This window comes from Peribacillus sp. NPDC058075, from assembly GCF_042885195.1.
In the GTDB taxonomy this organism is placed as follows: domain Bacteria; phylum Bacillota; class Bacilli; order Bacillales; family DSM-1321; genus Peribacillus.
Window position 1 is genome coordinate 1376764 of sequence record NZ_JBHVSL010000001.1, and the last position, 461373, is coordinate 1838136.

405 protein-coding genes, 1 other RNA gene, 23 pseudogenes and 5 riboswitches (2 of these 434 cut by a window edge) are annotated in these 461373 nt (G+C 38.7%); of the genes and pseudogenes, 333 read left to right on the forward strand and 96 right to left on the reverse strand.

All coding sequences use genetic code 11. The annotated features are described in order from the left end of the window. Positions 1–475, reverse strand: partial view of a carbon-nitrogen family hydrolase gene (locus tag ACFVS1_RS06970; protein WP_387545924.1) — the 5' portion only. It extends 308 nt beyond the left edge of the window; only the first 475 of its 783 coding nucleotides appear in the window; the start codon lies at positions 473–475; its stop codon lies off the left edge, out of view. Positions 476–575: 100 nt separating this feature from the next. On the opposite strand from ACFVS1_RS06970, the gene ACFVS1_RS06975 reads away from it, so the two are divergent. From ACFVS1_RS06975 to ACFVS1_RS07005, 7 genes and pseudogenes are all read left to right on the forward strand, one after another. After that, positions 576–1748, forward strand: a complete 1173-nt coding sequence (locus tag ACFVS1_RS06975; RefSeq protein ID WP_387545926.1) for a pyridoxal phosphate-dependent aminotransferase — start codon at positions 576–578, stop codon at positions 1746–1748. 131 nt (positions 1749–1879) lie between these two features. Next, positions 1880–2033: riboswitch (SAM riboswitch) on the forward strand. A 105-nt stretch (positions 2034–2138) separates the two neighbouring features. Further along, a complete protein-coding gene (gene mtnW / locus ACFVS1_RS06980; RefSeq protein WP_352920747.1) occupies positions 2139–3371 on the forward strand; it encodes a 2,3-diketo-5-methylthiopentyl-1-phosphate enolase in 1233 nt (410 codons plus the stop codon). Between the two features lie 6 nt (positions 3372–3377). Next, the gene (locus ACFVS1_RS06985; protein ID WP_352920749.1) at positions 3378–4037 is read left to right on the forward strand and encodes a 2-hydroxy-3-keto-5-methylthiopentenyl-1-phosphate phosphatase; all 660 of its coding nucleotides are present in this window, start codon (positions 3378–3380) and stop codon (positions 4035–4037) included. Next, positions 4034–4663 (forward strand): methylthioribulose 1-phosphate dehydratase, encoded by a 630-nt coding sequence (locus ACFVS1_RS06990; protein ID WP_387545931.1) that lies wholly within the window; start codon positions 4034–4036, stop codon positions 4661–4663. Before ACFVS1_RS06985 ends, ACFVS1_RS06990 begins: the two co-directional genes overlap by 4 nt. 24 nt (positions 4664–4687) lie before the next feature. Then, entirely contained in the window at positions 4688–5221 is a 534-nt protein-coding gene (locus tag ACFVS1_RS06995; RefSeq protein ID WP_352920753.1) for a cupin domain-containing protein, read from the forward strand. Positions 5222–5650: 429 nt separating this feature from the next. Next, positions 5651–6577, forward strand: coding sequence for a CobW family GTP-binding protein (locus ACFVS1_RS07000; protein WP_352920754.1), 927 nt, complete (start codon positions 5651–5653; stop codon positions 6575–6577). A 65-nt stretch (positions 6578–6642) separates the two neighbouring features. Beyond that, positions 6643–6789, forward strand: a pseudogene (locus ACFVS1_RS07005) (DUF2188 domain-containing protein); the annotation flags it as partial. Between the two features lie 57 nt (positions 6790–6846). Here the strand turns inward: ACFVS1_RS07005 and ACFVS1_RS07010 are convergent. Further along, a complete protein-coding gene (locus ACFVS1_RS07010) occupies positions 6847–7089 on the reverse strand; it encodes a DNA alkylation repair protein (RefSeq protein WP_352920756.1) in 243 nt (80 codons plus the stop codon). A 109-nt stretch (positions 7090–7198) separates the two neighbouring features. Between ACFVS1_RS07010 and ACFVS1_RS07015 the strand changes: the two genes are divergently transcribed. The 6 genes from ACFVS1_RS07015 (at position 7199) to ACFVS1_RS07040 (ending at position 12289) form a co-directional block, all read left to right on the forward strand. Further along, the gene (locus tag ACFVS1_RS07015; RefSeq protein ID WP_352920758.1) at positions 7199–7465 is read left to right on the forward strand and encodes a hypothetical protein; all 267 of its coding nucleotides are present in this window, start codon (positions 7199–7201) and stop codon (positions 7463–7465) included. Positions 7466–7570: 105 nt separating this feature from the next. Further along, positions 7571–8533: a YncE family protein gene (locus tag ACFVS1_RS07020; RefSeq protein WP_352920760.1), complete on the forward strand. Its 963-nt coding sequence runs from the start codon at positions 7571–7573 to the stop codon at positions 8531–8533. 5 nt (positions 8534–8538) lie between these two features. Then, entirely contained in the window at positions 8539–9225 is a 687-nt protein-coding gene (locus tag ACFVS1_RS07025; protein WP_352920762.1) for a response regulator transcription factor, read from the forward strand. After that, complete coding sequence (locus ACFVS1_RS07030) at positions 9222–10637, forward strand: sensor histidine kinase (RefSeq protein ID WP_387545935.1); 1416 nt, start codon at positions 9222–9224, stop codon at positions 10635–10637. Before ACFVS1_RS07025 ends, ACFVS1_RS07030 begins: the two co-directional genes overlap by 4 nt. 19 nt (positions 10638–10656) lie before the next feature. Beyond that, positions 10657–11097, forward strand: coding sequence for a FixH family protein (locus ACFVS1_RS07035; RefSeq protein WP_387545937.1), 441 nt, complete (start codon positions 10657–10659; stop codon positions 11095–11097). Between the two features lie 457 nt (positions 11098–11554). Next, positions 11555–12289 carry a CAP domain-containing protein gene (locus ACFVS1_RS07040; protein ID WP_352920768.1) on the forward strand — a complete coding sequence of 245 codons (735 nt, stop codon included), beginning with the start codon at positions 11555–11557 and terminating at the stop codon, positions 12287–12289. A gap of 157 nt (positions 12290–12446) precedes the next feature. On the opposite strand, the gene ACFVS1_RS07045 is transcribed toward ACFVS1_RS07040, so the two are convergent. Further along, positions 12447–12857, reverse strand: a complete 411-nt coding sequence (locus ACFVS1_RS07045) for an Hsp20/alpha crystallin family protein (RefSeq protein ID WP_352920770.1) — start codon at positions 12855–12857, stop codon at positions 12447–12449. A 215-nt stretch (positions 12858–13072) separates the two neighbouring features. Between ACFVS1_RS07045 and ACFVS1_RS07050 the strand changes: the two genes are divergently transcribed. Then, positions 13073–13846 carry an SDR family oxidoreductase gene (locus ACFVS1_RS07050; protein ID WP_387545939.1) on the forward strand — a complete coding sequence of 258 codons (774 nt, stop codon included), beginning with the start codon at positions 13073–13075 and terminating at the stop codon, positions 13844–13846. A gap of 47 nt (positions 13847–13893) precedes the next feature. On the opposite strand, the gene ACFVS1_RS07055 is transcribed toward ACFVS1_RS07050, so the two are convergent. Then, positions 13894–15249: an MATE family efflux transporter gene (locus tag ACFVS1_RS07055; RefSeq protein WP_387545942.1), complete on the reverse strand. Its 1356-nt coding sequence runs from the start codon at positions 15247–15249 to the stop codon at positions 13894–13896. 355 nt (positions 15250–15604) lie between these two features. After that, the gene (locus ACFVS1_RS07060; RefSeq protein WP_387545944.1) at positions 15605–16717 is read right to left on the reverse strand and encodes a mechanosensitive ion channel family protein; all 1113 of its coding nucleotides are present in this window, start codon (positions 16715–16717) and stop codon (positions 15605–15607) included. A 193-nt stretch (positions 16718–16910) separates the two neighbouring features. Here ACFVS1_RS07060 and ACFVS1_RS07065 point away from each other — a divergent pair, with 193 nt between their 5' ends. Together ACFVS1_RS07065 and ACFVS1_RS07070 are read left to right on the forward strand one after the other, a co-directional pair. After that, a complete protein-coding gene (locus ACFVS1_RS07065) occupies positions 16911–17999 on the forward strand; it encodes an undecaprenyldiphospho-muramoylpentapeptide beta-N-acetylglucosaminyltransferase (RefSeq protein WP_352920778.1) in 1089 nt (362 codons plus the stop codon). Between the two features lie 52 nt (positions 18000–18051). Further along, complete coding sequence (locus tag ACFVS1_RS07070; RefSeq protein ID WP_101225224.1) at positions 18052–18195, forward strand: DUF2639 domain-containing protein; 144 nt, start codon at positions 18052–18054, stop codon at positions 18193–18195. 48 nt (positions 18196–18243) lie between these two features. Here ACFVS1_RS07070 and ACFVS1_RS07075 read toward each other — a convergent pair whose 3' ends face one another. From ACFVS1_RS07075 to ACFVS1_RS07090, 4 genes are all read right to left on the reverse strand, one after another. Further along, positions 18244–18927, reverse strand: coding sequence for an LrgB family protein (locus tag ACFVS1_RS07075; RefSeq protein WP_387545947.1), 684 nt, complete (start codon positions 18925–18927; stop codon positions 18244–18246). Then, complete coding sequence (locus tag ACFVS1_RS07080) at positions 18902–19294, reverse strand: CidA/LrgA family protein (RefSeq protein WP_241593721.1); 393 nt, start codon at positions 19292–19294, stop codon at positions 18902–18904. The genes ACFVS1_RS07075 and ACFVS1_RS07080 overlap by 26 nt, the downstream gene beginning before the upstream one ends. Positions 19295–19494: 200 nt before the next feature. Further along, the gene (locus ACFVS1_RS07085) at positions 19495–20049 is read right to left on the reverse strand and encodes a GNAT family N-acetyltransferase (RefSeq protein WP_034307447.1); all 555 of its coding nucleotides are present in this window, start codon (positions 20047–20049) and stop codon (positions 19495–19497) included. A gap of 333 nt (positions 20050–20382) precedes the next feature. Further along, a complete protein-coding gene (locus ACFVS1_RS07090) occupies positions 20383–21162 on the reverse strand; it encodes an undecaprenyl-diphosphate phosphatase (protein WP_352920876.1) in 780 nt (259 codons plus the stop codon). 208 nt (positions 21163–21370) lie between these two features. On the opposite strand from ACFVS1_RS07090, the gene ACFVS1_RS07095 reads away from it, so the two are divergent. The 5 genes from ACFVS1_RS07095 to dapF all read left to right on the forward strand — a co-directional run bounded on the left by ACFVS1_RS07095 (position 21371) and on the right by dapF (position 26489). Continuing rightward, a complete protein-coding gene (locus ACFVS1_RS07095; RefSeq protein ID WP_034311189.1) occupies positions 21371–21691 on the forward strand; it encodes a DUF4870 domain-containing protein in 321 nt (106 codons plus the stop codon). A gap of 712 nt (positions 21692–22403) precedes the next feature. Further along, complete coding sequence (locus tag ACFVS1_RS07100) at positions 22404–23198, forward strand: hypothetical protein (RefSeq protein ID WP_387545950.1); 795 nt, start codon at positions 22404–22406, stop codon at positions 23196–23198. Between the two features lie 91 nt (positions 23199–23289). Further along, positions 23290–23862: a beta-class carbonic anhydrase gene (locus ACFVS1_RS07105; RefSeq protein WP_241593718.1), complete on the forward strand. Its 573-nt coding sequence runs from the start codon at positions 23290–23292 to the stop codon at positions 23860–23862. 156 nt (positions 23863–24018) lie between these two features. Further along, positions 24019–25320, forward strand: coding sequence for an NCS2 family permease (locus ACFVS1_RS07110; RefSeq protein ID WP_387545953.1), 1302 nt, complete (start codon positions 24019–24021; stop codon positions 25318–25320). Positions 25321–25502: 182 nt separating this feature from the next. Next, positions 25503–26489: a diaminopimelate epimerase gene (gene dapF, locus ACFVS1_RS07115; protein ID WP_387545955.1), complete on the forward strand. Its 987-nt coding sequence runs from the start codon at positions 25503–25505 to the stop codon at positions 26487–26489. A gap of 503 nt (positions 26490–26992) precedes the next feature. On the opposite strand, the gene ligD is transcribed toward dapF, so the two are convergent. Further along, a complete protein-coding gene (gene ligD, locus ACFVS1_RS07120) occupies positions 26993–28840 on the reverse strand; it encodes a DNA ligase D (RefSeq protein WP_387545957.1) in 1848 nt (615 codons plus the stop codon). 150 nt (positions 28841–28990) lie between these two features. Here ligD and ku point away from each other — a divergent pair, with 150 nt between their 5' ends. From ku to ACFVS1_RS07195, 15 genes are all read left to right on the forward strand, one after another. After that, the gene (gene ku / locus ACFVS1_RS07125; protein ID WP_387545959.1) at positions 28991–29833 is read left to right on the forward strand and encodes a non-homologous end joining protein Ku; all 843 of its coding nucleotides are present in this window, start codon (positions 28991–28993) and stop codon (positions 29831–29833) included. A gap of 502 nt (positions 29834–30335) precedes the next feature. After that, on the forward strand, positions 30336–30986 hold the full coding sequence (locus ACFVS1_RS07130; protein WP_387545961.1) for an MOSC domain-containing protein: 651 nt from the start codon (positions 30336–30338) through the stop codon (positions 30984–30986). Positions 30987–31097: 111 nt separating this feature from the next. Next, positions 31098–31196, forward strand: a riboswitch (SAM riboswitch). 104 nt (positions 31197–31300) lie between these two features. Further along, positions 31301–33148: a bifunctional homocysteine S-methyltransferase/methylenetetrahydrofolate reductase gene (locus ACFVS1_RS07135; RefSeq protein WP_387549225.1), complete on the forward strand. Its 1848-nt coding sequence runs from the start codon at positions 31301–31303 to the stop codon at positions 33146–33148. Further along, positions 33141–36590 carry a methionine synthase gene (metH, locus tag ACFVS1_RS07140; RefSeq protein WP_387545963.1) on the forward strand — a complete coding sequence of 1150 codons (3450 nt, stop codon included), beginning with the start codon at positions 33141–33143 and terminating at the stop codon, positions 36588–36590. The genes ACFVS1_RS07135 and metH overlap by 8 nt, the downstream gene beginning before the upstream one ends. Positions 36591–36692: 102 nt before the next feature. Then, positions 36693–37460: a polysaccharide deacetylase family protein gene (locus ACFVS1_RS07145; protein WP_387545965.1), complete on the forward strand. Its 768-nt coding sequence runs from the start codon at positions 36693–36695 to the stop codon at positions 37458–37460. 75 nt (positions 37461–37535) lie between these two features. Then, positions 37536–38306 (forward strand): dioxygenase family protein, encoded by a 771-nt coding sequence (locus tag ACFVS1_RS07150; protein WP_352920796.1) that lies wholly within the window; start codon positions 37536–37538, stop codon positions 38304–38306. 376 nt (positions 38307–38682) lie between these two features. Beyond that, on the forward strand, positions 38683–41535 hold the full coding sequence (locus tag ACFVS1_RS07155) for a 2-oxoglutarate dehydrogenase E1 component (RefSeq protein WP_352920798.1): 2853 nt from the start codon (positions 38683–38685) through the stop codon (positions 41533–41535). 1 nt (position 41536) lies between these two features. Beyond that, positions 41537–42805 (forward strand): 2-oxoglutarate dehydrogenase complex dihydrolipoyllysine-residue succinyltransferase, encoded by a 1269-nt coding sequence (gene odhB, locus ACFVS1_RS07160; RefSeq protein WP_352920800.1) that lies wholly within the window; start codon positions 41537–41539, stop codon positions 42803–42805. A 233-nt stretch (positions 42806–43038) separates the two neighbouring features. Further along, the gene (locus ACFVS1_RS07165) at positions 43039–43791 is read left to right on the forward strand and encodes a DeoR/GlpR family DNA-binding transcription regulator (RefSeq protein WP_352920802.1); all 753 of its coding nucleotides are present in this window, start codon (positions 43039–43041) and stop codon (positions 43789–43791) included. Continuing rightward, entirely contained in the window at positions 43791–44711 is a 921-nt protein-coding gene (pfkB, locus tag ACFVS1_RS07170; protein ID WP_387545969.1) for a 1-phosphofructokinase, read from the forward strand. Before ACFVS1_RS07165 ends, pfkB begins: the two co-directional genes overlap by 1 nt. Before the next feature lie 4 nt (positions 44712–44715). Next, positions 44716–46599: a PTS fructose transporter subunit IIABC gene (locus ACFVS1_RS07175; protein ID WP_387545971.1), complete on the forward strand. Its 1884-nt coding sequence runs from the start codon at positions 44716–44718 to the stop codon at positions 46597–46599. A 766-nt stretch (positions 46600–47365) separates the two neighbouring features. After that, positions 47366–47602, forward strand: a complete 237-nt coding sequence (locus ACFVS1_RS07180; protein WP_387545973.1) for a hypothetical protein — start codon at positions 47366–47368, stop codon at positions 47600–47602. Between the two features lie 636 nt (positions 47603–48238). After that, the gene (locus tag ACFVS1_RS07185) at positions 48239–48643 is read left to right on the forward strand and encodes a secondary thiamine-phosphate synthase enzyme YjbQ (protein ID WP_352920809.1); all 405 of its coding nucleotides are present in this window, start codon (positions 48239–48241) and stop codon (positions 48641–48643) included. Positions 48644–48682: 39 nt separating this feature from the next. Next, complete coding sequence (locus ACFVS1_RS07190) at positions 48683–49258, forward strand: GNAT family N-acetyltransferase (RefSeq protein ID WP_387545977.1); 576 nt, start codon at positions 48683–48685, stop codon at positions 49256–49258. A gap of 105 nt (positions 49259–49363) precedes the next feature. Beyond that, complete coding sequence (locus ACFVS1_RS07195; protein WP_352920813.1) at positions 49364–49963, forward strand: cell wall hydrolase; 600 nt, start codon at positions 49364–49366, stop codon at positions 49961–49963. Positions 49964–50024: 61 nt separating this feature from the next. Here ACFVS1_RS07195 and ACFVS1_RS07200 read toward each other — a convergent pair whose 3' ends face one another. Next, complete coding sequence (locus ACFVS1_RS07200; protein ID WP_387545979.1) at positions 50025–50612, reverse strand: DUF2087 domain-containing protein; 588 nt, start codon at positions 50610–50612, stop codon at positions 50025–50027. Positions 50613–50772: 160 nt separating this feature from the next. Here ACFVS1_RS07200 and trhA point away from each other — a divergent pair, with 160 nt between their 5' ends. Next, positions 50773–51429 carry a PAQR family membrane homeostasis protein TrhA gene (gene trhA, locus ACFVS1_RS07205; protein ID WP_352920816.1) on the forward strand — a complete coding sequence of 219 codons (657 nt, stop codon included), beginning with the start codon at positions 50773–50775 and terminating at the stop codon, positions 51427–51429. A 129-nt stretch (positions 51430–51558) separates the two neighbouring features. Next, positions 51559–52002, forward strand: a pseudogene (locus ACFVS1_RS07210) (YusW family protein). Positions 52003–52288: 286 nt separating this feature from the next. Here the strand turns inward: ACFVS1_RS07210 and ACFVS1_RS07215 are convergent. Beyond that, the gene (locus ACFVS1_RS07215; protein ID WP_352920820.1) at positions 52289–52861 is read right to left on the reverse strand and encodes a biotin transporter BioY; all 573 of its coding nucleotides are present in this window, start codon (positions 52859–52861) and stop codon (positions 52289–52291) included. A 315-nt stretch (positions 52862–53176) separates the two neighbouring features. On the opposite strand from ACFVS1_RS07215, the gene ACFVS1_RS07220 reads away from it, so the two are divergent. Both ACFVS1_RS07220 and ACFVS1_RS07225 read left to right on the forward strand, forming a co-directional pair. Then, the gene (locus ACFVS1_RS07220) at positions 53177–53695 is read left to right on the forward strand and encodes an NfeD family protein (RefSeq protein ID WP_387545982.1); all 519 of its coding nucleotides are present in this window, start codon (positions 53177–53179) and stop codon (positions 53693–53695) included. 19 nt (positions 53696–53714) lie between these two features. Then, the gene (locus tag ACFVS1_RS07225) at positions 53715–55247 is read left to right on the forward strand and encodes a flotillin lipid rafts scaffold protein FloT (RefSeq protein WP_387545984.1); all 1533 of its coding nucleotides are present in this window, start codon (positions 53715–53717) and stop codon (positions 55245–55247) included. Between the two features lie 916 nt (positions 55248–56163). On the opposite strand, the gene ACFVS1_RS07230 is transcribed toward ACFVS1_RS07225, so the two are convergent. Beyond that, the gene (locus ACFVS1_RS07230; protein ID WP_387545986.1) at positions 56164–57588 is read right to left on the reverse strand and encodes a YfcC family protein; all 1425 of its coding nucleotides are present in this window, start codon (positions 57586–57588) and stop codon (positions 56164–56166) included. Between the two features lie 332 nt (positions 57589–57920). Here ACFVS1_RS07230 and ACFVS1_RS07235 point away from each other — a divergent pair, with 332 nt between their 5' ends. Further along, positions 57921–59075: a M20 metallopeptidase family protein gene (locus ACFVS1_RS07235; protein WP_387545989.1), complete on the forward strand. Its 1155-nt coding sequence runs from the start codon at positions 57921–57923 to the stop codon at positions 59073–59075. Positions 59076–59222: 147 nt separating this feature from the next. Here the strand turns inward: ACFVS1_RS07235 and ACFVS1_RS07240 are convergent, their stop codons facing one another. Further along, on the reverse strand, positions 59223–60176 hold the full coding sequence (locus ACFVS1_RS07240; RefSeq protein WP_387545992.1) for a LysR family transcriptional regulator: 954 nt from the start codon (positions 60174–60176) through the stop codon (positions 59223–59225). 622 nt (positions 60177–60798) lie between these two features. Here ACFVS1_RS07240 and ACFVS1_RS07245 point away from each other — a divergent pair. The 7 genes and pseudogenes from ACFVS1_RS07245 to ACFVS1_RS07275 all read left to right on the forward strand — a co-directional run bounded on the left by ACFVS1_RS07245 (position 60799) and on the right by ACFVS1_RS07275 (position 69438). Continuing rightward, complete coding sequence (locus tag ACFVS1_RS07245; RefSeq protein ID WP_387545993.1) at positions 60799–61854, forward strand: ornithine cyclodeaminase family protein; 1056 nt, start codon at positions 60799–60801, stop codon at positions 61852–61854. A gap of 25 nt (positions 61855–61879) precedes the next feature. Next, positions 61880–63004 carry an aminotransferase gene (locus ACFVS1_RS07250; protein WP_387545995.1) on the forward strand — a complete coding sequence of 375 codons (1125 nt, stop codon included), beginning with the start codon at positions 61880–61882 and terminating at the stop codon, positions 63002–63004. Between the two features lie 490 nt (positions 63005–63494). After that, on the forward strand, positions 63495–63938 hold the full coding sequence (locus tag ACFVS1_RS07255; RefSeq protein ID WP_387545997.1) for a MarR family winged helix-turn-helix transcriptional regulator: 444 nt from the start codon (positions 63495–63497) through the stop codon (positions 63936–63938). Continuing rightward, a pseudogene (locus ACFVS1_RS07260) lies at positions 63931–64044 on the forward strand (IS6 family transposase); the annotation flags it as partial. The gene ACFVS1_RS07255 and the pseudogene ACFVS1_RS07260, both read left to right, overlap by 8 nt. 712 nt (positions 64045–64756) lie before the next feature. Beyond that, on the forward strand, positions 64757–66202 hold the full coding sequence (gene pdxR / locus ACFVS1_RS07265) for a MocR-like pyridoxine biosynthesis transcription factor PdxR (protein ID WP_387546000.1): 1446 nt from the start codon (positions 64757–64759) through the stop codon (positions 66200–66202). 841 nt (positions 66203–67043) lie between these two features. After that, the gene (locus ACFVS1_RS07270; protein WP_387546003.1) at positions 67044–67202 is read left to right on the forward strand and encodes an aspartyl-phosphate phosphatase Spo0E family protein; all 159 of its coding nucleotides are present in this window, start codon (positions 67044–67046) and stop codon (positions 67200–67202) included. 1123 nt (positions 67203–68325) lie between these two features. After that, positions 68326–69438 carry an aminotransferase class I/II-fold pyridoxal phosphate-dependent enzyme gene (locus ACFVS1_RS07275; RefSeq protein WP_387546006.1) on the forward strand — a complete coding sequence of 371 codons (1113 nt, stop codon included), beginning with the start codon at positions 68326–68328 and terminating at the stop codon, positions 69436–69438. A gap of 102 nt (positions 69439–69540) precedes the next feature. Here the strand turns inward: ACFVS1_RS07275 and ACFVS1_RS07280 are convergent. Beyond that, positions 69541–69830, reverse strand: a pseudogene (locus tag ACFVS1_RS07280) (EamA family transporter); the annotation flags it as partial. Positions 69831–70323: 493 nt separating this feature from the next. Then, the gene (locus ACFVS1_RS07285) at positions 70324–70638 is read right to left on the reverse strand and encodes a hypothetical protein (RefSeq protein WP_352922740.1); all 315 of its coding nucleotides are present in this window, start codon (positions 70636–70638) and stop codon (positions 70324–70326) included. 407 nt (positions 70639–71045) lie between these two features. Between ACFVS1_RS07285 and ACFVS1_RS07290 the strand changes: the two genes are divergently transcribed. The 7 genes and pseudogenes from ACFVS1_RS07290 (at position 71046) to ACFVS1_RS07320 (ending at position 77704) form a co-directional block, all read left to right on the forward strand. Further along, on the forward strand, positions 71046–71684 hold the full coding sequence (locus ACFVS1_RS07290) for a hypothetical protein (RefSeq protein WP_387546010.1): 639 nt from the start codon (positions 71046–71048) through the stop codon (positions 71682–71684). A gap of 347 nt (positions 71685–72031) precedes the next feature. Continuing rightward, positions 72032–72466: a hypothetical protein gene (locus ACFVS1_RS07295; protein ID WP_387546012.1), complete on the forward strand. Its 435-nt coding sequence runs from the start codon at positions 72032–72034 to the stop codon at positions 72464–72466. 287 nt (positions 72467–72753) lie between these two features. Continuing rightward, on the forward strand, positions 72754–74031 hold the full coding sequence (locus ACFVS1_RS07300) for a glycosyltransferase family 2 protein (protein WP_387546015.1): 1278 nt from the start codon (positions 72754–72756) through the stop codon (positions 74029–74031). A gap of 14 nt (positions 74032–74045) precedes the next feature. After that, on the forward strand, positions 74046–74975 hold the full coding sequence (locus tag ACFVS1_RS07305) for a glycosyltransferase family 2 protein (protein WP_387546018.1): 930 nt from the start codon (positions 74046–74048) through the stop codon (positions 74973–74975). Between the two features lie 924 nt (positions 74976–75899). After that, positions 75900–76505, forward strand: a pseudogene (locus ACFVS1_RS07310) (recombinase family protein). A 274-nt stretch (positions 76506–76779) separates the two neighbouring features. Then, complete coding sequence (locus ACFVS1_RS07315; RefSeq protein ID WP_387546021.1) at positions 76780–77217, forward strand: bleomycin resistance protein; 438 nt, start codon at positions 76780–76782, stop codon at positions 77215–77217. Between the two features lie 31 nt (positions 77218–77248). Continuing rightward, positions 77249–77704 carry a DUF6843 domain-containing protein gene (locus ACFVS1_RS07320; RefSeq protein WP_387546023.1) on the forward strand — a complete coding sequence of 152 codons (456 nt, stop codon included), beginning with the start codon at positions 77249–77251 and terminating at the stop codon, positions 77702–77704. 718 nt (positions 77705–78422) lie between these two features. On the opposite strand, the gene ACFVS1_RS07325 is transcribed toward ACFVS1_RS07320, so the two are convergent. Next, positions 78423–79280 carry a COG4705 family protein gene (locus ACFVS1_RS07325; RefSeq protein WP_387546025.1) on the reverse strand — a complete coding sequence of 286 codons (858 nt, stop codon included), beginning with the start codon at positions 79278–79280 and terminating at the stop codon, positions 78423–78425. A 331-nt stretch (positions 79281–79611) separates the two neighbouring features. Between ACFVS1_RS07325 and ACFVS1_RS07330 the strand changes: the two genes are divergently transcribed. Beyond that, positions 79612–79800: a helix-turn-helix domain-containing protein gene (locus tag ACFVS1_RS07330; protein WP_387546027.1), complete on the forward strand. Its 189-nt coding sequence runs from the start codon at positions 79612–79614 to the stop codon at positions 79798–79800. Between the two features lie 601 nt (positions 79801–80401). Here ACFVS1_RS07330 and ACFVS1_RS07335 read toward each other — a convergent pair. Then, positions 80402–80884: pseudogene (locus tag ACFVS1_RS07335) on the reverse strand (transposase); the annotation flags it as partial. A 278-nt stretch (positions 80885–81162) separates the two neighbouring features. On the opposite strand from ACFVS1_RS07335, the pseudogene ACFVS1_RS07340 reads away from it, so the two are divergent. The 10 genes and pseudogenes from ACFVS1_RS07340 to ACFVS1_RS07385 all read left to right on the forward strand — a co-directional run bounded on the left by ACFVS1_RS07340 (position 81163) and on the right by ACFVS1_RS07385 (position 90641). Continuing rightward, a pseudogene (locus ACFVS1_RS07340) lies at positions 81163–81964 on the forward strand (COG4705 family protein). A gap of 318 nt (positions 81965–82282) precedes the next feature. After that, positions 82283–82933, forward strand: a complete 651-nt coding sequence (locus tag ACFVS1_RS07345) for a PepSY domain-containing protein (RefSeq protein ID WP_387546030.1) — start codon at positions 82283–82285, stop codon at positions 82931–82933. 127 nt (positions 82934–83060) lie between these two features. Further along, positions 83061–83735, forward strand: coding sequence for a response regulator transcription factor (locus tag ACFVS1_RS07350; protein WP_387546033.1), 675 nt, complete (start codon positions 83061–83063; stop codon positions 83733–83735). Between the two features lie 15 nt (positions 83736–83750). Continuing rightward, entirely contained in the window at positions 83751–85130 is a 1380-nt protein-coding gene (locus tag ACFVS1_RS07355; RefSeq protein ID WP_387546035.1) for a HAMP domain-containing sensor histidine kinase, read from the forward strand. Between the two features lie 105 nt (positions 85131–85235). Further along, complete coding sequence (locus tag ACFVS1_RS07360; protein ID WP_387549227.1) at positions 85236–85856, forward strand: ABC transporter ATP-binding protein; 621 nt, start codon at positions 85236–85238, stop codon at positions 85854–85856. A 978-nt stretch (positions 85857–86834) separates the two neighbouring features. Beyond that, positions 86835–87233, forward strand: coding sequence for a hypothetical protein (locus ACFVS1_RS07365; RefSeq protein ID WP_387546037.1), 399 nt, complete (start codon positions 86835–86837; stop codon positions 87231–87233). Positions 87234–87287: 54 nt separating this feature from the next. Continuing rightward, a complete protein-coding gene (locus ACFVS1_RS07370) occupies positions 87288–87947 on the forward strand; it encodes a phosphatase PAP2 family protein (protein WP_387546039.1) in 660 nt (219 codons plus the stop codon). 12 nt (positions 87948–87959) lie between these two features. Further along, complete coding sequence (locus tag ACFVS1_RS07375; protein WP_387546041.1) at positions 87960–88577, forward strand: DedA family protein; 618 nt, start codon at positions 87960–87962, stop codon at positions 88575–88577. Positions 88578–88878: 301 nt separating this feature from the next. Further along, positions 88879–89436, forward strand: a complete 558-nt coding sequence (locus ACFVS1_RS07380; RefSeq protein WP_387546044.1) for a hypothetical protein — start codon at positions 88879–88881, stop codon at positions 89434–89436. 533 nt (positions 89437–89969) lie between these two features. After that, positions 89970–90641 (forward strand): hypothetical protein, encoded by a 672-nt coding sequence (locus tag ACFVS1_RS07385; protein ID WP_387546046.1) that lies wholly within the window; start codon positions 89970–89972, stop codon positions 90639–90641. A gap of 428 nt (positions 90642–91069) precedes the next feature. Here ACFVS1_RS07385 and ACFVS1_RS07390 read toward each other — a convergent pair whose 3' ends face one another. Further along, on the reverse strand, positions 91070–91294 hold the full coding sequence (locus ACFVS1_RS07390; RefSeq protein WP_387546048.1) for a hypothetical protein: 225 nt from the start codon (positions 91292–91294) through the stop codon (positions 91070–91072). A gap of 748 nt (positions 91295–92042) precedes the next feature. On the opposite strand from ACFVS1_RS07390, the gene ACFVS1_RS07395 reads away from it, so the two are divergent. Further along, complete coding sequence (locus ACFVS1_RS07395) at positions 92043–92225, forward strand: YolD-like family protein (RefSeq protein ID WP_034307388.1); 183 nt, start codon at positions 92043–92045, stop codon at positions 92223–92225. 505 nt (positions 92226–92730) lie between these two features. Here the strand turns inward: ACFVS1_RS07395 and ACFVS1_RS07400 are convergent. Further along, positions 92731–92856: a helix-turn-helix domain-containing protein gene (locus ACFVS1_RS07400; protein ID WP_387546051.1), complete on the reverse strand. Its 126-nt coding sequence runs from the start codon at positions 92854–92856 to the stop codon at positions 92731–92733. A gap of 417 nt (positions 92857–93273) precedes the next feature. Here ACFVS1_RS07400 and ACFVS1_RS07405 point away from each other — a divergent pair, with 417 nt between their 5' ends. Continuing rightward, positions 93274–93885 carry an FMN-binding negative transcriptional regulator gene (locus tag ACFVS1_RS07405; protein WP_387546053.1) on the forward strand — a complete coding sequence of 204 codons (612 nt, stop codon included), beginning with the start codon at positions 93274–93276 and terminating at the stop codon, positions 93883–93885. A 125-nt stretch (positions 93886–94010) separates the two neighbouring features. Here ACFVS1_RS07405 and ACFVS1_RS07410 read toward each other — a convergent pair. Both ACFVS1_RS07410 and pdxR (ACFVS1_RS07415) read right to left on the reverse strand, forming a co-directional pair. Then, a pseudogene (locus ACFVS1_RS07410) lies at positions 94011–94162 on the reverse strand (SMR family transporter); the annotation flags it as partial. Beyond that, positions 94147–95532, reverse strand: coding sequence for a MocR-like pyridoxine biosynthesis transcription factor PdxR (pdxR, locus tag ACFVS1_RS07415; RefSeq protein ID WP_387546056.1), 1386 nt, complete (start codon positions 95530–95532; stop codon positions 94147–94149). The pseudogene ACFVS1_RS07410 and the gene pdxR (ACFVS1_RS07415), both read right to left, overlap by 16 nt. Positions 95533–95707: 175 nt before the next feature. Here pdxR (ACFVS1_RS07415) and ACFVS1_RS07420 point away from each other — a divergent pair. After that, positions 95708–96279: pseudogene (locus tag ACFVS1_RS07420) on the forward strand (FMN-binding negative transcriptional regulator). A gap of 710 nt (positions 96280–96989) precedes the next feature. Here ACFVS1_RS07420 and ACFVS1_RS07425 read toward each other — a convergent pair. After that, positions 96990–97816: pseudogene (locus ACFVS1_RS07425) on the reverse strand (substrate-binding domain-containing protein); the annotation flags it as partial. Between ACFVS1_RS07425 and ACFVS1_RS07430 the strand changes: the two are divergent. From ACFVS1_RS07430 to ACFVS1_RS07445, 4 genes are all read left to right on the forward strand, one after another. Then, a complete protein-coding gene (locus tag ACFVS1_RS07430; protein ID WP_387546058.1) occupies positions 97806–97988 on the forward strand; it encodes a hypothetical protein in 183 nt (60 codons plus the stop codon). The pseudogene ACFVS1_RS07425 and the gene ACFVS1_RS07430 overlap by 11 nt on opposite strands. An 862-nt stretch (positions 97989–98850) precedes the next feature. Next, positions 98851–99534 (forward strand): C40 family peptidase, encoded by a 684-nt coding sequence (locus tag ACFVS1_RS07435; protein ID WP_352923704.1) that lies wholly within the window; start codon positions 98851–98853, stop codon positions 99532–99534. Between the two features lie 670 nt (positions 99535–100204). Beyond that, positions 100205–101041 carry an alpha/beta fold hydrolase gene (locus tag ACFVS1_RS07440; RefSeq protein WP_387546062.1) on the forward strand — a complete coding sequence of 279 codons (837 nt, stop codon included), beginning with the start codon at positions 100205–100207 and terminating at the stop codon, positions 101039–101041. A gap of 456 nt (positions 101042–101497) precedes the next feature. Next, positions 101498–101599, forward strand: coding sequence for a DNA methyltransferase (locus ACFVS1_RS07445; RefSeq protein ID WP_387549229.1), 102 nt, complete (start codon positions 101498–101500; stop codon positions 101597–101599). Positions 101600–101696: 97 nt separating this feature from the next. On the opposite strand, the gene ACFVS1_RS07450 is transcribed toward ACFVS1_RS07445, so the two are convergent. Beyond that, on the reverse strand, positions 101697–101846 hold the full coding sequence (locus tag ACFVS1_RS07450; protein ID WP_387549424.1) for a hypothetical protein: 150 nt from the start codon (positions 101844–101846) through the stop codon (positions 101697–101699). Between ACFVS1_RS07450 and ACFVS1_RS07455 the strand changes: the two are divergent. The 7 genes and pseudogenes from ACFVS1_RS07455 to ACFVS1_RS07485 all read left to right on the forward strand — a co-directional run. Further along, positions 101782–102072: pseudogene (locus ACFVS1_RS07455) on the forward strand (iron chelate uptake ABC transporter family permease subunit); the annotation flags it as partial. The gene ACFVS1_RS07450 and the pseudogene ACFVS1_RS07455 sit on opposite strands and share 65 nt — an antisense overlap. Before the next feature lie 257 nt (positions 102073–102329). After that, positions 102330–104132, forward strand: a complete 1803-nt coding sequence (locus ACFVS1_RS07460) for a sensor histidine kinase (RefSeq protein WP_387546065.1) — start codon at positions 102330–102332, stop codon at positions 104130–104132. Positions 104133–104137: 5 nt separating this feature from the next. Then, complete coding sequence (locus ACFVS1_RS07465) at positions 104138–105304, forward strand: response regulator transcription factor (protein WP_387546067.1); 1167 nt, start codon at positions 104138–104140, stop codon at positions 105302–105304. Further along, entirely contained in the window at positions 105304–106578 is a 1275-nt protein-coding gene (locus ACFVS1_RS07470) for an ABC transporter substrate-binding protein (RefSeq protein ID WP_387546069.1), read from the forward strand. The genes ACFVS1_RS07465 and ACFVS1_RS07470 overlap by 1 nt, the downstream gene beginning before the upstream one ends. 145 nt (positions 106579–106723) lie before the next feature. Continuing rightward, entirely contained in the window at positions 106724–108187 is a 1464-nt protein-coding gene (locus tag ACFVS1_RS07475; protein ID WP_387546071.1) for a glycoside hydrolase family 68 protein, read from the forward strand. Between the two features lie 102 nt (positions 108188–108289). Beyond that, positions 108290–109831: a glycoside hydrolase family 32 protein gene (locus ACFVS1_RS07480; RefSeq protein ID WP_387549231.1), complete on the forward strand. Its 1542-nt coding sequence runs from the start codon at positions 108290–108292 to the stop codon at positions 109829–109831. Between the two features lie 240 nt (positions 109832–110071). After that, a pseudogene (locus ACFVS1_RS07485) lies at positions 110072–110287 on the forward strand (flotillin family protein); the annotation flags it as partial. A 687-nt stretch (positions 110288–110974) separates the two neighbouring features. Here ACFVS1_RS07485 and ACFVS1_RS07490 read toward each other — a convergent pair. Then, positions 110975–112594, reverse strand: a complete 1620-nt coding sequence (locus ACFVS1_RS07490; protein ID WP_241591034.1) for an ABC-F family ATP-binding cassette domain-containing protein — start codon at positions 112592–112594, stop codon at positions 110975–110977. A 342-nt stretch (positions 112595–112936) separates the two neighbouring features. On the opposite strand from ACFVS1_RS07490, the gene ACFVS1_RS07495 reads away from it, so the two are divergent. Beyond that, entirely contained in the window at positions 112937–113338 is a 402-nt protein-coding gene (locus ACFVS1_RS07495; RefSeq protein ID WP_352922787.1) for an RDD family protein, read from the forward strand. Between the two features lie 181 nt (positions 113339–113519). On the opposite strand, the gene ACFVS1_RS07500 is transcribed toward ACFVS1_RS07495, so the two are convergent. Further along, positions 113520–113759 carry a hypothetical protein gene (locus ACFVS1_RS07500; RefSeq protein WP_352922789.1) on the reverse strand — a complete coding sequence of 80 codons (240 nt, stop codon included), beginning with the start codon at positions 113757–113759 and terminating at the stop codon, positions 113520–113522. Between the two features lie 321 nt (positions 113760–114080). On the opposite strand from ACFVS1_RS07500, the gene ACFVS1_RS07505 reads away from it, so the two are divergent. Beyond that, on the forward strand, positions 114081–116339 hold the full coding sequence (locus ACFVS1_RS07505; protein WP_387546075.1) for a HelD family protein: 2259 nt from the start codon (positions 114081–114083) through the stop codon (positions 116337–116339). Between the two features lie 39 nt (positions 116340–116378). On the opposite strand, the gene ACFVS1_RS07510 is transcribed toward ACFVS1_RS07505, so the two are convergent. Continuing rightward, the gene (locus ACFVS1_RS07510) at positions 116379–116900 is read right to left on the reverse strand and encodes a GNAT family N-acetyltransferase (RefSeq protein ID WP_387546077.1); all 522 of its coding nucleotides are present in this window, start codon (positions 116898–116900) and stop codon (positions 116379–116381) included. A gap of 141 nt (positions 116901–117041) precedes the next feature. Here ACFVS1_RS07510 and ACFVS1_RS07515 point away from each other — a divergent pair, with 141 nt between their 5' ends. Together ACFVS1_RS07515 and ACFVS1_RS07520 are read left to right on the forward strand one after the other, a co-directional pair. Continuing rightward, the gene (locus ACFVS1_RS07515; protein ID WP_034307314.1) at positions 117042–117233 is read left to right on the forward strand and encodes a hypothetical protein; all 192 of its coding nucleotides are present in this window, start codon (positions 117042–117044) and stop codon (positions 117231–117233) included. 77 nt (positions 117234–117310) lie between these two features. Then, a complete protein-coding gene (locus tag ACFVS1_RS07520; protein ID WP_352922796.1) occupies positions 117311–117727 on the forward strand; it encodes a hypothetical protein in 417 nt (138 codons plus the stop codon). Between the two features lie 92 nt (positions 117728–117819). Here ACFVS1_RS07520 and ACFVS1_RS07525 read toward each other — a convergent pair whose 3' ends face one another. After that, positions 117820–119010 (reverse strand): alanyl-tRNA editing protein, encoded by a 1191-nt coding sequence (locus ACFVS1_RS07525; RefSeq protein WP_387546080.1) that lies wholly within the window; start codon positions 119008–119010, stop codon positions 117820–117822. A 312-nt stretch (positions 119011–119322) separates the two neighbouring features. Between ACFVS1_RS07525 and ACFVS1_RS07530 the strand changes: the two genes are divergently transcribed. The 4 genes from ACFVS1_RS07530 (at position 119323) to ACFVS1_RS07545 (ending at position 125298) form a co-directional block, all read left to right on the forward strand. Further along, entirely contained in the window at positions 119323–120945 is a 1623-nt protein-coding gene (locus ACFVS1_RS07530; protein WP_387546082.1) for a GGDEF domain-containing response regulator, read from the forward strand. A gap of 112 nt (positions 120946–121057) precedes the next feature. Beyond that, positions 121058–121441: a response regulator transcription factor gene (locus ACFVS1_RS07535; protein ID WP_387546084.1), complete on the forward strand. Its 384-nt coding sequence runs from the start codon at positions 121058–121060 to the stop codon at positions 121439–121441. Beyond that, positions 121416–124304: an ATP-binding protein gene (locus ACFVS1_RS07540; RefSeq protein WP_352922802.1), complete on the forward strand. Its 2889-nt coding sequence runs from the start codon at positions 121416–121418 to the stop codon at positions 124302–124304. The genes ACFVS1_RS07535 and ACFVS1_RS07540 overlap by 26 nt, the downstream gene beginning before the upstream one ends. A 121-nt stretch (positions 124305–124425) precedes the next feature. After that, positions 124426–125298: a CvfB family protein gene (locus ACFVS1_RS07545; protein WP_387546087.1), complete on the forward strand. Its 873-nt coding sequence runs from the start codon at positions 124426–124428 to the stop codon at positions 125296–125298. 47 nt (positions 125299–125345) lie between these two features. Here ACFVS1_RS07545 and cotJC read toward each other — a convergent pair whose 3' ends face one another. From cotJC to ACFVS1_RS07560, 3 genes are read right to left on the reverse strand one after another with little or no spacing between them, the layout of a single operon-like run. Further along, positions 125346–125915, reverse strand: coding sequence for a spore coat protein CotJC (gene cotJC / locus ACFVS1_RS07550; protein ID WP_352922807.1), 570 nt, complete (start codon positions 125913–125915; stop codon positions 125346–125348). A 12-nt stretch (positions 125916–125927) separates the two neighbouring features. Further along, entirely contained in the window at positions 125928–126194 is a 267-nt protein-coding gene (locus ACFVS1_RS07555) for a spore coat protein CotJB (protein WP_063234474.1), read from the reverse strand. Beyond that, complete coding sequence (locus ACFVS1_RS07560; RefSeq protein ID WP_352922811.1) at positions 126195–126428, reverse strand: spore coat associated protein CotJA; 234 nt, start codon at positions 126426–126428, stop codon at positions 126195–126197. 257 nt (positions 126429–126685) lie between these two features. Between ACFVS1_RS07560 and ACFVS1_RS07565 the strand changes: the two genes are divergently transcribed. The 4 genes from ACFVS1_RS07565 (at position 126686) to ACFVS1_RS07580 (ending at position 131156) form a co-directional block, all read left to right on the forward strand. Further along, positions 126686–127501, forward strand: a complete 816-nt coding sequence (locus ACFVS1_RS07565; protein ID WP_387546090.1) for a LysM peptidoglycan-binding and 3D domain-containing protein — start codon at positions 126686–126688, stop codon at positions 127499–127501. A gap of 152 nt (positions 127502–127653) precedes the next feature. After that, positions 127654–129780, forward strand: a complete 2127-nt coding sequence (recQ, locus tag ACFVS1_RS07570) for a DNA helicase RecQ (RefSeq protein WP_387546092.1) — start codon at positions 127654–127656, stop codon at positions 129778–129780. A gap of 130 nt (positions 129781–129910) precedes the next feature. Next, complete coding sequence (locus ACFVS1_RS07575; RefSeq protein WP_061463486.1) at positions 129911–130117, forward strand: cold-inducible protein YdjO-related protein; 207 nt, start codon at positions 129911–129913, stop codon at positions 130115–130117. Positions 130118–130961: 844 nt separating this feature from the next. Next, positions 130962–131156: a cold-shock protein gene (locus ACFVS1_RS07580; RefSeq protein ID WP_034307294.1), complete on the forward strand. Its 195-nt coding sequence runs from the start codon at positions 130962–130964 to the stop codon at positions 131154–131156. Positions 131157–131239: 83 nt separating this feature from the next. Here ACFVS1_RS07580 and ACFVS1_RS07585 read toward each other — a convergent pair whose 3' ends face one another. Further along, complete coding sequence (locus ACFVS1_RS07585; RefSeq protein WP_241591009.1) at positions 131240–132154, reverse strand: YitT family protein; 915 nt, start codon at positions 132152–132154, stop codon at positions 131240–131242. A 374-nt stretch (positions 132155–132528) separates the two neighbouring features. Between ACFVS1_RS07585 and ACFVS1_RS07590 the strand changes: the two genes are divergently transcribed. From ACFVS1_RS07590 to ACFVS1_RS07620, 7 genes are all read left to right on the forward strand, one after another. Then, positions 132529–134661 (forward strand): PAS domain S-box protein, encoded by a 2133-nt coding sequence (locus tag ACFVS1_RS07590; RefSeq protein WP_352922820.1) that lies wholly within the window; start codon positions 132529–132531, stop codon positions 134659–134661. Positions 134662–134726: 65 nt separating this feature from the next. Continuing rightward, positions 134727–135923: an MFS transporter gene (locus ACFVS1_RS07595; protein ID WP_387546098.1), complete on the forward strand. Its 1197-nt coding sequence runs from the start codon at positions 134727–134729 to the stop codon at positions 135921–135923. A gap of 361 nt (positions 135924–136284) precedes the next feature. Continuing rightward, positions 136285–137076: an SGNH/GDSL hydrolase family protein gene (locus ACFVS1_RS07600; RefSeq protein WP_387546100.1), complete on the forward strand. Its 792-nt coding sequence runs from the start codon at positions 136285–136287 to the stop codon at positions 137074–137076. Further along, on the forward strand, positions 137073–137987 hold the full coding sequence (locus ACFVS1_RS07605) for an ABC transporter ATP-binding protein (RefSeq protein ID WP_387546102.1): 915 nt from the start codon (positions 137073–137075) through the stop codon (positions 137985–137987). Before ACFVS1_RS07600 ends, ACFVS1_RS07605 begins: the two co-directional genes overlap by 4 nt. After that, entirely contained in the window at positions 137980–138960 is a 981-nt protein-coding gene (locus ACFVS1_RS07610) for an ABC transporter permease (protein WP_387546105.1), read from the forward strand. Before ACFVS1_RS07605 ends, ACFVS1_RS07610 begins: the two co-directional genes overlap by 8 nt. A 999-nt stretch (positions 138961–139959) precedes the next feature. Further along, positions 139960–140793, forward strand: a complete 834-nt coding sequence (locus ACFVS1_RS07615; protein ID WP_387546107.1) for an MBL fold metallo-hydrolase — start codon at positions 139960–139962, stop codon at positions 140791–140793. Between the two features lie 80 nt (positions 140794–140873). Then, entirely contained in the window at positions 140874–141305 is a 432-nt protein-coding gene (locus ACFVS1_RS07620; RefSeq protein WP_387546110.1) for a CBS domain-containing protein, read from the forward strand. A 42-nt stretch (positions 141306–141347) separates the two neighbouring features. Here ACFVS1_RS07620 and ACFVS1_RS07625 read toward each other — a convergent pair whose 3' ends face one another. Continuing rightward, positions 141348–143321, reverse strand: coding sequence for a S9 family peptidase (locus ACFVS1_RS07625; RefSeq protein ID WP_387546112.1), 1974 nt, complete (start codon positions 143319–143321; stop codon positions 141348–141350). Positions 143322–143490: 169 nt separating this feature from the next. Next, positions 143491–143811 (reverse strand): YckD family protein, encoded by a 321-nt coding sequence (locus tag ACFVS1_RS07630; protein ID WP_387546114.1) that lies wholly within the window; start codon positions 143809–143811, stop codon positions 143491–143493. A 252-nt stretch (positions 143812–144063) separates the two neighbouring features. Between ACFVS1_RS07630 and ACFVS1_RS07635 the strand changes: the two genes are divergently transcribed. After that, positions 144064–144210 (forward strand): lmo0937 family membrane protein, encoded by a 147-nt coding sequence (locus tag ACFVS1_RS07635; protein WP_352922841.1) that lies wholly within the window; start codon positions 144064–144066, stop codon positions 144208–144210. 305 nt (positions 144211–144515) lie between these two features. Here the strand turns inward: ACFVS1_RS07635 and ACFVS1_RS07640 are convergent, their stop codons facing one another. Then, on the reverse strand, positions 144516–145433 hold the full coding sequence (locus tag ACFVS1_RS07640; RefSeq protein ID WP_387546117.1) for an NAD(P)/FAD-dependent oxidoreductase: 918 nt from the start codon (positions 145431–145433) through the stop codon (positions 144516–144518). Positions 145434–145573: 140 nt separating this feature from the next. After that, positions 145574–145897 carry a catDE operon transcriptional regulator CatR gene (gene catR, locus ACFVS1_RS07645; RefSeq protein ID WP_101225109.1) on the reverse strand — a complete coding sequence of 108 codons (324 nt, stop codon included), beginning with the start codon at positions 145895–145897 and terminating at the stop codon, positions 145574–145576. A gap of 264 nt (positions 145898–146161) precedes the next feature. On the opposite strand from catR, the gene ACFVS1_RS07650 reads away from it, so the two are divergent. The 3 genes from ACFVS1_RS07650 (at position 146162) to ACFVS1_RS07660 (ending at position 148833) form a co-directional block, all read left to right on the forward strand. Beyond that, on the forward strand, positions 146162–147241 hold the full coding sequence (locus ACFVS1_RS07650; RefSeq protein WP_387549233.1) for a nitric oxide synthase oxygenase: 1080 nt from the start codon (positions 146162–146164) through the stop codon (positions 147239–147241). A 61-nt stretch (positions 147242–147302) separates the two neighbouring features. After that, positions 147303–147575 carry a hypothetical protein gene (locus ACFVS1_RS07655; protein WP_387546119.1) on the forward strand — a complete coding sequence of 91 codons (273 nt, stop codon included), beginning with the start codon at positions 147303–147305 and terminating at the stop codon, positions 147573–147575. A gap of 319 nt (positions 147576–147894) precedes the next feature. Then, a complete protein-coding gene (locus ACFVS1_RS07660; protein WP_387546122.1) occupies positions 147895–148833 on the forward strand; it encodes a magnesium transporter CorA family protein in 939 nt (312 codons plus the stop codon). A gap of 351 nt (positions 148834–149184) precedes the next feature. On the opposite strand, the gene ACFVS1_RS07665 is transcribed toward ACFVS1_RS07660, so the two are convergent. Beyond that, on the reverse strand, positions 149185–149376 hold the full coding sequence (locus ACFVS1_RS07665; RefSeq protein WP_352922853.1) for a hypothetical protein: 192 nt from the start codon (positions 149374–149376) through the stop codon (positions 149185–149187). Positions 149377–149473: 97 nt separating this feature from the next. Here ACFVS1_RS07665 and ACFVS1_RS07670 point away from each other — a divergent pair, with 97 nt between their 5' ends. Then, positions 149474–149635 (forward strand): hypothetical protein, encoded by a 162-nt coding sequence (locus ACFVS1_RS07670; protein WP_387546124.1) that lies wholly within the window; start codon positions 149474–149476, stop codon positions 149633–149635. 126 nt (positions 149636–149761) lie between these two features. Here the strand turns inward: ACFVS1_RS07670 and ACFVS1_RS07675 are convergent, their stop codons facing one another. Then, positions 149762–149896 carry a YuzL family protein gene (locus tag ACFVS1_RS07675; protein WP_101225105.1) on the reverse strand — a complete coding sequence of 45 codons (135 nt, stop codon included), beginning with the start codon at positions 149894–149896 and terminating at the stop codon, positions 149762–149764. A gap of 98 nt (positions 149897–149994) precedes the next feature. Between ACFVS1_RS07675 and ACFVS1_RS07680 the strand changes: the two genes are divergently transcribed. Then, positions 149995–150246, forward strand: a complete 252-nt coding sequence (locus tag ACFVS1_RS07680; protein ID WP_241590977.1) for a YkuS family protein — start codon at positions 149995–149997, stop codon at positions 150244–150246. A gap of 51 nt (positions 150247–150297) precedes the next feature. On the opposite strand, the gene ACFVS1_RS07685 is transcribed toward ACFVS1_RS07680, so the two are convergent. Continuing rightward, complete coding sequence (locus ACFVS1_RS07685; protein ID WP_387546128.1) at positions 150298–150747, reverse strand: OsmC family protein; 450 nt, start codon at positions 150745–150747, stop codon at positions 150298–150300. 312 nt (positions 150748–151059) lie between these two features. Between ACFVS1_RS07685 and ACFVS1_RS07690 the strand changes: the two genes are divergently transcribed. The 3 genes from ACFVS1_RS07690 to ACFVS1_RS07700 are packed head-to-tail and all read left to right on the forward strand — an operon-like array spanning position 151060 to position 153397. Continuing rightward, a complete protein-coding gene (locus tag ACFVS1_RS07690) occupies positions 151060–151821 on the forward strand; it encodes an SDR family oxidoreductase (protein ID WP_387549235.1) in 762 nt (253 codons plus the stop codon). A 27-nt stretch (positions 151822–151848) separates the two neighbouring features. Then, on the forward strand, positions 151849–152352 hold the full coding sequence (locus tag ACFVS1_RS07695; RefSeq protein ID WP_387546131.1) for a hypothetical protein: 504 nt from the start codon (positions 151849–151851) through the stop codon (positions 152350–152352). After that, positions 152345–153397 (forward strand): alpha/beta fold hydrolase, encoded by a 1053-nt coding sequence (locus ACFVS1_RS07700; RefSeq protein WP_387546133.1) that lies wholly within the window; start codon positions 152345–152347, stop codon positions 153395–153397. The genes ACFVS1_RS07695 and ACFVS1_RS07700 overlap by 8 nt, the downstream gene beginning before the upstream one ends. A 182-nt stretch (positions 153398–153579) precedes the next feature. Here the strand turns inward: ACFVS1_RS07700 and ACFVS1_RS07705 are convergent, their stop codons facing one another. Next, entirely contained in the window at positions 153580–154179 is a 600-nt protein-coding gene (locus tag ACFVS1_RS07705) for a nitroreductase family protein (protein WP_387546136.1), read from the reverse strand. 245 nt (positions 154180–154424) lie between these two features. Here ACFVS1_RS07705 and ACFVS1_RS07710 point away from each other — a divergent pair, with 245 nt between their 5' ends. The 7 genes from ACFVS1_RS07710 to ACFVS1_RS07740 all read left to right on the forward strand — a co-directional run bounded on the left by ACFVS1_RS07710 (position 154425) and on the right by ACFVS1_RS07740 (position 160773). Beyond that, positions 154425–155402 (forward strand): ring-cleaving dioxygenase, encoded by a 978-nt coding sequence (locus ACFVS1_RS07710; RefSeq protein WP_387546139.1) that lies wholly within the window; start codon positions 154425–154427, stop codon positions 155400–155402. A gap of 24 nt (positions 155403–155426) precedes the next feature. Continuing rightward, positions 155427–156374, forward strand: coding sequence for a ring-cleaving dioxygenase (locus ACFVS1_RS07715; protein ID WP_387546141.1), 948 nt, complete (start codon positions 155427–155429; stop codon positions 156372–156374). Then, positions 156374–156982, forward strand: coding sequence for an alpha/beta hydrolase (locus ACFVS1_RS07720; protein ID WP_352922874.1), 609 nt, complete (start codon positions 156374–156376; stop codon positions 156980–156982). The genes ACFVS1_RS07715 and ACFVS1_RS07720 overlap by 1 nt, the downstream gene beginning before the upstream one ends. Before the next feature lie 17 nt (positions 156983–156999). After that, positions 157000–157608, forward strand: a complete 609-nt coding sequence (locus ACFVS1_RS07725; protein ID WP_352922876.1) for a flavin reductase family protein — start codon at positions 157000–157002, stop codon at positions 157606–157608. Between the two features lie 215 nt (positions 157609–157823). Then, a riboswitch (SAM riboswitch) is annotated at positions 157824–157926 on the forward strand. Positions 157927–158009: 83 nt separating this feature from the next. Then, entirely contained in the window at positions 158010–159404 is a 1395-nt protein-coding gene (gene mmuP / locus ACFVS1_RS07730; protein WP_387546145.1) for an S-methylmethionine permease, read from the forward strand. Then, positions 159394–160356, forward strand: coding sequence for a homocysteine S-methyltransferase (gene mmuM, locus ACFVS1_RS07735; protein WP_387546148.1), 963 nt, complete (start codon positions 159394–159396; stop codon positions 160354–160356). The genes mmuP and mmuM overlap by 11 nt, the downstream gene beginning before the upstream one ends. Before the next feature lie 249 nt (positions 160357–160605). Further along, positions 160606–160773, forward strand: a complete 168-nt coding sequence (locus ACFVS1_RS07740; RefSeq protein ID WP_162878727.1) for a hypothetical protein — start codon at positions 160606–160608, stop codon at positions 160771–160773. Positions 160774–161201: 428 nt separating this feature from the next. Here the strand turns inward: ACFVS1_RS07740 and ACFVS1_RS07745 are convergent, their stop codons facing one another. Then, complete coding sequence (locus ACFVS1_RS07745; RefSeq protein WP_387549237.1) at positions 161202–161576, reverse strand: helix-turn-helix domain-containing protein; 375 nt, start codon at positions 161574–161576, stop codon at positions 161202–161204. 232 nt (positions 161577–161808) lie between these two features. On the opposite strand from ACFVS1_RS07745, the gene ACFVS1_RS07750 reads away from it, so the two are divergent. The 8 genes from ACFVS1_RS07750 to ACFVS1_RS07785 all read left to right on the forward strand — a co-directional run bounded on the left by ACFVS1_RS07750 (position 161809) and on the right by ACFVS1_RS07785 (position 171626). After that, positions 161809–162798, forward strand: a complete 990-nt coding sequence (locus ACFVS1_RS07750; protein ID WP_352923714.1) for an asparaginase — start codon at positions 161809–161811, stop codon at positions 162796–162798. A 23-nt stretch (positions 162799–162821) separates the two neighbouring features. Continuing rightward, positions 162822–164252, forward strand: coding sequence for an aspartate ammonia-lyase (gene aspA, locus ACFVS1_RS07755; protein WP_387546151.1), 1431 nt, complete (start codon positions 162822–162824; stop codon positions 164250–164252). A gap of 610 nt (positions 164253–164862) precedes the next feature. Beyond that, on the forward strand, positions 164863–165234 hold the full coding sequence (locus ACFVS1_RS07760) for a DUF4309 domain-containing protein (RefSeq protein WP_387549240.1): 372 nt from the start codon (positions 164863–164865) through the stop codon (positions 165232–165234). A 151-nt stretch (positions 165235–165385) separates the two neighbouring features. Then, on the forward strand, positions 165386–165829 hold the full coding sequence (locus ACFVS1_RS07765; protein ID WP_387546154.1) for an SRPBCC family protein: 444 nt from the start codon (positions 165386–165388) through the stop codon (positions 165827–165829). 171 nt (positions 165830–166000) lie between these two features. Then, positions 166001–166264 carry a metal-sensitive transcriptional regulator gene (locus ACFVS1_RS07770; protein ID WP_054395644.1) on the forward strand — a complete coding sequence of 88 codons (264 nt, stop codon included), beginning with the start codon at positions 166001–166003 and terminating at the stop codon, positions 166262–166264. A 226-nt stretch (positions 166265–166490) separates the two neighbouring features. Continuing rightward, positions 166491–167948, forward strand: a complete 1458-nt coding sequence (cls, locus tag ACFVS1_RS07775; protein ID WP_352922889.1) for a cardiolipin synthase — start codon at positions 166491–166493, stop codon at positions 167946–167948. A 1489-nt stretch (positions 167949–169437) separates the two neighbouring features. After that, positions 169438–170187, forward strand: a complete 750-nt coding sequence (locus ACFVS1_RS07780; protein ID WP_387546158.1) for a (S)-benzoin forming benzil reductase — start codon at positions 169438–169440, stop codon at positions 170185–170187. Positions 170188–170363: 176 nt separating this feature from the next. After that, positions 170364–171626: a LysM peptidoglycan-binding domain-containing protein gene (locus tag ACFVS1_RS07785; protein WP_387546160.1), complete on the forward strand. Its 1263-nt coding sequence runs from the start codon at positions 170364–170366 to the stop codon at positions 171624–171626. Positions 171627–171816: 190 nt separating this feature from the next. Here ACFVS1_RS07785 and ACFVS1_RS07790 read toward each other — a convergent pair whose 3' ends face one another. Beyond that, on the reverse strand, positions 171817–173058 hold the full coding sequence (locus ACFVS1_RS07790; protein ID WP_387546163.1) for an MFS transporter: 1242 nt from the start codon (positions 173056–173058) through the stop codon (positions 171817–171819). A 221-nt stretch (positions 173059–173279) separates the two neighbouring features. Here ACFVS1_RS07790 and ACFVS1_RS07795 point away from each other — a divergent pair, with 221 nt between their 5' ends. From ACFVS1_RS07795 to ACFVS1_RS07810, 4 genes are all read left to right on the forward strand, one after another. After that, positions 173280–174995: an ABC transporter ATP-binding protein gene (locus ACFVS1_RS07795; RefSeq protein WP_387546166.1), complete on the forward strand. Its 1716-nt coding sequence runs from the start codon at positions 173280–173282 to the stop codon at positions 174993–174995. Between the two features lie 385 nt (positions 174996–175380). Then, positions 175381–176472, forward strand: coding sequence for a non-hydrolyzing UDP-N-acetylglucosamine 2-epimerase (wecB, locus tag ACFVS1_RS07800; RefSeq protein ID WP_387546169.1), 1092 nt, complete (start codon positions 175381–175383; stop codon positions 176470–176472). Then, a complete protein-coding gene (locus ACFVS1_RS07805) occupies positions 176465–177451 on the forward strand; it encodes a polysaccharide biosynthesis protein (RefSeq protein ID WP_352922903.1) in 987 nt (328 codons plus the stop codon). Before wecB ends, ACFVS1_RS07805 begins: the two co-directional genes overlap by 8 nt. 1 nt (position 177452) lies before the next feature. Further along, entirely contained in the window at positions 177453–178301 is an 849-nt protein-coding gene (locus tag ACFVS1_RS07810) for a dTDP-4-dehydrorhamnose reductase family protein (RefSeq protein ID WP_387546172.1), read from the forward strand. 498 nt (positions 178302–178799) lie between these two features. Here the strand turns inward: ACFVS1_RS07810 and ACFVS1_RS07815 are convergent, their stop codons facing one another. The 3 genes from ACFVS1_RS07815 to ACFVS1_RS07825 form a co-directional block, all read right to left on the reverse strand. Continuing rightward, complete coding sequence (locus ACFVS1_RS07815; RefSeq protein ID WP_352922908.1) at positions 178800–179714, reverse strand: NAD-dependent epimerase/dehydratase family protein; 915 nt, start codon at positions 179712–179714, stop codon at positions 178800–178802. Positions 179715–179865: 151 nt separating this feature from the next. Continuing rightward, positions 179866–181086, reverse strand: a complete 1221-nt coding sequence (locus tag ACFVS1_RS07820) for a glycosyltransferase family 4 protein (protein WP_387546175.1) — start codon at positions 181084–181086, stop codon at positions 179866–179868. A 238-nt stretch (positions 181087–181324) separates the two neighbouring features. After that, positions 181325–181765, reverse strand: coding sequence for a hypothetical protein (locus tag ACFVS1_RS07825; RefSeq protein ID WP_387546178.1), 441 nt, complete (start codon positions 181763–181765; stop codon positions 181325–181327). A 526-nt stretch (positions 181766–182291) separates the two neighbouring features. Here ACFVS1_RS07825 and ACFVS1_RS07830 point away from each other — a divergent pair. From ACFVS1_RS07830 to ACFVS1_RS07840, 3 genes are read left to right on the forward strand one after another with little or no spacing between them, the layout of a single operon-like run. Continuing rightward, positions 182292–183197 carry an NAD-dependent epimerase/dehydratase family protein gene (locus ACFVS1_RS07830; protein ID WP_387546181.1) on the forward strand — a complete coding sequence of 302 codons (906 nt, stop codon included), beginning with the start codon at positions 182292–182294 and terminating at the stop codon, positions 183195–183197. Between the two features lie 57 nt (positions 183198–183254). Further along, positions 183255–183968, forward strand: coding sequence for a glycosyltransferase family 2 protein (locus ACFVS1_RS07835; protein ID WP_387546183.1), 714 nt, complete (start codon positions 183255–183257; stop codon positions 183966–183968). 37 nt (positions 183969–184005) lie between these two features. After that, the gene (locus ACFVS1_RS07840) at positions 184006–184731 is read left to right on the forward strand and encodes a sulfotransferase family 2 domain-containing protein (RefSeq protein WP_387546186.1); all 726 of its coding nucleotides are present in this window, start codon (positions 184006–184008) and stop codon (positions 184729–184731) included. Between the two features lie 65 nt (positions 184732–184796). Here ACFVS1_RS07840 and ACFVS1_RS07845 read toward each other — a convergent pair whose 3' ends face one another. After that, complete coding sequence (locus ACFVS1_RS07845) at positions 184797–185876, reverse strand: glycosyltransferase family 4 protein (protein WP_387546189.1); 1080 nt, start codon at positions 185874–185876, stop codon at positions 184797–184799. A gap of 288 nt (positions 185877–186164) precedes the next feature. On the opposite strand from ACFVS1_RS07845, the gene ACFVS1_RS07850 reads away from it, so the two are divergent. The 4 genes from ACFVS1_RS07850 to sat (ACFVS1_RS07865) all read left to right on the forward strand — a co-directional run bounded on the left by ACFVS1_RS07850 (position 186165) and on the right by sat (ACFVS1_RS07865) (position 189939). Continuing rightward, complete coding sequence (locus ACFVS1_RS07850) at positions 186165–186884, forward strand: glycosyltransferase family 2 protein (RefSeq protein WP_352922924.1); 720 nt, start codon at positions 186165–186167, stop codon at positions 186882–186884. Positions 186885–187210: 326 nt separating this feature from the next. Next, on the forward strand, positions 187211–188083 hold the full coding sequence (locus tag ACFVS1_RS07855; RefSeq protein ID WP_387546191.1) for a sulfite exporter TauE/SafE family protein: 873 nt from the start codon (positions 187211–187213) through the stop codon (positions 188081–188083). A 12-nt stretch (positions 188084–188095) separates the two neighbouring features. Beyond that, a complete protein-coding gene (gene cysC / locus ACFVS1_RS07860; protein WP_387546193.1) occupies positions 188096–188692 on the forward strand; it encodes an adenylyl-sulfate kinase in 597 nt (198 codons plus the stop codon). A gap of 68 nt (positions 188693–188760) precedes the next feature. Further along, positions 188761–189939, forward strand: a complete 1179-nt coding sequence (gene sat, locus ACFVS1_RS07865; protein ID WP_387546196.1) for a sulfate adenylyltransferase — start codon at positions 188761–188763, stop codon at positions 189937–189939. Between the two features lie 292 nt (positions 189940–190231). Here the strand turns inward: sat (ACFVS1_RS07865) and ACFVS1_RS07870 are convergent, their stop codons facing one another. After that, positions 190232–191146, reverse strand: a complete 915-nt coding sequence (locus ACFVS1_RS07870) for a DMT family transporter (protein WP_387546198.1) — start codon at positions 191144–191146, stop codon at positions 190232–190234. A gap of 254 nt (positions 191147–191400) precedes the next feature. On the opposite strand from ACFVS1_RS07870, the gene ACFVS1_RS07875 reads away from it, so the two are divergent. Beyond that, entirely contained in the window at positions 191401–191871 is a 471-nt protein-coding gene (locus ACFVS1_RS07875; protein WP_387546201.1) for an Lrp/AsnC family transcriptional regulator, read from the forward strand. 606 nt (positions 191872–192477) lie between these two features. Here ACFVS1_RS07875 and dapA read toward each other — a convergent pair. Further along, positions 192478–193374 carry a 4-hydroxy-tetrahydrodipicolinate synthase gene (gene dapA, locus ACFVS1_RS07880; RefSeq protein ID WP_387546204.1) on the reverse strand — a complete coding sequence of 299 codons (897 nt, stop codon included), beginning with the start codon at positions 193372–193374 and terminating at the stop codon, positions 192478–192480. A 137-nt stretch (positions 193375–193511) separates the two neighbouring features. Beyond that, positions 193512–193690, reverse strand: a riboswitch (Lysine riboswitch). A gap of 488 nt (positions 193691–194178) precedes the next feature. Continuing rightward, positions 194179–194655: a DUF2690 domain-containing protein gene (locus ACFVS1_RS07885; RefSeq protein WP_387549242.1), complete on the reverse strand. Its 477-nt coding sequence runs from the start codon at positions 194653–194655 to the stop codon at positions 194179–194181. Between the two features lie 174 nt (positions 194656–194829). Between ACFVS1_RS07885 and ACFVS1_RS07890 the strand changes: the two genes are divergently transcribed. From ACFVS1_RS07890 to ACFVS1_RS07905, 4 genes are all read left to right on the forward strand, one after another. Then, complete coding sequence (locus tag ACFVS1_RS07890) at positions 194830–196278, forward strand: sensor histidine kinase (protein WP_387546206.1); 1449 nt, start codon at positions 194830–194832, stop codon at positions 196276–196278. Further along, positions 196275–196961: a response regulator transcription factor gene (locus ACFVS1_RS07895; protein ID WP_352922941.1), complete on the forward strand. Its 687-nt coding sequence runs from the start codon at positions 196275–196277 to the stop codon at positions 196959–196961. Before ACFVS1_RS07890 ends, ACFVS1_RS07895 begins: the two co-directional genes overlap by 4 nt. Before the next feature lie 272 nt (positions 196962–197233). Then, the gene (locus tag ACFVS1_RS07900; RefSeq protein WP_387546208.1) at positions 197234–197935 is read left to right on the forward strand and encodes an ankyrin repeat domain-containing protein; all 702 of its coding nucleotides are present in this window, start codon (positions 197234–197236) and stop codon (positions 197933–197935) included. A 76-nt stretch (positions 197936–198011) separates the two neighbouring features. Beyond that, entirely contained in the window at positions 198012–198971 is a 960-nt protein-coding gene (locus ACFVS1_RS07905) for a DUF4822 domain-containing protein (protein WP_387546210.1), read from the forward strand. A 71-nt stretch (positions 198972–199042) separates the two neighbouring features. On the opposite strand, the gene ACFVS1_RS07910 is transcribed toward ACFVS1_RS07905, so the two are convergent. Then, positions 199043–200779 (reverse strand): methyl-accepting chemotaxis protein, encoded by a 1737-nt coding sequence (locus tag ACFVS1_RS07910; RefSeq protein ID WP_387546212.1) that lies wholly within the window; start codon positions 200777–200779, stop codon positions 199043–199045. Positions 200780–201557: 778 nt separating this feature from the next. On the opposite strand from ACFVS1_RS07910, the gene ACFVS1_RS07915 reads away from it, so the two are divergent. The 23 genes from ACFVS1_RS07915 (at position 201558) to ACFVS1_RS08025 (ending at position 224187) form a co-directional block, all read left to right on the forward strand. Then, the gene (locus ACFVS1_RS07915) at positions 201558–202586 is read left to right on the forward strand and encodes a TRAP transporter substrate-binding protein (RefSeq protein ID WP_387546214.1); all 1029 of its coding nucleotides are present in this window, start codon (positions 201558–201560) and stop codon (positions 202584–202586) included. A 36-nt stretch (positions 202587–202622) separates the two neighbouring features. Then, positions 202623–203195, forward strand: coding sequence for a TRAP transporter small permease (locus ACFVS1_RS07920; RefSeq protein WP_387546217.1), 573 nt, complete (start codon positions 202623–202625; stop codon positions 203193–203195). Continuing rightward, positions 203192–204469 carry a TRAP transporter large permease gene (locus ACFVS1_RS07925; protein WP_352922955.1) on the forward strand — a complete coding sequence of 426 codons (1278 nt, stop codon included), beginning with the start codon at positions 203192–203194 and terminating at the stop codon, positions 204467–204469. The genes ACFVS1_RS07920 and ACFVS1_RS07925 overlap by 4 nt, the downstream gene beginning before the upstream one ends. 65 nt (positions 204470–204534) lie before the next feature. Further along, positions 204535–205581, forward strand: a complete 1047-nt coding sequence (locus ACFVS1_RS07930) for a TRAP transporter substrate-binding protein (protein ID WP_352922957.1) — start codon at positions 204535–204537, stop codon at positions 205579–205581. Positions 205582–205605: 24 nt separating this feature from the next. Continuing rightward, on the forward strand, positions 205606–206856 hold the full coding sequence (locus tag ACFVS1_RS07935; protein ID WP_387546220.1) for a nickel pincer cofactor-dependent isomerase, group 22: 1251 nt from the start codon (positions 205606–205608) through the stop codon (positions 206854–206856). A 64-nt stretch (positions 206857–206920) separates the two neighbouring features. After that, a complete protein-coding gene (locus tag ACFVS1_RS07940) occupies positions 206921–209125 on the forward strand; it encodes a dihydroxy-acid dehydratase domain-containing protein (RefSeq protein ID WP_387546223.1) in 2205 nt (734 codons plus the stop codon). 63 nt (positions 209126–209188) lie between these two features. Beyond that, positions 209189–209956 (forward strand): IclR family transcriptional regulator, encoded by a 768-nt coding sequence (locus ACFVS1_RS07945; RefSeq protein ID WP_352922965.1) that lies wholly within the window; start codon positions 209189–209191, stop codon positions 209954–209956. A 31-nt stretch (positions 209957–209987) separates the two neighbouring features. Beyond that, entirely contained in the window at positions 209988–210875 is an 888-nt protein-coding gene (locus tag ACFVS1_RS07950) for a fumarylacetoacetate hydrolase family protein (protein WP_387546227.1), read from the forward strand. Positions 210876–210886: 11 nt separating this feature from the next. Further along, the gene (locus tag ACFVS1_RS07955; RefSeq protein WP_352922971.1) at positions 210887–211186 is read left to right on the forward strand and encodes a UxaA family hydrolase; all 300 of its coding nucleotides are present in this window, start codon (positions 210887–210889) and stop codon (positions 211184–211186) included. A gap of 4 nt (positions 211187–211190) precedes the next feature. Next, positions 211191–212348 carry a UxaA family hydrolase gene (locus ACFVS1_RS07960; RefSeq protein WP_387549244.1) on the forward strand — a complete coding sequence of 386 codons (1158 nt, stop codon included), beginning with the start codon at positions 211191–211193 and terminating at the stop codon, positions 212346–212348. A 22-nt stretch (positions 212349–212370) separates the two neighbouring features. Further along, positions 212371–213840 carry an alpha-ketoglutaric semialdehyde dehydrogenase GucD gene (gucD, locus tag ACFVS1_RS07965; protein WP_387546231.1) on the forward strand — a complete coding sequence of 490 codons (1470 nt, stop codon included), beginning with the start codon at positions 212371–212373 and terminating at the stop codon, positions 213838–213840. Positions 213841–213908: 68 nt separating this feature from the next. Beyond that, positions 213909–215057, forward strand: a complete 1149-nt coding sequence (dgoD, locus tag ACFVS1_RS07970) for a galactonate dehydratase (RefSeq protein WP_352922976.1) — start codon at positions 213909–213911, stop codon at positions 215055–215057. Between the two features lie 17 nt (positions 215058–215074). Then, positions 215075–215986, forward strand: coding sequence for a dihydrodipicolinate synthase family protein (locus tag ACFVS1_RS07975; RefSeq protein ID WP_387546234.1), 912 nt, complete (start codon positions 215075–215077; stop codon positions 215984–215986). Next, positions 215983–216930, forward strand: coding sequence for a U32 family peptidase (locus ACFVS1_RS07980; RefSeq protein ID WP_387546236.1), 948 nt, complete (start codon positions 215983–215985; stop codon positions 216928–216930). The genes ACFVS1_RS07975 and ACFVS1_RS07980 overlap by 4 nt, the downstream gene beginning before the upstream one ends. A 66-nt stretch (positions 216931–216996) precedes the next feature. Then, a complete protein-coding gene (locus ACFVS1_RS07985; protein WP_387546238.1) occupies positions 216997–217956 on the forward strand; it encodes a C-terminal binding protein in 960 nt (319 codons plus the stop codon). 14 nt (positions 217957–217970) lie between these two features. After that, positions 217971–218834: a fumarylacetoacetate hydrolase family protein gene (locus tag ACFVS1_RS07990; RefSeq protein WP_352922986.1), complete on the forward strand. Its 864-nt coding sequence runs from the start codon at positions 217971–217973 to the stop codon at positions 218832–218834. Between the two features lie 26 nt (positions 218835–218860). Continuing rightward, complete coding sequence (locus ACFVS1_RS07995; RefSeq protein WP_352922988.1) at positions 218861–219817, forward strand: sugar kinase; 957 nt, start codon at positions 218861–218863, stop codon at positions 219815–219817. A 13-nt stretch (positions 219818–219830) separates the two neighbouring features. Then, positions 219831–220463: a bifunctional 4-hydroxy-2-oxoglutarate aldolase/2-dehydro-3-deoxy-phosphogluconate aldolase gene (locus ACFVS1_RS08000; RefSeq protein ID WP_352923721.1), complete on the forward strand. Its 633-nt coding sequence runs from the start codon at positions 219831–219833 to the stop codon at positions 220461–220463. Positions 220464–220637: 174 nt separating this feature from the next. After that, on the forward strand, positions 220638–221453 hold the full coding sequence (gene larE / locus ACFVS1_RS08005; protein WP_387546242.1) for an ATP-dependent sacrificial sulfur transferase LarE: 816 nt from the start codon (positions 220638–220640) through the stop codon (positions 221451–221453). Further along, positions 221450–222220 (forward strand): nickel pincer cofactor biosynthesis protein LarB, encoded by a 771-nt coding sequence (larB, locus tag ACFVS1_RS08010; RefSeq protein WP_352922993.1) that lies wholly within the window; start codon positions 221450–221452, stop codon positions 222218–222220. Before larE ends, larB begins: the two co-directional genes overlap by 4 nt. After that, positions 222201–223079, forward strand: a complete 879-nt coding sequence (gene larC, locus ACFVS1_RS08015) for a nickel pincer cofactor biosynthesis protein LarC (RefSeq protein ID WP_387546246.1) — start codon at positions 222201–222203, stop codon at positions 223077–223079. Before larB ends, larC begins: the two co-directional genes overlap by 20 nt. Then, positions 223076–223552 (forward strand): nickel pincer cofactor biosynthesis protein LarC2, encoded by a 477-nt coding sequence (gene larC2, locus ACFVS1_RS08020; protein WP_352922998.1) that lies wholly within the window; start codon positions 223076–223078, stop codon positions 223550–223552. The genes larC and larC2 overlap by 4 nt, the downstream gene beginning before the upstream one ends. After that, positions 223549–224187 carry an urease accessory protein UreH gene (locus ACFVS1_RS08025; RefSeq protein ID WP_352923001.1) on the forward strand — a complete coding sequence of 213 codons (639 nt, stop codon included), beginning with the start codon at positions 223549–223551 and terminating at the stop codon, positions 224185–224187. The genes larC2 and ACFVS1_RS08025 overlap by 4 nt, the downstream gene beginning before the upstream one ends. A 380-nt stretch (positions 224188–224567) precedes the next feature. Here the strand turns inward: ACFVS1_RS08025 and ACFVS1_RS08030 are convergent, their stop codons facing one another. Beyond that, complete coding sequence (locus ACFVS1_RS08030) at positions 224568–225485, reverse strand: DMT family transporter (protein ID WP_387546249.1); 918 nt, start codon at positions 225483–225485, stop codon at positions 224568–224570. Positions 225486–225865: 380 nt separating this feature from the next. On the opposite strand from ACFVS1_RS08030, the gene ACFVS1_RS08035 reads away from it, so the two are divergent. The 8 genes from ACFVS1_RS08035 (at position 225866) to ACFVS1_RS08070 (ending at position 234032) form a co-directional block, all read left to right on the forward strand. Then, positions 225866–226822: a sugar kinase gene (locus ACFVS1_RS08035; RefSeq protein ID WP_387546252.1), complete on the forward strand. Its 957-nt coding sequence runs from the start codon at positions 225866–225868 to the stop codon at positions 226820–226822. A 22-nt stretch (positions 226823–226844) separates the two neighbouring features. Further along, positions 226845–227855, forward strand: coding sequence for an ureidoglycolate dehydrogenase (gene allD, locus ACFVS1_RS08040; protein WP_387546255.1), 1011 nt, complete (start codon positions 226845–226847; stop codon positions 227853–227855). An 8-nt stretch (positions 227856–227863) separates the two neighbouring features. Further along, complete coding sequence (locus ACFVS1_RS08045) at positions 227864–228883, forward strand: zinc-binding alcohol dehydrogenase family protein (RefSeq protein WP_387546257.1); 1020 nt, start codon at positions 227864–227866, stop codon at positions 228881–228883. Between the two features lie 13 nt (positions 228884–228896). Beyond that, positions 228897–229517 carry a bifunctional 2-keto-4-hydroxyglutarate aldolase/2-keto-3-deoxy-6-phosphogluconate aldolase gene (locus ACFVS1_RS08050; RefSeq protein ID WP_387546260.1) on the forward strand — a complete coding sequence of 207 codons (621 nt, stop codon included), beginning with the start codon at positions 228897–228899 and terminating at the stop codon, positions 229515–229517. A 12-nt stretch (positions 229518–229529) separates the two neighbouring features. Next, positions 229530–230606: a mannonate dehydratase gene (uxuA, locus tag ACFVS1_RS08055; RefSeq protein ID WP_387546262.1), complete on the forward strand. Its 1077-nt coding sequence runs from the start codon at positions 229530–229532 to the stop codon at positions 230604–230606. Beyond that, complete coding sequence (locus ACFVS1_RS08060) at positions 230603–231439, forward strand: SDR family oxidoreductase (protein ID WP_352923018.1); 837 nt, start codon at positions 230603–230605, stop codon at positions 231437–231439. The genes uxuA and ACFVS1_RS08060 overlap by 4 nt, the downstream gene beginning before the upstream one ends. Before the next feature lie 191 nt (positions 231440–231630). Next, entirely contained in the window at positions 231631–232632 is a 1002-nt protein-coding gene (locus tag ACFVS1_RS08065; RefSeq protein ID WP_352923020.1) for a LacI family DNA-binding transcriptional regulator, read from the forward strand. A 158-nt stretch (positions 232633–232790) separates the two neighbouring features. After that, positions 232791–234032 carry an MFS transporter gene (locus ACFVS1_RS08070; protein WP_387546265.1) on the forward strand — a complete coding sequence of 414 codons (1242 nt, stop codon included), beginning with the start codon at positions 232791–232793 and terminating at the stop codon, positions 234030–234032. Between the two features lie 68 nt (positions 234033–234100). Here the strand turns inward: ACFVS1_RS08070 and ACFVS1_RS08075 are convergent, their stop codons facing one another. Beyond that, positions 234101–234970 carry a helix-turn-helix domain-containing protein gene (locus ACFVS1_RS08075; RefSeq protein ID WP_352923025.1) on the reverse strand — a complete coding sequence of 290 codons (870 nt, stop codon included), beginning with the start codon at positions 234968–234970 and terminating at the stop codon, positions 234101–234103. Between the two features lie 197 nt (positions 234971–235167). Between ACFVS1_RS08075 and ACFVS1_RS08080 the strand changes: the two genes are divergently transcribed. The 4 genes from ACFVS1_RS08080 to ACFVS1_RS08095 all read left to right on the forward strand — a co-directional run bounded on the left by ACFVS1_RS08080 (position 235168) and on the right by ACFVS1_RS08095 (position 240327). Further along, a complete protein-coding gene (locus ACFVS1_RS08080; protein WP_352923027.1) occupies positions 235168–236673 on the forward strand; it encodes a UxaA family hydrolase in 1506 nt (501 codons plus the stop codon). A gap of 44 nt (positions 236674–236717) precedes the next feature. Next, positions 236718–237731 carry a zinc-binding alcohol dehydrogenase family protein gene (locus tag ACFVS1_RS08085; protein ID WP_387546267.1) on the forward strand — a complete coding sequence of 338 codons (1014 nt, stop codon included), beginning with the start codon at positions 236718–236720 and terminating at the stop codon, positions 237729–237731. 81 nt (positions 237732–237812) lie between these two features. Then, positions 237813–239300: a tagaturonate reductase gene (locus ACFVS1_RS08090; RefSeq protein ID WP_387546269.1), complete on the forward strand. Its 1488-nt coding sequence runs from the start codon at positions 237813–237815 to the stop codon at positions 239298–239300. A gap of 322 nt (positions 239301–239622) precedes the next feature. Next, a complete protein-coding gene (locus tag ACFVS1_RS08095) occupies positions 239623–240327 on the forward strand; it encodes a TerC family protein (RefSeq protein WP_352923035.1) in 705 nt (234 codons plus the stop codon). A 188-nt stretch (positions 240328–240515) separates the two neighbouring features. On the opposite strand, the gene ACFVS1_RS08100 is transcribed toward ACFVS1_RS08095, so the two are convergent. Further along, entirely contained in the window at positions 240516–241997 is a 1482-nt protein-coding gene (locus ACFVS1_RS08100) for an aldehyde dehydrogenase family protein (RefSeq protein WP_241590872.1), read from the reverse strand. Positions 241998–242508: 511 nt separating this feature from the next. Here ACFVS1_RS08100 and ACFVS1_RS08105 point away from each other — a divergent pair. From ACFVS1_RS08105 to ACFVS1_RS08140, 8 genes are all read left to right on the forward strand, one after another. Further along, complete coding sequence (locus ACFVS1_RS08105) at positions 242509–244341, forward strand: sigma-54-dependent Fis family transcriptional regulator (RefSeq protein ID WP_387546273.1); 1833 nt, start codon at positions 242509–242511, stop codon at positions 244339–244341. A 228-nt stretch (positions 244342–244569) separates the two neighbouring features. After that, positions 244570–245700, forward strand: coding sequence for a histidine kinase N-terminal domain-containing protein (locus tag ACFVS1_RS08110; protein ID WP_387546276.1), 1131 nt, complete (start codon positions 244570–244572; stop codon positions 245698–245700). Between the two features lie 816 nt (positions 245701–246516). Continuing rightward, positions 246517–247938, forward strand: coding sequence for an amino acid permease (locus ACFVS1_RS08115; protein ID WP_387546278.1), 1422 nt, complete (start codon positions 246517–246519; stop codon positions 247936–247938). Positions 247939–248171: 233 nt separating this feature from the next. Further along, the gene (locus tag ACFVS1_RS08120) at positions 248172–248924 is read left to right on the forward strand and encodes a hypothetical protein (protein ID WP_387546281.1); all 753 of its coding nucleotides are present in this window, start codon (positions 248172–248174) and stop codon (positions 248922–248924) included. Positions 248925–249208: 284 nt separating this feature from the next. Beyond that, a complete protein-coding gene (locus ACFVS1_RS08125) occupies positions 249209–250204 on the forward strand; it encodes a cation diffusion facilitator family transporter (RefSeq protein WP_387546284.1) in 996 nt (331 codons plus the stop codon). 158 nt (positions 250205–250362) lie between these two features. Further along, positions 250363–251115, forward strand: coding sequence for a Cof-type HAD-IIB family hydrolase (locus ACFVS1_RS08130; RefSeq protein ID WP_387546286.1), 753 nt, complete (start codon positions 250363–250365; stop codon positions 251113–251115). Between the two features lie 172 nt (positions 251116–251287). Next, positions 251288–252286 carry an NAD(P)H-dependent flavin oxidoreductase gene (locus ACFVS1_RS08135; RefSeq protein ID WP_387546288.1) on the forward strand — a complete coding sequence of 333 codons (999 nt, stop codon included), beginning with the start codon at positions 251288–251290 and terminating at the stop codon, positions 252284–252286. A 407-nt stretch (positions 252287–252693) separates the two neighbouring features. After that, a complete protein-coding gene (locus ACFVS1_RS08140; RefSeq protein WP_387546290.1) occupies positions 252694–255090 on the forward strand; it encodes a YhgE/Pip family protein in 2397 nt (798 codons plus the stop codon). A gap of 543 nt (positions 255091–255633) precedes the next feature. Here ACFVS1_RS08140 and ACFVS1_RS08145 read toward each other — a convergent pair. From ACFVS1_RS08145 to ACFVS1_RS08155, 3 genes are all read right to left on the reverse strand, one after another. Beyond that, positions 255634–256233: an exonuclease domain-containing protein gene (locus ACFVS1_RS08145; RefSeq protein WP_387546293.1), complete on the reverse strand. Its 600-nt coding sequence runs from the start codon at positions 256231–256233 to the stop codon at positions 255634–255636. A gap of 173 nt (positions 256234–256406) precedes the next feature. Next, a complete protein-coding gene (locus ACFVS1_RS08150; protein WP_387546295.1) occupies positions 256407–257288 on the reverse strand; it encodes a helix-turn-helix domain-containing protein in 882 nt (293 codons plus the stop codon). 288 nt (positions 257289–257576) lie between these two features. Beyond that, complete coding sequence (locus tag ACFVS1_RS08155; RefSeq protein ID WP_387546298.1) at positions 257577–258203, reverse strand: CAP domain-containing protein; 627 nt, start codon at positions 258201–258203, stop codon at positions 257577–257579. Between the two features lie 337 nt (positions 258204–258540). Here ACFVS1_RS08155 and ACFVS1_RS08160 point away from each other — a divergent pair, with 337 nt between their 5' ends. From ACFVS1_RS08160 to ACFVS1_RS08200, 9 genes are all read left to right on the forward strand, one after another. After that, positions 258541–259773, forward strand: a complete 1233-nt coding sequence (locus ACFVS1_RS08160) for an NAD(P)/FAD-dependent oxidoreductase (protein WP_387546300.1) — start codon at positions 258541–258543, stop codon at positions 259771–259773. Positions 259774–259837: 64 nt separating this feature from the next. After that, a complete protein-coding gene (locus ACFVS1_RS08165) occupies positions 259838–260416 on the forward strand; it encodes a GNAT family N-acetyltransferase (RefSeq protein ID WP_352923061.1) in 579 nt (192 codons plus the stop codon). A gap of 154 nt (positions 260417–260570) precedes the next feature. Beyond that, positions 260571–261005 (forward strand): DMT family transporter, encoded by a 435-nt coding sequence (locus ACFVS1_RS08170; protein WP_352923064.1) that lies wholly within the window; start codon positions 260571–260573, stop codon positions 261003–261005. Positions 261006–261710: 705 nt separating this feature from the next. Beyond that, on the forward strand, positions 261711–263345 hold the full coding sequence (locus tag ACFVS1_RS08175) for a peptide ABC transporter substrate-binding protein (RefSeq protein WP_352923066.1): 1635 nt from the start codon (positions 261711–261713) through the stop codon (positions 263343–263345). Positions 263346–263478: 133 nt separating this feature from the next. After that, positions 263479–264408 carry an ABC transporter permease gene (locus ACFVS1_RS08180; protein WP_352923068.1) on the forward strand — a complete coding sequence of 310 codons (930 nt, stop codon included), beginning with the start codon at positions 263479–263481 and terminating at the stop codon, positions 264406–264408. Then, positions 264408–265337 (forward strand): ABC transporter permease, encoded by a 930-nt coding sequence (locus ACFVS1_RS08185; protein ID WP_053535169.1) that lies wholly within the window; start codon positions 264408–264410, stop codon positions 265335–265337. Before ACFVS1_RS08180 ends, ACFVS1_RS08185 begins: the two co-directional genes overlap by 1 nt. Before the next feature lie 49 nt (positions 265338–265386). Further along, complete coding sequence (locus ACFVS1_RS08190; protein ID WP_387546305.1) at positions 265387–266403, forward strand: ABC transporter ATP-binding protein; 1017 nt, start codon at positions 265387–265389, stop codon at positions 266401–266403. A 13-nt stretch (positions 266404–266416) separates the two neighbouring features. Next, positions 266417–267409 (forward strand): ABC transporter ATP-binding protein, encoded by a 993-nt coding sequence (locus tag ACFVS1_RS08195; RefSeq protein ID WP_352923073.1) that lies wholly within the window; start codon positions 266417–266419, stop codon positions 267407–267409. Positions 267410–267628: 219 nt separating this feature from the next. Next, positions 267629–268483, forward strand: coding sequence for a crotonase/enoyl-CoA hydratase family protein (locus ACFVS1_RS08200; protein WP_352923075.1), 855 nt, complete (start codon positions 267629–267631; stop codon positions 268481–268483). 219 nt (positions 268484–268702) lie between these two features. On the opposite strand, the gene ACFVS1_RS08205 is transcribed toward ACFVS1_RS08200, so the two are convergent. Together ACFVS1_RS08205 and ACFVS1_RS08210 are read right to left on the reverse strand one after the other, a co-directional pair. Continuing rightward, positions 268703–268903, reverse strand: coding sequence for a cold-shock protein (locus tag ACFVS1_RS08205; protein ID WP_029714163.1), 201 nt, complete (start codon positions 268901–268903; stop codon positions 268703–268705). A 184-nt stretch (positions 268904–269087) separates the two neighbouring features. Beyond that, a complete protein-coding gene (locus ACFVS1_RS08210; protein WP_387546308.1) occupies positions 269088–270044 on the reverse strand; it encodes a D-2-hydroxyacid dehydrogenase in 957 nt (318 codons plus the stop codon). A 121-nt stretch (positions 270045–270165) separates the two neighbouring features. Here ACFVS1_RS08210 and ACFVS1_RS08215 point away from each other — a divergent pair, with 121 nt between their 5' ends. From ACFVS1_RS08215 to ACFVS1_RS08235, 5 genes are all read left to right on the forward strand, one after another. Continuing rightward, on the forward strand, positions 270166–270714 hold the full coding sequence (locus ACFVS1_RS08215; RefSeq protein WP_352923080.1) for a GNAT family N-acetyltransferase: 549 nt from the start codon (positions 270166–270168) through the stop codon (positions 270712–270714). A gap of 218 nt (positions 270715–270932) precedes the next feature. Next, positions 270933–272390: a CoA-acylating methylmalonate-semialdehyde dehydrogenase gene (locus ACFVS1_RS08220; RefSeq protein ID WP_387546311.1), complete on the forward strand. Its 1458-nt coding sequence runs from the start codon at positions 270933–270935 to the stop codon at positions 272388–272390. Positions 272391–272461: 71 nt separating this feature from the next. Beyond that, positions 272462–273802 carry an aspartate aminotransferase family protein gene (locus tag ACFVS1_RS08225; protein WP_387546313.1) on the forward strand — a complete coding sequence of 447 codons (1341 nt, stop codon included), beginning with the start codon at positions 272462–272464 and terminating at the stop codon, positions 273800–273802. A 285-nt stretch (positions 273803–274087) separates the two neighbouring features. Next, positions 274088–274702, forward strand: a complete 615-nt coding sequence (locus ACFVS1_RS08230; RefSeq protein WP_352923087.1) for an NUDIX hydrolase — start codon at positions 274088–274090, stop codon at positions 274700–274702. 94 nt (positions 274703–274796) lie between these two features. Further along, positions 274797–275594, forward strand: coding sequence for an endonuclease I family protein (locus ACFVS1_RS08235; RefSeq protein WP_387546315.1), 798 nt, complete (start codon positions 274797–274799; stop codon positions 275592–275594). A 58-nt stretch (positions 275595–275652) separates the two neighbouring features. Here the strand turns inward: ACFVS1_RS08235 and ACFVS1_RS08240 are convergent, their stop codons facing one another. The 3 genes from ACFVS1_RS08240 to ACFVS1_RS08250 form a co-directional block, all read right to left on the reverse strand. Then, positions 275653–276711: a lactonase family protein gene (locus ACFVS1_RS08240; RefSeq protein WP_352923091.1), complete on the reverse strand. Its 1059-nt coding sequence runs from the start codon at positions 276709–276711 to the stop codon at positions 275653–275655. Between the two features lie 150 nt (positions 276712–276861). Next, on the reverse strand, positions 276862–278613 hold the full coding sequence (gene ade, locus ACFVS1_RS08245; RefSeq protein WP_387546317.1) for an adenine deaminase: 1752 nt from the start codon (positions 278611–278613) through the stop codon (positions 276862–276864). A gap of 31 nt (positions 278614–278644) precedes the next feature. Further along, entirely contained in the window at positions 278645–279097 is a 453-nt protein-coding gene (locus tag ACFVS1_RS08250) for a nucleoside deaminase (RefSeq protein WP_352923727.1), read from the reverse strand. Between the two features lie 256 nt (positions 279098–279353). Between ACFVS1_RS08250 and ACFVS1_RS08255 the strand changes: the two genes are divergently transcribed. From ACFVS1_RS08255 to ACFVS1_RS08300, 10 genes are all read left to right on the forward strand, one after another. After that, a complete protein-coding gene (locus tag ACFVS1_RS08255; protein WP_387546319.1) occupies positions 279354–280256 on the forward strand; it encodes an AEC family transporter in 903 nt (300 codons plus the stop codon). A gap of 218 nt (positions 280257–280474) precedes the next feature. Continuing rightward, a complete protein-coding gene (locus ACFVS1_RS08260; RefSeq protein ID WP_387546321.1) occupies positions 280475–280885 on the forward strand; it encodes a hypothetical protein in 411 nt (136 codons plus the stop codon). Positions 280886–281297: 412 nt separating this feature from the next. Then, entirely contained in the window at positions 281298–282026 is a 729-nt protein-coding gene (locus ACFVS1_RS08265) for an amino acid ABC transporter ATP-binding protein (RefSeq protein ID WP_352923138.1), read from the forward strand. A gap of 19 nt (positions 282027–282045) precedes the next feature. After that, complete coding sequence (locus tag ACFVS1_RS08270; RefSeq protein WP_352923140.1) at positions 282046–282873, forward strand: transporter substrate-binding domain-containing protein; 828 nt, start codon at positions 282046–282048, stop codon at positions 282871–282873. 106 nt (positions 282874–282979) lie between these two features. Next, complete coding sequence (locus tag ACFVS1_RS08275) at positions 282980–283618, forward strand: amino acid ABC transporter permease (protein WP_352923141.1); 639 nt, start codon at positions 282980–282982, stop codon at positions 283616–283618. Between the two features lie 14 nt (positions 283619–283632). Then, a complete protein-coding gene (locus ACFVS1_RS08280; RefSeq protein ID WP_034307000.1) occupies positions 283633–284283 on the forward strand; it encodes an amino acid ABC transporter permease in 651 nt (216 codons plus the stop codon). A 331-nt stretch (positions 284284–284614) separates the two neighbouring features. After that, on the forward strand, positions 284615–284896 hold the full coding sequence (locus tag ACFVS1_RS08285; RefSeq protein ID WP_387546324.1) for a DUF4190 domain-containing protein: 282 nt from the start codon (positions 284615–284617) through the stop codon (positions 284894–284896). 110 nt (positions 284897–285006) lie between these two features. Continuing rightward, positions 285007–285327 (forward strand): hypothetical protein, encoded by a 321-nt coding sequence (locus tag ACFVS1_RS08290; RefSeq protein ID WP_387546326.1) that lies wholly within the window; start codon positions 285007–285009, stop codon positions 285325–285327. A 625-nt stretch (positions 285328–285952) separates the two neighbouring features. Continuing rightward, positions 285953–286375, forward strand: coding sequence for a nucleoside 2-deoxyribosyltransferase (locus ACFVS1_RS08295; RefSeq protein WP_387546328.1), 423 nt, complete (start codon positions 285953–285955; stop codon positions 286373–286375). 111 nt (positions 286376–286486) lie between these two features. Then, positions 286487–286609: a hypothetical protein gene (locus ACFVS1_RS08300; protein WP_272492815.1), complete on the forward strand. Its 123-nt coding sequence runs from the start codon at positions 286487–286489 to the stop codon at positions 286607–286609. Between the two features lie 400 nt (positions 286610–287009). Here ACFVS1_RS08300 and ACFVS1_RS08305 read toward each other — a convergent pair whose 3' ends face one another. Then, on the reverse strand, positions 287010–287753 hold the full coding sequence (locus ACFVS1_RS08305; RefSeq protein WP_352923153.1) for a L,D-transpeptidase family protein: 744 nt from the start codon (positions 287751–287753) through the stop codon (positions 287010–287012). A 187-nt stretch (positions 287754–287940) separates the two neighbouring features. Here ACFVS1_RS08305 and ACFVS1_RS08310 point away from each other — a divergent pair, with 187 nt between their 5' ends. Next, entirely contained in the window at positions 287941–288393 is a 453-nt protein-coding gene (locus tag ACFVS1_RS08310) for a YueI family protein (protein ID WP_352923156.1), read from the forward strand. A gap of 301 nt (positions 288394–288694) precedes the next feature. Here ACFVS1_RS08310 and ACFVS1_RS08315 read toward each other — a convergent pair whose 3' ends face one another. Both ACFVS1_RS08315 and ACFVS1_RS08320 read right to left on the reverse strand, forming a co-directional pair. Next, entirely contained in the window at positions 288695–289762 is a 1068-nt protein-coding gene (locus ACFVS1_RS08315) for an AI-2E family transporter (RefSeq protein ID WP_387546333.1), read from the reverse strand. A 510-nt stretch (positions 289763–290272) separates the two neighbouring features. Further along, the gene (locus ACFVS1_RS08320; protein WP_352923162.1) at positions 290273–291541 is read right to left on the reverse strand and encodes an L-lactate MFS transporter; all 1269 of its coding nucleotides are present in this window, start codon (positions 291539–291541) and stop codon (positions 290273–290275) included. A gap of 650 nt (positions 291542–292191) precedes the next feature. On the opposite strand from ACFVS1_RS08320, the gene ACFVS1_RS08325 reads away from it, so the two are divergent. After that, a complete protein-coding gene (locus tag ACFVS1_RS08325; RefSeq protein WP_352923165.1) occupies positions 292192–293280 on the forward strand; it encodes a branched-chain amino acid aminotransferase in 1089 nt (362 codons plus the stop codon). A 287-nt stretch (positions 293281–293567) separates the two neighbouring features. Here the strand turns inward: ACFVS1_RS08325 and ACFVS1_RS08330 are convergent, their stop codons facing one another. The 3 genes and pseudogenes from ACFVS1_RS08330 to ACFVS1_RS08340 form a co-directional block, all read right to left on the reverse strand. Beyond that, a complete protein-coding gene (locus ACFVS1_RS08330; RefSeq protein WP_387546335.1) occupies positions 293568–294035 on the reverse strand; it encodes an NUDIX hydrolase in 468 nt (155 codons plus the stop codon). A 37-nt stretch (positions 294036–294072) separates the two neighbouring features. Beyond that, a pseudogene (locus ACFVS1_RS08335) lies at positions 294073–294265 on the reverse strand (hypothetical protein); the annotation flags it as partial. A 100-nt stretch (positions 294266–294365) separates the two neighbouring features. Continuing rightward, positions 294366–295052 (reverse strand): response regulator transcription factor, encoded by a 687-nt coding sequence (locus tag ACFVS1_RS08340; RefSeq protein WP_352923171.1) that lies wholly within the window; start codon positions 295050–295052, stop codon positions 294366–294368. Positions 295053–295182: 130 nt separating this feature from the next. Between ACFVS1_RS08340 and ACFVS1_RS08345 the strand changes: the two genes are divergently transcribed. Both ACFVS1_RS08345 and ACFVS1_RS08350 read left to right on the forward strand, forming a co-directional pair. Beyond that, positions 295183–296070 (forward strand): R2-like ligand-binding oxidase, encoded by an 888-nt coding sequence (locus tag ACFVS1_RS08345; RefSeq protein ID WP_387546337.1) that lies wholly within the window; start codon positions 295183–295185, stop codon positions 296068–296070. A gap of 122 nt (positions 296071–296192) precedes the next feature. Further along, entirely contained in the window at positions 296193–297401 is a 1209-nt protein-coding gene (locus ACFVS1_RS08350) for an iron-containing alcohol dehydrogenase (RefSeq protein ID WP_387546339.1), read from the forward strand. Between the two features lie 143 nt (positions 297402–297544). Here ACFVS1_RS08350 and ACFVS1_RS08355 read toward each other — a convergent pair whose 3' ends face one another. Further along, the gene (locus ACFVS1_RS08355; RefSeq protein WP_352923180.1) at positions 297545–297799 is read right to left on the reverse strand and encodes an alpha/beta-type small acid-soluble spore protein; all 255 of its coding nucleotides are present in this window, start codon (positions 297797–297799) and stop codon (positions 297545–297547) included. Between the two features lie 230 nt (positions 297800–298029). Here ACFVS1_RS08355 and ACFVS1_RS08360 point away from each other — a divergent pair, with 230 nt between their 5' ends. The 8 genes from ACFVS1_RS08360 to ACFVS1_RS08395 all read left to right on the forward strand — a co-directional run bounded on the left by ACFVS1_RS08360 (position 298030) and on the right by ACFVS1_RS08395 (position 309684). Continuing rightward, entirely contained in the window at positions 298030–298764 is a 735-nt protein-coding gene (locus ACFVS1_RS08360; protein WP_387546342.1) for a YqcI/YcgG family protein, read from the forward strand. A 180-nt stretch (positions 298765–298944) separates the two neighbouring features. After that, positions 298945–299619 carry an FMN-dependent NADH-azoreductase gene (locus tag ACFVS1_RS08365; protein WP_387546344.1) on the forward strand — a complete coding sequence of 225 codons (675 nt, stop codon included), beginning with the start codon at positions 298945–298947 and terminating at the stop codon, positions 299617–299619. Between the two features lie 115 nt (positions 299620–299734). Continuing rightward, on the forward strand, positions 299735–301531 hold the full coding sequence (gene pepF / locus ACFVS1_RS08370; RefSeq protein WP_387546346.1) for an oligoendopeptidase F: 1797 nt from the start codon (positions 299735–299737) through the stop codon (positions 301529–301531). A gap of 232 nt (positions 301532–301763) precedes the next feature. Next, positions 301764–304010 (forward strand): AAA domain-containing protein, encoded by a 2247-nt coding sequence (locus ACFVS1_RS08375; protein WP_387546347.1) that lies wholly within the window; start codon positions 301764–301766, stop codon positions 304008–304010. Positions 304011–304296: 286 nt separating this feature from the next. Continuing rightward, positions 304297–305295, forward strand: coding sequence for an LLM class flavin-dependent oxidoreductase (locus tag ACFVS1_RS08380; protein ID WP_387546349.1), 999 nt, complete (start codon positions 304297–304299; stop codon positions 305293–305295). A 93-nt stretch (positions 305296–305388) separates the two neighbouring features. Further along, positions 305389–306411, forward strand: coding sequence for an LLM class flavin-dependent oxidoreductase (locus tag ACFVS1_RS08385; RefSeq protein WP_352923195.1), 1023 nt, complete (start codon positions 305389–305391; stop codon positions 306409–306411). Between the two features lie 92 nt (positions 306412–306503). Beyond that, a complete protein-coding gene (gene pabB / locus ACFVS1_RS08390; protein WP_387546351.1) occupies positions 306504–308252 on the forward strand; it encodes an aminodeoxychorismate synthase component I in 1749 nt (582 codons plus the stop codon). 100 nt (positions 308253–308352) lie between these two features. Further along, complete coding sequence (locus ACFVS1_RS08395; protein WP_387549247.1) at positions 308353–309684, forward strand: D-serine ammonia-lyase; 1332 nt, start codon at positions 308353–308355, stop codon at positions 309682–309684. 372 nt (positions 309685–310056) lie between these two features. Here ACFVS1_RS08395 and pdxR (ACFVS1_RS08400) read toward each other — a convergent pair whose 3' ends face one another. Further along, positions 310057–311451 carry a MocR-like pyridoxine biosynthesis transcription factor PdxR gene (pdxR, locus tag ACFVS1_RS08400; RefSeq protein WP_387546354.1) on the reverse strand — a complete coding sequence of 465 codons (1395 nt, stop codon included), beginning with the start codon at positions 311449–311451 and terminating at the stop codon, positions 310057–310059. Between the two features lie 136 nt (positions 311452–311587). On the opposite strand from pdxR (ACFVS1_RS08400), the gene pdxS reads away from it, so the two are divergent. The 15 genes and pseudogenes from pdxS to ACFVS1_RS08475 all read left to right on the forward strand — a co-directional run bounded on the left by pdxS (position 311588) and on the right by ACFVS1_RS08475 (position 323990). Then, positions 311588–312475: a pyridoxal 5'-phosphate synthase lyase subunit PdxS gene (gene pdxS / locus ACFVS1_RS08405; RefSeq protein ID WP_076369529.1), complete on the forward strand. Its 888-nt coding sequence runs from the start codon at positions 311588–311590 to the stop codon at positions 312473–312475. Position 312476: 1 nt separating this feature from the next. Further along, the gene (gene pdxT, locus ACFVS1_RS08410) at positions 312477–313076 is read left to right on the forward strand and encodes a pyridoxal 5'-phosphate synthase glutaminase subunit PdxT (RefSeq protein ID WP_352923205.1); all 600 of its coding nucleotides are present in this window, start codon (positions 312477–312479) and stop codon (positions 313074–313076) included. Positions 313077–313229: 153 nt separating this feature from the next. Then, positions 313230–313974 (forward strand): annotated as a pseudogene (locus ACFVS1_RS08415) (SDR family NAD(P)-dependent oxidoreductase). Positions 313975–314146: 172 nt separating this feature from the next. Then, a complete protein-coding gene (locus tag ACFVS1_RS08420; protein ID WP_352923208.1) occupies positions 314147–314734 on the forward strand; it encodes a TetR/AcrR family transcriptional regulator in 588 nt (195 codons plus the stop codon). 202 nt (positions 314735–314936) lie between these two features. Next, the gene (gene ssuE / locus ACFVS1_RS08425) at positions 314937–315470 is read left to right on the forward strand and encodes an NADPH-dependent FMN reductase (RefSeq protein ID WP_352923210.1); all 534 of its coding nucleotides are present in this window, start codon (positions 314937–314939) and stop codon (positions 315468–315470) included. A gap of 274 nt (positions 315471–315744) precedes the next feature. Further along, positions 315745–315853: riboswitch (SAM riboswitch) on the forward strand. A gap of 171 nt (positions 315854–316024) precedes the next feature. Beyond that, positions 316025–316168: a YezD family protein gene (locus ACFVS1_RS08430; protein WP_352923212.1), complete on the forward strand. Its 144-nt coding sequence runs from the start codon at positions 316025–316027 to the stop codon at positions 316166–316168. A 182-nt stretch (positions 316169–316350) separates the two neighbouring features. Next, positions 316351–317055: a phosphoadenylyl-sulfate reductase gene (locus ACFVS1_RS08435; protein WP_387549249.1), complete on the forward strand. Its 705-nt coding sequence runs from the start codon at positions 316351–316353 to the stop codon at positions 317053–317055. A gap of 52 nt (positions 317056–317107) precedes the next feature. Further along, positions 317108–318256, forward strand: coding sequence for a sulfate adenylyltransferase (gene sat, locus ACFVS1_RS08440; protein ID WP_387546359.1), 1149 nt, complete (start codon positions 317108–317110; stop codon positions 318254–318256). Positions 318257–318298: 42 nt separating this feature from the next. Beyond that, on the forward strand, positions 318299–318898 hold the full coding sequence (gene cysC / locus ACFVS1_RS08445) for an adenylyl-sulfate kinase (RefSeq protein ID WP_352923217.1): 600 nt from the start codon (positions 318299–318301) through the stop codon (positions 318896–318898). A gap of 16 nt (positions 318899–318914) precedes the next feature. Beyond that, complete coding sequence (locus ACFVS1_RS08450) at positions 318915–320540, forward strand: nitrite/sulfite reductase (RefSeq protein ID WP_387546363.1); 1626 nt, start codon at positions 318915–318917, stop codon at positions 320538–320540. 20 nt (positions 320541–320560) lie between these two features. Continuing rightward, entirely contained in the window at positions 320561–320776 is a 216-nt protein-coding gene (locus ACFVS1_RS08455; protein ID WP_352923223.1) for a DUF3906 family protein, read from the forward strand. A 19-nt stretch (positions 320777–320795) separates the two neighbouring features. After that, positions 320796–321572, forward strand: a complete 777-nt coding sequence (gene cobA / locus ACFVS1_RS08460) for a uroporphyrinogen-III C-methyltransferase (RefSeq protein ID WP_352923225.1) — start codon at positions 320796–320798, stop codon at positions 321570–321572. Next, positions 321572–322333, forward strand: coding sequence for a sirohydrochlorin chelatase (locus tag ACFVS1_RS08465; RefSeq protein ID WP_387546367.1), 762 nt, complete (start codon positions 321572–321574; stop codon positions 322331–322333). Before cobA ends, ACFVS1_RS08465 begins: the two co-directional genes overlap by 1 nt. Further along, on the forward strand, positions 322314–322928 hold the full coding sequence (locus ACFVS1_RS08470) for an NAD(P)-binding protein (protein ID WP_241590770.1): 615 nt from the start codon (positions 322314–322316) through the stop codon (positions 322926–322928). Before ACFVS1_RS08465 ends, ACFVS1_RS08470 begins: the two co-directional genes overlap by 20 nt. Before the next feature lie 162 nt (positions 322929–323090). Further along, on the forward strand, positions 323091–323990 hold the full coding sequence (locus ACFVS1_RS08475) for a sulfite exporter TauE/SafE family protein (RefSeq protein ID WP_241590768.1): 900 nt from the start codon (positions 323091–323093) through the stop codon (positions 323988–323990). Between the two features lie 303 nt (positions 323991–324293). Here the strand turns inward: ACFVS1_RS08475 and ACFVS1_RS08480 are convergent, their stop codons facing one another. Both ACFVS1_RS08480 and ACFVS1_RS08485 read right to left on the reverse strand, forming a co-directional pair. Beyond that, entirely contained in the window at positions 324294–325439 is a 1146-nt protein-coding gene (locus ACFVS1_RS08480; RefSeq protein WP_352923231.1) for a glycosyltransferase, read from the reverse strand. After that, a complete protein-coding gene (locus ACFVS1_RS08485) occupies positions 325436–325702 on the reverse strand; it encodes a hypothetical protein (protein WP_387546369.1) in 267 nt (88 codons plus the stop codon). Before ACFVS1_RS08485 ends, ACFVS1_RS08480 begins: the two co-directional genes overlap by 4 nt. 449 nt (positions 325703–326151) lie before the next feature. Between ACFVS1_RS08485 and ACFVS1_RS08490 the strand changes: the two genes are divergently transcribed. The 12 genes from ACFVS1_RS08490 to ACFVS1_RS08545 all read left to right on the forward strand — a co-directional run bounded on the left by ACFVS1_RS08490 (position 326152) and on the right by ACFVS1_RS08545 (position 338938). Further along, positions 326152–326484 (forward strand): hypothetical protein, encoded by a 333-nt coding sequence (locus ACFVS1_RS08490; protein WP_387546371.1) that lies wholly within the window; start codon positions 326152–326154, stop codon positions 326482–326484. A 13-nt stretch (positions 326485–326497) separates the two neighbouring features. After that, positions 326498–326713, forward strand: coding sequence for a hypothetical protein (locus tag ACFVS1_RS08495; RefSeq protein ID WP_352923236.1), 216 nt, complete (start codon positions 326498–326500; stop codon positions 326711–326713). Positions 326714–327098: 385 nt separating this feature from the next. After that, entirely contained in the window at positions 327099–327614 is a 516-nt protein-coding gene (locus tag ACFVS1_RS08500; RefSeq protein ID WP_352923238.1) for a mismatch-specific DNA-glycosylase, read from the forward strand. 1160 nt (positions 327615–328774) lie between these two features. After that, positions 328775–329788, forward strand: a complete 1014-nt coding sequence (locus tag ACFVS1_RS08505; RefSeq protein ID WP_241590756.1) for a glycoside hydrolase family 15 protein — start codon at positions 328775–328777, stop codon at positions 329786–329788. A 258-nt stretch (positions 329789–330046) separates the two neighbouring features. After that, positions 330047–331975 (forward strand): 1,4-alpha-glucan branching protein GlgB, encoded by a 1929-nt coding sequence (gene glgB, locus ACFVS1_RS08510; protein ID WP_387549252.1) that lies wholly within the window; start codon positions 330047–330049, stop codon positions 331973–331975. Beyond that, a complete protein-coding gene (locus tag ACFVS1_RS08515) occupies positions 331975–333141 on the forward strand; it encodes a glucose-1-phosphate adenylyltransferase (RefSeq protein WP_387546375.1) in 1167 nt (388 codons plus the stop codon). Before glgB ends, ACFVS1_RS08515 begins: the two co-directional genes overlap by 1 nt. 17 nt (positions 333142–333158) lie before the next feature. Then, the gene (gene glgD, locus ACFVS1_RS08520) at positions 333159–334265 is read left to right on the forward strand and encodes a glucose-1-phosphate adenylyltransferase subunit GlgD (protein ID WP_387546377.1); all 1107 of its coding nucleotides are present in this window, start codon (positions 333159–333161) and stop codon (positions 334263–334265) included. Positions 334266–334281: 16 nt separating this feature from the next. Next, positions 334282–335718, forward strand: coding sequence for a glycogen synthase GlgA (glgA, locus tag ACFVS1_RS08525; RefSeq protein WP_352923245.1), 1437 nt, complete (start codon positions 334282–334284; stop codon positions 335716–335718). Between the two features lie 127 nt (positions 335719–335845). Continuing rightward, a complete protein-coding gene (gene cls, locus ACFVS1_RS08530; RefSeq protein WP_352923247.1) occupies positions 335846–337351 on the forward strand; it encodes a cardiolipin synthase in 1506 nt (501 codons plus the stop codon). Between the two features lie 75 nt (positions 337352–337426). Next, the gene (locus ACFVS1_RS08535; protein ID WP_352923248.1) at positions 337427–338182 is read left to right on the forward strand and encodes an exodeoxyribonuclease III; all 756 of its coding nucleotides are present in this window, start codon (positions 337427–337429) and stop codon (positions 338180–338182) included. A 63-nt stretch (positions 338183–338245) separates the two neighbouring features. Beyond that, on the forward strand, positions 338246–338644 hold the full coding sequence (locus tag ACFVS1_RS08540; RefSeq protein ID WP_352923251.1) for a cytosolic protein: 399 nt from the start codon (positions 338246–338248) through the stop codon (positions 338642–338644). Between the two features lie 15 nt (positions 338645–338659). After that, positions 338660–338938, forward strand: a complete 279-nt coding sequence (locus ACFVS1_RS08545) for an HNH endonuclease (protein WP_352923254.1) — start codon at positions 338660–338662, stop codon at positions 338936–338938. Between the two features lie 41 nt (positions 338939–338979). On the opposite strand, the gene ACFVS1_RS08550 is transcribed toward ACFVS1_RS08545, so the two are convergent. Then, on the reverse strand, positions 338980–339501 hold the full coding sequence (locus ACFVS1_RS08550) for a DUF2179 domain-containing protein (RefSeq protein WP_063233682.1): 522 nt from the start codon (positions 339499–339501) through the stop codon (positions 338980–338982). Between the two features lie 241 nt (positions 339502–339742). Between ACFVS1_RS08550 and ACFVS1_RS08555 the strand changes: the two genes are divergently transcribed. The 8 genes from ACFVS1_RS08555 (at position 339743) to ACFVS1_RS08590 (ending at position 345804) form a co-directional block, all read left to right on the forward strand. Continuing rightward, positions 339743–340090 (forward strand): avidin-fold protein, encoded by a 348-nt coding sequence (locus tag ACFVS1_RS08555; RefSeq protein WP_387546382.1) that lies wholly within the window; start codon positions 339743–339745, stop codon positions 340088–340090. Between the two features lie 27 nt (positions 340091–340117). Beyond that, a complete protein-coding gene (locus ACFVS1_RS08560) occupies positions 340118–340690 on the forward strand; it encodes a histidine phosphatase family protein (RefSeq protein WP_387549254.1) in 573 nt (190 codons plus the stop codon). Between the two features lie 42 nt (positions 340691–340732). Then, complete coding sequence (locus ACFVS1_RS08565; RefSeq protein ID WP_352923261.1) at positions 340733–341410, forward strand: NAD(P)H-binding protein; 678 nt, start codon at positions 340733–340735, stop codon at positions 341408–341410. Positions 341411–341543: 133 nt separating this feature from the next. Next, entirely contained in the window at positions 341544–341960 is a 417-nt protein-coding gene (locus tag ACFVS1_RS08570) for a BlaI/MecI/CopY family transcriptional regulator (protein ID WP_352923264.1), read from the forward strand. Between the two features lie 23 nt (positions 341961–341983). After that, on the forward strand, positions 341984–342811 hold the full coding sequence (locus ACFVS1_RS08575) for a M56 family metallopeptidase (protein ID WP_387546385.1): 828 nt from the start codon (positions 341984–341986) through the stop codon (positions 342809–342811). Between the two features lie 72 nt (positions 342812–342883). Further along, entirely contained in the window at positions 342884–343312 is a 429-nt protein-coding gene (locus tag ACFVS1_RS08580; RefSeq protein ID WP_387546388.1) for a DoxX family protein, read from the forward strand. A 413-nt stretch (positions 343313–343725) separates the two neighbouring features. Continuing rightward, positions 343726–344334, forward strand: coding sequence for a ClpP family protease (locus ACFVS1_RS08585; protein ID WP_352923273.1), 609 nt, complete (start codon positions 343726–343728; stop codon positions 344332–344334). Positions 344335–345378: 1044 nt separating this feature from the next. After that, complete coding sequence (locus ACFVS1_RS08590) at positions 345379–345804, forward strand: VOC family protein (RefSeq protein ID WP_352923276.1); 426 nt, start codon at positions 345379–345381, stop codon at positions 345802–345804. 198 nt (positions 345805–346002) lie between these two features. On the opposite strand, the gene ACFVS1_RS08595 is transcribed toward ACFVS1_RS08590, so the two are convergent. Then, positions 346003–346128 (reverse strand): hypothetical protein, encoded by a 126-nt coding sequence (locus ACFVS1_RS08595; RefSeq protein ID WP_352923278.1) that lies wholly within the window; start codon positions 346126–346128, stop codon positions 346003–346005. 223 nt (positions 346129–346351) lie between these two features. Between ACFVS1_RS08595 and ACFVS1_RS08600 the strand changes: the two genes are divergently transcribed. Continuing rightward, positions 346352–347131: a hypothetical protein gene (locus tag ACFVS1_RS08600; protein WP_352923281.1), complete on the forward strand. Its 780-nt coding sequence runs from the start codon at positions 346352–346354 to the stop codon at positions 347129–347131. Between the two features lie 249 nt (positions 347132–347380). Here the strand turns inward: ACFVS1_RS08600 and ACFVS1_RS08605 are convergent, their stop codons facing one another. After that, the gene (locus tag ACFVS1_RS08605) at positions 347381–348013 is read right to left on the reverse strand and encodes a 2OG-Fe(II) oxygenase (RefSeq protein WP_387546393.1); all 633 of its coding nucleotides are present in this window, start codon (positions 348011–348013) and stop codon (positions 347381–347383) included. 475 nt (positions 348014–348488) lie between these two features. Here ACFVS1_RS08605 and ACFVS1_RS08610 point away from each other — a divergent pair, with 475 nt between their 5' ends. The 6 genes from ACFVS1_RS08610 to speD all read left to right on the forward strand — a co-directional run bounded on the left by ACFVS1_RS08610 (position 348489) and on the right by speD (position 354293). Further along, positions 348489–349664 carry an acyl-CoA dehydrogenase family protein gene (locus ACFVS1_RS08610; protein ID WP_387546395.1) on the forward strand — a complete coding sequence of 392 codons (1176 nt, stop codon included), beginning with the start codon at positions 348489–348491 and terminating at the stop codon, positions 349662–349664. Between the two features lie 209 nt (positions 349665–349873). Then, on the forward strand, positions 349874–351028 hold the full coding sequence (locus ACFVS1_RS08615; protein WP_387546397.1) for a betaine/proline/choline family ABC transporter ATP-binding protein: 1155 nt from the start codon (positions 349874–349876) through the stop codon (positions 351026–351028). Positions 351029–351040: 12 nt separating this feature from the next. After that, positions 351041–351694: an ABC transporter permease gene (locus tag ACFVS1_RS08620; protein ID WP_387546399.1), complete on the forward strand. Its 654-nt coding sequence runs from the start codon at positions 351041–351043 to the stop codon at positions 351692–351694. 11 nt (positions 351695–351705) lie between these two features. Next, entirely contained in the window at positions 351706–352623 is a 918-nt protein-coding gene (locus tag ACFVS1_RS08625; protein WP_387546401.1) for an osmoprotectant ABC transporter substrate-binding protein, read from the forward strand. Between the two features lie 17 nt (positions 352624–352640). Next, the gene (locus ACFVS1_RS08630; RefSeq protein ID WP_352923298.1) at positions 352641–353303 is read left to right on the forward strand and encodes an ABC transporter permease; all 663 of its coding nucleotides are present in this window, start codon (positions 352641–352643) and stop codon (positions 353301–353303) included. Between the two features lie 153 nt (positions 353304–353456). Then, a complete protein-coding gene (speD, locus tag ACFVS1_RS08635; protein WP_352923301.1) occupies positions 353457–354293 on the forward strand; it encodes an adenosylmethionine decarboxylase in 837 nt (278 codons plus the stop codon). Between the two features lie 24 nt (positions 354294–354317). Here the strand turns inward: speD and ACFVS1_RS08640 are convergent, their stop codons facing one another. After that, entirely contained in the window at positions 354318–355343 is a 1026-nt protein-coding gene (locus ACFVS1_RS08640) for a YeiH family protein (RefSeq protein ID WP_387549256.1), read from the reverse strand. Between the two features lie 133 nt (positions 355344–355476). Between ACFVS1_RS08640 and ACFVS1_RS08645 the strand changes: the two genes are divergently transcribed. From ACFVS1_RS08645 to ACFVS1_RS08710, 14 genes and pseudogenes are all read left to right on the forward strand, one after another. Then, entirely contained in the window at positions 355477–356370 is an 894-nt protein-coding gene (locus ACFVS1_RS08645) for a selenium metabolism-associated LysR family transcriptional regulator (protein ID WP_387546405.1), read from the forward strand. A gap of 238 nt (positions 356371–356608) precedes the next feature. Beyond that, a complete protein-coding gene (locus ACFVS1_RS08650) occupies positions 356609–357514 on the forward strand; it encodes a hypothetical protein (RefSeq protein ID WP_352923307.1) in 906 nt (301 codons plus the stop codon). A 499-nt stretch (positions 357515–358013) separates the two neighbouring features. Continuing rightward, positions 358014–358640, forward strand: a complete 627-nt coding sequence (locus ACFVS1_RS08655; RefSeq protein ID WP_352923310.1) for a metal-dependent hydrolase — start codon at positions 358014–358016, stop codon at positions 358638–358640. Positions 358641–359049: 409 nt separating this feature from the next. Beyond that, positions 359050–359493 carry a C40 family peptidase gene (locus ACFVS1_RS08660; protein WP_352923316.1) on the forward strand — a complete coding sequence of 148 codons (444 nt, stop codon included), beginning with the start codon at positions 359050–359052 and terminating at the stop codon, positions 359491–359493. A 449-nt stretch (positions 359494–359942) separates the two neighbouring features. After that, positions 359943–360440 carry a hypothetical protein gene (locus tag ACFVS1_RS08665; protein ID WP_387546408.1) on the forward strand — a complete coding sequence of 166 codons (498 nt, stop codon included), beginning with the start codon at positions 359943–359945 and terminating at the stop codon, positions 360438–360440. Between the two features lie 221 nt (positions 360441–360661). Further along, entirely contained in the window at positions 360662–361405 is a 744-nt protein-coding gene (locus ACFVS1_RS08670) for an amidohydrolase family protein (protein ID WP_387546411.1), read from the forward strand. 187 nt (positions 361406–361592) lie between these two features. After that, complete coding sequence (locus tag ACFVS1_RS08675; RefSeq protein ID WP_387546414.1) at positions 361593–362033, forward strand: hypothetical protein; 441 nt, start codon at positions 361593–361595, stop codon at positions 362031–362033. Between the two features lie 1172 nt (positions 362034–363205). Next, complete coding sequence (locus ACFVS1_RS08680; protein WP_387546417.1) at positions 363206–365335, forward strand: ATP-dependent Clp protease ATP-binding subunit; 2130 nt, start codon at positions 363206–363208, stop codon at positions 365333–365335. 378 nt (positions 365336–365713) lie between these two features. Continuing rightward, a pseudogene (gene pulA, locus ACFVS1_RS08685) lies at positions 365714–367600 on the forward strand (type I pullulanase); the annotation flags it as partial. 181 nt (positions 367601–367781) lie between these two features. Beyond that, a complete protein-coding gene (fdhF, locus tag ACFVS1_RS08690) occupies positions 367782–370745 on the forward strand; it encodes a formate dehydrogenase subunit alpha (protein ID WP_387546420.1) in 2964 nt (987 codons plus the stop codon). Beyond that, positions 370738–371259 (forward strand): annotated as a pseudogene (locus ACFVS1_RS08695) (helical membrane plugin domain-containing protein); the annotation flags it as partial. The gene fdhF and the pseudogene ACFVS1_RS08695, both read left to right, overlap by 8 nt. A 620-nt stretch (positions 371260–371879) precedes the next feature. Further along, positions 371880–372383 (forward strand): PCYCGC motif-containing (lipo)protein, encoded by a 504-nt coding sequence (locus tag ACFVS1_RS08700; protein WP_387546423.1) that lies wholly within the window; start codon positions 371880–371882, stop codon positions 372381–372383. A 184-nt stretch (positions 372384–372567) separates the two neighbouring features. Then, entirely contained in the window at positions 372568–373539 is a 972-nt protein-coding gene (gene uvsE, locus ACFVS1_RS08705; RefSeq protein ID WP_387546426.1) for a UV DNA damage repair endonuclease UvsE, read from the forward strand. 507 nt (positions 373540–374046) lie between these two features. Then, the gene (locus ACFVS1_RS08710; protein WP_286198103.1) at positions 374047–374619 is read left to right on the forward strand and encodes a site-specific integrase; all 573 of its coding nucleotides are present in this window, start codon (positions 374047–374049) and stop codon (positions 374617–374619) included. A gap of 590 nt (positions 374620–375209) precedes the next feature. Here ACFVS1_RS08710 and ACFVS1_RS08715 read toward each other — a convergent pair. Both ACFVS1_RS08715 and ACFVS1_RS08720 read right to left on the reverse strand, forming a co-directional pair. Then, positions 375210–375920, reverse strand: coding sequence for a Dph6-related ATP pyrophosphatase (locus tag ACFVS1_RS08715; RefSeq protein WP_387546430.1), 711 nt, complete (start codon positions 375918–375920; stop codon positions 375210–375212). A 392-nt stretch (positions 375921–376312) separates the two neighbouring features. Next, complete coding sequence (locus ACFVS1_RS08720; protein WP_387546433.1) at positions 376313–376609, reverse strand: effector binding domain-containing protein; 297 nt, start codon at positions 376607–376609, stop codon at positions 376313–376315. A 269-nt stretch (positions 376610–376878) separates the two neighbouring features. On the opposite strand from ACFVS1_RS08720, the gene ACFVS1_RS08725 reads away from it, so the two are divergent. The 5 genes from ACFVS1_RS08725 (at position 376879) to ACFVS1_RS08745 (ending at position 381538) form a co-directional block, all read left to right on the forward strand. Continuing rightward, positions 376879–377553, forward strand: a complete 675-nt coding sequence (locus ACFVS1_RS08725) for a GntR family transcriptional regulator (protein WP_352923342.1) — start codon at positions 376879–376881, stop codon at positions 377551–377553. A 14-nt stretch (positions 377554–377567) separates the two neighbouring features. Further along, entirely contained in the window at positions 377568–378785 is a 1218-nt protein-coding gene (gene lhgO, locus ACFVS1_RS08730; RefSeq protein WP_387546437.1) for an L-2-hydroxyglutarate oxidase, read from the forward strand. Positions 378786–378812: 27 nt separating this feature from the next. Next, positions 378813–379154 carry a DUF3870 domain-containing protein gene (locus ACFVS1_RS08735; RefSeq protein WP_352923347.1) on the forward strand — a complete coding sequence of 114 codons (342 nt, stop codon included), beginning with the start codon at positions 378813–378815 and terminating at the stop codon, positions 379152–379154. 329 nt (positions 379155–379483) lie between these two features. Further along, on the forward strand, positions 379484–380422 hold the full coding sequence (gene glaH / locus ACFVS1_RS08740) for a glutarate dioxygenase GlaH (RefSeq protein ID WP_387546441.1): 939 nt from the start codon (positions 379484–379486) through the stop codon (positions 380420–380422). A gap of 354 nt (positions 380423–380776) precedes the next feature. Beyond that, the gene (locus ACFVS1_RS08745; RefSeq protein WP_387546444.1) at positions 380777–381538 is read left to right on the forward strand and encodes a uracil-DNA glycosylase family protein; all 762 of its coding nucleotides are present in this window, start codon (positions 380777–380779) and stop codon (positions 381536–381538) included. A 616-nt stretch (positions 381539–382154) separates the two neighbouring features. On the opposite strand, the gene ACFVS1_RS08750 is transcribed toward ACFVS1_RS08745, so the two are convergent. Further along, positions 382155–383273: an NAD(P)/FAD-dependent oxidoreductase gene (locus ACFVS1_RS08750; protein ID WP_387546446.1), complete on the reverse strand. Its 1119-nt coding sequence runs from the start codon at positions 383271–383273 to the stop codon at positions 382155–382157. Between the two features lie 173 nt (positions 383274–383446). On the opposite strand from ACFVS1_RS08750, the gene ACFVS1_RS08755 reads away from it, so the two are divergent. Together ACFVS1_RS08755 and ACFVS1_RS08760 are read left to right on the forward strand one after the other, a co-directional pair. Continuing rightward, a complete protein-coding gene (locus ACFVS1_RS08755) occupies positions 383447–384040 on the forward strand; it encodes a branched-chain amino acid aminotransferase (protein WP_387546449.1) in 594 nt (197 codons plus the stop codon). Positions 384041–384274: 234 nt separating this feature from the next. Continuing rightward, positions 384275–385213, forward strand: coding sequence for an MBL fold metallo-hydrolase (locus ACFVS1_RS08760; RefSeq protein ID WP_387546452.1), 939 nt, complete (start codon positions 384275–384277; stop codon positions 385211–385213). A gap of 187 nt (positions 385214–385400) precedes the next feature. On the opposite strand, the gene ACFVS1_RS08765 is transcribed toward ACFVS1_RS08760, so the two are convergent. After that, a complete protein-coding gene (locus tag ACFVS1_RS08765; RefSeq protein WP_387546455.1) occupies positions 385401–387008 on the reverse strand; it encodes an FMN-binding glutamate synthase family protein in 1608 nt (535 codons plus the stop codon). A 146-nt stretch (positions 387009–387154) separates the two neighbouring features. Further along, the gene (locus ACFVS1_RS08770; protein WP_387546458.1) at positions 387155–388249 is read right to left on the reverse strand and encodes a CdaR family transcriptional regulator; all 1095 of its coding nucleotides are present in this window, start codon (positions 388247–388249) and stop codon (positions 387155–387157) included. A gap of 300 nt (positions 388250–388549) precedes the next feature. Here ACFVS1_RS08770 and ACFVS1_RS08775 point away from each other — a divergent pair, with 300 nt between their 5' ends. The 4 genes and pseudogenes from ACFVS1_RS08775 to ACFVS1_RS08790 all read left to right on the forward strand — a co-directional run bounded on the left by ACFVS1_RS08775 (position 388550) and on the right by ACFVS1_RS08790 (position 392501). Continuing rightward, positions 388550–389695 (forward strand): glycerate kinase, encoded by a 1146-nt coding sequence (locus ACFVS1_RS08775; protein WP_387546461.1) that lies wholly within the window; start codon positions 388550–388552, stop codon positions 389693–389695. 4 nt (positions 389696–389699) lie between these two features. Next, positions 389700–391017: pseudogene (locus ACFVS1_RS08780) on the forward strand (GntP family permease). A gap of 160 nt (positions 391018–391177) precedes the next feature. Further along, on the forward strand, positions 391178–391525 hold the full coding sequence (locus tag ACFVS1_RS08785) for a PadR family transcriptional regulator (RefSeq protein ID WP_061463248.1): 348 nt from the start codon (positions 391178–391180) through the stop codon (positions 391523–391525). Then, positions 391512–392501 carry an HAAS signaling domain-containing protein gene (locus tag ACFVS1_RS08790; protein WP_387546465.1) on the forward strand — a complete coding sequence of 330 codons (990 nt, stop codon included), beginning with the start codon at positions 391512–391514 and terminating at the stop codon, positions 392499–392501. The genes ACFVS1_RS08785 and ACFVS1_RS08790 overlap by 14 nt, the downstream gene beginning before the upstream one ends. 154 nt (positions 392502–392655) lie before the next feature. Here ACFVS1_RS08790 and ACFVS1_RS08795 read toward each other — a convergent pair whose 3' ends face one another. Next, positions 392656–393186 (reverse strand): IseA DL-endopeptidase inhibitor family protein, encoded by a 531-nt coding sequence (locus ACFVS1_RS08795; protein WP_387546468.1) that lies wholly within the window; start codon positions 393184–393186, stop codon positions 392656–392658. A gap of 656 nt (positions 393187–393842) precedes the next feature. Between ACFVS1_RS08795 and ACFVS1_RS08800 the strand changes: the two genes are divergently transcribed. The 5 genes from ACFVS1_RS08800 (at position 393843) to ssrS (ending at position 398986) form a co-directional block, all read left to right on the forward strand. Next, a complete protein-coding gene (locus ACFVS1_RS08800) occupies positions 393843–394235 on the forward strand; it encodes a sporulation protein (protein WP_241591609.1) in 393 nt (130 codons plus the stop codon). 22 nt (positions 394236–394257) lie between these two features. Continuing rightward, a complete protein-coding gene (locus ACFVS1_RS08805; RefSeq protein WP_387546472.1) occupies positions 394258–395139 on the forward strand; it encodes a mechanosensitive ion channel family protein in 882 nt (293 codons plus the stop codon). A 618-nt stretch (positions 395140–395757) separates the two neighbouring features. After that, positions 395758–397011, forward strand: a complete 1254-nt coding sequence (locus ACFVS1_RS08810; RefSeq protein ID WP_352923384.1) for an MFS transporter — start codon at positions 395758–395760, stop codon at positions 397009–397011. 186 nt (positions 397012–397197) lie between these two features. After that, a complete protein-coding gene (locus ACFVS1_RS08815) occupies positions 397198–398730 on the forward strand; it encodes a UDP-N-acetylmuramoyl-L-alanyl-D-glutamate--2,6-diaminopimelate ligase (RefSeq protein ID WP_387546476.1) in 1533 nt (510 codons plus the stop codon). A 69-nt stretch (positions 398731–398799) separates the two neighbouring features. Then, positions 398800–398986, forward strand: a non-coding RNA gene (gene ssrS, locus ACFVS1_RS08820) — 6S RNA. 155 nt (positions 398987–399141) lie between these two features. On the opposite strand, the gene ACFVS1_RS08825 is transcribed toward ssrS, so the two are convergent. Then, positions 399142–399684, reverse strand: coding sequence for a ribonuclease H-like YkuK family protein (locus ACFVS1_RS08825; protein ID WP_230175939.1), 543 nt, complete (start codon positions 399682–399684; stop codon positions 399142–399144). Positions 399685–400338: 654 nt separating this feature from the next. Here ACFVS1_RS08825 and ACFVS1_RS08830 point away from each other — a divergent pair. The 4 genes and pseudogenes from ACFVS1_RS08830 (at position 400339) to ACFVS1_RS08845 (ending at position 406881) form a co-directional block, all read left to right on the forward strand. Next, a complete protein-coding gene (locus tag ACFVS1_RS08830; protein WP_352923396.1) occupies positions 400339–401544 on the forward strand; it encodes a nitrate/nitrite transporter in 1206 nt (401 codons plus the stop codon). A gap of 54 nt (positions 401545–401598) precedes the next feature. Further along, on the forward strand, positions 401599–403920 hold the full coding sequence (gene nirB / locus ACFVS1_RS08835) for a nitrite reductase large subunit NirB (RefSeq protein WP_387546481.1): 2322 nt from the start codon (positions 401599–401601) through the stop codon (positions 403918–403920). Between the two features lie 86 nt (positions 403921–404006). Continuing rightward, the gene (gene nasC, locus ACFVS1_RS08840) at positions 404007–406157 is read left to right on the forward strand and encodes an assimilatory nitrate reductase catalytic subunit NasC (protein WP_387546484.1); all 2151 of its coding nucleotides are present in this window, start codon (positions 404007–404009) and stop codon (positions 406155–406157) included. Between the two features lie 109 nt (positions 406158–406266). Next, positions 406267–406881, forward strand: a pseudogene (locus ACFVS1_RS08845) (uroporphyrinogen-III C-methyltransferase). A 192-nt stretch (positions 406882–407073) separates the two neighbouring features. Here the strand turns inward: ACFVS1_RS08845 and ACFVS1_RS08850 are convergent. Next, a complete protein-coding gene (locus tag ACFVS1_RS08850; protein WP_387549258.1) occupies positions 407074–407406 on the reverse strand; it encodes a MerR family transcriptional regulator in 333 nt (110 codons plus the stop codon). 198 nt (positions 407407–407604) lie between these two features. Here ACFVS1_RS08850 and nirB (ACFVS1_RS08855) point away from each other — a divergent pair, with 198 nt between their 5' ends. The 9 genes and pseudogenes from nirB (ACFVS1_RS08855) (at position 407605) to ACFVS1_RS08895 (ending at position 416992) form a co-directional block, all read left to right on the forward strand. Next, positions 407605–410019 (forward strand): nitrite reductase large subunit NirB, encoded by a 2415-nt coding sequence (nirB, locus tag ACFVS1_RS08855; RefSeq protein ID WP_387546487.1) that lies wholly within the window; start codon positions 407605–407607, stop codon positions 410017–410019. Between the two features lie 17 nt (positions 410020–410036). After that, the gene (gene nirD, locus ACFVS1_RS08860; RefSeq protein WP_352923411.1) at positions 410037–410354 is read left to right on the forward strand and encodes a nitrite reductase small subunit NirD; all 318 of its coding nucleotides are present in this window, start codon (positions 410037–410039) and stop codon (positions 410352–410354) included. A gap of 198 nt (positions 410355–410552) precedes the next feature. After that, positions 410553–412169, forward strand: a complete 1617-nt coding sequence (locus tag ACFVS1_RS08865; RefSeq protein WP_387546491.1) for a family 14 glycosylhydrolase — start codon at positions 410553–410555, stop codon at positions 412167–412169. Positions 412170–412823: 654 nt separating this feature from the next. Continuing rightward, positions 412824–413249, forward strand: a complete 426-nt coding sequence (locus ACFVS1_RS08870; protein WP_352923419.1) for an OsmC family protein — start codon at positions 412824–412826, stop codon at positions 413247–413249. Between the two features lie 357 nt (positions 413250–413606). After that, a complete protein-coding gene (locus tag ACFVS1_RS08875) occupies positions 413607–413927 on the forward strand; it encodes a hypothetical protein (protein WP_352923421.1) in 321 nt (106 codons plus the stop codon). Positions 413928–414228: 301 nt separating this feature from the next. After that, positions 414229–414690, forward strand: coding sequence for a hypothetical protein (locus tag ACFVS1_RS08880; RefSeq protein WP_387546495.1), 462 nt, complete (start codon positions 414229–414231; stop codon positions 414688–414690). Positions 414691–415592: 902 nt separating this feature from the next. After that, positions 415593–415832: pseudogene (locus ACFVS1_RS08885) on the forward strand (ArsR/SmtB family transcription factor); the annotation flags it as partial. 93 nt (positions 415833–415925) lie between these two features. Continuing rightward, positions 415926–416318 (forward strand): SRPBCC family protein, encoded by a 393-nt coding sequence (locus ACFVS1_RS08890; RefSeq protein WP_352923742.1) that lies wholly within the window; start codon positions 415926–415928, stop codon positions 416316–416318. Between the two features lie 83 nt (positions 416319–416401). Next, the gene (locus tag ACFVS1_RS08895; RefSeq protein WP_387546497.1) at positions 416402–416992 is read left to right on the forward strand and encodes a YdeI/OmpD-associated family protein; all 591 of its coding nucleotides are present in this window, start codon (positions 416402–416404) and stop codon (positions 416990–416992) included. 177 nt (positions 416993–417169) lie between these two features. Here the strand turns inward: ACFVS1_RS08895 and ACFVS1_RS26880 are convergent. Further along, a pseudogene (locus ACFVS1_RS26880) lies at positions 417170–417514 on the reverse strand (transposase); the annotation flags it as partial. Between the two features lie 305 nt (positions 417515–417819). Here ACFVS1_RS26880 and ACFVS1_RS08900 point away from each other — a divergent pair. From ACFVS1_RS08900 to ACFVS1_RS08930, 7 genes are all read left to right on the forward strand, one after another. Next, on the forward strand, positions 417820–419919 hold the full coding sequence (locus ACFVS1_RS08900; RefSeq protein ID WP_387546500.1) for a transporter substrate-binding domain-containing protein: 2100 nt from the start codon (positions 417820–417822) through the stop codon (positions 419917–419919). 24 nt (positions 419920–419943) lie between these two features. Continuing rightward, a complete protein-coding gene (locus ACFVS1_RS08905; RefSeq protein WP_387546503.1) occupies positions 419944–421320 on the forward strand; it encodes a sigma-54-dependent transcriptional regulator in 1377 nt (458 codons plus the stop codon). A 162-nt stretch (positions 421321–421482) separates the two neighbouring features. After that, complete coding sequence (locus ACFVS1_RS08910; RefSeq protein ID WP_352923433.1) at positions 421483–422490, forward strand: TAXI family TRAP transporter solute-binding subunit; 1008 nt, start codon at positions 421483–421485, stop codon at positions 422488–422490. Positions 422491–422509: 19 nt separating this feature from the next. Further along, positions 422510–423610, forward strand: a complete 1101-nt coding sequence (locus ACFVS1_RS08915; protein ID WP_352923436.1) for an ABC transporter substrate-binding protein — start codon at positions 422510–422512, stop codon at positions 423608–423610. Positions 423611–423655: 45 nt separating this feature from the next. Next, positions 423656–424789 (forward strand): ABC transporter ATP-binding protein, encoded by a 1134-nt coding sequence (locus ACFVS1_RS08920; protein WP_387549260.1) that lies wholly within the window; start codon positions 423656–423658, stop codon positions 424787–424789. Further along, positions 424753–425697 (forward strand): ABC transporter permease, encoded by a 945-nt coding sequence (locus ACFVS1_RS08925; protein WP_352923438.1) that lies wholly within the window; start codon positions 424753–424755, stop codon positions 425695–425697. Before ACFVS1_RS08920 ends, ACFVS1_RS08925 begins: the two co-directional genes overlap by 37 nt. Further along, on the forward strand, positions 425697–426503 hold the full coding sequence (locus ACFVS1_RS08930; protein ID WP_094246734.1) for an ABC transporter permease: 807 nt from the start codon (positions 425697–425699) through the stop codon (positions 426501–426503). Before ACFVS1_RS08925 ends, ACFVS1_RS08930 begins: the two co-directional genes overlap by 1 nt. A gap of 62 nt (positions 426504–426565) precedes the next feature. Here ACFVS1_RS08930 and ACFVS1_RS08935 read toward each other — a convergent pair whose 3' ends face one another. Further along, positions 426566–427207 (reverse strand): hypothetical protein, encoded by a 642-nt coding sequence (locus ACFVS1_RS08935; RefSeq protein ID WP_387546508.1) that lies wholly within the window; start codon positions 427205–427207, stop codon positions 426566–426568. Positions 427208–427320: 113 nt separating this feature from the next. Here ACFVS1_RS08935 and ACFVS1_RS08940 point away from each other — a divergent pair, with 113 nt between their 5' ends. Both ACFVS1_RS08940 and ACFVS1_RS08945 read left to right on the forward strand, forming a co-directional pair. After that, the gene (locus ACFVS1_RS08940; RefSeq protein ID WP_352923444.1) at positions 427321–428727 is read left to right on the forward strand and encodes an FAD-binding oxidoreductase; all 1407 of its coding nucleotides are present in this window, start codon (positions 427321–427323) and stop codon (positions 428725–428727) included. Then, positions 428724–430055: a (Fe-S)-binding protein gene (locus ACFVS1_RS08945; RefSeq protein ID WP_387546512.1), complete on the forward strand. Its 1332-nt coding sequence runs from the start codon at positions 428724–428726 to the stop codon at positions 430053–430055. The genes ACFVS1_RS08940 and ACFVS1_RS08945 overlap by 4 nt, the downstream gene beginning before the upstream one ends. 298 nt (positions 430056–430353) lie before the next feature. On the opposite strand, the gene ACFVS1_RS08950 is transcribed toward ACFVS1_RS08945, so the two are convergent. Beyond that, entirely contained in the window at positions 430354–430983 is a 630-nt protein-coding gene (locus ACFVS1_RS08950; protein ID WP_387546514.1) for a homoserine/threonine efflux transporter, read from the reverse strand. A 140-nt stretch (positions 430984–431123) separates the two neighbouring features. On the opposite strand from ACFVS1_RS08950, the gene ACFVS1_RS08955 reads away from it, so the two are divergent. From ACFVS1_RS08955 to ACFVS1_RS09005, 11 genes are all read left to right on the forward strand, one after another. Continuing rightward, positions 431124–431951, forward strand: coding sequence for a TrmB family transcriptional regulator (locus tag ACFVS1_RS08955; protein ID WP_387546517.1), 828 nt, complete (start codon positions 431124–431126; stop codon positions 431949–431951). A gap of 292 nt (positions 431952–432243) precedes the next feature. Further along, a complete protein-coding gene (locus tag ACFVS1_RS08960) occupies positions 432244–432699 on the forward strand; it encodes a HEAT repeat domain-containing protein (protein ID WP_352923455.1) in 456 nt (151 codons plus the stop codon). A 316-nt stretch (positions 432700–433015) separates the two neighbouring features. Further along, a complete protein-coding gene (locus ACFVS1_RS08965; RefSeq protein ID WP_387549263.1) occupies positions 433016–433957 on the forward strand; it encodes an XdhC family protein in 942 nt (313 codons plus the stop codon). Beyond that, on the forward strand, positions 433954–434556 hold the full coding sequence (locus tag ACFVS1_RS08970; RefSeq protein ID WP_387546520.1) for a nucleotidyltransferase family protein: 603 nt from the start codon (positions 433954–433956) through the stop codon (positions 434554–434556). Before ACFVS1_RS08965 ends, ACFVS1_RS08970 begins: the two co-directional genes overlap by 4 nt. A 31-nt stretch (positions 434557–434587) precedes the next feature. Beyond that, entirely contained in the window at positions 434588–436909 is a 2322-nt protein-coding gene (locus ACFVS1_RS08975; protein WP_387546523.1) for a xanthine dehydrogenase family protein molybdopterin-binding subunit, read from the forward strand. Beyond that, positions 436909–437751 carry an FAD binding domain-containing protein gene (locus ACFVS1_RS08980; RefSeq protein WP_387546526.1) on the forward strand — a complete coding sequence of 281 codons (843 nt, stop codon included), beginning with the start codon at positions 436909–436911 and terminating at the stop codon, positions 437749–437751. The genes ACFVS1_RS08975 and ACFVS1_RS08980 overlap by 1 nt, the downstream gene beginning before the upstream one ends. Beyond that, entirely contained in the window at positions 437744–438238 is a 495-nt protein-coding gene (locus ACFVS1_RS08985; protein WP_387546528.1) for a (2Fe-2S)-binding protein, read from the forward strand. Before ACFVS1_RS08980 ends, ACFVS1_RS08985 begins: the two co-directional genes overlap by 8 nt. A 42-nt stretch (positions 438239–438280) precedes the next feature. Continuing rightward, positions 438281–438736 (forward strand): hypothetical protein, encoded by a 456-nt coding sequence (locus ACFVS1_RS08990; protein ID WP_342615749.1) that lies wholly within the window; start codon positions 438281–438283, stop codon positions 438734–438736. Between the two features lie 629 nt (positions 438737–439365). Continuing rightward, positions 439366–440187: an alpha/beta fold hydrolase gene (locus ACFVS1_RS08995; protein ID WP_387546531.1), complete on the forward strand. Its 822-nt coding sequence runs from the start codon at positions 439366–439368 to the stop codon at positions 440185–440187. Between the two features lie 341 nt (positions 440188–440528). Then, entirely contained in the window at positions 440529–440840 is a 312-nt protein-coding gene (locus tag ACFVS1_RS09000; RefSeq protein ID WP_387546534.1) for a hypothetical protein, read from the forward strand. 33 nt (positions 440841–440873) lie between these two features. Beyond that, the gene (locus ACFVS1_RS09005; protein ID WP_387546537.1) at positions 440874–441359 is read left to right on the forward strand and encodes a hypothetical protein; all 486 of its coding nucleotides are present in this window, start codon (positions 440874–440876) and stop codon (positions 441357–441359) included. A gap of 649 nt (positions 441360–442008) precedes the next feature. Here the strand turns inward: ACFVS1_RS09005 and ACFVS1_RS09010 are convergent. Beyond that, positions 442009–442390: pseudogene (locus ACFVS1_RS09010) on the reverse strand (hypothetical protein). Positions 442391–442745: 355 nt separating this feature from the next. Here ACFVS1_RS09010 and ACFVS1_RS09015 point away from each other — a divergent pair. The 3 genes and pseudogenes from ACFVS1_RS09015 to ACFVS1_RS09025 form a co-directional block, all read left to right on the forward strand. Further along, positions 442746–443441 (forward strand): GntR family transcriptional regulator, encoded by a 696-nt coding sequence (locus ACFVS1_RS09015; protein WP_387546540.1) that lies wholly within the window; start codon positions 442746–442748, stop codon positions 443439–443441. Then, positions 443434–444351, forward strand: coding sequence for a DMT family transporter (locus tag ACFVS1_RS09020; RefSeq protein WP_387546543.1), 918 nt, complete (start codon positions 443434–443436; stop codon positions 444349–444351). The genes ACFVS1_RS09015 and ACFVS1_RS09020 overlap by 8 nt, the downstream gene beginning before the upstream one ends. Before the next feature lie 70 nt (positions 444352–444421). After that, positions 444422–444867: pseudogene (locus tag ACFVS1_RS09025) on the forward strand (family 4 glycosyl hydrolase); the annotation flags it as partial. Positions 444868–445218: 351 nt separating this feature from the next. On the opposite strand, the gene ACFVS1_RS09030 reads toward ACFVS1_RS09025, so the two are convergent. Continuing rightward, positions 445219–445590: a cyclic-phosphate processing receiver domain-containing protein gene (locus tag ACFVS1_RS09030; RefSeq protein WP_387546546.1), complete on the reverse strand. Its 372-nt coding sequence runs from the start codon at positions 445588–445590 to the stop codon at positions 445219–445221. Positions 445591–445970: 380 nt separating this feature from the next. Here ACFVS1_RS09030 and ACFVS1_RS09035 point away from each other — a divergent pair, with 380 nt between their 5' ends. Further along, on the forward strand, positions 445971–446150 hold the full coding sequence (locus ACFVS1_RS09035) for a hypothetical protein (RefSeq protein WP_387546549.1): 180 nt from the start codon (positions 445971–445973) through the stop codon (positions 446148–446150). Positions 446151–446308: 158 nt separating this feature from the next. Here the strand turns inward: ACFVS1_RS09035 and ACFVS1_RS09040 are convergent, their stop codons facing one another. The 3 genes and pseudogenes from ACFVS1_RS09040 to ACFVS1_RS09050 all read right to left on the reverse strand — a co-directional run bounded on the left by ACFVS1_RS09040 (position 446309) and on the right by ACFVS1_RS09050 (position 447906). Continuing rightward, a complete protein-coding gene (locus ACFVS1_RS09040; RefSeq protein WP_387546552.1) occupies positions 446309–446572 on the reverse strand; it encodes an FCD domain-containing protein in 264 nt (87 codons plus the stop codon). Positions 446573–446679: 107 nt separating this feature from the next. Next, a pseudogene (locus ACFVS1_RS09045) lies at positions 446680–446802 on the reverse strand (FadR/GntR family transcriptional regulator); the annotation flags it as partial. Between the two features lie 72 nt (positions 446803–446874). Continuing rightward, entirely contained in the window at positions 446875–447906 is a 1032-nt protein-coding gene (locus ACFVS1_RS09050) for an acyltransferase family protein (RefSeq protein WP_387546555.1), read from the reverse strand. Positions 447907–449065: 1159 nt separating this feature from the next. Here ACFVS1_RS09050 and ACFVS1_RS09055 point away from each other — a divergent pair. Beyond that, positions 449066–449362, forward strand: a complete 297-nt coding sequence (locus ACFVS1_RS09055) for a hypothetical protein (protein WP_387546558.1) — start codon at positions 449066–449068, stop codon at positions 449360–449362. A 273-nt stretch (positions 449363–449635) separates the two neighbouring features. On the opposite strand, the gene ACFVS1_RS09060 is transcribed toward ACFVS1_RS09055, so the two are convergent. Then, a complete protein-coding gene (locus ACFVS1_RS09060; RefSeq protein WP_387546561.1) occupies positions 449636–452761 on the reverse strand; it encodes an efflux RND transporter permease subunit in 3126 nt (1041 codons plus the stop codon). 342 nt (positions 452762–453103) lie between these two features. Here ACFVS1_RS09060 and pssA point away from each other — a divergent pair, with 342 nt between their 5' ends. The 5 genes from pssA (at position 453104) to ACFVS1_RS09085 (ending at position 457527) form a co-directional block, all read left to right on the forward strand. Then, positions 453104–453595, forward strand: a complete 492-nt coding sequence (gene pssA / locus ACFVS1_RS09065) for a CDP-diacylglycerol--serine O-phosphatidyltransferase (RefSeq protein WP_387546563.1) — start codon at positions 453104–453106, stop codon at positions 453593–453595. A 190-nt stretch (positions 453596–453785) separates the two neighbouring features. After that, positions 453786–455063 carry a VTT domain-containing protein gene (locus ACFVS1_RS09070; RefSeq protein ID WP_387546566.1) on the forward strand — a complete coding sequence of 426 codons (1278 nt, stop codon included), beginning with the start codon at positions 453786–453788 and terminating at the stop codon, positions 455061–455063. 46 nt (positions 455064–455109) lie between these two features. Next, positions 455110–455832: a response regulator transcription factor gene (locus ACFVS1_RS09075; RefSeq protein ID WP_387546569.1), complete on the forward strand. Its 723-nt coding sequence runs from the start codon at positions 455110–455112 to the stop codon at positions 455830–455832. Continuing rightward, positions 455810–457228, forward strand: coding sequence for a sensor histidine kinase (locus ACFVS1_RS09080; protein WP_387546572.1), 1419 nt, complete (start codon positions 455810–455812; stop codon positions 457226–457228). Before ACFVS1_RS09075 ends, ACFVS1_RS09080 begins: the two co-directional genes overlap by 23 nt. Further along, positions 457225–457527, forward strand: coding sequence for a DUF4209 domain-containing protein (locus tag ACFVS1_RS09085; protein ID WP_387546575.1), 303 nt, complete (start codon positions 457225–457227; stop codon positions 457525–457527). Before ACFVS1_RS09080 ends, ACFVS1_RS09085 begins: the two co-directional genes overlap by 4 nt. Positions 457528–457617: 90 nt before the next feature. Here ACFVS1_RS09085 and ACFVS1_RS09090 read toward each other — a convergent pair whose 3' ends face one another. The 4 genes from ACFVS1_RS09090 to ACFVS1_RS09105 form a co-directional block, all read right to left on the reverse strand. Continuing rightward, entirely contained in the window at positions 457618–457995 is a 378-nt protein-coding gene (locus ACFVS1_RS09090) for a tyrosine-type recombinase/integrase (protein ID WP_387549265.1), read from the reverse strand. A 27-nt stretch (positions 457996–458022) separates the two neighbouring features. Next, positions 458023–458223, reverse strand: a complete 201-nt coding sequence (locus ACFVS1_RS09095; protein WP_387546577.1) for a hypothetical protein — start codon at positions 458221–458223, stop codon at positions 458023–458025. Positions 458224–458305: 82 nt separating this feature from the next. After that, complete coding sequence (locus ACFVS1_RS09100; RefSeq protein WP_387546580.1) at positions 458306–458503, reverse strand: site-specific integrase; 198 nt, start codon at positions 458501–458503, stop codon at positions 458306–458308. A gap of 1904 nt (positions 458504–460407) precedes the next feature. After that, positions 460408–461373: the 3' portion of an NAD(P)H-dependent flavin oxidoreductase gene (locus ACFVS1_RS09105; RefSeq protein WP_387546582.1), read on the reverse strand. It continues 12 nt past the right edge of the window; the window shows 966 of its 978 coding nt (coding positions 13–978); its start codon lies beyond the right edge, outside the window; the stop codon is at positions 460408–460410.

Consider the following 461373-nt stretch of genomic DNA (forward strand, 5'->3'; position numbering starts at 1 on the left):
TATGGGCTCGCTGCCATTCAGGGAAACGGATGTCATAACAAATGAAACCAGCACATATTTTTTCATCAAGAGTAAATAAACCATCTTTTTCTCCTGGCTTCAGGAAATGATGTTCATCCATTAATTGAAATAAGTGAAGCTTATCATATTCTTTTATGAGATTTCCCTGTTTATCGATGATTATCATGGTGTTATAGATTCCCTTGCTCGTTTTTTTCGCAATGGAACCGCCTACGATATGAATCTCGTGTTTCCTTGCCTGTGTTTTAAGAAATTCAATCGTTTTTTCCGCCTCTTGATCAGCAATCTCATTTAACCTGCTTAAGTCGTATCCGGTTGTCCAAAGCTCTGGTAAAATGATGATATCAGGTTCTGACCGTGCTGCTTTTTCCAACCATTGTTCCGCAACCTGAAAATTGATATCAGGTTGCCCGAATGCTATATCCATTTGTATACAAGCTATTTTCCAATTCATCGTTTAAAACCCCCACATGGTAAAAAATACTTTACAAGACTATGATAAACATATATCATTTGTGACTAGAATTTCAAGAAATTTCAGAGAAGGTGTATAAATGGTGCAATTCGAAAAATCCGGACAGCTTCAGGACCTGCCCAAGCAGTTTTTTGCCTCACTTGTCGCAAAAGTCAATGCCATCACGGAGCAAGGACATGATGTCATTAATTTAGGCCAGGGAAACCCTGATCAGCCGACACCGGACCATATCGTGAAAAGTTTGCAGTCTGCGGCCGAAAAAACAATTAATCATAAATATTCGCCATTCCGGGGGCATCAATATTTAAAAGACGCTGCTGCCGTCTTTTATGAACGTGAATACGGTGTCAAGCTGGATCCGAAAAGTGAAGTGGCGATTCTCTTCGGGGGAAAGGCAGGTCTTGTCGAACTGCCGCAGTGTTTATTGAATCCGGGTGATACGATCCTTGTTCCGGATCCCGGCTATCCGGATTATCTTTCCGGTGTTGTTTTAGCCCAGGCAAAGACCGAATTCATGCCCTTGACAGAAGAAAATGATTTTCTTCCAAAATACAGTGACATACATAAAGAAGTGCTTGATAAAGCCAAAATGATGTTCTTGAACTATCCGAACAATCCCACAGGTGCTTCTGCAACTGAAAGTTTCTTTGATGAGACCGTCTCTTTTGCAAAAGAGCATTCAATTTGTGTGGTCCACGACTTCGCGTATGGGGCGATAGGATTCGACGGAAAAAAACCAATAAGCTTTCTCCAGTCAGAGGGAGCGAAGGAAATAGGAATAGAAATATACACACTATCGAAAACATACAATATGGCAGGGTGGAGAGTCGGATTCGCAGTGGGGAATAAGAGTGTCATAGAAGCTCTTGAACTATTACAAGACCATCTTTATGTGAGTCTCTTCCCGGCGATACAAGAAGCTGCGGCAAGCGCTTTGCTTGACTCGCAAACCTGTGTAGAGCAGTTAGTGCAGATGTACGAAGGGCGAAGGAATGTTTTCATAGAGGGATTGAGGGCAATCGGCTGGGATGTCAAAGCTCCTGCGGCATCATTTTTTGCCTGGCTCAAGGTACCTAAAGGTTTTACGTCCGAGACTTTTGCAGACTATTTATTAACGCGTGCACATGTTGCTGTTGCTGCAGGGAATGGATTTGGTGAATTTGGCGAAGGATACGTCAGGGTAGGGCTGCTGACTTCGGAAGAACGGCTGAAAGAGGCTGTAGAACGGATAAGTAGATTAAATATATTTTAACCACAATGATAAATCCGATTAATTCACCCTAAAATAGTTAAAACTTATTGACAAAGTAGGAATTACCTGTCAGAATACAAAATAAATTCTTAATCTTTCGATACTTGGATGCAAATATATATATCAGCGTTTTCTTATTTTGAGCAGGTGGAGGGACTAGCCCTATGAAGCCCAGCAACCGACCGTAATTCCATTGTAAAATGGGGCGGAATTCTTCGCCGGATTTTTCTTGAAATCCACAAGGCACGGTGCTAATTCTTGCAGCCAATGGCTGGGAGATAAGAAGATGGCTTTTTAAAGCCTCTTCTTTATGAAGGGGCTTTTGCCATTTTGAGACCATTTCAGGTTAATGACATCGAGAGTTTACTAACGTGATATAGGAGTGATCAAATGAGCGAGATAGTCGCTACTTATTTAATTCATGATTCTAAGGGAAATCATGAGAAAAAAGCAGAGAGCATTGCCTTAGGATTGACTGTCGGGACATGGACGGACCTGCCCCATTTGGTCCAGAAACAACTGGAAAAACATAAGGGACGCGTCGTATCGGTGACACCGCTTTCTGAAGAAGAGAGGGCAAACAGCTACTTTAATCGTAAAATATACCGGTCGCTTATTAAAATTGCCTATCCGGCAAGGAATTTCTCCAATGATTTACCTGCAATCCTCACGACGGTCTTCGGCAAACTTTCATTGGACGGAGAAATAAAACTTATCGACTTGGATTTTGTCGGCGATATTCAAAAAGCCTTTCCCGGGCCGCAATTTGGCATTGAAGGCATTAGGAAAAAGGTTGGCGTATTTAACCGGCCTCTGGTGATGAGTATCTTTAAAGGTGTATTAGGAAGAGACCTGACATTCCATAATGAGCAATTGAGGCAACAAGCATTAGGAGGTGTCGACCTAGTTAAAGATGATGAGATCCTCTTCGACCAGGAACTGACTCCATTTTTCGATAGAATAAGAACGGGAAAAAGAATATTGAATGATGTCTATGAAACCACTGGCCACCGTACTTTATATGCTGTCAATCTATCAGGGAAAACATTCGAATTATTGGATAAGGCAGAGCAAGCGGCTGATGCAGGGGCAGATGCCTTGTTGTTCAACGTTCATACATATGGTTTGGATGTATTGCAGGCCTTGAGTGAACATGATCGTATCAAGCTGCCGATCATGGCGCACCCTGCATATAGCGGGGCATTGGCAGCCTCATCATTTTATGGGGTCGGCTATCCATTATTGCTTGGTAAATTAGTAAGGTTATCAGGTGCGGATTTATCCTTGTTCCCGTCCCCTTATGGAAATGTCGCACTTGAAAAAAAGGAGACCTTGGCGATTGCTGAAGCTCTGACAAAAGATGAACTTTCATGGAAAAAAGCCTTCCCTGTTCCTTCTGCTGGCATTCATCCGGGCATGGTTCCGGACCTAATCAAGGACTTTGGAATCGATAGTGTGATTAATGCCGGAGGTGGAATTCACGGGCATCCTGATGGAGCAGAGGGCGGAGCAAAGGCTTTCCGTTCTGCTGTGGAAACCGTACTGGCAGGAAAGGACCTATCTGAAGCGGCTGCTGAGGATGAAACACTAAAAAAAGCTCTTGTGTTATGGGGAGGCCTATAAGAAATAATGAAACCGATCATCTTTTGTGATTTTGACGGAACGATCACCAACACGGATAATATCATTTCCATCATGAAGAAATTTGCGCCTCCGGAATGGGAAGCGTTGAAAGACGGTGTCCTTCAGCAAAAAATCAGTATATCTTCAGGAGTAGGGGATATGTTTTCCCTGCTTGATAGCGGCTTGAAGGATGACATCATCCAATATGTAAGAAAGACGGCTGGCATTCGTCCAGGGTTTAATGAATTCGTTGAGTATACGAAACAAGTTAACATCCCTTTATATATTGTAAGCGGAGGCATGGATTTTTTCATTGCACCGCTTTTAAATGATATCTTGCCAACAGAGTCCGTTTATTGCAACCATGCATTTTTTGATAAGGAAAAGATTTATATTGAGTGGCCACATGCTTGTGATGATCAATGTAATAATGATTGCGGTTGCTGCAAGCCATCCATTATGAGGGAAATAGCGGGTGCAGAAGATTTTACATTCGTAATTGGAGATTCAGTAACGGATTTTGAAGCTGCCAAACAGGCCGATTTTGTCATAGCCCGTGACATACTGCTTGAAAAATGCGATAGGGAAGGGATTCCACATCAAGGATTTGAAACGTTTTTTGATGTCATTGATATTTTAAAGCAGCAGGAGGCGGTTAAAGCATGAACATTCATTCTAAGGAATGGCAGGAGCTGGCAGATATTAAAGTTGAACTGGCCGAAAGGGATTGGTTTATGGGAACTAGCGGGAATTTGTCCATTCGGGAGCCCAAAAGCCCTTTCTTTTATATTACGGCAAGCGGTAAGGATAAAAGGAAACAATCGGATTCGGACTTTTTACTGGTGGATTTAAAAGGAAAGCCAGTTGAAGAAACGAACCTAAGACCATCGGCCGAAACTTTACTTCATACAGTCATTTACCGGAAAACGAATGCGAACTGTGTACTCCATGTCCATACAGTTGAAAATAATGTGATATCCGAATTGTACGGAGATGAAGGCCAAGTTTCTTTTCGTAATCATGAAATCATTAAAGCGACCGGTCGGTGGGATGAGGATTCGGAACTTCGGATCCCTATCATATATAATCATGCTGACATTCCGCTGTTATCCGATAAGTTCGAGTCACATGTCGAAGAAGACTCTGGCGCCGTGCTGATCCGCAATCATGGTATTACGGTTTGGGGTAAAAGCGGACTCGAAGCAAAGAGAATACTTGAAGCTTGCGAATTTTTATTTCAATATCAAATGTTGCTTAATCAACAAAAGGCGTTTGCAGGTTCTTTAAGATAAACACTCATAGAGGAGGAATGAATGATGGCGACAATCAGATTCCATGAAACAAACGAGGTTATTGAAAACGGTGAACAGGTAAAAGAATTTTTAGAAACACAAGGGGTTATTTATGAGCAATGGGACATTTCTAAATTACCGGCCCATCTCGTGGAAAAATACGATTTAACAGATGCTGACAAGGAGGAAATCCTTGTAGCATTCCAATCAGAGATAACGGAAATCTCGGAAAGAAGAGGTTATAAAGCGCATGATATCATCACATTATCCGATGCGAATCCGAACTTGGATCAAATGCTTGAAAACTTTAAGCAGGAACATCACCATGAAGATGATGAAGTGCGTTTCATAGCGGGCGGAACGAGTATCTTTGCCATTGAAGGCAAAGATAACCAGTGGTTTGATGTACGCCTTAATCCAGGAGATCTTATTAGCGTTCCAGAATCAACAAGACATTATTTCACGCTTGCAGAGGATAGGAAAACTGTTGCTGTCCGCATTTTCGTTACAGCGGCAGGATGGGTGCCGATTTACGAAAAAGACGAAGTCCAAGCATGAATCAATGTTAAAAAACCAGCTTAAGAGCTGGGTTCAATTTGTCGAGAAAAGGAAAACGGAATGGTATCGTCCTGAAACTATGATTTTTTAAAACAAGACCAGATTCCCTAATGTTTTTTTACTGTATTCCTTATTGAATTGAAGAAATTTGCGACACTCCTGCCGAATAACTGGCTAGCCTAGACCCCACAGACGCTTGCGTCGAGGAGGCTTGGCAGACAGTCGGCGGAAAGAGAGCGAATTTCTCAAATCGACTGTAACGATTCTAAATAAAAACTTGCAGTCGAACTCGGTTTTCTTCAAATTTGTCTATGTCTGAAACCAGCTTAAGGGCTGGTTTTTTTATTTGGATCGGCAAGTGCGTTAGTATGATAAGTATGATAAAATTTAACCGAATCGAATTTAACCGGATTATAGGAGCAGATAAGAATGAATACAACCGAAGTATACATATTGGGCGGCTTTCTCGGCAGCGGGAAAACGACGCTTCTTCGAAATATATTAAAGCAGGAAAGTGACGCGGGCAGAAAAGTGGCCGTGCTTTTAAATGAGCTCGGCAGTGTATCGGTTGACAGCGGACTCATTGGTGATGAAGTGCCTCTGAAGGAGTTGTTTGACGGGTGCATCTGCTGCACAATTCAAGATAAATTGGAGGTTCAGCTTCATGAATTGCTAACCGAAAATGACCTGGATGCGGTTTATATTGAAACGACGGGTGCTGCCCATCCAGTTGAAGTATTGGATGGCATCATGTCGCCGATTTTCGCCAAAAGGCTGGAGTATAAAGGGATTATCACGGTAGTCGATTTATTAAGGTGGCGCGATCGCGAGGAACTGTCTCCGCAGCTTCGACAGCTGCTTGCCGAGCAAATTCACCATGCCGATTTCATTTTAATGAATAAAGCGGATTTAGTAAGTGAGATGGAGGCCGCACAGCTGATATATACGATACAGGCACTGAATACGGATGCTGTATGTTTATTGACGGAGTATGCAGACGTTTCCTTAAAATCATTGCAAGGGATGCAAAGAAATCGGCAAAATGGTCATCAAAAGCTTAATGTACATGACCATTTGCATTTAACTGCAGTCGTTCATACCTTTGAAGGTGCCGTGGCACAAACCGACTTTGAAGAGTGGCTTAGGTCCCTGCCTGAAACGGTATATAGAATGAAAGGATACATCTCCTTTACACATTCACAATACCCCCATTTATTTCAATACTCCTACGGAATGCCGATGTATATGAATGAAATGATGAAAATGCCATTGAATATCGTCATGATCGGGGAAAAGTTGGATGAAGAAATGTTGATCGGTCAATTGAAAGCTTTGGAAGCGAGAGCGGCCCTATAAACGTTTACCGTCCATATAAGAAGGGAATCATATAAGGAGACTTTCTTATCAAGGAGGCGGTATTAATGCCATGGAATAAGAACGATTACCCAAATTCGATGAAGAATCTAGATAAAGATGTCAGGGAAAAGGCTATAGAAATCGCGAATGCATTATTGGATGAAGGATATGAGGATGGAAAAGCCATTCCAATTGCCATAGACCGGGCTAAGATGTCGGTGGGAAAAGATTGAAAAAATGGTCAGACCCATTTCTGGGTCTGACCATTTTTATTCTTGCATTCCAAAGGCGGCAAATGTCTTTTCGTCTTCGATTAATCCGCACGCAGCACATTGCACCCGAACTTCAGGACCATTATAGGCTAGATGGAACGGCTGAAGGGAATCGTTCGAATATTGTTCAACAATCTCACCGGATTGCGGATCCTTTTTAACGGGGGTTGCTACTTGCTGAATGAGATTGAAGCGAGATTTATTTGTCCGGCAATTCGGACAACGGTATACTTGAGTCATTGTACTCACTCCTTTTTTGAATTTTAAAAAGCATGATCGTATTATTAAGATAGTATTTACGAACTTAATCAATAATATGTATAAATTAGTAATGGATGGAAGGGATACTATGAAAGAAAATATCAGGCAAGAAGAATTACTGGTGGCTTATTTAAGCATATGGAACAATCGTAAGATGACCGATGGAGGTGGTAGGGAAGTGTTGTCGGAACTCATCCGCCGTGAGCTTTTGGATGAAAATGCCCATCCCCGTGCCCGAAAACCAGTATTGGAGAAATTTTACCTCTGCATTAAACGTGTGATGGAATCTTCGCTTTCGGAAGAAATGAAAAATGCGATCGCCACGCTTTATATCACTGAATTGGAAAGATTATGATACGGATGCTTGTTGGCAAATATTCTTTTCCGCTTCATACTTTTTTCACAAATCATTGTTAAAATTTTTAAAAAATAGATATTTAATGAATAAGGAGCTTAAAATATGAAGTGGGGCATCGGGCTTTTTCTTGCCATCGTACTGCTTACTGGGTGTAATAGCGGTCATGCATTTACTAAAATCAATAAAAGTGAATCTTTCCTGGCGACGGTCAATATCAAGGATACTTCTTTGACTTTTATAGATGAAAATTATCATCCATTTGCAAAATGGGATATTTCAGAACCATTTACCGGAGCCCTGCTACTGGCAGACAAAGATACTATCCTGCTTTATGGAAAAGAGATGAAAAAAGTCCAAGTTTACTCATTATCGGCAGGAAAACTGATAAACAGTTGGGAAATTGGGAAAGGAATCGTCAATATGCAGTTGTTACGTGATGGAAAAAGCATCGTGGCGGTCAATCAAGCGAATCATTCCATTTATTTTTTAAATGCGGATGGGGAGGAACAGGATATTGTCAAGGTAGGTAAAAGCCCCTTGACCGTTCTTCAAGGAGAGCAAGCGAATCGTTTGTATGTGATTAATTTTGGTGATACCAAATGTTCAGTAATTAATCTTGAAACGAGAAAGGTCGATTTCGAATTTCCCGTACATAGTTCCAGCACTGGCACATTATTAAGGGAAGAAAAGGATGAAATATGGATCGGAGGACACGGTGATGGGGACCAAGTGGAAGAAGATCTATATATTTATTCGGCAAAAACAGGAGAGTTGAAGAAGAAGCTGAAGGCCCCCACCATGCCGATAAAGTTCCTTGAGAATGCTGAAGGCATATTTGTCCTTAGTCATGGTACAAGCTCCTTATATAAATTGAATGATCAATATGAGGAAGTGAAAAGCAAAGTGGTCGGCGTCAACCCCTTTGAAATGGCGAACTTCAATGAAGATGTGGTCGTGGCGGGATATGATAGTGATGAAGTGTATGTAATGGATGCTGAAACAGTCGATGTTAAAAAAACAATAAAAGTCGGCGAAGGTCCGTTCCAATTGATGTTGAGGGAGTAGATGACATGCATGCTTACACCATTTTAGTCGTGGATGATGAAGAAGATATGCGAAATCTAGTTGAAATGTATTTGCTGAACTCAGGTTATCGATGCCTTCAAGCTGCGAATGGAAAAGAAGCCATAAGGATGGTTGAAACAGAGGAAGTGGATTTAATCCTATTGGATATCATGATGCCAGGTATGGACGGTTTCTCCGTTTGTGAAGAAATTCGTGAAAATTGGGAGATCCCTGTGATATTTGTCAGTGCGAAAGGTGAAGAATGGGATAAGGTGAAAGGGCTGAAGCTTGGCGGCGACGATTATATCGTCAAGCCGTTCAATCCAGGAGAATTGGTCGCAAGGGTCGAAGCTGTATTGCGAAGGACAGGGAAATTATCATTGAATGAAGAGAATCAATACCATGTCCGATTTGGTAAAATTAGCTTGAACTTACAATCCAGAACGGTTTTGGTTGAAGGGAAGGCAATCAATTTAACCTTGAAAGAATTCGAATTGCTTTTATTCCTCATGCGTCATAAAAGCCAGGCACTCAGTCGTGAACAACTGCTTGAAAATGTATGGAGCGGGGAATATGGAGGATCTTTACGTACCGTGGATACCCATATCAAAACGTTACGAATGAAATTAAGAGCGGCCGATTACATTCAAACAGTCTGGGGAATCGGTTATAAGATAGAGGAAAAGAAATGATCAATAAATGGCAAACCCTCTCATTTAAATTATGGCTCACCATCATCACCGCCATCATCCTTTCTGTGCTGTTCGCTTACTCACTTTCTCAATATTATTATAAAAATCTATATGTGGAGAAGCTTAAAACGGATTTAGTCAATGAAGCGTCATTGCTGGGGGCGGATTATACCGGCGGTGAAATCAGTGATGACTTCAAGGGAAAAGTTGAATGGTTTAACAGCAAGAATGACAGCGAGGTCTTTGTCGTCAACAATCCCAGGGAACTGAGTGCCTGTCTGCCTTTTGAAATCAATTATGATACCCTTATTTCTGAAGAAGAACGGCAAATGCTTTTAGATGGGAAAGCCGTTGAAAAAGAGGGATATGAGAAAAGATTTGAAAAGAACATTGTAGCTGCTATCATTCCCCTTATTGACGAAGATCGCCTCGAAGGTATCATCTATACATATATTCCAGTAGATTCCATTACGGTCTTACTGAAGGAATTTGCTGCAAAATGGTTGGCAGCGGTCCTATTATTCTTAATTGTCGCGATATTTTTTACTACAAAATGGTTGAAAAGGCTAATCAGTCCGATTAAGGAAATCGAGACTGCAGCCCATCGTGTTTCAGAGGGGAATTATGACATACAGGTCCATGTAAGGAGCCATGATGAAATAGGTAAACTGGCAATAGCCTTTAATGATATGGCCAATTCCATCCATATGGAAGAAGAGAGAAAAAAAGAATTTCTAGAAAATGTAGCACACGAGCTCAGAACCCCGCTTAGTTACGTAAAGGGATACACGCAGGCCATATTGGATGGTGTCGTAAAAAATGATGAAGAAAAACGGAAATACCTTCATCTCATTTCAAGGGAGGCCCTTAGGCTGCAGCGGCTTGTGGGAGATCTGATGGACTTAACAAAAATGGATAATGATCCATTCTTGTTAAATAATATCCCGATTGCCTATGCCCAATTCATTGAAGACGTCCTTGTGAAATATGAACCGATAATAAAAGAAAAGCAATTGGACTTGCAGTTGAATCTGGATCCAGACCCGATTATTTTTGGGGATGAAGGAAGGATGGAACAGGTCCTACATAACATTTTTGATAATGCCATTCAGTACACCGATCCTGGAGGGTCGATCCATATTACTCTAATTCAGCATAAAGATGATTGTGAACTGCTGATTACTGACACGGGTAACGGGATCCCGGAAGCGGACCTGCCACATATCATGAATCGTTTTTACCGAGTGAACAAAGCACGCAGCCGTTTTGATGGCGGTTCAGGGCTTGGACTGTCCATTGTCAAAAAACTGGTGGAATTACAAAATGGTAAAATCGAAATAGAAAGCAAGGAAAAAAGGGGAACAAAAGTCAGGGTCATCCTACCGGTTATAAATGAAGAATGGAATTCATAAAAAGGGGATACGTTCAAAAATGAAAAAAATCGTATTATTTTGCATGACGTTAATTTTTTTGGCCGGATGCGGCAAGGAAGAGGAAATTCCGAAAATGTTAAATGTCGATTTATCTGTCAATCCAATTCAAGGTAAAGTGAATGAGCCTGTGAAATTTGAGGCAAAAGTGACTTATGGGGACGAAGCCGTGACAGATGCGGATGATGTCAGTTTTGAAATTTGGCTTGCGAATAGCGATGACCATGACAAAATTGCAGTAAAACATAAAAGAAACGGCATATATGAATTGGAAAAGGCTTTCGATGAAGAAGGAACCTATTATGTATATGCCCATGTAACAGCAAGGGATATGCACAACATGCCAAAGAAAGAATTCGTCATAGGGAAACCAAGCACTCCTGAACAAAATGGGGGGAAAAAGGAAATGGACGAAATGGATGATGATGAAGAAATGAAATGATGAACGACTATCAAAATCAAAACAATTCGGGAGTGAATCCGGATTGTTTTTTTATTTGAAAAATGGCCAAGGCATTAAGGTCGAAAGAATCAGGACAAAGACGGCGTGTCGAAGTTAAATCGAAAAATTTGTAACATAAAAGTAAAGAAAGTCATATTAAGTTGGTTAAATACGATATGTCAACAAAAAGTTATTAGTATTCAATGGAAATGGTTCTATGTAACTACCATTGACAAGTAATGGCTGGAAAAATATGAGTATATATACCACTGAAAGAAACATAGATAGGTAAAGCATTCATGCAAGTTTTCTCTGAAACTAGGATCATAATATTTTCTCTTTCGTATCCTGTTAAATTCGATGGAAATTGATGGTGCATTTATTACAAAAAGTGCATGTTATGATAATTCCAGAAGCAAAGCACCACACAAAACGAACATCACAGGAGGAAATACGAATGAAAAAGAAAATGTTTATGTCAGCAGCAGCGGCTGCAGCTATTATATTCACAGGAGTAGGAGCTAACCAAGCTGAAGCAGCCAACTGTGATACTGTTAAACAAGTAACTTATAAATCTATGAATCAAGAGGATATGCAAAAAGTCCTTAACCAATACCTAGCTAAATACAATATCACTTTACCTGCAGCGCAAGCACAACAAAAACCGGTTCAAAAACCAGTTCAAACGCCAGTTCAAACGCAAGGTCAAGATGCTGGGACAGTGAACCAAGCAAAACCTGAAGCAAAACCTGAAGCAAAACCTGAAGTGACACCTGAAAAATCAACTGATGAAAAACAAGAGACAAGCTCTGAATTAAGTGCTTTTGAACAAGAAGTTGTTAAATTAACTAATGCAGAACGTGAAAAACAAGGTTTGGCAGCTCTTAAAATCGACACTGAGTTGAGCAAAGTTGCACGTATCAAGTCTCAAGACATGAAAGATAAAAACTACTTTGATCACAATAGCCCAACTTACGGCTCACCATTCGATATGATGAAACAATTCGGAATCAGCTATAAAACAGCTGGCGAAAACATCGCACAAGGTCAACAAACACCTGAAGAAGTGGTACAAGCTTGGATGAATAGCCAAGGACACCGTGAAAACATCATGAACTCAAGCTTTACTCATATCGGAGTAGGTTACGTAGAATCTGGTAACTACTGGACTCAACAATTCATCGGAAAATAATAGATTAGTAAAAAAGCGCATCCCATTATATGGGGTGCGCTTTTTTTATGAGAAGGGATCATGCCATTCCAGAAATGAAGTCTAGCGGAATCTAAAAGGATTTCCAAGAACTAACAGGAACCGCACCTTATCATCAGTGAGGTCCATGTAAATCAACTTAAATCTCGGATACATCGATTTCTGAATACTGTGTGTTGAAACTTTTCTGAAGACGTATTTCCAATGTTGATTCTTTATATTGGGCTGAAGCCCCTTTTTTCTTAACAAGTGCGGGGAGTGTTATGACATGTCGATCCGATTCTTCAGGAATCCCCTCGATGATGGATTGGTTAGAAGTATGGTAAAGCTTCATTTTCTTCAGCCAAGATTCATTTTCTATGGGTATTCTTACAAAGACATATAAGTGAGTTTCAAATACTTCGGCATGTAAAGGATGTTCAGATCTGGCATTTTCTTTTTGTGGGCGGCCATCATTTTGGTTCATCATACCTTGCATATTGTCAGGGATGACTTGTGAAAATACTTTTTCAATAAATGATTGTACATCACTTTGCTGCATATTTTTCATAAAGTCCTTTTGGTTTGGGTTATTCTTAAAAGAAAAAAGTGAATTCCAGGGAAACATATTGAATTCCTCTCTCCTGCTTATGGTCTGACAGGTTTATTTGTTATATTTTATGCAGCTAAAGCCCATAGGTTCTTTTCTATAATTACTAAATTATAGAAAATGGAATAAACTTATGTATAATGAAGTAAAATCCATTTGATAAAGAGGGTAGGCCTGTGGATGAAAAAGTAGCTTTTATTACTGGTGGAGCAACGGGAATCGGCAAAAGGATGGCATTTTCACTCGCGGATAATGGAATGTCCATTATCATTACTTATCGAAAAAGTAAAAAGGCAGCTTTAGCGTTAGTGGATGAATTACAGGAAAAATACCATGTTAAGGCACTTGCGATTAAAGGTGACTCGTCAAGTGAAGAAGATTGCCGCAATATTTTGCAAAAGATTTTGGAGGCCTTTGGCCATGTTGATATCTTCATTCATAACGCAGGGCCATATATGCATGAGCGTAAACACATGACTGAATATGGCAGTGATGAATGGAAGTACATCATGGATGGAAATTTAAATGGTTTTTTCTATTTTGCGAAGGAACTTATTCCGCAAATGAGAAGTAGAAACTGGGGCAGAGTCATTACATTAGGGTTTGAACGGTGTGAAACTGCACCAGGCTGGATTTATCGTTCTGCTTTTGCCGCGGCAAAGAGCGGCTTGACCTCCTTGACAAGAACTTTAGCTGCCGAAGAAGCTACACATGGCATCACCGTGAATATGGTTTGTCCTGGTGATATCGTAGGTGATTGGAAAGAGGGGGAAATCAGGGGCGCGAGGGCAGAAAAGGATGATACGGTTCCAGTCGGCAGACCGGGTACGGGGGAAGATATAGCGAGGGTCATCGCGTTCCTTTGTGATGAAGAGTCAGATTTCATTACCGGCAGCATCATACCGGTAACAGGCGGTAAGGATGTTCTTGGGAAAATATATAAAGCCTAGCGTGAGAATGAAAAGGGTGAGGCCGGTAATCCAGCCCCACTCTTTTTTTACGCCATTTTTTTATATTTCACTTGCTGTATGAATCGTAAGCGAGCCGCCAAGCCTATAGCTCCGAGAGCCAAGCCGGTAATTAAGCCGATCCAATACCCAAAAGCTCCCATATCGGTATAATTTGCAAAAAAATAACCAATGGGAAGCCCGAGAATCCAGTAGGAGACCAGTGACATCGCAAATGTGACATTAACATCTTTATAACCACGCAAAATACCCTGAATGGGTGCCTGGAGGGCATCCGATATCTGAAAGAAGATGGCATATATTAAAAAATGTGAAGTCAGCATCATAACCTCATGATCTTTAGTGTATAAAGAAGCCACAGGTTCACGGAAGAGGAATAGGATGGTCGACAAAACGAACGACATCGTCAAGGCCATCGATATGCCAATCCAGCTATACACCTTTGCATCTTTATAACGAGTTGCCCCAATTTCATATCCAATGACGATCGTCAAAGCCATGGATATACTTAGCGGTATCATATAAAGCAGGGACGCAAAATTCATGGCAATCTGATGCGAGGCAATTGTCACGGTATCATACTTACTCATCAAAAGGGTGACGGCCGAGAAAATGCTTGTTTCAAAAAAGATAGCCAGCCCGATGGGTACCCCAATCAATAATAAAGCCCGCCATTCTTTCCAGGAAACCCGGAAAAATTCATTGAAAACCTTATATGTCGAAAACGGGTTGATTTTTATTACAACAAGGATGGCCACCAGGGCAATTAACCAATAAGTAATGGCAGTGGCGTACCCGGAACCGACACCGCCAAGTTCGGGGAACCCAAACTTCCCGTAGATTAACAGGTAATTAAAAAGGACGTTTACCGGAAGTGCACATAAGGTGATGATCATGGAAATCCTGGTCTGCCCCAGAGCATCAATGAAGGCCCTTAACGCATTATAAACGAATAAAGGAATGATTCCGAGTGAAAGTGCGATCAAATAATCATGAGCAACCATGTGGACACTATCTTCAAGATCCATGGCATTCAATACGGGGTTCAAAGAAAACGCCCCAATGATTAATATGAACAATGCTAAAGCGACAGCTAAATAAATGGCCTGCATCACGGAATAGGAAACGGATTTAGACTGCCTGGAACCGATCAGCTGTGAAACCACCGGCGTTAAGGCAATCAATATCCCGCTCAGCCCCGTGTATACGGGTGTCCATAGCGAACTGCCGATGGAGACGCCAGCAACGTCCTGAGTGCTGTATTGTCCCGACATCATCACATCAAAAAAGGTCATGGCATACATGCTGATTTGGGTGATCAGGATAGGTATCAATATATAAAATAACAGGCGGATCTTTTGTGATTTAGTATAAGTCTGATTCATCAAAGTACCTCAATATCAATATTTGGAATTTTCAACACAATGAAAGAATTATATCACATAAGCATGTGATGTTTTAAGAGTTTTTATTTGAAGCTAAAAAAGACTTGCCGTTTAGGGCAAGTCTCAGACTATAGACAAACTCGATATTTAATGAAGATTGCCTACTTTTTTTTAGGCAGAGTAATATATGAACGTTGATTTCCACTACAGGCACTCGCTTTCCGTGGGCGGTCCGGGAGCCTCCTCGGCGCTTTTGCCGCCTGTGGGGTCTCCCTTGGACGCGCTCTTCCCGCAGGAGTCTCGTACCTTCCGTTACAATCAACTTTGTTTAAAAATTCTTATGGAACCCCTTTTGTCAGTCGCGCATGGATTCAAAATCATTCATGGCTTCCATATTTGAGTCTTTTTGAAGAATGAAGGCTTGGGACGGAATGGCAATTTGTACATCTTCCTGTTCCAATATCTCCATTATTTTAAAGTTCACATCTTCTTTGATTGATAAATATCCTCCAAAGTCCGTCGCTTTCGTGAAGAAATAAAGGTAAAGATTGAAACCGGAATGACTGAACTCATCAAATTTAACCAAAATCGTTTCCGGATGGACTTCAGGATGATCAATCAGCATTCGTTCTATGCCTTTAATGACATTTTCCAATTTTTCTTTTGGTGTCGTGACATTCACACCTAAATGGAAGGCAATCTGTCTTTTTCCCATCTTGGACCAGTTGATGATCGGTTCATTCGAAAGGGTCGCATTTGGGACTGTAACTAGAGCTTGGGCAAAAGTCCGAACTTTGGTGCTTCGGAATGTGATGTCTTCAATGGTTCCCTCCACACTTGGAGTTTTGACCCAATCTCCTATGGTAAAAGGTTTTTCGGTAACGATGACGATCCCCCCGAAGAAATTGCTGACTGTATCTTTAGCGGCAAGAGCGAAAGCCAATCCACCCAATCCAAGCCCTGCAACGAATCCATCGACATTAAATCCCCATTCTTCCGCAATGATGGAGGCAGCAAAAGCAATGATGATTAATTTTATGATTTTCGTAAAGAACGGCATGACGATTTGATCGACTTCAAGCCCGAATTTACCTACTAATTTCGGAAATAAAATGGTTAAGATCGAACTGAGATTGAAAATCGTCCAAAAGAATAAGAAGACAAAAAACGTTCTGTATATTTTCGATCTTAATTCAAGCGAAGGTGTGTCGATCGGAAAATATTGCAGTGATATAATAACACCAATTAAAACGATAAGCGATCTTACGGGCTGTTCAATAGCGAGCATTAAGTTGGCGGCAAATTCTACTTTACGTTTTTCTGCAATTCGTAGAAAGAACTTGAATATATATGTAGTAAATACTTTCCGAAGTAAAAGGAAGATTAGGAAAATGCCGATTGAAATTCCTAATTTGGTCCAGGCTTCGATTCCATCAAATTGATCGAGTGATTCAGAAACTTCTTGCAATGTATTACTCCTCCAATGTATCTTGTAGTATTGTAGAATACTAAGATTATAATATATTCATGCTGAAAAAGGAAAAATAATCGATGATTACATTCCTGACGGGGATTTTGCGGTTCACTGAATACTTTTTCAAGTTATTAATGGCAAGGATATATGGTAATATGGATGCAAAGTGATTTTTTAAGTTTGGAAGGTGGAAATATTGACTAAGAAAATAGTATTTACCGGAGGCGGTTCTGCCGGTCATGTATCTGTTAATGCAGCAATCATCCCGGAATTTTTAAAGCATGATTGGGATGTTACTTATATTGGTTCAAAAAAAGGCATTGAAAAAAATATCATTGAAACGGAATTTCCCGAGGTCCGTTATGAAACGATTTCCGTTGGTAAATTCCGACGTTATCTATCTGTTGAAAATATGAAAGACCCTTTCCGGGTCATAAAAGGGATTTTTGATGCACGAAAAATATTAAAAAAAACCAAGCCGGATTTCATTTTTTCTAAAGGTGGATTCGTTTCGGTTCCAGTCGTTTTGGCAGGCAGGATGCTGAGAATACCGATTGCGATACATGAATCGGATTATACTCCTGGTCTGGCTAATAAGATAGCCATGCCCCTTGCATCGAAAATTTTCACCACTTTTCAGGAAACGGAAAAAGACCTTCCGAAAGAAAAGGCCATGTATCTAGGCGCTGTATTACGCGATGGGATTTTTAAGGGAAGCGCTTCTGCTGGTAAGTCATTCTGTGGATTCACCAATAACAAACCGGTGTTACTCGTTATGGGCGGGAGCCTTGGAGCCGTAAAAATCAATAATGTGATTACAGATAACCTAGATGCCTTATTAAAGGATTACCAGATTATACACATTTGCGGGAAGGGAAATGTGAAAGCGGAATTGAAACAAAGGGGATATGCTCCTTTTGAATTCGTACATGAAGAATTATTCGATCTTTTGGCGGCTGCTGATGTCGTTGTGTCAAGGGCAGGTTCAAATTCAATCTTTGAATTCCTTGGTTTGCAAAAGCCGATGCTGCTTATCCCTCTAAGTGCCAATGCATCCCGCGGAGATCAAATCCTGAATGCGTCAAGCTTTGAGAAACAGGGGTTTTGTAAAGTCATTCAAGAAGAAGAGTTAAATGACCGGATTTTTAATGCTACATTAGCAGATTTATTGGAACAATCGAATGAATATCAAGAAAAAATGCGTCAAAAACGTCCATTCAAAACGGCAGCTGAAATGTATGAATTATTACTTCAAGTAATGGCTGCAAAAAAATAAGTATCAATCCCCTCTATGCCGCATATCTTTTTCGAACAGAGGAGGGGGCAGAATGGCTTATGAATATTCAAAAGGATGGTTCATTCAGCAGCTAAAAGCTGCAGGGATAAGCTATCATCCAATTGAGAAAAAAAAGCTGGAGCTGTATAAAACCTATATTCTTAGGCGTTTATACGACGATCTCCAAAAAAGATAAATCATAAAAAAGAACCGCAACGTCATTGACGTTGCGGTTCTTTTTATTTTATAGAAAATTACTTATAATAGGAAAAAAACAGGAAATGAGGATACCTGCGATAGCCATTGCCGCACCTGCGACAGCCCCGGTGAACTCACTTTCCTGGGCAGCTTGAGCAGTACCAAGGCCATGGGCGATCGTACCATAAGCGATACCACGAGCGAAGGGCATCGTGATGTTTAGTTTATCCATCATTTTTGGAGCGACCATCGTACCCAGCACCCCAGTCAAAATGACGAAGGCTGCTGATACATTGGAATTTCCGCCATAAAGTTCCGTGATTTCAACAGCGATGGGCACTGTAATGGATTTAACCGCCAATCCTTGAAGTATGAATTGCGGAAGTGAAAATGCTTTAGCGATGGCGAAGGCAATGATCAATGTGACCATAAGACCAAATATCATACCGCTAATTGCCGGCATTGCATATTTAACGATTATCTTTCTATTTTTAAATAGTGGTACTGCCAAGGCAACGGTAGCCGGTCCCAGGAAATAGGTGATGATGTCTTTTCCCGGTGAATAATCTTTGAAGTCCAAACCGCTGATCAGCAGTATGAGAATTATTGTAACCGTACTGAAAAATACAGGCGTCGTAAAAGGTGATGGATGTTTAGCATATATTTTCCTTCCAATGAAATAAGCAAGGATGGTTATCAAGATGCTATATGTTGTGATGAGCGCTGTCATGCTGCTTAACCTCCCCTCTATGGGATAGTTTCTGAACAGTCCAAGCTGAAACGATGAATCCAAATATCAGGCTGACTCCCAATGTAAGTGCCAATGGCAAACCGAATTTAATGAAAAGCCATCCCATGGTCATTAAACTGATTGAAATCGGGATGAAGAAAAAGGCTAGGTGCTTGACCAAAAATCCTGAAGTAAGTTCAATCCATTCGACTTTTATAATCTTCGTCTGTAATAAACTGAATAACAGAATCATGCCGATGACGTTGCCTGGTATGGGTAAATGAAGTAAATTGGCTAAAAAATAGCCGAGCTTGCAAATGATGAGCAGGAAGATTAGCTGCACGATAAAAGCAAATGTTTTTTTCATGATTAAGTCCTTTCGATGATGCTTTGAATATATTGATGAATTGGTCAATTGTATTCATTATAAAAAACTATCCCTAAAAAGAATAGGGATTTGCAGCAATCTATCTTAAACTTCCTATGTAAATGCAAAAAAGAGCTTTCCAGGTTTGGAAGCTCCGGCCATTATATGAAAAGATAAACAAAGCCATGTTGAAAAGCGCTTTATGCTTCAAGTAACTGCTGCTCATCATCATCATGCTGTCTAAGGATATGAAAGGTGTATAAATCTTTAGGGATTTCATACAAATCGTAGATATCTCCTTCATGATTGATCTGATCATAAAGGGATTTTCTTGTTTCGTTGGCATTGACGGCATAAGGAAGCTTCTCTGCAGCTTTTATAGAGCGGATATTCTTTTTGCGAATACGCATGAAGACCGTTTCCAAACCGAGCTCGAAAAAAAGCTCTTTGAAGAAAGCGTCTTTTGCAATGGCATTATACCCTTTTCCATGATATGGTTTGCCAAGCCATGTGCCTAAGAAACCTGCACCATTTTCAATATCGTATAAAGAAATACAACCGATGGGATTTTCCCATTCATCCAAGATTGTTCGTGAAATGAGTTGCCCAGCATCTTCGGCTTCGATCGTTTGCTTAGTGATGAAAACATATTCTTCATATGAATCTACCTTATGGCGCACGAAAGGGAAGACATCTGGATGCGTCATTTGTTCATAAAGAGAAAAACAATCTGTGAAATCTCTCTTTTTTAACATTTCCGTCCCTCCGTTTGAGGGCAGTTCTTATGCGTAGTCGCTGCCCACCCTCGAAATTTTTTAAGTCGTTCATCAAAAAATTTCGGGGTGGGAATCGAACCCACTAGAACCGGAAACCGGTGGCGCACCATTTGCCTTCCCTATTTTTATTGTCAGAAAATATGCAAATCTAAAGAACCTTACGAAGGTATAATACTAAAAAAAAAACGGTTTGGGAATAGGTTTTTTGCCTTTTTTTTTCGTCAAATTTCAACTTTTTCTCGAAGGGTGAAATCGTAAGGCAAACGCCTGCATTTTTCCTTGAAAAACTGGTTTTTTCGCCCGCTTTTTTCTTTAAAATTTACCTGTGAATTGCATGAATAAAATGATTGCGCCGAGGGCCCACACATAAATGGAGAATATTTTCAGTGAACGCTTTTTTAAGAAATCGATCATCCATACTACGGCTATATAACCAAAGATTGCTGCGGCCAGGGTTCCGACGAAAAGCGCAGTGAGTGGAAGCCGTTCAACATCTCCAGTGAAAATCGGTTTCATCTGAAAAACGATGCCCCCCGTAATGGCAGGAATTGAAAGCAAAAAGGAAAAATAGGCTGCAGTGGCCCTATCTAATCTGCAGAAGAGGCCGGCGGCAATCGTTAGTCCGGAGCGCGAAAGAGCAGGCATGATGGCAGCAGCTTGGAAGGTACCGATAATCAGCGCATCTTTAATGGAAATTTCATTAAGAGATTTGGCTCCTTTTTTCACTCCGTCCGCTACCCATAAAATCAGTCCGGTCGCTAAAAATTCCCAGCCTATGGTGACACCTGTTTTTGAAAGGCCATCAAACCAATCCCCGAGTAAAATGCCGGCAATCACTGCAGGAATCGTCCCGGCAATGAGAAGCAGAGTCATTTTGGAAAACGGATTTTTCAAAATGGCAATTATGTCATTCTTATAGACGACCAATAACGCCAGCAATGTACCGATGTGGAGCATGGTATCCAGAAAAATGCCTGCCTCGTCAAGATGGAAAATATGCCGTCCTAAATATAAATGTCCAGTACTTGAAATAGGTAAAAACTCAGTCAAGCCTTGAATAATCCCAAGGATGAAGGCTTGAAATTCATTCAGCAAAAAAACATCACTCCATTCTAGATGGTATAGGACAATCCATTATTTAAACTGTATGCACAAGAATGATGAACATGTCCGGATTTTAGTGGCATTATCAAGAAAAAGCAGTCCAATTTTACCTTTTTTCGAATAAAATGAAAGGAAAAATGAAACTATTTTTCATTTGATTCGTAATTATTCATATGAGAAAGGAGGAGAAGACACTATGCCTACTAAAGATGAAAGAGTGTTTGCTGCCCTTATTTATGTGATCAGCTTTTTTACAGCCTTTATCGGTCCTTTGGTGATTTGGTTATTAAAGAAGGACTCGTCACAATTTGTGGATTATCACGGAAGGGAATACTTGAATTTCTTTATTTCCTACACCGTATATTCAATAGTCGCAGGGATACTCACTATAGTATTGGTTGGATTCTTGTTATTGCCGGTTATCGGGATAGCTTTAGTCGTATTCACCATCATTGCTGCTGTTAGGGCTTATGAAGGAACGGATTACAGGTTCCCGTTGATTTTCAGGATATTATAGAGTGATGTAAAAGGAGGTTTCCGTTCAATTCGGAATTCTTTGGAGACTGTAGACAAACTCGAAGAAAAGCGAGTTTGACTGCAGTTTTTTTATTTTGCTCTTTTCGTAAAGATTGTTGTTTTTAAAACGAAACGATTTAAGGTTGATTGGAGCGGAAGTGCGAGACTCCTGCGGGTGCAGCGGGACAGGTGAGACCCCGCAGGCGTTCACGCCGAGGAGGCTTACCGCCCGCCCCGCGGAAAGCGAGCATTGGAGGGGAAATCAACCACACCGCATTACTTGGTGAATAGCAACAAAGTATGCGAAAACAGCCTTTTATTTAGACCACGTTCCAGTGGATTTCAGAAATCAGCTCACTTTCCGCGACTGCCTGGCAAGCCAGTAATTCGGCAGGAGTGTCGCAAATTTCTTTAATCCAATAAGGAATACAGTAAAAAACATTAAGTATAAACTAGTCTTGTTTCAAAATTAAGCAGAACCCCATTTTGTCTACAATAGGATTCCGATCAATTCGGAGTCATTTTTTATGAACCGTGTTGGGAGTTACCTTTCATTAAAAGGGAATAGATCACATTAAATCGAATAAAGTATTATGATAACGGCTTTCATGCACTTTTAGGAAGCGGGTGCAGGGCGGATTGTGGTACTGCTAATCAATGGCCGTCCTTGAGGCGGCAATCTTTCTTGTAAGGAGTGAGGAGCAGAGCGGGATATGAATATACGGGAATATTATCAAAAAACGAGCAATTCAAATTTTCATGCATCTTGGATATCACTCCTTTTGGCCATTGTATTTTTCATTTTCCATATTTTTAAAATGATACCGGGCAATATATTATTGATCACGTCTCCTTTTATTTTCTTTAGCATTGCCCAATTTGTCAGTCATCGTATATATGAAAATAGAATGAAGGAATTGCCGGATGAACTAGTCGGAACGAATACCGGGTTATTAAAAAATGAACATGTTTTATTGACTTTTATGCCAGCACCAACATTGCGCCTGCTGCTCTTTGCGCCGGATGGGTCACTAATGGGCGAGATACGGGATTTGAATATGAAGTGGTTCATGTGGATGATTCCCAATTTCTTGTCGATGCTCCTGGCCAAGCGATATGAACTGGTGGACCATGAGGGGCGTTTGCTGGCTATGTACCAAATCAAAAGGGGACTATTCAATAAAATGACGATCATGGATGATCAGGGCGGCATTATTGGATCATATCAAGAAAATCGGTCATTCGTGAAAATCAATGGGATGATCTATAAGGAAGACGGTACGGAATGGATGCCCATTGAAACGCCGGGAAACATGAATTCTTTCGAGATTGTCACAAAAGACGGGGAAAAAATCGTTTCATACCAAGAAGGCTGGATGCCTTTGGAGTGGGGGAAACGATTCAAGACAAATACACCCATACTTTCTTTTTCATCAAATGTTGCTGAAATTCCTAAAATCATCGTTTTTGGTTTCTGTGCAGCCACTCTGAATCATCGTTCAAATTGACAATGGTTACCCTTTAGCAAATCTTTTAAAAATTTGATATAATACTAGAGAGATTCATAGATTAATAATACATATTGAAAAGGTGGTAATTATGAGTTTACTAAATGAGATTCTTGATTATAATGAACAGTTTGTAGAAAAAGGTGAATATGTCAAGTATAGAACGGATAAGTTTCCTGAGAAACGTATGGTCATCATAAGCTGTATGGACACTCGGCTCGTTGAACTCTTGCCAAAATCATTGAATGTCAAAAATGGCGATGTCAAAATCCTGAAGACTGCCGGTGCGATCGTCTCCCACCCATTCGGAAGTGTTATGCGGAGTATCCTTGTTGCTATTTACGAGCTAAAGGCGGATGAAGTATTGGTCATACCTCACCATGACTGCGGGATGGCATCAGTCGATGCGGATTCTGTAATGGACAAGATGATAGAACGTGATATACCAAAGAGCACCATCGATACACTGGGAGCTGCAGGAATCGATATCCGCAGTTGGCTTCGCGGATTTGATGATGTTTATGAAAGTTGTAAGAACAGCGTGGAAGTGATTAAAGGACATCCTTTGATCCCTAAAAATATTCCTGTACATGGTCTAATCATTTCCCCTGATACAGGTAAGCTGGAATTGGTAGTCGATGGGTATTCGGAAGAACAAAAATAATATATTCATCGAGGCTGTCGGGATCATTTCCGGCAGTTTTTTTCAAATTTTTATCATTACTATTTATTTTTATCCTTTTTTTTGTTAAAATCGCCAAGTGTAGTTTGTCACTAATACAAACGGGTGGGCGAGGGATAAATTTAATAAGGATACAACATGAAGAAATTAAACTTGGAAACGTTTTTTCATTTTTCCGACTATGGAACGAATGGTAAACGTGAAATCCTTGCTGGAGTGGTCGGCTATTTTACGATAGTCTATATTCTCATCGTTAATTCCCTGATTTTATCGGAAGCGGGCATACCGATTAATGGTGCAGTGATTGCCACGATTCTTTTATCTGCTTTAAGCTGTGTCATGATAGGGCTTTGGGCGAATGTCCCAATCCTTCTCGTTCCAGGAATGGGCGTTAATGCCCTATTTGCTTATACCATGGTTCAAGGAATGGGGCTATCTTGGCAATCGGCTCTTGGTGCTGTGTTTATCTCAGGGGTAATTTTTGTAATCATCGCTTTTACAAAATACTCTAAGTTAATCAGTGATTCGATTCCAAGTTCGATAAAAGAAGCCATATCTGTCGGACTTGGCTTATTCTTGATGTTAATCGGTCTTGAAAAGGGCGGGATAATCACAGGAGGTTCATCATCAATCGTCGCACTCGGAGATTTAAGCGATCCAGCGGTGTGTGCAACGGTGTTGACCTTTTTACTGGCAATCACGCTGTTCATCAAGAATGTCCCCGGTAATTTCATGATTACCATCCTGGCAGGCAGTCTCATTGCCTTTTGGTTCGGGACGGTTCAACTATCGGAAATCCATTTTTCAGGCATAGACACAGCTTCCTACAGCAATCTTTTCTTTTCATTATCGTTCCTGGAAGCAAACCGGATAGAATTCTGGATAAGTGTATTTGCGATGACGATGGTTCTTGTTTTTGAAAATATTGGTCTTGTACACGGGCATGTAGACAGTATCAACCGCCAGGATGCCTATAAAAAGTCGCTGCAGGCGACAAGTGTGTCCGTTCTATTATCAGGCTTATTCGGTTCGAGTCCTACCGTTGCAACAGTAGAAACGGCAGCTGGAATCGCATCAGGAGGCAGGACTGGTTTTACTTCAGTGGTGACGGGCGTGCTATTCATTCTATCACTGTTATTTATACCGGTGATTAAAGTAATCCCTGATAGCGCCATTGCCCCCATCTTGATTATCATTGGCATTTTGATGCTCGGAAACATAAAAAAGCTGAATTTCAGTGATTTAACCGAGAGCATACCTGCAATCATGATCATCACGATCATTCCTTTCACATACAGTATTGCCGATGGAATGGCATTCGGTTTCATCCTGTACCCGTTCTTGAAGCTTGTAACTGGAAAAGCAAGAGAAGTGTCAGCCCCGATGTATGTGAGTGCCGGAATGTTTATCATCTATTTCATCATTGGTATGATCGATTAATATTTCAATAGAGCGGTTGGGATGAGTTCATTCTTATTCCAACCGCTCTTCTTATTGGTCTTTTCGTCGCAAAAAATGGATTTAATGTGATTTACGCGATGACACATCCATCTTGAAAATGCTATGATATAGAATATTAAAAAATGATAAATGAAAAGCAGCATATTAGAGGATGTGACAGGATGATTATTGAAGGTTTAAAAAGCCATGGTTCAGGAAATGATTTTTTAATCATTGATGAATTGACTACAACCCTGACGTTTACTGAAGAAGAGCGGAAAAATTTCGCGAAGGCCCTATGCAATAGGGAGAAGCTTGGAGCGGATGGAATTTTATTCGTAATGAAAAGTGAACATGCCGATTGCCGGATGCGTGTCTTTAATGCGGATGGATCGGAAGCCTCGATGTGCGGCAACGGACTTCGCTGTGTTGCACGTTACGCGAACGACGTTCTAGGGCTAGATAAAATGATCGTGGAAACCATGAAGGCGAATCTACTCGTGGAAAAAACGGAAGATATTTATGAGGGCATTCCGACTTTCAAGGTGGAAATTTCACCAGTAAGTTTTAATGTGAAGGATTTACCTCTTGTATTGGCTAAAGAACAGCTGCAAAACGAACCAATGCCGGAACTTCATGATACCCTGTTATTTTCGGCATTGGCGGTTCCTAATCCACATTTGATCACACTCGTCGATAGTGATGTTTTACAAAGTGATTTGCAGGAAGAACTTTCAACAAAGGTCAATCAACCGAATGAACTTTTCCCTGATGGTGTCAATGTCAGCTTTGTGAAAGAGCTGGAGCCAGGGAGCATCTATGTGCGGACATTCGAACGGGGAGTAGGCTTCACGAATGCATGTGGAACGGCGATGTCGGCTTCAAGCCTTGTAACATGCTCTGTTGGTTTAAACGCATTGGAAAGTGAAATTTCTGTCTACAATAACGGCGGAAAAGTTAAATGTGTCGTTCATCATGATGAAGAAAGTCAAAAGTATTCAATAGATTTGATCGGGAACGCGACCTATGAATTCAAGGCATCGATTGAAATAGACTTAGATCAGCCTGAAAAATTCGAACTGCTTGAAAAAGAGGATTTTGAATTGGAAACAAGCTTATATGCCAAGCTTCAGGATGAAGTGCAAGGTTATTTGAAAGCAAAATTATAAAGAAATCTTCAGACTGCAGGCAAACTCGAAGAAAAGCGAGTTTGCCTGCAGTTTTCTTATTAAAAAGTTAGGGACACTTTTTCGTACTTTGCCCTACATTAACATTATCCAGAGCTTATTCTTGACCGTCCGTAATTATATTCGACCTACAAGGAACTTTATTCGACCTTCACTGCATTTAATTCGACCGTTCGTGTTTTTATTCAACCTTCAAGGAACTTTATTCGATCGTTTCACGACTTTTTTCGGTTTTCACATCATTACTCGGACTCCGGAGCTTTTTTATTAAAAGGAGCAGATATTAATTCCGCTCCCTTTCCGCCGATTGTCTGCCAAGCTGCATCAAAGAACGCGGCTGCGGGGTCTCGGCTAGCCAGTTATTCACCAGGAGTGTCGCAAATTCCTTCAATCCAATGAGTTTTCATAAAACAATATATAACCATAAAGATTAACCTAGTCTTAATCGTGGTTCGGAATGAGACCATTGCGAACCCCAAGTCCAACTAGTTGTTGGTCTTTTTTTGTTTTAGGAACGACAAAACCTCCAAAAAGGCTGGTCCATTATCGACAAGTCTGTAATCCATAAAAGCACAACCATCCCTTTTTATTCTGTTCGGGATGGTTTCAATCGTATAGCTCTTTAACTGGAGATTTTCGTCCACTTCCTCCCAAAACAAAGGTGTAGCCACACCCGCGAAAGAATTTCCCCGTGGGGAATAAGGTTGGATGATGGTTTTTCCTTCACTATGCTGCACAAAGTCCAAGTAAAGTCGATTGTGCCGATTTATTTTCATTCTCTCCGTTGTAAAATCGTTTGGGTTGGAACTTGTTAAGTAGTCACCGAGAAAGTCGGTGAATATGCGTGTCTCCTGATAAGTAAATCTGTCTTCAGGCAGTGGGATGTGAATTTGCAGTCCTTTGTTACCTGAAGTTTTCACAAAAGCCTTAATCCTTAATGATTCCATCACTTTTTTAATTTCCTGTGCGGCCTTTATTGCTAAGGAGAAAAATTCGATGGAAGGAGGATCCAAGTCCAGTACGATTTCGTCGGGTCTTGTTTTACCCGCTTTCTGAAAGGGGGCATGGAATTCCAATGCAAGCTGATTGCCAAACCAAAGAAGCGTTTCAATATCGTTACACAGCATGTATTCGATATCTTCATCCATGAATGATTTAATAAAGGCCGGCGCATAATCAGGTTTGTTTTTCTGGAAAAATCTTTCTTTATCCAAAGTGCCATGAGGATAGCGGATCGTCGTAAGCAGTTTATCCTTCAAGAAGGGTAAGAAGAAAGCTGAAACCTCCCTTAAATAATGAAGGTATTCAACTTTTACGACCTGTTTACCTTCTGTTATCCAAAGCGGTTTATCCTTGGAAGTTATTTGTACCGTATCTGGAAATGTGTATTGGCCTAGTACAAATTTCTCCCAGGTACATTCATCGGGAGTCGTTTGTAAAAGCCATTGCGAAAACTGAGGTTCACGCAATTCATTTTCCTCATATACGTGTAAGAATTGAACTTCTATGCAAATGGATGGATGGATATAAAAAAATTGTGTATCTTCGTCAGATGCATTTTGCTTGATCAGCTGATGCAATATACTTTTATCTTGAGAACTCAGTCCATTTTTAACACTTCCGATTTTCGTTACGGCACCATCTTTGAAAACTGCGAGGGAAACGTAACCATTTTCTTTGTGCAATGCTGTAATGAAACAAGAAACGGTCTTCCAGTTTTTCACCTTAATCCATGATGTAGTACGTTTACCTTCTTGCCAAGTACCTCGAATTTCCTTGGCGACAACCCCTTCGCCATCTAATAGGGTGACCTTATTCAAGGCATTATCCAAAATGTCAAAACTTTCTATTAATTGTATCAAAGCCTTATCGTTGGGATTAGGCGGAATAGGAAAGCCGAGTTTTGCCCCCATATTCAACATCAATTCCCTACGTTCTTCCATAGGTTTAGCTGCTAAGTCTTTTCCGTTGATGCGAAGCAGGTCAAACGCTATAAACCGGCATGGGGAAAAGCGGGCTTTTTCAGATATTAAGGATTGTTTTCCAAGGCGCCCTCGCCACTGTATTTGAAAAAAGTCCGCTTTCGCTTCATTGGTAAGCCAGACCAATTCTCCATCTAACTGAAGCGGGAGATATTCTTCCAGGTCCATTTCTTTGATGTAAGCAATGATTTCTGGGAATTGTGGTGATAATTCCTTCTCGTTCCGACTCGAAATGCTTATGGTATCGGAATCAATCGTTAAAATGGCCCTAAAACCGTCATATTTGACTTCATAACGCCAATCCTTGGAGCTGGGGGCTTCGGGGTAATAGGTTGGCAGCATCGGTTTCATTTTTGTATCACCTCCGCAAATAATTGGTTAACATTATTTTGCCAAAAAAACGAAGTGTTAGAGTTGGCAATTGTTTTTTCGGATTTTTTTGGACAAAGGGGAATAATAAAATTGTTCTTCTCTTTAAAAATAAGTTATGAGGTGACGAATATGCATACGATGTGGAAGGGAAGCATATCATTCGGTTTGGTGAACATTCCGATCAAACTTCATGCTGCAACGGAGGATAAGGATATTTCTTTAAGGACGTTGCATAAGGAATGTCATTCACCGATTAAATACGAAAAAGTTTGTCCGGTATGCGAGAAAGAAGTGGGTAAGGATGATATTGTCCGGGCTTTTGAGTATACAAAGGGAAAATTTGTTGTATTGGAAGACAATGAACTGGAGCAACTGAAAAAACAAAACGAAGAAAAAGCCGTGGAAATCGTGGATTTCGTTAAAATTGAAGAAATAGATCCCATTTATTTCAATCGGAGTTACTACATGTCCCCTAATGACGGAGGGATAAAAGCTTATTCCCTTTTGAGGCAGGCCCTCAAGGAATCGAATAAGGTAGGATTAGCGAAAATCATCATTCGCTCTAAAGAACAAATGGCGGTAATCCGAGTCGTTGATAATACCTTGGTGATGGAAACGATTCATTATCCGGATGAAGTCCGTTCCACAGCGGATGTTCCGAATATCCCAGCTAATGATACCATTGTAAAAAAAGAAATCGATACTGCCGTATTATTGATAGATCAATTAACGACTACTTTCGATCCGACAAAATACACGGATGACTATCGAACCGCGTTGCTAGAATTGATTGAATCAAAGAAAACGGGACAGACGACGATTACATCCAAAACAAAAGAACCAGTTTCCAACAATGTAACCGATTTAATGGAGGCATTACAGGCATCCATTGACCGTACGAAACATGATGAACCGGAAAAGAAAAAGACGACCCGAAAGAAAGCGGCGCCGAAAAAAAAGAAACAAGCTTAAACAGGAAGCTGAGCGGAAGACATATGGTGTCGCTCGGCTTTCTGCTTGTTTTAGAAAGGAATCAGGAATTTTATAAGGGAGTGAAAGTGACTTTACATGGAAGGATTTGTATAGAAAGGAAAGTGCAAATAGGTAAGCGAATCACGATTTAAGGGTATGGATGGAATAAAAGAAAATAAATGGATGGAAATGGAGGCAAAAAAATTCGCTCCCTAAAGAGCGACAATGAGGAATTCAATCGTGAAAATCAACATATAGGCGAACGGTTGTAGTTTTCGACTATATATTGTGTTCATATTCTACCATATTTAATTCTGAAATAGCAACTAAATTACTGAAACTAACCTATGAATTTTTCTGGAAATCAATGATATTTTGTCCATTTAACGGATTATGTGGCTTTTTCACTTCAAATACTTTTAAAAAGCTACAGAATAAATGGATTTTTAGTATAATTTATACATATAGGATGATATAAATTAAATAGGAATGGAAGATGCAAATGGAAAATGGAAAAATCAAATCACTTCATGCCGGAAAGCCGAAACAGGAAATTTTTTCGAATGTCGATATCTTTTCAGCCATGGATAAACAAGTACATGATCATGTGACAGTGACTAAATCAGGCATAAATGGTGATGGGATAGGTAATGTAGAGTTCCATGGAGGTCCTGATCGGGCTTTGTGCTTTTACCCCTTTGAGCATTATTCATTATGGAATGAAAAATTCTCTAAAAAGCTTGATATCCCAGCATTCGGTGAAAATTTAACCGTAGAGGGGATGAGGGAAGAAGACACGTATATCGGCGATATATATCAAATAGGCGAAGTGATTGTGCAAATTAACCAGGGGAGGATACCTTGTTCGACCATTTCCCACTTTAATCAAGAACCTAAGTTTTTGGAACTTGTGCTGAAAACGAGTTTCACTGGTTATTTTGCAAGAGTACTTCAAGAAGGAACGATAAATAAGCAAAACGAAATCGTGCTAATAGATCGTTTGCAAGAAAAAATTTCAGTTCATTATGCAACAGAGGTAATCCTACATAAACGAGATGACCTGGAAGGCGCTAAGGCTTTACTTACTCTAGACTCGTTAGCGGAAGACTGGAAACAAAGAATCTTGAAGAGGGTTAAACCCGCAAAAGATTGAATCATTTTTGCAAAAGTGAAAAAAATGTCGATCAGGTATTGAAATTGACAGATTATTAATGTAAATTAAATATAATCTAATTTTGAAATCTTGTGAAAATTATATAAATGGATCTTATCGAGAGAGGTGGAGGGACTGGCCCGAAGAAACCTCAGCAACCAGCTTAGGCAAAGGTGCTAAATCCAGCAAGCAGAGCTTGATAGATGAGGAGAATGTTTCAAAAAACCTTCTTCTTTGAGAAGGTTTTTTTTTCTTTTCTCTCATACTCATAAAATACGACAAAAACAGGACTGTTTTTGAGAGAGGGTGTAATGATGAATTTTCGTAAAGAAGTGAAAGAAAGAATGTTGGTTGGGGAAGGGGCAATGGGGACCTTATTGTACTCAAATGGCATCGATCAATGTTATGAGGAATTAAACTGCACGAATCCAAATCAAATAGAGTCCATCCACCGTGCCTATCTGGAAGCTGGTGCAGATATCCTTCAATCAAATACATACGGAGCTAATTTCAACAAATTGAAACGGTATGGTCTTGAAGATGAAGTTAACAGAATCAACCGCCAGGGAGTCATTCTAGCTAAAAAAGCGGCAAAAGGAAAGGCGTATGTCTTCGGTACCATAGGGGCACAGCGGAGTATCAGGAAATCGGATTTAAGCATGGAAGAGATTAAACGGGGTTTTCGTGAACAGCTATACAGTCTGTTGATGGAAAACCCGGATGGAATTCTCTTGGAAACCTTTTATGACCTGGAAGAGCTGGAAACCGTCCTGCAAATCGTGAAAAATGAAACTGGACTGCCGATCATCGCAAATGTTTCGATGCATGAACTGGGTAATCTTCAAAATGGAATCCATTTAAATGAAGCCTTTCAAAAACTCGAGCAACTGGGTGCCGATGTTGTTGGGGTGAATTGCCGTCTTGGTCCACATCATATGATCCGTGCCTTGGAAGAAGTGAGTTTGCCGAAGGAAGCATCGATTGCCATATACCCTAATGCCAGCCTTCCTGATTATGTGGATGGAAGGCTCGTCTATAAAGCCGTGCCGGAATACTTTGGGTCAAGTGCCTTGGAACTTCGTGAGCAAGGTGCTTCTATCATAGGCGGGTGCTGTGGAACGACTCCACTGCATATCCAAGCTGTAAAGAATGCGATCGGAAGTTTTGCTCCTGTAAAAGAGAAAGTTACGAAATCCCGCGAAATAGAAATAATTGAAGTGAACGATAGAGAATTGGAGCTTCCACTGTACGAAAAGGCTAAAACGGAAAGGACGATCCTAGTTGAACTTGATCCACCGAAAAAACTGGGAATAGAGAGTTTCATGACCGGTGCTGAGGTTTTGAAAAAAGCAGGGGTCGATTCCATTACATTGGCGGATAATTCACTTGCCTCACCAAGGATATCGAATGATGCATTGGCTAACTTACTTAAGAACCAATTGAATATTAATCCGATGGTGCATATAACATGCCGGGATCGAAATTTGATTGGCCTCCAGTCACATTTAATGGGTCTGCAGACGGTAGGGCTGAATGAATTATTGATCATCACCGGAGATCCTTCAAAAATAGGGGACTTTCCGGGTGCCACCTCGGTTTATGATTTATCTTCCTTTGACCTTATAAGCATGGTCAAACAATTTAATGAAGGTCTTTCCTATTCCGGACAAAGTTTGGGTCAACGGGCAAATTTTAAAATTGCGGCAGCGTTTAATCCTAATGTGAAATATCTGGATAAAGCCGTACTGAGAATGGAAAAGAAGATTTCCTGCGGTGCTCAATCATTTTTGACACAGCCAATTTATTCAGTGGAGCAAATCGAAGAAGTACATGAAGCTACAAAACATTTAGAAACTCCGATTTTCATCGGTATCATGCCTTTGACAAGCACCCGGAACGCAGAATTCATCCATAATGAGATCCCTGGCATTAAATTGCCTGATAACGTAAGAAGGGCCATGGCTTTAGCGGGGGATGACCCTGTAAAGTCAAGGATTGAAGGGGTCAATATCGCGCGGGAACTGGTGGACGCGGCAAGGGAAAAATTCAAGGGCATATATTTAATCACTCCGTTCCTTCGCTATGAAATGACGGCGGAACTTACGAAATATATTAGAAAAGTCGATAGTAAACAGACATCAGAGGTGGCAGTACATGAATAAAAAAGCGATTCAAGATCAGTTAAATTCTAAGATTCTCCTGCTTGATGGGGCGATGGGAACCATGCTTCAGGCGGAGAATTTGACAGCAGACGATTTTGGCGGTGAACAATTCGAGGGCTGCAATGAATATTTATCACTGACGCAACCGGAAATCATCCAATCCATTCATGAAAAATATTTAGCGGCGGGCGCAGATATCATTGAAACCAATACCTTTGGAGCGACCAGCATCGTTCTTGATGAATACCAAATAAGCACGATTGCCTACAAGCTAAATAAAATTTCAGCTGAGCTTGCCGTTAAAGCTTGTGAAAAGTATTCCAATGAGGAATGGCCAAGGTATGTAGCCGGATCGATGGGCCCCACTACAAAAACGCTTTCCGTAACGGGCGGAACGACTTTTGATATTTTAACCGATTCTTATGAAGAACAGGCACTGGGTCTCTTGGATGGCGGTGTAGACTTGCTGTTGGTGGAAACCTGTCAGGATATGCTTAATGTCAAGGCTGCCTTTTCTGGAATCAAAGCAGCATTTGCAAAAACAGGAAAAGATGTGCCTGTCATCATATCAGGAACAATAGAACCGATGGGCACGACACTTGCTGGCCAGTCCATAGAAGCTTTTTATTTATCGGTTGAACATATGAAGCCTGTTGCTGTCGGCCTTAATTGTGCAACAGGGCCGGAATTCATGATAGACCATATCAGGACACTTGCAGATATATCGAATAGCGCCATCAGTTGTTATCCGAATGCCGGGCTCCCTGATGAAGAAGGACACTATCATGAGTCACCAACTTCCCTGGCAGAGAAAATGAAGCAATTTGCCGATAAGGGATGGATCAATATCATTGGCGGATGTTGTGGTACGACGCCAGAGCATATTAAAGAACTTTCCAGGGTTCTCGAAGGCATGAAGCCCCGTACAATTACGGAAACTGCCCATGGTCATGCCGTATCAGGCATAGAACCGCTCATTTACGATGATTCAATGCGTCCTTTATTCGTAGGTGAAAGGACGAATGTTATCGGTTCCCGAAAATTCAAGGAGCTGATACGCGGCAAGCATTATGAGCCAGCAGCAGAAATTGCACGTTCCCAGGTGAAAAAAGGCGCCCATGTCATTGATATCTGTCTTGCTGACCCTGATGGGGATGAGCTTGGCGATATGAAGGAATTCGTGCAAGAGGTCGTCAAAAAAGTGAAGGTCCCATTGGTCATCGATACTACGGATGAAGCCGTACTTGAACAAGCATTAAAACATTCACAAGGAAAATCGATCATTAATTCCATAAACCTTGAAGATGGTGAAGAGCGCTTTGAAAAAATAGTACCCTTAGTCCATCAATATGGTGCTGCCGTTGTCGTAGGAACCATTGATGAAATTGGGATGGCCGTCGATGCTGAACGGAAATTGGAAGTGGCAACACGGTCAGTGGATCTGCTCGTCAATAAGTACGGTCTAAACAAAAGTGACATCATCTTTGATCCGCTTGTATTTCCTGTAGGAACAGGAGATGAACAATATATCGGATCTGCTTTAGAGACGGTGAATGGAATAAAGGCGATTAAAGAAAAGTTTCCAGAATGCCTAACGATACTTGGCATTTCTAACGTTTCTTTCGGTCTGCCAGCGAGGGGAAGGGAAATATTAAATGCAGTTTTCCTTTACCATTGTACAAAAGCGGGACTCGATTATGCCATCGTCAATACAGAAAAACTTGAGCGTTTCGCTCTGATACCGGAAGAGGAAGTGAAATTGGCTGAGGCACTCCTGTTTGAGACTTCAACTGAAACTTTAGCGATTTTTACCGAATTTTATCGTGGAAAAAAAGCGGAGAAGAAAGATAATGGTGTGGTCCTGCCTTTGGACGAACGTCTAGGTAACTATATTATCGAAGGAACGAAAGAAGGATTGGTTGATGATTTAAATAAAGCGATTGAGCGCGGTGACACCCCATTGGAAATCATCAATGGACCATTGATGGATGGCATGAGTGAGGTGGGTCGGTTGTTTAATGACAACCAACTTATTGTCGCAGAGGTTCTTCAGAGTGCTGAAGCGATGAAGGCGGCTGTATCTCACCTGGAACCACTTATGGAAAACTCTGAAGATAGTGCTAAGAAAGGGAAAATCCTTTTGGCGACTGTCAAGGGAGATGTGCATGATATCGGAAAAAACCTAGTGGATATCATCCTATCCAATAATGGCTATGAAGTCATTGATTTGGGGATCAAGGTCGCACCGCAACAAATCATTGAAGAGGTTCGTAAACATGAGCCAACCATCATTGGCCTATCTGGGTTACTTGTCAAATCTGCACAGCAAATGGTTTTAACCGCTCAGGATTTAAGGCAAGCGGGAATCGATACCCCGATTTTAGTGGGAGGGGCAGCATTATCACGTAAATTCACCGATTTTAAAATATCACCTGAATATGAAGGACCGGTTTTATATTCCAAAGATGCGATGGATGGTTTGGCTGTAACGAATATTTTACATGACTCCAACAAAAAAGTGGTGTACTTGGAAGAGTTAGTCGAGAAACGAGAAAGGTCGAAAGCGAATGCGGCCATTGCCGCCACGCTGGAAAAACCTGTCCGTAAGCAGTCCACAGCTGCCCCTTTAAGCGATGCTCCTGTTCAAATACCGCGTGACATCAAGCGTCACGTCTTAAAAAACTACCCGTTGGATGTCATCCAGCCATATATTAATAGGCAAATGCTGATTGGTCATCATTTGGGGTTAAAAGGTAAAGTTTCCGAACTGCTTAAGCAAGGGAATGAGAAAGCGGTGCAGCTCAATGATCTCGTTGATGAATTAATTGAATTCCTTAAGACTGAACCTGATTATGGCTTGCATGCAGTTTATCAATTTTTCCCTGCTCAAAGCGAAGGAGATAAGCTATTGGTATACAACCCGGACAAGCATCATGAGGTTTTGGAAACTTTCGACTTCCCAAGACAAGATTCGAATCCGCATCTTTGTTTAGCGGACTTCGCGAAACCGGTCTCCTCCGGGCAAATGGATTACGTTGGTTTCTTCCTGGTCACTGCTGGAAAAGGAATCAGAAAATGGGCAGAAAAACTTAAGCTTGAAGGTGATTTCTTGAAAAATCATGCCCTTCAATCACTTGCTCTCGAAACTGCTGAAGGGTTCGCAGAAAGAATTCATCAATTAATGAGGGATGATTTAGGCATTAGCGATCCGATTGAAATGTCCATGAAAGAGCGATTTGCCGCTAAGTACACAGGACAAAGGTTTTCTTTTGGTTACCCTGCCTGTCCTAATTTGGAAGACCAGGAGAAGCTATTCCGCCTGTTACAACCTCAAGATATTGGCGTGGAATTGACTGAAGGATGCATGATGGAACCAGAGGCTTCCGTTTCCGCCATTGTTTTTGCACATCCTGAAGCCCGTTACTTTAATGTCGATCGATAATTCATACTATAAGGCAGCGGTATTTTTTACCGTTGCCTTATTTTGCATGAAACCCCTTTATTGGTACATCTTAATGGTCAAAAGGAAGGGGATGTAACATCTATGAAGAATAAGCATAAATTATTTCTTTCCATGGCGGGTTGTTTCATTATTATTTTGTTTCTTGTGGCTGTGCAAAACATTCAAGTACATGCAATGGTACCTGAAGAGATAACACCGCTCCTAAAAAGTAAGGAAAAACAGAAAATCGCCTATTTAACATTTGATGACGGACCATCTTTGAATACCATGGATATATTGGATATTTTGGACCGCTATCATGTTAAGGCCACATTTTTCGTTAAAGGGAATGAAGAACCATACGCAAAGGAAAGTTATCAGGAAATGGTTTCCCGCGGTCATGCGATTGCCCTTCATTCTTATACACATGATTATTCCATCGTTTATCGATCGACTGAGAGTTTCTTTCAAGATTTGAATAGGCTTGAAACCATGCTGCAAAAAGAGTATGGAATAAAAAGCCGTATTGTGCGACTTCCTGGCGGCTCAAATAATCGTTTGAGGCATCAGGCAGCAACGAAACCCATCATCAATGGAATCCTTCAGCAACTAACGGAAAAAGGGTATATTTACTTTGATTGGTCCATTGACTCGACAGATGGCTTCAGTCCGTCAATAAGTGAACAACAAATCATTACTGCTGTACAAAAAGGGACGAAAAATCAAAAGCATGTTAATATCTTATTGCATGATATCAATAGTATGAAGAATACAGTGAAAGCATTGCCTGATATCATTGAATTCCTTAAAAAAGAAGGATATACCTTTGATACTATTGATGAGACAACCCCGAAATTGCAATTTAATTGATGAACACAATGTTTATCTATAGTAAATTAAGGTATAGGGTATTGAGATTACAATGCGAAAGGATTTATCGTTTCTATGATGCCATCATTGTTTTTATCACATGGAACACCGCTATTAGCTTTGGAAAAGAATAGCTACACTTCTTTTTTGAAGGAATATATGCAAACTATGAAGAAACCTGCTGCCATCGTTATTTTGTCAGCACATTGGGAAAATGAAGATCAAATGATTTCTGCAGTAGGGAAGCATGAGGTCATTTATGATTTTGCAGGATATCCTGAAGAAATATTTCAGATAACTTATCCTGCCAGGGGATGCCTTGAGCTGTCGGATCGAATTTTAACCTTATTGTCCAGGATAGGTGTATTGGGGGAACTTGATGAAAGGCGCCCCCTGGATCATGGAGCATGGGGGCTTTTGCATATCATGTATCCCGAAGCTGACATCCCGACCGTATCCATGTCCATCAGTCCTGTGCTGCCCTTGTATAAGCAGTATGAAATTGGGAAGGCATTGAGGGAATTAAAGGAAAGTAATGTCCTGATCATAGGAAGCGGTGGAATTGTCCATAATTTCACCCAAATTCAGAGAGATATGCATGTTGCAGAAGGATGGGCAATCGAGTTTGAGAACTGGGTCGAAGAGAAAATCATGAAATGGGATTTGCAATCTTTGTTCAATTATAAAAAAATCGCCCCTTACAGTACAGAAGCTGTGCCTTCCAAAGGACATTTCATTCCATTGGTCATCGCAATGGGGTCAGGGGATGACCATAAAAAAGCGGATCTCCTGCACAGAAGCTTTCAATATGGCAATCTGAGTTTAACAGCTTGGAAGTTTGATTGAGCTGAAAGGGTTTTCAAACTAGTTAAATTTACCTGAAAAATAATCATTATACAAAAATACAAAAATCTTTTTTTAGCGAAAAAAAGACTTAAATGAGCAAAAAAGACAACTAAAAGCGATTTTTGACGAATTAAGCAGAAGTATAGTTTAAAAAAGGTTGCATAAAGTGGTTTAACCTTTGGATATTTCGACAAAAACATGTTAATATAACATCTGAAAACGTTTTATCCTTTAAAATTTTATTATTCAATAACCTAAGTTATTTATTATATATCTTATATATATCATATATTTGGGGAAAATTTAGAAGAAAGAAATTTGGGGATGGATAAAACGAAATGAAAAAAATTATGAGAAAAATTTGGGGGTTTACAAAATGACCATCAATGATTCTAAGGTATACGACCAATGGAAAACTTTTTCAGGTCCAAACCTTGGGTATGTCATGGAGCAATACGATTTATTTCTAGCCAACCCGGAAGAAGTGGATCCGGAACTGAAAAACTTCTTTGAAGTATCTGGTCCTCCTTCATTCGATGTATCGGCAGAAACAACAACTGGAACTACACCAACTGTACAAACTGGAGAAGTTCTTCCAATGAAGAAAATTATGTCTGCAGTTAAGTTAGCTGAAAATATCCGTGCATACGGACATCTTGCTGCAAATATTTATCCTTTAAAAGAAGAAGCTCTGGACACTGAACAAATTCACTTTGAAAAATATGGCTTGACTGCAGATGATTTAAGGAAAATACCGGCTGACTTTATTTGTCCGGAATCACCTGAAGACATTAAAGACGGATACGAAGCCGTACAATACCTAAAACAACTCTATACAAAAACGATAGCCTTTGAATTTCATCATGTTAATGACTTGGATGAAAAGCAATGGCTTACTGATATGGTCGAATCCGGAAACATGTTCCCGGAAGTAGGAAAAGAAAAAAGAGAACTATTACTTAAACGATTGAATGAAGTAGAAGGCTTCGAGAAATTCCTTCACCGCACATATGTAGGGCAAAAACGTTTCTCTATTGAAGGACTGGATGCTTTGGTTCCGATTTTAGATGAAATGATTTCACAAACCGTTCAAAACGGAACGGGGAATGTGAATATTGCCATGGCTCACCGCGGACGTTTGAATGTGCTTGCACATGTATTAGGAAAGCCATATGAGGTCATTTTCTCTGAATTCCAACATTCACCTAATAAAGATTTGGTTCCTTCCGAAGGTTCAACAGGCATTAACAATGGATGGACCGGTGATGTTAAATACCATTTAGGTCTGGATAAACAGATTACTAAAGCTAATATACAAAAAGCAAGGATTACACTTGCCAATAACCCAAGTCACCTGGAAGTAGTTGGTCCAATCGTGGAAGGGTATTCTCGTGCGGCTCAAGAAGACCGTTCAGAAAAAGGATTCCCAGTTCAGGACATTTCCAAATCACTTGCAATCCTGATTCATGGTGATGCAGCATTCCCAGGTGAAGGAATTGTACCTGAAACGTTTAACTTAAGCCGTTTACGCGGTTACCAAGTTGGCGGCGCTATCCATATCATCGCCAATAACATGATCGGTTTTACAACGGAAAGTGAAGATTCACGTTCAACTTTATATGCTAGTGATTTGGCAAAAGGCTTTGAAGTGCCGATCGTGCATGTGAATGCAGATGATCCAGAAGCTTGTATGGCTGCCGTGAACCTTGCTAACCTATATCGTGAAAAATACAATAAGGATTTCTTGATCGACCTGATCGGTTACAGACGTTTCGGCCATAACGAAATGGATGAGCCATTGGTGACTCAACCTGAAATGTATGCATTAATTCATAAGCACCCAACCGTTAAAGAGCTTTATGGGAAAAAACTTATTGAAACTGGCGAGTTCACTGAAGCGGAAGTTAAAGCGATTGCTGAGCAAGTGGATACGAGACTTGCAGATGCATATGCGAAAATTTCCGGAAATAAACCGGAAGCTTCTAAAGAGTGTAATCCTCCTGGGATTATTGAAAAAGGACTTCCAGCCATTGAAACGGCAGTTCCGAAACAAGAACTTGTTACAATTAACGAAGAACTTGTTAAGTGGCCGGAAGGATTCACTCCTAATAAAAAATTAGGAAAGATTTTATCACGTCGCTTGGATTCCTTTGGCGCTGACGGAAAAATTGATTGGGCCCATGCCGAGACATTGGCATTTGCATCCATATTAAGTGACGGCACACCAATCCGTTTGACAGGACAAGATTCAGAGCGTGGAACATTTGCACAACGTAATATCATGTTACATGATAGTGTTACTGGCAAAACATATTCACCACTTCACACACTTGAAACAGCTAAAGCATCATTCGCCGTTCATAACAGCCCGCTTACTGAAACGGCAGTTCTTGCTTATGAATATGGTTATAATGTATTTGCACCTGAGACACTTGTATTATGGGAAGGCCAATTCGGTGACTTCGCTAATACAGCACAAGTGATCTTTGACCAATTCATCGCGGCAGGCCGTGCAAAATGGGGTCAAAAATCAGGTCTTGTCATGCTGCTTCCACACGGTTATGAAGGACAAGGACCAGAGCACTCAAGTGCACGACTGGAACGCTTCCTTCAATTGGCCGCTGAAAACAACTGGACAGTTGCCAACTTAAGCTCGGCTGCTCAATACTTCCATATCCTTAGAAGACAAGCTAAGATTTTGGATAAAGAGCAAGTACGTCCGCTAGTCATCATGACTCCGAAGAGTATGCTTCGTAATCAAGTGATGGCTTCTACAGCAGAAGAATTCAGTGAAGGCGCTTTTGAATCATTCGTAGAAACCAAAGCTTTGGGCAAAAAACCTAAATCGGTTGAACGCATTGTTTTTGCATCAGGTAAATTGGCGGTTGAACTTCGTGAAAAAGCGGCAACTGAAAAAAATACGGATTGGTTGCAAATCATCAGTATCGAAGAAATTTATCCATTCCCATTCACTGGAGTTCAAGAAGCCCTGAAAAAATATACAAACCTTAAAGAAATCTTCTGGGCTCAAGAAGAACCTAAAAACATGGGTGCTTGGACATTTGTTGAACCTCGCCTAAATGCAGCGGCTCCTGGCAATCTTTCAGTAACATATATAGGAAGGAAGCGCAGATCAAGCCCGGCTGAGGGAGATCCACTTGTCCATAAAAATGAACAACAACGGATTATGACTCAAGCAATTACACGCAATAATGAGGGGGAGAAATAAAATGGCTGAAGTAAAAGTACCTGAATTAGCAGAATCAATTTCTGAAGGATCTATTGCGCAATGGTTAAAACAACCCGGTGATCACGTTGAAAAAGGAGAATATGTCCTTGAACTTGAAACGGATAAAGTGAACGTGGAAATCATTTCAGATTATACTGGTACACTTTCGGAACATTTAGCAGAAGAAGGCGATACTGTCCAAGTTGGACAGGCTATCGCCATCGTTGATGAAAATGGATCAGCTGCAGCAGCTCCAAAAGCGGAAGCTCCTAAGGTTGAAGAAGCTAAAGCAGAACCAGCTAAGGCTGAACAAGCGGCTCCTGCTAAAGAGGCTCCTAAAGCAGAAGCGAAAGAAGCATCATCCACTCAACAAGTTATTGCTTCACCAGCTGCAAGGAAATTGGCTCGTGAAAAAGGAATTGACTTGACTCAAGTGCCTGTAGCCGACCCACTAGGTCGTGTACGTGTACAAGACGTAGAAGCAGCAAGCAATGCTCCTGCAGCACCTGCGGCAGCTCCAAAACAAGCTCCTGCAGCTAAACAAGCAGCCGCTCCTGTTGAAGTGAATGATGACCGCATTGAAGTGGTTAAGATGACACGCCGTCGTCAAACCATTGCCAAACGTCTAGTTCAAGTACAATCCGAAGCAGCCATGCTTACTACTTTTAACGAAGTCGATCTTTCTGCAGTCATGGAATTGCGTAACCGCCATAAGGATTCTTTCGTGAAAACAAATGACGTTAAACTTGGTTTCATGTCATTCTTCACGAAAGCGGTCATTGGCGCTTTGAAAAAATATCCGTTATTGAATGCTGAAATCCAAGGCGACCATATCCTGAAAAAGAACTTTTATGATATCGGTGTAGCTGTATCCACTGATGAAGGTCTTGTTGTTCCCGTAGTAAGGGATGCTGACCGCAAAAGCTTTGCTGAAATCGAGAAGAACATTTCGGATTTAGCTGTTAAAGCGCGTAACAACAAACTTGGACTTTCAGATTTATCAGGTGGTACTTTTACCATCACTAATGGAGGGACTTTCGGTTCCCTATTATCAACACCAATCTTGAATGCCCCTCAAGTTGGAATCTTGGGCATGCATACAATCAAGACTCGTCCAATCGCTGTTGGAGATCAAATCGAAAACAGACCAATGATGTATCTTGCATTATCTTATGATCACCGTATCGTAGACGGAAAAGAAGCTGTTGGTTTCTTAGTGGCTATCAAAGATATGCTGGAAGATCCAGAACAACTTTTACTTCAAGGCTAATAAAATAATCAGAACCCCCCCTTGTCATCATGACATGGGGGTTTTTTTTTGTGGGAAGAACTGAAAGGATATGTTCATAGAAAAAGAGATAATACAATTCAAGAAAGGTTATTTCAATCGGAATTGAACGTTTTTGAAGGTATTTTGAATGGATTTGAGTATTTTTAAACGTTTGTGATTGATTATTCCTTCGTTTTCATATATGATGATGATATTAAAGTGAGGTGGGCGAATTGTTGACAACTGAAAGGCACCAGTTCATCTTATCGATCCTTAAAGAACAAGGAACGGTGAAGCTGCAGGAGCTTGTAGATCAGCTACAAGCCTCGGAGTCGACCATTCGGAGAGATTTAGTGCAACTCGAAGAAATGAAGCTCTTGAAACGCGTGCATGGCGGGGCCTCTTTACTTCAAAGAAAAGGCCTTGAACCAACAACTATGGAAAAGCAAAACAAAGCAAAAGCTGAAAAACAACTTATAGCAAAGCTGGCGGCTTCATTCATAGAGAAAAATGATTGTATATATCTTGATGCAGGCACGACGACTGCGGAAATGATTCCTTATTTAAAGGATAAAAATATAACGGTGCTGACAAATGGTCTGATGCATATTCCAAAACTCATCGAATTGGAAATCAAAACCGTGTTAGTTGGCGGAACGATTAAATTTTCGACAAATGCGGTTATAGGGAGTAATGCTGTACAGTTTTTGAATGAATACCGTTTTGATAAATGTTTCTTGGGAATGAACGGCATCCATCCAGATCTGGGTTTCACAACACCCGACCCGGAAGAAGCTCTACTGAAGAAGATGGCATTACGCCTCTCTAATGAAACTTATGTGCTTGCGGACAGTTCAAAACTGAATGAAGCTACTTTCGCTAAGGTGGCAGATGTAAGCGATGCCATAATCCTTACTGACAGCAATGATGAAGAGGCTGTTGCTCAACTCGATAAAAATCCAAAGGTAAAGGTCGTGACCATTTAATGATTTATACAGTGACACTCAACCCATCCATCGATTATCTTGTTGAGGTGGAAAGTTTTCAAATGGGCAAGGTGAATCGAACCAGTTATGATGCAAAATTCCCTGGAGGGAAAGGGATTAATGTTTCCCGAGTGCTTAAAAGGCTGGGAAATAGTACGACAGCGTTAGGATTCATCGGTGGACAAACAGGTGAATATGTAAAAATGTTTTTAAGACAGGAAGAGATTTTCACGGACTTTACAGAGATAGCTGGAGATACAAGAATAAACATCAAATTGAAGACAGGGCTGGAGACCGAAATTAATAGCCAAGGGCCGGTCATTTCAAAAGGGAATTATCAACAATTATTCAGTCAGATTGAACAGTTGAATAATAATGATATCCTCATTTTGTCAGGAAGCATCCCACCCAGCGTTCCATCGGATGTATACGAAGCCATGGCAAGGGCATGTTCCGATAACGGCATTAAAGTGGTGGTGGATACGAGTGGCAAGGGATTACTGAATGTCCTTCCACACCGGCCATTTTTAATAAAGCCCAATCACCATGAACTGGGTGAGCTTTTTTCCACCGAAATAAGAACGGTTGATGACGCTAGAGAATATGGCACTAAATTGGTAGAAGCAGGAGCACAAAATGTTATTGTTTCCATGGCGGGACAGGGGGCCGTGCTTTGCACCGGTGGAGAGTCATATTCCGCAAATGTTCCAAAAGGGAACGTCATCAACTCAGTGGGTGCAGGTGATTCCATGGTCGCAGGTTTCATCGGGACATATGAAAGGACAGGGGATATTTTATCCGCTTTCCGCTTCAGTCTTGCCGCAGGAAGTGCTACAGCCTTTTCATCCGATCTCGGTACACTGGATAAAATTGAAGGGTTATTACCGCAAATTGCCATCAAACAACTAACAGGAGGCTGACTCTATGAAAATTACAGACTTGTTAAAATTGGACACAATCATAATAGATTTGCAAAGTGTTACAAAGCAAGCAGTCATTGATGAACTATCAGGAAAGTTGGCCGAGGCAGGCAGGCTAAACGATGTGGAGGGTTTCAAAGCTGCCATCTTAAAACGTGAAGACCAAAGCACAACAGGGATTGGTGAAGGGATAGCAATACCGCACGCAAAAACAAATGCTGTAAGGATACCAGCCATCTGTTTCGGCAAATCGGTCAGTGGTGTGGATTATGAATCGCTTGATGGGCAGCCAGCTCATTTGTTCTTTATGATTGCAGCAAGTGAAGGAGCGAATGCAGATCACTTGGAAACCCTCTCCCGGCTTTCTTCGTTACTGATGGATGATAAATTCAGAGCCCGCTTGATTTCTGCTTCTTCTGGTGAGGAAGTATTGGAGATAATCAATCAAAAAGAAATGGAAGCTTCTGAAGAAGAAAGTGAAGAGGAGCAATCAAGTAATGGTGCCATTGGTAACAATAAAGGAGGTAAAATCCTTGCCGTTACAGCTTGTCCAACAGGAATTGCCCATACTTATATGGCTGCAGATGCGTTAAAGGCCAAAGCGAAGGAAATGGGAATCGATTTCAAAGTGGAAACAAATGGTTCCACAGGAATCAAAAATGGTTTAACAGCCGCAGAGATTGATGAAGCGGATGCAATTATCGTCGCAGCGGATAAGCAGGTGGAAATGGATCGTTTTAACGGAAAACATGTCATTATTGTCCCTGTTGCCCATGGAATCCGGAAGACCGAGGAGCTGTTAACCAGAGCCGTGAATCAGGATGCACCTGTTTACAAAGGAACTGGAAATGATAAAAGTGATTCAGCTAAAGGAGGATTGGGGATTTACAAGCACTTAATGAATGGCGTAAGTAACATGCTTCCATTTGTCGTCGGGGGCGGAATCCTGATTGCGCTTTCTTTCTTTTTCGGGATCGAGGCAGCCGATCCGGCAAATCCGGAGTATAATCCCATTGCCAAAGCTTTAAGTGATATTGGCGGGGGAAATGGTGCCTTCTTCTTACTTATCCCTGTCCTGGCTGGATTCATTGCTTCAAGTATTGCCGACCGTCCAGGTTTTGCTCCTGGTATGGTAGGGGGATTATTGGCAGCACAGGCTAATGCTGGTTTTCTTGGCGGACTGATCGCCGGTTTCCTTGCAGGTTATGTCGTCTTACTTTTAAGAAAATTGCTTTCCAAGTTACCGCAAACACTTGATGGCATTAAACCGGTTTTACTCTATCCTGTATTCGGGATGTTAATTACAGGGTTTATCATGATATTTCTTATAAATGAACCAGTAACAGCCATTAACACGGGCTTGACCAATTGGCTGCAGGGCTTATCCGGAACGAACGCAATATTCCTAGGCTTGATTCTTGGGGGTATGATGGCTGTGGATATGGGCGGACCTTTAAATAAAGCAGCATTCACCTTTGGGATTGCAGCCATTGAGGCATCAAGTTTCGGACCGCATGCTGCAGTAATGGCTGGTGGAATGGTTCCTCCTTTAGGAATCGCATTTGCCACTACATTCTTTAAAAGCAAATTCACTGAAATGGAAAGGAAGTCCGGTTTCACTAATTACTTCATGGGCGCTTCATTCATCACAGAGGGTGCCATTCCTTTTGCGGCGGCGGATCCATTGCGCGTTATCGTCAGCAGTGTTGTTGGGGCAGCGACGGCAGGAGCCCTGTCAATGGCTTTTAGTGTAACTTTGCCAGCGCCACATGGGGGAATATTTGTCATCCCCCTAGTCAACCATCCTTTTCGCTATTTGCTGGCGATTTTAATAGGATCCCTCATTACCGCTTTAATATTGGGATTCTGGAAAAAGAAACGGATATAAAAAAAACAGAAAGAAAGCGGGTCCAAGTACATTGGATCCGCATTCAGTTTGTAGACAAAGAGGTTTCGGAATGGCATCATTCCGGAACCTTTTTGAATGTTATTGGATGGAATCAGTTATAAACAGAGGATCTAAGATGACTAACATTGCGTATTTTTTGCTGCCGCATGAAACGAAGAGGCGAACTGTTTTGTTTTCTTGCACATAATAGCAACTCTCAGGATCAGTTGAACTTTCTTTAATCTCCTTGTTTTCTTTCTTGATAAACTTATCTGCTGGAAATGGCTTCCTTACTTCCACTCTTGATTTATTTCTTGTTGAATATGTCCTTGATGGTACGTGTTTCCTTAGATATCTAAAAATTAAAACCAACTCTAATAAATATATATGTTTTTTGTTGCTACACCATTGAATCATTGCACCCAGCATTTTAGAAGGGAGGGTGATAATTATTCACAATCTGGAAGTGGTGGAGTCAAGAGTCCTTTAACACGTTAAGTACCATCTGATTTAAAGCGACAAGGATCGAACCCTTTGCTTTTACATACGAAGAAAAAGCCATACAAGCATCTTTGCAGTGCGTATTATCAGATATCAATCAGTGCCGATCGAACTTTGGCTAATTGGGGTTTCACCATTATGAAGTGATAATGTAACTATAAGAAAAATGATTAAAGATAGCTGTTTATTACCGATTAACGAAACTTTTCAGTCATTAAGAACGTACAATTAATAATGGTGACCTAAAAACTGGGAGGAAGTAAGTATGGACTTGACCCCAAAACAACGAAGCTTGTTGCTATCTTTAACCACTGATTGGCAGACACCGATTCAAATTGCTGGCCGTCTTCCGAAAGAATGGGGAAATCTATCCTGTGTAAATCAGACTCTTAAAGAGTTAGTGCGTGAAGGGGTGGTGCAAGCTAATCCAGTAATGTTCGGTCTATTCCGATTGACCACGGATGGCATGACCATAAAGGAGTTAGAATTAGGTTTGAACTAATGATTTCGGCAACTTACACAAGAGGATAAAATTCAATTTATTCGATTAGCTGTTATTACAATCGTTAATTAACATAGCCTAAAACAAAAAAACTGAAGACAAACTCAATTTTCATCGAGTTTGTCTTCAGTCTGAAAAGGGCATCCAATTAAAGCGGGTCCGCTTTTCTTATATCCAATCTAAAGCTTCAACCGGTTGCTGAAAGGGTGATACAAAAATGCGGTTCGCTTTCCGGAAACCTTGCGTCACTTTAAATGATATATGATTAATTATTAAATGTGGCTAGAAGCCTATAGCTTATCTGGTTTTCAATGACAAGAGCTGGATGGATTTTTTCGGGCAGTCCTCCATTGATCGCCAGATTAAAACCAATCCCCCCTTGGCATTTTAAATCTGCAGGTTTCTCTTTTATATAGAACTTCCGTGAAATACTTCCTCAATCGATCCACTTTATATGCTGGAGTGGCTAATTGGATATGTTGGCTTAAAAACACCCCTCATCCCTTATTGATTCAATATTAAAACAAAATAATGATAATAAGGTTTGCTAATCTTAATATCGATTGGTTTATTAAAGCATGAATGTAAGGTTTATGGGTAAAGAAGTATTAAAATGACAAAAGGGAGTGAACGTACATGCTGAAGAAAAACACCTTAAAAACGACGAAAAGGGATGATATGATTGATGTTACGACAGAAGTACAGGCCTTCATTAATGAAAATGGGATTCAAGAGGGGATAGCACTTATATATTGTCCACATACGACAGCAGGAATCACGATTAATGAAAATGCTGATCCCGATGTCAAAAAGGATATCCTCAGAAGACTGGATGAGCAATATCCATGGAACCATACATTGGATTTACATATGGAAGGAAACACGGCTGCCCATTTGAAATCAAGTACGGTTGGTTCTTCACAGCAGGTGATCATCCATAAAGGGAGCTTAATCCTTGGTACATGGCAGGGTGTATATTTTTGTGAATTCGATGGTCCAAGAGAAAGGCAATATTTTATTAAATTATGTGTCGACCAGTAAAATGGAAGGTACAGCAAGGTTGAAGTGGGAGGAAACAAATTGGACGATGTTTGGATTGAAGGAAGCAAAGTAATATTGAGGAATGTTAAACAAGCCGATTTAAAACGTTTATGGAGCCTGAAATATGGAGAAGCCGATCCAGAATGGAAAAAGTGGGATGCACCTTATTATCCTCTAGAACTTATTGATTTCCATACGTATATCGATAAAGAACTGAAGCATCAAACCTATGATGAGAAAATGGGGGCTTACTCCGAGTTATTAATGGAAAAAAACGATCAAATAATAGGTTCTGTTGTATATTACTGGGAACATGAACCTTCACGCTGGCTTGAAATCGGAATTACGATTTTTGAGCCCAAGTATTGGAACGGCGGTTACGGAACAGAAGCATTAATGTTATTCATAGGCTATTTATTCGAAAAAATGGAGATTGAGCGGGTTGGTCTGACGACGTGGTCAGGTAATGAACGTATGATCGCAGTTGGAGAAAAGGTAGGCATGCAAGTAGAGGGAAGGATGAGAAAATGCCGTTATCATGAAGGTTATTATTACGATTCAATCAAAATGGGAATGCTACGGGAAGAATGGGAATCATTAAAATTTCGAAGTTAATCGACCTGTGAAAATTTTTCCTTCATTTCCTTGGAAAAAATTTAGCACTGTTTTCTCCCATATGGTCTGTTATCCTTGGAAGATGCTTAACGAGGAGGTTACAAGATGAAATTATCAGTATTAATAACCGTGATAATGACTCTAAGTGTCATCGTACTTGGGATAGCTTTCCCTAAGGGAACGACCAGTAAAGCTTCTGATGGAGCAACCAAACATGTCATTAAACAAGGTGAATCGATTTGGGATATTGCGAAGCAGTACGGTGTTCCAATCGGAAAGTTGAAAGAAGTCAATAATAATGTAAACAATGTTGCCGAGCCTGGTAAAACATTGATTATTCCACATGCAATGAATGAAAAAGATAAAGAATTGTTAGCAAGGCTTGTACATGCAGAAGCTAAAGGGGAGCCATACAGAGGTAAGGTCGAGGTGGCAGGAGTTGTTTTGAATCGCCTTGATAGCGATGAATTTCCTGATACGGTACGGGAAGTGATTTATCAAAAAAACCAATTCTCACCTGTTGGTGATGGCAGTATAAATAAACCAGCAGGAGATGATGCCAAGAAAGCTGTCAATGAAGCATTGGCGATTCATGGCTACACAAATGATGCATTGTATTTTTGGAATCCTAGCATTTCGGACAGCGAATGGATGAAACAATTAGATGTAATCAAAATCATCGGCGGTCACCATTTTGCCATTTAAACTGCATCTCAAGAACCGGCTTTCCAAATGGGAGGCCGGTTTTTATTTTAGAATCCTTCCGTTAAACGATGTCAGCCCACATCTCGCGGGGATTCAGTTCATAAATGCTGTTTTCACGGTACATGATGCTTCCGATAGTGAGTTCACGCCTTATCGTTGCATAATCATCATGGAATGACTGGATGAATTCATTCAGTTCTTTTTCTGGATATTTACGTCCCTTTTCCAGAAGGCTGCCAATATGATGAAGGATGATCAGTTTCTTTTTCCTTTGTGCGGGTATGGTTTTTAGTCGGCCATCTGGCGTATAGAAGTTTTCAAGGATCTTTTTGTGTTCTAAATTAAGCTTTTGATTATCCATTTTATTAGAGTCCCCCTTAGTTGAAACCATTTTAGGTAATGCTGACGAATAATGCTTCAGTACATCTTCATTCAAAAAATAATAGACCGTATTTTTTTCCCTGCGATCCTTCACTAAATTAATGTCCTTCAATTTCGTTAAATGGTGTGAAATGGTCGGGGCCGTCAATTTTAATATTCCCGCAAGTGCCTGTCCGTGTTTTGGGCCATTTGCAAGGATGGAGATAATCCTAATCCTGGTTACATCACCAATCGTTTTGTGGAAAGTGACCAATTTTTCTACTTGCACTTTTATCCCCCTTTTCTAATTAGATTATCATCTAATTAGATGATAATCTAATTAATGGGTATTAATCAAGTTAATATTCACTTTTCTATATTGCTTGGAAGAACTGGTGTATACTTTAGGTGAATACAAAAAAATTAAGCCGGAATTAAGGAGCTGTAACATGGCTAATACACATGTTTATACAAAAAAAGAAGAAGTGGTCAATGCGATAACCCACGGTATCGGCGTTTTGTTAAGTATTGCCGCACTTGTGTTTTTAATCATATTCTCAGCCCAAACAGGATCGCCTTGGCATGTAGTCATTTCAGTCATTTATGGTGTCTCCATGCTTCTTTTATATGTTTCTTCCACTTTAGTGCATAGTTTTCCAGAGGGTAAAGCGAAGGATATTTTTGAAATCTTTGATCATTCAGCCATATATATATTCATTGCTGGGACATACACGCCCATCATGCTTCTTGTGATCAAAGGGTCACTCGGCTGGACACTGCTAGGTATAATTTGGGGAGTTGCCATCATTGGCGTCGTCTTCAAAGCCTTCTATGTGAAAAGATTCCTCTTCCTTTCGACGATTCTCTATATTGCAATGGGGTGGATGATCGTTATCGTTTGGGGACCACTTACAGCAACGATGCCTTCAGCTGGTATCCAGTTATTGATTGCAGGAGGATTGCTATATACGTTTGGTGCCATCTTTTATGTTTGGCGAGGCTTTCCGTTTCATCACGCGGTTTGGCATGTATTCGTGCTTGGGGGATCTGTCACACACTTTTTTGCGGTATTGTTTTATATCCTTCCACTAGGATCACTTCGTTGATTTGATATATCTGAGAGATTTCTTGAGGTTTTAAAGGCCCCCTATCAGGAAATAAATCACATATACAAACTAAAGGTGGAAAAACTAATGAGAAGTTCAATTAAAATATTATCGGTCCCGTTTGCGGCTATGCTTGTTTTGGCTGGATGCGGCGACGAAAACGATGAAGTGAAAAACCCGCCGGTTCAGGAAAATGAAAATCAAGCAGAAAATAATCCTGAAACAGGAACGGATAATAATGAAAAACTGCCTTTCACTTATAAGGATTTTCAATTAGAAGTGGATTATACAGGCAATGATAACGAATACGAAGCTGAATATGATACTATGGGAGCTCAAACAGAAGCCTCGATCGAGGACAAACGTAACAAACATGAAGTTCACGGTGATTAAGCAATGAAAGAATTGACCCCGATTTTAGAAAAATTGACATTCACTAAAGATTCATCAGATGAGGAAGTCATTCAAGAAGTGACAAAAGCTTTTAATTTGAAAGATGACTATCAAGAATTCAATTTAGAGGTCGTTTTCGATGATGGGACGAAAAAAGAATATCAAGTGAATAATAAGTAACCAAATCCGTTTCTATATTCTTCTTTGTGTAATAAACTGGTAGCATGTTCATTGTGTCCTCAATAGTTGTCAAATTACTGTTACTATAGTAAAATGATTACGGTTAGCAAAGGGGATCATATACATTTGCTATTCATATTCGGACTTATGGGGATAGGACCGCAATAAATACTTGTAAAAAAGGATTCTTTTTAAGAGTCTTTTTTTTATGCAGTGTTCCGGAATTTGAATATAGATGAAAGAGAGGGTACCACAAGCGGTACCCTCTCTTTCATTTATTTACCCATCATTGGGAAACTGGTGCATTTTTTTTTGGCAGCATATTAGCCGACGCTAACCTTGAACGGATTGTAATGCCAAGCCAAGATGCAAGAAATGCCTTTAAAACGCCTACAATTATAAATGGGGCAAAACCGCTGGCAAATGCCACTGGCCAAGATAATGAACTCATATATTTTAACCAAACCGTACCGATGACCAAAGTAATTATCATCCCGATTGTATTGGCAAGGAAAGCCATTGCAACTGAGAAACGTGTTTTTTCCAATATCAGCCCCGTTATATATGCTGTCGGGATATAGGATAATAAATAACCGCCTGTCGGACCGAATATCTTAGCTAATCCTCCAGACATTTCAGCGAATACCGGCACTCCGGCTGCCCCTATGAACAAGTATAATAAAACGGAAGAGGTTCCATAACGTGAACCGAGTATCGTTGCTGCCAGTCCGACTGCAAGAGTCTGTCCTGTAATCGGTACTAAGGGCAGTGGAATTGTAATTTGGGCAAGTATTCCTATAAGTGCTGCAAATAAAGCTGTAACCATCATCATTCTTAACTTCTCATGACGTTCCTTCATCGTGCTTCCCCCTAATGTAAACCTAGTTATGTAATGAGTTAACATATAAAGAATTTTAATATGTTAAGTACACACTGTCAATGATATTATGAATTTTTTTCAATAATGGTCTTTTAGAAGGCAGGATTTTTACAAGTGAAAAATTCAAAACTTGGAAAATAAATGAAACTTTTTAAATGCGTCATTCGTATGAATGGTAAGCAAAGTAAAAGGAGGGGATTATAACAATAGATTATCAATGTTGGTAAAACGCTTATCCCAGGTCCTTATAATAGTATGCGGCTTGGAAAAAAACGAATTTAAAGGATGAAAGAGATGGAGTTATTTGGGGTTCCATTAGAAACAGTCTATTTATATGGATTAATTATATTTGGGGGGCTAACATTCTTATTTATCTTGTTTAATGATATATTTTCTGGCCTTGAATTACCGGATATATTTAATCCTACACTCATTTTTAGCTTTTTGACCGTGTTTTTTGCGAGTGGGTTTTTACTTGAATCGCTATCAGGCCTTCATGCTGGAATGAGTGCCGGCATTTCCCTGATCATTTCATTTATTATCGTCACTTTACTGAATGTATTTGTTTTGATTCCCATCTCATCAGCGGAAGAAAGTTTGACATTTCATGACCATGATCTGAGAGGGAGGGTCGGCAGGGTTCTAACATCAATTCCGGTTGACGGGTTTGGGGAAGTCCTGATTGAAAGCATCAGTGGAAGCATCGCGAAAACGGCGGCCAGTTATAAGAATGAAGGAATTGTTTCGGATTCAAAGGTCTTGATCATCGAAGTTAAAAACGGGGTTGTCTATGTTATGCCCCACCAGGATTAAAAAAGGTAGGAGGTAGTTTATGTTTAATTTGATTTGGATTGTCGTCGCCATTGTTGCATTTTTACTTATCGCACTTATTGCTGTCTTTATTACGAAATACCGGACGGCTGGTCCTGATGAGGCATTAATCGTGACTGGAAGCTACTTAGGGAGCAAAAATGTTCACATTGACGAATCAGGAAATAAAATTAAAATCGTCCGCGGAGGTGGCGCTTTCGTTCTCCCGGTGTTCCAGCAAGCTGAACCACTAAGCTTATTGTCAAGTAAACTTGAGGTCTCAACTCCTGAAGTATATACCGAACAGGGAGTACCAGTCATGGCTGATGGTGTATCGATAATCAAGATTGGCGGTTCAATCACCGATATTGCCACAGCAGCTGAGCAATTCCTTGGAAAATCCAAGGATGACCGTGAACAGGAAGCGCGGGAAGTCTTGGAGGGACATCTTCGTTCCATCCTTGGTTCGATGACAGTCGAGGAAATATATAAAAACCGTGAAAAGTTTTCCCAGGAAGTACAGAGGGTAGCCTCGCAGGATCTAGCTAAAATGGGACTCATCATCGTATCGTTCACGATTAAAGATGTGCGGGATAAAAATGGATATCTTGAATCGCTCGGAAAGCCAAGGATTGCCCAGGTGAAGAGGGATGCCGATATAGCTACCGCCGAGGCAGAGAAAGAAACGCGAATCAAGCGTGCCGAAGCTTCGAAGGAAGCCCAGCGTGCCGAACTTGAAAGGGCAACCGAAATAGCCGAAGCCGAAAAAATCAACAAGCTAAAGGTTGCGGAATTCCGACGTGAGCAGGATATTGCCAAAGCACGGGCTGACCAAGCTTACGATCTTGAAACGGCCAGATCCAAACAGGATGTAACAGAACAGGAAATGCAAATCAGGATCATTGAACGTCAGAAGCAAATTGAGCTGGAGGAAAAAGAAATCCTTCGCCGTGAAAAGCAATATGATTCTGAAGTGAAGAAAAAGGCAGATGCCGACCGTTATGCGGTAGAACAGGCAGCCTCCGCCAACAAAATGAAACAGATTACAGAAGCGGATGCAGATAAGTATAAAATTGAAGCCATGGCGAAAGCGGAAGCGGAACGCGTTCGTATGGACGGTCTTGCTAAAGCGGACGCACAAAGGGCACAAGGTACGACAGAAGCGGAAATCATCCGGTTAAAAGGGGTAGCAGAGGCAGAAGCCAAGCAGAAGATTGCTGAAGCCTTTGAACAGTTCGGTCAGGCAGCCGTCATGGATATGATCTTGAAAATGCTGCCGGAATATGCCAAACAAGTGGCAAGCCCGCTTAGTAATATCGACAAAATCACGGTAGTGGATACAGGTGGAGGCGGTGCGAATGGCGGGGCAAATAAAGTGACTGGGTATGCAACGGATTTAATGGCATCCTTGCAGGAGTCATTAAAGGCTTCTTCGGGAATTGATGTCAAAGACTTGCTTGAGAATTTCTCAGGAAAGCGCAATTTACCATTTACCACCATCAGCCAGGAGAATGTCGAAGCGAGCATGAATATGGCAGCAGGCAAGGAAGAGTAACGGTGAAGAATAAAAAAAGAAAGGTAAGGGCACAAATATGCTCTTACCTTTTTTTAATAGTTTGCACTTATAAAAGGCATGATCAGTTTATCTGGCCTTTTATGCTTTATTTTTTAGGCTCTTTTCGTAAAGATTGTTGTTTTTAAAACAAAACGATTTAAGGTTGATTGGAGCGGAAGTGCGAGACTCCTGCGGGAGCAGCGGGACAGGTGAGACCCCACAGGCGTTTACGCCGAGGAGGCTCACCGCCCGCCCCGCGGAAAGGGAGCATCTGGAGGGGAAATCAACCACACCGCACTACTTGGTAAATAGCAGTAAATAGCAACAAATTATGCAAAAACAGCCATTTTTTAAAATAAGTGATATATCAAATCAGATAAGCTGAAGTTGAAACAACAAAGAATAGGAAATTGGGAAAAAACGAATCTGGTCCCCATTCATGTGAAAGTAATTTATTTGTCAAACTCAAGAGAATATTTTATTTCCTATACTAAAGGGACAAAAAGAACGTTTTATTCTCAATTATGATAGGGCTTCTTATGAAGCACCTATAGTTAGTGGATGATAATGTTCAAATTACAAAAAAATAAAAAATATAGGAATATAGTAAGCCTAAAACTGCATGTTAACAGGAATGTGGTTTATCTGGTCCTTTTTATAAAATAAATAATAAAAAGATAACTATCTTTATTTGAACCTTACTGAAATACAAAACTAGTAAATGTTAGTGTGAGGAAATGGAACATGTTAGTTGATTAAGGATCACAAAAAAATGATCATTTTTATATAACAGAATAATCCAATTAAATAAATAAAAGGGCATGTTTGATTTAACTTTTTTCAAAACATGCCCTTTTGTTTATCCGTTTATCAAGGTTTCTTACATTAATTTGATCAAACTTTGGACTTAGGTGTGTTAAAAAGGTCCGTACTTAATCAAATGAGCTATAATTACAGCTATAATTCCTATTCCGTATTGTATTAGAATCAATGGCCAGACCCATTTTGCCCAACGTATCCAAGGAATTCCTGCAAGAGTTATAGCCGCCATGAAATACCCTGATGTTGGAAAAATAATATTCCCAATTCCATCTGCTATGGAAAATGAAAGTACAGTTGTCTGTCTAGTAACCCCAATTAAATCTGCCAAAGGTCCCATAATTGGCATAGTTAAAGCAGCTTGTCCACTTCCAGATGGAACTACAAAGTGTATAAGAGCTTGGAGTATAAACATTCCTCCGGCACTAAACACAGAAGGAACAAGTTGAAGGACAGAGGAAGTGTGATGTAAAATCGTATCGATGATATGTCCTTGTTCAAGAACGATTAATATTGCCCTAGATACTCCAATGACAAGGGCTCCTGTAATTAATCCCGCTGAACCTTTCATAAAAGAATGAACGATTTGATCTGCTGAAAGTCTGCCGACCAGACCTATGAGAATTGCTAGTATAATAAAGAGAGCTGCAATTTCTGTAATATACCAATGAAATTTGATTACACCAAATGCTAAAAAGATGAAATTAAGTAAAAAACAAAAGAGAACCCATTTATGTCTTCTTTCAAAAATAACAGGCGAGTTCAGTATTTGCTCTAAGTTTATATCCTGATAACCGCCAAAATACCCAATAGAACGGTCTTTTTTGACTTTCATGGCATGTCTGTAAACAAATCCAACCCCTACTATATACATAACAATAAATAATAAAATCCGATATGTGATTCCAGAGAAAAGTGGAAGGCCAGCGATTCCTTGGGCAATGCCAACGGTAAAAGGGTTCATGACTGCAGTTGTAAAGCCAATTGAAGCTCCTATTAATACGATGGCTGTTCCAGTAAATACATCAAATCCTAGAGCGATGGCAAGAGGAATAAGAATTGGAATATAGGCTAGGGTTTCTTCAGCCATTCCCATAAGCGATCCTCCCAATGCAAAGAATAACATCATAACGGGAATTAACCATTTCTCCTTGTTAGCGAACTTTCTTGACATAACTACCATTAAAGTCTCGATTGTACCGGTAGCTGTAAGGACTCCGAATGTCCCTCCAATAATAAAAACAAAAAAGATGATATCGGCTGCTTCCACCATTCCGGTGTGTATGGCTTTGAAATAACTAAAGAATTGAACGGGTGATTGATTTATTCTGGTAAAGGATCCTGCATCTACTATTTCACGTCCGTTTTGTTCAACTCTTTCATACTCTCCTGCCGGAATAATGTGGGTTAGTATAGTGGCAACCAATAGTACGAATAGCAGCAAAACAAATACATTGATTGTTTTGCTGCTATTTGTTTTTTCACTCTTCACCTCTTCTATTTTCTGTTGTAATTGAACCAAGTTATTTCCTCCCTCTTTTTAAATTCATCACATTACTTTTGTTTCATCTGTTATTAAAATATTAGAATTATTCTGTTTATTTAACAAATTGAAAAATCCTATAGTTACAATTTGATAAATTAATAGTATTTTTTTTATCGTTTTATAAATGAAACAGTAAATTTATTAATTTTCCATAATAATGAAAGATGTTTACTACTATAAGAAACTTCAATTACAACCATAAAACCTTTTAATTAGTTGTATTACAACGATTTATATACAATTTAACAATAACGAGTATTCTATTTTAGGCGAATCGGAATTTAAATCAGTTACTAGGGGGAATAATAATGGACACAGCTGAATTGAATAATTTAACAAAATGGGCAATTGAACATAGGAGATATTTTCATCAGTATCCCGAATTATCTGGCGAAGAATTTGAAACACGTAAATATATTAAACAGCATTTGGACAAGTTGAATATCGAAATATTAAATTATGAACCTCCGAGCATTGTAGGATATCTTAAAGGTACAGAGGGTAGCACAACTATAGCCCTTAGAGCCGACATGGATGCACTCCCTGTTGAAGAAGAGGGTGAAAAAAGTTATATTTCACAAAAACCTGGAGTTTCTCACGTTTGTGGACATGATGGACATATGGCTGTGTTATTGGCGGTAGCCAAGTGGTTGTCCGAACATAGAAGGGAAGTAAAACCAAATATCGTTTTTATTTTTCAATCCTCAGAAGAAATGTCTCCTAGTGGTGCTGAATCCTTAATACGACAAGGGGTATTAAATAAGGTCGATATGATTTTTGGGATTCACTTGTGGCAACCCCTTCAGAAGGGAAAGATTGGAATACGCTCTGGTGCGATGATGGCGTCAGTAGATGATTTCCGTATAACGATCGAAGGAATGGGAGGACATGGTGCTTCACCTCATGAAACAGTAGATTCTGTTTATATATCAAGTCATATTATAGGAGCCCTTCAATCCATTATAAGTAGAAGAATTGATCCATTGAATCCAGCTGTTATTTCTGTTGGGAAAATGGAAGCAGGAACTTCTTACAATATCATTCCTACAAAGGTATCCATGTATGGGGCAATACGAACTTTATCAAATGATACAAGACATTATATTTGTAGTGAAATGAAGAAAGTAATTGAAGGAATTTGTAATAGTTTTGGAGCGAATGGAAGTTTAGAATTGTTCGGGGGATTATCACCCGTGATGAATGATAAAGAAATGAGCCATTTTGTGGGAAAGACAGTCAAAACAGTGTTTGGGACAGAAGTTTTAGTTCACGTAGATCCTACCATGGCATCGGAGGACTTTTCTTGTTATTTAGAAATAAGAAAAGGAGCTTTTATTTTTGTAGGAACCGGAGGGAAAAAGAGCGCTTATCCACATCATCACCCCAAATTTGACATAGATGAGGACGTTCTAGAGACTGCAATAAACTTATTCATAGGACTTGTACTAAATTATGAAGAATAGTCCGATTTGAAACATTAGTTGAAAAGATAGTATTTACTAAAGAATATTCAACAGTAGCAAACAAAACAAAAAGTCCTGAATAACATCAAATGATATTATTCAAGGACTTTTTGTTTACTATGGTTAGAAAGCAAAGGACATTCTTTACTATGTTGTAGCTACCCAAGCATCTTTTAATAGGTCACTAAAGGAATTAATAGTAGCTCCTTCTGTTCGCGTTTTTAAATAAATTAAAGATGTTTCGATCATTTGAGTACAATAATGTAAAGGAACGAGTAGTCCGTTGGCAAGTTCTTCTTTAATGACATTTTCCCCGAGTAAAGCAATCCCTGTTTGATTGAGTACAGCACGTCTAATGGTTTCATCACTTCCACCGAATTCAATGATAGATGCCGGTCTATAATTCATCTCGGAAAAGCATTGTTTAATTAGTGTATCAAAGCTGCAGTTTCCGTGAAATGCTAGAAAAGGATATTTTTCTAATGTTTTTTCTTTAGTATTATCTTTTAAAATTTCTGCAGCAACTACTAGTACTGCCCTTTCTTCACCAAGAACATGCCTTTCAATATCTTTATGGTTACATTCACATGCAATAATTCCTATATCTGCTTCATTACTAAGGATTTTTTCAATAACGTCCAGACTATTGGAAGGTATAAGTTTTAATTTAACTTGTGGATGAAGGTTTATATAGGCATTTACCAAAGTTGATAGGTAGTGACTACAATAATATTCAGATGCAGCAATAGAGAGTCTTCCAGATGGACCATTCAATTCCTCCAGGTCTCTTTCTAATTCCTCCACAACATTAAATAACTTATCTGTATGATTTTGTAACTTTTTACCTGCGGGAGTTAAAAAAGTATTTTTTCCAATGCGAGTAAAAAGTGAATGACCAAGTTCTCTTTCTAATACTTGAATTTGTAACGTAATAGTTGGTTGTGTGTATCCTAAAATTTTAGCTGCTTTTGTCATATTCAGGTGTTGGGCAACAACCTGGAAAGTTTTCAAGTTTCTAAGCTCCATACTTTTTCCTTTCATACCTGAAAAAATAGATATAATTTTGCATTTAACAGTATTAAGTTTTTCTATGGTTACCATTAAATTAATTCATTTTATCTCTATTTTAGCCTGTGATAAATTTATTGCGGGCACAATTTAGATGATATTCATACTATCAGAAGATGAATAAGAAGGCAAAAACGTTAGGATTAACATTGAAAATTAAAAGATAAAATTTAAATTAGATTTTAGTTAAAAATCAAACTCAATTATTGAAAGGGGGAATAAGATAATTGCAACTATTAATATCAATTTAGGGAGTTGGCTTGTTTCTTGATCATATATTAGCTAACTATACGTTTATAGGTCCCTGATTACTGAATTATGATAATTTAGAATCTCTTGCAATCTTTTTGTTGTGGGAAATCTCATACTTTTACAGGCTACATTAATGCATTTCAATCAAAAATAAAAGGTTGAATAAAAACTAAAAATACCAATTAGGGAAAAGAGGCTTATGCATATTTAATAAGAATATGTGCTGGGCCTCTTTTTATGAAATTTTATACTTTATTTATAGGGAGATGCTAAATCACTAAGTTTATTTAATAGATACTATTAAATTAATTAATTTTTCCGTTTGTTTATGCTGTGTTAGATTTAATTGGAACTTAGTTGTGGCAACTACTTTGAAGATGAAAAAATTAAAGGAGGAATAATTTTGTTCCCATTTAGAGTTTTAAATCAAGAAAATATTAAAGAGTTATTAGACATGAGAACTGTAATAGAGTTGGTCGAAAGAGCCTATACGTTGAAGGAGAAAGACGAGGCTTCTTTATTTCCGATGGTATTTCATGAGTTTGAACCTGGTAAAGCAGATATGGATATTAAGTCAGGAGAATTAGTAGGTGCAAATATCTTTGGCTTAAAATTAGTTTCATGGTTTGGGGACAATCCTTCTAAAAACCTTCCGGCCGTTGTAGGGACAGTTCTAGTGCTGGATAGTCGTACAGGAGCCCCTCTAGGCATCATGAGTGGTGAGTTTATTACTATGATGCGCACTGGAGCTGCTGGAGGTATAGGAGCCAAATATTTGGCAAGAAAAGATTCAGAGCATCTCGTTTTGGTTGGTTCAGGGCATTTAGGACCTTACCAAATTATAGCTACCTTGATGAGTATGGAAAATATCAAAAAGGTAACTGTTTACAACGCTAATTCTTTTGAACATGCTAATGATTTTTGTAAATCAATTAAGGATAAATTATTGGAACTTCTTGCTCCTTATAAAGATATAGATCAAGAATTTTATAATCAAATGCTTCAGCGAATCAACATTTCATTTGAAGCAACACAAGATATTCAACAAGCAACAGAACAAGCTGATATCATCATTACTGCAACTCCAGCCCGTAAACCTATTATTAAAAAAGAATGGGTGAAACCAGGAACGCATATATCTTGTATAGGTGCAGATATGGAAGGGAAGCAAGAAATAGATGAAAACCTTTTTGTTAACTCAAGAGTGTTTGTAGACGATGTAGGTCAAGCCATTAGTGTCGGTGAGACTGAAATTCCGTATAAAAAAGGACTTATTGGAACCAATCAAATTGAGGAAGAAATAGGAAGTGTGATTTTAGGTAAAGTTGCCGGTCGTGTTTCTAATGAAGTTATTACGATTTTTGATAGTACGGGAATATCATTACAAGATTTATTAACAGCTAACTATCTTTTAGAACAAGCAACTGAAAAGAAACTTGGTCTTATTACAACACTTTAATAAATATATATAAAGGAGATTTATCATGAATATTAAAACATTTGCCGTAGAACATTGGATGAATTTATACGAAATGGAAGCTGTGTACAATATTGCAGAGACTTGTGTAGAGTCGCTAACAGTAAACGAATTAATCTCTATAGATGGAACAGATCCAGAAAAATTTCTCGTTGATTTGGGAAAGAACAAATTAACGTATGGGCATATTGAGGGCTCTCCAGACTTTAGAAGATTAGTAGCAAATCAGTATCACTCTCTTGATGCTGATAATGTACTAGTAACAAATGGTGCAATTGGTGCAAACTTTTTATTACTTTATTCTCTTATTCAACCAGGTGATCATGTGGTTGCTGTCCATCCGACATATCAACAATTATATGATGTCCCTGCATCATTTGGCGCAACTGTAGACTTATTACCTTTACGAGAAGAAAATAATTATTTACCGGATTTAAATGAGTTGAAATCTTTAGTGAATGAAAAAACAAAAATGATTATTATTAATAATCCAAACAATCCTTCCGGCGCTATTATCGAAAAAGAAATGCTTGAAGAGATTGTAGAGATTGCTCGTTCTTATGATGCTTATATCCTTTGTGATGAAGTATATCGTAAATTACTACAAGAAGACGATTTAGTAGTTCCATCTATTGTAGATTTATACGAAAAAGGTATTAGTACATCTAGTATGTCAAAAGTGCTCTCATTAGCTGGTTTACGTCTTGGGTGGATAGCCGGACCAAAAGAAGTAATTACCGAGTGTTTTAGACATCGTGATTATACAACAATCAGTTGTGGTATGTTAGATGATATTTTGGCGGTACATGCTTTGAAGAATTATGACAAAATTTTAGATCGAAACCGTAAAATAATTAAAGGAAATTTAACTATTTTAAACGCATGGGTAGAACAAGAACCTTTAATTTCTTATGTTAAACCACGTGCTGGTACAACTGCTATGCTTAAATATGATCTCCCCGTTTCATCAGAAGATTTTTGTATTGGTCTCTTCAAAGCAAACGGTGCATTTCTCACGCCTGGTTCTTGTTTTGATATTGAAAGTCATGTTCGAATCGGTTACGCCTGCAAAACAGAAGTATTAGAACAGGGGCTTCAAAAAGTATCAGAATACCTTCGAACATTTAAGTAATTGATATTTGAAATTATTATAAAGAAATTTGATAAATATTAGTTTAATTTGTGCAATGGCCAAAATCATTAGATTTGTCAAATGCATTAGCAACTCTTGAGATAAAACAAGGAAGAGAATTTATTTGGTATTAGAAAAGCCTAAAGTATAAAAAATCATAGAGTTAATAGGCGTATTCCTGGGTTAGGATTAATGATCAAAATTGTAATTATTAATCCTAACCCAGGTTATTCAAAGGTTCCTCTGTTAACAGTTACCAAAGAACAAATCGATAAAGTATAAGCTTGATATAGGATTAGCAAAATAGCAAAGTATGAAGAGACATTAAAGCTAAAAACTTGTTAAAAGGAACTTCAGAATTAAAAAATCTCAAGTTTCATATACATTTAGCATTAAAAACGTCTTATTAGATACTTATTTTGAATAAAGAGAGAAGCAATTCTAGTTGACGCTCCTCAACCTATTTTGAAAAAATAAGTGGGGAAGAATTATGGATAGAATTATTGAGGAGATTAAAGTAATTGCAAGATGCCTAGATACACTCAGCAATATAGCATATAAAGATTTTCAACTTTCTAGGGGACAGTACTTGTATCTTATTCAAATCTGTGAACACCCTGGAATGATTCAAGAAAAGATAGCTGAAGTGATTAAAGTAGACAGAACTACAGCAGCTCGCGCTATTAAAAAGTTAGAAATAAATGAATTTATAAAAAAAGTAGGTGATAAGGAGAACCGAAAAATAAAAAAACTATTCCCTACAGAAAAAGGTAAAGAATTATATAAACTGATAGAAAAAAAAGAGAAACACTTTAATGCATCAGCTATACAGAGTATTAATATAGAAGAACAGCAATTAGTTTTAAATCTTATTCAAAGAATAAGAGGAAATATCGAAATTGATTGGCGGCATATAAAAAAGGGTTCTGACTGACATAATTTTGTTAACAGAGAGATGGTATCTGCGGTACTACTTTAGCTTTCGTATATTAGTGGTGATGATGGAAGAACGTGGCTTATCGATGGCTCACAAAACATTATGCGCGGGTTCATCCGGAATTCAATCGAATTAGGAACCAATAAAGAGGTTCTATAAAATCAAGAATTAAAATAGAAAGAATGAAAAAATAAGGGTCTATTGCAAAAACTGATTTGATGGATGGAACCTAGATGAAATTCCAAATACTTCATGTGTAAATTCGACTTTATACTGGACAATTACACCTGAGTTGGTGCAATTGTCCTTTTTTTATATGCCTAGCTTCAATTTCCAGAAGTGGATGTTTCATACTGCTTTATTCCCAACAAAGAACGTGCCACGTTTTGGGGTAAAAACGATGATTTATTCAGCTGAATTGTTAAGGTGCAGTATTCGATTGATTTTAACGCCGTTAGGCATTACCCCTTTCACTTTTAATTGTTCAATGTCTAAAAATTCGTTAGTTGTTTTATCAAAATCTAACGCCATGTAGATATTTGAAAAATGGTTTCATCGTCTTCTTTTGTTTGCTTGAGATGACACAGTAGTCTTTTATCTATATAGTCTCATGTCAATGAAACCAATCCACAATAAGTTCTTGGAGTCATGGATAAGCCTGTACAAATCTCGCGTTAACAATATAATGTTAGGTAGTTATGCTTCTAAAAAGCAGGGAATAGCGATAGAAATATTCACTTAACTATGATAATAAACCTCTATTAGAAACTATTTCTTTGAAGGAAATTAAAACTGGAAGATTGAGGTGTTATTATATGGATCTTACACCATTAATAAATATAGTCGATACTCGAAATAATCCTATTTATGTGCAAATCTATAGTTACTTGCGACTTGAAATTGAAGAAAATAGATTAGAAAAAGGAACTAAATTGCCTTCCATTCGTAAGTTAGCTCAACGTTTAACAATCAATAAAAATACTGTAGAGAACGCTTATAGACAATTACAAGCTGAAGGCTATATTACTAGTCGCGAAAAAAGTGGATGGTATGTTTGTGATTTAGAACCGGAATTAATTAAGCAAGTCAAAAATACTATAGACCTCTCGAAGCCACAAAAATTTCCTGAATGTAAATATAGTAGTACCATGCCAGAGGTGGATATAATTTATGATTTTCGCTATGGAAAGATCGACGCACAACATTTTCCAGGCCCATTTTGGCGTAGAGCATTAACTAAATCACTAAGCATGGGTACGACAAATTCGCAATATTACGGTGATCCTCAAGGAGAACTTCTGTTACGTGAAGAATTGGTTCGTTTTTTATATCAATCCCGAGGTGTACGTTGCAATGCTGATCAGGTTGTGATTGGTTCAGGCACTCAAAATATATTATCTATGTTAACATTACTTCTTAATCAACATGGGCAGAAGATTGCATTTGAAGATCCTGGCTATGATGCTGCCCGAATTGTATTTCAAAATGCAGGGTATGAAATAATACCGATTCCTTTAGATGAAGATGGGATAGAAGTAAATAAAATACATGAAAGTGATGCCCGGTGTGTATTCATTACACCTTCACATCAATTTCCGTTTGGAATGACCCTACCAATCAAAAAAAGACTACAGCTTTTAAAGTGGGCTAATGAGATTGATGGTTTTATAATAGAGGATGACTATGATGGGGAGTTCCGCTTTCACGGGCACCCTATTCCTTCCCTACAAGGATTAGATACGAATGACAGGGTAATATATTTGGGAACATTTTCGAAGTCCTTAGCACCTTCATTTTGTATGGCTTATATGGTATTACCAAATCGTTTGCTTAATATATGGAAGGAAACATTTTCATTATATAATTCAAATGTTTCGCTAATACAACAGGAAGCATTAATTATATTTATGAAAGATGGTCATTGGGCAAGACATCTAAAAAAAATGCGTAAACTTTATGCGAGTAAACAGGAAAAACTACTACACGCGTTGCATAAGTACTTATCAAACCGAATAGTTGTTAAAGGTGCAGGGGCGGGGTTACATGTTGTTATAGAAGTTCCTAACTTAAATGTACATGCATCAAGCATTATAGAAAAGGCTAATCAACTTGGAATAGGTTTATATTCAACAGCAAGTTATTGGATAAACCCTATTGGAAGAGAACGCCCTGATTTTTTAATAGGTTTTGGTGGGATCAATGAAGAAGACATCGAAGAGGGTGTTCATTTAATAGCTTCAATTATTAATGAAAATCTATAATTTAATTATACGCATATATCATAAAACTTCTAATGAAATAACCTGATATTCAAAGAAGCTGACTTTACAGTAATTTAAGATGAAATTCTTTGAGATAGGGAAAGAACTTTATATAAAATCTCGAGTCTCCATAGTTAACTATGGAGACTCGAAAATTAGGATTCAAAAATCTATTTTTTTAGATCTTCAATGGTTTTAATTATACTTTCTTCCGCCATTTAGTTGCTCTACCGTGGCCAATTATACCAATTTCTAAAGTGCCTATCACTCATTTCAAACGATCTGCCTGCACCAACCAAAGTTCCATACTTAACATATAAAACCTTATAGAACTCGTTTGTATCAATATTTATATCTAATTTTATTCCTGGAAAAAATCTCTCCTCCTTTAGGTTCAACCCATTCACAAAGCTGATGGGTTACAAGGAATTAGAATGGGTTGGCTTGCTACACAAGATAAAAAACAAAATGAGGACTTTTTGAAAACTAAAGAGCAGATATTCATATGTAATTCTGTATTTAATAAGGTAGTTACTTATCTTTTTTGAATAGAGATAAATTCTTAGAGAGTAAAAGATCAGTTTTTTATAATTCAACGCAGATAGCTTTGTAACTAAGCGATGCAGCAGTTGGCAATTTCTCTTGTTACTTCCAACAAAGAAATAAAGCATTCTTTTTGTTGGAATGGGAGGGGGGGAATCTTTTATTCCCATTAACATCCAAATTTTAATATTGATGAGGATGCTATCCCAATTGATAGATTTATTTATACTGCGTGTATTTGGATTTGAAAAGCTGCTTTTAAAAGAATAATTCCAACTTCAGAGAGGTATGAGCAGCGATGTCTTCTAACATTAAATTACTTAAGGAAATTGAAGCTTGCCGGTTACTAATGTTTAATTTAGCTAGTCGAAATTCCTTGTCTTCACCAAAAGTTGTTGAAGTTAGTCAAAAATTAGATCTTTTATTAAATAAATTCAGTAAAGATTTTAAACAATAGGGTTATCAACCTCATTTTAGATGTTATTTTGCACCTGTTTTAGTCGCTTTTTTGCATTAAAAATAATAAAAAAAGCTATCAAATCAAAATGATAGCTTTTTTATATTTACTTGATTCCAATAACTAAACTATTGTGCAGCTTCAACTCTAATTTTTGATTCTAACTGAAAAGATATGACTTAAAACCAAAGACTTGTTTATGTTGCTTGCACTAGAGCCATAACTAATCTAATTTGTGTCAAACTTATTTCTAAAGATGAAAAAATAGAAAAAAAAAGGATCCAATAAATGTAGAAATAGAAAGATTAATGAAAATCCCAGTAAATTAATCAGAAAGTACAACTTTAGGAATTTTATACTTCGATTATGCACTAATATATCGCTAATAAAAACTTGGGCAGTGTAATCCTGATATTTGTTTACTACCTTTTTTATTACTAAATAGTAAATTTGTTTAGTTGGGGACAGTTAAATTAGTTTATATAATACTGATTATTGATTCAAAAAAAGCCCTTTATTCGTTAATTTTTGAATGAAATTCTAGTTTTTTTATGAGTACAGTCCATCTTGAATTTTGATTTTTATGTTTATGGTTATTAAAATCAGCTTCTTTTAATCTTCTTTCTACTTAAATTGCATTACTTTTTTCAACCCATTTTAACTTTTCATTTATCTGTTTTGCCACTAATATTGCGGGAGAAAAAATATACCTGGTTCAGTTAACTTGTTGTTGTAATTCTTTTTATGATTGGCAATTATTTTGTTCATGTCAAGTAGTTCTGATATTATTGCTGAACTGTTGAAATTGAATTAATGGAAATTATTAATGACCTTATTTAAAATATAACAAATTCCTTTTAATTAGTTATTTTAAAAGGATTATTATGAGTAGGATTTAATAGAATATATATTTATTTTAATAAAGAAATGGATATAATAGATTCATTTGAATATCATTCTGTCCTATTTCAACTAACCCAAACTGTATCTTTTCATTAGTACAATATGTGTTTAAATATAAATTGTAAGCATCAAGATTTAAAAAGCATTACTTCACTTTATCTATGATATCTACCTAGGTAGAGTGGAAATTCAGATTATTTAATTTAAGGGAGAGATTACTATGTGGTTTAAAAGAATGACTATTGAAAAAGAATCACCTGAAGAACTTGGATACGAAAACATCAAGTATAATTTGTCGGAGAGTTCAATTGCCGATCTTCGCTATGAAGATTTAAATTTTACGTTTGATAATCTCACTATATTTTATGGTGATCACAGTGGAAAAAAAGAATTAAGAGAAATAATTGCAAAAGAACACTACAATATGGATGCAAATCAGGTGTTAATTACTAATGGAGCTTGTGCAGCATTATTTATTATTCATTCTACACTTCTTATGCCGGGAGACCACATATTGGTAGTAAAGCCGAATTACGCTACCAACATAGAGGTTCCAAGGTCTTTAGGAATCACTACTAATTTACTAAATCTTACATTTGAAAATAATTTTGATGTGGATATAAATGAGCTAAGGAGCCGAATTACACCGGAAACAAAGCTAATAAGTATTACATATCCACATAACCCAACAGGAGTAATGATTTCTGAAGATAAGCTAAATAAAATTATTGAAATTGCCGAAGAGCATAATTGCTATTTAGTAGTTGATGAAACATACAGAGATTTAACATTAGGAGAAAAATTGCCAACTGCTGCATCCCTTAGCTCAAAAGTAATTAGCGTTGAATCGTTATCAAAAGCTTATGGTTTACCAGGAATCAGAATGGGATGGCTTGCCACTCAAGACAGTAATTTAAAAGAAGCATTCTTGGCAACTAAAGAGCAAATATCTATATGTAATTCTGTTTTTGATGAAGAAATTGCTTATCATGTTTTTAAAAACAGAGAAAAGTTCTTAGAAAGTACTAGAGAAGATAATTTATTAAAATTTAATATCGTCAAAGAATGGATGGAAGAACAAAAATATCTTGAATGGGTTGAACCAAAAGGCGGGGTAATCTGTTTTCCGAGAATAAAATTAGATATTGATATTGATACAAACCAATTCTATAAGGTTCTTTTTGAAAAATATGGAACTTTAGTGGGTGCAGGTAGATGGTTTGAAATGAGTGATAGACATTTTAGAATTGGATACGCTTGGCCTACTGTAGAGCAATTAAAAGGTGGATTAGATAGTATTATCAATACTATCGAAGAATTAAAGAAAAACTAAAAAATATTATCTAAAATAACTCCCGAATTTTAACTTTTATAGATTCTTCTTTGTTTAAGAATATATAAAAGTTTTACAAAATTGGAGAAAGGGTGGGAACGTTTGTGCTGTAGATAGCATAGTACCAGTTCCCTGAGCAACAATTGAAATGGCATTATCCATAATTCCTATGGTTATGATTATTAAGACATAACGTTTTTCAATTCGCCAGTTTTGTCTTGTAATAAAGCCTATTACGAGAAGTGCGGCAATCGCCACTAAATAACGCATCCACACAAGTTCCAGTGGAGGTATGACCGATACTACACTACAACTTTAACAACAACGTACATGCCGCCCCAAATACTTGAAGCTAAAATTAAATATAAAGAACCCAATAAGGTGTTTTTCATTTTTTTGTACCCTCCGTATTTCGTTTAGGTCGAGAATGCCCCTAACGGAGAGATGTAGTCACCTTCACGCCATTAAGAGCAGAAGAGTGCTACTGGTGGTACATCATTTTCAAATAATGGAGTCCAAAACATTTTGATTCACCTCAGTCCTACCACAATTATCTGTGTTTAATTTTAGCAAAGAATATTAGGCATGTGTTTATTAAACTTCTTAGAGTAGATTGTGAAATAGTGTACTTAAAGTAAAGGGTGCTTTAATTCAAGAAGTTTTTAGGCCGATTCCCAAACTGGAAATCGGCTTTTTTTGATTTCATTAAATAAACAGTGTCATAACTCAGAAGAATTGACACCATTCACCATGTCCTATATCACCAAGGTGCGGAAGAGTGTTATAACTTAGTGTCATAAATAAGGCACCAAAGTGGTGGACTACCCATAAGAAAAGAGGTGGGTACCTTTAAGATTCTCCACCTCTTTTCTTATCATAATGTTTTCACTTCCTGTATAGGATTATAATTTTACTTACCATGGTAATGGCAGCTTGCAAGGCCTTTTGTTTGGATGAATATGTTCCTGCAAACTCATGACAATCAACACTTATCTTTTCACAAAGATCTCGATCATTATTAGTGCCAAAACGAAATTCTTCAGGAACTAGATTGTCATTAATGCTAAATTGGAATACATAAGATTCATCATCCAAGAAATACATTAATTCTATGTCAGCTTTTGCAACTCCTTGATAACGAAATTTATAATTTTCAACTTGATATAAAATATCCCCTTGGTGTTCGTAAGAATACTTCATATAAACACTCCTTCTTAAAATTTATTGAAATCTCACAGTTATATACTAATCTTAGTATGTGTTAATAAATTTACCATTTTTTTAAAATTTTGTAATATTTTAAAAAATGTTGGTAATAGTAAAATGTGGAAGTTATTGTTTTTACTAGTCTCATAGAAGCTAGGGCTATTGTTTCTATTACAAAACACGTTAACGAAAAAGAGAAAGATCGAACTATATGGTACGACCATTCAGTGATCTACCCACCGTACATATATAAAAATGAGCAGGGATGTCATGCCGTCATGGCGAAGTATTTTAGGAGTTATTGGAGTCCTATAATGAGGGATAAATAAACGCATAGCACTTGTGATTTAACATAATAGAATTATATAAAAAGGTGAAGGAAAAAATAAGGAGGTTTATTAATGGGATTGTTTGATTTCTTTAAAAGAAAGACTCAAGATGTCGCAGCTACAGTTGAATCAAAAGCAATTATTAATGTTGAGGAAGTACTACAAGAAGAGGAAGTACTACAGGAAGAACAACCGAAAAAAGAAGAGCCAATTAAACGATTAAATTTTTTTATAAAAGGAACGTTCGTAGAACAGCACCAAAAGGCAATTAAAAGGTTAGTTAAAGAATTGAAACAAGCTGAGTATTTTTACTTTGAACCATATGATGGTCTTAAAAACAAAGAAATAAAAGAGGATTATTTTGAAGAAAGAGTATATGAATACGGAGGTCAGCCTTTACCTAAAGGATATTTGGAAAGTGAAGATTCTAATGAATATGATAAAAATGCTATAAAAGTTTTACTTACTAATTTGGATGGAGAAAAGATACATATTGGATATGTTCCGAAGGAATTATGTTTAGAAATTAGAAGTTTAAAAGAAAAATATGTAACTTATGCAGCACCAACTTTAGAAAAGGGTAAATATAAAATGGCTCTTTATGATGAATTCGGAGAAGAAAAGGTAAAAACATACACAGATGAATATGAAATAAAAATATCTTTAAGTTTTTGGGAAACACTTCCGGAATCCTTGAAGAATATTATCTAATTGTTGCTGATTACGAATCGGCTGAGATCTTTTGGTTGTGCCATCTTTCATCGACCTTACTTCTTTCATTCAAAATCAGTGTCTTTTTAACGGTAATGGAAATCATGTTTGAAGAACAAACCCACAAAAAGTACCCTTCATGGGTCTTTTTTGATGCAAAATTGTTTATAGAGCATCCATTTTAGAGTTAGTCCTTAATGAACTAACGGGTGCTTAGCTGAAGATCGGAGCTGTCTTTAAGGCAGCTTTTCTTTATGCAACTATCGGGGCAGGCAGGTTAGTGGGAGAAGGAAATTTCGGTAAGATAGCGAATTATGCAATAATTATGAAACTAAAGGTGATTAACTATGACCACAAGTAAGGTGCAATATCTACGCTCAGGATTAAGAGTCAGGTGTGAAAAGGATGTAAATCCATCAGTAAGACGAACTTGTTTAAGCTTTGCGGTTTGGTTACGTACATATATGGAATTTCCTATAAGGGTTGTTGTATATCTAAAAACGGATTATCAACTTAAAACCAGAGATACAAGAGAACGGGCAAGTGCTACATTTTTTGCACCTTATGATAAAACTGTTGAACCTTACATAAGAATTGCAACAGGAGATTATGAAGAATTAGTTTCAGAAAGAGGAAAAAATGATGCTTTATGGGCAATTTTACGCAGCATGGCTCATGAGATAATCCATTATCAACAATGGCTAGAAGATAGGGAAATGGATGAGAAAGAAGCAGAAAACGGAAGCGAAGAATTATTAGATAGTTACTATGAATTTTTGTAATTTGCTATTCTTGTTGAACAAACAGGTGCGTTAGTTGAGATCCAGAGCAGCCATGTGGTAGCTTTTTTGCTTAATGAACTATAGGGCCAGGATAGTTGAACAACAAAATAAAAAATACCTACTCCAAGCCTTTAATCCCCTGAATAATTTGCATACCTTCAAAATCTTGTGGATGGAGTTTACGCCCCGTTGTATGTAGAGTAGCGATTACTCAAAAATATGCGGTTTATATAGACACTAGCTTATACAACAAGTTAAAAGCATGAGTATAGTGTAGGTATAAAGTGGTGGAGAATTCTAAAAAGAAAAAAGGTGTGTTAAGATTGGTCATTAATAAAACGATAGGAAAAAGTGAGACAAACCCCGAAAAGCCAAAAAATCATATTGAAGTGAGTATCATCATTCCTTCATATAATAAATATCCTCTCAATCAATTGACTCTATATGCTTTGGAAAAACAAACGTTTGACCCGGATAAAATGGAAGTGATTTTTATCAATGATGCCTCTACTGATGAAACGAGAAAGCAACTCAAAAGCTACAATCCTCCATATAATTTCAAATTGATTCATTTTGAACAAAACCAAGGGAGAGCGAAAATAAGAAACGTCGGAATACAAGCAGCAAAAGGAGACATTCTCATTTTTTTGGATGCAGAAATGCTTACTAAGCCCGATTTTGTCGAAAACCACTTTAATTACCACAAATCACAAAAAAACCTGATTGTATCAGGCGCCATGTTTTGTAAGTCTGTTTACACCTGCATTTACCCAAACTTTAAGCAAGAGCAACTAAAAGAAATAGAGAATATTACTAAATCAAATTCTACACTTCACACGCGATATAAGAATTATGTCAGAACAAACCCCAGCCCTTATCCACTGATAGGAAAAAATGAAATTAGCAACCAGGTTTATAAAAATCTTATTAATAGAGTAACATGGTTCAGCACGATTATTAAAGAATACGGAGAGAACTTGTCTGGTTTTCAATTTCCTTGGATGGCATTTTTGACTGGAAATGTATCTATCCGTAAAGAGTTATTGATGCAGACAGGCGGGTTTGATGAAGACTTTGTCGGTTATGGATATGAAGATTGGGAATTAGGATATCGTTTATATAAAGTGGGAGCTAAGTATTTAGTCAAAAAAAATGTAATATCGTACCATCAAGAGCACCCGATTGGCGAAAATAATTGGAAACAAGCCATGAAGAACTACAATGTATTCATCAGGAAGCATCCAGATATAGATATATTGTTTTTATCATTAGAGATTGCACGTTTTACCGATGTTTCCACGATGAATAAAATGCTGTCAGAGTATAAATTATTTATTAGCCGTCACCCAAATGAGTTTCAAGCTTTTCATAATAACTTAAGGGAAATTTTGAAAACGAGTGCATTGTTGCTTCAGATTGATATCCGCCATTTCAATGTTCTTGGAGCAGCCGGATTTGATTCAAATAAAAAGGAACAGCTTCTCAAAGATATAAATACAATAAAAAAATTAAAAAAGTATCCACATTTGACGCATATTATTGAAAAAGTTATTAAATCTAAATGAGGAGTTGAAGAATCATGTTTTCGATTATTACGTGTACAATGAGGGAAGATTTTATCCAAAATGTATTTAATAACTACAATCAGCAAACTTGGAAGGATAAAGAATTAATCATTGTTTTAAATAGTGATACGATGGATTTTGATAAGTGGAAAGAAAAATCGCTGCAATATGATCATGTGCAGGTATACCAATTATCTGAAAAAGCAACGTTGGGAGATTGTTTGAATTTTGGAGTACTTAAATCTAAATATGAATATATTGCAAAGTTTGATGATGATGATTACTACGGTCCCCTATATCTTACTAGTGCGAGTGAAGAGCTAAAGAAAGGAGATATTCATGTATTAGGTAAAAACTCGTATTATATTTTTTTAAAAAAGAAAGAATCGTTAATTTTAGTCTCAGGCGTTGAGAATGATGAGTCAGATACGGTTGCAGGTGCGACGCTAATTATTAAGAAAGAGTTGTTTGAAAAAATTCAATTTGAAAAGATGAATCGAGCAGAGGACTATTTTTTTATCATGGAATGTAAAAAACAGGGATATAAGATATTTTCTTCTAATAAGCATCATTTTGCTGTTATCAGACATGAAGCGGAAAATCATACTTGGAAGGTTGCAGATGATGATTTGATTCAATGGGCTGACTTGGTCGAATACTCTGATGATTATAGATCGATTGTGAACAATGGACAAGGAGGAAAAAGTAAAATGACTATATTACAAAGGGAAAAGGAAAAAACAATTAAACCAAGCATAAAACGAAATAAATTGGAAAAGAACTCACAGAGAGTTGAAAGGTTGAGCAATCCATCAAAAAATCAACAAGATGTAACCGACAAGAATCATTCTAACAAGAAAAGGAATCAAACAAGGTTGAAAAAGGTACTGGAATTACTTCAAAACCAGTTGTACAAATCGGTTCAAAAAAGTGAATTGAAATAGAATCCCGGTTTACTGCCGAGACTCTAGATTTGTTACTCAAGTTTTGCACCCTGAAAATTGACCTCTACAGAGATCATCCAAAGCATAGCTTAAACATATGATTATATTAAACTTATTAAATAAGATTTATTAGGTCTTGTTTATCTTTCTGATTTATAGAAAAAGAGAGGATATTCGCTAATATATTGAACGAACTATCCTCACTTTATGATAGTCTAATTAACATAAGTTATCCGCGTTTTGACGGCAGGCCCTTTTACTATAAACAAATCTAGGCTGTATTTGAAAAAACATAAAAAAAGAGCTACTTTTATTAGTAGCCCTGCTTTCTTGGTAATCACTAATATGTTTCGCAATACTTTCTTCATCACTATTGTCAAAGGTATATTGGATACAAAAATTAATAAGATCACTTTTAGAGATAGAACGGTGATTTTCTGAAATTTTGTCATCTAATTCCTTTTTGTATAAAAACCAACCTTTTTTTTCTTTAACTATCCTTTTCTTAGCACCAACTACTTTTCCAGGTGTACCATCTGAAATATATAAACTTGTGTTGAAAATAAAAACCCGTCTGGATACCTAATCTTTTCTATATATCTTTTATTACGGTAATAATTTCTTTCTACTATTACTTGATCTTTATCATTTTTAAGAATTCCTTTTTTTTCATCCATCATCATAATGTTCTGTTACTTCTATTTGAAGCTCTAGAAAATTAGGTTTATATTCTTTTTTAAACAATTCTGTTGGCCGTTCGTAAAAGTACACTTTTGCGAACGGGGTATTTTTGCTTTATATGGGCTGTTTAATACGTCCGCAAAACTTCTAAAAAATTTTACGAACGTTCGCTTGTGTTCATATACTTTTACGAACGTTTTTATTTGAATAATAGAAAAAGGAATGAAAATGAGGTAGGTACAGATGGATGGTCGAAAGTTTGGATACATCAGAGTTAGCAGCAAGGATCAAAATGAGGGACGGCAACTCGAAGCTATGAAAGAAAAGGGGATAGGCGAACGAGATATTTTTATGGACAAACAAAGTGGCAAGGATTTCAATCGAACCCAATATCAGTTGCTTAAACGAATGTTGAGAAAAGGAGATGTACTATACATCCATTCCTTAGATCGTTTTGGCCGGAACAAAGAAGAGATTCTTCAGGAGTGGAATGATATCACAAAAAATATTCAGGCGGATATCGTGGTCATGGATATGCCGTTGTTGGATACTACTCAGTATAAAGATAGTCTAGGTACATTCATTGCAGATTTAGTACTGCAAATTCTTTCCTGGATGGCGGAGGAAGAACGGGACCGCATCCGGAAACGTCAACGTGAAGGAAATGATATGGCATTGAAAAACGGTGTGCCCTTCGGCCGACCGAAAGCTCAAATAACGGAAGAATTTAAAGAAGTCTAGGAGTTTTGGAAAGCAGCAGAGATAACAGCCGTTAAAGCCATGACGAAATTGGGCGTTAAAAAGACAACTTTTTATAAGCTGGTAAAGGAATATGAAAAAGACTTTTAAAATTTCACTATATAGATAGAAGAAACTCGTCAAATAAGTAGCTTTTTCCACGGGAGAAAGGAAAGGGCAGATTTTAATGAACCAGAAGTGGCTCGGCTGTACTACACATATTCATACAGTCATATTGTGAAAGCAAACGTCATTAACTGTGCGTTAAAGATGTACAGTGAGTGACGTTTGCTTTTACTTGAACTATCGGGGCAGGATTGTTGAACAAGGAATGATAGAATAAGGGGTACATTTATTAACAAAATTGGATATGGAGATATATATGATGTTTAGACTAAATACATTAGTACCAGAGTTATCAGTTTCAGATATAAATAAAAGTCTTAATTTTTATTTAAACATTCTCTCGTTTAAGTTAGAGTATCAACGCCCAGAAGATAAATTCGCTATGCTATCATTAAATGACTGTCAAATTATGATTGAAGAGATAAATGGTTATTGGCAGACAGGGGAGTTATCATATCCTTTTGGGAGGGGAATTAACTTTCAAATAACGGTAAGTGATATTAACGAATTATATAAGAGTCTTAGAAAGCATCAGTACCCGATTAAGATGGAAATTCAGGAGAATTGGTATAGAGCAGATACTAAATTAAGAGGACAAAAGGAATTTTTAATCATGGACCCAGACGGATATTTATTAAGATTCGTCCAAAGCTTGGGGGAAAGAGAAAATGAAGGAGTTCCAGTTGTTGGTGATTAACTTGTTTTCATGGAAAACTGCATGTAATTAATTGTATCTCGTTAATGAACTAACGGGTGCGTTAGCTGAAGATCGGAGCTGTATATTTTTTTTCATTATTGGGGGGTGTTCATTTAAAGAAGAGAAATCAAACGAACTATACATTATTCCTAAAGACTTCGAGGGCTCTGTTTTGGTTATATTTGGTATCCCAAATGAACCTGTGTTAAAAAAAGAAGGAAAATATACGACCATACCAATAGAACTTAAGAATTTGACTGCATTTGAAGGCACAGAAATACAACATTATGGTGTTTACCTTACCTCTACTCTATATAAGGATGTGGATAAAACGGTAACCAACAAATACTATTATGTAGATGAAAATGAACATCGATCAGCAATTAATGAGCAATGTGTCCACTTATCGAGAAGTGGAAGTTTTACGGGAGAAAACCGGAAGGAAATTCCTTTTCTAAGCTATACACATAAAGCAATTAATTCTTGAGCTTGATATTTACTTGTACGTAGAACAAAACCAACTTCTTTAGCTAATTGTTGTAGAGAAGATGGAGATAAGTAGTTTTGTTCGTCTGAAACAGAAAAACTCATAGAAAACGCCATCCTTCCTGTATATATCTACAAAAAGAATAGCGTTTTTATGATGATACAAATTCACCTTAGCTGATGGCGATATGGCGATGGGGTCCTACCAGTAAAACGAGGAAAACATACGCTAAGGAAAATATTGTAGAAAAAAATGGTTATTGTCTGTTAATTTATACCAATAACGGTTATTAAACTGCTATTTTGGTTATTTGTTTTTGGTTTTTCTTTTGGTTATAGAAAACCTTCAAGAAAGCCACGCTACGAACTGCATCTTAAAAATTCACCAAAAACGAGGGTTTATGGTGAAAAATATCCTTAGCGTATAAAAAGCCTGCTTTTTAATTCCAAAAAATGTCTTACCGTATGTTTTCAGCGAAATGTTGGCGGGACATATAGAAATACTCCTGCTTCATTTTGAGTGACCACCGAAAGCTCTAACCGTAAGTCAGCGTTATTCATAAATGTTCACCTCGTTATTACGTTAAATTCTAGAAGATAACGCTGTTTTTCTACAAGGAAAACAGTAAAACCATATGGTGCATTTTATTCCTGTATCCCGGGGGCATGGAGGGACTTATGAAGGTAATGTATATCCACGCACTTATTTTAAGAACTTATTAGATAGCCTCTTTGTTTGTCTTATTAGATTCATCTATTTTCGATTTACTTCTTGTGAACTCAATAATCATGCAGATTACAAGAATAGCCAATAAAATGGCGGAAGCGATTTGTGTACCATTTTCTAATCCTAGTCCGCCTTTTTCTTGAGGTTTAATCAAGTAATCTCCGAAAGTAGCTCCGAAAGGACGAGTCAACACGAATCCTACCCAGAATAAAAACACTCTATTCATATTCGTAAACCAATAAGCTAAAATAACTAATAATATTAACCCGCCTGTGACCATTGCGCCTTGAGCAATCGTTAGTCCTAATCCTTGTTCCATATAACTACCTCCACCGGCTAACTTTCCGACTCCTTCAGCCTTGTGCGATAAAAAATCTCCTGCCGCTGTTCCTAATGTATTAGAAACTAGAATGGCCATCCAATATAAAACTTCAACTCGTTTTGTTGCAATACTTTTAACGTTTAATGTTGGCTCAGTGAAATACCAAAATAAAAAAATAATAACCAGCAAACTAATTAATATAAGAGAACCTTTCATATATCCTATACCTAATGAACGGTCCATATAGTCAGAAAATGCTGTTCCCGCAAGACTTGTTGATAGAATAACAGTCCAATAGACAGGAGGTATATATTTCTTAACAAACAATTGAATGGTTAAAAAGACAGCAAAAACACCTACGAAAAACAGAAATGGAATTAAATAATTATCTTCTGTTCCAGGAACAGTAACCAAATCGCTACCTGTTTCTCCCAACGTTGTCGCAGCGATCTTCATAATCCAAAATAGGAGTGCCAATTGAGGAATCTTGTTAATCGACGAATTTACGATTTTTTTTGCAGTTGACATTTAAATTTCATTCCCTTCCCTTTTATTTTTAATTTAAATTACAATTTATAATCTCATATAATGATGAAAGGAAGATGAAAAGAAGATGAAAAGAAGATGAAAGGAAGATGAAAATAAGATAAAAATAAGATGGAATTAGGTAAGCATTTGATGTGTTTTTTCTAGGAATTCTCATTCTCTCCTTGGAATATGATTACTGAAATATCATGATCATTTTTGTCGTTTTGGTATTCTTCTGCTTATAAGATTTGAATCGTCTACACTTATCTGGACAGAAGTTTTAAGGGCAGCTACACTTAACTCACTACAGATAAGGGAGCACTCACCCAAAATGACCAAGCGAGAACGCCGTACGTTTACTTCCGAATTTAAACAAAAGATCATTCAACTCTACCAAAATGGGAAAAACGGAAAGGCTCTTATTGAAGAATATGAACTTACTCCTTCTTCTTTAGACCGGTGGATACAACAGAGTGAAAACACAGGTTCTTTTAAAGAAAAGGCTATGTTAAATAGCTAGATGAGGGGATTCACGATAATCAATAATTATCCTCTGTCTTCGAAATACTGAACAATTGGTGTAATGTCCAGTGGATTCCAATACAATGGGAGGACGTCCCCCTGATACATCTTCTACTTCTCTAATAAAATCTAGAAGATTAGCTAACCCTTCAAGCGTATGTGCTACTTTAAAACTCTTTTTATATGGTTTCTTTTTATCCAAGAATGCTGAACCTGACTTTCACTTTAGCCACATCCAGACCAATGACCGGATTCATACATTACCCCTCATAAAATAAAATCACCGGTACCCCCTAATTCCTTCTTGTAGTGTCATAGCTTCACTTGTTATACGAGATCATAGTCCCAACCAGCCTCGAGCATGTTTCTACAAGTAGGGGGAACTGTTTAGTTGACCGGGTCAAATCCCCACGGGTGCTTACGTTCACCCCGGCTACCGGAAGAATATATCGATATAAAAAAAGGTCAGCCAGAAATAACTGGCTGACCTCAGTTTGTCGACAAAAGGGGTTCGGAATGTTTTAATTCCGAACCCCTTTTGATATTTTCTTGGAATTTTGCTCAAGATTAAGAGTATAGGTCTCTACGAGCACACCATGTTAGGCCATTTTTGTACCTCGCCATGTCCAATTGGCCATTTTCATTAAATTCATGGCAGCGAAAGTAAGCATCGCCTGCATCGACAATTTTTTAAGTCCCCTTAAAGTAGTCCAACGAATACCATGCTTTTCTTTTGCATCTACGAATACACGCTCAATTGTTTCTTTACGTTTCGAATAGATCGATTTTACATCTTGATGAGGACGCAGGTGATCTGCTTCTTCCATATTTTCTTGCCAGAGATGGGGCGTCACCACTTTTTGATGGTCTTTGCTTTCTGTACATTGTGATAAAAATGAACATGTCTTACAAATGTGTTTGGGAGAGTTATACTCGCGATATCCCTCTTTATTTGTTGTTGAGTACTTTAAAACCTCGCCCGAAGGGCAAAGGTAACAATCAAAATGTTCATCGTAAACATACTCATGTTTGCGGAAGAATCCTTCTTTTGTCCGTGTTCGTGTATAGGGTAAAGCCGGTATGGGAGAGCTGAAGGGGCATGATTTTAATAAAGTACTGCTGTAGTTGTATCACTTTTGTGTGGGGATAAAGAGGATTTAGAGAAATAATATATTAAGAATAAAAGAGCTTGATGAGTAGATAATAATAGAGAAAATCTCTATGAACAATCCACATATTGTAAAGTTTTTTGACATTTAGAGTGGTTTTTTTGAATATTTTAAATCGTAATTTTTGGATTGAAATCAATACAAAATTCAGTAAAAAAATGGAGATGAGTTCATTGTGTAAAAATCCATCTATGTCTGATAAAAGCGCATCTGCCCCATCACTGGGCCCATCATATTTTGAATAAGGTTCCAGAAGTCACGATCTACTTCTGGATCATCAAGATCTTGGCAACCACGGTGGGTGAGACGGCCGCAGACTTCCTAATTTTTAACCTGCACTGGGGCATGACCAACACGACCTTAGTCATGACACTTTCATCTTTCTCATCACGCTATTCTTCCAGTTTAGGGCTAGGAAGTACGTACCAGGAATCTACTGGCTCGCTGTCGTTCTGATTAGCATTGTCGGCACGCTGAACACCGACAACCTCGTGGACAACTACGGTGTCGCTTTAGGAACGACGACCATACTCTTCACCCTAGCGCTGATTGTGACCTTCGTGGTTTGGTACGCGAATGAGAGGACTCTGTCCATTCACTCCATCTACACGCCGAGGAGGGAAGCGTTTTACTGGTTAGCCATCCTATTTACCTTCGCTTTGGGTATTGCCCGCCGGTGACCTCATAGCAGAGGGTATCAACATGGGTTATTGGAAGTCAGCGCTTATGTTCGCCGCACTGATCGCGGTGGTGACCATCGCCTACTACTTCTTTAAAATAAATGCAGTGCTGGCATTTTGGATTGCCTACATCCTGACCCGTCCTCTGGGCGCCTCTCTTGGCGACTTCCTGTCACAGCCGCACAAAGAGGGTGGTCTTGGTTTGAGTACAGTGGGAACAAGCATAATTTTTCTAGTAACCATCTTAAGCTTGGTCATCTATCTAACCAAGACAAGGAAGGACGAGAGTTCACAACCGCGCTCAGAAGACTAAAACGAGCTATATTTGAAACAAGGAATGGTTTCTATTTGGAATAAAAATAGAGTTGCTCATATGAGTAATAATACAAGAAAGGCTTTAAAAGGCTGCCGAGGCAGTCTTTTTTTCAATTAGAAAGGGGAGGACCAACTTTTTAAACGAGGGATCACGATAGAATGCTGAGTGAAGCAATAACTTGATTATTTTTTTTGATTGAAAGATTAGAAGATTTTAATGAAACTCTAATCAAAGTCTTATGCCTTCTTCATTCAGTCTTTATTTCTGTAGGGTAAGATATTAACTGTAGTAAATAATATATTTGGAGGGTTTTTAATGAATAAGAAAATTAAAAAGTATGTCATTCCTGCGATTGCCGCCACAATTATTGGTGGTGGGGCAACGAGTTCAGCGTTTGTATTTGCCTCAACAAAGGACAAGCCCGTGGAGCAGCAAGAGATGAGTGATAAACAAGAAAGTGCAGCTTTAGCGAAAAAGGCGAAATTGACCGAAGCGGAAAGTAAAAAAATTGCGCTAGAGAAAGTGCCGGGTACCGTTAAGGATGTTGAGTTGGAAGATGAAGACGGAACGGTTGTATATGGAGTAGAGGTGCAAGCGAAAGACGGAAGTAAACAAGATGTCAAAATTGACGCACAGACAGGTAAAATCGTAAAAGTTGAATCTGATGACGAAGAAGAGAATGGCAATGAAGAGAATGACGGAGAAGAGAATGATAAGCAGGAACAAGCCGCTTTAGCGAAAAAAGCAAAATTGACCGAAGCGGAAAGTAAAAAAATTGCGCTAGAGAAAGTGCCGGGTACCGTTAAGGATGTTGAGTTGGAAGATGAAGACGGAACGGTTGTATATGGAGTAGAGGTGCAAGCGAAAGACGGAAGTAAACAAGATGTTAAAATTGACGCACAGACAGGTAAAATCGTAAAAGTTGAATCTGATGATGAAGATAAAAATGAAAATGATAAAGAATAAGTGAATGGTGTTTAAAAAGTAGTACAATAATAATGATACACATTTGAACATGATGAAAATAGTGAAGGGTGTCCATCAAATTTCATGGCACCCTTTTTGTTTAAATAAAATAAATCAGGGGCCTTGTATGAAAAAAATATTGATTATAGAAGATGAAGAAAACTTATCACAATTTATTCGTTTAGAGTTGGAGTATGAAGGCTATGAAGTGGTTACTGCTTTTAATGGTAGAGAGGGTTTGACCAAAGCCTTAAATGAGAATGTTGACCTTATTTTATTAGATTTAATGCTACCTGGTCTAAATGGGATTGAAGTATGCAGAAGAATTCGTTCCAGTATGGATGATACTCCGATTATCATGATCACGGCTAGAGACAGCGTATTAGATAAAATTTCTGGCTTGGATAGTGGGGCGGATGATTATATTTCAAAACCGTTCCAAATTGAGGAACTGTTAGCAAGAATGAGGGCGATTTTCAGAAGAACTGAAATTCCTTTAATTAACAAAAAATTAAGCTACAAAGATTTGGACTTGGATTTGGAATCCAGAATCGTAAAACGAGGAAATGAAATTATAGAACTTACAAAGAAAGAATTCGATTTACTGTTTTTGTTAATGAAAAACGTGAATAGAGTGTTGACAAGAGAATTCATATTAGAAGAAATATGGGGATATGACACTATCATTGAGACGAATATTGTAGATGTATATATAAGCTATCTAAGATCAAAAGCGGATGGAAAGGAAAAGGAATCTTATATTCAAACCGTTAGAGGTACAGGATACGTATTAAGAGATTAAAGGTGGATGAACAACATGTTGAATAGGGTGTCTATTAAATGGAAAATGACCATTTTTTCTGCCATATTAATATTTTTAATTTTTATTTTCTGTAACCTTATTCAACTCATTCTTATTCAGACATTTACTTCTAAACAAGAAGAACACCAATTATATAAACGTTCGGAGGAAATCCGTACGATTATCATGGAGCAATCCAAGCACGTTAGCGGGAAAGACTTGTTAGTTTCGGAAGACCTCTTTGAAAAAATTGTTGAAAGAAATGAAATGATAAGAGTTCTGGATAAGGATGGAAATGAATTATATAACATTTCTAATGACTTTCCGGATCAGGATAGGGTATTGAAAAATGGTTTTTACCGTATGAAAGAGGATGGAGAAGATTTACTTCTAATAAAAGAGCCATTAAGAGTGGATTCCTTTAACGGTACACTGGAAATTGGAAAGAATATTGAAACCTTCGATACGTTTATGGAAAAAGTAATCTGGGTCTTGGTGTTGGGGACATTTTTGTCATTAGCACTAAGTCTTGTAAGTGGTTGGTTTTTGGTAAGGAAACTGTTATCTCCACTTACTCTAATGACGAATACGATGAGAAAAATTGAAGACAATCAATTCCAGGAACGAGTGCCTGTCATGGAATCAAAAGATGAATTCTCGCAGCTTAGTATAATTTTTAATTCCATGATGGATAGGATTGAGGCCTCAATCGCACAACAAAAAAGATTTGTTGAAGATGCATCACATGAACTTCGAACTCCATTAGCCATTATTCATGGACATCTTTCTCTATTACAAAGATGGGGAAAAAATAAACAAGACGTATTAGAAAGCTCGCTGCACACAAGCATTAAGGAAACAGACAGAATGATTGAGTTAACCAATGAGTTATTATTACTTACTCGAATGGATAAGCAGAAAGAAGTGCAAGGTTCTTTCATTCCTTGTAATGGTTTAGAGACAATAAATGAGGTACTTAACGATTACCAGCTGATTCATGAATCATTAAAAATAAACAGAGAGGAAATGGTCCATGGTGAGACCTTGCTTGCAATTCCTGAGGAGCAGTTGAAGCGACTTCTCATCATTATCCTTGATAACGCAATAAAGTACAGTGGTGAAAATAAAGAGGTAATCATAAAAACCAGTAGTGAGAAAGATAAATATAAAATTGAGATCCATGATAATGGATATGGCATCAGTCAAGAGGACATGCCATATATTTTCGATCGTTTCTATAGAGTGGATAAGGCACGTAGCAGGGGTAAGGGAGGAAACGGTCTTGGTCTGTCCATCGCTAAAGATATCACGGAGGAATATAAAGGTGACATTTTAGCTGAGAGTACGATCGGTAAAGGTACAGCAATCATTCTTCTAATACCTTATTCATGGTGAATGATTGTTGTAAGCTAGGTGCAAAGCTGAATAAATATAAGAATATTGATAGGAGATAAAAATGATGATTGAGACAAATAGCCTAACGAAAAAGTATGATAATGGATTCGTTCTGTTAATGATTTAAACATTTCTGTTTACAATGGTGATATTTATGGATATTTAGGACCGAATGGAGCAGGGAAAACTACGACAATCAGAATGTTGAATGGATTAATTCAGCCAACTAATGGGGAAATATTAATAGAGAAACAAAAAACAAATCATAACATTTCGGAAATCAGGAAAATGATAGGTGTTCTTCCAGAATCACATGGCTATTATAATTGGATGTCCGGATGCGAATATTTAACTTTTTTTGCAAAATTATATGAATATCCTAGATTGAAGTTAAAAAGCAGAATCGAAGAGGTATTGGAATGGGTGGGAATGGCAGAGAAAGCTCATGTGAGAATCGGACAATATTCTAGGGGGATGAAACAAAGAATTGGACTTGCCAAATCTATTATCCATGAGCCGTCTCTTATTTTTTTATATGAGCCAACTCTTGGGCTGGATCCTCAAGGCCAGAAGGATATTCAGGCCAATATTCAAAGATTAAATAAAGAGAATGGAGTTACCGTTTTCATAACATCTCAATTATTAAAAGAAATATCGAAATATGCAATCGAGTGGCCATTGTTTCAAAAGGTAATCTTATTGAAGAAAATAGCATTCAAAACTTAATGGGTAAATATCAGAACCTATCAGAGAACGGGACAGTCACCTTAGAAGATATATTCTTTTATTTAACAAAATCTGAGGAGAATGTAGGATGATGAGAGTTTTGTTTTATAAGGAAATAAAATAGCATGTCATATCCATCAAAGGTTTATGAATTTATTTTGCACTATCGGTTTTATTTAGTTTACTAGTCTTTTCATTCGTTACGTTTAAAGAGTTAAGTTTTCTAGCTCAGGTGGAGTGAATATCACATTTTTGAAGGTTCTTTTAGGCATTGGGATTCTATTTTCATTAATAATTGGTTCAACTATGATTTCGAATGAAAAAGAACGAGGTACATTAGAAAGCTTAAAGTTGACCCCGTTATCCAACCTGAAATTAATATTTGTGAAGGCAGCTGTCATTTGTGTCTTTTGGTTGGGTATTCTAGTAATTAGTTCACCGTACTTCTATGCATTAACTTATGGAACTCAACTATTACCAAGTCTCTTCTTCTTCTTATTGTTTGTAATTGGGACTTTTCTTGTGCTGGGTTTCTCACTTTTATTTTGGCGTTTTCAGCATGGCTATCTTCAACAAAAAATGCAACGCTACTCTCCATCGTCGTTTTTTTAATAGCGATGCTACCCATGTTTTTATCAACTTAGATAAAAAAGGCTGGTTTTGCATACGTTATTGATCGATCTAGTCCTGTGTCGTCAACGTTATTAGCTGCTAAGGATTTAATGATCAATAAGTTCGGCATCTCCATCATTGCGTTAGATATTTTACCAGTTTTTCTTTTTTTCATTGTGTCGATTTTGGCACTTTTGTTAGCAGGTCGAAATATTAAATTGTTGGAGGGAGAATAATATGAGAAAGATATTTTTCCTTAAGACCATACTTATTTACACAACATAGTTTTCTCAAAGCGCTACACAGCCGAATATTTCAGTAAATGTCATGTCACCAGAAAGTATTAAGGAGTATCCTGGTTTCGAAATGAGGATAAAGGCACAAGTAATTAATAATACGAATCAGTCGATTTCTGATGTTATGGCTTACATTACGATGGCTAATACGATTAAGCATTGGACGGTAAATTTGGAAGATTATAGCGCAGACGAACCCATATACATTGGAACGTTAAAGCCAAATGAAATAAAAACAGTCCAATTACCAATCCGATTTGTCTATACAGATCAGTATAAATTATATGTAACGGCTAGCAGTGACCGGGAAAAAGAAGTATACTCCAGCTCTTCAATCCCTGTGGATATTCTGGGAAACACAAAAATCAATCCACTAATAGTCGAAGTGGTAGCCATAGCCATTCCTTCAATATTATTAATATGGCTGCTGACATTATCCTATAGAATGAGAAAAAATAGAAATATCTAAGTTGAGGTTTTAATAAACCATCAACTCTGGTTTTTAAAATAAAAGGATGATTTTATGAATTTAAAGTTTAAATTGTCTATTGCCTTTGTATTAAGTGTATTTTCTTTAATTGGATTCAGTTTGATGGCATTCACAATAAGTGCACATGAATTCTTGAATTTTGATGGAATCGTGATTTCCTTCATACAAGGCTGGGAGTCACCGATTTTAACAACCCTCATGAAATTCTTCACGTTCATAGGCTCGGCTAGTTCTGTGATAATACTTTCTATATTTGTTTTGCTTTTCCTATATAGGGTATTGAAACATCGCTTGGAACTGGTCTTGTTTAGTGCTGTCATAATAGGCTCACCCCTTCTCAATTTGATATTGAAACTTTTCTTTCACCGCACCCGTCCTGATTTACATCGGCTCATAGAAATAGGGGGATACAGTTTTCCAAGTGGACATGCGATGAATGCGTTCACCTTGTACGGTATCCTCACATTTCTACTATGGCGGCATATTCGGACTAAATGGGGGAGAATTCTGTTGATTTTGTTGAGCACCATGATGATCCTTTCGATTGGAATAAGTCGAATCTACTTGGGGGTCCATTATCCAAGTGATATCATAGGTGGATACTTAGCGAGTGGTTGTTGGCTTGCTATTTCTATATGGTTTTTCCAAAGGCATCAGGAACGGAAGAATAATAAAAACACTGTCAAACAGTAAGGAGCGTTTAAAATGGAAAATTGGATTACGGAATTTATGAATAGTTTTGGGTATATTGGGATTTTTCTATTGATAGCATTGGAAAATATTTTTCCACCGATTCCTTCGGAGGTCATTTTAACCTTTGGAGGTTTTATGACAACTACATCAAATTTGACTATAGTCGGAGTTGTTCTTACTTCGACTCTGGGGTCAGTGGCAGGAGCTGTGGTTCTTTACGGGATTGGTTTACTACTTGACGTAAAAAGAATAGAAAAGTTTGTGGATAAATGGGGGCATATTTTTCGACTAACCATATCTGACGTCCATAAGGCGAATAGATGGTTTGACAAATATGGGGCATGGACGGTCTTTTTCTGTAGACTCGTTCCGTTGATTAGAAGCTTAATCTCCATTCCTGCAGGCATGTCGCATATGAACTTTTGGCTATTTTTATTATTTACAACAGCAGGTACATTGATATGGAATGTCATCCTTGTAAATATCGGGGCTGCAGTGGGGTCTTCATGGGGAAATATCGTAGGGTATATGGACATTTATTCAAACGTAGTTTATGCGATTTTCATATTGCTGTTTATTCTTTTCATTGTTTTTCTTTTTAAAAGAAAACGTCAAGAAAATGTAAAGTAATTTAGTCCAATCCATAATTTTTCTTGATGAGTAAATTAATAAATAATTTAAGCGTACGTTAAAAATTTATAAAAATGGTGGGGGATAATAGGATTAGATCCCTTCGTTCGGTGAATCTCTTGTTTGTGTTCGTATTGTCACTTACATTATACAGTAGGGGAAGTACTTCTTTTTTTTCATGCCTCAGAATATATGGGAGTCAAAGGATTGGAATTGTAAGATTCATTCAATTAATGACTTAAAATCTTACCAAATTTACCGATTATTATTTGTAGGGGTAATAATTTGGGAGGAATTCAACATGAAAAAGTACTTTTTAACAATAGCTGCTTTGTTTCTAACCTTTTTAACTGGTTGTGGTGGTGTTGAAGTAGCACCTAAATATGGTTTGGTAGCTAACAAGGGTTCGGCTAATATTGAAGGTGATGATGTGTATTTTGAATACAATGGTAAATACCATGTTGCTAAGGGTCAGCGTAAGAACTATGAAGCCAATCAAGGGGAATCTATGATTGTGATTCAAATGTCTGATGGCTCCTATATTATTCAAAAAGAAGATAAGAATGTGGCTTATCAAAATGGTTATGATCCAGTAGCTAACAAACAGAATGTTGATGCGGAAAAACAAAAACGAGAACAAGCTAGACAAGCAAAACTTGATAGACAACAACAGCTAGAAGATGAGCGAATTGCATATTTGAGAAGTAAAGAGCTAAAAAAACAAGAGTTAGATCAGCAAAAGCAGGACTTAAAAGCGGAAGCGCAAACAACTCGACTCCAAAATGCGACAAATTATCTACAAACTCAAATTGGGAAAATACAAGCAGAAACACAAAAAATTAAAGATCAACTTAAATAAATAGATGCTTAAGTTGAATATGGACTGCATCTAGCGGGAAGACGGATCACTTCATAGCCATTTTCTTCGAAAGAGCGGTTATCAATATGTCCCAGTATAAAGATTTGTGATTATCCTGAAGCACTAGAACATATTACTTCAAATGAAGCATGATCATCCAATCTTTTGCTATTTCTGAGATTAAAACTATCTGTTCATGCATTGTTAATAGGTGTTTTATTAACTTTAGTTAGTTTAATTGTTAGTGATGTTATTTCAATTGTTGTTCATAAAAGAATTACATTGAATTTATTTTATATTACTTTAATTATGGTTTTTTGGGTTTTGTGGGCAATGCAAAATACAAAATATCAAAAATAATGAACTTGAGTTTAGTTAAAAAAGTGTTTTCTATAGAACTAACGGGTGCGTTAGCTGAAGGCCGGAGCTGTCATTAAGGCAGCTCTTTTATTATGGAACTAAAGGGGCAGTTTAGTTTAATAAGTTCTAATGATAAGATAAAAGAAATGATGGCGAATATAGGGGAGATTCATATGGATAACTGGAGAAATAATACGATTTGGTTTGAACAAATACCAGATAACCTTCAGTCTAATTTAAACTTAAAAGAAGATAAGTTTAATGAGATGGAGCTGGAAAACATTGAGTATTTAACTCTTTGGCATCAAAAAAAGAATAAGCTGGGCAACTTTGTTGGTATTCCTGAAAATCTCCTCTATCTAGAATTAAACTGGTCCAATATACAAGATTTACTTGGGATAGAAAAAATGAATAAATTAAAGCGTTTAGAATTACATTATTGTACTAAATTACAAAATGATTTTGGTTTTTCTGGATTAGCCAATTCGCTAGAACATTTACATATTAATCAATCTAAGAAATTTGTATCAAATGAAGAGTTATTCTCTCTGAAAAATCTTCGGGTCCTTTGCCTTAATTCTTGCGGTAATCTTGAGAATTTGAATTTTTTAAATCAATTTCCCAACCTAATTGACTTTAGATTTGTTGATACTAATGTGTTAGATGGTGACTTATCACCAATTTTAGACCATCCAACAATCCGAAGTGTAGGCTTTCTGAATAAGAGACATTACAATATTAAAAATGATAAGATGGATGCTTTGTTAAAGGATAAAAATGGTGGAGAAGAATTTAAAACTGTTATCAAGTATGGAAAATATGAGACTTTTAGATATATTTATTAACTTAATCCTTAATGAACTAACGGGTGCGTTAGCTGAAGACGGAGCTATCTTTAAGGCAGCTTTTCCTTATGGAACTTTCCATAAGGAGTGCTATTATAAGACCTATTGTAAAATGCCAAAAACGATGTGCATTGGTGGTCGGAATTATATCCTCTGACGTATTTATATTACCTCTTACTAAAATGCCTTACAGAGCCATTTAAGTAGTAAATTATTTCCACTTTTTAGTTTTTTCTTTCCAGAAATAATGCTATTATTTGTAAAATACATATAATAAGGCGGGATCTTATGGATAAAAAAACTCAACTAGCTTTGATTTTTCTCTTAGGTAGGCTAACAAGGAACCAGCAATTCTCCTATCGGTAGCATGGTTGATTCCTTGTTTTGTTTAAAAATTAGCAAAATTCTAGTAAGAATGAAGCTCGTTCCTAAGTGGTCATAAGGGTCCGTTTTTCTTTGCATTCTATATAGTTATCAAACTGATATATTTTCTCTACATAAATTTGATGCCAAATCATGAATGTGAAGATGGACCACAGCTTTCGACTGTTATCTCTCTTTTCCATAACATGATCAGCAAGTAATGTAAGGACTTTTTCCTTGTTAAATAGGTGGTCTGTTTGGCTAAAAGCATCTTCGGGAATTGATCTCAAAGATTGCCTGAGAATTTCTCAGGGAAACGCAATATACCATTAGTCAAACAAGAAAATGCTGAAGTGAGCATGAATAAGGCAGCAAGCAAGGAAGAGTAACAGAGAAGAATAATAAAAGGTAAATCATCTGTTCTTCAAATGAAATTTAAGCTGATGCATTAGAATAAGAAGTATTGCAGAAAACAAAAAGAATTTAACTAACAAAAAATATTGAAGAATTAACCATTATTAGCAATAGGGCCAAATCATACAAGAAGAAGCAACAGATATACAATCTGTTGCTTCTTCTTGTTGAAGTGCTTTGACATTTATTTTGTTAATTCTATGGAATTTTCATATCGAAGGTTACCAAGTTTAACAGTAACCTTTTCAGTTTTAGGTTAGCTGTTTTACTTGAAAATCTATGAACGATCTTGGAATGAATTCGGATAAATCAATTGAGAAATCTCCCCGTATTGTTGATAAGGGAGTCCGCCGACAAAACGGGATATTATCCGTTAAGTAATTTTCAGTCTAAAAGTCAATTCACTTCATATTCATTTTTTATTATTGATTATACCATTTCCTAGGCTATCTGTTTTTCCAAAAATATTCTAATGTTCAAACTTTCACAAATTGTTCACAACAACAATGAAAACGCTTACCGTTTTCATTGTATAATATACATATCCTAATTGATTTCATAGTATTGCACCAATGAACATACAATTTTAATAAATAATTGAATAGACAGAAAGGAGATAATCAGATGATCTTGAAATCGTTGAAAAAAAAGGGCATAACAACCATCATTTATTATAAAGAAGGAGTATTAAAAACATGTAAGGGTCAATTGCATAAACTTAACCTTAATGAACAAACCCTTTCATTAAAGGATGAAAATCAAAAGATTTTCTCTATTCGTTTATCTCGTATTATGGAAATATATTAACTTGATTACTTTCATTAAAGCATAATTAAAATACAATATATTTATTAATCCCGAATCTTTAGTGTATTACTAAAGGTTCTTTTTTTCATATATGGAAATCTGGTCAGTTTAGCATTCCTGTATTAGTAATTTTTCGGTTTGAAAAATGGGGCTCCTCATCTCCGGATTTATAAATATTGTTTTTATACTTTTTGGATGGTAGTATCCTTTTCGTAAGAAAGTCTAGGCGCGATTAACTATAAAATGTATGGAGCGATCACATAAAAAATGAATAGTTATAAGAGATAATTTTAGGTATTGTTTCTCCAGGAAATAATCGTCATTGAATTTAATGCACAAAGTGGATACCAAATCAGTTATTTCTCCTGGTAAAACAGCGATTTTCAATTCCCCAATTTCTACTTTTGTAAGTGCTCTAATTTGAGAAGATATACTTTGTAAGGAATTTTGAATATTCAAGGCTTCTTGTTGAACGATTTCTCCCACCTTAGTAAGTTCAATCTTCTTACCAATACAGTAAAAGTGCATAGCCTACATCTTGTTCAAGCAATTTTATTTGATGGCTTAAAGTTGGTTGCGAAATTCCTAATTTTTCAACTGCTTTTGTAAAATGTAGTTCTTTACTGACCATTAAAAAATATACTAAATGTCTTATTTCGATATTATTTCAATCCTTTCTTATGAAAATAATTATTGGCAATCAATACGCTAGAAAATAATCTAGTTATCAAGTTACTTTATTCGAAGGGATTATTCCATAATTTGGCCTGATTGCTGGATAAAGTGAAAAAACACCATTAGCTATCTGTTATTTTGGTTCATTAATAACTCACTATGATGTTAGATGACCTGTAGGGCCCGGCTGTATCCGCGGAGAATTTTTAAAATAAACTATTAAAATTCTTTATCACCATTGACATGTACAATTATTAATAATTGTACCTTTTTAGATGTCAGTTTACATAATAAAATATCTCATATAATACTTGGTATTTAAGAATTTGAGATAGTCGAAAATTAAAAAGACTTTATCAAGGAGGAGCGAATCATGTATATACCTAAACATTTTCAACTCAAGGATGAAGAAATAATTTATGATTTTATCGAAAAGTATAGCTTTGCCACTTTATTTTCACAACACAATGGAGAACCATACGCTACCCATCTTCCACTCACATTAAATAAAAGTGAAAGTGCTTTATATGGTCATTTTGCCCGCCCAAACGAGCAATGGAAGGATATAGAATACCAACAAGTTCTTGCGGTTTTCCAAGGTCCTCACTGTTATATATCTCCATCATGGTATGAAACAACGATGGCAGTTCCTACTTGGAATTATTTATCTATCCATTTATATGGAAAGATGGAGATAGTGGAAGATCAAAAAGTCATATTCGATTCTCTAAATGATATGGTAAAAAAATATGAAAGTCCAGATAGCCCATACAATTTAAACGATGTAGATTCCAGATATATCGAAGGAATGAGTAAAGGGATTGTAGCATTTAAAATAAAAATCACAAAAATGGAAGCGAAAGCTAAATTAAGCCAAAATCACCCTGTGGAACGTCAAGAATTAATTATTAAGCATCTAGAAAACACTTCTCAACAAGATAATATACAAGTAGCCTGTCTGATGAAGAAAAATCTACAAAAATAGAAGTTATTCGACTTTGTCTTGTTTAACTAACAGGGTAGATTTGTTAAATAATTAAGCCTAATTTCAGATGGAAATTAGGCTTAAAATGATCCTTCAATATATTTCTTAAAAAACAAATTTTAGTTTCCCGTCCATATTCCATAAGTGACCCCATAGGAAGTGTTTCCATTGCATAAAATAACCATGTGAAGCTTGCTCCAAATCCAATAACTAGTAAGGCTAGAACGAGACATTCAAATAAACAGTTTAATAATTGTTGAGTTATTCTTTGAACCATGCCTTCTTTAAGAGCTTCACACCCAAATCAATTTCATTGGAAGTAAGATTACTGAAACCTAGTTTAACCAATGGTACGTCGGAGTTATTTTTAATGAAGTAGGGGGACGTAGAATATACAGTAACTCCATGTAAGGAGGCTTGTTGAATTAACCATTCTTCTGAATGCTTCAGATGTACTTTGACTAATACGTACAAACCAGATTGTTCACCAATAATGGATATATTTTGAGTAAATTGCTCTTTTAAAGCGGATACTAAGTGCTGCATTTTTCTTTTATAAACAAGGCGCATGCGTTTAATATGTCTACTCCATTCTCCCTCTTCCATAAATTTAGCCATTGTAAGTTGGCTAAGCAGGGAGGTAGTAGCTTCAAAATGAAGAAACTGATTTTTAAAACGATTTAAAAGTGGCTGAGGCAAGACCATATAACTTAAACGAATCCCTGGAAGAAAGGACTTCGAGAAATTCCCTAAATAAATGACCCTTGCTGAATCAATGGAGGCAAGAGCAGGAAATGGTTTTTGAGTATAGCGAAATTCACTATCATAATCGTCTTCGATAATATATCCACGCATCTTGTTAACCCAATGAATAAGCATTTGCCGTTGTTGGATGGACATGCTTACTCCAATTGGACTTTGATGGGAAGGGGTTACATAGATTAAGCGTGATTTCATTTGTTCTAATTGTGAAAGTTCAGCACCTGTTTCATAAACCGGCAAAGTTTCTAACATAAAACGATGGAATTGAAAAGCTTCCCTAGCACCGTCGTAACCAGGGTCTTCAACTATAATACTCTCGAATTCATCCTTCAGTAAATGTCCCAGGTATACTAGCATTTGTTGGGTACTGCTTCCGATAATAATGGCATTTGCATTTGTTTTCACTCCGCGAGATTGGAATAAATATGGGGAGATTTGTTCGCGCAGGCATTCTTCCCCAAATGGTTCCCCGTATCGAAAGCTATCCTGTAATGTTAATACTTGATTTGCCATTCTCCTCCAAATTTTCAGTGGAAAATGTGTTTGATCAACGGCATCTGCCCTGAAATCAACTACTGGCGGATTCTTGGACTCAGTCTGCTTTTTATTAGAAGAGATTAATGGTTCCTGAAATATGAGGGGTTCTAACTTATTTGCAAAATAACCTTTTCTGCCCTCTCCACGAATATACCCTTCAGATACAAGTTGTTCATATGCCAGTAAAGTTGTATTACGGCTTACATGTAAGGAATCCGCAAGCTGACGAATGGAGGGTAATTGCTCATTGGCCAAAATGTCTCCTTGTTCAATATATGATTTAAATTTCTCATAGATTTGTTTGTATTTTGGAGAGTTATCATTAAAAGTAAAAATGGTATTATTCATTTGCATTCCCTCTGACATGTATATTTATTAATTATTGTACCTTTTTCCATGTCAATTTGTGTAATATTATTTTTTTATCGGATATTTATTCAAGAACTCAAATACAAGTTGAAAGGATTTTATTATGTACATTCCTAAGCAATATCGCATGAAAAATGAAGAGGCAGTTCAAATTATGAAGTCTAACCCGTTTGCCTTATTGATTACTGTTGATGAACATCGTCCCATGGCACGCATATTCCTTTGGAAATTCGGGAAGATGAAGGGAAAATCTATGCGACTGGGCACATTGCATACGGAAACATGCAGAAAAAAACTTTAGACAATAATAGTGATGTGTTACTAATTTTTCAAGGTCAGCACGCATACATTTCATCAAGTTGGTATCAATGTGAAGAGGTTCCTACATGGGACTATTTAGCTGTACATGCCTATGGATCAGCACGTGTAATCACTGAAGACGAGCTGAAATCCTCCTTGGATACTATGCTTAATCATTATGAGTCTCACCGAGAAAATGGTCGGACCTGGGCAACGTTTAATCCAGAGTTGCTTAAGAGTGAAATGAAAGGAATAGTTGGCTTTGAAATTGAAATCACATCTATTCAAGCTGCAGCCAAAATGAGTCAAAATCGTAATGACACCGATTACAAAGCAATTATTACAGAGCTTGAAAAATCAAATGAACAAGGGGAAATTCAGGTTGCTCAATGGATGCGTGAGCAACGGAAAGGGTTAATTAAATGATTTTTGGGCGGCACCCCTAAAAGCAAAAATGGTGTTTATCACTTTTTAAGGGAAAGCAAAGTTAAGTCAAAACCATTCCTTATACAGACAAGAGCTCATTATAAAACAGTTGGAACTTTTCCAAATGAGCAATAAATCGCCTCCTTGATGAAAGCGAACCTTAAAAAAAGTGTAACCTTGATTTCACCATTCAAGGAGGTGCCCAATCAAATTATGTGCAAAAATATGGAGTTTTCAAATATTTGGCTATTTGTAATCACTGCTGTTACATGGTTCATAATACCAGGACCAGTTGTTTATAGATCAAGGGAAGAAAGCGGGCATAGTATCAAGTTCTTGGTGTATCTCTTGGTGGTTCTGTTCACTACGCAGTGGAAAAACTTCACCATATGAAGGAGAGATAGTTTATAAAGATGATGACGGAGCAATATGCATTCCTCTGTATTGAATTAATAGATGAAACATGAAGTGATGAGTTTCATGTAAAAGATCCGATTTTTCCATTCAGTAAAGGAACAAAAGGAAGCAAAGCTTAATTGACTAGTAATTTATTGATATATGAAATTCGTAACCATATTATCGAGAATCAACTGTGCTGAAGATGGGTTTCATCAATTGACTACCTCCACATAGTTATGATTGGTTACCTATAAGAATTAGATAAACATATCCAAAAAACCCTTTATATAGTGTGATTGATTACATTAGGATTATTGTATTTCTAACTCTTTGACAGTTTCGCCTTCAATTAACACTGGTTGATAATAGTTTTCGTTTGGTAAATCCTTCTTTCCTTGTGATTTCTTGATGACCCAATCAGCTGCATCATGTTCCATTTGTTCTTGTGGGTGTGTCAATGTCGATAGTTGGATATTAGCATTTTTCGCAATATAAAAATTGTCCTGACCAATAATTGATAATTGTTCGGTAATAGAAATATCAAGTTGTCTGCATACATTCGCTACTTCCAACCCTACCTCGTCGTTATAGCAAACAAAGGCAGTCAACACGTCTCTATTTTCATTTAGAAACCCTTTCAAGTTCGTGTAAAGGTCTAGCTTCGTTTCTGTAGTATACGAAAGCAATTGCTCTGGTTGAAAGCGTAATTTGGACTCTCCAAGTGCTTTTATATATCCCTTCATTCGATACTTTCCTTGTAAATCATCCATTTTCGAAATGAGACCAATTTGGGAGTGTCCTTTCGAAATCAATTCTTTTGTTGCGAGGTAGCTTGACTGCACATCATCTAGGCAAAAGAAAGGAACCTCTAATTCTTCATAATAAGCGTTAATCATGGTGAATGGAACCTCTTGTTCCTTAAATAATAGGTAGTAAGCGATGTTGGGATTGTATAGATTGCTTTTTGTAGGTTCAATAATCAAGCCATCCACGCCAAATGACAACATCATTTCCAAGGCTTTTTTTCTTGTTCGACATCATTATTTGTACTGGCTAATAGTAACGAATAATTATCTTCATTTAATATTCTTTCAATTCCGCGGATAATAGAAGGGAAAATGTAATCAGTGGAAGATGTGCCACTTATGCACGGAGAAAAATTAATTCAACACGGCGGAATCACGTTTGAAACCCAAGCTGCTCCAGGAGCGATTGAGTTTGAAGATTTTGGAGATATTCTTCTTTTAGCAGGTGAAAATTATACTTCGCAAACAAAATACAAAATTGAGGTCAGGAGCCCACTCAGCTGAAGTTTCCAGTTAGTGTGTTAAAGTGTTGAATAGGTGGATTTGGTTTCGATAATTTCACATCGATTCGGCTGTTAGTTAGAATCAGCATCCGGTGCCTGTCAGAGCGATCGAGTTTTGGCCGTTACATTATCAAGTGGGATTCCCGCCGAATAAGAGTTAGCCACTTACTCGAACAGATTTTTGGGGGATAGAGGATAACTTATACTTTTAAGCGTAAACAGTTAGAGAGTGGTTCGTACACTACGGTTAAAGGTAAGCCCCCATTTAATCAGCGAATATCAAATACGTAGCATCTCCTGGTACGATACTTGTATCAATCAAAGGAGGTGCTTTTCCTATGCTGCAACAAAAATTAACGATCCTTTATATTCATTCACTCAATCGTTTTGGGCGAAACAAGGAAGAAATTCTATAAGAATGGAATGACGTCACGAAAAATATTTAGGAAGATAAAGTTGTAAGGGAAATGGCTTTGTGAAAAGTCACCCAATTTAAGGATATGAAGATCTCTATTTACTTAATTGGAAAAACCCAAATTAAGGTCAGAACTTTGATTAAATATACTAATCTCAATGTGTTTTAGCTAGTGAAAACAAAATAGTATAAAGAGTGGAGAATATATCACAATACTATAATGGGAAATGTAGGCTAGACTGTTAAAAAAACGGAGGGTCACTACTACAAAAAGCGAAGAATTTACTCTTAAGTACTACCTTCCGGGAATGGTAGGGATATTTTAGTTATTTTGTATTTTATGCACACTTTATGGATTAATTTGTAATGATAATGTAAAATTAGGTAAATATGTGTGTCACTTAAAGATGATAAAATGATAAAAAAAGAGATTTTATCGGGGGAGAAAATGAAAAAAATCATAGCATCTTTTGTTGTTTCTGGATTGTTACTATCAAATCCGTTGGTTAGTAATGCTGCATTGGGCGATCGTACATTAAAAAGTGGAATGACTCATACAGAAGTAAAACAATTACAAGAGGTTCTAAAGAAAAAAGAATATTTTAAGAGTAAGAATACAACTACATATTTTGGGACGGTCACTAAAAGTGCAGTTGTAAAGTTCCAAAAAAACAAAGGCTTAAAAGCTGATGGTATTGTCGGTCCGAATACATATAAGGCTTTGGGAGTAAAAAAGAAAACCTCCAACGTAGCTAATGTGAATAAAGCAAGCAATAAATCTTCTGCGATCGTGAAAGAAGCAAAAAAACATTTGAATGTACGGTATGTATGGGGGGGAACTACGCCAAAAGGTTTTGATTGCAGCGGATTCCTAAAGTACACTTTTGATAAAGGTGCAGATGTCACTTTACCAAGAACAGTATCGGAAATTTATAAAAAGGGGACTAAGGTATCCAAGCCACAAGCTGGAGATTTGGTCTTTTATGAAACCTATAAACCTGGTGCCTCACATGCTGGTATTTATATAGGTGGTAATCAATTCATACACAGCTCCTCATCAAATGGTGTAAGCATTTCTTCTATGGATAATAGTTATTGGAAGAAAAGATATTTAGGAGCAAAAAGAATGTAGTAGAGAAAGTGGCCAGCTCTTTTTTAAGAGACTGGCTTTTATAGTTCTGCCAATAGGTTAATGGATACTCCATATATAAATTCTTTAATTTCTCCCGTAATATAACCCTGTTACAAGGAGGGGCATCTACGTTCCGTCCTTGGGCCGATGACAGTCGAGGAAATTAGTTTTCCCGGACAGGGGGTAGCCTCGCAGGACTTAGCTAAAGTGGGACTCATTATCATAGCGTTCAAGCTGTGGCTCACTGTTATCGTAGGGTCTTTTAAACTTTGGAAAAACAAATTATTTTTTTTTGGAAATAACTTAAAATTTGCAGAGTGAAATCGATAAATAAGCCTTGATATTTTAGGGAGGGCTATGATTTTGAATTCTAACTTAATTGGAGGTACCCCAATTGGAGTTGCTTAAAAATCTCTAATTCGATTTTTCAGTTTAAGTTCTTCAAAATTATCAATAATTTACACACTTAGATTAAACAAATATATTGTAATCTAATAATATTAATTGATTTGATATTTTTTGAATAATTTTACAATTTCGATAGTCGGGAATATAATAATCCTATAAACATTTTGCAAAAAATAGTTTACATGTTTTGGAGTAAAGAGTTTTTTGTTTAGAGAAGCAAGAATATAGGTTTAATAATGAATATTCATGGGAGGAAATTTATATGGCAAAATTTACTGTAGGTAATGAAAATCATGCTCCAATTGAACTTTATTATGAGGACCATGGCTCAGGGAAACCCGTTGTCTTAATACATGGTTGGCCTTTAAGTGGACGCTCTTGGGAATATCAGGTGCCAGCTCTTATTGAAGCAGGTTACAGAGTCATAACATATGATCGTCGAGGATTCGGAAAATCATCCCAGCCATGGGAAGGATATGAATATGAGACATTTGCTTCCGATTTACATAAACTGTTAGAACATTTAGATCTTCAAAATGTTACACTTGTTGGTTTTTCTATGGGTGGAGGTGAAGTAGCTCGATACATTAGTACGTATGGAACAGATCGTATTGAAAAGGCTGTTTTTGCTGGATCAGTTCCTCCTTATTTATTCAAATCAGAGGATAATCCTGAAGGAGCATTAGATGATGCAACAATTGAAGAGTTCAAAAGTGGCGTGATAAATGACCGCCTTGCATTTCTTGACAAATTTACGAAGGGGTTTTTCGCGGCGGGTAATCAAACAGATTTAGTTAGTGAGCCATTCCGTTTATATAATCGGGATATTGCAGCTAGTGCCTCACCTAAGGGAACGCTCGATTGTATAACGGCATTTAGTAAGACAGATTTTAGAAAGGACTTGGAAAAGTTCAATATACCTACTCTTATTATTCACGGTGACTCTGATGCAACTGTACCTTTTGAGTTAAGTGGAAAACGTACATATGATTCCATTCCTGGTAGTATCCTCGCTCTAATAAAGGGTGGTCCGCATGGATTAAACGCAACTCATCCAAAAGAATTTAATGAAGCGTTACTAACATTTTTAAAAGATTAATAAAGTAATGACGATCCTATTTCAAATGAGAAGGAGGAGGCAGTCTTTCTTTTTATAAGGTTGAGGAAAACCCTTAATATGAGGCAGAAGTAGAGTGTTTGCTAGAAGACACTTTTCGTATAAATGAATCGTAGCAATTATTATTACATTGATATCAGGGATTGATTGGATAATTCTGCACTTTTCATTACCCTTTATGTAAACTGGAATTGCATTTTAGGGGTTCTGCTAATAAATAAGTTAGCTGTGTTCTTTACAGTTTTAGAGTTTTAGCAGAATCTAGGGCATCCCGAGATATACTTGATCTTATAAATGTATTTCTAAAGAAAAAAGGCAGTCTAATACCTTCCTAGTTACAATAGAAGAAACTCTTCCAAAAATAAGCCTTTGTCCAACGTGACAAAGGCTTATTTGCCTTAATATAGTTACTGAGTTAATTAATTTATTCTCGTAACTATAACCAATGAAGGTAAAACATTATTGGATTGTTTTATGGGTTCAGGAGGAACAGGGCAGGCTACTATAAATCTAAATCGGAACATTATTGGTTTCGAATAAGACAATGATTACTTTAACGAAGTTTCGAATGCTTTACATAAAGATACGACAAATTAAATGATGTTGTTGCTGTTTGAAACCTTCTGAAGCCATCGAATTACCATCCCCTGTGACAATTTCGAAGACGGACTGCAGGAATGCAGCCAGTCAAATCTGTGCAAACAGGGTTGGGCGTATAGGGTGAAAAAGAAAGGGCAATCCTGCTGCTGACAGCGGTTGCGCTTGCAGTAGCAGCTGTCTCAGTCACAGAGGCATCGCCTTCGTCGGGCTCAGGGCTCCGCACTTTGCAAGAGCTCTGGTCGGAGCTCGAAATCAGCTCATACTGCCGGCAGTGATTCTGATCCGCGCCTGGCTGCTGCTTCTGGCAAGATACCATCGGAAGAAACATACTTGAACTCAAAGGCAAACCTGCGGGGATTATGATCGCTTTAATAGGGGCTCCTTATTTTATGTATTTTTTGATGAATAAGTAGGAGAAAAAGCACAATTTTTATAAAAGCTGAAGATGTCTTCAGCTTTTTTGTTTGCCTTATCATCTTCAAATCTCTGGCGCAGCGCAGATTGGAACATAATATAAGCCCGAACTGCGAAATATAACGATACATGCACTTACACGAATCCTACTTAAGGATGATTGACTTGGTTTTTTGATTTGATATAGTTTTAGGATGCTAAAGTGAGAAGAGAAGATCTGACAAAAAAGAGCCTTCTGCGAAAGGGGGTGCCTCCTGTGAAAAGCATACAAAGCCGTTTATTGATCATGCTGCTGATTTTCATCGTTCTGCCCTATTTCCTGTCCGTTTTTTTCATCTACACTTACACAAAAAACAGTGTGGAGCAGTATGAACTTGAAAACAGCCGGGAGCAACTTCAGAAGAATGCGGATGAACTGGAGCAGTATTTTGAAGATATGATTGATTTTCCATATATTCTGTACCGCAACCCTGATCTGTTTCGGATTTTTAATAACGGCTTCGAAGACTCCATTTATTTCAATCCTATGACCAGGGAAAAGAGTCTCGAAACCTTTTATCTAATGAGAAACGAATTTCGGCAAATCCGTTTCTATATTGCTAAAAACAATGAGTCATTTACTGTATATAATGCAATGATCAGCACACACAGGTATCAGCCGGATTTTCTGAACCAGGACCCGATCAAACAGCTGTATACATCTGACTCACAATATTTGATTGAGCCGCCCCACCCTCTTGAGAATTACAATAATGCAGCCATTGTTCCAAAATCGGACAAAACGATGGTGTTGACTTTTCACCACAAAATTATAGACGTTCTGTCTAAAAAGTTTCTTGGGATGATTACAATCGACATTGACTTGGGCGAGTATGCCCGCATTTGCAATAACCTTGTCCAGGGAGGCGCATCTTCTGTTTTGCTTATTGATTCAAAAGATCGCGTCATTTATGCAAATGATCGTGCACTGATTGGAAAACCTCTTCCTGTCGATGAAAAGCAGCGTCTTAACGGGAATAGGAGGCAGCATGATGACGATATTCTCTTATCAAAGGAATTATCAGGGTCACTGAAAGGCTGGAAATTGATTAAGATCATGTCGAGTCAGGCTTTATATGAAGATGTCAGGAAAACAGCCTATACCAATATCCTTGTCGGCATCGGAGTAGGAATACTGGGTTTGCTGATGATAGGCATTATCTCAAATAGGATTACCCGTCCCATTACTAGGCTGAGCAGCAAAGTCCGCTCCATTGAAGGCGGAAATATGAATGTCCCTTTTGATGATACCAAAAGCGATGAAATTGGCCATTTGGAGTCACACATGAAGGACATGATGAACCGGATCAATTCCCACATTGACCGTGAATATAAGCTTGAAATTGAAAACAGGAAGAACCAGTTCAGGGCGTTAAAATCACAGGTTAATCCTCATTTTTTGTTTAACGCTTTACAATCCATCGGCGCTGTCGCCCTCAGGTCGAATGCACCAAAGGTCTATCAATTGCTGACTTCGCTGTCCAAAATGATGCGCTACTCAATGCAGGCAGATCAATGGGTACGGGTTCGGGATGAAGCTGAATATACAAAAGCGTACCTCTCCCTTCAAACAGAGCGGTTTGGTGAATATGTAAGTTACTCGGTCAATATCGATGAGTCCATTTTGGACATGACTATTCCAAGTATGATTCTGCAGCCCCTAGCAGAGAATTTCTTTAAACACACGTATGAGGAAGGTTACAACAACGCTCATTTGTCCATTTACGGGGAAAAACAAGGAAACGATCTGTGCTTTACTGTAGAGAATGATGGTCCGGGTCTGACGGAAGAAGAGCTTCAGACTCTGCGGGAACATATCTATACACCCCCTTACGAAGGGTCTTATTCGCATGAACATATAGGCCTGAAGAATATTCGTGACAGGCTGCTTCTAGGGTATGGATCAAGTGCAGAAATGAAAGTAGATTCGAATGACGGACAGGGGTTTTCCGTCAGCATGAGGATCCCGATAAAGACCGTCCTTGGGGATGATAAAGACTTACTTCAGGAAAGGAGATGAACACGGTGAAAGCACTGATAGTCGATGATGAATTCAATGTGCGGGACGTCATACGCCATTTAGGCCAGTGGGAAACATACGGCATCATCAAGCTATTGGAAGCCAAAAATGGCCATGAGGCAAAATCACTGATTGAGAAAGAACGCCCGGAGATTATCTTTACAGACGTAAAAATGCCCGGTATGGGCGGAATCGAACTGATTGAGTGGCTGGATTCCATTTCCTATCCGGGGAAAGTTATTTTCATTACTGGATATAACGATTATTCCTATATGCGGAAAGCCATTCAGCACAGCAGCTTTGATTACCTGCTGAAGCCGATTGAGTATGAAGCGTTCAATCATACACTGGAAAAATCGGTACAAGCCTGGAAGGATGACTTTGAACATGCTGAAGTGCTGGAAGATGTGAAAAAACTGAGGAGAAACCAGTTAGCCACTGCGATATGTCTGGGGGACCGTTCAGACGCAATCAGCCTTGCCGAGTTTCTTCCTGAATCGGAGGGCTACCAACTGACACTGCTCTCCTTTTACCAGATGCACAATCCGGATCTCTATATCCAAAAGCTTTCAGATGAGCTTACGGAGCGCAAATTAGGAAATGCGTTTTCCCTTCAGACGGATCTTAACCTCTGCCTTGTTATCACCATTCGCAATCAATGGCTCTCCGTTGAGGAATGGATCAGCAAGGAGTTCGATATCCCTGTAAGGCTTGTAACTGAAGAGCAGGTCGAAACTTTATCGGATATCAGGACCTCGTTTCAGGCTCTGCAGAAAAAGCTCGAGAAACAAAACTTCCGAACCATCCACCGTCTGGATGAAATAGATGCCGCCCGCCGCATGGAAGACATGATTTCCTATGTTGACATGTATTATATGGAGGATTTGAGTCTGGAAAAGCTGTCGAATGTCTTCTTTTTAAGCCGCGAGCATATCTCAAGAAAGTATAAGCAAGAAACAGGGATGACCCTGTCCAAATACATCACGGAGCTTAGAATCAGCCAGGCAAAATCGTGGCTGAAGGAAACAGACAAAAGCATTTACTCCATCTCGACCATGCTTGGCTATCAAGATGAAATTTACTTTTCAAAGCTATTTAAAAAGGTCGTCGGCATGACGCCTTTTGAGTTCAGGAACAAGAACGATCAACATGAATCCAGAGGGAGGACATGATGAAAAACAGGTTTTTATCCCTTATGTTAATCGGAGCCGTCAGCCTGCTTCTTTCTGCATGTCAGGACGAAGCCCCACCAGAAAAAACGGAAAAGACAGAGCGGAAAATCACACTGGATTTAAGGAATCCGAAAGTGGAAATCTCCACTCAATTTGAAGAAATGACGCGTGCTTATGAACGGGAAAATCCTCAAGTCAATATCAGGGTACATACTGTTGGAGGCGCAATGGATGACCTCGCCGACCTAAAAGCCGAAATGGCGACCGGCACTGGTCCGGATATCTTTACAAACAGCGGCTATGAAAATGCCAAGCTGTGGTGGAACTATCTGGAGGATCTCTCAGGGGAGCCCTGGATTAATCAAGCATACAAAGAAGCCCTGACGCCGGTCACATTGGACGGGAAAATTTACGGAATGCCGGTTAATCTTGAAGGGTATGGCTTTATCTATAATAAGGATCTATTTAAACAAGCCGGCATTACTGAACAGCCCGCCACACTTTCTGAACTGACAGCAGCTGCCGAAAAGCTGCAAAATGCAGGCATTACTCCCTTTGCAACTGGCTACTATGAAGACTGGAAATTGGGCGACCATCTAATGAATGTTGCTTTTGCCCAGCAAAAGGATACTGATGCTTTTATAAGAAATTTAAATAACGGAACGGAAAAAATCAGTACCAATCAAACATTTAAGGATCTCCTTGCCCTGCTGGATCTCACCATAAAGTACGGAAACGATAATCCACTGTCAACCGACTATTCAATGGAAGTGAATCTGTTTACCTCCGAAAAAGCAGCCATCATTCAGCAAGGCAACTGGATTCAGCCGATGATCGATCAAGCTTCGCCTGACATGAATATCGGTTTTATGCCGATTCCGATTAATGACCGACCTTTAAAGGAAGCCCTTGTCGTCAGCGTTCCAAATTATTGGGCCGTAAATAAACAGTCCACTCCTGAAAAGAAAAAAGAAGCCAAGAAATTTTTAAATTGGATGGTGTTTTCAGAACAAGGAAAACGGTTCATGACGGAAGAATTCAAATTTATTCCTGCGTTTAAGAACATTAAAACGGATGATGTAGGGCCGCTCGCAGAAGAAACTCTTCGAAGTTACAAAGAAGGGAACACCGTCCCCTCTAACTGGTTTCACTTCCCTGTTGAAATTAGAGAAGAATTCGGAGCGGCGACTCAGCTCTATGTCGGAAAACAGCTTAACCGCAAACAGCTGCTCAATGAATATCAGAAGTCCTGGGAGAGGTTTTCGAAGGAATAGCCTCTTGCCGGGGCTTTTTTTGCCTTCTACTATTGCGATATCAATATACGACTAAATTCCAATCAATATGTGGCATACCTCTCTTTTCAGGAATCGCCTATAATTCTATTGTATTAGCAAACACATAAAACGAGGAGGAAGACTTATGAACTTTAGCAGGCTTGCCAAACAGGCAACAGCAGGAATACTCAGTACTGGCATTCTATTAAGCGGTACTGTTACCCAATCATTTGCAGCTCAAAAGGATCCGGCAGATTACAAAGAAACGTACGATACTTCACAAATCACTCGATCAGCTATGAAAGATATGATTAATCAGCACGGTGATACTAGATATGCCGTTCCTAAGTTTGACGAATCCACAATTAAAAACATCCCTTCTGCCAAAAAAGTAACGGAATCAGGCGAAACCATTGCTTTAGATGTGTGGGATACATGGCCATTGCAAAACGCTGATGGAACTGTTGCAGAGTACAAAGGATATCATATCGTTTTTGGATTGGCAGGCGATCCTAAAAACGCGAGTGATACGTTCATCTACATATTCTACAAAAAAGTGGGCGACAACTCCCTTGATGCTTGGAAGAATGCTGGAAGAGTATTTGATGACAATGATAAAAACGTTCCAGATGATCCTTACCTAAAAGAGCAAGCCGAAGAGTGGTCAGGTTCTGCGACCTTCACTGAGGATGGGGAAGTTCGCTTATTCTATACAAACCGTGAACCGTATATACCTGAGTCAGGAAATTATGGGAAACAAACCTTGACAACCGCTCAAGTAAACCTTTCAGAGCCAGATTCTGAAACATTAAAAGTGGATGGTGTTGAGGATTACAAGTCCATCTATGAAGGCAAAGACAGCAAGTACTATCAAACTGTAGATAAGTTTGTAGAGGACGGATATTCCGCTGATAATCATACCTTCAGAGACCCTCACTATGTAGAAGACAACGGCCGCAAATACCTTGTATTTGAAGCAAATACGGGTACAGAATATGGATACCAAGGCGAAGAATCGCTATACAATAAAGCTTATTATGGCAACAGCAATAAATTCTTCCAGGGTGAGAAAAACAAACTTATGCAAAGCCCTAAAAAAGAGTTAGCTGAACTTGCAAACGGTGCAATTGGAATTATTGAAGTAAACGACGATTATACATTGAAAAAAGAAATGAAGCCATTGATTGTTTCAAATACGGTCACAGATGAAATCGAACGTCCAAACATCTTTAAAAAGGACGGCAAGTGGTATTTATTCACAAGTTCAAGAGGAACAAAAATGACCATTGATGGAATCGATAATCAAGATATTTACATGTTGGGCTACACGTCAAATTCCTTAACTGGCCCATATAAACCATTAAATAAAACGGGCATCGTCCTGCATCAGGATCTAGATCCATATGACATCACTTGGAACTATGCACACTATGCGATCCCGCAGGCTGGCAGTGATAATGTTGTAGTGACTAGCTACATGACAAACAGAGGTTATTTTGAAGACAATAAATCTACCTTTGCCCCAAGCTTCCAGCTTAACATTAAAGGGAAAAAAACATCGGTAGTAAAAGACAGTATTCTTGAACAAGGTCAGATTACGGTTAAGTAGTTAACAGAGAAAAGAAAAAGAAAATGTCAGGAAAACTTGGCATTTTCTTTTTTCTATTTTAAAAGAGAAAAGTGGTGAGTTTAAGTGAACAAAAAGAAATATATGATGGTTGGATTATTCGTTCTTGGATTATGGATGATTATTAGCACAGGAATTTTGATTCATTCATTTTATAAAACAAAAGAAGCTAATCCGCCAGATAAGGTAGAAAAGCACAAATATCGGGCTGCCTATCATTTTACTTCTCCTGATCATTGGAAAAACGATCCACAGAAGCCAGTTTACTATGAAGGAAATTATCATTATTTTTACCTATATAATGGAGATTACCCGGATGGCAACGGCACAGAATGGCGACATGCCACCTCTAAAGATTTGGTTCACTGGAAGGATGAAGGAATTGCCATTCCAAAATATACGAATCCAAATGGGGATCCATGGACAGGGTCAGTGGTTGTAGATAAGGAAAATACAGCTGGGTTTGGGAAAGACGCTTTTGTGGCGATCGCAACACAACCCTCTAAGGATGGCCAGAAACAAGAACAATTTCTTTGGTACAGTACGGACAAAGGAAATACGTTTACCTCTTACAGTGACGAGCCTATTATGAAAAATCCAGGAACGAAGGATTTTAGAGATCCAAAAATCATTTGGGATAACACGAACCAAAAATGGATCATGACCATGGCCGAAGGATCGAAAATAGGTTTTTATCAGTCTTATAACCTAAAACATTGGCGCTATACGAGCAGCTTTTCCACTGAGAACATTGGAGTTCTAGAGTGCCCTGACCTTTACCAGATCCGCGCTGATGACGGGACAGTAAAGTGGGTGCTGGGCGTCAGTGCAAACGGAAAAGCAGCAGGGAAACCAAACACCTATGCATACTGGACAGGAACGTTTAATGGAACAGAATTTCTTCCAGATAACAATGAACCGCAATGGCTAGACTACGGTTTCGATTGGTATGGCGGAGTAACGTTTGATGATGGCAAGGCAAGTGACAAATTAGACAAACGCTATGCTCTCGCTTGGATGAATAACTGGGCCTATGCCGACAATACGCCGACATTAAAAGAAGGGTTTAACGGAATGGATTCGATCGTCCGTCAAATTGAACTAAAGCATGAAGGGGAGAACAAGTATTATCTTTCATCACAGCCTTCAGAAGCATTAAAAGAATGGACAAGCTCAACGAATTCTTTTGATAAAATCGAAGTGGATGGATCGGAAACACTTGATGTTAAAGGAGATGCCTATCAAATAGAGGCAGATCTCTCATGGTCGGATTTTAAGAATGCAGGATTCAGGCTCAGGGAGTCAGATGATCAAAAACGCCACGTTGACGTAGGCATTTCTGCAGTAGGAAATTATTCTTATGTCAATCGGGCATTCACAGATCAACCTGACGAAACGAAACAGTTCGTTGAAAGTACTGCACCATTTGATGTCAGTAAAAAGAAGGTTCATATAAAGATTCTCGTCGATAAAACGAGTATTGAAGTTTTTGTGGATGATGGAAAGATTGCTTATTCAAACTTAATATTCCCTCATGCTGAAGATAAAGGAATTACTCTCTTCTCCGAGGGCGGCAAAGTGATTTTTCAGAATATGAAGGTTACACATTTTGTTCCGATTAATTGAACCTCATCTTGGCAGATACCTATCATATGAGTACACATACATTCCTTTATAAGAACTGACTCTTCAAATATGGACATTTACTAAAAGGGGTACCACCAACATTTCGCCCAAAACAAACGTTAGCAAAATTTCGACATAGAAAAAGCTCGATTTCTATAGTCTAAGACTTCTTATATGTACTGAAACTTATCTTTGTCATATTAACTGAACATAGATAAATGTATGAGTCATTGAAAATCAACAGTTGAGGAAGTTTATAAAAACCGTGAAATGTCTCCCTAGAAGGTACAGGGGGTAGCCTCGCAGGATTTAGCTAAAATGGGACTAATTATCGTATCGCTCAACATTAAAGATGTTCGGGACAAAAAATGGATATCTTGAGTGGCTCGGAAAGCTAAGGATTGCGCAAGTGAAGAGGGATGCCGAATAGCTAGCGCCGATGCAGAGAATGAAACGTGAATCAAGTGCAAAGCATCAAAGACTTGCTGGAAAATTTCTTGGAAAAACGAAATTCATCATTTACCACCATCATCCAGGATCGAAGCGAACATGGCAGCAGGCAAAGAAGAGTAAAATAAAATGAAGAAAGGTGAGAGCACTAATATGCTCTTACCTTTTTTTTGAATAATTTTCGCTAATTAAAGGCAGGATCAGTTTATCTGGTCTTTATCCTTAACAAATATGTTCGTCATACTCGGTTTTCAAGTAATTCATCATCCTTTGTTTTTGGTGGGAATAATGAAAGCAATTAAAGTAAAAGGAAAAGTCGTCAAAAAAGAGATGGTTTTTATCATCGAAGCTAAAAGAATTTAAAAAATCCGAGATTACTTTTTCTTGTTCCACTACATCGAACAATCCGGATATATAAAAATGATAACTGAATTTATCATATAAAAAAAGGTTCCCTGTATCATCAAAAATATTTTTCACAGTATGACTATCCAATTCTAACTCACTCCTTCCTTACCAATATACCTTTTTATCGAAGAAATTATTCAGTGCTCATCTTTCAGGGAATATTATTATATTTATTGCAGCGTGTTTTTTATACCTTCCATGCATTATAGGTATGAAATAAATGGAGGCAACAAGAATCGGGAACGAAGAAAGCACATCCAATAAGGATGTGCTTTCATAAAAGTATTATTTGTACATTTCAGCCACTTGTTTTTGCAATTCGCCATTTTCAAGGTACTCATCATAACTCATTTGCTTATCGACTGTACCTTTTGGAGTAAGTTCAATGATTCGGTTCGCTATAGTTTGGATGAACTGATGATCATGTGAAGAGAAGATCATAGATCCTTTAAAGCTGATCAAGCCGTTGTTTAATGCCGTAATGGACTCTAAATCAAGATGGTTAGTAGGTTCATCAAGCATCAGGACGTTCGAACCGCTTAACATCATTTTGGAAAGCATACAGCGGACTTTTTCGCCCCCTGAAAGTACACTTGCCTTTTTCGTGACTTCATCGCCAGAGAATAACATTCTGCCCAAGAAACCGCGCAGGAAGCTTTCGCTCTGGTCATTTGGTGAGTATTGACGAAGCCAATCGACAAGATTTAAATCGACACCTTCAAAGAATTCAGCATTATCCTTAGGGAAGTATGCCTGGGAGGTCGTAACTCCCCATTTGAATGAGCCGCTATCAGGTTCAATTTCGCCTGCCAAGATTTTGAACATGGTTGTTTTAGCAATTTCATCTTTACCGACAAATGCAATTTTGTCGCCTTTATTCATCGTGAAGCTGACGTTATCCAATATTTTTACGCCATCAATCGTTTTCGAGATTCCATCTACACGAAGCAGGTCGTTCCCGATTTCACGTTCAGGAGTAAAGCCGACATATGGATAGCGGCGTGAAGAAGGCTCGATGTCATCCAAGCTGATTTTGTCCAATAATTTCTTACGGGATGTCGCCTGGCTCGATTTGGATGCATTGGCACTGAAACGCGCGATGAAATTTTGAAGCTCTTTGATTTTTTCTTCTTTTTTCTTATTGGCATCTTGAGTCAGTTTAAGGGCAAGCTGGCTTGATTCATACCAGAAGTCATAGTTACCGATATAAACTTTGATTTTACCGAAATCAAGATCCGCGATATGTGTACAAACTTTGTTAAGGAAGTAACGGTCATGGGAAACTACGATAACAGTGTTTTCAAAGTTGATTAGGAATTCTTCCAGCCATTTGATCGCTTTTAAGTCCAAGTGGTTGGTAGGCTCATCCAGTAAAAGAACATCCGGTTTACCGAATAATGCCTGGGCAAGCAATACTTTAACTTTGTCGCCACCGTTCAATTCAGCCATTTTCTTTGTATGCAGGTCTTCCGCGATGCCAAGGCCTTTTAAGAGGATTGAAGCTTCAGGTTCAGCTTCCCATCCGTTTAATTCGGCAAATTCCCCTTCAAGTTCGGCCGCTTTCATTCCGTCTTCGTCGGTGAAGTTTTCCTTCATATAGATGGCATCTTTTTCTTGCATGACTTCATATAATCTTTCATGTCCCATAATGACAACTTTAAGGACTTCTTCCTCTTCATAAGCGAAGTGATCTTGCTTTAGAACGGCAAGGCGTTCGCCAGGACCCATATGGACATCACCGGATTGCGCTTCAATTTCACCAGAAAGGATTTTTAAGAAAGTGGATTTACCTGCACCATTCGCACCAATCAGGCCATAGCAGTTACCAGGAGTGAATTTTATATTAACATCTTCAAACAGTTTACGGTCGCCATAACGTAAACCAACATTATTTACTGTAATCATTTATTTACATTCCTCCAAAATACTTTTGTTTCAACGTGTCCAACACTTTGTTTCATTAGTTTTACGCTGATTCATACAAACAGCAGTTTACGATCTTGTATGTTTTAAACTGTGCATCATTTAAATTGTATCTTATTTCTTATGAAAATTAAAGGCAGATTAGCAAAAACACACATTTATAAGCAAAAATTACACAGAGTTTAGATTTTGCATATATATTGTCACCAATTATGTAGGTTGTATTTTTTTGTTAAAGACTACTATGGGTATAAAGGCTCATTACGCATCAACCTTCTTATTGGTAATATAGGTAACTGTAACTAACACAACAGGAGGATATATATGAGCGATTCAGTAGGTTTTTGGAAACGGCTTTTTGCAGGATTTTTGGATGGCATAATAGTGTCTTTTCCATTAGCGATAATTTTCGGGTTGATTACCGGTGATTGGGAAAATGAAAGCTTTTCAACGTTTTTCAACTTTCTTTACATGCTGATTGTCCCGATATTATGGTATGGCTATACAGTGGGTAAAAGGATTATGGGAATACGCATAGTACGGGTGGACGGAAAGAAATTAGGCATAGGCACAATGCTATTGAGGTATTTAGTTGCTGCTTTGGTTTATGCCATTACATTTGGAATAGGATTTATTGTCAGTGCGTTCATGGTTGGCATTAGAAAAGATCATAGAGCGATACATGATTTCATAGCAGGTACGTACGTGACATCCAATAAGCCATGATTAGTGGATAAGCAGTTTAATAGCTGCTTTTTTTTATGCAAATCATCATTTCGAATCCGATTCGATTTTTTGGTTTGGAAATACTTTTTTTGGTATAAATATTACATTGGAAACCACGTTAGAATATCTATTTCATTAAAACAGTGGCAGTTAGGAACCAAAAAGCACTTAACCTTTATGGTCAAGTGCTTTTGTTATTGAGAACCTCTTTATTTTGATTAATGATGATTTTATTTCTTAAAATCATTTCCTTATTATTAAGTCCAACATTGAGTTCTTTCGTATTATTCACTTTTTCCAGCAGTGATGCTACAGATATTTCCAATAATTCAGAAACAGGCATATTTGCTTTGGATGATAAAATTTCAAGTTCATGGATTAATTTAGGGGATAGCATTGGTTGACTTTCATTTATTTCCATGACAGGACCCACTTTCTTAAAAATTATGTAATTGTAATTAAAGTATATAATGTGAGTTTCCAATAAAACATTAAAATAGCGTAATTTATGTTAAGAATTGATGACAATAGCAGTTCGTAAGTCAACATATTATATCTGAATCCAATCCGGAATATATCGTGTATTCTTCGAATCATATAAAATATAAGGGAGGGTAAATTTCAACTATATAATTCTATGTCTCCAGATTTGTCAACCATTGGCTTTTCTGATAGTATAAATGTCCATTTCGTATTAGCATCGGCGTATTGATAAGTTTGATAAATACACAAGGAAGGGGAAGTGATTTTATTGGGTAATCACCCTGATTTTGAACAGGAACGACAGCGGCTGGATTTTACGAAGCGTTATATCGATGTAGTCATCAAAACATCAGAAACAAGCAAAGATCAATTTCAAAGGAATATGCAGGAAGCTTTTGGCGATGCCGATTGGTCTGAATCAGCCTTATATTCACAGCTGCTGACGACGGCGAACTTTTTTGAGATGTCCAAAACCGAACTTGAAAGTTTACGCAAGGCAAGTAAAAAACCCTACTTTGCAAGAGTGGATTTTGAAAGGAATGACGGTGATAGTGGCGAAGTCCTTTATTTCGGAAAAACATCGCTTTATCAGAGGGAAAGCCAGGAACAGATTATCGTCGATTGGCGTTCACCGATTGCAAACCTGTATTATGAGGGACGGATTGGTGAAATAGAATATGAAGCGGAAGGGGAGACATTCAGCGGGAACATCACTTTAAAAAGACAGCTAATGATAGAAGAAGGTGTTTTGGATGAGATAAGGGACATTGATTTGACAACAACAGATGAATTGTTGCAGGAATCCCTTTCCAAAAGTTCCAGCAATCGATTGACGGATATCATTACCACGATCCAGGAAGAACAAAATAAAATCATTCGGGCAGATTTGAATAAACCTATCATTGTCCAGGGCGCAGCGGGCAGTGGTAAAACGACAATTGCTTTACATAGGATCTCTTATTTCATTTATCACTATAAAGACTTGTTCGATCCGCGTCAATTAATGATTCTTGCCCCGAGCCGGGTTTTCATTGATTACATATCTGAAGCTTTACCTGAATTGGGTGTCGAAAAGGTAAAGCAATTCACATTTTCGGAATATGTTCAGGCAGCGATAGGAAAGCAAGTGAAGCTTATCGCGGATGATAAATTAACTCGATTGCTGGAAAAGGATGATGAAGAAATTAATTCAGCTGTATGGATATCAGGTCTGAAGGGTTCCCCTGCCTTTAAATATATATTGGACGAATATGTAAAGGATATTTTCAGGGGTTTTCATCCAGATGCTGATTTTTATTGTGATAAATATCGCCTCTATTCCGCTAAGAAGTTCATTAGATTATTGGAAGAGGATTATTGGTATTTACCATTATACAGCAGGCTGGACAAACTGAAGGCCATACTACAAAATGAAGTGAAACTGAAAAAGAAAACAATGCTTGAACGTGTTGTTGATTTTTATGATGCCAAAATTGAGAAAGCTCTTTATAAGAATATCGATCCAGTCATTCGCAAGGACTTTGTTACAAAATGCCTCGATAAGAAAGAGGAAAGGATAGTGCAGGTCCAAAAGGCGATCCGTACTTCGGTTAAAGGGTATTTTAAGCAATTCAAAAGTAAAGATCTCCTGGATTACTATCAGGAATTATTCCAAGATCCGGGGCGTCTCGCCTCGTACAGCAACGGTAAGCTTACTTTTGAAGAGGCCAGTGTTTTATGTGAGTATAATCATAAATTATTCTCTGCTAAAAGTTATGAGATGGAGGACTTGGGAGCATTATTATATCTTCATGAGCGGCTTTTTGGTGTCGATAAAGAAAACAAAGCAAAAAATGTCGTCATTGATGAGGCACAGGATTATAGCTTCATGCAGTTACAGGCACTAAAGACGGCAGTGGATACCGATATGTTCACACTTGTAGGCGATCTTGCACAAGGCATCCATTCTTATCGCGGACTTCAAACGTGGGAAGAGGTTCACAGTCGTATTTTCCCTCGGGCGACTTATACTGAATTACAAAAAAGCTACAGAACAACTGTTGAAATAATGAAAAGAGCAAATGAAATACTTCAGTTGTTAACATACGATTTCCCGGAAGTTGAACCTGTAGTTCGCCATGGCAAGGATCCAGAATTCATTTCCATTGAAAAGGAAGGCTGGGAAGAAGAGTTGGTCGATCTTATCGAAAGCCTTAAAGGAGAAGGTTTTAAAACGTTTGCCGTTATTGCCAAAACGATGAAAGATTGCAAACTGGCAAACGAGAAACTAAGTGGATTCCAACAAGGCTTTCATTTAATAGATGAAGCGGGAAACATCCCAAAAGATAAAACGTTGATTGTTCCATCCTATCAAGCCAAAGGTCTCGAATTCGATGTCGTATTTGCATTATCCCTTGAAGAAACGTATTGTCATGGAAATGAACTTGATATCAAATTGCTGTACGTAACAATGACAAGGCCATTGCACCGGCTTTACTTTTTAGGTAATGATAAAAAGGCCTTCCTCATCGAGGCTTGAGAGGGGAGGGTGGAGAGTAACCACCCTCCTAGGGAACGCTTACACATGCAAAAGGATATCATGGATGTCTTCCCACCCGAAACCGACTTCGATAAGCTCGATGCCTGCCATTTTAACGGTTTTTTCAGCTATCACTTGACCGCCAATTGCTCTGTAAAAACCGCATGAAGGATTATCCTTCAATGCCCAAATTATTAAGTTCTGATGTTCCATTTTCATAAGCTCATGTATGACCTCTTTTATCATTTTTCGGCCGAGTCCCTGTCGTTGATATTCTTGTAAAAAATAAATGGCATATACTTCACCTTGAATATGCGGATCATTCGTTTGTTCAGGTCCGCCTGCAGCGAAACCGATGATTTCCCCACTTGCGTTTTCCGCAACAAAGGTGGCATTATGCAGCATCTTTAAATTTCTTAGGCAGTTTTTCTTTTTGGCTTCCAGATTCATGGAAGACAAATATTGATCCGGGAGGATTCCTTTATAAGTCGTTTTCCAGCTGTTTATATGTACATTTGCAATTCCACTTACATCTTGTTCCATGGCTTTTCTTATCTTCATAAAAACACCTTCTGATTTTCGTATTTCCCACTAGAATATCATGGAAAAAGCGAATAAGCATTTTATTTATGTTTATAACTGCATGAGAAAGGATATGAAATAAAAGAGTGATTCAACCAGACGAAGGGAAGGATGAGAAAGATGAAATTGAAAGTTGGTTTTTATTTTCCAGGCGGGAAAGAACTAGAGCATGAGGTAGAAGGCGATGATTCAACTCAAATGATTTCAAACATTCAAAAGCACCGTTATTATAATTTAGTTAAAGGCGATTGCCATTATGTAGTTGATACGGAAAAAGCAGCTTATTTTTCTGTAACGGAAATATTGGATTGAGATAAACCGCATTGGACTTTTGCTCCATTGCGGTTTATTCTTTTTGTTGTAAGGAAACCGGAAAAGGAGTATCGACAATGAAAATCAATTTTACCAAGAAACAGTATGAAACATTATTCAAAATGGTTCAGTACGGATATTGGGTTGCTTCCGATAATGAAAATAATAAAGAAGAATTTAGTGAGATGGAACAGTATATTAATTCCTTTGCCAAAGATTTCGGCATGGAAGGAGTACAGTTTGTGAAGGAATATGAAATTTATGATTTGAGTCGGGAATTGGAGGATCAACTTCAAACAGTCATAAATGTATATGAAGAAGGAGTGTTCAGGGATAAGCTTGCCTATCATCTGGCTAGAAAAGAGTTTGCCGAGGAGTCGGAAAACCACGAATATAATCAAGAGGAAGCGTTTATCCGTATCATGGAACTCGAGGAAAAATATCATCTACATATTGAAGAACAAGGGTTAGGGAAATTGAAAATAGAAGAATAAAAAGAGGGAGGACAAAAATTTGTCCTCTCTTTTCTCATTCCGAGAAGTCATTATTTCCATGTTCATCAGTATGCCATCATTACGCATCGGTTTTATTCACCAGGATTATGGCCTAATTTTTCAACTGTGTATTGGTAGAAGGCGATTAAGTCATTTTGTGACTTAAAACCTGCTTGTGCAGTCTGTTCGTTCCCTCCGCCTTTTCCGTTATACGAGCCCAGTTCCGCTTTAAAATATTGTCCGCAATGAAAGGGTGTATCCCCGCTGTGTGAAAGGATGACCTTTTGCTCCTTGCGAGATGCTAATAATACGGTAACCTTTTCCTTTTTTACAATCGTCCCTGCAAGGTAAAGCAGTTCTTTCATTGAGCTATCTTCGAAAACACGAGAGATGAATCCCTCTCCATTTTCAGCAAGCAGGGAGTCGGCAAGAAAATTTGCATTTTCAAGTTTTAAGTTATCGTTTGCCGATAGCAGCTGCTTATAGTCATTTTCCAGTTTCTCCACCCTATTCAGAATCTCAGTACGCCCGGTATTGAATTTATTCGATAATGCTAAAAGAATTCCCAGACTTTCGGAATAATCGTTCAATGCCCTGAAACCGCACTTAAAGTATAGACGGGTATGTTCTTTCTGCTTCTCCGTTTTGAAAATTTTTATTAAGCCAATCTCACCTGTACGCCCTACATGGGTTCCACCGCAAGGGTTATATTCAATCCCTTCTATCTCAACAATACGGATATCCTCTGAAACTTTAGGCATTTTGACGACAGGAAGCGTCTGTAATTGCTCGTTCGTCACGTAATAGATAAGTATTTCGCGATTCTCGATAATATATTGATTAACTAGCTTTTCAGCAGCAGCTGTATGTACTTCAGTCCATTGAAATCCTGTCATTATATCGATCGTTAAATATTCCTTCCCAAGGTGAAAGCTGACCGTATTAGAGTCGAACAGTTCCCTGCAGACAGCAGAGAGTAAATGCTGGCCGCTATGCTGTTGCATATGATCTAAGCGGCGGGACCAATCAAGTTCACAGTGAACGATCTCTAAATCTGGCCGGCTCTCCATCTTGTGGATAATATTTCCGTTGTTGTCTTTTATAACGTCAAGAACGGTGATTCCTTCTATTTTACCAGTATCTGCAGGCTGTCCGCCCCCTTCGGGATAAAAGGCGGTTTCTTCAAGTGTAATATAGTAAAAGCCGTTTTCTTCAATGGTCTCCCGAATTTTAGTATCCCATTGGGATGTCTTGGTGGATGTGTAATACAATTTTTTTGTCATGAATGATTACTTTTTCCTTTCAGTTGATCATTAAATTATATCACCGACAAACCAGAGTTTGAAATCGCGGGTTTAGAAGATTAGTCAGGTAAATAAGTAAACTTTATGACAAATCCTAAATAAATTGTGCAAGATGGCAATAATCTATTTATAGACTACCCCTTATGATGTAAAATATTTCTGAAAGTATATACTTTAGACCTAAGTAAAAACTAATTAAATAGATTTAAATAGTTAAAAGGTCATTGTCGAGATTGTTAGGAATAGGATGACCATGGGATCATTTGAGTGGGAAGGGTTAAGTGATATGAAGTGAATCTGCTAAATATGGAAAAATACAAAAATAGCTTATTTGGGAATATAAAAAACAAACTTTCTGATTGGCTGGAGCTGGATGTAGGGCAAACCATTCCGGCTAAGGAGATATTCCGTTTTCTGCATTCAGTCAAAGGGACGGCTGGAACGCTGCAATTATGTGGACTTATGGCCATCACCGAACAGTTATTGGCTGGAATTGATGAAGACAGTGAGCGGGTCTGGAATCGGACGGAACTTAGGAATTTCCTTTTTGAGCTCATTGAACATACATATGAATATGAGCATTTCGATGAAGTTGAAATAAAAGCTAAGCCTGTCCGCGATTCACAAGCCCCGCTCATACAGATCATTGATGATGATATCTCCATGTTGATTTTATTGAAAGATCTATTGGAGGATAAGGGGTGGATGGTCATAACGAATGCCGACCCCGTCAAAGCGACAAATCAATATTTTGAAATGCAGCCGGATTGTCTGATTCTTGATATTCAGTTACCTGCAAAGGATGGTTTTCAAATCCTTCAAGAGATTCATCTGCATAACGAAAAATATTTCATACCGAAGATCATGATCAGCATTCACAACGAAAAACATACCCGGATAAAAGCATTCAAGATGGGTGCTGATGATTTTATTAGTAAGCCGATTGATATCGATGAGTTTATTGTAAAGATGGAAAGGCATATACAGCGGAAGAAAATCTTTGATCAATCGGTCCTAATCGATGAGTTGACACAGGTATATAATAGAAGATTCCTTGAAGATACACTGCCAAGATATTTTAATGATTATAAGCGGTCAGGGCGTCATTTTACGATAAGCATCATTGATCTAGATCACTTTAAAAGGGTGAATGATCAATACGGACACTCGGTGGGTGACCTTGTACTCGTTGAGTTTGCACAATTCATTAAAAGCAATATCAGGAGTTCAGACCTAATCTGCCGGTATGGAGGGGAAGAATTCGTCATTATTTTCCCTGATACTTCGAATGATGAAGCTAAACACAAGTTAACGGAATTAATCAAGGAGTTTTCTGCAAAGAAATTCATCCAGAATGGTTACACATTTTCGGTTACATTTTCTGCGGGGGTTTTTACGGTTGAACATGAAAATGTTACGCCAAAGAAGGCTTTGGAGGAAGCTGACACTTCTTTATATGAAGCGAAACGCTCAGGCCGTGGAAGAGTTGAAAGCATGCAAAAAGTTGGAAATAATAAGAAATCGCTCAATGTGTCCGTTATTGATGATGATATCATTATCCGCACCATCTTAACTAAAGCCTTGCATTCGCTTCAAATTCCTCATTTTGATTTGAATATCGCTGTGTATGAAGATGGTCCATCTTTTTTGAAATCCAATCGAGCCAAAGAAGATGTAGAGCATTTTTTGATCCTGGATGGAGTGATGCCTATCATGGATGGAATTGAAGTGCTTCAAAAAGTGAAACAAAGCAGTAATGCGGAGTTTTTCACCGTTTTAATGCTAACTGGAAGAAAAAGTACGGATGATATTGCAAATGCATTGAAACTTGGTGCGGATGATTATGTAACGAAACCATTTAGCATTAGGGAACTCGAGGCTAGAATAGAGCGTCTATTGACGAAGTTAATTTAAAGGGCAAACGGATTTTCAGTTATGCATTGATGGAATTCTATTTGTAAAATGGCGTCTAAATACTTCAGGATTTAAGGTGCCTTTCGATTGAAGGTTATTAGGAGGATGAATGATGAAGCGTATTTTATTAGCGGAGGATGAGGAAGTGTTACGAATGCTCGTGGTTGACACTTTAGAGGATGAAGATTATAAGGTTGACGAAGCAGCGGATGGCATGGAGGCCGTACAGCTTCTCGAAAGCAATACGTATGATCTTATAATTCTTGATTATATGATGCCTGGATATACGGGATTGGAAATCATTGAAAAAATCCAGTCGTCTGATATTAAAAACCAAGGGAAAATCTTGATGTTATCTGCAAAAAGCCAACAATTTGAACAAGAAAGGATATTGGAAGCTGGTGCGGATTATTTCATGGCCAAACCATTTAGTCCGTTAAAATTAATAGAAAAAATAGAGGTCATTTTGCATGAAACTGAATCCTTACTTTACTAAAAGCCTATCTAGGCAAGTTGTCTCTTTAATGACGGGTTGCATCATTTTATTTATTGTCGTAACAGGGATTTTATTTTATTTTTTGCAGTCTTTGAATGCTGAATATATCCAACAGAGGCAAATTATTGTGGATAAACAATTGTTGATGGATGAAATATTCGATCAATATAATACGGTCTTTTTAGATATTAGGGGATATATAGCATTCGGTAATGATGCATTGAAGGATAAGGCATTAAATGAGGAAACCTCAATTTCCGAAAATATTGAAGCGTTTAAGGAGATTGCTAATACAAAGGATGATAAGAATATATCCAAACAGCTTGAGACATTTACTGAATATTATTTTAGTGGAGTTCTGCCCTCCTTCTTTGATTCCGAAAAAGGGGGGGAGGTAGAGGTTGAAAAAATGGAAAGTACTGAAATTACAGCACAAATTACGAAACTTCGCAGTACTATTAAATCTTACTCTGGCACTTTAACGGAAAGGCTCGATAAAAATGTGAGTGATCTCACGAAAGAGCATTCCATTATTCAAGGAGCCTTTGTCGGATTCGTTCTTATTTTTTTATTCATCTTCTTATTCATCGTCAGATCGATCATCAGGAACATAGGAAGACCTCTTTCGGATTTTTCAATAGCGGCGAATGAAATTGCAGCCGGACGGGAGGCTGTCATTTCCGTCAAGGAAAACCGTAAGGATGAGCTTGGGGTTTTGTCCATTGCATTCAAAAAAATGTTTACTAGCGTTCAGGAAAAAGAGCAGGAACTGATGGCGCATAATGAAGAACTCCTTGCACAGCAGGATGAACTTCAAGCCCAGCAAAATGAACTTCAGGCAACACTTGGAATCATCACTGAAAATGAGCACAAGCTCACGAGGAGAAATGAACTGATCAATGGTATATCATCGACCTTAGATAAAAAGGAAGTGTTAAAAAGCATTGTCCTTAATATGAGCAGATTGATTTTTGCCGATCAGGGAATGATTGCTTTAGTTCATGAAGATGCTTTCTCGTCATTCGGAATTTCTGAAAATGGCGTACGGCAATTCCGGAATAATATCCACAGCGGTTTGAATCATCGTCTTCTTGAAGAGAAGAAACCCTTCACAATAAAGAGAGAACAAGATGTGGCTGAGAAAGGGTATCATGAAAATAAGAATTATAGTTATGATTTATATCTTCCCGTTTTATCCACGTTTAAAGAAGTGGATGCCATCATGGTTTTCAGCAGGTATGGGACCCCGTTTACCGATCAGGAAGTCGAAGAATGCGAAACGTTGGCTAAACAAATTTCAACGTCTCTTGACAAGATCAAGCTCTACGAACAGACGGAAGAGAATAGGAGGCTGAATCAGGACATCCTGAACACGATTCAGGAAGGCATCCAGTTGATTGATCAGGAAAGAAAGGTCATTCAGGTCAATCAGCCATTTTGCGATATTTTTAAAACAGGTTCTTTTCCTGAGCAAATAATAGATTTGCCGTGGGAATCGTGGAGTGCTGAAATGGCTGGTCAAATGGAGGGGGAGAGGTTTTTACAAGCAATGGATGAAGCGATTGATAATCTGGAGGGAGTAAATTATGAAGAACGAAGCTTTACATTCAAAAAGAAAGAGAGTAATCAGGTAATAAAAGTATATCTTGAGACACTACATTATCGCGAAGAAGGTCATGGTACAATTTTGGTTTATCGTGATATTACAAAAGAATATGAAGTGGATCAAATGAAGTCCGAATTTGTCAGTACAGTTAGTCATGAATTAAGGACACCGCTTGCAAGCGTACTTGGTTTTACCGAATTGATGCTGAACAAAACATTGAAACCTGAAAGGCAGACAAAATATTTACAAACAATCTATAATGAAGCAAAAAGGCTAACCGCACTTATCAATGATTTCTTGGATGTTCAAAAAATGGAGTCCGGTAAACAGATATATGAAAAAAAATATGTGGAAATCATTCCATTAATTCAAAAGGTGATTGAACATCTAGAAATTAATACAGCACAGCATGATATTCAGCTCAATATCGAAACCAAGGATTTAATGATTCTAGGAGATCGCTTGAAAATTGAACAAGCTTTTTCCAATCTGCTAAGCAATGCAATCAAATATTCTCCGGATGGGGGAAGGATCTCTGTCCTTGTATATAGCAGGAACGATATGCTTTCCATCGATATCCAGGATGAGGGATTAGGCATCCCAAAAGAATCACTGCCGCATTTATTCCAGAAATTTTATAGGGTCGATAATTCAGATCGCAGGCGGATTGGAGGAACCGGACTTGGATTAGCCATTGTTGATGAAATCATAAAGTCACACGGCGGAAATGTTACGGTGGTTTCCGATTATGGACATGGAAGTACATTCACCATATCCTTACCCAGAGTAACTCTGAAAGAAGTTGGACTGAACAATGATGGCCAGTCAAGAAAACTGAGCCATGAAATTATGGTCATTGAAGATGATATTAACTTAGCGGAACTGTTAAAATATGAATTGATGGACAGTGGCTTCCACGTCAGCTATTTCAAAAGTGGTAGAAAGGCATTTCAAAAGCTAAAAAGCTCACCTCCTGATGCCATTGTACTGGATATCCTTCTTGAAGAGGGAGAGATGGACGGCTGGACGATCTTGAGGGAATTAAAAGGTTCAGCTGACTTGAATGAGATTCCCGTTTTTGTATCGACCGCACTTGACGAAAGGGAGAAGGGAATTTCCTTGGGAGCAAAGGACTATTTAGTTAAACCGTATAAACCGAGCCAATTATCCAAAGTGATCATGCATACTTTATTAAGTAACGGTAAACAAGGGCATATTCTGGTTCCGCAGGCATTCCATGAAGAAAACAAGGGTTAAAAAATAAAAAACCTTAATAGGTATACAGAACAACAAAAAAATGATAAATTCAAATATGTTGGAAAAATAAATAATTGGGTACAATTGTAGGTAAAGGTAAGTTACAGGAGGATTTTTATACATGCAAAAAATTCAGGCCGGCATGGCTGTAGAGTTAGAAGTGGAACGTAAGGCTGATTTCGGATGGTTTTTAACAGATGGTTCAGAAGATGTCTTACTTCATCATAATGAAATGAATGAAGAAACGGAACTTGAGATTGGCGATGAAGTAACTGTGTTCATCTACCATGACAAACAAGCAAGGCTAACAGCGACAATGAAGATACCCGAAATCCAGATTGATCAGTATGGCTGGGCGGAAGTTGTCAATGTGAAAAGGAAACTGGGTGTTTTTGTTGACATCGGTCTTTCCAAAGATATTCTTGTATCACTGGACGACCTTCCGAATATAGATCGATTATGGCCCGAGGTTGGTGATCGTTTATATGTATCCCTGAAGACAGATCGTCATGATCGCCTGTTTGGTAAACTTGCAACGGAAGATGTAATTCAGGAGATTGCAGTAAAAGCCCCTTTAAAAGGAGTCCGTAACACCAGTATTAAGGGAAATGTCTATCGTTTGCTTATGGTTGGATCTTTCTTTATTTCACAAGAAGGGTACCGCTGTTTCATTCACGAAAGTGAACGCAATGAAGAGCCCCGCCTTGGTGAATTAGTTGAAGGGCGCGTCATTGATAGTAAAGAAGATGGAACGCTTAACGTTTCTTTAATCCCCTTTAAACAAGATTTAATGGGGGAAGATGCCGATGTCATTTTCAAATATTTAATGAATCGCGGCGGTGCAATGCCTTATGGTGACAAAACGCCACCTGATGATATCAAGTTTCACTTCGGTTTGAGCAAGGGAGCGTTCAAGCGTGCGATCGGCAAACTAATGAAAGAAGAAAAGATTTATCAGGAAGATGGTTGGACATATTCGTCAGACCGTAAATGAAAAAAGGCAGCGGATTATCTCCGCTGCCTTTTTTCTTGTGAATTTCATCAAAAGAACTTCTTTTTACCTTTTTCTTCTTTTAAAATCTCCACAGCTTCCCTGAATCTCATCGAATGGACAATTTCCCTCTCACGCAAAAATCTGAGGGAATCATTGATATCAGGATCATCCGAGATGTCAATCAACCATTGGTAGGTTGCTCTGGCCTTCTCCTCGGCGGCGATATCTTCATATAAATCCGCAATGGGATCTCCTTTGGCTTGGATATAAGTGGCGGTCCATGGATTCCCCGCAGCATCATGATAATAAAGGGCACTATCATGATTAACATAATGATCCCCTAGCCCGGCGGCAGCCATCTGCTGAGGTGTGGCATCTTTTGTAAGCTTATAAATCATCGTAGCGATCATTTCCAGATGGGCAAATTCTTCCGTTCCGATATCCGTAAGCAAGCCAATCACTTTATCAGGAATTGTATATCGTTGATTTAAGTAACGGAGTGCTGCAGCCAACTCACCATCAGCACCTCCGTATTGTTCTATTAAGTACCTTGCCAATCTAGGATTACAGTCTCTTACTTTAACAGGATATTGCAGTTTCTTTTCATAAACCCACATAGATATCTCTCCTTATACCTGCCATGGCCAAGGGCCTTGGCCCCATTCCCATTTATTTTCACCGCCTGGACTGTTTCCAAAACCCAATAATGGACCATATTTAGGCTCAAAAACCGATTTCAATTGTTTGGAGTATTCATGAAATTGATTGAATTGCTGTAATGCTTGCTGATCGTTAGGATGTGTATCCAAATAAAGAGTCAACTCGACAAGTACGAAGTCCGCAGCCTGTATTTGTTCAAGTAACTGATAATATTCATCATCCAGTTTCTTATTCATTTATGTCTCCCTTTCCCGGTATGGATTATCATAAAAGTCATAAAAGAATTTCCAAAGTGTACCGTATTTCAAGGCTTCCTCCGGTGTGAACTGCTCCAAATTCGGCGGTTGAAAATGAATATACAAATTAGGAGGTGTCCTGTAGTATTTTCTCCCAATAGGCGGGCAAGGATCGAATTTACTATGGAAAGGTTTATATGACTTAACTAAAGTAAAAGTCTTTTCACGAGTCAAAAAAAATACCTCCTTTGTAAAAATATAGCCTTTAATTCTTATGCCTGGGTAATGAATAATATGACTCCCTTGGTCTGGGAAGGTAATTATCTGGAAAATAATGTTTTTTCAGAATATTATAAATTATTGTTATAGTCCCGTTATCTTACTGTGATGTTTGTCATCTATTCTTTATCTGTTTGTTCTTTGTATAGAAAAAAACTATGTTAAGATTTAACTTGTAGCTTATAAAGCAGCTCACAAGGAGGTAACAACATATGAAAAAATCAATCTTATCGTTAGCGGCAGCGGCTGCTATATCCGGTGCATTCACAATTCCGGTACAAGCAGAAGATGTCAAAGTGAAAGATGGAGACACATTATGGGGGATATCTCAAACACATAAAGTATCAGTAGAAGATATTAAGTCTTGGAACGATTTGTCTTCAGACGCGATTTATGCCGGAGAAACCATACATATTTCTCAAGAAGAGCATTATAAAGTAACGTCAGGGGACACATTATCGGAAATTGCACACAAATATGATGTAGCGGTAAATGATATTAAATCTTGGAACGGTTTAAATTCAGATACGATCCATCCTGGTCAAGAACTGGTCATTAAACCGGCAGCTAACAAAGTCGAAGCCGCTAGTGTAGAGCCTGCACAGAAATCAGAGCAAGCTGCACCAGCGGAGCAATCCAAACCAGCAGAGCAATCTAAGCCAGCAGAACAAACAAAGCCGGTTGAACAATCGGAACCAGCAGACACAAACAATGAATCCAAAGATCAAGCAGAATCTGGAAAAGAGATTACTGTTAGTGCAACCGCCTATACGGCTGATTGTCAAGGCTGCAGCGGAACAACAGCCACAGGAGTGGATTTGAAAGCTAATCCAGATGCAAAGGTGATTGCTGTTGATCCTTCAGTCATTCCGCTAGGATCAAAGGTTTTTGTTGAAGGTTATGGCTACGCAACGGCAGCCGATACAGGCAGTGCCATCAAAGGGAATAGAGTGGACATTTTTGTTCCAAACGAACAGGATGCCGTGAATTGGGGCGTTAAAAACGTTAAAGTGCAAATCCTGAATTAATTTAACCATGCAAACATGTTTATATATTGAAAAAGCAGACACAGACATAGTGTGTCTGCTTTTTTTGTCCTTTAGGTTGTCGGGAAAAGCAGGTACAATGGAAGAAATAGATCCTGATAAATCCTTAGAAGGTAAATAGGAGGAATAGTGAATTGATTGAAAAAGCGCGTGAATATTTACAAGAATACTTTGGTTATGAGTCATTCCGAAAAGGTCAGGAACAGATTATCGAACAGGTATTGGGAGGAATAAACACGGCGGGAATCATGCCTACCGGCGGAGGTAAATCAATATGTTACCAAATTCCAGCCCTTCTGTTACCAGGTGTAACACTCGTTATATCCCCACTAATTTCCTTGATGAAGGACCAGGTAGATGCCCTCGAACAAACTGGGATTGATGCCACGTTTCTTAATAGCTCCATTTCTGGGTTGGAATCATCCAATAGAATGAACGATATTAAACACGGAAGATATAAGTTGGTTTATTTGGCGCCGGAACGATTGGAAAATCCTGCGTTTCAACAGGATCTATTTAATGTGGATATTTCATTGGTAGCCATCGATGAGGCACACTGTATATCACAATGGGGTCATGACTTCAGACCAAGCTATTTAAAAATCAAAACCCTATTGAAAAACATGCCATCAGCTCCGACAGTACTGGCATTAACGGCAACAGCCACACCGCAAGTTACCGACGATATATGTCAGACGCTCGGAATATCAGAGCAGCATACAATATCAACAGGATTTTCCAGAGGCAACCTGTTCTTTTCCGTAGTTAAAGAAGAAAATCGCGGCCGGTTTTTAATGCGCTATATAGAGAAAAACAAAAATGAATCGGGTATCATCTATGCAGCCACTAGGAAAGAAGTCGATTCCTTGTATGCGAAGCTTATTAAAGCGGGATTCAAAACAGGTCGATACCATGCTGGCATGAATGAACATGACCGTTCGGAACAGCAAGAGCAATTCATTCGTGATGACATACCCTTGATGGTAGCGACATCTGCCTTTGGTATGGGGATCGATAAATCGAATGTTAGATACGTCATCCATTACCAAACTCCAAAGAACATGGAGAGTTATTACCAGGAAGCGGGCCGTGCAGGAAGGGATGGTTTGGATAGTGAATGTATCCTTTTATATTCCCCTCAGGATATGCAGATACAGCGTTTCTTGATTGATCAATCAAATCCCTCGCTGGAGTGGCAATCCCAGGAATTGAAGAAATTGAACAGAATGAAGGATTATTGTTTTACCGAAGGGTGCTTGCAAGCCTTCATCCTTCAATACTTTGGAGAAGAAAACCCTGAGGATTGCGGTCATTGCGAAAATTGTACAGATAAACGTGACTCTGTAGAAGTAACTACACAGGCACAGATGGTCCTTTCATGCATGTTGAGAATGGGTGAGCGATTCGGTAAAACGATGATTTCCCAAGTGCTTACGGGATCACGCAATAAGAAAATTGAAGAGTTCGGATTCCAGAAGCTCTCAACCTATGGAATCATCAATGATCAATCAGCGAAGGATGTAGGTGATTTCATTGATTTCCTGACAGCAAAACAGTATATCGAAATGACGGGCGGCCAGTTTCCGGTACTTAAAGTTACCAATGCTGGCAGGGAAGTGCTATTGGGACAGAAAAAAGTACTGCGAAAGGAAATAAAAAATGTAAGCAGCATCAGTGCGGATCATGGGTTGTTTGAAGAGTTGAGACAGTTAAGAAAAGAATTGGCTGTTAAGGAAAATGTACCTCCATTCATTATTTTTTCTGATGCATCCTTGAAAGATATGGCCGTCAAACTGCCGAGAACGGAAGAGGAATTCCTGGAAGTTAAGGGGGTTGGGATGCAGAAATTCGAACGCTTCGGAGCATTGTTTTTACAAGGGATTTCCCAGTATGTACAGGCACATCCTGAATTAGAAACGAATACTATGGTTACAAAGGAAACGGTAAAGCGAGCTACTAAACCATCTCACTTAGAAAGCTATCGCTTATATCAGGAAGGCAAATCAATCAAGGAAATAGGAACATTGAGGGGACTGTCTGCCATTTCAATTGAAAATCATTTATTAAAGTGTGCAGAAGAACACTTGGATATCAAATGGGATGAGATTTTCTTGAAGAAAGAATTTGATCTTGTTTTGGAAACTGCAAAACAATTGGATTCTGAAAAATTGAAACCACTAAAAGAAGCCCTTCCTGAGAATATTTCCTACTTTATGATTAAAGCGATCTTGGTTAAAGCAGGACTGGAAAACGAAAGGTGATAAGGTTTTTTGGATAATTTTTTTCATTGAATAAATAAGAATATGGTTTAATGCGTATACTAGGAATGATAAAAAGGTGAAATTTCGCGCCTTTAATCAGAGTCTTTATATAAAAAAGAGGAGGTTGCTCATGTATTTTGGTAAAAAGAATTCAGAGGAACCAGAAATCGTTATGGAAGATACGATAGTATATGCGTGCGGATCAGCAGACTGTAATGGTTGGATGAGAAAAGATTTTGCCTCGGAAAACTATGATTGCCCAATGTGTGGAAGTCAATTAGTTGAGGAAGTCAGGGAACTACCTAAAATTGAAAATGAGTATAATGCGTTTAAATAAAAGAGGTGAATCTTAGCCTCTTTATTTTTTTATTTTAAAATGACGTAGAGCGGAGTGGTTTTATTCTGGGTTAATGCTTTACATATAAAAATATGTGTGGTATCATTGAATTTCAGTGTTATGAAAAGAAAGCACTGGAGGGTAATTTAAAGTAACATTTTTATTAATAAAATAATTTTTCATCGTTTTCATGATGAAGTAGAATCAAGTTAAACATATTTAGAAAAAAGAAATACATGTAATCACCAAGTATTTTCCTCGATCCATTTCTGTTCTTCATTAACTTACTTCTATGTACCATTTGTCTTTTGGAAATTAATCTACCCAATTGGAATTACGGACGGTTTTAATTAATAAACATGTACTTACAAGCTTTTATCTGATTCTCGCAGGCACGGTCTAGGAACCGTATGGATGGGAGAGAGGCAGGGCTTTCATTGTTTTAGGTTTTGGCATTAAAAATTACTCTCAGGCTCGATGTTCCATCGAACGAGCAGGAAGAACCATATGGAATGGATTCTTAAACAGCGCAGTCTCGATTATCTTGAAGGGTAAGTCAGGGACTGTGTTTCATTTTGAGGAGTACTTTCTTTTTTAGAATCTTTCCTCAAATATATAAAGCATATATATGATATAATGGTTACTAAGATATGAAAAATTCATGTCGTAATCTCAAGTTCTTACCATTCAAAAAGTTTGGTTGAAAGAACAATGATCATACTTAGATTTGCGAATGGGTATTTACTCACAATTTAGATTAAACGCCATCTATTCTTCTTTTATCTTTATGGCTTGTGATCTGTTATGCAGGACGGAGTCAATTCAATTCTAAGGAGTGAGATATATGTATAGAAGAAATAATACGGAAGAAATCATTCCTGAAGAAACAAAGGTGTGGGAATGTACATCAGAAGATTGCAAAGGTTGGATTCGTGATAACTTTACAAGTAATGATGAACACGTTTGTCCGTTATGTAGCAGCGAGATGAAACCCGGCACCAGAATGCTTCAAGCAATCAACAATCCAAGAAACTATTAAGGTCATAAAAAAAGCTGAAGGGGATTCTCCCTTCAGCTTTTTTTATCTTTTTGCCAATTGCATCAAGCAAAAAGCAGGAATGATTAGTGGATATCTTTTTTCTTGAATCGACCGCCTCGAACTTCCGCGATATCCCCAACGGCAAGAAATGCAGATGGATCGAAACTTTTGACTATCTCTTTAAGTTTAGCTTCCTCAAGCCTGTTTATTACACAAAAGATGACTTTTTTATCATCACCAGAATAAGCACCTTCACCAGCTAAAAAGGTTACGCCCCGTCCAAGGCGATTCATGATGGCATCACCGATATCATTAAATTCATCGCTGATAATCCAAACAAATTTGGATTCGTCCAAACCTGCGATGACGATATCCATCGTTTTGTATGCCACGAAGTAAGCTATAATCGAATACATGGCACGATCCCACGAGAATACGAAGCCCGCACTGCCAAGGATGAATAAATTAAAAAACATGACGATCTCCCCAACGGAAAAAGGGAGCTTCTTGCTAGCGAGTATGGCAAGTATTTCTGTACCGTCCAATGAGCCGCCATATCGAATGACCATTCCAACACCAATGCCAAGAATCATTCCGCCGAAAGCGGACGCTAGGAGGATATCTTGAGTGAAAGCTGGTACATGATGAAGCAATGTAGTGGTAATGGAAAGGACTAAAATTCCATAAAGGGTAGATAATGCGAAGGTTTTACCGATTTGTTTATAACCGATAAAAAAGAAAGGAAGATTCAAAATGAATAGAAAGATTCCGAGCTTCCATCCAGTAATATAAGATAACATAATCGATATACCCGTTATGCCGCCGTCGATTACGTTATTCGGCACTAAAAAAATCTCGAGGCCGACAGCCATCATAACCGCACCGATTGTAATTAGTAGACCTCTCTGTAAAATTTGTCTGAGTGTTAATTTTTTATGCTGGGTCTTCTTTTGCATAATTTCTGTTGTACTTGCACCTGCCAGGTCTGACATAATCATGCCCCCCACTCCTTCTCTCTATATAGGTTCTATTTAATTATAAACCTATAGGTATAATTAAATAAAGAAATTAACATTCTTGATTATTATATTTCCTAATAATTAATTTTGTTATTGATAAAGTCCTGCAATGCTGAATCAGGGTTGAAAATGCTTGTCAATACCATGTATTCCTATTCTACTCCATACAAAACAATAGTATTTCTAATTTTTATGATTTTATGATGGAATCCAGCATTTTCTTGAAATATAAGGTGGACAGAAATAATCAGTGTGTAAATATATAGGAGTAAGGAAATAAAAAACCTTTGAGCTACTATGGATTTCCATTACAATATAGGAGAATAGAACGTTTGAGGTGGTCAAGTAAAAAAATGGAACAATCAATTGTGGCATCAAATCCTGTCCTCTTTATGATTGCAGTACTTTTGATAATAATGGCGTGTTATACGGCGTTGGATTTACTGACAACATTACTGACGATAGAGAAATATAAACGCCTGGTGTATATTGGGAGCAGCTGCTCTATGGGAGTGGCTATTTGGACGCTTAATTTTGTGGTCATATTCACCCTTGATAATTCAGGAATGGCAGCATACAGCATGGCTACAATAATTTTTTCGTTAGCATTGGCGATAGCTCTCGCAGGAGTTGGGTTATTGGCCATATCGTATAAAACACAAGTGTTGCAAATCGTTTTTTGCGGCTTCATGTTTACGTTGGCCATTTTATCCAATTATATAATGGGAACATCTTCTTTAAATCACTCTTTGCACTTTAGTCCATTTTCGGTCTTCATTACGCTTTTCAGTATCTTTAGTTTATTTGTAGCGGCACTTGCCATACTATTTTATTTTAATAAATTAAGTCAATCCTCGCTAAAGCCAATCAGTACTCTCTTGATGAGCGGGGCAATCATTGAAGGCTATTATCTTTTTTTAAGAGTGTTACCGATGAACGCGAAAAATGAAACGGGTGTATTTGTTCCACTCACTCCATTTATGCTTTATCTTACATGCTTCGTTTCATTATTCATCCTTGCCAGCTTGATCGCTTCAAGTACGATCGTAGGCAGGCGGTTGGCAAAAAGCGACAATACTGTGAGCGATATCCGTTATGCTCTAGATCAATCGGCGATCGTCGCCATCACCGATGCAAAAGGAATCATTACATATGTTAACGAAAAATTCCTGGAAATATCACAATATGAAAAATATGAACTAATAGGGAAAAATCATTCCATCATCAATTCTGGTTATCATTCAAAAGAATTTTTCGCAGACCTATGGCTTACGATCAGCCAAGGGAAGACATGGCATGGTGAAATATGCAACCGGGCTAAAGATGGTTCTGTTTATTGGGTGGATACAACTATCGTTCCTTTTATGAAAAAAGGTAAGCCATATCAATATATTTCCATCCGTTCAGATATTTCTAGTCGTAAAAAAGCAGAAAATGCACTAAAGGGGTCAATCAAGGAACTGGAGGATATGCAATATGCAATCAACCAATCCTTGATAGTGGCCATTACCGATGATAAAGGCGTCATTATCGAAGTGAATGAAAAGTTCTCCGAGATTTCCGGTTATGGGAGAAGTGAATTGGTAGGCCATACACATAAGATGGTTAATTCTGGATACCACTCAAAGGAATTTTTTGAACATATGTGGAAGACCGTCCATGAACGGAAAGTTTGGAAGGGTGAAATTAGAAACAAGGCGAAAGACGGCAGTTTTTATTGGGTCGATACAACTATTGTTCCATTTTTCAGCGAAGAAGGAAAGCCATTTCAGTTTCTGGCACTTAGATATGATATAACTGAGCGTAAACAATCGGAAGAGATGCTCCATCGACAGGATAAATTAGCCGCTGTCGGTCAGCTTGCTGCTGGAGTGGCACATGAAATACGGAATCCGCTGACCTCCATGAAAGGGTATACGGAATTTTTGCAATTAGATGAAACGGACGAAAATAAACAAGAATATCTGGAAATAATCATGGACGAAATCAATCGTGTGAATGAGATAGTTGAAGAGTTCTTGCAATTGGCCAAACCACAGGCCTTGATATTGGAATCGAAGAATCTTGTGCCGATCATTCAAAATGTCGTATCTTTGACGGATTTTGAAGCCAGGAAGAGGAACATCACGCTGATTTCGGATTTAAATGAAGAAGAAATCCTCGTTCGTTGTGATGAGAATCGATTAAAACAAGTCCTATTGAACTTCATTAAAAATGGTATCGAAGCTATGCCTGACGGTGGGTTCATAAAAGTCATGACTGAACTTAAAGAGGATAAAGTGCATATATCAATTACCGACACAGGAATTGGGATGCCGCCAGAGCAGCTTAAGAGACTTGGAGAACCATTTTTTACAACGAAAAAAACTGGTAATGGGTTGGGTCTCATGATCAGCTTTAAAATCATAGAAAGCCATTTGGGAAATGTCTTTGTCGAGAGCGAGGTCAATAAAGGTACAGTCTTTAATATCGTGCTCCCTATTTAATATCCATAATAGGAAGCAATGAATTAAAATACTTTATAGAAGCTGTCTGCGTGGGGGAACTGGATTTGGATAAACAAAAGCATGTCAATATTATTAGCTTGAAGGTATTTTACCTATTTTCTTTTTTTGCAGTAGGAAGTTTAACACCGCTATTAAGCGTTTATTTGGCCAATGAGGCTGGTTTGTCCGGTATTGAAATAGGTACGATCATGTCTGTTGGACCGATAGTGATGATCGTTTTTCAACCTTTTTGGGGAATTATCTGTGATTGGAGCGGCAGACCGGCAAAAATACTGGCAGTGACATCGTTGCTTGCTGGTGTATTCGGTTTAGGCTACTTACTGTTCGAGCACTATTTACTTATAGTATCCGTCGCAATCGCTTTGGCTATCTTTCAAAGTGCGATAATACCGGTTTCAGATAGCATCACCCTCCAATATACAACAAAAATCAAATCGAATTATGGGAAAATCCGCTTATTCGGATCACTTGGTTACGGTGTCGCCGTTTTTGTAATGGGAAGGTTATCTGAATCCGTCATGGGTCCTTCAGTGATATTTTATGCCTTTTTCTTCGGGCTTTTGATTGCGGCAAGTCTTGCTCTTCGTTTGCCTGAAGAGCCACCTGGGGGAAAGGTGAAGCTTTTCGGTGGAATGAAAGAATTGATCACCATGAAACGATTTCTTATCTTTCTTGCCATAACATTCCTGCTATTTGGTCCTAATCTTGCAAATAATGTATACTATGGTTTGTTTGTAGAGGCAAGGGGAGGGACATATACAGGAATTGGCATTGCGTTCCTTTTAGCTGTATTATCGGAAATCCCCTTTATGAGAATCGCAGGTACCTGGATTCATAAAATAGGCCTGCTGCCAATTACTTTATTGGCTGGAACGGCCTCATTGGTCCGCTGGGTTTTGTACTTCACCGAACCAAGTTTGGCTACTGTATATGTGACTTCGATCATTCAAGGGTTTTCACTTGGCTTATTCATTCCTGCAGCTTTACAATATATCAGGGAAGTAGTCCCTGCCCGAATAACAGTAACAGCAATAACGCTTTATTCCGCCATTGGCAATGGATTGGGTAACTGGTTCAGTACCTTCAGCGGCGGGATAATCTTGGAGAAATCAGGAATATATACTGTCTATTTATTTTATGGTTTACTCACGCTGATCGGGATGCTGCTTACAATATGGCTCATGAGGATAAATATAAAATTTAAAGTATTGGAAAAACCCATAGGTACAATAGAAAAATGATGGGAAATATTGCGAGAGACCTCTTTACCTTTCATGGTGAAGAGGTCTTTTTTACTTGTCTCTCTACAAGTTTGAGAGAAGGCCTGCTAAATGATCAAGCAGAAAAGCCGAATGAAATTCATTTAACCCATCAGACTGTAGACAAACTCGATTAAAAGCTTTTTAAGGGTTTGTACAGTTTAAACGTTGATTAATCAACTTTGTTATAAAATTTAGATAGAACTCCTTTTGTAATCCTTTTCCGCTTTTTTTATTGGTAACTTTATAATAATTGTAATTTTTATCCAGAACAATCAGTTTTTTGTTTTTGGAAATAATATGATTTAATGGAAGGTAGAGAATGAATGGAAGGGTGAGTGTTTTGAGCAAACCAAAAGTGTTGGCTGCTACCATCGTATCAGCTCTTATCGGCCTGTTTTTTTTATTTTGCCTTGGATGGGCGATTACTGACCATTACGGAAAAAGAACTACCGATAGAGAAGTAATTGAAGAAACCCCCATTAAAAATGATCTTCCTGATGATTTTTCGGTAGTGGCGTTAGGCGATTCATTGACACGTGGAACAGGTGACGAAACAGGGAAAGGCTACGTTGGACTTGTTGTTGAAGATTTGAAAAGTGAGTACAAGAAAAAACCAATCATTCATAACCTAGGAATTAATGGACAAGTGTCTAAAGAATTAGTACAGCAAGTGAAACAACCGGAAGTGAAGCGCCAAATCCAGGCAGCTGATGTTATTTTAGTTACAATCGGGGGTAACGATTTATTTCAAAAAGGCCAGACCCTGCTTGAATATGATCGTGAAGCTATATCTGTATCACAAAAGAATTTCTTGGGAAATTTACATGAAATTTTTAAAGATATCAATAAAGTCAATGATACAGCTACCATTTTATTGCTTGGGCTGTATAATCCGTTTATAGATCTGGATGAAGACTTCGATACGAACCGCATTGTTCGTGACTGGAATAATGAAACGGCAGAAGTTGTGGCTCTTTTTCCAAATGCTATTTTCGTTCCAACATTTGATTTATTTCAATTGTCGGTAAATGAGTATTTGTATTCGGATAAATTTCACCCTAATAAGAAGGGGTACCGTTTAATTGCTGATAGAGTTGCTCCTTTAATAAAATGGGAGGATGTGGAACGATGAAACAGGTGACATTGTCTGTCAGGGACTTGAGAAAAAGGATTGGCAAAAGGGAAATCATTAAAGGAATAGATTTTGAGCTGAATGAAGGGGAAGTTTTCGGCTTTTTAGGACCGAATGGAGCAGGCAAGACGACGACGATCCGCATGTTGGTAGGTTTGATTAAGCCATCCTCAGGTTCCATCCATATATGCGGGTATGATGTCCGTCAGGAATTTACGAAGGCAATGAAGCAAATGGGCTGCATCGTTGAAAATCCAGAGTTGTATCCTTTTTTGAGCGGATGGGATAATTTGCTCCACTTTGCAAGAATGTTACCTGAAGTTGATGAAACAAGAATGATCGAGGTTGTTGAACTCGTAGGTCTGCAAGCGAGAATTCACGATAAAGTGAAGACTTATTCGTTAGGTATGAGGCAGCGCTTAGGAATCGCGCAGGCCATGCTAAACAGACCTAAGCTGTTGATTTTGGATGAACCGACCAACGGACTAGATCCTGCCGGAATCCGTGAAATGCGGCAATTCATAAGAAAGTTGGCTGAAGAAGAAGGTATGAGCGTTCTGGTTTCTTCACACTTATTAGGTGAAATACAGCAACTTTGTGACCGGGTCGCAATTATTAAAGGGGGGGAAATTATCAAAACGGATACGGTGGAAAGCTTATTATCCACGCAGGAGCGGATATTTTGGCGGGTGGAACCTATACAAAAGGGAGCGGAAATTCTTAGCGGCTTTACCGAAATTAACATAGATCAAAAATATATCATTACTGCCTACGATGAACTCAAAACACCCGAATGGAATGCTGCACTTAACCAAGCAGGGGTGAGGGTGCATGAAATGAATCGAAAGCTCCCGGGATTGGAAGAATTGTTTTTGCAAGTGACCGGTGTCGGAGGTGCAGGCATTGAATAACTTGATTCAAAATGAAATGATGAAGCTGTTGGCAAAGAAACGTTTAATCATAATCGGTATCATCGTGGGAATTTTAGTGCTGATGTTTACATATGCCCAATACAAACAAGTAGAACAGCAGCGGGAGAAGTTGGGAACTGATGATTGGCGTTCAGCTCTTCAGCAGCAAATCATAGATACTCAAAATCGATTGGGCTCGAATAGGATGCTCGATGAGTGGCGTGAACAGCTGCAAGTAAGTCTGAAGCAGCAGCAATATTATCTAGATCATGATATCAATCCCTCAGAACCAGGCGCAGCCACCTTTACACGCATGTTTTTGGAAAATGCAATCGATTTGTTCATACCGCTGTTGATCATGATTGTGGCTAGTGATATGGTTTCTTCCGAAAGTAGTCAAGGGACGATCAAGCTTTTGTTGACCCGGCCAGTGGAGCGATGGAAAATCTTATTGAGCAAATATGTAACATTATTATTATCGGTTTCGATTATCGTGGCGATGACAGCCTTATTATCTTACCTTTTATCCGGTATCGTTTTCGGATATCAAGGATGGGGGGCCCCTGTAATAACCGGATTCGAATTGAATGGGGCTGACGTGGATGTCAGTCAAGTTAGGTTAGTGGAACAATGGAAATTCCTATTGATGGATTTGGGACTTGTCTGGCTGGTGGCGGTTGTTGTAGGAACCCTTTCTTTCATGCTTTCGGTTTTAGTGAGAAGCACCCCTGCAGGCATGGGCATCATGCTGGCTGCATTAATTTCCGGGGCTATATTGAACAATATGGTTTCATCATGGGAATCAGCGAAATATTTCTTTATGGTGAATTTGAAATTGACCGCTTACATTAGCGGGACGGCTCCACCGATTGAAGGGATGACTTTATTATCCTCCGTCATTACTCTGCTCGTTTGGTGGGCGCTTGCTTTAATTGTATCTTATACAGTATTTACCCGGCGGGATGTATACTGAGAAACTGCCTAACAAATAATAGGTTGTTTCAGTTTGTTGACATAGATGGTTACGGAGTTTCGCACCCTGAACATGATTATAAAAGATGCCTCAGTTCGGCGACACAAAATGGGGTTCGGGTCCGAATATTGAGGCGAAGGCCGAAAAAATTCGTGGAAGGTCGAATAAGGTGCAGGGAAGGTCGAATAAAGTGCAGGGAAGGTCGAATAACTTGCGTGGACGGTCGAATAAAGTGCAGGGAAGGTCGAATAACTTGCGTGGACGGTCGAATAAGGTGCAGGGAAGGTCGAATAACTTGCGTGGACGGTCGAATAAAGTGCAGTGAAGGCCGAAAAACGGCATGATCGGCCGAAAAACGGTGCCGTGACTGTCGAAAAAAGTCCGGCTGGAATCAACTGCAACTTTTTTAAAATAAAAAAACTGTAGACAAACTTGCTCTTATTCGAGTTTGTCCACCTAATGGTGTTCGGAATGGTCTCATTTCGAATCCTTTCACGGCTTAATCAAGGAAAGAATACCATGAATTTAAAACAAAGACCTGGTTATCCTCATGAATTTTTACTGTTTATATGAACTGAAAACTCATTGGATTGAAGAAATTTGCGATACTCCTGACGAATAACTGACTAGCCGAGACCCGCTAGATGCTTCCGGAGAGGAGGTTTGGAAGACAGTCGGCGGAAAGGATAGCTAAGTTGATTGGAACGGAAGGTACGAGACTCCTGCGGGAAAAGCGTGTCCAAGGGAGACCCCACAGGCGCAAAGACGCCGAGGAGGCTTCCGGACCGCCCGCGGAAAGGAAATCAACGCCTACAAAAGGTGGGGCGGAAAGGGAGCGGATTTGAAATCATCTGCAACTTTTTTAAAGAACTGTAGACAAACTCGCCTTCGAATCTTTCTTATTGTCTGAAACAGCCTATATAAATTATAGGTTGTTTTTTATTTTCTCGTACAGGGTATCCTTTATAAAACAATATGTTCAAATTAGGAGGATTATAAATGGATGATAATCATTTGAATAAAAAATTCATGCCAATGACTTCAGTTTCCAGTGGAGATGTACAGAATATAAATGAGGATATATATTGTCTGTCCGTCCAAATCGTTAATGTCATTTTTATAGGGTCAAAAGATGATAAATGGGTATTGGTAGATGCAGGGATGCCGCGTTCAGCAGAGGTAATAAAGAAAACGGCTGAAGAAATATACGGACCGCAAAATCCACCTGCCGCGATTATTTTGACACATGGACATTTCGATCATGTTGGTGCACTGATTGAGTTAATGGAGTATTGGAATGCTCCTGTCTATGCCCACATTAAAGAAATGCCTTATTTAACGGGACAGGAAAATTATCCAGAACCTGATCCTACTGTTGAAGGGGGAATGGTCGCTAAAATTTCATGGGTATTTCCGAATGAGGGAATCAACCTTGATGAAAAAGTTCAGCCATTGCCTGATGATCATAGTGTACCCGGGCTTCACGATTGGAAATGGGTTCACACCCCTGGCCATTCGAAAGGACATATATCACTTTTCCGTGAAAGTGACCGAAGTTTGATTGCTGGTGATGCTTTTGTGAATGTCAGGCAAGATTCCCTATACAAGGTTATCACTCAGGAGAAAGAAATAGCAGGCCCGCCGCGGTATTTGACTACCGATTGGGAGGCTGCCAAAGAATCGGTAAGGTTATTGGAAAGTCTGATGCCGACTGTTGCCATAACGGGACATGGTTATCCTGTTGAAGGGAAAGAACTGGAAATGGGTTTAGCGAAGCTTGCAAAGGAATTCGATTCATTAGCTAAACCGGATCACGGGAAATATGTGGAATGAAGCGTGAACAAGTTTCTTGAATAATTTCTCTTCAGAAGTCAAAAATAAATAAGCAACTTATGAAAAATGGAGGGATTTCCGTGACTGAATTAAGAGATATCATGACAACAGACGTGGACTGTTGCACTGCGGAAGATAATATATATGAAGCAGCAGTCAAAATGAAGAATGAAGATGTTGGTGTCATTCCTGTATTAGAAAATAACGATTTAATTGGTGTTATTACAGACAGGGATATCGTCATTCGCTGTGTTGCCGAGAAAAAGCCGAATTCAACTAGAATTACCGATGTCATTTCCACCAATCTTGTAACAGGCTCGCCTGATATGTCAGTGGAGGAAGCTGAGGAGTTAATGGCTACCGAACAAATCAGAAGGCTCCCTATCATTGAGAATGACAAGCTGGTCGGAGTCGTGGCATTAGGAGATCTTGCTATACACCAACAGACAAATTCAATGGCAGGAAATGCTTTAAGTTCAATTTCCGAAGACAGAGACCAAATTCAACACTAAAAACAAAAGCTCTGTTAGCTTTTGCTAACAGAGCTTTTATTTTTAAAGATATTTATTGAACCACCCTTTGATTTCCTCAATATGCTGCAAGCGCATTTTCGGAGATCCGCTTCGGGATACTTCATGAGTTTCATCTGGGAAGGAAACAAGTACCGCTTCCTTATTTTGACGTTTTAAGGCAACGAAAAATTGCTCACTCTGTTCAATGGGACAGCGGAAGTCCTTATCACCGTGAAGTAAAAGTAAAGGGGTATCCACATCGGAAACATATTTTAATGGAGAGTGCTGCCATAATTTTTCAGCAGAGTTAACGATATCGCCGCCAACTTCCCACTCTGTAAAATAATAGCCGATGTCACTGACCCCATAAAAACTTAGCCAGTTACTAATGCAACGCTGAGTAACAGCGGCCTTGAAGCGGTTGGTATGTCCGATGATCCAATTTGTCATGAACCCTCCATAACTTCCTCCGGATACCCCTAAATCTTCTTGATCAATGAAATCAAACGTAGCTAAAACGTGATCAACTCCAGCCATTAAGTCTTTATAATCCATGCCTCCATAATCGCCCCGGCAGGCATTTACGAAGTCTTGGCCATATCCTACACTCCCGCGCGGGTTAGTGAACAATACAGTATACCCTTCATTAGCCAAGGTCTGGAATTCATGTACATATGTATTGGCATACATCATATGCGGACCGCCATGGATTTCTAAAATGAGCGGATATTTTTGATTACCATCAAAATCGGTCGGTCTCATGATCCAGCCGTGGATGGTAAGTCCATCAACGGATTGAAATGTAATGGGTTCAGCCGTGGACAAATGTTTATCCTTCAAAAAACTCTCATTAACAAAACTGATTTGTTCCTTATCGCCATTGGTAAGGTTATAAGCAAAGAGATCGCCGGGATGAACAGGTGTACTGATGGCCACGACAGCACGGTGGCTTTCGGGATCTATAGTCAGGCCGTATATATGCTGCGGGTCAAGGATTGATGGATACATGGCTCCTTCAATCGAACCATAATATACCCCAGTATTTCCGTAATCACTTATTAAGAAGTAAAAACCTTGGCTATCGTTTGTCCACAAAATACCTGGGTCGACGGCTCCGATCTGGAAATCCCCAATTGCGGAATCGCCTATTTGGACGTCCCACCCATCGGTCAAACACTGAGTCGTTTGATCGAAAATGGAGTATAACCAGATATTTGAAAAGGTGGCACCGGCAAATTCTTTATTATGGCCAATGAAAGATAGATATTCGCCATTTGGAGACCATTTCGGATCTCTAAAGAAACCTGTACTATCCGTTATCTTCTCTAAAGATTTCGTTTCAATGTCCATGATGAAAATATCGGAAAAAAGTTCATCATCACTTCTTTCTGCATCCCCGCTTACGAAGGCAATATGCTGTCCGTCTGGGGACCATGCATTCGGTTGATGATCCACATTGTTTTCCGTTAGCAATGTGGATGCTCCATTAAAAATGTCCACTATAACCAGCTGTTGATATAACTGATCAAAATAGCCTCTTCCATCCCATTTATACTTAATCCGGTCATACCTATTAACTTCTTTGGTCAAATCATTTTCTTTAACCGTATTAAGGTTTTCGTCTTCCTTTAACCCGGTAGAAAGCAGCAGCTTGGTGGAACAAGGAGACCAAATAGGTTTTGATGCGCCGTTAACAAAATGGGTCAACTGGCGAGCTTCCCCGCCAATGCTCCCAATAATGTGAACTTGTTTTTTTCCTGATCTGTCTGATATAAAGGCGATATGCTTGCCGTCAGGGGACCAGGCTGGTGATGTATCACGATTATCCCCAAATGTCCATTGCTTTGTTTCATTCGTAATTAGGCTGAACATAAACAGATTGGAAATATATTTTTCCGTTTTTTCATCGATTCTGGTTTGGACATAAACCGCCATACTGCCATCCGGTGATAGCTTTGGATCGGTCACTGATTTCAAGTGAAATAAGTCTCTTGCTGTTATACCTATTTTGTTCATCCTTTTCACCCTTTCATTTCTCATAGTTATCTATTTCGCTAAAGAGAAATATAATTCCTTTAGTAAATGGTAAACGCGTAAGGTTTATTTATCAAGGACGAAAGAAATGAAAAAATCCGGCCTTTTCGACAGGTCGGATTATCAGGATATATAGGCAAAAAACATACAATTACTTATGCATGTGTCGTGTATGTGGGCGGTGCGGAGGTATTTGGAAATTATGTTCTTCCATCATTTTATAATGTTTTTCAAAGTGTGAAACCATTTTATCAGCTTCTTCTTTTGAAAGCGCGCCATACTCGACATATTTTTGGATCAATGTCTTTTTGTCAGCGAGTATTTGCTTTTGGATCTTGGCGATTACAGATTTTTGAGCATCAGTGAATTGTACACGTTCGGTTTCTGCTTTATTTTCCTCTGCAGCTGGGTGATTCACGTTGACTAAGAATAGGGAACAGGCTGTTAAACAGATGACTAAAAACTTTTTCATGAATGAACGACTCCTTCTTTTATTTTTTTGCCTTATGAAGAATTGTAGAACAGTTAAAACCTGAAAGTCTCTTCCTTGTAAATGTTTTTCCTTATGGAAGAATCCTTATTTCTTTATTATCATTTACAGCATTTACAGTTTTATGTAAAAAATAGGTAGGGGTTTGTTAAAGGTAGATATGGGTAATTTAAATGTAAGCAATAATTTGATGTAACTTCTTATTAAAAAAACCTTAAAGAATGGGGGAGTATCATGATTTGGACAATTATTGGTGTAATAATATTATTATGGGTTCTTGGTTTAGTCTTTAAAGTGGCTGCAGGCTTTATACATATCTTGCTTATCATCGCGGTCATTCTCATTTTGGTTAAATTTTTTAAGGGGAGGAATCGAATGTAGATGTGAATCGAATGTCGGGCGTGGAAAAGCTTATAAATACCAATGTTAAAGGCGGCCTGGTGAACAGGCCGCCTTTAACTGTAGACAATTTGATCTCCACTCCAGGCACTCGCTTTCCGCGGGCGGTCCGGTAGCCTCCTCGGCGCCCTTGCGCCTGCGGGGTCTCCCTTGGACGCGCTTTTCCCGCAGGAGTCTCTTACCTTCCGTTCCAATCAACTTTGTTTTAAAATTCAGAAAGAACCCCTTTTGTCTACAAATTGAGGCGGCCTGGTGAGTAGGTCGCCTTTTAAATTTCCATCAAGTTGTCAATCGTAAGGAAGTGGCTGGCCTAACAGTCTCTTATGGATCCATATCGCTGCTTGGGTGCCATCCCCCATTGAAATGGTGACTTGTTCTGAATGGGCAACGAGGTCACCGCCTGCCCAGACTCCTTTAATATTCGTTTCTTTAGTCCGGGGATGAATCACGACATGATTGTTGTCATTGACTTGCACTCCTAATTGTAGGGCTAGGTCATTATTAAGTTTGTTCCCTTTAAACGCCGTGAATGCTTTTTCAGCCTCGACTATTTTACCGGAGACTAATTGTATGCCCGTTAGCTGCTGTTTGTCGTCGACATGAACCTCACAAACTTCTTCTTCGATTACGGGAATCTGATTTTCCTTTAATTTTTCCCTATAATCATCATCAATTACTGTTTTCAAATGATTTACGTAAACGATATCCTTTGACCAATATAAAAGTGTAAGAGCCATGCCCGCACCCGTATTTCCGCCTCCAAGAACAACGGTTCGCTTATCCATGATCTCATACCCATCACAGTCAGGGCATATATATGTGGATGTCCCAAGAGTTGGATAGATGTTTTTGATTGGTGGAATGTTATCGGTGATGCCGGTACCGAGAAAGATCATTTTTGCTTGATATTCCCTGTCATTCTTTGTTCGGATAAAAAACTTGTCCTGTTTTTTTTCAAGAGATGTCACTGTATCATCCAAGAATTCGACGCCAAATTTTTCAGCGTGCTGTTTGCCAAGCGTCCTTAATTGTTTACCGCTTACCCCATCCGGCCATCCGAGAATGTTATGGTAAGCCTTGGCAATGGATGAGCGGCCTTGAGCAGAATCAATGACGATAATATTATGTTTATATCTTCCAAGCTGTATAGCTGCCTGAATACCGGCTATACCTCCACCAATAATAATGCAATCTGCTTGTTTCATGAATTCACCGCCCATAAATTTGGAATAAACCTAGTGTTATTCTATCTGTAAAAAATATACCACTAGTCGCTGGCGCTTAAACAAAAAAGGAGGAAGTCCGCCAGATGGCGGACTTCCTCCTTTTTCAGTTAATGCTTGTATCATTGTTCCTGTATTGGTTCGAGCCATTCTTGTGCCCAATTTTGAATTTCGTTCATTACCGGTGCCAGAGCCTTGCCTTTTTCAGTTAAAGAATATTCAATCCTGACCGGTGTCTCTGGATATACGTCCCTTTTAACAATGCCTTCAATTTCCAAGTCCTTTAAACGTTCGGAAAGAATCCTGCCGCTTATCGGGAATGCAGATTCAATATTACAAAACCGTTGAGGGCCATTAAGTAATTGATTGACAATCAATCCAGTCCAGCGTTTACTCAAGATTTGCATTCCTTTTTCAAATCGTGGACAAAGTGTCGTATTATTCATCTTATCACCTCATTATTAATATATTATAATGCATTTACCTCATATGTAACAACTTTACCGATAATTATTTAGTTACTAGAGATGTTAAAGTATAAGAAATTTATGAGCTTACTTTAAGTATCCTGAAAAGAAATTCGCCTCGGAATTGCCACATTTTTTAAAGAAATGCGTTTTTAAAAAATGTGTTCTTTAGGGTTACCGTGAAAAATATGTTATTTTAATATTGAAGTCAAAGTTTTACAAATGGAAGGGTTCGTGGGAAAGATGAGTGATTTACTGCAAGAGGCCGTATCCTTTATCAGGACAAGTTATCCGGAATTATCGAAAACGGAAGAGGAAATGGATGGCAGGATTGAAAAAATCAAAAAGGAAATAGATGAAACAGGTAGATATGAACATACATATGAAGAATTGGTTTATGGTGCTAAATTAGCTTGGCGAAATAGCAATCGTTGCATAGGGCGCTTTTTTTGGGAGTCGCTGAGGGTGATTGACAAAAGGATGATTCAAAGCGAAGAAGAAATTGTATCGGCTCTCTTCGAGCATATCGAATATGCAACGAATAATGGGAGCATCAGACCTGTGATTACAATTTTCAAACAAAAAGATCATGATCGAAAAGTGGATATATGGAATCATCAGCTTATTCGATATGCAGGGTATGAGACGGAACATGGCGTAATCGGCGATCCAAGTTCAATAGCATTCACCAAGCAATGTATGGAATTGGGATGGGAAGGGAAATTCGGACGTTTCGATATTTTACCCCTTGTTGTCCAATTGGACGGAAAAACCCCTAGTTTACATGATATACCTGAAAGTCTCATAAAAGAAGTTCAAATCACTCACCCTGAACTGACATGGTTCAAAGATCTTCAAATCAAATGGTATGCAGTTCCAATTATATCTGGCATGAGGCTGGAAATTGGCGGTATTACGTATTCAGCTGCACCATTTAATGGGTGGTACATGGGAACGGAAATCGGTGCCAGGAACCTTGCTGATGAAGAACGCTACAATATGCTGCCGGCAATCGGGGAGAGGATGGGCTTGAATATTAAACGTGATTCAAGTTTATGGAAAGATCGAGCCCTTATCGAACTCAATGAAGCAGTCCTTCATTCGTTTAAAAAACACGGAGTCAGCATTGTTGATCACCATACAGCAGCTAAACAATTCAAGAAATTCGAAGAAAAAGAAACCACTTGTAACCGGAAAGTTACTGGGGACTGGACTTGGTTAATTCCGCCTGTTTCTCCAGCCACGACCCATGTTTTTCATCAGCCATATAATAATGAAATAGTGAAACCTAATTTCTTTTATCAAATTCCTCCATATAAATAAAGGTTTACATTAATTGGCGTTGGGTATATATATAGCAAGCCAATAAATAAGGGGGAAGGTAATGATGGCATTAGGAAGAAATATGGTATTACTAGGAGTCGGAGTTGCCGGAGTCTCATTTTTATCGAATAAAACGAACAGAGGAAAAGTGAAGGATATATGGGCAAATGCAAAAGCAAAAACAGTAGGACTTTGGGATAGGAAGGCTTCAGATTTGGATCCTATAATTGAAAAGGCAGGTCACCCTGATCCATATGATCATGACGACAATAAAATGGTAGATGAAGGCGCCATGTATGGTGTTCACTATTATAATAATGCTAAGCATGGATAAATTTATCAGACGCTTGGGGAAACCCAAGCGTTTTTTTTGTGGTAGTTTTTATTATATTTATTAAGCGTTAAAAACTGATAATTGCGAATTCAAAACAGGGAACCAGGGTATTAAATTCGTTATTGTGCTTTAAAAGAATAAGGATTAAGATTAAAGAATCGAAAGGAAGTGGATACGAGTGAGCGGCAGTTCTTATGATCCTGAACCCAGAAAGCAAGAGGAAGCCAATATGATGCTAGAAGTCGAGACTGTTATTCTCCCTGAGTATCTGCTCGAAGAAGGTAAATAAGGCTTTCTCTATAGAAGAGGAGGTCAAGAAATGATGGAAATCTACAAGACGGATGAAAACCGGCACCTAAACAAGATCGAGGAAATGACAAAAGGTTCCTGGGTGAACATTGTCGCGCCCACAGAAGCTGAAATAGATTATATATGCACGACTTTAAAGTTACCAATCAATTTCATGAAAGATCCCTTGGATGATGAGGAAAGGCCTCGAATCGAAAAAGAGGATGATAATGTTTTAATTATTATCGACTTTCCATACTTGACCAGGGACGAGGCGGGCTTACCGATTTTTGAAACAATACCTATAGGGATGATTTTTACCAAAGACTGTTTCATTACGGTATCTTTGAAAGAAACACCGATATTGGCGAATTTCAAAAACAATAAGATAAAAGGATTTTTCACCAATAAGAAAACAAGATTTGCCTTACAATTACTATTTGAGATTTCATCCTATTATTTACGTTACCTGAAACAGATCAACAAGATGACTAATGAAGCGGAACGTGAATTGCATCAGTCCATGAAAAATAAAGAATTATACACTTTCCTGGCTTTGGAAAAAAGCTTGGTTTATTTTACGACATCATTAAAATCCAATCGAGTAGTACTTGATAAGATCCTCCGTTTTAATTATTTGAAAATGTATGAAGAAGATAAAGAATTGCTTGAGGATGTAATCATCGAAAATGCTCAGGCAATTGAAATGGCAGAAGTGTATCTATCCATTCTTAGCGGTATGATGGATGCATTCGCTTCGATCATTTCCAATAATGTCAATAATGCCATGAAGTTTCTAACCTCCGTGACCATTATTTTGACGCTGCCGACGATGGTGGCAAGCTTCTACGGAATGAATGTGGAACTGCCATTTGAACATAATCGGTTTGCTTTCATTTTTACATTATTAATAGCCATCACATTGGCGGGGACGACGGCATTCATTTTTTGGAAGAAAAAATATTTTTAAAATTAACCGGCTTATTAAGCCGGTTTTAGACTGTAGACAAACTCGTTGTAAATCGAGTTTGTCTACAGTTTTTATTAGGTTTTGTGCAATTTGAACATTGATTTCCACTCCAGGCACTCGCTTTTCCCGAAGGGGTCTCGCACCTTACGTTCCAATCAACGTAGTTTTACCTTTTAGATTGAACCCTTACGCCTAAAGTCTTTATTGTTTTAAAATAGAATTAATAAAACTTGAGGTGAGGATGATGCTTTATAAACTTGATTCTATTCAGCGTGTTCAACTTGAACTGATTATTATAGATCAACTGATGCTTACCGAACCATTTTTTTGAGGATGCCAAGCCGGTTCTGTTTATTCCTCAAAAAAATCAGCAAATCCTTCACTGTTAATCCGATCGGTATAAGGGTTCTCATCTTTTACATTCTTTGCATCCAAATTTGTTTTAATCACTAAACGGGGACTCTGTGATGCTTCTCTGATGATACGGTCGTTCAACTCTTTAAAATCCGGTACATTCCTATTGCCGGGTCTGTTTGGTTCCAATTAAACCACCTCCATTAGTATCTTGGCAATAAAGGATGGGGTGTATTCATGAATATTATTATGATTGGGAAGGATAAGGACGGAGGAGGAGATCAAGATGACCAAATGGAACGAGCAAGCAGCTCGCAATAATAATGTAAGGGCAAGTGATTTAAACCCGGCTGGAGCCGATAAAGCAAAACTGGATCCAAAAACAATTGATGGGGATCGATTGAATGATTTAAAGATCCAAAGGGAAATCAGAAAGCAAAATATATAAGGGAAGTCCTGATCGTTGAACTAAAGCAACACAAGGTCATGCAGAGGAAAACGCTTGGCGGATAAACCAAGCGTTTTTTTTGCGTATCATGAAGACGGAATTCCATGGGTTGATTTAGGATTCTTATCAAGAACGCTTTTGCTTTTTAAGTGAAGAGGGTTGAGTGAAGGATCCGGTTTCTTTCGTAGTGGTACCTTGCCCCTCTACCTGAGAAGACCCTAAACGGGTTTGTGAAGCATCTTTCTTGTTTTTTCCATTCATGTTTATCACCTCGATATTACTTTCCCTATTTCCTTTGCATCCTATACATATATTGAAGGTGATAAGGACAGGTTAGAAGGTAGAGGAGGTGTGTGTTGATGTCAAAAATCGGTGTTGAAGAATCATTAACGAATATTCAGGAAGCACTTCGTGAAAAAGGTTTTGATGTTGTGGAGATTAAACAAGAAGCTGACGCCAAAAACGTGGATTGTTGTGTGGTAACAGGTTTGGAAAGTAATGTAATGGGTATAAGCGATACTTCATTACAAGCGTCTATCATTGAGGCAAATGGTTTAACGGCTGATGAAGTGTGCCGCGAGGTTGAAAATAAAATGAACGCCATTCAATAGTTCAAAAAGTGCCTAAACCGATATAGGGTTAGGCACTTTTTTTGTTCAAGGTCACTGTGCTATGGAAATTTCCGCATTCAATTCCACCGCTACATTCCCTTTGATCGCCCTGGAAATCATACATGAAGCTTCAGCTTTTTCAGCAAGTTTCCTCGCTTTTTCAACCACTTTTTCTGAAGTCCCCGGTACTAAAATAAGTTCAGGGCGATGAATGATTTTCTTGTAGGTGAATACACCATTCGTAACATCCACTAACGCTTCAGATTGCATGGTCAAGCTTACCGTTTCTATATGGGCTCGCTCTAACATGGCAGCAAAGGTAATGATATAGCAGGTCGATGCCGCCCCAAGCAGCATTTCATCGGGATTAGTGCCGATCCCTGGTCCCTCCATTTCAGTTGGAATACTTATTTGTGTTAGAAGATTCCCTGAATGAATTGTGCCGATATCATTTCTGCCGCCTGGCCACTCTGCGGTTAAATGAAAGTGATGTATCGTCATTTTATTACCTCCTTACCATGTCTATAGTGTAAACGATTAAACAGGCTAAGTATTCGATTTTGCTCACTCGGCGAGTAATCATACAGCAGTGGGCCGAATTAAGTTTTCGGTATGCCCATTCAGCAAGCCGCCCGTAGCGGTCTAACGGATAGTCATTATTGATATAAAGGATATTGTTGATGAAACAAAAGGCAGAGGCATCAGGCTATTTTAAGCACAATATTGGATAGGCTTTTCTATAATGATATAGACGGTTTTATATAAATAATACTTCATTAAGGAAGGGCTGAAAAGTTGACTACATTGAGTAATATGTTCGATTTGACTAATAAAACGGCTATCATTACCGGCGGCGGCAGAGGATTGGGCAAACAGATCGCCATGGCGTTGGGGGAGGCTGGTGCAAATATCGTCATTGCTTCACGAAATCTTCCTGTATGTAAGGAGGTATGTGATGATTTGCAACTGATGGGTGTTAATGCCGTTGCCTTTGAATGTGATATCACGGACGAGAGTGCCATCGACCATGTCGTCCAGGAAACGGTTGCCCAATTTGGCGCGATTGATATTCTTGTCAATAATAGCGGTACGTCCTGGTCAGGTCCTCTTTTGGATCTTCCTAAGGATAAGTGGGAAAAAGTATTGAATGTCAATGTTACAGGTACATTCCTGTTTTCACAGGCTGTTGCGAAGGTCATGAAGCAGCAAAATTCCGGAAAAATCATAAATATTGCATCTGTGACGGGTCTTGGCGGGACGTTTCCCGAGTTATTGGATACGATAGCTTATAACACCAGTAAGGGTGCCATCATTACAATGACGAAGGATTTAGGAGTTAAACTTGCTAGATACGGCATCCAAGTAAATGCAATTGCACCTGGATTTTTCCCGACTAAAATCACAAAGGAAATTCTAGAAAAATCCAACTATGACATATTGGGTAAAACTCCGGCTTGCAGGTTTGGCGATGAAAATGATTTAAAGGGCGCTGCCGTATTTTTAGCCTCACAGGCTTCTGACTATATGGTTGGACATGTTTTGATTATTGACGGTGGAATATCTGCATTAGTGTAAACGCAGGAGAAAGGAAGGAAGAAATATATGGCGGAAAAACCAAATTTTTATAAAGGGCTTAAATTACTAGGCGCACAAAAAGAACAACAGCTTAATGAGAAAATTCAGGATTTACTAAATAATCGTGAGTTAATAGAAGCAGTAAGCGACAATGCCCAAATGCAGATTCCAAGAATAAATAGAATGCAGGAAGCCTCAGAAAGAATGTCCATCATCATGAATTACCCAACAAAAAAAGATGTGGCGGGAATCGCGAAATTAGTGATCCAGCTCGAAGATAAAATTGATAGGTTAGAAGATTTGCTCTCCACACTTGTTGAGGATAGGGGCGGGAACGTTAGAGGTAATTCTTCAGGTCGCAATAAACGCAATGCTTTTTCATCCCGAAGTAAGAAACAGAAGTCAAGTTGGGATTCCATTGAAATGGAAGAGAGTAAAAAAAGGATAGCGAATTTCTTAAATGATTCCTTATTGATAAGTGCACAGTTGCCTGAGTTTGATTCTTTTAGACAGGGGAATTCAAATGTCTAAACGGAAAGTGCCGAAAAATCAATCCAAATCCATACCCAAGTGGAAACATTTTTTGGATATTCCCAATCAGCCGATGCCTCAAATGGGACTGACGCCTAAAATATCAGTGTGGAAAAAAAACAAATCATCGCTTTGGTATTATCCGTCGGCACAAAAAAAATATGATGTGCCGGTTTTTCTTATATATTCACTAATCAATACACCTTTGATTCTTGATCTGTCCCCAGGGAATAGTTTAATAGAAGCTTTTGTAAATGAAGGTTTTGATGTATATTTGCTTGATTTTGGAAGTCCCGGTTTTGAAGATGGCGAAATATCGATCGAAGATTATATCGCCGATTATATTCAAAAAGGAGTGCAGCGTGCATTACGCCACTCTGGCGCATCAGAAATTACAGTAATGGGATTTTGCCTCGGCGGTACAATAACGGCAATATATGCTGCCATTGCAGACGAGCCAATCAAGAATTTGATTCTCTCCGTTACACCGATAGATTTCAGTGCCTCAGAATTTTTTGATCAGTGGCAGGAAGCATTAAAAGAAGGTACCGTGAATTTCGACGAGACGATTGATATTTATCAAACGATTCCAGCCAGTGCTGTTAAATATGGAATCCGTTTAATTACATCTCCTATCTATATCTCACCGTATTTATCATTATTGAATCAAGCGGATGATGAAGAATACGTTAAGAATTGGCGCCGCTTCAATGCGTGGGCCAATGGGCATGTGCCGTTATCCGGTGCAGCTGCCAAACAAATAACCAAAGACCTCTTGATAAAAAATCGCTTGGTTAATGGGGGGTTTAAAGTAAGGGGGAAAAAAGCGAAGCTATCGAAAATCGATGCTAGTGTTTTGGTCATTGCAAGTAAGTATGATCGATTGGTCCCACAGGAAATGATTTATCCGGTTATGGAGCATTTAACATGTAAGGATAAAACATATCGCCTGCTGAAAAGTGGACATGCTGCTAAACAATATTCCGAAGGACTCCCTTATTATTTGAAGGAATGGCTACCAGAGCGGTCTTCACCAATTCAATAGGTTACTGGGGGGAAGTGAAATGTACGTGTTTAACGCCAGTGAGGAAATCAAAATCATGCCGATTGTAGAATATATAGGCTTTGCGGCATTGATATTTTCAAGATATTTTGCAACATTTCCCGATTACTAAAGTAAAATTTGTGAAAGGGCTGGCTCTGTATGTAGGGCCAGCCCCTATTGTCTCATTGAAAATATTTCACTCGTTCTTCAAGTGGTGAGAAGTCTTTATCGCCAGGCTCTGCAGTGGGTTTTCCAAAAGGCATCTGAGCGATGAGTTTCCAATCGCGTGATATATCCCATGTCTTTCTCACTTCGTCATCGATTAAAGGATTATAATGCTGAAGGCTTGCACCAAACCCTTCAATTTCCAAGGAAGTCCATACGACAAATTGTAAAATGGCAGACGATTGGTTCGACCAAATCGGAAAGTTTTCGGCATACGTTTTGAATTGTTCCTGAAGCCTTGTTATAGTAGCCTGGTCTTCAAAGAATAAAACCGTACCATAACCATTTATAAAAGACTTCATTTTTTCTTCCGTTTTTTCAAAATCTTTGTCACCGACAGCTTTTCTTAATGTGTTTTTCGTGATATCCCATAATTGGTCGTGGCTTTGACCAGTCAAAACAATCACTCTTGCACTTTGGGAATTGAAAGCGGAAGGGGAATATTGAACGGCATGATTGATAACTTCTTTAATCCTTTTATTAGGGACAACACGTTCCTTGCTAAGGGAATAATAAGAGCGTCTATCTTCAATTGCGCTAAAAAAATCTTTAGCCATATATCATACCTCCATTCATTATACCGACTTATTTTGACCTGATTTTATTATTTTATGAAAAGTGAATACGGGTGAAATTAGTTGAATGAAAATGGTTGACAAATTTATCGCTATCATTTATCTTTAAATCAAGATATTTGCATTAAAAGTATTATATATTAGGTTAAATACCTCGAATTCGAGATATTATTTGCGAATTAATTCATCTCCGTAAGGGGAGATTTATAAAGATAGGAGTGGTAAGGATGGAATTAAAAGGATTACATCATGTTTCGGCGATTACAGCTAAAGCGGGAAATAACTTTGATTTCTACACAAAAGTCTTAGGGATGCGATTAATCAAAAAAACGGTGAATCAAGATGATGTTCGTGTGTATCACTTATTTTATGGAGATCAAATTGGTACTCCGGGTACGGAATTGACGTTTTTTGAAATTCCCAATGCTGCCCGCACTCATGAGGGAAACAATAGCATTTCAGAAATTTCTTTAAGGGTGAGAGATGATGAAGCTCTAGGATATTGGAAAAAACGGTTTGTGGAATTCAATGTTGAGCATGATGAAATATCGAGCATTTTTGAAAGGAAGGTGCTTTCTTTTAAAGATCCTGAAGGGCAGAGGCTACTTCTGGTTTCAGATCAGGATAATAACGGCGTTCAAGGAGGATCACCATGGGATGGAAGCCCGGTACCGAAAGAGTATTTCATCCTTGGATTAGGACCGGTAAAACTTACTGTACCTAATATTGAACAAACAGAAAGAGTTCTTTCCGAGGTATTGGGGTTCAGGAAATCAGGAACATATCCTTCTTCAATCAGGGGGCAAAATCCAATTGTCGTTTTTGAGACAGGTGAGGGGGGAACCGGAGCGGAACTTCATATTGAAGAAAGGAATGACATTCCTCGGGAAAGGTTGGGGAGGGGTGGAGTACACCATGTTGCCTTTCGGGTGGATAATGAAGAAGAACTGAGAAAATGGGTAGAAAAAATTAGTGAATCAAAATTCGTTAACTCTGGATATGTGGACCGCTTTTATTTTCGTTCACTTTATTTTAGGGAGCCGAATGGGATATTATTTGAACTAGCTACTGATGGACCTGGTTTTGCAGTCGATGAAGCAGAGCAGCACCTAGGTGAGAACCTTGCCCTGCCGCCATTTTTAGAATCAAAAAGAAAAGATATTGAATCGAATTTAAAACCACTGAATACAAAATCAACAAATTAATCAACGGGGAAGGAAGTAATGGGCATGCAAAAGCAAAATGCAGGGATACATCATATAACCGCCATTGTAGGCAATCCTCAAGAGAATGTGGATTTTTATGCTGGAGTGTTGGGGATGCGTATGGTAAAGAAAACCGTTAATTTTGATGATCCAGGCACCTATCATTTATACTTCGGAGATGAATCAGGTTCACCGGGCACTATCATCACTTTCTTTCCTTGGCCTGGGGCATACCGAGGGACAATTGGCTCCGGACAAGTGGGGATTACAACATATGCCGTTCCGGAAGGATCATTGGGCTTCTGGGAAACGCGCCTAGGTAAATTTAACATAGACTTTGAAAAGATTTCCCGTTTTGGCGAGGATTATCTAGGCTTTCAGGACCCACATGGATTGCAACTTGAACTGGTTGAGCGTAAAGAGGGTAAAAATAGCGAGTGGTCATTCGGCGGTGTACCAGCTGACAAGGCGGTCAAGGGATTCGGCGGTGCTGTATTATTGACGTCGAAACCGATCAAAACGATGGAACTATTAGAGGAAGTGCTGGGTTTGCAAAAGATGGGGGAAGAGGGCGATTTCATCCGCTTCAAATCCACATCGGGCATCGGAAATTTGATAGATGTTAAAAAAACGGTTTTGCCTAATGGGAAAATCGGAGTGGGAACTGTCCATCATCTTGCATGGCGTGCAAGCGACAATGAAGATCATGAAGAATGGAGGGGGCATATCGCAAAGCATGGCTATGCCGTGACACCCTTTAAAGACCGCCAATACTTTGATGCCATTTATTTCAGGGAAGATGGAGGCATACTCTTTGAAGTTGCCACAGATCCACCTGGATTTGCTCATGATGAAACGAAGGAAACGATGGGAAGTAAATTAATGCTGCCGCCATGGCTGGAAGAAAAAAGGGAGATCATGGAGAAAACGTTACTGCCGGCAGTGCCGAGGGTACTAGAGGAGGATAAATGATGAAGCATATTTTTCAAAAAGGAACTAATCCGGAGGCACCGTTGCTTTTACTTTTACATGGCACTGGCGGAACGGAAACAGATCTCTTGCCGTTAGCGGAAATGGTTTCACCGGGTTCATCCGTATTGAGCGTACGGGGAAATGTACTTGAAAACGGAATGCCTCGATATTTCCGCCGGCTGGCTGAAGGAGTTTTTGATGAAGAAGATTTGATTTTCCGTACGAAGGAGCTTTATGACTTCTTGGAATCAGCGTCCGGACAATATGACTTCGATCGTGACAGAGTGGTGGCATTAGGTTATTCTAATGGTGCAAACATAGCAGCAAGTTTGATGTTCCATTTCGAAGGGGCATTACAAGGAGCGATTCTTCATCATCCTATGGTGCCTAGACGCGGCATTGCTTTGCCGTCCCTTTCGGATATACCTGTATTCATCGCTGCAGGTAAAAACGATCCGATTTGCCCGGCAGAAGAAACGGAAGAACTTAATCAACTATTACTGCAAGCTGGTGCTGCGGTGGATGTTCACTGGGAACATTACGGTCATCAGTTAACACGTTCAGAGGTTGATGCAGCAGGTTCATGGTTTCAAAAGAACTTTTTATAAGAATGAGAGGGATGAAGATGATTTCAGTTAATCCTGAAAGCCTTACTGAACGGGAAAATTATAAGTTTTTGACTGGAAGCATCATACCGAGACCAATAGCCCTGGTTACGACACAGTCCGAAACCGGTACAATCAATATAGCTCCGTTCAGTTTTTTTAACATAGTCAGTTCCAATCCTCCGATGATTTCCATTTCAGTTCAACGGAAAGAAGGAATTTCGAAGGACACGGCCCGAAATGCAATTCAAACAGGTGAATTCGTTGTTCATATCACTGATGAAGATAATGTTGCTGATGCAAATCGAACGGCCAAGGAACTCCCGTCTGACGAAAGTGAATTGGGTCTTACCAATTTCACACAGGCTGTTAGTGATAAGGTGTCGGTACCAGGATTGCAAGAAGCGAAGGTACGCTTTGAATGCACATTGGAGCATGCGATACCATTGGCAGGTTCCAAGAATAAACCTGGTTGTGATTTATTGATAGGGAAAATAGTCTGCTATCATATAGAGCAGGAGATTTACCATAAAGGCCGAATTGACCAGAATGGGCTAAAACCTGTAGCAAGATTAGCGGGTCATACTTATACAAAACTAGGGGAATTATTTGACATAGAACGACCTTAAGGAATATGAAAGAAAAATGGCGTCATCTTTTAAGGTGTCGTCATTTTTTTCGTTAGCATTATCTGCAATTCTAATACTTTAAGCGACTGTTCCAAAAACAAGTTCATATCTATGCCAAAGGTGCGATGTTCGTTTGGACTTTAAAGGAATTCTTTACAAATCGAAACAAAACTTGACAATTTTTTCATAGATTGATAAAGTTATAAAAAAATAATTTCTTATCCAGAGAGGTGGAGGGACTGGCCCTATGAAACCTCAGCAACAGGTCTGCAATGACACTGTGCTAATTCCCGGGGGTGAAACCTTGATAGATAAGACCGTACGTGTTTATTTGTCAGTAACGCACTCTTTTTTAGAGTGCGTTTTCGTTTTTTCTGGATGCAGGATAAAGGAGAGTAAGAATGGAGAACAAAAGGAAGCATGAATTTCAAAGGGAAATGCAGGCACGGCATATAATAATGCTATCGCTTGGCGGGGTGATTGGAACAGGTTTATTCTTAAGTTCGGGTTATACGATTCAACAGGCTGGCCCATTCGGCACCATCCTCTCGTATCTGATTGGGGCATTAGTGGTTTATCTAGTCATGCTATGTCTAGGTGAACTGGCAGTACATATGCCCGAGACAGGTGCGTTTCATAGCTACTCAGCTAAATACATAGGTCCTGGGACAGGGTATACAGTAGCCTGGTTGTATTGGCTAACGTGGACTGTTGCACTAGGTTCGGAATTCACGGCTGCAGGATTGTTGATGCAGAGATGGTTTCCATCAATCAATGTCTGGATATGGAGTGCACTATTTGCCATTTTGGTCTTGGCATTAAATGCGTGGACCGTTAAATTTTTCGCTGAATCCGAATTCTGGTTTGCGTCTATAAAGGTATTTGCCATTGTGATTTTTATTATTTTGGGAGCAGCGGCAATGCTGGGTTTTATTCCAATCATTCATTCACAATCCGCTCCGTTATTCTCCAATTTTACAAGTGAAGGTTTATTTCCGAATGGTGCTTTTGCCATTCTAATGACGATGCTTGCGGTGAATTTCGCATTCTCTGGAACTGAATTAATCGGAATTGCAGCTGGAGAAACTGTGAATCCTGAAAAAACGATACCAAAGGCAATCCGTATGACTTTATGGAGATTGATTATCTTTTTTGTAGGAACCATCGTTGTCTTATCCGCATTATTGCCTATTTCGGATGCAAGCGTATTAGAAAGCCCCTTTGTGGCAGTTCTTGAACGAATTGGTGTGCCGTATGCAGCGGATATTATGAACTTTGTCATATTAACTGCCATTTTGTCTGCTGCAAACTCGGGACTGTATGCATCATCCAGAATGCTTTGGTCACTTGCAGATAAGGAAACTATATCACCAATATTTGCAAAATTGACAAAACGGGGAGTTCCGATACATGCAGTCCTTTTCAGTATGTTGGGCGGCAGCTTAGCCCTGTTCTCGAGTATTATTGCACCGGATACTGTTTACATAGTGCTTGTATCCATTTCTGGACTTGCCGTGGTGGTAGTTTGGATGAGTATTAGCGTGTCACAGTTTCTATTTCGCAGACGATATATAAACGAAGGAAATTCAGTAAATGACTTGGCTTATCGAACGCCATTTTATCCACTCGTGCCAATCGTTTCTTTTATCCTATGCCTGGCTTCTTGCATAGGAATTGCATTTGATCCTACACAACGAATTGCACTATATTGTGGCATTCCATTTATTTTGTTGTGCTATGGAAGTTATTATGTGACAAAAACCATAAAGAAAAGAGGAGTAGATCATGAACAATAAAACTAACCCAATTGACGCTATTTTACGAGATCATTCTGTCATGATTTTGGACGGAGCTTTAGCTACAGAGCTAGAGAGGCATGGATGTGATTTGGACGACCCGCTCTGGTCTGCACGTGTATTACTGGAAAATCCAGATGTGATTTATCAAGTGCATTCTGACTACTTTCGTGCTGGAGCTGACTGTGCGATTACGGCTAGCTACCAAGCCACCGTTGAAGGTTTCGCCCTCCGTGGAATACAAGAAAAAGAGGCTTTGGAGCTAATCCGTAAAACGGTTTTACTCGCAAGAAAAGCAAGAGATAATTTTTGGAAGGAAGAAAATCAAATGCTTAGGCCTAAGCCATTGGTTGCTGCATCTGTTGGCCCTTATGGGGCTTATCTTGCAGATGGTTCAGAGTATGTAGGAAACTATGGTGTATCGGATGAAACTTTAACTGCATTTCATCGCTCACGAATATCAGCGTTGATTGAAGCAGGAGCTGACCTTTTAGCGTTTGAAACGATTCCTTCCCTGCAAGAAGCAAAAGTATTATATTCGTTATTGAAGGATTATCCAGAAGTGTATGCTTGGCTATCCTTTTCTTTGAAAAATGAAAAAGCGATAAGTGACGGTACATTACTCGAGGAGTGTACAAGATTGTTTGGGGACAGTGAGCAAATTGCAGCAATCGGCATCAACTGTGCGCCAGTATCATGTATCACGGAAGCTATCCAGGTGTTGCGTGCAAACACGGATAAACCAATCATTGTTTATCCGAATTCAGGTGAAGCATATAATCCAGAAACTAAAACATGGCATGGTCAAGAATCATGTAACAGGCTCGACCTGAAATCTGAAGAATGGCACCATGCAGGGGCGCGTTTAATTGGAGGGTGCTGCAGAACGGCACCGCATCATATTGAAGATATTTCAAGAAAGTGGCGACCTTCCGTGGCGGTATCCTCCTAGCCCTTGTTCTGTTATAAACTGTTATAAGGTATGTAGGCAGTATATTGACCATAACTAAAAAGAACAGGAAGCGTCATAATCAGGCGGTTCCTGTTCTTTTTGAGCTCATTATCCAAATTCGAGTTATCTGACTACTATTTCTTAGGCTAAAATGAAACCGCTCCAAAAACAGTTAGGAGAAATTAAATCATATTATTTCTGTGCTTGGGAAAACTAAACAAACAATGAATAGAAAGGAGAGAAATGAGTATGAGTCGTGGTAAAAATTTTAATCACAAAGAAAAAGGCCATCCTGGAAATTTACCTAATAATAGAATAAGCGAAGAGAAGGAACACAGCCGGCAGTATGAACAAATCGAAGATATAGTCACACATGAAGCTTTTAAAAATCGGGAAAAAGAAGACGAGATGCCTTAATATATTGATATTTCATGTATATACGGGGGGAAAACCATGAGCTTTAGCTATGGTTTTTCTTTCTTTCTTTCATTACTAATGAATCAAAAGGGAAACAGATATCTATCATACCTTGTTGAAAAGGAGGTAAGCTAAATAATAAGCCGACTTTCTTCTATATAAATAATTAAAACTTAAATTTCTCATTTCGGGGATCATTAGTTTGAAGTCACTAAGTACCGTTAGTAAGTATACTCTGCCTGCATTGTCATTCAGAAATTAATTAAGGGTAACGTCTAAAAAGGGCGAACTTAATTAATCAGAAACGAATTATCCTAACTGGTTAAAACCTGAGAATTTTACAGATGTTACCATGCGCATCGTGAATATTATAAAAATCTGAAGAAGTCCGGTTCGTTCCCCATATAAAGTCCAATGCCCAATTTCTGCTATGTTTCGTTTTGTTTATCGCGATTTATTTCCACTTCTCGTTTTGCTCTAATAAAAGCGATAAATTGAATCATCTCCTCTTCAGATAGAGAGATTCCATCAACGGCTAGCTTCATATTTGGTAAATCCGTTAATTCCATGACTTGCATTGATGCTGTGGTAATATCTTTAGCTGGATGATCTGTTCGGCCTAGAATGTAATCAGTGGATGTATCATATAGGCCTGCCAATAAATTAACCGTTTCTAATGAAGGGCGGCGGTGGCCCGACTCATAACCTGCATAGGTACTCTTGGCGATTCCAAGTCTGTCAGCGGTATATTGCAAAGACCATCTTTTGGCCTTCCTTAATGTAGTCAATCTATTTAAAATCATCATTCTTATTACTCTCCTTTTATATAAATCCATTATAACATCATTTTGGAAGAAGTGTACGCGTAATGAATAATATTAGCTTGATTTCATTATGAAACATGACTATAATAACATGTGGTGTACGCGTAACATGTACATTTGCAGCGAAACATCCTTTTCTGAAATGATAAGAATGATTGTGAAACAGGGAGGCAATATAGGGGGTAGTATAATGGAGAAGTTGAAGTCGAAAATCAAGAAGTTGATGTTGATTACTACAGGTGGTACAATTGCATCGTTAGAAGGAAAAAATGGACTAGTTCCAGAGATGAGAGCTGACGAAATTTTAGGTCACCTACCGGGATTGGATTTACTTTGCAAGATTGATAGTAAGCCTTTGATGAATATTGATAGTACAAATATGCAGCCGGAAGATTGGTCAGAAATGGCACAATCCATCCATGAACACTACCATGATTACGATGGCTTTGTGATTACCCATGGAACAGATACAATGGCTTACACTTCAGCTGCGCTCTCATATATGTTACAAGATTTAGGGAAACCAATTGTCATTACAGGTTCTCAGATCCCAATTGCCTTTAAAAAGACAGATGCCAAAAGAAATATCTCTGATGCGATCCGGTTTGCGTGTGAAGATATTGGAGGAGTATATGTTGTTTTTGACGGTAGAGTCATACAGGGAACGAGAGCCATTAAATTGAGAACGAAAAGCTATGATTCGTTTGAAAGTATTAACTATCCTTATATTGCTACCATATTCAAAGATAAAATTGAGTATCTAAAGCCAGTTCATCCACCAAAGCATAAGGAAGTTAAGTTAGATGCTTCCCTATGTACAGATGTTGCTTTGGTTAAGCTGCATCCCGGTATTAAGCCTGAATTCTTTGATTTCCTGAAAAATCAATGTCGGGGAATCGTAATTGAAAGTTATGGAAGCGGTGGTATTCCCTTTCAAGGAAGAAATATTTTAGACAAATTGAATGAGTTAGTACAATGTGGAATATCCGTTGTCATTACTACCCAATGTTTAGAAGAAGGGGAAGATATGGATATTTACGAAGTGGGACGAAAAGTGAACAAGAATGTCATCATTCGTTCCAGAAATATGAATACAGAAGCCATCATTCCTAAGTTGATGTGGATTTTAGCCAAGACACGGGATCCTAAAAAAGTGAAGGAAATGATGGAAACACCGATTGCAGAGGACATCACATTCTAGAACAAACAAAGGGGCAAGAGGAAATGTTGATAGAAGAAAGAACATACCGTATCGAGAAAGACTTTCTTGGGGAAAAGGAAATTCAGGCAGATGTTTATTATGGAATTCAAACTCTACGAGCTGTAGAGAATTTTCCGATTACCGGTTACAAAGTCAATGAAGAAATGATACGTTCACTAGCGATGATTAAAAAAGCAGCCGCTTTAGCAAATATGGATACCAAACGGTTATATGATGGTATTGGAAGCGCTATCGTCGAGGCTTCTGAAGAAGTGATTGATGGAAAGTGGCATGAATATTTCATCGTTGACCCAATTCAAGGAGGCGCGGGGACATCGATGAATATGAACATTAATGAAATCGTTGCCAACCGTGCGTTAGAACTTATGGGACACAATAAAGGTGAGTATGTACATGTTAGTCCAAATAGCCATGTCAACATGTCACAATCAACCAATGACGTATTCCCTACTGCCATTCATTTATCAACACTACGACTTTTAGAGCAATTGCTGCAAACAATGAACAAGATGAGTACGGTCTTAAAGAATAAAGCAAAACAATTTGATCATGTTATCAAAATGGGACGCACACATCTTCAGGACGCAGTGCCAATTCGCCTTGGTCAAGAATTTGAGGCTTACAGTCGTGTGTTGGATCGCGATATAAAACGAATCAGTCAATCACGTCAACATTTATATGAAGTGAATATGGGAGCAACAGCAGTGGGAACGGGATTGAACGCAGATCCGCGTTACATTGAAAATGTTGTTACATATTTAGCTGAGATCAGTAACTTGCCGCTTGTAGGAGCAGAACATTTAGTAGATGCAACTCAAAATACGGATGCTTATACTGAAGTGTCAGCTTCATTGAAAGTATGTATGATGAATATGTCTAAAATTGCTAATGATTTACGTTTGATGGCTTCAGGACCAAGAGCGGGATTAGGGGAAATCACACTTCCAGCTCGTCAACCAGGTTCATCCATCATGCCAGGAAAAGTGAATCCAGTAATGCCAGAATTGATTAACCAAGTTGCTTTCCAAGTGATCGGCAACGATAATACGATTTGCTTAGCATCAGAAGCAGGACAACTGGAGTTGAATGTAATGGAGCCAGTGCTTGTATTCAACTTATTGCAGTCAATCAGCATTATGAACAATGCTTTCAATGTCTTTACGGATTATTGTTTAGAAGGCATTGAAGCAAATGAGCAACATTTAAAAGATTATGTCGAACAAAGTGTTGGAGTGATTACAGCAGTCAACCCGCACCTTGGATACGAAGTGGTTTCACGTATTGCGCGTGAAGCGATATTAAAAGGCAAATCAGTTCGCGAACTATGTTTACAATATGATGTACTGACAGAGGAAGAATTGGATCTGATTCTGAATCCTTATGAAATGACAAAGCCCGGAATAGCGGGAGCTTCTCTTTTTGATCGGCAATAACCAGTATATTAGTAGAAAGCATTAATCTATCTTATTTTTGATGTAATGACTATGCCTTTAGGACCGTTGGTTTTAAGGCATAGTCATTAATTATATACCTCTGAAAAGTTACCCGACAGTTTGTCAACTGCTTGCGGTTATTAAAAACTGAATATTCAAATATTTTATCGTTGGTTTAATCTTGTATGGGTTTAGCAATCCGTAAATCCTCATCTCCCATAGATTATCTAAGGGAGATGAGGAAGTATGAGCTCAGGAGATTTATATAAAAAATGTGGATCGCTTGAATGGCTTAATCGTTTTTAATCTTTCATTTAAAGATTTTTTTAACGAAGGGTATGTGTCCAAAGTTCCGATGAATATTATTGGTAAGGGTAAAATCAAATGAAATGACTTACGCAATTTTTCATCTTTTTTAAGATTTTCAATATAATATAATAACTTTGAAATAAGGTAATCGTTTTATCCGAAGCGCTACATTTCTTATGGTCGAATTCTCATGTTTAGTGGGAAGGCTGCATTTGCTTCATCAGATTCAATATCATCTCAATCCACGCCAGACTTTTTGAATAGGCAGATTATGGGTTTAGCCTAGGAATCCCATCAATCCATTAACAGTGGACCATTTTCTGTAGGTGATTCGTTGGAAAAAGTGGAAAAAGCCTGGGGTGCACCGGAAGATTTAAGTACCGTTGCAGCCAATTATTGGAGCCATAATGTTCGATTCCTCTATGACGGTTCAACAGGCAGAAAGACGATTACCGCCATTGATGATTTTGATCCGCAATTGCAAACCATCCATTTATCCATGTTGAAGGAATTGGTCGGTGAACCTGTAAGTGAAGTGGAGCAAGAAGGGATGTTCTATGTCACTTATACCGATTACGCAAACTATAAAGTGGTCTTCGTGTTTGAAAGCGCCTGGATTAACCCAGATCCAAGATTGAATATGTATACGGTTGAATTTGCGTCAGATCAATAAGTCAAAAAAAAATCGTCCCTTTATTGCAAAGGGGCGTTTCTTTGCTACCGCCGGGAGAATGCTGGTTAAGAATCCAATCTTACCGTTCTATTCAATATTGTCAAGCCATACATTAAAAAGATGTAAGTAGAATGAATAAGGGGGATTTACTTTGTCAGAAGGTGTGCATAATATCATTTTACCTGTTTCAATAAAAACAGTATGGGGATTTGTAAGTAGTATAGATCGCTGGGCACCTCTTGTCCCAGGATATATCAATCATGAGATGATAAATGAGGAGACACTTATTTGGGAGTTTAAAAGCGATTTGGGATTAATGAAGAAGAAAATTAAACTTGAAGTGAATATATTGGAATGGATTGAACCTGATAAAGTTACATTTAATCTTAAGGGATTAAATGAAAAATTTGATGGGCATGGCTATTTTTTAGCGGAACAGTGCGGAATTGGACAGACTAAAATGACTGGCTGCCTGGCGATTACGGCAAAAGGTGCTAAAGCACCAATCGTTAATGCTTTGTTAAAAAACTACGTTCCCCAAATGACGATCGAGTTTTCTGAGGCAGTTGCACAAAGTCTCCTTGTACAAAAATAGAAATTACATATTGGAGCTGTCATTATTGGATAATGGCACTTGACAATTATACCTTATTGGTATGTATTATAAATTGTAATATTCTTTATAAAGCCTTTGTTCAACTGAATGGGTTTTGTAATGGATGTCTGGAGAGGATTCATAAGTAATAGGCAGGGTAGGAGGCAGCACATGGAGTATGATAAGCAGGTTAAAAATAGAGTGAAGCGAATTGAAGGACAGCTTCGTGGGATATTGAAGATGATGGAGGAAAACAAAGATTGCAGAGATGTAGTAACGCAGTTATCTGCCACTAGATCTGCAATCGATAGGACAATTGGGGTAATAGTAAGTTCCAATCTTGTGGAATGCGTCCGGGAGGCAAATGAATCAGGAGAAAAGAATCCCGAAGAGCTAGTGAAAGAAGCTGTGAATTTATTAGTGAAAAGCCGGTAAGCCATTATATTATTGTTAATTGGAATTTTTAGGACAATGATTATAAGACAACCTGACCAATCTGAGAAAATTCAGTGATAGGGGTGGATGTATTTTTTAAATGGACCTCTACAGGAAGAGGTCCATTTTTGTGAATTCTCTGTTTTCATTTCTAATAAGCAAATCCTTTGATATAAAGAATTTGCATGTTATCCTTAAAGGGATAAAAATTGAGTGAGGGTATGCTATGGAATTTACGCATGTTACATCGGTTTTGCTCGGCCTTGTCATCATTCTAAATATTTTATTTGCCACGATTGTCATATTTTTTGAAAGAAGGGAAGCGAGCACGACCTGGGCTTGGTTATTGGTGTTATATTTTCTGCCTGTAGCCGGTTTTATTTTATATCTCCTTTTTGGAACAAGTTTAAGGCACGCACACTTATTCCAATGGGAGGACAAGAAGAAGATCGGGATTGAAGAAATCCTAGATAAACAGATGGAAGAGCTTTCAAATAATCATTTTCCTTTTCGAAATGCTTCTTCAAGTAATTATCGCGATTTGATTTATATGCATCTCCGGAATAATGATGCCGTGCTTACTGAAGATAATCAAGTTGATATTTTTACGGAAGGGAAAAATAAATTTGATCAGCTTTTTAAAGATATTGAAGCGGCCGAAAACCATATACATATACAATATTACATCATTCAAAGAGACGGCTTGGGCAAACGATTCATTGAAGCTTTGACTAAAAAAGCGAATGAAGGCGTAAAAGTTCGGCTGCTTTATGACGAGCTGGGCTCTAGAGGGATGACTAAACGTTTCTTCAGGGAATTTAGGCAGGCTGGGGGACGAGTGGAGGCATTCTTTCCATCTAAATTAAAATTCATAAATTTACGCCTTAATTTCCGTAACCATCGAAAGCTCGTCATCATAGATGGAAAAATTGGGTATGTTGGAGGCTTTAATGTTGGAGATGAGTATTTAGGGCTTAATCCAAAATTTGGTTTTTGGCGTGATACACACCTTCGAATAAAGGGGTCGGCTGTCAAAGCCATTCAAACCCGTTTTATCCTGGATTGGAATCAAGCATCAAAGCACCATGATATAACGTATCAGCCTCATTATTTCCCCATTGTAAAGCCTCAAGGGAATATAGATTTGCAAATAGTGACAAGTGGGCCGGATTCTGAATGGGAACAAATTAAAAATGGCTATATTAAATTAATTTCTTCAGCAAAAAAATCAATTCTCATTCAAACGCCTTACTTCATTCCGGATGCAAGTTTATTGGATGCACTCAGGATTGCCAGCTTATCAGGGTTAGATGTGAAAATCATGATTCCGAATAAACCTGATCACCTTTTCGTTTATTGGGCAACAACTTTCAATGCAGGGCAGTTATTACGAGCGGGAGCTAAGATATACATCTATGATAACGGTTTTATTCATGCGAAGATGATCGTGGTGGACGAAGAGGTCTCCTCGGTGGGGACAGCTAACATTGATGTCCGTAGTTTTAAATTGAACTTTGAAGTCAATGCCTTCATTTATGATGAAGGGATGGCCGAAACACTGACAAGGATTTTTTATAAGGATGTCGAAGTATGCAGGCAGCTTACAATTGAAGAGTTTGAAAAGCGTTCAAAGTGGATTCGTTTTAAAGAGTCCATTGCAAGGCTGTTATCACCGATATTATAATTTTAATTTAAACGGACTATTACTACATGGAATGCTCAGGCTGTAGACAAATTCGAGAAATGGAGTTTGCCTGCAGTTTTTTTCTGTATGAAATGTTCCAGTTATTCAGGAATCCGCCCTCTTTTAGTTGTAGACAAAATTGTTATTATTGAGTTTCCTGTAAATCGTTGATTTCCTCTCCAGGCACTCGCTTTCCGCGGGCGGTCCGGGAGCCTCCTCGGCGCCTTTGCGCCTGCGGGGTCTCCCCAGGACTCGCTTTTCCCGCAGGAGTCTCGCACCTTCCGTTCCAATCAACGTTGCTTTAATTTAGATGAAACTTCTTTTGTCTACATACTCAATAATTTAGGCTTCCTGCCATTTTTTAAAAAAGTACGGAGCTTGATTTCAGAAATCCGCTCCCTTTTAGCCGACTGTCAGCCATACATCATCAAAGCAAGCCCCTGTGGCGTCTCGGCTAGCCATTTATTTATTCAGGGGGAGTGTAATTTCTTCAATCCATTCATAAAACCAGAAAAAACATTCGAATCACTAGTCTTGCTTTAATATCATGGTTCGGCTGGACTTCTATTGTAGACAAAATTGTTATTATTGAGCTTCCTAAAAATCGTTGATTTCCTCTCCAGGCACTCGCTTTCCGCGGGCGGTCCGGGAGCCTCCTCGGCGCCTTTGCGCCTGCGGGGTCTCCCCAGGACTCGCTTTCCCGCAGGAGTCTCGCACCTTCCGTTCCAATCAACGTTGCTTTAATTTAGATGAAACTTCTTTTTTCTACATACTCAATAATTGAGGCTTCCTGCCATTTTTAAAAAAAGTCCGGAGCTTGATTTCAGAAATCCGCTCCCGTTTAGCCGACTGTCAGCCATGCATCATCAAAGCAAGCCCCTGTGGCGTCTCGGCTAGCCATTTATTTATTCAGGGGGAGTGTAATTTCTTCAATCCATTCATAAAACCAGAAAAAGCATTCGAATCACTAGTCTTGCTTTAATATCATGGTTCGGCTGGACTTCTATTGTAGACAAAATTGTTATTATTGAGTTTCCTGTAAATCGTTGATTTCCTCTCCAGGCACTCGCTTTTTGCGGGCGGTCCGGGAGCCTCCTCGGCGCCATTGCGCCTGCGGGGTCTCCCCAGGACTCGCTTTCCCGCAGGAGTCTCGCACCTTCCGTTCCAATCAACGTTGGTTTAATTTAGATGAAACTTCTTTTGTCTACATACTCTATAATTGAGGCTTCCTGCCATTTTTTAAAAAAGTCCGGAGCTTGATTTCAGAAATCCGCTCCCGTTTAGCCGACTGTCTGCCAAGACGCATCAAGGCAAGCGACTATGGGGTCTTGTCTAGCCAGTTATTCGGAAGGAGTGTCGCGAATTTTCTTCAACACAGAGAGAATGTTTAAAGTATAACCAAGTTTTGTTTTAAATCATGGTTCGGGGTGTGACCATTCGGAACGCCCTTTTGATACAATAGTTTATATCCATAAAAGGGGGAAAAGCCGTGAAAACGTTTATTATCACAGGAGCTTCAAAAGGTTTAGGTGCTGCCATCGCCAAAGGATGTTTGCAGACGAGTGATCATTGCATATTAGTTTCCCGTACAGCCAATCCTGAAATGCAGGGGCTGGCTGACCGACTTGGGAAGAAACTTACTTTTATTTCGAAGGACTTGAATGAAACTGAAAAGTTACCTTCCTTAATCACTGAGTTGCTTGCTGCTGTCGATGATACAAGTGACATTTACTTCATTAATAATGCAGGCGTTATTGAACCGATAAAGCCGGTAGGGAAACTTGGTATGGTAAATTTGGAAACAAGCATGCGGGTGAATTTCATGGCACCCATCGTATTGGCTGATGAATTCATTAAACGGACAAAGGACTGGAACAGAAAGAAGGTTATGGTGAACATATCATCAGGTGCAGCTAAAAATCCTTATCATGGCTGGGCCGCCTATTGCAGTACTAAGGCGGGGCTAGAAATGTTTACAAGGGTTGCAGGGGTGGAGCAGGATAAAGAGCCTTTCCCTACTTCTCTCATATCTTTTTCACCTGGAGTAATGGATACGGAGATGCAAGGGACAATCCGGTCAGCAGAAGAACGGGACTTTTCCGATCGAGACAAATTTCATGAATATAAAGAGAAGGGCATGTTAAGAAGCCCCGAATTTGTGGCAGATAAACTTTTACAGCTTCTCGATTCGGAAGATTTGGAGAATGGGAAGTTCTATGATATTAAGAATTTACTTTAATGAATGGAAGCGTGTGAATCGAAAATAGCGTGGGGTTGTCCTTTTGGACAGCCTCTTTTTTAAGTGATCAATTATTATATAAAAGATCAAGATATCATTAAGGAAATATGATAATTCGTTCTATCCAATTACCTGAATAACATAAACTTTTTTGGAGGGAGTTTGGAGGGTTATGAATGACAATCATTATTGTGAAAAAAGGTGACAGCCTTTGGGAAATTGCCAGAAAAAATAAAATTGAACCATCGAGGTTAATTGAAGTCAACGGATTGGAATCAACAGCTTTGGTTCCGGGCCTGGCATTGTATATACCAGATAAAAAAGCGGTGAATCGAAGGTATCTGATTAAAAGTCAGGATACCCTTACTAGAATCGGCAGTCGTTTTGGAACGAGTGCAATGGCAATTATGGAAGCCAATCCAGGAATCGTTGCAAACTCGCTTAAAGTCGGCACGGAAATTTTGATTCCGTCTCCTTACAAAAATCAATTGATTACGCTGGGTTTTGCCTTTCCGACAACAGGTGGAGCAGTATTTGAAACACTTGAGGAGAATGGTGATAAACTATCATATTTAGCCATTGTAGCTTATTCGTTTACAAGGGAAGGAAATGCATACGTTGATGGTGATGATCTCCCGCTAATAGCAAAATGCGAGCAAACCGGGGTGACGCCCCTACTGATGATCCGGAACTTTCAAGATGGTGATTTTGATGCTGATTTGGCGGGTGATGTCCTTGCTAGTACAGTATACAGAGCTAATTTAATCAATAGCATGCTGAATATTGTTAGGGAGAAAGGGTATGGGGGTGTCAGTATGGACATCGAATTCATTCCACCTGCTCGGCGTTCCGATTATGTGCTTTTTTTGAAAGAACTAAAGGAGGGGTTGAATGAACTGATCCTTCATGTGAACGTACATGCAAAAACAGCGGATAATCCTGATAATCGAATTGTAGGGGGCCATGATTATCGGGGGATCGGAGAGGCAGCCGACCTTGTTGCCGTGATGACCATAGATTATGGGTATCCTACTGGCCAGCCTGAACCCATTTCCCCACTTTGGTGGATGGGCGAGGTTCTTCGATATGCTTTGATGAATATACCTGAATTTAAATTGCAGTCGGCATTTCCTATGTATGGATACGATTGGATAGTACCAAGCCACGAGACGAAAGCTTTATCAGCTCAAAATGCCCAAAATCTTGCCATTGCAACTGGCGCTGAAATAACTTTTGACACGACTGCGGCATCACCTACCTATGCTTATCAAAGAGAAAATTCGAATCATGTGGTTTGGTTTGAAGATATTCGATCGATAAGCGCAAAATATGAAATGATTGATGCATATGAACTGATAGGTGCAACTTATTGGCAGATTGGTTTGGAATTCCCTCAGAATTGGGCGTTTATAGAAACGAATATCTTGATTATTAAATAGATGAATGGGTCAGGAGGTGAATAGAAGTGTTATATTTTCCCTTGTTTGGTTGTGCCTCTTTTATCAGGGCTATGCCAATCACACCTAGAATAATTTAAAGGGAGCCAATATCATTTGACTTGCTATGATAAAAAAGGAGCCATGGAAAACCAAGGCTCCTTTACTTTAACGGTTAACCGAATGGAATGCATCATTTAGGAATATTTGATGACCCATTTGGCATCGAATGCTCATGTTGTTTTCCCTGAATGTCTTTCTTTTTGATAATTGCATAAAGAAAGGCAAGGAATATCAGGGTGGAAGAAAATTGGAATGTTGTTTTCACACTGTATGTTTCCGTTATATAGCCCAATAGTAAAACAGAGACGGCAAATGTAAGATTGATGACCGCTCCCCAAACGGCATGAATTTTTGCAAGAGTCTTTTCCGTAGCATAATCTTGGAATAGCTTGGCATAGATCACTTCCCGGATTTGTTCCGGGAGACCATACAGGCATGCCAGCAGCAAAGCCAGAGCAGGAATACTGGTTTTTCCAAAAAGCAGGGTTAGCATTGAACTGAGTAATAGCCCGAAAGTGATGAAGAATCCTATATATTTTTCTAGTAACTTGGCAAAACGGATGACGATCCATCCACTGAATATCATGCCGACAAAGTAGCTTGTGTTAATATATCCCCACCATTCCTCACCCAGTTGCAGGTTCTGTTCAACATATACATATATAACGGCAGCCACCCACACGCTTGAAGCCAAAGTAGTTATAAAATCAATGGAAATAAGTGTACGGATAGTTGGGATTTGTCGAATCGAAACCCATCCTGATTTAATCGAAGCCCAGTTTGACGGAACAACGGAGTCCGTCGCTCGTTCTGAGACTTCTATTCTCCTTGTATAGAGGGTCGAAACGGCAAAAAGCATGACTGAAAGCCAAATAATGAAACTGCTGTTGGTACTTATCAATAAGACGGAACCGAGGGGCCATCCTGCTACAAAGATGGTCTGGGTGATCATATTCAAGAAACCATTCGCTTTCATCCGTTCTTCTTTTGGAACTAATTGAGGAACCAAAGCTGCGCTAACCGGGGCAGCGACTCCATCCAATAATGAAATGGAGGCAATGAAGCAAATGACGGCGACAGCAAAACCATGATTGAAATTTGTTATATAGATTCCGAGTCCAACGAGTAAAATGGACTTCCACCATTGAGATTGTACAAGGATTCTTTTTAAAGGAAACCTGTCGATGACAAGGGGGGAGAGTAAACTGCTGATAAACCGAAAAATTGTTGTGGTAAACGGAAGCAAGCTCAAATAAAAGGCAGATCCCGTCAAAGTATATAATAATGAAATCAACCCGACTACATAAAATATATCCCCTAGATTTGCAAACGCCTGACCAATCCAGAGGTATCGAAACGATGAGTTTCTCATGAATACCATCCTTTTGTAAAAATATAGTTCATGGATATTTAGGATGATTATAATTTTTACACTGGATTCACTCCTTAATTTACTAGATTGCATGAGCCGGGTTGGGCTGTTTTTATATAGATGATTTTACCATAATATGAACATGGGGGTTCTGAAATGCTTGCTGAATATTGAATATGGAATTATACTCCTTAATATATGTAAAAAAGGAGAAAAATTTGATGATTCGACGTTTTGCTTCATATTACCTGCCGCATAAGCGGTTATTCATTATTGACTTCTTCAGTGCAGTGGTCGTGGCTGTACTTGAACTTGCATTTCCGCTAGCTGTTCAGTGGTTTATAGATACACTGCTGCCTGGCGACGACTGGTCTGCAATTGTTTCGGTAAGTGCCGGTTTGTTCCTCCTTTATATCATTAGTACCTTCTTGCAGTTCATCGTAGGGTATTGGGGTCACAAATTGGGTATCAATATCGAGACTGATATGCGAGAAGAATTATTTGAGCATGTGCAGAAACAATCTTTTCGTTTTTTTGATAACACGAAAACTGGCCATATCATGAGCTGCATAACCAATGATCTATTCGATATTGGTGAACTTGCCCACCATGGTCCCGAAGATTTATTCATTGCCTTCATGACTTTTATAGGCGCATTTTGGATTATGTTGACAATCAATGTGAAATTGGCACTCGTATCGGTTTGTATTTTACCGTTCCTCGTTTTATTAATTGTCATAAGTAATTTAAAGATGAATAAAGCCTGGAATAAAATGTATACAGAAGTTGCGGATGTAAATGCCCGTGTGGAAGATAGTGTCTCTGGAGTGAGGGTTGTACAATCCTTTACTAATGAAACATATGAAATGAAAAGATTTGCTACTAATAATCGCCGATTCCGTAAAGCGAAACTTCTTGGATATAAGGTTATGTCCTTTAGCTTATCAGGCATTTACATGATGACAAGGTTTATGACCCTTGCCGTGTTGGTGATTGGAGCTTGGCTAACTTTTCATGGGCAGCTCTCTTATGGTGAACTGGTTGCGTTCGTCTTATATGTTAACGTATTGTTTAAGCCGATCGACAAAATCAGTGCGTTGATGGAACTCTATCCAAAAGGGATGGCCGGATTTAAGCGTTTTACGGAACTTCTGGATGTCGCGCCTGATGTCGTGGATAAAAAGGATGCAATAGAGGTAACCACCCTTTTAGGGGATATTTCCTTTAAAGATGTTTCTTTTAACTATGAAGACAAAAAGCCAGTTTTAAAAGGTATTGATTTAACCATTAAAGCTGGTGAGACCATTGCTTTTGTCGGTCCTTCAGGAGCTGGGAAAACGACAATATGTTCTTTGATCCCAAGATTTTATGATGTTAAGGCCGGTTCAATATCCATTGATGGAATTGATATTCGTGAGATGACGAAAAAGTCATTGCGCTCACAAATTGGCATAGTTCAGCAAGACGTGTTTCTTTTCACAGGAACAGTAAAAGAGAACATTGCGTACGGAATGCTTGGAGCATCGGATGAACAAATTCAAGATGCTGCAAGGAAAGCCCATTTGGAGACTTTCATTGAAGGACTTCCAGAAGGCTATGAAACTCAAATAGGTGAACGCGGCTTGAAATTATCTGGAGGACAAAAACAACGAATTGCAATAGCAAGGATGTTTTTGAAGAATCCGCCAATCTTAATTCTCGATGAGGCAACCTCTGCACTCGATACTGAGACGGAAAGAATCATTCAGCAGGCTCTTACTGAACTAGCTGAAAACAGGACTACGTTAATCATCGCACACCGGTTGGCAACCATTCGAAACGCTGACAAGATCGTGGTTGTTACGGAGGAAGGAATTGCTGAAGAGGGCGGTCACGATGACTTACTTAAGCAGGGGGGCATTTTTGCCAATCTGCATCAATTACAATTTCAAAAATGATAAAAAGCTATATGTCCCCATAAGGACATATAGCTTTTTTAATAGATTGGAGTGGAATTCAATTCAGGATGATTTCACATAGTTTCAAAAGGAGGTAATCGAAAAATGGATGAATCTTTTACCTTTTCCAAAGGAGGATAATGCTTCAGCGTACAGAGGCAGATGTTCTACCAAAAAAGACTTGGAGTCGTTCCATGTCTTTTTTTATGAAAAAAAGTCTATAAACGGGCATTGGCCGGGGTTGGACCTGCAGTCTATAAAGGCAGGTATTTGTTTTAAATAGACCAAATCTAATAGGTTAGCCTATATCAATAGGATTGGCAGTGCATACAATAAAGGGTAGACGGAGAGGCCATATACCAGAAAAGAGTAAGGAGTGCAAATCGTGAAAGTAATGACCATCTTGGGGACTCGACCTGAAATCATTAGATTAAGTCTCATTATAAAGAAATTGGATCAGTATGCTGATTCACATATTCTAGTACACACCGGGCAAAATTTCACTACATCCTTAAGCGAAATATTCTTCCAACAGTTACAGGTAAGGAAACCCGATTATGTCTTGCTGAATCAACAGAAAACACTCGGCGAACAGTTATCGGCCATCTTTAAGAATTTAGAGACCATCCTATTAAAAGAAAAGCCAGACAAAGTATTAGTGTTGGGGGATACGAACTCCGGGCTCAGCTCCATCTTAGCAGAAAGACTGGGAATACCCGTCATTCATATGGAAGCAGGGAACCGTTGCTTTGACCTGGAAGTGCCTGAGGAGAAAAATCGAAAGATCATTGATGCTGTATCAAGCTTGAATTTACCTTACACTCCTCAAAGTAAAGAGAATCTTCTGAAAGAAGGTATCCCCAGCAAAAGGATATATTTATCGGGAAACCCTATTTACGAAGTTTTGAATCATTACAACAATGAGATCGAGCAAAGTGGAATTTTGGACAAAATGAATTTGAAAAAGGAGGATTATTTCCTCGTAACGGCCCACCGAGCCGAAAATGTTGATTATGAAGACCGTTTGATGGAAATTATGAAAGGCATTAATTTGGTTGCCGAAACCTATCAAAAAAGAATCATATGCAGCTTACATCCCCGGACAAAATCCCGCATTGAACTCAGTCCCGATTTAGATGTACATCCACTAATTGAATTCCATGAGCCATTTGGTTTCTTCGACTTCGTTAAGCTTGAAAAAAGCGCTTTTTGTGTGCTGACTGACAGCGGAACCGTCCAAGAGGAGTGTTGCTTGTTCCATGTTCCTGCGGTTACGATACGAAAAACTACGGAAAGGCCTGAAACAATTGAGTCAGGCAGCAATATGTTATCAGGAATTAATGCTGAGCAAATTGTCAATTGTGTGAAGGTTATGGTTAACCAGCAAAAAAACTGGACTTTTCCAGAAGGCTACGACCATAAAAACGTTTCAGATAAAGTGCTTAAAATAATACTGGGAGGCCATGAAATTGATTAAGAATCGAACCATCTTGGTAACGGGCGGTACAGGTTCATGGGGATATGAATTGGTAAGGCAGCTATTGGATTTTGAACCGAGTGAAATACGAATTTTCTCAAGAAATGAGTCCAATCAATTCACCATGAAACAAGAGTTTGATAATAATCCGAAATTGCATTTTATTATCGGAGACATAAAAGAGAAGGAAGCTTTATTGGAAGCTTGCCAAGGCGTTGATTATATTTTCCACTTGGCTGCATTAAAGCATGTTCCTGTATGTGAAGATCAACCCATTGAAGCATTAAAGACGAATGTAACCGGAACACAGAATGTAATAGAGGCAGCTATAAGCTGTAATGTCCATTCTGTTGTGAATATATCTACAGACAAGGCTTCGAATCCATCCAATTTTTATGGTCTATCAAAAGCAATGGCGGAAAGACTGATCATTCATGCTAATACATTAAACACGAAAACTAGATTCGTATGTATCCGCGGTGGAAATGTCATGGGTACGAATGGAAGCGTCATTCATGTATTCAAAAAGCAAATCAAGGAAAAGGGAAAAATCGGCATAACGGACTTGAATATGACAAGGTTCTTTCTAACCATTCAAGAAGCGATAAAATTGGTATTCAAGGCTACCTTTGAAAGTGTCGGCGGAGAAATATTCGTGATGAAAATGCCTTCCTGTAAAATTATTGACTTAGCTGAAGTGTTGATAGAAGCATCCGGAAAAACAAATGTAGGTGTAGATGTCCTAGGCATCCGTCCTGGTGAAAAACTCCATGAGATTCTGCTTTCAGAATATGAAAGCACAACGGCGATTGCCTATGACGATGAGTATTATGTCATATTGCCAGCCATTCACATAGATGGGATAAAAGAACATTATTCTAAATATCAGCCAGTTAGTTTAGAAGACTATAACTCTGGCACAGGACTAATGGATAAAGCCCAAATTGAGGAAATGTTAAAGAATGGGGGCTTTATTTAACATGAAGGTACTAGTCCTTGGTGGACAAGGGATGGCAGGCCATGTAATAAAGGAGTATTTTACACAGGACCCGAAGTATCAGGTGACCTATACGTCAAGGGATCCGAATGATAAAAAGGGACTATATCTGGATGTAACCGATGTAACGAGTCTAGAGGAAATCATGGATAAAGTTAAACCTGACATTACGATTAATTGCATCGGCATTTTAAATGAGTATGCTAGCGATAATACGAAACTCGCTTTTCAGGTTAATAGTGTCTTTCCCCATCAGCTTGTTAAATTGACTGAACGCAATAATGGAAAATTGATTCATATCAGTACAGATTGTGTATTTTCAGGGTCAAAAGGTGATTATACTGAGGATGATGTACCCGACAGTTCCACAATTTATGGCCAATCAAAACATTTGGGAGAAATCATTAGTGAAAAACATTTGACTATACGAACCTCGATAATCGGCCCGGAGCTAAAAGAAAATGGAATTGGTTTATTTCTTTGGTTCATGAAGCAAAAGGGAGAAATAAAAGGATACGAAAAAGTGCTATGGAATGGTGTAACGACTCTCGAGCTGGCTAAGGCACTGGATACGATGATCCAAAAGAACATTACTGGGTTATATCATCTTGGATCAGATGAAAAGATCTCAAAAGCGGCCTTATTGACATTGATACAGGAAATCTTCAAGAAAACCGATGTGGAAATCATTCCTGATTCATTTATTAATTTAGATCGAACCATTAAAAATACAAGAAATGATTTTCAATATAAAATGCCTACTTACGAAGAAATGTTGGTGGAATTAAGAGATTGGATGAAGAAAAAGGAAGAAAACAAGTCGATTTGTTGAATGGGGTAATCCATTCGTCACCAAAAAACTATATTTCGTTCTTACTGAAAATGATCATGCTATGTAAAGACCTCTTCGTGTAGAAAATTTCGCATCGCTTTGGATGAGAAAAGTTTCGATCCAAACAATGTAAAAGGTTTACTATCCGAGAGGACTTTTTCTTTTAAAAACAAAAAAGTAATTTTGAAGGTGGTAATACCTAAAGCCGTTGAGTTTTTAAGCGGAAAGTGAAAGCGTTATCATTTTGTTGACTTTTAATAAATAGAGTAATTCTTTAGAAATAGTTAACTTATGAATACTGGACGAAGGATTTTAATAGAACATCGTTTCGATAAAAACCTTTTTATAAACGCTCCAAATAAATGACCACCGATATTCTCCCGAAAATTCAGGTTCTCGGGAGAAACGATAGATTAAAAATGCAACCTTTTTTAGTGCGTCTTTCCATACACGATGTGGTAGTGGTTTTAAAGAGCAACATGGGGAATATCATTGTAACTACTTCTTACTCGAGAAGGAATAGGTTTCGGATAACCCTTTGAAAATATCAGTCTTTGGATGCCAATTCAGCGATTGCCGTGCTTTCCTGTTATCAAGGCAGCTGTGTTTGATATCTCCTGTTCTTGCTGCTGAATGGAGTGTACTCACTTTTGAACCATGAATTTGTGTGAGCATTTCCAATAGTTGATTTACTGATGTTTTCTGTGCAGTGCTGACCTGGATCGTTTCTTGATTACCACGATTCACCGAAGCGATGTTAGCATGCACTATATCTTTCACATATATAAAATCACGAGTTTGTTCACCATCACCGTGAATGCTTAAAGGGATCCCTTTTTTGAGTTTTTCCAAAAAGACTGCGACGACTCCGCCTTCGCCTTTTGCGGTTTGTCTCGGCCCATAAACGTTTCCATAACGGAGAATCGTATAGGGAAGCCCATATAACTGATGAAACAGGCGGATATATGATTCGGCAGTCAGTTTTGATAATCCATAATAAGAAATGGGTCCTGTCGGGTCATCTTCGGAAATCAGTTCTCTTTGTAAATTGCCATAAACTCCTGAGGTTGAAGAAAAGATCAGTTTACTTACAGAGGATTCATGACAAGCCCGAAGAATATTAATAGTTCCATTAATGTTCACATCAGCATCATATTGGGGTTCAATTATGGAACGGCACACATCAGCTTGTGCGGCCAAATGGAAAACGACATCCGGCTTTTCCCTCGCGATGATTTGAACAGCTGCCTCACTGCATATATCTTCAGTATGAATGATGGCATTTGGATGTACATATTCTTTGTGTCCGGATATCATGTTATCCAATACATGTACCTCGGCTCCATTTAAGATAAGTTCTTCAACGAGATGGGAACCGATGAACCCAGCCCCTCCTGTCACGATAGCCTTCATGCATCATGCTCCTCTTATATGTTTTTAGTATTGTATGTTATACGGCCAAAAATGGCTTAAACAGGTACCTAGCATTGCCAAAAAAGAAAGGAAAAGAAAAAAAGAGAAAAGTGCTGACGCAATCAAAGCGGTCAGCACTTTTCGATGGACATCATTTATTTCTCTTTTTGCAAAGTGCGTTTTCATATACATTTAGCACTTTTTGAACGGCTTTATCGGGTGACCAATGATCGATTCCCCACTTTTGGGCATTTAATCCAAGGTTTTTCAAATAGGATTCATTCTCCAATAAGTAATTGATATGCGCGGTCAACATCTGTTCATCCCCCGCAGGTGATAATACACCTGTAATTCCATGTTCGATGATTTCTGGCACTCCTCCCACATCACTGGCAATGACTGCTTTTCCGGAAATTTGCGCTTCAATTACAGACAACGGCTGATTTTCCATCAAGGTTGGAAGAACGAGGATATCCGAAAGAGATAACAAATAAGGAACATCATCCCGCCTTCCCATAAAAATCACATCACTTTCCAAGCCCTCGGCTTTGCTTTTGTTTTTCAACTCCATTTCTTTGGGACCATCCCCAACAATCCAGCAAACCCAATCATCTCTTGTTCTTTTTAATTCTGAGAGTGCGCCTAGCAAATGATGCACCCCTTTAAACTCATTCAGGCGACCTGTATAGATAATCACTTTTTTATCGGTTGGGCGTTGGATGTCGGTTTTTTCGTCCACTCGCTTCATGAAGGATTCGATGTCATATCCATAGTGAAAAACACTAAGTTGTTCTTTCGGCACTTGAAATTCATCCGTTAATATATTTCTCATCCATTCATTGGCTACGATTGTAAAGTCAGCCGAGGTCGCACCTTCATATTCGAGTCGGTTAAAATAATCACACCCATGTTTTGCGTAGCTTTTATTTAGCGTATTGGAGCTGTAGTGCGCGCTCCTTAGCTCGTGAGCGACACAACCATGAAGGGTAGCGACAAGAGCAGTTTTTTCGGATCGTATCCGGTTCATGCAGACTGTCGAAAATATATCTTGTGTATGAATGACATCATATTTTTCCAAACCTAAATGATTAGCTGCTAACTGAAAAAAATCACACTTTGAGGCATAATAAGCAATCACTGGATCACTATGGAGGGGTGAACCTTGTTGTTCATTTAATACTTCTGGAGGCAGTGAATCCCTATCTATCCTACGGTTTTCGTTAATGATATGAACATATTCATGGTTTTCGCCATAGCTTAGGAAATCTACCTCATGACCAAGAGTTACAAGCTTTTCCTTTAATTGCTGCATATAGTTCCATACACCGCCAACATGTGGTGTTACCCAAAAAGTGGCAAGTAATATTTTCACGGTAATCTCCCCTTATCATGCTTTTGATACTCCATTTTAAGTTATCTCTTTATAACTATTCAGGGAAAAAATGATGCTATAGACGAATCACATGGGTTTATGTAGCTTATTTAAGGGATTTCCAAGTTATTTGTATATCATTTCATAAAAAAAGTGCGAGTGCTTGTCCAATCTAGAAGCACTCGCCGTCAATATAAAGAGGGGTAAATTAATTATTCTTCATTGCCCTTAGAAGTATTTAGTTGGAAAAGGCAGCTGCGTAAAAGCTTTCTGGGCCAGTACGAGTCGGTGCTACGACAATTCCGCCAGGTATACTTATGAACGATTGATATACTAAAAAGTTATTAGGGGAGGGTGGATTGAAGTCTGCTCCTGCTAGGGTGATTAACGTTTCGGAGGCAACACCTAAACCTGCAACGGGTAATGTTAGTTGTGCTGAATAAACGAGTACTCGTCCAACGCCTGTCCCTCTATAAATTTCAATGTTGACAGGAGTTAATAAAGCAGCTAGAGAGCTAAGAGTTGCGGTGAAAGTGAATTCCACCCGGAGGTTCGGTCCAGCACCCGTAGTATTAAGGCCCAATGTTCCGAAGAGTGCAGGTGTAGCGGTAACCGGAACGGAGATGGAATCCCGATAACTTGCATTCTGCGAGGTTTGTGCATCTAAAAATATTCCCAAATTATAACACCTCTTTTTGTTGGAATACACTAACATATTAATTTGAGAAGCTTTTTGTATAGACAAGTTATTCATGATATGAATATTTTTATCTGAAAGTATGTTTGGCATTTCCCTGTCGCAGCATATTGACCCATTATGACAACCCTTCTGTAAAATCCACTTCCCGAATTTCCTTATATATGGAAACGAATACTCCCACATTATCACTTCAAAAAAAGTCCAGCATTTTAAGATATTGTTCATCGTTAAGTGTAAGCCCTTTTGACGGTAGATGTGTGAGCAGCCCATAGCAATAGAGGGGTTTTAACATAGTGTAATAAGAGGACTGTGTTTATGATTACTATGAATTTATAAAATAACTGCCAATGGTGATTTTTAGAACTAGTTAAGAGCGATTGTTCATGCTGACCCAATGTGTCAGAAAAATACCAGTATATCCGGAATCCTTTTATCAATGAATATCTGGATAACCTTGAGTTGATTAAAGCGGTTATTATATCAATAATGATTGGATGAGAAATCAATGAATCAACAAGGGAAATTAATGATTACAGGGGCTAGTGGGTTTACAGGCAGGCATGCATGCGCGCACTTCCTTAAATCAGGATTTGATATTACGGCGATTTCAAGAAAAAAGATGAATTTTGATGGTAGGATACATGCAGAATGCTGCGATTTGACAAATGAAAACGATGTAAACAATCTTATCAAAAGGACCAAACCTCAATACCTTCTTCATTTAGCCGGACAAAACCACGTTGGGGAGTCATGGTCGGAGCCCGTATCGACTCTTGAGGCAAATACCATGTCCACTGCCTATTTAATTGATGCAATTCGCAAAGAAAGTCCAACCTGTAAAATGGTGATAGTTGGCTCTGCTCTTCAAATTGATCCTGGTTCGATCTCTTCCATTCCACATCCTTATAGTTTAAGTAAAACACTTCAAGTACTTATAGCACAATCATGGGCAGTTTTATATAACATGGACATCATCATTGCAAAACCATCCAATCTAATTGGACCTGGATTTTCAAATGGGGTATGTTCCATTTTTGCGAAAAAAATCGCAGAAATGGAAAGGAAGGGAATGGAAAAGGTCCTTGAGGTCGATAATCCGAATGACCAACGTGATTTTCTGGATGTAAGAGATGCAGTGAGAGCTTATGACTTTCTTTTGAGAAAGGGGCGGTCGGGAGAAACGTATGCTGTGGCTTCAGGTAATAATCGTTCTTTAAAAGAAATCATAGAAGGCTATAGGTCGGTAACAACGGGTGATATCAAGGTCAATTCAAAACGAAATGATTTAATCGAAAATAAAGCGGCAATCGATCCTATTAAGCTAGTGAATTTAGGATGGAAGCCAAATATCCCACTTGAATCATCTTTAATGGACATCCTTGCCTTTCATCGTGACTTAATGGAAAAGTGATAAATCAATTGTAGGAAGTCGAAAAAATACACTATTAATTATTCAGGAGGGTAGGCAATGGAGCCGAAAGTATCAATCATTATTCCGTTTTATAATTGTCCCTATATAGATCACGCCATTCAAAGTGCGCTTGATCAAACATATAAGAATGTAGAGGTCATTGTCGTCGATGACGGATCGACAATTTATACTGAAAAAATCGAGCCGTTCTTGGAACGAATTCGTTATTTAAGAAAAGAGAACGGGGGAACTGCTACGGCATTGAATCATGGGATACGTGCTGCTACGGGAGAATATATCGCTTGGTTAAGCTCGGATGATTATTTTCTTCCTGAAAAGGTGTCACTGCAAGTTTCGTTTATGCTTGAACATAATGCTAAGGTGAGTTTTACGAATTTTGATAGTATAAACAAAAATGATGAAGTCATTCTATCTTGGACCGGCGAACGCTTTTCAGATATTGAAAACGGAGTGTACCATGCTTTTTTACTTCGTAATGCCGTGAATGGCTGTACTGTCGTTTTGAAGAAAGATGTATTCGATGCTGTTGGTTACTTCAATCCATATCATCGTTATACCCATGATTATGAAATGTGGCTTCGTTTATTGGTAAATGGTTATAAAATGTATTATTTGGATGAAGTCTTAACGAAGTTCAGGATACATGAAGAATCGGGTACAAGCAGATTCCAATCTGAAATGTTAAAAGATATTCTTACGATTGAAACCCATTACCGGCCCATTCTCAAAAAAAATGTAAGGAACTTATAGTGCATGCTTTTTTATAACAAGAAATGGAGGAATCATTATGTCGGAAGGTCTTCTCGATATATTTATGCATATCCCCAAAACAGGTGGAACGACTTTAAATGAAATATTTAAAAAACAATACAAGCTTAACGAAATATTTGATCATGACTCATTTCAAATGAAGATGATGAAAATGGACGAATTAACAGAAGCGGAAAAGAGGAATATCAAAGCGATTACAGGTCATTATTTCTATGGGATACATCAGGAGTTTTCACGGCCATTCAATTATTTTACGATGTTACGTGACCCGGTTGACCGTGTCATTTCTTCCTATTATTTTTTGAAGGATTATCCTGGCTATGAAATGGTAAAAGACATGAGCTTGGAAGAGTTTGTAGTCAAAGGGCCTGAAGCATCCAATTTACAAACATTGATGGTATGTGGCAGCCAGGAGATTCCTGACATTGAAAAAGCTAAGGAAAACTTAAAGACATTTGCTGTGGTGGGAGTTACTGAGTTGTTCAATGAAACACTTTTTTGCTTAAAAAAGGAATATGCCTGGGGGGATATCCATTATACAAGAAAAAATATTACTAAAAATCGCTTGGCCAAAAAAGAAGTGCCATCTGACTTAATTCACTTGATTAGAAAATATAACGCATTGGATTTGGAATTATATGATTTTGCTAAAAAACTTCTTTACGAAAAACTTCAATCACTTACAGTAGACGAGCAAAAGCAATTGGAAAAATTCCAAATGGAACAGAGCGCCTCAAACTAGTTCCTCATATGACAGTCCCCGATATTAAGAAATCGCCGGAATGGAAAAATTCCGGCGGTTTCTTTTCACTTGGAATCTATTCCTAAGGACTCTAGCATATTGATGAAGTTTTGAGCATACAAATCAGGATTAAAATGAGTTTTGACGTGCTCAAGGGCATTTGACCGGATGCTTTCCCTTAATGTCTGGTTATTCATTAATTCCTTTGCCTCTCTGACTGCATTATCGATATTTCCTAAAGAATAAAACTTCCCCGTTCGATTATGAATGATTGAACTCCTTACCCCATCTGAATCCGTCGTCAGCACAGGGCATCTGCAACTCATTGCTTCAAGGAGTGCATAAGGGGCACCTTCAACTTTTGAAGTGGAACATAAAAAGCCTCCGGAATCCCCAATTTCAGAGAAAAAATCAGCCATTTGGGAATTTGGGACATTTGAATGCAAAGTAAGCTTTGAGCTTAAATTTAACCGTTTTATTAATTTATTGAATTTATTTCTTTCGATAGGGTCACTTAAGGTGGGATCTTCGAACATAAGTAATTGTATTTTCGGATTATGATTGTTAATTAGTTGATAACCGATCTTGAGGAATTCACTCCAATTTTTATTATCTTCGATCCTTCCTATCCAAGCCACTTTTCTATAGCCGTCTAAAGGTGTGGGTTTGTAGCAGAATTGATTTGTATCAAAGCAATTATTAAAACTGAACTTTGGGAACGTTGGGTAAAGTTCATCTAATAATTGCATGATATGAGGAGTCTTTGGGTTAAGGAACCCATCTGCATGGGCATTGACATCTGGGATGGCATTTGAAAGAGCCGATCTTGCCACATTTTTTGGACCGTAACCCTGGATTTCGATAATCATCTTTCCTTTATACCCCATGGACCTGAATCTCGGTAATGTTTTGAAATCTGAAACGACAACGATAGCGGAATAATCTCCATCTTCCAAAATTTTTTGGATTTCAGCATCATCGTTCGTAATAAAAGTTGGGGCACTGTGGTCATTCAAGAAATTCCTTCTGTTATCATAATATAGATAATGAGCATCGATACCGTGATCTTTTAGTGCGGCAAATCGTTGCCGATTTAATGTTTCCACTCCACCACTTGGAACATAAAAAACAAACAATATATTCATTATTCCCCTCCTTAAAAATAATGGAGCATTAGGTTGGACTTACCTTTCCAGGCAACAGTCATCACAAATCGATCCATTTTAAATGGATGTGTCAAAGAGCCATGTAATATACGTATGATTAACTAATTGGATTTATAGCGTTTTAATTTGGAATGACTCGTTTGGGAATCGTTCATCACTTAATAAGTGTGAAATAAATATTAATAGGAAAATGAATGATTCATTATAAAACGGATAGCCCTTGATGCTCACGAAATACATGGTAATCAATTGAAAGGCGGTTCATAAATGTCTAAAGTATCGATTATTGTTCCATTCTATAATTGTCCATATATCGATAAAGCTTTGGAAAGCTTGTTCAACCAAACCTACAAAAATATGGAGATTATCGTAGTCAATGACGGTTCTACATTATATTCAGAAAAAATCGATCCGTTTCTGGATAAAATAATATATATCAAAAAGGAAAATGGGGGAACGGCCAGTGCATTGAATACCGGCATCAAAAATGCAACAGGTGATTATATATGCTGGCTTAGTTCAGATGACATTTTTAACCCTGAGAAGACTGAGATTCAGTTGAAAGCAATGGAAAGGGAAGATGCACGTTTCAGTTATACTAGTTATTACTGCATTGATGATAATGGAGAAATCATTACTCCGATTATAGGGATATACCCACCTAATCAGCTTGAACTTATTAAAGCAATGATCCGAGGAAATATCATTAATGGCTGCTCGGTCATGATTCACAGAAAGGTATTTGAGCTCATCGGATTATTTGATGAGTCGCTTCTATACACACATGATTATGATTTATGGTTGCGGATCCTGCAAAATTTCAAATTTCACTTTGTGCCTCAACCGCTATTGCTATATAGGATTCATGCAGAAATGGGCTCTAAAAAGTATGAAGGCCGCATTAAAATGGAAAATAGGCTGGTGGTTAATCGACATCATGCCAAAATGAAAAAATTATTGGTAGATGAACTTAGGAAACAACAATAGGTGAGCATGATGTAAAGGAGGTCCCTGTGTTTATAAAACAGGGGCTTTTTTAGTTGTTGGAAGGGCCTGTCTTTCTCACGGGACCTCGAGGGTGGCCAAATGAAATTTCCAATTTCATATATGAATCTATAACATACATAAAGCTCTTCGCATATCTTATAGAAATCATTTATTTTCCTTAATAAAAAGGGACTGTCACCAATAAAAGCTTATGTCAGGAAGGGCTTCATTGCGTTAATCGACAGTGGACGAGCGTCAGTGCATTGGTTGATAACAGGGGACAACAGGTACGTTATAAAAAAAGGAATGCTTTGTAGGAGGAGAAAATGAGAAAACTCATTATATTTGCGTTTATCGGATTTCTGGCTCAGCTGATCGATGGTTCATTAGGTATGGCATATGGGGTTACATCCACATCGATGTTGCTGACATTCGGAATCGCACCGGCAGTGGCCTCTGCATCCGTTCATCTATCAGAAGTCGTGACAACGGCCGCATCTGGCATTTCACATATGAAGTTCGGGAATGTCGACCGCCAGGCCCTTTTCAAATTAATCATACCTGGATCTATCGGGGCATTTGCAGGAGCGTGCTTTTTAAGTAACTTACCTGGTGATCTGATAAAGCCATACATTTCGATATTTCTGCTGATTCTTGGTGTGTATGTACTTTTCCGCTTTTTAAGAACATCTAAGACTAAAAGTGAAATGAAATCAATTAATCTTACAAGAAAAAAATCGATCATCTTGGGATTGATAGCGGGCTTCGCAGATGCAACGGGTGGGGGCGGTTGGGGCCCTATTACAACTCCCGTCCTATTATCCCAAGACGGTGTTCCTGCCAGAAAAGTGGTTGGTACAGTTGACACGAGTGAGTTTGCAATTGCTGTTTCTGCAACCGTAGGGTTTCTCATTGCGTTAGGTTGGCAGGAAGTGAATTGGTTTTGGGTAACCTCCCTGATGGTAGGAGGGATTATTGCTGCCCCGATTGCTGCATGGATCGTAACGAAATTGCCATCTTATTTATTGGGAGTCCTTGTCGGGGGTTTTATCATTTTGACGAATGCTCGAACGCTGCTTGTCACATGGTCTCTCCAGGATCATTGGGTCACCGTCATATATATTCTGATATTGATTGGGTGGGCAGGTTCTTTGGCATTTGTCATCCGGAACAACAAAAAGGGGTTCCATAAAGATTAAAGGGGAGATAGTGTGAGTAAACAGGAGAATATCCATCAACACCCTTTTTCAATTACGAAAGAGCTAAGGCAAGCTCAGCACGGACATAAAAGCTATATTCTTTGGTTTACTGGTTTATCAGGGTCAGGTAAGTCAACCATCGCCAACATGGTCGAGGGAAGACTGCATGAGATGGGAATTTCAACATATATTTTGGATGGAGACAATCTACGGAATGGATTAAATGAAGACCTTGGTTTCAGCTCTGGTGACCGTAAAGAGAATATAAGGCGAATCGGAGAAGTCTCCAAATTATTTGTGGATAGTGGAATAGTAGTGTTGGCCACTTTCATTTCACCTTATGCAAGGGATAGGGAGGAAGTAAGAAAAAAAGTACAACAGGATGAGTTTATTGAGATTTATGTAAAGTGTCCCATCGAAGCCTGTGAAATACGGGATCCCAAAGGATTGTACAAGAAAGCTAGAAGTGGGGAAATCACCTCCTTCACAGGCGTTTCGGCTCCATACGAAGAACCGGAAAATCCGGAGATACTAATTGAAACCAGTCAATACACCATTGAAGAATGTGTGCAGCAGGTCATGAATTATTTAAAGGACAATGGTCTTTAATATCGACATGGCCGAATTTGAAAAAGAGAATATGAAACAAACCATATCTAATGATTGAGGGGTTATAAATGAAGGTTCAAAGAACCAGTATCGATCCACATGGCGGGAAATTGATTCAACGTGAATTATCAGGAAATGACCGTGTGGAATACTTGGAAAAGTGTAAATCCATATCGTCCCTGACCATCTCGAAATGGAATGTTTCCGATCTGGAAATGATTTCAAACGGAGCGTTCAGCCCGCTTGCAGGATTCATGGGAAAAGAGGATTACCGAAGTGTCATTAAGGATATGCATCTGGCAAATGGCGTGCCATGGACGATACCGATCACTCTTCCTGTCACGAAGGATGAGGCAAATAGGCTGAACATCGGCGATGAGGTCGCTTTATACAGGGATGACGGTGAACTTGCTGGTATCATTCAGGTGGAAGAAACGTTTGAATACGATAAACTGGAGGAAGCAAAACTCGTTTATAAAACTGACGATCCCAATCACCCGGGGGTTAAAAAGCTGTTTGGACAAGGGGATATCTATGTTGCCGGACCAATTTATTTAATAAATTGGTCATCGCATGAGCCATTCGGGGAATTTCATATGAGCCCTTCTGAAACGAGAAAGATGTTCACGGATTTAGGTTGGAATACAATTGTCGGTTTTCAAACGAGGAACCCAGTACACCGTGCACATGAATACTTGCAAAAAACAGCATTGGAAACCGTTGATGGACTATTGTTGCATCCTCTTGTCGGTGAAACGAAAAAAGATGATATACCTGCGGATGTTCGGATGGAAAGCTATCAAGCCTTACTAAATGGCTACTATCCAATGGATAGGGTTTTACTTGCCATATACCCAGCAGCAATGCGCTATGCAGGGCCTAGGGAAGCAGTATTTCATGCAATTGTTCGAAAGAATTATGGGTGCACACATTTTATTGTCGGCCGAGATCATGCGGGTGTAGGCAATTATTATGGCACATATGATGCCCAAGATATCTTTAGCCAGTTTGATCCGCTGAAAATTGGCATAAAACCTCTGTTCTTTGAACATAGCTTTTACTGCAAAAAATGTTTGAATATGGCTTCCCTGAAAACATGCCCCCATAAAGATGAAGACAGGTTTATATTAAGCGGGACCAAAGTCAGGGAAATGCTGCGGAACGGTCTTGTCCCGCCACTTGAATTTACACGTCCAGAAGTGGCTGAAGTTCTTATTAGAGGCATGAAGATGAATGAAGGCGAGTAAGCTATGGGAAACGCGGGGAGACCCACGATGTTATGAGAGATACCGACTATTGACGAAATGGTTTTGGTTCAAACTATGTAGGTACCTATAAAATTATCGATTAAGATCGTGATCGTATTTTCGCTGATACAGGAAAGCATGGTATGCGAATGCCTTTTGTCTTAAGGGCAAAATTCAAGGAGGAAAACACCAAAAAGAAGGAAGTGCAAAAAAATAACAATTCCATTTGAACAAACGAGCCTGTATCCACCTTGGATCAGGCTTTTTTTGTATTTTTAAGACCTTGAAAAAATCATGCTTGAATCTGCGATTGTCCAGAATTCTTTTTGAAAATCACCTTCGTTTTAAAATGTGAGAACAAATAACAACCTATAACCACAATACCGCTACCAATTCCTTGTACCCACGTCATTTTTTCACCTAATAATAGAAAGGCTAAAATTGCAGTAAAAATAGGATTGAAATTCAAGAAAATACCTGATGTTGTTGTACCTAGTTTTTGTACACCAATGTTCCAAAGTACCATACATGCAACAGTTGAGATAACGCCTGTATACAAAATAGATTGTATGAAAGAAGTATCTATTTTATATACTGTAAAATTGGAAAAATTAAACGGAAGAAGAACGATAAGTCCAAATATCCCAGAATATAAAGTAGACATCATGGGTGTTGTTGTTATCATGGCCCATTTGCTACAAACGGAATATATTCCCCAAACGCATACAGCAGCCATCATATATAAATCACCCGAATTAAATCGTAATGAAAGGAGTAGATCAATATTTCCTTTTGAAAGTACAAGTATTACGCCAATAAGCGAAAAAAGCATAGAAAACATTTGTAAAATATTAATTCTTTCTTTTAAAAAGAAAAATGAAAAAATAGCAATTGAAATCATGTTTAATGTTGATATTAATCCAGCATTAGTTGCGGATGTTTTCTCTAATGCTACAAATTGTAATAGGTTAAATAGAACCACACCTGTAATTCCCATCAAAAATAAAGGAAGGATTGCACTTCGAGAAGGAAATATCCTTCTTTCTTTCCACCATACAATTGGCAAAAGACAACTAATAGCAATGATCCACCTTAAACTCGTCAACGTCAGCGGAGAAGCATGGCCGACAAGTGATTTTCCAACGACAAAGTTTCCACCCCATAATAAACTTGTTAAAAGTAATAACGAAAAATAATAATATTGCATATCTTTTTGCTCCTTTTTCATCTTTCACCGTTTAAGTGAAAAAAGATCGAAGCCATTGTGCACAATGACATTTCAATTTACATAATTAATTACTAATAATTTTAACATTTTAGTTCGTTAGTTAATATATTATTTTGTATAATAGAAGAAACTTAAAATAATATTAAAAAATATAGCTGATATACAGAATTTAATTAAGTTTTGACTAGTAGATGATACCGATTTTGGAACATTTGTAAAAGGAGTGACTATAAGTGGAATCTATCGTAAGCAAGGTTCTAGATCATGTTGATATTCAAATTTTAGATTTACTTCAAAAGGATGCACAGTTAAGCAATACTGAGCTTGCCAAGCGTGTCAAGTTATCTCCACCAGCTATACATTCAAGGATAAAACGTTTGGAAAATGAAGGATTTATTAATGGACAAGTAGCAATTTTAAACCAGGAGAAGCTAGGTTTTGATTTATTATGTTTTATTTTTATGAGTACGAATATACATCAAGCTGAAAAACTGGAAGTTTTGGAGAAGGCGTTAGCTTCTATGTCAGAAGTATTAGAGTGCCATTGTTTAACAGGTGAGTATGATTATCTTTTAAAAGTGGCTAATAAAGATAGAAAGGAATTAGAAATGTTTATTAGAAAGTTAAATAAACTAGGCATAACCAGAATTCAAACTAGCCTAGCTCTCAGAGAAATTAAATATTCTACAGTTTTACCCATATAGGAAGAAAAGTCACGTTCGAAAAAGTACACTTTTTCGAACGTGTTTTGTAGAACAAGAGGAGAGAAGTAGAAGAAGGAATAAAAAATGAAGTCCTTAAATATGGAAACATACAAATCTGCAGCAAGGATCAAAATGGAGAGCAGCAACCTCAGGCATGAAATAAAAGGGTTTGGCTAAAAAACTTGTCAAAAAAATAGCCTTTGCTAAAAGAGCACAAAGGCTATTTATTCATTATCAAGTTAAATTAGTATGTTGAACTTTAAATGCGTTTATTATTTCTTTCATGAAAATATCCTTCTCTAATTTTAAATATGAACGGAAATTCTCTTTATTCGTTTGAATTTGTTAAGGAGCCATTATAAATTGGATACTAGGAAACGAGTCATTTAAGAATATTCTTATTACTTCAAGAAAATTGAGATTCTGCTTTTGCCCTTAATCTTATAAAATCATTATATTGCTCAACTAGTTTAAGCACTGAGCCGTGCATCGATTAAAAAGCAGTGCACTCTTTATGAGTTGCACTGCTTTTTAAGATTTTATCCAGTTAATTATGGTCTTTAATTAGAAATCCGGTATTAAAGTATAGTTGAATGAATCGTACCTTTATTTATTTAACAAAACAGCTTCTTCGTTTCTAGGTTGTAGTGCCATTTGTAGTGCTATTTTTTCTTCATCGTTTAAAGGAACCAATGGTAAGCGGACACCTCCAACATTTAACCCCCGCATATGTAATGCTGATTTCACCGGTGCTGGGCTTGGTGCCGCAAATAATGCTTTCATAATTGGAAGAAGTTTACGATGCGTAGCGGAAGCACTATGGACATCGCCATTTTTAAAGTTATTGATCATTTCTTGCATTTCATTTCCAATGATGTGTGAAGAAACCGAAACAATGCCTGTTCCACCGATGGCTAGAACCGGTAATGTTAACCCATCATCGCCGCTGTATAATGTAAAATCACTAGTTGTTTTGCTAATGATTTGTGCCATGGCATCTAAGTCACCACTTGCTTCTTTTACTGCCACAATATTGTTGATTTTTGAGAGGCTAACAATCGTCTCTACTGACATGTTTACAACACTTCGTCCTGGAATATTATAAAGCATTACCGGTAATGATGTTGATTGGGCAATAGCCTTGAAGTGCTGAAATAATCCTTCTTGAGACGGCTTGTTATAGTAAGGGGTAACGAGCATGATTCCGTCTACTCCTGCTGCCTCTGCTTGCCTTGTTAAGCTGATAGAAGCTTTAGTGTTATTTGAGCCAGTTCCAGCTATGACTGGAACTCTTCCATCAACAACTTCAACCACAATTTTGAATAAATCTAGTTTCTCTTCCGTTGTTAATGTAGGAGACTCTCCAGTTGTACCAGCTATTACTAATCCATCAGAACCATTAGCAATTAAATAGTTTACTAAAGTTCTCGTAGCATTAAAATCAACCTCATCATTATGATTAAACGGGGTAACCATTGCGGTTAAAACTTGGCCAAAATTCATAACTACACACCCTTTTGTATAATATTTTTTAAAAAATTCAGAGGTGGTTAGGCCCATTCAGGAGTAAACGCAAAAAAGCAACAACGAGGGTTCGCTGCTGCAGAAGAAACAATATTTATCAAAAAAATCGTTTCAGCGCGTAAGATAGCCCTCCATATAGTTTCCTATATGACAGTCCTGTATTTATTCAATAGCAGAACCAGCTTCAAGAACATGAGATTCTTTCCGCTTCGGCAAATTCCCCTTTCCACAATAGTCATAGGATCTCATTCTCCTCAAAATGTGTACTAATGGTCTTTGCTCCTCTATCCTCACTTCAAAAAGTACGAAGTAAGAAAATATTTAATTGACTGTAATATAACAAGGAATCCTTTCTATTGCAAGGCATATTTTAGAAATATTTTTTTAGAACTCATGGATGATCAATGGAATGGAGACGGTATAGGGCTGTATTCATCTTTTTTAGTAACTCAAAATTAATAGTTTTATAAAACAAACTGTATGAAAAGTTTCACCCTTTTTATCGTCAGTTTTGACAATAGATATAGCTTAAAGAAGGTATCAAGGTGGGGAGGACAGCAAGATAAGAAAATCCGTGACGTGGGAAGCAAGAAAACGATCGCTTCATTAGTAAGTAGGGCCCACTGATACAAAATTGGAACGAGATACAGCATACGTATCTCTTTCCAAAGCCATTAAGATTCGTGGGGTTGTTAACAAAGAAAATTGATCACGCATTGAACTGCGCAATGGACTAAATCAAAATGAGTAAAGATGGCAAAAATGTACGTAATTATACCGTCGTTAACAGAAAGTTTGCATTAGTACCTCATTAATAACGACCAGTGTTCGCATGAGAGCCCCACTTGAAGAATAAATACCTGCTTTGGCCAAAGCATTATACGGATCTAAATTCCATAATTGTGCAGTATTACCGGACGTTTGACCTTTCTTTATCCATCCGTTACCGCCGGAACTAGCGCAACTTGTAAATGCTCTCTTAGTCGTGCCATTAAAACTGTCACCCCAAACATTTGCATAATAATCGTAAGGAGCAGACGAATAAAACTTTAAGTAACCCCACGCCGTATGACAATACGCACTGCCTTTTAGCTGCACATATCCAATTTTCACACCGTTTTTATAGATATATTCTGTTTCATAGGTGATTGGGCTTTTAGAGGCACAGCCTGTCGAATAAGGGTTTGTATTATCGTAGGACAGTTCGGCGGAAAGGGAGCGGTTTTTAGAGTTCAGATCTTCAAATAAAAAAATATAGATCTACAATAGAATAGGATTTTTTCTGTGTATTTTAGAAAATTTTAAGATTTGTGTGATATGTTTTTTTAAATACTAAGAAAAGTAATCGTGGGAAACATTTTTTTATGCAAGAACAGCAGATAAACAACTTTTCTATAAAAGAGTAAACGAAAGATCGATACGGGGTGAAAATATTTGTCAATTAAAATGAGGTTTCTATTGTCCTACGTTGGCGTAATCCTTATTTCCATCACTTTGTTTTTAGCAGCTGGATTTTTACTTATTTTTGCAATAACCGGTGATGTTAAAGCGATAGAGCATTTATACAAAAAGTCTTATCTCCAAAAACCTTTGACTGCAGTAGAGGAAAGTGTGTTTCTCGATTTAAAGCTTTTGGCAAAAAATAACCCTGAGCAGCTTCTAAACGAAGAACAGCTGAAGAAGATTGAACATGGAGATGTTAAGATTGTCGTTAGAAAAGGTAAAAACATTGAGTATGCGTCCCAAACACTAGATAAGCTAGGTTTGATACAATCACTTCCCAAGTTCGAAGAAACGAACATCAATACGCGGGACACAATCAAAATGAAAGACTCTTTTTTCACTTATGTGAAGTTTGATTATTATTTTTCGGATAAAAGTGAAGGAAGTATTTTTGTATTGAGAAAGGCAAGTTCATATGCCGAGCTGACTCGAGAACTCTTTCCCATTTTATTCGCACTATTATTATTACTGTTTGTAATGATTATTGGACTATTAAATTATTTAGTTTCACGTAGTATCATCAAACCGATCTCCATTCTTAAAGAAGGAGCAGAGCGGATAAAATCAGGAGATTTAAACTTTGAAATTAAAGCGACTTCGAAAGATGAAATCGGACAATTGAATAGAGCGTTTGAGGAAATGAGAAAAAAGTTAAAAGAGTCCGTAAGCATTCAGCTTCAGTATGAGGAAAATCGCAAAGAGCTTCTCTCCAATATTTCCCATGATTTGAAGACACCGATCACTTCGATTATGGGATATGTTGAGGGGATTAAAGACGGAGTAGCAAACACCCCACAGAAAATGGACAAGTATTTATCGACTGTATACCTTAAAGCAAGAGATATGGATTCATTGATAGATGAATTATTTTTATTTTCCAAGTTGGATTTGAAAAAAGAACCATTCACTTTTGAAACGGTCAGATTAGATAAATATTTAAAAGATTACGTAGAAGAACTTCAACTGGATTTACTTCAACTAGGGATCCGGATTGAACTTCATCAGGTGAATAAACCGATATACGTGACAGCGGATAGAGAGAAACTGAAACGCGTATTGGCCAACCTGATCAGCAATTGTGTAAAGTATATGAAAAAAGATGAAAAACACATTTCCATTTCTCTGCATGAAGGACTATATGATGTTGTTGTACAAGTAACGGATAATGGCTATGGAATAGGATCTTCTGCTTTGCCTTATATATTTAACCGCTTTTATCGTGCCGAGGAATCTAGAAATTCTCGAACAGGTGGAAGTGGTTTAGGACTTGCGATTGCAAAAGAAATTATCGGCGAGCATGGTGGAGATATTTGGGCTACTAGTGAGATAGGAAAAGGTACAAGTGTCTTTTTTTCCATAAAGAAAGGTGAGGAAATGTGAAAAAGATATTACTTATTGAAGACGAAGTCAGTATTGCGGAATTACAAAGGGATTATTTGGAAATTAATGACTTTAGTGTCGATATTCAACATACTGGTGATGCAGGTCTCCAACAGGCCCTTCAAGGAAATTATCATTTAATCATTCTGGATATCATGCTTCCAGGGTTGAATGGATTTGAGATATGTAAACAAATACGTGCTGTCAAGAATATCCCGATTTTGCTTGTATCCGCCAAAAAGGAAGATATCGATAAAATTCGGGGGCTTGGTCTAGGGGCAGATGATTATATTACAAAACCATTTAGTCCAAGTGAACTAGTTGCAAGAGTGAAAGCGCATATAGCGAGGTATGAACGTTTATCAGGAAGTCACCCTAAATCTAATTCAATCTATGTTCATGGAATTTCAATTGATAAGTCAGCACGCAGAGTTCACATAAACGGAGAAGTGGTTCCGTTTACAACAAAGGAATTCGATACTTTAGTGTTTTTTGTCATGCATCCGAATCAAGTATTAAGCAAAGAGCAGCTTTATGAAAATATTTGGGGCTTCGAATCGGCAGCAGATGTTTCGACCGTCACCGTCCATATCAGGAAGCTACGTGAAAAAATTGAAAGAAATCCTGCACATCCCAAATTTTTGGAAACCGTTTGGGGAGCAGGGTATCGCTTCAATGTTTAAATAGCATGTTAAGGACCCGTCACGAAGGTGGCGGGATTTTTTTATAAACATTAAGAAATTTTTTGAATAAGTTAATCATTTTTTAAGAAATTGTTTAGAGGGAGTTTAAGGTTAAGCATTAACATAATGAAGACGGAATAAGTAAGCAAATAAAATAAAAGGGAGAAAAAAACATGATGGAACCTAAAGAACATGTCAATTTTGCTACATAAGAATGACGGGAAATCCTTTTGCGGCTGTGAAGTACAAACAGGGAAAGGATGGTGTGGTTCATGTGGAGGTGGCTAACGATTGTTATCGGAAGCCTTTTCATCCTTCAAGGCTGTGTCTTGGATAATGAAGTAAAGTTAAATAAACAAGAAAAGGAGACAGGCAAGAGAATGAATGAACAATTGATTCAAGCTGTAGAACGTAAAGAAACGGAAAGAATAAGAAGTTTGATTGAGCAAGGTGCAGATATAAATACACAGGACTCGGAAGGGCGAACCTCCACTATGATTGCGACTTATAACCATGATGTAGAGACAGCAAAAATACTTATTGAAGCGGGTGCAGACGTCAACATACAGGATGACATGAAAAATAGCCCCTTTTTGTATGCCGGTGCTGAAGGTTATATAGATATACTTAAACTTGCCATTGAAGCAGGTGCAGACCCCACTATAACCAACCGTTATGGAGGAACGGCTTTAATCCCTGCTTCTGAACATGGTTATGTAGAAGTTATGAAAGAACTTCTTTCTAAAACTGATATTGATGTGAATCATGTGAATGATCTCGGCTGGACCGCTTTGCTAGAAGCTATCATTTTAAATGATGGTGATGGAAAACAACAGCAAACCGTGCAATTGCTAATCGATCATGGAGCAGATGTCAATATCCCCGATGATAGTAGTATGACACCTTTACAACATGCCCGCGAGAAAGGGTTTAAGGAAATCGAACAAATTTTACTTTCGGCAGGAGCAAAATAACCAGATCGCTGTTTTTTTCAATTTGTAATATCAATTGCACTACAAAAAAACACAATATGATGAGGAGACGAAAAGAATGAATAAAAAAGCAAAAATTTCATCAGCTATACTACTTGGGTTAACATTGGTCATAACAGGATGTAACACAAGCGCACAAGACAATAAAAGTGCTCAGAAGCAGGAACAAACTGCAAAACAGAGTAAACAAGAAAAAAAGTTAACAGCAGGAGAGGAAATGACTAACGTTCTTACTAGCACGAATTGGCAAGGAACAAAAGTTTATGATAAAAATAATAATGACTTAACAAAGGAGAATGCAAGCTTCATTGGTCTAGCTAAATATGATGATGAAGCATCAAGATATGAATTTTTTGATAAAAATACTAAAAAAACTCGAGGTGATAAAGGAACTTTCTTTATCACGAATGGAAAGATTCGGGTGTTAATTTCAGAATCAATGGGCTACCAAGCCGTTGTAGAAATAACTGAACTGAATAAGGATATGTTCACTTATAAAAGAATGGGCAAAGATGCAAATGGGAACGACGTAGAAGTGTTCGTCGATCATATTCCTTATACTGAAACAGAACTTTCCTTTACTGATCCAGACAAAAATTTGGAAACTTACACAGGGGATGTAGTTACAGACGTTGATGGAGACAAAATTTTATCAAGCACCACTTGGATAGGTACAGCGGCATTGGATGAAAAGGGAAATGATGTATCAAGCTATAACTCGAATTATTTAGGTCTGGCAAAATATGATGATAAAACAAATAAGTATGAATTTTTTGATGCTAAAACCGGTGAAAGCCGTGGTGATTACGGTTATTACGATGTTGTCCATGGAAATAAGATTAGAGCCCATGTTTCCCAAGGGGAAAATAAGTATGGTGCCGTTCTTGAACTTACGGAGCTTAATGAAAATAAATTCACTTATAAACGAATCGGTAAAGATAAAGAAGGCAATGATATAACGATAACAGTTGAGCATATACCTTATGAAGGTGATTTGAAACTAAAATCAACTAAGTAAATAAAAAAGGGATTTTGCAATAATAGCAAAATCCCTTTTTTGATATAGTAATAGAATGTCATTCAAACTTATTACGCGTTAAACTGTTCAACAGATGTTTCCAGGTCATTAGCGAGCTTTACCATTGAAGTGGTTGAGAAGGAAATGTCCTCCATGGATTTCGCTTGTTGATCGGTTGATTGTGCCACTTGCTTTGAAGCCACTGCCGTTTCCCTTGTTAACCCTGCAAAATCTTCGATCGAAGCATTGATTTCTTGAGAACTTGCTGCCATTTGCTCTGTAATGGCGGATATTTCTTGAATCTGATCACTAACATGTTCAAAAGATTTTATGGTCTGTTTAAATGTTTCCCTTGTATTCAGGACATACTTTGTCCCTTCCTCCACTTCTTTAGTTCCAGTTTCCATCATTTTCACCGATTCATTTATGATGGATTTAAAATGAAGCAGGGACTCTTGTATATTGATCGCAGATTCCTTCGTGCCAACTGCCAATTTCCGTACCTCGTTCGATACCACAGCAAAACCTTTACCCTGTTCACCGGCTCTAGCTGCTTCAATGGCCGCATTTAATGACAGCAGGTTTGTTTGCTCGGCAATTCCCGTAATTACATGTACAATATTCACAATCTCATTTGCTTGTTCGTCCAATTTCTTTATTTCTGAACTTGTTTGCAGCATAACATCTTTTACTTGCAGAATTTGATTTGAGAGTTCATTTATATCTTTATTTCCAATGGACATTCTAGTTGAAACATGATTTGTCTGTTCGCTGACTTCTGAAGAAGCTTCGGCAATTTTTTGTATCCCTATGGTCATTTCCTCGATGACCCTCGATGATTCTTCACTTCTGTGCAATTGTACTTCAGCAGCCCCTGCAACTTGCTGAATGCCCTTAACGATATATTGTGTGGAAGTATCCATTTCTTTGATTTTGTGCTCGATATCACTTGATGATTCCAATAGCTGGAAAGATGAGTTTTTCATGGAGTTGACGATCATAGTCGTATGGGTGATCATCTCTTCAAAGGATTCCACTAAAACCATGATTTCGTCGTTTCCCTTAACCCTTGTGTTGCTAATCAGTTTATTGGCTGATAATAAATTTCCATTTGAGATTTCCTTTGCAGCCATGCTGACCTTGATTAAGGGGCTTAACTTTCTAGTCAAGAACCATATTAAAGCACCCACAACAATTGCCATTAAGATTACATTGATTACTATCATCAGGGGAAGGATGCCACCCAGTACCTTGCCGGTCGTAGCATCGACTTTACTGGCATCAATATCCACCCCTAGTATTCCAATGACCTCGTCCCCTTTCTTTATGGGAACAAAAACGGATAAATAGTCACCATATTCAGGATCATGAACGATGGAAGTGGTAGAAACCTTTCCCCTCATGACGCTTTCTACATCCTGATAGGAAGTTACGGTTGTGGGGGTTGAAATGGGAGATGCTTTTTTATCTTCCTTACCCATTCCATCTATAAGAATATGGACTTTTTCGCTGCTTTCGTATATCCCCAATGTATAGACATATAATGCTCCAGTTTTTTGTTTATAATCGTCTAACTGTTCGCGTATCTCCCAATATGTAGAGGTTTCGGATTGATTACTTAAAAAATCGGCATAAGATGTTGCATTTATTCCTTGAGCGATATTGCTTGCGATGTCTAAGCTGCTCATAGCGATTGTTTTCTCAACCGTATCATTTGTACTTTTATACATCAATAGTAAACTTCCAATTAATATAATGACCATGCCTGTTAAAAGAACAAAACCTATTTTCGTACTGAGTTTATTCATCTTTGTTTATTCCTTCCCCGTGTTATATATTAACCATGTTTTATATATCGGTAATAATTGAATATATTTAATGAGACTTTAAAAGCTTCGGTTGGAGTATTGTAACTTTTCAAAAGAGAAAAAAGTATAAATCTTTAAAAATGGAAAATAACTTTTGCAGGAAAGACACGGGTTAAAATATACAAACGATTACCGCTTTGATTCAAGAAAAATATATTCTTAAGACCGATTTTTCAGCAGGAAAAACAAACTTCCCGATTAAAAGCTCAATTAAAAGGAGTGGAATGTATATGAAGGTAAACCTGATTGGTATGTTCGATTCTTTATCCTATAAATATCTTAGTATAGAAAAAATGCATCTTTCCGATTCTGACTCTATAAATCTTTACTGAAAAGGATTAGATTAATAAATGTTGATTTTCTAAATATTAATTAGTGAAAAATAAAGGATTTGTTAAATTGTTATAAAATTCAAAAAAATGGTTTGACATTAGTAAAAATGGAAGCTTATAATCAACGTAAGATTTCAAATTTAAAAACTGAGTTTTATATTATAGAACGAATTAACTTTCATGTTAGTAAAAGTAACCGTTTAAAAAGTTATGAAACAACTTGAAACGCAACTAGAAGTAAAGTGTTTTCCTTACTCCGCATAAAACAAAAACGGAGTTTTATAATATAAAACAATTTAACTTTGGCTTATACAAGGGTGAGGAGAAATTCTTAAAATCAGTCATAAATGATAACGCTTACAAAAAAACTTTTGGGAGGGTTTTTATTGAAAAAAAGAAAGCCTTTTGTATTCTCCACAAGCTTAACTCTTGCAGCAGCATTACTTTTATCTGGATGTGGTGGAGGTGAGGGAGAAAAAACCAGCGGATCTGGCGTTGAAAAGAAAACGATAAAAGTGGCAAATTATTTTGCTGAAAACCACCCTCAAAACATTGCCTTGAGAGAAAAATTCGAAAAAATAGTAGAGAAAGAGAGTAATGGTGAACTAGAGGTTCGGATTTATGCGAACAGTACTTTAGGTGCAGAAAAAGAATTTTATGACGGCGTCAGAAACGGAACGATTGAAATGGGTGTTCCAGGACTAATTATGCAGTCGGACATTCCGAAAATGGGTGTTCCGGAATGGCCCTTCCTATTTAGGGATTATGATCATGTAAAGAAGGTATTGAATGGACCTATCGGAGAAGAATTGACAGAAGATCTTGATCCAAAACATGGAGTGACACCGCTCGCATGGAGTGCAAATGGATTTAGGATGTTTTCGAGTAATCGTCCAATTAAGAGTATGAAAGATTTTGATGGACTTCGACTCAGAATGCCTAACATTCCGAATTACATAAAACTAGGTGAATCATTGGGGGCAAACGTTAGTCCATTACCAATTTCAGAGGTTTTTACCGCACTTGAACAAAAGGTAGTGGATGCTCAAGATAATCCCATTGCCACGCTGAGATCCTCGGGATGGAATGAAGTTCAAAGTGATGTACTAGAATCCAAGCATATGTTCAGCCCCAATATTTACATTATTAATAGCAAATTCTATAAAGGGCTGACAAAGGAGCAACAAACCATCATTCAAAAAGCAGCTAAAGAGTCTGCAGCATATGAGTTTGATTTGATGGAAAAGAGTTATGAAGATGACAAAGCATATCTTAAGGATAATGGAATCAAATTCACTAAGCCTGACGAAGAATTTTTACAAAAAATGTTAAAAGCATCTCAGCCTGTTTATGATGAAGTTTTTGAGGAAAATGACTGGGCGGAAGAGCTTGTAGGAAAAATAAAAGCAGAATGAAGCAGACGCTTTAGATAGGAAGGGGGAGATGTATAGGTGAAAAAAATTTCCAGAACCCTAGAAAATTCGTTGAACATTATTATGGCAGCAGCTTTAGCCATTATGATCGTACTCGTATTTGGTAATGTAGTACTTCGTTATTTCTTTAATTCAGGGATTACTTGGTCAGAAGAAATGTCAAGGTATCTCTTTATTTGGTTAACGTTCCTTGGCGCCATCGGAGCTTTCAAAAACAAAGAACACTTAGGTGTCGACATGGTCATTAAACGGCTCCCGAATAAAATGAAAAAAGTGGTACTTGTTATTAGTGATTTGATGATGTTATTCGTTCTTCTCTTAATCCTGGATGGAAGCTGGAAAATGACGATGATAAACATTGATAGTGCTGCACCGGCAACTGGAATGCCACTGGCTTTTGTATATGGGACAGGTATTCTTGTAAGTATTTCAATGGGTGGCATGATCATTTTCAATTTGTATCGGATTTTCTTCAATAAAATTAAAGACGAAGAATTGGTGATGATAAGTGAGTCAGAAGAGCTAATTTCCCTCCAGGCTGATGAATTTGAGTCAGATATTAGGATAGTTAAGGAGGAGAAGCAGGGATGATAGGAGTATTTGTCGGATCTTTACTGGGAGCCATGGGACTTGGAATACCTATTGCGTTTGCCTTACTTGTTAGTAGCGTAGTGCTAATGTACTTTCTAGGTATTTTTGATAGTCAAATAATCGCACAAAACCTAATCAGTGGCGCGGATAACTTTCCTCTAATGGCCATACCGTTCTTTATGCTGGCAGGAGAGGCGATGAATCGAGGCGGTTTATCACGGCGTATCGTTGAGATGGCCATGAATTTGGTTGGCCATATCAAGGGTGGCCTTGGCTATGTTGCGATTATTGCGAGTGTATTGTTTGCGAGTTTATCAGGATCTGCTGTTGCCGATACAGCCGCGCTTGGGGCTATATTAATTCCAATGATGGTGAAGTCAGGTTATGATGTGAACCGGTCAAGTGGGTTGATTGCATCCGGTGGTATCATTGCCCCGATCATCCCGCCAAGTATTGGCTTTATCATTTTCGGTGTTGCGAGTGGTGTGTCCATTACAAAGCTGTTCATGGCAGGAATCGTTCCAGGTATTTTACTAGCGGTTGGACTTACGGTTACCTGGGCGATTGTTGCACGAAAAGATAAAGTCGCCGTTAACCCCCGAGCTTCAGCAAAAGAAATACTTACTTCTCTTCGTCAAGGCATTTGGGCTCTATTCCTGCCCGTCATTATCATTGGCGGACTGAAATTCGGTTTATTTACACCGACTGAAGCGGCTGTGGTGGCTGCTGTCTATGCAATATTTGTCGGTCTTGTAATCTATCGCGAAATGAAAGTGAAAGATTTGTATGAGGTCTTTGTTCATGCAGGAAAAATGACGAGTGTTGTCATGTTTCTGGTCGCCGCGGCACTCGTGTCATCCTGGCTGATAACTGTAGCCGATTTACCTGGGCAGGTAATTGGATTGCTGGAACCATTTATGGATCATCCGTTCCTTCTATTAATAATGATAAACCTACTGGTCATCGTAGTTGGAACTGCTATGGATATGACACCGACAATCCTTATTCTAACCCCTGTATTGATGCCATTGGTGGTCGCTGCAGGTATTGATCCAGTTTACTTTGGTGTCCTGTTTATCCTGAATAACGCCATCGGTTTACTAACACCACCTGTCGGAACCGTTTTAAATGTCATGTGCGGCATAAGTAAGATCAGTATGGAAGATATCATGAAGGGGATTTGGCCTTTCTTGCTCGTTGAAGTGATTGTATTGATCTTGTTGATTTTGTTTCCTTCCTTAGTGCTAGTTCCTCTAGAATGGTTTACTTCCTAAAGGAAATTATCAATTAATTGGTCTGTATGCTGATATTCATCTTATTTATTAGGAGGAAAATGAAAATGAAAATGAATAATTTGTTCAAACGTTTGGCGATTGGTGTTTTACTGCCTTCATTACTGCTTTTAAGCGCTTGCGGAAGCGGACAAAGTGAAAGCGCTTCAGCTGACGGTATTCAGAAAAGAACAATCAAAGCAGGGATCGGAAATAGTAAATTGCATCCACAAGGAAAAGGAATGGAGAAATTCAAAGAACTGGTTGAAGAAAAAAGCGGGGGGAAAATGAAAGTCCAAAACTTTTTTGATGCCACCCTCGGAGATGATCAGAAAATGACAGAAGCTCTTCAAGGCGGCTTACAGGAAGTAACTGTTCCTTCAACTTCACCACTTGTTGGTATGATTAAGGAATTTGGAATTTATGACTTCCCATTTGTCTTTAATAATGAAGAAGAAGCTTATTCAGTACTTGATGGTGCAGTAGGAAAAAAACTTTTGGATAAGTTACCGGAACATGATTTAGTAGGTTTGGGATACTGGGAAAATGGTTTCCGAAACTTAACCAACAGCAAGCACCCTGTTAAAACGGCTGAAGATTTCAAAGGGCTTAAACTTCGTACCATGCAAAATGAAGTGCATTTAGATGCATTTTCAAAATTAGGGGCGAATCCATCGCCGATGGCTTTTTCAGAAGTATTTACTGCACTGGAAACAGGTACTGTTGACGGTCAGGAGAATCCACTGGCAACAATTCAAACGCAAAAATATAATGAAGTGCAAGAATACTTAAGTCTTACTAATCATGTTTATACACCATTTGTTTTCCTTGTAAGTAAAAAGTTCTGGGATGACCTATCAGAACAAGAGCAAAAAATCATGAGTGAGGCTGCACAAGAGGCTGGAAAGTATCAACGGGAAATTAACCAAAAAGAAAATGAAAAAGCACTTAAGTATCTAAAAGAAGAAGGAATGAAAGTCAATGAAGTAGAGCCGGAAGAAATAGAAAAAATGAAGAAAGCCATTCAACCAGTGACGGACGAATATGCTCAAAAATTCGGGCCGGATCTTGTAGAGGAAATGATGAGCGAAGTTGAAAAAGTACGCGGTAAATAATCCAGACTGTTTGGAGGATAGAAAATGGATATTATCTCTGAACTTTTACGTGAAATCCAATTACCGAAAATGGTCAAAGTGAGGCAGAAGTTTCGTACACCTCAAATCGCCGATGTAGCTGGTGAGGTGAAGAAGGCGATAAAAGAAGCAGGTGTCTTATCAAGAATAAAGGAATATGACAGGGTGGCAATTGCAGTAGGAAGCAGAGGGGTAGCGGACCTTCCTACTCTAGTAAAGGAAACGGTGGCTGCCGTTAAGAAGGCTGGCGGTAATCCCTTTATAGTCCCTGCAATGGGAAGTCATGGGGGTGCTACAGCGGAAGGACAAATCGATGTGTTGCTTCAGTTGGGTATTTCAGAAAAATCGGTTGGAGCGCCAATATTGTCATCGATGGAAGTTATTAAACTGGATGAATTGCCAAATGGGCTCCCTGTCTATATTGATAAACTTGCATATGAATCAGATAAAATCATCGTCATTAATCGGATAAAACCACATACGGCATTTCGTGGACCGGTTGAAAGCGGACTAATGAAAATGATTACAATCGGTTTAGGCAAGCAAAAGGGAGCCGAAGCTGCACATGCATACAGCTTTAAGTATATGGCGGAACATGTTCCTGAAATGGCGAAAATTTCTTTAGCGAAAGCTCCTATCATATTTGGTCTTGCGACTATTGAAAACGCCTATGATAAACCAGCGAAAATCGTCGCAGTCCCAGCAGAGGATCTGGAGGAAGTAGAACCGGGACTATTGCTTGAAGCAAAATCATTGATGCCGAAAATACATTTCGATTCGATGGACGTACTTATAGTAAATGAACTAGGAAAGGATATTTCGGGGGATGGAATGGATCCGAATATTACGGGTAACTTCGCCACCCCATATGCTACCGGGGGGCCAGAGGTTAAACGGACTGTTGTACTTGGACTTACTGAAAAAACTCACGGTAATGCAAACGGCATCGGCATGGCTGATATGACGACGAAGGCCGTCATGAATGAAATCGAATGGGAAAAAGGCTATGCCAATGCACTCACAAGCACAGTGACAGATGTAGTAAAGCTCCCGATGTTTTTAGATACGCAGGAATTAGCTGTTAAAGCTGCTATCAAAACGTGCAATGCCTTCAATTTGAATAAAGTGAGAGTCGTAAGAATAAAAAACACGCTTGAAATCAGTGAAATTTGGATTTCTGAAAGCATGATGGAGGAAGCTTTAAAAAACAAAAATATAGAGATCCTTTCAAAACCAGAAGAATTGGCACTAGACTAAAAACCTTCGTTAATATTTTTAGAGAATGGAAGAATTCATTTGAAATCAGAAAAGGAGTGCTGAAATGACACACCTATATCCACTAATTGATAACGGGATAAACCCTTACCGCGATAATGTGCAGGGAAAAGCAAATGAACCCATTACAGTTGCAGGATTGTTGGATCGTTCGAAGCTGACGCTTGGCTCTACGTATGAAGGGGGGAAGCCTGATTGGACGCTTGAAGAAATTTATATGCGGCTAGAGAGGAATGCCCCGCGTATCGCAATAATCGGTGGTTCCTCCGATCATCCGGCCCATATAATGGATTACCAAACGTCAGCACGGGCAGCAATCCGGATCTGGCAAAACGGCGGCGTTCCGTTTCATTTCTCAACACCGGTGATGTGTGATGGCACTGCGCAAAGCAACCAAGGAATGAGTTACTCTCTCCAAAGCAGAAATGCGGTTGCACAAATGGTAGTCAACCAGCTAGAAGCTCACAGTTATCATGGTGCATTCGTCATTCAAGGGTGTGATAAACAGCCTCTTGGTGTTGTAAGTGCACTCGCACATGTTGATCGTGTTCGCCGAAACCGTGGTGAAGCACCCTTTTTCGCAACATTCGCACCTGCTCACGTATTGGAAGGCGGTTCGATTCCAGCTGACGTAATTGAAGAATTGGAAACTCTTGCGAAAAAAGCGGAAAGTAAAGGAGCTACTGATGTAGCCGTTGATTTACGAGATACGATGGCATATATATTGCAATGTTCATCGAATACTGCATTTCAGGGTGTATTTGAACGGGCCTATGAACGAGGAATATTGACGAAGGAACAGCATAAATACTTTGAAATGAGACTTGCTGTAGCAACTTGTGACGGGCAGGGAGGTGTATGTGCCTTCAATGGTACAGGGAACAGTTCACGTCATTTAGTGGCAGGCATGGGTCTCGTTCATCCAGCAGTGGAGCTGTTGACCGATCCACCAACACAACGCCAGATTAACTCGGTGCTTGATAGCTTTGCCGGCATGATAAACGAAGAGCGCTACGGCGTGGCCAACATTGTCGCTGCGAACATAAAAAATGCAATCCGTATTCACAGCGCTTCGGGTGGTTCTACTAACTTAATGATGCATATTGTCGCAGGCATGCTTTATGCAGGATTCAAATTCAGTTTATGGGACCTTGACCGCATTCATCATTCACATCCAATTCCTGACTTATTTGATTACAGTTTGACAGAAGGAAGGGACATTTATTCACTTGCGATGCAGTGTTGCAGCGGGAATAGCAGAGGAATGGAAACACTTTTTCATGAACTTATTGAGAATGGCGTACCAATGGATCAGGATGCGCCGACTGTCGCAGCAAAAACTTGGAAAGAACGTCTTACGATCACAAGTAGCCTAAAAGCGGTTAATGTAAAGGGAAATCAGGTCATTTTATCCAATCCACGCCGTGGATTCAGCGGTGTTGATGTATTAAAAGGAAACTTCTTTGAAAGTGCCGTTGTAAAAATCAGCGGAATGCCGACACCACAGCTTGACCAATTCGACGACAAGCTTGCATTTGTCCTTTATTACGAAAATGAAGATGATGCAAATAAAAGCCTGCTCGATTCAAATCTGCTTTCAAAAATAAAAGAGCAAAAGCTTTTCGAACATAATCTATTGCTAGAATCTCTTAAATACAATAATGAGCCGGAATGGTCTCTTCTAAAAACCGCTACCTATGGGGAGCTATTTGACAGAATGGTTGAAGAAGGCACATTGAAAATTGCGGTTATTATCTCAGGGCAGGGGCCAGTGGCATTCGGAATGCCAGAAATGTTTACACCAATGCAACACATCAATGCAAATCGGGTAATGAAGAAAATCGCTACAATCATTAGCGACGGCCGCTATTCAGGAGTCACATATGGTGCTGCCATTGGACATATGACACCGGAAGCGTATGAAGGCGGCGGCATTGGTTTACTTAAATCAGGGGATGTAATTCACCTTCAGCTTCGTGATCGACGGATTGATTTTGTCGATTCTACTCAACTTCATTCTGGAAAGGTCATTCATGATTTTGCGGATCATATTAAAGAAGAAAGACAATCATTGGCAGTTGAACGCAAGCAGCGGATGAAAGTTAGACAAAAAATGGTTGCGGCCAGCAACAGGATGTTTGGACATACAGATGCAGCTAATGGTGTTGTTCCAATCGCTGTCATTGAGGATGCGGTACATGATTATGAACAAGATATTATAATCCAGGAAAATAAAATAGAAATAAAGTGAGGAATGCTCGTCATAAATCCGATAAGATAAAGGTAGACAGAATGATAAAAGGAGTGAGGAACGATGCCTATCATCCAATCGGTGGAGCGTGCCTTGAAAATATTGGATTTATTTGATGAGCGTGAGCGTGAATTAACTATCACAGAGATAAGCAAACGAATGAATTTACATAAAAGTACGGTTCATTCACTTTTAAAAACCTTACAGGAGCATCACTATATTTCACAGGGCGAAGAAAATGGAAAATACTCGCTAGGATTAAAGCTATTGGAGAGGGGAAGCGTTGTTGTGACCCATCTCGATTTGCGCAAAGTAGCAAGAAAACACCTTGAATGGCTTTCAGCAACAACGAATTTAACGCTGCACCTTGTCATATTAGACGGGCAGGAAGGTGTCTATGTCGATAAAGTGGAGGGCACTGGGGTAACGGTCCTCTATTCCCGTATCGGCCGACGTGTTCCGATTCATACGAGTGCTGTTGGTAAATCTCTTGTTGCAACCAAAACGGATAGTGAACTGGATTTGCTCTTGGACGGCTATGATTATACTGGACCAACCGAAAGATCGATTAGATCCAAGGACCAGTTTTTAGCAGAAATCGAAAAAGCACGCATTAATGGCTATTCAATGGATAATGAAGAAAACGAACCGGGCATTTTCTGTCTTGCTGTACCAATAAAAGATTATTCAGGTAAGGTAATTGCAGCAATGAGTGTATCGATGCCTGCTTCTAAAGTAAATGAAGAAACACGTGAGTATTATGTACGTCTCTTAAAGGAATGCAGCAGTAAAATTTCGCAGGAGCTCGGTTATGAATATCAAAAAATATAAATGAGGCCTGCCATATAGGAGGAACTGGAAAATGAGAATTATTCGCTATGTAAAAGAAAATAATAAACAACTTGCTGCCGTGACAAACGAAAACAATGTGGTGGACCTTCCATTTACGGATTTTATGTCGTTGATTACAACGGCACGCCAGGATAACAGAACGTCGTTTGATATTGTAAAACAAATTGTCGCCGGAGGGGAACAGCAGCCTTTGGAAGGTCTTCAATTAACAACTCCTATCGACGCACCGGAAGTATGGGCATCTGGCGTTACCTATAAAAAAAGCAAGGAAGCACGTAACTACGAAGCTACGCAAGGTAAGCTGGACCGCCAAACATTCTATGACAAAGTATATGATGCAGTGCGTCCTGAGATTTTCTTTAAATCGACTGCAGCAAGAACCGTGGGTCCGAATGATCCGGTATACTTGCGTTCAGATTCAAAATGGCAAATTCCGGAGCCGGAGCTTGGTCTGGTCATCGATAAAGAGGGAACTGTACTCGGATATATCGCAGGTAATGACATGAGCTGCCGTGATATTGAAGGTGAAAATCCGCTTTATCTTCCCCAGGCAAAGGTATGGAAAAATTCTTGCTCCATAGGACCAGCCATCTTGTTAAAAGAGGCTGTTTTGGATCCATATGAGCTTAAAATAATGTGCCGTATTTATCGAAATGAAGAAAAAGTATTTGAAGGTGAAGCGAAAGTAAACCAACTGAAACGAAAATTGGAAGAGCTTGTCGACTATTTAGTCTTAGATAACACTGTTTTTGACGGATCAGTTTTACTTACAGGTACATGCGTGGTTCCGCCAAATGAATTTACATTGAAAGGCGATGACAGAATCGAAATCGAAATACCAGGGATTGGAGTATTGAACAACCCGGTTATCCAAAGTAAATCAGTTCAAACCATTTAAGGGGTGACAAAGTGAGCGAGTATAAAACACTTTACTTAAGTACGAAAGATAGTGTAGCTGTCGCTTTATCCGAAATCCCTGGAAACACATCAGTAGTTGTGAAGACAGGCATTGAAGAACTTGTCGTACCCATTATTGAGCCGATCCGTTTTGGCCATAAGTTCGCAGTCAAAGCCATCGAACAAGGAGCAGACATAATTAAATATGGGGAAGTCATAGGTGCAGCCTCTGCTTTTATTCCCGCTGGTGCACATGTTCACGTACACAATTTAGAAGGAAAGAGGGGAAGGGGTGACAAAATTGCTGAATGAAAAAATGGAGTTTTGGGGCTACCGCCGTCCTGATGGCCGCGTCGGTGTCCGGAATCATGTACTGATTTTGCCAACGATAACATGCGCAACTCAAACAGCTCAGCGAGTTACAGAATTGGTGAGCGGAACCGTCACATTCATTCATCAGCATGGCTGTGCGCAAGTGGGCTCTGATTATGATCAAACGGCCCGAACCTATGCGGGAATGGGCATGAATCCAAATGTATATGGCGTCATAGTACTCGGACTTGGCTGTGAAACACATCAGGCGCACCGTATTGGAGATGAAATTGCCAAATGCGGTAAACCAGTGGAAACGGTATCGATTCAGGAACATGGCGGCACTCTTCAAACTATTGCTGAAGTAGCTAAAATTGCGGTCAAAATGGTCCAGGATGCCTCGATGGTGCAACGGGAATTATGTGATTTTAGCGAGCTGATTGTCGGCACAGAATGCGGTGGGTCGGATGCATGCTCAGGCTTATCGGCTAACCCGGCAGTCGGACGTACAAGCGATTTGGTTGTTCAGCAGGGGGGGACCGCAATATTAGCGGAAACGACAGAACTCATCGGTGCAGAGCATTTGATTGCTAACCGTGCGGCAAACGACCAGGTAGCCAAAAAAGCTTATGCGGTTATTAAAATGATGGAAGACCGCTCGATTCAAATGGGCGTAGATATCCGGACCGGAAATCCGAGTCCGGGAAACATTGAGGGAGGTCTCAGCTCTCTCGAAGAAAAATCACTGGGGGCAGCGACAAAATCAGGCACAACCAGACTGGAAGAGGTCATTGATTATGCGCAGGTACCCACAAAAAAAGGACTTGTATGGATGGATACGCCTGGCCACGACATTGAGCAATTGACGGGGATGGTCGCAGGCGGTGCCCAAATCGTTCTCTTTACAAGTGGAAGAGGCACGCCAACGGGTTCTCCTATTTCACCCGTCATAAAAATCTCAACTAATACACCAATGTTTGACAGGATGAATGAAAATATGGATTTAAATGCTGGTACGATCGTCGATGGTTTAGAAACCGTCGATGAAGTGGGCAGGCGCATCATGGAAGAAATTCAACATGTTTCTAACGGTAAGCTAACAAAAGCCGAGATATTAAAGCAGCATGACTTCGGTATATGGAGAATTGGACCGACATTCTAAAAACGAAAAGGAGCTAAAGATTATGATATCAACTACATTTGCAACAAAGACATATAAAAATTTCATTAATAATGAGTGGGTGGATGCATCTTCTGGAAATACAATCGAAAGCATTAATCCTGCGGACAAAGGACCGGTTGGCTACGTTCAAAGCTCAACCGGAGATGACTTAAACAAGGCTGTAGCTTCTGCACATAAGGCAAAGAGGGATTGGCGCAGGCTCGGGCAGTCTGCACGTGGACAAATCCTTTTCAAAACGGCCAATATATTGGAAGAAAACCTAGATGAGATTGCCGAAACCATGACTCGTGAAATGGGTAAAACGTTACCTGAAGCAAAAGGTGAAACGGCTCGAGGTGTGGCAATCCTCCGTTACTATGCTGGGGAAGGGATGAGGAAAGACGGAGATGTTATACCATCATCCGATAAAGATGCCCTAATGTTTACAAAACGCTCCCCACTTGGTGTTGTCGGGATCATCACGCCATGGAACTTCCCGGTTGCCATTCCCATCTGGAAAATGGCTCCAGCCCTTGTATATGGCAATACAATCGTATGGAAACCCGCTACGGAAGGAGCCGTTACAGCAGCGAAAGTGATGGAATGCTTTACAAAAGCAGGATTCCCCGAGGGAGTAGTGAACTTCATTACTGGTAAGGGAACGATCATCGGTCAAGGACTCATAGATCATCCGCTTTTAAATGCAATCACATTTACTGGTTCTGAAAGTGTCGGTCAGAGCGTAGCAAAATCAGCTTCTTCCCGCGGGATAAAATATCAGCTTGAAATGGGTGGCAAGAATCCAGTCATCGTAACGAAAGATGCGAACATCGACCAAGCTGTCGAGGCGGTCATCAGCGGTGGATTTCGTTCTTCCGGCCAGAAATGCACAGCTTCAAGCCGTGTTGTCGTTGAATCGTCCGTCTATGATGAATTTAAACAAAAACTGGTAAAAGCAGCAGCGGAAATTACAGTCGGCAACGGTCTTCAAGAGGGTATTTGGATGGGCCCATGTGCAAGCGAAAGCCAGTTCAATACGGTGACAGAGTACATTAAAAAAGGCAAGCAAGAGGGTGCAAAACTAATACATGGCGGGGAGATATTAACTGGCGGAGACTACGATAGGGGCTTTTTCATCACACCTGCGATTTTTGAAGACGTGACGACGGATATGGTGATAGCACAGGAAGAAATTTTTGGACCGGTTATCGCGCTTATGAAAGCAACCGATCTTGCCGAGGCGATTGACATGGCAAATAATACGAAATACGGATTGAGTGCATCAATCTTCACATCAAATATTAGCTCGATTCTAGATTTCATCGATGAAATTGAGGCAGGGCTTGTCCGCATTAACGCAGAAAGCGCGGGCGTAGAGCTGCAGGCCCCATTCGGAGGCATGAAAGCATCAAGCACGGGTTCGCGAGAGCAAGGTGAGGCGGCGAAAGAATTTTATACAGCCATAAAAACGGTTTTCATTAAAGGTTCTTAATAAGAGAAAGAGAGGTTTCCATGTTTGAAAACCTCTCTTTCCTCCAAAAAAACATTGCGAGGTGCTTGATGAAAATCACAAAAATTTCTTTATACAAAGTCCCGCCCCGCTGGCTGTTTTTAAAAATCGATACGGATGAAGGCATATCCGGATGGGGAGAGCCTGTTGTGGAAGGACGTGCTGAAACGGTTAAATCAGCAGTTAAAGAACTGACCGATTATTTGATCGGGAGAAACCCGAACGACATTGAAGATATCTGGCAAACACTTTATCGAGGTGGATTTTACCGCGGGGGCCCAATATTAATGAGTGCTATTTCCGGCATTGAGCAGGCACTATGGGATATAAAAGGAAAATACTTCGATATTCCTGTATACCAAATGCTTGGCGGCAAAGCACGTCAAAAAATTAAAGTGTACTCATGGGTTGGAGGAGATCGACCGGTGGATGTCGTTGCTGCCGCAATTGAAAAACAGAATGAGGGCTTCCTTGCTGTCAAAATGAACGCATCAGAAGAAATGAATTACATAGATAGCTTTTCAAAAGTAGAAGCGGTCATCGAACGCGTTGCTTCCATCAGGGAAGCGGTTGGCAAAGACTTTGGCATCGGTGTGGATTTTCACGGGAGGATTCATAAAACGATGGCAAAGGTGATTGTAAAAGAACTCGAACCATACCGTCCAATGTTCATTGAAGAACCGGTGCTCCCGGAAAACAATGAAGCACTTCGTGAGATTGCCTGGCATACTACGTGTCCGATTGCGACGGGAGAAAGAATGTATACACGCTGGGGCTTTAAGCAGCTACTTCAAGATGGTTATGTCGATATAATTCAGCCAGATCTGTCTCATACTGGTGGTATTTTAGAAGGAAAAAAAATTGCCGCAATGGCAGAAGCGTATGATGTAGCGATTGCGCCGCACTGCCCGCTCGGTCCGATGACTCTTGCATCATCCATTCATTTGGACGCAACGACACCGAATTTCATTATTCAGGAGCAAAGCCTTGGTATTCATTACAACGAAGGCATGGACATTCTCGATTATATGAAAAATCCAGAATTATTCGATTATGAAAATGGGTATGTGAACATACCGGATAAACCGGGTCTTGGAGTCGAAATTGATGAAGAAAAAGTGAAGCAGGCAGCAGAGACCGGACATAATTGGAAAAACCCAATTTGGCGTAATGAAGACGGGAGTATCGCTGAATGGTAATAAAAGGAGGAAAAATAATGGACTTTCATGGCATCATTCCACCCGTAGTCACCTTATTTGATGAAACGGGGAACTTGGATATGGAGTTGAATAGAAGGTATATCGACCTATTAATCTCACGGAATATTGACGGTATTTTGTTGATGGGTAGTTCAGGTGAGTTCTCATCACTTACAACAGAAGAAAGAAAATTATATGTACGCGAAATGATCAAGCATATTAACAAACGAGTGCCAGTTATGGTCGGAGTCGGACATACCGCATTAAAAGAGGTGCATGAACTGACTTCTTATGCGGAAGAACATGGAGCGAACGGCGTTCTCGTAGTCAACCCGTATTACTGGAAGCTGTCTGACGAGCAAATATACCGACATTTTTCCAGCGTAGCGAATCATACTAATCTGCAAGTTTTCATTTATAACATACCGCTCTTGACCGGACAAAATTTATCAATCGAATTGATTAAAAAATTGGCCCAAGATCATTCAAACATTGCGGGTATTAAAGAGACGGTCAGCGATTTCGGACACCTTCGTCAAGTGCTGGCGGAAGTGAAGAAAGTTCGCAGTGATTTTCGAGTCTTCTCCGCGTTTGACGAGCATTTGCTTCCGGCTCGAATGATTGGTGCAGCTGGGAGCATTAATGGAAGCGCAGTCTTTGCTCCGGAAATATCCGTACATTTATATGAATCGTATCATAAAGGGGATCTCGCTGAAGCGCAGAAAAATCATCAAGTGATTTCAAAACTGATGGATTTGTACAATTACGGTCCGACATTTTTTACAGCCATGAAAGAAGCCGTTCATCAGCGCTGGTTTGACGTTGCGGCTGGACACCGTGCACCATGCGATGTATACCCTGCTGATTTGAGTGACAAAGTAGCTGCTCTCTTAAAAAATATAGATGTGAAAGAAGGCGTCCAAAAATGAAAGAATCACGCGACTTGCTCGAACAATTAGGCTACCCATCTACTGATCTTAAAGAACTTCCTACATCAACGAAAACATTTCCAGATGGAGCTCAATACCGCATTGAATTACCAAGTGTAGAAGGTCCAGTTGCCCTAAAAGAAACATTGAAAGAAATTGACCGACTTGGTTTGACTATTCACCGGGTCTCTCAGGGCAGCGGCATCATGCTTCAAACGGATGAGGAAATTAAAGAAATGTGTGAAATGACAGCAGAGCGAGGCATGGAGCTCAGTTTGTTTGTCGGTCCCAGGGGTTCATGGGATGTCAGTGCGGGTCCGCTTACGCCAGGAGGTAAATCTCAGGGAATCCGCCATGAAGGTTCCGACCAGCTTGTTTATGCCATGGAAGACTTGAAAAGAGGAGCTGCACTTGGTCTACGCGGTGCGTTAGTTGCGGATGAAGGACTCCTGCTTTTAACGAAAGAAATGAAAAAATACGGACAGCTTCCGGAAGACTTTGTTGTTAAAGTATCGGTTCAAATGGGTTCGGCCAATCCAGTATCCGTTAAATTAATGGAAGACATCGGAGCGGATACCTACAACGTCCCACCTGCATTAACGCTGTCTAAACTTGCAGCGATCCGACAATCAATAAACATTCCAATTGATTTATACGTTGAAGTGCCTGATACCTTCGGCGGCTTTCTTCGCTATTATGAAATACCGGAAATTATCCGTGTATTGGCGCCTGTATATATTAAATTTGGTCTACGTAATCATCCTGATGTATACCCTTCAGGGAAACAATGGGAAAGTACGAACATCTCACTCGCTCAAGAACGTGTACGCCGTGCCGCAATTGGTATTCAAATGATCAAACGATACTATCCTGAAGCAAAAACATCGAAACTCGGTGCAGAAGGACTCGGAATTGCGAGAATCAAAAAGTCAGCAGCAAAATAGAAAATTTTAACAAGAGTAAACCCCTCTTAAATTCAGGTGTTTATTACTATAAAGGAGTGGAGCCCAATGCCCTTTAAAATATTATTAACGGATTACGAATTTGAGCATTTGCAATATGAAGAAGAGGTTTTTCAAGAAAGCGGTCTGGATATCCATTTCATCAAAGCGCAATGCAAGACGGAAGAAGAAGTAATGGAGCAGGCAAAAGAAGCGGATGCAATCTTAAATCAATATGCTCCTATCTCACGCCGAGTTATTGATTCGCTTGAAAACACGAAAATCATTTCCCGTTATGGTGTTGGCGTCAATACAATTGATCTCCATGCGGCTAAAGAAAAGGGGATTATTGTCGCCAATGTACCGGATTATGGCATGGAAGAAGTATCGAATCATGCATTGGCACTTTTACTTTCGTCGGCGCGGAAAGTGACACTGTTAAACAAGGAAGTGAAAAATGGTAACTGGGACTTTAAAGTGTGTGTCCCGATTCATCGTTTTAACGAACAAACGGTTGGGGTTCTAGGCTTTGGCCGGATTCCGCGCCGTTTTATTGAAAAGGTGAAACCGCTCGGCTTTAAAACGGCTGCTTACGATCCTTTCGTATCGGAGGCAGACATGGCTGCTGTAGGGGTTCAAAAAATGGATCTTGACGAAATTATAAGTGTAGCCGATTATTTGTCGATCCATGTGCCCTTAATTGATGATACATACCACCTGATCAATGAGAAGCGCCTTAATCAAATGAAGAGTAATGCGGTCATCATTAACACGGCACGTGGACCGATAATCGATGAAAAAGCACTTTCCAATGCACTTGAAAAAGGGATAATTGCAGGTGCTGCACTTGATGTGACAGAAAATGAACCGGTCCGAATCGATAGCCCGCTACTCACAATGGACAATGTCATCATTACGCCGCACAGCGCCTGGTATTCTGAGGAAGCGATGGTGGAACTTCGTCAAAAAGCAGCAAGAAATATCGTTCAGGTCTTAAAAGGAGAAAAAACACCATATGCAATAACATAAGAAAGGGGAAAAATATGAAAATAGCAACTTTTTCCGTGCAAAACGAACAGCACATCGGTCTAGTTAAAGATGACCAAATTATTAGCTTAACGGCTCTCGGTCCAGAAGAATTTCCTGCTTGCATGAAAAAATTTATAGAACGAGGCAGCGAGTTACGCTCACGTGCTGAACAGTTAATCGAGCAACGGGTAAATGATGATGCAATATTCAAACTGTCAGAAGTAAATATCCTGCCGCCAATCGCAAAGCCGGATAAAATCATTTGCGTAGGACTTAACTATTTTGATCATTGCAAGGAAACCGGGATGGAGCCTCCTGAATCACCGGTCATTTTTTCGAAATATGCTAATGCCATTGCCGGACATAATGATCCAATTGAAATCCCGATTAATTCAAACGAGGTCGACTTTGAAGCAGAGCTTGCGTTTGTCATTGGAAGAGAAGCTAAACATGTGTCAGAAGAAGAGGCTGATGACTACGTCTTTGGCTACACGATTATGAATGATATAAGCGCCCGAGATTTGCAATTTCAGGACGGCCAGTGGTCAAGAGGCAAAACGGCGGACACATTTGCTCCATTTGGTCCTGTTGTCGTTACACAAGATGAAGTGGGGGATCCTCACAATTTAGCAATTTCTCTTGAATTAAACGGTGAAATTATGCAGGATTCAAATACAAGTAACCTAATTTTCACGGTTCCGAAAATCATATCATTTTTATCACAGTCCATGACACTAATGCCAGGTGATTTGATTGCAACAGGCACGCCACCTGGCGTTGGAATGGGACGGAATCCGAAAATCTGGTTGAAAAACGGTGACCGGATGAACGTCAGTATTGAGGGGATCGGCACACTTTCTAATTACGTAAAAGCCTGACAAGAGAGAAAGAAGATGATGATGATATGGATGTTGTAACCATCGGAGAAACAATGACAATGTTTACCCCAAATGAAGAAGGGCCGCTTCGCCACGGCAGATCTTTTTCGATGAAATTTGGCGGTGCGGAATCCAATGTCGCGATCGGATTAAGCCGCCTCGGTCATAGTTCACGTTGGATAAGCCGGCTCGGTGAGGATGAATTTGGTGATGCCGTGCAATCTTTCATTCGCGGTGAAGGCGTTGATGTTTCGTATGTGACACGGGACCCCGATGCGCCTACCGGAGTCTTTTTTAAAGAATTCAGACGGCTGAATGATACACGGGTTTATTATTATCGGAAAGATTCGGCAGCAAGTAAAATGACGGCTGAATTACTATCTGATCTTGCCATTCAAGACGCTGCTTATCTCCATATTACCGGGATTACCCCTGCACTCGGGATTTCATGTCAGTCGCTCATGGATAAAGCGATCCGCATGGCTAAAGAAACTGGAACAAAAATCGTCTTTGATCCGAATATTCGCTTGAAAATATGGGGTGATGAAAATGAAGCACGTCACTTCATAACGAAGTATGCCTCGGAAAGTGACATCGTCATGCCTGGAGTGGCCGAAGCCGAATTTTTATTCGGTTCCCATACTCCGGAGAAATTAGTCGATATTTTTCATGATCTCGGTGTCGAAACAGTTTTACTGAAATTGGGCAAAGAAGGCTCTTTAATTTCCGCCCCGTCTGTACCGAAAACATACGTTCCTGGATTTTATGTGGAACGGGTCATTGATCCCATCGGTGCTGGTGATGCTTTTGCATCCGGTGTACTTTCCGGACTGCTTGATGGACTGCCGCTAGATGAAGCTGCAAGGCGTGGAAATGCCATGGGTGCAATGGCAACGATGGTAAATGGCGATGTTGAGGGTTTGCCGGTCCGTGCCGACCTCGAATGGTTCATGAGTGGCGGCGCAGATGATGTGAGGAGGTAGAAAGGTGGAAAAAATGACTAAACTAGAAGAGCTTAAACATGGGAAGCTGGTCGCCGTCATTCGCGGTGCACGCCCCGATCAAATTATACCAATCGCACGAGCCCTGAAAGAAGGAGGCATCCGAACACTCGAAATCACCGTAGAAACACCTAAAGTTTGCCATTTGATTGAGAGAGTAAAAGCGGAGTTTGGTGATGATATCATAGCTGGTGCCGGTACAGTATTGGATCCCGAAACGGCCCGTGCGGTCATCATGGCAGGGGCGGAATTTATCTTTTCTCCAACCGTCAATGTAAAAACGATTAAAATGGCGAAGCGCTATGGCGTTATTAGCATCCCAGGTGCGCTCACACCAACCGAAATATTGACTGCTTACGAGCATGGAGCTGACATTATCAAAGTTTTCCCCGCAGATGCATTGGGTGTTAGTTACTTTAAAAATCTTAAAGGACCGCTTCCACATATCCCTCTAATGCCAACTGGCGGTGTCAACCTTGACAACCTCGCTTCATTTTTTAAGGCAGGTGCCATCGCTGCGGGACTTGGCGGTTCATTGATCAATCCTGCGAAATTGATTACAGATGAAGATTACACCAGGCTAGCAGAAACGGCAAAAAAATTCTCGGATATCGTACAAAAAAGCTAAAGCTGTCGATGCTTATATGAATATCAGTTCAATAGGTGCTGGAAATGAAAGTATGACTGTATGTTATTTCCTCCTTTCCTACCCATTGTTGTATCGGTTAAATATCCATCAAGAGTGTTATTGCTGATGGACAGTAGATAAATAAAAGACAAAGCAGAAAGGGGAAAAAGTGCTATGTTACTAGAAAAGTACAGTAATCTGCAGGGTATTCTCCAAAAAATGGAGTCGGTTGTGGTCGCTTTTTCAGGAGGAGTGGATAGCACGTTTCTGCTAAAAGTTGCTATTGATACTCTGGGTTATGATAATGTGTTAGCGATTACAGCAGATTCGGAAACCTATCCGACGAGTGAGTTGAAAGAAGCCATTATGCTAACAAAATGGATTGGTGCCAACCATCATGTCATTCAAACTTCGGAGTTAGGCATTCCTGGATATAAGGAAAACAATCAGAATCGCTGTTACTTTTGTAAAAGTAGTTTATTTGACCACCTGCTTCCTATTCTTGAAGAATATGAATTCAATAATATTATTTATGGGGTTATTGCTGATGATGCTAACGAATTTCGTCCAGGCATGAAAGCTGCTAAAGAAAAAGGAATCAGGGGACCTCTTCTAGAAGCCAATTTATTCAAAGAAGAAATAAGAGCATTGTCCAGGCAAGCCGGTTTGCCAACCTGGGATAAACCGTCATTTGCTTGCCTATCCTCACGAATAGCGTATGGCGAAATTATTACGAAGGAAAAATTGACGAAAGTGGATAAATCAGAGGCTTACTTAAAATCACTGGATATTCATCAGGTAAGAGTCAGGACTCATGAGGATACTGCCCGAATTGAAGTTGAACCCGATGATATGCCGCGAGTGCTTCAATACCATGTGGCGATCGCGAAACGGCTGAAGCAATTTGGTTATAAGTATGTATCAATGGATCTCACGGGCTATACAAGCGGAAGTATGAATATGGCGCTTAAAAAGGAAGAAATGTTATGATTGACGATATTTTGGAGCAGGTTCAAAAGGGTTCATTGACAGTTGCGGAAGCAAAGGGAAAACTTGCCTCCTATGAAAATTTAGGGTTTGTAAAAATCGATCATCATCGTAAAAGGAGACAAGGCTTTCCCGAAATTGTGTTTGGAGAAGGGAAGACAGCTGAACAAATTTTAACGATTGTCCAATCGCTGCGGACACGGAATGATTCTGTGCTGGTGACTCGAATTTCTCGGGAAAAAGCAGTATTTGTACAAAAAGTATGTAGTGATTTTGAGTATAACGAGATTGCACGGACACTTGCTTGGGTTAAAGAAAAGCCGAAATCCGTTGATTCATATATTGCCATTGTGTGCGCCGGGACATCGGATTTGTCCGTTGCTGAAGAAGCAGCCGTGACGGCCGAAACTCTAGGTATTCCAGTCAGGCGTATATACGATGTAGGTGTTGCTGGACTGCACCGCCTCCTTGATAATATTGACGAGATACGGGGGGCTACCGTATCGGTTTGTGTCGCGGGAATGGAAGGGGCACTTCCAAGTGTATTAGGAGGCCTTGTCACGAATCCCATTATTGCTGTGCCGACAAGTATTGGTTACGGTGCTAATTTTAACGGTTTATCGGCACTTTTATCGATGCTCAATTCATGCGCATCGGGTGTAAGTGTGGTGAACATCGATAATGGATTTGGTGCAGCCTACAATGCTGCGATTATATACAAACTTGTACATAAAAAGGAGGTCAATTGTGATGAGGACTTTATATTTTGACTGCTTTTCCGGCATAAGCGGAGATATGGTTATTGGTGCGTTGATTGATGCTGGTGCAGACCCTGTACAAATGGAAGAAGAGTTAAAAAAGCTGAGGATAGATGAAGAATATAATCTGTCATGGGGGAAGGTCGTCAAAAATGGCATAACGAGTACTAAATTTGATGTCATTCTTACCAGTAAATCAGAGGAAACACATGAACACAGCCATAGTCATGGACACGAACACAGTCATGGACACGAACACAGTCATGGACATGAACACAGTCATGAGCATGAACACAGCCACAGTCATGGACATGAACATGAACATAACCATAGCCATGTACCTCACAATCATCATGGCAGCCGTACCTACAAACAAATTGTAGAAGCTATCAATGAGGCGAACTTTAATGAATCGGTAACAAACATGTCACTCGCCATTTTTAAGAAGATTGGTGAAGCGGAAGGGCACATACACGGGCTTCCTCTTGATAAAGTTCACTTTCACGAGGTAGGAGCGGTAGACTCAATAATAGATATAATCGGGGCTGCCATTTTAATCGATCAGCTAGGTATTGAAACAGTTCAGTCATCAGCCATTCCAACGGGGTATGGACATATACATATTGATCACGGCATATATCCTGTTCCTGCACCTGCCACTCTTGAAATATTAAAGGGTGTACCGATTGCCTCCATTGATATTCGTTCTGAATTAGCAACGCCGACCGGTGCCGCCATCGCTGCGGTTTTAGCTGAAAATTTCGGCTCGCTTCCACCCATGACCGTCGAATCGATTGGCTATGGTGCGGGAACAAAAACATTCGAAAATCATCCGAACATCCTTCGCATTATTATAGGGGAGATCCAATGAAGCGCCCACCTGATCATGAGCATCTTGATGAACAAATGGTAAAAATGGAAGTGAATCTAGATGATATTTCCGGTGAATGGCTTGGGCATGTAATGGATTTGTTGTTTGAATCAGGAGCAAATGATGTATTTTATACACCAATCTTTATGAAAAAAAATCGACCGGGGGTGTTATTGCAACTTCTCTGTTCACAGCAGGTGATTTCAAAAATGAAGGAGATATTATTTGCTGAAACGACGACTCTCGGTATACGCTACTACCCTCTTACCGTGCACCGCCTTGAGCGCTCTTTTTTCAATGTGAATACTCAATGGGGGGAAGTGACGATGAAGAGAGGGATTCATGAGGGATTAACCTTGCAGCAGGCACCTGAATATGAAGACTGCCGTAAAATTGCCCTACAGAACAATATACCTCTTAAAAGGGTGTATGAAGAAGTATGGAAGTGTCTCGGGGAGGTGGTAGAGAAATGAGTTTGGTGTCGATTCTTACATTTGGATTCCTATTGGGGATAAAGCATTCGTTAGAGCCTGATCATGTTATTGCGGTAGCAACCACGGCAGGAAAAACGAAAAAATTATCGCGTTCCACTTTAACGGGGGTGTATTGGGGAATAGGCCATACTTGTACGCTGTTTCTTATAGGTATGCTGTTCATTTGGATGAAAGGGGAAATTCCCGAATCGTTAAGCATGACGCTGGAACTCGGAGTTGGCATTATGCTTGTTCTGCTAGGGGCGAAAAGTTTATTTAAAGCTTGCCCTAATATCACGAACGACAAAGATAGATTTCGCCCTTTTTTGGTGTCTGCTTTAATTGGGTTCGTCCATGGTCTCGCGGGCAGTGCCGCCATGGTCATTCTAACGATGTCGACCGTAACCGGTATAGGCGAAGGGTCCATCTATATCATTATATTTGGCGCGGGGACGATTATTGGCATGCTGTGCTTTACAACTTTACTAGGCATACCGTTTGCTTTGAATGGAAAAGACATCGTATTAAACCGAATCTTCATCAAACTGGCGGGAGCTATAAGTTTTTCATTCGGACTTTATTATATATACAAATTGGGTGTAACAGAAGGATTGTTTGCAATCTGGGTTAATTGATTTACTTTATCAGCATGAACGGAATCTCAGGCTGTCTGTAACCCATGGACAGTCTCTTTTATATTCATTAATTCATCAAACAATATGTCTTCAAGGAGGTTGCTCAGAAAGAAAAGGGCAACAAATGACAAAAAGGCTTGTCTTTATGGGCACACTTCCATGGACATATCCATGCAAATTTCTGGGTATTTTGTAACGGGTATGAACTTTAAATTATTATTCCGAAAAAATGTTTCGAAGGTTTATAATCATCTGTAGAGGGAGGAAAGGGTGGACAATATATAATAAGACCCTATGACACGGCTAAGCCTTTTTTTAAAGGGATGGTAGTGTCATAGGGTTATTTTTAAAGCACGAAAACCAGGTTTTTACTGTAGGCGTTAGGCAGATATGCGTTTATTTTTCCGTTGGAGAATCCATATTTCTATTGCACCGGAGCCAAGCAATACTCCTGAAACAATGAATATAAGTCCAATGAAATGGGCAGGAACTATGGCTTCATTAAGGAAAAATGCTGCCCCTAACAAAGAGAACAAGGTGTTTAAGTTAAGAAATATCGATGATTCGGCGGCGCCTACCTTACCAATGGCATAATTATAGCTCATGTGTCCGAGGGCAGTGGCAAAAATGGCTGAGAACAAGAAAGCTCCCCAGATGGATGGCGGTGCCGTTGCCAGGGAGGATAAGCCCTCTGGTTCCTTCCATAAGCTGATGGCAAAAAGAATAAAAGACCCGATCAGCATCATATAGCCGGTTAGTAATCGTGGGTCCATTGTTTTTGAGGCTTTATTGATGAGTATGAAACTCAGTGCCTGTGAAAGAATGGAAAGTAAAATATCCACATCCCCCAGATTAATAGAATGAAGTCCCCCACTTCCTGCCATAACGGTAAAACTCACACCTAGCGCACCGCATATAAAGCCAATAAGCCTGATTAAAGTGGGCTTTTTACGAAAAAATATCATGGTCAAGATGACAGTCAAAATGGGTCCCATGCCCAAAATCAGTCCAGCATTTGAGGCTGAAGTCTTCGTCAATCCCTCAGCTAAAAAATAATGATGAAAAACGACACTCAAAAGTGCTCCTCCAAAAACGTAAAGAAGTTCACTTTTTTTAGGAAGACGTATTAATCCAAAGAAGAAAAGAATAATAATGACGATAAGAGAAGCAGTAAAAATTCTCAATGAAGTGATTGTTACGGGCTGAGTATGCGCAACCAATATTTTAATAACTGAGACATTTAACCCCCACGTGATCATAATTCCGGTAAGTAACATGTATATTTTCAAAAAACTCATTCCAAACAACCTTTCATACTTATTTAACAATTGATATATTATACAACTTTCACTAAATTAATAGCAAAGAGTAAAATTTGATTGAAAGCTCAAGGATGAAATATCAGAAGCTCTTAATCATGAAAAAAATGGCAAGAAATAACCCCTTTGATTTTACCTTAATATGGGTTTTTGTTATAAATTTAGTAGAAAAATAATTAAATAAAAATAAAATTACAAATTATCAAACTTTTCTATTGTTTTTGGTAGGGTTTTCATTTACAATTTTCTTATGATTTACCAAACCGGTTTAGTAATAAACTAAATCGATTTAGTAAAAAGTGATATGTTCAATGATTTTCTTTTTTATTTGTAATTGTTCGAAAGAAGGAGGTACTGTATTGTCATCAAAATATGGTGTTTTAACGCTGGGCGACGCCATGATTACGCTAAATCCGGAAGAGACAGGACCTTTAAGATTCGTTACCCGTTTTGAGCGAAAAGTAGGAGGCGCTGAACTGAATTTTGCGATTGGCTGTGCAAGGCTTGGCATGCGGGCAAAATGGATAAGCCGGTTAGGCAAGGATGAGTTCGGTAAAGTTATCTATAATTTCGCTCGTGGGGAAGGCGTGGACATGAGTGATGTTGCCTATGTAAATGGTTATCCAACATCCCTTAACTTTAAAGAAATTCGGGAAGATGGGTCCGGAAAGACATTTTATTACCGCTATCAATCTCCCATTTTAACTTTAAAACCGGAAGATATAACAGAAAAAATGTTTGAAGAGATTGATATAGTCCACCTTACTGGAGTATTTTTGGCTATAGATCCCAAAAATGTGGATATTGCCAAGAGAGTGATGGACATTGCAAAACAAAAAAATATACCTGTTTCTTTTGATCCGAATATCCGCTTAAAGCTATGGTCCATCGAGGAGGCAAGATCAGTTTATTATAAAATTTTTCCATATGTTGATATTTTGCTTACAGGTTTGGATGAAATAAGATTGATCATCGGAACGGACTCTAAAGAATCATTGGCGGAATTCGCAAAGGTCAATGATATTGATCAGCTTGTCATTAAGGACGGGAAACATGGTTCAAAACTTTATAACAAAAATGAATGGCATGAAAAAGACGCCTTCCCTGTTATACCTGTAGATACTGTTGGTGCGGGGGATGGTTATGATGCCGGTTATATTTACGGATATCTTCATGGCTTATCAATTGAAGAAAGATTGACATTCGCAAATGGTGTAGGAGCCCTTGTCACAACTGTTGCAGGGGACAATGAAGGATTACCATATTTGGATGAAGTAATGCCATTCATACAGAATGAGGCCGTTATAGAAAGATGACTAAAAGAAATGAGGGAATGAAATGGCAACAGTTACGATTCAAGCTGAGGAAGCAAAACGATTAGTCATACAACAGCTGACCAAAGTGGGTTTAAATGAAAAGAATGCCGGTAAAATCGCGGAAGTATTGGTTCATGCCGATCTCAGGAATGTCAATTCCCATGGTGTCTTGCGAACAGAGCATTATGTGAACCGTTTACAGGCAGGAGGCATAAATCCGGATGCTCAGATTTCCTTCCAAAAGACAGGGCCCGTTTCAGGTGTAGTTGATGGAGATGATGGATTTGGGCATGTGATTAGCGACGTGGCCATGGACCATGCAATCGAAATGGCTAGGGATAATGGCGTGGGCATGGTGACTGTTTTAAATAGCAGCCATTGCGGAGCACTAAGCTATTTCGTTCAAAAAGCCGCTGAAGCAAAGTTGATTGGCATCGCGATGACACATACCGATAAAATTGTGGTCCCGTTCGGAGGAAAGACATCATTTCTTGGCACCAATCCAATCGCTTACGGAGTTCCTGCCAAAACGAAGAAACCCTTTATTCTTGATATGGCAACTTCCAATGTTGCGCTGGGGAAAATCCTCCAGGCACGCGAAGAGGGAAAGGAAATCCCTGAAGGTTGGGGAGTGGATGAAAATGGAGCTAATGTCACTGACGCGAATAAAGTCGTTTCCCTTTCCACTTTCGGAGGTCCGAAAGGCTATGGTCTATCCGTAATTGTAGATGTGTTTTCTGGATTATTGGCCGGTGCGGCATTTGGCCCGCACATTGGGAAAATGTATGACGACCTTGATAAGAAACGGAAGCTGGGACATTATTTTTGTGTGATTAATCCTTCGTTCTTTACGGATGTTGATATATTTTTAGAGCAAATGGATCAGATGATTGAAGAGCTGCAACAGGTTGAGCCTGCTCCAGGGTTCGATCGCGTATATGTACCGGGTGAGATTGAACAAATCAATGAAGAAAAAAATCTGAAACAAGGTATTACGATAGCATCAAGTGTTTATGAATTTCTTACAAAGTAGGTGGGGAAATGAAAGCGGTTCAAGTTCGGAAAGCTCATGAACTGATCATTCAAGAAGTGGAAAAACCATGCATTTCGAACTCGACGGATGTCCTTGTAAAAGTAAAAAGAGTCGGCATTTGCGGATCGGATATGCATATTTATCATGGTACGAATCCTCTTGCAACACTGCCGCGGGTCGTTGGGCATGAAGTAGCGGGAGAAGTTGTGGAGATAGGTCAAGGTGTTACGGGCATAAAAGTTGGGGACCACGTTGTTATTGAGCCCATCAGTTATTGCGGTGAGTGTTACGCTTGCCGCAAAGGACGCCAAAATGTTTGTGAAAAACTTTCCGTTTTTGGCGTGCATGAAGATGGTGGGATGAGGGAGTGGTTCGTCCTTCCGGAGAAACAATTACATGTTGTGGATTCCGATTTATCATGGGATGAAATAGTATTGGCTGAGCCATACACAATCGGCGCACAGGCCGTTTGGAGAGGCGAAGTGGAGGAAGGGGAAACAGTCCTGATCCAGGGAGCCGGGCCTATTGGAATTTGTATATTAAAGATGGCAAAGCTTCAAGGAGCAACAGTGATGATCACGGATTTAAGTGATGAGCGTTTGGAATTCGCTAAAGAAAGCGGCGCCGATATCACCGTCCATGCCGGAAAAGAAGATGTTCAAAAACGAGTGGAAGAATGGACAAATGGCCAAGGGGCCAACGTCGTCATTGATGCAGTATGCTTGCCGATGACATTTGAATTGTCCTTCGATGTCGTGTCAACGGCGGGGCGGATTGTCGTACTCGGTTTTGATGAACGTCCTTCATCGGTTTCCCAGCTGCCAATCACAAAAAAGGAAGTATCGGTGAAAGGGTCTAGATTGCAAACCGATCAGTTCCCGAAAGTGGTTAAACTTTTAAATGAAGGAAAACTCAGACATGAAGGTTTAGTCACCCATACATTTTCGCTCGATGATATCCAGGAAGCATTTAATTTTGTTGAAAATCATCCCGAACAGGTTCGAAAAGCGATCATCGCTTTTAATTAAGGAGGTGGGTGTTATGGATAAACATTCAATCATACGTCGAATAACGGAAACGAAAGTTGTAGCTGTTATACGGGGGCAGGATGCAAAGGAGGCGGCACAGCTTTCTAAAGCAGCTGTGGAAGGCGGTATACAGGCAATCGAATTGACTTATACAACACCGGGAATTGAAGATGCTTTCAAAGAACTGCAAAATACGGATGCACTATTAGGAGCAGGCTCGGTACTTGATTCTGAAACGGCTCGGCATGCGATTTTAGCTGGCGCCAATTTTATCGTCAGTCCCTACTTTGTCAATGGCGTAGCCGAACTTTGTAATCGATACGGCATTCCCTATATGCCTGGATGCATGACAATTAGAGAAATGGCTACATCATTGGAAGCCGGTTGTGATGTATTGAAGTTATTTCCGGCCAACCATTTTGAACCTTCTTTCATCAAGTCGGTAAATGGTCCACTGCCAAATGTAAGGATCATGCCAACCGGGGGAATTAATTTGGATAACATGAAGGACTGGCTGAATGCGGGCGCCGTAGCAATCGGGATCGGCAGTGACTTGAACAAAGCCTATCAGAATGGCGGCTATGATGCCGCAGTGGAGTTAAGCCGAAAATACATGCAAAAAGTTGCCGAATAATGGAGGTGCACGATGAACATTACATTTAGATGGTATGGGAAAGACAATGATACCGTTACATTGGAGCACATTAAACAAATTCCTGGAGTAAAAGGGATTGTCTGGGCTCTTCACCAAAAACCTGTTGGAGAGGTATGGGAAAAAGAAGAAATTAAAAAAGAAATCGAGTATATCCAATCATTTGGTTTTCACACGGATGTCGTTGAAAGTGTAAATGTCCATGAATCGATTAAATTGGGTAATGAAGACCGCATGATATATATAGAGAAATACAAAGAGACGATCCGGAATCTTTCGGAAGCTGGAGTGAAAGTCATTTGTTATAACTTCATGCCGATCTTTGATTGGACTCGGACTGAAATGTTCCATCCTTTGGAAGATGGATCAACTGCCCTGTTTTATGAAAAGGCGAAAGTGGATACGTTAGATCCACAAGATTTAATTCGTACCGTAACGGAAGCCTCAGATTTAACTTTACCAGGCTGGGAAGCAGAAAAGATGGATAGAATCACTGAATTATTCGAAGCATACAAAACTGTGGACGAAGAGCAGCTGTGGGCGAATCTTGAAATATTCCTAAAAGAAATATTACCTGTTGCCGAGGCTTGCGGTATAAAAATGGCAATACACCCGGATGATCCGCCATGGTCCATTTTTGGCTTGCCAAGAATCATCACCGGAGAGTCGAGCTATGAAAAACTGATCTCGATTTCGGATTCACCATCGAATGCTTTCACCATGTGTACAGGCTCAATGGGGGCAAACCCTGAAAATGATATGGTCCAGGTGGCTAAAAAGTATGCAAACCGTTCGCCTTTCTCCCATATAAGAAATGTGAAGATTTATGAAAATGGTGACTTTGTGGAAACATCCCATCATACCCAGGATGGTTCCATCAATATACAGGGCGTCGTGGAAGAATTGAATAAGCAAAATTATACTGGTTATGTCAGACCGGATCATGGCCGCCATATATGGGGTGAAGTTTGCCGCCCTGGTTACGGTTTATATGACCGAGCATTGGGAATCATGTATTTGCTCGGGTTATGGGATGCATATGAAGCTGGTAAATCAGGTGGGAAATTATGATTCCCATCCATGAAAACTTAACGAACAGGGTGGCAGTGATCACTGGAGGCAGCGGTGTTTTATGTTCCAGAATGGCTGTGGAATTGGCGCGTCATGGTGTCAAGATAGCTATATTGAACAGAACGGCAGAAAAAGGTCAAGAAGTGGTCGAACTCATTGAACAAACTGGGGGGACTGCGATTTCCATAGCGGCAGACGTTTTGGATAGAACCTCATTGGAAAATGCAAAAGGGAAAATAATAGAATCGTTCGGAAGAGTGGATCTATTAATAAATGGTGCGGGTGGCAATCATCCTGATGCCATTACTGCTCCAGAGAAATATGGAGAAGAAGCAGAAGGAAAATCATTTTTTGATCTGGATGAAGATGGTTTCTCCCAAGTATTTGCCAGTAATTTTACCGGTACATTTTTGGCCAGTCAGGTTTTTGGAAAAGAATTATTGCAAGTGGAAGCACCAGTTATCGTAAATGTATCTTCCATGAGCGCCTATGCTCCAATGACTAAAGTACCAGCATATAGTGCCGCCAAAGCTTCGATAAATAATTTTACCATGTGGATGGCTGTTCATTTTGCCGAAGAAGGTTTACGGGTGAATGCCATTGCTCCAGGTTTCTTTTTGACGAAGCAAAATCGGGATCTTTTGCTTAATGAAGATGGCAGCCTGACGGCAAGATCTAATAAAATCATTACTTCAACACCCATGAAGCGTTTCGGGCAGCCTGAAGATTTACTTGGTACCTTGCTTTGGCTCGTTGATGAATCCTATTCGGGCTTTGTCACAGGAATTACGGTACCGGTCGATGGGGGCTTCATGGCATACTCAGGTGTTTGAATTCAGGTCCAATAATAAGGCAAACAAGTGAACGTGAACGTGATTAAATTAGTTCCACGGTATGGGAAATTGACTTTTTTACTGCATCAGAAGGTGATTGTAAAGCTTTCCTTATTATAATAGAATATTCCTTATATATCTAAGCCATTTTGGTAATAAAGAATTGAAACCACACGACAGGAATGAATGAAATGAAAACCATTACAATTACTGATGTCGCCAATCACGCGAAAGTATCAAAAAGCACAGTTTCCCAATACTTGAACAAACGTTATGAATATATGAGTGAAAAAACCAGGAAAAAGATTGAAGAAACAATAGAAGAGTTAAACTATCAGCCTAATATAATAGCGCGCAGTTTAAAACAAAAATCCACTTTTACCGTTGGGGTAGTGGTTGCCAATATCCTTCACACGTTTTCAACGCAAGTTATTAGAGCAATAGAAAACTACTTTTATGAACAAGGGTTCCACATTATCGTTTGCAATGCAGATGACAATCCTGAAAAGGAAAAGAATTATATTGAAATGCTAAGGGCTAAACAAGTGGATGGGATCATCATTTTCCCCACAGGGGACAATCTTGATTTATATCAACGTATGAAGAGTGATCAATTCCCGATTGTTTTCATGGATAGGACAATCGAAGAATTGAATATTGCTACAGTCATGCTCGATAATCACCTTGCTTCCAAGTTGGCGGTCGATCGGTTTATTGAAAAGGGTTTTGAAAACATTGCAATCATAACCACTTCAATAATACGCGATATCAGTCCTCGAATCGAACGGATTCAAGGGTACAAGGATTCGCTCGAGTCACATGGGATACCATTCCATTCAGAATATATTAAAACTGTGAATGCAAATGAAATTCCGATTGCACTTTCAGAATTTTTCGAATTGGAAAAGCCGCCTCAAGCCATTTTGGCAGGAAATGATATCGTACTTAATGAAGTATTGCGTTATATGAAACAGCACGAAATCAATATACCTGATGACATAGCTGTCATAGGAATCGATGATGTTCCGTATGCCAGTTTCTATACACCGACCATTACAACGGTTAATCAGCCAGCCATTGAAATGGCCAACTTGGCAGCAGAGTTACTGCTTAGTCAAATCAATAAAACAGGAAAAGAGGATACAAGCGTCCATCGTTTGAAACCGACTTTGCTTTCAAGGAATTCTTGCTAGAACCGGATGTAAGAATTCCTGTGAAAAAGAAAGCGCTTTTTTTACGGGGATTCTAAACCGATTTAGTTATGGGTCATTTAGGCTTTACTCATGGATATTAAATGGAAACGTTTCCAAAAATGCTGCTGCATTTATGGAAATGTATAGGGGGGTACTTTATGTTTTCAAATGGTAGAGGAATGGTTATCGTTTTCTTGTTCTTGGCAGGGGTAATAAATTATCTGGACCGATCTGCACTGTCCATTGCAGCTCCGTTCATCCAAGATGATTTATCCTTAACGGCAACACAGATGGGAATTATCTTTAGTAGCTTTTCAGTTGGTTATGCCGTATTTAACTTCCTTGGAGGCATGGCTTCCGATAAATGGGGAGCAAAGCTTACGCTTTTCGTGGCGATGATCGTTTGGTCTTTATTCAGTGGTGCACTTGTGCTTGCTGTCGGTTTTGCAAGTATGATAGTCATCCGCATCCTCTTTGGTATGGGCGAAGGCCCTCTCTCGTCAACCATCAATAAAATGGTGAATAACTGGTTCCCGTCAAATCAACGGGCATCTGTCGTTGGTTTGACGAATAGCGGGACTCCCCTTGGTGGCGCCATCGCAGGTCCGATAGTCGGATTCATTGCCATCTCATATGGATGGAGAGTTTCTTTCATTGCCATAATGATAATTGGGCTTATATGGGCGGTTTGCTGGTGGAAGTTCGTTAAAGAAAAACCACAACAGTCAAAGGAACAGAAACATACAGGAAAATCTTATGTAGCGGCAACATCGGAAGGAAAGGTGAAATTCACCTTTTATTTAAAACAAAAAACGGTTTTATTTACAGCTCTAGCCTTTTTTTCCTACAACTATATTCTCTTCTTTTTCTTAACTTGGTTTCCAAGCTATTTGGTGGATGCACGAGGCCTAAGTGTGGAAAATATGAGTATCATTACAGTGATTCCTTGGATTTTTGGATTCATCGGACTTGCTTTGGGTGGATTCGTTTCGGATTTCTTCTTTAAAAAATTCGCTCAAAAGGGTGTTTTATTCTCACGTAAACTGGTGCTTGTAACATGTTTGTTCTTATCGGCAGTATGTATCGGTTTTGCCGGACTTGTATCCACGACGTTCAGTGCGGTAACGCTTGTCGCACTTTCCGTCTTCTTCCTATATTTGACTGGTGCCATTTACTGGGCAATCGTCAACGATGTCGTAGACCCTGGTAATGTTGGATCTGTTGGAGGTTTTATGCATTTCTTGGCAAATACAGCAGGAATCATCGGACCGACGTTAACAGGATACATCGTCGATACCTCAGGCACATACACGGTTGCATTCTTGCTTGCTGGCGGATTGGCCATCGTTGCGTCGCTAGCAGTCATCCGTTTTGTACGCCCGATAGTAAAGCCTGCGTAATAGATTGTTAGAATGGAAGTGTCTCCCAAAGGGAAGATACTTCCATTTTTTATGTGTAATAGGCATCCCTAGCGGATCCGATTTTCTTTTCGAAAAGTAGCTGGTGTCTTTTCATTGTATTTTTTAAAAGTGCGAAAAAATTGGGGCATGCTTTCAAAACCACACATTTCAGCAATATGGGCAATCGTGTGATTCGTTTCCAGTAAAAGTTCCTTTGCCTTGATGATTCTTTTCGTATTTAAATAAACGATTAAGCCAATTCCAGTCGTTTCCTTAAAAACCCTGCTGAAGTGAGCGGGACTGACCAAAGCTTTTTGTGCAAGAGCTGTCAAAGTCAATGCTTCATCGATATGTTCATTAATATAAATTAAGATATCTTTGATCCATTCTGAACGATAGCTATTGCCCTCTGGTAAATCTTCTTTGCCATTTATCCGGGTACGGTATAAATCAAGTATGATTTGATGAACGGTCAGCAAACAGGCATGCCTCGAGCCTATTGATTGGCTAGTTGTTTCTTGCAGGATGAGCTGTAGCTGTTCCTCCAGCTTTACTTGTTTCTTTTGCGGCAATGATATTTTATAATTCTTACTCTTTTTTGTCAGGTCAAACAAATGTAAATATGAAAAAGAATCATCAACCATATCTTTATATATCAATGTGGGACTGAAAAAGATGATCGTGGAGGTAACAGGGTCGTCCTTATTGGGTAAAGCCCTATGAATCGTATTATTAGGGATCAGGAATACATCCCCTTGTTGCATATCATAAAACACATCACCGATGAAAAAGGTACCCTTACCGCTGTAAACATAAACAATTTCATAATAGTCATGCATATGATCGGACAATTCATTCTGTGGACTTTTCGTATCTTGATAGACAAATGAAAATGGGAAGAGTAAATCATGGTTTAATGCAATATGAATTTTTTTCATTTCGTTCAGCTCCTGAAAGTATAATACAACAAGAATGAGTATATTTATAGCAAAATATGCAATTTATATTTCAAAAATTGATGTTAAAATTAAAATAGATTTAAAAATAAAAAAATTAAAATGGAAAATGAAAGGGCTTTCCGGATGGATTGACGTTTGGTTTTGAACGTCTTCACTCATGAAAAGGAGGGGACAAAATGAATAAATTTGTTCAATTGCATTCAAATGATGATGTTGTTATTTCCTTGGAGGGGATACATAAAGGACAGAGCCTCCAGATTCAAACGGAAGACAGGGGAATGATCCATATCAAGGCAAATGACAACATTCCTAAAGGACATAAGATGTTAGTGAAACCGGTTAACCGAGGCGAGGACGTAATCAAATTTGGCTACTCGATCGGAAAAGCTAAAGAAAATATCTCCATTGGAGATTGGGTTCACACCCATAATCTAGCATCCGGTTTGCATGGTATATTGGATTATTCCTATCAACCTAGCATTCAAGATACAAATGAGCCAAGTCAAAATCATACCTTCCAAGGATATATCCGTGAAAATGGGGAAGTGGGTATCCGGAATGAAATCTGGATCATCAATACGGTTGGTTGCATCAATAAAACCTGTGAAGTTCTCGCTAAAATGGGAAATGAGCAGTTTAAAGATCGTCAAATCGATGGGGTTCATCACTTTTCTCATCCATACGGTTGTTCTCAATTGGGTGATGATTTGACCCATACGCAGAAACTATTGGCTGCCTTGGCTCAACACCCAAATGCAGCAGGGGTTTTAGTTGTAGGGTTAGGATGTGAGAACAACCAAATCGAAGCATTTAAAGAAGCCATAGGTGAATTTCCTCCAAATCGCATTAAATTTTTAAAAGCCCAGGAGGTTCAAGATGAATTGGAGATCGGCTTACGTTTAATGGGAGAATTAGTGGAATATGCCGAAGGCTTCGTACGCCAGACCGTACCGGTTTCAAAGCTGAAAATAGGCTTGAAGTGCGGGGGCTCAGATGGTTTTTCAGGTATTACCGCTAATCCATTGGTTGGTGCTGTTTCCGATCTTATTGTAGAAAATGGCGGGACCACCATATTGACAGAGGTTCCTGAAATGTTCGGAGCGGAAACGATATTGATGAACAGGGCAAGGGATGAAGAAACCTTTAAGAAAATCGTTGACCTTATTAATGATTTCAAACAGTATTTCATCCGCCATGATCAGGAAATTTATGAAAACCCTTCACCTGGAAACAAGGAGGGCGGCATAAGTACGCTGGAGGAAAAATCACTTGGGTGCACGCAAAAAGGCGGCCATGCAACTGTAGTGGATGTTAGTCCATATGGTGAAAGGGTAGTGAAGCATGGATTGAATTTAATCAATTCTCCTGGAAATGACCTGATTTCGGTGACGGCCTTGGCAGCAGCGGGTGCACATATCGTTCTATTCACTACTGGAAGGGGAACGCCATTTGGCGGACCGGTGCCAACTGTGAAAATAGCAACGAATTCAGATTTAGCCGATCGTAAAAAACACTGGATCGATTATAATGCAGGGCAGTTGATTGAAGGTCAAAAGATCGATGAATTAAAGCTTGATTTATTCCAATACATTCTTGAACTTTCATCAGGTAAAAAGAAAACGAATAATGAAAAATTCGGTTATAGAGAGATAAGCATCTTTAAAGAAGGCGTCATTCTCTAACAGGTGTACATATTTATTAAAATATCAAAAAGGAGTGTTATTCAGTGAAAAGTATCGTTTGTGAACAACCTTTTGAATTTAAGATGATCGAGTCGGAAAAGCCGGTTCCAAATTCTGGCGAAGCTTTGGTTCGTGTGCGGCGAATAGGAATTTGCGGTACGGATATTCATGCCTATGGTGGTAATCAACCCTTTTTTAGCTATCCTCGAATACTTGGACATGAATTATCCGGTAATATCGAATCCATACCGGAGAATGAATTGGGGCTGAATGTCGGGGATCAAGTATCGATCATCCCCTATATGGAATGTGGAAAATGCCTGGCTTGCAGAAGTGGAAAAACGAACTGCTGTACGGATATGAAAGTGTTGGGTGTACATGCTGAAGGCGGCATGAGTGAGTGGATTACGGTTCCTCATGATCATTTGGTGAGAACAGAGGGTCTCACACTAGACCAATCCGCAATGATAGAGCCTTTAAGTATAGGGGCTCACGCAGTTAGGCGCGCTGCCCTTCAAAAAGGGGAATTTGCCCTTGTAATTGGTGCTGGACCAATTGGCTTGGGAGTCATGGCATTCGCTAAAGAACAGGGTGCGAAGGTGATCGCAATGGATGTAAATAATGAACGCCTTGCATTTGCTGGCAAATGGGCAAATGCCGATTATACGTTGAACGTTTTGGAGAATCCAATGGAGAAATTAGCCCAATTGACGAATGGAGATATGCCAAGCGTGGTATTTGATGCGACAGGTAATGCTAAGTCAATGATGGATTCATTTAAATATCCTGCTCACGGCGGAAGACTGATTTATGTAGGTTTAGTTAAAGCGGATATTTCCTTTAATGATCCTGAATTCCACAGTAAAGAGCTTACATTAATGGGAAGCCGTAATGCAACAAGGGATGACTTTGATTATGTCGTAAATACGCTGAAAAAAGATTTGTTGGATATGAGCAAGTATATTACACACCGCACACATTTGGATGAAATGATCAATCAGTTTGAAGGGTGGTTAACTCCTGAAGCTAAAGTGATCAAGGCCATTGTCGAAATATAAGCATTTGGTACGCTGTCATAAGGAAACCACATAAAACGCAATCCGAATTGGATATTTTTAATAGAAAGGAGTTCCTTGATCATGAACCTAAATAAAGGTCAACTGAAGCGTCTGAGTAAACATACAAAAGCTGTCCAAAATTCACATATGATGGATTTTCCCATAAAAGTATTGCAGATTGGAGAGGGAAATTTTCTTCGAGGCTTCTTTGATTGGATGATTCATGAATGTAATAAACAAGGACATTTCATGGGAAGTATTGCAGTTACCCAGCCCCGCCCCGCCGGAAAAGGGAAAATGGAGGAAGTGAAGCGGCAAGATGGCCTGTATACATTAATGCTACGTGGTTTTCACCAAGGCGAGAAAGTGGAACATACAGAGATCATTTCCGTTTTTTCAAAGGTAATTGATCCATATGACGAATGGATGGAATTTTTAGCTCTATCAGAAAATCCTGAATTGGAATTTGTAGTTTCCAACACGACTGAAGCAGGGCTCAAATACCAGCCGATTTCTTTGGAAGAAGGAAAGCCGATTGAATCTTTTCCAGGAAAGCTGACTGCTTTTTTGTATCATCGTTATCTGCATTTCAATGGAGATGCGAAAAAGGGACTGATCATGCTTCCATGTGAGCTTTTAGAGAGGAACGGTGATTCATTGAAGCAATATGTTCTTAAGCATAGCAGGGATTGGGATTTACCAAAGCCATTCATGGAGTGGGTGGACCGGGACAACCTATTCCTAAACTCGCTTGTAGACCGTATCGTTACAGGATTCCCAGCCAATGAGTCGGACAACCTATTTACGGCATGGGGATATAAGGATACTCTGCTAAATACGGCTGAACCCTACCATTTATGGGCTATTGAAGGTGACCCTTGTATTGATCAACGTCTTCCTTTACAACAATCCGGCCTGAATGTGCATTGGGTAAAAGATTTGACACCTTATCAAATGAGGAAGGTAAGGATACTTAATGGTTCACATACCTTGTTGGCTCCTTTAGGCATTTTATCTGGATTGGAAGAAGTAAAACAGGCAATCGATCATCCGGAATTCAGCCAATTTCTGAGCAATGCCATCGAAAAGGAAATAATTCCTTCATTACCTTTTGATCAAAATGAGATGATGCAATATGGGGAAAGTGTTCTTGAGCGATTTAAGAACCCTTTTGTACATCACCTCCTGGCCGATATTTCGCTGAACAGTATTTCGAAGTTCAAGGCTCGTCTCCTGCCTACCTTGGAGGAATATCACAAGGCGAAAGGCAGGCTGCCTGACTGTATCGTAAGAGGTTTTTCGGGCTTGATCCGATTTTATAGAGTTAACGAAACCAAGGGGAGTTATATGGGTAAAAGCTTTGCGGGTAAAGTCTATGTCGTTAAAGATGATCTAAAGGCTATTGAATTTTTCAGGGAACAATGGCTTCGTTATGAGAGGGAAGAAATCCCGCTTAGGAAATTGGTAGAGGCAACGTTAAGTAATCAATATCTATGGGGGAAGGATTTGAGCGATATCCCGAACCTTGGAAACGAATTATGCCAATATCTAGAAAGGATGATTGACTGAAATTATCCGTTGAAAGGATTTGGGCAAGGTTAAGTTCATGAATATCATTCTGATCTATTATTTTTTTCTTTATTTTATTTGTATTTTTGGTATACTGAATGAGTGATATTTTTTCTTGGTAGTTTCCTAATGGAAAGATATTAAAAGAATTACATATTCTTCTTTCCCGTGAAGGGGAGTAGCGTCAGGGATAACCTGAAATAAAGTCGTCATTACGTGGGAATCCCACCGGCTTTATTGGCCTAATTCATTTAGTGCTTAGCGAGACCTTTGCCATTTATGGCAGAGGTCTCTTTATTTTTGTGAAAAGGAGGAATTTTTGTTGGATTTTTTAACAGGTGAATTCATTTCAGGACTTTTAGCGATTATTATGATAGATTTGGTTCTAGCCGGTGATAATGCGATCCTTATTGGATTGGCTGCAAGAAAGCTTCCAAAAGAACAGCAAAAAAAGGTGATAATATGGGGAGCGGTCGGCGCAATTGTGATAAGGATCATTGCAACGCTGCTGGTCGTTTGGCTCTTAGAGGTGCCGGGACTGCATTTAATAGGGGGATTACTTCTTGTATGGATTGCTTATAAGCTCCTTATTGATGAAGAAGAACATGATGTGAAGCCAGCAGACTCGATGTGGGCTGCTATAAAAACCATCATTATTGCAGATGCTTTGATGGGATTGGATAACGTCCTAGCTGTGGCAGGTGCATCGCATGGTAACTTCGCTTTAGTCGTAATCGGTTTGCTTGTATCTATCCCAGTAGTGATGTATGGAAGCACATTAATCCTGAAACTGATAGAACGCTTCCCATTCATCATAATAATTGGTGCGGGAATACTAGGCTGGACTGCTTCTAAAATGATCGTAGCTGAACCTTTCATGCACGACTACTTTGCAAATCCCTTCATTAAATATGGATTTGAAGCAATAGTGGTGATTGGAATTCTGTTTGCCGGGATTTCAAGACAGAAAAATATAGAAAAAGACAAAGCAAACAGAGAAAAAATGCAAATCGAACGTAATGGATAATTGATACAAAGAGACCTTTCGAAATGAAAGGTCTCTTCTTTTTGTCTGTTCCTTATAAGTACAAAACAAAAAAAGGATGTACCAAAGCCCGCACTTTGGTACATCCTTTTACGAATTAGGTTACGATAATATGAACGTTAATCATGATATCAAAGCCAATTGAGCATATGGAGCATTCTCTCAATTTATTAGTTTAAGTTAATCCATACACTTTTGACTTCCGTATAATTATCCAATGCATAACTGCCCATTTCCCGACCGATTCCACTTTGTTTATAACCGCCAAATGGAGAAGCTGCATCAAATGCGTTATAGCAGTTTACCCAAACTGTACCTGCTTTTAATTCATTAGCCACATAATGGGCTTTTTTTACATCCTGGGTCCATAAACCTGCAGCCAATCCATATTCTGAGTTATTTGCACGGTTTATCACATCATCCAAATCGTCAAAAGGCATCGCAGCTACTACAGGACCGAAGATTTCTTCTTTAGCGATTGTCATTTCATCTTCAACGCCTGCAAATATTGTAGGCGTTACAAAATAACCCTCTCCTTGTCCGTAATTGCCTCCGGTAACCACTTCAGCTCCTTCAGACTTTCCTTTTTCAATGTAACCGCCCACTCTTTCCATTTGCTCACTGGATACCAAAGGCCCTATCTGGGTAGATGGATCAAGACCTGCCCCTTGTTTAATGTTTTTTGCATGGGACACTAAGTCAGCTACCACGTTATCATAGGATTTCTTTTGAATGTACAGGCGGGAACCGGCACAGCAAACTTGCCCTTGATTAAACATGATGCCCATTAAAGCTCCAGGAATGGCTTTACTCATATCTGCATCCGGTAAAATGATATTAGGTGATTTCCCGCCTAATTCCAACGAGATTTTTTTCACCGTTCCCGAAGCTTGGCGCATGATCATTTTCCCTACTGAGGTTGAACCGGTAAAGGCAATTTTATCGACATCAGGATGGTCTACAAGCGGTGACCCTGCTGTTTCACCAAATCCAGGTATGACATTGAGAACGCCAGGAGGAAAACCTGCTTCAAGCGCCAATTGACCTAAATATAATGCTGAAAGCGGCGTTTGCTCCGCTGGTTTTAAAACGATCGTACATCCGGTTGCAAGGGCTGCTCCTAATTTCCATGCGGCCATTAGTAAAGGGAAATTCCAAGGGATGATCTGCCCTACCACCCCGACTGCTTCATGACGGGTATAATTGAAGTAATTCCCGGCAACAGGTATGGTTTGTCCCACTATCTTAGTGGTCCATCCAGCATAATAACGGAAGTGATCAATTGCAAGGGGGACATCGGCATTGGTGGTTTCGCCAATCGGCTTGCCATTATCCAGGGTATCCAATTGTGCTAACGCTTCTTTATGTTCCTCCATGAGGTCCGCTAATTTATAAATGAGGCGACTGCGTTCCGATGCACTCATTTTTTTCCATGGACCGTTGTCGAAAGCCTTACGGGCTGCTTTAACTGCTTTATCTACATCTTCCGGACCTGCTTCACTTACAACCGCTAAAACCTTGCCGTTTGAAGGATCGAGGGTCTCAAAGGTTTTTCCTGAAGCAGCTTCCACCAATTCCCCATTTATCAAAAGCTTTTTAGTGCCCTTCAAGAATTCCTGCACTCTTGGATTAAGCTTAATCGTTTGTTCCATGTATAATACCCCTTTTCATTTGGATTTTATGTTCGATATTTGTTCGGACGATGGCGTTCCTCTAAGTAAAAGAATCAAGCATAAGCTTATGATTTTGATACCATTCTCTTGGGCTGACTTGCAGCAAGACTGAATATCTTAAAAAACTGGATTACTTGACTTCTTTCCCCCCTTATCATAAAGAATCAATTTCTCGACATGTAATTATGCAAGACTTATGCCATAACAAAAAAACCAATTAAACCAGCTAAAGAAGGTGCTGGAGGTACATGGGAAGGTAGCAAACTGTTCCATATTGGAACAGGAAGTTGTACCAATATGAAACAAAAAAGTTCAGTAGCTGGCATAATGCGTTTTCATTTTGGTGGATATCTGAATTTTCTGTTATAATAAAACGGAATGAACGAACCCTAAATGCTCTGAAACTTTGGTTTACAAAGAGTTTCATTGATGAAATTGAATAAAAAACAGTGGCAGATTTACTGGATTATACATACGGGAGGATTATTCAATGTCTGTTAATATAAGCGCGGATAAAGGAACCGTACCGGCATTTATTCAACAATCATGGCAGCGGTGCATTTCGAAGGGACTTCAGCCAAGCATGATGGATAAGGAAGATATGCTTGGTGCATTTGAGTTGGCCGAATATCACGATCGATATGCGGAACTCCTGTACCATTCTGCTCCCATTTTAGAAGAAGTTTATCATTCGATTAATGGTTTGGAGTCCATTTTATTACTTGCTGCTCCTGAAGGATATATCATCGAAACAGTTGGGGATCCAGCTTTCATTCGACATGCAAATAATGTTTCCCTGAGAAAAGGGGCCAATTGGCTGGAGGGTTCAAAAGGAACAAATGCAATAGGTACTGCCATAGTAGAGAAAAATCCTGTACTTATTCATGGCAGTCAACACTTTCATCAGGATAACCATTTCCTTACTTGTGCCGCATCGCCCATTTATCACCCTGAGGGACATCTGCTTGGTGTTCTGAATTTAAGCAGTCATCAACAGAATTATCATCCTTTTTCCATTAGTTTAGTTCAGAGGGTGGCTGATAGCATCAAACAAGCACTCTTATTGTCACATACACAAAAAAGGGAGAAAAACCTTTATTTTATATATGATTCATACCCTGATCCGTTAATTACCCTTGATAAAGAGGGGGAAATTACAGATTTCAATATAGCGGCGTCACAGGTTATCGGCACAATGGAAAAACCAGTATCGAATATAATATCAGGAACAGACCCACTTGCTTTAGAACAGAAGGTTACAATTAAAGACCAGGAATTCCTGGTTCAAACCCTTGGCAAAAATATAGAGCATCAATCCTCCGTGATCGTAAGGTTAAAAAAACAAAAATTGATTGATGGTTTAAAAACTAATCGTTATCAATTTACCGATATAATAAGTAATGATCCGCAAATGAATCAAACCATTTCCATTGCTAAAAGAGCTGCAGCGCTTGATATCAGCCTGTTAATCACTGGGGAGAGCGGAACGGGAAAAGAACTGTTCGCTCAATCCATTCATGGGGTTAGTTTAAGAAGTGATAAGCCCTTCATCGCCATCAATTGCAGTGCAATTCCCGAAAACTTATTGGAAAGTGAGTTATTTGGTTATGAAAAGGGTGCCTTTACTGGCGCAAAAAGCGGCGGGCATAAGGGGAAATTCGAAGCTGCAGATGAAGGAACCCTGTTTTTGGATGAAATCGGGGACATGCCGCTTAAAGCTCAAGCGACTCTGCTCCGCGTACTTCAGGAACGATGTGTGACACGTATCGGAGGACATGCTTCCATTCCAATCGATGTAAGGGTCATTGCTGCCACCAACAAAGACTTACAAAAGGAAATTGAAGCTGGAGAATTCCGTGCAGATCTATTTTTCCGACTTTGTGGATTATCTTTAAAACTTCCAAATCTAAGGAATCGTAAAGATTTATTGCTGTTAGCAGAATCTATTTTAACGGATCTACCTTATAAGAGCGAACATACCGAACTAACTGACGAAGCTAAAACATTCATTTTGGAATATTCGTGGCCAGGTAATTTCCGTGAATTGCAAAATGTACTGGGACAGGCTGCATTCCTAGCTGATAGTGGCCCGATTACAAGGGAATTGCTTGCGGCACTTTGTCCTGTTTCTTCCATTACACATGAGGAAGGGGCAAATGCCGAGCGTGAACCAAGAAACTTTCAAGAACAAGAAATCCTACTTATCAGGAATGCATTGGAACGAACAAGCGGGAATATCAGTAACGCAGCGAAACAACTAGACATCGGCCGTAATACGCTATATAGAAAAATGAAAAAATATGGAATCAACTTTCAAAAGTAAGAGACTCTCAGTATATAAAAAATAAGAAGAATCTTTTTATGACAATTTCAGCTTCCCGACCTGATTTGGTCGTTTCTTTGTTAGCGCAAGTAACTTAACTATATGCGGAATAGCATACCTGTCTCCTTATAAGCTGCAAATAATGAAGTGCAGGATATCAAAATCTCATATAGAATGATGTTATTGCTGTAGTAACTAAATTCCGCAAGGGGATGTGTGGTCAATAGTATGGAGTTGTCATCTGAACATAAGAAGTATAAACATGTATTGATACAATATTTGGAAGAAAATGAATCTGTATTTTTAAATGAATGGAACGAGACGATTAAGATCAATGAAATAGACCCCTACAAAGAAAGAATAAGGGAAAATGGTTATGGGATGTACTCACTGGTCATCCAAACGTTCAAGGAGGTATTTTCTGATGATGTGCTGATAAAATTGGCTTACCAGGTTGCAAAAGAACGTCTTGAAGCAAATATCAACATTGGGGATTTTCTATACAATATCAATTTGGGGAGAAATATTTTAATCAGAAATGTCTTTGGCGCCAGTATCCCAATTAAATATATGCAGAGATTCATTAATGACATTAACCTGCACTTTGATACGTTCAGCTACCATGCAGTAACTAGATATACGAATCTTACAAATGAAGTGATTGAGGAAAAAAAGTCTTATATTAGTGAAAACCACAAAGATAAATTAGCGGTACTGGGTCAAATATCATCAAGCTTTGTACATGAGTTCCGTAACCCTCTTACAGCGATCATGGGGTTCAATAAATTACTGAAGAGGGAGAATCCCGACTTGAAATATTTGGATATCATTGATTATGAGTTAAATCAGTTGAATTTCAGGATAACCCAATTCCTCCATACCTCTAAGTCTGATTTTAATGAGGAACAAAGAGAGGTAATTTCCGTATTAAAGTTAATTGAAGAAATACAGGAATTGACTTATGCAAATATTGTGGATGCCAGCGTTAATGTGGAAATAGATATTTATCCAAACTTCGTCATGACAGCGAGCAAGGATGGGTTAAAACAAGTGTTCCTGAATCTCTTTATAAATTCCATTGATGCCCTAAAGGATAAGGAACATCCTAGAATTTTGAGGATAAACTCTTTAATTGAGGCGAATGAAAGAATAATTCGAATTTCAAATAATGGACCGGCCATTGCCAGTGAATTGATCGAATCTATTTTTGAGCCCTTTGTCACAACGAAAGAGTTAGGAACGGGAATTGGATTATACGTGTGTAAAAAGATCATAGAAAGTAATGATGGATATATGAATTGTGTCTCCGATGAAAATTTAACCACATTCAGCATCCATTTCCCTGAAGTTCAGAACTGAATCATACATGTTTCATACATATCAGTAGGGTAATTTTCATACAGCTTTACATACATATCGAATTTTTTCGAAGCTTGTAAACATAGAGTTTTAATGATTGGAAGGAGGGCATTAGGGTACTGCCGGTATTTTACATAAAACCATTCTCAATAAAAAAATCTGTTTGGAAGATGCCAAGAAATCACAATTAGGATTTTAGCATCTTCTTTTTTATCCCTGTATTGTATTTTTCAGTATATATGTGTCGAAACAGTAAAAGAAAACAAATAAATTGTCATTTTTTGATTCGATTATGAATCAAAAAGGGTCGATAATTAATGTTTGAATCGAAAATTGAATTTGTAATTCAATATTGAATCGTTTTAAATACTTAAAAGCGTTAAACCCTAATAAAATAACTATCCTTTTTTTGGCATGGTTATTGCTTTTATTTATATATGTATAAAATTTTAGTGAGAGAGGGTGCTTTTATAAAAGGAAGAGTGAGGTAAGAAAGGATAGAGCTGGATACCTATATTTTTACATAAAAGGACTGCACTTAACAAAGCAAAAAATGCAAAAACAGCAAGGTTCTTTGTACTCTCCATTGAGGTGCTGATGATAGGAAAGAGGGAGTATAAATGGAAAAGCGGTTACGGTTCATAAAGTAAACGCTGTCCAATATACATATATCGATAGTGAAGTTGGCCTCATTAAAAACTAATGATGAAACGGGAATAGGACTGAAAACATGATTTTTGAATGAAAGATTACTACTAAAGCACCCATGTGCAGTGGTTTACTGCTAACAAAACGGTAATTAGACAGTTTTAAAGGATGGTGACAATAGTGGCACTTCAAACAAATGAATTGAAACATGGTCTTAAGACCAGGCATGTCACAATGATTTCTATTGGTGGGGTAATTGGGGCAGGACTATTTATCGGAAGTGGAACAATAATAGAGTCAGCTGGGCCTGGTGCTATTTTATCGTATATAATCGCAGGATTGATGATCGTGCTTATAATGCGCATGCTGGGTGAAATGGCTGTGGTAAATCCTGATAGCGGATCCTTTTCAACATATGCGCATCAAGCATTTGGTCCCTGGGCCGGATACACGATCGGCTGGTTATACTGGTTCAATTGGGTTATCATCATTGCTATTGAAACTACGTTATTGGGTACTATGATTCATGATTGGTTTCCTGGTATTCCAATGTGGGCTGCTAGTCTAGCCTTTCCTATATTAATGACGATTACGAATATCTATTCAGTCAAAGCTTATGGGGAATTTGAATACTGGTTAGCTTTCATGAAAGTGGCGGCCATTGTAATATTCCTCTTCCTGGGTGCCGCCATGATTTTCGGATTTGTTCCGGGATTTGATTCACCAGGACTTTCAAACATTTCTGGAGATGGAGGATTTTTACCAAAAGGTTTTCTGCCTGTCCTTCTTAGTGTGATATTCATTACTTTCTCTTTATCGGGAAGTGAGGTAGCTGCCATTGCTGCTGGAGAGTCTGAAAACCCTGAAAAAAATATAATTAGAGCCATAAACAGTGTTGTATGGCGTCTCCTTCTTTTCTTTGTTGGTTCAGTGACCGTGTTGGTTCTCGTAATCCCCCAAGGGGCTGAAGATTTACTGAAAACCCCTTATGCCAGCGTATTTGACATGGCAGGCCTGCCGGCAGCGGGTCAAATCATGAATATCGTAATCTTCACTTCATTGCTTTCTGTTTTGAATTCAGGCCTATATACAAGCTCTCGCATGTTATATTCTTTATCAAAAAAAGGGGATGCACCGAAAATCCTTTCCCGAGTGAATAAGCGGGGAATCCCGATTTGGGCGTTAATGGCAAGTGTTTTCTTTGCATATGTGTTCACGACATTTAAATTTGTTTCTCCTGATAAATTGTTTGCTTTTCTCGCAAACAGCTCTGGAGGAGTCACTATGATCATGTATATCTTTATCGCCTTTTCTCATCTATATTTACGGAAAAAGACGGAAAAAGAAAATCCCGGGACACTCAAAGTGAAAATGTGGCTATTCCCTTATTTAACCTACGTGACCATTGCGGCATTATTTATTATATTCGTTGCTCAGGCGTTTATTGATTCCATGAGATTGCAATTCTTTCTTACAACCCTTCTCACGATTCTAGTAATTGGGTCATACTTTCTGTTTTATCATAAGAAAAAGGTAATGACTCCTGGACAAGATGCAAAACTAAAAAAAATTCACGTTAAGGAAGGGTAATGAATACAGTAGTTTTTTCAATTACAGAAAGAAAAGATTGATTATTCAAATAAGGGCTGCTCTTAATGGGCAGCTTTTTTTTGGTTCCAAAAATGATCGCATTCTTTTCATGGAAATGATTAAAGCGAGTTCGGATTTCCGAGTGCAATCAACCCATTACGATACTCATTCATTTGCAACTTTGAAATCCTTTGCTAGAATATAATCTATAGAAAAGATTAGGAGTGGTTACTGTGGCTGAAACTCCAGCTGAAGATTTAATTCATTATATCGCACCAAAAGGAGAATATATCCCTTTTTTAGATGATACGGACTATATCGCTAAAGGATTGGAATGGAAATTATTCACTGCCCGTTCGGTAAAAAGAGAACTAGTATATAAAAGCGGAAGTATTCAAGCAAAAGTCAAATTGGCTGGTTATGAACAATACGGCAACGGACTTGACACTATAGTTGTTCAATTTGAAAATGGTAAGCTTAGTTGCATTAACCCTTCCTATTTAAAGGAAATGCAAAGCTCCAGTTTCGGAAAAGAATTGTTGAGTGGACCTGTTTCTGAAACCGCCGCAGTTCCAAGTGAAACTGAGCAGGTGATGGAAGCGCCAATTACGGAAAACCCCGATCAGCTAAGTGCAGAACCAAAAAAAGCAAAAACCAAAACTAAAAAAACGACAGCAAAACCTAAGTTGGACTTACCTGGGGAAAAAGTGCATTTCACTGCGACCGTCAAGGAGTTCACGGCGAAAATGAACCATTTCACTGGTGAAGAAGATGAAGTCATACTATTGGAGAATGTCAAAGTGACAACGGAACCTGAATTGACAATCGGCGATGCTTGGTGTGGTAATAGCAAGACATTGAAAAAAGCTGAGCTTGAAGAAGGGGACGAAATCGAATTTGATGGAAAAGTGGTCGACAAAAAATATAATAAAGAAATACGCTATAAAGTAAATAATCCATCTAAGTTAGTGAAAAAGGAAGGATAAACGCTTGAAGTTCTTGGGTGATTTGGAGTAAGCCGCCGCTTACTCCTTTTTTTGTTGCATAAATCAGTCTTGAAATGGATGCGTTCATTGTGAACTTATTAGAATAGATGAGTACGATTCTGGAATATATTCGTATGTGGGAGAAACAACTTAAAAACCAAAATAATGCAAATTATTCGCTAATCGTATAATTAAGGGTTTCCTTTTGTGGTTTCATATATTCCAGTGTTGGGGATAATACATTATGAAAATGGATTTATAAAAAGCTTAGGGGGGGTTTTTAAATGAAAGAATTATTTCGGTTATTGAAACAAGGTAATAAATCGGCGTTCACTGCTGCCTGTGTCAATAGTATCATAGCTGTGCTAAAGGGGATTGCTTACTTCATGACAGGGAATGTCGCTATGTTTGCTGAAACTTTACATACTTTGGGTGATGCTGCGAATCAGTTTTTCGTCTTCATTGGTTCCGCACTAAGTAAAAAGGCACCAACTGATCGATTCCCTGATGGTTTTGGACGTTTGGTTAATCTTGTATTATTAGGGGCAGTATTGATTGTCGGAATCATGTCTTATGAAACGATTAAAGAAGGGTTTCATCACATTTTGCACCCTACAGAATCGACTGGTATCCTTATTAACTTGTCCGTCCTTTTCTTAGCGGTTGTGTTGGAATCATATGTATTATTTAAAGCGATGAAAGAAGTGGTGCATGAGACTGGAATCGAAGCTAAAGGAGCAGCTGTCATATTTAAGAGCTTCGCTGGTTTAAAAAGAGCAAAACCAGCGACGAAATTAGTATTCATGGAAGATATGGTAGCGACCGGTGGCGGGGTGCTTGCGATAATTGCCATTTTATTAGCAAACTTCACGCCTTTCATCCAAGCGGAAGGTGTTGCTTCCGTCATGATCGGTCTCGGTATGTTCTACGTGGTTGGAAGGGTTTTTCTTGATAATGCTGCAGGAGCTCTTGGGGAAGCCGATATTGAAATGCGACAAAAAATCGGGACGTTGGTCATGGATGATCCAGACGTAAGGGATATACAGAAACTGGCCGTATTAAAAGAAGGGGAAGACTTCCATGTTGAACTTGAAGTCGAACTTGATCCCCATATTTCAATCGCCCAAGCGGATGACATTAAAGATCGGCTGTATAATGATATATTCAAGGAAAGAGGAGTAACGGATGTCATTATAGAATTTGATGAAAATGATGGTGTCCCAAAATGGGAAGGTCAAATAAAAAAAGAATTGAATGAAATGAAAAAAGACAGGGAGTAGAAAGAATGGTCTATTACAAAGTGTCATGACAAGCAATTTGTCTGATTATAAATATCACGACACTCATGATAAATCCTGTTCAATTCTTCACGTTCTTTCCTTGCGTATGCTTTATAAGCTATCATGGACTTAGTTACATAAAGAAGGATGATGAAAGGGTGAATACATTGGAGAAACAGGATATTAAGCTAGTTGCACTTGATATGGATGGCACGCTCCTCAATAAGGCTGGAGAGATATCTGAAGAAAATCGCAGAGCGATAAAAGAAGCCGAAAATCAAGGGATTTTTGTGGTATTGAGCACAGGAAGGTCCTATGCGACATGCAGTGATTTTGCAAAGTCAATGGAACTTCAATCATACCTCATTACGGTAAACGGAAGCGAAATTTACGATAATCAAGGAAAACTGGTGGAAAGGAATATCGTCGATAGCGATTCCATACAATGGATGTGGGAATTAAGCCAAAAACATGGTACTCATTTCTGGGCAATAAGCTGCGATAATATTTACAGGGCTGAGATGCCTGAGAAAATCCACGATTCGCAATGGCTTAAATTCGGATTTGATACAGATGATGACAGCATTCGCAAAATCATCATGGATGAACTGGTATCAAAAGGAAACTTTGAAATAAGTAATTCAAGCCCGACGAATATTGAAGTGAATGCCATGGGCGTTAATAAAGCGAAAGCGATAAAGCTCGTATGTTCATTGCTCGATATTACGATGGATAATGTTATGGCAGTGGGTGACAGCCTTAATGACCTTGCAATGATTTCTGAAGCAAAAGTGGGTGTGGCAATGGGAAACGCCCAAGAAATTGTGAAAGAAAAAGCAGATTGGGTTACAGCGACAAACGAAGAAGATGGTGTGGCTATGGCCATTCGTAAATGGGCGCTTTCAAATTGAATCGACACTGTATATGGGAACTACACCATATACAGTTTTTTTATTGAAATGGCGCTGCCGACAATAAAATGTTAGCTGCCGAATTAATTTCTTGAAAATTGTGTATTTTAGAAGTATGATAATCTTGTAGTGTTATATTTTGGTAATATATTAATAATGGGAGGTTTAATGGATGACTAGAAGTTTGCCTGAACAGTGGTGGAATCAATTATCTTTACCAGTTATCTCAGCACCTATGTTTTTAATATCCGGTCCTGAGTTAGTGAAAGAATGCTGTTTGAATGGGGTGATTGGCTCTTTTCCAGCACCGAATGCGCGTCCGATAGAGGTACTGGATCAATGGATGGGTGACATAAACGACACATTGATTGCAGCAAAGGCTAAAGAACCAGGCTCAAAGATTGCTCCATGGGCAATGAATATGGTGGTCCACCGTACATATAGCCGGCTTGAAAAAGAGTTGGAATTGGTCAAAAAGCATCAGCCTCCCATCGTCATTACATCATTAGGTTCACCCAAACATGTGGTGGATGTCGTACATAGCTATGGGGGCTTGGTCTTTTCGGACGTCAGCTCTGTGAATTTTGCAAAAAAAGCTGCGGAGTCAGGTGTGGACGGATTGATCTTGGTTGCATCGGGAGCCGGTGGTCATGCGGGTGAGATAAATAGCTTTGCTTTCGTGGACAGCGTAAGGACATTCTGGGACGGAATCATTTTGCTTGCCGGATCCATCAGTACTGGTCACAGTATTTTGGCAGCTCAGGCAGCTGGAGCAGATCTTGCATATATGGGCACACGTTTTATCGTGGCGAAAGAGAGCAGGGCAAATGATGAATATCGTGAAATGCTTGTCGATTGTGATCATGATGACATCATCTTGACTGATGCATTTTCAGGCGTTAATTGTAATATGCTGAAACCGAGCATCAGAAAGGAAGGCATGGACCCGGAACAATTAGCCAAAAAAGAAAAAGTCGATTTTGACAGCATGTCCAAACCATCTGAATCTAAAGCGTGGCGTGATATTTGGTCAGCGGGCCATGGTGTAGGGGCAATTAAAAAAATAGATACCGCTGCCGGCATCATTAAACAATTGGAAAATGAGTATCAGGAGTCCTTGGAAAAATTGACCGCACAGGCGGAAAAATTAAAAGGAATTATATCGAAATGATATGAAAGCGCTTTATTAATTATGCTAATATAGCTAACAAAAAGGGGATCCGTAATGGATCCCCTTTTTTGCCATGTAATATCAGAGATATTTCATGATAAGGTCTTAATCAGCTAAAAAGGCAATCAAAATAGGATATAAAGAGAAAAGCAGTAAATATTCGATATAGGACTGTGAAAAATTATTGATAAAAAGAAGGATAAATGTTATATTATTTTCGTGATACTGACCAAATGAACAATATGGTCATAAATTATTGTTTGTTTAAAAATTATATATAGTAAGGTGAACAAGAATTTAAATTATCTATTGCAGAAGCTGATGACTTAATTATGTATTCTTCAATCAGTTTTCACCTAGATAGATTAATAAACGGCATATTCGCCGTATAGGAGGGCTTGGTAGGCGTGTTAAAATCTTTAAAGGGTGAATTTTTAGCCATAATAAAACATCCTATGATACTCATTTCCATAATAGGGATCATACTGATTCCTTTATTATATAGCGGCACGTTCCTGTGGGCATTTTGGGATCCATATGGTAAGGTCGACCAGTTGCCTGTTGCCATTGTCAATATGGATGAGGGTGCGGAGTTCAATGAGTCGGAACTTACAATAGGAAAAGATTTAGTCAAGGAATTAAAGGAAAAGAAGGATTTCGATTGGCATTTCGTCAGTCAAAAAGAAGCCAATGAAGGTCTGGAAAATCAAGATTATTACATGAAAATAGAAATCCCGAAAAACTTTTCGAAAAATGCAACGACCTTACAGGAGGACAATCCGGAAAAACTTGATTTAATTTATACGTCCAATGAAGGGTTCAACTATATATCGACTAAAATAGGGGACGCAGCTTCGGAGAGAATTAAAGGGGAGGTATCGTCAGCCGTTACGAAAACCTATGCGGAGTCAATGTTCGATAATTTGAACGAAGTGGCTGACGGACTCAAAAGTGCCAGTGATGGTGCTGGGGAATTGAAAGATGGGACAGATACAGTGAAGAACGGATCCAGTGAACTTGGTGAAGGAATTAACTCAGCTAAAGAAGGTTCCAAAAAAGTGGATGAAGGAATTGATTCCCTTCATTCAGGTTCTGTAGAAATCCATGAAAACTTGGAAAAACTAGCTGAAAAATCATTGACCTTTTCGAATGGGGTCGGTTCGGCGGCTGCAGGGTCAAAAGAACTCAATCAAGGATTACAACAGTTTAGCTCTGGTGTTGGACAAATGAAAGATGGGCAATCCGAGCTTTTGCAAGGAGCCAAGAAATCTGAAGCGGGAACTGGTGAATTGGCCTCTGGACTGCAGCAGTCATTAGAGGGATTCAATCAAATAGAAGAAAAGCTGCCCGCTTTGAATGAGGGAGCAAATGGTGTAGCGGCTGGTGCTGCCCAGCTTTCAGGTTCATTGTCTGATTGGAGCGCAGCTTCGAACGAAGCAAAAGCGGGGGCCTCTGAAGTGTCGGCAGGTTTGGACGAGGTAATTTCCGGATTGAAACAACAATCTGAAGCTACGGATGATCCCGCGGAGAAAGCGCGTTTGCAGGAAGTGATTGCTTCTCTAACCCGCATCAGTGAAGGTAGTAAAGGAGTTTCTGAAGGAGTAGGGAAACTATCAGCCAGTGCAACTGAAATTGCGAAAGGCTCAAATAGCCTTAGTGATGGGGCAAAACAGTTAGGGGAAGGCACAAGTGCATTAAGCGGCGGTTTCACTCAATTAAAGCAAGCTCAGGATAAACTTTCCAATGGGGCGAATGATCTGAAAAATGGTCAAGGCCAATTGGTGTCTGGTTTGACAACATTTGGCGATAGTATAGATTCAGCGCAAAGTGGGCTTGGACAGTTAACTGAAGGCAGCAACAACTTGGTAAGCGGGCTTGATCAGCTTGAAGATGGCTCCAAGCAATTATCAAGTGGAACCTCACAGCTTTCCGAAGGTTCGAAAGGTCTGGTTACCGGAACGGATAAGTTGAAAGAAGGTTCCTCCAGCCTTACAAGCGGTATGGGGGAACTGGCGAATGGAGCCATTAAGTTACAGGATGGAATCGCAAAACTCTCAGATGGATCTGCAGAATTGCATGAGGAATTAAATGATGGGGCAAACGAGGCAGGCAAGATAAAATCCAATGAAGAAGTATATGACATGTTTGCAAGCCCAGTTAAAGTGGATAAATTACCAATTAATAATGTCCCGAACTATGGCACAAGTTTTGCACCATATTTAATTTCATTAAGTTTATTTATCGGGGCTATCGTTCTGACGATCATTTTCCCGTTAAGAGATCCTGCTGTTAAACCGGCGAGTGGATTTAACTGGTTTATTAGTAAATACAGCGTCATGGCTCTCATAGGAATCTGTCAAGCCATATTAGTGGACACGATTTTAATTTTAGGCCTTGGGATCAATGTTACGAGCCTGCCGCTATTTTTTGCAGTAAGCATTCTTGCTAGCTGCACATTCATGGCAATCATTCAGTTCCTTGGTTCAGCCTTTGACAATCCTGGCCGGTTCATAGCATTATTGATTTTGATTCTTCAACTGACAAGCAGTGGCGGAACATTCCCGAATGAATTGGTTCCTGGATTCCTGCAAGGATTCACACCGTTCTTACCGATGACTTACTCTATTAATGCTTTTCGGGCAGTGATCTCAACAGGAGATTATAGCTTCATGTGGCATAATCTTGGCATATTGGCCATATTCCTCGCTGCGGCATTAATATTATCACTTCTTTACTTTATGTATCGGCATAAGAAATTGAACGGCGCCTTAAATGAACAACAGGAAGAAGCAACTGTACAATGATCAAAAAAACAGCGACCCTTAATGGGTCGCTGTTTCAGACTGTAGACAAACTCGATGAAAATCGAGTTTGTCTACAGTTTTTTTATAGGTGTACAATTTAGACGTTGATTTCCGCTTCGGGCACTCGCTTTCCGCGGGCGGTCCGGGAGCCTCCTCGGCGCCTTTGCGCCTGCTGGGTCTCCCCTAGACGCGCTTTTCCCGCAGGGTCTCGCACCCTCCACTCCAATCAACTTTGTTTTAACTTTTAGATAGAAGCCTTTTGCCTATGGTCTTTATTGTTTTAAAATATAATTATAAAAATTGAGGTGATGAGGATGCTTTCTAAACATATTTCAAAGGGGGTTCTGAATATTTTAATTCCGAACCCCTTTGTCTACAAACTGAAACAGCTACCCGTCATGGGTAGCTGTTTTTTATTAATAACCTGAATATATGTGCCAAGCGCTTCCTGCTCACAAGGAAAGGGAAAGAGTTCAAAAAACGATTATATTGACAAAACTATGGCGCAACCTGTACAAGAGTGTAAAAGTATTTAAACAGCTGTTATACCTTTGTCTTTTGAGTGGCAGGTGCATATTTCTTCATCGGATTTTTTGCAATGACATCTTTTAAATAAGGATGGCCAGAAGGACCTGGTTTTCTCATAAGTTCCATTAAGTAAGAAATATCGTCCATAGCCCTGTGTGTTTGAAAATTGGTGATATTATGTGCCTGCAGTAATGTTAAGAGTTTACTATTTTCAAATCCGTATTGCTTCCAAGGTACATTCCGCATCGTACAGAACCACTTTTGATCATTGATTTCCGGATACATTTGGTAGAGAAAACTTCTATCGAAAGAAGCATTATGTGCGAATATCGAATCGGTACGGGCAATGAAGGATTTAATTTTTTCATCGTGAAAACTTTTTCCTTCTACGGAGCTGTATGGAATTCCATGAATTTTATATGCTTGGTCATAATTCCTTCTTGCTCCATAGGAGAGAGGCTCCCTTAAAAATGATTCCTGATCAATAAGATTAATGATTTCCCCTGTTTCACTGCTGTATGTAAAGAGTATAAGGGCAAGCTCGATTATTTCATCTGAAGAGGGACGTAAACCAGTTGTTTCTACGTCAAGTACTAAACCTAATCTATTAGACAATTTTTTCTCCTCCAGTTGGGTAACATTCTTCTATTATAGCTGACATAGAAGAGCTATTGTAACTATTATGATCGTTTTAAAGGATTTGAAATTGATTGAAGGCAAGGGTGAACGAACCTACTAAAAAACGATAGAAATTTTAAAGCGATCTCTACCGTTTTATCCATTGAAGTTCATAAGCATTGCAAAATGCTTTCCCATTCATGTTCGGCAATTTTTACGAACTCTTCTTTTTTTTGAAGGCTGAAAATGTTCTTGGATTGCTTTATATACTGCAGTCCTTCCTCAGGTTGTTGAAGATGAACCAGATTTTTACCAGTTAAAAGATGGAGTTCCGCATATAAATATAATGATTCTATCGAATTACAAATGTTAATCCCTTTAAGAGTATAATTTAATGATTCCTGATAATAATGAAGTTCAGTCAATGTTTGGGCTAATCCATGAATGATCTTCACGATAATGGTACCTTCTTGATTCACATGGGGAATATTCTCGATAAATTCCAGTGCTTCATTGAAGATGGTGACGGCCTCTTCATAATTCTTCGTTTTAAAATGGATGATCCCGATACTATTTAAGACTTCTATTTCCTGTTGATGAAGAATGACCCGTTTACCCATCGTAATCTGAATGGCCTCATTCAATAATTCTATCGCCTTTTGTTTGTCATTGTATAAATAAAAAAAAGAGATACCTTCATGCCATTTTAAGAATTGATAAAATGATATCGATTTTTCCGGTGCAGTGGCCATTTCTTTTTGGACGATTTCATAAATTGCTTCATAGTTACGTGTCCGTTTGTACTTGTTAATCAAAAGTTTAATGGTTTCTATGTAATTATAAATCGGTTCATTTTTGGTAGTGAAAAAATACGGCAAGTCAACTTTAAGTTTATCCGCAAAAAGTGCCAATTCATCGATGGTTGGAGAAGTGATGCTCCTTTCATAATCGGACAGGGCATTAGGTTCACATATATCCTTAGCCAGTTCTTCCTTTGTTAGATTTTGTTTTATTCGTAATTCGTTGATAACAGAGCCAATCTCTATTTTCATTACAACTGCCCCTTTGTACCCATTTCTATAATTCTATTTTAACATAATTTAATTTTTATCAGTAAGATAATCGAAAGATAGTATGATATAACTACTTTACGTGTTTTCCTTGGGTATCCGTCCAACAAAAAATAATCAAGGACGTTATCATATTGAAGCGATCATACTTAAAATGACGTCTTTTCGATATCAAGTGAGAAAGGTATATAATCACGGATAATAGCAATCATTAGACTTGGAATATAAGAATAAATAAAAAGAGGCGGCACTCTGCCGCCTCTTACGATTTTAATTTCCAATGAACTCTTGGGTCCAATAGTGGGCGTATTTCCCACCTGTCACATGCCCAATTCCAATATGTGTATAGTTCTTGTTCAGGATATTGGCCTTATGTCCGGGGCTGTTCATCCAGGATTTCATGACAGCATCCGCACTAGGCTGACCTGCTGCGATATTTTCCCCTGCGTACTCGTAGCTGATTCCAAAGGATTTCATCATATCGAAAGGCGATCCATAATTCGGGCTTGTATGACTGAAATAATTATGATCACGCATATCCTCAGATTTCAGAATGGCTACATTAGAAACGGCTGTATCCATTTCAAGGGGAGGGAGGCCCGATTTTGATCGTTCTTCGTTAACTAAACTAAGAACCCGCTGTTCAACTGATTGACTTTCTTTTTGATTTACTGTGGTATTGGATGCCGGAAGATTTATGAGTTGTCCGATTCGAATTTGATTTGCATCCTTTATAGCAGAGTTCGATTTAAGTAATTCGTCCATGCTGACATCATATTCAGAAGCGATTTTCGTTAAGGTATCTCCTTCTGCCACCTCGTAAGTATTGGCTCCCATAACAACTTTTGGAGATAGAAGTGATAGTGACAGGGCTGATAAAAGGATGATTTTCTTCATTTTGATTCCTCCTAGTAGAATATCTGGATTGGAAGTATAGTATCCTATAAAAATAGTTTTGTGTAAAATTAGGTCATTCTCATTCATTATAGGACTAGGTAAAAGGGATAGTATGAGAATATACATCATACGGGTCCATATAACTTGGCAGATGATATGGTGAAACCAATTCATAGGTCTATTTGATAAATTGGAATGATGATTTTCTGGAAAAAAAGAATCATTTTGCGTTTGCAGTCCATGTTTGTCAGGGTAAATAACAAATACATCAAAACGATATAGTTATATGGAACTAAAAAGGATGAAACTAATAAATTATCCCAAGGGTGGAGTTTGTATGGATTTAAAGGCAGGGAAAGTGTTTTGGAAAGATACATTTGAAGCGAGAAAATATCCCATGTTGGAGGAAGATCTTTCATGTGATGTTTGTATAGTAGGGAGCGGTTCATCAGGGGCACACTGTGCCTATTTTTTGGCAGAGACTGGTCTGAATGTCGTCCTGATCGATAAACGGGATATAAGTGAAGGAAGTACGGTTGCGAATACTGGACTTTTACAGTTTTCAAATGATAAAACATTAACTTCCCTCATTCATAGTTTTGGAGAGGAAGCTGGGACACGGCATGTTCAGCTTTGTTTGGACGCCATTCGGACACTTGAGAAAGAGGTTGTTCCAAGTTTAAAGGAAAATCCGGATTTTAAAATTAGAAAAAGCTTGTACTATGCATCCAATCCCATGGATGTTTCTAAGCTTAAAGAAGAATATAGAAATCTTAAAACCCGCAATTTTCCTGTTGAATATTATACAGAAAAAGAGATTAACCGGAAATTTTCGTTTCCGAAAGCAGGTGCGCTGGTTACAGATAATGATGCTGAAATCAATCCTTATAAACATGCACATTTATTGATTGAAAAGGCAGTTTCGAAAGGCGTACGTGTCTTTGCAAAAACAAAAATCAATGGAAAGATATTAAAAGAGAATCAAACCCAGTTATTTACCGAAACGGGTCATACGGTACATGCACAGACGGTCATCTTCGCAACTGGTTATGAAGCCCAAGAAGAAGTGAAGGATAAAAATGCAGTGATTCTCAGTTCATATGCCATAGCAACCAATCAAATAGCCGATCAAGCTAAATGGCATGATAATATGATGATCTGGGAAACGGCACGGCCCTATTTATACGCAAGAAAAACTCCTGACAATCGAATTATCATCGGCGGTCTTGATGAATCGACTGGGTCTCTGGATAAGAGGGATTCAATGATTTTGAACAAAAGAGATACCTTATTAAAGGAGCTTGTCCATTTGTTTCCAGAATTAGAGAATCGGATTACGGCTGATTATTATTGGGGAGCTTTTTTTGGTGAGACCCATGATGGTTTACCGACAATAGGAATGTATCCTGATCATCCTAATTGCTACTTCTTATTGGGTTATGGCGGTAATGGGACGGTTTACAGTGTCATCCTTTCGCAAATCATCAGGGATTTGATTACAAAGGGAGGGCATGTGGACTCGGCATTGTACGTTAAGGAAAGGAATTTTTCAAAAAGTATTGTCCATTAAGACAGGTATCTCTTCTTCATGAATCGAATTAAGTAGACAACTGAATATACGGAGGGATTCTTCAATGTGGTTTAAGGAATTGGAAACAGAAAGGCTGCGTTTAATCGAAATAGGTCACCATCATGCTGAAAGTCTGTTTGAAATCCTCTCTAAAGATGAAGTGACCAAAAATGATGGGATAGAAAGTTTAACTCTAGTAGAAGATGCCCGCCGCTTAATCGACTCGTTTAAAAGTGCTTATATAAACAAACGTGGGATGCGATGGGGAGTCATTTTAAAAGATTCAGGCAAATTCATCGGTACCGTTGGCCTGAGTCAATTGAGCCTAGCCAATAAACGCGCCGAAATCGGATATGAAATCCATCCTGAATATTGGAGGAAACACTTTACGTCTGAAGCTGTCAACGAAGTATTGCGTTATTGCTTTGAAGAATTGAGACTAAACAGAATCGCCGCTTTAACTTTCAAGGATAATATTGCATCCCAAAATCTATTGAAGAAATTTGGATTCAAAGAGGAAGGCAGCCTCCGAAGTTATCTATTTCTTCGTGAACAATCGCATGATGCCCTGGTATTTTCCTTGTTAAGCACAGAGTATTGCCAGTTACGGCAACAAAGTGTTCAGGGATCAAATAGGTTTTAGTTTAATATAGAAGATTGCAGCTGGCCCAAGTGCCAGTTTTTTTATTTGCAGATGATTTTATCACAGTAAAGGACAATATATATATTTTTCATGTTAAAATGGAATGCGGATTCATTAATCAGTCCGGATGGACATAAAAAGGAGCAAAATCATTGTGAAGATATTATTTCCGTTGCTTGCGGTCCTAGGCGGAATCACTATTGCCATACAAGGACAAATCAACGGTGGATTAGGGAAAAAGGTGGGGGTCATTGAAGCTTCCTTCATTTCGTTTGGAATCGGGACACTTGCTTTATTATTTATTGTTTTGTTTGCAGGAAATGGAAATATTTCGGCGGTCGCGTCTGTACCAAAATGGCAATTGATAGGCGGACTATTAGGGGCTATTTATGTCATTGTTATCATATTGGTTGTCCCTCAAATCGGAGTGGCACCTGCATTAGTCGGGGTTATCGCAGGCCAGATACTGATTGGGGCTGTCATTGACCATTTCGGTTTATTTGGAGGGGTACGCATCCCTTTGGACGCGAAAAAGATGGCAGGCATATGTTTACTTTTCGTGTCATTATATTTATTTAATCATAAATGAGTAATGGTCATTTTTGATTGAAACGACGGGTACATATAGGGGAGAATGAAGCGATATTTCTATTCTCCTATAATTATTACCCAATATTTGGTGATTGATTAAAAAGAACTCAATATTTTAATGAAGTAATGCATTATCCTACTAAAATATATTATAAGAGAAAGGATGGGTTGCTAGGAAAGTGGTCTTAGTAACCCATCTACTATAAAAAATTAGAATATTTAGAAATAAATAGACGAGAGAACCTATATGAATACTGATTCTGAAGTGTTTGGAAAAACACCTGGAAGCCGGAAGTCCTTTTTACGACAATTAGGTGATCATTTCTATTTACCTAGTATCTAGATCGAATAGATTAGCTATTAATTACTATATTGTGAAAAAGTACTCACTGGTTTATTGATTTTTTGATTTATTCGTAATATACTTAAAATTCAACATCTTTAATTCGAGGTATAGTTTCCTTAGCGAGGTTGAAAAGAGGGTGATTTTTAACTAGTAAACTGCATTAATTGCTTTTATAGCTAGAGATACAGATTTATGCAAACGGTTCGCTAGTTGTTTTTTGGTGAATTCCTGCAATGAATGCTTCTAACTTTCCTCGCTGACATTATTTGTACTATACGGAAGATTAATAGGTGTTAGAAGGATAATCTCTTAAATGGGATTATTCTAAGAAAGATTAAAGATGAGGGGGAATATTTTTTGAAAAAGTCTAAATTTTCAGTGCTTGCTCTTCTTATGGCCATCATGCTTATGCTTGCGGCATGCAATGGCGGTTCGAAGGAAACTTCGAATGAAAAAGAAGGAGGCTCGGGTGACTCATCCGGATCAAAAGTATTAAACGTAAACAATTCGAGTGAACCTGGTTCGCTTCACCCTGCAAATGCACAAGGTACTCATGAATCATGGATCCTTGAACATACATTTGAGGGACTGACAAAGAAAACGGAAGAAGGCAAAATCGTACCTGGTTCCGCAGAATCATGGGAAACAAGTGAAGATGGATTAACTTGGACATTCAAATTGAAAGATGGTTTGAAATGGTCAAATGGAGATCCGCTTACAGCCAGTGACTTCGAATATGCTTGGAAATATGCTTTGAAACCGGAAACGGCTGCTGATTATGCTTACCAACTTTATTATCTAAAAGGCGGAGAAGCATACAACAGTAAGAAAGGGAAGGAAGAGGACGTAGGGGTTAAAGCGACAGACGAACATACATTAGTCGTTACTTTGGAACAGCCTACACCGTATTTCCTTGACTTGACTTCTTTCTATACTTTCTATCCAATCGATAAAAAGGTACAAGAAGAAAATCCAAAATGGGCTTTGGATGCAAAAACTCACGTTTCAAACGGGCCGTTCAAATTAACGGAATGGAAACATAAAGAAAGCCTGAAAATCGAAAAGAACGAAAATTACTACGATAAAGATAAAATCAAATTGGATGCAGTTAACTTTGCTCTAATTGAAGATGAAAATACAGCATGGCAAATGTATCAGAGTGGCGAATTGGACCTCGCTTATCCACTGCCAGTGGATATTCAAGGTCAAATGGTCAATTCTGATGATAAAGAATTCAAAATGGGCAAAGAACTTGCTGTTTACTATTACAACTTTAATACAGAAGTGAAACCTTTCAATAATGCTAAAGTAAGGAAAGCGCTTTCGATGGCTATCGAACGTCAAAAAATCACCGAAAATGTTGCTCAAGGCGGACAAAAGCCTGCTTTCGGCGTAGTCCCTCCGGGTATTCCTGATGCATCTGGAGATTTCCAGGAAAATACAGGTAACCTATTTAAGGAAGACGTTGCCGAAGCTAAGAAATTGTTAAAAGAAGGACTTGCTGAAGAAGGCATGAAAGAATTACCTGAGTTTTCAATTTTGTATAACACTTTAGATTCACACAAGAAAATTGCTGAAGCGGTTCAAGGAATGTGGCGTGATAACCTGGGTGTTGAAGTGACACTTGAAAATGCAGAATTCCAAGTTAAGCTTGACCGTGAAAAAGCTGGTGACTTTGAAATTTCCCGTGCAGGATGGGTTGGTGACTATGTTGACCCGATGACATTCATGCTTTGGGAAACGGACGGCGCCTATAATGATGCAGGTTGGTCAAACAAAGAATATGATAATTTATTAAAAGAAGCAAAATCTACAATGGATCCAAAAGAACGTATGGATGCTTTGCATAAAGCAGAGAAAGTCATGATTGACGAAATGCCGATCCTTCCGGTTTACTTCTATACAAAACCATATATGGTTAAATCGAATGTTACTGGAGTTTATGCTCCAATTAACGCTTATCCGAACTTTATTTACGCGGATAAAAAATAATAGAAGGTTAAAAGTGAAATGGGAGGTATGTCCGATTAAGGACATACCCCATTTTTCAATTGCGAATTTGAATATTTCATGAATTCATTTCCGTTTTCAACTCCTTAGAAAATCGATGATTGGGGTGATTACCATGTTGAGATATACATTAAACCGTTTTAAATGGGCGATTATTACTTTATGGGCTGTTATTACATTAACGTTCATCATAATGCATACGATTCCGGGAAATCCATTTGCAAAAGAAGGAGCCATGCCTCCTGCTGTTTATGAAAACCTTCAAGTCCACTATGGCTTGGACAAGCCGTTGTTGACCCAATATGGGAATTATTTATTGGAAGTCGTTCAATTTGATTTTGGTCCTTCATTGAAATCCTCATCCATTTCCGTGAATGATTACATTTTGAAGGGGTTTCCGGTGTCCTTGCACTTAGGGGCACAAGCATTGGTGATTGCCATCTTCTTTGGGCTCATTTTGGGTGTCGTGGCATCACTGAAAAGAAATAAATGGCCCGACTATTTATCAATGGTCATTGCCATCGTAGGGATCTCTGTTCCTAACTTTATCTTGGCGACTATTTTAATCAATTATTTTGCGATTAAATGGAATATTTTCCCTGTTGCTACATGGACGACATGGCAGCATACCATATTACCATCCATTGCCCTTTCGATGATGCCGCTTGCTTTCATCGCGAGACTGATGCGGACAAGCATGCTTGAAGTAATGGGGCAGGATTACATTTTGACAGCAAAAGCCAAAGGATTGAAACGGAGCGGTGTCATAATCAAACATGCGATTCGGAATGCGTTATTGCCGATTATCACGATTCTGGGCATCCTTACGGCTAATATCGTGACAGGAAGCTTCATCATTGAACGTATTTTTGGTATTCCGGGCATGGGAGATATGTTCGTAAAGGGAATATCCAACAGGGACTACCCGGTGATTCTTGGTTCCACAATTGTGTATAGTGCGGTGCTTATTCTATTGATATTCATCGTTGACATAGCCTATACGTTGATTGATCCTAGAATTAAAGTGACGGGGGAGAAGAAATAATGGCAGATAAAGTGCATTTAACCGAAGATATGTTCCAACCCGCCGAAGGCAACTTTAAGGAAGCCGAAAAAATAGCAAGACCTACAGTTTCATATTGGTCTGACGTCTGGCGTCGATTTAAAGAAAATAAGCTGGCGATGACGGGATTTGTTCTTATAATCCTCTTAGTTTTGATGGCGATTTTTGGACCGTATATTAACGGATATACTTATTATGGACAAGATTTCGAGAAAAAGAATCTAAGCCCAAATAGCGAGCATTGGTTTGGAACGGATTCATCAGGAAGAGATCTATTTACGCGAGCTTGGTATGGTGCGAGGATATCCTTGTTCATTGGACTGATGGCAGCGTTAATCGACTTTTTAATTGGTGTCCTTTATGGCGGAATTTCAGCCATTCGCGGTGGACGCACGGATAATATCATGATGCGGTTTGCCGAGGTGATTTATGCGATCCCATACCTATTGATGGTTATCTTAATGATGGTCGTATTAAAACCTGGTATTCTGCCGATCATCATTGCGATGTCGATTACGGGGTGGATTCCGATGGCGCGACTGGTACGTGGACAGGTTTTACAACTGAAAGAGAATGAATATATCCATGCTGCAACAATATCCGGAGCCAATACGAGCTGGACTTTAAGAAAACACATGATTCCAAATACAATGGGACCGATCCTAGTCAATTTAACGTTGACTGTACCTACTGCTATTTTTGCCGAAGCGACACTAAGCTTTTTGGGACTGGGAGTGCCGGCACCTCAGGCAAGCTGGGGAACACTGACAAGTGATGCACTGGGTAGCATTCTGGTAGGGAATTTCTATCAACTTTTAATCCCGGCAATTTTGATTTCCTTAACCATGTTCGCGTTCAATGTGGCTGGTGACGGATTGCAGGATGCCCTGGATCCAAAACTACGGAAATAAATGAGTCCTAACATAACGATTTGATATTACTAGAATAGGAGGGACGATGATGGAGAACCTATTAGAAGTCAACGATTTACAAATCACCTTCCATACTTATGCAGGAAAAGTGCAAGCGGTTCGCGGTGTGAACTTTGGCGTGAAAAAAGGGGAAGCCGTTGCCATCGTTGGGGAGTCCGGTTGCGGCAAAAGTGTTACAGCGAAATCTATCATGAGATTACTGGAAACACCTCCAGCAGAGTATGGAAAAGGGTCGATAAACTTTGGCGGTAAAGACCTTCTTAAAATGAGTGAAAAGGAAATGCAGAAGATTCGCGGAAATGAAATCAGCATGATTTTCCAGGATCCGATGACTTCGCTCAATCCAACGACAAAAATCGGCAGCCAGATCATGGAAGGCATTTTAAAGCATAATAATAACATGTCCCGAAATGACGCATACGAACGGGCGTTGGAAACACTGAAACTAGTAGGTATTCCACAGCCTGAAAAAAGGATGCAGCAATATCCGCATGAGTTTTCAGGTGGTATGCGCCAAAGGGCCATGATAGCGATGGCCCTTGCTTGCGAACCGAAATTACTAATTGCCGATGAACCTACAACTGCATTGGATGTAACGATACAAGCGCAAATTTTGGAACTGATGAAAGATATCCAACGTAGAATGGATACTTCCATCATTTTAATCACTCATGATTTAGGTGTGGTTGCGGAAACCTGTGAACGGGTAGTCGTCATGTATGCAGGCAAAGTTGTCGAGACGGGTACGGTAGAGGCTATATTTTCAAACCCGCAGCATCCATATACAAGAGGTCTGCTTAAAACGGTGCCAAGGCTGGATATGGAAAAAACGGCTCCGTTGGTTCCGATTATCGGATCACCACCGGATTTATTGGACCCGCCAAAAGGATGCCCATTTTACCCAAGATGTGAATCAGCAATGAAAGTGTGCAAAGACCATGATCCGGAGCTTGAAGTAGTGGAAGAAGGTCAAACAGCTGCATGCTGGCTGCACCACCCGATGGCCAAGGCAGCACAGGTACAACAAGCACCTACTAATGTATAAAGGAGGAGAAACAATGGTTTCACTGAAAAATAAGCCCGTAAAAGAAAAGACAGACAACGAAAATTCTCCTCTTGTTGAAATAAAGAATCTGAAGAAGCATTTTCCTATCGGTTCTCAATCGCTGAAAGCGGTAGATGGTTTGGATCTCAAAATCTATCCAGGGGAAACTGTCGGACTTGTTGGGGAGAGCGGTTGTGGTAAGTCGACTGCAGGTCGTACAATCACTCGATTATATGAACCGACAGATGGAGAAGTTCTTTTTCAGGGGAAAAATATTTTCGATTACAAACCTGGGGAAATGTCCCATATCCGCCGTGAAATACAAATGATTTTCCAAGATCCCTACGCATCCTTGAATCCAAGGATGAAGGTGGAGGAATTGATAGGGGAACCACTTGCCATTCATGGGATTTCCAAAGGTAAAGAGCGAAGAAAACGGGTGGAAGACCTGTTAAAGCTGGTTGGTTTAAGTCCCGAACATATCACTCGTTTTCCGCATGAATTCAGTGGTGGACAACGCCAGCGGATTGGAATTGCAAGGGCGTTGGCATTAAATCCTAAATTCATTGTTTGTGATGAACCAATTTCTGCCTTGGATGTTTCGATACAGGCTCAAGTGGTCAACTTATTAAAAGAGCTGCAAAAAGAAATGGGACTGACATATTTATTCATCGCGCATGATTTATCGATGGTCAAATATATATCAGATCGAATTTTAGTCATGTACCTTGGAAGAATGATGGAACTTTCAGATAGTGATTCTTTAACGAAAGACCCGCTTCACCCTTACACACAGGCCTTGCTTTCTGCAGTGCCGATACCAGACCCGACTATTAAACGGGAAAGAATTGTACTTAAAGGCGATGTACCAAGTCCCATCAATCCGCCGAGCGGCTGTGTATTCCGGACACGCTGCCCTAAAGCGATGGAGATATGCTCCAGTGCTGTACCTGAATGGAAAGAACAAAAACCAGGGCATTACGTTGCTTGTCATTTATATTGGTGAAAAAAAAAACCAGTTGCGTTTGCAACTGGTCTTTTTGTTACACGTTTTATGTAAGATATTTTTTTGAGTAGAAGCGATTATCTTGGAGACGAAAAATTTTTATCAGTATGTCAAAACAAATAACTAGGAATCTGGAAATAAAACATTTAATATGTAATTATATGTAAAAACTAAAAATCGGTTGAATGTTTCAATTTGTGAGAGAAGGAGGGACTGTTATTGTATTCCACGATAACTAGTGAAATCGTCGATCGTGTCATGATTGTTACTCTGAATCGTCCTGAGAGAATGAACGCTTTCAATGAAAAGATGTGTGAGGAAATGATTCACGCTTTTAATGAAGCGGATGAAAATGATGACGTACGAGCCGTCATTTTAACTGGCGCAGGGGATGCATTTTGTGCTGGAATGGACTTGGAAAAAGGTGCAGAAACCTTTATGGATCACACTCCTCTGGTTGAATATCGCGATGCAGGGGGAATGTTGTCATTACGGATTTTTGAGATGAAGAAACCTATGATAGCGGCCATTAATGGAGCGGCAGTCGGGATTGGGATCACAATGACGTTGCCCATGGACATTAGAATCGCTTCAACAGATGCAAAAATGGGTTTTGTATTTGCGAGGCGGGGGATAACGATGGAAGCATGCAGCGGCTGGTTCTTACCCAGGCTTGTCGGAATGGGCAAAGCTTCCGAATGGATTTTTACCGGCAGGATGATTTCGGCCAGTGAAGCATATGAGGGAAGGTTGGTAAACAAAATCGTCGAGCCAAACGAATTGATGTCTGCTGCAATGGAAATTGCAACAGATATTGCGGAAAATACATCTTCCGTTTCTGTGACGTTATCCCGGCAATTAATGTGGACCATGCTCGGTGCAAACCATCCTGTTGAATCACACAAAATAGAATCGAAAATGATTCATTGGACCGGAAAACAAGCGGATGCACAAGAAGGGATCGAAGCTTTCCTCGAAAAAAGGAAAGCTGATTTCAAGATGAAAAGCAGTTCTGACATGCCTCCGTTCTATCCTTGGGGAACGGATCGAACATATGAAGTGGATAAGAAATGATTGGATGGAATGGGCTAGGGAAACAAGGGGAAGTGCGTGATAATTTTTACTTTTCGGATAAATTAGGGATTCTATTCTTAGTGTGTTATACTGGGTTTACCATTTACTAAACTTGTTTCATGTTCCCTATTCCCCGTGAATAGGGTTTTTTTATGAATACTTTTTTAATCAAAAAAAACAGACCCTACAAGTAGGGTCCGTTATATATTGTATTTAAAATTATGCTTTTTGAACGTTAGTAGCTTGGGGTCCACGTTGACCTTGCTCAACTTCAAAAGTAACTTCTTGACCTTCGTCTAATGATTTGAATCCTTCGCTTTGGATAGCTGAGAAATGTACGAATACATCGTCTCCGTTTTCGCGTTCGATGAAGCCAAATCCTTTTTCTGCGTTAAACCATTTTACTTTACCTTGTTCCATTGTTGTTGCCTCCTAGTGTGAATCCACACATTGTGTTACTACCCTTGCTCAATCATTAGACGAAAAGTTTTTCACTAATCAATCTTCCCGAACAAAAATAATTCTTTTTAAATATAACAGATAATGTCGGAATCTGCAAGCTAACATGGGAAGATTATTTATATACTCATTCAATGAACAATTCTTAATACCCTTTTTTGTAATCAAGTAAATTCGTTGAAGGTTTTTTACCATTTAAATAGTTCTTTAAATTCGGCATGAAAATATCATGAATGAGCCTTTGGTCGTAAAATTCCGTATTTCCGGATGTGTGCGGCGTGATGATTACATTGTCCAACTCCCATAATTGGCTATTCTCTGGAAGTGGCTCGGTTTCAAACACATCAAGTCCAGCACCCGCAATTTCTTTGTCCATAAGCGCTTGAACCAATTCGTTTTGAATGACGAGATTTCCCCTTCCTATATTAATGAAAAAAGCGGAGCGCTTCATTAAGTTGAATTCCTTTTTCCCGAACATGTTCTTTGTTTTGGGAGTCAAAGGTAATGTCACGACAATATAATCACATCTAGGAAGAAGATCATTCAAATGTTCTTGTGTGAACATCTCATCGACGAATTCTTCTGATTTATCGGAATGTCGCATTCCTAATACGGTCATGCCAAAAGCCTTGGCAATTTTTGCGGTTTCCTTTCCGATTTTTCCGACACCGATGATTCCGATGGTCTTTTCATGAATTTCCTGCTTCATATATGCGTGATGCCAAGTCTTTGTTTGCTGTTGCTTAATATATGTATCTACTTTTCTTGTTAAGGCAAGCATTAACGCAAAAATAGTCTCTGAAATGGGATACGCATGAACACCGTTTGCAGTTGTAATCTGAACATTCTTTTGTTCTAAATTTTCCAGGGGTAATGCATTCACTCCAGCGCTCCATGTCTGTATCCATTTTACTTTGCTTTCGTCAATGGATACAGACATTTCCGCCTTCCAGCCTGCGATCACTTCAGCATCGGCTATATGATCTCTCCATATTTCAGGAGATCTTCCGGTGATAACCGTCCACCCGGGAACCAATTCTTTAATTTTCTGTAATAAGAGCTCATTCAAATTTTGGCTTATTATGAGTTTCCTTTTTGGCATAACTAACCTCCTGTATCTATTTTTCTGAATTATACGTAAGTTTCGAAAATCTTTCAATTGGGAAAGCGATTGTTTAACAATCTTGCTATAATACTAATAATCAATGGAATGGGGTGTATTCATGAACGTGAAAGACATATATGGACAGCTGCCTAATATAGACTCAAACCGTTTGGTCATGAGGAAAGTCACCATGAATGATGCTGAAGACATGTTCGCTTATGCATCCAACAGTGAAGTATCCCGTTACGTCACATGGGAAGCTCATCGTTCCCTAAGTGATACAAAAGATTTTATCAGATTTATCCTGCAAAATTATGAGGATAAGAAAATCGCCCCATGGGGCATAGAACACAAGGAAAGTGGTAAGTTGATTGGTACGATTGATTTTGTTTCATGGCAGGTTGGTCATCATAGTGCAGAAATCGGGTATGTGCTTGCTCCCGAATATTGGGGGAGTGGCTTGATGACAGAGGCAGCGCAAAAGATAATCGCCTTTGGCTTTGAAAATATGAACCTGGTTCGCATACAAGCAAAGTGCTTCGTTGAAAATTTGGGTTCAGAGCGGGTCATGCAAAAGGCTGGTATGTCATTTGAGGGAATCATAAGAAAAGGAATGTTTGTTAAGGGAAAGCATGAAGACTTAAAGCTATATTCCATTATAAAATGATGGCCTTTGAGTCTGCTGATTAAAGAAGAAATAAGGAAAAATACATCGATTTTGAAAGCGTGAACTTCTGTTCAAGATTACTATGAATATGGGAAAATAAAAAACAAACAATATGTGCAAATATTGAATCAAAAACTATACAAAACGTCTAATGTAAAAAGTCCGTTTGAAAAATATAATGAAACTATAAAATCGTGTTGAAATGGAGGGTTTCTTTAATGGCAGTAATAAATGAAGTAAAAACGCTGAAAAATTATATCGGTGGCAAATGGGTGGATTCCACAACATCGAAGCATGAACAAGTGCCTAATCCGGCAACAGGAGAAGCTTTGGCGATCGTTCCCCTTTCAACAAAGGAAGATGTAAACCAAGCGGTGCAGGTTGCTAAAAAGGCGTATAAAGAATGGAAAAAGGTCGCCGTTCCAAAAAGAGCCCGCTTCTTATTCCGTTATCAGCAATTATTGATAGAACACTGGGATGAGCTTGCAAAGCTGGTCACAATCGAAAATGGAAAAAGCTATACAGAAGCATATGGTGAGGTTCAGCGTGGGATTGAATGTGTGGAGTTCGCAGCAGGTGCGCCTACCTTAATGATGGGCAGCCAGCTTCCTGATATTTCCCCAGGTATTGAATCTGGCATGTATCGTTATCCAATGGGTGTCGTTGCCGGGATTACACCGTTTAATTTCCCGATGATGGTGCCATGTTGGATGTTCCCGCTGGCAATAGCTTGTGGAAATACGTTTATTTTAAAACCTTCAGAACGGACACCGCTATTAGCCAACCGTCTGGTGGAATTATTGACAGAAGCCGGTGTTCCGGATGGTGTTGTCAATATTGTCCACGGTGCCCACGATGTCGTGAATGGGATATTGGAACATGAAGACATTAAAGCGGTATCATTTGTTGGATCCCAGCCTGTCGCAGAGTATGTATACAAAACGGCAGCTGCCAATAAAAAACGTGTCCAGGCTTTATCAGGAGCGAAAAATCATTCAATCGTCATGCCTGATGCGGATTTGGATAATGCGGTAACGAACATTACGAATGCCGCTTTCGGATCTGCAGGCGAGCGCTGCATGGCTGCGTCAGTGGTTGTTGCGGTGGGAGAAGTGGGAGATTCGCTAGTTGAGAGATTAAAGGCTGCAGCGGATGATATCAAGATTGGAAATGGAATGGATAAGGACGTTTTCCTGGGACCAGTGATCCGTGATACTCATAAAAAGAGAACAGAACAATATATTGAAATCGGGGAAAAAGAAGGAGCTGTCCTTCTTCGTGATGGCAGGAATGAAGGCGATCAGGAAAATGGCTATTACGTTGGACCGACATTATTTGATCATGTGAAACCAAATATGAAAATATGGAGTGATGAAATTTTTGCCCCTGTCTTATCCATAGTTCGGGTTAATACCCTTGAAGAAGCAATCGAATTGACCAATAAATCCGAATTTGCCAATGGTGCCTGCCTCTATACGGATAGTGCAAAAGCCATCCGTGAATTTCGCGAAGAAATTGATGCAGGGATGCTTGGGATTAACCTTGGGGTACCCGCACCAATGGCATTCTTTCCATTCTCCGGCTATAAAAGTTCGTTTTATGGAGACCTTCATGCTAACGGCAAAGACGGAGTTGAATTTTACACTAGAAAGAAAATGTTAACAGCAAGATATTGATAGGAAAAAGGGGGTCGGCTCAAATTGTGGTCGGCCTTCCTTTATACATCTTTTTAGGAGGAGTGTAGCTTATGCAGGTTGAAAAACAGGGTCAGGATCTTAAAGCGATGGATGGTAAATATGTTTGGCATCATATGAAAGGGGCTGAATCCAGCCCTGGAGCAATGGTGATTAAAAGCGGGCAAGGAGCATGGATAACGGATGTTGACGGGAACCGTTTCCTGGACGGGATGTCAGGTTTATGGTGTGTCAACGTAGGTTATGGCCGCACGGAACTGGCTGAAGCAGCTTACGAGCAGTTGAAGGAACTTCCTTATGCCCCTTTAACGAATAGTCACATCCCGGCCATTAAGCTAGCAGAGAAATTAAATGAATGGCTTGGTGGGGATTATGTGATTTTCTTCTCTAACAGCGGTTCAGAAGCGAATGAGGCTGCTTTTAAAATTGCGCGGCAGTATCATCAGCAAAAAGGTGATCATGGACGTTATAAATTCATTTCCCGTTATCGCGGCTATCATGGTAATTCAATGGGCGCCCTGTCAGCTACCGGGCAGGCGCAGCGAAAATATAAATATGAACCACTCGCCCCAGGATTTCTTCATGTATCACCGCCTGATTCTTACCGAAATCCAGAGGATGAAAGCGGTGAAAAAAGTGCAGCGGAAATTGAACGTACCATTACATGGGAGTTGAGCGAAACGGTGGCTGCGGTCATCATGGAACCAATCATCACGGGGGGCGGGATTTTGATGCCGCCAGATGGTTATATGAAACGTGTCAAGGAAATTTGTGAGAAAAATGGTGTCCTTCTCATTTCGGATGAGGTCATTTGCGGGTTTGGCCGTACTGGTAAGAAATTCGGATTTATGAACTATGATGTAAAACCAGACATCGTAACAATGGCTAAAGGAATCACGAGCGCTTACCTGCCATTATCCGCTACAGCAGTCAAACGTGAAATTTATGAAGCGTATATTGGCTCAGACGATTATGACCGCTTTCGACATGTAAATACATTTGGCGGCAATCCGGCTGCCTGTGCCCTTGCTTTGAAGAATATTGAAATATATGAAAATGAAAAACTCATAGAACGGTCTACGGAATTAGGTCAACGCTTTCTGCAAGAGTTTGAAGAAATCAAATCTCATCCCAATGTTGGGGATGTACGTGGGAAAGGTTTATTGGTAGGCATTGAACTAGTGGAAGATAAACTGACGAAACAACCGATCGAACTTTCCAAAATCAATAAAGTGATTGCATCATGCAAAGAAAAGGGGCTGATCATAGGTAAAAATGGTGATACAGTAGCAGGTTTCAATAATGTCCTGACTCTTGCACCCCCACTTAGTATAACTGAAGAGGATTTTTCATTCATCATAACGACGGTAAAGCGAACGCTAGCTGAACTATGAAAATAAGGATAAAAAACTGAATATTAAATTAATTATGCGCTTGTACTTGTTGATACACATACTATGCTTTTTAAAGGGTACTGATGCGTTTAGTTTTAGCACCGTTCAGAACTTTGAACGGTGCTTTTGTCTATGATCAAGGAAAAATAAGAGGAAAAGGAATCCAGTAGAAATTTAGGCAAAATTTTGGAATCGTTTTCCTTGCTTAGTTATAGCAGATGTTCGAAAATGGAATGATAAGGAGTGGTAGAAACTCAATATTAACCGGCAGAAGAGGTGAGGGACATGAATAATGAAGATATAACAAAAAAACTAACATTACATATCCCTGAAATTTTAGGGAGTGGGAATTTTTCAAAGTATGCTGTATTGGTACCGCTTCTAGAGAAAGAAGATGGAATTCATGTTCTTTTCGAAGAACGTTCACACAAACTGAGGAGGCAGCCGGGGGATATTTGTTTTCCGGGCGGGAAAATAGACAAGCTGGACCATGATGAACAGGCGGCGGCCCTAAGGGAAACATATGAGGAACTTAATTTGAGAAAAGAAGATATCGATAATGTCTTTCCTATCGATTATTTGGTATCTCCATTTGGGATGATCGTCTATCCTTATGCAGGGTTTGTTCGTAACCATCAACGGATCATGCCTAATCCAGCTGAGGTTGAAACCGTTTTTACGGTCCCGCTATCCTTTTTCATGGAAAAGCCGCCAGAAATTTACCATGTGGAATATAAAGTGGAACCACATGAAAACTTCCCCCACGATTTAGTCGTTGGCGGGGAGAATTATAAATGGCAGCCGAAACAGATGGAAGAATATTTTTATTTATATAAGGGGCGGGTAATCTGGGGAATGACGGCAAAAATCCTTACCCATTTTATTGAAATTCTTCGTTAGACACTTCTAAAGCACCTTTTTTTTTCGGTCTATTTCTATTAAGCTTTAATTATGGTAAAAGTTAGGTTTTTAATAGAAGCGGGGGGATGAGTGGATGAAGTATAGTTTTGAAGTACTTGAAAAAGAACGGGAAATGGCAATGGCTGCACTAGTCAACTTCAATGAAAACCGCGAATACTATGATGAAACCAAAGATCAAGAACTTAAGCTTTCATACTACAAAGATGGTTCCTTGGACCGGGAAGGATTGAAGGGCCTGCTTGTGGCAACACATAAAAACCAGCTGAACTATTCACCACATCGTCATGTTTACCCATGGGTGGACTTACAGGAAAATGGCCAGCTGAAAAGTCTGTATTCCGGTAAAGGGATGGATCCTGTACAAGTGATTGAGGAAGACATCCGTATACTGGAAGTGCTGTCAAGAGGTATTGAATCAATAAATTCTGAGAACATTCTCGTTAATTGTGAACATGTAGTACCTCAATCATGGTTCGATAAAAAAGAACCGATGAGGGGGGATTTGCATCATCTGTTCGCCTGTGAACCAACGTGTAATAGCAGCCGGAGTAACTATCCTTACCATGATTTTGAGGATTATATCCCTGAGAGAACGGCTGCCGGCATAAAAGCGGGTTGCGGGAAATCAGATGAAAGTAAATTCGAGCCTGAATACGGAAAAGGGATCGTGGCGAGGGCAACTTTGTATTTTTTACTTAGATATGAGGGAATCATCGATAGCGGCAAAATCGACCTGGCACTGCTTTTGGAATGGCATCGGCTTTTTCCCGTCAGCACTTATGAAAAACATAGAAACCAGGCTATACATGAAATGCAAGGTAATCGTAACCCATATATAGATTTTCCCGAAATGGCGGGGAAATGGAATTGAAGAATAATATAAAAAAGAGGATTGAAGCTGAGGTACAGGCTTCAATCCTCTTTTTTGATTATAAGAATTTCACGCAAACAGGGAAGGGAACATGAACATCCTTTTGCAATAATGTTAATTTTCCGTCATGTTCATTCCGTGCATATAGTGTCAGGTTTCCTGATTGTTCATTAGAAGCGATCAGGAATTTTCCGCTAGGATCCAATGAAAAATCACGTGGCCAATGACCTTCGGTAGAAACCAGTTCCACGAATGCCAGTTTGCCTGTTTCTTGATTGATTTGGTAAACGGCAATACTATCATGTCCGCGGTTTGCGGCATATATGAATTGCCCGTCATCAGAAATATGAATGGCGCTTCCTTGGTTATTTTCCTTGAAATCTTCCGGGACGGTGCGAACCGTTTGTAATTCAGAAAAACTTCCAGTTTGACTATCGAAGCTCAAAACAATGACTTCCGGTACAAGTTCTGCCATGACATACGCAAATTTTCCATTTGGGTGGAAGGTTAAATGCCGTGGTCCGCTACCGGGAGCAACAGATAAGCTGTTTACTTCTTCCAAAACCCCATTATTTATTTTATAGGTTAATACTTTATCTATTCCGAGGTCGACTACAGCAATGAAACTTTCATCCGGTGTGAAACCAGCGAAGTGAGTGTGTGCTTTTTCCTGACGTTCTTCATTCGGTCCTTGACCTTCAAGTTGAACAGTGGATGATACAGGCAAAGGGGTCGCATCTTCATGAAGCGGATATGATTCAATCACGCCTTCTCCATAACTGGAAGTGACCAAGACCTGTTTCTTGCTGTCGACACTTATATGACAGGAAGAGCCATTAGGTGTCAGTTGTTTGCCCAAAAAGGTAAGATCACCTGATTCTTCATTGATCGAATAGGCTGAAACTCCACCGCTGCCCGCTTCTTTTAAAATGGCGTATAGATTCTTTTTGTCCTGGCTGATGGCGACATAAGTCGGATCGGTTAATTCTGCTGCAAGAACCGGAGTGCTGAGTTTTCCTGCTGCTGTATCTAAAGTAAAGCGGTAAATACCTTCGCTGTTTCCTTTTGTGTAAGTGCCTATGTATCCAATGATATTCTGTTGATCATGTTTTGCCATATTTATCTCCTCCAAGAAAGATTTGTGTTTATTTTTATTTTACCATAGATGATACCCATTATATCCTTTTCCCGTTTTATGTTGAGTTGGAACCTTTTTCTTTAAAAAGTTTTTGGGGGCAAAGAAAAAACCCCGATTAAGGGGTCAAATTTAATCGACTGGCTTTGAGGCTTGAATAGGAATATGCCTAAACTCAGATACCGAAAATAAACCCTGATCCGTCAGTTTAATTTCAGGAATGACAGGTAACGCCAAGAATGCAAGTGTAAGAAATGGGTTGAAATGCCTGTAAGCACCGAGTTTCAATAGGGCTTCATCAATTTTTTTCAATGAATGAACCACATCCATATAACTGCATTCACTCATCAATCCAGCTATTGGAAGGGGAAGGGAAGCGAGAATTTCCCCATTTTGGATTACGGTCAATCCACCCTGCATTTTTTTGATTTCCTTAGCCGCCAACAGCATATCCTGATCATTCGTTCCGGCAATGATTAAATTATGTGAATCATGGGCTACTGTCGTGGCAATTGCACCTGATTTCAACCCGAGCCCTTTGACGATTCCAAGACCTAATTGTTTGGTCAGATGATGTCTTTCAATAACAGCAAGTTTTAGATGATCAACATGTTCGGAGAACTGGAACAGACCATCATGATTAAGTGTGACCGGTTCAATCGTATGCTTTGTAATCAAGCTGTTTGGAGTTATCTCAATAATATTAGCAAACTCATTTTTTAAAGAAATCGCCAAATCATTTCTGGTTATTTCATGAAATTGAACAGAGTGCTTCAACCCGTCGTCAATAACTTGATTCTCATCAGTTGGAAAATTAAGCAAACGATTATTTTGAACGATAGGCTTTCCATCTTTAAAGACCGAGTGGATGATGACTGAATCAAGATTATCCAATAGAAGGAAGTCAGCCTTGTATCCAGGTGCAATTGCACCATGTTCTTTTAAACCAAAGCATTCTGCTGCATTAATGGTCGCCATTTGAATGGCTGTAATGGGCGGGACACCTGATTCTATGGAAAGTCGAACGTTGTGATCGATACTTCCCTCAGATACAATATCATCTAGGTGCCGGTCATCGGTTACGAATAAACAACGGCGGGAGTTCTTCTCATTAATAACTGGAACCAGGTTTATTAAGTCTTTGGCAACCGTGCCTTCCCTGATCATAAGATACATTCCTTTACGCAGTCTTTCTTTTGCTTCTTCCGCTGTAGTGCATTCATGATCCGTTTTAATGCCTGCACTCATATAAACATCGAGCTGTTGTTCGGATAATCCAGCTGCATGGCCATCGATGCTTTTACCTAGTCTATTTGCATCGTATATTTTTTGCAGCATATCCTCATCCGTATGTGAAACAGCCGGGAAATTCATGACTTCGGCTAAACCAAGCACTCTCGTGTTTTGATAAAATGAAATTAAATCTTCACTTCTTAAGACAGCACCAGAATGTTCAAACTCCGTAGCAGGTACACAAGAGGGCATCATGAAGTAAAAGTCAAAAGGAAGTTGATCGGATTGTTCAATCATATATTCCATGCCCTTTTTGCCAGAAACATTGGCAATTTCATGAGGATCTGCAACGATGCAGGTCACTCCGTGTAATAGGAGGATTTTTGCGAGTTCAGAAGGCCTGACCATCGATGATTCAATATGGACATGGCCATCAATGAATGAAGGGCATACGAATTTTCCTGCAGCATCGATTTCCGAAATACCTTCATAACACCCTATTCCAGCAAAGAAACCATCGACGATCGCTATGTCGCCTGTATAAATATCACCATTGAAAACATCTATGATTTTCCCGTTTTTAATGACGCAATCTGCTGATGTTCTTCCTGTTGCAACGTCTATTCTCCTTTTAAGCAAGTCTTTTTGCATATTCGTAACCCCTTTGGCAAAATATAAGCGGTTAATATTTCACTTTTTCAATATTGGTTTCCCATGTTCGGAATGGTAAATCGTGGTCATTAAAAGACAATTGTTTCATTTTCATTGTCCGATTTTCCATTGGCAGGGCAAGTTCTTGATATATAAAGTGATCATCAAAGCCAATATTTGCAGCGTCTTCTTTAGTACATGCGTAATAAATGGCTTTTGGACGTGCCCAATAAATGGCACCGATGCACATGGGGCAAGGTTCGCAGCTAGTGTATATTTCACAATCCGTAAGCTGGAAGCTGTCGAGATTCCTGCATGCATCACGAATCGCCTGTACTTCGGCGTGAGCTGTAGGATCGTTGGCTGTTGTCACATTGTTACATCCTCTGCCTACGACTTTGCCGTCTTTTACGATTATCGCACCAAAAGGTCCTCCGTTCTTTGCCAATACATTTTCATATGCAAGCTGAACAGCCATCTCCATGAATTTTACATCCACTAAAAAACACTCCTTCTTATTAGTAATAACCAAAAGTATTGATGTTAAGTTATATAACGTAAATATAATAAACAATATACCATATGCATAGGGAAATGGAATATTATTTTCTGAAAATAAAGAAAAATCAGTTTGTGTTAGAATATATGACGTGTAATCAAAATGGTTAAAAGAATTTTTACAAATAATAATAAAACTGATATGGTTAAAGAAAATCATTGGGATTATGAAGGTGAAGTGCATGGGGTTTTTGGGAGTTCTTTTACCGATATTCGGTATTTTTGTTTTAGGGTTTATCGGTCAGAAAAAGTTCAAACTTGATACAAAATCGATTTCCACGATGGCATTATATTTAATGTCACCTTTTCTTGTATTCCGAACTTTTTATTCCGCAGAATTTACGATTGATTATTTTTACCTTTTCTTATTCACGATAGTACTTTGTCTTTCTCTTATACTGGTAGTCTACATCATATCTTTTTTCCGCAATTATACAGTCACTGAGACAAGCGGCATGATATTGGCATCGGCATTCATGAATAACGGAAACTATGGAACACCCGTCATTTTCCTGTTATTCGGAGCCGCAGGACTCGATTATGCAATTATCCTTATGGTGGGACAGCAGTTAGTGATGTGCACGATCGGCATTTATTTCGCTGCAAAGGGAAGTCCGGAAGGTAACGGAGTTCAAACAGCGATTAAAGCAGTATTCCGAATGCCAATTGTATATGGAGCTATTGCCGGTACAGTATTTCAGTTTGTTAACATACCTTTAAGCGATTCGGTTATGGAAGCTGTTAACCTTGTTGCAAATGCAGCGATCCCAACAATAATGATTACACTGGGAATGCAGCTGGCCAACATTTCGCTGAAAAAAATAGCCTATCGGAAGCTATCAGTTTCGCTGCTCCTTAAACTTGCCGTGTCACCGGCCATTGCCTTCCTGTTATCTCTTGCCTTGCCAGTGGGTGATATGGTCAGGCATATCATGATCATCGTAGCTGCCATGCCAACGGCAGCCAACACTACGATGTATGCGCTCCAATTCAACACGGAGCCTGAATTCGTATCAAGTGCTACGTTCATTAGTACATCATTAAGCCTGATTACGCTTCCAATCATCTTTTTCTTTGTATTATAGGAGATTATCATTCTAATTATGAGGGCAAACTAATTATATACAAGAAGCGGAGGAATCCTGGCCAATTAAAAGAGGAATACTGGCAGACTATATGTAATTACTCTTGACCTCGCGGACTTGGGTTTGGGAGTCCAAAAATTTTCATTTAGATTTAAAGAGCAAGCTTGTTAAACTGGCGTTTACTTTTTTTAATGCCTGTATTTGATTGGAGGGGTTTTGTGTTCCAGACTAAAATTGAACTGACTAATACTGGAAAGATTGATGCCATTTTAAAGGGAATCGTTCTGAAAACCTATGAAGAGTCACTTGAAGAAAAACTCTTGCTATGCATGGAGTGCGGTGATGTCGATTTTTATATCACGTATTCAAATAATGAGGAACTTCAGGATGCGATAAATGAAAATTTTGAACTTGATGAATGTGGTGAAATCGTGAAAATAGCTGAACATCAAGAACTTATGGATGATTTATACGATTATTTCTTGATCATTCATAAGGAAAGTGATTTGTTTGATTTTTTTCCAGCAGGTCCATATGCTCACGGCGGGGAAATCCGTGAATCGGATACGGATATGCTGGCGCCAAGGGGTTTATATTCAGCGCCATTTGAAGACGCGATAAAGGAATGATGAAAAAGACAGCAGTTGCTGTCTTTTTGTATTTTTAAGAGCCTATGAAGCTTTCGGGAAATAAATGTAAAAAGAGGGAATTTTTTAAAGGGATATCAGTTTAGATTTATCTGTTTTATGAAATATAGCAATAATATCATGAAATATAATATCCTTTTTAACAATTTAAAGTTTATATGGTAATTTTAAGAAATATTATATATAATAAAAAATGTGAATATTGAATATATTATTTGAATTACTAGTTTAAAATAACAATAAAAACGGACTATTCACTATGAATTATGAAATATTGGGAAATAATATTTGAAGAAGGGATTCTACATAATTTGTTTCGAGTTAAGAGATTGCTATATTCTGCTTTTGGAATTCTGATTATTATAAATTTTCAGTTTTGGACAGGGGGCTAATTATGATAGTTTTTGACGGAGTGAATAAGTATTATGGCGATTTCCATGTATTGAAAGAAATTAATCTTACAATTAAGAAGGGGGAGGTGGTAGTGGTCATCGGACCCTCTGGTTCAGGGAAAAGTACACTGCTCCGATGCATTAATCGTCTAGAGACCATTTCGCAAGGTTCCCTTTCCATAAATGGTTTAAATGTAGCGGATAAAAAAACGGACATAAACAAACTTCGTCGGAATATCGGTATGGTTTTCCAGCATTTTCACTTGTATCCTCATAAAACCGTGCTTGAGAATATCATGCTTGCTCCCAGGAAGGTTCTAGGACAATCCGATGAGGAAGCGAAAAAGATTGCACTGAAGTATTTGGACAAAGTGGGGATTGGAGATAAAGCGAATTCATTTCCTTCTCAGCTTTCGGGTGGACAGCAGCAACGTGTAGCGATTGCCAGAGGTTTGGCAATGGGACCGGAAATCATGCTATTTGATGAACCTACCTCAGCCTTGGATCCAGAAATGATTGGCGAGGTACTGGATGTAATGAAAGCACTTGCCCATGAAGGAATGACGATGGTGGTGGTCACGCACGAAATGGGATTTGCCCGTGAAGTAGCGGATCGAATCGTATTCATGGACGAAGGCAGGGTTTTAGAAGAGGCATCACCGGCTGAGTTTTACGCAAATCCTCGTGAAGAGAGGGCTCGTTTATTCCTTAGCCGTATATTAAATCATTAAAAAAACAGGGGGGAATTACATGTTGAAGAAAAAGAAATGGTTAAAATTATCTTTGCTATCCTTACTGGCTGTCATCTTATTAGCTGGATGCGGCGGAGGGAACGATTCAGACAAAGCTGAAGAGGGTGGAGGCAAAGACAAAGAAAAAGATGTTCTCGCACAAGTGAAGGAAAAGGATAAGATCGTTTTTGGGGTGAAAAATGATACAAGACTATTCGGATTGAAGAATCCAAGTACTGGAGAGGTTGAAGGCTTTGATATTGATATTGCCAAAGCTCTTGCAGCAGAAATCCTTGGTGATGAGAATAAAGTTGAATTTAAAGAAGTGACTTCTAAAACTAGGATGGCACTATTGAATAATGGTGATATCGATGCGATTGTAGCGACCATGACAATCACGGAAGATCGTAAAAAAGAAGTAGACTTCACTGATGTTTATTTCGACGCAGGACAATCTTTATTAGTCAAAAAGGGCAGCGATATTAAGGGTATTGATAGTTTGAAAGGGAAAAAGGTATTGGCTGTCAAGGGCTCTACTTCTTCCATAAATATCCGTGAAAAAGCGCCTGAAGCACAAGTGCTTGAATTTGAAAACTATTCCGAAGCGTTCGCTGCACTTAAATCCGGACAAGGAGATGCTTTGACCACGGATGATTCCATCCTTTATGGAATGGCAGATGAAGATCCAAGTTATGAGCTTGTTGGCGGTACATTTACGGATGAACCATATGGAATTGCCGTAAAAAAAGGAAATGCTGAATTTGTTGAAGAGTTGAATAAAGCGCTTAAGTCACTTAAAGATTCAGGCAAGTACGATGAAATCCATGATAAATGGATTAAACATTAAACATTTTAGCAAATGGATAAGGGAAGCTGACCTTAAATAACATTTGAACATTTGTCTGTGAGGATGAGCGTTTTGCTCATCCTTACTAGTTAAAGGAGTGTATGCCGTGCTTGATTTCTCCATTTTAACAGAGAATCTGGATATGTATTTATTAGGCTTTAAAAATACAATCATGTCGAGTTTGGTCGCATTGATAGCGAGTTTGATTCTTGGTGTGCTGATTGCTATCATGCGGATTGCGCCAATAAAGCCACTAAACTGGCTGGGTACTGCCTATGTCGAGTTCATTCGGAACATACCGTTATTGATCATTACCTTTTTCTTCTTTCTCGGACTTAAACTAAGCGGTCTATACGCCGGGACATTAGCCTTGACCATTTATACATCATCTTTCATAGCTGAGGCAATTCGAGCGGGCATACTTTCTGTGCCAAAGGGTCAAATGGAAGCTGCCCGTTCTTCTGGTCTGACATATGGACAGGCAATGAGATTCGTCATTCTGCCGCAGGCCGTTAAAATAGTCATTCCTCCTTTAGGGAATCAATTTATAAATCTGGTAAAGAATTCTTCCATTTTAGCCGTTGTTGCAGGACTCGATCTTATGTACCACGGGGATTTGATTTCTTCAAGGACATTTGTCGTATTTGATGTGTACATTTTCGTTGCAGCGTTTTACTTAATTCTTACCATTCCTTTAAGTTTTGGCGTTGGGTATTTGGAAAAACGTCTGGCTAAGAGTAATTGAGGGAGGTATAAGATATGGATTTTGCAGGTGCCTATACACCAGATAATCTTAAGTTTTTATTAGAAGGATTTTGGGTAACGCTCCAGGTAGCTTTTATATCCATTATTCTAAGTTTCATTATTGGCGGGCTTGTAGGTATAATCCGATACGCAAAAGTGCCGGTGTTATCACAAATATTAGCTTTGATTGTAGAAACGGTACGTAATTTGCCTCTGTTATTAATAATATTTTTCACCTATTTTGCTTTGCCGGAGATACGGATTAAACTGGAAATCATTCCAGCAGCCATAGTTGCCTTGACAATTTTTGAGTCTGCCATGCTTTCTGAAGTCATTCGAAGTGGACTGAAATCCATTGATAAAGGCCAAATGGAAGCTGCCCGTTCATCAGGTTTGAGCTATACACAGGCATTGATACATATTATTTTGCCCCAAGCGCTGCGCCGCATGGTTCCTCCCATTGTCAGCCAATTTATTTCTTTATTGAAGGATACCTCTTTAGCTGTTGTCATCTCATTGCCTGAGCTGACCCATCATGGTCAAATCATATATGGACAAAGTCAAAAGTATTTAATACCGATTTTAATCCTGGTGGCTCTCATGTACTTCATTGTGAATTATAGCCTTTCTTTGGTAGCCCAGAGACTTGAATTGAAACGAACCTAAAAAAACGGCTCAGAAATGAGTCGTTTTTTCCTTCTCTACGAGGTTCGGAAGTGTCTCACCTCCTTCCATGATTATAAAACGAGACTGGTTATCCCTCATGTAATTTCCTTGTGAACCTCATTAGATTGAAGGAATTTGCCCCACTCCTGCCTAATAAAGGGGCTAGCCGAGACCCCACAGGCGCTTGTACCGATGAGGCTTGGCAGACAGTCGGCGGAAAGGGAGCGGACTTCTGAAATCAGCTGGAATATTAGTGATGAACGAATACACAAAAAATGAATCTTTTGCTTTTAATAACCGTATATATAAAGGAAGAAAGAAGGTGGAATATATGTCGGAAATTAAAAGAAGCAATAGCAAAGCAATTGTATCATTGATCATGGGGGTATTATCCCTGTTTATTCCATTCATAGGCATCATATTAGGTATTCTCGGTTTAATATTTGCATCGAAGAGTAAAAAAGAAATGAAGGTTACGGGTGAATCTGGAGATGGATTGGTGACAGCTGGAAAAGTGTGCAGCATTGTTGGGATAATCCTGAATGTTCTCGTAATTCTGATTTTCCTGGTGTTTTTTTATTTCTCAGTAAATACGGACATAACAACCTATTAAGTGCTGAAATCAACTTGACAAACAAAGAAAAGTAAATTAAACCTATAAAAATTGGAAATTCATGTTATAATTAATATAAAAACCTAAATTTTGTATGAAGGGATGATATTTTGACCATTCAAATCTTTGAGTACCCAGCCGTATTTTATTATGAAAAACACCCGTTGATTATCGACTCTTTTTCCGTTCAGGTTTGTTTCCCGGATTTTAGGCGAAAAGGAATTATTTCTTCCGTTAGCGGTAGGAATCGGGTAGATGCCTTAGTTTGTGCTCAAGAATTGCTGGAATCCATGGTCGAACATTTTATTCACGATAAAAAAAGAATCCCGGATGCAAGTGAAATGGAAAAGGTAAATCTGGATAGGGGAATCAATATTTGTGAGGCTGCACCCTTCAGGATTGAAATAGAAAATATCACATATGAAAAATAAAAAACCTTGCCGGTTAAAGGACAAGGTTTTTATTTTGTATTTCTTGAGATTTAATGAAAATTTTGTGAACCGGAATGTCAGGCGCTTAATACATACACAGTTTTCATTATTTTTTGTAGTAAGGTGAACTCGATGGTGATCATGATCCACTGCATAAAATACCCTGGATTTACTTCACTTTTATGATTTGGTGAAAGATATGTTTTCAGAGTAAGAAGGCCCAGTATTCATCCAGTACAAATCATCCTCCTCACCTCAAGTTTTAATCATCCTATTTAAAATAATGAAGACTTTTGGCAAAAGGTTCTATCTAAAAGTAAACAAAGTTGATTGAAGCAGGTGTGTGAGATTCCCGCGGGAAAAGCGAGTGCTTGGAGAGGAAATTTACGTTCAAATTGCACAAACCCCTAAAAAAACTGTAGATAAACTCGAATTTTATAGAGTGGGCCTCCAGTCTGAAACCATCATGACCTGTAAAGGAATGATGGTTTTTTTGCATGGAATTTCTCCATTTAATTATTTTTTAATTTTGGGGAAAGGATATTGCGTTCTTTATAACGAATATGTATAGTATAGGTAACGTAGGTAAAAAGTATCAATAGTTATATATTTTGGAGGTGTATGTGTGAAATATTATATAGCATCAGACGAAAAAAATTTAAAGCAAGTCAAATCATTGATCAAGAAATTGACTTCAAAAGGGTTTACATGTGTGAATGACTTGAATTTAATTATGAATGATGAGAAAAACCAAATAACGGACGGCATTGGAGAATATGAAAAAAAGGGGATTGAGGAAGCCGATTTCATGCTGATCTTCCTAACTGCAGGAAAAGGTAATCTATATGAGCTTGGATATGCTTTATCTTTAAATAAGAAAATTATTGTGTATTCACCTGAGAAAGACAATTATCATATTAATAAAAAATCAATATTTCACAATCTTCCTGAGGTAACAATCTGCAGCGGGACCTTTTATAAGCTTGTTAAATTGATACATACGCTTTCTCCGGACGGATCTGAAAAAGATTCACTGCATCTTAAATAATTGTCAAATGTAAAATTTAAAGGATACCCTCTAATAATATATCTTTTGAACGAATGGTTTAGTGTATTAAAAATGAGGGTGAAAACCTATTAAAAAAGGGAGAGGACTGTTTTGGCCATTATTGATATCGACCAATTATTGTTAGCCACTGAAGCGATTGCAGAAGAGTCAGTTCCATTCCACCTTGATACATTTGACATCGATCAACTTTTGGATAAAACGGATAATTGGTAAGGAAAAGCATGCCTAGAGAGGATATGCTTTTTTTCTGATTGAAAATAACCTGATTACCGGTATGAAAAAAATACAAGCAATCAGGCAAGCGAGGATATTTCAAAGAATGGGATAAAGTTAAAAGCGGCGTCCTTTTACGAATCCTAATATCACAAACATCGAGATCGTGCCAATAACAAAAATTGCTTTAATGGAATTTACGAGAATTTCATCGTACATTTGTATTACCTCCTTGTATGTAATGACAGTGCGATTATGATTAGCTGTTGATGTATAAATTATAACATAAAGTCAATATCTATTGGTGGGAAATTAAAGACGATATGGGTAATAATGTATAGGTTGGTAAGTTAAAACACAAAAAAAGATATCCTCAAAAAGTGGATATCGGCAATGAAAGTTATTTAAGACCTAGCGCTTTTTTCGTTCTTGGTCCGACGATCCCATCAGAAGTAAGTTTTTTAGAAGTTTGGAATTTTTTCACGGCTGTTTCGGTGTTTTTTCCAAATGACCCATCTACTCCTTTAGTGCTGAATCCAAGTTTTGTTAATCTTTTTTGCAGTTCAATTACTTGGGGGCCGCTGCTTCCTTTTTTTAGGGTGGAGTTGGTATTAACAGGTAGGCTCACAGATCCGCTCACTTTATATCCATTCGTGGCGGCTATGGTGGCAAATGATTTATTCGAACTGGCAATCAAGACTACCGTGTTCATTCTCACCCTATCGTATAGCCATTGAACTTCATTGTTATACATACGAATACAACCGGCACTTATATATTTCCCAATGGTTGAAGAATCATTATTGCCGTGTATTGCGTACGTATTTCCTGGTGTATTCCTTGCGTTGATCCCCAGCCATCTTTTACCTAGAGGGTTTTTTGGGTCTCCGCCTCTAATATTGCCTTTATAATAGGGACGATTCACAATCTTTGTCACTACCTTGAACTTTCCTTCAGGAGTGTAGGAGGCTTTCTTTCCTGTCGCCACAATGAATACCCTCACCAATTTATCATTTTCGTAATAGGCAAGCTGATTATTGGTTTTATTGATGATAATCAGTTGTCTTGCTGCCGCACCTGAAGTATTACTGAACCCAACAAAGGTAAAGGCGAATATCAATATACATACAATTAATTTCCTCATGTTTTTCCCCGTCCCTCATTTAAGCAACATACATTTACACATATACTATCCTATGCATGAAGTGGGGCTAAAGTGACAATTTTTTAAAGTGGGGGTAAACTAACAATGGGTATATTACACGAATGATGGGCACTATTTTTGGCCATATTACATACATTATTGAAGTGAAAACGGAGGTGGAAAAGAATTGTCACGCCTAAATGTGGAGGACTATTTAGAACAAGGAATCCATGGTCCAAAAGAAATAAAGCCTGGTGAACGAAGGGAATTTCTGGGCACATTACGGGAACGCGTCGTCATCGTACTAAAAAAAAGCCAAGTCTTTGAAACGAATGTATATCCTGAGGTAGAGCAAATGATGAAGCAGTATCCTCGTTCTAATTTGTTTTTAAATGGTCAGATGGACTATCAATATTTAGGGAAATATATAAAATTGGCAATGAGTCATAAAATTCCTTATAAAATTGTCCTAAACAAAGATCACAACTCCGATTTGGGTCTGGTATTAGCAGAAAATAATGCCATAAACAAAGAGGAAATTCATATCGAGAAGAAATTTCATGCCGAGCAAGTTATCAAAAAGAAAAGCTTCAAAGCGTTTTTCAAACGCTTTGTTAAAAAATTATTAAACAAACGTTGATAGAATTATCAACGTTTTTAGTTTGTCTACAAAAGGAGACACGGAGGGGACTCTCCCCGCACCATGATTTAAAAACAATAATAGGTTATGCTTCTTGTTACGGTTTTATGAAACTGGAACTTTTTTGAGGGTTTGTAAAATTCGAACTTTCATTTCCACTCCAGGCACTCGTTTTAGCGGGCAGTCCGGGAGCCTCCTCGGCGCTCTTTGCACCTGGGGGGTCTCCCTTGGACGCGTTTTTCCCACAGGAGTCTCGCACCTTCCGTTCCAATCAACTGAATAAGACAATTCTCAATGGTAATTATGCGATCCTTTTCCGTAAGTTATAAAACTTCCTGAAATTCCCTATAATCGTTTTTACTACGGAATAAGTGGGGATAGCGATTAAAATGCCAATGAAACCGTATATTGATCCTGCAGCAAGCAGCAATAAAATAATGGTAAGTGGGTGAATGTTTAGACGTTTTCCCATAATATTCGGTGTAACCAAGTGCCCTTCGACCTGTTGAACAACGGTAAGGACAATGAGTACTTTCACTGCCAACCCAATGTCTTGCTGTAAGGCAATGAAGAGGGCAGGGATGATGCTTATTAATGGACCAAGGAATGGTACAACGGTAAAAATCATGGCGAATAGGGCTAATACAAGTGCATAATCGAGACCGATAATAAGATAGCCAATATACATCAAAGTACCAATGACGATTGATATGATGAATTGACCGATAATATAAGTTGAAAGGGTTTTATCGACGTCTTTTAAAATCGTGTTTCCTTCTGATTCTACATCGGTCGGAATATATTTTAATAGAAATGGTCTTAATTTATCTCCATCCTTCAAGAAATAGAATAAAATGAATGGTGTAATGACCAGTACCGTTAATACACTAGTGATTGTGGAAAAAATGGTATTGACATTCACTATGAGTTTTTCAGAGTAATCTTTTAAATGTGTGATCGCTTTTTCTTTCAATTCTTCCATATTAACCATGCCAAAATCATTTTTTTCAATCATGACTTCAGATTCTTTAGAGAATTCCTTGACTTTGCTGGGTAGGTTTTCAGATAATTTTTGAAATTGGTCCACGATTACTGGACTGCCAAAGTAACCTACCATCCCAATCATACTAAATATAATTAAAAAGACGGTGAAGATGCTAGCTGACCTCGGGATAAATTTAGTTAAAAAGTTAACGACCGGCCGTAAAATATAGTATAAAAGCCCAGCCAAAATAATAGGGAAAAACATGGCAGCAATGATTTTTTGTATCGGCTGCAGAACATAATCAATCTTACCTAGTAAAAAAATAATTAAAATGCTCAAAATGATCGCGCATGCATATTTAAAAAACGGTTTATTGATCCACAAGACAATTCCCCCTAATTCCATCTCTTACTTGATTCCCTGATTTAACTAAAAGTTAAACTAAATAACTTGTTCAAATTGTTTGGTGTAAAATGATTATTCTTTTTTTTTCATTTTGCTGTTTTATTTTTGAACATTAAAGGAAGAAGGAAATGGGAATACTGCCTGTAAATATAGCCGCAAGCAAACGAAAACAAGAATTTCACTTCAAAATGAAGGTCAACTCTAAAAAAATATTTGGTCACTTTGACTTTTACCTGTCCTCATCTTCATAAGTCGATCATCCCAATAACTGCATTTCCCTAGACTACTGCGATTAAGTTTAAGCAATGCTCAAAACTGCACCAGCAAAGAATCCTGCGGGGATGATATAATCGTAAAATGTTCCAAAAAGATACCGAATTACAGTTTTTTAAGAGCAGCCGCCGTTAAGGTCATAAAAAAAAGGCATCATCAAAGGTAAATTCCGTTTAGGGAAGTTTACTTGATCATGCCTTTTTGCAAGGTTTAAAATTAGGATATTTTACTAAATGTGCCTGTTACTCCTTGTATCTGTTCTCTTTGCATTTTTTTAATGTCGAGACGCAACCAGATGGAGATGGCAAATGCTATCGTAATTAATGCTGCGAAAACGTAGAATACCGGGATGTAACTGTTCGTACTTTCCCTGATTGCAGTAACCAACATAGGTCCGCAAACCCCGCCTAGAGACCATGTAGTTAAAAGGTAACCGTGGATGGCCCCAATTTCCTTCGTTCCAAATAAATCCCCGGCAAATGCTGGGAGATTTGAAAATCCCCCTCCGTAACAACTTACGACCAGCAAGATGAGTCCTTGGAACAATAGTGTATTTGTCGTCGTTGGAAGTAAAAGGAACGCTCCGATTTGAATGATGAAGAAAATGACGAAAACATTTGGACGTCCTATATAATCTGATGCTGCCGCCCAGCCAAGTCTTCCTCCGCCATTAAAGATCCCCATAATACCGACTAATGTTGCTGCACCTGCTACAGACAGACCAACAACGTCTTGAGCCATAGGTGAAGCTACCGAAATCATCATGATCCCTGCACTTGTATTTATCAATTTCATGGACCATAACATCCAGAAGTGTTTAGTTTTAACCGCTTCTTTTGCAGTTAATTGCCTTAAGTCTTTCTTCAGTTCTTTTTTACCTGACTCAATATCTTTCTTCATTCCTTCAGGTAGCCAGTTGGCCTTTGGAGGTGCAATATAGGATGCCCCTAAGAACATCAGTATGAAATAGCCTGCGCCTAAAATATAATATGTTGAATAAATGCCAACGGATTCCATAAGGCTCGCAGCTACTGGGGCTGTAATGAGTGCTCCGGCACCGAAACCTAATACTGCCATTCCTGTTGCCAATCCCCTGCGATCTGGGAACCATTTGACTAAAGTGGATACTGGTGAAATGTACCCGATCCCCATACCCAGTCCACTTAACACCCCATATGTCAATAGGTAAAGCGGAAGTGAATCGACCATTACTGCTAAACCGGAACCAGCTTGTCCTAAACCGAATAATACAGCAGCGACCATGGCTGACTTCCTTGGACCATTTTTTTCTACGAATTTGCCAAAGAAGGCAGCAGAAGTTCCTGCAAGCGCCATCATTATTGTGAATGCTAACGTTACTGCTGTTTCTGACCACCCCATAGTCTCTACTAATGGTTTTTTGTAAACGCTATATGCATATGCACCACCAATTGAAAGGTGAATGGCGATAGCGGATAAAGCGATTAACCATCTGTTTTTTGTCATGTTGTTACCCCTTTTCGTCAAAAAATAAGAAAGCTGCATGCGTTTCATCTATGATATATCATTTTGCATGCGTTTTATCTATCTTGTGGGATAAGTATATAAGAATATTAATTAGTAGTAAACTACTAAATTGAAATTCATGTAAAATTTTCCCTCGACATGAAATTGGGATTGGTACGAAAAAACATTTTATGGATTCGGATTAAAAATGTTATATATTCTTAGGCTTTAATAAACATATAGGATTTGCAGGTATTAGATTTAGTGTTTTATTCATGAATCTGCTAAAAGTCTTTTCATTAATCGATTTTCCTGGTTGCAAAAGGGGAAACGATTGAATTTACTTTTAGGGTGCCATGAACCAGAATTAATCTTATTGGCTTTATTGTGATTATTTTGATAAAATTAATCTAATATTCAAGACATCTTCGCGTACAATCGGAATTGATGTTTTTAGAGGTTTCAGGAATAATTGGTTCTTTTTTCAGGAATCATAGTCTGGAATCAAAGAAAAACCCATTTATTTTAAAAAAATTCCGAAAATTTCGTCTTAAAGACTTGAACTATGATTCCTTATAGGAGTAAACTAATTAAAGATAGATTTTATGGAAGTGAAATCTTGTAAATTTAATCAACAAGGGGTTTTGGTAATGAAGGAACATGACATGCAAATCACGCTTAGTACAACAAAGAAAGAAAAACCACAAGCGGAACAGCTTGAGTTCGGTAAGCAGTTTACCGATCATATGTTTATTATGGATTACACACAAGGGCAAGGGTGGCATGATCCAAGAATTGTTCCTTATCAACCGCTCTCATTGGAGCCGTCAGCTATGATTTTTCACTATGGACAATCCGTTTTTGAAGGATTGAAGGCATATGCAACACCAGAGGATGAAATTATCTTATTCCGTCCGGAAAAGAATTTCCAACGCTTAAATAGTTCAAATAGCCGATTATGCATACCGGATATCGACGTTGATTTTGCGTTGAAGGCCTTAAAGACTTTAATAAGCGTTGATAAGGATTGGGTCCCCCAGGCAGAAGGGACATCTTTATATATCAGGCCATTCATTATAGCTACTGAGCCTTATCTTGGAGTATCTCCATCGAATAAGTATCAGTTCATCATTATCATGTCACCAGTAGGTTCGTATTATAAAGAAGGCATTCATCCAGTTAAAATTGCAGTGGAGTCAGCTTTTACACGTGCAGTTAATGGAGGTACAGGTGAAGCCAAAACGGGCGGTAATTATGCATCGAGCCTAAAAGCCCAGGAAGTATCCGAAAAGATGGGTTATGCCCAAGTTCTATGGTTAGACGGGGTGGAGAAAAAGTATATCGAAGAAGTTGGAAGCATGAATGTTTTCTTCAAAATAAATGGTGAAATCATCACTCCTGCTTTAAATGGAAGTATCCTTCCGGGTATTACTCGTGATTCCATTATAGAATTGCTGAAACATTGGGGTCTTCCCGTGTCGGAAAGACGCATTTCGATGGAGGAAGTCCATGAAGCCCATAAATTAGGTCACTTGGAAGAGGCCTTTGGAACGGGAACAGCCGCGGTCATATCACCAATCGGTGAATTCTTGTGGAATGGTGAAGAAATGATTGTTCAAAGCGGGGAAACGGGCGAACTTTCCAAAAAGCTTTATGATACACTGACAGGTGTCCAAACAGGTAAAGTCGCAGACGAGTTGAATTGGACTACGAAAGTTGAAGAAAAAGTGACACAATGAGATTTAAACAAAAGGGGGTCGGAATTAAAAAATTCCGACCCCCTTTTGAAATTCCCTTTGAATTTTGGCCTGAAATGAAGTATTGGGGCTCAACGGGAACTCTGTGTTTTTCTCTAATAGAATCATGGTTTAGAAAGCATCCTCATCACCTCAAATGAAGACTTTAGGCAAAAGGGTTCTATCTAAAAGTTAGGCTCTGTTAAATCTCAATGTTGATAACTGGATAAAAATTATAGGAAACCCTATTTTTTAGAGTTTCCTCCATTCTTGTTTAACTAACCGTTAGCTCAATTAGAACTATTTTTAAGTTGCTCATTAAACACACTAATTGAGCGAAAATTCTTTTTTGATAGGTTATCAATTATTTGCTTTATTACATTTGGTTCTCGTAATTCTTCATTTTCAAATGTTACAAGGTCATTTATTTTTATCCATTTACTGTCTGTAATTTCCTCTTCTTCAAGATTTAAAGAACCTCCAGTAACTTCACCAATAAAATGAAATAAAATAACTTGATTGTTCGTACTACTGATAAAATTATATACGCCAGTAGTGCCAATCAGGTTTACATCCAATCCAGTTTCCTCTTTAACTTCCCTTCGAGCTGAATAGAGAATGTCTTCACCATACTCCATACGCCCGCCTGGGAAATTCCATTTATTAACACCTTTGGGTTTATTCTCTCTAATAATCAAGACTTTATCGTCACTAAAGATTGATACACTTGCAACTAAAACAATTCTATTTTGTGACATCCATTTCTCCTCAATTCTCTTCGTGCATTTATCTCTATCATATCTGATTAGCTTCTTTCATTAACACTTTCACATTAAATGTTGAAAGTCGTAAACTGTCATATAAGTCAGTCATTTCATATACAAATGATGTTAATAGAAGTTCTTTCTTTTATATGCTGTTTAGTGCTTTCATTAATACGACTATCAACAAATAAGAACCAAGCAAGATAATTATGAAGATATTTCGTAGTAGAGGAAATCAACGTTCAAAATGAACAAACCGTAAAAAATTCGATTTTCATAGAGTTTGTCTACAGTCTGAAACCTTCCTTGAAGGTTTTTTTGTTTTTACATAATCATTTTGTGTCTTATGGCAACAGCGACGGCCTCGGTCCGGTGATTCACTCCCAATTTCCTGATAGCAGAAGAAATATGGTCTCTGACGGTAAATTCACTAACGCTCATCTTTGGTGCCATTTGCTTTAATCCCAATCCATTGGCTAAATATTGAAGGGCCTCCACTTCACGTTTACTTAGAAGGTAAGTGGGAGGGGCGGAATCCAATGTCGAACCGACAGCCAGTTTTAAATAATGGGAAAGCTTCATTAAATCATTCTTGGTAACAGGCTCGTTGGCGTGAATGGGGTCAACCAACACTAAACCGATGGCCATGTCATTCACATTTATCGGGATGATAGCCAATGAAGAAATGGAAAATCTTTTAACGTATTTTGCAGGGATGGAGGATTTCGCATGTTGGATGGTTAAGTATATGGGTTTGTTATGGATGACTGCTTGGTGGATGGGGTATATATCATGAATATTTTCTTTAACATTATGTAATGAAAAGGTAGCTTCACTTGTACATGCACATATTCCTTCACTCATTCCTGTTAAACATGAGTAAGTGAATAAAGAAGCGCGTTGAAATGAAAAAAAATCCACACAGCCCTTTACGATCATTTTTGATTTATTTGCCATATCTTTTTGATGGGAAATCTTTTTTACATGATTCATCAGAGTTTCCTCAAGCATTCGACTTTATTCCTCCCTACATTTTCAGTACTAGGATAAATTCTACTAATATCTTACAATATAATGAAAACCCTTACAAATCAAAAAATCCTAAAAGAATCAAAGTTCATAATTTCAAGGAGGCATGACCATGATAAGAAAGAATTTAACGACTACCAGCCGGAGTTTTAGAGAAGATACCCTGCCATTCAAACTTTATCAAAAGGCAAAGAAATTCGGTATATGGAATCCTCGTGACATTGATTTCAGCCAGGATATAGAGGATTGGAAGTCATTTACTGATATTGAAAGGCAAGTGCTATTACGGATCATTTCCCTTTTTCAGGGCGGGGAAGAAGCGGTGACTTTGGATTTGCTGCCCCTCATTATGACGATAGCAAAAGAAGGCAGGATCGAAGAAGAAATGTACTTAACGACATTTCTGTTCGAGGAAGCGAAGCATATGGAGTTCTTTCGTTATACGTTAGATCAGGTTGGTGAAACGGGTGATTTGACAGTTTATCACTCAGACACTTATAAATCGATTTTTTATGAAATATTGCCTGAAGCGATGGAGAAACTTTTATCCGACCAATCCCCGGAAGCATTGGCAGAAGCAGCCACTGTTTACAATATGTTTACCGAGGGTGTTCTTGCAGAAACTGGATATTTCGGGTTTTATCAGACTCTCGAAGCTAATAAGATGATGCCTGGTTTATTGAAAGGCGTGGGTCTTTTGAAGAAGGATGAATCACGTCATATTGCTTATGGGACCTTCCTGCTGCAGCGAATCATCAGTGAACATCCACATATCTTTAAACAGGTTGAAAAGAGAATGGAGGAACTTTCACCTCTGGCCATCGTGTTAAATACGGAGGGATATGAACGGTTCGGAAATCCATTTGGAAATGACCAACAAGCTATATTGAATTTTACCATGAAACAATTAACGGTGCGGATGGAGATATTAGCCAGGGCAAAAGGGAAGGGAATACAAGAGATCTATCAAAGTAATGAAAAGGAATATGGGGTTTTGTAAAACCATTGCAAGATACAAGCTTACTATTTAGGATATTCGTTAATGAATGGCATCAGGAGCTTTAAGGCAGGGTATGAACAATCCTTAACTGTGAATATACTAATATATCTGAGGTGATCTGTATGAACGTAAACGCTCATTCGAATTTTTGGCTAAGGACTTCGGTTTACAGCAGCACTAACACTCGTTCACTCATTCCAAACCTTTTCAATGGGCTCGGGGCCAAGAGGATTCTACTCGTAAGTGATGCGGGCTTGGCAAATGCAGGTGTCGTTAAAAAAGTTGCCGAAACTTTTGATCAGCAGAAATTAGCTGTCAGAGCTGAAATAGTTGGACAGTTTCTGGGTGTTACACAAGACGCAGCGAGTGAATGTGTAAATGAAGCATTGAAATACGCACGTGAAGTGAATGCTGATGCCATACTTGCCATTGGTGGAGGAAGTGTCATTGTTACCGCAAAGGCATTGAAATTCGGATTATACAAAGGCATTACGGATATTAAAGATGCGGTTCCAAGCGGTTATCTGTATGAGGGCTTTCCAAAAGCCCAATTCATGAATATCCCGCATATTTCCGTTGCCACAACAGCAGGAACCGGTTCTGAAGTATCCCCAATTGCCGTCATATATAATGAACAAAAAAAAGTAAAAATGAATATATACAATGTTTTTTTAAGTTCGGATGTTGCCATTCTAGATCCCGAGTTAACAGTCGGACTGCCGTCTGACATTACGGCGTTTACTGGTGCAGATGCATTGACTCATGCAATAGAAGCAGTCGTTTCACCTGCGGCGACATCAATTACCGATGCTTATGCATTTCAGGCCATTCGAGTAATTGAAAGAAATTTACCGAGGGCCGTAAAGGACGGAACGAATATTGAGGCCAGAATGGAAATGCTTCATGGAAGCATGATGGGAATCACTGCATTTTGTAGTGCATTGAATGCGATCCCGGTTCATCACTTTGCCCACGCATATGGGGCATTATTCCGTATTCCTCATGGCTTGGCCAATGCTGTGTTATTACCGGTCGTCATGGAATCAACCCCGGATTTATATCTTTCAAAGGCCCATTTGATAGCCGAAGCCTTTAGTGTGAAAATCCATGATGAAGATTCAAAAGGGACCTTAGCGAAAGTGGTGGAAAAGCTCCGTGTTTTCCTATCCGATCTTGGGCTCCCCTCCGACTTTAGTGCCTATGGAAACCAATCCGATATGGAAAGAATTCTTAAAGCAGTAAGGACGGATCCTGCAGCCGCAAATTACCCGATGTCAGAGGAATTAATCATGTCAGTAGTTTCAAGAGTTTCACCCGTGGGAATTAGTTAATATTAAAAAGCCAGCCCGTAAAGGTTGGCTTTTTTTACGGTTTAATGCCATCCAACGTGTTAAGGCCCGTATTTTTTCGTTTAGTCAGTTCGTTTTTAATATGCTTTTGAAGGGGGGGGACTACCACCCGAGATCGACTATTGTTAATGTTTTTTTCCTAAGTTTTCCTGTGCCATCTTTATAAGTTCCTTGACCATGCCTCCGCCTAATTTCCCGCCTATTTTTCCATTCTGCTTGGATGTCAGTTCACCGTTATAATCATTTTTCAGCGGTACGCCAATTTCCTTTGCCACTTCAAACTTTGCTTCATCAGGATTCTTTGTACCAGCAACTTTGGCTTTTAAATCATCAAGTCCTTTTCTAGCTTCAGGTACTAGGATTTTCCTTCTCCTTGCCATAAATAATCACTCCTATTTTTTTCTTAGGTTATCCTAATGTAAAGAAAATGATTAACATGCAGATCGAAAGTTTTTTAATTGAATACCGATGAACCTGGAGGAAGTCATAAACTCTTAAATAAAGAAGTATTTATACAGGGAGCACCTGATCGATCTGCATTGTGCTCCTAAGAAGTTTTAGTTTATTTAAAGCGGGTAACATATAATAAAACGATTTAAGGAGAAAAATGATGCTGACTGCTAAATCAAGTTTGTTAACAAAAGAAGATATGACAAATCCCGATCGAGTGCCGCAATGGCTAATTAAGGAATATCAAACATTCCATAATACAGTGACCGATAAAACCTTTCCTTGTTATTTTGGTATGAAAGCTGAAAATAAAGGGGAACTTCGTTATGCTTATATCACACAGAAAGATTGGTCCAATCTACCAAAAGCAGTGGAAAGCTTTCTTGATTTATTTCAGGAACCGCCATATATCAGGCACGGCCTTTTCGTCTTTATGGAGCCTGAATCAATTGAGGGTGATATAGAATTTTACCGTAAAAGGTTTTGGGATATCTTGCAATACCTGCATAAAGCGGATGAAAAACCTTGGCCAATTGAAAAGCCGAAAGACCCAGAGCATTATTTATGGGATTATCATTTTGCAGGGGAACCAATCTTTGTCTTTGGTAATGCACCTGCTTATAAACAGCGTAAAACGCGTGATTTAGGAAATAGCCTTGTACTTGGATTCCAACCCCGGATAATCTTTGAAGGCTTGGAAGGAACGGAAAAAGGCGGAATCATGTCGCGTGAAAAGGTTCGTGAACGAGTGGAGAAATGGGATAACCTTCCTAAACATCCGGATATCAGTCATTTTGGAGATGTAGATCATAATGAATGGAAACAATTTTTCATAGGGGATGATATAGAACCGATAAAAGGTAAGTGCCCCTTCCATCATAAAGAGTTAACTTAACCGAGGGCAAATTGCTCTCGGTTTTTCACGTCCTGATTTGTAGGCGTCGGGGAAAAAATACAGGCGTGCAAATTCATAAAATGTAAATTGAAAATAAAAAACATATTTCTTGCCTTATTAGATTTTCAGTTTTATAATGTGAAAGTAGCAATTGCAGTTAATTCGAGATATATGGATTAAATGCTATTTTTAAAAAAACATAATAAATTAACAATTGGGGGAACCAAAATGTCTAAAGTATTATTTGTTAAATCAAATGACCGTCCAGCGGATCAAGCAATCAGTGTCAAAATGTATGAAACGTTTTTGAATACTTATAAGGAAGCAAATAGTAACGATGAAATAACTGAATTAGATTTATTTAAACTGAACTTACCTTACTACGGAAATACAGCAATTACTGCTCTATATAAACGCAACCAAGGCATGGAATTGACTGAAGAAGAAGTGAAAATTGCCGATATCGTGCAACAATACTTGAATCAATTCCTTGCTGCCGACAAAGTGGTATTTGCCTTCCCGCTTTGGAACGCAACGGTTCCAGCACCTTTGGTAACTTATATTTCTTATCTTGCTCAAGCGGGAACAACATTCAAATATACAGCTGAAGGCCCAGTTGGCTTAGCTGGAGGTAAAAAAGTGGCTATACTTAATGCACGCGGATCCGATTATGCATTGCCTGGAATGGATGCTGGCGAAATGGCAGAGAAATATGTAACGATGAATTTAAACTTATGGGGCATAACAAACCCAGAAACTGTTGTAATCCAAGGACATAATCAATACCCAGATCGCACACAGGATATCGTTGCAGAAGGATTGGCGAAAGTTGCTGAAACCGCAGCAAAATTCTAATTATTAAAGAAAAACCAGTATGTATTTTTAGCATACTGGTTTTTCTATGCAGATTTTTCTGAAAGTCGATTATAATAAAGAGTAAGCTATAAGCATGAAAGGAAGTGCAGATAATATGCAAACGTTTAAATCACGTGACGAAATAAAAATAGAAGAAACATGGAACTTAAAGGATATTTACGATGATCAAACTAGCTGGGAAAAGGATTATCAAGAAGTCTTGAAGATGACAGAAAAATTAAAAACTTATGATGGTCAGATTCATTCAGCTCAAGAGTTGTTCGATTATTTACGATTAAGTGAGGAACTTGGGTATATTTATAACAAGCTATATGTATTTGCCATGCTGCAAGCGGATTTGGATACACGGGTAACCTCATCACAGGCATTGCTGGATCGGGCTGGAAAGTTAGGACAAAAAATCAGTAATGCTTCTGCATTTTTCATGCCGTTTCTTTTGAGCCTGGAAGAACCCACATTAAAAGGGTACATAAATGAAATCGAGGGTTTGAAATATTTTGAAGAGGATCTACTGGATTCCTTCCGATATAAAGCCCATGTGTTAACGAAAGAACAAGAAGAGGTGCTTTCCCAAGTAGGCGAAGCCTTTTCAGCACCACAAAAAACGTTCGGGATGATCAACAATGCTGATATAAAATTTGGGGAAGTTACGAATGAAGACGGAGAGAGGGTAGAGCTGACGCGGGGAATGTATTCCAAATTGATTGAAGACGATGATCGCGATAAAAGAAAAGAGGCTTATTTCGCCTATTATCAGCCATACGTACAATTGAAGAATACAATCGCTTCCACACTTTCCACAGCAATCAAGAATAATGTGAATCTTTCAAAACTAAGAAATTATCCTTCTGCCTTGGAAAAATCTCTATTTGGAGATCAAGTTCCAAAAGAGGTTTATGATAATTTAATTATGTCTACTAAGCAAAATATCGGACCTATGCATAAATATATTCAATTAAGAAAAAAATTGCTGGGTGTAGAAGAATTGCGTGCCTATGATTTAAGTGTGCCATTAGTCGAAGGCGCTAAAGAGGAGATTTCTTACGATGAAGGTTTTTCTTTGATGGTTGAAGCTCTGAAACCTCTTGGCGAAGAGTACATCACAATCCTGAAAACCTTTAAGGAAAAAAGATATATCGACGTCAGGGAAACACCTGGAAAACGGTCAGGTGCTTACAATTTAGGACTTTATGGTGTTCATCCTTTCATTTTATTAAATCACCGTGATGATTTAGACAGTGTCTTTACACTTGCCCATGAATCTGGACATGGAATGCATTCATACTATAGTTCAAAATATCAACCGCAAATAAGTGCCGGATATTCCATTTTTGTCGCTGAAGTTGCTTCCACTGTGAATGAAATCCTTTTGATTCGCCATTTAATTAAGACTACAAAAGACGTGCAGAAGAAAAAACACTTACTTAACCATTTCATAGATAGTTTTAAAGGAACATTCTTCACGCAGGTGATGTTTGCGGAGTTCGAAAAGATCGTACATGAAAAAGCTGAAAATGATGAACCTCTAAATGCCGAGGTTTTTAATACAGCCTATGAATCGATATTTCGTGCTTATAATGGAGATGAAATAATTTTCGATGAAGAAGTGAAGTATGGCTGGTCGCGAATCCCGCACTTTTATCGTCCGTTTTATGTCTACAAATATGCTACTGGTTACGTTTCAGCCATCACTATCGCTGATAAGATCCTCTCTGGGGACAAAAAAACACTTGAAAGTTATTTGACCTTCTTGAAAAGCGGGAGTTCCGATTTCCCATTGGAGCTGCTTAAGAAAACAGGCGTAGATTTAACTAAACCTGATCCAACCGAAAACGCAATGAAGATTTTCAGCGATCTTGTCGACCAATTCACTGAGTTGACAGAAGGCTAATCTAAACCATTTCTTCCAAAAGAGCCCATGGTATGTGTGTTAAAAAAATGCTATAGTTAAAACATTGGCGTAGGAGAGGCCCAATCTATTGATTGGGCCTTATTTTATATGCTTAAGAAACAAGTATTGCGCGAAATAAGTCTTGGTAACAGCGTTATTTTCTACTTCGGAGCCTAGCCAATGGGCCAGTTTCTTTGAACTTCAATGGCATATTTTGTGAGGAAAGTGAAAAATGAATACGACAGTTAATTATATAAAAGAATGGCAGCAGGCGCTTCAACTTGAAATCCTGCATTTGAAAAAATATGGCAGCACAAAATACCTGGTTTCGAACGGCCATCTGCTTACAGGTGACGAAACTTTTACCTATTATTTCGAAACAGGTTCATCGATAAAAATCCCGGTCGGTTCCCTCATTCGGCTCGAATGGGGAGGGATTAAGCAGGAAGGAAGAATCCTCTCATCGGAAGGGAAAAGCATCATCATTGTTTTTGATCGCTCGCTAGGCGATATGATCGATGAAGCCTTTTTATACCACGACCCCTGGGAATTGCTGGAGCAATTGATATTCCGCTTGGATGAAATCAAGAGAAGCAAAAGGAAAAGGCTTCGGATCAAGCGCCTGATGGATCCGTCCATGCCGCAAAAACATCCTTTAATTGAAAAACAAAGCAGCGTGAAAGAATTATATGCCCGTTCGAAATTCAATCCTGTCACTTTTGTTTGGGGACCACCTGGAACAGGAAAAACCTATACATTGGCTCGTACAGTAGCCAATCATTATTTACAGGATAAAAAAGTTCTGGTTTTGTCCCATAGCAACCAGGCTGTCGACGTTTTGATGGCTGAAATATCGTCTTTCATTAAAAAGAAAGATCGTTTCAAAGAAGGCGATGTGCTTCGCTATGGATCTCAAATCGGTGAATCACTAGCCATTCATGATGATATTGTTACAGGGCAATTATTAGGTAAACATGAACCGTCATTAATTAAAGAAAAAGAAGAGCTTGGCGAAGAGAAACGTCTGTTAAAGCATGACTTGGCAGGATCCTTCAGTATAAGGGATACAGATCAATTAATAGAGATAGAGAAAAAGCTGGCCAAAGTCTTGGAGAAAATCCGCCAAAAAGAGATTCAATTTGTTAAAGAAGCCAAAGTCATTGGAACGACCTTGGCTAAAGCCGCAAATGATGAAACGGTTTATCAAAAGGAGTATGATCTGGTCATTTTGGACGAAGCGAGTATGGCATACGTTCCTCAGGTGGCTTTTGCTGCAGCGTTAGCCAAGCATATTATCGTTTGTGGTGATTTCAAACAATTGCCACCTATTGCTTCGGCTCGTGAATCCCTGGTGAAGCTTTGGCTAAAGGAAGACATTTTTCATCGGGCTGGTGTCGCCCAGTCTGTTGAAGAAGGAGAACTTCATCCCCATTTATTCCTATTAAAGGAACAGCGCCGCATGCATCCGGATATTTCAGCATTTACTAATCGTGTCGTCTATAACAATTTTGTTGGCGATCATAAAAGTGTTGCGACCAGCAGGGAGGGAATCATGCTGGCCGAACCATTTGCCAATAAGGCAGCGGCACTGCTCGATACTAGCTTAGCAGGGGAATATTGCATCACTGAACGTACATCCCACTCGAGAATGAATATATGGCAATTGCTTTTATCTTTTCAACTGATTCATGAAGCTTATGTGGGCGGGGCAAGGTCAATCGGTTATGTCGCCCCATATCGTGCCCAGGCAGATTTGATGGAAAAACTATTGGATGACTTATATGACAAAGAACGGCAAACGGCGGATATCATCGCTGCAACGGTACATCGTTTCCAGGGAAGTGAACGGGAAATGATGATTTTTGACACAGTTGATAGTTATCCGCAAAGCAGGGCTGGAATGTTATTGACAGGGAGAGAAAGTGAAAGGCTCATTAACGTGGCCATAACAAGGACAAAGGGTAAGTTCGTACATGTATGTGACACTTCATTTGTTAACAAACACGTTTATCGCAGCAAAACACTTCGTCAGCTTGTCGATCATCAAATTCAAAATGATCAGATTGTATCAAAGAAAGACATTGGAAAATGGGTAAAACATCAGCACCCGAGATTACAATGGATGCATGCCCGTAAATTGGGGGACTTTCAGGAAGATATGGTATCAACAAAACAAGAGATGGTTTTCGCAGTTCCGGATCTGAACAGTTTGTCAGAAGAATGGCAGCAATATTTAATGAAACGAAACCCTGCAGTGAACTTGACGATCATTTCAGCAAAAAGAAACCTTGATATCCACTCTGATCAATTTATTTGTTCACCTGTTTCCTTTTCGTTCATTATCTTGGATAAACGAGTTGTCTGGCTAGGTTTACCCGTAGAGTCCAATAATCGGGTCCAGCCTCCATATATAGCGGCTCGTTTGGATTCAAAAATCATGGCAGATGAATTACTGTATCAATTCAAAAAAAATGAATAGCTCGGGAAAGGCCCTTAATAAGGGCTTTTCTTCATTTCCATATATATACTTAAATAGACCTCGATAGAATAAAGTGAAAACTCTTTGATTTTCCTGCCGTCATTAATATATTAAAGTATACACCTCGCTAGAATACATAGTGGACCCATACTCCCCAATTTGAATTAAACTCCTTATATTTTTTGTTAAAGGCTGCAAACTAAAATAACAAAGCAAGCGTTTCAGGCGACTTTCGAATAGTTATGATTTACTATTAAGTAACGAAAGATAAGAAAGGGGGAATTACATGAAACTGGGTATATTAGATCAATCCCCAATTGCATCCGGACAATCTGCACAAGAAGCATTACAGGCCTCACTGCAACTTGCTCAAGAAGGCGATAGGCTTGGTTATAGCAGAATCTGGTTTACTGAACATCATGATCTGCCGGGATTGGCCTGTTCCGTTCCAGAGGTGTTGATAAGCTATATTGCTGCGCAAACCAAAAAGATCCGGATTGGATCTGGGGCAGTGCTGCTTCCGCATTATAAGCCATATCGGATAGCGGAGACTTATAATATGCTTGCGACTCTTTTTCCAGGCAGGATTGATTTGGGGATGGGACGTGCTCCTGGTGGATCTGCCGAAGCAACGATGGCCTTATCCGATAATTTTCTTCAGAATGTTTACAAAATGCCAGAACTAGTTCAAGAACTGTTGAATTTTCTTAGAGATGAATTTCCGAAAGAACATCCCTTTTCAAAAGTTTCTGCTGCTCCTATCCCTAAGGTATCTCCTGAACCATGGATATTGGGAACAAGCGGGAAAAGCGCAAAACTTGCCGCTGAGAACGGTACTGCATACGCATTTGGTGAATTTATGAGTGAAAATGATGGAGTGCAGAGTTTTCAGCAATACCGTGATAACTTCCAATCGAAAGGGTTACTTAAAGCTCCTAAAACTATCGTTACGGTTGCTGCCATATGCGCGGAAACCGAGGAACTTGCAAAAGAAATCGCTCTTAGCAACACCCTATGGAAAATTCAAAGTGAACAAGGTGAAAGAAGGCGGGTTCCAAGCATAGAAGAGGTAAGGAATCATGTTTGGACTGAAAAAGAAAAAGCAACCATGGAAACCATGCATGAAAAATTGATTTTTGGTACCCCTTCACAAGTGAAGGATCGTCTTTTGGAGATTCAGGAGCAATATTTAGCAGATGAAATCATGCTGATAACCAACACTCATAAGTTGGAGGATAGGCTTAATTCGTTTCGTTTGATTGCCAGGGAAATTCTTAACAGTTAATCCCTTCGAGCATTTTGTGTGCATTTTGTGTGCATTTTCTATATGATGGCTTTGCGTCCAATTTATCATAATTGAAAGAAAGAAGATGAAGATATGAATGCTGATCAACAAGCAAAAAAACTTAGCGACATTTCTTTTTCCGTTCTGGACCTAGCTTCTATTGTTGAGGGTGGTACAGTTTCGGGAGCTTTTAAAAATACAGTAGATCTAGCCAAGCATGTGGAGCAATGGAATTATAACCGTTTCTGGGTTGCAGAACACCATAGCATGCCAGGGATTGCAAGCTCTGCAACGTCAGTGCTTATAGGCTATGTGGCAGGAAAGACGAAAAGAATTCGCGTCGGTTCTGGTGGCATAATGCTGCCGAATCATGCACCGCTCGTTATCGCAGAACAATTTGGTACATTGGAAGCAATGTATCCTGGTAGAATAGATTTGGGACTTGGGCGAGCTCCGGGAAGCGACCAATATACGGCCATGGCTCTCCGGGGTGATGTACGTAATAACGGTCAGGATTTCCCTGAGCAATTGGCGCAGCTCCGCAGTTATTTGGATGCGGATTCCAAACATAATCGTGTTCGTGCCATCCCTGGAGAAGGACAGGACATTCCGATTTGGCTGCTTGGTTCAAGTGGCTTCAGTGCAGCATTATCAGCTCAGCTGGGATTGCCATTTTCATTTGCAAGCCATTTTTCCCCTGAAAATACCCAACCAGCTTTAGCCCGTTACCGTAATAATTTCCAACCATCCGACGTTCTCGATAAACCTTATGTCATGGTTGGTGTCAATGTATTTGCAGCTGATACGACGGAAGAAGCACAAAGGATTGCTACATCTTATCAACAGCAATTCTTGAATTTGATCCGTAATACACCAGGACAACTTGCTCCTCCAGTTGATACGATGGAAGGCCTTTGGACAGAATATGAAAAGTCCATTGTCATGAAACAACTTAATGCCTCCATGATAGGAAATCCAGAAGAGATAAAAGAGCAGTTGCAGACCTTTTTAGATGAAACCCAGGCGGATGAAATGATTATAAACTCTGCCATTTATGATCAGGATGCACGCCTTCGTTCTTATGAAATCATTGCAGAGGTTACTGGAATGAAATAAGTGTCAAAGAATGAGCTTGCAGATTCCGTGTCTGCAAGCTTTTTTGTAAAATACATACCGATTTACTTCATAAACAAAGTTAGGAGAGAAGAATGAAACGAGAAGACCCTTTATCCTTAATATTTCACTTCACAGATAAACAAGGTGACAGCAGGCCTCTATATTTTACGAACCCGAAAAAAGTGTTCACCGCCCATTCAATTGAGGATGTCATTCCTCAATTTCAAAAAGTCCAAAAAGCGTTAGAACAGGGGCATTATGCAGCGGGATACGTTTCCTATGAAGCGGCACCTGCTTTTGAAAAATCTTTTAAAGTAAAAGATGGAGCCAAAATGCCGTTATTATGGTTTGGGATTTTTGATAAACCGGAAGAAGAATTACCTGAAAAAATGTCAGGAGCTTTTAATTTGGCAGAATGGCAATCAGAAACGGATTCACACACCTATCATTCCGGGTTTAAAAGGATAAAATCGGAAATCGAGATAGGCAATACGTATCAAGTCAATTACACGATGCGTTTACAATCCAAGTTCGAAGGAGATGACTTCGCTTTCTTTGATCGCTTGAAGAGAGCTCAACGCTCGAATTATAGTGCCTATTTGAATGTGGGGACACATCGAATCCTATCGGCTTCACCCGAGTTGTTTTTCCGTTGGGAAGATGGTCAGTTGATTACTCGGCCAATGAAGGGAACGGTAAAGCGGGGAACGACACTGGAAACGGATCAGCTTAATGCAGACTGGTTAGCAGCCTCGGAAAAGAATCAAGCTGAAAACTACATGATTGTGGACCTGCTCAGAAATGATTTGGGAATGATTGCAGAATCAGGAAGCGTCAAGGTACCACAGCTTAAGGCAATTGAAAAATATCCGACCGTTTGGCAAATGACATCCACGATTACCGCCGATACGAATCCAGGAACAACAATCATTGATATATTCAGGGCTCTCTTTCCTTGTGGATCGATAACAGGGGCACCTAAAATTAAAACGATGGAGATCATCGCTGATATCGAGAATTCACCACGTGAAGTTTATTGCGGTGCAATCGGTTTCATCACCCCTGAATCCGAAGCAGTCTTTAATGTGCCGATTCGTACGGTCGTGATCGATAACGAAACTGGGCAAGCCGAGTATGGGGTTGGCGGGGGAATCACTTGGGATTCCGAGCTATCGGAAGAATATGACGAAGCGTTTTTAAAAGCCAAATTATTGACGGTGGAAAGGCCTGCTTACAAACTATTGGAATCGATGAAGCTCAGCGATGGAGAATATTATTTGTTGACTGATCATATCGATCGGATGAAACAATCCGCTGATTACTTCGATTACCGATTCGCTGAATTGAATCTTAGAGAACAACTTCAAAAGTATGCGGATATGAATCAAGGGACGTTACAAAAGGTAAGGGTATTACTTCATGAAAATGGTGAAATTGAAGTCTCCGGACAAGAAATCAAGCCCCTTGATTCAGAATTTACGGCTATCTTGGCTGAAACTCCAATATCAAGTACAAATCCATTTCTATTTCATAAGACCACCAATCGTGATGTATATGAAGGCTTGCAAATGAATAATCCTAACTTCCATGATGTTCTGCTTTGGAATGAAGAAGGATTCATCACTGAATTCACGAACGGAAATGTAGTGGTAAAGATAAATGGTGACCACTATACCCCTCCGGTGGAATCAGGTCTGCTTGCTGGAACATTTCGTCAAGACTTGATCAGGAAGAAGGAAATCAAGGAAAAACCGATTTCAAAGGCAGACCTTAATGACGCTGAGGAAATTTGGTTTATTAATAGTGTGCGTGGGAAATTAAAGGTGAATTTAACTTTCTAAGCTGATTATTCGTAAAAAAGTGAAAATGTAATCTTTATTGCAGTTTGTTGAGTTATAGTAGATGATGAAAACTACATATCCGGGAGGGACTGCTATGGAGATGCATAAAATCGCTGGTTTATCGATCATGGATTGGAAAGCGAAAGATCCTATACTTAATAATGTGATAAAGATGAACGAAGTCTTCTGGACGAATCCAGATTACGGTAACAAGCAAGAAAACCCAATCGTCCAAGCTGAACAAGTTAAATCTGCTGAAGAAAGATTAAATAGATTTGCCAATTATATAATTAAAGCCTTTCCAGAAACCGAACCAATGGAGGGGATCATTGAATCACCACTAGTCGAGATTCCTTCCATGCAAAAAAACTTGGAAAAATCCTATGGAACTAAAATGGCTGGGAAACTTTTGCTGAAATGTGACAGTCACCTACCAATATCAGGTTCCATCAAGGCTCGCGGAGGTATTTATGAGGTCTTAAAACGTGCTGAGGAAATAGCAATGAAGCATGGTCGTTTAAAGCGGACTGATAATTATGGAAAACTTGCGAGTGATGAATACAAAGAGCTTTTTTCAAAATATTCAATTGCTGTCGGTTCAACCGGCAATTTAGGAATGAGTATTGGAATAATAAGCGCTAAGCTGGGATTCAAAGTAACGGTCCATATGTCGGCAGATGCCAAACAGTGGAAAAAGGATAAATTAACAAGTCTTGGGGTCATTGTAAAGGAATATGATGATGATTATAGTAAAGCTGTAGAAGAAGGCCGTAATGAAGCATCAATTGATCCCAATTGCCATTTTATTGATGATGAAAATTCAATGGATCTACTGCTAGGTTATGCGACAGCTGCAACGCGCCTGAAGAAACAACTGAAAGATATGTCCATACCAGTAGATGAAGATCACCCTTTGTTTGTGTACTTGCCATGCGGAGTCGGCGGCGGGCCAGGTGGTATTACATATGGGCTCAAGTTAGCCTTTGAAGATGATGTTCATTGTTTTTTTGCAGAGCCGACACATTCACCATGCATGACGCTCGGATTGATGACTGGCCTTCATGACAAAATCTCGGTGCAGGACTTTGGCATCGATAATAAGACGGAAGCGGATGGTCTTGCTGTCGGAAGGCCTTCAGCATTGGTTTCCCGTATGATGACGACCTTGTTAAGCGGCAGCTATACCATAGAGGATAAAAGGTTATTCGATCTGCTCAGGGGAATGGCAGAGACGGAAGGTCATTATTTGGAGCCATCTGCCCTTGCAGGAGCAATGGGACCGATACAACTTTTTAAAGCTCAAGAAGGAAAGAAATATCTCTTGGACCAAAAACTGGTCGATAAAATGAACCAGTCCACACATATCATCTGGGCGACCGGCGGGAGCATGGTACCAAAGGATATGATGGACCAGTATTTATCGAAAAGTTAAAAAATGTTCACTAGAGTTAATTTATCAGACTGCAGGCAAACTCGAAGAAAAGCGAGTATGCCTGCAGTTTTTTTCAGCCGAAGCAGTTTATTCGACCGTTCAGGTAGTTTATTCGACCTACACCGTGCATTATTCGACCTTCACCACACATTATTCGACCGTCAACGCATTTTTCGGTCCCCGAGCCTTCCTGCCCAGCCTCCTCGCGGCTAACCAGTCATTCGGCAAGAGTGTGTTCAATCCATTATGGTTTCATTCATTCCAAATAAAAGTCTTGTTTAAAATCATGAAAGGAACCAGAATGAGACCTTTCCGAATCCCATTTTATCGACAAGCCTAAAGTAGCTCACGAAAGTGAGCTTCTTTTTTTCTTTATATTCCCCATGAGTTTAATAAAAGGTGAATGGCTTTTTCCAATTCGGATTCAGGGATCCCTGCAAAGCCCAATATGATTTTTGGAGGATGTTCGTCAATTTTTTCGATCGAATATGTCGATAAGCCATAAATTTTAATATGATTTTCGTTTGCCTTTTGAATAAGTGACTGTTCATCCATGCCATTCTTAACGTCGAGGATGATATGCAATCCTGACCGCTCGCCAACGATTTTTATTTGTTGATGTGGTTTAAACAGCTCGATCACTTTATCCAACTTACGCCGGTACACTTTCCTCATCCGATTCAAATGCTTTTCAAAATCCCCTTCCTTCATGAACTGTGTCAACGCATGCTGATCAATCCGAGAAACGGTTGAATGGTAAAAAGATAATTCCTGTTGATGCATTTGTAACAATGGAGCGGGAAGAACCATATAACTGATCCGAATTGATGGCATCAATGATTTGGAAAATGACCCTAAATAAATCACTTTATCTCCAGCATCCATACTTTGTAAGGAAGGGATTGTTTTTCCACTATAACGAAATTCACTATCATAATCGTCTTCGATAATATAGCGGTTTGCTGCCCCTTGAGCCCAGTTCAACAATCGCGTCCGTCTGTTAACCGATAGGATTGTCCCATTGGGGAAGTGATGTGAGGGAGTGACATACACGACGTCGATGTTTGAATCTTCAATTTGGTTCACCTTTACGCCTTCTTCATCAATTTGCAGTGGATGGGCTTCATTTGGGTAGCTGCGTAAAATCCGATGAATCAAGTGATACCCAGGATCTTCAACACCATAGATGGCATTTTTATCGAAAAGAAGGACAAGCTGCTGTAATAAAATTTCCATTCCTGCACCAATGATGATTTGTTCGGGAACACATTGTACACCACGTGCATGATACAAATAATGGGCAATTTCACATCGCAATTCATATTCTCCTTGAGAATCCCCAAGTAAAAGAAGATCTTGATGTGCTTTATCGATTTTGCTTTTCGTGTATTTTCTCCATTTTTCAAATGGGAAGTGTTCCGTATCAATTTGGCTAGGATGAAAATGATACAGCACTTCCCTCTCTTTATGATTTTTTTTCTCTAAGGAAACTTGGTTAGTTTGTGTATACTCTAAATCCTCGAATGTTTGAATATAGTACCCTTTTCTTGGTATGACTTCAACATATCCTTCAGCAGTCAATTGTTCATATGCAGTCTCGACAGTATTTTGACTTATTTGAAGGAACTCTGCCAATTTCCGTTTGGAAGGCAGTTTTGTGCCGTAAAGAAGACGGCCATCAATGATTTCTTTTTTAATATATGAATATAATTGTTCGTACAAAGGTACTTCACTTAACCGATTTAAATCGCAAGAAAGCATATTCATTTTGTTTCCACCTTTTTGAAGGAATATTTCTGACACCATTAAATTTATTAAAACTGACACTTTCAATGCGGTCAACTCTTTTTTATACTAAGTTTAACAAATCTAAAAAATGCAAATATTAGGGGGAAGAGATAAAATGGAAAAATTATTAGGAACTGACACAGTAAAAAGAGGAATGGCACAAATGCAAAAGGGTGGCGTAATCATGGACGTCATTAACGCAGAACAAGCAAAAATCGCAGAAGCATCCGGTGCAGTCGCTGTCATGGCGCTGGAAAGGGTACCTTCTGACATCCGTGCGGCTGGCGGTGTAGCACGGATGGCAGATCCGCGAATTGTCGAGGAAGTAATGAATGCAGTGTCCATCCCGGTCATGGCTAAAGCAAGGATTGGCCATATTGTTGAATCAAGGGTCCTGGAATCCATGGGAGTGGATTATATCGATGAAAGTGAAGTGCTGACACCTGCTGATGAAGAATACCATATTCTAAAAAGTGATTTCACAGTACCTTTCGTTTGTGGCTGCCGTGATTTAGGCGAAGCTGCACGCCGTATCGGCGAAGGAGCATCAATGCTTCGTACAAAAGGTGAACCAGGAACGGGTAATATTGTGGAAGCTGTGCGTCATATGAGAAAGGTACAGTCACAAATTCGTAAAGTGAGCATCATGAGTGATGATGAATTAATGACAGAGGCAAAAAATATTGGAGCCCCTTATGAAATTTTAAGAGAAATCAAACGCACAGGAAAATTGCCTGTAGTCAACTTTGCAGCCGGCGGAATTGCCACTCCAGCAGATGCAGCATTGATGATGGAATTGGGAGCAGATGGCGTATTCGTTGGGTCGGGTATTTTTAAATCTGAAAATCCAGAAAAATTCGCATCGGCAATCGTTCAAGCTACTACATATTTCACCGATTATGAATTGATTGGCCGGTTGTCCAAAGAGTTAGGCAGTGCAATGAAAGGAATCGATATTTCCAAACTAGCTCCGGCAGAACGGATGCAGGAACGTGGATGGTAATATGATAACTATTGGTGTTTTGGGATTACAGGGAGCAGTTGAAGAACACTTGAATCAAATCAAAGCTGCCGGTGAACAAGCAATTATAGTAAAAAAACCGGAGCAATTGCTGGAAATCGATGGCTTGATCATTCCAGGCGGAGAAAGCACGACGATGAGGAAGCTTATGGATCGTTATGGATTTATGGAACCTGTCAAAACTTTCTTCGAAGATAAAAAACCAATTTTCGGTACATGTGCAGGGATGGTATTGGCGGCCAATGAATTGACTGGCGATGAGAAGGCCTATCTTGGACTAATGGACATTTCCGTGAAAAGGAACGGATTTGGACGTCAAAAGGATAGTTTCGAGGCTGACCTATCTATCAAAGGAATGGAAACCCCTTATAAGGCAGTTTTCATCCGGGCGCCATTTGCTGATGGAATTGGAGAAGGTGTAGAAGTATTGGCTGTTTATGAAGAGAATGTAGTGGCTGCGAGACAAGACCATGTCCTCGTTAGTGCGTTTCATCCAGAATTAACAGGTGATGATCGTTTCATGCAGCTTTTCATTGAAATGGTGAAGACATCCATAGGTAAGGCCGAATTGAAAACCTGTTAAACAAATGAAGCTGTCCTAATAATAGGACAGCTTTACTTTTGAAAGTTCAAAAGTCTATAAAAATACATATTGCTTGAATTACATATTCCTTACTTTTATAATAAAAAAGTAAGTAAACACTTACTGTATTTTTAGTGTTGAAAGGGAATGTATATGACAGCAAGAGTTGCAGTTATTACAGGAGGAGCAAGCGGTATTGGCCGAGCCGCATGCTTGAAATTCGCAGTAAAAGGGGACAAGGTCGTTGTTGCGGATTTTAATGAAGAAATGGGACAGGAAACCGTTGAACAGATAACAGCGGATGGCGGAGAGGCCATTTTTGTTAAAACGGATGTTTCTAAACAGGATGATGTTGAATCCTTAATCAACAAAACAGTGGAGACATTCGGAAGGATCGATATCATGTTTAATAATGCCGGCATCGGTGCAGGCGGTATGATTCTCGATCAAGATATGGGGGTTACTTAAAAACGATTGGAGTGAACCAGCATGGAGTTGCCTTTGGTATCATGGCAGCAGGACGGAAAATGAAGGAGTTAGGTAACAAGGGTGTCATTATTAATACCGCTTCTGTGTTTGGTTACTTAGCTTCCCACGGAACCTTTGCCTATCAAGCGACTAGAGGAGCTGTAAGAATGATGACACAGACAGCTGCATTGGAATTAGGTGCTTATGGCATACGGGTAGTGGGCATTGCTCCAGGCGGGGTTGACACTCCTATCATTCAAGGCTATAAAGATATGGGAATCATCGATAAATTGAATGCAAGTCAAATGCGCGGTAAATTAATTAAGCCAGAAGCGTTGCAAATGCCGACTATCTAATATCATTAGAGGAAGCGGATGCGATCAATGGAAGTGTAGTCATGGTCGATGATGGCTATGCAGCCTTTAAATGATTTTCTCTAAAAGAAAACATCGTCCAAATCAGAGATGTTTTCTATTTATGATATATGGGAATATTGAATTCTAATGAATCATAGGTAATATTGACCGATGGATACCACCGGGATATCATGGAAAATAGATTGGTGACACTGGTCTTATCATTATAAAAGAAGGTTGATATTTTTGAAAAAAGGGCAGCAAACGAAAGAACGAATCATAAATGTAGCCCGGACTCTTTTTGCCACTAAAGGTTTTGACATGACAAGAACGAATGAAATTGCCTCTGCTTGCAATGTTTCCGAAGCTACTATTTACAAATACTTTGACAGCAAAAAAGATTTGCTATTGGCTACCATTACGCCTGATGAGAAAGAGGAATTTGAAGACGGGACTAGCCATCTATCTACGGATGATCTAGTGGAGAATCATGTTTGCACCATGATAAATAAAATTCTTGATAATAAAGAACAGTTTTCGATACTATTCAGGGAAACACAATTCGATCAAGATATTTCGAAGCAATATGTAGATCAGATCTTCAAGCCGAATGCCAGGCATATTGAAATACAGAAGAGAATAGATAGTGGTGAGATACAATATATCTCTGATATTATCCTATTTAATGTAGGGATCATTTCTTTCACATTGGCATTATCTACACATTATGAGATCCATCAGCAGAAAAAGGAGCCATATTTTACTTCTGAACGAATTAAGAGCATTGCTCAACTTTTGGTATATGGCATTCATGGCAAACAAAAACATACATAATGAAACAGTCATATTGAAGGGCATGAGCATCAAGCCGCAAATATGACCGTTTTGTTTTCCTTCAGATCCGATGGAGTAAATTCTTTAAACTAGAGTGTAAGATTTGACTTATATTTTTCAGACTATTACGATAAAAGCATGCTGTACGAAATGTATATGAAGATTTATCTGGAAATCATGTAATATTGGAGGGGTATATTAAATGAGCGATATCGTAATATTATCAGGAAGTCCGGCTATTCCGTCCAGAACGGACATCTCATTAAAACATATTCAAACATTAGTCGAAAACGAAGGATTTACCACAGCTTATTTCTCAATTACGGATTTCTCAGCAGATGATTTATTCCAAGGGAAATATAATAGCGAAGATATCTTAAAACTTTCTGAGAAAATTCAAGCAGCTAGAGGCGTCATTATTGGTTCACCGGTTTATAAGGCTTCTTATACAGGTGTATTGAAGGCCTTGATTGACTTGCTGCCAGAAGGTGCTTTTAAGGGTAAGCCAGTACTGCCAATCATGATTGGCGGAAGTAACAGGCATCTATTGGCGATTGACTACGCACTTAAACCATTAATTTCAATTTTAAAAGGCGAGCCGCTGCAGGGCATATATTTTGTTGATAAAGAAATAGATAAACAGAATTCAGAAAACCCGATTAATGATTTGCATTTAATTGATCGGGTCCAGAGTCAAGTTCAAGAATTTGTAGAAGCGATACAGTTAAGAAATTAATGAATTCTCCCTTCTATAAAAAGGGCTGGAATTAAAAAAAATATTTTTTCAATTGATGACAGGCGCCATAAATAGCTTCTTAATGAAAATAGACTCATTTTTTTGGAGGTTTTATCTAAAAAGACGAGTCTATTTTCGTATTTACATGAACATAAAATCATAATTGGAATAGTGTGTATAAAAATAACAGTTCATCCATAATATTAAACCAAGTTATTTTATAAGAAAACTCCATTGACAAGGATTAAATATATGTTAATATTTAAAATAATAAAACTTATCCAGAGCGACGGAGGGAATTGGCCCTTTGAAGTCCGGCAACCTGCATGATCGATGCAAGGTGCTACCTCCAACAAAATGTTGATCATTTTGGAAGATAAGGTAAAGATATTTACCTTGGGATCTTTCCATCATGGAAAGATTTTTGTTTTTTTGGAAAGTTGTAGGCAAACCATAACAATGTAAGGTTGTTTGGAATTATATAAATCTAAGAAATTCATTTAATCAGCGGTGAAAATAAGAAATTCGCGGATTTTCTTAAAGGAGGAACAGGCTTGGATAAAGAGAATCAGCTTGAAGAAATATTTGAACGACTTCAAGAAATGCTTAATACTATGAAATATGGATCCATTACACTTATTGTCCAGGATGGTAAAATCATTCAAATGGAAAGAAATGAAAAATTAAGAATTAAATAAGGTATCTGCTGACTAGAAAAACTAGAGGCGGGTTTAACTGATATAAAGAGAGTATTGGTTAGATTCGTCTCTTTTTTCCTAGAGTCAAACAAACTGGAGAAGATTACAACGGGTATTGATCAACAGTTACTCTAACCTGATACAGCAAGTTTTTAGAGGGGGCTACAAAGTTGGCTGCATTAATAAACTATGAAAATTTCAACACTGGGGATTTCCCTGTATTTCCCGAAGACAGTGAGACAAAAGGTGCTTTGGAAGTTCTGCAATGGGCGAATGACCATTATGGAAACGAACTGATCTATGCTTGCAGTTTTGGCATCGAAGGCATCGTGCTTACGGATTTATTGGCGAAGGTCAATCCTTCTGCCAAAATAGTTTTCCTTGATACAGATGTTCATTTTGAGGAAACTTATCAATTGATCGAGCAAGTGAAAAAGCGATATCCAAAGCTTTCGATCGAAATGAAGAAACCAGCCTTGACGCTTGAGGAACAAGCAGCTGAATATGGGGATGAATTATGGGTGAGAGATTCCAATAAGTGCTGTAACATCCGTAAAATCATTCCGCTTACCGATGTGCTTTCAACGGCAACAGCATGGCTTTCAGGACTGCGGAGGGAGCAATCCGAAACAAGGGCTTTGACCGAGTATATCAATAAGGATAATAAGTTCAAGTCAGTTAAAATATGTCCACTCATACATTGGACATGGAAAGATGTATGGCGCTACGCCCACAAAAACGGACTTCCATATAATATCCTGCATGATAATGGATATCCGAGCATTGGATGTAAAACATGTACTGCACCAGCCTTCAATGCAGATGATTTACGCTCAGGCCGTTGGCAAGGAGCTCAAAAAACGGAATGCGGATTGCATTTATCTTAAATAAATAAAAACCAGAGGCTTAAATAAATAGAAACCATAGGGGGAAATTAGCATGACAATCAGTTTACCGCACGGAGGAACATTAATCGATCTTTGGGAACCAAATTATGATATTAGTAAAATAACAAAGTCAATCGAAATCGATGAAATTGCTTTAAGTGATCTTGAATTGATAGGCACTGGTGCCTACAGTCCGATTAATGGATTCTTTACAAAAAGTGACTATGAGACAGTGGTCAAGGATATGAGGCTTAACAGCGGTCATGTATGGAGCATCCCGATTACGCTGCCTTTGACCGAAGAAATTGCAGAAACCCTTACTATAGGTGAAGAAGTAACCTTGACTCATGATGGTGAAACATATGGGGTTCTCTCCGTTTCCGATATTTACACTCCAGATAAGCAATTGGAAGCGACATTAGTTTATCAAACGGATGATGAGAAGCATCCTGGAGTGAAAAATTTATTTAACCGCGGTGATGTATATGCCGGCGGGGAAATAAAGTTGATCAAGAGAATAGAGCGTCCGCAGTTTCAAGCTCATTATTTGGACCCAGTCGAGACAAGGAAAGCTTTTGCTGAAAAAGGCTGGGAAACGGTTGTCGGCTTCCAAACGAGGAACCCTGTTCACCGTGCACATGAATACATTCAAAAAACCGCATTGGAGATTGTCGACGGCTTATTCTTAAATCCTCTCGTAGGTGCCACTAAATCCGATGACATACCGGCAGATGTAAGAATGGAAAGCTATAAAGTGCTGCTTGAAAAATATTATCCTAAGGACCGCGTCTCCCTTGCAGTTTTCCCAGCTGCCATGCGTTATGCAGGACCTAGAGAAGCCATTTTCCATGCGATGGTCCGTAAAAATTATGGCTGCACCCATTTTATCGTCGGACGTGATCATGCGGGTGTGGGCGATTATTATGGCACATATGATGCTCAAAAAATCTTTGGGAATTTCAGCGCAGATGAGTTAGGGATCACGCTATTATTCTTTGAACATAGTTTTTACTGTAAAGCATGTGGCAATATGGCTTCCGCTAAAACTTGTCCGCATGGCAAGGAAGACCATGTCATCCTGTCTGGAACGAAGGTAAGGGAAATGCTGCGTAATGGAGAAATTCCTCCAGCTACCTTTAGCCGTAAAGAAGTCATCGAGGTGTTGATCGAAGGTCTAAAAAAGAATGAAGTTTATAACTGATCGGACATAAATTGAAGGATCACATAAAGAGGGGGATTATTAATGAGTAAAAGTACGAATGTCACTTGGCATGAAACGTCATTGACCAAGGAGCTCCGCAGGAAGCAGAATGGCCATGAAAGCACAGTTCTATGGTTCACGGGTCTCTCGGGCTCCGGAAAATCAACGATTGCGAACGCAGTCGCTAAAGAGTTATATAATCGGAAGATTCGAAGTTATGTTTTGGATGGGGATAATATCCGTCATGGTTTGAATAAAGATTTAGGTTTTTCTGAAGAGGATCGAACCGAGAACATTAGGCGGATCGGTGAGGTTTCCAAGTTATTCGTGGATAGTGGGCAGTTCGTATTGACCGCCTTCATATCACCTTTCAGGGCAGATCGGCAGATTGTCCGTGATTTACTCGAAGAAGGGGAGTTTATTGAAGTATACATAAAGTGTCCGATCGAAGAGTGCGAAGTGCGTGATCCAAAAGGTCTTTATGACAAGGCACGTAAGGGAATCATTAAAGATTTTACCGGAATCGACTCTCCATACGAAGAACCTGAACAACCGGAAATCATTTTAGAATCCGACAAATACAGCATTGAAGAGTGCGTTGAACAGGTAATCGGTTATTTGACAGCAAAGAAAGCGATTTAATCAGGGAGGAAATATAATGGTTTACGAGAAATTCTGGTCGGAAAATCCACTAATCGCTAAAAATAAAACCGAAGTCTGGAAATTGGAAAAAGACGGCTTGAAGATATTTGATGATATTCCACATTACGCAGCAAATGGTTTTGAGTCCATCCCTAAAGAAAATTGGGATATGTTCAAGTGGGCAGGTCTCTACCTGCAACGGCCAAAAGAAGCTGGTTATTGGATGATGCGTGTCGTTATTCCAGGCGGCATCCTGACTTATGATCAACAAATAACGCTAGCAAACATCGCTAAAGACTACGGGAGGGGTGTATATGACATTACAACCCGTCAAGCCATTCAATTCCATTGGCTGACCATTGAACAAGTCCCGGATATCTTAAATCGTTTGGAAAAGGTTGGAATGACTACGGCTGGTGCTTGTGGTGATATCACACGCAATATCATCGGAAATGCACTGGCAGGCATCGATCCTGACGAACTTTTCGATACACGCGAAGTCCTTCATGATGTATTTGAGTATTTCCGCCTTAACGAAGACTATTCGAACCTTCCGAGGAAATATAAAATGTCCATAAGTGCTAATATCCATAATGCTTCAAATGCTGAAATCAACTGTGTTTCATTCAATCCGGCAACTAAAGTAATTGATGGAGTAACGGAAGCTGGTTTTCACGTAAAAGTAGGCGGTGGGCTATCCTCCGTTCCAATGCTGGCAGAGGAACTTGATTTATTCATTTCACCTGAAAAAACAGTCGAAGTAGCGGCCGCCATCACGACGATATTCCGTGACTTCGGGTACCGTGAAAAGCGTCATCGCTCACGATTGAAATTCCTTGTCGCTGATTGGGGTCCTGAACAATTCAAGGATAAATTGATCGAATACACCGGTCCGCTTCCTGAAAAGGGTGAAAGTGCGGTGAAGGGATGGAATGCCGGTTATTTCTATGGCATCCATAAACAAAAGCAAGATGGTCTGAACTACGTTGGAGTCAATATACCCGTTGGTCGTCTAAATCCAGACGAAGTGATCGAGTTTGCCGAACTTGCGAAAAAATATGGAAATGGTGAAATCCGCAACTGTAATTCTCAAAATCTAATCATTCCAAATGTGCCGGATGCAAAACTTGAGGAATTAAAACAGGAATCCATCTTTGAAAGATTTCCATATCACCCAAAAAAATTCATTGGTTATTCCGTTTCTTGTACAGGCATCGAGTATTGCAACCTGGCACTCGTTGAAACAAAAGAACGCATGAGGACCATTTCTGAATCATTGGACAAGGAAATAGATCTCGATGTTCCTGTAAGGATGCATATGGTCGGTTGTCCCAATAATTGCGGTCAAAGAGCCATCGCCGAAATTGGGCTGCAAGGCATAAAAATGAAAAACCAGGACAAAAAGATGGTCGAGGCTTTTGAAATATACGTCGGTGGAACGCTGAATGAGGGCGGGAAGTTCAATGAAAAACTTAAAGGAAAAGTGGAAGCTGAAAAGCTCTATCATGTTCTGAAAGAACTAATCCTATTTTTCAAAGAAACGAAACTTCTATCGGAAACCTTTCTTGATTTTGTGGAAAGGGTAGGGATATCCGAGTTACAAAGTAAGCTTGATGATATATTAACGGAAGTGGCAGTTTAATAGGGGAAGGTAAGCAATCCATGAATCTATACCGTTTTGAAGTCATTATCAAGGAAGAACCCATCCATGTCATCATTGTTGCCGATTCAGATGAAAAGGCGTTTGAACTTGTTGATATCGAGCTGGAAAAGCATTATTTGAAAATGCCTGAAGTGGATGACATCTCGTTATACGAAAAAAAGAAAATTAAAAATGGAGCAGGTTTCGTTTTATCGGAATTCGAAACAATTCTCTAAGGGAAGGCAGGTTGCAAAAATGGGGAAAGTATATCTAGTAGGAGCCGGTCCCGGAGATCCAGATTTAATTACATTAAAAGGATTAAAATGCATTCAAGAAGCTGATGTCATTTTATATGATCGACTTGTCAATAAAGAACTTTTAAATCATGCAAAAGACGGTGTTGAGCTGATTAATTGCGGTAAACTGCCGGATTATCATTTGTTGCAGCAGGATACCATTAATCGGTTCCTGGTCAAATATGCAAAAAAGGGAAAAGTGGTCACTCGTTTGAAAGGCGGCGATCCATTCGTCTTTGGCAGAGGCGGCGAGGAAGCGGAAGCCCTTGCCAAAAATGGCGTGAGCTTTGAAATCGTACCAGGCATTACGGCGGGAATCGCCGCTACAGCTTATGCGGGAATTCCAGTTACACATAGGGACCACGCTTCATCTTTTGCAATTGTTACCGGCCATCGGAAAAAGGATGAAGAGGATAATATCAAGTGGGAATCCCTTGCAAAAGGAATCGATACATTAGCCATTTACATGGGTGTTAAAAACCTGCCATATATTCAAGGGAAACTTTTGGAACATGGAAAAAATCCAGAGACTCCGGTAGCCCTTATCCATTGGGGGACATTAACAACGCAAAGAACAGCTGTCAGTACGTTGGCTAATGTAGTGGAAACGGCCAATAACGAACAGATTTCCAACCCTTGCATGATAGTCGTGGGCGATGTCGTTAATTTACGGGAAAAAATTAAATGGTTTGAAGGAAAACAAACTGAAAATTTGTTGGCGAATGAGGCCTTTTAATGGAAGCCATTTTATATATTTGCCATGGCAGCCGCGTTAAAGAAGCTTCAGCCCAAGCCATTGATTTTATTAAAGTTTGTATGCAAGCACAGCCAAATTCCATTCAAGAGCATTGCTTCTTGGAATTGGAAACTCCTACGATAGAAGAGGCCTACGAACGATGTGTGCTAAAAGGTGCGACGAGAATCATCGCCATTCCAGTCCTATTGCTAACAGCTGTACATGCAAAGCATGATATTCCGGTCATTTTGAACAAAATGAAAGAACGGTTCCCTGCCGTTGAATTGAAATATGGAAGACCGATTGGTGTCAGTGATAAAATGGTTGACATTTTAGTGGAACGGTTGGAGGAAACAAATGTAAGGGTTACGGAGGATTCCTTGGTTTTATTGGTTGGAAGGGGCAGCAGTGATCCAGACGTGAAACGGGATTTGTCTCGATTGGCAGATCTGCTAAGAAACAGGTTTCCTAAAATCCGTGTCCAAGAATGTTATTTGACAGCTGCCACACCAAGCTTTGGAGAAGCATTGGAAATAGCAGGGGAATCTCGATCAAACCAAGTATTTATCATTCCTTACCTATTGTTTACGGGTCTCTTAATGCAGTCGATTGAAAATAGCATAAAAAAGATCCAAAAAAAGGGGAAGCAAAAAATCATACTTTGCCGATATCTAGGTTATCATCCAAAGATTGAACAAGCCATATCGGAACGAATTCATGAAGTGAGTGGGGAGGGAGCCTATGTATCCAATTACGCTTAATATTGAGAACAGAAAGTGTGTCATTATAGGCGGTGGTAAAATAGGTTACTTTAAAGCGGGCCCCTTATTGGAAGCTGGTGCCGAAGTTACCGTCGTAAGCCCCGAGATATGCACGGGTTTTCAACTGTTGGAGAAAGAAGGAAAGATTCGAGTCTTACTTAAAGAAGTGGAAGAAACGGACTATAAAGATGCGTTTTTAATCATTGTTGCAACAAATTCTACTGAAGTTAATGAACGAGTATACGAGAATGCTTCCCAAAGTCAGCTGGTGAACGTAATCAGCAATCATGAGCTGGGTAACTTTCATATACCGGCCACATTGAATAGAGGCATGCTTTCCATTAGTGTTTCTACCAATGGAGCAAGTCCAACTCTCGCAAAAAAAATTCGGAATGACCTAGGTAAAGTATATGATGAATCTTATGAAGATTATCTTGAATTCCTTTTCGAAGCAAGGATGATCATTAAAAGTGGTTCCTTTTCAAAAGAGGAAAAATCTAAGTTATTGAAAGATTCAATAGAGGATATTTATAAATATTCCCTAAAAGAAAGATATCGTTTCTTAGCTAGGCTTATGCCAGTAGAAGCTGAATAAAAAAAATCATGGGCTGATCAGAAAAACTGAAGGCACCTAACCAACATGTTATTTCATGTTGGTAAGGTGCCTCTTTGTGTCTTATAGATCAACATGATCCTGTACAGGCAAACGGTGGTCGATGTTATCTAGGGTCTATTTTAGTTGAAAAAGGGGAATGTCATGAAAAAGTTAATCGTTTTAGCCTTTATCGGGTTTTTAGCCCAATTAATCGATGGTTCGCTTGGAATGGGGTATGGAGTGAGTTCCACTTCCTTATTGCTGACATTCGGGATTGCCCCTGCAGTAGCATCAGCATCCGTACATTTATCGGAGGTAGTGACCACAGCAGTATCCGGAGCTTCACATATAAAGTTTGGGAACGTGGATAAGAATATGGTCTATCGCTTAATCATTCCAGGTTCTGTTGGTGCATTTGTAGGTGCATGTTTCCTGAGCAACCTGCCAGCCGAATTAGCTAAACCGTATATTGCCATATTTTTATTTGGGCTTGGTGTATACGTTTTATTTCGCTTTTTATTTATTTTTAAACCGTCAAAGGACAATGAAACCGTAAGGCCATTGACCGCAAAACAATCCATTCCGTTAGGCCTTTTTGCAGGCTTTTGTGATGCAACAGGCGGTGGAGGATGGGGACCTATTGCAACGCCTGTTTTATTGTCAAAAAAAGGAATGACAGCGAGGAAAGCCGTAGGGACTGTTGATACGAGTGAATTTGCCATTGCATTCTTCGGAAGTCTTGGTTTTATCATTTCGCTTGGATGGGAAGCTGTCAATTGGCTTTGGGTCGTAGCGTTGATAATTGGTGGGGTGGTTGCTGCACCAATTGCAGCCTGGTTAGTCCGGATGCTTCCTGCTCAATTAATGGGTGTTTTAGTCGGTGGTTTCATTATTTTGATCAATGTACGAACATTATTAGCTACATGGATTCCGATTGAAGCCCACATATATATTTATACAGGCATCGTGATTATATGGCTTTCTGGAATACTTCTAACCCTCAATAAGATGTCCAATGCGAGAAAACATGATCATATCGAACAACGGCAGAATGTTTCCTGAACCCCGAATTTGATAGAAGCGAATTTACTCAAAAGTATATTGCGATACGTAATATAAAAACTCGTAGGTACGTAAATACCTACGAGTAAAGCCATTTGACAAATGGGATTCCGCCTTTAAATTTTAATAATGTTCTAAACCCTATTTAATAGATTCATTCATTTTCCAGAACCATTTTTTGGCTATTATCATTCGAGAGTTCTATGCCTCCAATATCTATGTAGTTTATTCCCCTAATAAAGAATCAATCGAACCCTTATACTAAAGATGGCCATCGTGAGAGATTGAATAGCAGCAGAACCATTAATTTATGGCCTGCTGCTGTTCAAATGATTGAATTGTACTTTCATATAATTCAATAAGCGGTAATATATTTTTTTTACTATCGAATTGTTTCACTACCAATTTCCTTAAATCCCTGCCTGTTTGAACACCTGCATTTGATTGATGGAGGTTGCGTAAGTCACGATAAAGAATGGCTTGGCTGCAAGTCTGTTTTGCAGCGTGATCCCCAAAGTAGCATTCCCAAGCTTGTTGAAAGTTTTTCTTATTCACCGCCCCAAAATATCCGAGATTTCCACAAGAAATAACGGGTCTTTCGCATGCCATAGCCTCCAAAGCAACCCTGCCCGTACCTACAACATAATCTGCAAGTGCATAATAGTCTCTCACATTTTTTTGTTCCCCTGTGAAATGAATGAAATCTTCTTTATATAAAGATTGGATGCTCGCAGCCACATTTTTAATGTCCTTGAGCTGGCTGCCGTTACCGATGATGATTACATGAAGGTTGGGGATATCCTTTAATTTTAAATCCCTGCAAGCTTTGATTAAAAGCATGCAGATTTTTGCTTTATGCCGGGTTATCCTGCTGCAGTAAAGAATTACTTTTGCATTCAAGGGAATATTCATTTGTCTTCTTAATTCATATGATGGGGAAGGGGAAAATTCAGATGTATCAATTCCATTTGCAATGACTGAAATATTCTTTGGGAAAAGTGGCTGAATTTGTTTTTTTACCGGTTCACTAACTGCGACCGCGGCATCTGTAAACTGTAACACACTTTTTATATCCGGTTTCTGGAAGTATGCCCCGTGCAGGGTGAAGACGAACGGAATATTGGAGAGCTTAGCTGCCTTTGCAGAGAGGTAGCCGGATATAATTTGGTGCCCGTGCACTAGTGTAATCTGTTCTTTTCGTAACAATTCTACCAAGCTATTCAATAATGGGGATTCCTCATTCGAGTTAATCGTTAATGTTTTAGGGAAATTCATTTGGTGAACTGTACATCCCGTTTCTCGTAACCGGCTAATCATGCTGCCTTTTCCTGTAACAACTGCTGTATATATTCCTCTAGACTGTAATTCCTTCACAAGACTCAATACATGCGTTTCCGTTCCGCTTACATCCATTGTATCTAACACCATCAGGACTCTAATGGATTTCATGATGCCTTACCTCCAGGAACTGAATGAAGCTTAATTTTATTTGAATTTAATGGTGAAAGTAACAATTTAATGCGGGAACCTCGTTCATTTAGCAGGGGGCAACAATTAGTATCTTCCGCTTCAAAAAAACCTTTATTAATAGGAAGTGAACATTTGAAAAATGGGGATTTTGCTTGTTCCATACTGTCTGCATTTAATGCAGGCTCTTTGTAGCATGGAGGGATTACAATGCCTATGTAATCCTTTTTTTGTTTGTTTGTCATAGTTATCACCTCAACCGTATCATATTCATCCATTAGAGAAATGGACATGATTTCGTAAAACCTTCAAAAAAAAGTAAACTAATTTAAAAACAGGTTGATTAGTCCAAGCCGAAAACATCAGTCATCAATATACTACTTTTGAAGCGATATAGAAGCAGCAGCAAGTTGTCAAGATCCTCAAAGGAATCAAATGTATCTGGTGGATCAATGAATTCAGGGGAAATCGAATCAAGGCAATAATATTAGCAAGGTCGAAAATTCATTTTCGGTTTGAACCATACCAGGATTCACAATATCGATCGACAACGAGTTCAGTGCTGCATGAAAGATAAGAAGGGGGGACCGATTCAAAAAGGAGAAGGTAAAGAAATGAGAGCATGGGGATGAAGGAAAAAAGAAGAGAACCATGACGAAGGTAATAAAATAGACAATATAAAGGTGGTAAAATAATGAGCACTGAGAAGCAAAATGAGAATCAAAGTGAGAAGCAAAGTGAGAAGCCATGTAAAAAGAATAGTTACGACTATCTTTACTATAAATGGCTTGTTGAAAATGGTCATCCAAGACCAGGAACACCTGGCAATTCAGGAGATCCATTCAATGATTTAAGAGGTGTTTTAGCAGCATTACTAGGAAGAACGGTAACGGCTTCAACTGATTTTGCCCCGGTAACGGGAATATTGAGTTCAATTCAAACTAATTATATTGTAATTACTGAAGCTGCGGGAACTGTAGTATTTGTTCCGTTCTATTCCGTCAATTCTGTTAGAGAGCCTATATAAGGAGGAGAATGCATTGTTAGCTAGTATTTTTTATGATCAATTAAAACATTACATTGGGAACACGGTCGAAGTGGCAACGAGCAGTGATTTATACGAGGGAGTGTTATTTGAAGTAACAGATGATATTTGTCGATTAACAGAAACCTCTCCAGGTTATGAAGGCAATCTTGATATCATAACCATTACACTAAGTCAAATAAACTTTGTTCGCGTGAATCACGCACAATAAGTTATAAGAAGCAGCCATCTATAAGGTGGCTGTTTCTTTTGAACGAGTAAAATGCATTGTATCCCGACCTTTTATAGTTCATAATCAGCCATTCCACTCATAAATGAAAGGAACTGTGTTAATATAGGTCGGGATCACCTATGATGCTTGATACTTCTAAACCATACTCATGTCAAGACAGTGACTTGAATTTGGTTTTTCTTGTTTAAAAGCAGTTATTTTTTATATCATCAATATAAGGTTTTCACTATGAAACAATCAACCCCCATTCTACAAGAAACGTGTTCAAGTTTTGGATAAATGTTTGAATATGGCGGAAAAGGTAGTTAATTATTTTTCAGTTTTGTACAATGATTAAATAGGAAATTTGAAAAGGAGTTTTAAAATGGAAGGCATCTATGATCATTTAAAGGTAAATTTGGATATTTTGTTCGTAGGCTTCAATCCAAGCATCCGTTCAGGCGAGACTGGCCATCATTATGCGAATCCAAACAATCGCTTTTGGAAAATCCTCTTCGAGTCCGGGCTGACACCAAGGAAATATGCCCCAACTGAAGACTCGTCATTACTGGATTTAGGTTATGGTTTTACCAATATCGTTTCCAGGCCTACAAAAGGTGCGGAAGATATCACTAAAGAAGAGTACATAATAGGAAGGCAGCATTTAAAAAGGAAGATTGAAAAGTATGAACCTAAACTTGTCTGTTTTGTAGGCAAGGGTGTTTATCAGGAATATCGTCAATTACGAAAAATCTCTTGGGGGCTGCAAAAAGAACCTTCATCGAATAAATCCATGGAATTCGTTGCCCCTTCTTCCAGCGGCTTAGTTAGAATGCCGATAGATGAGATCATCGAAATCTATAGTGAGTTGCCAATTCTGCTTGGCAAGAGGAATGTATAAGGGTCGGAATTTTCTGGGTCAGGATAATGCTGAATGGAAAAGCGATGGCTTTTCCGATGATGGGGAAGGCTTTTGGCAAGGAGTAAAGGATTATATACCTTAAGTTTCGGTTTGCTACAGAGGGTGCGAAAAACGTAAGGATTAAGCATGTTTGAAATGGCACTAATGTCCATTTACTCTATGCAGGGTCTGGACCATTCATATCGGCTTGGACGATTGCAGCAAGTCATACAGTCTCGGCCATATTTTTTACGATTTTTTAGTGAGCGGTCGTCATCTTTGCTGCATTAGCTCCGTAATTCAGGCAGCAAGGTTAGAAACAAAACCTGATAACCGGAGCCTTACTCACTGATGAAACGATTGGAGTTGGCCGTCACAACGGCACAGAAGAGGAAACAGATTGATATGAAATGAATGCTCGGTCTGAATCCTGCAGCCTATTTAAATTGGTTACTAGCACATATGGCCGGCGGTTTCTTTGGCGGATTCCAGGTCTCAAAAAATATGAAATGGATTTCGCCCTGACAGCCATGTTTATCGGCCTTTTTATTTTTGTGAATATTGAGTGAAAAAACTTTTTTATAGATCTTCTTTCAGTCGCTTTTAGCAGCATATTAATCGTTGTTGCAGTTGGTTTCTTCTTTCCTGGCAGTACTGGCGTCATAGTTGCAACGGTTATAGCGGCAGCGATAGATGGTGATTAAAAATGTAAATAAGCAGGTCTTTTAAATTTGACCGCAGCTTTTATCAGCTGTCCTGGTTGCATTGTATATGAGTAGTCTAATGGGTACGGTAATGATTGACGTACATTCTTTGATGATAATGCGATTTTTCTTTAAATAACTACTAAACATTTGAATGATAGGCCGATATAACCAGTAATGGATTGCCTTTACTGGGTTTTTATTTTCCAAAGAACATATTTCATAACGGCAACTTCATTACGGTTAGGCAAATGACGCTTTTTTAATGAACATTGGAAGCTTGATTATCAAAAAGGGCAGTGATTACATAAACTATGGTGAATGAACTTCTGAAAAAGTCGTATTGGATTGCTGAATTGAAAGCGCTTTTAATTGAAAAATGAAACAACAAACGTTTAGAAAATGGGAGTCTGTCAACAATGGGAATAAGCAAATAACTATGGAGGTGTTCAATTAATGAATGTAAATGGTGCCCTAGAGGTTCTTGATCGCATGCGGCTTCCTAATGGCGCATATACTGCAAGTGTTTCCGATGATTATAATTATGTCTGGATAAGGGATGTCGTTTATACAGTAATACCTTTTATAAATGATCCGTCCAATCGTTACGAGAAAGCATATCATGCTTTATTCGACTTATTTCAATCCTATGAGTGGAAGATAGATATTCATACGGAACAGAAACCCCAGTTTCTATTTGAACATATCCATGCACGGTATTCCACTGAGCTTAAAGAACTGCCCGATGAGTGGGGCCATGCCCAAAATGATGCGATAGGTGCCTTTTTATGGGGTGTCGGTGAAGGATATAGGCATGGGAAAAAGGTGATAAGAAACCAACGTGATTTAAAGATCGTTCAAAAGTTGGTCAGTTACTTGGAATGTCTGCAATATTGGCAAGCGGAAGATAACGGGATGTGGGAAGAGAATATCGAAATCCATGCTTCAAGCATAGGGGCATGTGTTGCTGGTTTAAATTCAGTCAAAATGCTGGTCAACGTCAAAGAAGAACTAATTAAAAAAGGAGAAGAAACTCTTCGTTTCCTGCTTCCAAGGGAAAGTTATTCAAAAGAGACGGATTTAGCCCTTTTATCCTTAATTTACCCGTATCGTCTAGTAGACCGTGAAACAGCACTTAACATATTGAAGAATGTCACAGGGCGCCTAGAAAGAACAAAAGGCTGCATTAGATATGAAAAAGACCTTTATTATAATGACGGTCAAGAAGCGGAATGGTGTTTTGGGCTTCCGTGGCTGGGCTTATGCTACCTGGAACTTGGCATGATGAACAAAGTTAAGGAATATATAGATAAAACGAAAATGATCATTCCGGAAAATTGGGAAGTTCCTGAGTTATATATAGGAGGAAGTAATATACCAAACAGGAATACTCCTTTGGCATGGTCAGTCTCATTATCCTATTTATTCTTGACGAAGACTTACAGTATTCGAACTGAACAAATAACATGAAGCATTCATACTTGATACTTTAAAGCTCTTCCTAAAAAATGGGAAGGGCTTTTATTGGTATAATAATATTTTTACATTAAATGTCTATTTTTCGCAAAAAAATGTTTTGTTTTTCAAAAAAACGGGCATTTATTATAATAACTTCACCTCCATTTGAAGGATTAATACCTTTTTTACCGAATATATATAATAACTGGGGAAGGATGGGTAAAATACTATCGAGTTAATACTGATGGAGGGGTTTTATTGAGTACAATTATGGACCAGCTGCAAGAGAATTATCCAAGCGATTTCGATTTATATTTGTTTCATGAAGGCACCCTTTATGAAAGCTATAAGATGCTTGGGGCACACATTGTAACAACATTAGGTAATGAAGGAGTACGCTTTGCCGTTTGGGCCCCCCATGCGAACCAAGTTTCAGTAGTCGGTAACTTTAATAATTGGGACGGAAAAGATCATGCAATGAAACGGATCGAGCGTTCAGGTATCTGGGTGTTGTTCGTACCAGGGCTACAAGAAGGGGAACTTTATAAATATGAAATACATACACCCGGAAATAAACGTATCCTAAAAGCCGATCCATATGCCTTTTATTCGGAAGTCAGACCAAATACAGCCTCGGTCATTAAAAAGCTGGATAATTTTGAATGGCAAGATTCGAAGTGGATAGCCGATAGGAAAAAGGAAAACATTTATCATAAACCCATGTCCATTTATGAAGTGCACCCAGGAACATGGAAACAGAAAGAAGATGGTGAATTTTATACGTACCGTGAATTGGCTGATAGATTAGTTGATTATGTGATTGATAATAGTTTTACACATATTGAAATCATGGCCATAATGGAACACCCATTTGATAAATCGTGGGGATATCAGGTTACAGGCTATTATTCCGTAACCAGTCGGTACGGTTCACCTGAAGATTTTAAGTATTTAATTAACCTTTGCCATCAAAGGGGCATAGGTGTAATCCTTGACTGGGTTCCCGCCCATTTTTGTAAAGACGCGCATGGACTTTCCCGTTTCGATGGTACGCCTCTCTATGAACCAATTGAACCAACTAGAGCAGATCGCCCGTTATGGGGGACATACAATTTTGATTTTACCAAACCGGAAGTAATCAGTTTCCTTATTTCAAATGTTATGTTTTGGATGGATGTATACCATATTGATGGAATCCGTGTCGATGCGGTATCGTCCATGGTGTATCTTAATCATGATAATCCGTTGCCGGTCAAGCTGAAAAACCAGTTTGGCGGTGAGGAAAACCTTGAAGCCATACAATTTTTGCAAAAACTTAACGAAGTGGTTTTCAAAAAATATCCCAATGCATTAATGATGGCTGAAGAAGCAACAGACCGGCCGCTCATAACTTCCCCTACCGATATAGGCGGACTGGGCTTTAATTACAAATGGAATATGGGATGGACTAACGATATCCTTCGTTATATGAAACTTGAAACACATGAAAGGCCATATCATCATAATCTCTTAACCTTTTCATTTTTCTATGCTTTTTCGGAAAATTTCGTCTTGCCCTTTTCACATGATGAAGTGGTTCATGGCAAGAAGTCATTACTGAATAAGATGCCAGGTGACTACTGGCAGAAATTCGCAAATTTACGGTTACTCTTTGGGTATTTCATGACGCATCCCGGAAAGAAGCTTCTATTTATGGGCAGTGAATTTGGCCAATTCATAGAATGGAAAGATGAGGAACAATTGGATTGGCTGCTTTTGGAATATGAATCACACGACAAGCTGGCCAATTACTTCCGAACTCTCCAAAACTTTTATAGGCAAACCTCCTCACTTTGGAGACTGGATCATGTCCCGGAGGGTTTTGAATGGATAGATCCGAACAATAGTAATCAGAGTGTCATTACCTTTATGAGAAAAGGTAAACGGAAAGGCGATTATTGCATTGTTGTCTGTAATTTTTCTGCGCAGGCTCATGCTCAATATCAAATAGGTGTACCATCCCAAGGCAAATATATAGAGGTTTTCAGCAGTGATTCGGCAGCTTTCGGAGGGTCGGGTCAGATCAATGAAGAACCCATTAATGTCAAAAAGGAACCATACCATAATCAACCATTCAGCATGGAAATAACTGTACCTCCATTAGGCATTTCTATTTTTATGAAGCAAACAAAAAAAAGACGGGGGAGAGTGACCGAATAATGGGAGCAAAAAAATGGATAGCAATGTTATTGGCAGGAGGCCAGGGTTCAAGGTTAGGTGAATTGACAATCGGTTTGGCAAAACCGGCTGTTCCCTTTGGCGGTAAATATAGAATCATCGATTTTCCATTAAGTAACTGCACTCATTCTGGTATTGATACGGTTGGGGTACTAACCCAATACCAGCCATTGATTCTAAATGATTATGTTGGTAATGGGAAGGTTTGGGACCTTGATCTAGATGTTGGCGGAGTTTCCGTACTTCCTCCTTATCAAGGGAAAGAAGGTGGTGAATGGTATAAAGGGACAGCAAACGCTGTTTATCAAAATATCCAATACATTGATAACTATGATCCGGAACATGTATTGATTCTCTCTGGTGACCATATCTACAAGATGGATTACAGTAAGATGCTGGATTATCATATCGAAAAAAATGCCGAGTCGACCATAGCTGTCATTCAAGTACCGTGGCAGGAAGCAAGTCGTTTCGGAATCATGAATACCAATGATGATGATAAAGTCACTCAATTCGATGAAAAACCAAAGTATCCAAAGAGTAATCTTGCTTCCATGGGAGTTTACCTTTTCAATTGGAAAACTTTAAGACGCTATTTAATAAATGATGAAAAAGATGAAAACTCTTCCAATGATTTCGGCAGCAACATCATTCCAAAGATGCTTGAAGATCGAAAAAAGCTATATGCCTATCGTTTTAATGATTATTGGAAAGATGTTGGAACGGTCGAAAGCCTTTGGCAAGCCCATATGGACTTATTGGAGGATAAGCCGAATTTCCAGTTGGATGATCAGCAATGGAAAATTTTTGCTCGCAATGCAAATCACCCGCCGCAATATATATCACCGGATGCCAAGGTCAGTCAGTCGCTTATCAATGAAGGGTGCATGATTCATGGGAATATTGAACATTCGGTTTTATCATATAATGTACAGGTGGGCTATGGGTCAACCATAAAAGATTCTGTCATCATGCCTAATGTTACGATTGGTGAAAATGTTCATATAGAAAGAAGTATCATAGCGAGCAATTGTGTTATTGAAGATGGTGCCGTAGTGGGCGATTCAGCGGTTACATCAGACATTACCTTAATTGGTGAAAATCAGACCATTATCAATCCAAACAAAAAAAAGATCACTCTTAACTAGAAAAAGGGGAAGATGCTATGGAAAATGTGTTGGGTATTATTAACTTAATCAATGAAAGACAACATTTAAAAGATCTGACTGCTCACCGTAATGTAGCATCCGTGCCATTTGGTGGACGCTACCGTTTGATTGACTTTACGATGTCGAATCTCATTAATGCAGATGTATCAAAAGTAGCCGTTTTTCCAAAAGAAAAGTATCTTTCAGTTATGGATCACCTAGGCTCAGGGAAAGAATGGAACTTGGATCGTCGTTCAGGAGGCTTATACATCTTGCCCCCTATCCATCCGGATGAAACGGTAACAGGGGATATGAAGCAATTTTATGATCATCTTAGCTTTTTCGAACGTGCAGAGGCAGAAACTGTCATCATTTCCCCTGGCAGCCATGTATGCAAATTGGATTTTAATGAAGTGCTTGATTATCACAAAAAACATAAAGCGGATATCACGGTCGTATATAAGGATTATGAAGGGGAATTGATTGAAAAACCAATTTATCACACATGCTCGGTAGATTCGGATGAAGACATTACTGACATTAGCTTTTATACCATCCCTAGACCTGGTGACCATGTTTGTCTGGAAACCTTCATCATAAGTAAAACGCTATTGGTGAAATTGATCAAAAGCTGTGTTGCGAGTGGGGAATATGACTTTTTGAAAGACGCCGTGAAAGCCAATCTTCATCGTTTTACCGTCAAAGGCTACAATTTTACTGGAGATATGCCATTCATTCATTCCATTGAAAGCTTTCATTCCAGTAATATGAATTTCCTGAACCCTTCGGTAATCCGTTCTTTCTTCGGGGATACTTGGGATGTTTATACTAAAATCAAACATGAGGCACCGACTAAATATTCTAGTTCCTCGAAGGTTACTAATTCATTGATAGCCAACGGTTGTGATATTGAAGGGACTGTGGAAAACAGTATACTCTTCCGTGGGGTAAAGGTGAAAAAGGGAGCGATAATAAGAAATAGCATCATCATGCAAAAAGGCGTGATTGAAGAAGGAGCTATCGTTGAAAATATCATAACTGATAAAGAAGTGAGAATTACTAGTGAAAAATCAGTTATTGGTTTACAACAGCCTACTGTAATAAAAAAAGCGAAAGTAATTTAATAGAGGAGGTGCGGCAATGAATGTTGTATTTGCTGCTTCAGAATGCGCCCCTTTTATAAAAACGGGAGGGCTCGGAGACGTTATAGGCGCACTCCCGAAAGCGCTGAAAAAACAGGGTGTCCATGTAAGTGTCATCCTTCCAAAATACGGGGATCTTCCTAACCGATTCAAACAGGAATTGGAACATATGACGAGTATTGAAGTTCCTGTTGGTTGGCGCCAGCAATTTTGCGGCATCGAAAAACTTGTTGCTAACGGAATTACATATTATTTTCTGGATAATGAATATTATTTCAAAAGACATGGTAGTTATGGTTTCTTTGATGATGGCGAAAGGTTCGCCTTCTTTTCCCGTGCAGTTTTAGAGGCTTTACCCTATTTAGAAGTAAAACCGGATGTCATACACTGTCATGATTGGCAAACGGGCCTTGTTAGCGTTTTGCTTAAAGCTCATTATCATAAGCATCCATTCTATCAGGATATTAAAACAATATTTACTATACATAATTTACGCTATCAAGGGGTTTATCCTAAAGCTGTTTTAGCGGAATTACTCGATTTGAGTGAGTTATATTTTAATATCGATGGTCTTGAATTCCATGGGAATGTCAGTTATTTGAAAGCCGGCCTAGCATTTTCTAACATAGTCACAACTGTAAGCCCAAGTTATGCGGAAGAAATTCAGAGTCCTTATTTTGGGGAAAGTCTTGATGGGTTTTTACGCAAAAGAAATAGTGACCTTAAAGGGATCATTAACGGAATCGATTATGAGGAATATAACCCTGCGGCAGATGGACATCTTGCAGTTCCATTCGATTCGTATGACGGTAAAATGGAGAATAAACGTCAGCTACAGGAAAAGGTGGATCTTCCCGTAAATGATGGGGTCCCAGTTCTATCCATGGTAACGAGGCTTGTTGATCAAAAAGGAATAGATCTTATTCTCCATGTTTTTCATGAAATAATGAACCAAGGAGTTCAATTCATCCTTTTAGGTACAGGTGAAGAGCAATATGAATCGGCATTTCGCCATTTAGCTGACCAATATCCAAATCAGGTATCAGTGCATACATATTTTGATGAGGGGTTAGCAAGACAGATATATGCAGGTTCTGATATATTCCTGATGCCGTCCCAATTCGAACCATGTGGCATCGGCCAGCTCTTGGCACTCCGATATGGTACCCTGCCTTTAGTAAGGGAAACTGGCGGACTGCGTGATACGGTCATCCCGTATAATCAATTTACTGGTGAAGGCAATGGCTTCAGTTTTACGAATTATAATGCACACGATATGCTTCATACAATTGAGCAATCTGTCGGTCTGTATAAATTCCAGCCGAAAAGATGGAGGAAAATGGCCGAAAGTGCAATGAAGTTAGACTTCAGTTGGACATCATCTTCCTTAAAGTATATGGAGCTATATGAAAGTTTGATTCCTGTCATGAAGTGATAATTGGATAGGTAATACACAAAAAACACTTACGAATATTGTTTTCGTAAGTGTTTTGTTTCTTTTACCATCAAATTTGGGTATATAGTTAACTATATAAAATATTGCTGTGTAGGAGAATGAAACGATGAAAAGAAGAAGAATGGAATTTGTATTTTTAATTATTTTAATTGCTGCAGTTTATATGATCCTGTTCACTCATGTTAGCTTCGACGTGAAGCTATTTTTTATTGGATTGTATATTTTTGTCATGTTTATTACCATGTTTTCACTCATGCTGGAAAATAGATTTGCCCACGAGACCCTTTTATGGATGTATGTACTATTGTTTTTCCCGGTATTTGGATATGTATTTTATCTATTTTCAGGTCAGCTCTATTTAAAAGGGTATTTATTTCAAAGTAAAAGGAAAAAAGATCGTGAAGAATGGAAGAGTCTTGTTACACATGTATCATCGCCAGATCTATCGTTCTTGAATAATCATCAGCAATCATTCGCAGCTTTTGCCAAAAATGCGTCTGAGACCACCATTAGTACATCTTCCCAAACGGAAGTGTTGAAAAATGGTAACGAAACGTTTACCGAAATCATTAAACAGTTAAAAAAAGCTGAAAAGTTCATTCATATAGAATATTATATTTTTCGCTCCGACAGGCTTGGTACTGAAATTATAGATATCCTTATTGAAAAAGCGAAAAACGGTGTTGAAGTTTTATTCATTTTTGATGCTGCCGGTAGTTTAAGCCTTTCAAATAATGAAGTTAAACGGATGAAAAATGCAGGGATAAAGGCTTATCCATTTTCACCATTGAAACATGGGTTTTTTAATCAAAAGTTTAATTTTAGGAATCACCGGAAAATAATCATCATTGATGGGGAGGTTGGCTTTGTTGGAGGTTTAAACGTAGGGGAGGAATACTTAGGAAGAAATAAAACGATCGGATTTTGGAGAGATACACATATGGTCCTTAAAGGTGAAGCAGTATATATGCTTCATACGGTTTTCCTTTTGGATTGGGAATATGTCAGTGGGGAAGATGTATTAGAAGAGCGCCCAGAATTCAACAATATAGTGGAACAAGGGGATGGAGCTGTCCAGGTGGTGGCCAGCGGACCTGATACACAACAGGGAATCATGAGTGATTTTTACTATTCACTTATTACTAGCGCCACAAAATCAATCTGGATTGCAAGTCCATACTTCGTACCAAATCAAGCGATTAAAGCAGCCATTAAACATGCCGCAATTAAGGGGATACAAGTTAGGCTTATGGTTCCGGCAGTAAATGATGGGTTTTTAACCCAATACGGCAGTCGCTCCTATTTCGGGGAGCTGCTTCAATTCGGTGTAGAGGTATACACGTATAAAAAAGGTTTCCTGCATCAGAAACTTATTATCGTAGATGGTGATATGGCTTCCATAGGGACGGCAAACATGGATATGAGGAGTTTTCATCTGAATTTTGAAGTGAATGTCTTTCTAATGGGCAGCCGTTCCATTGAAGATCTCATCACTCACTACAAAGAGGATATGATGGATAGTGATAAACTAGATCCTATTAGGTATAACAATCGGGGGTTGCTGGAACGTTCAAAAGAATCATTTGCCAGATTGTTTTCGAATGTACTCTAATGGGAAAACTAGCAGATAAATAGTATAGTTGAAATGTACAGAAATTAATTGGCCTTAAGGAGAATTTAAGAGAATATGAAATTGGTTTCCTGGAATGTGAATGGAATTAGAGCTTGTGTTAAAAAAGGATTTTTAGATTACTTTAAAGATGTGGATGCAGATATTTTTTGCCTGCAAGAAACTAAGCTTCAAGAAGGACAGATTACACTTGAATTGGAAGGGTACCATCAATATTGGAATTATGCACTGAAAAAAGGATATTCAGGTACAGCCATTTTCACGAAGGAAAAACCGCTTTCAGTGAAATATGGTGTAGGGGAGCTGGACGAGGAGCCGGAAGGCAGGATCATAACACTGGAATTCGAAAATTTCTATATGGTGAACGTCTATACCCCCAATGCTAAAAGGGATTTATCAAGGCTTGATTACCGTCTCGAATGGGAAGATGGGATGATAGAATATCTTAGTGAACTGGACTTGGTGAAGCCTGTTATCTTTTGTGGGGACCTAAATGTTGCCCATCAGGAAATCGATTTAAAAAACCCAAAATCCAATATTGGGAATTCCGGTTTCACTAATGAAGAGCGTGGAAAGATGACAGAATTACTTGATGCAGGGTTTATTGATACATTCCGCCATTTTTATCCAGACCAGGAAGGGGCCTATTCTTGGTGGTCATACATGGCAAAAGTTAGGGAGCGGAATATAGGATGGAGAATCGATTATTTCATCGTTTCAAAACGTCTTGCGGAATCTTTAATAGAGGCTAATATTCACTGCAATGTCATGGGCAGCGATCATTGCCCGGTCGTCTTGGAAACAAACCTCTAAATGGAATAAATTCGGTTAAATGGGGATACTAATGGTTATCCATATTCAACAGGAGGTATGATTATGAACACATTTATCGTGGGCTTTCATCAAGAAGATAATGTAGACAGCATGCAAGTGCAAAAATTGACTGCGGCTGAGTTTGAAAAAGCAACATCACGCGGTTTTCGCAGACTATTTGAACTGGATACAAATATCGGATATTTTGTATTTTTTGATGCTGAAGATGATGAGGGTGATTTATCTCATCTAGTTTTACAGTATGAAGAAGATAATCAGGATCCAAGTGATTGTTATTCTTTTACTAAAAATGATTTTTATGAGTTCATGGCACTTTATTTACAAGGCATGGATGAAGTGGAAGATGAAGAGGATGATGACAATGAAGAGTATGGACCAATCCATCATCTTGCCCATTTGATGTTTCATATTGTTGAAGAAGGGAAATCCGTTAAGCCTTAACGGCCGATTGATGAGATGAAAGGTACTTGTGAGCTTTGTGACAGGGGAGAGATAGAACTGACTATCCATCATTTAACACCTAGAGAATTAGGTGGCAGCCATTTACCCATTGCCTATCTCTGTAAATCTTGTCACAAACAGATTCACGCACTGTATTCAAACCGAGAGCTGGCCATCCGACTATATAGCGTGCTTTTGTTAAAAGATGATGAAGCATTAAAAAAATACTTAAAGTGGATCAAAAAACAACCGGTAACGAGGGCAGTGAAGATTAGAAAATCAAAAACGAAATAAAGCAAAAGCCCATCATAACAAGATGGGCTTTTGCATTTCATTCAGCTTGCTTTATTTTTCAACCGGTCCAATAAAAAACCACCTTTAAAATAACGTGGTTCATATGAAATGATGAAAGCCTTAGGTTCAAACTTTTCAACGGTTGCTATCAATTCTTGTTCCCGATTGCGTTTTGTCAAAATTTCCATCCGATAACGGTTACTATCCCGGCCCTCGCCCGTATAAAGAGTTACACCAAATCCATTGTTCCTCAATGTATCTACCAATTGTTCATTTTTGGTTTGAGTATTTACGGTTACATTAATAAAACCGATGGCGAGTTTTTGCTCAATCTTCGTACCAAAAATTATTCCGATTCCAAAACCGACTGCATATACAACCATGGCGAGTATGCTTTGGTCACCGCCAAATACTAGGGATAATCCAAAAACGTATATTAACATTTCTGCGATACCCAGTATCGAGGCAAGTATGGTAATATTTTTTACTAAGAAAATGGTTCGCAACGTATAAATTGGAACATAAATAAGTTGTAATAGTAGAATCAGAAGTATTTCTTTCAATTGAGCACCTCACCAACATCTTCCAGTTTGATTAGACGTTTCAACTAAGGGATTGTTCATTCCATAAGTAACATCTTCCCTAATCTAACCACAACATAATAGGGGATTTCAATGGGGAATATTATGTATTTTTTGTGTCATTTCCATTGACACAGAATTAAAATCCTATAAGATTTTTGAATATTCATTTTTTGATTAATTTGGTATCATTATCCTTATTAATTCATATGGGGGAAAGATGATGATGTTTAATTATGATGGTCGGGTTTTCAAAGCTGTAGTCAATTCTGAAAATGGAGAAGTATCAGGAAATACTTCGTTCCACTATTCACAAGAAGGTTCCATTCTTTCAGCAAGCTATCATGGTGGAGAGATTGTGAAAGGGACATTAATAGGGCTTGTCAATATGGATGGTTCCTTAGAATTCAGGTATAATCATATCAATGAAAAAGGTGAAATTAGAGGAGGCAGCTGCCTTTCCACTCCTGAAATGTTGCCAGATGGAAGGATACGCTTGCATGAAAAATGGAAATGGTCAGATCTAGAACAGACTGAAGGATACTCCATCATTGAAGAAGTGAAAAAATAATAATCTACATAGAAGGGTTTGAGGACAATTACTACTATCTGTTTAGTGCGGCATGGTCAAACAGATTGGAATGCACAAGGGAAACTGCAGGGACAGACTGATATTCCTTTAAATGAACGAGGAAGGATACAGGCGAGGCAATGTGGTGAATATTTGTCGAAAGAGGCTTCCTGGGATGTAATTATTTCGAGCCCTCTAAAAAGGGCAAGGGAAACAGCAGATATCATTTCGCATCATATTGAAATCCCGGTTATTGAAAAAATGGAATTCATTGAAAAGAATTTTGGCGTCGCTGAAGGAATGACAGCAGCTGAAAGGGCTTCAGCATTCATGGATAAAGAATATCCTGGTCAGGAGAATCAGGAATCTTTACGAAACAGGCTGATGAATGGACTTCAGGAAATTCAAAGGGAGTATCCTCAGAAGAAAGTTATACTTGTTGCACATGGTGCAGTCATTCATTTTATTTTACGCTTGATGTCAAACGAGTCAATCGTCTCAAATGAAATGCGCTTGTTCAATGCATGTTTGAGTACGATTAGATTGGACGTCGATTCTTGGATAATTGATGATTTCAATCAAGTGAAACATTTATCTTAGTCCTATATTATTCAGTAGCTGATGAAGGAAAGAAGGAAATTCATGACTAATAAGACGGCATTGATTTTAGGCGCTACAGGTGTGGTCGGTACCCAGTTGGTTAAAAAAATAAGCAACAGCAAAATCTATAGTGAAATCCATTTTCTTACAAGGAGGGAAGTGAAATACACGGATCCCAAGTGCATAGGACATGTTGTGGATTTCGATAATTTGTCCCAATATGCCTACTTGTTCAACGTCACCGATGTTTTCATTTGTTTAGGTACAACGATCAAAAAGGCAAAATCGAAGGAAGCTTTTCGTAAAGTTGATTATGACTTTGTAATCGAAGCGGCTAAAATGGCGAAGACATCCAATGTTGAAAAATTACTCGTCATTACGGCCATGGGAGCCAATTCCAAATCAAAGTTTTTTTACAGTCGTGTTAAGGGGGATGTGGAAGGAACATTACAAAGCCTGGAAATGAATGCTGTACATATATTCCGCCCTTCCTTACTTCTAGGAGAACGCAAGGAATTCAGGGCAGGTGAAAAGATTACTGGGCTGCTAAGTACTTTTGTGAAATTTGTTTTTGTAGGCCCTTTACGTCCATATCGTGCAATAGAAGCAAACAAAGTAGCTGCTGCGATGTACGCTGCAGCCCAAACGACGGCAAAAGGATATCATTTTTATAATTCTGATGAAATAGAGAAACTTGCACAAAGGGTTACTATTAATTAGTGAAACGAGCCTGCAAAAGGCCCGTTTATGCCGAAAGAGCGTGCCTGGTGTGGAAAACATGTTCAAAACTTCCAGATGAAACTTGATTGTAACAATGATATCCACTACAATTTGTAGTGGAAGGTGGTAAAGGATGAATATTAAAAATTTTAAATATGATGAAGTTGGACTGAATCGTTTCTTTGGTCCATTGGAAGCAAATATCATGGAATATTTATGGGATAAAGATGAACAGAGCATCAAAGCGGTTCAGCAATCATTGGAACTTGACAAACCTATCAATTTCAACACGGTAATGACTGTCATGAATCGTTTAGTCGAAAAAGGCATTCTTGAAAAGAGGTCTGAAGGAAGGCTCTCATTATTTCGCCCAGTACAATCCAAAGCGGAGTTTTTAGAAGAGCAGTCAAAGAAACTGACTGAGAATTTGCTCGATGAATTTGGTGGAGCAGTCATAAGCCATATGCTCGATGCCATGAAAGACGCTGACCAAAGTTTAATTGAAAAATTGGAACAAAAAATTCAATCGTTAAAAAAGGATAAATTATAATGTGGAAGAGGAAGTCTTATTTTGTGATAAGCCTGAGTCTTTTAATTGCCTGTGTAGTATGGTGCCAAATGGGAGCGTTTTTGGTACACATCTTTTTTGGTGTGAATGTTAAAGCTAATTTTTTTAAATTTTGTTTTAGTTTATTCAAGGAAGATTCAGTATACTACTTTGTGGTCGTTACCCTGCTCAGTATAATAATATCCTATAGTATACTGAGCACCCTTTTCAAAATTGCAGAGCAATATTTCTTATCCAGAAGGTTTAAACAAAAGCTTTTTCTTTCAAAAAATGTTGAAATGACAAGTTTTATAAATGAAACATTCAACCGGGTCAACAATGATATCTTAGTTGTGAATGCTGACCAGCCTCTTGCTTTTACGCTTGGTTTTAGGCGTCCATTCATTGTGTTCAGTTCGGGTTTAATTAAATTATTGGACTTAGATGAGCTAGAAGCGGTAGTAGAGCATGAAGCCTATCACCAAAAAAAATATCATCCGCTGGTAATCTTTATTTTACAGTTGATATCAGATGCTTTATGGTTTGTTCCACTTACAAAATGGTGTCATAAAAATTACAAAATAATAAGTGAACTATCAGCAGACGAAAATGCGATAAATAAAATGGGGACTGAATTAGGCATAAGTACTGCTTTGTTAAAGTTAATTAAACATGGTTACACGGATAAATCCTCGCCGGTCCTTGTCCACTTCTCCAATGAATCAGTTAACTATAGACTTCAGCAAATAATCGAGCCCCATAAAAAAATTCCTTTAAGGGCTGAAACTACCACGATTTCTGTTTCTATTTATGTTTTGCTTATACTTTTGGGAATGACTATAGTGATTGTCTGATGACTTTCACTTGATTTTTTTACCATCTTACACTACACTTTGTAGTGTTAAATGAAAAAAAGGAGATGTGACATGAATAAACAAGAGATCGGTACCTTTTTATTAAGAGTTATGTTGGGAATTTCATTTTTGTTACATGGATTGTCAAAATTCCAAGGTGGATTGGAGAACACATCAGGATGGTTTCAAAGTATAGGCATTCCGGGATTTATGGCCTATGTAGTCGGTGTTATTGAATTATTTGGAGGAATTGCTTTAATTTTAGGACTTGGAACAAGAATAATATCTGCCCTCCTTGTATTCATCATGGCTGGTGCAATTGTATACGTGAAATTCCCTGCAGGTTTTATGGGGAATGGAGAAGCTTCAGGGTACGAACTGGATCTCGTTCTTATGATTATTGCAATTCATCTAGTTTTTAATGGTAGCCGATTCCTATCGATAGATTCTAAGTTACCTGCCCTTAAAAAAGGACAAGATTCAGAAATGAAAGCAAGTTAATTAAAATAAACAATATCACAGTGTTAAGTTTATAGCTCACCAAATTGGAACGAATAGACTAAAGTCAAAAAGGACCTAATCGATTAGGTCCTTTTTTTTGATGGAGCGATATTCTGTTGAAATGCACCAGAACCTTTGATTTTTTCTACTATTGTATGCAAACAATCGATAAAGAAATCGAGTCAGGGTTTAATGGTTTGGAATTTCAAAATTGGGCTATTGTGTTTTTTCCTTTGTAAAAGGTTCTACATTCTCATTTCACTTTTCTATGTTCTAAAAAATAATGGACTTTAAAATGATGATGAATGCTGTTGCGAAGATTGTACTTGCTGAATAAATTAATAAATAGATATGATTGTGTATTACACTTTTTCTTCATATATAACACAGCATATTATTAAGGAGGATTAATAATGAGCAACGTTGAATTCAATAAAGAATATTTGGAGATAATCGGAAGTTTACCTGACTCTCTTGAGGAGTATCAGTTTTACCTTGGACTAAAAGAACGGAAAATATATTTTAATTATGATGTGGATACAACCATTGTAAATAAAATTGTTTATTGGATTCAAGAATGGAATCGAGAAGATGAAGAATTGAATATTCCAATAGATAAAAGAAAGACAATACAAATTTATATAACATCTGATGGTGGGGATGTAGTGGCAGGTTTTTCTGCTATTGATGCTATTAAATCAAGTAAAACGAAAGTTGAAACCATTGGTGTAGGATCTTGTGTTTCTATGGGTGCGTTACTGTTGATTAGTGGGCATTATAGAAAAGCATATCCCAATACAATAATTCTCATTCATGATGGAAGTATGTCTGTTCAATCAACTTCTAAGAAGGCTAAAAATACAATGAATTTCTATGATCGTTTAGATAATCGTATTAAGGATTTTATCGTGGGAAATACCAACATCTCAGAAGAATTGTATGCTGAAAAGGAAGATGAAGAATGGTACATGTTTGCAAATGACGAAGGTTTGAGTTTAGGAATTGTACATGAAATAATTTAATACTTATAGTTATATGGGAAGTGAGATTGGTTATAATTCTTCTATATTTTTAGAAGAAAAACGTTAATTTTTTTCGGGTTATATAGTTAAATCTGTACTACAAACCATAAATATCTTATTTTTTCAAGATTAATTACTTCATATATCAACATTCTATAGCTATTTTCCATCTTTTTTAGAACATGGGAATTTAAACGAGGTGGGTAACTTATATAATAGTGGGATACAAATTTAGTCTGAGAGCCATTAATCAACCAAGGGCAAATTAGCATGATTCTAAGCTACAAAAGATAAAAGACTAGACAAACTTTCAAAAATTTGGGATTGAAAAGAACGGATAGTCCGAATATATGACTGACTACTCAGTATTTAAGTAAACGTCAAGTAGCCCCAAAATATACTACATCAGTGGTGTATTTCGGGGCTACTTTTTGTTCGCTTCATTTTTTCATTGGTACTCTGCATATGGAAGGCAAAGTGCAGGAGAGAAAATCTACCATGTACCGGGGGGGAATTTTAAGACGAATCGGCTGCGGAAGAAAAAGAATTGATGGGTCTATGCAATCCTGTTCCTTTTTTAGTTAAGTAAGGTTAAAAGAGGAACACCGAAGGATTTTTCTTTTAGTCCAGCAAAGAGATTCAAGAATTTCCATATTAAACGTAATTGGCTGTCATGATCATTAGGCTTGATAAGGACCGTGGTTAGCTTTTATGAATAACAAACAAAAAATAGATTTTTTAATGCAAAAGCTTCTGTTGGTGTTTAATCGAAGAAAATTCCAAGGTGAATGGCTCAGTGTTTGTAACAATGTGGTCATGAACAATACAAACACTTTAAGCTAGTGGGATAATCATTTAATATTTTATTTAAACCAGTCTGTCACCTGAAAAATTGTTAGTATTCAAGTGATTTTCGTTGACGAACACATGTTCTTTGTTATAAAATACAGTCATGGGTAATAATGGTTATTGTCCACAACTTCAAAACGAGGCTTGGAAGTTACTCATGCTTTCTAACAAAAATTAAAACAAAAGGAGCTATTTATGACCATGCGATTATCTCCCTATTTAATGATGAACGGAAATGCGAAGGAAGCGATTCAATTTTACGAAAAAGCACTTGATGCGAAAGTCCTTTTTAATCAAACTTTTGGAGAAATGCCTGAAAACCCGGAATTTCCTTTGCCAGAAGAAGCAAAAAAACTTGTGGCACACGCAATGTTAAGGGTTGGAGAAACGGATCTCATGTTTTCCGATACGTTTCCAGGTCAACCCAGTCACTCTGGAGATCAAGTCACGATCTGTATTTCAATAAACGAGATTGAAAAATCAAAAAGAATCTTTGAAACATTGTCTCAAGGCGGAGAAGTGAAAATGCCGCTGCAGGAAGCTTTTTTCAGCCCTGCATATGGAATTGTAACAGACAAATTCGGTGTAACCTTTCAAGTGTATACAGAGGGTAAACAATAATCTCTAGTTAACTAATAGCAGCTGCTTTGGTGACTTAGTTGCAAACCCAATTTCTCAATTATATATCACTGAGAGATTGGGCTTTTTAATAATGGCATATCCTTAACATTGTAAATCCACGTGTTGCTTGCGGTGCTCCTTATGGAATTATAGGTATGATACCTATGATACCTATCGCTTTTCCTATGCTGTCTAAGTTCATTCCGCCCCTTCAGAAACATTCAAAAATAAAACACTTTTCCTCCGTGTCAATTCACGTGCTTTCTTCACTGCCATACGGGGTCTTGCTGTCATTTTTCCTTTAACTACAATTTTACAGGCCATGTTCTGGTCCCACTTTTAAGTTTGATACCTTATCGTTATCTCTCTGTGATATTCGTCATATATTCTTCATCTGTTTGTTCTTTGTTTAGAAAATGGCTATGCTATCATTTAAAACACTGGCATATAAATTAGCCGTTATAGTTTGCAAAATATATAACCTTTTAATAGGCTAATATCAATCGTAGTAATATTACATTGAGTAATAAGGGGAAGGGGTAACAACTTGAACACAGATCAAGCTTTCGACCTGTTAAAGGATGCAGGAGTAACAGAAAGCAGCAGTATACAAACTGTTAGACGCTGGCTTCGTGAAGGTAAGATTAAATATGAGGGAGGAAACGGGATTAGAAAAACCGGATACATAATGGATGACACAGATCAAGCATTTGAAATGTTAAAAGATGCAGGAATAACAGAAAGTAATAGCATACAAACCGTTAGGCGCTGGCTGCGTGAAGGCAAGATTAAAAATGCGGGAAACGGAAAGAGGAACACTGGATACATAAGCAACGAAACGGCTTCAAAGCTGGCTAAAAATGATTTTATAGATAAAAATAAGGACGAGATCATACATCGATTAAAATTGAAAATACAAACTCAAGATAAGCATATAGAAGGAATCGAAGAACTTCATGAAACGGCAAAAAGAATATTGATCCAGCAAAGGGATATGTTCAAAAAGGAAGTGGCCATACTAAAGAATGAGAAAAGTGAATTACAAAATGAAACAAAGGATTTATTAAAAGAAAATATTGAATTACGTAATGAATTGATAAAATTAAAAGAAAACATCAGAAATGATTACAATATTGACTCCACTGCTCAATCTAATGATTATAGTGAAAAATTAGGGCTTTCTAAAATGGCGAGCAATAAAGAAGTGTTAGCAGAATATAAAGGGTTATTAAAAATAACTCATCCTGACCATAATGGCAACGCGAAGGTATTTCATTACATTAAGACGGATTATGATAACTTTAGAAAGAGCAACAAAGGTAAATGAGGTGTTTAATTACAAACAAAGTATTATCAAATAAAACTTAACGAGAAAATAGGGCAAAAGCATGTTTTGAAACGAATCGATTGTTTAGGATCAAGAGTGCTATAAAGTTTAAAGGACCATTATTATTTTGATTCCATTCGTTTGGCCATTTTTAATAAACAGATGCCAAATGAACAAATAGGTGCCTTGGTTCATTTGGCACCTAAAATGAGAACTTATAGCCCAGCTTTTACATGATCAATCTACTGACTATTTTTTTTGTCTCCTCATCCATTGTGTCGCAACCCATTTTTCACCAGTGATAACTGGCGCTCCACTGTGTAAAGTTAGTTCGTTTAGGGTTTTATCGTTATAGAAATATTCGAAATATACTGCCATTCCTTTTCGCGGAGACACTGAAAAATTCAGTTTAGGAAAAACGGTTTCCCCTCCATGCTCCACATCATTTAAATACATGATGATTGTGCTAATTCTATTATTTTTTGCTGCCTGACTTGTAGATGAAAAAAAATCAAAATGAGCTTTATACTCTTGACCAGGAGTATATTTAAGTATTTGAATACCATCTCCATGTTCAATGGGGATACTCATGATGGATGATATTCTTTTTTCAATTTTAGTTATGATGTCATATTCTTTATCTTGAAAAAACATGCTACTGCTTGTTCTTATTTCATTTACCTCGTGTGTAACTCCAATTTTGGAACGGTGCATTTTGTCTTTTGACAAGCTAATAAGTTCGTCGCATTCATCGTCACTTAAAACATTTCCTAAAACTACAATCAAAGGTTCTTCTAATCTAGTAATTACGTTAATTTCTCGATCTTCTGTTCTTATTTTATTTCCAATATGATTAAAGATGGTTTGTTCTTTAACTGTCAACCTTCATCGACTCCCAAATGAATGAATTTTCCGAACAATTAGTTTCTCTTTTTGTTGTAAGCGTTTTCTCTTCATTATACCATAAACGTTGCTATATAACTGTTTCTTATTCGGCTAACTTCCATATTGAGTGAATTAAAACGAACATTTTGTCGAGAAAATGGGAAAAGTGAGTTTTACAAAAGAAGGGCGTATTAATTTAATCCAATTAATATTTCAAAAATAACCTCGGTAGAATATATGATGAACCCATACTCAAAGCAGTTAAGTAATACATAATTAAAATGGTAAAAAATAGATTTGTTAAAGGGAAATCAATACTTTTGTTGAACATGAATATTGTGGAACATTTTTTTGATAATTATTTATTGTTATCGTTTACATTGAGGCGTTTAACATATTTTCGTGGGAGTGATTATAAGTTATTTTCACATTGATGTATTTAGTAAACCCATTAGCGAATGGAGGTTAACCTATGGTTAGCACACTGGCAATCAATAAAGATGATTCCCGTTCCTTCCTAACGGAAGAACACTTATTATTTAAACTATCAATTCGTGAATTTCTCGCCAAGGAGGCTGTCCCCTTTTATGATCAGTGGGAAAAAGAGGGGGGAATACCTCGCTCGTTTTGGAAAATGATTGGAGATAATGGATTTTTATGTCCGTGGCTTGATGTGGAATTCGGTGGGTTAGGAGCAGATTTTGGATATTCAGTTGTGCTGGCAGAAGAATTGGAAACGGTTGGATCAGCCTTAGGGGGAATATCCATTCATTCAGATGTTGTAGCCCCTTATATAGCTTCATTCGGAACAATAGATCAAAAACAAAGGTATTTATCAAAGTTCATTACAGGAGAAATGATTTCCGCCTTTGCATTCACAGAGCCCGGAATAGGTTCGGAAATAGCGAATATTCAAACCACAGCCATCAAGAAAGAGGGGTATTATATAGTCAATGGAGCTAAAACGTTTGTCACAAATGGCTTTAAAGCTGACATCATGATAGTAGCATGTAAAACTGATCTTCATGCTGGCACTTCCGAGGACGGAATCAGTTTACTGCTCATTGATAAAGATACACCAGGGTTTTCACGTGGAAGAAAGCTGGGTAATGCAGGACTGGGAAATTCAGACACAGCTGAGCTATTTTTCGATGATGCTTTAGTACCTATCGGCAACCTTCTTGGTGAGGAGGGGAAGGGTCTTTCATATATCATTCAAAAACTGCAACAAGAAAAACTAATGTGTGCGATTGGGTCTTTAATCGCAGCGAAAGACATGCTTCACTTAACGATGAATTTTATAAAAGGACAAAAAGCATTTGACAAGAAAATAAGTAAATTTAAAACTGCGCAGTTTACCATTGCTGAAATAGCGACCGATATTCAACTGGGAAGGACGTTTGTTGATGGGTTGATCTGTAAACATATGACTGGGGAGAATATCATAACTGAAGTATCGATGGCTAAATATTGGATAACAGAGATGTCTAAGCGAATATCTGAAAAGTGCATGCAGTTCCACGATGGATACGGATATATGGAAGATAAAAAGATTACCCGGCGTCACCGGGACATTCCTTTGTCAAGATTCTTTACAGGGACAGATGAAACGGTAAAAATTCTGATTGCTAAAAATATCGGTTTTTAATTCATTAATAATACTTTAAATCAATCAACTACCTCATTTTAATTGAGGTAGTTTTTTTTATACCATTTTTTCAATATAATTACATATGACTAGTTTTTTAAATAAAAAGGTTTTAACAGCTTATCCATTGGGTACAAGAGACTGTGCGTGTGAAAAAATTAATATATTTGTAAAATTTGTAATTGTATCGAATGATGGAGGTGCTTGTTATGTTAAAAATCGAAAATGTATCGAAAATCTATAAGGGAGGAAAGAAAGCTGTAAAGAATATATCTTTGGATATTAAAAAAGGGGAGTTCATTTGCTTCATTGGTCCAAGTGGATGTGGTAAAACAACGACAATGAAGATGATTAACCGCCTTATCGAACCATCTGAAGGCAAGATACTTATTAATGGTGAAAATATCATGGATAAAGATCCAGTCGAATTAAGAAGACAGATTGGGTACGTTATCCAGCAAATCGGGCTTTTCCCTCACATGACGATTCTTGAAAATATCACCCTCGTCCCAAAACTTCTTAAATGGGATGAACAGAAGAAAAAGGAACGCGCACTGGAATTGCTTAAGCTTGTCGATATGGGACCCGAATACCTGGAAAGGTATCCTTACGAATTGAGCGGCGGGCAGCAACAAAGGATAGGCGTTCTCAGAGCACTTGCTTCCAATCCTCCACTCATTTTGATGGATGAACCTTTTGGTGCATTAGATCCAATCACGCGCGATGCCCTTCAGGAGGAATTTAAAAATTTGCAGCGCACACTTGATAAAACAATCGTTTTTGTTACCCATGATATGGATGAAGCCATTAAGCTAGCGGACCGGATCGTCATCTTAAAGGCTGGTGAAATCGTCCAAGTGGGAACACCGGATGAAATTCTCAGAAACCCAGCCAATGAGTTCGTGGAAGAATTCATCGGCAAAGATCGATTGCTCCAAACAGGACCAAATGTTGAGTTGGTCGAACAAATCATGAGTCGAAATCCAATATCCATTACAGAAGAAAAATCCCTTACCGATGCTATTACGATAATGCGGGAGAAAAGGGTAGATTCTTTACTTGTAGTTGATGAGCAAAATGTTTTAAAAGGATTCGTAGATGTTGAAACGATCAGTGAGTATCGAAAAAAAGCTAAATATATCAGTGAAGTCATCAATACTGAAGTCTATTCAGTCAAACAGGATACTTTAATCCGTGACTCTGTTCAGAAGATTTTAAAGCGAGGGTTCAAATATGTGCCGGTGGTTGACCAGAATAAACATTTGGTCGGAATTGTCACTAGGGCAACATTGGTCGACATCGTATATGACAGCATCTGGGGAGAGGAAGAAAATCAATTGGCAGAAATGGTAGAAATGTTTTAGGAGGTGAATCAGATGGAAGCTTTGCTCAATTTTTTACAAACGAACTGGCAAGAATTGATTTATAAGGCATGGGAGCACTTATATATATCCATGATCGCTGTTTTTCTCGGAATAATAGTTGCCGTGCCACTAGGAATTATGTTGACCCGGATGAAAAGGAGCGCTTCAATAATAATCGGAATGGCAAACATCATGCAAACACTGCCGAGCCTTGCAGTCCTGGCCTTTTTCATTCCTTTCCTCGGCGTTGGGAAAACACCTGCAATTATTGCGTTATTTTTCTACTCTGTTTTACCCATACTCAGAAATACATACACAGGTATTAAAGGCGTAAATGGAAATCTGCTGGAATCCGGCCGGGGCATAGGGATGACAAGCTGGGAGAGGATTCGTCTGGTAGAATTCCCGCTGGCACTTTCCGTCATCATGGCTGGTATCCGTACGGCTTCCGTCTATTTGATCGGGTGGGCCACTTTGGCTTCCTTTATTGGAGGCGGAGGACTTGGAGATTACATTTTTATCGGTTTGAATTTATACCAAACAGAATATATCATCGCAGGTGCCGTTCCAGTAATCATCATGGCTATCCTTGTGGATTATGTATTCTCGATCATTGAACGAAAAGTCGTTCCAAAAGGATTGAAAGGTATGAAGGAAGTTGCTTGAGGAGGATTACCATGTATAAAAAAATAAGACGTACAATTATAATGGCCCTTTTAGTTTGCTCATTAATGATCAACGGCTGTTCTTTGCCTGGTTTAGGGTCATCTTCTGAATCTACTGTAAAGATCGGTGCCCAAAGCATGACCGAATCCGAAATCCTTGCGAACATGATTGCTCAACTCCTTGAAAGGAATACGGAACTTGATACGAAAATCATCAAAAATCTAGGTTCCAATTTCGTTCAGCAAAAAGCGATGGAGACCGGTGATATAGACATAGCCGCAACTCGATATACAGGTACGGATTTAACGAGTGTCCTAGGACAGGAAATCGAAAAGGATCCAGTAAAGGCGATGGAAATTGTTCAAAGGGAATTCAAAAAACAATATGGGTTCAAATTTTTTGATTCCTATGGGTTCGATAATACGTATGCCTTTACGATTTCAAATGAATTGGCAAAGGAAAAAGGGTATCAGAAAATATCTGATTTGGAAAAGGACGCAGATAATTTAAGGCTAGGTGTAGATAGTGCTTGGCTGAAAAGAAAAGGGGATGGTTATAGAGGGTTCGTCGATACATATGGATTGGAATTTGGAGAAACTTATCCGATGCAGATTGGCCTGGTATATGATGCAGTCAAAAATGGACAGATGGATATAGTACTTGCATACTCATCAGATGGACGGATTAAGGTTAATGATTTGAAGCTTTTAGAAGACGATAAACAATATTTCCCACCATATGACTGTTCACCGGTCGTTACCGAAGAATTATTGGAACGATATCCTGAGATTGAAGATGAACTTAATAAGTTAATTGGCGAAATCACTACTGAAACCATGCAGGAACTGAACTATGAAGTTGATGGGAACTTGAAGGAGCCATCGGTCGTAGCTTCAGAATTCCTTAAAGCACATAAATATTTTGAATAAAAGGGAGGCGAAAACTAATGGAAACCTTGCAACAGCTGGGAACTTATTATTCACAGAATTGGATGTATGTACTTACTGAATTTTATCGCCATTTTTTAATGTCAGCTTATGGGGTTTTATTTGCAGCCATTGTAGCCATCCCGATAGGCATTTTCATCGCAAAACATAAGAAATTGAGCAATTGGGTATTTTCGATAACGAATGTCATACAAACCACACCAGCATTGGCTATGCTCGCACTATTGATGCTAGTAATGGGGTTAGGAACAAATACAGTGATCTTATCATTGTTTTTATATTCCTTACTGCCGATCCTGAGGAATACGTATGTCGGTATTACAAGTATAGATCATGCTTATTTAGAATCTGGAAAGGCAATGGGGATGACGAAGCTGCAATTACTTAGAATGGTCGAACTGCCATTATCTCTGTCTGTCATCATGGCTGGCTTACGTACAGCGCTTGTCGTTGCAATTGGAGTAACAGCTGTCGGTACATTCGTAGGGGCAGGCGGACTGGGGGATATCATTGTCAGGGGAACGAATGCTTCAAATGGAACGGCAATCATACTTGCAGGAGCAATCCCGACGGCATTGATGGCCATTCTCTCAGATCTTATACTCGGATGGCTGGAAAAAATTCTTTCACCGGTAAAAAAGAAAAAAATTCATACTGCATAGAAGATAATAAAAAAGCCGTTGCATGTTAATGCAATGGCTTTTTCTTTACTTACCGATAAGAAGGCAGAAGCTTAGGCTCGCAGACTTAGTTTTTTATTTCAGAAAAAGGGTAACTATAAGGATAGTCCTAAAAAAATATAAGGGGAATCAAGCATGAAACTTACACCAGAGCAGCGTATTGAACTTCATGGCTTTAATAATCTTACGAAATCTTTAAGCTTTAATATGTATGATATATGTTACACAAAAACCCGGGAAGAGAGGGAGGCCTACCTGGATTATATCGATGAGCAATATAATGCAGAGCGGCTTTCGAAGATCTTGCACAACGTTTCTGATTTAATAGGGGCACATGTTTTAAATACGGCCAAACAGGATTATGTCCCTCAAGGCGCTAGTGTAACCATTCTTGTTTCAGAAGGTCCTGTCGTCGAAGTACCTATGGGAACTTATGAGGAATCACCAGGGCCTTTACCAGATAATGTGGTCATGCAACTGGATAAAAGCCATATTACCGTACATACATACCCTGAATATCATCCAAAGGAAGGCATTAGCACATTCAGGGCCGATATCGATGTCTCTACTTGTGGAGAAATATCACCTCTTAAAGCCCTTAATTATCTCATTCATTCCTTCGATACCGACATTATCACGATCGATTACCGAGTGAGAGGCTTTACGAGAGATAAAGATGGGCGAAAATTGTTCATTGACCATGATATTAATTCCATTCAAAACTATATTCCTGATGAAGTAAAGGGTTTATATGACATGATTGATGTGAATGTATACCAGGAAAATATATTCCATACAAAATGTAAGCTGAGAAGGTTCGATATTAATAATTACTTATTCGGTTATACAGAGGAAAAGCTGAATAAAGAGGAAAGGCAAGAAATTATAGAAAGGCTTCAAACGGAGATGGATGAAATTTTTTATGGTGCCAATGTTCCGCATCCAATAGAAAACAACAAGCATGCCGATTAAGGGATGCTTGTTGTTTTTGAAAAGTTAATTTAAATGGAATGCCTGCACCAATACATACCCGAGGCATGTCAATAAGATAGAGCCGATCAGTCCGGCTAAAAAAGGTTTGCCGCCATATTTTCTAAAAGTTATAAGGTCAATATTCAATCCTAGTCCTGCCATGGCCATAGCCATGAGGATGTAGGAAAGCATAACAAGTTTATCTGCTAAAGGTTCAGGAACTGCACCAGTAGAGTAAATGGCACTCATTAATAAAAATCCAAAAATGAACCAAGGTACCTGAATGGACTTCCAGGAAAATTTCTTGGCGGTAACTGTTGATCGGTCTTTCCAATTCATGATGAACCCAATTAAAATGGCAACGGGAATGAGCAGGGCCACCCTTGTCAATTTGACCACCACTGCCAAGTCGACTGCCTCATTTCCCCCTGGTGCTGCTGCAGCGATGACATGAGCAATTTCATGGAGTGTCGCACCCGAAAAAATACCATATCCTTGATCGGATAACTCCAATAATGGATAAAGGATCGTATATCCGAAAGTGAAGGTTGTGCCTAAAACAGCAACCGTCGCTACAGCTATTGCTGTATCTTTTTCCTTTGCTTTTATTTGGGAGGAAATTGCCAGGATGGCAGCAGCTCCGCAAATACCCGTTCCGCAAGCTGTCAATATACCTAGCTTTTTCTCGACTTTAAATATACGGGTCATTCCATAAACTACTAATATAGCAAATGCAAGACTAATGGCACCAACAGCAAATGTTTTCGGACCGGCATTAAAAATATCCATTAGGTTCAAGCGCATGCCCAATAAGATAATGCCTACTCTCAAAAAGACTTTACTTGAATAATTTGTCCCTGCAACGGCGTAGGCTGGGACGCCAATAAGCGATTTCCAAACAACACCAATCAGTATCGCAATGACTAACTGTCCCATTATATGAAGGAATGGAAACAGTGCTAAATATTTTGCTGCAATGGCAATCAGCAAAGTCAATGCTATTCCTTTTGTAAATCCAAGTTTTTTAGTTTCAACGTTTGTTTGTTCCAGTGTGATCACTCCATCTATGTTGATGCCTTAACTTTAAAACTTAATTAGAAATAAGTGAAATATATTTTTGCTATATCAATGATAACTTCTACTTATGATAAAATGAAATGCATAGGTAAATAGGGAGGTAACCATGGATCCATTAAAAGTATTCGTAACCGTAATCGAACAGAAAAACTTTTCAAGAGCAGGGGACATTCTGAACCTGTCGCAGCCAGGGGTCAGTCTTCACATAAGGAATCTGGAAAATGAGTTAGGAACGAAATTAATTTATCGTTCTCCCAAACAAGTTCAAATAACAGAGCCGGGAAAAATATTGTATAGACATGCAAAGCAAATGATTAATCATTATGAGACAGCAAAAAGAGAAATAAATGAATTTAATAACGTGGTTAGCGGAACGATGAAAATAGGTGCAAGCTTCACGATAGGGGAGTATTATCTTCCAAAAGTATTAGCAGAATTTGCGGCTCAATATCCGAAGGTGGATATACAAATCATCATCTCGAATTCAAATGATGTCATTAAAGGAATACGTTCGAATAGGCTTGATATCGGTTTGATTGAAGGTGAAACGGAATATAAAGATATAGATGTCAGACCATTCATGAATGACGAGATGATCGTTGTCGTCCCCCCGGATCATCCACTTTCACAGATGGATCTCATCGAACGTACCTTGCTCCAAAACCAAACATGGGTACTAAGGGAGCAAGGATCGGGAACCCGTACATATTCTGATAAACTTCTCAGCAGTCTAGAGTTAAACATAAAGAAAACCTTTATTTTCACCAGTATCCAAGGAGTGAAAGAAGCGGTGATGGCGGGGCTTGGCATTGCCCTTTTATCCCGATTGACTGTACAAAAAGAATTGAAGTCCAATGAATTGAAAACCTTTCATTTGAAAAATGAGCCCATTATAAGACCTTTTTCGATCGTGAAAAAGTTGGACTTCGAAGCATCAAAAGCCATGGAGTTGTTTTTAAGGAAGGTCGAAGAATTTGCGATAAAGGGCCGTCCTAAATAAAACCCTAAACATTTGCTCATCCTTTCATTTTCAATGAAGAGGTTGGGCATTTTTAACGACCAAATATTATTAAATTTAATGAAAACGTCGAAAGTAATTTGGAATATGTCAATGATTAAACGAATTTTACGTATTTTAACATAATAGCAAACATATAAATTTAATAGGCAGTCTCTAGGAAGTTCTAAATCCCTGAAGACTTTTCCTGATATTAATAATCTTAAAAGGAGCAACCACATTGGCTATAGAGGAGCAGAAAGATAAACGGATTTCTGTTTTCGACAGGATTATTGGATTCATGCCAAAATTTTATGTGATTGGAACAATTTTAATTTTTGTTTATACGCTGGTTGCGATGGCTCATTTAGGTATCCAAACATTGAAAAACCCAGAGGAAACCGTTGTACCTGCCCCCCCAATTTCTCAGGGCTTTGAACATACATTGATATCGTTAATCATCGAACCGATCGTAACGTCTGAATTTTATCAAATAATCTTTAATACGTTATTTCTTTACCTAGTTTGGATATTGCTTTTCCTATTAGCACCGATCGCTTTTTACCGTTTAAAACACTTTAAATTTTTTAATATCGAAATTGAAATTGAAAAACAAGATGCAGCCGTTTATGAAGTATTCAGCATGAGCAGTTCAAAAATGAAATTTGCTGCGTATTTAACATCCGAGGAATTTCAATTGGAGATATCAGAGGAAATTGCCAACAGCAAGGACTTTAAAACACCATTAATCTATACATTGGACTGTGCCGTGGATTTTTATTCCGATCAATTAGGACTTTCCTTTACCTATGATATCTATACCCTGAACCAGTTCAAAAAAGCAAAGCTGCCTAAATCCATTAAAGCGATGCTTGATAAGTCCATTCAAACCGGCGATCCGTGCATTACGAATAAAAGTAACAGCGACAGTGAATATTACAAGAATTTCCTGCTCTTTTATTTCGAAAACATGGACGGGAAATTCGTCACTGTCTTAAATAGTTATCAAACTGAATTCGATACATTCGATAAATCCCTGCTTAAAATCCTGCAAAACGTCATATACGATTACTATTTACAATATAACTATATTTACGATGCCAGCGAGAAGCTGGAAAAGAATGAAACCATTTCCCATAATAATTAAAAAAACCACCCTACAAGTGGTTATTTTTTTTGGAAAGGTGATTATTAATTATATTTTGGACAATTTCATTGTTCCCAATGAGCTCAGACGATTTATTTACATGCTGTTCCCTAAAATCCATGTTCTTTATTTTCTTAGACTTTTTCCCTTTTTTAAAATTATTGAAGGCATTTAAAAAAGCTATCTGAATCACTCCCCTTATAGATTAGTATATTCATATGATGGATAAAATTTCATGAAAAACCTCAATTTATAGAAAAATATTTTGCGGTTTTAAGTGATGAAAATTACCTAAACAAAACAATTAAAGACTTTCTAGAAGAATTGATTTTAATTTGGAACGAGGGATTTATTAGTTCAAATCATTGAAGACTACGGCTTTTTTATAAAAAATAAAGAAATTCCCCCAAAAATATTGTATAGTTATAATACAGGTATTCGAACAAACATTCGTTTCTTGGAAACAGAAATTACTTCTTAGAAGGACAGGAGAGAGACAGTGAACGGTACAGCACACATGGCTATAGGGGCCACAGTTGGATTCTTGACGGCAAACACACTTCAAACAGATCCGACTACCACTTTATTCTTGGTTGGCATCGGGGGCGTTTCAGGCCTTATGCCCGATATGGATATTGATGGAAAGTTAAGCAATAGAATTACCTTTTCACATAAGTTTATCCGAACGATTGCACAAACGATTGGGATATTAATGATCATTTATAGTCTTTTGGAAGGCTCTGATACGGAGAAGTGGATCGGTGTAGGTGCAGGAATCGGAATCATCATTATTTCATCATTCATTAGGCAAAGGCATATGCTGACCCTGACTGGATTAGCGATTTTAGGCGGCGGTTTATCATTGCAGGAAAGCTGGTTGTGGCTGTTAGGCGTCTATATTATCCTAGCATCCTTTACACCACATAGAAGTTATACCCATTCAATTGCCGGTATCGCTTTCTTTGGTATCATCGCCTTTCAATTCGAAGCCTTTATGGGGATTGATGGAATTTTCGCAACTTGTTCATTAGGATACATAAGTCATTTAATTGCAGATTTGAAATGTTTACCTTTTAATAGACGTGGGGTAAAATTATTTCTTCCATTTTACTCAAAAGAATTTTAACAGTGTTTTTTATCGCTTCCTGCAGTTAGTTTGAATCCAGAAATCCGCTCCCTTTCCGCCAGCAAGCCGCCGTGGGGTCTCGGCTAGCCAGTTTTTCGGCAGGAATGTCGTAAATTTCTTCATTTTAGAGCGGGATCCATTCTTTTAATCAATTTAAAAACATAAATGATAGTAAAATTCTCTTTATATCATGGTTTACTGGACAGTGGTTATCTAACTACTGTTTTTTCTATGGCGTAAAGTAAGTTTTATGCTAAATAGAAACATCATTCGACATATTTTTATGTTTTATATGGTCATTCTTCCTAAATCTACTAAATGTAACATATTTGTAAAGATCCTGTGATGCGAGTGATATACATTTTCTAGTATATTTGGTTTAGCAAATCACATCAGGGGGTAAAATAATTTGTTTAAGAAAATTGTCGTCGGATTGTCATTGGCTATAACGCTAGTAACAGCATCCTTTGCTGGGGATCAAGTGGAAGCTGCTTCATATCATACAAAAGCGATTAAAGTGGCTAAAAGTGAATTAGGTACAAAGTATAAAATGGGTGGCATTTCCTCTTCAGGTTTTGATTGCTCCGGTTTAGTGAAGTATTCATATCAAAAGGCTGGTAAGAATTTACCAAGAACAGCTGCTGACATATATAAAAAAGGTAAGAACGTTAAAAGCCTGCAAAAAGGTGACTTAATGTTTTTTGCACCAAATAAAGCAAAAAAACCTACACATGTGGCTATATACATAGGAAACAATGAATTCATACACTCATCATCATCTAAAGGAGTGTCATACGCTAAAACCAATAATAGTTATTGGAAGCCAAAGTATATTGGTGCGAAACGTATATAATAGAAGGAAATCAACCTTAACATAAAGAACTAAGAGACTTAAAGATGACTCTGACTGCAGGCAAACTCGAAATAATGGAGTTTGCCTGCAGTTTTTTCTTTATAAACGTTCCAATTGCTTTAAGAAAATTGCTCCCTTTCCGCCGACTGTCTGCCAAGCCTCATCAAAGCAAGCGTCGTGGAATCTTGGCTAGCCAGTTGTTCGGCAGGAGTGTCGTAAAAATTTCTTCAATCAAATAGATCAGGATGAGACGAATCCAATCCCTTGTTTTCTACAAAAAGAGACTTTAATGAATTCTTTTTTTGTTTTGGCTCTGTAAAATGATGTTAGTTGTATAAGGGATTGGTTTATTATTGGATTATATTTAGGTTATTGTCTTTAACACTCAATGTTAGGGTGGATAATTTAATCGTTCGAAATTTACATTCATCTTTTAGGAGGACATACCTTTGTTTAATTTTAAAAAAGTCACTATAGGACTCCTTGTTATAGGAATCCTTGCTGCTTGTGACAATGAACTATTCTTTAAAAATGAATTAGTAGATACTCCTCAACAAAATGAGGGTCAAGATTCCACTCAACAGAACACAGAGCCTTCTTACGATGCACCAAGGTATCATATGACGGGCGGTTGGATAAATGGTAAATATTACATAATGATTAATGGTAGCAGCGACATCAAAGGAGCTGCTAAGTATATACTGCAAAAAATTCCGAAAAAGGGAAAAGAGAAGGTCGTAAAGCATTTACAGTTAACCGAATCAACCGGAAATAAGCTTACTGCTATAATTTATAGTGAAGATTCAAATAAAACTTCATTTCTAACGTTAGAAATGAACAAAGAAAAAACTGAAATTACTATAACAATGCCGAATGAAAAACCCGTCACTTACAAAAAAACAGATATCATGCCATTCGAATTTAATCCTGAATATATGGGAGAATAAAACCAAAAAAAAGGCACCTCATCAACCATAGTGGTAAGCTTTGTTATTGATCTAACGGGTGCGTTAGCTGAAGATCGAAGCTGTCTTTAAAGCAGCTTTTCCTTAATGAACTAAAGTGGCAGGTTAGTGCAATAAGATAAACTTATGAATCTGTATAAATAACCCGCGATTTTATTTATGTATCATATTTGATATGTTAAAGAAAAAAAAGGGGATTTGAAATGAGAATTTTTGATGCACATTTTCATATTATTGATTTTGATTTTCCTATCAACGAAAACCAAGGATATTTGCCACCTAGCTATGTTGTAGAAGATTATCAAAATGAAACTGCTGATTTGAATGTGTTAGGTGGAGCGATTGTATCTGGGTCTTTCCAAGGCTTTGACCAAGAATATTTATTGAAAGCCCTTAAACAAATGGGACCAACTTTTTGTGGAGTTACGCAATTACCTTTTACGGTGAGGGACGAAGAGATTATAAGTTTAAATAAAAATGGGGTAAAAGCATTACGTTTTAATATAAAACGAGGCGGTTCAGAAGATTTATCGAAGCTCGATTACTTCGCTAGGAGAGTTTATGACTTAGTAGGTTGGCATAGCGAGCTTTATATTGATTCAAAAGCGTTATCCGAAATTGAATCAACTATTGAAAAATTACCTGCGATATCAATTGACCATTTAGGATTATCTGAAGAAGGATTACCTCATTTATTAAAGCTGGTGGATAAAGGCATTCGAGTTAAAGCTACTGGTTTTGGTCGTGTAGAATTGAATATTGAGAATGCCTTAAACTCAATTTATGATATTAACCCAGACGCTCTTATGTTCGGAACAGATTTGCCTTCTACAAGGGCGAAAAGACACTTTGAGTATGCAGACATTGAATGGATTCAGCGTCTATTTGATGAAAAAGCCACCGGAAAAATATTGTACACGAATGCATTAAAATGGTATTTTAAGTAATTCAGCAATAAGATGTAGAATGAAAATTTAAAGTTTGAAAGTGAGTACACTTAACCTAACGGGTGCGTTAGCTAAAGATCAGAGCTGTCTTTAAGGCAGCTTTTTCTTATGCAACTATCGGAACAGATAGTTGAGGGGAAAGCACCCAAAATCAAATTGTATAAACTAGACAAAAGGGGTGATTTGGTTGAAAAGTGTCCCGAAGATAAGGGAAATATTGCTTGAAGAAGAAATAGATGAACAGGAGTTTGTTGGTATAATCAATGGCATTTATAAGCAAGACTGTTATATCTATGCCGTTATTCCTGAATGGGAAGAAGAACTACTTAACGAACTTTCAAATGATTTTATTATAATTAATAAATTTCTGATCCCTCTGACCCGCATTTTTCCAAGAACATTAGGGTTTTTAGGATATGTAAAGGATAGAAAGAAACAAAATATATATAAATTTTACTTACGGTCTACAACAATGGATTTGTTAGTGTTTTCAGAGACTGATATATCTCAACATTTAGATATACTAAACAAGAAAAAGTTTGATATGTACAACATATTTGAATCAAATAAAATCCCTCACATAACTATTGGTCCTGATGGTCAATGGCTAAATATAGTTGAATATTGAATCATTCCTTAATAACGGGTGCGTTAGCTGAAGATCAGAGCAGTCTTTAAGGCAGCTCTTTTCTTATGGCACTAAAGGGGCAGTTTAGTTCATTAAGATAATATAATAAAATTACAGGGATTAAATGTAAGTACCTTGTTCAACTAACAGCTTCAAGAGTTGAAGAATATACGATTTAATTGAACTTTATCACTTTAGGAATTAAAGTTGAGGAGCCCTAGAACGAATGGGATTATATCCCAAACGAACTGAAAAATATAAAAGGAAACAGCCTCCAGGCATTTTGTTTTTTATTGGAAGTTTTTATCTATGGCTCTTTTCGTAAAGATTGTTGTTTTTAAAACAAAACGATTTAAGATTGATTGGAGCGGAAGTGCGAGACTCCTGCGGGATCAGCGGGACAGGTGAGACCCCACAGGCTTTACGCCGAGGAGGCTCACCGCCCACCCCGCGGAAAGCGAGCATCTGGAGGGGAAATCAACCACACCGCACTACGTGGTAAATAGCAGTAAATAGCAACAAAGTATGCGAAAACAACCTTATCTATTAACTGAATTACTACCTATTCAATATAGGAACATATGGACAGCATTGGGGGTATCCCTGGGTATATCTCTTATTATTATTATTACTCTTTTTATGGTTATTGATAGAATAAAGGGCTGGTATTATACAAAGTGGATTGTGTTTATTCTTATTTTTTTATTGGGTGTAGGTTTATATATTTTCAATGACATAAATGGGAATTGAAATGCCACTATTCTAATGTAACGATAAGATGCACTAAAGAAGACCACCTTATAAGTGGTCTCTTTCATTTGTTCAAGTATCAACATTAATCTTTAATAAAGCCTTTGTTTTAAAAAATAAGAGTGGATGAGGCTTATGGACAAGAGTATTGTCGTTTTGTAATAGTTTAAGGTTATGTTGAGCCCTGAAGTGGGTAATTCATACTAACTGTATAAATTAAGAGGCAAATATAGAATCTTTTTATTTGACTGAAAATGGATTGTTTAATATGCTTAGCAAACCAATTCAAGGTAATTTCTTTTTTATCAAAAAAATTCCCAGACAAAATTATTGAAAGTCAAAGAAGGTCAATGTATAATAAAGTCAGAAAGTCAAAGAAGGTCAAAGTTTTTTGAATTCATTTTTTAAAGGAGGAGTACTACATGCTTTGTGAAAAATGCCATGTAAACCAAGCTAATATTCAAGTTCACCTAAATATGAATGGTCAGGAGCATGATGTGAAACTGTGCTCCACTTGTTATAAAGAAGAGCGAAACAAACTTGGAGCAGCTATGGGCGGAATGGATATAGGGAAATTCCAATTTAACGGATCTCCAAATTCATTCAATCCATTTAATAATAATGGTGTACCAAAACCGGATTCAGCTGAACATGGAGAGGACGGAGGATTGCTTGAGGAGTATGGCCGCAATTTGACCGATGCTGCTAAAGCAGGACTTATTGATCCGGTTATCGGACGAAATGAAGAAATCAAGCGCGTCATTGAAGTTCTAAATAGACGCAATAAAAATAATCCAGTTTTAATCGGTGAACCTGGTGTCGGTAAAACAGCCATTGCTGAAGGTCTTGCTTTAGCGATTGTTGAAGGTTCAGTGCCAGTTAAATTACGTAATAAGCTTGTATATATGCTTGATGTAGCGTCCCTTGTGTCGAATACTGGAATTAGAGGGCAATTCGAAGAACGTATGAAGCAATTGATCAGCGAATTACAGGAAAGAAAAAATGTCATACTATTCATCGATGAAATTCATCAACTTGTGGGAGCTGGTTCGGCCGAGGGATCAATGGATGCAGGAAATATCTTGAAGCCTGCACTTGCACGCGGCGAACTTCAGCTTGTCGGAGCAACCACTTTATCAGAATATAGAAAAATTGAAAAAGATGGTGCCCTTGAAAGGCGCTTCCAGCCTGTACACGTTAATGAGCCGACAACTGCTGAGGCACTTGTCATCTTACGTGGATTAAAGGATAGTTACGAATCTTATCATGGTGTGACATATAGTGAGGAAGCCCTAAAAGCGGCTGTAGAACTTTCGAACCGCTACATTCAAGACCGATTCCTGCCTGATAAGGCAATAGACTTAATGGATGAAGCTGGTTCCAAATTGAACTTGACCATCGAAGACGGCCAAGCAGAAAACATGAAAGAACGTCTGGCTGAAATCTATAAAGAAAAAGAAATGGCCTTAAAAGAAGAAGCATATGAAAAAGCTGCCGTTCTTCGTGATGAAGAAGAAAAACTGGAAAAGTCTTTGCGGGCTGGTGAAGATGCAATTAAGCCAACCGTTACCATTGAAGACATTCAAAATATCATCGAACAAAAGACTGGTATACCTGTAGGTAAGCTCCAAGAAGATGAGCAAGAAAGAATGGTTCATCTCCAAGCGGAGCTAATGAAAAAAGTAATCGGGCAGGAAGAAGCTGTCAAAAAGGTTTCCAAGGCCGTTCGAAGAAGTCGTGCCGGGTTAAAATCAAAAAACCGACCTACCGGTTCTTTCCTTTTCGTTGGTCCGACAGGAGTCGGTAAAACCGAATTGGCAAAAACGCTTGCTGAGGAATTATTCGGGGACAAGGAAGCGATGATTCGTCTTGACATGAGTGAATTCATGGAGAAACACAGTGTTTCTAAATTAATCGGTTCTCCTCCTGGATATGTAGGACATGAGGAAGCTGGACAATTGACGGAAAAAGTCCGCCGCAAGCCTTATAGTATCATCTTATTGGATGAAATCGAAAAGGCACATCCGGATGTAATGCATATGTTCCTGCAAATCATGGAAGATGGCCGCTTAACTGACAGTCAAGGCCGGACCGTTACTTTTAAAGATACCGTGATCATCATGACGAGTAATGCTGGAGTCGGTGAGAAACAAAAAGTAATGGGGTTCGGTACAAGTTCAGCTGTGGAAGAAGCATCAATCCTACAATCATTAGGCAGCTTCTTCAAACCGGAATTCCTGAACCGATTCGATAGCATCATTGAATTCTCGGCATTGAAGAAAGAAGATCTTCTGCAAATCGTTGATATCATGATTCACGAGCTAGACGAAACACTTGCTGCAAATGGTTTATCTTTAGATGTAACTAATGAAGCGAAACAAAGGCTAATTGAACTCGGATATCACCCAACATTCGGGGCGAGACCGCTCCGCCGTGTTTTACAAGAACAGCTCGAAGACGGCATCACTGACTTTATCTTTGAGCAGCCTGAAGTGAAGAACTTCACTGCAATTGTTGAAGATAACTCTGTGAAAATTATAAAAACACCATAAAGAGTACTAGAAATGCCTCCAAGACCGTAAAACTGTTATGGAGGCATTTTTTTTAGGCTTCATTTTCATAAAAGATAGGTAAGGTACAGCTAAATGACCTGCAACTTTCGATAAAAATATAGATCTCTGAATTTTCGACATAATTTGCCGATCGAATGTTTTGATGGGTAATGCCTGTGGAATCATAACATAAGGGAAGATTCGCTCATGATTATAAAAATTAATAATTCCTGTTCTAAAATGGGAATTTCAATGGAGGAATGACCTATTAATGATTCACTTTCTTATTTTGAAGAGGAAAATAAAAATAATCGAAACCCTGCGGATAATGAAACGGAGAATCAGTTGGAACCCCTGCCGGTAGCGAATATTAATCCAGTAAACCCGCCGGAATTGGATGAACTATATTTCTATGAAGGCAAAGATTTAGGAAATTCCTATCTTAAAGATAAAACAGCATTCCGGTTATGGGCACCACTTGCATCTGAAGCTAAGCTAGTTACTTATAAACATTGGAATGATTCAGATGGAATAGAGATTCCGATGGTCCGCGCGGAAAAAGGTACCTGGACGATTGAGTTGAACGGTGATCAGGATGGATTGATTTATACATATAAAGTGAGAGTGGGAGAAATCTGGAGTGAAGCTGTCGATCCGTATGTTCGTGCAGTTACTGTTAATGGGATTAAAGGAGTCGTGATAGATTTAACCGATACGAACCCAAAAAGGTGGACACGGGATAAACCACCTCTCAAAAAAGCTGAGGACATCGTCATTTATGAATTGCATACTCGGGATTTGTCAATTCATCCTGAAAGCGGAATAAATCATAAAGGTAAATTCTTAGGAGTAATTGAAGCAGGAACCAAAGGTCCAGAAGGAGCGAAAACGGGTCTTGATCATATTAAAGATCTAGGTGTTACACATGTTCAGTTTATCCCGATATTCGATTTTGCTACAGTCAATGAAATGAAATTGAATGAACCACAATATAACTGGGGATATGATCCACAGAATTATAACGCTCCCGAGGGCTCTTATTCGACTGATCCGTATCAACCAAAAGTCAGGATTCGGGAGTTAAAGGAAATGATTCAAGGTTTACATGATCACGGTTTACGAGTAATCATGGATGTTGTCTATAATCACGTATATTCCGTGGAGGACTCAAACTTCCATAAACTCGTTCCCGCTTACTTTTTTCGCTATAAAGCCGACGGCACTTTATCTAATGGAACTGGTGTAGGAAATGACACCGCGTCTGAACGTAAAATGATGCGCAAATTCATCGTCGAATCCGTAACCTATTGGGCGAAGGAATTTAACCTGGATGGATTCCGTTTCGATTTAATGGGGATACATGATGTGGATACGATGAATGAAGTGAAAAAGGCACTGGCAGAAATTGATCCGACCCTCATTGTTTTGGGCGAAGGCTGGGATATGGATACCCCCTTGGCACAAGAGCTGAAAGCAAATCAAAAGAATGCTAATAAAATGCCTGGAATCGCTCACTTTAATGATGCGATCCGTGATGGTTTAAAAGGGTTTGTAATGAATGAACAGGATAAAGGATTCGTAAATGGAAAACCAGGAATGGAAGATATTATCAAAAAGGGCATTGCTGGTGGTTTGGAATATGATGAAGATATCGCAACATATCAAAGACCAGATCAAGTGATCAATTATGTTGAAGCACATGATAATTATACTTTATGGGATAAACTTCTCATCACTAATCCGGATGCGACAGAAGAAAAACGAAAACAAATGCATAAATTAGCTTCGGCAATTGTCTTACTGTCACAGGGAATTCCAATGATACATGCTGGACAAGAGTTTATGCGCACGAAGGATGGAGATGAAAATAGCTATCAATCTTCTGATTGGATTAACCGATTGGATTGGAAAAGGAGAGCTGATTTCGACCGGGAAGTGGAGTATATGAAAGGACTGATTTCTCTCAGGAAAAATCATTCTGTTTTTAGGTTAAGCACACCTGAAGAAATTGAAAAGCATTTACAATTCATTGATGCTCCGCCAAATGTGGTTGCCTTCTCTTTAATAACAGAAGATTCAACAATTGCAGTGATTCATAATGCAAATTGGGACGCGATAACGATTTATCTTCCCCACGAAGGTAATTGGTCCGTTTTAGTGGATGGCCAGCGAGCTGGCCTGGAAGAAATAGAAAGGATTAAAGGGAGTCAGATAACCGTCGCCCCTTTAAGTTCGTTTGTATTGAAAGCAAACTCTAACCAATGATAATAAGGTCGAAGTGAGTGGATACTATGTCTCACTTCGACTTTGTTCATTTGTTGATATGAAATTGGTTAAAAGGAGGAGTCTTCCATTATTTACTTTCGCAAGTTTAAAAAAAAATGTGCGAGGGTAGAAAAATACCAAATGATGAATTTTATCGTTTTGTAAGAGGGGAGCGATTATTTTGCCAGAGAAAATGACTATAAAAATCAATGGTGCTGAAACCAGTCTAGAAGGTAATCAAACAATATTACAAATGCTGACGGATAGCTCAATTGAGGTCCCGAATGTTTGTTACCATCCTAGCCTAGGTCCTATCGAAACATGTGATACATGTTTAGTGAGCGTTAATGGAGAACTTGTAAGGTCTTGTTCCACCCAAATCAGGGATGGTGATGTAATTGATACAGTTGCACCTGATGTGAAAGAAGCACAGGTCATGGCGATGGACAGGATATTGTATAATCATGAGCTTTATTGTACGGTTTGCGATTATAATAATGGCGGTTGTGAAATACACAATACGGTTAAGGAAATGAAGGTAAATCATCAAAGTGTTCCTTTTGATCAAAAACCATATGAAGTGGATCGGTCGAATCCATTCTATCGATATGATCCGGATCAATGCATTCTTTGCGGCCGTTGTGTTGAAGCTTGTCAAGATGTACAGGTCACTGAAACATTGACCATTGATTGGGAAGCAAAACGCCCGCGTGTCATTTGGGATGATAATGTTCCGATCAATGAATCTTCATGCGTGTCATGTGGACACTGTTCAACTGTATGTCCTTGTAATGCAATGATGGAAAAAGGAATGGAAGGGGAAGCAGGATTTTTAACGGGCATTGCCAAACAAACACTTCGACCTATGATAGAAATTACGAAAAATGTTGAAACGGGGTATGGTTCAATTTTAGCGATTTCAGATATGGAATCCGCCATGAGGGATGCAAGGGTCAAGAAGACAAAAACGGTTTGTACATACTGTGGGGTAGGATGCAGCTTTGACGTTTGGACCAAAGATCGTAAAATCCTTAAGATCGAACCGCAAGTGGAGGCACCTGCAAATGGAATTTCGACTTGTGTAAAAGGGAAATTCGGATGGGATTTCGTGAATAGTGAAGAAAGACTCACAAAGCCTTTAATTAGGGAAGGGGAGGCGTTCAGGGAAGCCGAATGGGAAGAAGCCCTTGAACTGATTTCCCGTAAATTCACCGAAACCAAAGATTCTTACGGTCCGGATTCGATGGCTTTCATAACGTCTTCTAAATGCACCAATGAAGAGTCCTATTTAATGCAAAAGCTGGCTAGGGGAATCATCGGCACCAATAATGTGGATAACTGTTCCCGGTATTGTCAGACACCGGCTACTTTAGGACTATTCAGAACGGTTGGATATGGCGGAGATACTGGGGGCATAAAGGATATCGAAAAGTCCGAACTTGTATTGATCATAGGCTCCAATACATCCGAATCACACCCCGTGTTGGCTACAAGAATCAAACGTTCCCATAAACTAGGTAAACAAAAGCTGATAGTGGCGGACATTAGAAAGCATGAAATGGCTGAACGTTCCGACCTTTTCATCCAGCCTGCTCCGGGATCGGATATCATATGGCTGTCGGCCGTGACTAAATATATCGTCGACAAAGGTTGGACAGACACAGACTTTGTCAAAAATCGTGTAAATGGAATGGAAGAATACATCAAGAGTTTGGAACCTTACACAATGGAATATGCAGAAAAAGTAACAGGAGTAGCTAAAGAAGATTTAATTACATTGGCAGAAGCCATTCATGAAGCGGGAAGCGTTGTATCACTTTGGGCCATGGGCGTTACACAGCATGGAGGAGGAAGCGATACAAGTACGGCAATTTCCAATTTATTGCTCATAACAGGCAACTATGGTAGACCTGGAACAGGTACTTACCCTTTACGCGGCCATAATAATGTTCAAGGAGCCAGCGATTTTGGCAGTATGCCGGATCGCCTGCCAGGTTATGAAAAAGTAACGGATGAAAAGGTCCGCGTGAAATATGAAAATATCTGGGGTGCAAAAATACCAGAAAATCCTGGCCTGAATAATCATGAAATGGTCGAAGGGATACATGCAGGTACCATCAAAGCAATGTATTTAAAAGGTGAAGATATGGGTCTGGTAGATTCGAATATCAATCATGTCCATAAAGCATTTGAAAAACTGGACTTCTTTGTGGTACAAGATATCTTCTTATCAAGAACGGCTGAATTCGCGGATGTTGTCCTTCCCGCAAGCCCGAGCTTTGAAAAAGAAGGTACTTTCACGAATACGGAACGCCGTATTCAACGTCTTTATCAAGTCTTTGAACCGCTTGGCGACTCAAAGCCTGATTGGCAAATCATAATGAATGTCGCTAATTCGTTAGGAGCCGGCTGGAATTATGAACATCCAAGTGAAATTATGGAAGAAGCGGCGAAACTATCACCATTATATGCAGGAGTAAGCTATGAACGCTTGGAGGGATATAACAGTCTTCAATGGCCAGTTTTGCCAGATGGTAAAGATACGCCACTGTTATTTACGGAAAATTTCCCTTTCCCTGATGGAAAAGCAAGGTTATTTCCAGTCGAATGGACCAAACCGATTGATTTTGGGGATGAGTTTGATATTCATGTGAATAATGGCCGTTTATTGGAACATTTCCATGAAGGAAACATGACTTACAAATCAAAAGGCATCACTTCCAAAACGCCAAACGTCTTCCTTGAGGTATCCCGGGAATTGGCAAAAGATAGAGGGCTTGAGGATGGGACTCTTGTTCGGCTTACTTCACCATATGGAAATGCAAAAGTGCAATGCCTGATTACGGATCGTGTAAAAGGGAAAGAGGTTTATCTGCCAATGAACGATTCAGGTGACGGTGCGATCAACCAATTGACAAGCAGCCATTCAGATAAAGATACTGATACTCCCGCATATAAGGAAGTTCAAGTGAAAATGGAAGTGCTCAGGGTCAAAGGAGAAAATCCATTGCCGAGTATCAACCATCGTAATGGTAATCCACAACCGCAAATAGGTGTACAAGTACAAAAAAAATGGGCCCGCGAAGATTATATTTTCCCTGGTGACCTCTTGAAAATCAAAAAGGAGGAGAGGAACCGTGGCTAAAGCGACAAAAGTGATCAATCGAATCTCCATTAGCGATGAAGAAAGAAAAAGAATTGAACTCGAGGATATCGAGCGTACCCTTTTGGAAAATAAAGAAGTGATTAAAGAAACGTTTGAAGTCATGAAGGGCATGCAAGATCGTGGGATTTTATCAATGGTTAACAGCTTGTTGAAGGAAGGGGATAAAGTGCTGAACATTCTGGTCAAGACAGCGGACACCCCAGAAACGGCTAATACGATAAAGAATCTCCTTCTAATACTTGGCACGTTAGGAACACTAAATGTTCAGCAGCTTGAACCGCTTATCCTCAAGGTCAATTCAGGGATTGCCCGAGTGGCCGAAGCTGATAAAACGCCGGAAAAGCCAAGCTATCTAGCATTGCTGCGTTCCTTGAATGACCAAGAAGTCAAACAAGCCATGACTTTTCTAATGACCTTTCTTAAGGGAATGGGAGAGGATACAAGCGATTTAGAAAGAACAACCCAACTACCGGAGAATCAGCATTTGCATAAAGCGAATGAAACAGCGGACATAGAACGGCCGACCTCCAGAAAATCATACGGATCAAGCATACCCAGTAAAAGCGGAAGAGGAAAAAAACGAAATACCAGCTGGTTTTGGATTGCAGCAGGCGTTTCGCTCGTAACCATTCCGCTCACCTTATCTAAAAGTGAGAAATGAAGTTGCACGTTAATATTTTTGAAACGGTAGTAAAATTGTTTACAATATTGACTTTGTCTTGAGTGATAGTGAGTTCTTCCTATCAAAATATTAAAGCCGATGATTCCCTTATAAGGAAACATCGGCTTTTTTCGATGGAATGTGATATCAGAAAGAGTGCAATCAATATATTCAAGCCTTGCAGGTAATCAAGCAGTATAATAAGTAAAAACGTGCCTAACAAAATTAACAATGATGGCAGCGCTCTCACGAAAATATCACCTCATTCTTTTTTCTTAAAGTGCAATTAATACTTTAAAAATATGCAAGAAGTCGTACCAAAAAGGCATTTTAGTAAATATGCCATGGATACCTTGTCATTTATACTCCTTATAATGATGGAACCTTATGCTTGTAGAAAAGCATGATATGCCATAAAATGGGGGTATCAAAATGGATCAAGGAGTGTATAAATGAAGCTAAAATTAATGACCATCTCTTTGGGATTCTGTACTTCTTTAATACTTTCAGGTTGTTCAGGCGAGGAGGAAAGAGTTGTAGAAAAAGAAAGCAGTCACGAAGGACATACAGAGCATACGGTATCCGGGGATCTTCAGGAGGAGACCAGCAGTAAGGAAATAGCACCGGATTTCTTAACGGATAAACCTGAGGATATGAAGACCATCTATTTAGCTGTTGCTCAAAATAAAGATTTACTGGAAAAAATACCTTGTTACTGCGGTTGCGGAGAGTCTGCTAACCATAAAAATAATTACGATTGCTTTATCCATGAGAATAAAAAAAATGGTGAAGTGGTTTGGGATGACCACGGGACTAAATGCGGAGTTTGCTTAGAAATTGCTGCGCAATCCATCTTGGACTTGAACGACGGTATGAGCGTCAAAGAGATTCGGAATAAAGTCGATGAGAAGTATAAAAACGGATATGCCAAACCAACTCCTACCCCTGATGTGTAAGTTAAAAAAATTATGAAATTCTAGCGTAAAAATAATAATGTAGAAAATGGTTTTTTGCCCGATATTCTTTCGGTAAAGGCCATTTTTTTAATTTCTTAGAGTGATGGATTCTTTCACAATATATATTATAGGTCAAAAAGGGGAATACTTCCATTATACATTAAACGGGAAAGGAGCTATCACTTTGACACTAATTCGCCTTGGGTATGTAGCCATGAGTAATCATGTGCCGAACTGTTCACCATCCCAAACGATGACTTTTGCTCAGTTTTCTAAAATTAAAGACAGAGAAGCAGCGATAAGGAAACTTGAACGCATTTCAATATCCAATCTTCATAATTGCTGGCGTTTACTAATTCATAACGAAGCTAATAGCATTCAGTTCTTTAGGCTTTCTTCTAAACTAATCCCTTTAGCCAATCATCCAGAAATTCCAGAATGGGATTACATAGAGCCGATTTCAGAAGAACTGACTAAATTAAAAACATTCATAAAGAATCACCCAAAAATGAGGATAGATTTTCACCCAGATCATTTTGTCATCTTGAATAGTTCAAATATCGATATACTGAAGACATCTTTAAAAACATTAAGGATGCACTTTACTTTATTGAAAAAAATGGGAGTGGATCCCGAGCACCGCTGTGTTTTGCATGTTGGCGGCGGTTATGGCGAGCATGTACAGGCATTAGAGCAGTTTATCCATAATTGGGGTTTGATTCCGGAATCGATTCAAAGAATGGTCATTCTTGAGAATGATGATACTACCTATACTTTGTCGGAAACTCTTTATTTATGTGAAAAATTAGGCATACCAATGGTTTTTGATTATCACCATTACCTTGCACACCAGTTACCAAGTGAGAATTGGAAAGATCATTGGGCCCGAATATTGAATACCTGGAGTATTTCCAAACTACCTCCTAAAATGCATATTTCAAGTCCAAGGTCCGAAAAAGAATTTCGAGCACATGCTGACTTTGTGGATACTGGCATGTTCATGGAATTTTTACAACAAATAAAGGGAAGCTTACCAAAGCTGGATTGCATGATTGAAGCAAAACAAAAGGATGGTGCACTTTTCCAGTTGATGGATGAATTGAGAAGTTACAAAGAAATAGAAATCATTGATGATGCCAGTTTTTATATTCATTAATCGACTAGGATGATTTGATAAAGAGGATATGCAGACGATTCTCTTTATCAAATGTAATATAAAATAGAATTGGAATATAAGTTTACATAATGATATTATTGTAAAATAAATTTGAAAACTAAATAAATGGAAAAGGATTCATTATTAATATTGAATGGATGATAGATTTTGTATTTTACATTATTTTGCAAAACTATGAAGTAAGACAAAAAAAACGAGCTCCATATTTAGCTTCTAAAGCTGTTGTTTTATGCTATTGGAGTCATAATTCAAGAATGGGTTAAGAAGGCTCTATTAAGCTATATAGCGGGTTAATGAATGTTGGTAGATTTTAGGTCTATCCGGTTTATTTTTACAAGAATATTCTGAATGTAACAAAGGACCTGTATTGATACATTCGAAAACGCATTAAATCAAGGTTTATAAGGGGATCGGAATTTATAAAACTTGCCTTTTTTTCACCTGTTCACGTACAATGAAAGAAGGGGAAAGGGGAATGAGCCATTCATGCAAGCAGCCTCTCAAAGAATTAAAAATGTCCAGCCTATACGCCGGTTGGATCACATAGAAAAGATGAAAAAGTCTCTATTAAAATATTGCAGCTACAGGGATTATATGATGTTTTCAATCGGGATAAACATCGGGTTACGTATAGGGGATCTATTACAATTGCGAGTAAAAGACATTCTTGAGGGTACGCATATTGTCATTGTGGAGCAAAAAACAGATAAAATTAAACGGTTCCTTGTCAATCCTCAACTTCGTAAGGAAGTTAGGAAGTATGTCCGGAAATCGAACCTGAAAAATGAACAGTATTTATTTCCAAGTCGAAAAGGTAATGGTCCAATCACTAGGGTACAGGCCTATCGGGTTCTGAACAAAGCGGCTGAAATGGCAGACATTCCGGATGTCGGTACACATACCCTCCGAAAAACCTTCGGCTATTTGCATTACCAAAAATTCAAGGATATCGCTTTATTGCAGCAAATCCTTAATCATTCCAATCCGAAAGATACGATGATTTACATAGGACTCACACAGGATTTAATGGACGAAACATTAATGGATTTCTATTATTAACTGAAAAGGACGAAGTAAAACTCCTGTATTACTCAGTATTTTTAAATGGATATCACACTCCTTCAATCGGTAGTTATTTCAGGGTGAATATTATTTCGATATAACTGAATGGGTAGATAAAACTAGTAACATTGGTGTGGAGAGGTAAAACGGCTTTCGGATTGGGATACGCGCACTTTGCTAGGAAACTCGACTTCACTGAGGATTTTGATAGTTATAAGAGTTTGGCCGGGTGATGGAAAGAGGTTTAAATGAACCGAAGGTCGTCTCAAAAAAGACTAGAATATAGTCTTTTTTTCTTGATATCATCGTACTGATTTCAATAAAGAATCACTTGATTTAGTATATTAGAAACATTTATTTTTCAGAAATTCCGTTGTTTCCCGTTTTACAAATAATGAAACAGAAAGTTATCAGCAATGAATGGTTGCTGCAAAGTGAAGTTACTATAATAATGTTATGTTAACTATAACCCCGTTATTATCCTACTAGGACTCATTAGATGAACTGCACCTCAATCGTTTGAGAAAATCTCATAATTGTGGTGCAGTACAGAGTGGTTTGCGAAAGAATATTGGTAATTAGTTCGGCTATAAGGTACTCATATTCGTCAACTTATCTAGCTCCAAAGGCAAAAAAGCATATTCTCCGTCCTTAATTATCTCACATTTACGAACGGGAACTGGCTGTTTAAAAATAGGCCCGTCTATTACTGTTGTATGGAACTCTCCGCCTTCTCCGCAGGGGTCTATGCCGCGAGCTTCAAGTTCTTTTACGTATTCATAGGTTAACGTTCGACCTAAATCATCCTCTCGTATTCCTAATGATAAATTAACGGTTACGATTAGCGTAACAAATCCTAGATTCATGAATTCTTCGACAGCTTCTCGATGATTCATTTCCCATAAAGGCATTCCAAGCTTCAACCCGGCATTCTTCGTAACCTTATCTTGCCAACAGCCATGGGCAGGCATATCCAAGTCTCCTGTTACTAAAACTTCTGCTCCTTGGTCTTTTGCATTTTCTAAAAGGCGCATAAATACTTTTTCATAATCATTCCAACTGGCAGCTGCAGTATATACAGGCAATCCTATTGATTCAGCTTGAGCATGTATAAGTTCCGGAGGCATTCCATGGGATCTGGAACGTTTTCCTTCTTCCTCCAGCATGACAATCAGTCCTACAGCTTCTCCAATCTTCATTGCTTTATAAAGGGCTAAGACACTATCCTTTCCTCCGCTAAAAGAAGCTATGAACTTATGACCGCTAGCACTATTTTTCCAATCGATTAATTCTGCCATTCATATTTTCCCCTTTATTCTAATGATTTTTTCCCAATTTCATTTTTTTTAGAAGCATTTTCTTCACTATATTTGTTTGATTTTATCACGGTTGAAGCCTTCAGATAAGTTATTAATGCATTCTGATACAAAAAAACTACTCTATAATGAACTGAACAATATTAGATGATTATTTTTAATCCCTAATATACAAAGCTGAAAAGGCATGAGTCGGCGGGGAACCGGTTCATGCCCTTAAGGCTAGCTATATAAAGTTTCTACCTCTATGGGTTTATTTCAAATAGTTGTTTTTTTTATAAAGTCGCAATATGTATTTCCACTTTTCCATCAGGATAATACTTGTCAAAATCCAGACTATATTTCCTGTTCAACTTTTTCTCTTCCTCCAGCTGTCATATCTTTTTCCAGGTTTCACTTATGGAATGTTCATCTTGTAAGCATTTAAACACCGCGTATTCTTGGTCTGGTATGACAAAATTTTCATTCGATACGGGGGTTTCGGTGGCTATAGCTAATGTATAATCTCCACGATAGTCACTTTCGTACTGATGGTATATCCCATATTTCATATCATTCTCAATATTATGATCATTTGTTTTGCTCCAAAGGGATCCGATTTTTTCGAAAAGATTTTTATCGGTGAAATTATTAGCCCTTATTTCGCCAATCATGTAGACTTCTTTACTCATAGCAACCCCTTATTCTGATAAACTTGGATACCATAATAATGATATCATAATGATGGATTTTTTTGGATTTGATTCCTGGTTTGGTGTTTAAACTGTTAAATTTAATGGGGGAATCAATGTATCAACAGATAGGAATTAGATGTTTACTCTATGTATTGTATCCAGTGTTATTTGAATTGGATACAATTTATTTAATTTTCAGTATTGTAATCGCTTTATATAGTTGATATAGTTTAAATTGTATCCAATATCGAAAGGTGGACGCTGAATTGGATAATGCTAATTCAAAAAGAAATAAATCAACAATCGTTAAGAATGTAACGAAAAGTCTTAGGAAGGCTATTTTGAGTGGAACGTTGAAAAAGGGGGAGCGACTCATCCAAGAGGAGTGGGCCGATCGTCTAGAAGTAAGCAGGATGCCGATTCGTGAAGCCCTTACACAGCTTCAAATGGAAGGGTTGGTGGAAATGGTTCCTCATAAAGGAGCAATTGTCACACCGATTACCCGGGATGATATTGAAGAAATTTATCATACCAGGTCTCTGCTTGAAGGCCTTGCAGTAGAAAAGTCGCTTCCTTATTTAACAAAGGAGGATAAAGAAAAATTAAAAGGAATATTGATTGAAATGGAAGGGATTCAGTTATCTGATGAAACCAATGAACATTATATCCTTTTGAATGCAGCGTTTCATGAAACCCTCCGAAAAGGGTGCCCATGGCCAAGGGTTCAAAAAATGGTAGAAACGTTGGGTATCTCACCCATTGCGCCGAATTTGCTGATTGATTATTACCCAGAAACGCAACGGGAACACCGGATGATATATGAAGCGGCACTAAGAGGGGATCCTGCAGAACTAAGGGCAGCAGTAGAATTTCACATCTTACGGACTAAGAACAATTTAATTACGTACATGGAGTTGCTGAATACTAAAAATCATCAATAAAAGGAGTGTTAATTGTGTATGATTTCGCAATTGTTGGCGGGGGAATTGTAGGTTTATCGACGGGAATGGCACTTTACCAGCGTTTTCCTAATGCTAAAGTGGTAGTTATTGAAAAAGAGGCCGTTGTTGCAGATCATCAAACGGGCCATAACAGCGGCGTCATCCATTCAGGAATTTATTATAAACCAGGCAGTTTCAAGGCACGGTTTGCCCGACAAGGAAGCAAATCAATGACGGAATTCTGCCGGACGCATGGAATTGAACATGATATTTGCGGAAAGGTCATTGTTGCAACAAAGCCTGAAGAGTTGCCCCTTCTAGATGATTTATTTTCACGCGGTTTGCAAAATGAGCTAGCTATCCAAAAAATCGGTGTGGATGAGTTAAAGGAAATTGAACCACATGTTAATGGACTTGGTGCGATTCGCGTTCCGCAAGCCGGCATCGTCAATTATCGTCAGGTAAGTGAAAAGATGGCGGACATCATCCGAGGCAACGGCGGTGAAATCAAGCTGAATACAAAGGTGGAGAAGATTGACGAGGATTTTGATGAAGTCATCATCGACACGAACAACGGTACAATAAAGGCAAGGATGGTCATTAATTGCGCTGGATTGCACAGTGACCGTATCGCAGCAGCTGCAGGGTATAAAACTGATATGAAAATTGTCCCGTTTCGCGGTGAGTATTTTAAACTGAAGCCCGAAAAACGCTTCCTTGTCAATCATTTAATTTATCCGGTACCTAACCCGAAATTTCCATTTCTAGGGGTTCATTTTACGCGGATGATTAGTGGGGAAGTAGATGCCGGTCCAAATGCTGTACTAAGTTTCAAACGGGAAGGTTATAAGAAAACGGACTTCAGTGCTAAAGATTTAACTGAAGTATTAAGCTATAAAGGTTTTTGGAAGCTAGCCAGTAAATTCATGAAGGAAGGGATGGATGAATATGTCCGTTCTTTTAGTAAAAAGCAATTTACGAAAAGCCTGCAGGAATTGATTCCGGAAATTCAAGAAGATGATTTAATCCCTGCACCTGCTGGAGTCAGGGCTCAAGCGATACAGGATGATGGTAATATGGTGGATGATTTTCATATTATAATAGGGAAACGGACCATTCATGTTTGTAATGCACCGTCACCTGCAGCAACGGCCTCCATAGAAATTGGAAAAGAGGTTGTTAACCGCATCCCGGAACAATCGCACTTATTGGAAGCTGTATTGACACAATAAAATTTGTTTAAGAGAGGAAGAGGCTACATGTTCAATGGTAAAACTATTTTCATCGCAGGTCATGCACGATTGCCTCAAGGGATGGCAGCGAAAAGTGTCTTTGAAACATTGACCATCACCGCGGAAGTCGATGCTAAGTATGGGGTTGTCCTGGAAGCTTCCTGTACACTGGCAACAGATCATGGCAGGGAATTCATTGGGCGTTTATTAAAAGGAATCAGTTTAAATGATGGTGTCGAGGATGCGGTTGAATCGATCCAATCTTATTATCGGGGGAAAGCGGCTAATGCATTGATTGCTGCCTTGAAGGACCTGGATCTCCATTTTCAGCAAATTAAAGCAGGAGAAAAAACGAAACTACCAAGTTAGTAAAATGATTTGTCAGAATAATATGTTAAAAGTGTTGACAATTTTACGAAAAAACGTTTTAATGGAATTAAGCCAATATTATGACATTAACACCTTCTGAAAAATACCTTTTCAGAATCGTGGAAAGATCATAATATTTGGAAACAGGAAAAATAAATCATACATAAACTGCATATTCGCTGTGACTCTATTTGCATAGAGCAGTGAAGTGAATATAAGCCAGTTGTACAGTTGGATCTCTATTTTAATTGGGGGATCATGTGCGACTGGTTTTTTATATTTCCCGTTAACTTTGTCACCTACATTACAAATAACAGGAGGAATTATTCATGAGCATAGCAGAAAAAAAGAGAGCTAAGTTTGAAAGGAAAACAGAAAAATACGAGGTGAAAGTTCATCCTCAATCCAGCCGTTTATATCATATTGAAATTTCAAAAGAGGCAATTGCCGCTTTTTTAGAAAACGTATCGAAGGATAATCAGTCTGTTCAGCATCTGGAATACACTCCATATGCACGACTCATCATTGCTTCATATCTTCTGGATCAAGTGGGGGAAGAATTTGGTGAAGTGATTCGGAACATCGTTCATGACCGGGAATCCGGCGGCTTCACCCTCGGCTTGGAAGGTGTCACGGAAAATACAGATGAATATGTCATTTTTGCAACAGCTATTTCATACTTGCTAGGAACTCCGAACCATGATGCCATGTCAGGAAAATATTATGCCCGCTTTAGTGTTCAAGACACGGATAGCAGTGATTCATATTTGCGTCAGGCCTATCGTTTATTTACACTTCATACGGACGGAACCTTTGTTGATGAACCAACGGACTGGTTACTCATGATGAAGATGGTCGAACAAAATGCCCGCGGTGGTGAATCACGCTTATTGCACTTAGACGATTGGAAAGAGCTTGATAAGTATGTAAATCATTCATTATCAAGCCACAAATTCACGTATACGGCACCGAAAAGCAAGAACATTGATCAGGAGATTGAAAGATTGACTTTCTTTAATCATAATAACAAACCTGGTATATGTTTTATCGATCAATTCGTTTATCCTGAATCAATTGAACAAGCCAAATACTTACGCGATTTATCCACTTCATTAGAAAACGATGAAAGTGTACTAGAACTGGAACTGCCAGTTGGAGATTTAGTTGTCGTCAACAATATATTTTGGCTTCACGGCCGCGCTGCATTTGAAAAAGATCCGAACTTGAACCGTGAATTACTTCGTCAGCGCGGAAGATTCAATCAATAGTTTCATTTTGTAAACCTAATTTTTTTCATCCCCAAATACCATTTTAAGATAAATTCTTTTCAACCCAAGGGTTGGAAAGCAATTTATCTTTTTTTTTGAAAGGATGCATTCTTTTAATTTTATCTCGTCTGAAATTAAGTAAGTAAAACTTTTTAAGTAGGGTACCATCAGGCATATTTCATTACGGTTTATCATGATGGAGGGATATTATAACTAAACAACTAATCATCTCAATTTCCGTTTAGGAATATACGGATTCTAAAACGTTCATAATGCCCCCATGCTCGGTGGCGAATCTGAATTTCTGATATACTTATATGGCCAAGATGAAATAGGAAGAGGGGAAAGTATTTTATGGGGATCGCTAATTTTTCTAATTTTACGCAATTTAAGAACTTAATTAATGCTTTACCTGCAGCTTATACAGATGAAATGATACGGAGCGAGCAATTTTTGCTTGAGAGAGATGAAAAGAAAAAGCTCGAAATCTATTACGCACCCTTTGAATATGTAAATGAACGGGCCAAAGTGGTGATTGTCGGAATCACTCCTGGATTACATCAAATGAAAAAATCTTATTCTACAGTTATTAATGCAAAAGGGCACATACATTTTGATGAAGAGATCCTTCACGAAGTAAAAAAGAATTCCAGTTTTGAAGGAACGATGAGAAAAAATTTAATTCAAATGTTAGATGAGCTTGGATTACATACATACTTGAACATATCGTCCGCGCTGGATCTTTTTAACGAAGCAAGTCACCTCGTTCATACTACCTCTGTTTTAACCTATCCAGTTTTTTACAACGGGAAAAACTACAATGGGACAACTCCGAACATATTAAAGACCGAGTTGCTTAAAAAAAATATAATGGAAGGCTTTGCTGCCGAAATAGGTACGATTGAAAGCCCGCTTATTATTCCTTTAGGCGTTAATGTTTCCAAGGTCTTAAACTATTTAGCAGGTCAGAATTATTTGGATGCTAACAACATGCTTCTTGGATTTCCTCATCCATCTGGAGGAAATGGCCATCGTCATAAGCAATTTGCAGCAAATAAAGAGCAAATGAAAAGGATGTTACAGCACTATTTTTCAAAGGAAATGACCGTTGGTTAAAGACAGGACTGTATGCTCAATAAAACTTATTTAAAGGACAGGAATCATTCGAATAAGAATGCATATTCATCTATTCGTGTTAAAAGTAAATTAACTATTTACTAGTGCTATTTTGGAGATTATAATAAGAACAAATGTTCTTATTATAGGAGGCATTACTATGGATGAACTAGAGGAATTTTTAAAATCACTTACGATTGAAGAGTTAAAAGTTATTTATGAAGAAGTAAGTGAACCTGATATTAATAAATAAATAAAAAAAATTTGAAATAAAAGAATCTTATTTTTTCATTTCAAGAACTGAATAGTAAATGGATACATTACTTTATTGTATATGATTTAAGTAAATTAACCATTAATGGGACAAGAGGTATGTATTGTTAATGATGGTTATTTGTGGCTTCAACATTTTTCCTTTAGAGAAAAACGGATGCGTTTGTATTTATTGTTCAATGGTACATAGTTCTTTAAATTTGTTCTATTTCAACAAAAATGTCTTGTTCGAAAAATTAAAGAATTAAAAATCAAGGACCCATTAAAGGTCCTTGATTTTTTATGAGAAGGACGATTTAAAAAAACTGGTGGTGATTTTCAGATTAGACGAATGATTTGGAAGTTATGTGAAAAGTGCACCACTTATATCATAATTTTTTATATCGATTTCGATTTTTCTATCAAGTGCGAGGTTAGCCAAAAGGGAACCTATATAGGGGCCCATTGTTAAACCTGAAGCTCCAAGACCATTGGCTACGATTATTCCTTCCCAGTCAGGCAAAGGACCCATGACCGGAAGGAATCCCGGCGTGAATGGACGAAATCCGACCCTTGCTTCAACAAATGTACTATCTGTCAAACCAGGAGCGGTTTGCAAGGCTTTATTGAAAACCTCCTGGAGTCCTCCTGCGGTCATTCGAGTATCGAAAACTTCTGTATTTTCGTGAGTCGCCCCAGCAACGATTTTATTATTATCGAAAGCCAAAAGATATTGATCACTGGGAGGCATGACTACTGGCCAGTCATTCGTATTGTCATTAGGCGTTTCCAAATGAATGATTTGAGCCTTTTGGAAGGTGACTTGAAAATTCACGCCGAGTGGCTTCAGTAATTGCGGAGCCCAAGCGCCAGCACAAACAATCACTTTATCGGCAGATATGAATTCATCTCCAAGTGTTACACCTGTCACTTTTGTACCATTATATGTAAGTGTGGCCTCGCCATACATAAGTTTTGCACCGTTTTTTTGTGATGCCCGCAATAAGGAGTCACGTAGTGCGCGTCCATCCACCCGGGCGGCACCACTGACGTGAACGGCTGCATATTCACTGGAAAGAGGCGGGAATAAGGCACGTGTTTCCTCTCCGGAAAGTATTGTGATCGTCCCGATCTCCGGTGCTTCTTCTTTCCGTTTTGCAGCCCGGTTCTTCATGGCAGTCAGTTTATCTTCATCGGTATGTAAACTTATAGCCCCGACCTGGGCATACCCAGTCTCGGTTTCCCCGTCCCGTTCAAGTTCTTCAATTAAACCCGGATAAAAAGCCGCACCATTTTTGGCAAGGAGATACCAAGCTTGGTTGCGTCTTTGCGAAATCCACGGGCAAACGATTCCTGCAGCTGCAGATGTTGCTTGACCGATATCTTGTCGGTCAATAATGATCACTTCAACCCCATTTTTAGCCAACTGATAGGCGGTGGAAGCTCCCAAAATTCCTGCACCAACTACAATGATTTTTTGCATGATTCAACATCTCATTTCTCTCATATGTATATACGCTTACCACTACTATATCGAAGACAAGAAATGATTGCCACAACTGATATTGTAATTTCTTTCACAAAGTTATTTTATCTATAGTGAATATGCTATGATGGATATTGCAAAAGCTTGAAAAGATACTAGGAGGACATATCATGCTAAAAAAACAAATGGAATCATACATATCAAAATCCGTAATTGAAAACAAGGTTGAGTTGTTTAAAGAAGAAAAGGATTATGTAGAGAAGCATAAATTAATCGCTGATGATATCATTTTAGCGGAAAAAGAAAATGAATCCCGATTTACAGATGCTTATATGGAGCGCAGTAATAAAGAGAGCGAAGAATTAATCTCTGAAGAGAGCTCTGCATTTTTATCCCAACCGATCGAGTATTTGAAAAATAATAAAGACGAGTTCCTTTACTTTGAATCACAATGGTTCGATTTAATCGGTGTTGAGGCACTTTCTTTAGAAGTCGATGATGTTTTTGGTACGTATAACGCGATGTTCGGATTGAAATTCCAGAAAAAAATGGGAGAAGTTTTAAAAACGTATTTAACTAAGGAACTTCAAGCAGAAATTGGTTCGTTCAGTTTAATGTTCAACCAGGGCGACGGGCTATGGGATGTGAATGTAGCCTTGGATAACGTAAAAGGATTCCGAGAAGACATGACATTAGAGGAAGCTTTTAATTTAATCTATCATTTTCTTTTTATCCTTGTTCAAACAATCGAGGAAGATATGTAAAACGGGGTGCCGCCATAAATTTTAATGGCGGTTTTTTTAGTTCTTGATTTAACCAATGCACCTGGGCTTTCTTCTGGATTTTAATTGGTGGCTCTGGATATTGATAAAAGGAACTTGAAAGAATTCGTCGAATTAATTAATGATAGACCTTTAATAAACTTAAATGTTTTGTTTTTAGCAATTTGGATTTTTTGTTTTATGTAAATGAAGTTACATCGGAAGGGGAAGTTATACTTGCTGAAGGAACTGAAAGTTACTCAAGTTACCATTCCATTGCCTTTTAGGTTGGACCATGTCCATTGTTTCCTAGCGGAAGGTGAAAAAGGGTGGACAATCATTGATACGGGATTAAATAATAAAACGACAAGGGATTTATGGAACCCAATTATCGAAAAACACGATATTACCGATATTATCATCACCCATTACCATCCAGATCATTTCGGTTATGCAGGGACATTACAACAACTAACCGGTGCGGATGTTTGGATGACAGAAGTGGATGAACATGCGGGAACTACGTATTGGGAAGCGGTTTCGCTGAATCTGCTTACAGAAAATTATAAAGCATGTGGTATGGAAGACGATTTATCCTTGGCTCTATCCAGTGACGAAAGCGGATTCATGCCACAAGTAAAACCCTACCCTACCGTAAATCATCATCTTGAAGAAGGAATGAAACTGCATTTTGGCAAATATGAGTATGAGGTGATTTTCACTCCGGGACATTCCGATGGCCTGATTTCCTTATACAATCAGGAAAAAAGTGTCCTTTTTTCGACAGACCACATATTGCCTAGGATATCTCCAAATATTTCTTATTGGTTTAAAGGTTTCAGCAACCCATTGCAAGAGTTTTTTAATTCTTTGAAAAAAATACAAAAGCTGGACGTTGAATATGTCATCCCTTCACATGGGAAACCGTTTCAAAATGCCAATAAAAGAATTGTTGAATTGTTGGATCACCATCAGGACCGGTTGCATGTTATTCATGAAAACATGAAAGAGCCGATTTCAGTAAATAGTGCTTGCCAGATCTTATTTAGCAATCTATCCATTCACGAGACCAGGTTTGCTGTTGGTGAAACATTGGCACACCTAGAATACCTTTATTTAAATGACCAATGCAGAAAGTTTAAACGTGATGGCAAATGGTATTATCAATCCATTTGAGAAATTGAATGATAAATGATATCGTATCGAAAGTGATTCTAGCTCATAAAACGTCTTGTATTGCCATTTAGCTTATGTTTATTATCGCTATGGGGAAGGTGGCGTCAGGAGGATATTCGCGGCCTATAACGGCTTCATTGATTGTTAAAGTAAAAACCACCGCCCATCAAAATTGGGCGGTGGTTTTTCATTGTCCGGCTCCTAATTGTCCCTTAACTTCGTCCATAATATCTTCAAGGGATGTGACAATTCCTTTATCGTCCTTATAACTAATGTGCTTAGGTTGAAAATGGATCGGTGAATCCAAACCAGCAGCGGCTGAGATACGATATAATCCTTTTCTAAGGGTAACAAGAAAGTTGACCACACGATATTTCTTTTCATCAATGACAAGTGCCTTTTGCAGTTCCGGATCAGTCGTTGCCACCCCGACAGGACAAGCATTGGATTGACATTTCATCGTCTGGATACAACCTATCGCAATCATGAAACCTCGAGCTATGTTAACAAGGTCTGCTCCCATGGCTAGAGCTATCGCTATTCTATCAGGTGTGAACAATTTGCCGGAGGCGATAATTTTAACCCGATTGCGGACACCGTATTTTTCCAAAGTCGAAACTAAAATTGGCAAAGCGGATTTTATCGGTAATCCTACGCTATCAATCAATTCCTGATAAGAAGCACCCGTGCCGCCTTCACCGCCATCCAATGAAATGAAATCCGGACCTTTCCCGGTTTCTTTCATGTAGCTAGCAAGCTCTTCCACACTGTCATTCCCGCCGATGACCATTTTGATGCCGACGGGGATGCCTGTATGTTCCCTGATTTTTTCGATGAAATCGCACATGGATTTTACGTCATTGAATTGATGAAACCGATTCGGACTATCGATCGCTTTGAACGGAACGACTTTGCGGATCTCGGCGATTTCCGGATTCACTTTTTCAGCATCGATATGCCCTCCGCGGGTTTTGGCCCCCTGAGCCAATTTGATTTCAAATGCTTTGATTTCGGGTATTTCACTTTTTCTTTTTAACTCATCCCAATCCATTTCGCCGGTACTATCACGAACACCAAACATGGCTGGACCGATTTGCATGATTATATCCACACCGCCGATTAAATGATAAGGAGAAAGTCCGCCTTCCCCTGTATTCATCCATGTGCCTTTTGCTGCAGCCAATCCTTCAGAAAGGGCAGAGATTGCGTTCTTCCCTAAAGAACCATAACTCATGGCGGACATACCGATAAGCCCTTTTAATCGAAAGGGATTCTTGGTGTTTGGTCCGATGATCACGGCATCCTCATCATCCAATAAGAACGCAGAGGAAACTTCATCTCCCCATTTTTCTTCTCGCTGTGAGAAAAGCGGGTCTTTCACTAGAATGTATCTTTTAGTTGTCACTTTTGTTTCTCGATCGTATTTTTCTTCTTCGGCCAATTTTGGAAACATGCTATTTTTAACAAAGAAGCCTTCCTCATCAAAATCCCGTTTTGATCCAAAACCTATGACATCCCGTAAATATTTTGAACTTTTCACCATATGTTCATAGTCATCGCGGGAAAAGGGCTTTCCCTCGTTATCACTGTTAAACCAATATTGCCGCATTTCAGGCCCGATTTTTTCCAGAAAGTATCGAATCCTGCCAAGCACCGGGTAATTCCTTAATATTGCATGATGCTTCTGCATGCGATCAAAGAAAATCATATAAATTAATAGTACAACTAAAACGATGATAATGATGAAAATAACGGTAAATCCAAGGATAATTAAAAGATTTGCGATGCCACTCATTCAATCCCTCCTGATATGCAAAAAAATCATGTATTTTTAATCTACTCGGTAATTCGATCAATTATACAGAATTCCAATGCAATGCTTAACTTAATAGGGATGGAATGAAATAATGTAAATAGGCAGTATTGTTCTCACGATATCTTTTAACTTCTCCTTTTCGATCGGCTTACCCAAATGGCTAACTGCAAAGTTATGGCATCATGCAGCACCTGTGGATTATATCCGGTAATTTGCTTGATTTTTTTTAATCGGTATATAAGGGAATTACGATGGATATACATTCTTTTTGCACATTCCCCGATATTTAAGTTACTAAGGAAAAATTGTTGCAGTGTCTCAATCAACTTTTCGGATAAGCTGCCTAGAATTCTTCCCTGAAATTGTTGTTTCGTCCGCTCATCTATCCTTTCCAATAGAGCTTTTGTTTCCACATCAGTATATCTGGTTAAAGCTTGATTGGCTTCACCTAGTAAAAGTGCCGTTTCAGCTTCGCGGAAAGAGTGGACTATGTATGATTCCTCATCCACTATAGAGCCCAAACCGATTCGTATAACAAAGCCTTTTGCTCTAAATTGCTTGATGGCTGTATCCAGTCTTTTGTCAATGTTATTTCCACTTAGCGCCGTAGTGAGAATGAAAACCCGATTCACATTCAGGAAACCAGCAAGGGCCTGTTGGGTTCCAAAAATAGTTTCAGTCATTTGAATCAGCTCATTCTTATTTAATGGATTTAATTTCATTTCCATCACCCCCACTTGATAGGGAGGTTCTAATTTCATTCCAATCAGTTCAAGTCTCTGATCAATCGAATGCTGATTGATATCTTCCTTTAATAAGTCTTCAAATACCAATTCTTTCAAGTGTTGTTTCCATTCGAGTTGTTCCGCCATAAAAGCTTGATGAAGCATCATTTCCGTTATCATTTTCACCAATTCACCGAATTCCAAAAGTTCAGTCGGATCTCCGGTGATCCCGATGACGCCTATAATTACATTTTGAAAATTAATAGGCAAATTAATCCCAGGAAGGACACCCACCCATTGATTACGATCCTTTTCGTGAATGATTAAAGGCTTTCCCGTTTTCAGTACTTCGATAGCTCCTAAATGCAATTGGTCGATGCGTTCATGATTTCCGGAAGCGATGATGGTTCCTTTATCATCCATAATATTAATATTTTTGTTAAGTCTATTGGTGGTTTGTTTGACAATTTCCATTGCAATTTCTTGGGTCAGCATTCAAGTCATCCTTCTAGAGTTATTTTATTTTCTAACAGAATGGTAATCATATTTCATGCAAACAAGCTAGGATTTTTCATGTAAAGGGGGATTGGCGATAGTTTCAGTCTTTAGCTATCTTATACTTTAGGAAAATGGGAAAATAACAGAAAACTTTCCAGAAGATCATTTTTTCTATATAGTATAGCCAAAAAAATCAAATATTTCATACTAATTTTCGTTTAGAATGAACGATGATTAAAATATTTCCGAAGATTATAATTAAATTATATAAAAATATATTCAAAGGGGGCCCTGGCCATGAAAATCGTTATAGCACCAGATTCCTATAAAGGAAGTTTGTCAGCATCAGAAGCTTCCAAAGCAATCGAGCGAGGAGTCAGGAAGGCGCTGCCGGGTGCGAAGACGGTATTGGTTCCTGCAGCGGATGGCGGGGAAGGTACGATGGATAGCCTAGTTGCAGCTACAAATGGGCGAAAAGTTGAAGTGACCGTTAAAGGACCTTTACTTGAAGATGTTCAGGCAGCATATGCAATCTTGGGTGATCAAAAAACATGTGTGATTGAAATGGCCAGTGCATCCGGTCTATGCCTAGTCGATCCAGCTGAGTTGAACCCATTGATCACTACTACATACGGGACAGGGGAGCTTATTCAAAAAGCATTGAATGAGGGCTGTCGAAAGTTCATTTTAGCGATTGGTGGAAGCGCTACCAATGATGGCGGTGTTGGAATGCTTCAGGCTTTGGGCATGAGGGTGTTTGATGATGAGGGTAAACCGCTGGGATTCGGAGGTGCCGAATTATTGCGGATATCAGAAATTAATACGGATGATTTTGATTCCAGAATAGCAGCTTCCGAGTTTTTGATTGCCTCTGATGTCCAAAATCCGTTAGTCGGTCCCGATGGGGCATCAAGTGTATTCGGACCTCAAAAAGGGGCGACTCCTGACATGGTTGAAATGCTTGATAAAGCTTTATCATCATGGGCTGATTTGGTGGAAAGCAAAACAGGCATACACTTGCATGATAAAGCAGGTGCTGGTGCTGCAGGTGGAATTGGTGGAGCATTTCAAGCCTTTTTCCGTGCAGAATCAAAAAGGGGCATCGATATTGTCATGGAGTATACGAAATTGGGTGAAAAATTGTCCGATGCCGATTGTGTCTTTACCGGTGAGGGCCAAATCGATTTCCAGACTGCTTCAGGCAAAACACCAATGGGAGTTGCACAAGAAGCTAAAAAGCAAGGTATTCCCGTATTTGTTTTGGTTGGATCGATCGGAACAGGTATTGAAGTTCTATATGATCATGGAATAACTAGTGTTCATAGTTTGGTGAACGCTCCTATGCCTTTGAAGGAAGCTATGGAAAGAGGAGCTGAATTGTTGGAAGCTTCAGCAGAACAAGTAATGCGGACTTTTTTGACAGCGATCAATAAGAGGGGGTAATCATATGTTATTTATTGTTTTGGCCATTGGTGTGTTCTTAATTGTTTTCGCGACAACTAAATTCAAGCTGCATCCGTTCTTATCGCTTCTATTGGGCACATTATTTGTGGTTTTTGCTTCTGGAATGCCTCTGGATCCCTCCGGATTAGATTGTTGAGAATATTAACGGCGGCTTTGGCGGACTGATGACGAGCATTGGACTTGTCATCGTTTTCGGTACAATTATCGGAACCATTTTGGAAAAGGCCGGGGCCGCATTGCGAATGGCCGAAGTCGTATTGAGGATTGTCGGTCCTAAAAGGCCGCAGCTTGCCATGAGCATGATTGGCTTTATCGTATCCATACCCGTTTTTTGCGATTCAGGTTTCGTTATTTTATCGAGCTTAAGAAAAGCATTGGCAAGACGCGCAAAAGTAGCGGTTGCTTCCATGTCAGTTGCACTTGCAACCGGTTTGTATACGACACATACACTTGTACCTCCAACTCCAGGGCCAATTGCGGCAGCCGGGAATATCGGAGCGGACGGATATTTGGGTACCGTCATTTTGATAGGTCTTATTGCGGCCATTCTAGCTGCACTTGCTGGTTAGATATGGTCCATGAAAATAGCGACCAAGATAGATGTTGAAGATGACCGAGGTGACCTGGATTACGATTATGATGAAATTGTCCGTTCATTCGGCAAGATGCCTTCTGCCTTTCAATCCATTTTTACCGATCATTTTACCGATTGTCCTGATTGGAGCCAGTTCTGTATTAACGCTCTTTGGTACAGAGGGCAGTACCGCCGCATTTTTCGTATTCTTGGGCCAGCCGGTCATCGCATTGCTTGTGAAGAAACATTGACAAACTGGATAGGAGCAGCCTTATTGGATGCCGCGCCCATTTTATTGATCACCGGTGCGGGCGGAGCATTTGGTACCGTCATAAAAAACACGGGGATTGCAGATATCATCCAAAGTTGGGATATGGGCAGCATCTTTAGCGGGTCCTTGTTCCTGTTGGTCCCGTTCCTAATTGCTGCTGGGTTGAAAACAGCCCAGGGTTCTTCCACAGCATCCCTGGTCATCACTTCATCTTTGATTGCCCCCATGCTTCCAACATTGGGTATTGAAGGAGCCGTTCCACTTGCACTGGTAGTCATGGCTGTCGGTGCAGGTGCAATGACTGTAAGCCATGTAAATGATAGCTTCTTCTGGGTAGTCACCCAATTTAGCGGGATGAAAGTGACGGATGCCTATAAAGCTCAAACGATGGCAACCTTAATACAAGGGGTAGTCACGATTATCACGACGATGATTTTATGGGTCATTCTCGTATGATATTAATAATGGAAAAACGGAGAGGCGTGAAACGCTTCTCTTTTTTATGCTCTAAATAGAGTATATTTTCATTTTTATGGTGTTGTAAGAACTAAAATAGTGTATGATGCATAGTATAAGGTATGGTGTACGTCACATAGTATAGGGAAGAGGTGATTGGATGAGCACTTTACTGAATTCATTAACCACTGAGCTGCGCAGAGGCACTTTGACGTTAGCTGTTCTGAGTCAGCTCAAAACCCCTCAGTATGGGTACTCGCTTGTCCAGCGTTTAGAGAAGTCGGGAATTACCATTGATCAAAGTACTTTATATCCTTTGCTTCGCCGCCTGGAAAAACAAGAATTGGTGACCAGCAGCTGGGATACTTCTGAAAGTAGACCGCGCAAGTACTATTCTTTAAGTGATTATGGGGGAGAGATCTTCATTCAGTTAAAGGAAGAATGGGAAAAAACTTCTCAAGAGCTTTATATATTATTAAAAGGAGAGGGAGAAGATGGAGCTGATTGAACTTTATATTCAAGAAGTGACCCGCAGGCTGCCTGAAAAAAACCGGGAGGACATTGGGCTTGAGCTTCAATCTACAATCGCAGATATGCTTCCGGAGAATCATACGGAGCAAGACGTGAAAGCGGTTCTTTTAAAATTAGGAGATCCGGTTACATTGGCAAGTGGTTATCGAGATCGGCCGATGCATCTGATTGGACCGCGTTATTATGATGTTTATATCAGTCTGTTGAAAATGATTTTACCAATCGCTGCAGTCATTTCGCTGATCGCATTAATAGGGGATAATCCGTTTCGGGATACGGAAAATACGGTTGTGGACGCAATTTTAAAAATAATCGGGAAAGGGATTGCAGGCATCATCAGTACTAGTATCCAAGTGTTTTTCTGGTTAACGCTTTCATTTGCCATTGTGGAACGATTGGATACTTCAAAAGACCAGTCGCCTTTAACAAAAGACTTGAAGCCATGGACACCGGAAAACCTAAAAGATATTCCGAACATTTCAAAGATAAAGGCGGTTCCAATGATCGAGGTTTTTGCTAGTTTGTTAGGCCTTTCTGTATTCGCAGCGCTGTATTTCAACGCAGCAAACCTCTTAGGGGTCTATGAAAAAAGAAATGGCAGTCTCATTTTCGTGACGCCTTCTTTTAATCAAGATGTATTGAATTCCTATTGGCTGCTGGTATCTTGCGTCGTTATCATTGGGATGTTCTTGGCGATTTATAAATTATTTTTAAGACAATGGACCCTGAAATTAGCTATATTCCATGCTATATACCAGCTGTTGTCCACACTGACCTTCATCATCATAATCAGTAATCCAAATTTATTGAACCCCGAATTCATCGCATACCAAAAAACACTATTTTCAATCGATGATTGGAAAACCTCGATTTACTGGGGTCTCATAATCATCACAATCTTTTTTGCCGCCTATGATTCCTATCAAGGCTTCCGAAAGGCAAAAATCCGTTAAGGAACAGCAACCTAGCTGTTTTTTTTTGATTTTTAAGTTCCGTGATTGTGAAAATATTTCTTAAGTTAAAAGGTAAAACAGAAAAACACCTCATATGTCATATAGTTTTTAACAAACTATACAACATATGAGGCGTTATATTTTAAAACAGTATTTATTGAACTGCATCAAACTGATTGACTTTCCAAGTGGATCCGGACTTATAAAAGGTAACCGTTCTTTTTACTGACTCACCGTCGACTGTAGGTACAGTTAAATTGTATGATCTAACGTTTTGTTTTTGATAGACCAATTTAATTTTTGCTTTTTTCCACTCTAACATGCTAAAACCGTCTCCGACTGGACGGGCTAATTTCCCTTTATGGATCATGTAATTATATTTAGTCAGCCCTTTTTCAACTGCATTATTAGTAAATGTCTCTGCTAAGTAGGTTGTCAATTTATCTTTTGTATTAAACTCTTGGCAAAGGTATGAATACTCTGTTCCTTTATAATTGAAAGTTTTTTGTGAACATGAACGGGTTTTATAACCATGTAAAGCATTCCAAAAATGCTTGCTGGCATTATCGGCTATCTTTAATGCATTTGCATCAGACAAATTCTGTGATGTCGTTTTTGCGGTAACCTGACCACTTAGAGTGAAAAATAAAATAACGGATAATAGCACACCTAAAAATTTTTTCATAATTAATCTCCCCAATCCCTAATAGGATACTTATGTAACGAAAGTTTAATAAATATTACAATTGTTACATTTATATTACAACATGATTGGCGCAAGTAAAAGAGAAATCTTGTTAATTTTTAAATATAATTTTAGTTTTCCATTACATATACATAGTTTGTTCATATTCTTTTTGAAAGCGGAGCAGTGAATAGAATGTCACTACTATCTTCATATTCCACGAACTGGCCTATTTAAAACCCAGCAATTCATTCTTTTTTAATAACGGGACAAGTTCATTCATTATATTTTCATTAATATCAAGATATGTACAATGATCTTGAATTTCCCGGGCAGCGCCTAAAAATAATAAAAAATAAAGGTTTGACAAACTTTCCAATCCTACCGTATTATAAATTATATACTTGAATACATTCTCCAAAGGGGAGTAGCTTTTACAACAACGTCGTCATTACGGAGCTCTTTGCTCTCGGTGTTGTTGGCAGCATATTGTTGTTAGCCAGACCTTACCTATTGGTAAAGGTCTATTTTCTTTTAGTAAACCTTTACCAAAATGGTAAAGGTTTTTTTGTAGTCCAGATCATGTAACCCTTACGGAAATGTATAAACATGTGGCTTTAGTAGAAAAACAAATAAATATAAATGGAGTGTATTAGTTGATACTGAGAAAATCTTTGTTACTTTTAGGGATAGGTTCCGCACAAATAGATTTAATCCTGCCGAAAAATACGTATAAATCTGGTGAATGCATAAATGGGTATTTCTTGATTAAGGGTGGTACCCTTACGCAAAGAATAAGGAGGATTGAATGTGATTTGATTATGGATACACATTCTACCGGAATGGAAGAAATCCTTAAAACGAGCACCATTTTGTCTTCAAGGGAGATAAATTCAGGAGAAAGCAATGAAATTCCTTTTAACTTTTGTCTGCCTATATTGAAGGAGCCTTATAAACGAGGGGTTTCCTACCGCCTTAAAACAAGACTTATCCTTGATAAAGGGATAATAGGCAAGGATGATGACTGGATTTTAATTGATTCTGAATAAAAGTGAAATTGGAGTTGGGAACATGAATGTCTTGAAATTTACAGAGCAGGCTTTGGATTATTTGCAGGAATTTTTATTATTGAGGCTTTTTATATTGGCGTTACTGTTATTGGCCGTTTATTATATTTTGAATAAAATGGTTGAATGGTTCTTTAAAAGATCTAATTTTTTTGTGGAAGAAGTTGAAAGAACGATACAGGGAGTTACCCGGTCTGCTCTTAGATACGGCATAGCAGGACTTTTCCTCATTTATCTGATTGGACAGTTTATAGACATAAAGGGAATCATGGCTGGAGCTGGGATTGTAGGGGTCGTTATCGGATTTGCGGCTCAGCAAATGCTTAAGGATATCTTATTGGGATTTGTAAGGCTTTCAGATAATGAATTCCGCGTGGGGAATTTCGTTACATTTAATGGGACAAGTTCTGGGACAATTGAAGAAATAGGTATCCGGTTCATGCAGATAAGGGAATGGTCAGGAAAATTGCTGACAATCTCTCACAGTGAAATCAGGACAATACAAAATTTTAATAAAGGGAGAATGCGAATCATTGAACGTATCACTGTAAGCTATCAAGAAAATCCAGAAAAGGTAAAACGGCTGTTGGAGGATATATGCATAATCTGTAATGAGAAGTATGGTGAAACACTTCTAAGGCTAGAGGATGGTACACCTGAAGAGGATTTTAGATACATAGGCATAACTGATTTAAATCCGAATCTAAAATATGTTGGATATGAACTATGCGTAGTGGGACTTGTGAAACCTGATGATTACTTTGAAACATCGAGGAGTGTGAGGTTTGAAATGATGACTGCTCTACATGAGCATCAAATTCTAATGCCATCTTCCCATTTGCTTGTACAGGGCAATCCTATTCAAGAACGTATATTGGAGAACTGAAAAGAAGAAACACAATTGTCTGAGGTATTCCAGGAATTATCAAGAACTAATGATGGTGAGTGTGAGAAAGGGCCGAAATTAGTGACAGTGCTCGGGAACTTGAGGATATTAAACGCTTCTTTTAATGAAAGTATTCACCGTATAGCATTCGCTTTCAGCAGGCGGTCCGCCCTTTGCGCCTGTGAGGTCTCCTTTGGACGCGCATTCCCCGGAGTCTCAAACTCCCGATTCAATAAAAAACCTGGAGGCAAACTAGCTTTTTTCGAGTTTATCTCCAGTCTGTGGCTTTCTTTAAAAGGAGCCTATTTTTTATGCGAGAAACTGTACATACTTTTCTGAAAAATGGAATTAATTTTAAATTTTACCTTGATTTATCAGAATGAATAGATTATCATCAAATTAGCATAAAATGGAAGGGTGACCTTTAAACAATGATCATTTAATCCTATTCTTTAAAGAGAAAAAATGCGTGCTAAATACGAACTTTTTTTCTGGATAGGATTAGTCTGTACTAAAATACAAACAAAGATCATTGTGTTCCGTCCATTAGGAATCTTTTGGTTTGTTAATTTTGTATGGTACTGCCTCCTGTCCAGAAATTTCACAGGAGGTTTTTATATGGAAAAAAACACGTCCGTATCATTAAGTAATAAGGAACCTAACATTTTTAAAAATCGTGTATTCCGGGCCATTATCTTTTCAGGCTTGTTTTTACAAATAGGGATATGGGTACGGAATTTTGCAGTTTTGTTATTCGTCATGGAAAAGACAAACGGGAATGCCTTTGCCATTTCCATGATATCTGTAGCGGAATTCGCTCCCATCTTTATTTTTTCATTCATTGGAGGGACGTTTGCGGACCGCTGGAGCCCGAAAAAAACGATGGTTTGGTGTGATATATTAAGTGCAATATCCGTATTTGCTGTGCTAATCTCGCTCATCTTTGGCAGTTGGAAAATGGTATTCTTCGCCACTTTGATTTCGGCGATACTTTCTCAATTTTCTCAGCCATCAGGCATGAAGCTATTTAAGATGCATTTGCCTGAAAGTCAAATTCAGACAGGGATGTCCGTTTATCAGACCGTCTTCGCAGTATTTATGGTTTTAGGTCCGATTCTCGGAACTTTTGCCTTCCAATCATTCGGGATAAACATATCGATTGCGATTACTGGCGTGGCGTTTTTACTTTCAGCTGGAGCACTCGCTTTTCTTCCAAAAGATCGTAAACTGAATGAAGAGGCAGCAAAAACAACGTTATGGCAGGAAATGAAAAGCGGAGTGAACTATGTGTTGCGAAAAAAAGAACTAAGTTTGCTTGGACTATGTTTTCTGGCAGCCGGTCTTGGACTGGGCTTCATTCAGCCGCTTTCTATATTCCTTGTTACTGAACAACTGGAACTTCCCAAGGAAAATTTGCAATGGTTATTTATGGTGAATGGGTTTGGCATGATTTTAGGCGGAGCTGGGGTGATGATTTTTGCCAAAAAAGTGGCACCTCAGAGATTATTAGCTTTCGGAATGCTTGTGAACGCCATTGGATTAGCGGTAATGGGGCTTTCAACAAATCTTTGGATCACACTTACTGCAGAGTTCTTTAATGGACTAATGCTGCCTTGTATTCAAATCGGGATTAATACTTTAATATTACAGAGGACCGAAGGCGAGTTCATCGGAAGGGTCAATGGAATCTTAAGCCCGTTATTCACAGGATCGATGGTGTTGACCATGAGTGCAGCAGGCGTGCTGAAAGAGCAATTTTCACTTGTCGCCATATTTGAAACAGCCGCTTTCTTTTTTATTCTAGGGATGTTTTTCATATTGCCATTGTACAATCAAAAGGCCGAAACAAAACCCCTGGAAATTCAACCGTAGCCATAAGAAAAGCAGCCAATTTTGGCTGCTTTTCTTTTTTTCCTACTGATTGTTATTACAACTAACATAATCTGGATTGACAATTATTTTAGTGTACTGGTTAATACTAAAAATGGGCTTTTTGGTACTTATGCATGTAATTTTCAAAAGTCGGTCAATAGCTTAAATGAAAAAGGAGAAAAGTTAATGCTCCTTAAAGATATATGGAAAGAAGCGATAAACCGGGATTTGCCGAAGGACGTTGAACATATATCCATCGCAGCTGTAACCGATAACTCTAAAGAAATAAAAAAGGGATACCTTTTTGTTGCCGTAGCTGGATATAAGTCAGATGGCCATAATTACATTAAAGATGCAATTCGTTTAGGGGCATCAGCTGTGATTGGGAATCGCGATATTAAGGGATTGGAAGTTCCTTATTTACGAGTGAAGAACAGCCGTAAATCATTGGGACTAATCGCCAAAAGGTTTTATGGAGATCCAAGCAAGCAAAAAATAATGATAGGAATTACGGGTACAAATGGAAAAACCACAACGAGTTATATGCTTCAGCAAATATTGAAAGAAAATGGGGTAACCTGTTCAGTCATTGGTACGATACAGCATATTATCAATGGAAACAAAGTCGATTCCCATAATACGAGTCCAGGTAGCGTGGAGTTGAATTCCTTACTGGCTGCAAGTAGGGACATGGTTGTCATAATGGAAGTTTCTTCACATGGATTAGCTCAATACCGTTTAGAAGGAATTGAATTTGATTGCTGTGTCTTCACGAATTTGTACCATGACCACCTTGACTTCCACGGTACGATGGAGGATTATTTCTTGGCAAAATTACTTCTTTTTGAAAAATTGAAACCTAATGGTCTTACAATCATCAATGGGGATGATTTCTGGGGAGAAAAACTACAAGAATATTTACGGGAAAAGAATGTCAGTGCCTTTGTATTTGGAAAATCCATTCGCTGCGATTTAACCATCACCAATTATAATACTGCAACAAGGCCCTTTATTTTATTGAATGAGAATCATGACTTTGTGAAAATTGAGTTACCTTTACCAGGACTTCATAATTTATATAACGCAACTGCTGCCTATTCCGTAGAGAAAATGTTTCCAATTTTAAAATCGGAAATTCTCACTTCATTGAAACAATTTTCCGGTGTGCCTGGAAGGTTTGAAATGTATAAGGAAGAATATGGACCGACATTCGTCATTGATTATGCCCATACTGCAGATGCCATACATCACATGCTTCAAACTGCCAAAGAATGCGGGGCGAAAAAGATTTATCATATCTTTGGTTTCCGGAGTGGACGAGATACAACCAAAAGGGCTGAAATGGTTAGAGTATCATCGGAACATAGTGATGTTTCGATTTGGACGATGAATGATCTGAATTCGGAGGGAATGGAGGGGATGGAATCGTCACTAAATAAACTGCAAAGCGATTACTCTGCTGGAAATGGGAAGGTTATTCCAGATAGGACACTTGCTATACAGGAGGTGATACAAGCTGGAAAGGAAGGGGATTGGATTATCATTACAGGAAAAGGAATAGAGAGGTATGAACAAAATTTTGGACTGCCTACTATTTCTGACAAAGAAACGGTATTATATCTGCAAAATAAAGACGAAGGGGATTTTATCGGTTATTTTGATCAATCGTTTCATTTTAACGAATGCTATTTTAAAGGGCTAATACGACCATTCCATTAGTCAGTCATAGGTTAGTAATATGGTGGTAATTAACATTGTAACATATCAGGAATTCAGGTATTATAATAATACAAGCTGCACTGTTCGTAATGATAATAAAGTTTTAACCTTTAAGCTGTAATAGGGAGTTTTATATGGAAACAGGAATGTTATGCCTCGTCACTGACTTGGACAACAGGATTATTTCTGCAAACACCCACTTTGAGGAGTGGTGGTTTAAAACTTTCTTACTGAATACGGCAATGGCGGCTTATATCTTTAAATGTTGAAGCCGGTCTCGGTCCGAGGCCGGTTTTTTGCTATTTTCAAATACCGTACAATAGGAAATCTATGTACCGTTTTGATTTATTTTCATCGCCCTTTACAAATCCAGTGTAGGTTGCTTTGCCTTATTACATTTTCTAAAGACATTTACTCTTGTTTTGTATACCGGTTAGCATAACTTGAAGCGACGAAAGCGTTGGGTTTGATTTTCGGTTCCACGCCCATTGATTCCATCCTAGCTACCATTTCTTTTACAAACTCACTGGTTTTGTTCCGCTTTCCAATCCCGATATCAATATGCCCTTCCATTGTGAACGTTGCCCCTTGGTATACAGCAGGCAGGACAATATCTATTAATTGATTTTTTCTTTCTTCCGTAAACAGTGATACAATCTCTTCTGTCAACGACAATTCTTGGGAAATACGTTCATGTAAATGCAGCATCCTTCTAGGAATCATCACTTTCCTTATACAACCCCATACACCTTTTCCGACCTGCCGGATCACGATGCCTGTAATGAAAACAGTATGTTTTTTATGTACTTGCGAATCTGTACCAACCATTAATCGATAGTTACCGGAAGGGTTTAATTTCATGAACTCAACAATATGAACGAATACCTCTTCAAATGACATGTCTTTTTTCTGAAGATTTTGAAATGGGATGTTATGAAATGGATATTGCTTCATATTTTGCACCCAACCTTTCCCCGGATATAATCAGATTATTAAATCTCATGCTGCTCATATCACATCATATGAAAAAGTTCCTTGTTTCGTGCTGTGGGAAGAGCCCTCCCACTAATGAAGATGCAATCATCATTTAAAGTTTTGGTTTTTTCTATTTTAAACAAAAAAGACTGCAAAAGGAGTCTTTCTTCATGTTAAAACAAAGATATTGCGAGACTCCTGCGGAATAAGTGCGTGCCTGGAGTGGAAATTAACGGATAAATATAACAACTGTAAACAAACTCTATTATTATAGTCGTAGTCGCGTTTATCTACAATCCGGAAGAGAAGCTTAAGCATTAGGCTTCTCTTTTTTTGTATGGGGATATTTCGAAAAGTTTTTGGAGGTATCTTAGGTACATCCCCTGCCATAACTGAAATGTTAAACAAGCTTGGGACTATTCCTCATCTAAGTTAACCAGATTATCATTCGATTTATTTAAGAAAAATGAAATGAAATGATTAAATTTTAGTCAATAAAAGCTTCGAATTATTCACATTTTATAACTTACAACAAAAAGTGTGTAATGTTTTCTGACATAAACAAAGAAATCTTGCATTTATGGGAGTAAAATAAACGAATATTCAATTAATAAAGTATTGGAGAGATGAAAAGTGAAAATATCTGAATTGAAAAAAAGCGGTCATGCTCCGTCATTATTAGCTTCATTCCTTTATTTTGATATCAGTTTTATGATTTGGGTATTATTGGGTGCACTAGGTGTCTATATTACAAGGGATTTCGGGCTTTCCCCAGCTGAAAAAGGCTTGATTGTAGCTATTCCGATTTTGGGAGGCTCGTTTTTTCGAATCGTCCTTGGTTTTTTGACTGATCGCATCGGTCCGCGGAAAACAGCGATCGGCGGGATGCTTGTTACGATGATTCCGCTTTTTTGGGGGTGGTTATTCGGAGAAACTTTAGCCGAGCTTTATTTAATTGGGATTTTGCTCGGAGTGGCAGGTGCAAGTTTTGCTGCAGCACTTCCTATGGCTAGCCGCTGGTACCCCCCGCATTTGCAGGGTCTGGCGATGGGCATTGCGGGAGCCGGTAATAGCGGAACTCTTTTTGCGACATTGTTTGGTCCGCGTATTGCAGAGTCTCTTGGCTGGCATAACGTTATGGGATTGGCATTGATTCCTTTAACCATCGTGTTTGTCATTTATATTTTAATCGCAAAAGACGCACCATCTCAACCGCCTGCAAAACCACTCAAGGAATATTTCAACGTATTTAGAATAAGGGATACATGGTATTTCTGTATTCTTTACAGTGTGACTTTTGGAGGGTTTGTCGGGTTTACTAGCTTTTTAAGCATCTTTTTTGTTGATGAGTATGGGTTAACACGAATAAGGGCTGGCGAATTTGTTACATTATGTGTCATCGCCGGAAGCTTCTTTCGTCCCGTCGGAGGGTATATTGCCGATAAAATGGGTGGAGTTAAGTTGCTTATGTTTTTATTTATCGGACTCACATTATGTATGTTTGGGATTAGTTTTCTTTATTCCCTTACTGTCGTTACGATCCTGCTGTTCATCGGAATGCTATTTCTTGGTATGGGCAACGGGGCTGTCTTTCAGTTAGTTCCACAGCGATTTTCTAAAGAAATTGGTTTTATCACAGGAATTGTAGGTGCTGCCGGAGGTGTTGGCGGTTTCTTGGTTCCAAACATACTAGGATCGTTAAAACAGATTACTGGCACATATTCTACAGGATTTTTAGTATTTTCCGCAGTTGGAATCGTGGCGTTGCTTATCCTGGGTCTAGCTCAGCTTTCATGGAGAAAAACGTGGGTACTCGGAAAAAGTTCCGTTAAGATCTAGATCTTTGTTTACTGGTTATATTGGCTTGATACAGTACTTGTTTGGGGGGATAAAATGTTTAAACAAAAACTTGTCCTTATAGGAAACGGAATGGCGGGATTACGCTGTGTTGAGTCAATTATCAGGAATGATCCGGCTGCTTTCGAGATTACTATTTTCGGCAGTGAACCACACGTCAACTATAACCGAATCTTATTGTCGACTGTGCTCCAAGGCCACACTTCTTTTGAAGATATTACGATAAATGATCGAAACTGGTATGCAAAGAATAAAATCCAATTGTTCACAGGGGAAACGGTTGTAAAAATAGATAAAGAGACTCGGAAGATAAAAACGGACAAAGAACGGGAAGTTTACTACGATAAGCTGATAATTGCCACAGGTTCTGTCCCGTTTATTCTTCCTGTTACCGGAGTTGATAAAGAAGGCGTCATTGCTTTTCGGACGATTGAAGATTGCCAAAAGATGATTGAAACTTCACGCAAACATAAAAAAGCAATCGTCATCGGAGGCGGTTTATTAGGTTTAGAAGCAGCGAGAGGGCTGTTAAACCTCGGGATGGATGTACATGTCGTTCATATTGCTGACCATTTAATGGAAAGGCAGCTTGATTCAAAGGCATCACTTTTGCTGCAAAAAGAGTTGGAAAATCAGGGAATGAACTTTCTTTTAAAAAAGGAAACACAGGAGATAATCGGCAATGAACGTGTAGAGCGCGTCCGTTTTAAAGATGGAACGGAGCTGGAAGCAGATTTAGTCGTTATGGCTGTGGGAGTCAGACCGAATATTCAGTTGGCCAAAGAAAGCGGAATGGATACAAATCGTGCCATTATTGTAAACGACTATTTAGAAACGAGCATCCCGAATATTTATGCGGTTGGTGAATGTGCTGAACATCAAGGCATTGTTTATGGACTGGTGAAACCTCTATATGAACAAGGTGAAGTGCTGGCAAAGCATATTTGTGAGATGAAATGCAACGGATACCAAGGCTCGGTCCTGTCGACCCAGTTAAAAATATCAGGAGTTGAGTTATTTTCTGTTGGAGATTTCCGTGGTGATGAAACAACGAAATCAATCACAACTATTGATGAGTTAGATGGTGTTTATAAAAAAGTGGTTTTCCAAGGAAGAAAAATCATAGGTGCAGTTCTTTATGGAGATACAAACATCAGTTCACGATTACTCGATATGATTTTAAAGCGGAAAGAAGTATCGTCAGAGGAAAAGCGTGATTTGTTCCAATCACCAAGTACGGGAGAGGGAATTATCGCTTCGATGGCAAACCATGAAATCATTTGCCATTGTCATGCTGTTTCAAAAGGGGCAATCATTGAAGCGGTTCAAAAAAAGGGATTAACAACTGTGAAACAAGTTAAACAATGCACAAAAGCTTCCGGTTCTTGCGGTGGATGCAAGCCGGCAGTGACCGAGCTTTTGACCTATATTCAAAGTGATCTTTCTACTCCGGCTGAGAAACAAACTGCGTTTTGCTCATGTACGGCATTGACGGAAGATGAAGTCGTGTATAAAATGCAGCTCCAAGACTTAACAACTGTCGAAGAAGCGATGGATGTTCTTGAATGGGGAAATGCCGGAGGTTGTTCAACTTGCCGGCCGGCCCTTAGCTATTATTTAGGGATGATTCATCCAGAATACGAGATCAGACAGCAAACCCTCTTCATAAATGAAAAAAAGAATGCAACCGTTCAAAGTGATAATCGATACTCTGTTATCCCGCAAATGTACGGTGGGATGACAAATGCTAAAGACTTGCGAAAAATTGCAAATGTTGCAGACAAATATGATATTTCTCAGGTGGCGGTAACAAGCGAACAAAGGATTCATTTAATGGGTGTAAAAAAAGAAGACCTTTCAGGTGTGTGGGCTGATTTAGACATGCCGTTAAGTTCAAAATATGGTAACACCGTTCAAAACGTCAAAACATGTATCGGTGAGAATGTTTGCTCTTGTGAAAAACAGCAATCCCTTTTACTTGCTGTTGATTTGGAAAAAAGATTGGAGCATGTATCAGCACCTTATCGTATTAAGTTGGGCATATCCGCTTGTATGCATAATGGTGCAGGATCAACAACGAAAGATATAGGTGTTATGCGCGTTGACAGGGGCTGGGAAATATATGTGGGCGGAAGCAGCGGGCGTAATGTTCGTGCCGGTGAACTGTTATGTATAGCCGGGACAAATGATGAAGCAATTGAAATCATCATCGGATTTATTCAATATTATCGTGAAACAGCCAATTACTTAGAGCGGACTTGGCAATGGATTGAACGAGTGGGTTTAATTCATGTTAGAGAAGTTTTGTTTGATAATGAACTTAGTCAGCAACTATCTCAACGATTGGAAATGGCGTAGATCGGAGAATGAACGAAGTGGAAGCCTTTAGATAAACAGATAAACGTATGTTCCACAAGAAATCAATGAGTAAAGGGTGAGGAGCCTTGACTGAATTATTATTAAAGTATTTCCGGACGAAGCAACAAGAGGTCCAATCAGAAAAACGATATGAAACACAATGTCCATTTTGCAGTATGCAATGTAAGATGCAGCTGTTGGAACAAAAAATAGTAACAAGAAAAAAGTATATGACGATTGGAAAAGATAATCCAACCTCAGAGGGGCGCTTATGCATTAAAGGAATGAATGCACACCAACATGCATTGCATAACGACAGAATTAAATACCCATTACTTAAAAAAAATGGTGAATTTATTCGAATATCTTGGGAGGAGGCATTACATCACATTAAAGAGAATTTCACAAGAATTCAAGCGGAAGATGGTGTAAATGCATTATCTGTATATGGGAGTGCATCCATTTCAAATGAAGAAGCATATTTGCTTGGGAAATTTGCAAGAGTAGCTTTAAAAACAAAGTATATAGATTATAATGGCCGTTTGTGCATGTCCGCAGCTGCTTCGGCAGCAAGCCAAACGTTTGGTTTGGACAGGGGTCTTACCAACAGCTTATCAGAGGTTCCGTTCACAAAGTGCATTATCTTGGCGGGCACGAATATTGCGGAGTGCCAGCCGACAATCATGCCTTACTTTGAGAAAGCGAAACAAAATGGGGCATATATCATTGCTGTAGATCCAAGAGAAACAGCAACAACAAAAATGGCCGACTTACATCTAAAAGTAAAACCGGGGATGGATGCCGCCTTGGCAAATGGCTTATTGAAAGTGATCATTGAAGAAGGTTTTACTGATGAAGCATTTATCCGGGACCGTGCAAATGGCTACAACGAAGTTAAAGAGTATGTTACATCTTTAAAGTTGGAGGAAATAGCAGAAATGACAGGGGTGCCTAGCGACCAAATTCAAAAAGCGGCTGCAATGTTCGGGAAAGAAGAATCAGGAATGATTTTTACAGCAAGGGGAGTTGAGCAGCAAACAGATGGTTCGGCCGCTGTTCGTAATTTTCTTAATATTCTAATTGTTACAGGAAAAATCGGAAAAGTGAATTCGGGTTATGGAGCTATCACTGGACAGGGAAATGGGCAGGGAGCAAGAGAACATGGCCAAAAGGCAGACCAGCTTCCGGGGTATCGTATGATTGAAAATGAGGAACATAGATTACATATGGCAAAAATATGGGGAATCGATGAGGCTGATTTGCCGCGTAAAGGAGTATCGGCATACGAAATGATAGAGAAAATCAATGAAGGTGAAATTACCGGCATGTTTTTAATGTGTTCCAATCCAATTGTTTCAAATCCCAATGCTAACTTTGTCAAAAGGGCTTTGAAGAAATTGAAGTTTCTTGTCGCAGTAGATATGTTCGTTTCTGAAACTGCTAGATTGGCTGATTTGATTTTACCTACTTCGTCTTATTTAGAGGATGAAGGAACGATGACAAATTTAGAAGGACGGGTAACGCTGCGGGAAGCCAGTTTTTCATCGCCTGGAGAAGTGAAGCATGATTGGCAAATCATTTGTGATATAGCAAAAGCTCTTGGAAAAGGAGAGCATTTTCCCTTTCAATCTGCGAAAGAGATTTTCGAAGAATTAAGAGTGGCGAGCCGCGGGGGGACCGCTGATTATTATGGTATAACGTATGATCGATTAAGAAAAGAAGGAGGCATATTATGGCCATGCCCAACCATTGACCATAAAGGGACAAAAAGGTTATTCGAAACGTCTTTTGCCCACCCGGATGGGAAGGCGGCCATGGTTGTGGTTAATAATGTGCCTCATGTTCCAAAAGAACAGCCATGTACTGATTTTCCACTCTATTTAACAACAGGACGAATTATGTCTCATTATTTAACAGGAGTACAAACGAGAAAAAGCTCATCATTAGCCGCAAGAAATTTTGAATCATATATGGAAATCCATCCGGAAACAGCGAAGAAATATAATATTCCAGACCAGACTTTGGTGAAAATCGAATCAAGGCGGGGAAGTATTGTTGTAAGGAGCAAATGGTCAGCAACCATTCGTCATGATACTATATTCGTTCCTTTTCATTGGGCAGACTCACAAAATGTCAATCGCCTCGTTTCACAGGATTTAGACCCGACATGCAAAATGCCTGGCTTTAAAGTCAGTGCTGTAAAAGTACATCCTATAGTTGAGTTAACGTCTCGTTAAGGGAGACTTTCTTCCCGTGCATCATCATGTTTTTTTGGTTCAATCATAATTGAACAGCAGAGCCTAATTACAAAGAGCTTTCATAATAAAACAACAAAGGGGAAAAAGGATAGAAAAAGGTAAGGTCTATTTCGTTGGTGCCGGACCTGGTGATCCGGACTTAATTACTGTCAAGGCAATCAAATGCATCGTAGAAGCGGATGTCATCTTGTATGACCGATTAGTAAATCGTGAATTGCTTTAATAAGGTAAACCTGAGACTGAATACATTTATTGCGGTTAAGCGCCTGGTAAACATTGTGTCCCCAAAAAGGACATTCACCAATTGTTAATTAGTAAATCATTAGAGGGAAAAACGATAGTTCGTCAAAAAGGGGGAGATCCTTCGCGATTGTCACAGGACACGGCGTGACCGGCAAACCTGAAAACATCAACTGCATCATTTGGCACATGGTGCTGACACCATTGCTATTTGTATGGGTATTAAAAACCTTCCATCTATCAGTATACAATTACGATCCTGCGGAAAGAAGCCTGAAACTTCCATTGCTGTCATTGAACAAGGAATCAACGAACTTTCACAGGAAAAATCGATTCAATAGTGGAGATTGTTGCAAGAGAGCAGATTGCCAATCCCGCCATGATTGTAATAGGAGAAGTGGTGAATTTATCCGAAAAGTTATCATGGTTTTCAGAGAAGACAAAAGATAAGGAGTTCGCTTAGAAGAGAAAAATTAGCTAGAAAACTTTTATTGTAAAGAAAATGAAAAACTGGACATGACAGTCATCATGTCCAGTTCAATCATGTTAACAGCTATTTATTAAATGTAAGGTGAATTTGTTATCTGGCTAATCGAAATTTGGACAGTTAAGGTATCTAGTGAATCGGCTAATAATTGCGGTTACTTAGTGAAAATCAATTACGTAATCCAAAGTGTGCATTTAATTGGCCCTGCAGCATTTTTTTTCGCATTTTTTCCTGTTCAATTCTTCTGTTCTCTTTTAATTTTTCCTGCCTAATTTCATTGGTTTGCACTCCATCCTCTATTTTATCGGCAATTTCCACTAATGCCTTGACGTCGGAAAAAGAGTATTTACGGTTCCCCCCGTTAGATCTTTCGGGGAAAACGAGTTTTCTTTCTTCATAGTACCGGATTTGTCTATCGGATAGTCCGGTTAATTCTCTGACCACCCCTATGGAAATTACTTTTCTGTCTAAATAAGATTCTTTTTGCTGGTCGATGAAAATCACCTCATTTTGGATTTACGCTAATTCAATAAGGATATTATATCCTAATTTTCTGAAAATTTGTAATAAAAACTAACATTAATTATTATTTCTTAAAAACTATGTAAGATTTTATAACACATTTGTGGCAATGAAAAATGACGTCACCTATAATCAAACCTATCATCCTTTCAAAAAAACCTTATTGGAGGACAAAACATGGCTAAGCAGAAATTGGCACTCATTGGGAATGGTATGGCTGGAGTAAGATGTATAGAAGAAATTTTGAAAATTCAACCGGAAAGGTTTGAGGTGACTGTCTTCGGAAGTGAGCCGCATCCGAATTATGATCGAATCCAACTATCGAATGTATTGCAAGGGGCTACGACGATAGATGATATTACAATAAATGATTGGAACTGGTACAAAGAGAACAATATTACACTTTTTTCAGGTGAAACAGTCACGAACATCGATACCACTAAGCAAATCATATATTCAGATGCAAATCGTGAAGTCGCATATGATCGATTAATTATAGCTACCGGTTCAATCCCTTTCATTCTACCGATAAAGGGAGCTGATAAAAAAGGAGTGACTGCCTTTCGAAATATTGAAGACTGCGAAAAAATGATTGAATATTCAAAAAATCATAAAAAGGCTGCAGTTATAGGTGGAGGATTACTGGGTCTTGAAGCAGCCAGGGGTCTTTTAAATCTAGGTATGCAGGTAGATGTTATTCACCTCTCGGATTATTTGATGAATAGGCAGTTAGATCCAGCAGCAGGAAAAATGCTGCAACGTGAACTTGAAAGCCAGGGAATGAATTTTTATCTTGGGAAACAAACCCAGGAGGTTTTAGGTGAAATTGATGTCAAAGGATTACGCTTTAGTGATGGAGAGGAAATCAGTGCAGATTTAGTGGTCATGGCAGTTGGAATAAAGCCAAATGTTGCAATGGCCCAAAATTGCGGCATACCTGTCAATCGAGGAATTATCGTGAATGATTATATGGAAACAAGAATCCCGAATATTTTTGCGGTTGGTGAATGTGCGGAACACCGTGAAATGGTATATGGTTTGGTTGCTCCCCTATTTGAACAGGGCAAAGTATTGGCCAAAAGGATTTGCGGTCTGGACGACAAAGCTTACGAGGGTTCAGTGCTTTCCACTAAGTTAAAAATATCTGGTGTTGATGTATTTTCGGCTGGAGAAATTTTCGAGGATGAACAAGCTAAATCAATCAAGGAATTTAATGAATGGAATGGCACTTACAAAAAAGTGATGATTCGAAATGGGAAAATTTCTGGTGCGGTATTATTCGGGGATACAAAGGAAAGCAATAACCTATTGAGCATGATCAATAAAAATGCCGAGATTTCCGAATATTTAAACGCTGGAACAAGTGAACCCAATGTTAGTCTTGTCGCTGCGATGTCAAATGAGGAAATCATCTGTGGTTGTAATGGTGTAACGAAGGGCGATATTATGACGGCTATCGAATCTAATGGGTTAACGAGTATTGAGGAAGTAAAGGGCTGCACAAGTGCTTCGAGATCATGCGGAGGATGTAAGCCATTAGTCGGTGATATTCTCGAGCTGACATTAGGCGCTGAATTCAGTAAGTCAAACAAGAAGGAATCCATATGCACGTGCACCACATTATCCAGAGATGAGGTTGTTGCTGAAATACGTGAAAAAAACCTGACCCATACTCGGGAAGTCATGAATGTTCTCGGCTGGAATACAAGTGATGGTTGCTCGAAGTGTAAACCGGCACTGAACTATTACTTAGGCATGATCCATCCTGTTGAATATGAAGATGAAAAAGAATCCCGCTATGTCAATGAAAGGCTACATGCAAATATTCAAAAGGATGGTACATTTTCTGTTGTGCCAAGAATGTATGGCGGCGTCACTAATCCTGATCAATTACGGAAAATAGCAAATGTTGCTGATAAGTATAATGTTAAGTTACTTAAGGTTACAGGCGGGCAAAGAATAGATTTGTTCGGCGTTGAAAAAGAAGACCTTCCAAAAGTATGGGCAGACCTGGATATGCCTTCTGGATATGCTTATGGAAAAACCCTTCGAACTGTGAAAACATGCGTCGGTGAAAACTTTTGCCGCTTTGGCACCCAAGATTCAATTGGGCTGGGCATTGCCCTGGAGAAAAAATTTGAACGTGTAGGCACGCCGCATAAGGTGAAGATGGCTGTGTCGGCATGTCCTCGTAATTGTGCTGAATCCGGTATCAAAGATCTTGGTGTTGTCGGTGTGGACGGTGCATGGGAAATTTATATTGGCGGTAACGGCGGAACCCATTTAAGAGCTGCTGAATTATTATGCAAAGTGAAAACAAGTGATGAGGTAATTGAAATTACCGGTGCATACATCCAACATTATCGCGAGACTGCCAATTATTTAGAAAGAACATCTGTCTGGGTTGAGCGTGTAGGGTTCGATACCATTAAGGCGATTATTGTTGATAAGCAAAAAAGGAGTGAGCTTAATCAACGCTTGGATGAGGCCTTATCCGTTTTGCAAGAACCGTGGAAAGAAATCATTGAGAGCAATGCAATCCAAACCGGTTTATTTCAAAAAGTGAAAATTCCAGCTATATCAAATAAATGAATATGGGGGTAGCCTAAATGGGAAAAACTCTTCAAAAGATAAAGGTTTCAACAGTAAATGAGATGCCAAAAAACCTGGGGAAAACAGTAACCATAGGCTCTCATGAAATTGCTCTTTTTCATTTGGCAAATGGTGAATTCCGGGCCATTGAAAATCGTTGCCCACATAAAGGTGGGGTTCTGGTGGAAGGAATTGTGAGCGGTGATCACGTCTTTTGCCCGATGCATGACTGGAAAATCAGTGTCAAGAATGGAGCAGTCCAAAAACCTGATAATGGTTGCGTTAAGACATTTAATGTTGAAATAGAAGATGATAATGTTTATATTGTTTTATAACCAGCTGCTCTGGATAGTCTCTTAGACTATCCATTTTTTCATTTTAAGAGGCATGAATGGAATTAACATGATTTAATTGATAAATTTTTCCAAAGGCAATATACTTTCTAGTAAAGGAATGCCTTTATTAAAACGAATGTATGTAAGCGGTTTTGATGAACAAATGAATAAAGTTATAGGGGAAAGGTTGGCGTTTTTATGAACAAATTATCTGTTGGTGTTTTTACCTTTATGCTGTATTTTGTTCCTTTATCAAATACACCTGGAATGGCAGAAGTAAAACCAGATTACAAGCTTTATGTAATGGCCCCATTGGGTGAAATAACAGATTGGGAGGCATTTGAAGCCCAATTATCTCAGTTGAAGGAAAATGGAGTATATGCAATAACGACAGATATTTGGTGGGGATTAGTCGAGAGTAAAAAAGATAATCAATTTGATTGGACTTATTATAAAAAATACGCGGAAGCCGTGAAAACATCCGGTTTAAAATGGGTGCCCATCTTGTCTACTCATCAATGTGGCGGTAATGTGGGGGATGATTGCAACTATCCCATCCCGAGTTGGCTCTGGAATGAAGACACTCTAGAAAACATGGCATTCAAGAGTGAAAGTGGTTTCTGGAATAAGGAAGTACTTGCTCCTTGGTGGGAAGGTACAGCCGGTCAATACAACGAATTGTATAAATCCTTTGCAGTGAACTTTGCTGATAAGAAGGATTTAATAGCTAAAATATACTTAAGTGCAGGGCCAGCTGGGGAACTAAGATATCCCTCCTATCAAAATGCTGATGGTTGGGATTATCCTGAAAGGGGACAGATTCAAGCTTATACAGAAGGAGCGAAACGGGATTTCAGGCTTACCATGAAAGAAAAATATTCCACGATAAAAAAATTAAATGCTGCCTGGGGCAAAACGTATAAAAACTGGAATGAGATTCAGCCGCCAGGAAATGGGGATGAATTTTTCACCAGGGCCGGAGCAATCGACACCCAATTTGGCCATGACTTTATGCAGTGGTACCAAGGGGCACTCGAAAAGCATCTTGCAAAAATCTCGAAATTTGCCCATAAACATTTTGATGAAGTCTTTAGTGTGCCAATTGGAGCTAAAATCTCAGGAGTACACTGGAAAATGAATGATCCAGTACTGCCGCATTCAGCAGAGTATAGTGCAGGGTACTATAATTACTCCCAATTACTGAATCAATTTAAGAAATCGAATATGGCCCTTACGTTCACCTGTTTGGAAATGGGAGATCAAGACGCACATACTGCCCCATCCTATAGTGCTCCTAAAACGTTGGTGACCCATATTGCCTCTTTAGCCAATGAAAAGGGAATATCCTTAAACGGGGAAAACGCACTCCCGTTGATCAATAATGAAGCGGGCTTTGACAATATAGCAGAAATGCTTTTTAACCATGGTTTTGAGGGATTTACCTTGCTAAGGATGTCCTATTTATTCGACGATGAAGGAAATCCAACAAATGAGTTCAGGATGATGGCTGATAAATTGGAAGGCATGTCCATTCCAGTTGCATTCACAGTTGAAAATGTACCTGCCACACATGGAGTTTACTTAATTGGGGATAGAGGGGAAATCGGCAGGTGGAATCCTGAGGATTATGAATATAAACTCACCCAAAGCAAAGAAGGCAGCTGGAGTGGAACATTTCTTTTAGCCGCAAATCGATTTTATGAATTCAAGTTCGTCCTAAAAGATGAAAATGGCAATATCACTTGGCAAGATGGGGAGAATAATAGTTATAAAACTCCTTTGAATGGAGAGGGAAACTATAAAACTTCATGGTAGATGAGGACATGGTGTCTTTCATTTTGCAAGCCTAATGGTTTTTATCTAAATATTTAAAACCCTTTAAAAAACATTCCAGATGATTTCAGAAATCCGTTCCCTTTGCGCCGACTGTCTGCCAAGCCACATCAAAGCAATCGGCTGAGGGGCTCGGCTAGCCAGTTATTCGGCAGGAGTGTCGAAATTTCTTCAAACTATCCAGGGTTTCATCCATTTAAATAAGTAAAATAAGTTTACCTTGAGAACATGGTTGTGAGAGCTTTCCGAACCTTCATTAGTCGACAAAATGGTTTCTACCTGAATTTTTAATACAATATTGATTGGAGCTGGTGTTCGAGACTCCTGCGGGAAGGGCGATTCCAAGGAAGCCTCCACAGGAGAAAGACCGCCCTCGGAAAGCGAGTGCCTGAAGGCAAGCTTCAAATTTTACAGCATGACTAACTAAGTAGGACTTATGGGAAGAATATAAGGAATGGAAAGTCATCACAAGTTAGGGTCCTTGTATAAATCCTGACGTCAAGTATTCTGTAAATTTGCGTAATGACCGCAATATTTGGGGAAATATTTTTTAAGGCTTAAATGATCTGTACTTACATTAAATAAACATGTGACTATTATTGAACCAAACAACAAGATAGGGAGGAATTGATTCAAATGAAAACAATGATTACATGGACAGGGGAAATGGCCTTTTCTGGCACAACTCCGTCGGGGCATGAAATTAAGATGGATGCTGCCGAAGATGTAGGAGGAAAAAATAGCGGAGCAAGACCCACTGAGCTACTTCTGCATTCTCTTGCCGGGTGCACAGGCATTGATATTGTAATGATTTTAAAAAAGATGCGATTTGAAACAAAGGCCTTTCAAATAGAAATAGAAGGGGCACGATCGGAAAATCACCCTAAACGGTTTACCGATTTTCATATTCACTATTTATTGGAGGGTGATCTGCCTGAAGATAAAGTGGTCCGTGCAATTCAATTATCCAAAAATACGTACTGTTCAGTATATCACTCATTAAATGCCAACATTAAAATCAGCTATTCGATAAATGGTGTTAAAGGAAAACAAGAATTATGATGTAAAGGCTTTAACTAAAGAGTTGTTTATACATTTTTCATATGAGAAAAACAGCCTTCATTTCATAAGCAAATGGAGGCTATTTTCGACTGAAATGAAAATCCTTGTTTCACGGATAATCATCTATACCAAAACGTGCATTCTCAGAAAAATAACCCCTCTACATGTTAATCCTAAAGTCGTATTCTAAAAAAATCATTCTCGAATTTATTTTCAAGGTAACATAACTCCATTTTTCGGAAGGAAAGGGTTTATTTAGTCAGCAAGTAATCAAAATGTAATGGTTTGTCATTGTAATGCCCTTGATGTTAGGAGTTTATCCATATAAACTTTAGATACTATTGAGGAGTGGTTAAGTTGAAAGAGATAACAATTGACAAATTAATTTTTAAAAATCATTTATCGATGATTGAACAATATTCATTGAAAGATTTCATGTTTAAGTGGCTTGGCAGCCCCGAAGAAGGATTAGATGATCTTCTTCCGCTTACATACACAAATGAAGTTTTTGCAAAAATGGAAACGACATTGGAGACAAAAATAAAGATCCACGAAGAAGAAACCTTCAGATATGTCACCATTACGGAAGATAATCAAATTGTAATAGGGGGCTTAGACTCGAATCAAGAGTTAAAGTTTAGAATTGTGTCCCTGGAGGAGCGTTTGAAAAGCTACTAAAACTTTAGGCTTATCATTGTAAACTTTTCAGACTGAATCATATTTTCTGATAAATAATTAAGGCTGTTCCTTTTATTTAAGGAATGGCCTTTTTATTCTTTTCAAAAGTAGCGTCAAATATATTTAAATGATCATAACTGCACCCAAAGCAAAAGGAAAATCCATACCTTATGCCAGTTGAGCGAGTACTTCTTTAAACTCGCGATATTTTTGGATTAATTTAACAAAATATAAACGATTATTGATTTGTCTTAGTGTATTATAAAGTAATGAAGTCATTAAACACTTGGGGGGAATTGAGATGAGCGAGACGTTGGCAAGTTCAATAAAAACGCTTTTGAAAGAAACGTTTGAAGGACCGGGAAATGAAGGGAGCTATTATGCTGAATCAAAACCGAATACCGGGGTTTTTGGTACACTTGATGGCTTAACCGCAGAAGATGCTTCACGTTCCATAAACGGATCGACCATAGCGGCTCACTCAGACCACATACGGTATTATTTATGGGTGATTCGAACGATGATCAGTGGCACTGACTTTGAAAAAGATTGGGACGCAAGCTGGACCATTGCTACTGTTGATGAGGTGAAATGGGCTGAAATCAGAGAGGAATTACATAAAGAATATGTATCTCTTTTCGCAGAAATCGATACAATCGATTTAGGAAAATGGCTGACAAATGTAAATGCGACCATTGCCCACTCGGCTTATCATCTTGGAGCGTTACGGCAAATGATAAAAAACCTTGAAATAGAGAAATAATATAACATATTGATGGTTTGTAAACTGATTGGAGCGTAGGACACTCGCTTTCCGAAGGCAGTCCGCGCTCGGCGCTCTTTGGCGCCTGTGTTCTCCTTTCGACACGCTCTTTTCCCGTGGGAGTCTGGTACACGCGTTCCAATCAACTTTATTTGAAAAATTTAGATAGAAACCTTTTAGTCATAGTCGACAAGAGGGGTTCGAATAATCTCATTCCTAAGTTGAGGGTTTATAAAACCTGATTGTTTATTTTCATATACTTGAAAGAAGTCATTATTGATTCATACGTACGTCGTCCGAATCTCACGCCGTTATTGTTTGCCACTGTAATTCCTTCGCCTGTGTTTTGCTTATTTTTTATTTTCTTGCTCAGCCCATATGAAAGCAGAGTGAAAAATCGCTCCTTCTTAAATTCCCCAGTAACACCCATACCTCTGAATTTCCTACTATTAAAAATTGTCTCACTTTGTTGAAGTACCTTAATATCTGAGTTTAGATCTCGATTAATATACTTCCATTCGCGAATGAAACCATCTTAATCCCTATCCGTCTAGTGAATCAAGGAATAATATACGCCTTCGCGAATCATACCCAGATAAAAAAATCCACCCCTTTGCTTATCACTGAAGATATATCGTACTTCAATTCCAAAATCACTCTAAGCTGCCGTTCTGGATTTTGATCTTTTGTTGAAACACGTGCATGTCCAATATAAAAATAGCAATTTTTAATAGTGGAATGCACTTTAATTAACGGGGGAAATGGGGTTGTAAAAGGATTTAAAAATATACTTGATGATAGAAGAATAAAACAAATACCGTATGTCAATAATGAAATTGACACGACACCGATTGGTGTCATATAATAAAAGACACCAATCAGTGTCCAATTAAAAAGGGGGGGTGATTTTGAACGAGAAAATTCAAGAGCGTGATATATATGCAGCCATCGCTGACCCATCAAGACGTAAATTGTTACGTTTGTTGGCGGACGTGGAAGAATTGCCACTCAATGAGTTGACTATACATTTTGAAATGGGCCGTACTGCGGTTTCAAAGCATTTGACAATCCTTAAAGAGGCTGGTCTCGTAATCAGCAGAAAGGTCGGCAGGGAAACGCGTTATCGGCTGAATGCTGCCCCGTTGAAAGAAATTGAGGATTGGGTATCGTTTTACAGGAAGTTCTGGAATGAAAGAATATTACTTTTAAACCAAATATTAGAGGAGGAACAAAAAATGAGTTTAACAGTATCACAAGATTTTAATTTTAAGAGCCCGATCGAGAAGGTATGGCTTGCCCTAACGGATGCAAATACTCTTGCGAAATGGGTAATGGCTAATGATATCAAACCAATCGTCGGTCATAAATTTCAGTTTCGGAATGAACAGTGGAATTTAATTATTGATTCCGAAGTTCTTGAAGTGGAAGAGCCTTATAAGTTATCTTACACTTGGGTAAGTGGTGGGGTAAACACTACAGTTACATGGACACTAAAGCACGAAGATGGAACAACCTACTTAAATCTTGAACAAACAGGGTTCGAAAAAGAAGATCAAGCGTTCAATGGTGCGAAATATGGTTGGGCAAGTATGGGCGAAGAACTTAAAAAAGTGTTAGAGGCATTGTAAGACCAAACCTCTGAACCTGTTTTTAAGTATTTTAGCTAATGTAAAGGAAAAAGCAAACCGCTCGGAAAGAGGAGTGTTCCGTGATGACAAATAGTAGAATGAATCCTAAGGTTGATGAATTTTTAGGTAAAGCTAAAAATTGGAAGGAAGAATACGAAACGTTAAGAAATATCGTTCTTGACTGTGAGCTGACCGAAGAATTTAAGTGGATGCATCCTTGTTATACGTTTGAGAAAAAAAACATAGTTTTAATACATGGATTTAAAGAATATTGTGCGCTTCTGTTTCACAAAGGTGCCTTGTTACAGGATCCCCATGGGATTCTCATCCAACAAACGGAGAATGTACAGGGAGCGCGCCAGATTCGGTTCACCAATGTTCAAGAAATAGTGGCAACGGAATCCATTCTGAAAGCCTATATTCATGAAGCCATTGAAGTTGAAAAAGCCGGTTTGGAAGTGAATTTTAAAAAGACAGAATTCATCATTCCTGAAGAGCTTCAAAACAAATTCGATGAAATCCCTGCCTTGAAAACAGCTTTTGAAGCATTGACACCAGGACGGCAAAGAGCATACCTTCTTCATTTTTCTCAACCAAAACAATCCAAAACTCGAGAGTCGAGAGTTGAAAAATGTATGCAGAATATTCTCAATGGAAAGGGATTAAAGGATTAGTATATCGATGAGAAAATAAATGAATCAAGTTTAAGATATTTCCTCAATATACGTACTCTCGACTTCCCTTTTTGGATTGCAGTATCCACTCATCTAATATGGAAAACACCAAAAGTGTACCCTTGGCTTTTTGCTGAAAGGTACACTTTTCTTGAATAAGGTTTAAGGTAATACACTTTTAAAGCGTCGCTCATAATTTTTCCCGAACGTTGAGAAATGAGGTACTTTATCATGGTAACCATAGCCTAAAACGAACGGTAAGCCCTATTTGTTTTAGCTTCTTCCATCGTTTTACGCATGGAACGAATACCAAAGGTTATGGATTGAATGTCAGTTAAATTAAATTAACTGGATCAATACTTGGGCGTCTTACCTGTGAATACATATCTTTCGCCAAGTCATAAATGAAAGTAAAGTCATTGGAAGCTTAATTTTACGAACCAAATGATTCGCCGACATCAGTTGATCTAAAGTAATCATTTCAAGTTGATCTCGATGAATAAAATTATGTTTCGAAAGCATCCTCATCACCTCAAGTTTTAATCGCTCTATTTTAAAACAAAAAAAATGAGGCAACAGGAGTTCTATCAAAATTTTTAACATAGTTGATTGGAGCGGGTACCTGAATTGAAAATCAACCCCCAAATATGTATAAGCCAAAAAAAACTGCAGCCAAACTCGATTTTCATCGAGTTTGGCTGCAGTCTGCCTTCTTATTAATTAAAATAAATAGTCTATTCCAATACCTAAACCTCAGCAAAACTTGCTGGGGGTATATGTATTTGGTAAGACAGAATCATACACTTTTTGTAGGAAATTGTTAGATTGTGTCAAGATTTCTTAGCATTTTAAAGGGTTCAAGCCTTGATTGGAGAAGTATATTATCATGGAGTATTAACCGAGAAACACTGACTGCAAGGATTTTGACACAGAAGGAGGGTTCTTTAATTAAAAAGCAGCTGTTTAAACTAAGTATATTTTGCTTGATAGTCTTTGTTCAATCGCTTTGGTCTCCCGCTGTTTTTGCTGAACAAAAGACTTTTATAATTGCTGGAGAACGTGCTCTTCCTCCATTTTCATTTGAAAATGAAGCTGGTGAGCTTACAGGCATCAATATTGATTTAATGGAGGAAATAGCAAAATATAATGGCTTAGATTTCAAATATATTCCGATGAGGATGGAAGAAGCCGAAAAAGCCTTAAGTAACGGGACAATTGATGCAATTGTTGGAAGTACCTATAATACCGAAAAAGATAACCAACTTGATTTCACTCAATCCTATTTTACAATGTCCCAATCCATAATCATTCCTAGTAATAAGAAGCAGGAAATTCATACGTTAACGGATCTACGTGATTCACATGTTGTCCTTGACCATACCACTCCAGTAATCAGTACTTTTCTCAATATGAGGAATACAAATTTAACGACCGTTTCGAATCAATACTCGGGTATTTTAACCTTATTGAACAACCGTGCAGATGTATTCATCGGAAACAAATGGACTGCTGATTTCTATTTGAAAAAGTTCCGCCAAGAAAAGAATTACATCATTCTTGATGAAGTCATTGAACCGGCGGATTATACGATTGCAGTAAAAAAAGGGAATCAATCCCTTCTTTTCATGATGGATAATACACTCACTGAACTTAAAGCAAATCGAAATATCAATGGGATAATTGATAAATGGGTCATGCCACAATCCAATCAAAAAATTGCCAGGCTGGAGCAATTCATATTCTGGTTGATCATCAGCTTAACTGCAGTAGCCCTTATCCTTCTAATCATTTACATATGGAATCAAAAACTAAAAAAATCCGTTCATAACCAGACGTTAAAATTACATTTATTAAATAAGGATTTAGAGAAACAAAAGCAAAACATCGCTAACGCTGAAGCATTCAAAGATCAAATCTTAAACAATATCAATAATGGAATCATTACATTCGATCTCGATTTCATGATTACCAGCTGCAATGCAAAGGCATCGGACATTCTCAACATTTCCAAGGAAATGATTCTGAATTTTATGAATCATTCGCAATTAATGAAGAATTTCGAAGCTTTACATCAAGAACAAAGTGAGAATAATCGTACGGGTTCTTTTCGAATCTTGGTACTTAATGAGGAAAATGAACAGAAGGTGATATCATATTCGATGCATAAGATGTTCAATTCTGAAGATATACAAACCGGATACTTGCTTTCCATGAGTGATGAAACGGAAAAGAAAACATTAGAGAAAAAGTTGGTCACACAAGAAAAGCTTCACGCTCTTGGTCAACTAGTTGCAGGTGTCGCACATGAAATAAGGAATCCTTTGACATCGATTAAAACATTCATTGATTTACTTCCGAGTAAGTATGATAATCGTCAATTCCGACAAGTTCTAATGGAGCACTTGCCTACTGAAGTTAATCGTTTGAATGGGATTGTTACCGATTTAATTGAATATGCGCGTCCGCGTCCGCCAAATATAACAAATTGCCACGCTCATGAACTTATATCATTACTTGCTTTTCATAAGGTGACCATGGAAAAAAAACAAATAAATTTCGAGCAGACGATTGAAGAGGACCTTATTTTTTATATAGATTTACAACAAATTCAACAAGTACTTCTTAACTTGGTATTGAATTCGATTGATGCCGTTGAAGAAACAAAGGATAAGACCATTAAAATCACCATTGATAAAGAGAACGAAAAGACAGGGCGGATTACCATATCCGATACGGGAAAAGGGATGAAACAGGAAGATCTGAACCATATTTTCGAACCTTTTTTCACAAATAAAGAAAAGGGAGTCGGTTTGGGACTTACGTTATCGTATAGGCTCATTAAAGAAAATAACGGAGATATCCATGTGAAAAGTTATCCTAATTCAGGAACGAAATTCACCATTTTACTACCTTTACATATCGAATAGATGCCTGGAAAGAGGAGGAGTAATATGAAAATGCACGTATTGGTGATTGATGATGAACCTGCTATTTGCACCGCTCTTAGCTTTGCATTGGAAGATTCCTATCAAGTCGTGACAACTACTGACCCCGATGAGGGTCTTCTAAAGATTGACAATCAACACTTTGATATTGTGTTACTTGATTTAAGAATAGGAAATAGAAGTGGACTTGATGTCCTGCAGAAAATCAAACAAATCGCACCTAACGTAACGGTCATCATGATGACTGCCTATTCATCCATTGAAACTTCCATTGAGGCCATAAAAAAAGGCGCCTACTACTATATTGAAAAGCCAATTAATATAGAAGAGCTTTCTTTGCTCTTGATGAGGGCAGCCGAATTCAAACAGATGTCCAATCAATTGGAGACATTGCATGAAGAATTGGAGATTCAAAAGGGATTTGGTAACTTCCTTGGTAACAGCAGGGCGATGCAGCGTATTTTCTCAATGATCGAAAGAGTGAAAGATATTGATTCCAGTGTTCTTATCACGGGTGAAAGTGGTACTGGAAAGGAGCTTGTAGCCCGAAACATCCATACACTGGGAAGAAGGAAAAACAATCCCATGCAGATTGTCAATTGTGCAGCAATTCCTGAGATGCTGCTGGAATCTGAATTGTTTGGTTATGAGAAGGGGGCATTTTCCGGTGCAACTCAGAGGAAGGAAGGGAAATTCGTTGCTGCTGATGGAGGCATCCTTTTTCTCGATGAGATTAGTGAAATGCCCCTCCCACTTCAAGCCAAATTATTACGAGTATTGCAGGAACGGGAGGTGACGCCTCTTGGGTCCAATACAAAAATCTCATTGGATGTCCGTATTATAAGTGCAGCCAATAAAAACCTGGAGCAAATGGTGATGGAAGGCGAATTTAGGGAGGATTTGTATTTCAGGCTAAATGTCATTCCCATCTTGATGCCGCCTCTAAGAGATAGAAAAGAAGATTTACCGATCCTTATGGATTATTTTATAAAAAAGCATGCTAAGGATATGAATCGTGAAGATAAGACGTTTTCGGCAGCCGCACGTCGGATTTTACTAGATTATCATTATCCTGGGAATGTCCGTGAGCTTGGTAACATTATAGAATATGCCGTTGCCCTATCAAACTCGAAAAGAATGGAAGAAACAGACTTGCCGCAATATGTACAAGAACAAAAGTTCATTCTCCAGCCGGATGGCAATGAAGATGATTTTAACAGTTTTAGGATTCCGATTGGCATTTCCATGAAAGAGATAGAAGTAAAGGTCATAACGGCCACTCTTCAATACTGTAAAAACCATCGACAAAAAACAGCTCAAATCTTAAAAATTTCTGAAAGAAGCCTTCGTGATAAAATCAAGCTCATTTCAAAGGGAGAATAACAGGATTATCGTATTAATCGGCAATTTTTTCTGGGTAACCGGAAAAAATTGCCGGTTTATACTTGAATAACTTCCAAGAAATCGGCAGGATTTGCGTATTAAAGCTGAAAATCGACTTGGCATGATATTTGCATCTAAATTCATTAAGAAAGGAGGGCCACGATGAAGAATGGAGCACTCTTTATAAAAGTCGCTTTGTTATTTTGTTTCATGACAGGATGTTCTTTTATGAATGAGCAGCAGGAAATATCTACACCTGCTTCTACCTTGATTCAGAGTCAACTAACTTCTGAAGGACAGGATTTAAATAATAGGATGCTAATCATTGGAACTGGAGATATGACAGGTGTTTATTTTTCATTAGGACAAAGATTATCAAATATGTATGAAAAATATAATGGTGCTGTGTCAGGAACCCAGGTAACCGAAGCTTCCATCGAAAATACTGAATTAGTTAGCCGCCATCGGGCAGAAATTGGTTTTACCTCAGTGGATGTACTGGATTTGCCTGAAACGGATAAATCCAAGTTAAGAGCTTTAACGGCCTTATATTCCAATTATGTTCAAATTGTTACTGCTAAACAAAATGATATGGATTCCTTAGAAGATTTAGTTGGTAAACGCATTAGTGTGGGAACGGCAGGAAGCGGTACAAGGCTTATTGCAGAGCGGATACTGTTAGAATCTGATTTACCGACTGATCAATTGAATTTATCCTATCTTTCTTTTTCTCAATCCGCAGAAGCATTACGAAATGGTACCATTGATGCAGCTTTCTTTTCTTCGGGAATTCCGAATAATGAAATCGCTTTCATATCCAAGCAGATGGAGCTATCTTTCATTCCCATACCAGGAGATATCATTGAACGTCTTCAGAAACAATATGGAGTTTATACGGTTGATGAAATTCCCAGAGATACATACAGGGGAATGAAAACAGATGTCCAAACTATTTCAATTAAAAATGTCTTGGTAACCTACAAGGAAATGTCTGACACTCATGCATACATTCTAGTGAAAACATTATATGAACATCTGCCTGAACTGCAGCATACACATCCCGCTGCTTCTGATATTTCAATAGAGGAAGCAACCAAACAAGTTCCACTAGATTTTCATCCAGGAGCCATGAATTATTTTACCGAACAAGGAATTATTGAAAATCAATGAAAAACGGGAGGAAATGACTATGAAAAAACTGATGAGTCTATTATCAATAATAGTATTGATCGCTCTTGCGGGTTGTGGGAATCCCACTCCGCAAAAACCGGGGGAATCCGTACAAACGAGTGCAGGGGAAAAAGGAGAGAAGAAAATTACGATAGCCGGGAATGGCGGTGTCATTGAAAGTGCCATCCGGGATGTGATTGCACCAAAGTTCAAAGAAGAAACGGGAATCACTGTTAATTATATTTCCGGTTTATCAGGTGAAATCCTATCCAAAGTGGAATTACAGAAAAACGCTCCACAAATAGATGTTGCCCTTTTTGTTCCGGTTGATGTAATTCGCGCTAAGGAGAAGGAACTGATCGTACCGATTGATGAGTCCAATGTTCCCAATATGAAGTCTGTGGATCCACGTTTCATTCCGCTTGAAAAGGCGGCCGCGCCAGCATTCGGTTTAGTCATTGCACCAGCTTATAATACGGAAACCTTTAAAAAGAAAGGGTTAAAATCCATTGAATCATGGAATGATCTTGTCTCTCCTGAGTACGAGGGTAAAACGGCATTTTCAGATATTACAAATGATTGGGGCTTCAATACCCTTAATGGTCTAGCGATTTCAAACGGCGGGAGTACGGAAGATATGGAGCCAGGTCTAGAAAAGGCTAAAGATCTTGCAGCTTATTCCAATACTTTTTATAAAAACTCAACACAAATGATGCCAGCTGTCCAACAAGGAGCTGCTGACGTAACGGTCATGGGAAGCTATTCCATAGGCGAACTAGCCGTTTCAGGTATTCCCATTAAGATGGCCGTGCCTAAAGAAGGTGTACCGCTTCAAGCTTTTAGTGCTGGTCTCGTGAAAAATACGCCTAATAGCAAAGAAGCCCTTGAATTCATCAACTATGTAATCAGTGAAGAAGCGCAAGCGTTAATTTCCGAAAAAGGATTTTATCCGACGGTAGAGGGAATGAAAATTTCAGAAAAATATGAAGAGTCAATCGGCCTTAAAGAAAGTGATAAAACATTCAAACCTGATTTCGCCAAGTTTGCAGAGATCCGTGCCGAGGTGTCAGACAGATGGGCGAAAGAGGTTACTCCTGAATTAGGGAAAAAACTCAAATAAAAGGAGCGTGTTGATCACATGGAAGTATTAAAAAAAGAAGTGGAAATGAATAGGCAGCACCTGGAGGCAGTTCAGGGGACAGGATCAAATAAAAATGATGTAGAGATAAAAGGCGCGTTTAAACAATTTGGAGCGAATGTTGTCCTGAATGGCATCGACCTGGAGGTGAAACAAGGAGAGTTACTCACTCTTCTTGGGCCTTCAGGGTGCGGAAAGTCCACAACCTTGAACCTCATTGCAGGGTTCCTCGATGCAGATCGGGGCGAGGTTCATATTAAGGGCCATAATGTTACGAAGGTTCCGCCTTATAAGCGAGATTTAGGTATGGTTTTTCAAACTTATTCGCTTTTTCCTCATATGACAGTTTATGAAAATCTAAGTTTTGGCTTGAAACTGCGCAAGGTCGGTAAAGCTGAGCAAAAAAAGAAAATAAGTAAAGCGCTTGAATTAGTGAAAATGTCAGGATTGGAAAATCGTTATCCAAGGGAATTATCTGGAGGTCAGCGTCAGCGTGTTGCGATTTCCAGGGCACTTGTAGTGGAACCGGAGCTCCTTTTGCTTGACGAACCGCTTTCAAACCTTGATGCAAAGCTGCGCCATGAACTCAGGGCCGAAATAAAGCGTTTACAAAAGGAAATTGGCGTAACGACCATTTTTGTGACTCATGATCAAGAAGAAGCTCTTTCCATGTCTGATCGGGTCGTGGTCATGAATGCAGGGAAAATTGAACAAATCAGTACTCCGACTGAGATTTACAACCATCCCAAGACCGAATTCGTGTTTCAATTCATCGGGAAATCGAATTGTTTTGAAGGGAATGTGTCTGCTGTGGATAAGCGGAAAGTTTCAGTCAAGATCGGATCTAATATCACTCATGTCGATGCTAACAACATCATGGGAAATGATAGTGATTTGAAAACCGGTGATGAGGTGAAGCTTTATATTAGACCGGAAAAACTGCAAATTGTTTCTCTTGATGAAAAATCTGCCTCTCCATTGGATTTCCAACAAGCTAAGATCAGCCAAATTAACTATCTGGGTACCTCTTGGGAAATCAATGTTCTATTACATGGGAAAAGTATTCAAGTATTGACTTCCGCATTTGATTCATCATGGCAAAATGGAAGTGAGGTGTTAATTGGATGGAGCCCATCAGAAGTTATGCTAGTCAAGAAATAGAACAGGAGACGAATCCTATTGAACCGCAAAAGGAACCTAAAATCAAGAAAAGGAAAGTCTGGGTGCCGGGATTACTTCTTTTAACGCCGATTCTGCTTTTCATATTTGGTTTTTTTGTCATACCGATGTTATACATTTTATATTTAAGCTTCATCTCAACAGATAATCTTGGTGGAGCCGAGGCAGTTTATAGCTTAAAAAACTATACACAATTATTTACTGATAGCTATTACTTATCTTCTTTATGGCTGACAGTGAAGATCAGTTTATATTCGGTCTTGGTTGCTTTATTTCTTGGATATCCGGTAGCCTTGACGATGGCCAAAAGTTCAGCGCGGATCAGAGGGTATATTACTCTCTTGATCGTTTCACCGCTTTTGGTGAGTATAGTTGTCCGTAACTTTGGCTGGTACCTCTTGCTATTGCCTAACGGAACGATTAATCAAACCTTGATGGCCCTTGGCATAATAAATGCACCATTGAAACTATTGTTTTCGGAAATCGGAGTTGTGATAGGGCTTTCCAATGCATATCTTCCTTTCATGATCTTATCCATCGTTGCAAGTCTTTATAATATCGATCCTTCTCTGGATAAGGCAGGAGCGATACTTGGGGCAAGCCCATTCAGAAGGTTCTTTTCGATTACATTGCCGCTAAGTATCCCTGGTATCGTATCGGGCTGCATTCTCGTATTCAGTTTATCAATGAGTGCTTATGTTACGCCTGCACTAATGGGGGGAGCCAATGTGCCAGTGATGCCTGTTGTCATTTATGATCAAATAAATAACCTGCTGCATTGGACATTCGGATCTGCTCTTTCTTATATTCTATTAGCAACCACTGTCATATCAGTCGCCGTCTTTACCAGAGTATTTGAAAAAGGGAAATTCAAGGAGGTATTCCGATGATGAAAACGTTTGGCGGCCTTCGGATTGCCGTAGCCGTATTGGCCATTATCTATATCTTGATACCGCTCATTGTCGTTATTCCCGCTTCTTTTACAAGTGCCAATTATCCAAGTTTTCCGGCTGAAGGCTTCTCACTGCAATGGTATGCCAAGATCTTGGAGCGTCCTGAATTTTTGGAAGCCTTTTTGAACAGTGCGAAGTTCGCAGCATTAGCTGCCCTTTTCTCCGTCATATTCGGAACTTTAGGCGCCCTTGGCATCGCAAAGTATGATATTCCGGGTAAATCGTATATTACGGCCCTTTTAACTTCTCCATTAAGTGTACCGCAATTAGTCTTAGGGATAGCACTTTTAATGTACTTTACACCAATGATGCTTGCTGGAACCTCGACGGGATTTTTAATTGCCCATATCGTCATTTGCATACCATATGTTATGCGGCTCGTATTAACCGGTTTAAGTGGATTTGATTATAATCTCGAACGAGCTGCGGCGATACTTGGAGCGAATCCATTAACAGTATTCATGAAAGTGACTCTGCCGCTAATTGGATCAGCGGCCATCTCAGGGGGATTATTCGCATTTTTGACATCATTTGATAATGTAACGGTCTCTCTCTTTATGGTATCACCGGAAATGAGAACGCTGCCGATCGAAATATTCTCGCAAATGCAGGATGCCTACAATCCAATCGTTGCATCCGTGTCAAGCGTGGTTATTTTCATATCAGTCCTTCTAATCGTCATACTTGAAAAAATTCAAGGTGTCGGGAAAGTTTTTGGTGGTTCCCATCATACGAACGGTTAAAAATGAGAAGAATGATGTGACAAACAATCATGCTGGCTAAGTTCTGATATTACGAAGAAAACTCATCCAATCGTTCCATTCAAATGAGCCACACACCTTTTAGCAGCCAATAGTGGAGCCGTTAGGACAGGGACAGAGGGATTAACCTGCTTTGCGATATGTTCCATACTATATTGTGAAAGCAAAATCACTTCTGTCTTTCCATCCAATTGTTCCACCATCTTTTTAACCCGATCGTCATGTTCCTTTCTTTTTCCTTGTGATAATAAATGGATGATCCCGGGATCCACCACTGATTCGATCAAACAGTCAGGATTCTTATTTAATAAGTAATTTTGAAGGGCAATCGGCGTTTCTTTTACGGTTGATACCAGGCCGATGCTCGCATAATTAAGCGCTTCATCAAGCATGGCCTCATCTGAACGAAATAACTTTACGGGGTATAGAGGTTGTAAGATTGAAGTGACGTCATTAAAAGCAGAGCAAGTAAGTTGGATGCATGAAACATCAGATTCATAGGCTATATTCATTAATGCAGAAAAGCGTCGGATGATTTCCGGAGTCAACTTGCCGCTCTTTTCCATCAAGGCGAGAAGACCCGTGTCCATGAAATGAAGGAGTTCAATGTTCGGAGCAACAGTCCGAAAGGCCACTTCAATTGGTTGTAGTGCAGTTGTGGTTGCGTGAATCAGTGCGATTTTCAAAAAAACAGCCTCCTTTTTTCTTCATCATTATATCTAGCAGAATCATAAAATGCCATTATATTACATAAAAATAGTTCTTCTTCAATTTACTATTAAGAAAGGAAGTGAGAAGCATGGAGAAAGAAGCCCTGGACGACCTTAGGCAGGTAATTCCAGATGACAGAATGTTCCTTGATTTGGCAGAAAGGTATTGTTATAGCTATGACGCTTCTTTTGGGGAATATTTACCTGAAATCGTTATACAGCCAAAAAATGCGGGGGAAATCAGTGAAGTGATTAAATTGGCTAATACTCACAAAATTCCTGTTTACCCTAGAGGATCTGGAACTTCGCTAAGTGGCGGCCCTTTACCTGTAAAAGGGGGGATGGTTCTTGATATGACCCTTTTGCGGGATAAATTGATCATTGATCGGGAAAATATGCTTGCCATTGTCTCTCCAGGTGTAATTACGGCAAATATTCATAAAAAGGCTGAAGAAGCAGGCTTGTTTTATCCGCCGGATCCAAGCAGCTCCAATGTAGCCACTATAGGCGGGAATCTATTAGAAAACTCCAGCGGGCCAAAGGGGTTGAAATACGGAACGACAAAAGAATATGTGATAGGCCTGGAGGTGGTAACCCCTACCGGTGAAATCATTCGTACTGGCGGAAAGACCGTAAAAAATGTAACAGGGTATGATTTGACACGATTGATCGTGGGATCGGAAGGTACTCTGGGCATCGTTACTGAGGCAATCATCCGCTTAATACCAAAACCTCAATCTAAACAAACATTTGTCGCCCACTTCAGTCATTTGATAGATTCTGGCCATGCCATTACCAGCATTTTATCGTCAGGAATTCTGCCATCTGCCCTGGAATTGATGGATAATGCTTGCATCCGTGCTGTTGAAAGCTATCGGCCTTCCGGTTTGCCACTTCAGGCAGAAGCCATTTTGATCATAGAAATAGATGGTCACCCATTGGCGATTGAGGAAGAAATCAATAAATGCGCCGATATATGCAGGGCGGAGGGCGCTTCCTACGTCAAGATAGCGGAGACAGAAGAAGAACGACAAACGATTTGGAGTGCGCGTAAAATGGTCTCCCCGGCCATTACACAAATGGGACCTACAAAAATTTCTGAAGACGCAACCGTTCCGCGCAGTCAAATACCGGCGATGATGGAGAGATTAAACAATATCCGGGAGAAATACGGGTTGAACTTGGTTGTATTCGGCCATGCAGGGGATGGCAATTTACATCCGAATATCATTACTGATAGACGAAATATTACGGAAATGAAAAAAGTGGAGCTTGCAGTCAGTGAAATTTTTGAAGCAGCAATTGAACTAGGCGGAACGCTTTCCGGGGAACATGGTATCGGTACTTTAAAGTCACCATATATGGAAATGGAATTAGGTATAACAGGGGTGAATATGATGAAAAAAATAAAAGAAGCATGGGACCCCAATAATATCCTGAATCCAGGTAAGATTTTTCCTGATAAAGGCCAGACAAGGGTCGTGTTGGTTACATGAATCTATCGGTCAAAGCGAACGAGACAAATGCCGCGGTCCAAAATTTATATTCAGATGCATATGATTGGACAAACCAATGCGTAAAATGCGGTTACTGTTTACCGGCATGTCCTACATATGAATCAATGGGTGTAGAATCCGCCTCTCCACGCGGTCGAATCAATCTGGTGAAAATGGCAGCCGAAGGGAAAATAGATTTCCAAAAAGACTTGGCTGAACCGATCGACCTGTGCTTAGGCTGTCGTGCTTGTGAAACAGCTTGTCCTGTTGGTGTCCCATATGGACATATACTGGAAGCGGCAAAAGAAGCCATTGAAAACTCCCCATCAGCAACCCAAAAAAATAAAATGACCAAAATCAAAAAACTGGCATTGGTTCATCTTTTTCCCTATCCAAAACGGATGAACAGGATTGGAAGTGCAGTACATCTGTATCAAAAAACAGGCTTATCCAAGCTTATCCGGACATCGAATGTACTGCAAAGGGTTTCCCCAGCCCTTGCACATTTAGAACAAGCGCTTCCTGCCATCGAGCCGTCCTCCAAACGAATCCGGACAGGTACGAGAATGCCTGCAAAAGGGAAAACGAAATTAAAGGTGGCATTTTTTACTGGGTGTATCATGGATTCCATGATGTCACGAATAAACCGTCTTACCATCGAACTGCTCACCATAGCGGGATGTGAGGTCATTCTCCCTGAAAATCAGAATTGCTGCGGTGCACTGCATTCCCATCAAGGTGAAACAAAACAAGCGAAAGACTTGGCAAAGAGGAATATCCAAGCATTCATGCAAACAGATGCTGATGTCATTGTAAATAACGCAGGAGGCTGCGGTGCTTCGCTTCTTGAATATGGACATCTATTGGCAGATGAACACGAATGGGCTGGGGCGGCAAGGGCGTTTTCGGAAAAATCAAAAGATATCAGTCAAATTCTTCATCAATTGGGGCCGCTTCCCTTTACTGAAGAATGGCAAGGCATAGTATCTTATCAAGATTCATGTCATTTACGCAATGTTCAAAAGGTCCAAAAGGAACCTCGTTTACTATTGCAATCCATACCTGGAGTTTCTTATGTGGAAATGGAAGGGTTTGACCGTTGCTGTGCATCTGGAGGCATTTACAATCTTCTTCACTTTGATGAATCCATGAAAATTCTAGATGATAAAATGAAGAACTTAAAAGAAACGAAAGCGACAACCGTAGTGACGGTTAACCCTGGCTGCCAAATGCAAATGAGCATTGGCATTCAAAGGGAGGGGGCAGCAAACCAAATCAAAAGTATGCACCTTGTTGAATTACTTGCCAAGGCCTGCGGCTTGGATTGAAAGGATACTGAAACTCATAGCAGGACGTTACACGTCAGTATTTTCTTCTCCTATGGGAAAATACTGACGTTTTTATGTTAGAAACTTGATCATCCTCCATTGAAGATGTAAGGCGGAAAAAATATTGGCAGATCAATAATGCAGTGCCCTATATACGAATGGAATATTTTGGAATTTTCTTTAAAACTATCCGTTCAGGTTTGTAAACAGTATGTTGGTCGCACGTTAAATACATACAAAAAAACCGTTCAATTTCTGAACGGATAGAAGTAATAAGATGCGTTGTTAGTAAATGAACTTAAATTCCTGTTTTTATGCCAAAACCTATTAAAATTAAGCCAGTTGATTTTTGGAATGCTTTCTGGAATTTAGAGTTGTTCATCCATTTTTTTGCGTAATCAATTAGATAAACAAGAAATAGAAACCACAATACAGCGAGTAAGGTTAAGATGAAGGCTAATATAATCAATTGCTTGTTTACATTTCCATTCAAATTGATAAATTGCGGCATGATTGTAATATAAACTAAAACGGTCTTTGGATTAAGAATATTATTAAGTAATGCTTGCATAAAGGAATCTTTATTATGCCGATTTGAATGCTCTGCAGGTGTATTAGCTTGTGCTTGAAAGTCTTTTAAAGAAAAAGCGCTTTTAGCAAAAAAGCTTTTTATCCCTAAATAAATTAAGTAGGCAGCTCCCAAATATTTGATTGCACTGAAAAGAATCACAGACTTTGCAATCACAACAGATAGTCCAAGAATTGCAATAAGCGTCCAAAAAGAAAGTCCCGTTGCCATTCCGAGAACTGTAAACCGTCCTGCTTTTGTACCATGGCTTAGTGTGTTTTTCACTAAGAGCATAGTATCTGCTCCTGGTATAATAACCATCATTGCAACAATTGATATGTATGTAAGTAAGCTATCCATCCTATTTCTCCCTTACTCATTATTAGTTGCTACTCAAGTAACTACTTATGTAAGTATATTAGATGAAAATGGAAAACGTCAACAGATTTTGTTAAAATATTAGTTACAAAGGTAGCGACTAAGGTTGTGTTGGAGGGATTATGAAAGAAAACATTTTAGACACATTAAAAAATCTAAATTTTACCGAATATGAAGCGAAAGCATATCTTACCTTATTGGAAGAATCACCATTAACAGGCTATGCCGTAGCAAAAAACTCCGGTGTACCACGTTCAAGAATCTATGAAATTCTGGACAGTCTCGCAATAAGAGGAGATATTCTGGTTAGTCCTGGAAACACACCACAATACACGCCTGTACCTGCAAAGGAACTAATAAAAAACCGTCGGATAAAAGCAGAAGAGAATTTTGAACGGGCAGAAAAATCATTAGCGGAGTTTGAACGTTCTGCAAATGACCGTGAAAACATATGGAATATCATGGGACGCAATGAAATACTCGATAAGGTAAAAGCTTGTATATTATCTGCTAAAAAAAGAATACTCTTAGAGATTTGGGAAGACGAATTCGAAGAATTAGAGTATGAATTAAGACAGGCAGCAACCAAAGGAGTCAATGTAACAATTATTGCCTATGGGGAAATCGTCTGTGATTTTGCTAATGTTTACCTTCATTATATGGGTTCTGCAATTACAGAAGAGTATGGCGGGCGATGGCTTGTTATTAGTGGAGATGATTCAGAAGTGGTAGCAGGCATTGTCTCGCTTGGTAAAGATAGCCGTGCAGCATGGACCATGCATGTAGGTTTGGTCATGCCTATTACAGAAGTCATGATTCATGATTTGTATCTGATGGAAATCATGGAGAAGCATAGAGAACTATTGGAAGAAAGTTTTGGTGAAAACCTAGCCAATTTACGTAAAAAATTTTCTATCCATCCAGATTATAAAAAACATTACGTGGACTAGGTTATCTGCATACTTCATAGTCAACTATATGGGCATGAATCCAGACAGGATTTATGCCTTTTACTGTTAAAGCTACTTATTTAGCTATAGGCACAGGTAAGTTGTAGAAGCAAAGCATCGCACCCCCGGTACCCGACTGATTGAAGATACAGCAGATGATTAAGAAATATAACTATATTAAAATAGGGAAAAGGGTATAATGAAGAATGGAATAAACCATTCTTGGTAATGGGACTATTATAGTATCGGATTGACATCTTGATATCCGGATTACATAAAGACAGAAGGAGAAATGATTCATTTGAATAATAAAGAAACAAAGGGTATCGAGTTACCTGCCAACTATGAGGAATTAAAAAAATCTGCCAATCGCAAATCTAATTGGAGAGAACGTTTGAATGCGATCGAAGAATTAGGACAGTCAAAAAACAAACAAGTGATCGACATTCTCACACATATCATGAATAGTGATTCTGTATATAAAGTTCAAGAGGCCGCCTACCGTCAATTGAAAAGATTAGGCGAAGATGCCCAATTGCCAGCAAGGAAAAAGGGCGAATTGGTTAAAGGATTGACCAAAATCTTAGTCAGGATCAAGAAGAGTTTACCAGAAAATCACACATATACTGAATTCAAAGAGAAACTCCAGAAGATGAGAATGGATATATATGATACCTATGAGGGTGAAAAAGGAGCAGACTTTGATAAGTGGCTAGAAAATACATGGTCTGCGTTATCGAAAAGATAAAATTCATTCAAAAGGAAAACAAATAAGATTGGATGCAGGAGCAAAATTTTTGCTCCTTTTTGTTTACCAATAAAATAGGAATACATGTATATCCCTCCCCTTTTTTAAACCATCGAATGGGACACTCTCTTGAATACAAGGATTAAATGACCGAGAGCCTTTAAAGCAATTCAAGAAAAACTACATTTCCCATGTGCTCAGCCCGCACTAGAATAATTCTATTTCTATATAAACACATTTTTTTTATAAAACAACATAATGATATTAATAGAATGAATGAACTCATAGAAGACCAGGGGGATGACAAGTGAATCAAATGTACACTATCCTTGAAGAAATTCAATCGACATCCATGGAGTGTGTATTGGCTACCATCATTCACGTGGAAGGTTCAGCATACTTGCGTGAAGGTACCTCCATGCTTATAAAAAAAGATGGTACATCTTCAGGCGTTATTAGTGTTGGGTGTATCGAGGAAGATCTTATTCTTCATTCTTGCAGAGTGTTTGAAAGGAAAAATACAGAGACCTTTGTATATCACATGGAAAGTGATGAAGATCCAGAATGGGGAATTGGAACAGGTTGTAACGGAACTCTATATATATTACTGGAGTATGTGGACCATAAATTAAAAGAAAATCTTTCATATGTATTGGCTTCCATTAAAGAAGCTAAGGTGATCGTCCATCAAATTGAATTAGATGATGATTGGAACTTATTGGGGTATTCTTTCCGGCCAGAGGATGAGTATACTAATGAAACCAAACAAAATGATGTTAGCTTTATTTATAGGCAAAAGATTATCCCTAAACCGCGTTTAATCATTTTTGGAGCTGGATGTGATGTATATCCAGTTGTCACTATGGCTACCTCAATAGGGTTTTCAGTTACTGTTTGCGATTGGAGGTCCGAGCTTTGTAACGAAAATAATATACCCGACGCAGTTAGCCTTATTATAGGATTCCCATCTGAAATTATGGAACAATTATCTTTTAAAAAAAATGATTATGTTATCATCATGACTCATAACTTTCAGAGAGATAAAGAAATACTTTCACTAATAATGAATCAGCCATTATCCTATATAGGCATTTTAGGTTCCAAAAAACGTACAGCCAGTTTATTTGACACGAAAATCCCTAATAATATACACTCACCTATCGGTTTATCAATTGGAGCTAAGGGCCCTTTCGAGATTGGAGTTAGCATTATAGCCGAATTAATTCAGTATAAAAGAATGAAGGGACATCCCGAATGAAAATAACTGGGGTATACCTGGCTGCTGGAAATAGTAATCGAATGGGTATAAATAAATTAGCATTGACATTAGGAAATAAAGAAATGGGAAGATGGGGATTAGAAAAAGCGGTTCTATCTGAACTTAACGATCTTATCATTGTTTCGAATCATTTAAACCACTTGGATTTATCAGGTTTTAGTTTTGAAAAAATAATTACGGTCGAAATTAAAGAACCTGAAGCAGGTCAATCCCATTCACTCCAAACAGGTATACGATCAGCAAACAACATACATTCGGACGCCGTAGTAATTTTACTTGCTGATCAGCCCTTTATAACAACAAATATGATAAACAAACTCATCGAAATATACAAACGAAACCCTAATTACTCCTTTGTTGCCTCTAGTTTTCATGGTTGTATACGACCTCCCATACTTATTGACAAAGATCTCTTTTCCGACATTCACCTTTTACGAGGAGACCGAGGCGCAAGACAGATTCTAATGGCGAAGAGAGAACAGGGGATACTTGTTCCTTTTTATGTGGAAAAATGGTTTGTTGATATTGATAATATGGAAGAATATCTTTTTTGGAAAAACAAAATAGATAACAATTAAATAAGAATAATAATGAAAATGAGGAGACTATATGGATATTATCGGAAAAGGGGTAATTCGAAAAGATGCTTGGGAAAAGGTGACAGGGCAGGCGATTTACACAGGAGACCGAGAAGAAGTGAAAATTCTCCATGTTAAAAAGGTAATTAGTCCTTATGCACATGCCCTTATTAAAGGTATCAATCTAACCAAAGCTGAAAAAGTTTCAGGTGTTCGTGCAATCATAACAGGTGGGAATTTACCACTAACAGGAGAAGAAATCAGGGATCGGTACCCCATAGCTCAAGATAAGGTCCGCTATCATGGTGAAGTCGTAGCACTTGTTATTGCTGATACAATGAAACAAGCAGAGATTGCAGCTGACAATATTCAAGTTATCTATGAACCTTTAGCCGTTGTCAATTCACCAATGGAAGCTTTAAATCCCAATTCCCCTCTACTCCACCCAGATTTAGATACTTATAAAAAAATATCCGAGGTATTTCCCGAGCCAGGCACAAATATAGCAAATCGTACCAAAATCAGAAAAGGCGACAGAAAAACAGGTTGGCAAGAGAGCGAAATCATTATTGAGGAAAAGTTTTCTTTTTCCCCCTCCGACCATGCAGCCATGGAAACAAGATGTTCTTTAGCGGAAATTCAATCAGATGGCAAGATTATTATCACTTCTTCTTCTCAAGCTCCCTTCATGATCAAGCGTTTGATAAGTGATTACTTTGATGTTGAAATTGGAAACGTCATAGTAAACACTCCACTTGTTGGAGGGGCATTCGGTGGTAAAGCCTCGGTCCAACTTGAACTATTAGCTTATATCGCGTCAAAGGCCGTTAATGGCAGGCTAGTAAAAGTTGAAAATAGTCGTGAAGAGGATATTTTGACATCACCTTGTCACATTGGATTAGATGCTACCATTAAATTAGGTTGTACACAATCTGGTTTGCTAAAGGTCGCAGAGCTGACGTATTTATGGGACGGGGGAGCATATGCCGACAAAGCTACAGATCTAAGCCGTGCTGGTGCTGTGGATTGCACCGGACCTTATAATATAGAAAATATTTGGTGTGACTCTCTCTGCATGTATACAAATCATCCATATGCCTCGCCTTATCGAGGTTTCGCCCATTCAGAAGTTCTGTTTGCTTTTGAACGGACTATGGATTCTCTTTCAAAAAAGCTTGGAATGGATCCACTTGAACTTCGTGAAATGAATGCGATCCTCCCAGGACACTCCACCCCAACACAAGTTAAATTGAATTCGAGCACGGTGGGTAATCTTCCTGAATGCATACAGGTGCTTAAGAAAAAAATGAATTGGGAAGAGGGCCAATTAGTTAAAATAAACGACAAGATTATAAGGGCAAAAGGGATCGCTTGTATATGGAAAACTTCAACGATCGATACCAACGCTGGATCTGGTGTGATTTTAACCTTTAATCCTGATGGCAGTGTAAACCTTATGTCAGGAGTAGTAGAAATCGGTACAGGAACGAAAACGATATTAGCACAGATTGCATCAGATAAATTAAAGGTCCCCATTGATCGTGTAAACGTTCAGTTGAAGGTAAATACACAAAATACACCAGAACATTGGAAAACGGTAGCAAGCCGTGGAACATTAATGGCAGGAAGGGCTGCGATTCAAGCCGTGGAAGATGCTCTTTTACAAATTAAGAAACTTGCTTCTTGTGTATTACGAGCTCCAATTGAAGACATCGTCCTTGGACAGGAAAAGGTCTTTATGAAAGGGGAACCGAATATAGAAATTCCTTTCAAACGGCTAGTGTATGGGTATACATATCCTGACGGAAGCACGATTGGAGGACAAATCATCGGTAGAGGGCAATATACCATCCCACATATAACAAATTTAGATCCCGATACAGGTGCAGGCAGACCAGGTCCTGAATGGACTGTCGGCGCACAAGGGGTAGAAGTAGAGTATGACATAAATGAATATACTTACAAGATTGTAAGGGCAATATCTGTCATTGATGCAGGAAAGGTTCTGAATCAAAAAACTGCAGAAGGACAAATAATGGGTGCAATGAGCATGGGCATAGCATTTGGTGGGCGTGAAACATTCTATTTCGATCAGCTTGGCAGAGTATTGAACCCTCAACTCAGAACCTATAGACCGCTAAGATATGGAGAAAACCCTGAATATATCTGTGAATTTGTTGAAACACCACAATTAGATGCCCCATATGGCGCAAGGGGCATTGGGGAACATGGGCTTCTTGGTATGCCAGCTGCCTTAGGTAACAGTTTATCTTTGGCGGCTGGGATTCCTTTGAACCAGTTGCCATTACTTCCTGAACTCATTTGGAGGGGGAAAAGAGGGAGAAGAGCGTAATGTTACCTTATAATTTTGATTATTATAAACCTCGATCGATAAAAGAGGCGATTGAACTTTATCAACTATTAAAATTACAAGAAAAAAAACCTATGTATTATGGTGGGGGGACTGAAGTTTTAACATTAGGACGTTTAAATTTTATATACCCCGATGCGATTATTGATTTAAAAGGGATTCCCGAATGCAATGCATTCGGTTTTCAACACCAAGAACTGATCATTGGCTCAACATTGAGTTTACGCGCAATCGAAGAAAATAGGCTATTTCCGCTATTAGCGGATACTTCAAAAGAAGTTGCTGATTATACATCAAGAAATAAAATCACTATTGGAGGAAACATATGTGGTCAAATTTTTTATAGAGAGGCAGTTCTTCCATTTTTATTATCAGATAGTACTGTCATTATTGCAGGGCCAAAAGGAACGAGGAAAGAATTTATTAATGAAGTTTTCCATAAAGAGCTACGACTTGACGATGGGGAATTTCTCGTACAAATTGTAACAGAAAAAGAATACCTGAAAGCTAAACACATTAGTGTAAAGAAGAGGCAGCAATGGAAAACGGGATATCCGCTTTTAACAGTTGCCTCATTAAAAAAAGAAGGATATATTCGATTTGCATTCAGCGGGGTATGTCCATTTCCTTTTCGGTCAATTCAAATGGAAAACAAACTAAATGATAAGAGTTTATCTATTAAAGACCGAATTTTAAACTCTTTTGAGTTTTTACCAGCTCAGGTTTTAAACGATATAGAAGGATCAAATGAATATAGATTATTTGTTTTAGAAAATACCCTTTCATACATTTTGTCATATATAGGTGGTGAGGAACATGAATAGTCATTCGGCGGATCGAAAAATTACCATTCAATTAGAAATTAATAAAGAACGGTATGAGAGGGATATATTGGCATCAGATATATTGCTAGATGTTCTCCGAGATAAAATTGGACTTACAGGAGCTAAACCTGGATGTTTAAATGGAGATTGCGGCGCTTGTACAGTTATAATGAATAACCAGCCAATGAAATCCTGTTTAATGTTAGCCATTGAAGCTGTTGATTCAGAAATCCTTACAATTGAAGGCCTCAAGAATACCCCGATCCAGAGAGCATTCGTGGAACATTTTGCTTTTCAATGTGGGTATTGTACATCAGGATTTATAATGATTTGCCAGGCTTTACTCCTTAATGACAGGAACCCAAGCCCTGAAAAAATTGAAACATGGCTTTCTTCGAATATTTGTCGATGTACCGGATATAAAGAAATTGAAAAAGCCATATATTCAGTATTAGAACTTTTAGATAAAAATCAATTAAATCAGTGACGTTTGCCCGTTTATATGAATAAAATGCCTACATGGGGAGTGGTGATATTGATTGAATCCTGTGTAGTTAATTCAGAAAAAAAAGTAATTCACTCCTTTCAGCGTAATCTCGAAATTACAACAGCCATCCTATTATTAACTGGACAAATCACAATCATTGGCGTTTTTGTAAGACCAGGCAGATTTAGTCTCTCATTAGGAGGGCCTCTTTTTGGGGGCCATCGTTTAGAAGGGACGGATCACTCGCAAGTGGGAAATCTTTTTATCGATATATTGGACATCATCATAGCTATATTATTAATCAATGATGCTATACATGTGACAGGAACATTTATTTCGTCTGGTGATTTCTCAATTAATGTTTCCGGTCCTATATTTGGTTATCCTGAAGTTGTTCCGGCATTGCCAATTGAAGATTATAATTTTTTCAATACGATTGTAAAGAAGCATTATAACGTACCACCAGAATTATTAACTACATTAAAAGGAAATGAGTAAAAATGTCATTAACAGATATTCCTACAATTAAAAGTTCGAGAAACAATGCCTTTCTAATAGCCATTCCCATTATCATCTTCATATTTTTCTTCACTCAGCAAAAGTCCACAGATGTCTAAATTACAATAAACCTAAAACCTAGAAAAGAATGGATTAGAAACATTGAATCATTTACGGATTTAAATACACCCATAAAGATTAGAACATGCATTAAAGAGCGGAAGTACAATTTAAGTGGATTGATCAAATAACTTTGATACCTTTAGAGTAATGAGGGTTTTAATCATTGGTGAGGCCTTTTTGTAGCTTTACCTTTTTTTGTGTTTGATGTTATATGGGGGAGAGGTGGAAGCGAATAAATTTCGGACAAAGAATTGAAGGAGTTCATATCCACTTCTTTAATAATTCCATTTTTGACTTAACTTTAGATAAAAATCTAAAAACACAAGCATTGAATAACAAACTAACATAGAAATGAGAGAGGGATTTGATAGTAATTCCATTTAAACTGTCTATATCGTTATTTTATCCATAGTCTATTCCGAATAAATCCACATTCTAGCCAGGAACTATGACCTGTCTTTATGCTAATAAGGTTTCAAAATACTTTATTCAGGAGGTTGATAAAAGTGGAAAAGAAAAAAATGATAATAAATGGAAAGATGATATCCTATATCGAGAAAGGCAATGTTAATGATCCCCCAGTACTTTTATTGCACGGGGTACCTGAGTCCAGTCTTTTGTGGAAAGAAATGATTCCATGCATTGTGTCTTGTGGATTTAGAACCATCGCACCGGATCTCCCTGGATTCGGACAAAGTGAACAGTTTGATGAATCCTCAACGTGGGAAAGATATGAACAGTTTGTATCGGATTTTACAAGGGAACTAAAACTAAATAAATTCCACCTTATTGTACATGACTGGGGCGGCCTTATTGGACTGAAATGGGCATGTGATCATCCAGAGAGAATACTAAGTCTCTTTGTTTCAAATACAACCATATCCGTAGATTATAAGTGGCACTCACTTGCTCAGATTTGGAGAACACCAAATGCCGGAGAGAAAATAATGAAGCGCATGTCAGGTGATCCCCAAGCTCAAACTGAATTGAAGAAAACGATTCCGAACATAGGTGACGAAATTATGGAAGACTTCTTTCGTGTCTTTAGAACTCCCGAATCTTGTAAAGTAATCTTAGATCTATACCGTTCAGGAAATATAGAAAAGGTAAAATCGTACAATCAAAAACTAAATCAGATCAAAATACCTGTCACAATAATTTGGGGAGAGATGGATCCTTATATACCTTTTGAATTTGCCTACAAGCTCCAGAAAGAAGGTTTCCCGCATGCACAGGTTCACATTATTCAAAATGCCGGGCATTTTATCCAAATCGAAGTACCTGATAAAGTGAATTCTTATATCCAACAGCATTTTAAAAACGTGTAAACCTTTTATAAGATATATAGAAGGGGAGAAGCCGATGAAACATCAGCATTCCTCTTTTCGAACATAGTGTTAACCATACTTTATTGATAATCTTATTGTATTATTAAAAAGAGTACCTATAAAATTGAGAAATAGAAAGCCCTAAAGCAGTGAGTCTTTGGACAAAATGATGCAAGTAGTTGAGTTTGACCAATGCTAATATGTTGAGAGATTATAATATAAAAAGGCTTTGTTCATTATCAGGAGCTGATTTGCAGCTCTTTTTCTTTTGCAACTATGGGGTAAGAATAGTTTATGAAAAAATTATTATACATAAATAATATAATTTGAGGAGAGTAAAGATGAAGACTGATAATTTTGATTATATTGAACTTTGGAGGAAATCCATGGTAGATCATTATGGTAAAATGCCGAATCGACTAAAAGATGATGCAGCAGAAGAAGCTTTTTGGTCCTCCAAAGTGGCAGGAAAAAAACAACATAAAGCGGATCCTTATGCAAAACATGTGCAGCGAGAGTTACTGCCATTATTAAATCGCGAAGACCACGTATTGGAAATCGGTCCTGGATGGGGCAATTATACATTTGATATTGCAAAAGAAGTCAGGAAGCTAACTTGTATAGATAGTTCCAAAAGCATTATCAATTTTTAAAAATCCCAAGCGAATGAAAAAGGTTTCGAAAACATGGAATTGATTCATGATAAGTGGGAAAGTGATACCAAAAGAGACAGATATGATGTAGTATTTGGTTTTAATTGTTATTACCGTATGACAGAAATCGGTCAAACCTTGTTAAAAATGAATGATTCTGCAGCCCGGTTAGTGATAGTAGGTATGACAACCGGACCAGAAAAACCTCATTATATGGAATTGAAGCAACGAGGATATACGATCAATTTAAGAAAGCGGGATTACATACACATCTTGAATGTTTTGTACCAACTTGGAATACTGGCGGACTGTAAGATCGTAAAATTGAAAAGTAAAAAAATCTATTCCACCTATGAAGAAGTGATTCGAGATAATACAACAAAAATTCTTGATGATCATTATTCCTATGATGAAGTAAAAACGATCCTAAATAAATATGTGGTGGAAAAAGAAGGAGTTTTCGAATACGAATATCCGTTTCATGCAGCTTTGATGTATTGGAATCCAAGGCTACATTAACAATTTGAGTACCTTTTTCTCTGAGTTCTTTACCTTCTTTTTGAGGTACTTCAGGAAAAAGGTATTTTTTTGTTGGATATTCGCAAAATAATAGTAACAGGGCTACAAAAAATGATCATTAAACGGAGTGTGAATGATACATGAAAGAAATATCCGAGAAGAGATTTTGTGAAACGTGTAAAAAAGAGACAGTACATACTGTAACTGAAGATGCATTGGAAATAGAATATTCATGTAATGAGTGCGGTCAGCACGAAGATATTTTCAAGACATTTTTTTAGAAAATAACCAAAAGTTGAATGGAATTGGAGATAAGATCCCATTAAGATTTAGTCATTCAATCAGAAGGTTAAATTGCAGGTGTGAAGTTCCACTAACTCCGTTTTTCTTTGGTATTTGCTATGATTTTTTTATCTATTCTTGAAAACGATTATTCACAAGTAAAAACATGCAGATATATCCATGAAACAAAATTAATTCCTCCGAGCGACTCTCAGCATTTGACGGGTTGCAATAGGTAGTATTTTCTCACCGTTGTCCTTCAAATGGTTCAAGGACCAGTCGACAACTTAGACGGGTATTTTCCTGGATTACTGAGCAATTCGGATGGCGGGGAGATGAATGAATAATTCCTTTTAATTCGGTGCCGTTATTTCATATAGATTACTACAAGCATCCATAAAGCCAAAGCACCAACGATAGCAAGTGCTATACGCGTAGATAGTATCCGTAACTTCAAAGTCGGTTTTCTTGGATGGTTCAGGATATGCAATTACGTAAATTCCCTTTAATAGTGCAAGCCATGCAATGAATGTGATGAATCCCTGCCAGTTGAATGCCCATACATTATGCAGGATAACTGTGCCTAACCCTAGGAAAATTGATAGTAAGCCATATATAATTCCAAATCCTCTGTCCTCGACCACTAATCTTTTCAGTTCACGTAGTACTGATGGACGAGTGAACAGTATTCTCGATACGATAACCGTCATCCATCCCCAAAACAGGCCTAAAAAAGTACTTGCTTCCATTTCATCTCACTCCTTTCAAATATATTTATATTTATGGCATTACTTATTTTAGAACACTGACAGGATTTTCATGAGTAAGCTAAAGGATGAATTCAGAAGTGTGGTTATTCTTGTTGAATTAAAGGAGTAGCCTGGTTTAGAAAAATATAGAGTTATTAAACACCTTTTCCATTTAATCCTTTTTACGCTAATTGGTTCTTGTCTTGCAAGTAGTGTTTCGCAGCCATTTTCAAAAGTGGTGAGATTCACCGTCATCATTTTTCCAATGATTAAAATTTTACAATCTCTATTTCTACGGCATGCAATATGTGATATATTGCATATTATATATCGGTATTTTAAGGAGGTATAGCCGTTGAAGCAATCAAATTCATCTCAAAAAATAAAACGTACTTCTGTACGTGAAGAAGCATACATGATCTTGCGGGATTGGATTGTCCAGGGAATCCTAACGCCAGGCCAGCAATTACGCGATAAAGAATTAGCCGAGCAGTTGGGAGTAAGCAGAACCCCAATAAGAGAAGCACTATTAAGGCTTGAGGATGAGGGATTTGTCGAGACCAAGCCGAGCCGTTCAACTATTGTTTCCCCTATACGATTTGATGGGGTTTTAGACATATACTCCATTGTTTGGACACTGGAAAAGCTGGCAATGGAACAGGCTTTTGATTTCATTGAAGAAAAACACTTAATAGAAATGGAAGCCATCAATCATGAAGTGAAAAAAGCAATCGACGAAGGAAATCAAATAGTTGCCGTTCAGAAAGATAATGACTTTCATTCCATTTACATCAATCTTTCTACAAATGATGAATTGAAACGGATTCTATCGGGACTCAAACAAAAACTTGTTCGAATCGAACTGTTTTATTTCAATCAGGTAAATGATGTTCATCTTTCCGCTGATGAGCATGATCAGATTATACAGGCATTAAGGAATGAAAATCTCACTATGGTGCTTAAGGTGATAGAAAAGAATTGGAAAGAAAGTTATTTAAGAATTCAAGCCCATACGGAACGGGTAAAAAGCGGGGAAGAAAATAATGAGTAATGATACTTTAGTAGATATATCAACTTTAAGAAACAAAGGGATTGCACTTGTACTGACTGGCGCTGCATTATGGGGAGTGTCAGGGACGGCAGCTCAATATCTGTTTCAGCAGCAAGGCTTCAGTCCTGAGTGGCTCACTGTTGTACGCTTGTTGCTTTCTGGAATCATCTTATTGGGTGTCGGTTATAAAAATGAAAGACTGAAAGTTTTTGAGATTTGGAGAACGAAAAAAGATGCGCTTCAAATTATCCTTTTTGCCATTCTTGGAATGCTCGCTGTTCAATACACATATTTTGCAGCGATTGAACATGGCAACGCAGCCACTGCCACTGTCCTTCAATACTTGGCACCTGCCCTGATCACTTGTTATTTAGCGATTCGTTCCAAACGTTTTCCAAGCATTACAGTGAGTGTAGCTGTGATCATAGCGATTTTAGGCACCTTTTTGCTTGTGACGGGGGGAAGCATTCGTACACTATCCATTTCCGGGTGGGCAGTATTTTGGGGAGTAACATCAGCCTTTGCCTTGGCATTTTATACATTGCAGCCTTATCAACTCCTTTCTAGATGGGGAGCGATGATTGTTGTGGGATGGGGCATGTTGATTGGAGGCATATGCTTTAGCATCATCCATCCTCCATGGGCATTTGAAGGCAATTGGACGTTACCTTCATTTTCAGCGGTTTTATTCATCATCATTTTCGGTACGATCATTGCTTTTTATTTTTATTTGGAAAGTACCAAATTCATCTCGGCGTCTGAGGTAAGTTTATTCGCTTCGGTTGAACCATTATCCGCAACCTTACTATCCGTTTTCTGGCTGAATGTAACATTCGGTTTTGCTGAGTGGCTTGGCACGCTTTGCATTATTAGCACCATTACGATTTTATCCATCGTAAAAAACAAGTAATGTCAGATGTAATTAATACTAGGCGAAAAAACTAATAATCTGCCATGGAGTGGACGAAGCTCAAAAATATATACTCCTAAAAAAAGCAATCGTGACAATAGGCGGCGGTTCCAGCTACACACCGGAACTGATTGAAGGTTTTATCAAATGGTATGATGAACTTCCTGTAAGTGAAATCTGGCTCGTTGACATAAACAAAGGTAATGAAAAACTGGAGATCGTCGGAAACCTTGCTAGGAGAATGTTTGAAAAGGCAGGTCTGCAATTGACATTCACCTTACGCTTAACCGACGCGAAGCATTGAAGGATGCAGATTTTGTAACGACCCAATTCCGGGTCGGATTACTTGATGCAAGAGCTAAGGATGAAAGGATTCCATTAAAATATGATGTAATTGGACAGGAGACAAATGGGCCTGGAGGTCTCTTCAAAGGACTTCGGACCATACCAATACTTGAAATCTGCAGGGATATGGAGGAGCTTTGTCCGGATGCCTGGCTTGTGAACTTCACCAATTAAAGCAAACAGAATCGTTACCGCAATACGGTTTGCAAAGCATCGAATAATTCTTCGAACGGTCCTTTCAAATAAGTGTCAGTTATAATTTAGGTTAATTCTGTTGCGATAGGTCCCAAGAGAAACAATCGACACCCGAACATTATTTCCAGCCACTGCTTATTCCTAACGTAGTTGCTGTGTCTGAATATATTGTTAGCCAAAGTAGAAATACAAAAAGGCAACTCAGAATAAAGTTGCCCTTTCTACTAGTTATCATACCTACTGTCTAATGAAACGGGAAAAATAGCCATTTTAACTAATGATTTAATAAAAAAGAATGGGTGAAATGGAATTGAGATGGAGAAGTGTTTATCGTATATCTATATAATGCTGCAGAACCTTTGACGGGAAGAATTTGAGGGGCAATGGTCGTAAGGATACAATTATGGCAGGGGGCATAGTTAAATTCTGTTGTGCTTGCTTTAAACAGTTGTACATTGCTTTACCGCCAACTGAATTGGCAGAGTGAATCGTAATGCGATTGGCAAATAGTTTTTCTTTGACCATCTTTTGAACAAGCATAAAACCATTCCTGGTTTTATTTAATAAATCATGGTCCAAAGAGAGATGTTCAATATCAAAGTTTTGCAATAGTTCTATGCATTCGTCAATAGTCTCGACTAACACATAGCCATCGGGTGCTTTCCGATAGTCATCCAAAAAAACGCTAATTTTCTTCATTTATTACACTCCCTTCCTTATACGTGTGTGACTAATAAAGGTCAATTAAACCCAAGAAAATATGGTTTTATAGATTAAGTCTAACACAAAAAAGGAAGAAGGGGGCATATTCGACGTTAAAGACTATTATACGACAGCCTTTTTTAATCTATATTCTATATACTTAACGGTGCGCTACTTCAACTAATGGATCTACTAATAGGAGGAACCGTTACTATGATCCCCTTATGGAACAAGTGGCATGGTATGTTATAAAAACCGTATTGTCCAACTCCCTCTAAATATCCCTAGTTAAATATGGTGCAAAACATCCATTTATAAGTTAATATTGTAATAATTTGGGTAAAAGGTAATATCTTGATAAAAAAAGGAGAAGTGAAATGCTACATCCAGAAGAGATTTACCTTGTACTTAGGAATAAAACGCTGCTGATGGAGTTAAAGGAACAAATTAATGACTATCATATTTCCTACTTATCAATGATTAATGATCAGCTTTCATTGATTGAACATGCTCTAAAAGAATGTAACGTTGATTCCTTCACTATGTCAAAAGGATAAAACCAACATGTACTAAAATAGGACATCAATTTTCAAACTATAATAAAGCAGCTTAGCGCCCTCTGAGAAAGGCGCTTTTTTAATGGCGGATTTAATTGGTCACCTAAAAAGATCAGGTATACCTTCATGTTCCCGTTAGTTATATTGCGAGCGGAAACTTATTTATCACCTTCAGCATTACGATGATGGTCTTTTTCATTTTGATAAAAACCAATTTTGGCGTCATCTCCAATGCTTTCTTGTGTAGCAGCAGCCATCTGTTCTTTAATTCGAATAATATGGGCATTCATTAGTCGCTTGGCTTTTTCCGCGTCATTTAATGCGATGGAATAGTAGATTTCTTTATGTTCATGAAGCGTTTCTTGGAAATGACCTGGTTCTTTGAAACGATGCCGTCTGTCTGCGCAGCAAGAAAGCCACACTCCGTTTCGATTACTCGACGGACTTCCAGCATTTCATAGACCATGTAGTCCTCAGCTTAGATGATTGAGTTGGTTAGCTGTTCGATCAGTGACTGAACTTAAGATGGTCTGATAAATGTCCCATCACCTGGTCTGACCTCAATGACTCCGTAAATCTCCAATACTCGAAGAGCCTCTCTGATTGATGTTCGACTCACTTTAAAACGATTGGACAACTCCCGTTCAGGGGGTTATTTATCTCCAATTTTCAATTCACCACTAATAAAATATCAGAAAATGGTCTCATGCTCTGTAACTATCCACTAACAGGTTTTTATCATTTTGCTTAAACGCCTTTTGAAATATTGAAGCAGATCATAAGAAATGTACGACATAGTAATGATAAGGAGTGTCTCAAATAGTTTTAACAATAAATTGTCGGATATATGATTCATTTTTACTGCCGATAAAATCAAGTCAAAAATATCGATGAAGACTACATGAACAATGTATATACCTAGGGCTCTTCCTCCAACTTTAGTAATGAACAAATCCTTCCCCCATGTTTTATTATTTAATGCAAATAAAAAAAGATATGCTGTTAAAAAGATAGTAGAAATAAAATATTCCCCATGACTTCCTGATAATATCTTATCTAATAAGTATCCTTCTACCACTTGGAAAGTAAAGAAGATAAAAATTAATAATAGGCAGGTTTTGTTTGTTATTGATTTTGACTTTTCAAAGAATTTATCATCCGCAAAGAAGAAGCCCAAAGTTGTATAAAAAAGACCAATGAATAAAGCATCCCGTGTACTTAGGGGAAATTCATAGAACATCGAATACGATTGTCCGAAAAGACCTAAAAGGTTTAAAATTAGGCTGATGCTTAAAAGAAGCTTCACTTTTTTTAACTTTAAAAAAACGAATAGAATGATAACACTCCAAATTAATGCGGTTAAAAACCACAATTGGTATCCGCTAGTCCCAGTTCCGTAATATATAAGGTCAAGAAATGAAAAATGATTAATGTATTGCACAAATTCCTTTGGTACATCGCTAGCAACTTTATAAAGAATTAGAACATCATACATCATGTAAAAGAAGAGCCAGCATAAATACAGTTTTAAGATTTTTATAATATACCTTTTAAAATAATCAAAGGAATCCCTTTTATGTATCATCTTTTTACCGAATAAATAACCAGAAGCAGTAAAGAAGAATGGCACCGCAAACCTTGAGACGTTATCGAGAATAAATAGACCAATCTGGCTATCCCTAGGGAATACATGAATGACTACAACACATAATATTGCAAAAAATTTAATAAAGTCAATCGCGCTATTTCTTTCCATTTGTTCACCCTTTTCAAAACACTTTTACTATCATTGGTTATTCCTTATATTATGTACACCAAAGAAAAATTTATTTTTTACTTTTTGAACCCAATTACGAGATACTCTAAGACTTAATTTATGAACAGCTAGTCGTTCAGGTGGCTGGACTGTTTGTAGTAGTAGCTTCACTATATGGATAGTAATCTTATGAATGCCCATGTTCGTGTTAATTTGGCTCTTACAGAAGAAAGCCATGTAATCAAAACTTTTGACTAAGTGAAATGGGGGGACTTTCTGATTGCAACTTGCAAATTGATATTTAATTATCGTTGCTTGAAGCATTGCACAAACGCAGGACCAAACTTTTACAAAGTGTAAGTCCTGCTGATATTGAAAAGTCATTTAATGTTAAGAGGTCATGTCATGCTAAACAGATTAAGGGGTATTAGCTACACATACTAGTGGTAGCGGGACTTTCATGACCTAATCATTCCGTAAAGTCCTTAAATCCACTTTATTGCAATAGTTAGGGAGCAAATGTTTGCCTCAAATTATGCAGAGAAGATCGGAGAGCGGTTTTTTTAAAATTATTAAGTTAGGTTAACTATAATGTTTTTGCTGCTCTAAAAGAATTGCTTTATAGTCTTGAATTAACGGTAAGACAATGGGATGAAGGGGGAGGAGGCGTTCTTTTCCACCTGAAATTGTGGATTTAGAATGGGAGCAAGATAATTTAGAAAATCAAACTATTTTAGTTCGAGGAATAGGAATTCAGCTAAATATGACCTTACAGAAGATTCAAAACTTATTTTAGAACATGATCCACGTTCCCAAAGAGTAACGAAATACGGCATTATTAAAGTTTGTAAAATAATTCACTTTAGTACAGGAATTTTGCTTAAAAAGATAAAGAGCATAAAAATAAGGTGCATATTTTTAGCTTGTATATCTTTGGTATTCTGTTGCTTTTGTTAAATCTTTTGGAAATTAAAAAATTAGATGAGGGCATTTACCTTCAGGGCATAGAAGGAAAACTTTTTGACATTAATGAAGGAATACGAGAGATAACTACTGATTGAAAGCATAATTTCCGCAGCACACCGTTTCAACTGAAATATCAACTGTAATTGTTCCGTCATTTTCTCCACTCTTTCTCATATTATGTAAGGAGGAAATTATGAGGAGTAAGCTATTTACTACTCTGTTGATTTTACTTATAGGTTTTATCGTCCTTCCAATTATCAGTTTTACTGCTAGTGCATCGGATGATAAGCAGCGAGCAAACAATATGATTACTCAAACTATTCAATCAGTTGATAAGGGAGAAATGGAAGCAGACTCCGGGCAATTCAAGTCCTTTAGAACCACTTGGTTCTCAATTGAAGATGAGTTAAAAAACAATCACAGCAGGCTTACAATGATATTGAAGATAACATGGGGCAAATATCATTTGCCTTTGTTCAACAACCAATAAATTAAAACAAGGTTAAAAATGCACTGATAGGTTTAAAAAACATAAATCAAAAGTTTATAGACAGTAAGTTTACCGTAACGTCCTATAAAAGTAGTGACAGCTCTGCTTAAAAGGGTTATGTAGCTCAATGGTTGATTCGAAGTGGTAGAACTCAATAGTGGAGAAAAACAAAAACACCGACCTTATGTCGGTGTTTTTTGTAATCACTATCGTTTAATTATGGTTTAGTTTATTTTGTGTTCACTTTAAATTAAAACCCTCAAAATTCACCAGTTAGCTGATACTGCTTTCTTTTATTGTACTCATTTTTTTTGTAGCTGATTTTTTATGCAACCACTCATAAATAATTGGGATGATAATAAAGCTGTTAATGGTTGAAGTTACCATACCTCCAATTACCACAATACCAAGTGTTTGAGAAATAACAGTATCCGCATTATGAGAAAATGCAAGTGGTAACAACGTAAGGACTGTTGCAGCTGCCGTCATTAAAATCGGTCTAATCCTTGAAAGACTTCCACTTAAAACAGCCTCTTTAACAGGCATTCCTTCTTTTCGATTTCTTTCAATTTTGTCAATTAAAACAATACCGTTTGTTACTACAATACCAGTAAGCATCAGAATACCAATTAATGCTGCTAAATTCCATTCTCCGCGGAATAAAATGAGTGAGATTACTACACCACTCAATGCTAGTGGAATGCTTAAAAGTACCGATAAGGGTGCTCTCCATCCTTTGAAAATCGAAGAAGTAATGAGCAATACTAAAAGGATAGAAAATGCAACCGCAACAGACATATCGAAAATCATTTGTTTTACTTGTTCAGAGATTCCTCCCAATGTGTACGTTACATCTTTAGGAAGTTTCATGCTGCTTAGAGCTTTGTCTGCTTCGCTTGAGACTGTACTAATATCATTAGATGTAATCTGTGCTGTCACAAGGGAGAATGGCTGACCATCTCTTTCACTAACAGTTGAAGGAGACTCATCTTTTGTAATCTTAGCTATTTGGTCAAAACGGACCATTTCACCATTATTTCCATTTACCTTTTCAGCAGCAAGAGATGATAAAACATCATCCGCAGAAGCATTTATAGTAATAGTAGAATTTGCTCCTGATGCAATTTGATCTAAATATTGGTCGACAGGAAGTGCTTTGTGATCCACCGTAATGGTTGCATCTTTAGATGAAGACATGTAACGATTAACAACGGTCAAAATGTCCGCAACTTTTACACCATTATTTTGAATTGCTTTTTGGTCAAAAGTAACTTTGTACTTAGGTGAACCGTTCGTTAAATCAACTTTCCCATCTACACTTAGGTTCGCAATTTTTGTTAAGTTCGTTCTTGCTTCTTGGGCTACTTGATCTAAAGTTGTTTGATCTGAACCAGTAAACAATATACGCATTTGTGAATCATCACCAGAAATGTTCTGGCTTGTTACTGTATAGGTAACATCTTTAGTTAATGTCGGAAGCTGCTTTTGCAATTGTTTTATGACAGAATCAGCATCCTTTTCGTTCTTCAACACGACAGAAAGGTTGGCAACATTTGGATAGGTGATAAAGCCTCCACCCTGGTCAAATACATCATCACTTTGTGGTGTCATGGTGGAACCAAAATTGGATGAATACGCATCGACTTTCGGATTAGTCTTTAATGTTTTCTCAATTTTTTGCACTTCAGAATCTACTTGAATTAATGTACTTCCTTTTGGCAATTCTGCTTTAATGGCAATTTGTCCAATTTTTCCGCTAGGTAATAAGCTTACTGGAAGAAAAGCAGAATAGATACCAGCAGCTAAGAAAACTAAGATAGAACCAATAATCATTGCTTTTTTATGTTTAAAAGCAGATTGCAAGATTGGTTTCATTTTTGAATCGAGTTTGACAGTTTGTTTTTCCCCGTTTCCACCTTTCCATCCCATAAATGCAAGAGCAGGGATGACAAGCATCGCAACAAAGAATGAAATGATTAATGCAATTACGACTGACCACGCAAATCCACTGTATGATGCACTGATGGCTCCGCCAACAAAGGCGATTGGAATATATACAGCAATCGTTGTTAACGTAGAACCTAATATCGCAGGAATCATTTCAGTTACAGATGATGCAAGAATGGAAAGTAGAGGTTTATCTTTCGATTCTTCCCGTTTTCGATACATGTTGTCCAAGATTACAATGGAATCATCGACAATACGCCCCATCGCTACAATCAAACCAGAAACCGTTAAAATATTTAACGTGATTCCCATTGAATTTAAGAAGGCCGTGGTCGCTAACAATGAAATTGGAAGCGAAATAGCAATTAATAAGGTGGATCTTACATTTCGGAAAAAGAAGAACACACATATCATAGAGAATAAGCAGCCAAGTAAACCTTCTCGAACTAATCCGAAAAGAGAGCTGTTTAATTCTTTTTCTCGGTCAAGTAAAACTTGGAACGAAACGTCTTTTGGATTTACCGTATCCAAGTGAAGGTGTGAAACACGGTCCTTGACTTGATCAGCTACATCAGTGATATTTGCTGATGGTGTTTTGATTACATTTAAAGTAACACTTGGCGCTCCATTTGTTCTGGAGACGGTTTTAACGTCATTTAAAGAATGCGTAATGGTACCAAATGCTGAAATAGGAATGGCATTTCCTTCCTTATTCTTTATCGTTGAGTTTTCCATTTGCTGCTCAGTTAATGGTAACCCATCAAAAGAAACTGGTATTGATAATTGGTTGTTTACAATATTCCCCTGTGGCATTGATGGAACAGCTAAAGCAAACGATTTATTCACATCATCCAATGTTAATCCGTTTTTCACTAGGTCTTTCATGCGGACAGTTAATACATATCCATCTTTTGCTCCCCCAATTGCGGATACATCAGCTACTCCAGGAACAGATTTTAATTGTTTAATAATTTCCTGTGTTGCAGTGGAACGTAATGTTTGTTCATCTAATTGTGAGCTTGACACACTGTAAGTCAAAATCGGAAATGAACTAGTTGTTAATCTGGTTACCGAAGGAGTGCTTGTTAGTGTTTGTGGAAGATCTGCATTTCCCAAGGCTTTGTTTACTTGATCCTCTGCTTGTTTCATGTCTGTATTCATAGGAAAATACAAACTCATAAATAATCCACCGTCATAAGAAGTGGTCTCCACATTAGATAAACCATCCACTGTTTTAACGGCACTTGCCAGATTATCGGTCACTTGCTGTTTTACCTGAGCTGCTTGATAACCAGGTACTCTCATACTTACCGAAAGAGTTGTATTGTTGATTCCAGGCAAATAATCGCGTTGCATCTGGTATGCGGAAATACCGCCCCAAGACAAAATGATGACAACACACACAATCATAAGAATGGCTCTTTGCATGGTTGCCTCTACTAATTTTTTCATTTTTTTACCTCCCTGATTGTTTAATCAATAACTATTATGAAAAAACCCTAATTTCTTTTGGCAGCTACATGAATTCAAATATGATACTGTTATCCAAAACTGGGTAACCTAAGTATATAAAAGGAAACTTTTTGTTCTATGAATAAATGATTAAGAATTCCTTAAGAAGAAAAATAATTTTAGGTCAGGATTAGCTTAAGACAAGTGAGATACTTGGTGGCTTCTGTATTAAGGCTAGGTGGGACACAAGGATGTTTTACCTTTAATATTTAAGAAAATCGGAAGAATATATCGAAAATGCTACATAAATGCGGAGATTGTTCGACGTCAGGGGGGACTACCTTGTTCAATCAAATGGTAAAAGTTGTGCCTAATTTATTTACGATTGGAAATTTATTGTGCGGTGTATTTTCAATTACCTATATTATGAGTGGCTTTTTGGAAGTAGCTTCCGTTTTTATTTTCTTTTCGGCTGTTTTAGATCTTCTTGATGGAAGGATTGCGAGAAAATTAAAAGTGAACAGTGAATTTGGCGTGGAATTGGATTCCTTGGCTGATATTATTAGTTTCGGAGTTGCTCCTGCACTTCTATTTCATTCGATAGCAGAACCATCAATTTTTACATCTTTGGCATTTATCCTTTTCCCAACGATGGGAGCATTAAGATTAGCTAAGTTTAGTGTTAAACCAACGATTGGGTTTTTTAAAGAATTACCTATTCCAGCTGCTGGATTACCATTGGCTGGTATGGGATTCTTTTTATATAGCAATGCGTGGATTACCATAATACTGGCTCTCTTAATGGTAAGTCCAATAAGGGTAAAAAAACTTTAATTTTATTATCCTTTTTGGAAAGGGTACAGCTTTTTTATTTTATCCATATACCTTTTTTTTCCCTTAATACAAGATTAAAAATTCATTAACATAGAAAATGAATTCATTTATCGTGCTAAATTGTAATTAGATCTAAAGTTGTAGAATTATTTACTCTAAAGTTTCTTTTTATAAAAATGGAGGCATTTATTTGTCATACTTAATAAATTTATTTGAACATCACAGTTATCTGATATTATTCATAGGGATTTTTCTAGAACTCATGGCTCTACCTATTTCAGGTGAATTTTTAATGAGCTACACTGGGTATTTTGTATTTCAGGGAACAATGAATTACCCTTTGTCACTCCTGACAGTCTTTGTAGCAGGTGGTGCGGGAATTACTGTAACCTATTGGATTGGTAAGGCAGGAGGGTATAAACTAATTGAAAAATATGGAAAGTATATCCATCTGGGACCAGAAAGATATAAAAAAATATCCGCTTGGTTTGAGCGTTCTGGCAGTAAATTGTTGGTCTTTGCTTATTTCATTCCAGGAATTAGACATTTCACTGGTTATATTTCGGGGATTTCTAGAATGCCGTTTCGAAAATTTATTATTCCAGCTTATACAGGTTCATTTTTATGGGGATTTTGTTTTATTACTCTAGGAAAAGTATTGGGACCTCACTGGGAGGACTTCCATCATTCAGCAAGTAAATATTTCATTATTTTTATAATTATTTTTGGGGTATTGTTAGTTGGTTATTTAACTTATCGGTTTTATAAAGTTCAAATTAAAAACTTTTTTATTCATTTAATTAAATGGTTAACAAATCGACTAAAAACCATAAGAAAAACAGAAATCTTTCTTATTTTTCTCACTTTAATTTTAATCGGAATGGTGACCTTGATGCTGGGAATGGCTCAAGACTATTTAAATAATGAGTTTACTCAATTTAATATAATTGCTGAATATATAGTGACGTCTTCATTATATATGAGTTGGATGAAAGGGTTGTTAGTATTTCAATCCCCTTATGTACTTGGAGTAATTATTGGGGTAACGATCATACGCATTTGGAGAAAAAGAAGGAATAGGCTGCTTGAGTATTTTCTACTTATCGTTTCGGTTTTAGGAGCGAGGCTGTTTCATGAATCAATTATGCAGTTTTTTTCCTATCTCCAATCATTAGGGTTCGTTGCTAAATTTCATTCCGCAAATTTTCCTGATATAAATGCTACTATTAGAATAATTATTTATGGAACATGCTTATTTTTACTCATTCGTCATTCGAAAAAATATTATACGTCCATATTCCTTCCTTTAATGGGGTTAATATTATTAATGGGGTTAACAATTGCAAATATTGCATCGACCGATTTACTTCCAAGTGATATTTTGGGTGGATATGTATATGGTGGTGTCTGGATATCTTTTAACTTTTTGTTGTTTGAAATGTTAAGACTTGTTATAGAAAAGTATTGAATTGAAAATGGGTAATAAAGAAAGTGGTTAGAAGGGATGAGTGAAGTTGAAAATACATATTCTTGTAATCGAGGATGAAACTCAGATTGCTCGTGTCTTAAAAGTCGAATTGGAGTTTGAGGGTTATCAAGTCACAGTAGAACATGACGGTAAATCAGGATTAGAAACCGCCTTGCAACCTGGAATCGACTTAATTTTATTGGATGTTATGTTGCCTGGGTTAAGTGGAATGGAAGTACTAAGGAGATTAAGAAAGGAAAGGAGTAAAATTCCTGTTATTCTTTTAACAGCTCGAAATACAACATTTGATAAAGTAGCGGGATTGGATCTGGGAGCTAATGACTATGTAACAAAACCTTTTGAAATTGAAGAACTATTAGCCCGAATTCGTGCTTGTATTCGCAATTATCCGAATAAAGTAGAATCAAAGGAAGAAGAGTCCTTACCTTTATTGACAGTGTCTAACCTAATAATAAACACGGATGCAAGAGAAGTAAAAAGGAATGGAAAAGCCATTTTGTTAACACCGAAGGAATACGACCTTTTGGTTTATTTAGTAATGAATAAAAATAAAGTAGTTACACGGGAGAATATTATAATTAACATTTGGGGATATGAGTTTGAGGGCGAAACCAACGTAATTGATGTCGTTATAACACACCTAAGAAAAAAAATTGATGAAGGCTTTTCTACCCCTCTAATTACGACTGTTAGAGGGATTGGTTTTACCATAAAGGAGAAAACGGATGAAGATCACAACAAAAATTAATCTTTTAACAACTGTCTGGATGCTTTGGATACTCATGCTCATTAATTTCGTGGTCTTTTTTTTATTTATGAAAACAACAGTAAATATGGAAGAGAATGTCCTTTTTCAAAAGGCAGAAGATATTCTAAAAGACATCGATACAAATCAATCCTCTAGTTATGTTGAGTTAAAATTAAAAGATTATTTAACCGACCATTCATTTATCAGAATCATACACCCGAAAAACAAGGTGATTCATGAAGTAACGAATGATCAGAAACTCATAAAAAAAATTAAAGGAAAATACACGAAGACAAAGCAGGCTCAAACACGTTTGATCTCGGCGGAAAACGGGGAAGAAGAGGTATTGATTGTTCGTGTTCCGATTAATAATGGAAAAAATGGGAGCTTGGAAATTGGGGAACGGTTATCGGGTCTCGAAACGAGAAAAGAAATTCTTCGTGGGATCTTAGGATTTTGTACAATATTAGCAACTTTATTGTCCTTACTTGGAGGTAGATGGCTAGCTAATATGATTATGAGACCAATTTCCAATATGATAAAAACCATGGAAGAAATTGAAAAGAGCGGTGTTCCTAAAAAGATAAACATTCAAAATGAGACGAGAGATGAACTTCATACAATGGCAAGTACATTTAATCGGATGATAGATAGGCTCCAAGAAAATTTGAAGAAACAATCACAGTTTGTTTCTGATGCATCACATGAATTAAAGACGCCATTAACCGTGATTAAAAGTTATGCGAATCTTTTAAGAAGGCATGGGATACAAAATAATGAAATGGCTGACGAAGCAATCCAAGCAATTCATTCAGAGGCAACTAGAATTTCAAAAATGACAGAAACTTTTCTAGACCTAGCTAACTTAGAGAAAGAAAATGTATTAGAAATGAATGAAGTTGAATTGGTATCGATATGCGAAAGCATTTTAAAACAACTTAAAAGTGTATATAAAAGAGAAATAACACTGCGTTTCGAGGAAAATCCAATCACTATCTATGCGGATTTATTAAAGATAAAGCAGGTAATTATCATCTTGCTAGATAATGCAATTAAATATAGCAATGACAAAATTGAAGTCATCTTAGAAAGGAATCAACAACATGCAATAATCCATATAAAAGATTATGGTATTGGAATCCCAGAGGAAGAAATAGAGAATATTTTTGAAAGGTTTTACCGAGTGGATAAAGCAAGAAGCCGAGAAACTGGAGGTTCTGGTTTGGGGCTGCATATTGCCAAAAGTATTATCAATCTTCATAAGGGTGAAATTAAAATAAAAAGTAAAGAAGGATCAGGGACGAATGTAGAATTGCTTTTACCAATTAGCAATGGAAATGAGGAAAAAAATGCACAGAAGAGAAATCCAAGACAACAGGTATCGTTCCACCAATGAACGTGAAAATAAGTTCTATGCATATATTAGTGCCACAGCTTGAATCAGTTGTTCGAAAATTCTTTGGTAAGATCGGATTTGCAACAACAGTTATTAAAATAGGTACCGTACAACAAGAACAAACTTTTAATGAATTTTTAGAACGGAAGGATATTAAAGAAGCTATTTCAAAAGAAATTCATAAATATTTGGTAATGTTAATGGTGGAACAAACAGGAAGTAACTTTAGAAATAAAGTTGCACACGGGCTAATTCATCCATCTGAATGTAACATTGTTATACATATTGGAACCCATTGAATGATAAAACAGAAATGCCATTCAAAGATTAAAATGAATGACATCTGTTTCTCTAAATGAGTCACGTATTTTTAACAATTAAAAAACTGTTTATAGCTCGTTTTTTTGTTCAAAATCAATATGAGTGTACACGCTAGTAGTAACAAGACTTTCATGGCCTAATAGTTCCTGTAAAGTCCTTAAATCCACTTTATCTATGTTTTCTTGCAAGAGTAAGGTAGCACACGTATGCCTTAAATGATGAAGAGAAAATCGGTGAGCGGGTAAGCACGCCCGTTCTAGAATCTCCTTGAAAATTTTGTGCAATCCACGAGGATTTAAAGGCTTATGTTTTTGATTATAAAAGAACGGTTCACTGTAATGTTTTTGCTGCTCCAAAAGGGTTTCTTGATAATCTTCAAATAACGGTAAGACAATGGGATGAAGGGGGAGGAGGCGTTCATTTCTTCCTTTTCCTCGAACTAAAATCGTTTGATTTTCTAAATGAACTTGCTCTCATGTTAAATCCACTAATTCTTGACGTCTCATTCCTGTTGTTGCGAGTAGTTTAAACATTAATTCATTTCTAATTCTTTGCGGACGCGAATCATGTTCTAAACAAGTAAATAATTTGTGAAGCTCCTGTAAGGTCATATATTTAGGTAAATTCTTATCGGCTTTAGGTGCTTGAATACCTGCTGTGAAGTCAGACTTCATGTAATTTTCTTTTAAACAATATTTACTAAATGATTTTAAGCACGAAATGTGGCGTTGTAGCGTTCTTGGTTTAATACCATGATTAATTGACCTGATCTTGCACAAAACGCCGCACACTGGACGATGTGAGATCATCTAAGTCCAATGATCGGTTGTTAGCCGTTAAAAACTCACCGTAGAGCTTTAAATCGAATGCGTAACTAGTTAATGTGTTCAAGGAGTAATTTTTCTCAACTTCTATGTACATGAGATAATCATCCGAAACTTGAACGTAATTCATAATTATTAGAGCTCCTGGGAATTATTCGGTCCAACCCAAGGAATTATGTTCGAAACCATTTTTTATGAGAACTAACCGACTTAACTTATACGAAGAACCTTGAGAATTATCGGAAGCAACAATGAATGATATAGTCAACTTGAGGCAAATTAGGGGACTATAATGAATCTTAGGGGAATATGAAGCTCTGAACATTTTTATATTATTATTTTTTCTAGTTTACATAATATATATTATAGGAAGTTCTATTTTCAATGTTAATTTTGTCTCATATCTTAAGAATACTTAACTTAGTGAGACGAAATGCAAATTTTTATATTTAATCATGGCCATTATTTATGTTTATTTACCTCTAACTTTTTATCTAATTAGTCATTGTTAATTTATACTTTAAAACTTTTTTGTTGCAATAAAAATGATTGATCTTTGATTTGAAATTTGGATAAACTTTTCGTAATAAGATTTTTTGGATTTAAGTTAATTTCACATCAGTTACGTCATTCAAAAATAAATTTCCTGATTTTTATTTTTGCATTTTAATTTATCTGCTAATTGTTAACATAGTTCTTTTTCGGACATTTTTATGATATAGGTTTGATTATTCAATTAGTATTTGTCATTGCTTTGTTGTAGTTAGCAAGTCTATTGTATTATTTCCCTTCGTGTAAAAAACGGAAGCAGCTTCTCCTTCCCCCTTTTTCCAATCCATTCGCTTTAAGGACTAAGTCATATCCATTTGGTATGCCATTTTCTTCGAAGCCCTTGACCATTCATATCTTTTCCCTTGTTCATTTATCTGAACCAATTCAGCGTTTCTTGGTACAGGGAATTCGAATAAATCTTCGGAGGTTGTGTACGAAGAAGAGATAAAGTAATAAATGAATGCCCCGCCTATTATTAATAGAGCAGCTATGGTAAGTTCCCTGCTTGCTTATCCTTTCCTAAAGACCTATTTAAAAAAATCGTTATCTAATAATTCTGCAGTATTCTAAATTAATCCTGCTTAACTGACATGATTTATCCATATTATTATTCCGATATATATAATAAATGGGAAAATGAGAAATATCACGGGTTAACACTAATAAAAAGTTATATAAATATAATTTATTTCAATAAAAATTCAATGGATATTTTATCATGAAAGTTCTGCTTTCTTCCTGAAAATGATCATAGATCCTCTGTTTAGCCACATTATCTCCTATAAGACATATTACACTTAACCACTAGCATGAATACCCTTTAATAAATGTTTAAAGCTTATTGATGTTCAAGCTTTACCGCTTTCATATGTGCAACAACATGCTGAGAATCAGCAGGATGCTGCCAAGAGCTATAAGGTAAACCTTTAAAACGAATTTGTTTAGAAACACTGTCTACCTTCAGCAATCAGTTCTTGAGTATCGTGAATGCAATTCATTTATAAGTAAATCTTAAAAGTCGAAATTTTACATTTAATAAAGAAGTAATTATTAAGTTTCTGGAATCAAAGCAATATATGAGAAATGCCAGATGACATTAGAACCTAAGGTAGTCTGATTAAGCGGAATAATAATATTATGTAAACATTAATTGCGAAATTTTAATTGGCTATTTCTTTGTTTCTTTTACATGTGTTAAGAAATTGCTAATTGGCTATTTCTTTGTTTCTTTTACATGTGTTAAGAAATTGCTGAAAGTTGGTTGGTAAGGGATTGATGAATTATGTACCTTTTTTTCTTTCTTGAATTGGTTTTTGCGTTGCGAATAAACCAGTCTCTCCTTCAACCTTCTGTTATAAATAAGGGTAGTGCAATTTTTGAAAAAGCCTATACTTGGGCACCTATGGAACCTTATGTCTAATAAATAAAAAAGGAACACGAAATCGCACTGGATCTCTTGTACCTTTTTGTAAGATAGGCTATTTATGTTCGAATGGATTCGATACGGCTTTGGATGAATTCGAACGAGGTTTTTGCTTCTTGGATGATTTGTTTTATTAGTTCATTGACGGTCAATATTTCTTTTATGAGTCCTACGGATTGACCGCATGACCAGATGCCTCCGTCTAAATTTCCTTCAAAGTATACTTCCTTGCTTCTTTGTCCCGTAATTAGCGGAATCAATTCCTCTATTGTAGCACCTTCATTTTCAAGTTTGTCCACTTCTTTACTGACTGCATTTAATGCTACTCGCGACGGACTGCCTATATTCCTTTGGATGACAACGGTATCCGTTTCATTGGCCGATACCATCCACTGCTTCACGTTATCATGAATCGGCGCTTCTTGGGTTGCCATAAAGCGAGTCCCCATGACGATACCTTCAGCACCTAGTGATAAGGCACTGATAAGGCCTCTGCCATCTGAAAATCCCCCGCCTGCTATTACTGGTATCGTAACAGAGTCAATTGTTCTAGGGAGCATGACAAGCGTTCCTACATCACCCATGCCGGGATGTCCGCCTGTTTCATTCCCTACAATAATAATGGCATCGACGCCTAATTTCTCTGCCGATATTGCGTTTTTGACGTTCGCTACCTTATGTATCACGGTAAAGCCGTGCTCTTTAAGTCTGGGCATTAAACTTTCCGGGCTTCGGCCACTCGTTTCAACAATTTTTACATCTTCGTCAATTAAAATATCGATGAACTCATCATTCGGAGTTGCCGTTTGACTTGGGAACAGGTTCAGATTGACAGCAAAGGGTTTCTTGGTCAAAGTTTTCACTTTGCGAATTTCATCGCGGAGACCTTCTGGTGTCGCCTGCGTTTTCGAAGTGATGATGCCAAGTCCCCCCGCTTCTGAAACAGCGGCTGCAAGCGGGGCTCGGCCAACTTGGAACATCCCTCCGCAAATAATCGGATATTCTATCCCCAATAATTCAGTAAT

What these genes read in the sequence shown, in the direction of transcription:
- ACFVS1_RS06975 (WP_387545926.1), top strand. Translation starts at nt 576, where the DNA reads ATGGTGCAATTCGAAAAATCCGGACAGCTTCAGGACCTGCCCAAGCAG.
- mtnW (WP_352920747.1), top strand. Translation starts at nt 2,139, where the DNA reads ATGAGCGAGATAGTCGCTACTTATTTAATTCATGATTCTAAGGGAAAT.
- ACFVS1_RS06985 (WP_352920749.1), top strand. Translation starts at nt 3,378, where the DNA reads ATGAAACCGATCATCTTTTGTGATTTTGACGGAACGATCACCAACACG.
- ACFVS1_RS06990 (WP_387545931.1), top strand. Translation starts at nt 4,034, where the DNA reads ATGAACATTCATTCTAAGGAATGGCAGGAGCTGGCAGATATTAAAGTT.
- ACFVS1_RS06995 (WP_352920753.1), top strand. Translation starts at nt 4,688, where the DNA reads ATGGCGACAATCAGATTCCATGAAACAAACGAGGTTATTGAAAACGGT.
- ACFVS1_RS07000 (WP_352920754.1), top strand. Translation starts at nt 5,651, where the DNA reads ATGAATACAACCGAAGTATACATATTGGGCGGCTTTCTCGGCAGCGGG.
- ACFVS1_RS07010 (WP_352920756.1), bottom strand. Translation starts at nt 7,089, where the DNA reads ATGACTCAAGTATACCGTTGTCCGAATTGCCGGACAAATAAATCTCGC.
- ACFVS1_RS07015 (WP_352920758.1), top strand. Translation starts at nt 7,199, where the DNA reads ATGAAAGAAAATATCAGGCAAGAAGAATTACTGGTGGCTTATTTAAGC.
- ACFVS1_RS07020 (WP_352920760.1), top strand. Translation starts at nt 7,571, where the DNA reads ATGAAGTGGGGCATCGGGCTTTTTCTTGCCATCGTACTGCTTACTGGG.
- ACFVS1_RS07025 (WP_352920762.1), top strand. Translation starts at nt 8,539, where the DNA reads ATGCATGCTTACACCATTTTAGTCGTGGATGATGAAGAAGATATGCGA.
- ACFVS1_RS07030 (WP_387545935.1), top strand. Translation starts at nt 9,222, where the DNA reads ATGATCAATAAATGGCAAACCCTCTCATTTAAATTATGGCTCACCATC.
- ACFVS1_RS07035 (WP_387545937.1), top strand. Translation starts at nt 10,657, where the DNA reads ATGAAAAAAATCGTATTATTTTGCATGACGTTAATTTTTTTGGCCGGA.
- ACFVS1_RS07040 (WP_352920768.1), top strand. Translation starts at nt 11,555, where the DNA reads ATGAAAAAGAAAATGTTTATGTCAGCAGCAGCGGCTGCAGCTATTATA.
- ACFVS1_RS07045 (WP_352920770.1), bottom strand. Translation starts at nt 12,857, where the DNA reads ATGAAAAATATGCAGCAAAGTGATGTACAATCATTTATTGAAAAAGTA.
- ACFVS1_RS07055 (WP_387545942.1), bottom strand. Translation starts at nt 15,249, where the DNA reads ATGAATCAGACTTATACTAAATCACAAAAGATCCGCCTGTTATTTTAT.
- ACFVS1_RS07070 (WP_101225224.1), top strand. Translation starts at nt 18,052, where the DNA reads ATGGCTTATGAATATTCAAAAGGATGGTTCATTCAGCAGCTAAAAGCT.
- ACFVS1_RS07075 (WP_387545947.1), bottom strand. Translation starts at nt 18,927, where the DNA reads ATGACAGCGCTCATCACAACATATAGCATCTTGATAACCATCCTTGCT.
- ACFVS1_RS07080 (WP_241593721.1), bottom strand. Translation starts at nt 19,294, where the DNA reads ATGAAAAAAACATTTGCTTTTATCGTGCAGCTAATCTTCCTGCTCATC.
- ACFVS1_RS07085 (WP_034307447.1), bottom strand. Translation starts at nt 20,049, where the DNA reads ATGTTAAAAAAGAGAGATTTCACAGATTGTTTTTCTCTTTATGAACAA.
- ACFVS1_RS07095 (WP_034311189.1), top strand. Translation starts at nt 21,371, where the DNA reads ATGCCTACTAAAGATGAAAGAGTGTTTGCTGCCCTTATTTATGTGATC.
- ACFVS1_RS07100 (WP_387545950.1), top strand. Translation starts at nt 22,404, where the DNA reads ATGAATATACGGGAATATTATCAAAAAACGAGCAATTCAAATTTTCAT.
- ACFVS1_RS07105 (WP_241593718.1), top strand. Translation starts at nt 23,290, where the DNA reads ATGAGTTTACTAAATGAGATTCTTGATTATAATGAACAGTTTGTAGAA.
- ACFVS1_RS07110 (WP_387545953.1), top strand. Translation starts at nt 24,019, where the DNA reads ATGAAGAAATTAAACTTGGAAACGTTTTTTCATTTTTCCGACTATGGA.
- dapF (WP_387545955.1), top strand. Translation starts at nt 25,503, where the DNA reads ATGATTATTGAAGGTTTAAAAAGCCATGGTTCAGGAAATGATTTTTTA.
- ligD (WP_387545957.1), bottom strand. Translation starts at nt 28,840, where the DNA reads ATGAAACCGATGCTGCCAACCTATTACCCCGAAGCCCCCAGCTCCAAG.
- ku (WP_387545959.1), top strand. Translation starts at nt 28,991, where the DNA reads ATGCATACGATGTGGAAGGGAAGCATATCATTCGGTTTGGTGAACATT.
- ACFVS1_RS07130 (WP_387545961.1), top strand. Translation starts at nt 30,336, where the DNA reads ATGGAAAATGGAAAAATCAAATCACTTCATGCCGGAAAGCCGAAACAG.
- ACFVS1_RS07135 (WP_387549225.1), top strand. Translation starts at nt 31,301, where the DNA reads ATGAATTTTCGTAAAGAAGTGAAAGAAAGAATGTTGGTTGGGGAAGGG.
- metH (WP_387545963.1), top strand. Translation starts at nt 33,141, where the DNA reads ATGAATAAAAAAGCGATTCAAGATCAGTTAAATTCTAAGATTCTCCTG.
- ACFVS1_RS07145 (WP_387545965.1), top strand. Translation starts at nt 36,693, where the DNA reads ATGAAGAATAAGCATAAATTATTTCTTTCCATGGCGGGTTGTTTCATT.
- ACFVS1_RS07150 (WP_352920796.1), top strand. Translation starts at nt 37,536, where the DNA reads ATGATGCCATCATTGTTTTTATCACATGGAACACCGCTATTAGCTTTG.
- ACFVS1_RS07155 (WP_352920798.1), top strand. Translation starts at nt 38,683, where the DNA reads ATGACCATCAATGATTCTAAGGTATACGACCAATGGAAAACTTTTTCA.
- odhB (WP_352920800.1), top strand. Translation starts at nt 41,537, where the DNA reads ATGGCTGAAGTAAAAGTACCTGAATTAGCAGAATCAATTTCTGAAGGA.
- pfkB (WP_387545969.1), top strand. Translation starts at nt 43,791, where the DNA reads ATGATTTATACAGTGACACTCAACCCATCCATCGATTATCTTGTTGAG.
- ACFVS1_RS07175 (WP_387545971.1), top strand. Translation starts at nt 44,716, where the DNA reads ATGAAAATTACAGACTTGTTAAAATTGGACACAATCATAATAGATTTG.
- ACFVS1_RS07180 (WP_387545973.1), top strand. Translation starts at nt 47,366, where the DNA reads ATGGACTTGACCCCAAAACAACGAAGCTTGTTGCTATCTTTAACCACT.
- ACFVS1_RS07185 (WP_352920809.1), top strand. Translation starts at nt 48,239, where the DNA reads ATGCTGAAGAAAAACACCTTAAAAACGACGAAAAGGGATGATATGATT.
- ACFVS1_RS07195 (WP_352920813.1), top strand. Translation starts at nt 49,364, where the DNA reads ATGAAATTATCAGTATTAATAACCGTGATAATGACTCTAAGTGTCATC.
- trhA (WP_352920816.1), top strand. Translation starts at nt 50,773, where the DNA reads ATGGCTAATACACATGTTTATACAAAAAAAGAAGAAGTGGTCAATGCG.
- ACFVS1_RS07215 (WP_352920820.1), bottom strand. Translation starts at nt 52,861, where the DNA reads ATGAAGGAACGTCATGAGAAGTTAAGAATGATGATGGTTACAGCTTTA.
- ACFVS1_RS07220 (WP_387545982.1), top strand. Translation starts at nt 53,177, where the DNA reads ATGGAGTTATTTGGGGTTCCATTAGAAACAGTCTATTTATATGGATTA.
- ACFVS1_RS07225 (WP_387545984.1), top strand. Translation starts at nt 53,715, where the DNA reads ATGTTTAATTTGATTTGGATTGTCGTCGCCATTGTTGCATTTTTACTT.
- ACFVS1_RS07235 (WP_387545989.1), top strand. Translation starts at nt 57,921, where the DNA reads ATGGACACAGCTGAATTGAATAATTTAACAAAATGGGCAATTGAACAT.
- ACFVS1_RS07240 (WP_387545992.1), bottom strand. Translation starts at nt 60,176, where the DNA reads ATGGTAACCATAGAAAAACTTAATACTGTTAAATGCAAAATTATATCT.
- ACFVS1_RS07250 (WP_387545995.1), top strand. Translation starts at nt 61,880, where the DNA reads ATGAATATTAAAACATTTGCCGTAGAACATTGGATGAATTTATACGAA.
- ACFVS1_RS07255 (WP_387545997.1), top strand. Translation starts at nt 63,495, where the DNA reads ATGGATAGAATTATTGAGGAGATTAAAGTAATTGCAAGATGCCTAGAT.
- pdxR (WP_387546000.1), top strand. Translation starts at nt 64,757, where the DNA reads ATGGATCTTACACCATTAATAAATATAGTCGATACTCGAAATAATCCT.
- ACFVS1_RS07270 (WP_387546003.1), top strand. Translation starts at nt 67,044, where the DNA reads ATGTCTTCTAACATTAAATTACTTAAGGAAATTGAAGCTTGCCGGTTA.
- ACFVS1_RS07275 (WP_387546006.1), top strand. Translation starts at nt 68,326, where the DNA reads ATGTGGTTTAAAAGAATGACTATTGAAAAAGAATCACCTGAAGAACTT.
- ACFVS1_RS07285 (WP_352922740.1), bottom strand. Translation starts at nt 70,638, where the DNA reads ATGAAGTATTCTTACGAACACCAAGGGGATATTTTATATCAAGTTGAA.
- ACFVS1_RS07290 (WP_387546010.1), top strand. Translation starts at nt 71,046, where the DNA reads ATGGGATTGTTTGATTTCTTTAAAAGAAAGACTCAAGATGTCGCAGCT.
- ACFVS1_RS07295 (WP_387546012.1), top strand. Translation starts at nt 72,032, where the DNA reads ATGACCACAAGTAAGGTGCAATATCTACGCTCAGGATTAAGAGTCAGG.
- ACFVS1_RS07305 (WP_387546018.1), top strand. Translation starts at nt 74,046, where the DNA reads ATGTTTTCGATTATTACGTGTACAATGAGGGAAGATTTTATCCAAAAT.
- ACFVS1_RS07315 (WP_387546021.1), top strand. Translation starts at nt 76,780, where the DNA reads ATGTTTAGACTAAATACATTAGTACCAGAGTTATCAGTTTCAGATATA.
- ACFVS1_RS07325 (WP_387546025.1), bottom strand. Translation starts at nt 79,280, where the DNA reads ATGTCAACTGCAAAAAAAATCGTAAATTCGTCGATTAACAAGATTCCT.
- ACFVS1_RS07330 (WP_387546027.1), top strand. Translation starts at nt 79,612, where the DNA reads ATGACCAAGCGAGAACGCCGTACGTTTACTTCCGAATTTAAACAAAAG.
- ACFVS1_RS07345 (WP_387546030.1), top strand. Translation starts at nt 82,283, where the DNA reads ATGAATAAGAAAATTAAAAAGTATGTCATTCCTGCGATTGCCGCCACA.
- ACFVS1_RS07350 (WP_387546033.1), top strand. Translation starts at nt 83,061, where the DNA reads ATGAAAAAAATATTGATTATAGAAGATGAAGAAAACTTATCACAATTT.
- ACFVS1_RS07355 (WP_387546035.1), top strand. Translation starts at nt 83,751, where the DNA reads ATGTTGAATAGGGTGTCTATTAAATGGAAAATGACCATTTTTTCTGCC.
- ACFVS1_RS07365 (WP_387546037.1), top strand. Translation starts at nt 86,835, where the DNA reads ATGAGGATAAAGGCACAAGTAATTAATAATACGAATCAGTCGATTTCT.
- ACFVS1_RS07370 (WP_387546039.1), top strand. Translation starts at nt 87,288, where the DNA reads ATGAATTTAAAGTTTAAATTGTCTATTGCCTTTGTATTAAGTGTATTT.
- ACFVS1_RS07375 (WP_387546041.1), top strand. Translation starts at nt 87,960, where the DNA reads ATGGAAAATTGGATTACGGAATTTATGAATAGTTTTGGGTATATTGGG.
- ACFVS1_RS07380 (WP_387546044.1), top strand. Translation starts at nt 88,879, where the DNA reads ATGAAAAAGTACTTTTTAACAATAGCTGCTTTGTTTCTAACCTTTTTA.
- ACFVS1_RS07385 (WP_387546046.1), top strand. Translation starts at nt 89,970, where the DNA reads ATGGATAACTGGAGAAATAATACGATTTGGTTTGAACAAATACCAGAT.
- ACFVS1_RS07395 (WP_034307388.1), top strand. Translation starts at nt 92,043, where the DNA reads ATGATCTTGAAATCGTTGAAAAAAAAGGGCATAACAACCATCATTTAT.
- ACFVS1_RS07400 (WP_387546051.1), bottom strand. Translation starts at nt 92,856, where the DNA reads ATGGTCAGTAAAGAACTACATTTTACAAAAGCAGTTGAAAAATTAGGA.
- ACFVS1_RS07405 (WP_387546053.1), top strand. Translation starts at nt 93,274, where the DNA reads ATGTATATACCTAAACATTTTCAACTCAAGGATGAAGAAATAATTTAT.
- pdxR (WP_387546056.1), bottom strand. Translation starts at nt 95,532, where the DNA reads ATGAATAATACCATTTTTACTTTTAATGATAACTCTCCAAAATACAAA.
- ACFVS1_RS07435 (WP_352923704.1), top strand. Translation starts at nt 98,851, where the DNA reads ATGAAAAAAATCATAGCATCTTTTGTTGTTTCTGGATTGTTACTATCA.
- ACFVS1_RS07440 (WP_387546062.1), top strand. Translation starts at nt 100,205, where the DNA reads ATGGCAAAATTTACTGTAGGTAATGAAAATCATGCTCCAATTGAACTT.
- ACFVS1_RS07470 (WP_387546069.1), top strand. Translation starts at nt 105,304, where the DNA reads ATGAAAAACAGGTTTTTATCCCTTATGTTAATCGGAGCCGTCAGCCTG.
- ACFVS1_RS07475 (WP_387546071.1), top strand. Translation starts at nt 106,724, where the DNA reads ATGAACTTTAGCAGGCTTGCCAAACAGGCAACAGCAGGAATACTCAGT.
- ACFVS1_RS07480 (WP_387549231.1), top strand. Translation starts at nt 108,290, where the DNA reads ATGATGGTTGGATTATTCGTTCTTGGATTATGGATGATTATTAGCACA.
- ACFVS1_RS07490 (WP_241591034.1), bottom strand. Translation starts at nt 112,594, where the DNA reads ATGATTACAGTAAATAATGTTGGTTTACGTTATGGCGACCGTAAACTG.
- ACFVS1_RS07495 (WP_352922787.1), top strand. Translation starts at nt 112,937, where the DNA reads ATGAGCGATTCAGTAGGTTTTTGGAAACGGCTTTTTGCAGGATTTTTG.
- ACFVS1_RS07500 (WP_352922789.1), bottom strand. Translation starts at nt 113,759, where the DNA reads ATGGAAATAAATGAAAGTCAACCAATGCTATCCCCTAAATTAATCCAT.
- ACFVS1_RS07510 (WP_387546077.1), bottom strand. Translation starts at nt 116,900, where the DNA reads ATGAAGATAAGAAAAGCCATGGAACAAGATGTAAGTGGAATTGCAAAT.
- ACFVS1_RS07515 (WP_034307314.1), top strand. Translation starts at nt 117,042, where the DNA reads ATGAAATTGAAAGTTGGTTTTTATTTTCCAGGCGGGAAAGAACTAGAG.
- ACFVS1_RS07520 (WP_352922796.1), top strand. Translation starts at nt 117,311, where the DNA reads ATGAAAATCAATTTTACCAAGAAACAGTATGAAACATTATTCAAAATG.
- ACFVS1_RS07525 (WP_387546080.1), bottom strand. Translation starts at nt 119,010, where the DNA reads ATGACAAAAAAATTGTATTACACATCCACCAAGACATCCCAATGGGAT.
- ACFVS1_RS07535 (WP_387546084.1), top strand. Translation starts at nt 121,058, where the DNA reads ATGAAGCGTATTTTATTAGCGGAGGATGAGGAAGTGTTACGAATGCTC.
- ACFVS1_RS07540 (WP_352922802.1), top strand. Translation starts at nt 121,416, where the DNA reads ATGAAACTGAATCCTTACTTTACTAAAAGCCTATCTAGGCAAGTTGTC.
- ACFVS1_RS07545 (WP_387546087.1), top strand. Translation starts at nt 124,426, where the DNA reads ATGCAAAAAATTCAGGCCGGCATGGCTGTAGAGTTAGAAGTGGAACGT.
- cotJC (WP_352922807.1), bottom strand. Translation starts at nt 125,915, where the DNA reads ATGTGGGTTTATGAAAAGAAACTGCAATATCCTGTTAAAGTAAGAGAC.
- ACFVS1_RS07555 (WP_063234474.1), bottom strand. Translation starts at nt 126,194, where the DNA reads ATGAATAAGAAACTGGATGATGAATATTATCAGTTACTTGAACAAATA.
- ACFVS1_RS07565 (WP_387546090.1), top strand. Translation starts at nt 126,686, where the DNA reads ATGAAAAAATCAATCTTATCGTTAGCGGCAGCGGCTGCTATATCCGGT.
- ACFVS1_RS07575 (WP_061463486.1), top strand. Translation starts at nt 129,911, where the DNA reads ATGTATTTTGGTAAAAAGAATTCAGAGGAACCAGAAATCGTTATGGAA.
- ACFVS1_RS07580 (WP_034307294.1), top strand. Translation starts at nt 130,962, where the DNA reads ATGTATAGAAGAAATAATACGGAAGAAATCATTCCTGAAGAAACAAAG.
- ACFVS1_RS07585 (WP_241591009.1), bottom strand. Translation starts at nt 132,154, where the DNA reads ATGATTATGTCAGACCTGGCAGGTGCAAGTACAACAGAAATTATGCAA.
- ACFVS1_RS07590 (WP_352922820.1), top strand. Translation starts at nt 132,529, where the DNA reads ATGGAACAATCAATTGTGGCATCAAATCCTGTCCTCTTTATGATTGCA.
- ACFVS1_RS07605 (WP_387546102.1), top strand. Translation starts at nt 137,073, where the DNA reads ATGAAACAGGTGACATTGTCTGTCAGGGACTTGAGAAAAAGGATTGGC.
- ACFVS1_RS07615 (WP_387546107.1), top strand. Translation starts at nt 139,960, where the DNA reads ATGGATGATAATCATTTGAATAAAAAATTCATGCCAATGACTTCAGTT.
- ACFVS1_RS07625 (WP_387546112.1), bottom strand. Translation starts at nt 143,321, where the DNA reads ATGAACAAAATAGGTATAACAGCAAGAGACTTATTTCACTTGAAATCA.
- ACFVS1_RS07630 (WP_387546114.1), bottom strand. Translation starts at nt 143,811, where the DNA reads ATGAAAAAGTTTTTAGTCATCTGTTTAACAGCCTGTTCCCTATTCTTA.
- ACFVS1_RS07635 (WP_352922841.1), top strand. Translation starts at nt 144,064, where the DNA reads ATGATTTGGACAATTATTGGTGTAATAATATTATTATGGGTTCTTGGT.
- ACFVS1_RS07640 (WP_387546117.1), bottom strand. Translation starts at nt 145,433, where the DNA reads ATGAAACAAGCAGATTGCATTATTATTGGTGGAGGTATAGCCGGTATT.
- catR (WP_101225109.1), bottom strand. Translation starts at nt 145,897, where the DNA reads ATGAATAATACGACACTTTGTCCACGATTTGAAAAAGGAATGCAAATC.
- ACFVS1_RS07650 (WP_387549233.1), top strand. Translation starts at nt 146,162, where the DNA reads ATGAGTGATTTACTGCAAGAGGCCGTATCCTTTATCAGGACAAGTTAT.
- ACFVS1_RS07655 (WP_387546119.1), top strand. Translation starts at nt 147,303, where the DNA reads ATGATGGCATTAGGAAGAAATATGGTATTACTAGGAGTCGGAGTTGCC.
- ACFVS1_RS07660 (WP_387546122.1), top strand. Translation starts at nt 147,895, where the DNA reads ATGATGGAAATCTACAAGACGGATGAAAACCGGCACCTAAACAAGATC.
- ACFVS1_RS07670 (WP_387546124.1), top strand. Translation starts at nt 149,474, where the DNA reads ATGACCAAATGGAACGAGCAAGCAGCTCGCAATAATAATGTAAGGGCA.
- ACFVS1_RS07675 (WP_101225105.1), bottom strand. Translation starts at nt 149,896, where the DNA reads ATGAATGGAAAAAACAAGAAAGATGCTTCACAAACCCGTTTAGGGTCT.
- ACFVS1_RS07680 (WP_241590977.1), top strand. Translation starts at nt 149,995, where the DNA reads ATGTCAAAAATCGGTGTTGAAGAATCATTAACGAATATTCAGGAAGCA.
- ACFVS1_RS07685 (WP_387546128.1), bottom strand. Translation starts at nt 150,747, where the DNA reads ATGACGATACATCACTTTCATTTAACCGCAGAGTGGCCAGGCGGCAGA.
- ACFVS1_RS07690 (WP_387549235.1), top strand. Translation starts at nt 151,060, where the DNA reads ATGTTCGATTTGACTAATAAAACGGCTATCATTACCGGCGGCGGCAGA.
- ACFVS1_RS07695 (WP_387546131.1), top strand. Translation starts at nt 151,849, where the DNA reads ATGGCGGAAAAACCAAATTTTTATAAAGGGCTTAAATTACTAGGCGCA.
- ACFVS1_RS07700 (WP_387546133.1), top strand. Translation starts at nt 152,345, where the DNA reads ATGTCTAAACGGAAAGTGCCGAAAAATCAATCCAAATCCATACCCAAG.
- ACFVS1_RS07705 (WP_387546136.1), bottom strand. Translation starts at nt 154,179, where the DNA reads ATGGCTAAAGATTTTTTTAGCGCAATTGAAGATAGACGCTCTTATTAT.
- ACFVS1_RS07710 (WP_387546139.1), top strand. Translation starts at nt 154,425, where the DNA reads ATGGAATTAAAAGGATTACATCATGTTTCGGCGATTACAGCTAAAGCG.
- ACFVS1_RS07715 (WP_387546141.1), top strand. Translation starts at nt 155,427, where the DNA reads ATGCAAAAGCAAAATGCAGGGATACATCATATAACCGCCATTGTAGGC.
- ACFVS1_RS07720 (WP_352922874.1), top strand. Translation starts at nt 156,374, where the DNA reads ATGAAGCATATTTTTCAAAAAGGAACTAATCCGGAGGCACCGTTGCTT.
- ACFVS1_RS07725 (WP_352922876.1), top strand. Translation starts at nt 157,000, where the DNA reads ATGATTTCAGTTAATCCTGAAAGCCTTACTGAACGGGAAAATTATAAG.
- mmuP (WP_387546145.1), top strand. Translation starts at nt 158,010, where the DNA reads ATGGAGAACAAAAGGAAGCATGAATTTCAAAGGGAAATGCAGGCACGG.
- mmuM (WP_387546148.1), top strand. Translation starts at nt 159,394, where the DNA reads ATGAACAATAAAACTAACCCAATTGACGCTATTTTACGAGATCATTCT.
- ACFVS1_RS07740 (WP_162878727.1), top strand. Translation starts at nt 160,606, where the DNA reads ATGAGTCGTGGTAAAAATTTTAATCACAAAGAAAAAGGCCATCCTGGA.
- ACFVS1_RS07745 (WP_387549237.1), bottom strand. Translation starts at nt 161,576, where the DNA reads ATGATTTTAAATAGATTGACTACATTAAGGAAGGCCAAAAGATGGTCT.
- aspA (WP_387546151.1), top strand. Translation starts at nt 162,822, where the DNA reads ATGTTGATAGAAGAAAGAACATACCGTATCGAGAAAGACTTTCTTGGG.
- ACFVS1_RS07770 (WP_054395644.1), top strand. Translation starts at nt 166,001, where the DNA reads ATGGAGTATGATAAGCAGGTTAAAAATAGAGTGAAGCGAATTGAAGGA.
- cls (WP_352922889.1), top strand. Translation starts at nt 166,491, where the DNA reads ATGGAATTTACGCATGTTACATCGGTTTTGCTCGGCCTTGTCATCATT.
- ACFVS1_RS07785 (WP_387546160.1), top strand. Translation starts at nt 170,364, where the DNA reads ATGACAATCATTATTGTGAAAAAAGGTGACAGCCTTTGGGAAATTGCC.
- ACFVS1_RS07790 (WP_387546163.1), bottom strand. Translation starts at nt 173,058, where the DNA reads ATGAGAAACTCATCGTTTCGATACCTCTGGATTGGTCAGGCGTTTGCA.
- ACFVS1_RS07795 (WP_387546166.1), top strand. Translation starts at nt 173,280, where the DNA reads ATGATTCGACGTTTTGCTTCATATTACCTGCCGCATAAGCGGTTATTC.
- ACFVS1_RS07810 (WP_387546172.1), top strand. Translation starts at nt 177,453, where the DNA reads ATGAAGGTACTAGTCCTTGGTGGACAAGGGATGGCAGGCCATGTAATA.
- ACFVS1_RS07815 (WP_352922908.1), bottom strand. Translation starts at nt 179,714, where the DNA reads ATGAAGGCTATCGTGACAGGAGGGGCTGGGTTCATCGGTTCCCATCTC.
- ACFVS1_RS07830 (WP_387546181.1), top strand. Translation starts at nt 182,292, where the DNA reads ATGAATCAACAAGGGAAATTAATGATTACAGGGGCTAGTGGGTTTACA.
- ACFVS1_RS07835 (WP_387546183.1), top strand. Translation starts at nt 183,255, where the DNA reads ATGGAGCCGAAAGTATCAATCATTATTCCGTTTTATAATTGTCCCTAT.
- ACFVS1_RS07840 (WP_387546186.1), top strand. Translation starts at nt 184,006, where the DNA reads ATGTCGGAAGGTCTTCTCGATATATTTATGCATATCCCCAAAACAGGT.
- ACFVS1_RS07845 (WP_387546189.1), bottom strand. Translation starts at nt 185,876, where the DNA reads ATGAATATATTGTTTGTTTTTTATGTTCCAAGTGGTGGAGTGGAAACA.
- ACFVS1_RS07850 (WP_352922924.1), top strand. Translation starts at nt 186,165, where the DNA reads ATGTCTAAAGTATCGATTATTGTTCCATTCTATAATTGTCCATATATC.
- ACFVS1_RS07855 (WP_387546191.1), top strand. Translation starts at nt 187,211, where the DNA reads ATGAGAAAACTCATTATATTTGCGTTTATCGGATTTCTGGCTCAGCTG.
- sat (WP_387546196.1), top strand. Translation starts at nt 188,761, where the DNA reads ATGAAGGTTCAAAGAACCAGTATCGATCCACATGGCGGGAAATTGATT.
- ACFVS1_RS07870 (WP_387546198.1), bottom strand. Translation starts at nt 191,146, where the DNA reads ATGCAATATTATTATTTTTCGTTATTACTTTTAACAAGTTTATTATGG.
- dapA (WP_387546204.1), bottom strand. Translation starts at nt 193,374, where the DNA reads ATGAATTTTGGCCAAGTTTTAACCGCAATGGTTACCCCGTTTAATCAT.
- ACFVS1_RS07900 (WP_387546208.1), top strand. Translation starts at nt 197,234, where the DNA reads ATGTGGAGGTGGCTAACGATTGTTATCGGAAGCCTTTTCATCCTTCAA.
- ACFVS1_RS07905 (WP_387546210.1), top strand. Translation starts at nt 198,012, where the DNA reads ATGAATAAAAAAGCAAAAATTTCATCAGCTATACTACTTGGGTTAACA.
- ACFVS1_RS07910 (WP_387546212.1), bottom strand. Translation starts at nt 200,779, where the DNA reads ATGAATAAACTCAGTACGAAAATAGGTTTTGTTCTTTTAACAGGCATG.
- ACFVS1_RS07925 (WP_352922955.1), top strand. Translation starts at nt 203,192, where the DNA reads ATGATAGGAGTATTTGTCGGATCTTTACTGGGAGCCATGGGACTTGGA.
- ACFVS1_RS07930 (WP_352922957.1), top strand. Translation starts at nt 204,535, where the DNA reads ATGAAAATGAATAATTTGTTCAAACGTTTGGCGATTGGTGTTTTACTG.
- ACFVS1_RS07935 (WP_387546220.1), top strand. Translation starts at nt 205,606, where the DNA reads ATGGATATTATCTCTGAACTTTTACGTGAAATCCAATTACCGAAAATG.
- ACFVS1_RS07940 (WP_387546223.1), top strand. Translation starts at nt 206,921, where the DNA reads ATGACACACCTATATCCACTAATTGATAACGGGATAAACCCTTACCGC.
- ACFVS1_RS07945 (WP_352922965.1), top strand. Translation starts at nt 209,189, where the DNA reads ATGCCTATCATCCAATCGGTGGAGCGTGCCTTGAAAATATTGGATTTA.
- ACFVS1_RS07950 (WP_387546227.1), top strand. Translation starts at nt 209,988, where the DNA reads ATGAGAATTATTCGCTATGTAAAAGAAAATAATAAACAACTTGCTGCC.
- ACFVS1_RS07960 (WP_387549244.1), top strand. Translation starts at nt 211,191, where the DNA reads ATGGAGTTTTGGGGCTACCGCCGTCCTGATGGCCGCGTCGGTGTCCGG.
- gucD (WP_387546231.1), top strand. Translation starts at nt 212,371, where the DNA reads ATGATATCAACTACATTTGCAACAAAGACATATAAAAATTTCATTAAT.
- dgoD (WP_352922976.1), top strand. Translation starts at nt 213,909, where the DNA reads ATGAAAATCACAAAAATTTCTTTATACAAAGTCCCGCCCCGCTGGCTG.
- ACFVS1_RS07975 (WP_387546234.1), top strand. Translation starts at nt 215,075, where the DNA reads ATGGACTTTCATGGCATCATTCCACCCGTAGTCACCTTATTTGATGAA.
- ACFVS1_RS07980 (WP_387546236.1), top strand. Translation starts at nt 215,983, where the DNA reads ATGAAAGAATCACGCGACTTGCTCGAACAATTAGGCTACCCATCTACT.
- ACFVS1_RS07985 (WP_387546238.1), top strand. Translation starts at nt 216,997, where the DNA reads ATGCCCTTTAAAATATTATTAACGGATTACGAATTTGAGCATTTGCAA.
- ACFVS1_RS07990 (WP_352922986.1), top strand. Translation starts at nt 217,971, where the DNA reads ATGAAAATAGCAACTTTTTCCGTGCAAAACGAACAGCACATCGGTCTA.
- ACFVS1_RS07995 (WP_352922988.1), top strand. Translation starts at nt 218,861, where the DNA reads ATGGATGTTGTAACCATCGGAGAAACAATGACAATGTTTACCCCAAAT.
- ACFVS1_RS08000 (WP_352923721.1), top strand. Translation starts at nt 219,831, where the DNA reads ATGACTAAACTAGAAGAGCTTAAACATGGGAAGCTGGTCGCCGTCATT.
- larE (WP_387546242.1), top strand. Translation starts at nt 220,638, where the DNA reads ATGTTACTAGAAAAGTACAGTAATCTGCAGGGTATTCTCCAAAAAATG.
- larB (WP_352922993.1), top strand. Translation starts at nt 221,450, where the DNA reads ATGATTGACGATATTTTGGAGCAGGTTCAAAAGGGTTCATTGACAGTT.
- larC (WP_387546246.1), top strand. Translation starts at nt 222,201, where the DNA reads ATGAGGACTTTATATTTTGACTGCTTTTCCGGCATAAGCGGAGATATG.
- larC2 (WP_352922998.1), top strand. Translation starts at nt 223,076, where the DNA reads ATGAAGCGCCCACCTGATCATGAGCATCTTGATGAACAAATGGTAAAA.
- ACFVS1_RS08025 (WP_352923001.1), top strand. Translation starts at nt 223,549, where the DNA reads ATGAGTTTGGTGTCGATTCTTACATTTGGATTCCTATTGGGGATAAAG.
- ACFVS1_RS08030 (WP_387546249.1), bottom strand. Translation starts at nt 225,485, where the DNA reads ATGAGTTTTTTGAAAATATACATGTTACTTACCGGAATTATGATCACG.
- allD (WP_387546255.1), top strand. Translation starts at nt 226,845, where the DNA reads ATGGCAACAGTTACGATTCAAGCTGAGGAAGCAAAACGATTAGTCATA.
- ACFVS1_RS08045 (WP_387546257.1), top strand. Translation starts at nt 227,864, where the DNA reads ATGAAAGCGGTTCAAGTTCGGAAAGCTCATGAACTGATCATTCAAGAA.
- ACFVS1_RS08050 (WP_387546260.1), top strand. Translation starts at nt 228,897, where the DNA reads ATGGATAAACATTCAATCATACGTCGAATAACGGAAACGAAAGTTGTA.
- uxuA (WP_387546262.1), top strand. Translation starts at nt 229,530, where the DNA reads ATGAACATTACATTTAGATGGTATGGGAAAGACAATGATACCGTTACA.
- ACFVS1_RS08060 (WP_352923018.1), top strand. Translation starts at nt 230,603, where the DNA reads ATGATTCCCATCCATGAAAACTTAACGAACAGGGTGGCAGTGATCACT.
- ACFVS1_RS08065 (WP_352923020.1), top strand. Translation starts at nt 231,631, where the DNA reads ATGAAAACCATTACAATTACTGATGTCGCCAATCACGCGAAAGTATCA.
- ACFVS1_RS08070 (WP_387546265.1), top strand. Translation starts at nt 232,791, where the DNA reads ATGTTTTCAAATGGTAGAGGAATGGTTATCGTTTTCTTGTTCTTGGCA.
- ACFVS1_RS08075 (WP_352923025.1), bottom strand. Translation starts at nt 234,970, where the DNA reads ATGAAAAAAATTCATATTGCATTAAACCATGATTTACTCTTCCCATTT.
- ACFVS1_RS08080 (WP_352923027.1), top strand. Translation starts at nt 235,168, where the DNA reads ATGAATAAATTTGTTCAATTGCATTCAAATGATGATGTTGTTATTTCC.
- ACFVS1_RS08090 (WP_387546269.1), top strand. Translation starts at nt 237,813, where the DNA reads ATGAACCTAAATAAAGGTCAACTGAAGCGTCTGAGTAAACATACAAAA.
- ACFVS1_RS08100 (WP_241590872.1), bottom strand. Translation starts at nt 241,997, where the DNA reads ATGGAACAAACGATTAAGCTTAATCCAAGAGTGCAGGAATTCTTGAAG.
- ACFVS1_RS08105 (WP_387546273.1), top strand. Translation starts at nt 242,509, where the DNA reads ATGTCTGTTAATATAAGCGCGGATAAAGGAACCGTACCGGCATTTATT.
- ACFVS1_RS08110 (WP_387546276.1), top strand. Translation starts at nt 244,570, where the DNA reads ATGGAGTTGTCATCTGAACATAAGAAGTATAAACATGTATTGATACAA.
- ACFVS1_RS08115 (WP_387546278.1), top strand. Translation starts at nt 246,517, where the DNA reads ATGGTGACAATAGTGGCACTTCAAACAAATGAATTGAAACATGGTCTT.
- ACFVS1_RS08125 (WP_387546284.1), top strand. Translation starts at nt 249,209, where the DNA reads ATGAAAGAATTATTTCGGTTATTGAAACAAGGTAATAAATCGGCGTTC.
- ACFVS1_RS08135 (WP_387546288.1), top strand. Translation starts at nt 251,288, where the DNA reads ATGACTAGAAGTTTGCCTGAACAGTGGTGGAATCAATTATCTTTACCA.
- ACFVS1_RS08150 (WP_387546295.1), bottom strand. Translation starts at nt 257,288, where the DNA reads ATGAAAATAGAGATTGGCTCTGTTATCAACGAATTACGAATAAAACAA.
- ACFVS1_RS08155 (WP_387546298.1), bottom strand. Translation starts at nt 258,203, where the DNA reads ATGAAGAAAATCATCCTTTTATCAGCCCTGTCACTATCACTTCTATCT.
- ACFVS1_RS08160 (WP_387546300.1), top strand. Translation starts at nt 258,541, where the DNA reads ATGGATTTAAAGGCAGGGAAAGTGTTTTGGAAAGATACATTTGAAGCG.
- ACFVS1_RS08165 (WP_352923061.1), top strand. Translation starts at nt 259,838, where the DNA reads ATGTGGTTTAAGGAATTGGAAACAGAAAGGCTGCGTTTAATCGAAATA.
- ACFVS1_RS08180 (WP_352923068.1), top strand. Translation starts at nt 263,479, where the DNA reads ATGTTGAGATATACATTAAACCGTTTTAAATGGGCGATTATTACTTTA.
- ACFVS1_RS08185 (WP_053535169.1), top strand. Translation starts at nt 264,408, where the DNA reads ATGGCAGATAAAGTGCATTTAACCGAAGATATGTTCCAACCCGCCGAA.
- ACFVS1_RS08190 (WP_387546305.1), top strand. Translation starts at nt 265,387, where the DNA reads ATGGAGAACCTATTAGAAGTCAACGATTTACAAATCACCTTCCATACT.
- ACFVS1_RS08195 (WP_352923073.1), top strand. Translation starts at nt 266,417, where the DNA reads ATGGTTTCACTGAAAAATAAGCCCGTAAAAGAAAAGACAGACAACGAA.
- ACFVS1_RS08205 (WP_029714163.1), bottom strand. Translation starts at nt 268,903, where the DNA reads ATGGAACAAGGTAAAGTAAAATGGTTTAACGCAGAAAAAGGATTTGGC.
- ACFVS1_RS08210 (WP_387546308.1), bottom strand. Translation starts at nt 270,044, where the DNA reads ATGCCAAAAAGGAAACTCATAATAAGCCAAAATTTGAATGAGCTCTTA.
- ACFVS1_RS08215 (WP_352923080.1), top strand. Translation starts at nt 270,166, where the DNA reads ATGAACGTGAAAGACATATATGGACAGCTGCCTAATATAGACTCAAAC.
- ACFVS1_RS08220 (WP_387546311.1), top strand. Translation starts at nt 270,933, where the DNA reads ATGGCAGTAATAAATGAAGTAAAAACGCTGAAAAATTATATCGGTGGC.
- ACFVS1_RS08225 (WP_387546313.1), top strand. Translation starts at nt 272,462, where the DNA reads ATGCAGGTTGAAAAACAGGGTCAGGATCTTAAAGCGATGGATGGTAAA.
- ACFVS1_RS08230 (WP_352923087.1), top strand. Translation starts at nt 274,088, where the DNA reads ATGAATAATGAAGATATAACAAAAAAACTAACATTACATATCCCTGAA.
- ACFVS1_RS08235 (WP_387546315.1), top strand. Translation starts at nt 274,797, where the DNA reads ATGAAGTATAGTTTTGAAGTACTTGAAAAAGAACGGGAAATGGCAATG.
- ACFVS1_RS08240 (WP_352923091.1), bottom strand. Translation starts at nt 276,711, where the DNA reads ATGGCAAAACATGATCAACAGAATATCATTGGATACATAGGCACTTAC.
- ade (WP_387546317.1), bottom strand. Translation starts at nt 278,613, where the DNA reads ATGCAAAAAGACTTGCTTAAAAGGAGAATAGACGTTGCAACAGGAAGA.
- ACFVS1_RS08250 (WP_352923727.1), bottom strand. Translation starts at nt 279,097, where the DNA reads ATGGAGATGGCTGTTCAGCTTGCATATGAAAATGTATTGGCAAAGAAC.
- ACFVS1_RS08255 (WP_387546319.1), top strand. Translation starts at nt 279,354, where the DNA reads ATGGGGTTTTTGGGAGTTCTTTTACCGATATTCGGTATTTTTGTTTTA.
- ACFVS1_RS08265 (WP_352923138.1), top strand. Translation starts at nt 281,298, where the DNA reads ATGATAGTTTTTGACGGAGTGAATAAGTATTATGGCGATTTCCATGTA.
- ACFVS1_RS08270 (WP_352923140.1), top strand. Translation starts at nt 282,046, where the DNA reads ATGTTGAAGAAAAAGAAATGGTTAAAATTATCTTTGCTATCCTTACTG.
- ACFVS1_RS08280 (WP_034307000.1), top strand. Translation starts at nt 283,633, where the DNA reads ATGGATTTTGCAGGTGCCTATACACCAGATAATCTTAAGTTTTTATTA.
- ACFVS1_RS08285 (WP_387546324.1), top strand. Translation starts at nt 284,615, where the DNA reads ATGTCGGAAATTAAAAGAAGCAATAGCAAAGCAATTGTATCATTGATC.
- ACFVS1_RS08305 (WP_352923153.1), bottom strand. Translation starts at nt 287,753, where the DNA reads ATGAGGAAATTAATTGTATGTATATTGATATTCGCCTTTACCTTTGTT.
- ACFVS1_RS08320 (WP_352923162.1), bottom strand. Translation starts at nt 291,541, where the DNA reads ATGACAAAAAACAGATGGTTAATCGCTTTATCCGCTATCGCCATTCAC.
- ACFVS1_RS08325 (WP_352923165.1), top strand. Translation starts at nt 292,192, where the DNA reads ATGAAGGAACATGACATGCAAATCACGCTTAGTACAACAAAGAAAGAA.
- ACFVS1_RS08330 (WP_387546335.1), bottom strand. Translation starts at nt 294,035, where the DNA reads ATGTCACAAAATAGAATTGTTTTAGTTGCAAGTGTATCAATCTTTAGT.
- ACFVS1_RS08340 (WP_352923171.1), bottom strand. Translation starts at nt 295,052, where the DNA reads ATGCTTGAGGAAACTCTGATGAATCATGTAAAAAAGATTTCCCATCAA.
- ACFVS1_RS08345 (WP_387546337.1), top strand. Translation starts at nt 295,183, where the DNA reads ATGATAAGAAAGAATTTAACGACTACCAGCCGGAGTTTTAGAGAAGAT.
- ACFVS1_RS08350 (WP_387546339.1), top strand. Translation starts at nt 296,193, where the DNA reads ATGAACGTAAACGCTCATTCGAATTTTTGGCTAAGGACTTCGGTTTAC.
- ACFVS1_RS08355 (WP_352923180.1), bottom strand. Translation starts at nt 297,799, where the DNA reads ATGGCAAGGAGAAGGAAAATCCTAGTACCTGAAGCTAGAAAAGGACTT.
- ACFVS1_RS08360 (WP_387546342.1), top strand. Translation starts at nt 298,030, where the DNA reads ATGCTGACTGCTAAATCAAGTTTGTTAACAAAAGAAGATATGACAAAT.
- ACFVS1_RS08365 (WP_387546344.1), top strand. Translation starts at nt 298,945, where the DNA reads ATGCTATTTTTAAAAAAACATAATAAATTAACAATTGGGGGAACCAAA.
- pepF (WP_387546346.1), top strand. Translation starts at nt 299,735, where the DNA reads ATGCAAACGTTTAAATCACGTGACGAAATAAAAATAGAAGAAACATGG.
- ACFVS1_RS08375 (WP_387546347.1), top strand. Translation starts at nt 301,764, where the DNA reads ATGAATACGACAGTTAATTATATAAAAGAATGGCAGCAGGCGCTTCAA.
- ACFVS1_RS08380 (WP_387546349.1), top strand. Translation starts at nt 304,297, where the DNA reads ATGAAACTGGGTATATTAGATCAATCCCCAATTGCATCCGGACAATCT.
- ACFVS1_RS08385 (WP_352923195.1), top strand. Translation starts at nt 305,389, where the DNA reads ATGAATGCTGATCAACAAGCAAAAAAACTTAGCGACATTTCTTTTTCC.
- pabB (WP_387546351.1), top strand. Translation starts at nt 306,504, where the DNA reads ATGAAACGAGAAGACCCTTTATCCTTAATATTTCACTTCACAGATAAA.
- ACFVS1_RS08395 (WP_387549247.1), top strand. Translation starts at nt 308,353, where the DNA reads ATGCATAAAATCGCTGGTTTATCGATCATGGATTGGAAAGCGAAAGAT.
- pdxR (WP_387546354.1), bottom strand. Translation starts at nt 311,451, where the DNA reads ATGAATATGCTTTCTTGCGATTTAAATCGGTTAAGTGAAGTACCTTTG.
- pdxS (WP_076369529.1), top strand. Translation starts at nt 311,588, where the DNA reads ATGGAAAAATTATTAGGAACTGACACAGTAAAAAGAGGAATGGCACAA.
- pdxT (WP_352923205.1), top strand. Translation starts at nt 312,477, where the DNA reads ATGATAACTATTGGTGTTTTGGGATTACAGGGAGCAGTTGAAGAACAC.
- ssuE (WP_352923210.1), top strand. Translation starts at nt 314,937, where the DNA reads ATGAGCGATATCGTAATATTATCAGGAAGTCCGGCTATTCCGTCCAGA.
- sat (WP_387546359.1), top strand. Translation starts at nt 317,108, where the DNA reads ATGACAATCAGTTTACCGCACGGAGGAACATTAATCGATCTTTGGGAA.
- cysC (WP_352923217.1), top strand. Translation starts at nt 318,299, where the DNA reads ATGAGTAAAAGTACGAATGTCACTTGGCATGAAACGTCATTGACCAAG.
- ACFVS1_RS08450 (WP_387546363.1), top strand. Translation starts at nt 318,915, where the DNA reads ATGGTTTACGAGAAATTCTGGTCGGAAAATCCACTAATCGCTAAAAAT.
- ACFVS1_RS08455 (WP_352923223.1), top strand. Translation starts at nt 320,561, where the DNA reads ATGAATCTATACCGTTTTGAAGTCATTATCAAGGAAGAACCCATCCAT.
- cobA (WP_352923225.1), top strand. Translation starts at nt 320,796, where the DNA reads ATGGGGAAAGTATATCTAGTAGGAGCCGGTCCCGGAGATCCAGATTTA.
- ACFVS1_RS08465 (WP_387546367.1), top strand. Translation starts at nt 321,572, where the DNA reads ATGGAAGCCATTTTATATATTTGCCATGGCAGCCGCGTTAAAGAAGCT.
- ACFVS1_RS08470 (WP_241590770.1), top strand. Translation starts at nt 322,314, where the DNA reads ATGTATCCAATTACGCTTAATATTGAGAACAGAAAGTGTGTCATTATA.
- ACFVS1_RS08475 (WP_241590768.1), top strand. Translation starts at nt 323,091, where the DNA reads ATGAAAAAGTTAATCGTTTTAGCCTTTATCGGGTTTTTAGCCCAATTA.
- ACFVS1_RS08480 (WP_352923231.1), bottom strand. Translation starts at nt 325,439, where the DNA reads ATGAAATCCATTAGAGTCCTGATGGTGTTAGATACAATGGATGTAAGC.
- ACFVS1_RS08485 (WP_387546369.1), bottom strand. Translation starts at nt 325,702, where the DNA reads ATGACAAACAAACAAAAAAAGGATTACATAGGCATTGTAATCCCTCCA.
- ACFVS1_RS08490 (WP_387546371.1), top strand. Translation starts at nt 326,152, where the DNA reads ATGAGCACTGAGAAGCAAAATGAGAATCAAAGTGAGAAGCAAAGTGAG.
- ACFVS1_RS08500 (WP_352923238.1), top strand. Translation starts at nt 327,099, where the DNA reads ATGGAAGGCATCTATGATCATTTAAAGGTAAATTTGGATATTTTGTTC.
- ACFVS1_RS08505 (WP_241590756.1), top strand. Translation starts at nt 328,775, where the DNA reads ATGAATGTAAATGGTGCCCTAGAGGTTCTTGATCGCATGCGGCTTCCT.
- glgB (WP_387549252.1), top strand. Translation starts at nt 330,047, where the DNA reads ATGGACCAGCTGCAAGAGAATTATCCAAGCGATTTCGATTTATATTTG.
- ACFVS1_RS08515 (WP_387546375.1), top strand. Translation starts at nt 331,975, where the DNA reads ATGGGAGCAAAAAAATGGATAGCAATGTTATTGGCAGGAGGCCAGGGT.
- glgD (WP_387546377.1), top strand. Translation starts at nt 333,159, where the DNA reads ATGGAAAATGTGTTGGGTATTATTAACTTAATCAATGAAAGACAACAT.
- glgA (WP_352923245.1), top strand. Translation starts at nt 334,282, where the DNA reads ATGAATGTTGTATTTGCTGCTTCAGAATGCGCCCCTTTTATAAAAACG.
- cls (WP_352923247.1), top strand. Translation starts at nt 335,846, where the DNA reads ATGAAAAGAAGAAGAATGGAATTTGTATTTTTAATTATTTTAATTGCT.
- ACFVS1_RS08535 (WP_352923248.1), top strand. Translation starts at nt 337,427, where the DNA reads ATGAAATTGGTTTCCTGGAATGTGAATGGAATTAGAGCTTGTGTTAAA.
- ACFVS1_RS08540 (WP_352923251.1), top strand. Translation starts at nt 338,246, where the DNA reads ATGAACACATTTATCGTGGGCTTTCATCAAGAAGATAATGTAGACAGC.
- ACFVS1_RS08545 (WP_352923254.1), top strand. Translation starts at nt 338,660, where the DNA reads ATGAAAGGTACTTGTGAGCTTTGTGACAGGGGAGAGATAGAACTGACT.
- ACFVS1_RS08555 (WP_387546382.1), top strand. Translation starts at nt 339,743, where the DNA reads ATGATGTTTAATTATGATGGTCGGGTTTTCAAAGCTGTAGTCAATTCT.
- ACFVS1_RS08565 (WP_352923261.1), top strand. Translation starts at nt 340,733, where the DNA reads ATGACTAATAAGACGGCATTGATTTTAGGCGCTACAGGTGTGGTCGGT.
- ACFVS1_RS08570 (WP_352923264.1), top strand. Translation starts at nt 341,544, where the DNA reads ATGAATATTAAAAATTTTAAATATGATGAAGTTGGACTGAATCGTTTC.
- ACFVS1_RS08580 (WP_387546388.1), top strand. Translation starts at nt 342,884, where the DNA reads ATGAATAAACAAGAGATCGGTACCTTTTTATTAAGAGTTATGTTGGGA.
- ACFVS1_RS08585 (WP_352923273.1), top strand. Translation starts at nt 343,726, where the DNA reads ATGAGCAACGTTGAATTCAATAAAGAATATTTGGAGATAATCGGAAGT.
- ACFVS1_RS08590 (WP_352923276.1), top strand. Translation starts at nt 345,379, where the DNA reads ATGACCATGCGATTATCTCCCTATTTAATGATGAACGGAAATGCGAAG.
- ACFVS1_RS08595 (WP_352923278.1), bottom strand. Translation starts at nt 346,128, where the DNA reads ATGGCCTGTAAAATTGTAGTTAAAGGAAAAATGACAGCAAGACCCCGT.
- ACFVS1_RS08610 (WP_387546395.1), top strand. Translation starts at nt 348,489, where the DNA reads ATGGTTAGCACACTGGCAATCAATAAAGATGATTCCCGTTCCTTCCTA.
- ACFVS1_RS08615 (WP_387546397.1), top strand. Translation starts at nt 349,874, where the DNA reads ATGTTAAAAATCGAAAATGTATCGAAAATCTATAAGGGAGGAAAGAAA.
- ACFVS1_RS08620 (WP_387546399.1), top strand. Translation starts at nt 351,041, where the DNA reads ATGGAAGCTTTGCTCAATTTTTTACAAACGAACTGGCAAGAATTGATT.
- ACFVS1_RS08625 (WP_387546401.1), top strand. Translation starts at nt 351,706, where the DNA reads ATGTATAAAAAAATAAGACGTACAATTATAATGGCCCTTTTAGTTTGC.
- ACFVS1_RS08630 (WP_352923298.1), top strand. Translation starts at nt 352,641, where the DNA reads ATGGAAACCTTGCAACAGCTGGGAACTTATTATTCACAGAATTGGATG.
- speD (WP_352923301.1), top strand. Translation starts at nt 353,457, where the DNA reads ATGAAACTTACACCAGAGCAGCGTATTGAACTTCATGGCTTTAATAAT.
- ACFVS1_RS08645 (WP_387546405.1), top strand. Translation starts at nt 355,477, where the DNA reads ATGGATCCATTAAAAGTATTCGTAACCGTAATCGAACAGAAAAACTTT.
- ACFVS1_RS08670 (WP_387546411.1), top strand. Translation starts at nt 360,662, where the DNA reads ATGAGAATTTTTGATGCACATTTTCATATTATTGATTTTGATTTTCCT.
- ACFVS1_RS08680 (WP_387546417.1), top strand. Translation starts at nt 363,206, where the DNA reads ATGCTTTGTGAAAAATGCCATGTAAACCAAGCTAATATTCAAGTTCAC.
- ACFVS1_RS08700 (WP_387546423.1), top strand. Translation starts at nt 371,880, where the DNA reads ATGAAGCTAAAATTAATGACCATCTCTTTGGGATTCTGTACTTCTTTA.
- ACFVS1_RS08710 (WP_286198103.1), top strand. Translation starts at nt 374,047, where the DNA reads ATGCAAGCAGCCTCTCAAAGAATTAAAAATGTCCAGCCTATACGCCGG.
- ACFVS1_RS08715 (WP_387546430.1), bottom strand. Translation starts at nt 375,920, where the DNA reads ATGGCAGAATTAATCGATTGGAAAAATAGTGCTAGCGGTCATAAGTTC.
- ACFVS1_RS08720 (WP_387546433.1), bottom strand. Translation starts at nt 376,609, where the DNA reads ATGAGTAAAGAAGTCTACATGATTGGCGAAATAAGGGCTAATAATTTC.
- ACFVS1_RS08735 (WP_352923347.1), top strand. Translation starts at nt 378,813, where the DNA reads ATGTTCAATGGTAAAACTATTTTCATCGCAGGTCATGCACGATTGCCT.
- glaH (WP_387546441.1), top strand. Translation starts at nt 379,484, where the DNA reads ATGAGCATAGCAGAAAAAAAGAGAGCTAAGTTTGAAAGGAAAACAGAA.
- ACFVS1_RS08745 (WP_387546444.1), top strand. Translation starts at nt 380,777, where the DNA reads ATGGGGATCGCTAATTTTTCTAATTTTACGCAATTTAAGAACTTAATT.
- ACFVS1_RS08750 (WP_387546446.1), bottom strand. Translation starts at nt 383,273, where the DNA reads ATGCAAAAAATCATTGTAGTTGGTGCAGGAATTTTGGGAGCTTCCACC.
- ACFVS1_RS08755 (WP_387546449.1), top strand. Translation starts at nt 383,447, where the DNA reads ATGCTAAAAAAACAAATGGAATCATACATATCAAAATCCGTAATTGAA.
- ACFVS1_RS08765 (WP_387546455.1), bottom strand. Translation starts at nt 387,008, where the DNA reads ATGAGTGGCATCGCAAATCTTTTAATTATCCTTGGATTTACCGTTATT.
- ACFVS1_RS08770 (WP_387546458.1), bottom strand. Translation starts at nt 388,249, where the DNA reads ATGCTGACCCAAGAAATTGCAATGGAAATTGTCAAACAAACCACCAAT.
- ACFVS1_RS08775 (WP_387546461.1), top strand. Translation starts at nt 388,550, where the DNA reads ATGAAAATCGTTATAGCACCAGATTCCTATAAAGGAAGTTTGTCAGCA.
- ACFVS1_RS08785 (WP_061463248.1), top strand. Translation starts at nt 391,178, where the DNA reads ATGAGCACTTTACTGAATTCATTAACCACTGAGCTGCGCAGAGGCACT.
- ACFVS1_RS08790 (WP_387546465.1), top strand. Translation starts at nt 391,512, where the DNA reads ATGGAGCTGATTGAACTTTATATTCAAGAAGTGACCCGCAGGCTGCCT.
- ACFVS1_RS08795 (WP_387546468.1), bottom strand. Translation starts at nt 393,186, where the DNA reads ATGAAAAAATTTTTAGGTGTGCTATTATCCGTTATTTTATTTTTCACT.
- ACFVS1_RS08805 (WP_387546472.1), top strand. Translation starts at nt 394,258, where the DNA reads ATGAATGTCTTGAAATTTACAGAGCAGGCTTTGGATTATTTGCAGGAA.
- ACFVS1_RS08810 (WP_352923384.1), top strand. Translation starts at nt 395,758, where the DNA reads ATGGAAAAAAACACGTCCGTATCATTAAGTAATAAGGAACCTAACATT.
- ACFVS1_RS08815 (WP_387546476.1), top strand. Translation starts at nt 397,198, where the DNA reads ATGCTCCTTAAAGATATATGGAAAGAAGCGATAAACCGGGATTTGCCG.
- ACFVS1_RS08825 (WP_230175939.1), bottom strand. Translation starts at nt 399,684, where the DNA reads ATGAAGCAATATCCATTTCATAACATCCCATTTCAAAATCTTCAGAAA.
- nirB (WP_387546481.1), top strand. Translation starts at nt 401,599, where the DNA reads ATGTTTAAACAAAAACTTGTCCTTATAGGAAACGGAATGGCGGGATTA.
- nirB (WP_387546487.1), top strand. Translation starts at nt 407,605, where the DNA reads ATGGCTAAGCAGAAATTGGCACTCATTGGGAATGGTATGGCTGGAGTA.
- nirD (WP_352923411.1), top strand. Translation starts at nt 410,037, where the DNA reads ATGGGAAAAACTCTTCAAAAGATAAAGGTTTCAACAGTAAATGAGATG.
- ACFVS1_RS08865 (WP_387546491.1), top strand. Translation starts at nt 410,553, where the DNA reads ATGAACAAATTATCTGTTGGTGTTTTTACCTTTATGCTGTATTTTGTT.
- ACFVS1_RS08870 (WP_352923419.1), top strand. Translation starts at nt 412,824, where the DNA reads ATGAAAACAATGATTACATGGACAGGGGAAATGGCCTTTTCTGGCACA.
- ACFVS1_RS08880 (WP_387546495.1), top strand. Translation starts at nt 414,229, where the DNA reads ATGAGCGAGACGTTGGCAAGTTCAATAAAAACGCTTTTGAAAGAAACG.
- ACFVS1_RS08890 (WP_352923742.1), top strand. Translation starts at nt 415,926, where the DNA reads ATGAGTTTAACAGTATCACAAGATTTTAATTTTAAGAGCCCGATCGAG.
- ACFVS1_RS08895 (WP_387546497.1), top strand. Translation starts at nt 416,402, where the DNA reads ATGACAAATAGTAGAATGAATCCTAAGGTTGATGAATTTTTAGGTAAA.
- ACFVS1_RS08905 (WP_387546503.1), top strand. Translation starts at nt 419,944, where the DNA reads ATGAAAATGCACGTATTGGTGATTGATGATGAACCTGCTATTTGCACC.
- ACFVS1_RS08910 (WP_352923433.1), top strand. Translation starts at nt 421,483, where the DNA reads ATGAAGAATGGAGCACTCTTTATAAAAGTCGCTTTGTTATTTTGTTTC.
- ACFVS1_RS08915 (WP_352923436.1), top strand. Translation starts at nt 422,510, where the DNA reads ATGAAAAAACTGATGAGTCTATTATCAATAATAGTATTGATCGCTCTT.
- ACFVS1_RS08920 (WP_387549260.1), top strand. Translation starts at nt 423,656, where the DNA reads ATGAATAGGCAGCACCTGGAGGCAGTTCAGGGGACAGGATCAAATAAA.
- ACFVS1_RS08925 (WP_352923438.1), top strand. Translation starts at nt 424,753, where the DNA reads ATGGAGCCCATCAGAAGTTATGCTAGTCAAGAAATAGAACAGGAGACG.
- ACFVS1_RS08930 (WP_094246734.1), top strand. Translation starts at nt 425,697, where the DNA reads ATGAAAACGTTTGGCGGCCTTCGGATTGCCGTAGCCGTATTGGCCATT.
- ACFVS1_RS08940 (WP_352923444.1), top strand. Translation starts at nt 427,321, where the DNA reads ATGGAGAAAGAAGCCCTGGACGACCTTAGGCAGGTAATTCCAGATGAC.
- ACFVS1_RS08945 (WP_387546512.1), top strand. Translation starts at nt 428,724, where the DNA reads ATGAATCTATCGGTCAAAGCGAACGAGACAAATGCCGCGGTCCAAAAT.
- ACFVS1_RS08950 (WP_387546514.1), bottom strand. Translation starts at nt 430,983, where the DNA reads ATGGATAGCTTACTTACATACATATCAATTGTTGCAATGATGGTTATT.
- ACFVS1_RS08955 (WP_387546517.1), top strand. Translation starts at nt 431,124, where the DNA reads ATGAAAGAAAACATTTTAGACACATTAAAAAATCTAAATTTTACCGAA.
- ACFVS1_RS08960 (WP_352923455.1), top strand. Translation starts at nt 432,244, where the DNA reads ATGATTCATTTGAATAATAAAGAAACAAAGGGTATCGAGTTACCTGCC.
- ACFVS1_RS08965 (WP_387549263.1), top strand. Translation starts at nt 433,016, where the DNA reads ATGTACACTATCCTTGAAGAAATTCAATCGACATCCATGGAGTGTGTA.
- ACFVS1_RS08970 (WP_387546520.1), top strand. Translation starts at nt 433,954, where the DNA reads ATGAAAATAACTGGGGTATACCTGGCTGCTGGAAATAGTAATCGAATG.
- ACFVS1_RS08975 (WP_387546523.1), top strand. Translation starts at nt 434,588, where the DNA reads ATGGATATTATCGGAAAAGGGGTAATTCGAAAAGATGCTTGGGAAAAG.
- ACFVS1_RS08980 (WP_387546526.1), top strand. Translation starts at nt 436,909, where the DNA reads ATGTTACCTTATAATTTTGATTATTATAAACCTCGATCGATAAAAGAG.
- ACFVS1_RS08985 (WP_387546528.1), top strand. Translation starts at nt 437,744, where the DNA reads ATGAATAGTCATTCGGCGGATCGAAAAATTACCATTCAATTAGAAATT.
- ACFVS1_RS09000 (WP_387546534.1), top strand. Translation starts at nt 440,529, where the DNA reads ATGAAGACTGATAATTTTGATTATATTGAACTTTGGAGGAAATCCATG.
- ACFVS1_RS09005 (WP_387546537.1), top strand. Translation starts at nt 440,874, where the DNA reads ATGGAATTGATTCATGATAAGTGGGAAAGTGATACCAAAAGAGACAGA.
- ACFVS1_RS09020 (WP_387546543.1), top strand. Translation starts at nt 443,434, where the DNA reads ATGAGTAATGATACTTTAGTAGATATATCAACTTTAAGAAACAAAGGG.
- ACFVS1_RS09030 (WP_387546546.1), bottom strand. Translation starts at nt 445,590, where the DNA reads ATGAAGAAAATTAGCGTTTTTTTGGATGACTATCGGAAAGCACCCGAT.
- ACFVS1_RS09035 (WP_387546549.1), top strand. Translation starts at nt 445,971, where the DNA reads ATGCTACATCCAGAAGAGATTTACCTTGTACTTAGGAATAAAACGCTG.
- ACFVS1_RS09050 (WP_387546555.1), bottom strand. Translation starts at nt 447,906, where the DNA reads ATGGAAAGAAATAGCGCGATTGACTTTATTAAATTTTTTGCAATATTA.
- ACFVS1_RS09055 (WP_387546558.1), top strand. Translation starts at nt 449,066, where the DNA reads ATGAGGAGTAAGCTATTTACTACTCTGTTGATTTTACTTATAGGTTTT.
- ACFVS1_RS09060 (WP_387546561.1), bottom strand. Translation starts at nt 452,761, where the DNA reads ATGAAAAAATTAGTAGAGGCAACCATGCAAAGAGCCATTCTTATGATT.
- ACFVS1_RS09080 (WP_387546572.1), top strand. Translation starts at nt 455,810, where the DNA reads ATGAAGATCACAACAAAAATTAATCTTTTAACAACTGTCTGGATGCTT.
- ACFVS1_RS09085 (WP_387546575.1), top strand. Translation starts at nt 457,225, where the DNA reads ATGAACGTGAAAATAAGTTCTATGCATATATTAGTGCCACAGCTTGAA.
- ACFVS1_RS09095 (WP_387546577.1), bottom strand. Translation starts at nt 458,223, where the DNA reads ATGAAGTCTGACTTCACAGCAGGTATTCAAGCACCTAAAGCCGATAAG.
- ACFVS1_RS09100 (WP_387546580.1), bottom strand. Translation starts at nt 458,503, where the DNA reads ATGAATTACGTTCAAGTTTCGGATGATTATCTCATGTACATAGAAGTT.